Source organism: Ralstonia mojiangensis (assembly GCF_023955645.1).
In the GTDB taxonomy this organism is placed as follows: Bacteria; Pseudomonadota; Gammaproteobacteria; order Burkholderiales; family Burkholderiaceae; genus Ralstonia; species Ralstonia mojiangensis.
This window is the reverse complement of sequence record NZ_JAMXHU010000003.1, coordinates 1-414,018: the sequence shown is the minus strand read 5'-3', so window position 1 is coordinate 414,018 and position 414,018 is coordinate 1. Positions and strand designations below refer to the sequence as shown.

Here is a 414,018-nt window from a genome sequence, read left to right as displayed (position 1 = left end):
GGGGGGGTCGCGGGGGGGGGCGGGGGGGGGGGGGGGGGGGGGGGCGGGGGGGGGGGGGGGCCCCCCCGCCGATGGGTGGGGGTGTCGAAAGTCTGGAGGCCGAGGTGCCCGGGACCGTCCGTCCAGGTCGGTTTTGTAGACGGCCGATTTTGGAATAGGGGGGGTCTCACTGGCAGGCTGTGAGAGCGCCGATCTGACAGCCTGCTACGTTTTTCGGCCGATTCGCCGAAAGGAACGCTCTATGAACCCGCTAGATACGCTGCTGGGCGACAACTCGCCCGACGAGCAGTTTCCAGCTGCCTCTGCCGGTGGTAAGGCAGTTCGTTCGCCGCCACCGCCGCCGGGCACAAAGCTCTCGCCGACAGAGCGCAAGGTGTGGGACTACATCTGCCAAGCGTTGCGTGAAGAAGGGCTGCCGCACCTCACTGCCGGCATTGCAATCGCTGTCGTGTGCAAAACGTTCATCCGCTGGGTGCGCGCCGAAGCTGAGCTGCAGAACTTCGAAGCCGGCAACAACAACTCGTTCATGGTGGTCACGCCGAACGGACATAGCCAGCCGCACCAGCTGTACTTCGTGACGCGCACGCTGAAAGGGGAGCTCTTGAAATGGTTGCCGGAGAGCTGCCTGACACTGCCGTCGTCAGTGATGGCGAGGGCGAAGCTGGGCGACGAGGGGATTCAGGACGACCTGTTCGGCGATCTGCTGGAGCACGCGCGCGCCGAACGGACCGCCGTGATCGCGCGCGCCGCACGCGGAAGCAAGTTGACCGCCTGACACCTCCGGCGGAATCGCAGCAGGAATGGGACAGGGCATATGGCCTTCCCGTGTTGCGCGGCGAAATTGTTGTTGGCGAGTATGTCTACCTTGCCGTCGAGCGACATTACCGCGACCTGGTCGACGGTGCGAAGCGCGGGCTCCAATTCGACACGGCCGCGGCCTGGCACGTAATCCAGTTCATCGAACGATTCTTCGTTCATATCAAGGGGCCGCTGGCGCGCGAGCCGATCCTGCTCGACCCCTGGCAGAAATTCTGGACGGCGGTGCTGTACGGTTGGAAGACTGCCGCAGGCCTGCGCCGATTTACGCGCGGCTACGAAGAGGTCGCACGTAAGAACGGAAAATCGACCTGGAAGGGGCCGCAAGGCGCATACCTGTTCATGATGGACGGGGAAATTGGCGCCGAGGTGTACGCAGTGGCCACCACACGCGACCAGGCCATGTCGGTGTTTAAGCCGGCATTCGATAATTTCCGGCGCTGGGCCAAACGCTCGGCAGGCGTGAAACGGTCATTCAAGATTCACGAGGGGCGCAATCTCGAGCAGATCACGTTCGACAGCGCGGTGTTTAAGCCGCTCCCGGCTAACGCCGAGTCGCTCGACGGTCTGAACCCGTACGCGATCCTGTTCGACGAGCTGCACGCGCAGAAGACGCCGGACGTCTGGGACGTTATGGAGACCGCGCTCGGTGCGCGCGATCAGCCGTTACTGTCCGCGATCACCACGGCGGGTTTCATTCTCGATGGCATCTGCGTTGATCAGCGGCGATACCTGATCGAAGTGCTGCGCGGGGAGCGCACCGACGATTCGTATTTCGGCTACGTCTACACGATCGACGTCGACGACGATCCATTCGACGAGCGTGTCTGGATTAAGGCGAATCCGGGCCTTGGCAGCTCGAAGCGCATCGAGTACATGCGCGACATGGCGCGTAAGGCGGCGTTTCTGCCGAGCGCGTTGGTCAACTTCCTGACCAAAGACCTCAACGTCTGGGTGAATTCGGCCGACGGTTGGATCAGCCCGCAGGCGTGGGACAAGGGCGCCAAGCCGTTTGATATTTCGACGCTCGCCGGTCGCAAGTGCTACGGGGGTCTCGACCTTTCTGCGACGCAGGATTTGACCGCGTTCTCGCTGGTATTCCCGCCGGCGGATGACGATCCGGATGGCGAGTGGCACGTGCTCGTCTGGACGTGGTGCCCGCAGGAGCGCGTTGACCAACAATCGGATCAAAAAGACGAGCGTGCGCGCTATTCGCGCTGGGTCAGAGACGGCTGGCTTGAAGCTACCGAAGGCGTGATCGTCGACTACCGGCCGGTGAAGGCTCGCATTCTGGAAGCGCGGCGGATGTTCGACGTCGTCGAGATCGGCTACGACGAATGGAACGCTGCGCACCTGGTGAATGAGCTGCTCGAAGAGGGACTGGTGATGGTGAAGGTGCCGCAGAACACGCAAGGCATGTATCCCGGGGCACGCCGCTTCGAAGAGCTGATCTACAACAAGCAACTCCGCCACGGAGGTAACCCCGTGCTGCGGTGGGCGACGCTCAACGTGGCGTTGCTGTTCGATACGAATGGCAATTTCCGGCCGGACAAAAAGCGATCGAAGGGGCGCGGCCGCATCGATCCGGCAGTGGCCACGGTTATCGCCTTGAGCCGCGCCGTTGCCATCGAACCTCAGCAACCCGAATCCGGGATCATCGTGCTATGACACAGAGTTGGTACAACGAGGCGCGGGTGCGCCAGCCTGGGTCTGTCGTGCTCAATGCTTGGCGTGAGCAACGCCAGGCGGAGCGCGCGCAGGCGCAGGTAAAACCGGTGCCGGTGTCGGATATCCGCAGCGGCACCGAAGCCTATGGCTGGCTGACAGGTGGCGTGGGCGGCGCAGGTCGCCCGGTTTCCGAACGGACGGCCATGAGCATCGGTGCGGTGTATGCATGCGTCTCCCTCATCGGCGGCGCACTGGCGTCGCTCACGCTGGAGACCTACAAGCTGGTCGACGGCATTGGAGAAGCGCATCGACCGGATCTCTGGTGGCTGCTGAATGAGGAAATGCACCCGCGCTGGGCTGCGCCGGTCGGGTGGGAATTCGGTGCGCAATCGCTCCTGCTGCACGGCGACATGTTCATGCGCATTGGTCGCCCGAGCCGATATTCACCGAACGTCGTTTCGCTCAAGCCGTATCACGCGCTGCAAGTTGACCCCCAGCCGAGCGCGGACAGGGAGCGGCTCCTGTATTACCTCTGGGATGAGGACGGCAACGTCGAGGTGGTCGACCAGGACGACATGATCCATGTGCCGGGCCCAGGATTTGACGGCCGTCGCGGCATGTCGCAGATCCGGCATGTCTTGCGCCGCTCGGTCTCCCTTGCCAACGTCGGCGGCGAGCAGGCCGAATCCATGCTCGACAACATGCGGCCGGATTTGGTCCTCACGCAAGACAAAGAGTCAAAGAAGCTCGAGGGCGGCGACATCGACAAGCTGCGCGAGCAGTGGTTGCAGCGTTACAGCGGGCCGGCCGGCAAGAACGGAGCGCCCGTGGTGCTGACCGGTGGCATGGACATCAAGCAGATCAGCATTACTCCCGAGGATGCGCAGCTGCTGGAGATGCTCCAGCTTTCGGTGGAAGACACGGCGCGGATTTTCGGTGTGCCGCCGTACATGATCGGCTACACCGACAAAACCACCGGGTGGGGTAGCGGCGTCGAGCAAATGGGCATCGGCTTCGTCAAGTACACCATGCAGCGCCATCTGGTGAAGATCGAGCAGGAATTGAACCGCAAGATCTACCGCGGCAACCGCGGCGTGTTCGTCGAGTTCGACACCGAGACACTCGAGCGCGGCGACCTGAAATCACGCCTCGAAGCTGCGCGTATCGCATACGGCCGAGCCGGAGAGCCCGGCTGGATGACGCGGACCGAGGTCCGTCGGCGCTTCAACCTGCCGGCTCCGAAGGCGGGCGACATTTTCAATGAAGGAAAGGGCGATGCGCCAAAACAAAATCCTCCAGCTGCTGAGTGACAACCGCGCCGCTGCGCGCGTATTCAACGTCGTCGCCAGCGGCGATAACGAGGTGACGGTGTACCTGTACGACTACATCGTTTCCGATGACTGGTGGGGCGGTGTATCGGCCACAACGTTTGTCAAAGAGCTGGCCGGAATTACCGCCGACGTCATCCACCTGCGTGTCAATTCTCCCGGCGGCGACGTCTTCGCCGCGCGCGCCATGGAGACAGCGCTTCGTGGGCACTCCGCCAAGGTGATCGCGCACGTGGATGGCCTGGCCGCCAGCGCGGCGAGCTTCCTGATCATGGCCGCCGACGAGATCGAAATATCGGATGGCGCATTCCTGATGATCCACAAGGCCTGGACGGCGCTGTGGGGCAACGCCGACGACCTGCGTTCCGAGGCCGATTTGCTCGACAAGATCGATGCAACGCTCGTCAGGACCTACGAACAGCGCAGCGGCCAGTCCGCGGACGATATTTCTGCCTGGATGACCGCGGAAACGTGGTTCGGCGCAGACGAGGCAGTCGAAAAGGGATTCGCCGACCGCAAGGCCGATGCATCGGCGCAGCCGTCAGCGAAGGCCTCCGCCTGGAATTTGCAGGCCTACTCGAATGCGCCGAAGCCCGCCAGCAATGAGCCTGCTGCGCCTGTGAACGCGCCCGCGCAAACGACGCGCGCGCAGGCGCCTGATTTCTCGGCCATGCGCCGCCGGCTCGACCTGGCACAACGAACCTGACGCGCTCCCGCGTCGGCCTGGGCCGCCCATTGGGCGGCCTTTTTCTTTTCTACCTCCGGAGATTTCATGTCCAAAAGCATCCAAGCGTTGCGGGAGCGCCGTGACGCCATCGCGAAGAACATCAACAGCCTGATGGAGAACCATCAAGGCGATAAGTGGGGCGCCGAGCAGCAAAAGGCCTATGACGATGGCATGCGCGATCTCGACAACGTCAACGCCGAGATCAAGCGCCACGAAGACTACCTGGCCCGTCTGGGCGAAGAAGCGGCAAATGGCCGCCCGGACGGTCTGATCGACGCAGCCGTGCGCACGCCGGGTGCTCACAGCGAGGAATCGCGCGCGCTGCGCGCATACCTGACCGGCGGCTATGCAGCCATGGAGCAGGAGGATGTGCAGCGTGTGCGTGCCCGTCGCAGCCCCGACATTCAGGCGGCCATGTCGACGACGAACCCGGCCGAGGGCGGCTACACCGTGGCGCAGGAGTATTACCGCCAGCTGACCGAGGCCATGCGCGCCTTTGGCGGCCTGCGCAACCTGGCCACCGTGATTCAGACGTCGACCGGTGCCGACATGAATTTCCCGACGGCCGACGCGACGGCCGAGGAAGGCGAAATCGTTGGTCAGAATGCCCAGGTGAACAAGCAAGACACCACGTTCGGCAACACCGTCCTGAAGGTGTTCAAGTACAGCTCGAAGTCGATCGCCGTTCCGTTCGAGCTCATCCAGGACAGCATGTTCGACATCGAGCTCTACATCCGCAGCCTGCTCGCGATGCGCCTGGGCCGGATCACCAGCAAGCACTACGTCATCGGCGACGGCGTAACCCAGCCGATGGGCATCGTGACCGCCTCGCCCGTCGGTAAGGTCGGAGCAGCCGGCCAGGTCACCAGCGTCCTCTACGACGATCTTGTCGACCTGGAACACAGTGTCGATCCGATCTACCGCGCGAACCCGAAGGCTGGCTGGCTCATGCACGACCAAACCATCAAGGCGGTGCGCAAGATCAAGGACACGACCGGTCGCCCGATTTTCGTGCCCGGGTACGAGCAGGGCAACCCGGGCGGCGCGCCGGATCGCCTGCTCAACCGTCCGCTGACAGTGGATCAGGCCATGCCGACAATGGCTGCGAACGCCAAGTCGATCGCCTTCGGCGACTACTCGAAGTACATGATCCGCGAAGTGATGGATCTGACCATGTTCCGCATGGCCGACTCCAAGTACATCGAGTACGGGCAGATCGGCTTCGTGGCGTTCAACCGTCAGGGCGGCAACCTGGTCGACGGTGGTGGCGCGGTGAAGACCTTCCAAAACCCGGCCGCGTAACAACGCGGTCATCCGAAAGCGTGGTGCGGTCCTGGTGACCGCGCCAACCGAGAACGAGGTATTCGAACATGGCAAAAAATCAAGCTGCCGCGACCGCGGCGCTCTCGGCCCAATCGGGTGGGGTGGGGGCGGCGGGAGCGCCGCAGGACCAAACGGGCAAGCAGGACGATGCGAAACTCCAAACCGGTCAGCTGGGCTCGGGTGACGCAGACAAAGACCAGGTGCAGCGCGAAGGTGCTGCCAGCACGAAGCCGAGCGCACCGCAGCAGAAGACGCAGAAACGGGTTCGGGCCCGCGTGTTGGTGGAGGGTCGTTTTGGTCTGCCGAACGATGTTGTCGAAGTCGATGACGACACGCTTGCTACCGCCGCTGGTGAGCTGTGCGCGCACCCGGCCTCCGTTGCATACGCACTGTCGCTGAAGTAAGCCATGCGCATCGTGATCCAGCCGCCGGCCGAGGAAGCAATCAGCCTCGCCACGGCGAAGACGCACCTGCGTATCGAGGACGGCGAGCTGGATTCCGGCGGCGAAGCACTGTTGCTTGCCGCGATCGAGGCCGTGCGCCAGATGGTCGAGCACGAACTGATCCGGCCGCTGCTGCCGCAGACATGCATGGTGCGTGCAGATAGCCTAACCGCTCAACTGCGCTTATGGAATGACGTTACCAGCGTGACGAAGGTTGAATATCGCGACGGCAATGGCGAGGAGCAGCAATTCCCGCTCGATCGCTGCAGCGTCCGTGACGCCGGCACCTTGGTGCTGCGTGGAGACCTGCCGAAAGACGCTACGGGCGTGCGTGTCACTTTCGCGTGCGGGGCATGGGCAGAGCCGGCAGCCGTTCCGCGTTCCGTCGTGCAGTGGATGCTCTTGCAGCTCGGCACGCTCTCGCAGGTTAGGCAAAGCGTGACCTACGGCCAGACGTTCGCGGTGCCGGGCCCATTTGTTGGCCGCTTGCTAGACCCGTTTCGCCTAGTGGAGATCTGACGTATGGATTTCGGACGCAACAGTCGGCGGATCGAGCTGCAGCGACGTGTGCAGGGGCGGACGCCATCGGGGCAGCCAACCGATACCTGGGAGACGGTCGCGCGGCCATGGGCCCGACCGTTGGGGCAATCCGGTCGCGAAGTCATTGCGGCAGGACGTGAGACCGCCACCCGGCAGCTCAGCTTGCGCATTCGGTACCGGGCAGACGTGACCGCGACTTGGCGGGTGATCTACCGCGGCAAGCCTGCCGATATTCAGGCCGTCCTGCCCGATGAAATCAATCGTGAGCACGTCGACCTGGTCGTCGCGCTCGGCGCCAGTGAGGGGTAATCATGTTCGAGTTTAGCGGCGATGTGCTCGCGGGTCTCGAGCAGCTCGGCGACGATGTGGAGGAGCATGTTGTTCGGTCGGTTGCACACGCCGGCGCGCTGGTCTTTTACGACGAAGCGCGCAAGCTGGCGCCTATCTACCGCGGCACCGAAAAGAAGGGTGTGCGGCCTGGCCAGCTGCGTGAGGCGATTTACCGCGCGTACGCGGATCAGCAGTCGACAGCCGGCGAGGCGGTCTACCGCATTTCGTGGAACGCGAAGAAGGCGCCGCACGGTCACCTGATCGAAAACGGGCACTGGCTTGTGCGCAAGGTCGACGGGCGCAAGAAGCGCATTCAGTGGGTGCCGCCGCACTCGTTCATCCGGCGCGCCTATGACCAGGCGCCGGCCGCCCTCGAAGCCATGCGCCAGCGGGCCGTCGAAAAGATGGCGCAGGCTTTGCGGCGGTCCGTGGTGGACGATTTTGGTAATGAGGTTGTCGCCGAGGTGCCCTATGACGGTTGAGGCGGAAATCTGGAGAGCCGTCGCGCCCATCGTCTCGGACCGCGTGTTTCCCGACGAAGCACCGGCCGATACGGTCCTGCCGTACGTCACCTATTCCCAGATCGGTGGCCGCGCATTCACGTTCCTCGCAGGCCTGCCCGATAAGCGTAACGGGCGCTTTCAGTTCAACGTGTGGGCCAAGACACGCGATGAAGCCAGCACATTGATGCGTGCCATCGCAGACACGCTCGAGCTGGACGATGTGCTGCAGGCCACGCCGCTCGGTGAGCTCGCTGCAACGCTGGAGCCCGAAACCAAGCTGCGCGGCGCCACACAAGATTTTTCGATCTGGTTTCCGCGGTAGCGCCTGCCGCGCCCGCAATTTTCTGCCCGCCTTGTGCGGGCTTTTTCATTTCTGGAGATCACCATGGCAGTTCGCCTTCCCAACGGCACAACGTTCGCCATCGCTTCGGCCTATGGCGTTGCGAAGCCGTTCTCGGCCATTACCAACGCCAAGCCGCCGCACGTCACCAGCGTGGGGCACGGCTTGGCCGACGGCGCAATCGTCGAGATCTTGTCTGGCTGGTCCAGCCTCGACGGGCGTGTCGCCCGCATCGATACCTCGGCCGCCGACGATTTCACGCTCGAAGGCTTCGATACGACCAACGTGTCGAAATACCCGGCGGGTACAGGCATCGGCTCGGTGCGAGCGGTGCAGGCGTGGCAGCAAATCAGCCAGGTCCTGAGTTCGGCCGCTTCGGGCGGCGAGCAGCAGTTTTACAACTACTCGTTCCTGGAGGACACGGGCGACGAGAAGCAGATCCCGACCATCCGCAGCGCTCGCTCGTTCGCGCTGACGATCGCTGACGATCCGAGCCTGCCGCACTACGCGGTGCTGGAAGCGGCTGATGACGACCGCGAGCCGCGTTCCATCCTGATGACGTTGCCGGGCGGCTCGAAGCTCTACGCCCGCGCCTATGTGTCGTTCTCCAAGGTGCCCACCACCACCAAGAACGAAGCCATGACCATCGCGGTGACGCTGTCGCTCACCGGCGAAGTCACCCGCTACGCAGGAGCCTAAACCGATGTTCCAGATCAACCCGAACCCGACATTCACCACAACGGTCGATATTCCGGCGGCTGGCGGCCGCGTCGAGAAGCTCAAGCTGACCTTCAAGCACAAGACCCGCGACGACGCGCTCGAATACCTCCGGCGTCCCGGCAGCGAGGGCGAAGACGACGCCTCCGTGCTGCTCGAAATCATTGCGGGCTGGGAAGACGTCGATGCGGAGTTCTCGCGCGAGGCGCTCAACCAGGTTGTGCAGAACTACCCGGGTGCACCGCGCGCCATCTTCGATGCGTACGCGGCCGAACTGATGGGGCAGCGCCGGGGAAACTGATCGAGGCGGCACGCCGGCTGTACTGGCGGCCGCACGATGTCGACCAACTCGCCGGCTTCGGCTTGATGGCGGAAGACTTAGAGCCCGAGCCTGTTGCCGTGTGGCCGGATAACGCCACGACGGTCGAGGTGTTTGCGCATCTCGGTACGCAGTGGCGGATCGGCGCGCGCGGCCCCATCGGGCTGGATTACGCGGCGATCCCGGTCGTGCTTCAGCTCCTGCAGGTCGCTGCCGACCAGCACGCCGAGGTTTTCGCAGGCATTCGCATCATGGAACACGCCGCGCTGGAAGAAATGAACGGGGAATGACATGTCAGAGTCCGTCGTCGGTAAAGCGACGCTGGAGGTGGGCGCGGACGTGTCCGGCGTGCGCGCCGGCGTGTCCGAGGCCCGAAGTGCGGTAACCGGCCTCGCGAACACCGTCGCCACAGAAGGGCGGCGCGCCGCTCAGGGCATCGAGACGATCAGCCAGGCAGCGGCGTCGGTTGCGAAGGAGGGGGGCAGGGCGGCAGCCGGCGTGGAAACAATCGGCCAAGCCGCCACCGCAGCTGCGGGCAATATGGACGCCGCTGCGACGCGCTTCTTGCGCGGCCTGGAGCGTCAGGCCGATCGGGCCGGGAAGACGGCCGCTGAATACGCGGCGCTACGCGCCGAGCAGCTCGGCGTGACGGCAGCGGCGCAGCAGTACATCGAGCGCCTGCGCGCTGTGGAAGTCGCCAGCAAGGCGAGCGACACGGCGCAGCAGAACCTCGGCATGTCCGCGCGCCAGACGGCTGCAGCCATGCGGATGGTGTCGCCGCAGATCACCGATATCGTCACGCAGCTCGCGGGCGGCCAGAGCCCGATGCTGGTGCTCACGCAGCAAGGCGGCCAGCTCAAGGACATGTTTGGCGGCGTCGGTCCGGCACTCAAAGGAGTTGCGTCCTACGTTGCCAGCCTGATCACGCCGACGACGGTCGCCGCTGCCGCGGCTGGTGCTCTCGCGTATGCCTGGATGACAGGCGCACAGGAGGCCCGGGGTTACACCAACGCGCTGATTATGACCGGCCACTACGCCGGCGTGTCGAGCGGCCAGATGGCAGGCATGGCCGAGTCGGTGTCGCGCGTCATCGGCACCCAGCACCAGGCCGCCGATGTGATCACGCGTATCACGGCGACCGGACGGGTCGCCAGTGAGCAAATGGTCGAAGTCTCGTCGGCTGCCATCGCCATGGAAAAGGCGACCGGGCAATCGATCGATGAAACCATCAAGGATTTCGTCAAGCTCGCCGAAGAGCCCGCCAAGGCCTCGGTAAAGCTGAACGAGCAATTCCACTACCTGACCGGCGCGGTTTATGAGCAGATCGCCGCCCTGGAGCGCGCCGGTCAGGTCGACGAGGCTGCGGCGCTGGCGCAAAAGACGTTCGCGGACGCACTGCGCGACCGCGCGCTGGAGGTGCGCCGCAACGTCGGTTACATGGAGCTCGCCTGGATCGGACTGACCGAGACGGCGAAGAAGGCGTGGGACGCCATCGCAGGTATCGGCCGCGCAGAGACGGCGGGCGACAAACTGAATGGGCTCTACCGCACGATGGCCCAGCAAGAAAAGGAGCTGGCCGAGGCGCGCGCGAAAGGCTACAACACCGTCCAGCTCGAGGCCGCGCTCAACGCGAACCGGTCTCGCCTGCAGCAGTACAACGATGCTGTTGTCGCCGATGCGAAAAAGGCGTCCGACCAGGCGGCCAAGCAGCGTGCTGAAGACGACAAGATTGGCGCGCGGGTGTCGATCGACGCACTGATGAAGAGCGTCCGGTCGCGCCAGCAGATCCGCGATGACGATCTGAAGAAATTCAAGTCTGATGCGGAAAAGGCAGGGCTGTCGGCGGAGGAATACGCCAAGGGCGTTGCAGCCATCAATGAGAAGTACAAGGACAAGGCGCCAAAGGCGGCAACCGAAGACGCTGGCGCGCGCATGTTGGAAAACCTGCGCAAGACCGGCGCCGCCCTGGCCGCACAGCAGGCCGTCGAGGATCAGCTCACCGCTGGCCAGAAGGCGCGCGCCGAGTTCGAGCAGCAGATTGCGGACATCAAGGGCAAGAAGACCCTGACCGCAGATCAGAAAAGCTTGCTCACGCACCAGGATCAGATCCGAGCCCAGCTCGACCTGAATATCGCGGCCGAACTCGCGATCCAGAAGCGCAAGGATGAAACGGCCGAGCTGGAGAAACAACGGAAGCTGCTAGAGGACGCTCGCCAGCAGGCCGAGGGCATGAACGTCCGAATTGCCGATGCTGCGCAGGCGCGCAGTGAGCAGTTCGGCCGACAGCTTGACGCCTTCGGCTTGGGCAAGCGCGCCAACGAGCAGGTCAACGCGGCGAAGTCGATCTACCGCGAATTCGAGCGCATGCGCACCGACTGGAACAAGTCGATGACCAAGCGCGGGCTCGTTGGCTCTGACCTCTACAACGAAGAACTCGCCAAGATCAATGAGAGCGAGCGGGCCGCGCTGGATCAGTTGGGTGCGTATTACGACCAACTGGCCGCCAAGCAAACCGACTGGAAATTCGGTGCGCTGTCGGCGCTGGCGGATTACCGAGACGCCGCAGCGAATGTGGCGGCCTCGGCAGAGCGGTTCTTTTCCAACGCGTTTCAGTCGATGGAAGACGCCGTCGCCAACTTCGCCACAACGGGCAAGCTCGATTTCAAGAGCTTCGCCCAGAGCGTCATTGCTGACCTTGCGCGTATTCAGGCACGCGCCGCCATCTCCGGCTTGGCCCAGATGGGTCTCAGCATGGTCGGCAGCATGTTCGGCTCGTTCGCCGGTGACGTCGGAGGGCCCGCAGCGGGAACCGTTGCGGCAAGCGGGGGCACGATGGCGGTGCCTGGCGACATCCTCTACGGCGGCAGCATGCCGGCGCCTAGCTACGGCGGCGGCTTGTTCGTTGACGGCGCGCGCGCGGCGGGCGGGCCGGTATCCGCAGGCGGCTTGTATCTCGTGGGCGAGCAAGGGCCGGAGCTATTCCGGCCCAGCGGCTCCGGCTCCATCGTGCCGAACCATGCGCTTCCTGGTGGGGTGGTGGTGAACGTGATTGGGGCGCCGAGCCAGCCGGAGGTGCAGCAGTCGACCGACCAGGATGGCCGCACGCAAATCGACTTGATTTTCAAGGAAGTCGACCGGCGGATCGACGACAGGCTGCAGCGTGCAACGTTGCAGGGCGGCGTGTTGTCCGGCCGTCGCAACTGACAGGAATTCCATGGCACTTGAAACCTTCACCTGGCGTGCGGCCGGCAGCAGCGCCCAGGGCAGCGTCAAGCTGCGCACGCGGTCAGCGCAGTTTGGAGATGGCTACCAGCAGGTAGCGCCAGACGGCATCAACAACCGCACCAGCTCCTGGCCGCTGCGATTTGTCGGCAATGCAGTGCGCATCGGCGCAATTCAGGCATTTATTGACCGCCACGCCGGCGCGAAATCGTTCCTATGGACGCCGCCGCTGGGCGTGCAGGGGCGCTATCGCGTCGGCGAATACACGCCGGCTGTCGAGGCTGGCGGTGTCTATTCCCTTTCGGCAACCTTCGTGCAGAGCTTTGCGCCATGAATCTTTCGCTCACCTGGATCAACCTTGGGACCGCCCCGTTAGGGAAAGACGGCGATACCCAACGCACGGCAAACGATAAGACCAACACCAACATGTCGGCTATCGCCCAGGCTTTTTTCGGCCTAAGCGACGGCGTGGACGGCCTGAAAGTCAAAGTGCAAGGCCTGCAAGACCTGATAACCAGTCTGCAGTACATCAACTCAGTTGCCGTCGGACAAATTTCGTACTTTCCCCGGACAACGGTGCCGCCGTACGGTTGGTTCAAGGCCAACGGCGCGGCTGTGTCACGAGTTACGTACAAAGAGCTCTATGCGGTGATTGGCACCGCCTTCGGCGCCGGTGACGGCTCCACGACGTTCAACTTGCCAGACCTGCGCGCGGAGTTCTTGCGCGGCTGGGACGATGGTCGCGGCGTCGACGCGGGCCGAGGCCTTGGCACTTTTCAAGCTGACGATTTTCGCGCCCACAGTCACACGGTGCCAAATGACATCGTTTTTTCGGGCAACGGTACCGCGTTTCCGGGCGGGCCGTACGGGGTCAACTTTAGCGGCCGCTTCACTGGTACTTCCGGCGGAGCTGAAACGCGCCCGAGGAACATCGCGATGTTGGCCTGCATTCGATACGCATGATCATGGACATCTATCACTATCACCATCTGACGGGCGCATTTCTCCATGCGGGCGCAGCAGACGATAACCCACGCGAGCCGGAGTCGCCCCTCGTGCCCGCCTTTGCAACGCCACGGCAGCCCCCAGCTGCCCCACATGGATCAGTGGCTGTGTACCTGTGTGGCGACGGGTCAATTCCAAGCAACTGGCAGCAAGCGGAGTGGCACGTGTTGCCCGACTACCGCGCAGTCTCGCTGTACAGCACCCAGGATGGCAGCCCATACCGTATTAGTACCGGCTTTACGGGTGTCGGCCTGTTGCCTGTGGATGCTACGACGCTGCCGCGCCCCAGCGAGGCGCACATCTGGTCTGGCGCCACGTGGGTCCTGGACGCCCTTGTTGACGCGCGTTTGCGTAAGGAGCGCGCCATCCGGGAGCGCGCGACGCGCTTGTCCAGTGCTCGGGATGCGATGGAGCCCCTGGATATTGCCGTCGAACTCGGGGAGGCGACCCAGGCGGAGGCAGCGCAGCTGCTCGCGTGGAAGCGGTACATCGTCGCTGTGAATCGCGTTGACGTTTCGGCAGCTGAGATCCAGTGGCCTGAGGTTCCGACAGCATGAAAATCACGGCCGATATTCAGCGCCTCGAGCCCGGCGCACTCGTCGAGCTGTTCGAGCTCGATGCCACTGAGATCGGCGCCGACTTGCTGCGGTTTCACGGCTACACGCAGGTGGGTTCGATCTGGTGGCAAGGCAACGAATACAGTCCGTGGCCCATCGAAGGGAAGGGTTTCGCTCGCTCCGGTCAGGGGCAGCAGCCGGCACCGCGCCTGACCGTTGGCAACGTCGATGGCTCGATCTCGGCGGTCTGCCTGTACGCCAACGACCTCGTTGGCGCAAAGCTGCGACGTCGGCGCACCCTCGGCCGCTTCCTCGATGCGCGCAATTTTCCGGAAGGGAATCCTGAGGCAGACCCTGCGGAGGAGTTGCCCGTCGAGGAGTGGTTCGTCGAGCAAAAGACAGCCGAAACAAGCGAGACCGTTGAGTTCGAGCTGTCCAGCGCGCTCGATTTCAACGGCGTGCAGCTCCCGCGCCGCCAAATCGTCGCGAACGTGTGTGTGTGGCTGATGATCGGCGGATACCGGGGGCCAAACTGCGGCTACACGGGTGCCGCCATGTTTGATCGCGACGACAACCCTGTGGCCGACCCTTCGCTGGATAAATGTGGTGGCCGGCTGTCGTCGTGCAAATGTCGTTTTGGCGCCAACAACCCACTGCCGTTTGGCTCGTTCCCCGCGGCGGATCTGGTTCGCACCTGAAATGCAACAACAGACACTCGATGAAGCGCGCCGGCATGCGGCGCGCGATTTCCCGCGGGAGGCCTGCGGCCTGGTTGTCGTCGTCAACGGGCGGGAGCGTTACGTGCCATGTAGCAACGTGGCCGTCGGTACCGAGCACTTTGAGATGCCGGCGGAGGATTACGCAGCCGCCGAAGACCTGGGTGAGGTGATGGCCGTTGTGCACAGTCACCCGAACGCCAGTGCGGAACCCAGTCAAGCCGACCGCGTTGCATGCGAGGCATCGGGTGTGCCCTGGCACATCATCGCCTGGCCGGCTGACGACGTGCGCACGATCGAACCGTGCGGCTACCAGGCGCCGCTCGTCGGTCGGCAGTTTGCCCACGGCGTTCTGGATTGCTATTCGCTCGTGGTCGACTGGTATGCCCGCGAGCGTGGCATCCACTTGCCGGACTTTGAGCGGCACGACAATTGGTGGGCGAGCGGCGGAGACCTGTACCTGCAGCACTATGCGGAAGCAGGCTTCCGCGTCGTCTCGCAGGATGCGCCGGAGCGGCCAGGGGATGTCATTTTGATGCAGCTCCGTGCGCCGGTGCCGAACCACGCGGGTGTGTATCTCGGCGATGGCCACATGCTGCATCATCTGCACGGGCGGCTTTCGTCACGCGATGTGTATGGCGGCTACTGGCGCGAGATCACCCGGTGCGTGCTGCGCCACGAATCGGAGGCCTAGGCTATGGAGCAGAGAGTTCGAATCGTGCGCCTGTACGGAAAGCTTGGCACGCGCTTCGGCCGCCGCTTTGAGTTGGCAGTCGCGAGCCCGGCGGAGGCTATCCAGGCGTTGTGCGTGCTGCTAAAGGGTTTTCGTCGCGAGCTGCTCGAGAGCAAGGACAAAGGCATCGCATATGCGGTGTTTGCAGGTAAGCGGAACCTGACCAAGGACGAGCTGGAGCTTCCGCCGGGGCGGGGCGAGATTCGCATTGCGCCCATCCTCGTCGGAAGCAAGCGCGGGGGCATTCTGCAGACGATCATCGGGGCCGTGCTGGTGGTCGTGGGTGCCGTCGTGAGCTACTTCGGGGGCGGCCTCGGCGCGCCGCTGATGAAGTTCGGCGCCATGATGATGCTCGGCGGTGTCATCCAGATGCTGTCCCCACAGCCGTCTGGGTTATCGGCACGCGATTCGCCGGAGAACGGCGCCTCTTACAACTTCAACGGCCCCGTCAACACCAGCGCCCAGGGCAATCCCGTGCCGCTGCTTTACGGCGAGCTTGAAGTCGGCTCAGCCGTGATCTCTGGCGGCATCTTCGCCGAAGACCAGGTGTAGAGCCCGCAACTGATTTCTGAAACTGAACAGCAAGGCCCCGCTTATGCGGGGCCTTTTCTTTTGGGTGAGCCGAAGTGCGAAATATCGTCGGATACGGCGGGAAGGATGGCGGCGGCGGTAGTTCGCCAGTGGAGTCGCCCGACAGCCTGCACTCCATCGCCTATGCGCGTGTCCTCGACCTTGTGTCGGAGGGGGAGATTGCCGGACTGGTCAACGGGCTGCAGAGCATTTACCTGGAGGGCACGCCGCTGGCCAACGCCGACGGCTCGCTGAATTTCCAGAACGTTGCGGTCGACTATCGGCCCGGCACGCAAGATCAGGATGCCATTCCGGGTTTTCCGTCGGTGGAAAACGAAACGGGCGTCGGCGTTGAATTGACGTCGGCGATGCCATGGGTTCGTGCCATCGCCAATACGCAACTTTCGGCGGTGCGCGTGCAGCTTTCCGTGCCGGCACTGTCCAAGGCTGACACGAGTAACGGCAACATCAACGGCTATCGCGTCGAATATGCGATTGACCTGGCCACCGACGGCGGCGCGTATCAGCAGGTGATGGCCAGCGCCTTCGATGGAAAGACGACCAATAAATACGCGCGCACGCATCGCATCGAATTGCCGCCGGCGCGCAACGGTTGGACGATCCGGGTACGCCGAACGACGCCCAACGCCAACAGCGGCACGATCGCCGATACGACGCGTGTCGAATCGTTCGCCGAGGTGATCGACGCGAAGCTGCGCTACCCAAACTCGGCGTTGATCGGCTTGCGCATCGATGCGCGCCAGTTCAGCAACATCCCGACGCGCTCGTATCGGCTGCGCGGGCGCATTATCCGGGTGCCGAGCAATTACGATCCGGCCTCGCGCACGTACACCGGAATTTGGGATGGCACGTTTAAGGTCGCCTACACCAACAACCCGGCGTGGGTGTTCTACGACCTGGTGCTGCACACGCGCTACGGCCTAGGGGATCGAGTCAACGCGGCCATGGTCGACAAGTGGTCGCTGTACCAAATCGGGCAGTACTGCGACGAGCTGGTGCCGGACGGCCGTGGCGGGCAGGAGCCGCGCTTTACCTGCAATTGCTACCTGCAGCAGCGCGGCGATGCGTACAACGTCCTGCAGGATCTGGCGAGCGTTTTTCGAGGCATGGCGTTCTGGGCGGCCGGCAACGTGGTGGCGATGGCGGACATGCCGAGCACGGCCTCGTACCTGTTCCATGCGGGCAACGTCGTCGACGGGAAATTCTCGTACGCCGGCAGCGCCCGGCGCGCTCGCAAGACGGTGGCGCTGGTGTCGTGGAACGACCCGGCTGATCGCTTCATCGCCAAGGTCGAGCCTGTGCAGGATGCAGATGGCATTGCGCGCTACGGAATTCAGCAGACTGAGGTGACGGCCTTCGGGTGCACCTCGCAATCGCAGGCGCAGCGCGTCGGCCAGTGGATTCTCCTGACAAGCCGTCTGGAGACCGAGACCATTTCGTTTAAGGTCGGGCTGGATGCGGCCGTCGTCATGCCGGGCTCAGTAATTGAGGTGGCTGACCCGGCGCGGGCGGGCCGATCCAACGGCGGGCGCGTAAGTTCCGCTGCAGGCCGGGCTGTGACGCTCGATCGGCCGGCCGTTGCGGGGCCGGGGGATACCCTGGTCGTCAATATGACCGACGGTACCGCCCAGCGCCGCACGATCAACGGCGTCGACGGAAATGCGGTGACGGTGTCGGCCGACTGGTCGCTGCCTGTGCAGCCCGAGGCGGTGTGGTCGATCGAAAGTGCCGATCTCAAAACGCAGCTCTTCCGTGTCGTGTCCGTCACGGAAGACGACGGCCTCACGTTCGAGATCATCGCGCTGCAGCACAACCCGCAGAAGTATTCGGCCGTCGACCACGGCACGCGGATCGATACCCGCCCGATTACGATCATTCCGCCGTCGGTGCAGCCGCCGCCGGCCAATGTTGTGCTGTCCACCTACAGCACGATCGATCAGGGCATCGCGGTAACAACGATGGTTGTCGGCTGGCAACCTGTTGCAGGCGCAATCGCGTACACGGTGGATTGGCGCCGGGACAACGGCGAATGGGTTAGCGCCGGCCGGACCGGGTCGCAAAGCGTGGAAGTGCGGAACATTTACGCAGGTACCTACGTTGCACGCGTGCGGGCCATCAATCCGTTGGACGTGGCCTCCGCGCCAGCGTATTCCCCAGAAACGCACCTGCAGGGCAAGACAAGCCCGCCGCCGGTCGTGGGCACGTTGCTGGCCACGGCTATCGTGTTCGGCATCCGGCTCGACTGGGCATTTCCCACGGGGCCGCTCGATGTTGAGCGCACCGAGATCTGGTACAGCAAGACGTCGAGCCGTGCCGACGCGGTCAAGCTGGGGGATTTTGCGTTCCCCGCGAACACGCACACGATGATGGGCTTGGCGGCCGGCGCGCAGTTTTTCTTCTGGGCGCGCCTAGTCGACAAGTCGGGGAATATCGGCGCGTGGTATCCGAGCGGGTTGGGCGTGCCAGGTTCGAGCAGCTCGCAGGCCTCCGACATCCTGGACTATCTCAACGGCCAGATCGGCAAGACGCAGCTCGGGGCGGACCTGCTGTCTACGATCGACAGCATCGAGCCGCCAATGGCCGGCAGTAGCAACGACTACGCGGGTGACGATCACGTGTTCGCCGGCATAGTGTCGACGCAATCTGTGCTCGAGGAGGCGGGCCGGGCGGTGGCGCAGCGCGTCGACACCATGCAGGCCACCGTCGCGCAAAACACAGCGGCGGTGCAGGTCGCGCAGCAGGCCGTTGCGGATCAGAACGGCAAGCTGGCCGCGATGTACACCATCAAGACGCAGATTGCCGCCAACGGCCGCACGTACCTGGCTGGCATCGGTATTGGCGTCGAGAACAACCAAGGCGTCATCGAGAGCCAGGTGCTTATTGCGGCCGACCGTTTTGGCGTCATCCATCCGAACGGGAACAGCGTGCTCACGCCGTTCTTGATCCAGGGTGGCCAGGTGTTCATGGATTCGGCGTTTATTCAGGACGGCGCCATCACCAACGCCAAGATCGGCAACGTGATTCAGTCCAACGCGCTGGGCGCCAACGGCCGGCCGCGCTGGGTGCTCGACAAGAACGGAACGCTTGAGCTCAACGGAGTGGCCGGCGGTGGGTATCTGCGCATCACCGACCAGGTGGTGCAGGTGTTCGACGCGAATGGTGTGCTGCGTGTGCGTATGGGGATCTGGTGATGCCGGTCGGTCTGGAGGTTTACGACGCATCGGGGCGTCCGGTTGTTCGGCTTACCGATCGGCTGGGCGCCATCGTCGGCGTTTTTAACACGGGCACGAGCGCCGGTTCTGTCAGCGTTCCGGGGCTGGCGCGCGGTTCGCCGTTCTATGTCATTCAAACCGGGTGGTCGTCGGCGGTGGGCGCGTCGAATTTGCCGCAGATCTCGATTTCCGGGACGACGGTCTCCTGGTCCATACCGTATCCGGGCGATACGCAGGCTGTCACCGTCTACGTCGGAGTGTATTGATGACCGCAGGCTTTCAAGCGTTCAACAGTGGGGGCGTGCTGCAGATTGACGAGAACTACGTCAACCTGGGGCTGATCGCGACAGGGCAGGTGACGCCCTCCACGGCAACGCCGGATGGATTCATTTCGGCGTTTAAGATGGTCGAGCTGACCGTCACCGGTGTGGCTCCCATCATCGCTGTGCGGGCCAATTACGCGGTGGCCTTGGGGGACGTCCGACAGAGCGGCAGCTCGTGGACGTTTCGCCTATGCGTGAACACCACAACCGACTGGGACGGTACGGCGCTCACGTATTACATCTTCGACCAAGTGCCGGCGGTCGCGCATGGCATCGGGCTTCAGGTGTTCCGCGCGGATGGCGTCTGCACCTTCGATTCGAATTACAAGTATTTCAACCCGGTCGGCATCTTCACGTTGGCTGGCGGACAGCCCTTGGCGCTGACGGACTACAACGACTATACGGGCCTGCCAATGGGCACGTATGCCGTTGTGCTCTCGATGGAGCGGATGGGGACCCACTACGCGGTATCCGAGCTCGCCATCACATGCGGCGATGGGCTGCGTGCGTTGCCGAACGGCGTTCGAATGCGCTGGACGCAGATCAACGTGAATGCCGTCGGCGGGGAAGGGGGCGGATCGCTCATCGTCGATCCGCGTGCACGCCAAGCCGTCCTAATCGACGTGTCCAATATCTGACTACTCGATATGCATGCTGCCGATGTTGCCGACATCGGAGTAGGTGGTGTAACGGCGCGTCGCTTCCACCTTTGCGAGCGCGGCAATCTCGGGCTTGCAGTCGGAGCGATCACCGCGTGCCACAGCGGCACGGCACTCGAAAACGCGGACGCGTGCCGCGTGCTCCTCGCGGTCCATCCGCCAGGCGACTGGCTCTTCGGTGTTGCCAGGTGTTGCGCAGCCGGCCACGGCCGTGAGCGCGGATAGAGCTGCAATGCGGAGAGCGTGCATGGGACCCCCTTCAATGTTGTTTTTGCTGCTGCCCTTCCAGTTCGAGGGCGCGGCTCGATTCTAGGTCGCGCATCGCGAATAAAACACGGCCAATTGCAACGATTGTTGCCGTGTTTCCCAGACCTGCACACCCGCCAATCGGCGGGTTTTTCTTTTCTCGGAGCAACCATGCCATTTACAGACCCGGCTCTGCTGGGGGGGCAGAACGTAGCCGCCTTTCTCGACATGCTCGGGTTTAGCGAGGGCACTGACGACGGGCGACAGCCAACGCGTGACCACGGGTATGACGTCCTGGTGGGCGGACGCTTGTTCAGCAGCTACGCCGATCATCCGCGCGTGCTGGTGGATCTCCCGCGGCTGGGCATCAAATCCACGGCGGCCGGGCGCTATCAATTGCTGGCCCGGTGGTACGACCCCTACAGGCGCCTGCTCAAGCTGCCGGACTTCAGCCCTGCATCGCAAGACGCGATTGCCGTGCAGCAGATTCGCGAGCGTGGCGCGCTGGCCGATATTCAGGCCGGCCGCCTGCGCGACGCGATCGGCAAGTGCAAAAACATCTGGGCCAGCCTGCCGGGGGCAGGCTACGGCCAGCACGAACACACATTCGAACAACTGCGCGCGCGCTACCTACTGTGCGGCGGCAAAGAGGGGGCGGCGTAAATGACGGAACAGGAAATCGTGGTGGCCGCAAAGGTGGGCGGTGCGGCCGCGCTTGGCTCGGTGATCGCGCTGCGGTTTCTACCGGGCAGCTGGTGGCAGCGGATGTTGTCTTTCGTCAGCAGCCTCGGCATCGGTTGCCTGGCCGGCGGCGCGGCCGTCGAACGCTTCGCTCTGGTGCCGGGCTCCTACACGCACATGCTGGCCGTAGCGTCGGCCGCCGTCTTCGGTCTGGCGATCGTGAACAACGCCATGCAGCAGATCCCGGAAATCCTCAACGACGTACGGCGGCGCGTGATTGGCGGCGCGAAGGAGTGAGCATGCTCGCATCCATCAATGTGGTGGCCAACGCCATCATTTTCGCGGGGTCGCTTTGGGCGGTCCTTACCCACAAGGTCCCCACGCGCACCGGCGGCGCCTGCGTGCTCGCGCTGATCAACTATGCGGCGCTGGGGAATATCGCGATTCCTGGTGCGTGCCATAGCGCGCCGGAGATCGCCCTGAATGTGGCGGTGGCGATCGGCGTGCTCTGGGGGTTTTGGAGGCTGGAGCTCCGTGCGCATCGAAAGAGTGGGGGTGCGACGTGAGTCCATTCGATCCTCGCTTGCTGTTGGTGGCCATCGTCGCGCTCGTCCTGTCCTACGGGGTTGGGCGGGTCCAACAACACAGCTCCGACACCAATGTTTTCCAAGCAGAGCGCAACAAGGCCGCGCTCGACGCGGCGCGGGCGCAGCTTAAGGCGGTAGATGAGGCTCGAGTTGAGGGGCGACGCCGCACAGTAGAGATTTCGGAGATAGCCAATGAAGCAACACAACAAGTTGTTATTGCGCGCGCTGATGCTCGCGCTGCTGGAGCTGCTGCTGACAAGCTGCGCGCACGAGTTGAGCAACTCGTGGCAACCGGTCGCGCCGCCGGAAATCCCACCGTTGCCGGCGCAAGCCCGAGTCAGCCTGGTGGAGATCCCCTTGATGTGCTTGTCGACGTGCTCCGCCGGACTGACGGCGCTGCGGGAGAGCTTGGCGAATACGCAGACAACCTCAAAACTGCCGGGCTCGCCTGCGAGCGCAGCTACGGAGCGCTGACCCAGGGGCGATGGGAGGAGGCATCCCGAAATATGTGAGATATCGATTTTGGTTATGGAAAAGACCCGCGCGAACAGCATCCGCGCGGGTCTTGTCTTCTACTACGCGTCGGCTAGGTAAGCCTAGATGCGCTCGTTACTTCTTGGTAGGGTTCAGATACCAGGAGGCTTGGCCCCGAATGAAAACGATCACCAAGGGCATCTCTTGGGTCGGGGAAACGCGTTTGGCAACTTGAAAGGCCGCGTCGCGCAACTTCTCGATCGAGTCGGACGTTTCGCATACGTACGTGGCATCCGGCAGGTCGTAAACCTTGCCATCACCGCCTACGATTGTGCGCTTGCACCCAAGTGCCGCCAAGCCGGCGTGCAGTTTTTGATAGTCTTCCCACGACCCCTTGTGGATCGTGCATCGAATGGCGTAGCTAGTCATTTTGAACTCAATTCCTTTGCGCAAAAATTGCGCGTTAGCACACCGATCGTTCGTTGTGCTGGAACGTTACAAAATTCGGATCGAATTTTTGCTTGTTGTTCCGTTGATCAAATACGTAGAATTGAGCCCGCTGTAGCACCTGCTAATTAGCGCAATCCGGCTGCAACCGGTCCGCGGTAAGTGGCGAGGAAAGCGTTTGTTGGTAGCAAAGGCTTTCCGGGTGTACATCGAGCTGTGCCTCGGGCCCTGGTAGCGTGTCCTTTCTCGGGTCTTTGCGCTGTCAGGGCCTTCCTGTTCTCTTCGGCGACACCGGTATCGGCCTACCGGGCGCCTGTCGCTATATCACGTGATGCCTCCGTATCGAACCACTACAGCTAGTAGTGGGGCAGTGCATTACACCCAAGTATAGTGGACCCATCGAACAAGACCAGTCTTGACAGTTGGGGGCAGCGGGGGGTTTTTTGAACCGAAATGCGGTGCGGCAAAGCCGCTAACCCAGACAGGGTATAGGGTCGCGCGGGCGCACATACGGCGTCGCAATGATCACCTGTTCAGAATAATTCTTTCTATCCAATCGGTCTGATCGATAGATTTCTGCTTTTGCCGTGAGCGGCAGTCTGAGGTCTACGGTTGGACGCGATGTTCGAAGTGTGGCATCGCGTTCCGTCTGAGGATTTCGTCCATTGCGTCAAGGCGATTTGCGACCGGGTTCAACCATGCATCAAGGTCGTCGGGCCTGATCGGAACTGGGCAGCGATCGTGACCTGCCTCAGAGATTTCTGGCGGCGGATCTGTTGTGATGATCGCGAACGACAGCAAATCCTTCTCGCCTGCCTTCGTCGCGCGCCAGTGCGACCATAGGCACGCCACCAGCATTGTCTGCGGCGGTTCCGGCCGGAATTCCAGTACCTGGTTCTTTCCGTCAGGCGCGGCCACGTTCTCATAGAACGCGTCCACCAGCACAACGCCGTGCGTGTGCCCGTATTGGCCCTTCCAAAATCCCCGTAGGTTGTCCATCCGGGCGTTGTACGTCCCCGGGTACTTCTCGTCGTAAAACGCTGGCTTTCCGGCAGGCCGGCACTGGTAGCGCATGGGCTTGACCACGCGGCGGCCGTTCTCCCAGACCATCACAGGTGCGTACCAGCCCGGGAAGATGCGCGCATCCCGCGGCCTGATGTCGGTGGTGCGCAGGTCGTCGAGCTTCCCGGCGATCGCCGCGATCTTGTTTGTCGCGATTCGCTCGTCGTCTGCAGCTTTCTTGGTCGCCTTCACTGCCAACGACCGCTGCGCCTTCTCGAGCCGCTCGCGCTGCTTGGCAAGTTCCTGCAGCAGCTCGATCTCGTCGGCTTTCATTCGCTCGCGCAACACTTCGGCAATCTTCTTTTCCTCGTCCGTAACCGGCGATTCCAAGAACGGTGCTGTCATCGCCCTCGGCAGCCGGATGCGCTTCGGCTCGGCGAAGTACTCCATGATCATGTGGGTGAAGTCGTCCAGCGACATGATCGCACCGTACTCCTTCACGAACCGTCGATAGTCGGCCTCGATGCGGGCGGAGTAGCACATGGTTTCTCACACAGCGACTGATGCAAAAATCATACGCTGGCCCCAATGATGGCTTCCTCGATCTGCTGCTCGGTCGGGGCCATCGCCGCAGTCGTTGCTACAACTGGGCCACTAAGATCCGCCCGTCCCGGAAACCGAATCAGCCAGGTCTGCGCATAGTCCGTCCAGGTATCGATACCTTCTTTGCGTCTCTCGTACCCGGATAAAAGCAAGATCGACTCCTTTGCCCACACAAGTTGTGCATCGAACAATAGCCACTCCTTGCCTTCGGCGTCCTGAACCTGTTGAAGCTCTGCGACCCTTGTGGTGCGCTGGTTGATGGTGTCGCGCTTGTCACTGAGGCACAAGATCCCCTGGGCGTTGCCCATCGCACGCATCCATTTTTGTTTCATCACGCCCTTCAACTTGAGCGGTGTCACGTGCACTTTCATGCTAATCCGTGGCCCAATAGCACTGTATATATTTACAGTACTATTGGGCTCAGGGGCACGTCAATGCAGACAAGAGAGACATGAACCAAGGGCTACATTTGATCAGCCTTCCGGGCCAACGCCGACCGTGGTGGCGTCAGCCTCGACTTGCTGCATATTGCCTGCTTGGATCTGGGTTGCAAGTTTGAGTAGCTCGGCGGTCTGTGTAACTCGGGCTCCGTCGCCAAGGTCACCATTGAGGAAGGCCTGCAGTTCGCCGAGCAGCCGTTCCTCCAGTTCATCTAGTAAGTGGTAAGCGCCCGCGATTTTCCATTCATCGAGGAAGCTCTTCTGGTGCGGAAGGGCTTTGGCAACAAGCTCTGTCACGGTTTCCGGCTTGGCGATTAGCTCCGCTTTTTGACCCAACTTAATGATCGTCATTTGCGCGACGGCGTACCCGAGCACAGCGCTATATGCACTGAAGTAAGCCCAAGCTGCGGGAGAAAGGAACGGGCGCGCCGTACTGGCTTTTTCTTGAGCCGCTGCGTGGGCCGTCGAGTCAAAATTCAGGTGTTTGACCATAGCCCTGCCGCGTTCATCGTTCTGTGCGAACTCGGCCAACGGCTCGAACTTGAGCGTCGACATCCACGTCGCAATGAATCGATTTGAACGCAGGTGATGGACTGCAGCCCAAATTTGATCGACGGCTTCCACCCTCCGTTTATCGATTGCGGATTGACGAGCGGCAATCGAGGACAGGGCGGTGTGAGTCAGTCGCTCAAGCACTGCTTCACGAGTGCGAAAGTCAGACTGAACTTCGGCAAGCTTGACATCAAAACGGTGCTGAATGCGCTTGAACAGATACTCGGAGATCTTGTCTCTGAAGAAGAATAGAAGTCCCGACACGGCTCCGACGGATAGCGCCGCATTCACAAGGTCCGGCCAGCTCATGGTGTCGTTTTTGGGAGTTGTGTAGGAATGCCGCTTATTTTGATCTGTGACTATGCACGGCCTTCTAACACGTCACGCGTAACTTGCCATTGAAGGAGCAGATCCCGCATTTCAGCCTCGAATGCGTTGAGTCCCATATATTCCTGGGCGAGACCAAGTAGGTGGAGTAACGCGGCATTTGCAGCCAAGAGTGTAGCGCCTAGGTCCGATTTGTCAGGGTGGAAGATCATTCCGACGAACTCGTCTTCGCCATTCTTGTCGACGTGCCGATGAAGCGCCCCTAGCGTGATATGTGCGCCGTCGCCGGACGGGAGTCGATATGCCAGTTCGTATAGACTGCCCAAGCCAGCCTGGTGCGCAAGTGAGTTGTATCTCAGTGATTGGGGTCCCCGCGGGTATTCCAAATTGACTCGCGCCACTTCCGTCTCAAATCGGGTCATATCGGCATTTGCGCCCGCTTGGCGGTTTAACTCGATCATGGAGTTCGCCATTGCTAGAGAATGCTTCGCATGGTCTTCGTGCAATTTCTCCAGCGTCCCCTCCACCTTCAGGAGGCCTCCGGCCACGATTGCCGCCTCGCAACATAGGCGCGCCAATGTTCGGGCCTCCGCCATTGCACCGAGTTGCGCGAGCAAAATTGTAGATTGGAATGACTGCAGGCCCCGGTAAAAGGCGGTCAATGCGAGGATTTCCGCCTCAGAGCGTTCCCCATCCGGCATAGCGTGCACCATGCGCATCCCGATGCGGTTCATCCGATCGGCAATTCCGAACGCTTCAGGGAATTCGCGCTGGACCTGGGCCTCCCATCCGCCTAGATCGTTTCCAAGGAACCCAACCTGGTTGAAACCAGATACTTCCGCCGCCGCGTTTTCCATGCTTCCTCTCCTTTTCGACATCGGGACCGATAGCGTAGGTTCTGGCGTAGGTCCCGGCGCATTCCAAAGCTACGAAAGGGACAAGTGACTCTGCATCATCGGGGTGTGCTTGTCGAAGGGGCCGTATTTCGGGTCGATCTCCAGAGCAGGAGTGGAGTGTTCAGCCATGAGTGCTCAAAGCGCAGCGCGCCGCCCGATGGGATTCGATCAGGCCGCGCGCGGAAGGTGTTGAATCGCGCAATTGTTGCACACCCGCGATGCGGCTTCACCGTCCATCGTTGGCAAGCCGGCCTTCGAGAAAGTCGAGAAAGCACGCAATCCGCGAAGCCAACTGGGTGTTGCGGTAGTACACCGCGTGAATCGGCTGCAGCACCTCCACCGTGGCATCCGGAAGCACCTGTATGAGATTGCCCGTGCGCCGGTCTTCAGCGCTCATGAAGTCAGCCAGGCAGACGATGCCGACGCCCTGGAGCGCGAGCTGCCGCAGCGTTTCACCGCTGGAGGCTTTGAGCGTGGGTTCGATGCGCAACCGGTCGCCATGCGGGCCGCGCAGGGGCCATTGGTTCAGCGATTCCGGCTGCCCGAAACCGAGCAGGACGTGCTTCTGCAGGTCATCCACGTTGCGTGGCCGGCCGTGCGCTTTCAGATAGGCGGGACTCGCCAGCACGCGCAGCCGCCGCGTGCCGAGCAGGCGCGCACGCAGGGTGGAATCGCGTAGCGGGCCGATGCGGATCGCCACGTCGGTGTCTTCTTCCAGCAGATCGATGATCAGGTCGTTGGTGTTCAGCTCCAGGTCAATCTGCGGATACTGCGCGCGGAAGTCCGGCACCAGCGGCGCCACCACATGCAGCATGAACGGCATGGCAGCGTTGATGCGCAGGCGTCCGGCGGGCTGCTGACGGCGCAAGGCGATCTGCTCCTCGGCCTCGTCGACGGCGGCGAGGATGCTGCGCGCCTGCGCCAGAAATGTGGCGCCTTCTTCGGTGAGCGCCAGCCGCCGTGTGGTGCGCGAGAGCAGGGTGGTGTCCAGTTTCTCTTCCAGCCGGCGCAGTGCGCGGCTTACACCCGACACGGTCTGGCCGAGTTGCTCGGCGGCGGCCGTAACGGAGCCCGTGTCGACCACGGTGCGAAAGGCAAGCAGTTCTTCGAGCGTGGTTTTCATCGCTTATTGTCAATTCCAGATCAAAAGAATTCTGCCTAATGTGGCGTCATTTGCAAAGATCGCCACCGGCGATGGCCGCTCTGCACGGGTGCAAATGCTGCGCGGCCGGCCCTCGCGCGGGTGTGCCCCCTCAAGATTGGCGCTCCGCCTGCCGATAGACCATCCGGACCCCTAAAACCATAGTGGAAACGCGTTTGCGCAAACGGCGCCTCGCGGTTCCGCATCCGGAGACTCTGGAATGAGCAAGCTCAGCTTTCGCCAAAAGCTTTGGCTGCCGTTGGTCATCAGCCTTGTCGCGCTGACCTTGATCTCGGTATTCAACGCGTATCAGGCGCGCGAGATCCGAATAGAGGAGCGCAAGAACAACCTCGTCAGCGTGACCACCATGGCCATGAACCTCGTCAAGCAGTACGACGATCTGACCAAGAATGGCGCGTTGAGCAAGGACGCCGCGCAGCAGCAGGCGCTCGACCGCTTCAAGGCGCTGCGTTACGACAAGGACGGCTACTTCACCATCACCAGTTCTAACAACGTGGTGGTGATGCACCCGATCAAGCCCGAGTTCATCGGCAAGGACCAGTCCGGCTTCAAGGATGCGCAGGGCAACGCCGTCTACGTGGGCTTGACCAACGCCGCCAAAGACCCGAAGGGCGGATTCACCAGCTATGTTTGGCCGAAAGTCGGCGGCACGGATCCTGTGCCCAAGACGGCTTTCGCGATGCGCTATGAGCCGTGGGACTGGGTCTTCTCGACCGGCGTCTACATGGATGACATCAACGCCGCGTTCATGACGTCGCTGTACCAGACCGGCGGGCTGTTGGTGCTGGTGGGTGGTTTGCTGGTGCTGCTGGGCGGCGTCGCGAACCGTAGCCTGCAGCGCACGCTCGGCGGCGACCCTGCCTACGCAGCCGATGTGGCCAACCGCATTGCCGGTGGCGACCTGACGGTCGAAATCGCCACCCGCGCCGACGACAATCACAGTCTGCTCTACGCCATGAGCCGCATGCGCGGCGCGCTGGTGCAGACCATCAGCCGTATCAAGGGCGCCTCGGAAACCATTGGCACCGCCACGCGCGAGATTGCCAGCGGCAACCTTGATCTGTCTTCGCGCACGGAACAGCAGGCCAGTTCGCTGGAAGAAACGGCTTCGGCCATGGAGCAGCTGATGTCGACCGTGCAGCAGAACGCCGACAACGCCCAGCAGGCCAACCAACTGGCCGCGTCCGCCTCGGATGTGGCCGTGCGCGGCGGCGATGTGGTGACGCGCGTGGTCGAGACCATGGGCTCGATCAACGCATCGTCGCGCAAGATCGTCGACATCATCGGCGTGATCGACGGCATTGCTTTCCAGACCAACATCCTCGCGCTGAATGCCGCGGTGGAAGCCGCCCGCGCCGGTGAGCAGGGCCGCGGCTTTGCCGTGGTGGCCGGTGAAGTGCGCAGCCTTGCGCAGCGCAGTGCCGCTGCCGCCAAGGAAATCAAGGCGCTCATCGATGATTCCGTCGTCAACGTAGATGCAGGCAGCGCGCTGGTGGAAGAAGCCGGCACGACCATGCGCGAGATCGTTGCAAGCGTGAAGCGCGTGACCGACATCGTTGGCGAGATTTCGTCCGCCAGCCAGGAACAGCGCTCGGGCATTGAAGAAGTCAGCCATGCCGTCACGCAGCTTGATGACGCCACCCAGCAGAACGCCGCACTGGTGGAGGAAGCCGCCGCAGCGGCGCAATCGCTCGAAGAGCAGGCGGTGAGCCTGACGCAGGTGGTGGCGCAATTCCGCCTCGATGCGCATGCGCTCCGTGCTCCGGCCATGGTCGCCAAGGTTGAGCCGGTGGTTGCGCCGGTCAAGCCGGTCGCAATTGCAGCGCCGGTAGCACCCAAGAACGAGGCGCCGCGCCGCGATGCCGCCAAGCCGAGCACCGATGCCGCCAAGCCCAGGCTGACCTCGCGCAAGCCGCCTGTGCTGCGCAAGGCGGCGGCCAAGCCGGTCGCCCGGGCCGAGAAGAGTGTGCCCGCACCGGCAGTCATACCGGCAAGCCTGTCCAAAGCGAAGCCGCTGGTGGCCGCCGGAGACGATTCGGACTGGGAAACGTTCTGACCCGCGACTGACTTTGACCTCGTTGATTTGACGCGCGCAATCGCGTGCTTGCCTGCCCGGATTCCGGAGACAAGATGGACCGCATTTTGAAGAACACCAGCGTGCGCGCTGGCCTGCTGGCGATTCTGATCACCTTTGCGCTGATGATCGTGGTCGGGGCGGCGGTGGGTGTGCTGGCTTTGCGCACCACCAACGCTGCCACCGAGCGCGTGCATGAGATTTCCGACCGCAGCATGCTGTTGAATGACGCGTACAAGGACATGCAGCGCGCGCGCACCGGCATGTCGCGCTTGTACAGCGTGTTGCGCGAGAACATGGATGAAGCGGCCAAGACGGCTGCGCTGGCCAGCTCGGAGAAAGGCCTGAAGAAGTCCATCGAACAGGTGGAAGCATTCAAGAATGCGCCACCCATCGAAGGTGTTGACGAGTCGCTGCGCCAGGCAATCGTCCAGGCCGCACAGACGCACATCGAAGCTGTGCAGCGCGCCCTTGCGGCCCTGCGCGCCGGAGATGCGGCAGCCTATGCCCCGATCAACTACAAGGACGTGACCGATACCGGTGCGGCCTGGTCGGTGCAGATCGAGAATTTCCAGCAGCTCGTCAAGAAACTGTCCAAGGACGAGGCTGACAATGGCCGCTCGCGCTATGAAACGATCCTGAAGTTCGTCGCGCTCGGTATCGCCATGGCGCTCGCGTTGATCGTGGTGGTGTTCTACGGCCTCAAGGCCTTCGTGATTACGCCGCTCAACGAGGCCGTGGCTGTGTTGAGCCGCGTGGCCGAAGGCGATTTGGCCGTTCACGTCAAAACGGGCGGGCGCAATGAGCTGGGCAGCCTACTGGCTGCCGTGGGCCGCATGCGCGAGAGCCTGGTGAACACCGTGCGCCAGGTGCGCAACAGCTCGGATTCGGTCAACACCGGCGCGCACGAAATCGCCAGCGGCAACCTTGATCTGTCCTCGCGTACCGAGCAGCAGTCAGCCTCGCTGGAGAAGACTGCCGCCAGCATGGAGCAGATGACCTCCACCGTCACCAACAATTCCGAGAACGCTCGCCAAGCCAGCGCGCTGGCGTCGAATGCAGCAGACCTGGCTTCGCGCGGCGGCGACGTGGTGCGCGGCGTGGTGGCCACCATGGACGACATCAGCGCGGGCTCGCGCAAGATGGCCGACATCATCGGCGTGATTGATGGCATTGCGTTCCAGACCAACATCCTGGCCCTCAACGCTGCCGTGGAAGCCGCTCGCGCTGGCGAGCAGGGCCGCGGCTTTGCCGTGGTGGCGGGCGAGGTGCGCGCGCTGGCTCAGCGCAGTGCTGCCGCTGCCAAGGAAATCAAGACGCTGATCGACGATTCGGTATCGCGCGTGCAAGCGGGCCACACGCAAGTCGCGCAGGCCGGCGAGACTATTACCGAGACGGTTGAGGCCGTACGCCGCGTCGCCAATATCGTTGAAGACATTGCTTCCGCATCGGCCGAGCAGACGCAGGGCATCCTGCAGATCGGCCAGGCCGTAACAGAGATGGAGCAGGTGACGCAGCAGAACGCCGCGCTGGTCGAGCAGGCGGCTGCCGCCGCGCAATCGCTCGAAGAACAGGCGCAGAACCTCTCGCAGGTGGTGTCGCAGTTCCGGCTGGACGGGGCAGAGACCCCCGCGATGGTCGCGCGGAAACCTGAGAAGGTCGCCAAGCCCGCTGCCAAGGCCGCGGCAAAGTCGGTTAGCGCCGCCAAGCCCGCGCGCGCGGTTGCGCGCAAGCGTGAAGCGAAGGTTGCTGCTCAGCCAGCGGCGTCTGCGCCGGTCGCGCCTGCCGCCGCCGTTTCTGCTCCTGCTCCTGCCCGCAAGCAACCTCTGGCCGTGGCCGGCGGCGGTTCCGACGCCGATTGGGAAACGTTCTGATCGGTTGAGAACTCAGGCATCGAGTGCTGGGCCATCGATGCGTTTGGCCCAGCTTTCCACCTCGCCGTGTGCGAGGCGACCCTCCACGAGCTTGCGCCATGAGGGTGTGAGCGGCAGCGTCAGCATGTCGGCCAGCGCCGCATGATCGAGCATGTTGCGGTAAAGCACGTCGAGCACGCGCGCTAGCGGCCATTGCGGCCATGGGCGCTCGAGCCATTCGAGCGCATCGCCCGCGCGCAGTGTGCCGCCTTCCAACACCCGGTAGTACCAACCCGTGCGCCCTGCGTTTTGCACCCGGCGTGCCATGTCGCGCGCATTGAAGCGGTCGTTCAGCTTCCAGCACGGCTGACGCAGTTGCGACACTTCCAGCACTACGCTGCCCGCTCGCAGGCGATCACCCACACAGATGTCCGCTTCGGTGATGCCAGTCGTGCTCAGGTTCTCGCCAAAGGCGCCGGGCTGTGCGAGCACGGCTTGCGCGCCGATGTCCGCTTGCCAAGCCGCGTAGTGGTCGAGCGGGTAGTGGTGAATCGCCTTGTCGGGGCCGCCGTGCACACGCAGATCGCCTTGCTCGTCACCGACAATGCCGTTGATGTCCACCTTTACCACGCCGCTCACGGGGCGCTTATCGATGGCGCTGCGCGAGCCAGGGCGCGTGTAGTCGACAGCGCGCCCGGTGAGGAGGGCATCGATGCGGATGGGGCCGGGCAGCGTCATGCAGCCTCTGCGCGATCCAGCCAGGCGGTGAAGACTTCGCGCGCGCGTTGCGCCAGGCGTTCCGCAATTGCCGGCACCTGTGCACGCAGCGCGCGTGGGTCGATGCCTGCGGCACCGAGCTCCGCCGCATGCCCGATCAACCACGCTTCCAGCTCCTCCAGATTTGCCTCCAGATGGAATTGCAGCCCCAATGCGTGGTTGCCAATGGCGAAGGCCTGCTCTGTGCAGACTGCCGTGAATGCCAGCCGCCGCGCGCCCGGCGGCAAGTCGTACCGGTCGCCGTGCCAGTGCAGCACCGGCGTGCCGTCGGCCAGCGGCGCAAGCGGCGAGTCTGCCCCTTCGGCCGTGAGCGTGATGGGCGCAAAGCCGATCTCCTTCACGCCCATCGGCTTGACCGCCGCACCGAGCGCCCGTGCCATCAACTGCGCCCCCAGGCAGATACCAAGCAACGGCTTGCGTGCGGCCAGTCGCTGCGCAATGGCGGCAGCTTCATCGCCCACGAACGGATACGTTGCATCGTCATATGCGCCGATTGGCCCGCCCAGCACGATCAGCAAATCGGCCGCGGCCATGTCGTCGGCCGGCACGGGTTGCACGCCCACGTCTACGGTGCGAACGGTGTAGCCGCGCCCTTCCAGCAGCGGCTGCAGGATGCCGAGATGCTCGAACGGAACGTGGCGCAGGGCGAGGGCGGTTTTCATGGCAGACGATGACGGTTGGAGGCGAAGCACATTGTGAATGAGGGGCGCAGCTCACAAAAGCCGTGCGGCTGGCGAGGGTTTGTCTTGCGACATTTGCGCCTTGGGCCCCACGCTTGGCGATGCCTCGGTGGCTGACTCCTCCGCGCGCAACACGAAAGGCCTCGGCGGCGCGGCGTTAACCTGCGGACTAAGCGTCGCTTATATCGGTTGTTAGTAACGTGCATTGCAACCCCCACGAAAAACCCGGTTCGAGGGGATGTCAGTGTCACGTCATCTCATTAAGATCGCTCCCCACAGAGTGCCGTCTCGGTACCGATAAAAAGATTCTGGAGGGAGTTGTGCGAAAGCCAATGCTGCATTGGGCCGTGGCGTGCATTGCCATGGCTTGCCTGAGCGCGTGCGCGCCGATGATATCTACCGCGCCAGCCATGCTGTCCACCGACAACGCGACGGGTCCATCGCGGATTCAACTGAAATCGGCAACGGAGATCCGCCTGGAGACCGGCTATACGCGCACGCTTGCGGCCGGCTCCAACTGGCAGCGCGTGGGGACGCTGTCGCAAGGCGCTGTCTATCGCCCGGTCGGCACGATCTTCACCATTGAAGGCCGGCAGGTTCACGAAGCCTACCTCGTGATTGCCAGTCAACGTCTGGTCGGGTTTTACCTGCCCGGCGAGCAGGCGTACTCCCCGCTTTCCACAGCTGTATCCATCACAACAGGAGAATCACAATGAAGGGAGTTTTGCGCGCATTGGCTTCGGCCGTCGGTATCACTGTTCTGATGGCGGGTTGCGCGTCAGGCGTGAAGTATTCCGAGATGGCTTCGTCGATTCCGACGCTCAAGCAGGATGAGGGACGCGTGTACTTCTTCCGCTCGTCGTCGCTGATCGGCGCGGCACTGCAGCCGGACATCAAGCTGAACAGCGAAGTGATTGGCCAATCCAAACCGGGCGGCTTCTTCTTCGTTGACCGTCCGGCTGGCAAGTATGTCGTGTCAACAGCCACCGAGACCGAGAAGACGCTGAGCTTCGCACTGGACGCCGGTGAGACAAAGTACGTGCGCACGTCGCCGTCGCTGGGTCTGATTGTCGGCCGTGTGGTGCCGGAGCTTGAAACGCCGGAAAAGGCACAGGCCGAACTGCCGTCGTTGAGCTTTGCGCCCAATCAGCCGCCGGTTGCCAAGAAGTAAGCCGGAAGAAAAAAAGCCCGCTTCGCGCGGGCTTTTCATTGGCGGCTACCGGTTAGCAGCGATCAAGCCTCAGCCTTCGACCGCGAGAACGGCGAGGTGATCTTGATCATCTGCACGAAGGCCTTCGGGTTGCCGGCCAGGATTTCACCCTGGTCAAGGTAGCCCGATTCGCCGGTGTAGTTGCCGACCAGACCACCGGATTCCGTCACGAGCAGCGAGCCCGCGGCCATGTCCCATTTGCTCAGGCCTTGCTCGAAGAAACCGTCGAGGCGGCCGCAAGCGACGTAGGCGAGGTCCAACGCGGCGGCGCCGGGGCGACGCAGGCCGGCGCAGTTTTCCGTCATGGTCGCAAACAGGCGGGTGTAGTCGTACAGGCCTTCCAGGTCACGGTAGGGGAAACCGGTGCCGATCAGGCAGTCGGCCAGCTTGTCGCGACGCGTGACGCGGATGCGGCGGTTGTTCAGGAACGCGCCGGCGCCCTTGGAGGCGGTGAAGAGTTCGTCGCGCGTCGGGTCGTACACCACGGCCTGGGTGACGACGCCACGCTGCATCAGCGCGATCGAGACACCATATTGCGGGAAGCCGTGGATGAAGTTGGTGGTGCCGTCCAGCGGGTCGATCACCCAGACGTTTTCGCTGGCGGTTTCGCCGTCGGCCCAGGATTGGCCGGACTCTTCCGCTAGAATCGCGTGATCGGGGTAGGCAGTCTTGATGACTTCGATGATCGCCGCTTCAGCTGCGCGGTCGACTTCGGTGACGAAATCGTTGTGTTGTTTGCGCTCGGTGCGCAGGCTATCGACGTCGAAGGACGCGCGGTTGATGACGGTGCCGGCCTTGCGAGCCGCCCGGACGGCGATATTGAGCATCGGATGCATGTGGGATCTCCGCGCCTGGCGCGCCGATTTTTCGGAAGCGGCCGCAGGCGAAACAACACAACGAATTGTAGAAGAACGAGCGGCGGGCCAATCTCGCGATCCTGCCCGCCGTCAAAAGAGTGGCCGTATTGTATATGAACCCCGCCCCAGGCGCCCCGCGAATTGCGCCAATGAGCACGTCGAACACAACTCCTGCCGACCCGGAAACGCTGCGCCAGCGCGCCGCGCGGTGTCGTTTCGTGCTGGTCGAGACCAGCCACCCCGGCAATGTCGGCTCCACGGCACGTGCGCTCAAGACGATGGGGTTCAGCGAGCCCGGCAGCTTCGTGCTCGTACGCCCGCGCGAGGCCGACGCTCAATGCCATGCCGATGCCGTTGCCATGGCAAGCGGCGCCGATGATGTGCTGGCCGCCGCCCGCGTGGTCGACGACATTGGCGAAGCGCTGGCCGGCGCCTCGCTCACCATTGCGCTGACGGCCCGCCCGCGCGAATTCGGGCCGCGCCGCATCGGCCCGCGTGCCGCTGCAGAAGAAGTGGCCGCATTGCTGGCTGCGCCGGACGCCACCGTCGCCTTCGTCTTCGGCAATGAGCGGTTCGGTTTGCCCAACGAGGTGGTGGAGCGCTGCCATGTGGTCACGCACATTCCAGCCAACCCGGCGTATGCCTCGCTGAACCTGTCGCAGGCGGTGCAGTTGATTGCGTACGAAGTGCGTATGGCGCTGCTGGCCGGCACCGGCACGGGGGACACCCGCATGGAAGGCGTCGGCTTTGTTGGCGAACCGGCCACCGCCGAGCAGATCGACGGGATGTTCGAACATTTAGAGCAGGGTCTTGTTGAGATTGGTTTTCTCGACCCCGCCCAGCCGAAAAAGCTGATGCCGCGCCTGCGGCGTCTGTTTGCCCGCACGCAGTTGGAGGCCGAAGAGGTCAACATCCTGCGCGGGATCGCCAAGCGTATGCTCGGCCGCCACGCCGAAGCAGCCACGCCGCCCACCGGCGCAGCCGACGACTGTCGCTGACCGCCCTGAAAGCCGCCCGTTGTTGAGCAAGCAGGGCGGCATCCCCTGCATGTCTGGTTAAAACCCTTGCCGCAGCGCGGTAAGGCAATGCCTTACACTGCCCTCAGCGCATTGCGCATATAGATATAACGATCCACACACCTCAAGATGTTCACACGCATTCGCGAAGATATCGGCGCCATCATGGAGCGAGACCCGGCCGCACGCAGCCGCTGGGAAGTGCTGACCTGCTACCCAGGTCTGCACGCCATCATCGTCCATCGGGTCGCGCATGCGTGTTGGCACGGTGGCTTCCGGTTGCTGGGGCGGTGGTTCTCTCACCTCGGCCGCTTCCTCACCGGCATCGAGATCCACCCCGGCGCGACAATTGGCCGGCGCGTGTTCATCGACCACGGCATGGGCGTCGTGATTGGCGAGACGGCCGAAATCGGTGACGACTGCACGATCTACCAGGGCGTCACGCTGGGCGGCACGTCGCTCTACAAGGGCGCCAAGCGGCATCCGACGCTCGGCAAGGGCGTGGTGGTGAGCGCGGGTGCCAAGGTGCTCGGCGGCTTTGTCATCGGGGATGGGGCGCGTGTTGGGTCCAACGCGGTCGTGCTTAAGCCGGTGCCGCCGGGCGCAACGGCGGTTGGCATTCCGGCGCGCATCATCGAACGCGATGTCGCTACCGAGGCCCGGTCCGCGCTCAAGCAGGAGTTTTCCGCGTATGGCATTACGCCGGATGCGGATGATCCGGTATCGCTGGCGCTCAAGCGGCTGATCGACCACAGCGAGCTTCAGCAGGAGCGCATCGAGTCGATTCTTTCTGCGCTCGATCGCCTGGGCGCGCACTTGGAAAACTCGCCGAACGATCCGTTCGATGCAAGCGAACTGAAGCGGATGCTCAAATAAGCGAAGGGCGGTGGCGACAGCTTATGTCGCCACTTGCTCGACCGTCAGCGTGCCGTCTTGCAGTTTGAGGAAACTGCCGCGCGGTTGAGCCTGATCGAAATCCCAGTCGGAAAGAACCCAGCGGCTGCCCCCTGGCTCGTGATGCAATTGCGGGCGGTGCGTGTGGCCGTGGATGAGCGTGGATGTGTTTGATGCCTTGAGCAACGCATCTACCGCTTCGGGTGCGACGTCGCCCATCATCGCGGCGGCGCGCGGCTCGCCGGCGACATTGGCAGACATGGCGCGGCCAGCTTCGCTCTCTGCGCGCATCTTTTGCGCGATCTTCAGCCGCCAGCGCAGCGGCATCGTCAGGAATATCCGCTGCACCCAGCGCTTGCGCGTCCAGTGGCGAAAACGCATGTAGGCCGTGTCGCGCGTGCAGAGGGCGTCGCCGTGGGCAAGCACGATGCGCTGGCCATCATCCGCTTCGAGCACGGTGGGGTCGGGCAGCAGCGTGGCGTGCGCAGCCTTCAAGAAACGCTTGCCGAGCAGGAAGTCGCGATTGCCGTGCATGAACAGCACGCGCGTGCCGCACGCTGCAACTTCAGCGAGCAGGTTGGCGATGTGCTGGTGGAACGGATCAGCCAGTTCTTCATCGCCGACCCAGTATTCGAAGAAGTCACCCAGGATGACGAGCGTGCGTGCCTCGCGGGCGCGCGTGCGCAGGAAGCGCTCGAACGCGGCGGCGGTGGCCGGCATGCTGGCCGTCAGGTGCAGATCCGAAATAAAAAACACCGGCCCGGAAACCCGGACCGGTGTCTTCAGCGCGGAGGCCTGTGCGGCGTGCGCTGCGTCGATCATTCGATCACTTCAGCGCTTTCGATGATCACATCTTCCATCGGCACGTCCTGATGGAAGCCTCGGTTGCCGGTGCGCACCGAGCGGATCTTGTCGACGACGTCCATGCCTTCGGTCACTTTGCCGAACACGGCGTAGCCCCAGCCTTGCGGCGTCGGCGACGTGTGGTTCAGGAAGTCGTTGTCGACCGTGTTGATGAAGAACTGCGCCGTGGCCGAGTGCGGATCGTTGGTGCGTGCCATGGCAATGGCGCCGCGTTCGTTCTTCAGGCCGTTGTTGGCTTCGTTGTCGATGGGCGCCTTGGTGGGCTTCTGGTTCATCTTCTCGCCCGGCTCAAAGCCGCCGCCCTGGATCATGAAGCCCTTGATGACGCGGTGGAACACCGTGCCGTTGTAATGGCCATCCTTTACATAGGCGACGAAGTTGGCGACCGACTTGGGTGCCTTCTCCGCGTCCAGGGCCAGGGTGATGTCGCCGTGGTTGGTGTGCAGCTTGACTTGGGTCATGGTGAATTCCTTGGGTGGGGCAAAAATGCGTTACTTGGAGACGACGGTGGCCGATTCAATCAGGATCGGCTTCACAGGCACATTCTGGTGCGGGAACTTCGTGGTGGTTTCCACCGCCTTGATCTTGTCGATGGTGTCGGTGCCATCAACCACCTTGCCGAAGACGGTATAGCCGTAACCGTCCTGACCAGGGTAGTTGAGCATGTTGTTGTCCACCACGTTCACGTAGAACTGCGCGGTGGCGGAGTTCGGGTCCATGGTGCGGGCCATGGCGATCGTGTACTTGTCGTTCTTCAGGCCGTTCTTCGATTCGATTTCGACCGGCGGGCGGGTGTCCTTCTGTTTCATATCGGCCGTGAAGCCGCCGCCCTGGATCATGAAGCCGTCCATCACGCGGTGGAAGATCGTGCCCTTATAGAAGCCGTCCTTCACGTATTGCAGGAAGTTGGCGACCGTCTTGGGTGCCTTGTCCGGATACACCTCAACGGTGAAGTTACCCATCGATGTCTTGAACTGGACGCGTGGTGCGGACGCGGTGGCTGCCATGGCTGCGGTGGCGGTTACGGCCAGTGCACACACGAGCCCGGCAAAGAGGGAGCGAATACGGAGCATGGTCAGAAAGAGAGAACTTGGGGTGGGAAAAGCAGGATCGGCCGCGTCTTCTTATTGACGCTTCGCCGGCTTGGCACTTACGCCGCTGGCTGCGGGCAGTGTGGTCGGGGCAGGCTTGGACGCAGGGCGCACGCCCGGCAGATCGGGCAGGGCATCCAGGCGCGCGCGCGCGGTGGCGTTCTTCGGATTCAGCTTGATCGCATTCTGATACGACTGCGCGGCCAGGCGAACGTAGACGTCACCAAGGTTGGATTGCGCCATCGCATTCTCCGGCGCCACGCGGTTCGCCATGATCAGGCTGTCGCGGGCGCGAAGCAGTTCGCCGCGCTCGGCATACAGCGCAGCCAAATTGATATAAGGCTCGGGCAGTTCCGGGAAGTCCTGTGTCATCTGGCTGAAAGCGACGATGGCATCGTCGGCGCGGCCCAGGCCGGCAAGTGCCACGCCGCGCTGGAAGCGTGCCTGCGCGTTGCGCGGCTGGGAGGCGACATCTTTGTCGAGTTCGGCCAGTGCCTCGGTGTATTGCTTCTTGGCCAACTCGTCGTCGATGCGCTTTTGGCGCGCAACCTGCGGCGCTTGCTGCGTGCTGGGCATCAAATCGGCCGGCAAGGCAAAGCCGGCGGTCTGGGCGAAGGCCGGTGCCGCCGACATGGCAAGCAGGCAAGCCAGGGTTGCAGCGGTCTGACGCAGCGGTCTGTTCATGAGAATCGGTTCCGTTATACTCCGCCGCATTCTAACAAACCGTCTTTGTGCGCAGCAGCGGCCGTGCGCGCCAGGAAAGGTTCTTGACGGGGAGCATGCCAGACGCACCGGCAGGCCGCCCCGTCGGCGCAGTTCCGGTAAGATATGCCGCTAGTTTTGCAGGCGCCGCACCGGCGCCGATTGCCTCCAATTTGGTCCGCCCGCAACGTTGTAATTTGCATGCGCGGCGCGCTGAGTCTCCCGACACCGCTTCATGGAATCACTCAAGATCTACAACACGCTCGCGCGTGAGAAACAGACGTTCGTCCCCATCGAGCCCGGCCGCGTACGCATGTACGTGTGCGGGATGACGGTGTACGACTACTGTCACGTCGGGCATGCGCGGGTCATGGTGGTGTTCGACATGGTGCAGCGTTGGCTGCGCGCGGCAGGTTACGACGTGACCTACGTGCGCAACATCACCGACATCGATGACAAGATCATCAAGCGTGCTGTCGAGAACGGCGAGACGATGAGTGCGCTCACTGGCCGCTTCATCGCCGCCATGCACGAAGACGCGGATGCGCTTGGCGTGCAGCGCCCCGACCACGAACCCCGCGCCACCGAATACGTGCCGCAGATGCTGAGCATGATCGGCAAACTGCAGACGAACGGCCTCGCCTATCAGGCGACCGACGGCGACGTGAACTACGCGGTGCGCAAGTTTCCCGGTTACGGCAAGCTGTCCGGCAAGTCGCTCGAAGACTTGCGTGCGGGCGAGCGCGTGGCTGCCAACGACGCCAAGCAGGATCCGCTCGATTTCGTGCTGTGGAAATCCGCCAAAGCTGAAGAACCGGCTGAATCGCGCTGGGCCTCGCCGTGGGGCGAGGGCCGCCCGGGCTGGCATATCGAGTGCTCGGCGATGAGCTGCGAGCTGCTGGGCGAGCATTTCGACCTGCACGGCGGTGGCGCCGATCTGCAGTTTCCGCACCATGAAAACGAGATCGCCCAGTCCGAAGGTGCGACCGGCAAGACGTTCGTCAACACGTGGATGCACAACGGCTTCGTGCGTGTGAATGACGAAAAGATGTCGAAATCGCTCGGCAACTTCTTCACCATCCGCGACGTGCTGAAGGTGTATGACGCAGAGGTCGTGCGTTTCTTTATCTTGCGCTCGCACTATCGGAGCGACTTGAACTACAGCGACGCGCACCTCGACGACGCGCGCCATGCGCTTACGCGCCTGTACACCGCGCTGAAGGATGTGCCCGCCGCGGCCGGTGCAAAGCCCGACTGGAGCGAGTCGCACGGTAAGCGCTTCCTCGAAGCGATGAACGACGACTTCAACACGCCGGTCGCCGTGTCGGTGCTGTTTGAGCTGGCGAGCGAGGTGAACAAGACACGCTCGCCCGAGCTGGCCAATCAATTGGCTGCGCTGGCCGGTGTGCTGGGCCTGCTGGGTCGCGATCCGCACGCGTTCCTGCAGGGCGGCGTGTCGGCCGATGGCTTGGACGGCGCAGAAGTGGAGGCGCGTATCGAAGAGCGCCGCGCGGCCAAGGCTGCCCGCGACTTCGCCCGTGCGGACGCCATCCGTGCCGAGTTGCTGGCCGCTGGCATTGTCCTGGAAGACAAGCCGGGTGGCCTGACCGAATGGAGACGCGCATGAACGCGGTGGCCAAGAAAGCCAACGTAGTGCGCAGCACAGCCGCCAAGAAGACGCCGGCGGTGAAGGTGCCGTCTGCCAAGAAGGTGGCCGCCAAGAAAGTCGATGGTGTGGCGAGCAAGTCGGTCGTCGCCAAGAGTGCGGCGATCAAGCCCGCCAAGTCCCCGGCCAAACGCACACCTGCACCTGCAAGCAAGGTGCCGCTGCCCGAAACGCTTGCCGCCAGCGAGGCGCTACCTGTGCCAGCAGAAGTGGTGCTCTCAGGCCCACCCGAGTATTGGCAAGAAGCCTGCGCAGACCTGATGAAGCGCGACCGCATCCTGCGCAAGATCATCCCGACGTACGGCCCGGCGCACTTGGCTTCCCGTGGCGACCCGTTCGTCACGCTGGCGCGGTCGATTGTCGGTCAGCAGATTTCAGTCAAGGCCGCGCAATCGGTGTGGGAACGAGTTGTGACTGCGTGCCCCAAACTTGTGCCTGCCCAGTTCCTGCGTGCCGGCCAAGAGAAGCTGGCGGGGTGCGGCCTGTCCAAGCGCAAGGCCGAGTACATCCTTGATCTGGCCGACCACTTTCGTAACGGCACCGTGCACGTTGCCAAGTGGGCCGAGATGGAAGACGAGGACGTGATTGCCGAGTTGACGCAGATTCGCGGCATCGGTCGATGGACGGCCGAGATGTTCCTGATGTTCAATCTAATGCGCCCGAATGTGCTGCCGCTGGACGATATCGGGCTCATCAACGCGATTTCGCAAAATTATTTCAGTGGCGAGCCCGTCACTCGCAGTGAAGCGCGTGAAGTCGCCGCCAACTGGGAACCGTGGCGCACTGTGGCCACTTGGTATATGTGGCGTAGTCTCGACACGGCGACCACCTATTGATCTGTTCATTCCGATGAAACGGAGCGCGTCGCCGGGCGGTCAAAATCCGGTAGAATGCGCGCCTTCAAGAGCCTTTCAGAAGATCCATGAAAACAACCTTCCTGGAGTTCGAGCAGCCGATCGCAGAACTTGAGGCGAAGATCGAAGAACTTCGCTTCGTACAAGACGATTCCGCTGTCGACATTTCTGAAGAAATTTCCCGCCTGGCTTCCAAGAGCCAGCAGCTCACCAAAGATCTGTACGCCAACCTGACGCCATGGCAGGTCGCGCAGATCGCCCGGCACCCGCAGCGTCCGTACACGCTCGATTACGTCCGCGAGATCTTTACCGACTTCCACGAACTGCACGGCGACCGCACCTTCGCGGACGACCTGTCGATCGTGGGCGGTCTGGCACGCTTCAATGGCCAAGCTTGCATGGTGATCGGTCATCAGAAGGGCCGCGACACCAAGGAGCGCGCGCTGCGCAACTTCGGCATGTCCAAGCCCGAGGGCTACCGCAAGGCCAAGCGCCTGATGGAACTGGCCGATAAGTTCGGTCTGCCGATCTTCACCTTTGTGGATACACCGGGCGCGTTCCCGGGCATTGATGCGGAAGAGCGCGGTCAGTCGGAAGCCATCGGTCACAACCTGTTTGTGATGGCCGGCCTGAAGGTGCCCCTGATCGCCACCATCATCGGTGAAGGCGGTTCGGGCGGTGCACTGGCCATCGCCATGGGCGATTCTGTGATCATGCTGCAGTTCGCCACGTACGCCGTGATTTCGCCGGAAGGCTGCGCGTCGATCCTTTGGAAGACCGCAGAGAAAGCGCCGGAAGCCGCCGAGGCACTGGGCCTGACTGCGCATCGTCTGAAGGCGCTGGGCCTGATTGACAAGATCGTCAACGAGCCGCTGGGCGGCGCGCATCGCGATCCGAAGAACATGGCGACGATGCTCAAGCGCGCGCTGGCCGAGTCGCTGCGCCAGTTCCAGGGCATGAAGACATCGGAACTCCAGACGCGCCGGCACGAGCGCCTGATGGCTTATGGCAAGTTCAAGGAAACCGAAGTTCGCTGATTCGTCGGCTGATCTCGTCAACAAGGTCGCACAACGCGTTGCCGCGTGTGCGGCCTTTGTTGCTTCTGGCGGGTCCGAAACACCAATTGTGGCGATTGCCCTGTCGGGCGGCCGTGATTCCGCCGCGCTTCTGCACGCAAGTGCTGCGTGGCGTGATTCGGGTGCGCGCGTGCAGCTCGTTGCCCTGCACATCCACCATGGCTTGCAGGCCGATGCCGATGTCTGGGAATGCGCCTGCCAACGCATGGCAGAAGCAGCCGGTGTTGCGTTTTACGCGCGTCGCGTCCATGTGGCGATCGATGCGGGGCAGGGCGTAGAGGAAGCGGCGCGCGACGCCCGATACGCCGCGCTCGAAGCGCTTTGCGCCCAGACAGGCGCCTCCATTTTGCTGACGGCGCATCATCAGGATGACCAAGCTGAAACGGTGCTGCTGCAATTGATGCGCGGCGCTGGCCTCGACGGCCTCGCAGCCATGCCGATGGCTCGGGCGGGTGCTGTCACGTTGCTGCGTCCGTGGATCGATGCGCCGCGCAGCGAGATCGAGCAGTACGCACATACGCACGCGCTCAGCTGGGTCGAGGATCCGTCCAACACCGACGCACGCTACGCAAGGAACGCGTTGCGTCCGCTGCTTTCGGGCATGGCGGATCATTTCCCGGCGTATCGCGAAGCGCTGTCCCGCAGCGCTGGGCACTTGGCGGATGCCGCCGCGTTGATCGACGAGATCGCTCGGGCCGATTTGATGCAGATCGCTTCGGCGGATGGGTTGGATGTGGCTGCGCTGATTGCGCTATCCGCGCCACGTCAGCGTGCGGTGCTGCGTGCCTGGTTGGCCGATGCGGGAATGCGCGCGTTGCCCACGCGTCGCCTTGAGGATCTGCGTACGCAACTGGTTGACGCGCGAGACGACGGCGCGCTGTGCATTGAATTACCTGCGGCACAAGTCAGGCGCTACCGCGGGGTTGCTCGTGTCGACACCGGCGCCCACGAAGCATTGGAGCCGGTCGCGGTAGCCATTGGGGCGACGGCGTTTGAACCGGGGCTTCGAACTGAGCAACGCGTGGATGTAGCCGCATGGGGCGGGACGCTGCTGTTTGCGCCCGTGGCAAGTGATGGCATTGCTGCGCAAGCCTTGAAAGCGCCGCTGTCGCTTTCGCCACGCCGCGGTGGCGAACGCATCGTGCTGCGCTCCGGCGCACCGTCCCGGGCGCTCAAACAGGCCTATCAGGAGGCTGGCATTCCGGCCTGGGAACGCCAGCGGTTGCCGTTGCTCTATGCGGGAGAGAAGCTCGTGTTCGCGGCTGGGCTGGGAATGAATCGAGCCGCCACGCACAGCGGGGCTGGTTGGCAGATCACATGGGCTGCAGCCGCCGAAGGTGCGCCCTGACACACATCGTCACGGGTGAATTGCTTGCCGATCGATGCAAATTGCTGTATTTTCAAAAGCTTTTGCACCGCTTCGCCTCCTCCTGATCTTTCCAAGATGGCTCTCATCGTTCACAAGTACGGTGGCACCTCGATGGGTTCGGTTGAACGCATCAAGAATGTCGCCAAGCGCGTTGCCAAGTGGCACCGTGCAGGTCACCAGATCGTGGTCGTTCCATCGGCCATGTCTGGCGAAACCAATCGCCTGCTGGGCATGGCCAAAGAGATTTCGGCCCAGCCCGACCCGCGTGAACTCGACATGATTGCCTCGACCGGCGAGCAGGTGAGCGTGGGTCTGCTGGCCATCGCGTTGCACGCCGAAGGCATCGATGCCCGTAGCTACACCGGCTGGCAAGTGCCTGTGAAGACCGATTCGGCCTATACCAAGGCGCGTATCCAGTCGATCGACGACGAGCGCGTGCGCGCGGATCTCGATGCCGGTCGCGTGGTCGTCATCACCGGCTTCCAGGGTATCGATAGCGAAGGCCACATCACCACGCTGGGCCGTGGCGGTTCGGATACCTCGGCCGTGGCGGTTGCCGCGGCGCTCGAGGCCGACGAATGCCTGATCTACACCGACGTCGACGGCGTGTACACGACCGACCCGCGCGTGGTGGACGACGCTCGTCGGCTGGACAAGATCACCTTCGAAGAGATGCTGGAAATGGCCAGCCTTGGCTCGAAGGTGTTGCAGATTCGCTCGGTGGAGTTTGCCGGCAAGTACCGCGTGAAGACCCGCGTGCTGTCGTCGCTGACCGACCCGCTGATGCCGCTCGACGTCGAGATGAATTCGGGCACGCTGATTACTTTTGAGGAAGATTCGAACATGGAAGCCGCCGCCATTTCCGGCATCGCCTTTGCCCGCGACGAAGCCAAGATCACCGTGATCGGTGTGCCGGACAAGCCTGGCATCGCGTATCAGATCCTGGGCCCGGTCGCCGACGCCAACATCGACGTCGACATGATCATTCAGAACCAGTCGGTGGAAGGCAAGACGGACTTCACCTTCACCGTGCCGCGTGGTGAATACCAGCGCGCCCTGGCGATCCTGAACGACAGCGTGAAGGCGCATATCGGTGCGGCCAGCGTGTCGGGCGACCCGAAGGTGTCGAAGGTTTCGGTGGTGGGTGTGGGCATGCGTTCGCACGTGGGCATCGCCAGCAAGATGTTCCGCACGCTGTCGGAAGAGGGCATCAACATCCAGATGATCTCCACCTCGGAAATCAAGATCTCGGTGCTGATCGATGAGAAGTACATGGAGCTGGCCGTGCGCGCGCTCCACAAGGCATTCGAGCTGGATCAGGCCTAATCGGCTGAGCTGGTGCCGGATGGCCGGGTGGCGACCCGGGGCCATAGATTCTCACCGCGTGTCATGCAGTTGTCGTTGACCGGGTGGGGTGAAGTGGCTAGAATACGCGCTTCGTTGCACGGGCTCCTTCGTGCGACGCAAGTTTGGGAGACGTGGCCGAGAGGTCGAAGGCACTCCCCTGCTAAGGGAGCATCCGGGCCAAAACCTGGATCGAGGGTTCGAATCCCTCCGTCTCCGCCAGTTTGGCGCTTCTCGCGGGAAGCGCGCATAACAGGCGGATGCGAGTCGAGCTGACGTGACGGCTCGCATTGCACTGCACGTCAAAAAGCCCGCATGGTTTGCGCCATGCGGGCTTTTTCTTTGTCTGCTGCTCTGTTGGTCTCGCAGCCTGACATGCGCGCCCCATCCGAAGATGGCGCGCGCATCATCAATGCATCAGCCTTGGCCGACGCTCTCCGGCACGCCTGCGGTCACGTTGAAGCCGCAATCGACGTAGGTGATCTCGCCGGTCACGCCGCTGGCCAGATCCGACAGCAGGAACGCAGCCACGTTGCCGACTTCCTCGATCGTGACGTTACGGCGCAGCGGGGCCACGTCTTCCATGTACTTCAGCAGCTTGCCGAAATCCTTGATGCCGGAGGCCGCGAGCGTCTTGATCGGGCCGGCGGAGATGCCGTTGGCGCGAATGCCCTTCGGCCCGAGCGCGCCGGCCAGGTAGCGGACGCCGGCTTCCAGCGACGCCTTGGCCAGGCCCATCGTGTTGTAGTTCGGGACGATGCGCTCGGCACCCAGGTACGTCAGGGCGAGCAGCGAAGCATTGGGCGAGAGCATCGGCAGCGCGGCCTTCGCCAGCGCGGGGAAGCTATACGCCGAGATGTCGTGCGCGATGCGGAATGATTCGCGCGACAGGCCGTCCATGAAGTTGCCGGCAATCGCTTCGCGCGGTGCAAAGCCGATCGAGTGCACGAGGCCGTCGAAGTGGCCCCAGTGCTGGCCAAGGTCTTCGAACACTTTGGCGATCTGTTCATCGCTGCCGACATCGCAGTCGAACACCAGCTTGCTGTCGAACTCGGTAGCGAATTCAGTGATGCGGTCCTTGAAGCGTTCGCCGACGTAGGTGAAGGCCAGTTCCGCGCCCTCGCGCTTGCATGCGTTGGCGATGCCGTAGGCGATCGAGCGGTTGGACAGAAGGCCGGTAATCAGAATGCGCTTGCCAGCGAGGAATCCCATGGTTTCTCCGTACAAATGTGGGGCAACGTCGCGCCCGTATGTGCCTGTGGTCACTCGTCACTGCGGTTGGGCAGCGTCGGTATCCCGGGCGCGAGGCAATTAGGTGGGCGCGATCATACCGGAAAGCGCGGGGCGGCTCCGTATTTGCGCAGTGCCGCACAACCGCTGCCAGCCTTGTCAATGCGGGACGATCCCCGGGCCGGAATTGGTGGGATTGCCGTGTGGGGGCGTTAGAATCGTCGAAAACAGTTTTTCAGACAGCGATCAATCGGATCAACGCATGCAAGGACTTTGGGGGCAAGGGGCGCAATGAGCGTGCGCGTTGCGACACACAAGCGATTCATGGCGCTGTTCAGCCTGCTGGCGGCGATCTGCGCGACACCCGCCTGGGCGGCCCATGGCTACGCCGAATATGGCGACCTCAAGTATCCAGCCGGTTTCTCGAACTTCGGCTATCTGAACCCGAAGGCGCCCATCGGCGGCATGCTGCTGCTCGGCAATCCGGACCGCCGTACGAGCTTCGACAAGTTCAACCCGTTCACGATCAAGGGCACGTCGGCGCCGGGGCTCAATCAGCTTGTCTTCGAAAGCCTGCTCATTACGAGTTGGGATGAGACCGCCAGCGGCTATGGGCTGCTCGCGGACGACGTGACGGTCGCCCCCGACGAGCTTTCGGTCACGTTCCACATCAATCCGCGCGCGCGATTCTCCAATGGGGATCGCGTGCGCGCGTCGGACGTCAAATACTCCTACGACATGCTGATGGGCAAGGGGGCGAGCCCCGCCTACCGCAGCATGACAGCGGATGTGTCCAAGGTGACGGTGGTGGACGCGAGCACCATCCGCTTCGAGTTCAAGCGCAAGAACAAGGAGCTGCCGCTCATCGTCGGCGGGTTGCCGGTGTTCTCTCCAAAGTGGGGCAAGGGCAGCGGCAAGCCCGACGACCCGGATGGTGGCAAGGATGTCGCGTTCGACAAGCTGACCTTCCAGGACCCGATTGCCAGCGGCCCGTATATGATCGAGCGCTTCGATCCGTCGCGCGGCATTACCTTCCGGCGCAATCCCGACTATTGGGGCCGTGACCTGAACGTGCGCCGTGGCTCGTTCAATTTCGAACGCATCCAGTACAAGCTCTACAAGGACGAGACTGCCCGCCTCGAAGCCTTCAAGGCCGGCGAGTACGACGCCATGGTCGAATACCGCGCCAAGAACTGGGCCAAGAGTTACGTCGGCGTGAAGTTCCGCAGCGGCGAGCTGATCAAGAGCGAATTCCCGCATCGCAACGGCGCGGGCATGCAGGGCTTTGTAATGAACCTGCGGCGACCGTTGTTCCAGGATCTTCGGGTGCGCAAGGCGCTGGCGCTGGCGCTCGATTTCGAATGGCTCAATCGCCAGCTTTTCTATGGCGCCTATCGCCGGCTCGACAGCTATTTCGCCAATAGCGAGCTCGCCGCGTCGGATTCGCTCACGGGCATGCCCAGCAAGGGCGAATTGGCGTTGCTGGAGCCGCTGCGCAGCAAGCTCGATCCGGAGGTGTTTGGCGTGCTGCCCGCGCCGCCCTCGACTGATCCCCCCAGCTCACTGCGTGACAACCTGCGGCAGGCGCGCCGCCTGCTGGCCCAGGCCGGTTGGACGTACGCAGACGGGGCGCTGCGCAATAGCAAGGGCGAGCCGTTTGTCTTCGAGATGCTCGACGATGGGGGCGCCATGAGCCGTGTCATGGCGGCGTATGCGCGCAACCTGGAGAAGCTCGGCATCCAGGTCAACCAGCGCATGACCGATTTCGCGCTCTATCAGAAGCGGTTGGAAGAGTTCGATTTCGACATGATCTCGCTGCGCTTTCCTGATTCACAAAGCCCGGGCAACGAGTTGAAGGACCGCTTCGGCTCCGCTGCGGCTGATGAAGCTGGCTCGGACAACGTGATCGGCCTGAAATCGCCGGCCGTGGACGCGCTGATCGACGACGTGCTACGCGCCGACAATCGCGACGAACTGGTCACGGCTTCACGCGCGTTCGACCGCGTGCTGATGCAAGGCTGCTATGTAATTCCGCACTGGTATTCGGCTTCGCATCGCGTGGCCTACAACAAGAACCTGATGTACCCGGACCGTCTGCCGTATTACTACTCGGCAGAGGCCTGGGTGCTGACGGCCTGGTGGCGGACGCCGGAATCCGCCCAATCGGCTGCCAAATGACCGCATCGGTGACACCATGTTCGCGTACCTGATCAAACGGTTGCTGCTTCTGATCCCGACGCTGATCGGCGTGATCACGCTCACGTTTGTCGTGATCCAGTTCGTGCCCGGTGGCCCGGTCGAACAGATGATGATGGAGATGAAGGGGCGGGGCGCCGGCGCTGGCGGCGAGGCCAGCGGTGGCGGCGCGTTCGACTATCGCGGCCGTCGCGGCGTCGATTCCGAGAAGATCAAGGAAATCCGCGCGCTCTACGGCTTCGATAAGAGCCCCGTCGAGCGCTACTTCCTGATGCTCGGCCGTTTTGCACGCTTCGATCTGGGTGAGAGCTACTTCCAGCATCGCAGCGTGTGGGATCTCATCAAGTCGAAATTGCCGGTGTCGATTTCGATCGGGTTGTGGACATTCTTTCTCACGTACCTGATAGCGGTGCCGCTCGGCATTGCGAAGGCGGTGCGGGCGGGCAGCCGGTTTGATCTGGTGACCAGCATCATCGTGCTGGTCGGCTACGCCATCCCCGGGTTCGTGCTTGGGGTGTTGCTGCTGGTGCTGTTTGGCGGCGGCACCTTCTTCCAGTGGTTCCCGATCCGCGGCATCACATCCGACAACTGGGATCAGCTCAGCCTGCTCGGCAAGATCACGGATTACCTTTGGCACATCACGCTGCCCGTCATGGCGTCGGTGGTGGGCAGCTTTGCCGTCATCACCATGCTGACGAAGAACGCATTCCTGGAGGAGATCCGCAAGCAGTACGTGCTGACGGCGCGCAGCAAGGGTCTGTCGGAGCGGCGCGTATTGTGGAAGCACATCTTCCGCAACGCGCTACTGCCTTTGGTGACAGGCTTCCCGTCGGCTTTCATCGGTGCATTCTTCACGGGATCGCTGCTGATAGAGCAACTGTTCTCGCTCGATGGCATGGGCTTGCTGTCGTATGAGGCGGTGATGCGACGCGATTATCCGGTCGTGCTCGGCACGCTGTATCTGTTCACGCTGATTGGGCTGGCTGCGCGGTTGATTTCCGACGTGTGCTACGTGCTGGTCGATCCGCGTATCCATTTCGGCTCGGTCGGACGATAGGCGGGCCGACAACCATGACCCAGTATTCACGCACTTCCACGCATCCAACCAATACGGCAGCGCCGCATCCGGTGAGACATTCGCCGTCCCCGCTCAAGCGTGCGTGGCGCCGTTTCAAGCAGCATCGGCTGGGCTATTGGAGTCTGCTCATCTTCGTGGTGCTGTTCGTGCTCAGTCTGGGCGCCGAATGCATTTCCAATGACCGCCCGCTAGTGGTCAAGTACCACGGTCACTGGTATTTCCCGATCGTGAAGGCATACCCCGAGACGACCTTCGGCGGCGATTTTCCGACCCCGACGGATTACCTCGATCCGTTCATCCGGGACAAGTTCAAGGAGCCGGGAAGCTTTGCGATTTACCCGCCCAATCCGTATTCGTACGAGACGCTGAACTACTTTTCGAAAGAGCCCAACCCCGCGCCGCCCTCGGCCGAAAACTGGCTCGGCACCGATGACCGTGGCCGCGATGTGTTTGCGCGGCTGCTGTATGGCTTCCGTGTCTCGGTGCTGTTTGGGCTGGCGCTCACGGTGCTGGGCGTGCTGGTTGGCACGTTGACTGGCGCGCTGATGGGCTTCTTCGGCGGGCGCTTCGACATGGTGTCGCAACGGCTGATAGAAATCTGGAGTTCGATGCCAGAGCTGTACCTGCTGATCATCTTCGCGTCGATCTTCACCCCCAGCCTCGGGCTGCTGATCATCCTGCTATCGCTGTTCGGCTGGATGAGTCTGTCGGATTACGTGCGTGCCGAGTTCTACCGCAACCGCTCGCTTGACTATGTAAAGGCCGCGCGAGCGATGGGCCTGTCCAGTTGGCAGATCATGTGGCGCCACATCATGCCCAATAGCCTGACGCCCGTGATCACCTTCCTGCCGTTCCGCATGAGTGCAGCCATTCTTGCGCTCACCAGCCTGGATTTCCTAGGCCTCGGCGTGCCGCCATCCACACCGAGCCTTGGTGAACTTCTCGCACAGGGCAAGGCCAACCTCGATGCATGGTGGATCTCTCTGTCGACTTTCGTGGTGCTCGTGCTGACCCTCGTGTTGCTGACCTTTATGGGCGACGCGCTGCGCGATGCCTTTGACACGCGCCTGTCGTTCGCCCAACTGCGCACGCGCCAGAAACCGGCGGGGGTGAAATGACCCGCGTTGATCTGCGTTCCTCCGCGCCCAAGTACGACGGCCCGCTGCTGCGCCTGGATGATCTGTGCGTGCATTTCGAATCCGAACACGGCGAGGTGACGGAAGCCGTCAAGCACGTCTCGCTCGACTTGCACGCGGGCGAGCGCTTCGCCTTGGTGGGCGAATCCGGCTCGGGCAAGTCAGTGACCGCGCTATCGATCATGCGATTGCTGGCCGACGCGCAATACAGCGGCCGCATCCTGCTCGAAGGCCGCGATTTGTTGGCCGCGAGCGAGCGCGAGATGCGCGGCCTGCGTGGCGCCGATGTCGCCATGGTGTTCCAGGAACCGATGACGGCGCTCAATCCGCTGTACACGATCGGCAACCAGATCGTCGAAACGCTGGAGCTGCACGAAGGCCTGGACAAGCGCGCTGCCAAGGCCCGTGCGATTGCGCTGCTGGAGCGCACCGGCATCTCCGAGGCGTCGCGCCGGTTTGACGCCTTCCCGCACCAGCTATCGGGTGGCCAGCGCCAGCGCGCAATGATCGCTATGGCCCTGGCTTGCTCGCCGAAGTTGCTGCTGGCCGACGAGCCGACCACCGCGCTGGACGTGACGGTTCGCATGCAGATCCTGCAATTGCTGCGCGAGCTACAGGCCGAGTTCGGCATGGCCATCATGCTGATCACGCACGACCTGAACATGGTGCGCGCCTTTGCCGAGCGCGTGGGCGTGATGGAGCGGGGCGTCCTGGTCGAAACCGGCAACACGGCCGACGTATTTGCCGCGCCTCAGCATCCGTACACCGTGCGCTTGCTTGAGAGCCGCCCGCAGCGCGACGTGCTGCCACTGGTGCCGCTTGCACCCGTGCTGCTCGAAGCCGACAAGCTGACGGTCACCTACGAACGCCATCGCCCCGGGTTTGCCGGCTGGTTCAGAGCCGACCCGTTTACCGCGGTCGATTCCGTGTCGCTGCAACTGCGTGAAGGCGAGACGCTCGGCATCGTGGGTGAATCGGGTTCTGGCAAGACCACGCTCGCCCAGACGCTGCTCGGGCTGCAGGCGGCAAAGAGCGGCGACTTGCGCTTCCTCGGCAACTCGCTGCTACGCATTTCGCGCGACGAGCGCCGCGCTGTGCGTGCGCGCATGCAAGTGGTGTTTCAGGACCCGTACGGCTCGCTGTCGCCGCGTATGACGATCGAGGAGATCGTCGGCGAAGGGCTCGCGCTGCATCAACCGCACGTCAACGCGACAGAGCGCCGTCACCGCGTGATCGAAGCCCTGCGCGAAGTCGGTCTGGACCGTACGGCGCTGGGCCGCTATCCACATGAATTCTCGGGCGGGCAGCGTCAGCGTGTTGCCATCGCGCGCGTGCTGATCCTCAAGCCGCAGTTGCTGGTGCTTGATGAGCCGACTTCCGCACTTGATGTGTCGATTCAGCAGCAGGTGCTTTCGCTGCTGTCAGCCCTTCAGAAAAAGTACAACCTGTCGTATCTATTCATCAGCCACGACCTTGCCGTCATCCGCGCGATGTCACATCGCGTGGTAGTGATGAAGGATGGAAAAGTGGTGGAAGAGGGTGACACTGAAGCGGTGTTGGCGTCCCCCTCGCACCCCTACACCTGCAAGCTGATGGCGGCTGCCTCACTCATCCCTGCGCGGGATAACCCGTAAAACCCACCGCTTGTGCCCCGAATCAGTGCGGTTTTGATGCGCTGTTTTTGTAAGAATGCGCATCTAAAGTCATGTCTAAGTGCCTGATTTGCATGTGAATTCCGAAGAATTTGTAACGACCTTTGACAAGTCAAAGTGTCACTTTTATCATCCTGCGAGATTGTTTTAACAAGATTCGGACTGTTCTCATTTGCGGCGGCTTATGTGTGCCGCATCATCACGAGTTTCCGAGGGAGAACCAATGCAGCATTTCGTACTTCATTCCATGGCGCGCCTGGCGGTAGGGGTTGTGATCGGCTGCGGCGTGATCGTGTCGAATGCAGTGCATGCTGATACGGTCTTCAAGGACACGGAAGTCCGCGCCGACGTCAAGCCCGAAGCCAAACCGGGCCTCATCTCCAACGTGATGAGCAAGACCGGCGACGTGGTCATGAACGCACTGGGCATGATCGGCCTGCGCTACCGTTTCGGTGGCAACACGCCGGAATCGGGCCTCGACTGCAGCGGCTTCGTCCGCTATGTCTTCAACGACACCTTCGGCTTCCTGCTGCCGCGCCGCGCTGTAGAAATGAGCCGTGTCGGCACCAGCGTAGAAACAGCTGAACTGCGTCCCGGCGATTTGGTGTTCTTCAACACCATGCGCCACACCTTCTCGCACGTCGGTATCTATATCGGCGATAACAAATTTGTGCATGCGCCGTCCACGGGCAGCAAGATCCGCGTGGATGACATGACCGCCTCGTACTGGGTGACGCGCTACAACGGCGCCCGCCGCATCGAAGGCAACTCCGGTGCCGCCATCAAGGACGGCGCCGACAACTTTGTCGAGCAACTCAAGCGCGTCGACCCGAACGCCGCCGGCAAGCCCCTGGCCATGTACGGCGGTTGATTCGCTGTCACACAATAGAAAAAAGACCGCTGCGGCGGTCTTTTTTGTTGCCTCCCAAAGGGGGTATTTAGTGCGGCGGCAGCGGGGTGCCGACGATGGTCTGCGTCAGATGCAGCTTCTCCCGCAGCAGCGGCATGGCGGCCTGAGCGGCCTGCTCGCCCGCCAGAATCGCCTCGTTGCGCGCGGTGAAGTCGCTGCCCTTAACGAACGGTAGCGACGGTGTGATCACCACGTCCGCCTGGGCCAGCTCGGTCTTGTTGATGCTCTGACCCATGATGGCCGTGGTCTGCAGCAGCATGCTCGCCTGCCCCGACACCGCCTGGTTGGACGGGTCTGCCGAGATATTCACTGCAATCACGAACGTTGCGCCCATCTGCTTGACGTATGTCACGGGCACGGGCGCCACCAGCCCCCCGTCCACGTACTGGCGGCCGCTGATCGCTACCGGCTGGAACACGCCTGGGATGCTGCACGACGCACGCACAGCCTGACCGGTATTGCCGCGCCGGAACAGGATCGGCTTGCCGCTCGCCAGGTCCGTCGCGACGATGCCCAGTGGAATGTGCATCTGCTCGATGGACTTCTGCTTGACCAGCCGGTTGATGTACTTCTCCAGCGCCTCGCCCTTGAGCCAGCCGCCGAAGCGCGTGCCGAAAGGCAGCGCCCAGTCGGCGATCATGGCCTCGTCCATCTTGAGCGCCATGCGGTTCATTTCCAGCCCCGACATACCCGATGCGTAGATCGCTGCCACCACGCTACCGGCGCTGGTGCCGGTGATGAAGTCGATCTGGATGCCTTGGGCTTCCAGCATCTTGATGACGCCGATGTGCGCAAAACCGCGCGCGGCACCACCGCCCAATGCCAACCCGATCCGCACGGGCTGTGTGGCGGGCTGGGCCGTGGGCGGCAGCACCGCTGTGGCGGGGGCGAGGGGCGTTTCGGTTTTGCCGGACGAGAAACCCGTCACGGTGCAGGCGGAGAGGACGGAGGCGCCGGCGGCGCCCAGGAAGAGGCGGCGTTGCATGAGGAGGTTGGGGCGGTTTGATATGCCGCGCAGTGATGTCCAGTCGTAACCGAGCGCACTGCGGCCGGCCGCCATTGTGCCAAAGTTCAGCGACAGGTCGGCCGGATATGCGTGGCACGGTTGCTATAATTTCGGTTTTGATAGAGGCCGCTCAGGATCCGCGCTCGCGGTCCGACTACGCGGCCTTATTCGTTCAGCCATTCCTATGACACAGCGCGTCCGCACTCGTTTCGCTCCCAGCCCCACCGGCTTCATCCACCTCGGCAACATCCGCTCGGCACTCTATCCGTGGGCCTTCGCACGCAAGATGAAGGGAGACTTCATCCTGCGCATCGAAGACACCGATGTGGAGCGTTCCAGCCAGGAAGCTGTCGACGTGATCCTCGAGGCGATGGACTGGCTGGACATGGACATCGATGAAGGCCCGTTCTACCAGATGCAGCGCATGGACCGTTACCGCGCCGTGGTCGCGCAGATGGTTCAGCAGGAACTGGCTTACCCGTGCTACATGAGCACTGAAGAACTCGACGCCCTGCGCGAAGCGCAACGCGAGCGCGGCGAAAAGCCCCGTTACGACGGGACCTGGCGCCCGGCGCCAGGCAAGGTTTTGCCGACGCCGCCGGTGGGCGTGCAGCCGGTGATTCGCTTCAAGAACCCCATCGGGGGCAGTGTCGTGTGGGACGACGCAGTGAAGGGCCGCATCGAGATCTCCAACGACGAACTCGATGACCTCGTGATCGCGCGCCCTGACGGTACGCCCACGTACAACTTCTGTGTGGTCGTGGATGACATGGACATGCAGATCACCCATGTGATTCGCGGCGACGACCACGTCAACAACACGCCCCGCCAGATCAACATCCTGCGCGCGCTGGGCGGTACGCCGCCGGTCTACGCTCACCTGCCGACCGTGCTCAACGAGCAGGGCGAGAAGATGAGCAAGCGCCACGGTGCCATGGCTGTTACGGGCTATCGTGATGCTGGCTATCTGCCCGAAGCCATCGTCAATTACCTCGCCCGCCTGGGCTGGGCGCACGGCGATGCCGAAATCTTCTCGCGCGAGCAGTTCATCGAGTGGTTCGACCTCGAGCACCTGGGCAAGTCGCCCGCGCAATACAACCCTGAGAAGCTCGCCTGGCTGAACAACCACTACATCAAGCAGGCCGACAACGCGCGCTTGGCTGGTCTGGTGAAGCCGTTCATCGAGGAGTTGGGTGGCAAGGTGGATGGCGGCCCCGTGCTGGCGGATGTGATCGCACTGGTGAAGGATCGCGCCAACACGCTGCGCGAAGTCGCCCAGACGGCGCTGCTGTTCTATCGCACGGATCTCGCTGTCGAGCCGGAGCTGGCCGCGCAGCACCTCACCGACGATGTGCGTCCGGGCATTGCCGCGCTGGCTGAGAAGCTCAGCGCGCTGCCTGAGTGGACGCGCGAGGCCATTGGAGCTGTCTTCAAGGAAGTGCTCGCAGCAAATGGCTGGAAGATGCCGAAGCTGGCGATGCCGGTGCGCTTGCTGGTGGCAGGGCAACTGCAAACACCGTCGATTGATGCAGTGCTGGAATTGTTCGGCCGCGACGTTGTTCTGCATCGTCTTGCGGCGTGATGTGTGCGGCGCAAAAATTTTTGCGAAAGGGTATTGCCAAGCGCTAAACACTTCCCCTATACTCTTGTTTTCGCTGCAACACGAAGCGAAATGCAGTAAGAAGCAAGCAGTAAAAGGCAGTACCTTGGGGCTATAGCTCAGCTGGGAGAGCGCTTGCATGGCATGCAAGAGGTCAGCGGTTCGATCCCGCTTAGCTCCACCAAAATGCCGGAAGATTCGATTCAAAAAATAATTTGAAAAGAGGCTTCCAAAACGCAAAAAAGTTCGTTATAGTAGCGGACTTCGCAGCGTAAGACAGAAAGCGTTGCAAAACAGTTTCTGTCCCCTTCGTCTAGAGGCCTAGGACATCACCCTTTCACGGTGAGTACAGGGGTTCGAATCCCCTAGGGGACGCCAAAACAAGAGCTTAACCAGAAGCTCATTAGCAGAATCAGTCTCTAGCTGATTTTGCAACCGACACGGAGCGGTAGTTCAGTCGGTTAGAATACCGGCCTGTCACGCCGGGGGTCGCGGGTTCGAGTCCCGTCCGCTCCGCCAAATCAAAACCCGCTGCTTGCAGCGGGTTTTTTCTTTTGCGCTTTCAATTCAATCCACGCAAATCAAGATTGGCACTGCTTTAAAGTGAGTGGAATGCCTGGCTTTAATCGGCAGCGCGGCTTACGCGATTGAAATAGCTGACCAGCAGCGCACCTGCCACCATCAAACTCAGCCCATTGGCGGCCCAGAAACCGGCTGCGCCGCGCAGTGCCGCAGCAATGTCCCCCAGCAGCCCAAAGCCGAGCACATAACCGCCGCCAAGCCCCACGCCCCACAGCGATAGCGCATAGATCACGGTCGGGATGAGCGCGATCTTGTATGCGCGCAGGATGAACGCTGTCATGACCTGCAGGGCATCAAACATCTGGTAAAAGGCGATGAAAGGCAACAGCGGCACCGCGATTGCCAGGACAGCGTCATCGTGCGTGTAGAGGCTGACCAGCTCGCGCCGCAAGAACAACACGGCCGCGCCAACGATAACCGCGCACATCACCGCCAACTTGATGCCATTCAGCGAGATGCGTCGCGCTGCTACGCGATCGCGGGCGCCGATCGATTGCGCTGCCAACGTGGACGTTGCGATTGATAGCGAGAGCGGCACCATATACGCAACCGCTCCAAGGTTGGCAGCAATCTGATGCCCGGCCAGGACCACCGTGCCAAGGCGCGCGATGAAGATCGCCATCAGCGTGAACGACGTGATCTCGATCAGGTAGGTGAAGCCCATCGGCACCCCCAGACGTACCAGCGCCCACAGCCGCGCACGGTTGGGTGGAGAGTAGTGCGTGAAAATCGCGAACGGCTTGTAAGCCGGATTGCGCATCAAAATGGTGGCCGCTGCGACGAACCATAGCCAACTGATGATCATCGAGGCGAGTGCGCAGCCGGGGCCGCCCATCGCGGGGACGCCCATGCCGCCGTACAGAAACAATGCGTTGAGCGGAAACTTGATGGCGAGCCCGGCGAGCTGCAGTACTGTCACCATCACGGGGCGCGACAGCGCGTTGTTCAACGCAGAGTAGATCCGGAAGCCGAGCGCTGCAGGCAACGCGAGTGCTTCATACCGCAAATAGGCAGTGGCTTTCTCGGCGAGTTCTGGCGTGGCGTCTGCCAGGTGCAGCAGTGGGGCAGGGAACCACAGGATCAGCATGCCGATCGCCGCGAGCACCAGTCCGAGCCAGACGGCCTGGCGAACTTCTTCGCCGATCTTGCCGTACCTTTGCGCGCCGTAGAGTTGTCCGGCGATGGGTGAGAGCGCTTGCAGCACGCCCATCAAGCTGATGTACACCGTCACGTAGATCGAGCCGCCGAGCCCGATCGCAGCGAGGTCCGCTGCAGAGGCGCGGCCAGCCATTGCCGTATCGAGAACGCCGAAGGCGATAACAGCCAACTGGCCGATCAGTACTGGCCAGGCCAGTTCGGTAATGCGGCGGACGTCGGCGACAAACATGTAGGCTACGGATGCGTTACTGACGCAGCTTGCGTCGGCGTGTGGTTGCCTGTGTGGGCGGCGGATGTGTGGCGGCCGCTGCCTCCGTCAAGCGGTACATGCGGAAGTGCTCGTCACGGTCGGCGGGGCGGCGGCCTTCCCAGATCAGGCGCCACTCGTAATTCGACACGCTTGTCGGCGCGCCGTAGTCGTACGGGTCATGACGCAGCAGGATGTCGCAGTTGTCTTCAGCACTGCCAAAACGGATGTGGCCGAAGTACGCGAATGAGGCAAGCTGCGCATCGCCCATGCGGATCGGCTGCACGCACGTGTAGGTGCGCGGCAGCGCCAGGGCGGCGGACTGCGCAACGTCGCGATATGTCTTGGCATAGTTGATGGTGGGCAGCCACAGCGTCATCATCAACACCCACATGAGCGTGGTGCCGGCGGCCGAGATCACCACCGCGCGCCAGATGGCCTTGGGCGCCCGCGATGTGCGCCAGACGACGATCAGCACCCACGCCGCGGTCACCAGCAGCGCGCAGACCAATGCGGTCCAGCTGAACTCGGGCCGGTAGCCCGGCACGATGCGGTACACGTTGCGTGCAAGCTGGGGCGGAAAGCCCGTCATCTTGGCGATCCACAGCAGCCATAGCGTGCCGCCCAGGATGGTGAAGGCCAGCAGCGCAAACCAATCGATTGCGCTGATGGCGCCCCGCTTGAGCGTCGGTAGTGCGAACGTGGCCATCACGGCCATCGGGGGAATCAGTAGCAGGAAGCCGTCGTCGCCCGGGTGAGGCTGCATGAGCAGCAGCGCAAACTGCGGCAGGAGGACGGCCAACGGCAACGTGATATGCGGAGCGGTGCGCATGCCGCCCCAGCTCTTCCACGCCCATGCGGCCAGCGGCCAGACGGGCCACGCGAACAGCGGCAGGTTGCGCGCGACAAAGCCGAGCGAATGCGCCGTCGGGCCAGCGTATTGGTGGCGATCGAAGCGTGCCCATTCGCGGACGTAGGTCACGGCGTCAGTTGGATTGTTTGCCAGCAAGTAGGCCGCCGCCGGCCATGAGCACCCGAGTACGAGGGACACGGGCAGCGCCACTGTCAGCAGCGGACGCAGCGGCAGCACGCGCGTGCCATGCGCGGCGATCAATACGGCCACAGTAATTACCAATGGCAGGATTGGGCCGCCGGCCAGCGACAGGCAACCGATGCCGACGCCATAGATAAGGCTGCCGTGTACCGGCTTGTCCAACGCCCGGATCAAGCCATACACCGCGACCGCCACGAAGCACAGCGCCCCGACCAACGGTGTTGTTTCGTGACCGCGTTGCGCCAGGCCTACGCAGGCTAGGAAGATCAGCAGTGCGCCATCGGCCAGCGTACGGCCGTAGTCGCGCGTGTTGGGTTGGCCACCGAAGACGAATTCAAACGGTTGAACTTCCGCGCGGCGGCCCAGCAGATAGGCGCCATACCAGATGCACGCGCTGGTGACGAAGAAGAAGAGGGCGGTGGCCAGGCGCGATGCATCCGCTGGGCCCAGCCATTGTCCGAAGAGGCGAATGAACGCGCCGCCGATCCAGAACACCAGCGGCCCCGATTGCACGACGGGACGCCCGACGATGTTCGGCATCAGCCAGTCTTGCGCGTTGCCGGTGGCCAGCGTCCACATCGCGCCGAAGCCGGCGGCGTCCTCGTTCTTCCACGGGTCGCGCGAGAACAGGCCCGACAGGCCGTAGATCACGCAGATGGCGAGCAGCAGCCAACGCGGCAACTCGCGGGTGGCGGCAGCAGTCAGGCGGATGCGCGAGACGCGGGTGGTGTTCATCGAGTGTCAGACCGGGCGAGCCCGGTCGGGGTTGCACAGCGACGTGCGGATCGTAAAGAGGGGCCGAACCAACGGCCGACCATGTGCCGAGAAACAAAAAAGGCAGCCGGAGCTGCCTTTTTTTGACCAGTGAGACGGGCCATCTGGTGAGCCGTCTCCGGCGCCGGTATTACTTGGCAGCCTTGCCGATCTTGCTGCCGAACTTGTTGCGGAACTTTTCGACGCGGCCGGCCGTGTCCAGAACCTTTTGCTGGCCCGTGTAGAACGGGTGCGATTCGGACGAGACTTCGATCTTGGCCAGCGGATATTCCTTGCCGTCCAGCGTGATCATTTCCTTGGTCTGGATGGTCGAGCGGGTGATGAACTTGAAGTCGCTGGACATGTCTTGGAACACGACTTCGCGGTAATTCGGGTGAATGCCTTCTTTCATGATGAGCCCTGGGGTAGAGGTAGCCAATTCGCGGCGCGCTTCAGGTGCTCACATGGTAGGAGCCACCGTGCGACCAGCCCTCGAATCACTTGCCGGGTGGAGAAACGAAGATTATGCCAGAGAAACAAAGGCTTGGGCAACGCGCTTGCCACAAAAACCGTCGTGCCGTCGCGCCGAAAAGTGACCCAAGAAGCCTATTTTGATCAGGGTTTGGCTAGGCGCTCGATCGTGAGCACGCCGTGACCATCCAGATCTATGGTCTTGGTGTCGCCGACGCGCAACGAGGTGTCGAGGTTGCGCGCCCAGGTGTCGACCCGGGCAGGGGCCTCCGCGTCCGGCGAGGGCTGAAACCGATGCAGCGTTACCCCGATGGACAGCGTCTGGAACTCGCCGGACACGACCATCGACCGCAAGGTGACGTCCACGCCGGTCTTGGCCCAGCGGTGGCGCATGAATTGGCAGGTGGTGGTGTCGCAGCCTAGCGGGATCGTGTCGTCGGGGAGGCCGGCGGCGAAGCGCGCCTCCCATTCTTTGCGCGGCATCGAGCCGCCCACGTCGTACGTGTGCGTATGTTCGAGCAGTGCCACGTGCTGGCCCGTGGCGGATGTGTCGGGTGAGAGCGTGACGCGTTTGGTTTCGGATTGCCCATCGAATTGCGCGGTGACGCTGAGGACCACGGGCACGGTTGGTTGCGCCCACGCTGCGCCGGCAGCGAGACAGCAACCGAGCAGTGTTGTGCGAAGTGCTTGGCGAATCGTCATGGCAGGAATCCCTCCTGGCGTTGCTCAGCGTCCAGCACGCGCCGTGCCGGATCTTGCAGGTAGAAGGCGCGCAGGAGCGCGTACAGCGATTGGAGCGTCTCCAGCAAGGCTACCGGTTCGACGAAGAACACTTCCGACGCTACCGCAAAGAACTCGGCCGGATGCTGCGCGCCATACGGGTCGAGCAACGAAAGGATCGGATCGTCCCCCCACCGGCGCTCCGGAATCTGCTCGCAACGATCGGCGAAGGCGTCGTATTCCGCATAGAAGTCATCAGCCCATTGCTGGCGATCAACATTGGCATGCAGGCGCGATGAAAACGCCGGAATACCATCCGACTCGCCGTTGAGCATATCGAGCTTGTGCGCGAACTCGTGTACGACCACGTTATATGGCTGCGCGCCTGGCTCGGCCAGCGCATTCCCGAGTTCGATGTCCTGCCACGAGAGGATGACGGGGCCGTGCTCCCATGCCTCGCCGGCAGCTTCTTCACGCACGTTGTGCACAACGCCGTCTTCATCCATGACTTCCTTGCGGATGACGAACTCGCCCGGGTAGATGACCACGCCGTGCCATCCGCCGTACCACGACATGCCCAGCTCCAGGATCGGCACACTGGCTTGCACGGCAATGCTGATCACCATGTCGTCGGTGAGCAGCAAATCGTGCGCGGTGGTGAATTCCTTTTCGGCAATGAAGAGCGTGGCCGTTTCACGCAGACGTGCCAGGTCCGAGTCGGACCAGTCGAGCAGAAAGGGCAGGCCATCGAGCGCGCGCGACCACAGCGCGTCAGAGATGGCGTAGCGGGTCAGACGCCGCGTGCGTGCGCGGCCGGAGAACCACCGGAGGACGGACGAAAGCATGCGTCCAGTATATCGGCCGTCGCCAGCAACTTTGCGACGCTCGCGTGCGCCCTTGTCGGAGGATCAGGCGACCGAGAGGAGTCGTGCGCCGCGCTGATTGGCGACGTACACCGCCTCGGTGCGGCTGCGGACTTTCAGGCGCCGATACAGCGTGCTGATATGCGCCTTGGCCGTTGCCTCGGAGATGTTCAGCATGCGGCTGATGGTCTTGACTGGATGCCCGCGCGAGAGCAGGACCAGAATTTCGTACTGGCGCGGCGTAATGCCGAGCAGCTTCGGATCGGTCTGCGGGTCGCCTGCGAGCGCCGGGTTGGGCGCGCCATCCAGGCGTGATTCCGGCAGCAACGCGCTGGCCGGAATGTATTGACCGCCCACCAGCACCAGCTCCAGCGAAGCCGCAATGACTTCGCCCGGCGAGTGCTTGAGCGTGTAGCCTGACAAGCCCATCTGCATGAGCGTGCGGATGATGTCGGGCGATTCGGATTCGGCCAGCACGACCACGTGGCGCGCGTGCGGCCGGTGCATGATCTCGCCGATGGCCGACAGCTCGTCCAGATGTGGCAGCGGCAGGCCGATGACAAGAAGGCCCGCGTCGGCATTGGTTTCGATGGCGTCGAACATCCCTTCGTCTGGTTCGACGACTGTGACGCCAGTGACGCCCTTGAGCGCCCGTAGCAGGTGCGCAATGCCTGTGCGCACCAACGGATGGGCTTCGATCAAAACAGTGTTCATCGTTGTTCTCGACCTGTTACCGATCTTGCGAACATCCTTGTCGCCCAGGCGAGATACAGGCCGGAGCAGACCCCCGTTCCGAATCATTTTAGTGGCGGAAGTCAAAAATGACAGCCGCCGCGGCCATGCCCCGGGACCCTCGTTGCTGCCTCTTGGCTACTGTAGCCCAGCGTTCGCCAAGGCGCGCACTTCAACCAACGGAAAGCCAGTACCCGATAACAGCGGTTTTCATGGCGACTGCTGTTTCAGTCGCGACACAAAAATCGCATGCCATGCCGGGTTTGGCAGCTCTCCGTGTGGAAAATATCCCGTTAAAACAAGGTGTTAGCCGTCATGGCATGGATGTCGCTCTATACCCGTTGGGGAGGAGCGAGCCATGCCGACAATCGCGCAGCGCTGTGCTCGACGTTTGCCGTTCGGGTGGACGGTCGAGAAGACCGGAGTGGTCGCAAGCCGCACGGCCATGGCGCCTGCGCTCGCATTAGACGGCGATTTCGTCGTGCAGCGTGCAATCACACTGCTGATCGCCCTTCGAAGCGTTCTCGCCGATACGTTGCCGGCGCGACTCGCATTCGGTCTTGTTCCCACCCGCGCATTCGATCCATCCACCGGTTCTATCGTGTCCGCGCTCTCGGACGGCGAACTGAGTACGTCGCATGCGTGGCTTAACAATCCAACGGCGACGGGGCTTGCGCAATCCCCCCGGAAGTGGGGTGTGTCCTCGGGTTATGCCAGCTACGGCGCCGCGTTACCGGCGCCGCGACAGTCTCTTGGCAGAGGCCGTCGCTCGTTGCCCGACCCCGTGCACACCAAAATGTGGTGCTTTCGCAACGTGCGCCGGACACATCGGCGTAGCGGCTGTTCAACGGTTTCGTGCTCCGTCCCCCGGCGGGCACTCTTTTCTCAATGGCCATCCTCGAACGGGATCCCGATGCAAACCAACCTGACCGCGTTTGCAGCACTGGCGCCGCCGGCCCATTCGCGCCCATGCGGGCGGCCAGCAGCAAATTCAGCGCATTGAACCAAGTATTGGAGGGATCAGATGAGGAATGTGGGAGGCAGGCCCTGTCGAGCCGTTCCTCCCTTTCCCCAAAACACATCCGGAGGCGTAGCTGCCACGCTAGGCCGGATGCAGCGGATGCTCCGCCCGAATGCCGTGCTTCTGCATCAGTCGATACAGCGTGACGCGAGACACCGCCAATTCGCGTGCCGTCATGCCCATATGGAAGCCGTTGCGGGCGATGGCCGTGCGGATCGCATCCGACTCGGCGCCTTCGCGCGCTTCTTCCAGCGTCTGGCCCGACACGGATGCGTAGCCTTCGAGGTGCAGGTCAGCGGCGGAGATCTTGCGGTTGTCGGTCATCACCAGCGCCCGGCGCACGCGGTTGATGAGTTCGCGCACGTTGCCCGGCCACGGGTAATGCATCATCGCGTGCAACGCGCAGGGCGTGAACCCGCGGATGCGGTGCGACGCCTCGCTGGCGTGCTGAGCGAGGATGTGTTCGGCCAGCAGCACGATGTCGCTCCCGCGCTCGCGCAGCGGTGGCACCGACAAAGTCAGCACGCACAGTCGATGGAACAGGTCGGTGCGGAATCCGCCGTGATGTTGGGCCGCTTCCAGATCCACGTGCGTTGCCGAGATGATGCGGAGGTCCAGCGGAATCGCTTGGTGCCCGCCCAGCCGCGTGATCGTGCCTTGCTGCAGGAAACGCAGCAGGCTGACTTGGCTCTCGAGCGGCAGGTCGCCGATTTCATCGAGGAACAGCGTGCCGCCATTGGCATGCTCAACCCAGCCGATATGACGTTGATGCGCACCGGTAAATGCGCCTTTTTCGTAGCCGAACAATTCGGACTGGATCAGGTGCGGCGGAATCGCACCGCAGTTGATGGCGATGAACGGCCCGCCCGCGCGCGAGGAGGCTTCGTGAATGGCCTGCGCAGTCAGTTCTTTGCCGGTGCCGGACTCCCCTGCGATAAAGGCAGGCGCACTGTTCTGCGCGACCTTGCGAATGGCGCGGAACAGTCCGTGCATGGCGGGGCACTCGCCCAGCATGCGCGCATGATTGGCCTTCGGCGCCGGCGAGGCCTCCTGGGCGAGCGAGGCCATGCCCCAGGCGTGACGCAGCGAATACGCAGCCTCGTCCATCCGAAGCGGCATCTGGACGTAGTCCACGCAGTAATCGCGCACCAGCTGGCGTACGCGCTCCTGGTTCAACATGGCCGGTGGCAGCGCTGCCACCCAGCCAACATGCGAGACCTGCATGCAGCGTTCGAGCAAATCCAGCTCCGCAGCCGAGAACGCGCTGCCGAAATCGACCAATCCTGCCTTGGGAGCGCTGTCGCGAATGGCGCAGCCCAGTTCACGCATCGACGTTACGCGCCGCACGTGCCAGTCTGCCCCTAGAATCGTCTCGTCGATCTCCCCCATTCCCGCGCGCGACGCCACTACGACGGTTCGGCACGCAGCAGTACATTCCAGCGACTCTTCGCGCATGGTTTCCCCCGTTCGATTTTTGGTGTGGTTCCTTCTTTGCCGAGGCGGCTCAGCCCGGGCAGGCTTGCAGTATGGTTGCCGGGTTTCTGTTTTGCGATGACGTTTAAGGACGATGGTTGCAAACGCTTGCGCGCCCGACCTGTAATGCAAATGAACTAGCGAATTTCACAACTTTGACGAGAAAATCCGCTGGAAAAACAGACAGTTGACGCAGCAATAAAAAAGCGCACCACAATGGGTGCGCTTTTCGCTATGCAGGCAGGAGACTCAGCCGCCGCGTCGCATCATGTCGAAGAACTCGGCGTTGTTCTTTGTCGTCTTGAGTTTGTCGAGCAGGAATTCCATCGCCTCGACTTCATCCATGTCATGGATGAACTTACGCAGGATCCACACCTTCTGCAGGATGTCCGGCTTGATCAGCAGTTCCTCGCGGCGCGTGCCTGACTTGTTCAGGTTAATGGCGGGGTAGACGCGCTTCTCTGCCAGGCGGCGTTCCAGGTGCACTTCCATGTTGCCGGTGCCCTTGAATTCTTCGTAGATCACGTCGTCCATGCGGCTGCCCGTTTCGATCAGCGCCGTGCCGATGATGGTGAGCGAACCACCTTCCTCCAGGTTACGTGCCGCACCGAAGAAACGCTTCGGACGCTGCAGCGCGTTGGCATCGACACCGCCGGTCAGCACCTTGCCCGAGGTCGGCACCACGGTGTTGTAGGCGCGGGCCAGACGCGTGATCGAATCCAGCACGATCACCACGTCCTTCTTCAGTTCGACCAGGCGTTTCGCCTTTTCGATGACCATTTCAGCCACTTGCACGTGGCGCACGGCGGGCTCATCGAACGTCGATGCCACCACTTCGCCGCGCACGGTGCGCTGCATTTCGGTCACTTCTTCCGGGCGCTCGTCGATCAGCAGCACGAACAGCTCGGCTTCCGGATGGTTGGTCGCGATGGCGTGCGCAATGTGCTGCAGCATCACGGTCTTGCCCGACTTCGGGCTTGCCACCAGCAAGGCGCGCTGGCCGCGGCCGATCGGGGCAATCATGTCGATGATGCGGCCGGTGATGTTCTCTTCGGCTTTGATGTCGCGTTCGAGCGTGAGCGGCTTGTTCGGGTGCAGCGGCGTCAGGTTCTCGAACATGATGCGGTTCTTGACCGCTTCAGGAGGCTGCGTGTTGACCTTGTCGACCTTCACCAGCGCGAAGTAGCGCTCGCCATCCTTGGGCGTGCGGACTTCACCTTCGATCGTGTCGCCGGTGTGCAGATTGAAACGGCGGATCTGCGACGGGCTGATATAGATGTCGTCGGTGCTGGCCAGATACGACGTTTCCGGCGAGCGCAGAAAACCGAAGCCATCAGGCAGCACTTCAAGCGTGCCGTCACCGAAAATCGTTTCTCCCTGTTTCGCCTTCTTTTTCAGGATGGCAAACATCAATTCCTGTTTGCGCATGCGCTGCGCGTTATCGATCTCCAGCTGCCCCGCCATTTCCAGCAATTGGGACACGTGCAAGGATTTCAGTTCTGTCAGATGCATAGACGAAAGATGAGGGAAGGGCCCGGACGGGCGGCGAAACGAGAGACGGGGGAGGGGGGAACGGTCGAGCGAACGCTCGGGGAAACAGATTGGCTGCCATCTTAGCACAACGCTGGCGAGCTTCCAGGCGGAAGTGCGCCAGCGTGTGTGGGGGGCAACGCGAAGGGTCGCCCGCAGCCGAAAATGGCTTACAGGTGGCTGTCCAGGAACGCGGTCAGTTGCGACTTGGACAGCGCGCCCACCTTCTGGGCGGCCACAGCGCCATTCTTGAACAGAATCAGCGTCGGGATGCCGCGAATGCCGAACTTGGCCGGCACGCCCTGGTTCTCATCGACGTTGATCTTGGCGATCTGCACCTTCTCGCCGTAGTCCTTGGAAACTTCGTCCAGGATCGGGGCGATCATTTTGCAGGGACCGCACCATTCGGCCCAGAAATCGACCAGCACGGGTTTGTCGGACTTGAGCACGTCTGCCTCGAAGGACGCGTCGCTCACATACTTGATCTGTTCGCTCATGGCGGGAACCTCTGTTATTTCGTAAAAGCTGGCGACGTGCGCCGAACCCATACATTACACGATTACACGGACCGGCGTGTATTGGGACCACTGTCGGCGCGGGTGCTGCTGATATAGTACCGACGCCCCCATTTTCAATCGATTCAGCCGTTGATTCTGCCTATCACGCCGATAGCCGCAGGGTCTGCGCTTTCTGGTATATCGCCATATTCCCTCGCATGCAGACGCTTGCCTTCGCGCCTGGCCCAGCATTCCTTTCCCGTGCCGCCGACGCTGCATGGCGCTTTCTGGATGCGCATGCACAATCCTCGGGCACGGCAACGATTGTTGTGCCGACAGCCGCGCAGATTCCGGGTGTGCGCAGTGCTCTGCATGCCAGCGCGCAAGCGGCCGGCACGCCGCGTTTGCTACCGCGCATTCTGACGCTGGGGCATTGGCTGCTTGATTTGCCGCCGGAAGCGGATTCGCCCGCCGCGCGCCCGCCGCTGTCTCGACTGCTCGCGGTGCAGCAGGCCCTCAAGACGCAGGCATGGCTGCGTGAAGCGCTTGGCGCGCAGGACGATGCAGCCCTCTGGGGCGTGGCGCAGGTACTCGTGACGGTGTCGGATGAGTTGTCGCAACGTTGGCTGACGCTGGACGCAGCACATAGCGGGGCAGATGGGCGTCTCGACGAATTGGAGTCGGCGCTGGCTGAGGCGTTGGAGCGCACCTACGCACAGTTGTCCGAACGCTTTCTCGGTACCGAATCGCGCATCGTGCTGACGTTCTGGCGGTTGCTTTCGGGCGCGGCGGACCCGATTCCAATGCGGTTGCGTGCCATGCGCCGCTTGCTGGACGAACTGAACGGGCCGATCGTGTGGATGAGCCCGACTGATCCCGAGGCGGTCGATCTGGATTTCCTGCAGCGCGCCGCCGAACGTGTGCCGGTGCTGAACATCGGCTACGACTGGAATGCGCCTGAAACCGGCGTGTCTGCGGCGCCTTCCACGCACGCGGATTTCCGCGATCTGCTGCTGCACGCCTGGCCCGAATGCGCCACGCCTGCCCAGGCGGCTGACGATGCTGCCGATGCGCAGATTCCGGCGCCAATCTTGCGCATTGCCGGCGCTGCCCGCTTTGAGGACGAGGCGGCCTTCGCCGCGCATACGCTGGTCGATTGGCTGAACGCCGGACGCCGCTCGCTGGCGTTGGTGGCGCAGGATCGCATCGTTGCGCGGCGTGTTCGCGCGTTGCTGGCGCGTGTGAACGTGCCGGTACGCGACGAGACTGGCTGGAAGCTCTCCACGACGCGCGCCGCTGCGGCGCTCATGCGCTGGGTCGACGTGGTGCAAGGGGATGGCGATACCGCGGCGCTGCTCGATCTCATCAAAAGCCCGTTCTGTTTGCGCGATGCCGACGCCGGCACTGCCACGCCCGCATGGGTTGCAGAACTGGAGCGCCGGGTGCGCCGGCATAACGTTTCGGGTGGCTGGGGACGGCTGCGCCGTCTGGTGGCCGATCGTCCGGTCGAAGATGCCGAGGGCGTAGCAAAGGTCAGCCGCCTGGCCGATCGCCTGGGCGTGCTGGCCGACGAAGCGGCGCTGTGGCGCCGTGCCGGCAGCGCCACGCTCGACGCGTGGATAACGCTGTTGGCAGGCACGCTTGATCGTCTGCATATGCGCACCGGTTTGCAGAACGACGACGCAGGGCGCCAATTGCTGGATTGGATTGACCGCCTGCGAATCTCCATACATGGCAGCACCGATGCGGGTGCGCGGTTCTCGCTCACGGAGTGGCGCGCATTGCTCTCGATGCTGCTTGAGTCCGCCGTCTTCAGCGAGCCTTCACCGCCAGCGGACCGGCGTGTTGTCATCCTGCCGCTGAATGGTGCTCGGATGCGGCGCTTTGATGGCGTCGTGGTGGTGGGTTGCGACGATGCGCAGTTGCCGTCGGCGCAGCCGGAATGGCTGTTCTTCTCCAACGACGTGCGACGTGAGCTCGGTTTGCCCGATCGCGCACAGCGCTTTGCGCAGCAGGCGCGCGACCTGGCCGAAGTGCTGCTCAATCAGCCCGAGGTGGTGTTGACCTGGCAACGGCATGGCGGACGCGGCGAGCCGCATCGCCTTTCGGGCTGGCTCGAACGCTTGCAGCGCCGGTTGGCGGTCAGTGGCGTGCGTATCGATACGTCGGTCTCGTTGCCCAGTTTGCAGACGACGAGCCAGCCAACCGATATGCCGGCGCCCGCCGCGCCGACGCTGGTGCCGTCCACGCTGAGTGCGGCTGCATACAACAGCCTGCGCCGCTGCCCGTACCAGTTTTTCGTCGGTCGCATGTTGCGGCTGGGCGAGTTGGAAGAGGTTTCCGACGAGCTGGAGAAACGCGACATCGGCGAGATCCTGCACGCGATCCTGCATCGCTTTCACCGGCAATTGCTGGAAGCGCCAATGCACGATCCGGCCGATCGTCAGGGGCTTCTGCAGACCATCACCGACGAACAGTTCGGCCCGCTGTTGGCCGAGGACGGCAACGCGTTGCGCTTCTATCGGCGCTGGCTCGGCGTGATGCCGTCGTACTTGGCGTGGCAGGCCGCGCGTGAGGCTGACGGCTGGCGCTTTGAGGCGGGTGAGGTCGATGTCGATACGTCCATCACGCTGTCGGACGAGCGGCCGCTGCGCTTGCGCGGCCGTATTGACCGCATCGACGTGCATGACGAACACGGTGTGGCGGTGCTCGACTACAAGACACAATCGCAAATGGTGCTGGTGCGTCGTGCCAAGACGCCGTTTGAGGATTGCCAGCTACCGTTTTACGGCGTGCTCGATGCGCGTGCAGATTCGGGCGGCTGGGTTTCGCTGGACGGAGAGGCGCGCGGTGACAAGCGCGACGTTGCATTGCCCGACTTCACGCAAGTCGTCGACTGGTTGATCGAACAGATGCAAAAGGACATGGCCGCTCTCGCAGCCGGTGCGCCGCTGTCGGCCTTCGGTGATGAATCGGCGTGCCGCTATTGCGCCGCGCGAGGCCTCTGCCGCAAGGGGTATTGGACAGACGGCGCACCGCGAGAGCCGGAGGGCGCGGCATGAGCGATTACGCTTACGAACGCGACGGCGCACCCGTCTCGCCTGAAGCTTTTTCGCGCGCCGCGTGCGACCCGCAGCGCTCGGTCGTGGTGGAAGCGTGCGCAGGCAGCGGCAAGACGTGGTTGCTGGTCACGCGCATGCTGCGCTTGCTGCTGGCAGGCGCAGCACCGTCGGACGTTCTCGCCATCACGTTTACGCGCAAGGCCGCCGAAGAGATGCGCCAGCGTTTGCTCGACATCCTCGCGCAACTAGCCAGCGCCGACGATGAGGGCGTTGCGCGAGAACTCATCGCGCGCACGGTGGACGAGCGCGATGCGCCGGCGCTGATTGAAACCGCGCGTGGGCTGTATGCGCGCGTGCTGGAATCGCCGTCGCGCATGGCGATCGATACGTTCCACGGCTGGTTTGGGTCGTTGCTGCGCGGGGCGCCGCTGTCGTCTGGCGTGCAGCAGGGCGCGTCGTTGCGTGAAGATGCCGGGCGGCTGCGGCGCGAAGCCTGTGCGCCTTTCTGGCGCGGCTTGCTGGCTGAAGATCACGCTGACTTGCGCGCCGCGTACGAAGCGCTTGCCGATCTGGTCGGCGATTTCCAGGCCGGTCGCCTGCTCGATGCCATGTTCCACCAGCGCAGCGACTGGTGGGCGTACAAGACGCAGGCGGGCGGACGTCCGCTGGATGCGTTGGACGCACTGCTTGGCGACGATGCGACAGTCGATCCGCTGATCGAAGCACTGCAGGATGCGGCGTTGTTGGCCGACATGCTGCGCGTGTCCGGCTGGCTTGGGCGGGGCGGTGCGGCCGAGGGCAAGCGCGCCGTGGCCATCGAATCGGCGGTGACTGCTGCGCGCGGAATGGACGTGTCGGACGAGGCCGCTCGCGCGCAAGCATTCGATGCGCTCTTCGTCGCCTTCCATACGCAGGCCGGCAAGGCACGCGCCTGCAAACCGACCAAGGCGCTTATCAAAGCCGTCGGCGACGAGCACGCGCAAACGCTGGTGACCTTGCACACCACGCTCTGCGAAACGCTGACGACGATTCAAGCCCGCCGCCAGGAAGCCCACGTGCGCGCCGTCAACGCTGCATTGTTTGCTCTGGGCGACGCACTGATCGATCGCTATCAGGCGTACAAGCGCCAGGCGCGCGCAATGGATTTCACCGATCTCGAATGGGAGGCGGCGCGCCTGATGCAGCAAGAGGGCACAGCCGCTTACCTGCAGGTGCGGCTCGACGCGCGCTACAAGCATCTGTTGCTCGACGAGTTTCAAGATACGAACCCGATGCAGTGGCGCATCCTGCAAGGCTGGTTGGCAGGTTATGCCGGCACCGGCACGCAGCCGAGCGTATTTTTGGTGGGCGATCCGAAGCAATCGATCTACCGTTTCCGCCGCGCCGACGCACGGCTGTTCGACGCTGCGCGTGAAATGCTGGTTGCGGAATTCAACGCGACCGTGCTGCGTACCAACCGCACGCGTCGCAACGCGCCGGCCGTGCTGGAGTGGGTCAACGCCGTGTTCCTGCAGGCGCGGGCGCGCGGCGAGTATTCCATCTACGCCGAGCAAAGCACCGCCGTGGACGCACCCATCGGGCAGGCGCTGCTGCTGCCGCTGGTGCCGGTGTCCGAAGCCGAGCTGGCTGATGACGAAGCCGCGCCCCGCGATACGCTCACCGAACCGCGCGAAGAAGCCGGCGATTCACAGCGATATGCAGAGGGCCGCCAGGTGGCCGCTTGCCTGCGCGCATTGCACGCCAATGAGCGCATTCGCGAAGGCGGCGTCGAGCGCCCCGTGCGCTGGAGCGATTTCCAGCTGCTCGTGCGCCGCAAACGCTATCTCGCCGATTACGAACGCGCGCTGCGCGATGCCGGCGTGCCGTATCTGAGCCCGCGCCGTGGCGGTCTGCTGGCTACGCTCGAAGCGCTTGATCTGTGCGCGCTGCTTGATTTTCTGATGACGCCGCAGGCCGACTTGTCGCTCGCGCATGTGCTGCGCAGCCCCATCTTCGCCGCCACGGACGGCCACCTCATCGCACTGGCGCAGTTTGGCGAAGGCGCGGTCGCATTGACATGGTGGGAGCGCCTAGCCGCGCTGGCCGGCCAGGCTGATGCGGCGGACACCTTGCGCTACGCGCATCGCATGCTGTCGCGCTGGCTGGCGGTGGCGCCCACGCTGCCCGTGCACGATCTACTCGATCACATCGTCTACACCGGCGAACTCAAGCGCCGCTATGCCGAGCGCGCACCGGCTGCAAACCGCGACCAAGTGCTCGCCAACTTGGACGCGTTTTTGAAGCTCGCGCTCGATCTGGACGGTGGTCGCTATCCGAGCCTGCCGAAATTCATGGCCGAGCTACGCGCCATCCGCCAGGGCGATGAGGATGAAAGCCCTGACGAAGGCACGCAGGGCGACACAGAGGCGCCGGATGCAATCGACGCCGAAGTCGCCAGCGAAGGTCTCGATGCGGTACAGATCCTGACCGTGCATGCGTCCAAGGGGCTGGAAGCGCCGTTCGTTGCGCTGCTCGATAGCCACCACAGCGACGCGCGTGTCGATACGGCCGGCATCCTGATCGACTGGCCGCCCGGCGCGCAGGCGCCTGCGCATTTTTCCGCGTTCGGCAAGACGTCCGAGCGCGGCCTCGCGCGCGAGCCCCTCTTCAAGCAAGAAAACGAGCTTGCCGAGCGCGAGAACTGGAACCTGCTCTACGTGGCGATGACGCGTGCGCGGCAAGCGCTGATCGTTTCCGGCGTGGCGAACAAGCGTGATGCCACGGCGGCCCAATCTGTCGATGAAGGTGATGCGCCCGAGGTGGACGGCACGGCGAGCTGGTACACGCTGCTCGCCGCGGCAGGCGTAGCGTCACCCGCTCCGGTGGTTGATGGCGCAGCCGATGCGGCTGTCAGTGCATCAGGGCAGGAGGCAGTCTCGTATCACGATTTCCGCGCGCCGCTTACAGTGACGGTGCGTGTTGGCGCTGCCGGCGCTGTCGCTGAGGGCGCTGCCGATATCGTTTTTGATCAAGGCGCCGTCGCGCAGGGCGAACTGCTGCATGCGGTGCTCGAGCGCCTGACGCGCCGTGGCCTGCCCGAACAGGCGCCTGACGCCGAGACGATCGCGCGCTGGTTCAGCGCAACCGGCGTCACGCAAGCCGACGCCACACGCACCGCCGAAGCCGTGCGCCGGATGCTTTCAGCCGAGACGCTGGCGCATGTGTTCGACCCCGCGCGCTTCGACGCCGCGCATAACGAGATCGAACTTTTCGGCCCAGACGGTGCGCTATTGCGCATCGATCGCCTGATCGAACGTGGCAACGACATCCTCGTGGTCGACTACAAGCTGCGCTTGCTGCCGGTCGAACGCGCCGCCTATGCAGATCAGTTGCGCGGCTACGTGGCTGCCGTCACGCCGATGTATCCAGGGCGCACCGTGCGCGCAGGGGTGGCTACCGCACAGGGCGAATGGATCGATCTGGAATCGTTGCCGAAGCCCGTCCAGGCATCACACGACGACAGCCAAGGCGCGCTGTTCTGATGCGGGCGGCGAAAACAAAAAAGGGGAGGGGTGATGCAGGGGGGAAAGAGAAGGGGGACGAGCCTGACCCTCGGCACTGGCGGAAAACGGCTGTGGCTGCTTCGTTCCCGACCTGACCAGGTTGACCGCGCCACCATGCGAGGAGGCCCGTCCGACCGCCATTGTAACCGACTCCCACGTCCCCACCTGAATATCCTTGCAATTCGCTCGGCGCGCATGGCGGTTGACCCCTCCGAAACCGCGTCGGAAATCCACCTCGCTTTGCTACAATCCGCCGCATGAGTTATCAAGTGCTCGCCCGCAAGTGGCGCCCTCGCGATTTCACCACGCTGGTCGGTCAGGAACACGTGGTGAAAGCGCTCACGCATGCGCTCGAACAGCAGCGCCTGCATCACGCATACCTGTTTACGGGCACGCGCGGTGTCGGCAAGACGACGCTGTCGCGCATCCTTGCTAAATCGCTCAATTGCGTCGGCGCGGATGGGCAGGGCAGCATCACCGCGCAGCCGTGCGGTGTGTGCCGCGCCTGTACCGAGATCGATGCCGGGCGCTTTGTCGATTACATCGAGATGGATGCCGCCTCCAACCGCGGCGTCGACGAGATGGCCCAGTTGCTGGACCGCGCGGTCTACGCGCCAACCAGCGGCCGCTTCAAGGTCTACATGATCGACGAAGTGCACATGCTGACCAACCACGCCTTCAACGCGATGCTGAAGACGCTGGAAGAGCCGCCCGAGCACGTCAAGTTCATCCTTGCGACCACCGATCCGCAGAAGATTCCGGTGACGGTGCTGTCGCGCTGCCTGCAGTTCAACCTCAAGCAGATGCCGCCGGGGCACATCGTGTCTCACCTGGACCGCATTCTTGGCGAAGAGGGCATCGCCCACGAGCCGAACGCGCTCCGTCTGTTGGCGGCCGCTGCGCAGGGCTCGATGCGCGATGCGCTGTCGCTTACCGACCAAGCCATCGCGTACAGCGCCGGCGAGGTGAGCGAGGCTGCCGTGCGGGGCATGCTCGGCGCGATTGATCAAAGCTACCTTGTGCGCCTGCTCGATGCGCTGGCCGATGAGAACGGCGCGGCGCTTGTCGAGATTGCCGACGAGATGGCCGGGCGCAGTCTGAGCTTCTCGGGCGCGCTGCAGGATCTTGCATCCTTGCTGCAGAAGATTGCGCTGGCGCAGGTCGTGCCCGCCGCTGTGCAGGACGACTGGCCCGAGGCCGACGATGTACGTCGCCTTGCGGAGCGGTTCGACGCGCAGGCGGTGCAACTGTTCTACCAGTTTGCCAACCTGGGCCGGAACGAACTGGCGCTTGCGCCGGATGAATACGCCGGCTTCACGATGACGCTGCTGCGCATGCTGGCGTTCCAGCCTGGACAGTCGGGTGGGGACGCACCGCCGCCTTCAGGCGGTGGCGGCGGGAAACGGGCGATGCCGCTGGCGGTAACGCCGGTCGCATCGACGCGCCCGGCCGCCACAGCGACCGCGCCCGTGGCGGCACCGGTTGCTGAGGTTGCGCCAATGGCGGTGCGTCCCGAGCCGGTGGTCGAGGCGCCGCGTGCGACTTACCAGGCAACTCCGCCGACGCCTGCGCCCGTTGCGGCCGTTGCAGATACGCCGGCTGCTGCGGCCCCAGCGCGTCGCTCGCCGGCAATGGAAGCGTTGGCCGCTGCGCGTCAGGCGTCAAGCCGGGGCCGTGGTGGTGCTTCGGCGCCTGCTGCTACACCGGTAGCCGCGCCTGCGCCTGTGGCTCGTCCTGCTGCTCCCGTCGCTCCCATCGCGGGTCCACGTCCGAATCCGGCTGCTGCTGTTTCCCCGCCGCAACGCCGTGAACGGCCCGTTGCAGTTGCCACGCCCGCCGATGATGGCCCACCGCCCTGGGATGAAATGCCGGGCGAATTTGCTTCGCCGTCGCTTGAAGAGATGGACGCAGCCTTTGCCGGTTGGGATTCCGCTTCGAGCGTGCGCCCTGGTGCGTCTGAACCGGCGGCAACCCGTCCAGCACAGATCGAGACGCCCGCAGCCGCACCGGTGCCGGTCAAGACGGTCGCCCCGGAGCCGGCAGCCGCTGCTACGCCGCCTGACCTGAGCGCCAGCAGTCTTGCCACGTTCGACGGCAATTGGCCGGCGCTGGCAGCGAGCCTGCCGATCCGCGGTCTGGCCCAACAGCTGGCTTACCAGAGCGAGTTGGCAGCCGTGGAAGGCGTCACGATGCGCTTTCGCGTGCCGCTGCCCCCACTCACCGATGCAAACGTCGTCGAGCGTCTGGAGGCGGCACTGACGGAACACTTCGGCACGCCCGTTCGCGTGGCGTGCGAGATCGGACCTGCACGCGCCACCGCGGCGGCTTTGGATGCCGAGCAGCGTGCCGAACGGCAACGCAATGCAGAAGACGCCATCGCCGCCAACCCGTTTGTGCAGGCGTTGGTTCGGGACTTTGCTGCGCAGGTCGTCCCCGGTTCGATCCAACCGCACGCGCACTGAGCCCCATTCCAAGACTGAATATTGAATACCGGCGCGCCAATCTGAACGGCGCGCCTTGCACGACCCATTTCAAGGAGCAACGACCATGATGAAAGGCCAGATCGCCGGGCTGATGAAGCAGGCCCAGCAGATGCAGGAAAACATGAAGAAAGCGCAGGAGCAGCTCGCTCTGATCGAGGTGGAAGGCGTGTCCGGCGCGGGCCTCGTGAAGGTGGTGATGACCTGCAAGAACGACGTGAAGCGTGTGTCGATCGACCCCAGCCTGCTGGCCGAAGGCGAAGACAAGGATCTGCTGGAAGACCTGATCGCCGCCGCGTTCAATGACGCCGTGCGCAAGGCCGAGGCCACCGCGCAAGAGAAGATGGGCTCGCTCACTTCCGGCCTGGGCGGCATGGCGAGCATGCTGCCGCCCGGCTTCAAGCTGCCGTTCTAAGCGACGCTCATCAGGATCGCGCCATGGTGCTGGAATCCGCGCTGCTGCACGTCAGGCCCGGCCAGGAAGTCGCCTTCGAAGCGGCCTTCGGCGAGGCTCGCCACATCATCGGTGCGATGCGGGGCTTCGTTTCGCTGTCGCTGTCGCGCTGCATGGAGAAGGCGAGCGATTATCTGCTGCTGGTGCAGTGGCAGACGCTGGAAGATCACACCATCGGCTTCCGGCAATCGCCCGAGTACCAGCGCTGGCGTGCGCTGCTGCATCACTTCTATGATCCGATGCCGGAGGTGCTGCACCACACGACCGTTCTGGAGCACGCGTGATGCGTAACGCTCCAGGCACGCCGTCGGCGCTGCAGATGTTGGTTGAGGCCCTGCGCGTGCTGCCTGGCGTCGGCCCCAAGTCTGCACAGCGGATGGCGTACCACTTGATGCAGCACGACCGCGAAGGCGCTGCACAGTTGGCGCAGGCGCTGTCGGATGCGACCGAATCGATCCAGCATTGCAGCCGTTGCAATACCTTCACTGAGCAGGAAGTTTGCGAAACCTGCCTGGACACGCGCCGCGATGCGTCGGTCCTTTGCGTGGTGGAAACGCCCGCCGATCAGATGATGATCGAGCAAACGCTGACCTATCGCGGCCAATACTTCGTGCTGATGGGGCGGCTTTCGCCGCTGGACAACATCGGCCCGAAAGAAATCCACCTCGAACGGCTGCTGGCCCGCGCGACCGATCCTGCGCTGGGTGGCCCCTGCTCCGAAGTCATCCTTGCCACCAATTTCACCAGCGAAGGCGAGGCGACCGCCCACTACATCGGCGAGATGTTGAAGGCGCGCGGAATCAAGGCGACGCGTCTGGCGCGCGGTGTGCCGGTGGGCGGTGAGCTGGAATACGTGGACGCGGGCACCATCGCCCGCGCGGTGCTGGATCGGCGCCAGCTCTAAACCGGCGCGCCTGAACCTCAGAACTCGGTATGCAGCCGCGTACCGAAGAACACGGCAGGACCGCGGTCCGCGTTGTAGCCGGGATTGCGAATCCATTGAGCGTCGGCGCTGATCCACAGGTGCTTGGCCGCCTGGAAGCTATAGAAGGCCTCGAGGATCTGCTCGGGCGCATAGTTCAGCTTGCCGTCTCCCAGAAATACGCCCACGCCGCCTTGCTGCAGGTAGCGGCGGTGGTCCGGCGACAGCATGTTGATGGCCGCCGCCAGGCCCACCGTGTCTTCCGAACGTCCCCATTTGCTGCCCTTGACGAGCGTGCCGAACGACACCGAACGATCGATTTCCGTAAAGGCGTAGGTTTCCGTCTTGCCATCTGCCCACGATGCGCGTGCGAAGACGCCAATGTCATCGTTGATCTGCTGTTCGCCGCCAATACCGATGCCGACCTTGGTGTTGTCGCGTCGCGCGAGGCTGATGTCCGGCGCGCTGCCCGTCGACTGGCCAAGGGCGAGGGCATCGTCGTAGCGCGCCATATTGGTCCGGTTGCGGAAGAGCATGACGCGCAGCTTGCCGGGCTGACCGGCAAGCGTGTGGCTGCGCTCCACTTCAAAAACATCGCCGTAGTGGCGGCCGATGCGCGTGTCCAGCGGCAGGCCGTTGGACTCTTCGGGCTGGATGAAGCGGCCAATGCGGTAAGCCCAGTCGCCGTCGTAATACTCCAAGGCCGCGCCCCAGGTGTAGCCACGCGCATCGGCGGCGTAGTCGAATGCGCCATGCGTGAGGAACGACCAGTTCAGGAATTGCGTGCGGGGGTCGTGCGCGTAGGTCACGCCGTCGAACACGTCCAGCACCGAGAAATTGCCTGCCGTGAAGACCAGCCGACGCTTGTCGACCTGGCCGGCAAACTGATTCATCGCGGCTTCCCGCTCTTCGTTGCCGCCGCCCAGGCCGACCGTCTGGCGGAAGAAGGCGCGTGCGCGGTAGAGCGTCGGGTTTGGGCCGGCGGTTTTGGCCAGTTCGCCATTGGTGAATCCGGCCAGGCCATGCAGACCTGAGAAGGGCTGACCGAGCGCCATTTCCGGATTGATGTGCACTTCAGCGCCTTGCCATAGGCGCATACCCAGATCGAGCGTGGTCGTGACCGAATAGCTGGTGGTGGATTTGCCCGACAGGCTGTTCGGCCCGCTGTATGGCGAGTGGAACGACAGGTCGTGCTGCCACACGTAGGTGGCCTGGCCATGCACGGCAAAGCGGTCGGGATCGTTGATCGCCCAACTGGCGGTGTCGCTCGTGCTGCTTTCGGCTGCCAAGGCATGGCTGGCGCTCAAGGAGAGGGCGCACAGGGCGGTCAGGCGGGCAAGACGGAACGGAAGCAACATGGCAGCAAGCAGGGAGAACGCCGTTAGAATCCCTTTTCGGATTCGGGAACGGCCAAAAGTCCGCCATGTTAAACGTGGGCGGGTGACGGTCAGATGAAACACGCACGGAACGTGCCCCGATGTCACCTCCGATGTTGTGTATTTCCCACCTTCAGCTCTGCACGATGAATCTCGCCCGCTTCGATCTCGTCACCCTCGGCCTGTTTGTGGCGGTGGCCCGGCTGGGCAGCATCTCGGCCGGGGCCCGCCAATCGCACTTGGCAGTGGCCGCGGCAAGCAAGCGGATTTCCGATCTGGAAGCCGCCGTGGGCGCGCCCTTGCTGTATCGCCACGCCGCGGGCGTGGAGCTGACTGAGGCCGGCCAAGCATGCTTCCGCCACGCCGTCGGCATCCTGCAGGATGTAGAGCGTATGGCCGGTGCGCTGTCTGACTTTGCTGCCGGCACGCGCGGGCTGGTCCGCGTGTGGGCCAATACCTCGTCGATTACGCAATTCCTGGCCGATGACCTGGCCGCGTTCATGCTCGCCAACCCGGCCATCCGCATCGCGCTGGAGGAGCAGGACAGCGGCGACATCGTTGCCGCGCTGCGCGAGAATCGCGCAGACCTTGGCATCTTCGCGGCCGGTACGCCGTGCGACGGGCTGCAATCGTTCGACTACCGCGAAGACGATCTCGCCTTGGTCACGCCGCGCGGTCATCCGTTGGCCGGGCGCAAGCAGGTCCACTTTGCCGACGCCGTGGATTTCGATTTCGTCAGCCTGCCGCCGGGCACGTCGCTGGCCGCGCAACTGGTCGACGAAAGTCTTCGCTTGGGCAAGCCGCTGCGCCTGCGCATCCAGGTGCGCAGCTTCGAAGCCGTCTGCCGGATGGTGGCCTCTGGCCTGGGCGTGGGCGTGTTGCCGCGCATCGCCGCACAAGGGCATGTATCGAGCCTGCCGGGCGCCGGTCTGGCGCTCGTGGCGCTCCAAGACGAATGGGCTCATCGCCGCTTGTTGGTGGGCGTGCGCGACCCCGATGCGCTGACCAGCTCCGCGCGCCTGCTGATGACGCATCTGCTCGGCAACCCCGCCGCACTCTGAATTCAACGCTCTCTATACGACCATGCCGACACAGGTTTTGCAGGACATCCGCGTGCTCGAACTCGGGCAACTGATTGCCGGGCCGTTTGCCGCCAAGACGCTCGCCGACTTTGGCGCGCAGGTCATCAAGATCGAGCCGCCGGGCCAGGGCGATCCACTGCGCAAATGGCGGATGCTGCATGAGGGCACGTCGGTCTGGTGGGAGGCGCAGTCGCGCAACAAGCAGTCGGTCTGTGTCGACCTGCGTGTGCCGGAAGGGCAGGAAGTCGTACGCAAGCTGGCCGCCGAAGCCGATGTGCTCATCGAGAACTTCCGCCCAGGCACGATGGAAAAGTGGGGGCTGTCGTACGAGGCGCTTTCCGCCATTAATCCGAAGCTGATCATGCTGCGCGTGTCCGGCTACGGCCAGACGGGCCCCAAGCGCGATGAACCCGGCTTTGCCGCCATTGCTGAAGCCATGGCAGGCCTGCGCTATTTGACCGGCGAGCCGGGGCGGCCGCCTGCACGTGCGGGGCTGTCACTTGGCGATACGATCGCCGGCTTGCATGGCGCGCTAGGCGTGTTGCTGGCCTTGTACGAACGCGATGCGCGTGGCGGCAAGGGGCAGGTGATTGACGTGGCGCTGTATGAATCCGTGTTCAACCTGACGGAGAGTCTGCTGCCCGAGTACTCCGTGTTCGGCGCAATTCGCCAGCCCGCGGGCGGGGCGCTGCCGGGCATCGCCCCGTCGAACGCGTACCGCTGTGCCGGTGGCGAATACGTGCTGATTGCCGCCAACGGTGACAACATTTTCCGCCGCCTGATGCAACACATGAGCCGGCAAGATCTGGCCGACGATCCCGATTTGGCCCGCAACGACGGCCGCGCCGCCCGGGCGGACGAAATCGATGCCGCCATCAACGCCTGGACGGGCACGCTGCCCATCGCCGATGTGCTGGCCGCGCTGCATGCTGCCGAGGTGCCCAGCGGCCCGATCTACACCGTCGCCGACATTGCCGCAGACCCTCACTATCGGGCGCGCGGCGTGATCGAAACGGTGCGCGCGCAGTCGGGCATCGATGTGGAGATGCCGGGCGTGGTGCCCAAACTCTCTGCCACGCCGGGCGCTGTGCAGGCGAGCGCGCCGCGCCTGGGCCAGCACACGCGGGATGTCCTGCGCGGCCACGGCCTCACCGATACGCAGATCGACGCGCTCGTTTCGCAGGGCATCGTTGCCGAAGCCAAAAGCTAAGCAGCTAGGACGATCCCGCATGTTGTGTTGCAAATCGTTGCGGTAATATCGCCGCCAAGGCAGTGAACGCCACAGAACAGGAGACAGGCATGGGGACACGAGTCATTGGGCGCTGGGCAAAGTGGATGGGCGCAGCACTGTGCGCGACAAGCCTGCTGGCTGCCAGCCCAGCCGTTCTGGCACAGGGCAAACCTGAAAAGAGCAAGGTCACCATTGCGGTGGGCGGTAAGGCGCTGTTCTACTACCTGCCGCTCACGATTGCCGAGCGCCTGGGCTACTTCAAGGACGAAGGCCTGGACGTTGAGATCGTCGACTTTGCCGGCGGTGCAAAAGCTCTGCAGGCGGTGGTCGGCGGCAGCGCCGACGTGGTGAGCGGCGCGTATGAGCACACGCTGGTGCTGCAGGCCAAGGGCCAGATGTACCAGGAGTTCGTGCTGCAAGGGCGCGCACCGCAGATCGTGTTGGCGGTCAACAACAAGACGATGCCCAACTTCAAGTCGATTGCCGATTTGAAAGGCAAGAAGATCGGCGTGACGGCTCCGGGTTCGTCGACCAACATCATGGTCAACTACGTGCTGGCGCGCGCTGGCATCAAGCCGAACGAAGTGTCGATCATCGGCGTGGGCCCGAGCAGCGGGGCGATTGCCGCCGTGCGTGCCGGCCAGATCGACGCCCTGGCCAACCTGGATCCGGTGATGTCGATGCTCACGCAGAAGAATGAAGTGCGCGTGGTCTCGGACACCCGCACGCTCGCCGATACCAAGGCAGTCTTCGGCGGCAACATGCCGGCCGGCTGCCTGTATGCATCCACCGCGTTCATTCAGAAGAATCCGAACACGACGCAGGCGATGACCAATGCCATGGTGCGCGCGCTCAAGTGGCTGCAGAAGGCGGGCCCGTCGGACATCGTCAAGACGGTGCCGGAGGCCTATCTGCTGGGCGACCGCGCGCTGTATCTGGCGGCGTGGGACAAGGTGCGCGAAGCCATCTCGCCAGACGGCACGATGCCCGCCGACGGCCCCGCCACGGCACTGCGCACGCTGTCGGAGTTTGATGCGGAAGTGAGGGGCAAGCAGATCAAGCTCGACCAGACCTTCACCAATACCTTCGTGCAGAAGGCCAACGCCAAGTACAAGTAATTTCGACAGGCTTTCAGCAACGCGCCCGGTTTCGCCCGGGCGCATTGCTTTTGGACCGCAGACCATGTCCCATCCCGCGCTTTCGTTCGATCAGATCACCTGTACGTTCATCTCACCCGACACGCCGGGCCAGCGCTACACCGCCGTGCAGAACACCTCGCTGGAGGTGCATGCCGGCGAGTTCGTCTCCGTGGTGGGCCCGACCGGCTGCGGCAAATCTACGTTGCTGAATCTGGCTGCCGGCCTGTTGCAGCCGTCTTCCGGGCAGGTGCGGGTGTTTGGCGAGCCGTTGCTCGGCATCAATCGTCGCGCCGGCTACATGTTCCAGGCAGAGGCGTTGATGCCATGGCGCAGCGCGCTCGACAACGTGATGGCCGGGCTGCAGTTTCGAGCCATGCCGGACAAGGAAGCGCGTGACCTTGCCATGTCGTGGCTCGCGCGCGTGGGTCTGGCAGGGTTTGAAGACCGCTATCCGCATCAGCTTTCCGGCGGCATGCGCAAGCGCGTGAGCTTGGCGCAAACGCTGGTGCTCGATCCTGACATCATCCTCATGGACGAGCCGTTCTCGGCGCTCGACATTCAGACGCGCCAGCTGATGGAGAACGAGGTGCTCGATCTCTGGGCTGCTAAACGAAAGGCGGTGCTGTTCATCACGCACGATCTGGACGAAGCCATTGCCATGAGTGACCGCGTGGTCGTCCTGGCTGCCGGCCCTGGCACGCACCCGATCGGCGAATTCACCATCGACCTGCCGCGCCCGCGCGATGTGGCCGAGATTCGTGACCAGGCCGGCTTTGTCGACCTGCATTCGCGCATCTGGGATGTGCTGCGCGAAGAAGTGCTCAAGGGCTATGCGCAGCACCGCCGCGTGGCTTGACCTGAATCTGATCGATTGCATCCATGGCTAACCGTCCGCTTTCTCCATTCGCGCTGCGCACCTGGCAGCTTGGCCTGCTGGTCGTCACGTTGGGCGTATGGCACTTCGCCACGCGCTCGCAGGAAGTTGCGTTCTTCTTCGGAGAACCGATCATCGTTGCCCAGCGCGTCTGGGCGTGGTTCGTTACCGAAGGCGATATTTATCAGCACCTTGGCGTGACATTGGCCGAGACGGTGCTGGCATTTGCCATCGGCACGGCCTCCGGCTTGGGCGCAGGCCTGTGGCTGGCGCTGAGCCCGGCGGCTTCGGCGGTGCTTGATCCGTACATCAAGGCGGCCAACTCGATGCCGCGGGTGATCCTGGCGCCGATCTTCGGCGTGTGGTTCGGACTGGGCATCTGGTCAAAGGTCGCGCTGGCGGTGACGCTGGTGTTCTTCATCGTCTTCTTCAACGTCTACCAGGGCGTGAAAGAAGTGAGCCCGGTCGTGCTGGCCAATGCGCGCATGCTGGGCGCATCGCAGCGGCAACTGCTGCGCTTTGTCTACCTGCCGAGCGCGACGAGCTGGGTGTTCTCATCGCTGCATACGTCGGTCGGCCTGGCCTTCGTCGGGGCGGTGGTGGGGGAGTATCTCGGCTCGGCGCGCGGTGTCGGTTACTTGATCCTCCAGGCCGAAGGGACCTTCGACATCAACACCGTGTTTGCAGGCATCGTCGTGCTGACGGTATTTGCGCTGGTGCTCGACTGGCTCGTCGGTTTGATGGAGAAACGCCTGATGCGCTGGCAACCGAAGAGCGGCGAGACTGAAAAGCTCTAAGCGAGCGCGCTAACGACGCAAGCGTCACATCGACCCTGCCGTGAGCAGGGTCATGCGACTAGACGGTCGGTCTACTACAATGCCATCCATCATGAGCAAGCACCCCGAACCCGTCACCGCTGAAGGCGCCGAAGCCCGGCACGACACCCGCGACCGCATTCTGGACGCCGGTGCCGAGCTGATCCTCGGGCGCGGCTTTTCGGCCGTCGGGTTGGCTGAAATCCTCGGCCGCGCACAAGTGCCCAAAGGTTCGTTCTATTACTACTTCGGGTCGAAGGAAGATTTTGGCGTCGCCATGCTGGAGCGCTATTTCCAGGACTATGACACGGGCGTTGTGAGCCTGTTCAACGACACGCGCATCACCGCCCGCGAGCGGCTGCTGCGCTATTTCATGGCCTGGATCGATCTGCATGAACGCAGCGCATGCGAGGTCACCTGCCTGGCGGTCAAGCTGTCGGGGGAGGTATCGGATTTGTCCGAGCCGATGCGCAAGGTGCTGTCGACGGGGATGACGCGCATGGTCGAGCGCATCGCCACGGCAATCGAGGCAGGCGTCGCCGACGGTTCCTTAGCGCCTGTGGAGGATGCGCGTCAGCTGGCCGAAGGGCTGTACGCCATGTGGATGGGCGGCGCGCTGTTGGCCAAGGCGCACCGCACGGTCGCCGCATTCAAGAGCTGTGTGGCGCAAACTGAAATCCTGCTGGCCAAGCCGAAACACTGATTGCAACCCAAACCATTGCCGGCGAGGCATGTTCCTCGCTTTTTCTTTGATTCCGGTTCTAGATGACCGGTCGAATAGTCTCTCTTTCAGGAGCTGATATGACCCAACAACTGCTGTCCCCGATTCAGACCGGCCGTACGACTCTCGCCAATCGTGTCGTGATGGCGCCGCTCACGCGCTCGCGCGCGGGTCAGCCAGGCGACGTGCCGACCGAGCTGAACGTGACTTATTACGCGCAGCGTGCAACCGCTGGCCTGATCGTGACGGAGGCAACGCAAATTTCCCGCCAGGGCCAGGGCTACGCCTGGACGCCGGGTATGTACACCGACGAACAGGAAGCCGGCTGGAAGGCGGTGGTGGACGCCGTGCACGCCAAGGGCGGCCGCATCTCGCAACAGCTCTGGCACGTGGGCCGCATTTCCAATACGTTGCTGCAGGAAAATGGCCAGGCACCTGTCGCGCCGTCGGCCATCGTCGCAAAGGGCGCACAGAGCTTTGTCGTGCAGCCCGACGGCACGCCCGCCAATGTGCCGACCAGCGAGCCGCGCGCGCTCGCCATGGAAGAAATCCCTGGCGTTATCGCGCAATATCGTCAAGCCGTGCTGCGTGCACGCCGTGCAGGTTTCGATTTCGTTGAAATCCACGCCGCCAACGGTTACCTGCTGCACCAATTCCTGTCGACAAACAGCAACCAGCGCACCGACCAATACGGCGGTTCCCTGGAAAACCGCGCCCGACTGATTCTCGAAGTTGTCGATACCGCTATCGCGGAGGTTGGCGCAGACCGCGTCGGCATCCGCCTGTCGCCGCACTTCGTCGCGCACGACATTGCCGACGCACAGGCCGAAGAAAGCGCGTTGTACCTCGCCCGCGAGCTGACCAAGCGTGGCATCGCCTATCTGCACATTGCCGAGCCGGATTGGGCCGGCGGTCCCGAGCTGACCAACGATTTCCGCCGGCAACTGCGCGACGCTTTTAAGGGCACGCTCATCGTGTGCGGCCAATATACGGCGGAAGAGGGCGAGCAGATGATCGCCTCCGGTCTGGCGGATGCCGTTGCGTTCGGTCGTCCGTTCATCGCCAATCCCGATCTGGTGGCGCGCTTCCGTGCCGGCGCATCGCTCAACCAGCCGGATCGCGCAACGTTCTACGGTGGCCAGGAAAAGGGCTACACCGACTACCCGACGCTGGAAGAAGCGGCCTGATAATCCGTTGCACCAAAGAGAAAGCCGCGCAGGTGATCAACCTGCGCGGCTTTTTTGTCTCCAGCGCGTGCGTTCTTTAAGGCTGGATCACCACCTTGCCCGTCACCTTGCGCGCCGCCATGTCCAGCAGCGCTTGTGTCGTCTGCTCCAGCGGATAGCGCGCCGAGATATGCGGACGGATCTTGCCTTCCTGCATCCAGCCGAGCATCTGCATCATGTTCGCCAGATTCGCCTTCGGCTCGCGACGAGCAAACTCGCCCCAGAACACGCCGACCAGCGACGCGCCTTTGAGTAGCGCCAGGTTCAGTGGCATCTTCGGAATCTCACCGTTGGCAAATCCGACCACGAGATAGCGGCCGCGCCAGGCAATCGAACGGAAGGCCGGTTCCGCGTAGATGCCGCCGACGGGGTCATAGATCACGTCCGGGCCTTTGCCGTCGGTCAATTCCTTGATGCGCTCGCGCAGGTCTTCGGTCGAATAGTTGATGAGCGCATCGGCGCCGTGGTCTTTGCAGACCGCCAGCTTTTCGTCGCTCGACGCCGCCGCGATGACGCGCGCGCCAATCGCCTTGCCGATCTCGATGGCTGCCAGTCCAACGCCGCCGGCCGCGCCGAGCACAAGCATCGTCTCGCCAGCCTTCAGTTGCCCGCGATCGACCACCGCGTGGTGCGACGTGCCGTACGTAAGTGTGAATGCGGCGGCGGTGTCGAACGCCATGCCAGGCGGCATCGGCATCACCACCTTGGCCGATGCTTTCACCTGTGAAGCAAAGGCGCCCTGGCCAAGGAAGGCGATCACGTGGTCGCCGGCCTTGAGGTGTGACACGCCTTCGCCTACCGCATTGACCACGCCCGCGACTTCCGAGCCGGGCGTAAACGGCAACTCCGGCTTGAACTGGTACTTATTCTGGATGATCAGCACGTCAGGAAAATTCACCCCCGCGGCCTTTACGTCGATCACGATTTCGCCGGCGCCCGGCGAGAGGTCCGGCAGCGTTTCGATCACCAGCGATTCGGGCGGGCCCCAGGTCTTGCAGACGACGGCTTTCATCTTGTGTCTCCTCAACAGTCTTGCGTTGGATTGTTCGCCATCTCGCATGCATTGCACGCGATCTCGTCTGGCAGTGTAACCGAATAAAAGCACGGTCGTTCGATTTAACCGGATGCGATGAATCGTGCGGCTTGTCGATGCATTTTTTGTAAGCGTGCAGAACGTGTGCGCGAGCACGATTCGCGAACGTTGCTCGGTTACAATCCGCGCCATGCATATTCTCATTGCCAACGACGACGGATACCTCGCGCCCGGGCTCGCGGCGCTGCATCGTGCGCTGAGCCCGCTGGGCCGCGTGACGGTGGTCGCACCAGAGCAGAACCACAGCGGCGCGTCGAACTCGCTCACGCTGCAGCGCCCGCTTTCGGTGTTCGAAGCGAGCGACGGTGCCCAGAAGGGCTTTCGCTTCGTCAACGGCACGCCGACGGATTGCGTGCACATCGCGCTTACCGGCATGATCGAAGAGAAGCCCGACCTGGTCGTCTCCGGTATCAACCAGGGCCAGAACATGGGCGAAGACGTGCTGTATTCCGGCACCGTCGCCGCTGCCATCGAGGGCCATCTGTTCGGTATTCCGTCGATTGCGTTCTCGCAGGCCGACAAGGGCTGGACGCACCTCGACGCCGCCGAGCGCATTGCCCGCGAGGTGGTCGAGCGCTATCTGTCCGATCCGCTGGATGGTCCCGTCCTGCTCAACGTGAATATCCCGAATCTGCCGTATGGCGAGCTTGCCGGTTGGCGTGCGACGCGTCTTGGCAAGCGTCACCAATCGCAGCCGGTAATTCGCCAGGCCAATCCGCGCGGCGAGCCGATCTTCTGGGTCGGTGCCGCCGGCGATGCGAAAGACGCCAGCGAGGGCACCGATTTCCATGCCGTCGCGCACGGGTTCGTCTCGCTGACCCCGCTGCAGCTCGATCTGACCGATACGGCCCAACTGCGCACCATGCGCCGCTGGCAGACGCCATGATCGCCACGGTGGCTCATGTCTGAACGCCCGCGCGACCGGCGCTTTCCGTTGACGCTCGATGCTGTGGTCGAGCGCAAGCCTGTGGAACGCCAGCGTGAAACGCGTATCTCGTCGGGGGTAAGCGCAGTGTCGCGCCCCACGCCGGTGCGTGCGGCATCCGTTGAGCGCGCGTCGCCCGCATCCGCTCCTGCGCCCGCGCCACAGCGTGTGGCGGGTGTCGACGCTGTTGTCGGCGCTGTCGCCGCGAGCGCTGTACAGGCACGCACAGCGGCAGCGCACGCGGCTGCCGGCGGCATGGCTTCTGACCGTGCGCGTCAGGCGCTGGTTGGCCGTGTGCAGGCCGGAGGCGTGATTGACAAGCGGGTGCTCGCTGCAATTGGCACGGTCCCGCGACATCTGTTTGTCGATGCCGGCCTTGCCTCGCAGGCGTATGAGGATTCCGCGTTACCGATCGGCCATCAGCAAACGATATCGAAGCCGTCAGTGGTCGGGCGGATGATCGAGTTGTTGTTGAGTGGACGGTCCGGCGGCACTGGCATGCCGCTCGCTCGCGTGCTGGAAATCGGCACCGGCTGCGGCTACCAGGCGGCCGTTCTGGCGCAGCTCGCCGACGAGGTGTATTCGATCGAGCGCGTCCGTCCGCTGCACGAAAAAGCCAAAGCGAACTTGCGGCCACTCCGCGTGCCAAACATCCGTCTGCACTATGGCGACGGCATGCTGGGGCTGCCGAAGGCCGCGCCGTTCGACGCCATCATCCTGGCGGCGGCAGGGCCGGAGGTGCCGCAGGCGCTTCTCGATCAGTTGGCCGTCGGCGGCCGGCTGATTGCTCCGGTGGCTACCGATCGCAACAGCGGCCCCGCGCAGCAGCTCGTTCTTATCGAGCGCCGCAGCCGCTTCCAGTTTCACAGTACCGCGCTTGAAGGCGTTTTCTTTGTCCCGTTAAAATCAGGAACTGTTTAGCATGTTCATTTCCCGGAGCTCCATGAACCGTCCAAGCCCCGCACGCGCAGGCCGGCTCGCCGTGGCGATGGTGTCGGCCGCACTACTGGCGGCTTGCGCATCCTCCGGCAACCAGGCCCCTGTTCTCGACCGCACCTCGCGTGCCGGCAGCACTGGCACCGTGTCGCAGGAGCCGCCGCCCCCCGGCTACTATCGAGTCAAGCGTGGCGATACTTTGTACAGCATCGCCTTGCGTAACGGCCAGGCGCCGCGAGACCTGGTGGCCTGGAACAACATCGCCAACCCGAACCAGATCGAAGTCGATCAGCTGTTGCGCGTTGTTCCGCCGAATGCGGATGTCAGCAGCAGCGGGGCCGTTGTCACGCCGGTTCGCCCGGCCAATACGACTACGCAGCCGGTCGAATCCACGCCGGTGACCCCGCCGCCCGCAGCGTCGTCCAGTGCTCCTGCCGGGGCAAGCGACGGCGCAATCTCGCTGGCCTGGCCAGCACGCGGCTCGCTCATCAACCGTTTCGATGACAAGAGCAACAAGGGCATCGACATTGGTGGCAAACGTGGTGACGCGGTGGTCGCTGCCGACGACGGAAAAGTGATCCACGTTGGACCCTTGCGTGGGTACGGGAATCTTGTCATCATCAAACACAACGACACGTTCCTGACCGCCTACGGCAACAACGATAAGGTTCTGGTCACCGAGCAATCCACGGTTAAGAAAGGGCAGAAGATCGCCGAAATGGGCAGTACCGATGCGGACCGCGTGAAGCTTCATTTTGAAGTGCGCCGCAACGGTAAGCCGGTCGATCCGATGCGCTACTTGCCGCCTCAATAGAGGAATGCATGCCGCGCCAGAAAGCCGCCACGCCCGTCACCCCCGCCGATGACAACATCGACGCTGCTGTAGAGGGTCAGCGCACCCCGAATGGGCGTGCGGGACGGCGTGCGCGCGGCGAGGCACAGCCCCCTGCTGAAGAAATCGAAGTCGTCGACGCGCTGGTCGACGACCTGCCTGCTTCCGATTCTGCCGATCTCAATGACACGTCGGACAGTGCCGACGAGCCCGATGAAGAAGAGGAAGAAGGTGAAGAGGCCGAGGAAGCCGCACCCGAGGAAGACTTCCGCAAGGTGCTGCAGGCCGAACTGGCCGCCGACACCGTTCAGCACTATCTCAATCGCATCAGCATCAAGCCGCTTCTGACCCCGGCCGAGGAACTGCATTTCTCGACGTTGGCCAAGGCGGGCGAGTTTGCCGCGCGCCAAGTCATGATCGAGCGCAATCTCCGCTTGGTCGTGAGCATTGCCAAGGGCTATCTGAACCGCGGTGTGCCGTTGCTCGATCTGATCGAAGAGGGCAACCTGGGTCTGATGCACGCGATTGAAAAGTTCGATCCGGAACGCGGATTCCGCTTCTCCACGTATGCAACGTGGTGGATCCGCCAGAGCATCGAGCGCGCGATCATGAATCAGGCGCGCACAGTTCGTTTGCCGGTGCACGTAATTCGCGAGCTCAACCAGGTGCTACGCGCCAAGCGCCATCTGGAAAAGAGTGGCGTGGATGGCCGTGACGCAAGCCTCGAAGACATCGCCCATCTGCTCGGCAAGACCACGGAGGAAGTGCAGGACGTGCTCTCGCTCAACGAGCACACGACTTCACTGGATACGCCGTTCGATCTTGATCCCGGCACGAGCCTGCTTGATTTCTTGTCGGACGAGCATGGTGCCTCGCCCGATCAGGAGGTGGCACATCGCGAGCTGTCGCAGTTGATGAAGTCGTGGCTCGCACGCTTGTCCGACAAACATCGCTACGTGGTTGAGCGCCGCTTTGGCCTTAACTACATTGAGCCTGCAACGCTGGAAGAACTGGCCGCCGAGATGGGTTTGACCCGCGAACGCGTACGCCAGATTCAGCAAGAGGCGCTGGTCAAGCTTAAGCGCCATTTCGCCTCGCAAGGCGTGCGCAAAGACGCGGTGCTGTAAAGCGCCGCAGCGTCTTTTTCTTTCTCCGCTGTTTTCAGTCGTTCCGCAGCTCCAGCAGCATCGGTTGGTGATCCGACGCCTGCGTGGCGCTGTTGACTTCCACGCGCACTACCCGCGGCTTCAGTGGCTCACTGATCAGCGTGAAATCGCACGCATAGGCCGGTTCGGTCCAGCCGGCGCGGTCGTGTACACCGAAAGTCGGCGGTTGAGGCGTTGCGCCGTGCGCAATCTCCCACGCATCATGCAAAGCGGGTTCGTGAGTGAATGGCACGGTGGCCAGGCGCTTGGGCGTCGAATCCGGCTTGCAGTTGAAATCGCCGCAAACGATGGTTGCTGACGTCTGCGCAAGCGGGCGGAAAGGCCCGGCTTCGGGCTCGGTGCCCAGCACGGATGGTTGATTCGTACGCGCGCAACCTTCCGCGTGGATGGCTCGCAGTGCATCGATCTGCGCCACACGCTGAGGCTCCGAGTAATACTCCAGATGCGTTGTAACGACGCGCAAGGCAGCAAACGGCGCCTGGACGATCGCCTCAATGGCCATGCGTGGCATGTACGGCGTAGCATCGGGCGGGCAGGGCAATGCGTGGCGTCGGATGTAATGCACGGGTAGGCGCGTGGCAATGGCGTTGCCGAAGCGCTGTACACGCGTGCCGTTTTGCCGCTCCAGCGCGAACCCGCAGATGATGGTGTACCCGCTGCCAAGCGCGTCGGCGAGTTCGCTCCATTGGTCGATATCAGGTCGGCCCGGCAGATCGCTGAAGCCGGAGGTGACTTCCTGCAGGCACAGCACGTCGAATTCGGCCATTGCTCGGGCTCGCATGAGTTGGCGCTCGAGGCTGACGTGCCCGTCGACGCCGCGGCCCCACTGGATATTCCACGTCAGGATGACGGTGCCCATGCTGGTCCTCCAGTGTCTTACAATGCCGCCCTTGTCCTTATTTTGCCCAGGCTCGCTCGTGTCTCAAGCTGCACCCAACGTCACGCCTTCCTCTTCTGCTCCAGCAACGGTTGCGCCGGACACGCCGGCGGCCAAGCCCCGCGGCCGACGTAAACCCGAAATGCCCGTGGCTGGCCCGTTGGAAATCGTTTCGCTCGATGGCGAAGCGCGCGGCGTCGGGCGTCTGATGAACGAGGATGGCACGCCGGGGAAGGTCGTCTTCGTGGAAGGCGCGTTGCCGGGTGAGCGGGTGATGTACCGCAGTCACCGCGTCAAGCCGTCGTACGAGCAGGCGAGCGTTGTGAACATTCTGCGCCAGTCCGCTTCGCGCGTGACGCCGCAGTGCAAGTTCTTTGGGGTGTGCGGTGGCTGCTCGATGCAGCATCTGGATTCGCGTGCGCAGGTTGCAATCAAGCAGCGCGTGCTGGAAGACGATCTGTGGCATTTGGCTAAGCTGCGTCCAGACGTGGTATTCCGGCCAATTGCTGGCCCCGATTGGGGCTACCGCTATCGCGCGCGTTTGACCGTGCGTCATGTTGCGGCTAAAGGCGGCGTGCTGGTGGGTTTTCACGAGCGCAAAAGCAGCTATGTGGCGGACATGACGTCGTGCGAGGTGTTGCCGCCGCACGTGTCCGCGCTGCTGGTGCCGTTGCGCGAGTTGGTGGGGCGCTTGTCAATCGTCCAGCGTATGCCGCAGATTGAACTGGCCGTCGGCCAGGACGTGACCGCGCTGGTGTTGCGTAACCTCGAACCAATCACTGCTGAAGATGAGGCGGAACTGCGCGCTTTCGCCGATCATCACAACGTTCAGTTCTGGCTGCAGCCCAAGGGGCCGGATACGGTTTATCCGTTCCATCCGCTCGATCGTACGCTGACGTACACGCTGCCAGAGTTCGGCATCACCATGCCGTTCAAGCCGACGGATTTCACGCAGGTCAATCACCAGATCAACCGGGCGCTGATGTCGCGGGCGCTGAAGCTGCTCGATGCGCAACCGGATGATCGGCTGCTCGACCTGTTCTGCGGTATCGGCAACTTCACGCTGCCAATGGCCACGCGTGCCCGCGAGGTTATGGGTATCGAAGGCAGTGAGGCGCTGACGACACGTGCGCTTGCCAACGCCCAGCACAACGGCTTGGACGCGAAGACGACATTCGCTTGCCGCAATCTGTTCGAAGTGACGGCTGATGATATTGCCGCGCTGGGCAAGTTTGACCGTTGGCTGATCGATCCGCCGCGCGAAGGCGCGCTGGCTATATCCAAGGCGCTGGCTGAGCTGTCTCAGCGTGGCGGTGAGGCGGCCGATCTGCTGCCGAAGCGCATCGTTTACGTGTCATGCAATCCGGCGACGCTGGCGCGCGATGCGGGTTTGCTTGTGCATGAGGCGGGCTACAGGCTGGCGGGTGCGGGCGTGGTCAACATGTTCCCGCACACATCGCACGTGGAATCGATGGCGGTATTCGAGCGCGACTGATCGCCAATCACGTAGTCTTGCGTGCAAAAGAAAACCGGCGCACTTGGCGCCGGTTTTTTGTTTCATTAGCCGCAGCGATCAAGCTTAGTTGCGGTTGCCGCCAAAGATGCCCAGGATTGCCAGCAGGTTCGTGAAGATGTTGTAGACGTCCAGGTAGATCGCCAGGGTGGCGGTCACGTAGTTGGTCTCGCCGCCGTTCACGATACGCTGCACGTCGAACAAGATGTAGGCAGAGAAGATCGCGATGGCCAGCACCGAGATCGTCAGCATCATCGCCGGCAGTTGCAGCCAGATATTGGCCACTGAGCCAACAATCAGCACCAGCACGCCCATGAACAGCCACTTGCCCAGGCCCGAGAAATCTCGCTTGCTGACTGTGGCCACCGTCGCCATCACACCGAAGATGATCGCTGTGCCGCCGAACGCCGTCATGATGAGCGACGCGCCGTTCGAGAAGCCCAGGATCATGCCGATCAGCCGCGACAGCATCAGCCCCATGAAGAACGTGAAGCCGAGGAGCAGCGCCACGCCGACGCCGCTGTTCTTGAAGCGCTCAATGGCGTAGAAGAAGCCAAAGGCCACTGCCATGAAGATGACGAAACCCATCAGCGGGTTACGTCCCATCAGGTTGAAGCCAGTAGCGACACCGATCCAGGCACCGAGGATGGTGGGGATCATGGAAAGCGCGAGCAGCCAATAGGTATTGCGCAGCACGCGGTTGCGGACGGCCAACGCGCCGGCGGTGCCGGAAGCGCCAAAACCGTACGTGTTGAGTTGGTTGTCCATGCGAACTCCTTGGGGTGAATGACATTGCAGACAATGCGACGACACAGCGAATGTGGCATCCGAAGTCGGCTTTTGCAAGCCGCATCGTCCTTACTTGGAGAGTCAGCATGCCACGCGGTTCCGGTCGCTGGCGGACAATCGCGGCGGAAAATACCCTTCGCAGGTGACTTTTCGTGCGCCCAATAAGGGGATGCTAAGGCGCGTTCATCGAAAGGCAGCCTGTTCAGGGTGAAGTGATTGCTGCACCTCTTTTCTCTCTCGACATGCGTGGCATCGGGTTGCACCGCTTGACATCCAATCTGGCTCCCTCCCGTGTTATAATCTAACGTTTATCTTTCACGTAACACCTTCATTTTTTGGAGTTTTTGATGGCGCTCGAACGCACTTTGTCGATTATCAAACCGGATGCCGTGGCCAAGAATGTTATCGGCCAGATCTACGCCCGCTTCGAAGGCGCAGGCCTGAAGGTCGTCGCGGCCAAGATGATCCACCTGTCGCGCGCAGAAGCCGAGCAGTTCTACGCCGTGCACAAGGAGCGCCCGTTCTTCAAGGATCTGGTGGACTTCATGATCTCGGGCCCCGTGATGGTGCAGGCGCTGGAAGGCGAAAACGCAATCGCCAAGAACCGTGACCTGATGGGTGCAACCGATCCGAAGAAGGCTGAGAAGGGCACGATCCGCGCCGACTTCGCCGACAGCATCGACGCCAACGCCGTGCACGGTTCGGACGCTGCTGAAACGGCTGCTGTGGAAGTCGCTTTCTTCTTCCCGGGCTTGAACATTTACAGCCGCTAAGCGTCAACACTAGACTGGGATTGGTGGTTTTGGGTTGCAAGTCATGAGCGATGTGGTGAATCTTCTCGATTTCGACGCACAGGGTCTTCTCGCGTACTGCGAGAGCCTGGGTGAGAAGTCGTTTCGCGCCAAGCAGTTGCAGCGCTGGATTCACCAGTCGGGCGCGTCCGACTTTGGCGAGATGACCGATCTCGCCAAGTCGCTGCGCGAAAAGCTCGCGACCCGCGCCAACATCCAGGCACCGGCGGTCATTACCGATCACCTCTCGTCGGACGGCACGCGTAAGTGGCTGGTCGACGTGGGGCAGGGCAATGCCGTCGAGACGGTCTACATCCCCGAAGAGACGCGTGGCACGTTGTGCGTATCGTCTCAGGCGGGGTGTGCCGTCAACTGCCGGTTCTGCTCAACCGGCAAGCAGGGTTTCTCCCGCAATCTCAGCACTGGCGAGATCATCGGTCAGCTGTGGATGGCCGAGTTCGCCATGCGCAAGCAGCTCGGTCGCGGCCCCAAGGACGACCGCGTCATCACCAACGTGGTGATGATGGGCATGGGCGAGCCACTGCTGAACTACGACGCCGTGGTGCCGGCGCTGGCTTTGATGCTGGATGACAACGCGTATGGCCTTTCGCGCCGGCGCGTAACGGTATCTACCTCCGGCGTGGTTCCTATGATGGACCGCCTTGCGCGCGATGTGCCCGTGGCGCTTGCTGTGTCGCTGCATGCGTCCAACGATGCGCTGCGCGACGTGCTCGTGCCGCTCAACAAGAAGTACCCGCTGGCCGAACTGATGGCTGCCTGTCGCCGCTATCTTGAATTCGCGCCGCGCGATTTCATCACTTTTGAATACTGCATGCTCGATGGGGTCAACGATACCGTCGAGCACGCCCGTGAACTGCTGCGCGTCGTGGCCGACGTGCCGTGCAAGTTCAATCTGATCCCGTTCAACCCGTTCCCGGAATCAGGGTTGAAGCGCTCGAACAATGAGCAGATCCGCCGCTTCTCACAAGTGTTGCTGGATGCCGGTATTGTCACGACCATCCGCAAGACGCGGGGCGACGATATCGATGCAGCCTGCGGTCAGCTCGCTGGCGAGGTCAAAGACCGTACGCGCTTGGCCGAGCGCGGCAAGTTCGGCAAGATCGTCGAGATCCCCGTGGTCGGGGCCGACTCAACTCACCGCATGGGTACCGCATGAAGCGTTGGTCGACAGCTGTCAGTCTGGTCTTCACGCTGGCAGCCGCCGGGTGCGCATTGTCGCCGCCGGTCCAGACACAGACACGAGAAGTCACGACCGTACCCGATCAAAAGGCCGACGCTGGCCGTCGCGCCGCGATCCGATTGCAACTTGCGACGCAGTATTTGGAAGCCGGCCAGAGTGCGACAGCGTTAGAGGAAATCAAGAACGCCATCGCGATCGATCCGAATGTCCCGAACGCGTATCACATCCGTGCGCTGGCTTATATGAATCTCGGTCAACGCGAACAGGCTGACGAGAGTTTCCGCAGCGCTCTGGCCGCAACACCGCAAGATGGTGACCTGCTGAACAACTACGGCTGGTTCCTGTGCTCGCAAGGAGGCAAGCCAGATCAAGGCATGGCGATGTTGCGCCAGGCCATCGAGGCGCCCGCCGCCGGCAGCCCCGCCAAACCGTGGACGAACCTTGGCGTCTGCCAGATGCGTCAGGGCGATCTGGACGGCGCGGAGAAGAGTCTGACGCGCGCCACCTACATCGACGCAAACAATCTGCTGACCAATCTCACGTTGGCGCAGCTTTACTACAAACGCCGCGAATATGCGCGTGCCATGCCGTTTATCGAACGTGTGAATGGCCGGGGCAATGCGACGGCGGAAAGCCTGTGGCTGGGCGCTCGCATCGCGCGCCGCCTTGGCGACACTTCACAGCAGAACGCATGGAGCGCGCAATTGCAGCGTCGCTTCCCCAATGCGCCCGAAGAGGCGGCATTCGAACGAGGAGCCTGGGATGACTGATCGCGACGTGGCAAGCGCTGCCGACTTCTCTCATGGGACGGTGCCTGCCTCGAATCCGCCTGCAGCCGCGTCGCCGGAGCGCGACGAAGCGCTGCGCGAGATTGCCGAACGCCTGCGCGGCGGCCGTGAGCATCAGCGTCTGACGGTCGACGATCTGGCCACGCGATTGAAAGTGGCGCCGGGCAAGTTGTTGGCGGTGGAATCGGCAGATGTCGGTGCATTGCCCGACATGACGTTTACCAAGGGGCTCATCCGTGCCTATGCACGCGCGTTGCAGGTCAATGTCGATGATCAGCTTGCGCGTTTGAATGCGCGTGCGCCGGTCACCAACATCGGCTTGCGTCCTGAGGGTGGGCTGGGTGAATCGTTCTCCGACAAACCGAGCTTTGCCAAGCGTCGGAGCGGCAGTGGCCGCTGGCTGATCGGCGTGCTCGTTGCGGTGATTGTGGCGGCCGGCGCGCTGGCCGGTATGGACCGTCTCAAGCAGTGGTTTGCCACGCAAACCGCGGCTACGCAAAACGCCGACTCCACCGCGAAGGAAGCACCGGCAGTGGAGCAAGCCGCGCCCGCGCAAGTGGCTCCAGCGGCTGAGCTGGCGCCCGCAGAAACGCCGGCTGCTTCGATGCCGACACCGTTGACGCCTGTTACGCCGGCCGCTCCTGCCTCCGGTGTGGTGACTGCGCCGCTGGCGCCGCCGCCCACGCTGCCGCGTTCGGACAATAGTGCCGCGCCGACGCCCGCTGTAGCCGTTGCGGGTGCCAAACCGGCTGTGATCAACGTCGACGCTCCGGTCGCTACTCTTCCGACAGAAACCGCCAAGCCGGCTGAATCGGGCGGAGGCACGGTCTCGGTACGCTTCTCCGGTTCGTCCTGGTACGAGATCAAGGACAAGACAGGGAAGACGCTCGCCAGTGGCATTTCCAAGGAAGGTGACGCGCGCGATCTGACCGGTACGCCGCCCTTCAAGGTCGTCTTCGGCAATGCGGAAGCCGTTGAGTCGCTGGCCGTGGGCGGTGCCACCGTCGATCTCCAGAAGTACGCCCGCAATCGCGTGGCACGGGCCACGTTGCCCTGAACCGTTTTGTAATGACGTGGCGCCTGCGGGCGGTACGTCTTGTCTGATCATGGAAATTACCACGCCTCTCGATTGCGCTCCAGCCTTGGTGGGCCCATTGCCGCGCCGGAACTCCCGCGCGGCCGAAATCCGCTGGGGCGATCGCGTTGTGCATGTCGGCGGAGACGCGCCGGTCTGTGTGCAATCGATGACGAATACCGATACGTCGGACGCCATCGGTACCGCAATCCAGGTGAAGGAACTTGCGCGTGCAGGCTCTGAGTTGGTGCGCATCACAGTAGATACACCGGCCGCCGCCGCTGCGGTGCCGGCCATCCGCGAGCAGCTCGACCGCATGGGTGTGGATGTGCCGCTGGTGGGGGATTTTCACTACAACGGCCACAAGCTGCTGCAGGACTATCCGGAGTGTGCCCAGGCGTTGTCCAAGTACCGCATCAACCCGGGCAACGTCGGGCAGGGTGCCAAGCGCGACACGCAGTTCGCGCAGATGATCGAGATCGCCTGCCGCTACGACAAGCCAGTGCGTATTGGTGTGAATTGGGGCAGCCTCGATCAGGATCTGCTTGCGCGCATCATGGACGAGAACGCGCAGCGTGTAACGCCGTGGGATGCACGCGCTGTGATGGTCGAGGCGCTGATTACCTCGGCGATCCAGTCCGCGCAAAAGGCCGAAGAGCTGGGCTTGCCAGGCAGCCAGATCATCCTGTCGTGCAAGGTCTCGGCCGTGCAGGATCTGATTGCCGTGTACCGCGAGCTGGCGCGTCGCTGCAATTACGCGCTGCACCTCGGCCTCACCGAGGCCGGCATGGGTAGCAAGGGCATCGTCGCTTCCACGGCGGCGTTGTCGGTGCTGTTGCAGGAAGGCATTGGCGACACGATCCGCATTTCACTCACGCCGGAACCGGGTGCGCCACGCGAGAAGGAAGTCATCGTCGCGCAAGAGATTCTGCAGACCATGGGCCTGCGCAATTTCACGCCCATGGTGATCGCGTGTCCGGGTTGCGGGCGCACGACCAGTACGGTGTTCCAGGAGCTGGCGGCACGCATCCAGTCGTACCTGCGCGAGCAGATGCCGACGTGGAAAATGCAGTACCCCGGTGTCGAAGAGATGAACGTGGCCGTGATGGGCTGCATCGTCAACGGCCCCGGTGAGAGCAAGCACGCCAACATCGGCATTTCGCTGCCAGGCACAGGCGAATCGCCGGCGGCGCCGGTGTTCGTTGACGGCGTGAAGGTGAAAACGCTGCGCGGCGAGCGCATCACAGAAGAATTCCAGACGATCGTCGACGAGTACGTGCGCACGCATTACGGCGCACAGACCCCAGCGACGGTCTAATGCGGCACAGGCTTCGAAGCCCGAAGCCAGAGCAAGAAACGATCGGTCGGCCCCGCATTCAGGTAGATGCGAGAGGCAGGCTTTCAACGTGACATCATGAGCGATACACAAAAACTACGCGTGCAGAAGATCGCCGGCGTCAAAGGCATGAACGATCTGCTGCCCAGTGACGCCCCGCTGTGGGAGCACTTCGATAACGCCGTGCGCAGCATGCTGCGCGCCTATGGCTACCAGCAGATCCGCACGCCGATCGTCGAGCAGACGCAATTGTTTGTGCGTGGCATCGGTGAGGTGACGGACATTGTCGAGAAGGAGATGTACACCTTCACCGACGCATTGAACGGCGAACAGCTGACCATGCGCCCGGAAGGCACCGCTGCCGCCGTGCGCGCCGTGATTGAGCACAACTTGCTGTACGACGGCCCGAAGCGCCTGTGGTACACCGGCCCGATGTTCCGCCACGAGCGTCCGCAGCGCGGTCGCTATCGCCAGTTCCATCAGGTTGGCGTGGAAGCGCTTGGCTTTGCGGGCCCGGACATCGACGCAGAAGTCATCCTGATGTGCCAGCGCCTGTGGGACGATCTCGGCCTGGTCGGCCTGAAGCTGGAGCTGAACTCGCTCGGTCAGGCGGAAGAGCGCGCTGCTCACCGCGCCGATCTCATCAAATATCTGGAAGGCTTCCAAGACATCCTGGATGAGGACGGCAAGCGCCGCCTGTACACCAACCCGCTGCGCGTGCTCGACACGAAAAACCCAGCGCTGCAGGACATGGCCGCAGGTGCCCCCAAGCTGATCGACTACCTGGGCGACGAATCGCGCGCGCACTTTGAAGGTGTGCAGAAGCTGCTCAAGGCGAACAACATTCCGTTCACCATCAACCCGCGTCTGGTGCGCGGCCTGGATTACTACAACCTCACCGTCTTTGAGTGGACGACCGACAAGCTGGGCGCGCAAGGCACCGTGGCCGGCGGCGGCCGCTATGACCCGCTGATCGAGCAGATCGGCGGGAAGCCTGCCCCCGCATGTGGCTGGGCGATGGGCGTGGAGCGCATCATCGAACTGTTGCGCGAGGAAAAGCTCGAGCCCGAAGCGCAAGGCTGTGACGTCTACATCGTTCATCAGGGGGATGAAGCGCAGGTGCAGGCGCTGATCGCGGCAGAGCGACTGCGCGACGCCGGCCTCGACGTCATCCTTCACGCCTCGCCGGAAGGCCGCAACGGCAGCTTCAAGTCGCAGTTCAAGCGTGCTGACGCAAGTGGCGCATCCTATGCGGTTATCATTGGCGACGATGAAGTCACCCAAGGTGTTGCGCAGATCAAGCCGCTGCGTGGCGATCCGACCGCGGATGCCCAGCAAACCGTGCCGTCGGACCAGCTGGTCGACCGCCTGATCGATGCCATGGTGGCCAACAACGACTAACCGCGGCAGTGCGTTCGCCAGCGAACGACCGCGATTCACTTCCAATATTCAAGCTCTGCAAAGCATGGCCTACGATCTCGAAGAACAGGAACAGATAGAGAGTCTCAAGCACTGGTGGCGTGATAACGGCAACGTGATCACGTGGATCGCCATCGTTGTGCTGCTGGCCGTGGCCGGTTGGTTCGGTTGGAAGAACTGGCAGCGCAAGCAGGCGGGCGAAGCGTCCGTGCTGTACGAGCAGGTACAGAAGGCCGTTGATGGCAAGGACGCTGAAAAGATCAAGCGAGCCGCCACTGACATGGAAGACAAGTTTGGCGGCACGGCCTATGCGCAGATGACCGCGTTGGCCACGGCCAAGGCGCTGTACGAAGCCAACGATGCGGCGGGCGCCAAGGCGCAGCTGCAATGGGCGGTCGATCATGCGCGCGACGATGAGTACAAGGCGCTCGCCAAGCTGCGCCTGGCTGGGCTTCTGCTCGACGAGAAAGCCTACGATCAGGGCATCGCGCTAGTCTCCGGCGACGTTGCTCCGGCCTTCGCTGGCTTGTACGCCGATCGTCGCGGCGATCTGCTGGCCGCGCAGAACAAGAACGAAGACGCCCGCGCTGCTTACAAGCTGGCGTTGGAGAAGTTCGGTCCGGCTGATGCTTCGGCTCGCCAGATCGTGCAGTTCAAGCTGGATGCCCTGGGCGGTGCCTAACTGGCGTAACCCGAGCAATTCAACGCATAACAAAAGGATCCCGATTTCATGATTCACGCACTTGAGCAGGGTGGTGTCGCGCGCGGCGTTGCACAGGCGGCACGCGTGGCAGTGCTGGCACTGGCAGCGACGGCTGTCCTCGGCGGTTGCTCGCTGTTCAGCAGCAAGAATAAGCATGAGCCGGCCAAGCTGAAGGACGTTCAGCAGGTGCTGGCCGTGCGCCAGGTGTGGAGCGTGAGCGTCGGCAAGAGCGGCCGCTACGTGATGCAGCCGGCGGTGGCAGGCAACAACGTCTACGTGTCGGCTGCCGGCGGTACCGTGACCGCCCTGGATGGCGCCACCGGTCGCACAGTCTGGCAAGGCAAGGCGGACGTGGACCTCACCTCCGGCCCTGGCAGCGACGGCACGCTGACAGCGGTGGCGGGTGAGAAGGGCGCGGTCATTGCGTTCGACGAAAAGGGCACGCAGAAGTGGAAGATCGCTGTCAACGGTGAAGTCCTGACGGCGCCCATTGTTGGCCAGGGACTGGTCGTCGTCCGCACGACTGATGGCCGCGTCCTCGGTCTGGACCCCAGCAACGGTGAACGCAAGTGGATCTATCAGCGTTCTCCGTCGGCGCTGAACCTGCGCAGCAGCCTGCCGATGATTTTCGCTGGCGATAACATCATCCTCGGTTTTGCCGGTGGCAAGCTGGGCGCACTGTCGGCCAGCAATGGCGCGTTGCGCTGGGAAGCTGCCGTGTCGTATCCGCGGGGGGTATCGGAAATCGAGCGCCTGAACGATGTGACTGGTGCGCCGTCGATCAACGGTTCGCAAGTCTGTGCGGCCAGCTTCCAGGGGCGCGTGGCGTGTTTTGATCTGAGCACGGGCGCTCCGCGCTGGGGGCGTGATTTCTCGTCGCCGACCGGCGTGACGCAAGATGATGACGGGCTGTTTGCCGCTGACGAGAAGTCGGTGGTCTACGGTTTTAACGCCCAAAACGGCACCGATCTCTGGAAGAACGATGCGCTGCTGTGGCGCGACCTCGGTACGCCGCTGGCGTTTGGCCGTGCGGTCATCGTGGGCGATTCCGAAGGTTGGCTGCACTTCCTATCACGTGACGACGGCAAGTTCGTCGCCCGCGTGAAAACCGACAGCAGTGCCATTGGCGCAGCACCCGTAGTGGTTGGCCAGACGCTGGTCGTGCAAACCCGCGGTGGCGGTGTTTACGGCTATCTGCCGAAATAACATTGACCGCCTCGGCCCGGATGGGCTGTGGCGGCACACGCATCACATCGGGGCGGCCTCGCCGCTTTGAACTTGCGCCCGCGTACCCCGCGGGCGTCTTGCATCTGTGTCGTCAGGCATTCAGCCGTGCAGATGCCAACCGCAGTTGCAACACTCAGAATTTGCCGTGGCGCCTTTCGCGTGCGGCACACAAGCATGAAACCAGTCATTGCCCTCGTAGGGCGGCCGAATGTCGGCAAATCGACCCTCTTCAACCGTCTGACGCGCTCGCGTGACGCGTTGGTCGCGGATATCCCTGGCCTGACGCGCGATCGCCACTACGGCGAAGGCCGCGTGGGCGACCGTCCGTTCATTGCCATCGATACGGGCGGCTTCGAACCCGTCGCCAAGGACGGCATCGTTGCGGAGATGGCGAAGCAGACGCGCCAGGCCGTGGTCGAGGCCGATGTCGTGATCTTCATTGTCGATGGTCGTCTGGGCTTGGCGCCGCAGGATCGCGTGATCGCCGACTACCTGCGCAAAACCGGGCGCCGCATCCTCCTGGCCGTCAATAAGGCCGAAGGCATGCGCTATACCGCCGTCGCCAGCGATTTCTATGAGCTTGGTCTGGGCGACCCGGCCGCCATCTCGGCCGCGCACGGCGATGGGGTCAACGACCTTGTGGCCGAGGCGCTGGATCTGGCCTTTGCCGAGCGCCCTGAGCTTGCCGAGGCAGCCGACGCGCACAACCATGGCACCCGTATCGCCATCGTTGGCCGCCCGAACGTAGGCAAGTCGACGCTCGTGAACGCGCTGATCGGCGAAGAGCGTGTGATCGCGTTCGATATGCCGGGCACCACGCGCGATGCCATCTACGTGGATTTCGAGCGTAACGGCAAGCCTTACACGCTCATCGATACGGCCGGCTTGCGCAAGCGTGGCAAGGTGTTCGAGGCGATCGAGAAGTTCTCGGTGGTGAAGACGCTGCAGTCCATTGCAGATGCCAACGTGGTTGTGCTGATCCTCGACGCGCAGCAGGACATTTCAGATCAGGATGCACATATCGCCGGGTTCATCGTCGAATCCGGGCGCGCGCTGGTGATCGGCGTGAACAAGTGGGATGGTCTGACCGGCCATGCCCGCGATCGGATCAAGCACGATATGGAGCGCAAGCTGCAGTTCCTGTCGTTTGCCAACGTGCATTACATCTCGGCCAAGGAGCGCACGGGCATTGGCGCGCTGATGAAGTCCGTGGACGCCGCTTACGCAGCTGCCATGGTCAAGCTGCCGACACCCAAGCTCACGCGCGTGCTGATGGAGGCGGTCGAGTATCAGCAGCCGCGTCGTGCCGGCGTCTCGCGCCCGAAGCTGCGCTACGCGCACCAGGGTGGTTCCAACCCGCCGATCGTGGTGATTCACGGCAACGCGCTGTCGAATATCCCCGAGACCTATCGCCGCTTCCTGGAAGGGCGGTTCCGCGAAGCTTTCCAGCTGAAAGGCACACCGCTTCGGATCGAATTTCGTACGAACAAAAACCCGTACGCTCAATCGAACGATTGAGCATCGCACGGGCGGTGCTCGACAACCGGGGCGTGTGACGCGGGGGCATTCGAACGGGGGATCACCAAAAAGGCCGAGCCATTTCATATGGCGGGGTCATCGGTTTTCCGTTTGCTTTCCCTGATTTCTAAGGCTAAATTCTCGAGACATGGCGCTTGGTGTCTGCAAACCCAGGCGCCATTGGCGTCATTTGGACGCGTCTGGCCGACTCTTTTGACGAACTTTTTTTGCGTCGCCTGCTTGAACCCGGGCTTCCTAGCCCCATAACCCATCACTAAACCTATAAATCTGGAGTGTGCCATGAGCAACAAAGGGCAATTGCTACAAGACCCGTTTCTGAATGCGCTGCGTAAGGAGCATGTGCCGGTGTCGATCTACCTCGTCAACGGTATCAAGCTGCAAGGCAACATCGAATCGTTCGACCAATACGTCGTGCTCCTGCGTAACACCGTGACGCAGATGGTGTACAAGCATGCGATCTCCACCGTGGTGCCGGCCCGTGCCGTGAATTTCCGCGTGGACGAAGCGCCTGACGCCTGATTCTGCCTCGCTCCCGCCGCCGTCCGCGCGGCGGGACGCACCCACCCCGTTTCTCCCTTCTCTATTTCCCGTTTGGCATCCCATCCCACCTCCAGCTCGGAGCCGACGCGCGCTATTCTGGTCGCCGTCGATTTTGGCAAACATGATTTCCAGGAAAGTCTGAGTGAACTGGCGCTGTTAGCCTCCACAGCCGGCTCTGAACCTGTGCGCTCGGTTACGGGCAAGCGTTCCCGGCCTGATGCAGCGCTATTCATCGGCGCAGGCAAGGCGGAAGAGGTAAAGATTGCCGCAGACGAAGAGGATGCGGAAATCGTCATCTTCAACCACGCGCTCAGTCCTGCTCAGCAGCGTAACCTCGAGCGTTTTTTCGGGCGCCACGTGGTGGACCGGACCGGCCTCATCCTCGATATTTTCAGCCAGCGCGCCCAAAGCCACGTCGGCAAGGTGCAGGTGGAACTTGCGCGCGTGCGATATCAGGCAGCACGTCTCGTGCGGGCGTGGAGCCATTTGGAGCGCCAGAAGGGCGGCGTGGGCCTGCGCGGCGGCCCGGGCGAGCGTCAGCTCGAACTGGATCGCCGGATGCTGGACGAACGCGCCAAGCGGCTGTCGTCCGAGTTGGACAAACTGCAACGTCAGCATGACACACAGCGCCGTTCGCGCAGCCGCAACGACGCGTTTTCTGTCTCCCTGGTCGGCTATACCAACGCCGGCAAATCGACCCTGTTCAATGCGCTGACCAAGGCACGTGCGTACGCGGCCAACCAGTTGTTCGCCACGCTGGATACGACGTCCCGCCGGCTGTACTTGGAGGGGCTGGGCAATGTGGTGTTGTCGGATACTGTCGGCTTCATCCGCGATTTGCCGACGCAACTGGTGGCGGCTTTCCGCGCCACGCTGGAAGAGACCGTCCACGCCGACGTGCTGCTGCATGTGGTGGATGCCGCCAGCACCGTCAAGCATGAGCAGATGGAGCAGGTCGATCGCGTGCTAGATGAAATCAACGCCAGCGGCATCCCGCAGATTCTTGTGATGAACAAGATCGACGCGGCTGAGGAGTTGCGTGCGGCTGGCCCTCGCATCGAGCGTGACGAAACCGGTGCCGTGCGGCGTGTATTCGTTTCCGCCATCGAAGGTACCGGGCTCGATTTGTTGCGGGAGGCGCTGGTCGAGACGGCAATCCGGCTGCGTGAGCACCCCGCGCCGCATGACGGCGATTTCGATCCGCGCTTCGATACCCGCCGTGATTCGCTGCCGGCGCACCGTGACGAACTGTCGCAAAGCTTGCCGAACAGCGGTTCTTCAGCCAAAGGTGACGAAGAGGGCTGATAGAATGCCCCGTTACTCCTTCGCAGTCAGACAATCAGGACAAGCCCGACCGCTCATGCCCGAGATTTCGACCCAGTCTTCTTCCATGACTTCGCCGCGTCACGCGCGAGGTTTGTGGCACCGCTTGCGTGTGCTGCTTTCGCTGAACGATCCGCGCTGGGGTCGCGGCGATGACAACAACGCCGAGCGCGAAGACAAAGACGAACCGAAACGTCAAAGCAAACCGCCCCAGGATGGCCCCCCGGACCTCGACGAGTTGTGGCGCGACTTCAATCGCCGTCTGAACAACCTGTTCGGTCGCAAGGACAGCGGTAACGGTAACGACGGCCCCACGCCGCTGCGCCCGGGTAACGGCCGAGGTGGTTCGGGGCTAGGCGTCGGCGTGCTGCTGGCGGTGCTCGTCGGCCTGTGGCTGGCCAGTGGCTTCTTCATCGTGCAGGAAGGCCAGACGGGCGTGATCCTGCAGTTCGGCCGCTTCAAGTATCTGGCAACGCCGGGTATCAACTGGCGCCTGCCGTATCCGATCGAATCGCACGAGATCGTGAACCTGTCGGGTGTGCGCACGCTTGAAATCGGTCGGACTACCCAGATCAAGGACACGAACCTGAAAGACTCGTCGATGCTCACGCAAGACGAGAACATCGTCGACGTGCGCTTCTCGGTTCAGTACAACATTGCCAACCCGGTCGATTATCTGTTCTACAACCGTACGGACCGCGGCGGCGATGAAGAATTGGTGACACAGGCGGCCGAGACGTCGGTGCGCGAGATCGTCGGCCGCAACAAGATGGACGCGGTGCTGTACGAAGGTCGCGATGCCGTTGGCCGCAATCTCGCGGAATCGATTCAACGCATCCTGTCGGCTTACAAGACCGGCATCCGCATCCTCAGCGTCAACGTGCAGAGCGTGCAGCCGCCCGAGCAGGTGCAGGCCGCGTTCGATGACGTGACCAAGGCAGGCCAGGATCGCGAGCGTGCCATCTCCGAAGGTCAGGCTTACGCCAATGACGTGGTGCCGCGTGCCAAGGGTACGGCGGCCCGTCTGGGCGAAGAGGCGCAAGGCTACAAGGCGCGTGTCATCGCACGGGCGGAGGGTGATGCGGCCCGCTTTGCCTCGGTGCAACGCGAATATGCGAAGGCGCCGCAGGTTACGCGCGACCGTATCTATCTGGAAACCATGCAGGACATTTACGCCAACTCAACTAAGGTGATGGTCGACCAGAGCAACGGCAGCCTGTTGTATTTGCCGCTGGACAAGCTGATCGCGCAGACGCAGGGCGATACATCTCGTCCGGCTACCGCGCCGGGTGCGTCGCCTCAGGACAGCGGTTCGGCGCAGGGCGTGCCGACTCCCTCCAATCCGTCATCGGCCAATGACGCAGACTCGCGCTCGCGCGAAGCACTGCGCAACCGTGACCGTGATTCGCGCTAACAGGAGGGCACTATGAATCGTCTGATTTCTGCCTTCGTGGCGCTGGTCATTGCCCTGGCGGTGTTTTCGTCGGTGGTGTTCGTGGTGGATCAACGGCAGTACGCCGTGGTGTTCGCCTTTGGTGAGATCAAGCAGGTCATCAAGGAGCCGGGGCTGCACTTCAAGCTTCCGCCGCCGCTGCAGAACGTGGTGTTCATGGATAAGCGCCTGCAGACCATCGATGTGGCCGGCGCTGATCGTTTCATCACGGCGGAGAAGAAGAACCTGCTGGTCGACTGGTTCGTGAAGTGGCGCGTGTCCGATCCGCGTTTGTTCTACGTCAGCTTCAAGGGCGATAACCGCCTCGCGCAGGACAGCATGACGCAGAAGATCAACTCTATCGCCCGCGATGAGTTTGCGCGCCGCACGGTGTCCGATGTGGTATCGACGGACCGTGAAGCTGTGATGCAGAGCATCCTCAAAGGCGTGCAGGAGTATGGTAAGTCCGTCGGCGTAGACATCATCGACGTGCGTCTGAAGCGCGTCGATCTGTTGGCCAGCGTGACGGAATCCGTCTATCGCCGCATGGAGGCCGAGCGCAAGCGCGTGGCCAACGAGCTGCGTTCGACAGGTGCCGCCGAGGGCGAAAAGATCCGTGCCGATGCCGATCGTCAGCGCGAAGTCGTGCTCGCCGATGCTTACCGCGATGCGCAGAAGATCAAGGGTGAAGGCGATGCCCGTGCCGCGGACATTTACGCCGATGCATTCGGCCGCGATCCGCAGTTCGCCGCATTCTGGCGCTCGATGGAAGCGTATCGCGCGTCGTTCCGCGATCGGAAGGACGTGATGGTGCTGCAGCCGAACAGCGATTTCTTCAAATACATGCGCAGCCCGAACGGCGGCAGCTCGACGCCAGCGCCGGCTGCCCAGACGGGGCGCCATCGCTAGTACAATGCGTCGCTGATCATTTGAGGCGGACAAACCCCGGCTTGCCGGGGTTTTGTTCGTTCGCCCACCGCATCCCATGGAAGAGTCACTCCCCACCGTTTTGCTGGCAGCGTGCGCGCTGGTGCTCGTATTCGAGGGCATCCTGCCGTTCGTGGCGCCGCGGGCTTGGCGACGCGCCTTCCAGACCTTGATCGAGCTGCCGGACGAGAAGCTTCGCGTGATTGGTCTGGTGTCGATGGCGATCGGGCTGATCCTTCTGCGGTTGTTGCATCGCTAGCCCACTTCCTGCGTTTTTACGAATTTCTGCCGTACCAAGACTCCCGAGCGAGACCGCCATGCCGACCAATTGGCTGCTACCTGAATCCATTGCTGATGTGCTGCCTTCTGAGGCGCGCAAGATTGAAGAGTTGCGCCGCCGCATGCTCGACCTGTTCCGCACTTACGGCTACGAACTGGTCATGCCCCCGATGCTGGAATACATCGAGTCGCTGCTCTCGGGCACCGGTCACGATCTGGACCTGAAGACGTTCAAGCTGGTCGACCAACTTTCGGGCCGCACCATCGGTCTGCGCGCCGACATCACGCCGCAAGTCGCCCGTATCGATGCGCACTTGCTGAACCGTGCTGGCGTGACGCGCCTGTGCTATGCAGGTTCGGTATTGCATACGCGCCCGAGTGGATTTCACGTCACGCGTGAGCCGCTGCAGATTGGGGCCGAAATCTATGGTCATGCCGGCCTGGAAGCCGATCTGGAAATTCAGGAGCTGATGCTCGCCGCGCTGTCGGCCGCCGGTCTGGCGGATGTACGCCTGGACCTTTGCCACGTTGGGGTGGTGGCGGCGTTGCTAGAGCAATCGCCGATTGCCGTCCGCATTCAGGATGACCTCTTCACGGCGCTCGCCGCCAAGGATGTCCCCGCCTTGCGTGCTATCACGGGCGACCTGCCGCCGACACAGCGCGACGCCATCAACCTGTTGCCGGCACTGTACGGCGGTGTCGATGTGCTGGACCGTGCGCGTAAGCAGTTGCCCGCGCTGCCCGCCATCGGGCGTGCGCTGGACGATTTGGCTACGTTGGCCGAGCGCGCAGGCGGTGCAACCGTCAACATCGATTTGGCCGACCTGCGCGGCTATCACTACCACAGTGGTGTGATGTTCACTGCCTATGTGGCCGGTGTGCCGAATGCTGTGGCGCGTGGCGGCCGGTATGACAAGGTCGGAGAGGCTTTCGGCCGTGCTCGTCCGGCGACCGGTTTTTCGCTGGACCTGCGCGAGGTCGCCGGCATTTCGCCGGTGGAAGCGCGCGCCGCTGCCATCCACGCGCCGTGGTCTGGTGATGCCAAGCTGCGCGAAGCGATTGCCGCGCTGCGCGCCGCGGGCGAAATTGTCATCCAGTCGCTGCCGGGCCACCCGGAAGATCTGGAGGAGTTTGCCTACGACAGGCAACTCGTCGATGAGGGCGGTCGCTGGATCGTCAAGCCCCGCAACGCTTCGGTCTGAGGTTGTTGCATAACGTTGTGTAAATACCCGGTAATTTCAGGGAAGGCCCTGGCAACAAGGGTAGAATACGTTTTTAACCCATCTGCAGATTCAACATGTCCGCACCAGCAGTGAGCCAAGGACGCAATGTCGTCGTCATCGGCACCCAGTGGGGTGACGAAGGTAAAGGGAAAATCGTCGATTGGCTGACCGATCATGCGCAAGGCGTGGTTCGTTTCCAGGGCGGACATAACGCGGGCCATACCCTCATCATCGGCGGCAAGAAGACGATTCTGCGTCTGATCCCGTCGGGCATCATGCGCGATGGCGTCGCGTGCTACATCGGCAACGGTGTCGTGCTCTCGCCTGAGGCGCTGTTCAAAGAAATCGACGAGTTGGAATCGGCCGGCGTGCAGGTGCAGAACCGCCTGCGCATTTCGGAAGCAACCAACCTGATCCTGCCGTACCACGTGGCCATCGACAAGGCGCGCGAAGCCAAGCGCGGCGCGGCCAAGATCGGCACCACCGGTCGCGGTATCGGCCCGGCATACGAAGACAAGGTGGCCCGCCGCGCGCTGCGCGTGCAGGACCTCTTCGACCCGGCTTACTTTGCCGAGCGCCTGCGCGAGAATCTGGACTTCCACAACTTTGTTCTGACGCAGTACCTGAATCACCCGGCGCTCGACTTCCAGCAGACCTTGGACGAGATGCTGTCGTACGCAGGCCGCCTTGCCCCGATGGTGACGGATGTTTCGGCCGAACTGTTTGCCGCCAACGCAGCCGGCAAGAATTTGATGTTCGAAGGCGCGCAGGGCACGCTGCTCGATATTGACCACGGTACTTATCCGTTCGTCACGTCGAGCAACTGCGTGGCAGGCAATGCCGCCGCAGGTGCTGGCGTCGGCCCGGGTCAACTGCATTACATCCTTGGCATCACCAAAGCGTATTGCACGCGCGTGGGCTCGGGCCCGTTCCCGAGCGAGCTGTATGACGCGGACAACCCGGCGCGCCAAGATCCGATCGGCGTGCGCCTGGCCAATGTCGGCAAGGAATTCGGCTCGGTTACGGGTCGGCCGCGCCGCACGGGCTGGTTGGACGCTGCCGCTCTGCGTCGTGCGATCCAGATCAACGGTGTGTCGGGCCTCTGCATGACCAAGCTCGATGTGCTGGATGGCCTGGAAACCCTCAAGCTGTGCGTCGGCTACATGCTTGATGGCAAGGAAATCGACATCTTGCCGCGTGGCTCCGATGCCGTGGCGCGTTGCCAGCCGATCTACGAAGAATTCCCCGGCTGGAACACCTCGACCTTCGGTCTGAAGGAGTGGGATGCGCTGCCCGAGACCGCTCAGGCTTACCTGAAGCGCGTCGAAGAAGTGGCTGGTATTCCGATCGCTATGATCTCGACCGGCCCTGATCGCGACGAGACCATCCTGCTGCGCCACCCCTACAAGGACTGATGCGCTGCTCGTAGATTCGCCCGGTGATTCGCCGGGCGAATTTGCATGGAGCGCCGTTTTTCATAGAACACGATAGCGGCCACTCGCGCCGCATTCACGATACAAAGAGGTACACCATGAACCAGCCGATCAACGACGACTCGCATCTGTGGGTGTCGTGGGATGACTACCACGGCCTGATTGAGCGCTTGGCGCTCGTCGTGCACGAGTCGGGCTGGAAGTTTGACAAGATCCTGTGCTTAGCGCGCGGCGGCTTGCGGGTTGGCGATCAGCTTTCGCGCATCTACGATCTGCCGTTGGCCATCTTGGCGACCAGCAGCTATCGCGAAGCCGCTGGCACGCAGCAGGGCGATCTCGACATCGCGCAATACATCACGATGACCCGCGGCGAGTTGTCGGGCCGCGTGCTGTTGGTGGATGATCTGGTGGATTCGGGCATCACGCTGGAGCGCGTTGGGCGTCACCTGAAAGAGCGCTATCCGGCCGTGACCGACGTGCGTACCGCTGTGCTGTGGCATAAGGGATGCTCGAAGATCAAGCCCGACTATGCTGTTCAGTTCCTCCCGACCAACCCCTGGATCCATCAGCCATTCGAGGAATACGATACGCTGCGCCCGCATAACTTGGCGGCGTGGATCAAGCGCGGCAAGTCACGTTCGGCCGGTAACGGTGAAGTGTCGAGCGTTTAAGACGTTGGTCGATCGCGTCGAGGTGTGAATGGAGTGGCGTGTGCGGCTTGCGTCGTGCGTGCCACTTCGGTAACCTGCTGTCACGGGCTGCAACATTGGCCCGAAACCCGCGTACGGATTGGCTTTGCAGGAATTGGTCAATGCGAGCTGCGCGGTTGATCGAAGCGTGGTGTGTCTTTATGGATGCGCCGGGCTTCGAGCCCACCCAGCGTTTGGGCGGTGAGACCGGAGCCCCGGGCTCGGCCCTGGCGCGATAGCCAAGACACAATGCACGTCGCCCTTCGCGGAATGTCGCATCAGCAACCAAGCAACAGCAATCTGGCCGCGGAAAAGAAAAACGGCGCAACTTGCGTTGCGCCGTTCCTAAACTCTGGTGCCCAGGAGAGGACTCGAACCTCCACGGAGTTACCCGCTAGTACCTGAAACTAGTGCGTCTACCAATTCCGCCACCTGGGCAGGTGTGCGTGTACCGAAGCTGTAATTATTACGGGATCCTGCGATCCTGTCAACACTCTAGAAGAAAAAATTGAATCAACCGACTTATCCGATCCCGAGCCGCGAGGAAATCCTCGGTGTGCTGCGCACGTCGGGGTCTCCGCTGTCTGCCACCGACATTGCCAAGGCGCTGTCGGTCACGCGCAAGGAGCATGACGGCTTTATCAAGCGTCTGACCGCCATGGAGCGGGATGGTCAGATCGAACTCAACCGCAAGGGGCGCTACGAATTGGCGCACCAGCCCAATTTCATCGAAGGCCGCGTGATCGGTCATCGCGACGGCTTCGGCTTCTTCGTGCGCGATGACGGCGAGCCCGATATCTTCCTGCCCGAGCGCGAGATGCAGAAGGCCATGCACGGCGACCGCGCCCTGGTGCGTGCCGTCGGCTACGACCGCCGCGGGCGCTCGGAAGGGCAGATCGTCGAGATCCTGCAACGGGCCAACAAGCGCGTCATCGGCAGGTTGCTGTCGGAAAGCGGCACGCTGGTTGTGGCGCCTGAAGACAAGCGCCTCGGCCGCGACATACTGATCGCGCCGAAGGGGCAGGGCAAGGCAAAGGTCGGCCAGGTGGTAAGCGTTGAGATCCTGGAGTATCCGGACCGCTACGTACAACCGATTGGCCGCGTGGTCGAAGTGCTGGGTGAGATTGACGACCCGGGCATGGAGATCGAGATTGCTGTGCGCAAGTACGGCGTGCCGCACGAGTTTTCCGAGCCGACGCAACGCGAGGCGGAAGCGCTGCCCGACGTGGTCCGCGATGCTGATCTGGCTGGTCGCATCGACTTGCGCGATGTGTCGCTCGTCACCATCGACGGCGAAGACGCACGTGACTTCGATGACGCTGTCTATGCGGAGCCTGTCAAGATCGGCCGCAGCAAGGGCTGGCGTCTGATCGTGGCGATTGCCGACGTGTCGCATTACGTGCGACCGGGCCATCCGTTGGATGCAGATGCCATTGACCGCGCGACTTCGGTCTATTTCCCGCGCCGCGTGATTCCGATGCTGCCGGAGAAGCTCTCCAACGGTTTGTGCTCGTTGAACCCGGAAGTGGACCGCCTGTGCATGGTCTGCGACGCGGTAATCACGGCCAAGGGCGAGATCAAGGCTTATCAGTTTTACCCGGCGGTGATGCATTCGAAGGCGCGCCTGACCTACAACGAGGTCTGGGCGATTCTGTCGAACGTGAAGGGCCCGGAAGCAGCCAAGCGGGCGCCGCTGGTGCCGCATTTGCAAGACCTGTACGAGCTGTATCAGACGCTGCTCAAGGCGCGCCGCGAGCGTGGCGCGATCGACTTCGACACCACCGAGACGTACATCGTCTGCAACGCGCAAGGCAAGATCGAGCAGATCCTGCCGCGCACCCGCAACGACGCACACCGGCTGATCGAGGAGTGCATGCTGACGGCCAACGTCTGCGCGGCCGAGATGCTGGAGAAATACAAGCATCCGGCGCTGTACCGCGTTCACGCTGGCCCGACGGAAGAAAAGCTGCAGGCGCTGCGGGCCTTCCTGAAAACCAGCGGCTTGACGCTGGGCGGCGGCGACAAGCCGCAGGCGGCCGATTACGCCGAACTGATGGAGAAGGTGGCCGCGCGTCCTGACGCACCGATGCTGCAGACCATGCTGCTGCGCTCGATGCAGCAGGCGGTCTACAGCCCGGACAACATCGGCCACTTTGGCCTGGCGTATCCGGCGTATGCGCATTTCACGAGCCCGATCCGCCGCTACCCGGACTTGCTGGTGCATCGCTCCATCAAAGCGATTCTGCACCGCACGCGTTACGTGCCGGCGCTGGCACCAGGCGTGCAGTTGAATAGCGCGCTGTCGCCCAAGGCGCGTCGTCTGCAAGCCGAAGCCGAGAAAGGCGTGCCGGCAGCGGTTGTCAACAAGGCCAAGGCGGAAGCGATCTGGAATGAACTGGGCGTGCACTGTTCGGCCAATGAGCGTCGCGCCGACGAAGCCTCGCGCGACGTCGAAGCCTGGCTCAAGTGCTACTTCATGCGCGACAAGCTCGGCAACGAGTTCTCGGGTACCGTCAGCGCCGTCACCTCGTTCGGCATCTTCGTGCAGCTCGACGAGCTGTACGTGGAAGGCCTCGTACACGTGACCGAGTTGGGCAGCGATTACTTCCAATACGACGAAGCCCGCAACGAACTGCGCGGAGAGCGCACGGGCATCCGCTATCGGCTGACTGATCGCGTGCGCGTGCAGTTGCTGCGCGTGGATCTGGATGCGCGGAAGATGGATTTCCGCCTGATCCAGGAGCCTTCAACCAAGGCGCTGCGCCCGGCCAAGGTGACCGGTGCGCCGGAAGCCGCGGCCGCGCGTCAGCCCGCCGGGGCAACGCCGGTGCCCTCGGTTGGCCGCAAGAAGCCGCGCCAGTTGGCCGCATTGCTGGGCGGGACGGCCAAACCGGAGGAGTCGTTCGACGAGACGCTCGATCGCGTCATCGAAGAGCAGCCGGTGTTCGAGCCGGGTGGCCGTGCACTGCCCCCGGGCCATGCCCACGCCAAGCCAGCGCGCAAGAAGCAGCCGGCGCGCAGCACGAAGCCCAAGGGCGGCGCCAAGACCACCGCGCCGCGCAAGGCAGCAGGCAAGGCCCCGCGCAAGACCAAGGGGCGTTAAAGCGGACGGGGAGCGTGGGCAGACGGGTACAATCGCGCCATGTCTAAATCCAAGCTCCTCATCGGCTTTCATGCCGTTACCGCCCGACTGCGCCACGGCGCCAAGTCGATCGACGAAATCTACTTCGAGGCCAACCGTCGCGACCGCCGCATGCAGGATTTCCTGAAAGCGGCGGAGGCAGCGGGCGTGCGCCTCATTCCTGCTGACGCCGACCGCTTGCGCGGGATTGCCGGCACCGACCGCCATCAGGGCGTCGTTGCCAAGGCAGAGTCGCTTTCGCTGGCGCTCAATCTGGATGAACTGCTCGACGGCATTGAAGGCACACCGCTGCTGCTAGTGCTCGACGGGGTGACCGATCCGCATAATCTAGGCGCGTGCCTGCGCGTGGCCGATGCCGCTGGCGCGCACGCCGTGATTGCGCCGAAGGACCGCAGCGTTGGCATCAACACGACGGTCGCCAAGGTGGCCAGCGGCGCAGCCGAAACCGTCCCGTACATCACCGTGACCAACCTAGCGCGCACGCTGCGTGAGTTGCAGGAGCGCGGTGTATGGGTGATCGGCACGGCTGACGAAGCCGAACAGGATCTCTACCAGGCTGACTTCAAAGGCCCCATCGCCATCGTGATGGGCGCCGAAGGTGAAGGCATGCGCCGTCTCACGCGCGAAACGTGCGACGCGCTGGTCAGCATTCCGATGGCGGGCAGCGTGGAAAGCCTGAACGTATCAGTGGCCAGCGGCGTGTGCCTGTTTGAAGCTGTGCGCCAACGCATAGCGGCACCTGCCAAGAAGTAATGCGCATGGAACCCACGGCCGCATCCGATGTGGCTGCATTGGCGCAGGCCCACGCCTGGGTCGAGGCCGCGCAGCACGTCATGGTGCTGACGGGGGCTGGCGTTTCGGCCGAATCCGGCGTGCCCACGTTTCGTGATGCATTGACCGGCTTGTGGTCTCGCTTCAACCCTGAAGACATGGCTACCGAGGCTGCATACCGCAAGCACCCCCGTATGGTGTGGGACTGGTATCAGGAGCGTCGCGAGCGCGTGCTGCAAGCGCAGCCGAATCCTGCCCATCTTGCGATTGCCGCGCTGGCTAAGCGCAAGGCGGTGACGCTTGTCACGCAGAACGTCGATGGCTTACATCAGCGCGCCGGCAGCGAAGGCGTGATCGAACTGCATGGCAACCTGTTCGCCAACAAGTGGCTGGGCGGCTGCGGCAAATGCGATGTCGCCACGGCCGAGCCGGGCCGGCCGCCGCGTTGTGCGACGTGCGGCGCGATGTTGCGCCCCGGCGTGGTGTGGTTTGGCGAACAACTACCGCTTGTGGCGAACTATCGCGCCGAAGAGGCGGCCAACACGTGTGACGTATGCCTGGTGGTGGGTACGTCCGGCATGGTGTATCCGGCTGCCGGCTTGCCAGGGTTGGCAAAGGACCACGGCGCCAAGGTGATCGTCGTGAATCCGGAGCCGAGCGCGCTGGATGCAACGGCCGATCTGGTGATCCACCAGCCGGCGGGCGTATGCTTGCCCGCCATGCTGGGATAAGGCGCGACGTTCTCCTTACGCCGCCACGCGCAGCGGCTCAATCAATGCTTCCAACTTGACAGCATCCGCCGCAAACAGGCGGATGCCTTCGGCCAGCTTTTCGGTGGCCATGGCATCGGCATTCATGTGCCAGCGGAACGATTTCTCGTCGGCCGGCAGGCGCACGATGTTGGCGGCGTTGGCATTGTCCGGCGAGAGCTTGCGTTCGACCGGCGCGTCGGACTGCTGCAACTGGGCGAGCAGATCCGGGCTGATGGTCAGGAGGTCGCAGCCGGCCAGTTCGACGATCTGCGAGATGTTGCGGAAGCTCGCGCCCATCACTTCGGTTGGGTAGTCGAACTTCTTGTAGTAGTTGTAGATGCGCAGGACGGACTGCACGCCCGGGTCGTTTGCGCCGCCTTGCGCGACCGGGTCCCAGTTGGCGCCGGCATCCTTTTTGTACCAGTCGTAGATGCGGCCGACGAAGGGCGAGATGAGCTGCACGCCCGCTTCCGCGCAAGCCACGGCCTGGGCCAGCGAGAACAGCAGCGTCATGTTGCAGCGGATGCCTTCGGCGCGGAGTTGATCCGCCGCGCGGATCCCTTCCCAAGTCGACGCGATCTTGATCAGCACGCGTTCGCGCGCCACGCCACGCGCCTCGTACAGCGCAATCAAATGCTTGGCCTTAGCGACCGTCGCCTCGGTGTCGAACGACAGGCGCGCATCGACTTCGGTCGACACGCGGCCGGGAATGATCGACAGGATCTCGCAACCGAAGGCCACGAGCACGGCATCGATGATGTCTTCCACACTGTCGCTGCGGGCGTCGCGCACGGCTTGTTCCAGCAGCGGGCGGTATTCGGCTTTCTGCACGGCCTTGAGGATCAGCGACGGATTGGTCGTTGCATCGTGCGGCGCGTAGGCGCGCATGGCCTGGAAATCGCCCGTGTCGGCGACGACGGTGGTGAACTGCTTGAGTTGATCGAGCTGAGTCATGAAGCGAGTCCGAAGTACGTTCCAGCGTTGCGCTGGAGGTGAAAGGATGAATCGATTGTACTCCGCGGGTTTGGCTCCGCCAGCCGGCCGAGAGCCGTCGCATTGATCCGGTACACTACCGGGTTTTCCGATCCCGACCGAGTTTTTGCGATGACGCAGGATGAACTGAAGGCGCTGGTGGCGCAGGCCGCAGCAGATTACGTATTGGCCAACGTGCCCGAGGGCGCCGTGCTGGGTGTCGGCACCGGCTCGACGGCCAACCTGTTCATCGACGCGATGGCGCCGCACAAGGCGCGCTTTGCCGGCGCGGTGTCCAGCTCCGAGGCGTCGACGCGCCGGCTGCAGGGCCATGGCTTTACAGTGCTCGATTTGAATGAAGTCGATGCCATTCCCGTCTACGTGGACGGCGCTGACGAAATCGACGGCTCGGGAGCCATGATCAAGGGCGGCGGTGGCGCGCTCACGCGTGAAAAGATCGTTGCCTCGGTTGCCAGCGTGTTCGTCTGTATTGCTGACGGCAGCAAGCTTGTTGAGACGATGGGCGTCTTCCCGTTGCCGGTGGAAGTGGTGCCCATGGCACGTGCCGCTGTGGCCCGCCAACTTGCTGCGCTGGGCGGGCAGCCGCGTCTGCGCATGACCAAGGAAGGCCAGATCTACAAGACCGACAACGGCAACGTGATCCTGGACGTGACGGGTCTGCGCATTGCCGATCCGAAAGGCTTGGAATCAGTGGTCAACGATATTCAGGGCGTGGTGACGGTCGGCCTGTTTGCCAAGCGCGGCGCCAACGTGCTGCTGCTAGGAACGGAAGCCGGTGTGCAGCGACGCGATTTCTGATCGCCAGGTGTTTCGCATCGAAAAGCCGCTCACGTAAATGGGCGGCTTTTTTATGCTCGTTGGGGCACTTCGGATGAGCGTTGTCCAAACAAAAAGCCGTTCAGCGCAAACTGAACGGCTTTTTCATTGGTAACGGCAAATCAGGCCGAGGGCGGCGGCACGTAGCCGGCAGCTTCGTCTGCGCCGTCGCCAAAGAAGTACTTCTCGGTTTGCTTGAGCAGGTACTGGCGTGCACGCGAATCGGCCATGTTCAGGCGGTTTTCGTTGATCAGCATGGTCTGGTGCTTGAGCCAGCCGGCCCAGGCTTCCTTCGAGACGCTTTGCCAGAGTTTCTTGCCCAATTCGCCGGGCAGGGGCGGGAAGTCGAGACCTTCGGCTTCCTTGTTGAGCTTGACGCAGTGGACCATGCGGGCCATGGGGATTCCTCTTGTGTGGCGGGAGCGCCGCTCAAGCGCGACGCAGGTGCCGCTATTGTAAAGGCCGCGCGCCGCCGGGCTCTGATTCCACGACGCACGCCAAGGGTTTAAAGCTTCTTCATCAGCACCATCGAGCGCCGCTGCCAGTTGTAGAGCTTGCGACGGTCTTCCGGCAGATCGTCCACGCTGGCACGTACGAAGCCGCGTTTGAGGAACCAGTGTTCCGTCCGCGTGGTGAGCACGAACAGGCGCTTGAGGCCCAGCGCACGGGCGCGCACTTCGGTGTGCTTGAGCAAACGCTCGCCGTCGCCGGTGCCTTGGCTGTCTGGGGAGACGATCAGGCAGGCCATTTCGGCCATGCCGTCTTTCGGGTACGGATACAGCGCCACGCAGCCAAAGATGATGCCGTCGTGTTCGATGACCGAGAAGTTGGCGATGTCGCGCTCCAGCAGACGGCGTTCGCGCGGCACCAGCGTGCCGTCGGCTTCCAGCGGCTCGATGAGCGAGACGATGCCGCCCACGTCGTCCAGCGTGGCCTCGCGCAGGTATTCCAGATCGGTGTGCGACACCATGGTGCCCACGCCATCATGCAAAAACAGCTCCAGCAGGATGCTGCCGTCCAGCGCAAACGGGATCACGTGTGCCCGGCGCACGCCGCCGCGCATCGCCTTGACGATGTGCTGCAGGTAATAAGCCGTGTCGTGCGACAGGCTGCCGTCGCGCAGGCGCTCGATAGCCGTTTCCATCGACAGGTCCTGCTGCAGCTTGCCCACGCGGTCCATGATGCCGGGCAGCTCCGTGATGAAGATGAGCTTGTCGGCCTTAAGCGCCGTGGCGGTGTTGGCGGCCACGTCTTCCATCGACAGGTTGAACGCCTGGCCCGTCGGCGAAAAGCCTAGCGGCGAGAGCAGCACGATCTTGCGGTTGGACAGGGAATGCTGGATCGACTCCGCATCGATCTTGCGCACCAGCCCCGTGTGCTGGAAGTCCACGCCGTTGACGATGCCCACCGGCCGCGCTGTCACGAAGTTGCCAGACACCACCGACATGCGCGCGCCGGCCATCGGTGTGTTGGGCAGGCCCTGGCTGAAGGCGGCTTCGATATCCAGACGCAGTTCGCCGGAGGCTTCCTTGGCGGACTCCAGCGCGGCGGCGTCCGTCACGCGTACGCCATCCACGAACTGGGTTTTCACGTTGCGCAGGGCAAGCTGTTCTTCCACCTGCGGGCGCGAGCCGTGCACCAGCACGATGCGCATGCCCATCGCATGCAACAGCGCGACGTCGTTGACGAGCGCGCCCAGCATGCCGGCCTGGACCAGCTCGCCGCCAAAGCCGATCACGAAGGTCTTGTCGCGGAAGGAGTGAATGTAAGGCGCCACCTCGCGCAGCCAGTCCACGAACTGCTGCTGTTCGGGCGTGGGCGGAATTGGGGCGACGTCGACAGGGGCGGGCGTATGCGCCGCCAGCGAAACGCCGGAGGCGGGGGCGGAGGAGCGAGCGGTCACGGACGGAGGAGGAAAAGCGGCACGGGGCGCGGGCCGGCGTAGGAAAGATGCGCGGATTATAATCCCGCCCGATGTCAGATTCCCACGCCCAGCCGCCCCGGCCACGCCCGGCGGCGCCCTCCCAGAAATCGCCGAAAGACACGCCGCCGCCCGAGCGCAAGCCCGGTGGCAATGCTCGTCCGCAGCGCCGCCAAAAGCCCACGCCGGAAGAACTTGCCGCGGCGCTGGAGGCGCGCCGCGCACGAGCGAACCGCGTCCCGCCGATCACGTTTCCCGAAGCGCTGCCCGTGTCGGCCCGGCGCGACGAGATCGCTCAGGCCATCGCTGCCAACCAGGTGGTGATCGTCTCGGGTGAGACCGGCTCGGGCAAGACCACGCAATTGCCGAAGATCTGCCTGTCGATTGGACGAGGCATTGGCGCGGGCGGTACCGGGCTGATCGGCCATACGCAGCCGCGCCGGATTGCCGCGACGTCAACCGCCAAGCGCATTGCGCAGGAAATCGGCACGCCAGTGGGCGAGCATGTGGGCTTCCAGGTGCGCTTTAACGACACGCTCTCGGCGGGTGCGTCGGTCAAGCTGATGACCGACGGCATCTTGCTGGCCGAGACGCAGAACGATCCGCTGCTGCGCGCCTACGACACGATCATCATCGACGAGGCGCACGAACGCAGCCTCAACATCGACTTCCTGATCGGCTATCTCAAGCAGCTTTTGCCGCGCCGGCCCGATCTGAAGGTGATCATCACCTCGGCGACCATCGACGCTCAGCGGTTTGCCGAGCACTTCGCGGGCCCCAAGGGGCCAGCGCCAGTCATCGAGGTCAGCGGCCGGTTGTATCCGGTCGAGGTGCGCTACCGCCCGATTCAGCGCGACGAGAAGGACAAGGAGCGTGATCTGTACGAAGCGCTCGTCGATGCGGTGGATGAGCTTGCCCGCGAAGGCCCGGGCGACGTGCTCATCTTCCTGCCCGGCGAGCGCGAAATTCGCGAGGCGGCCGAGGCGCTGCGCAAGCACCATCCGGCCCATACCGAGATCCTGCCGCTGTTTGCGCGCCTGTCGGTGCAGGAGCAGGAACGTGTGTTCCGACCGTCCAATGCCCGGCGCATCGTGCTTGCGACGAACGTGGCCGAGACCTCGCTGACGGTGCCGGGCATTCGTTACGTGGTCGATACGGGGCTGGCGCGCGTCAAGCGCTATTCGTATCGCAACAAGGTCGAGCAACTGCAGATCGAGCCGGTGTCGCAGGCCGCGGCCAACCAGCGTGCCGGTCGATGCGGCCGGGTAGCCGACGGCGTTTGCATCCGCTTGTATGAAGAAGCGGATTTCATTGCGCGACCGCGTTTTACCGATCCGGAAATCCTGCGTTCGTCGCTGGCCGCCGTCATTTTGCGTATGAAGGCGCTGCGGCTGACCGACGTTGAGCAGTTCCCCTTTATCGAGCCGCCGCTTGGCCGTGCGATTGCCGACGGCTACCAGCTCCTGCAAGAACTTGGTGCCGTCGACGATGAAAACGCGCTGACCCCGCTGGGCAAGCAGGTCGCCCGTCTGCCGCTGGACCCGCGTGTGGCGCGGATGATTCTGGCCGGCCGCGACCACCAGTGCCTGCGCGAGATGCTCATCATCGCGAGTGCCTTGTCGGTGCAAGACCCGCGCGAGCGCCCGCAGGAACTGCAGCAGCAGGCGGATCAGGCGCATCGACAGTTTGCCGATGAGAAATCGGAGTTCCTCGGCTGGGTGAAGCTGTGGAAGTGGTTCGAAGAGGCCATCGCGCACAAGAAGTCGAACAAACAATTGCAGGACCAGTGCCGCTCGCACTTCCTGTCGCATGTGCGGCTGCGCGAATGGCGCGACGTGCATTCGCAGTTGCATACCACGGTGGCGGAGCAGGGCTGGAAGCTCAATGAATCCGATCCGACGTATGAGCAGTTGCATCTGGCGCTGTTGACGGGTTTGCTCGGCAACATCGGTGTGCGCATCGAAGAGGCGGATGGGAAAGGCCGTGAATACCTCGGCGCGCGCGGTATCAAGTTTTTCCTGTGGCCGGGTTCGGTCATTGCGCGCAAGGCGGGCAAGTGGGTCGTGGGTGGCGAACTGATCGAGACCAGCCGCCTGTTCGGTCGCACGCTGGCGCGCATCGAGCCGGAGTGGGTGGAGAAGGTCGGCGCGCACCTGTTGAAGGTGTCGTGGAGCGATCCGCACTGGGAAAAGAAGGCCGGGCAGGTGATGGCCTTCGAGCGTGGCACGCTGTACGGCCTGCCGGTCTATCAGCAGCGCCGCGTGCACTTCGGGCCGATGCAGCCGAAGGAAGCACGCGAGATGTTCATCCGCCGCGCGCTGGTCGACGGCGAGTTCGAAACGCGCCTGCCGTTCTTCACGCACAACCAGCGCCTGGTGCGCGAGATCGAAAACCTCGAACACAAGTCGCGCCGACAAGACGTGCTGGTGGATGACGAACTGATCTACGCGTTCTACGACAGCCAGATTCCGGCGGACGTTTACAACAGCGTGTCGTTCGAGCGCTGGTATGCCGAGGCCGCCAGTGCGGGCGGCAAAAGCGGCCAGAAGCTGCTGTACCTGAATCGCGATGACCTGATGCGCCACGAGGCGGCCGGCATCACGACCGACCTGTTCCCGAAGGCGCTGCCGATTGCCGGCATCGACATGGGGCTGACGTATCACTTCGAGCCCGGCAGCCCGCGCGACGGTGTAACGCTCACCGTGCCGCTGTATGCGCTCAACCAAGTGCCCGCGCAACGCACCGAATGGCTGGTGCCGGGCATGCTCAAGGAGAAGGTGCATCTGCTCCTGAAAAGCCTGCCGCAGAAGCTGCGTCGTCATTGCGTGCCGTTGCCGGACTACGCCGCCGGATTCGTCTCGCGCGTGCGGTTGGGGGATGGCGATCTGCTCGACCGCTTGATCGCCGACGTGCGCGAGCAGACCGGCATCGCGCTCAAGCGTGCCGACTTCAAGCTCGAAACGCTGCCTGCGCATCACTTCATGAATTTCAAGGTGATCGACGAGCACGGACGCCAGCTCGACATGGGTCGCAATCTGGCCCAGTTGCGAGCGGAACTGGGCGGACGCGCGCAGCAGACGTTCCAGTCGATCGCCGCGCAGGACGCTGCCGTGGCTGGCGCCCAGAACGAGGGTGCCAAGCCCGGCAAGGCAGGCAAGTCGGAAGCTCCGGCAAACGCCGCGCTTTACTCGGGCCTGACCACATGGAATTTCGGCGAGTTGCCGGAACTGCTGGAAGTTCGCAAAGGCAGCCAGACGCTGTTCGGCTATCCGGCACTCGTCGATGCCGGTGACCACTGCGATGTGGAAGTCTTCGATGATCCAGCAGAAGCCACGCGCATCCATCGCCTGGGCTTGCGGCGGTTGTTCGCAATCCAGCTGCGCGAGCCGTTGAAGTATCTGGAAAAGAACATCCCGGGCCTGTCGCAGATGGCCATCCAGTTCATGAACCTGGGCACGCAGGATGATCTGCGCGACCAGATCCTGGATGCCACGCTGGAGCGCGCGTGCCTGCAAGACCCGCTGCCGACTGATGACGCCAGTTTTGGTGCCCGCAAGGACGAAAGCCGCGCACGCCTGACGTTGCTGGCGCAGGAGATTGCGCGGCTGGTTGGTGCCATCCTGGCTGAATATGCGCAACTGCCGCGCAAGCTGCAGATCGCCAAGCCGTTTGCCGCCGTCGCCACCGATATCGACGCGCAGCTCAAGACGCTGATGCACAAACGCTTTATCGAGGCGACGCCGTACGCGCAGTTGACGCACTTCCCGCGTTACCTGAAGGGCATCGCGCTGCGCATCGACAAGCTCAAGGCTGACCCCGCCCGCGACACGCAGCGCATGCAGGAGATCGCGCCGCTCATCCAGCAATATCAACGTGCGGAAAAGGCGTTGCGCGTGCAAGGGCAGGGCGGCAATGACCCGCGCATGGAGGAATTCCGCTGGATGCTGGAAGAGTTGCGCATCGCCCTGTTTGCACAGGAGCTGCGCACGCCGGTGCCGATGTCGGTCAAGCGGCTGCAGAAGGTGTGGGAATCAATGCAGCGATAGCTGCAATGCGTTGTTGGGAGCGGGGAAAGTTCCCGCTTTCTTTTTTTGATTTGTGTCAGCGACGACGTAAATGCGAGCGTTAGAATGGCTGGCTAAGTTGCTGAATCTTCTCGATATGTCTGCCTTGCGCGCCTCGTTTGCCTCCCGTTGGTTTTCCACGCTTGTCCTTTCGGCCGCTGCTTTGATGGCAGCGCAAGCGGCGCGTGCTGAAGTCGTCACTGTGCTCAACTCGGGCGACGCAAGCGTCTCTCTGATCGACAAGGACACCCGCAAGGTGCTCGAGACGTTCCCCATCGGCAAGGAGCCGCACCATCTGATCGCCACGCCCGACGAGAAGTCGTTGATCGTTGCCAACGCGGTCGGCAACGAGCTGGTGTTCCTCGATCCTGTGACCGGCAAGATTCAGCAGCGTGTGCCGCGCATCGACGATCCGTATCAGATCGGCTTCTCGCCGGACCAGAAGTGGTTCCTAACCACCGGCAACCGGCTGGACCGCATTGATATCTACCGCTGGGACGGTCACGCGCTGACCATCGCCAAGCAAGTGCCTGCGGCCAAGACGCCAAGCCATATTGCCTATACCGCCGACAGCAAGATCGCATTTGTCACCCTGCAGGATTCCAACGAGGTGATGGCCATCGACCTGCCCACGCAGACCGTGATGTGGCGCATGACCATTGGCTCCGCCCCGGCCGGAGTGTGGGTCACGACCGATCAGAAATACCTGCTGGTTGGCATGACCGGCGCCGATTACGTCGAAGTGATCGACTGGCACAACCGCACCAGCGTCAAGCGCATCCCGACCGGCAAGGGCGCGCACAACTTCCGCGCGCTGGGTGACAAGCGCCACTTGTTCCTGTCGAACCGCGTGTCGGGCACGATCAGCATCATCGATCAGCAAACGCTGACCAAGGTGGGCGACATCACCGGTCTGCCGCCTGGTCCCGACGACATGGAATTGACCGCCGATGGCAAGCAGCTGTGGGTGACCTGCCGCTGGGCCAAACGCGTGGCGATTGTCGATGTGGCAAGCCGCAAGGTCGTGGAAGAGATCAAGGTCGGGCGCTCGCCGCACGGCATTTACTTCCGCACGCGCGCTCCCCTGATTTGAGCATCACGACGATGAAATCCGGCCTGTCGATGTTGCGCACGGTCGCTGCCACGGCAGCGCTGGGCCTGTGCGCGCTGGCCACGGCCGCACCGGGTGGGGTGAATGCCGGTGCGTGCAAAGGCACCGTCTACCTGACGTTCGACACCGGCAGCATGAGTCAGGCGCAGTTGATTGCTGACACGCTGCGCCGCCATCGTATCCACGCCACGTTCTTCCTCGCCAACGAAAAGACCATCCACGACGACAGCACGCTGGATGACGGCTGGGCACCGTATTGGAAATCGCTTGCCGCCGACGGCCACGCCTTCGGTACGCACACCTTCGATCACGTCTACTACAAGGGCGAGGCGGGTGCGGGCAAAGTCCGTTTCCGCCCGCAGTTTGGCGAGCAGGGCGGCCGTAATGTCGTGTGGGGCGAGCCTGAGTTCTGTGCGGAACTGAAACACAGCGCCGAGCGCTTCAAGGCCATGACCGGTCAGCCGATGGATCCGCTGTGGCGTGCGCCGGGTGGTCATCTTTCTGCGACGACCGAGGCCTGGGCCAAGCAATGCGGGTTTGCCCACGTTGCATGGGCGCCCGCCGGTTTCCTGGGCGATGAGTTGCCATCGGAGCGTTACCCGAACGACGCGCTGTTGCAGAAGGCGCTGTCCAGCCTGCGCGATGGCGACATCACCATGGCGCATCTGGGAATCTGGTCGCGCAAGGATCCGTGGGCGCCTGCGGATCTGGAGCCTTTGATCACCGGCTTGGAACGCAAGGGTTTCTGCTTCGCTACGCTGCGCGATCATCCGCAGTACCAAGCGTGGTTTGCTGCTCACCCGGCACACACTGCGGCCCGCTGACATGTTTGACTGGATCGCCGACACCTTCACGCAAGCGCAGGACGTGCTCTTCCAGCACGTCGTGATGCCGATCACCTATGCCGTCGGCCTGGGTGGTTACGTCGAAGATGCCTACCCCGGCACGGAATGGCTGCTGATGGGGCTGGTGCAGATCGCGGTGCTGCTGCTGATCTTCCGTCCGCTGGAACGCTGGCGCCCGGTGGAGCCGATGCAAGACCGCAAGGCCGTGCGTGCCGACATCTTCTACACGCTCTTTCACCGCCTGGGTTTCTTCCCGCTGCTGATGTTTTTCATGCTGCAGCCGCTGATCGACGACCTCGACGGCAAGCTGCGCTTCTGGGGCTGGGCGCACCTGAACGTGGAAGACTGGTGGCCGGGCGTCACATCCGTCGCTGTCGTCAGTTTTCTGATCTATCTGGTGTTGTTCGACCTGCTCGACTACTGGTATCACCGCCTCTCACACAAATTTCACTGGTGGTGGAACCTGCATTCGCTGCATCACAGCCAGCAGCAGATGACGCTGTGGTCCGATGACCGCAACCACATCCTCGACGATGTGCTGCGCGGCGCTGTGTTTGCCATCGCGGCGCTCGTCATTGGGGTTGAGCCTTCGCAGTACGTTCTGTTGGTTGCCATTTCGCAATTGCTGCAGAGCCTGCAGCACGCCAACGTGCGGCTGCATTTCGGGTGGCTGGGCGACCGGCTGCTGATCTCGCCACGCTTCCATCGGTTGCATCACGCGATTGGGCTGGGCCATGAAGTGCCGGGCAAGCCGGGCGTGCTGGGCGGCTGCAACTTTGGCGTGCTGTTCCCATGGTGGGACATGCTGTTCGGCACCGCCATCTTCTCGCCCGAGTACCACGCCACCGGTATTCGCGATCAACTTCCCGCGCCGCAAGGGCGCTCGCGCGACTACGGGCGCGGCGTGCTGCGTCAGCAGTGGCTTGGCCTCAAGCGCCTGTTCGGCAGGGCGTAAAGTTCACGCGCGACGGCGCCAGCGTCATTTCTGCACGCTGTGCTAGGCTGTTCGCTCCCTGATTTCCCGATTTCTGCATGAACGACCTGATTCGCTCATTTGGCCGGGCGCTGCTCTCGCAACTGCATCCGCGCATGCTCTTCCTGACCGTGATGCCGTTCGTCGTGGCCGTGGTGGTCTGGGGAGGGGTGCTGTATTTCGGCTGGGATGCCATGAACGGCATGGCCCGCAACGCCGTGGAAGGCTGGGCCTTCATGGGCTGGATCAAGAGCGGCCTCAACGCCATCGGCATGGCCGGATTGTGGTCGGCCATTGCGCCGCTGCTCGTGATCACCTTGCTGGTGCCGGTGATTGTCGTATCCATCCTTGTGCTGGTGAGCGTGGCGTCGGTGCCGGTGGTCATGCGTTTTCTTGACCGCAGTTATCCGCAGCTTGAGCGTCGCAAGGGCGGCACGGTGCTGGGCAGCCTGATGCATGCGCTGCTATGCACGCTGGTGGTCATTCTGGTGGCGATCGTCACGCTGCCGTTGTGGCTGATCCCCCCGTTTTTTGCACTGATTCCACCGTTGCTGTGGGGTTGGCTCACGTACCGGTTGATGACGTACGACGCGTTGGCTGACCACGCGACGGCCGAAGAGCGCCGCGCGATTATGCAGCGCTACCGGCTGCCGCTCCTGGGCATTGGCGTGGCCGTCGGCATGCTGGGCTCCGCGCCGACGCTGCTGTGGGTATCGTCGGTGGTGACGATTGTGCTGTTCCCGATCATCGCCATCGCCGTCATCTGGCTGTACGTGCTGATCTTCATTTTCTCGGCGCTGTGGTTCGGCCATTTCTGCTTGCGCGCACTCACGCGCCTTCGTGCTGAAGCGCCGCCTGCGCGCATGGTCGAGGCCATCGAGATCGAGGTCACTACGATTGAATTGCCTCGCGAATAATTAGAAACCATCGGAACTGACATGGCTTTCGGCATGATCATCATCGGCGACGAGATTCTCTCTGGTCGCCGCGAGGACAAACACCTGCGCAAGCTGATCGAAGTGCTCGGCGAGCGCGGCCTAGCCTTGGAGTGGGCGGAATACGTCGGCGATCAACCCGCGCGCATCACCAGCGTGCTCAAGCGTACCTTTGCCAGCGATGACGTGGTGTTCTGCACCGGCGGTATCGGCGCGACGCCCGATGACCACACGCGCCAATGCGCAGCTGCTGCGCTGGGCGTACCGTTGGAGCTGCATCCGGAAGCGCGAGAGCAGATCACGTTGCGCATTTCCGAGTCGGCCAACGGTGACCCGGCCAAGGCAGATGTCTCAACGCCCGAGAATCAGCACCGCTTCAAGATGGGCGAGTTTCCGCAGGGCGCACGCATCATCCCGAATAGCTACAACCGCATCCCCGGTTTCTCGGTGGCGCATCACCATTTCATGCCGGGTTTCCCGGTGATGGCGTGGCCGATGATGGAGTGGGTACTCGACACTTATTACGCCGATCAATTCCACCGCGCGCCGCGCGAAGAGCGCTCGTTCCTGGTGTTCGGCCTGCCGGAGTCGCGGCTCACGCCGCTGATGGAACGCATCGAAGCTGAGTTCGATGGTGTAAAGGTCTTCAGTCTGCCCAGCGTGGGCGATACGGCGCGCGGCGAGCGCTATGCCCGCTCGCACATCGACCTGGGTGTCAAGGGCTCGCCGGAAGCCGTGGCGCGCGCCTATGTGGTGCTGCGAGAGGGCGCCTTGGCGCTGGGCGGCGAGATTTTCGAGGCGGACGCCTCCGCAGCGTCCTGACGCTTAGCAGCGTGCCTCAGGCGCCGTGCCAGGGAAGGCCCCGGAAGCACCAACCTTCCACGGTCTTGCGATGTCCCTCGGTGTCTTTGGCGCCCTCAAAACCTTCGAGCACGTCCATCGCTGCGGTATAGCCCGCCTGCGCGGCCGCCGCTGCTGCATGCTTGGAGCGTGCGGCGCTGCGGCACAGAAACAGCACCGGGGCGTCTTTCGGAACGGCTGCTTCCAGCGCGCTCAGGAAATTGGCGTTGCGCACGCCGCCCGGATACTGATTCCACTCCACATGCACAAACTGGCTTGGCGAAACGTCCGGCGTGCCAACCCAGTCGAGTTCGGCACGCGTGCGCACGTCCACGAGCCGCGCTTGCGGGTCGGCGGCCAACAGCGCGGCAGCCTCTTGCGGCGACAGCGCGCCGAAGTACGGCAGCTGATCTGCCTCGCGGCGAGCGGCGGCGGCCTCGAGCAGGGACTCGCGAGTGAGCGTAGTGGCAGTCATGGCGATTGAGCGCGTGGAATGGGAAGCGGTCATTTTAGCGCCGCCGTCACATGGCGCGGGCGAAAATCACCTAAACGGTGCGCGCACAGCTTTAACGCACTGCAACGGTGCCGGTCGGGCTTTTATGCACCTTTTACGTGCGTTGGCTATGCTGTTTGAACAGCCTTGTTCATATCGACGAGGATTTTGCGTGACACCGTTCGGCTGGATTGCGGGGCGCACGCACCGTGTCAGACATGGGCTGGCGCGGTGCTGCACTGTTTGCGGGAGTGCTTGCCCGTTGTCGGACCGGAATTGGCATAGTTTCTGCTAATATTCCCGCGGTCTTTTTCGGGGGCGTCCGTTGGTCGGACGGCCTTGCTGGAAAGAAGATGTTTCGGAGTGAGGGCGAGTTGCAGCCGATGTGCAGCGATCCGTCACACAACCGGCTCACAATACTTTGCGTTATTGCGCTACCAGGAGAATGGCATGTCCCAAAGCATTGCAGACGTGATGAAGCTCGTGAAGGAAAACGACGTCAAGTTCGTCGATTTCCGCTTCACCGATACCAAGGGTAAGGAGCAGCACGTCTCGGTCCCCGTTTCGCACTTCGACGAAGATAAGTTCGAAAGCGGCCACGCATTCGACGGCTCGTCGATCGCCGGCTGGAAAGGCATCGAAGCGTCGGACATGCTGCTGGTGCCGGATGCAAACACCGCACACATCGACCCGTTCTACGAAGAGCCGACCCTGGTCCTGACCTGCGACGTGGTCGAGCCGTCGGACGGCAAGGGCTACGACCGCGACCCGCGCTCGATCGCCAAGCGCGCTGAAGCCTATCTGAAGAGCACGGGCCTGGGCGACACCGCCTACTTTGGTCCGGAACCCGAATTCTTCATCTTCGACGGCGTGACCTGGAACATCGACATGCAGGGTTGCTTCGTGAAGATCCATTCCGAAGAAGCTCCGTGGTCGTCGGGCAAGGACTTCGAACACGGCAACTCGGGCCACCGTCCGGGCAAGAAGGGCGGCTACTTCCCGGTTGCCCCGATCGACACGTTCCAAGACATGCGCTCGGAAATGTGCCTGATCCTGGAATCGCTGGGCATTCCGGTTGAAGTCCACCACCACGAAGTGGCAGGCCAAGGCCAGAACGAAATCGGCACGAAGTTCAGCACGCTGGTGCAACGCGCCGACTGGACCCAACTGCAAAAGTACGTGATCCAGAACGTCGCGCACACGTACGGCAAGACCGCCACGTTCATGCCGAAGCCGGTCGTGGGCGACAACGGTTCGGGCATGCACGTGCACCAATCCGTGTGGAAGGACGGCCAGAACCTGTTCGCAGGCAACGGCTACGCCGGTCTGTCGGAATTTGCGCTGTACTACATCGGCGGCATCATCAAGCACGCCCGCGCGCTGAACGCCCTCACCAACCCGGGTACGAACTCGTACAAGCGTCTGGTGCCGGGCTTTGAAGCTCCGGTCAAGCTGGCTTACTCGGCCCGCAACCGTTCGGCTTCGATCCGTATTCCGTACGTTGCGAACCCGAAGGGCCGCCGTATCGAAACGCGCTTCCCGGATCCGCTGATGAACCCGTACCTGGGCTTCTCGGCTCTGTTGATGGCCGGCCTGGACGGCGTGCAGAACAAGATCCACCCGGGCGAAGCTGCCGACAAGAACCTGTACGACCTGCCGCCGGAAGAAGACGCAAAGATCCCGACCGTGTGCTCGAGCCTGGATCAGGCCCTCGAGTACCTGGACAAGGATCGCGAGTTCCTGACCCGCGGTGGTGTGTTCTCCAACGCCATGCTCGACGCCTACATCGAACTGAAGATGGAAGAAGTCACGCGCTTCCGCATGACGACGCACCCACTCGAGTTCGAGATGTACTACTCGCTGTAATCTGCGAGCGCCCCGAGCGATATGTCGGGGCGAAGAGACGGTTGTGAGAGGAGGGGCGGCGCAGGTCGCCCTTCCTTTTTATGAAGCGGAGTTTTGTGGCTAGAATGAGCGTCCGCCGGACTCCGGCGCCCGATCGACGTATCCGCCAGGTTCCATTCATGTTCCGTCCTTCCCCACGCATCGCATCCGGACTGCTTGCCGCCGCCGCGGTGTTTGCCACGCTGTCCGTGCAGGCACCCGCGTACGCTGATGATGTTTATCTGTGCACCGGCCCGAATGGCGTGCCGGAGTACCGCAACAGCGGCAACGTGAAAGGCTGCAAGAAGTTGACGCTGCCAGATGTGGTAACCGTCCCCGGCACGCGCAGCCCGCGCAGTGCAGGAGCGGCACCCGCACCGGCGCAAAACAATGCAGGTGGCGGTTTCCCCCGCGTGGACAACGCCACGCAGAAGGCACGTGACGGCGAACGCCGCCAGGTGCTGGAGGCCGAGCTGGCAGACGAGGAGCGCAAGCTCCAGGCGTTGAAGGCCGAATACAACAACGGTCAGCCCGAGCGCCAGGGCAACGAACGTAACTATCAGAAGTATCTGGACCGCACCGCGCAGTTGAAGGGCGACATCGAACGCAGTCAAGCCAATGTCGATTCCATCCGCCGGGAGCTGGGCAATCTCAAGGAGTAGGTAAACGATGCGTCGACTGATCCGCAAAGCGGCACGCCGCGATGAACAGGAACAGACGACGCCATCTGCGCCGTCAGCCTCCGCCTCTACGCGTGAGGCGTTCGGAAGCGAGCCCATTGACGGGCCGCCGCCCATTCCGTTTTCACATGGTGCACCGCCATCGTTTCCTGGGCTCGATGCGGTGCCCAATCCCATCCTCTTCGTCCGCCACCCGGCGCTGACGATCTTCTACGCCAACCCCGCCGCTGAAGCCGCCCTGGCCGTGTCCCGCCGCCAGCTGGTGGAGATGTCGTTGTTCGAGTTGTTTGCCGATCCGTCCGAACTGGGCGAGATGATCGCCACCGTGGCGGTTCGCCAGTTCGATGCCAAGCGGCGTGATGTCTCGCTCGAGCGCGTGGGCCACGAACCGCTGCACGCGCATGCCGTTGTGGGCGCACTCGACTTTGCGCCGGGATCGGTGCTGCTTGAGCTGCTGCCCAACGAGCAGAAGATCCGCAGCGAGCGCGAGGAGCGCTTGCTGGACCTGACCTCCGCCAACAAAGAGCTGATCCGCAATCTGGCGCACGAGATCAAGAATCCGCTGGGCGGCATCCGTGGCGCCGCGCAGTTGCTGGAGTTCGAGCTGCCGGAACGTTCGCTTCGCGAGTACACGCAAGTCATCATCAAGGAATCCGACCGCCTGCAGACGCTGGTTGATCGCCTGCTGGAACCGCACCGGCATCCGCATATCGTTGGCGATGTGAACATCCACGAGGTGTTGGAGCGTGTGCGCTCGGTGGTGCTGGCAGAGTTTCCGCAGGGCCTGCATATCGTGCGGGACTACGACGCGAGCCTGCCGGAGTTTCGCGGCGACAAGGAGCAGCTCATCCAGGCCCTGCTCAACATCGTTCACAACGCGGCGCATGCGCTGGGCCCTCGCATTGCGCAGGGCGACGGCGAAATCATTCTGCGCACGCGCGTCGCACGCAAAGTTACGATTGCAAAACGTCTTTACAAGCTGGCATTGGACTTGCATGTAGTGGACAACGGTCCTGGTATCCCGGACGACATCCGCGAGCGAATCTTCTTCCCGCTGGTGTCCGGAAGGGAGGGGGGAAGTGGGCTGGGCCTGACACTCGCGCAGACGTTCGTGCAGCAGCACGATGGTCTGATCGAATGCGAGAGCAGGCCGGGTCAAACGGATTTCCGCATTCTCGTGCCGCTGCACTGAAGCCTCGCTTCAACGACGCAGCGCGAGAAGGCCCAGGCGAGACGAAGTCAAGCAGACGAACCAACACATGAAGCCAATCTGGATAGTCGACGACGATCAATCCATCCGCTGGGTCCTTGAGAAGGCGCTGGCGCGTGAGAGCCTGCTCTCGCGCAGCTTTACCAACGTGCGCGATGCGCTCAATGCGCTCGACGAAGAAACGCCGCAAGTCCTGATCTCCGACGTCCGCATGCCGGGCGGCTCGGGGCTGGATCTGCTGCAGGCCATCAAGGCCAAGCACCCGGGGCTGCCGGTCATCATCATGACCGCGTATTCGGACCTGGATAGCGCCGTGGCGGCGTTCCAGGGCGGCGCGTTTGAATACCTGGCCAAGCCGTTCGACGTGGATCGCGCGGTCGAGCTGATCCGCCGCGCGCTGGAGGAGAGCCTGCGCGAGGAGGAAATCGACGATCGCCTGAGCGATGCGCCTGAGATTCTCGGGCAGGCGCCGGCCATGCAGGACGTGTTCCGCGCGATTGGGCGGTTGTCGCAGTCCAATGTGACGGTGCTGATCACCGGCGAATCCGGCACGGGTAAAGAGCTGGTGGCCCGGGCGCTGCATAAGCACAGCCCGCGTGCTAGCGGCCCCTTCATCGCGCTGAATACGGCGGCGATTCCGAAAGATCTGCTGGAATCCGAACTGTTCGGCCATGAGCGTGGCGCCTTTACCGGCGCGCAAACCATGCGCCGCGGCCGCTTCGAGCAAGCCGAGGGCGGCACGCTGTTCCTCGATGAAATCGGCGACATGCCGTTCGATCTGCAGACGCGGTTGCTGCGCGTGCTGTCGGACGGACACTTCTATCGCGTGGGCGGTCACAACCCGCTCAAGGCCAACGTGCGCGTCATCGCGGCCACGCACCAGAATCTTGAAACGCGCGTCAAGGACGGCCTGTTCCGCGAGGACTTGTTTCACCGCCTGAACGTGATCCGTTTGCGCTTGCCGGCGCTGCGTGAACGTCCGGAAGACATCACGCTGCTGGCGCGCCATTTCCTGCAGAAGAGCGCCAAGGAACTGGGCGTGGAGCCCAAGCGTATGTCGGACGATGCGCTGGCACATATCGCCACGCTGCCGTTCCCGGGCAACGTGCGGCAACTGGAAAACCTCTGCAACTGGCTGACCGTGATGGCGCCGGCGCAGACCATTGAAAGCAAGGATCTGCCCGCCGATCTGGTGCGAGGCAACGCGCAGATGCTGCCGGCCATGGGCGATGCCCCGGCGCGCCCGGCCTTTATCGGCGAGCCGTCGCATGGTGGCGAACCGTATGGTGTTACGCCGTCGGTCGATACGTTGCTCTCAACCACTTCAGTGGGCGCATCCATCGCCGCAGGCTGGGAGCGCGCGCTCGCAGGCGAGGCCAAGGCCATGCTCGAAGCGGGCCAGCCTGACGTGATGGACGCGCTGACGCGTCGCTTCGAGAAGGCAATTCTGGAGGCTGCGCTTGGTGTTACGCGCGGGCGCCGTGTCGAGGCGGCAACACGCCTGGGCATCGGCCGCAACACCATCACACGCAAATTGCAGGAGCTTGGCTTCGACTGACGCGCCGTCAGCAGGGCCAGTCCACCGAATATCGTCGAGCTTGGCGATTGGGATTGGGCGGATTTCCGGTAAGGGAGTCCGCCCTTTTTTTTGTGCGTCGCGAATGCGTGCCGCGCTTAGTGCAGCTTGTGCTTCAGCTGCGACAGTTCTTCATGCGCGCGCATCACGGCAGATTCCACAGAATGGTCCACCTTGCCGGTGGCGTTCTGGCAGGCCATCTTCGCGCGGTCGGAGCAGGCTTCGAGCTCGTCGATAGCCTCGACGAAGGTCTGCTGGTCTTCAGCGCCTTCCAGCCGCGAGTGGCATTGGCGGGCCTGGTCGTTCAGTTGCTGGATCGATTGCTTCAGCGAGTCAGGCACGTCCTTGTGCGAGGCGCAGGTCCGGGCCAGTTCGGCGATGGTGCTTTCCGCATGTTCAAAACGCTGGCGCAGTTTCTCTGTTTGCATGGAGGGCTCCTGTCGGTTGCGTAGAAAAGGCGTTGGCACCGCATGCACCGTTATGAGGCCGTCACATGGTGCAAAGCGGTGCAACGCCCAATTTCGGCGCAAGCGGCGTGCCGCGTGCGGCAAGCGCCGCAGAAGCTCCACGTCGTGTTGCGGTGCAAAGATGTCTGGGTCAGCCGCGCGGTGCGGGCAGGGCGAGGGAGCGCGCCTCAAGGATGCGTTCAGCGACTTCGGCAAAGCCGCCGCCGCCTTCAGCCTCTGTAAGGTAAGCGGGCGGCACGGGCAGCGTATCGATCACGTCCAGCACATTGGCCACACCCACCGAGAGCGGGAAGAACTCGAACATTGCAGCATCGTTGGCCGAGTCCCCCACGAACACCCAGCGTTCACGTTCGGCATGCAAGTCGATACCGAATGCGCGGCGCGCGAGCGACACGCTGGCGCTCAGCTTGTCGTGCTTGCCGAACCAGCCGTTCACGTGAATCGAACTGACCGTGGCGTGCATGCCGTGCGTGCGCATGATGTCGACGATGTGCTGCACGGCGTGCTGCGGCAGCGGCGGGACTTGCTCAGCATGATCGACAGCGAGATCCGCTGCGTGCCAAGCTTGATCCGTCGCCAGCGCTGAACCCGGCACGGCGCGCCTGATCTCCGCTCCGACTTCTCGGATGCGCTCCAGATTGCGCGCGCGCGTTTGGGCGTCGTCAACAAAGTCGGTGGCCAGATGCCCGCGCGAATCGACGCGCATGGCAAACGCGCCGTTCTCGCCGATCACCGCGTCAACAGGCCAAAGCCGCGCGATGACTTCGCACCAGGCAATCGAGCGGCCGGTGACCGGCACAACCCTGATGCCGGCACGATGCAAACGCTCCAGCGCCGAGTACGTCTGCGCGGGGAGCTTACCCCTCGTGGTGAGGGTGCCATCCACGTCGGTAAAGACGCCGGTGATATTGCGCAGTGCATCATCCGAGAGTTGATGCAGGGCCAGCGGAACTCGCCGCTCGGCGATGACGGGCGTGGTTTCAGGCGAGTCCGGAGTGGCAGGAGTGGTGGGTTGGGCGAGCATGCTGCGCGTGCAAAAGAGAGTGTCTTGAATCATTCTAACGGCCGTTGCAAGCCAAACCTTGGAGGGATTTCCCGATTTCTTTGTGACAGAAAGGGAAGTAACATCCCGCTGTCATAAAAATGACCGACCGTGCATATACAGTCGGCGCGCCGTGGGCGGAGCGAGGGAGCCCGCCGGGTCGAAACAAGGAGAAATGATGTCGATCAAGAAGATTGCGGGGGCCGCAGCAGTACTGGCCGCGTGTACGTTTGCGCAAGGCGCGTACGCTGTGACGGAAATCCAGTGGTGGCATTCGATGGAAGGCGCCTTGAACGACAAGGTGAACGAGATCGCCACCAAGTTCAACGCCAGCCAGTCTGACTACAAGATCGTGCCGGTCTACAAGGGCCAGTACGATGAATCGCTGGCTGCGGGCATCGCGGCATTCCGCGCGGGCAACGCACCGGCCATTCTGCAAGTGTTCGAGGTGGGCACCGCCACCATGATGAACGCCAAGGGCGCCATTGTGCCGGTCGCCAAGATCATGAAGGACGCTGGCGAGAAGTTTGACCCGAAGGCCTACGTGCCGGCCGTGGCTGGTTACTACACGTCGAACAAGGGCGAGATGCTGTCGTTCCCGTTCAACAGCTCGACGACGATCATGTATTACAACAAGGACGCCTTCAAGAAGGCCGGCCTTGACCCGAACAAGCCGCCCGCAACGTGGCAGGAAGTGGCTGTCGACGCGGCCAAGCTGAAGGCAGCGGGCGTGGCCTGCGGCTACACGACCGACTGGCAGTCGTGGGTGCATCTGGAAAGCTTCTCGGCGTGGCACAACGTGTCGTTCGCCACGGAGAACAACGGTTTTGGCGGCGCAAAGGCTCGCTTGAACTTCAATGGCCCCGTGCAGATCAAGCACATCGAGAACCTGCTCGACATGGAGAAGAAGGGCTACTTCACCTACGCCGGCCGCAAGGACGAGCCGAAGGCGAAGTTCATCGCGGGTGAGTGCGCCATGCACACGGGTTCGTCGGCAGCGCTGGCGAACATCCGCAAGGGCGTCGGCACCAAGTTCGCCTTCAGCCCGGCGCCTCTGCCGTACGAAGCCGGTGTGGCGGGTGCCCCTCAGAACACGATCATCGGCGGCGCTTCGCTGTGGGTGATGGGCGGCCACAAGGCTGACGAATACAAGGGCGTGGCCAAGTTCTTCACCTTCCTGTCGCGTCCGGATATCCAGTCCGACTGGCACCAGTCGACTGGCTACCTGCCTGTTACGATGGAAGCGTATGAGCTGACCAAGAAGTCCGGTTTCTATGACAAGAACCCGGGCGCCGACGTGGCCGTCAAGCAGATGATCGTCAAGACGACCGACAAGTCGCGCGGCATTCGTCTGGGCAACTTCCCGCAGATTCGCCAGGTGATCGACGAAGAGCTGGAAGCCGTCTGGGCCGGCAAGAAGACGCCGAAGGAAGCGCTGGACACGGCTGTGTCACGCGGCAACGAGCTGCTCGCCCGTTTCGAGAAGACCGTCAAGGAATAAGCGCCGATTCGGTGCTCGTCTAAACCGCCGGCCTCGTGCGCTCGCACGGGCCGGCGGTGCGTTTTTGGAATGTCGCATGGAAAAACGCGTCGTTTTTCGGTCGCGCTGGCTGCCGTATGTGCTGGTTGCCCCGCAGATCGTCATCACTCTGGTGTTCTTCTTCTGGCCCGCGGGGCAGGCGCTGTATCAGTCGCTGCTGCGCCAGGATGCCTTCGGCATCAACCTCGAATTCGTGGGGCTGGAGAACTTTCGTGACCTCTTCAACGATCCGACTTACCTCGGGTCATTCCAGACCACGGCGGTGTTCGCCATTGGCGTCGCGCTGGTGGGTCTGGGCACCTCGCTGGCGCTGGCGTATTTTGCCGATCGCGCGCTGCGTGGCGCCACGTTCTACAAGACCCTGCTGATCTGGCCGTACGCCATCGCGCCGGCCGTGGCGGGCGTGCTATGGAGCTTCCTCTTCAACCCCTCGCTGGGCATCGTGTCGTTCGTGATCCGCAAGATGGGCGTGGACTGGAACTTCGTGCTCAACGGCGGCCAGGCGCTGACGCTGGTGGTCATCATCGCGGCGTGGAAGCAGATCAGCTACAACTTCCTCTTCTTCCTGGCGGGGCTGCAAAGCATTTCGAAGTCGCTGATCGAAGCGGCCGCCATTGACGGTGCCGGGCCGTGGAAGCGTTTCTGGTCGATCGTGTTCCCGCTGCTGTCGCCCACCACGTTCTTCCTGATGGTGGTGAACGTCGTGTACGCGTTTTTCGACACCTTCGCCATCATCGATTCGGTCACGCAGGGCGGCCCGTTCAAGGCGACGGAGACGCTGGTGTTCAAGGTCTATCAAGACGGTGTGCGGGGTCTCGATATCGGTGGATCGGCGGCTCAGTCGGTGATCCTCATGGGCCTGGTGATCGTGCTGACGATCGTCCAGTTCCGTTACGTTGAACGCAAAGTCCAATACTGAAAGGAGGGCAACCGCACCATGATTGAACGCCGTCCATTCCTGGACTTCCTCACCCACGTCGTGCTGATTCTCGGCGTGATCGTCGTGGCGTTTCCGGTGTACGTCGTATTCGTCGCGTCGTCGTTGACGGCCGAAGACGTGCTGCAAGCGCCGATGACGCTGATTCCTGGTCCGCACCTCATCGAAAACTATCGCACGGTGCTCACGTCGGGCATGGGCAACTCGGCCACGCCGGTCGGCACCATGCTCATGAACAGCCTGATCATGGCGTTGGGCATCTCGCTCGGGAAGATCGCGATTTCCATCATCTCGGCCTTCGCGATCGTCTATTTCAAGTTCCCGCTGCGCAAGACGTTCTTCTGGCTCATCTTCGTCACGCTGATGCTGCCGGTGGAAGTGCGGATCCTGCCCACATACAAGGTGGTGTCGGATCTCGGCATGCTGAACACTTACGCTGGGATGACGATTCCGATCATCGCATCGGCCACGGCCACGTTCCTGTTCCGGCAGTTCTTCCTGACCATTCCCGATGAACTGGCGGAAGCTGCGCGCATCGATGGCGCCGGCCCGCTCAAATTTTTCTGGGACGTGGTGCTGCCGCTCTCGCGCACCAGCATCGCGGCGCTGTTCGTGATCCAGTTCATTTACGGCTGGAACCAGTACCTCTGGCCGCTCTTGATCACGACCGAGAAGAACATGACGCCCATCGTGCTGGGCGTGACGCAAATGATCTCCCGCTCCGGCGATTCCGCCACCGACTGGAACCTGCTGATGGCCACCGTGATGCTGGCCATGTTGCCGCCTGCGGCAATCGTGATCGGCATGCAGCGGTGGTTCGTGAAGGGCCTCGTCGAAACCGAAAAGTAAAAGAAGCAAGATGGCAAAACTTTCGCTACGCAACGTCCAGAAGCACTACGCCAACCTCCAGGTCGTGCACGGCATCGACATGGAAATCGGCGACGGGGAGTTCATCGTTATCGTCGGCCCGTCGGGCTGCGGCAAGTCCACGCTGCTACGCATGGTGGCGGGTCTGGAGCCCATCACCGGCGGCGAAGTGTGGATTGGGGACCGCGTCGTCAACGAACTGGAACCGGCCGAGCGCGATATCGCGATGGTGTTTCAGAACTACGCGCTGTATCCGCACATGAGCGTGTTCGACAACATGGCCTACGGGCTGAAGATCCGCGGCTTGCCCAAGAGCGATATTCAAGCGCGTGTGGAACAGGCCGCAGGCATTCTTGAGCTCGGCAAGCTGCTGGATCGCAAGCCGCGCCAACTCTCGGGCGGCCAACGCCAGCGTGTGGCCATGGGCCGCGCGATCGTGCGTGAGCCGGCTGTGTTCCTGTTCGACGAACCGCTCTCCAACCTGGATGCCAAGCTGCGCGTGCAGATGCGTCTGGAACTGAAGGATCTGCATCGCCGTCTGCGCACGACGAGCCTGTATGTCACGCACGATCAGGTCGAAGCGATGACGCTGGCCGATCGCATGATGGTGCTCAACGGCGGCCGCGTCGAGCAGATCGGCACGCCGCTTGAGGTGTACTCGCGTCCGGCCAGCACGTTCGTGGCAGGCTTCATCGGCTCGCCGCCGATGAACCTCGTGCCCGTGTCGCGCAATGCCGGCGGCGACACGCAGATCCGGGTGGATGGTGCGAAGGAGGGCGACACTCCCGCCACGCTCGGCCATCTGCCGATGGGTCTTCATCTGCCTGAGCACGCGCTGATGGGTTTGCGCCCCGAACACATCGAACCGTGCTCCGCTGACCAAGCCATCGCCTTGATCGACGTGCGCGTGGTCGAAGCCCTTGGTGCAGATGCATTTGCGTATGGTGCGCTGGCTGGTCATCCGGTCGTGGTCCGGCTGGAGCCGCATGCCAGCGTAAAAGCCGGTGACAAGCTGCCGATCACCGCGGCCGCCGAACACTTGCACTGGTTCGACCCGCAAACCACCCGCCGCATCGAGGCGCTGGCATGACCGGCGCACGCGCCTTGCCGGACTGGCCGTATCCACGCGCCATTGCGCACCGCGGCGCGGGGAAGCTGGCGCCGGAGAACACGCTGGGGGCCTTCCGCCATGGCGCGTCGTTCGGCTACCGCATGTTCGAATTCGACGTGAAGCTTTCCGGCGACGGCGCATCGGTCCTGTTGCACGACGCCACGCTGGATCGCACCACGAATGGCGCAGGCCGCCTCGATGCGCTCACGCTTGGTCAGATTGCACAACTGGACGCCGGCAGTTGGCACAGCGCTACCTACGCGGGTGAGCCGGTGCCGACGCTGGCAGCCATCGCACGCTACCTTCGCGCCAACAACTTCCTCGCCAATATCGAGATCAAGCCGGTGCCAGGCGCGGAGTGGCGCACGGGCGCCGCTGTGGCGCTCGACGCCCGCACGCTGTGGGCCGGCGCCGACGTGCCGCCGCTGCTGTCGTCGTTTTCCGAGGATGCGCTGGCCGCCGCGCGCGAAGCTGTGCCCGAATTGCCCCGCGCATTGCTGCTCGACAAACTGCCCGCCGATTGGCTTGACCGACTGCGCGCATTGGATTGCGTTGCGCTCGACGCCAACCATCGCGAACTGACGCCTGAAATCATTGACGCGGCACATGCCGCAGGCTTCCGCGTCTGCTGCTATACGGTCAACGATCTGGATCGCGCGCAGTTGCTCTGGAGCGCGGGGCTGGACGGCTTGATCACCGATTGGGTCGACCGAATTTCGCCCGCCTGAATGTGATCAAGGCATGGCTTTGACGTGGCATAACAACGGTCCTTTGTCACGTCAAAGAATCAGAATATTGCTTATAAACATGCTATGCTTCCCCTCCGTGAAGACTTAGGTCCTTCCCGCACAACTTGTCTGTAAAAGCTGTCTCGGTACCTCCTTTCTGCCTTGCGCGATCCGGTCCGACCAGGTGATTTCAGGCGATTTAGTTTGCGATCCGCTAACCGGTCAAGCCGTGTCGCGGAAGGTTGATGAACCCGCTGAACTCCGGCAGACCCGGAGAAAAGTGAGCGCCCCATGACAGAGCTGTATAAGCAGTACCTGGACACTTCGTACCTGTCCGGCGGTAACGCCGCCTACGTTGAAGATCAGTACGAAGCGTACCTTCAAGATCCCACGTCCGTTAGCGAGGCACTGCGCGCGTACTTCGATGCGCTGCAGAACGTCCCCGCCGTCGACGGTTCCAACGCCCGGGATATCGCCCACGCCCCCATCGTCACGTCGTTCGCCGAGCGCGCCAAGGCTGGCCCGATCAAGACGATTGTCGCGTCTGCCGATTCCGATATGGGTCGCAAGCGCGTGTCGGCCACGCAGCTGATCGCCGCGTACCGCAATGTGGGCCTGCGTTGGGCTGATCTTGATCCGCTCAAGCGTCAGGAGCGCCCGCCGGTGCCGGATCTGGACCCGGCTTTCTACGGTTTCACTGAAGCCGATCAGGACATCATCTTCAATGCCAGCAACACGTATTTCGGCAAGGAATCGATGAGCCTGCGCGAGCTGGTCAACAACCTGCGCGAAACGTACTGCGGCTCGATCGGCGCCGAGTTCATGTACATCAGCGACCAGGCGCAAAAGCGCTGGTGGCAAGAGCGTCTGGAAACCATTCGCTCCAAGCCGACGTTCTCGGCTGAAAAGAAAAAGCACATCCTGGAACGCCTGACGGCCGCTGAAGGCCTCGAGCGCTTCCTGCATACGAAGTACGTCGGTCAGAAGCGTTTCTCGCTGGAAGGCGGCGAAAGCTTCATCGCGGCCATGGACGAACTGATCCAGCATTCCGGCGCCAAGGGCGTGCAGGAAATCGTGATCGGCATGGCCCACCGCGGCCGTTTGAACGTGCTGGTCAACACGCTGGGCAAGATGCCCGCCGACCTGTTTGCCGAATTCGAAGGCAAGCACGTGGACGACCTGCCGGCTGGCGACGTGAAGTACCACAAAGGCTTCTCGAGCGATGTGACCACGCCGGGCGGCCCCGTCCACCTGTCGCTGGCGTTCAACCCGTCGCACCTGGAAATCGTCAACCCGGTCGTGGAAGGCTCGGTCAAGGCGCGTCAGGAGCGCCGCGACGACAAACACGGCGCGCAAGTGCTGGCTGTACAGGTGCACGGTGACGCGGCCTTCGCTGGCCAGGGCGTCGTGATGGAAACGCTGAACCTCGCGCAAACGCGCGGTTACGGCACGGGCGGCACGATCCATATCGTTATCAACAACCAGATCGGTTTCACGACGTCGGACCCGCGCGACTCGCGCTCGACGCTGTACTGTACCGACGTGGTCAAGATGATCGAAGCGCCGGTTCTGCACGTGAACGGCGACGATCCGGAAGCCGTCGTCCTGGCCATGCAACTGGCCGTGGACTTCCGTACCGAGTTCCAGAAGGACATTGCGGTCGACATCATCTGCTTCCGTAAGCTCGGCCACAACGAGCAAGACACGCCGGCAATGACGCAGCCGCTGATGTACAAGAAGATCGGCACGCACCCCGGCACGCGCAAGCTCTACGCAGACAAGCTCGTCACGCAGAACACGCTGAAGACCGAAGAGCCGGACGCCCTGGTGCAGGAATTCCGTGCCGCCATGGACGCGGGCAAGCACACGGTCGACCCGGTGCTGTCGAACTTCAAGAACAAGTTCGCAGTGGATTGGCTGCCGTTCCTGAACCGCAAATGGACGGATGCGGCCGATACCGCTGTGCCGATGGCCGAACTCAAGCGTCTGGCCGAGCGCATCACCGCCATCCCGGATCACTTCAAGCTGCACCCGCTGGTTGAGAACGTCGTCAACAACCGCGCCAAGATGGGCAAGGGCGAGCTGTCGCTGGACTGGGGTATGGGCGAGCACCTGGCCTTCGCATCGCTGGTGGCGTCTGGCTACCCGGTGCGTATCACCGGTCAGGATGCGGGTCGCGGTACGTTCACGCACCGTCACGCAGTCCTGCACGATCAGAACCGCGAGCGTTGGGACGCCGGCAGCTACATCCCGCTGCAGAATGTGTCGGAGAGCCAAGCTCCCTTTACGGTGATCGACTCGGTGCTGTCGGAAGAGGCCGTGATGGGCTTCGAGTACGGCTATTCGTCGGCTGAGCCGAACACCCTGGTGATCTGGGAAGCCCAGTTCGGTGACTTCGCCAACGGCGCACAGGTCGTGATCGATCAGTTCATCTCGTCGGGCGAAGTTAAGTGGGGTCGTGCCTCGGGTCTGACGCTGATGCTGCCGCATGGCTACGAAGGCCAAGGTCCGGAGCACAGCTCGGCACGCCTGGAGCGCTACCTCCAGCTCTGCGCAGACCACAACATGCAAGTGGTGCAGCCGACCACGCCGGCGCAGATCTTCCACCTGCTGCGTCGCCAGATGATCCGGATGTTCCGCAAGCCGCTGATCATCCTGACGCCGAAGTCGCTGCTGCGCAGCAAGGATGCCGTGTCGCCCCTGTCGGATCTGGCCAAGGGCCATTTCGAAACGGTGATCGCCGATACGGCCGAAGATCTGAACGCCGCCAAGGTCAAGCGCGTCGTGGCCTGCTCGGGCAAGGTCTACTACGACCTGGTCAACGCCCGTAAGGAACGTGGCCAGACCGACACGGCCATCATCCGTGTGGAACAGCTCTATCCGTTCCCGCACAAGGCGTTCGCAGCCGAGCTGAAGAAGTATCCGAACCTTGCTGAAGTGGTGTGGTGCCAGGACGAGCCGCAGAACCAGGGTGCCTGGTTCTTCGTGCAGCACTACATCCTGGAGAACATGACCGAAGGTCAGAAGCTGGGCTACGCAGGCCGCCCGGCATCGGCATCGCCGGCCGTGGGCTATTACGCGAAGCACAACGAGCAGCAGAAGGCGCTGATCGATGCCGCGTTTGGCAAGCTCAAGGGCTTCGTGCTGAACAAGTAAGCGACATCTGCACCAAGGCGGCAGCTTCGGCTGTCGCCTTGACGCATCTTCGCTACCGAATTCCACCGTATATCGAATTAGCGCGGCTCCCGAAGAAGAGGGGCACGCGCACATGAATCCAAGGAAGCACCGAAATGGCTATCGTTGAAGTCAAGGTCCCGCAGTTTTCCGAGTCCGTTGAAGAAGGCACGCTGATCTCCTGGAAGAAGAAGCCGGGCGAAGCCGTGGCCCAGGATGAAATCCTGATCGAAGTCGAGACCGACAAGGTCGTGCTGGAAGTGCCGGCCCCGTCGGCTGGCGTACTGGCCGAAGTGCTGGTGGCGGACGGCGCAACCGTGACGTCGGAACAGCTGCTGGCCAAGATCGACACCGAAGGCAAGGCAGGCGCCGCCGCTCCGGCTGCTGCTGCACCGGCTCCCGCAGCCGCTGCACCGGCGCCGGCTGCTGCCGCTCCGGCTGCCGCTGCCGCGGGTGGCGTGGCCATGCCGTCGGCCGCCAAGCTGATGGCCGAGAACAACCTGTCGGCTGGCCAAGTGGCGGGCACGGGCCGCGATGGCCGCATCACCAAGGGCGACGTGCTGGGTGCCGTGGCTGGTGGCGCCAAGCCGGCTGCCGCTGCTGCTCCGCAAGCCGCACGTCCGGCGCTGCAGCAGGTTGCTGCTCCGGTGGACTTCGCCGCCCTGGGCGACCGTCCGGAAGAGCGCGTGCCGATGAGCCGCCTGCGTGCCCGTATCGCCGAGCGTCTGGTGCAATCGCAATCGACCAACGCCATCCTCACCACCTTCAACGAAGTCAACATGAAGCCGGTGATGGACTTGCGCGCCAAGTTCAAGGACCAGTTCGAGAAGACCCATGGCGTGAAGCTAGGCTTCATGTCGTTCTTCGTGAAGGCGGCTGTCCACGCGCTCAAGAAGTACCCGGTCATCAACGCTTCGGTTGACGGCAATGACATCGTCTACCACGGCTACTTCGACATCGGTATCGCTGTCGGCTCGCCGCGCGGCCTGGTGGTGCCCATCCTGCGCAATGCCGACCAGATGAGCCTGGCCGACATCGAGAAGAAGATCGCTGAGTTCGGCCAGAAGGCCAAGGACGGCAAGCTGACGCTGGACGACCTGACCGGCGGTACGTTCTCGATCTCGAACGGCGGCACGTTCGGCTCGATGCTGTCGACCCCGATCATCAACCCGCCGCAATCGGCCATCCTGGGCGTGCACGCCACCAAGGATCGCGCCGTGGTGGAGAACGGCCAAGTCGTGGTCCGCCCGATGAACTACCTGGCCATGTCCTACGACCACCGCATCATCGACGGCCGTGAAGCCGTGCTGGGCCTGGTCGCAATGAAGGAAGCGCTGGAAGATCCCGCACGCCTGCTGCTGGACCTGTAATCGACGCGTTGATGACCTGAGACGCCGCAGCCCGTTGGGTGCAGCGGCGTCCGAATCGAGGATTTCTCCATGAGCAAAGAATTTGACGTGCTGGTGATCGGCGCCGGCCCCGGTGGCTACATCGCCGCCATCCGCGCTGGCCAGCTGGGCCTGAACGTGGCCTGCTGCGAAGACAACGCCTACGACGATCCGAAGGGCGAGCCGCGCCTGGGTGGCACCTGCCTGAACGTCGGCTGCATTCCCTCGAAGGCGCTGCTGGCCTCGTCGGAAGAGTTCGAGAACGTAAACCACCATCTGGCCGACCACGGCATCACGGTGGACGGCGTCAAGGTCGACGTGGCCAAGATGCTCAAGCGCAAGGACGACATCGTCGGCAAGATGACGAAGGGCATCGAGTTCCTGTTCCGCAAGAACAAGGTGACGCTGCTCAAGGGCCACGGCAAGTTCGTCGGCAAGACCGACGCGGGCTATCAGGTCGAAATCGCAGGCAAGGCCGGCACGGAAGTCGTGACCGCCAAGCACGTGATCATCGCCACGGGCTCGAAGGCTCGCCATCTGCCGGGCGTGAAGGTCGACAACGTGACCATTGCCGACAACGAAGGCGCACTGAAGTTTGGCGAAGTGCCGAAGAAGCTGGGCGTGATCGGTGCTGGCGTGATCGGCCTGGAGCTGGGCTCGGTGTGGCGCCGTCTGGGTGCCGAAGTGACGATTCTCGAAGCGCTGCCGAGCTTCCTCGGTGCGGCTGACGAATCCGTTGCCAAGGAAGCCAACAAGCTGCTGACCAAGCAGGGTCTGAAGATCAACGTCGGCGTGAAGGTCGGCGAGATCGAATCGTCGGGCAAGGGCGTGAAGGTCAACTACACGGACGCTGCCGGCGCTGCACAAGTGCTGGAGTGCGACAAGCTGATCGTGTCGATCGGCCGCGTGCCGAACACCGACAACCTGGGCCTGGAAGCGATCGGCCTGGCGGCGGATCAGCGTGGCTTTATCGAGGTGGACGAACACTGCGCCACCAAGCTGCCGAACCTGTGGGCGATCGGTGACGTCGTGCGCGGCCCGATGCTGGCGCACAAGGCAGAAGACGAAGGCGTGGCCGTGGCCGAGCGCATCGTTGGTCAGAAGCCGCACATCGACTACAACTGCATTCCGTGGGTTATCTACACGTACCCGGAAATTGCATGGGTGGGCAAGACCGAGCAGCAGCTCAAGGCCGAAGGCCGCGAGACCAAGGCCGGCCAGTTCCCGTTTATGGCGAACGGCCGTGCACTGGGCATGGGCGCATCCGACGGTTTCGTGAAAGTCATCGCTGATGCGAAGACCGATGAAATCCTGGGCGTGCACATCGTGGCGGCCAACGCCTCGGACCTGGTTGCCGAAGCCGTGGTGGCGATGGAGTTCAAGGCTGCAGCTGAAGATATCGGCCGTATCTGCCATCCGCACCCGTCGATGTCGGAAGTGATGCGCGAAGCTGCGCTGGCGGTCGACAAGCGTCAGCTCAATATGTAAATCGCAAGCCGCAAGGCAAGCACGATGCCCGGTGAATCCACAAGATTGCCGGGCATTGGTCCATTTGGGCCCGCAAACGGTGCCCCAAGCACATCAAGCAGATGAACGTCCAGGAAACCTACCTACAGGAACTGAAGGCGCGCGGCTATCAGCCCGACGAAGCGCAACAACGCGCCGTCGATCGCCTGCAGCGGTGCTACGACGAATGGGTTGCCTACAAGGCCCGTCGTTCGACTGCGCTGCGCAAGATGCTCGTGCGCCCGGATTTGCCCCGTGGCGTCTACATGTGGGGCGGGGTGGGGCGCGGCAAGTCGTTCCTGATGGATGCGTTCTATAGCTGCGTGCCGTTGGTCCGCAAGACGCGTCTGCACTTTCACGAGTTCATGCGTGAAGTACATCGTCAACTGGAAGAACTGCGCGGCCGCGCTGATCCGCTGGACGAACTGGCCCGCCGCATCGCCAAGCGCTACCGCCTGATCTGCTTTGATGAATTCCACGTCAGCGACGTTGCCGACGCGATGATCCTGCACCGCTTGCTCGATCAGCTGTTTGCCAACGGCGTGCAGTTTGTGATGACGTCCAACTATCGGCCCGACTTGCTGTATCCGGACGGCCTGCACCGCGACCGTGTGCTGCCGGCCATTGCGCTGCTGCAGGAGAAGCTCGACGTTCTCAACGTCGACGCGGGCGTTGATTACCGCAAGCGCGCGATGGAGCAAGTGCAGGCCTACTACACGCCGCTGGGCGCGAAGGCCAATTCGGCGTTGCGCGATGCGTTTACGGCGGTGGCCGGAGTGCCGGACGAGTCGCCGGTGCTGCGCATCGAGCATCGTGAGATTCGTGCGGCGCGCAAGGCCGGCGGTGTGGTGTGGTTCGACTTCGCCACGCTGTGTGGTGGCCCGCGCTCGCAGAACGATTATTTGGAGATCGCTTCGCGCTTTCACACCGTTATCCTGGCCGATGTGCCGAAGATGACGCCGCGCATGGCATCCGAGGCGCGCCGCTTCACGTGGCTGATCGACGTGTTCTACGACCACAAGGTCAAGCTGCTGATGTCGGCGGAGGTGCCGGCAGACGAGCTTTACACCGAAGGCCAGATGGCCAATGAATTTCAGCGCACCGTGTCACGTATCGTCGAGATGCAGTCGCGCGAATACCTCGAGGCACCTCGCCGCGAAGTGGATACATCCCTTACCTGACTTCGCGCACTGCCGCGTGCCTAGTGTGACGTCGGCGGCGAATTGCGATGCGACGGCGGCGCCTGCGAGGGCCGCAAGCTGGCGCCAAAGAAGTCTTGCGGCAGGCGCTCGGTTTTGCGATTGACGTTGCGGAACGCGCCTTCCACCAGCATGGGCGCGACATTGCTCACATCGGTTTGCGACGCCATGGTCACGTCTTCGGTAAAGCCGCGTTCGCACAGTTCGCGGCCCGACACAGAATCAAGCAACCACGCTTTCATCATTCCGGTCTGCGACGCCTCGCGATAAATCGCGCGAGCGGCGAGCGCTTCGGGCGAGAGCGCTTGCGGCAAGAACCCCGCCACCGTTTCCGACAGGTGATGCACGATCGCACCGGCAGCCAGCCAGTCTTCAAGGGCGGGGCGCAGGCTGCCATCGGCCCAGCGTTCTCCTGAGGCCACCACGGCCACGCGGCGGCCCAGCCGCGATGCTGCTTCAGCCACCGCGCGCGCATTGCGCAGGCAACCTGCAAACGTCGGCGTCGATCCGGTGGCGAGTGCGAGCGTTGCCCCATTAGGCGAGGGCAGGACGAGGTTGCTGCCCATTGGCAATTCCCGCAGCGACGTTGGCGAGAGCGTATACCCCGCCTGACTGCGGTTGTGGCCCGCCAGCATGGCCCCGGCACGGCGCGCGAAGGTTTCAGCGCTGGCGTCGCGCCATGGGTACGGATAGATGCGTGCCCCGCGCGCCACGGCCACATCCACACAAGTGCAGAAGGACAGCACGTCCACCACGATGACGGCGTCGCAATGTGGCGCCAGCGCGGATGCTCCGTGCTCGCCCCATTCGCAGTGGATGTTGTACAGGCTGAATTCGGTTGCCATGTCGCGCCCTCCTGTTTGGCTGGTGCAGCTATTCACTATAGGCGGCTTATTTTTTTATGGGAAAGTGGGCATGTTGAGGTGCGCTGAGGGTCGCATTTTCGACTGATTCTTATTGGGCCGCGCTTGATGCGTATCAAGGGCGCGCCGGGGGATGCTGGCTAGCATCGTCCTCATAATGACGACGATATTCGCCCCCAACCATCCAACCGCGCCGGTTGCCGGCATAGGCTCGCCTACGGGTCCGAGCGGAGCCGCCGCGTCGCGCATCACCTGCTATCACTGCGCATCGCCACTGGATGGCGCCACCGCTCTCCGCGCTGACATCGGCGGCAAGTCTCGGGAATTTTGCTGTGCCGGCTGCCAGGCTGTCGCGCAAACGCTGCACGCCTCCGGCATGGGCCACGTCTATGACGGCCCAATCGCTTTCGCCAAGCCCGTCGAAGGTGACCGTCGCACCGAAGCCGAAGCTGTTTGGGCAACCTACGATCTGCCCGTCATGCGTGAGCGCTTCGTGCGCACGCGCGCTGACGGCGCGGAAGAACTTTCCCTTGCGATCAGCGGCATGCGTTGCGCTGCATGCGTCTGGCTGATCGAGCGTGCGCTCTCGCGAGTGCCGGGCGTGCGCGAAGCCACCGTCAATTACGCCACTGAACGTGCGCGCATCGTCGGAGATGCAGGGGCGATGCGGCTGTCCGCGGTGTTTGCTGCCATTGCCGACGTCGGATACGAGGCGTGGCCCGACCAGCCATCTGCCCGCCGCACTGCCGAGGCGCGTGAACGCCGCAGCCTGCTGATCCGCTTGGGGCTGGCGATGCTCGGGATGATGCAAGTGATGATGTACGCGTGGCCGGTGTACCTGCACGGCAGCGACATCCCCGTGAGCCAGACGCGCCTGATGCAGTGGGCCAGCCTGATGCTGACCGTGCCGGTGGTGTTGATTTCTGCGCGACCCATTTTCGTCAATGCGTGGCGGCAAGTGCGGCATGCGCACGTCGGCATGGATGTGCCCGTGGCGCTGGGAATTGGCGCAGCGTTCATTGCCAGCGTAGTCGCCACATTGCGTGGCCATGGCGAAACGTATTTCGATTCCGTGACGATGTTCGTCGCTTTCCTGCTGGCGGCGCGCTATCTCGAACTGCGTGCGCGGCAGAGTGCAGCTTCCGGCGCTGAAGCGTTGGTGCATCAGTTGCCCGCCACCTGCCGGCGGTTCCATGCCGAAAGCGGCGCGCTGGAAACCATCCCCGTTGCAGCCTTGCAGCAAGGCGATTGCGTGGAAGTGCGCGCCGGTGAAGTTCTGCCCGCCGACGGCACCATTGAACGCGGCACCACTGAGATCGACGAATCGCTTCTCTCCGGTGAAAGCGTGCCGCGCCCGCGCGACGTGGGCGCGACCGTGCTGGCAGGTAGCTACAACGTCGTCAGCGCCATTCGCGTGCGTGTCAATCGCGTAGGCGCCCAGACGCGCCTTGCCGCCATCGTGGATCTGCTGGAACGCGCCTTGACGGACAAGCCACGCATGGCTGAACTCGCCGATCGTGTTGCCGGGCGCTTTGTGGCAGTGTTGCTCGGCTGGGCGCTGCTGACGGCGATCGCGTGGTGGTGGATCGATCCGACGCGCATGTTTGCCGTTACCGTGGCGGTGCTGGTGGTGAGTTGCCCCTGTGCGTTGTCGTTGGCCACGCCGTCTGCGCTGGCCGCGGCCAGTGGAGCGCTGGCACGGCGCGGTGTGCTGGTCACGCGCGGCCACGCGATCGAGAGCCTGGCAGCCGTGACGGACGTGCTGCTCGACAAGACCGGCACGCTCACCGAGGGGCGTTTGCGCTTGCTGAGCATCGAGACCTTCGCCGATGTGGATGCCGAACACTGCCTCGCATTGGCATGCGTGATGGAGCAATCCGAGAATCACCCGATCGCCCAGTCGCTGCGGGCCGCCACCTCCGCTGAAATGCCGTTGCCAACGTTGGGGCGCGTGACCAATGTGCCGGGGCAGGGTGTGTATGCCCTGGCCGATAACCAATTGGTGCGTCTTGGCACGCAGTCATTCGCGGCAGAGCACTACGCAGATCAGCCCGTTGCTTCCATTCGTTACGGCACGGAAGCGCCGATGGAGGAAGTGCCGCCGGCGGCCGCGTGCACGTCGGTCTGGCTCGGCCGCGATGGCCAACCTCTCGCGCGGTTCACGCTGGCCGATACGCCGCGGGCCGATGCGCCTGCATGCCTGAGTGCGTTGCGCGCACAAGGATTGCGCTTGCACCTCGTTTCCGGCGATGCGCCCGAGACCGTGCACTGGTGGGCCAACCGCCTTGGCATCGACCATGCCGCTGGCGGCGTCAGCCCCGAAGACAAACGTGCCTACGTGCGCAAGCTGCAGGCAGACGGCGCCCGCGTGCTGGCCGTCGGCGACGGCATCAACGACGCACCGTTGCTCGCGCAGGCGCAGGTCTCCATCGCCATCGGGTCGGGTGCGCCCCTGGCCCAGGCCGGCGCCGACGCCATCCTCACCGAGCCTCGCCTGTTTGCCATTAGCGAGGCCGTGTCGATCGGCCGTCGCTCGTTGCGTGTGGTGCGCCAGAACCTCGGCTGGGCTTTCGCCTACAACGCGATCAGCATTCCGCTCGCCACGCTGGGGTGGCTGTCGCCGCTGGCGGCGGGCATCGGCATGTCGGTGTCGTCGTTGTTGGTGGCACTCAATGCGTGGCGTTTGTCACGCACCGCTTAAGGAGCCGAAATGGAAACGCTGTTTCTGCTGATTCCGCTGTCGCTGATGTTGGTTGTGGCGATTGTCGGGGTGCTGTGGTGGGCGGTCGGCTCGGGCCAGTACGACGATCTCAAGGCGCCGGCTGAATCGATTTTGCTCGACCCTGATACCCCGGTGCGTGACGCAATGTCGCGGGACGGAACTACTTGACCACGTTGGCTGGGGTGCCTTGATGCACGTCAAGACTCGAATGTCGCCTCATTCTTAACATGACCCTATCAAACCAACACTCTCGGGGAGCAAGCATGCAATCGTCCAGCGCGTTGCAGCCCACCCAGACCTTCAACTACCGCGTTGTTCGCCAGTTCTCGATCATGACGATCGTCTGGGGCATTGTCGGTATGGCGGTCGGTGCGCTGATCGCGGCCCAGTTGATCTGGCCGCAACTGAATTTCGGGGTGCCTTGGCTGACCTATGGTCGGCTGCGTCCTCTGCACACGAATGCCGTCATCTTTGCGTTTGGCGGCAGCGCACTGTTTGCGACGTCTTACTACATCGTGCAGCGTACCTGCCAGGTGCGTTTGCTTTCCGACAAGCTTGCCGCCTTCACGTTCTGGGGCTGGCAGGCAGTGATCGTGGCCGCCGCCATCACGCTGCCGCTTGGCTACACGAGTTCGAAGGAATACGCCGAACTCGAATGGCCGATCGACATCCTGATCACCGTGGTGTGGGTGGCCTACGCGATAGTCTTCTTCGGCACCATTGCCAAGCGCAAGACCCGGCACATCTACGTCGCCAACTGGTTCTTCGGCGCCTACATCATCACGATCGCGCTGCTGCATATCGTCAACAACGCTGAGTTGCCTGTGTCGCTGTTTAAGTCGTATTCGGCTTATGCCGGTGTGCAGGATGCGATGGTGCAATGGTGGTATGGCCACAACGCAGTGGGCTTCTTCCTGACCACCAGCTTCCTGGGCATGATGTATTACTTCGTGCCCAAGCAGGCCGAGCGCCCGATCTATTCGTATCGCTTGTCAATCGTGCACTTCTGGGCGCTGAACTTCACGTACATGTGGGCGGGCCCGCACCACCTGCAATACACCGCACTGCCTGACTGGGCTCAGTCGCTCGGCATGGTGTTCTCGCTCATTCTGCTGGCGCCGTCGTGGGGCGGCATGATCAACGGGATCATGACCCTGTCGGGCGCCTGGCACAAACTGCGCACCGATCCGATCCTGAAGTTCCTCGTGGTGGCGCTGTCGTTCTATGGCATGGCGACGTTCGAGGGCTCGATGATGTCCATCAAGACCGTCAATGCGCTGTCGCACTACACCGACTGGACGATCGGCCACGTTCACTCGGGTGCCCTCGGCTGGGTGGCAATGATCACCATCGGTTCGATGTACTACATGATCCCGCGCCTGTTTGGCCAACAGAGGATGTACAGCACACGCCTGATCGAGGTGCACTTCTGGGTGGCGACCATCGGCGTGGTGCTCTACATCGCTGCCATGTGGGTTGCTGGCGTGATGCAAGGTCTGATGTGGCGCGCTACCGAGGCCGACGGCACGCTGACCTACAGCTTCGTTGAAGCGGTGAAGGCAACGTACCCGTTCTATCTGATTCGCCTCGCTGGCGGCCTGTGCTTCCTGGGCGGCATGCTGCTGATGGCATTCAACGTGTTCAAGACCATCCAGGGCAGCAAGGCCGTCGATGCACCAATTCCTCAACCGGCCCAGACCCCGATGGTCGCGGCTCAGTGAGGAGGGGAACATGAGCAACCAATCCAACAAGTTTTTCTCGCACGAGACGCTGGAAAAGAACATCGGCTTCCTGATCGTGCTGACGCTGGTGGTGGTCAGCATTGCAGGCCTAGTGCAGATCGTGCCGCTGTTCTTCCAGCATTCGACCACTGAACCGGTCAAGGGCATCGCTCCGTATTCGCCGCTGCGGCTGGCGGGGCGCGACATCTACATCCGCGAAGGCTGCGTCGGCTGCCACTCGCAGCAAGTGCGTACGCTGCGCGCCGAAACCGAACGCTATGGCCACTATTCGCTGGCAGGCGAATCGGTGTTCGATCACCCGTTCCTGTGGGGCTCCAAGCGCACGGGCCCGGATCTGGCGCGCGTGGGGCAGCGCTATTCGGACGACTGGCATCGCATCCACCTGCGCGATCCGCGTGAGGTGGTGCCCGAGTCGAACATGCCGTCGTATGTGTGGCTCTCGAAGACGCCGCTGGACAACAGCGACATCGAAAAGAAGATGCACGTGCTGCGCCAGCTCGGTGTGCCGTACACGGATGCGCAGATCGCCGGGGCGCGCGAGCAACTCGCAGGCAAGACGGAAGAGGATGCCGTGGTCGCCTACCTGCAAGGCCTCGGTGTGGAACTGCGCAACGTCCGGGACGTGGCTGTCGAGCCGACTGTTGCGCCTGCCACCGTTGCTGCCAAGGAGTAAGCCATGGCCATGCTGAGTGCAATTGCGACTGCCGTCTTCCTCGTGCTGTTCGTCTGCATTACCTGGTGGGCATTCTCCGCGCATCGCCGCGCTGCGAATGCGGAATCGGCCATGCTGCCGTTCCTGTTGCCCGATGAGGCCGAGGTCGCCGGTGCGCGCGCAGACGCGACGCGCCCGCATCAATAAGGACACAGAATCATGAGCGACTTCATTTCGGAGTTCTGGGGGTATTACATCGCAGCGATCGCCCTGGTCGGCATCGTGTGGTGCATCTGGCTGCTGTTCTCCCAGCGGCGCATTCAAGTGGCACCGGGGCACAGCGCCGGTGAAGATACAGGCCATGTCTGGGATGGCGATCTGCGTGAATTGAACAATCCGCTGCCGCGCTGGTGGATGTGGATGTTCCTGCTGTCGTGCATCTTTGCGTTGGGATACCTGATCCTGTACCCCGGCCTGGGTGCATACGGCGGGGTGCTTGGTTTCTCCACGCGCGGCGAGCTGGCCTCGCAGCGTGCGGCGGCCGATGCTCAGGTCCGCCCGCTCTATGAGCGCTATGCCGGCATGGACATCAAGCAGATCGCCGCCGACCCGCAGGCCCATGAGATCGGCCAGCGCCTGTTCCTGAACAACTGTGCGCAGTGCCATGGCTCGGACGCTGGCGGCGCGAAGGGCTTCCCGAACCTGACCGACAACGACTGGCTGTACGGCGGCGAGCCCGAGACGATCCTGACGACCATCACCAAGGGGCGTCACGGCGTCATGCCATCCCTCGCGGCGGTGGTGGACGGCAATCAGGCTGTCAACGTGGCCAACTATGTGCGCTCGCTGTCGGGCCTGTCTTACGACCCGATCAAGGCAGCGCGTGGCGAACCGACGTTCAAGTCGGTCTGCGCGGCTTGCCACACGGCAACCGGCAAGGGCAATCAGGCGCTCGGCGCGCCCAACCTGACCGACCGCGTCTGGCTGTACGGCAGTTCGGAAGCGACCATCGTCGAGACCATCCTCAAGGGCCGTGACAACACGATGCCGGCACATGAGAACCTGCTCTCGCCGGAGAAGATCCGCATGCTGGCGGCCTATGTCTGGGGTCTGTCGAATAGCAACACGAGTCACACGCAATGAGCGACAAGGAACCAGCCTGGCGCCCCATGACGCCCGCCACTGCGGCGGCGGGCGCCGAAGACGCACCCACCGAGCAGATGCTCTATGAGGTCCGGCGCAAGATTTATCCGCGCGCCGTGACCGGCGCCTTCGCGCGTTGGCGCGTCTGGCTGGTGCTGGCCACGCAAGCCATCTTTTATGGCTTGCCGTGGTTCCAGTGGAACGGTCGCCAAGCAGTACTGTTCGACTTGGGCGCACGCAAGTTCTACCTCTTTGGCCTCGTGTTGTGGCCGCAGGATGTCATCTATCTGACGTTGCTGCTGGTGCTGTCGGCGCTCGCGCTGTTTCTATTTACGGCGGTGGCGGGGCGGCTCTTTTGCGGTTATGCCTGTCCGCAGACGGTCTACACCGAGATTTTCATGTGGATCGAGCGGCATATCGAAGGAGATCGCTTCGCGCGCATCCGTCTCGACGGTGAGCGCTGGAGCCTGCGCAAATTCCGCCTGAAGGCCGCAAAGCATTCGGCTTGGATCCTCATCGGGCTGTGGACGGGCTTCACCTTCGTGGGCTTCTTCACGCCAATCCGCGATCTGGGCATGGAGACCTGGACGCTGTCGCTCGGCCCCTGGCAGACGTTTTGGATGCTGTTCTACGCATTTGCGACCTGGGGTAACGCCGGTTTCATGCGCGAACAGGTCTGCCGCTACATGTGTCCCTACGCTCGTTTCCAGAGCGTGATGGTCGATCCCGATACCTACGTTGTCACTTATGACACGCAGCGCGGCGAGCCGCGCGGCAGCCGTTCGCGCAACGCCGATTTCGAAGCTCAGGGTCTGGGTGCCTGCGTCGACTGCAGCATCTGTGTACAGGTATGCCCGACCGGCATCGACATCCGCCAAGGGCTGCAATACGAATGCATCGGTTGCGGCGCCTGCATTGACGCCTGTGACCAGGTCATGGACAAGATGCGCTACCCGCGTGGTCTGATCCGCTACACGTCGGAACGCGCGATGCTTGATCGGCTCAGCCCGAAGGAAGCCCGGCGACATCTGCTGCGTCCGCGTGTGCTGATCTATACCGGAATCATGCTGGTGCTCTTCACCGGGTTCATCGTGGCATTGGCGATGCGGCAGCCGCTCAAGGTTGACGTGATTCGTGATCGTGGTGCGCTGGCGCGTGAAGTGGACGGCGGCAAGATCGAGAACGTTTATCGCCTGCAACTGATGAACGCGTCCGAGCACCCCATGCGCGTGACCATCACCGCCGAGGGCATGCCGGAACTGGACGTGCAGGGCGGCAGCGGCGAGTCGACCACATTGGAGTTGCCGCCGGCGGCTAACCGACTGCTGCCTGTGCGCGTACGCCGGCCGGCCGACGATGCCGCCCCCGGCTCGCACAAAATCCGTTTCGTCATCCATGCAGACAGCGGTAGCGACAGCCTCGTACTGCGCGAACCGTCGAGCTTCATCGTGCCGCGCTGATGCGGCATCCCCAACAGGAGGCAACGATGCACGCAACGCAATCTTCCGCACAGGCCCGTCCCTGGTGGCGCGAGCCCTGGCCATGGCTGCTGATGGCAGGGCCGTTCGTCGCCATGGTCGGCTGCGGCGTCACCATCTGGCTGGCAATGTCGCATCCCGATCCTGCTATTCATGACAACGTGGTGCGCCGCGGTTTGGTCGTTGAAAAGACGGTCGTCGCGCCGCCACATGCCATTCACGCGGAGGCCCGATGAAACGTCGATTGCTGATGTGGATTCTGTGGCCGGCATTTCTGTCGGCCGCGCTGGCTGAGCTGGTGGTTTTTGCGGTGGTGGACCCCGCCGACCTGCGCTTCTTCGGCGAACAGATCACGGTGTCGACCCAGGCGGTCTACACCGTGTCGTTCTTTGTGTTCTGGTTGCTGTGCGGATTGTCGAGCGCGCTGACGCTCTATGTGTCGCCGGGCATCGGCAAACTGGAAGCGCATGAACACCCGCTCGTGTGAGCGGGAACCATGGAAGCAGCTTAGGCGGCCTGACCGCTCATGACCTGGCGCAGGCCGGCCAGGTCGACCAACTTGACGTGGCGTTGGCGGATCTGAATGAGACCCGCTTCGGCAAAGCGCGAGAACAGGCGGCTGACGGTTTCGAGCTTCAGACCCAGATAGCTGCCAAGTTCTTCGCGGCTCATACGCAGCACAAACTCGGTCGACGAATATCCTCGCTGGGCCGATCGCTTCGAGAGGTTGAGCAGGAACGCTGCCAGACGCTCCTCCGCACGCATGGAGCCCAGCGTGAGAAGCATCAGATGATCCTGCGAGATTTCCTTGCTCATGATGCGCAGAAACTGATGCTGCAGCGAAGGCAGCCGGCGCGAAAGGTGCTGCAGCTCGTCGTAGCGCACCACGCAGACTTCAGTATCTTCAAGCGCGGTGGCGTCCGACACGTGGCGCATATCACCAATGCCATCGAGCCCGACGATTTCACCCGGCAGATGGAACCCAGTGATCTGGTGTCGTCCGTCTTCAAGCGTCAGATGGGTTTTGAGCGTGCCGAAACGAATGCCGTAAACCGCCTCCAGTGGCTCACCCAGAGAATAGAGCGATTGCCCCTTCTTAATGCGGATGCGCTCGCCGACCAAATCGTCCATCTTGCGCACGTCATCCGAGTTCATTCCCACCGGCAGGCAGATTTGCCCGAGTACACAGGTGGAACAACGCGAGGCTTGGTCGGTAAGTGCGATTCGAGTGAGCACGGGCGGGGGCGAATTTCGGGAAAGTGAAATGAGTAATTCTTGTTGTATAGCGCCAGCTTATTATAACGGCGACCTTCTTGTCCTCGGACATTTCCGATGCGGCAAAACGCGCCAATTACGCTTAGTTCGCAACAGCAAAACGAAAACCTTGGCCCATATCAAGAGAGCGTCAGAAAGATGAGTGCCGCCGCGCTTCTGAGCGTTTTCCTGATTGCGTTGCTCGGCGGTGTCCATTGTCTGGCGATGTGCAGCGGTATCGCACTCGCGGCCGAGCGCGGGGCGGTGGCGGTGCGGATCGTGTCTCGCCGCCGTCTATGGTTTGAGCAGGTCGTCATGCATGCCGGCCGGCTGACCACCTATACGCTGCTTGGCGCAATCATGGGTGCGATGGGTGCGACCGTCTGGCGCCAGCAATGGCTGCCCATTCAACGCGGCTTGTTTGCCTTCGCCAGTGCATTGCTGCTCGCCTACGGTTTGTTGCTGCTCGTGCGTTCCGCCGGAGATGTGTGGCGCAGCGTGTGGCTTGAGCGCTTGCTCGGCCGCGTCGCTGGTGGTCTGTCTCTAGCGGCGGCTAGGCTGGGCGGCAAGCTTCAGCGTCAGCCGCCGTTGCTGCGCCGCTATGTCACGGGTATGGCGTGGGGTTTGGTGCCGTGTGGCATGGTTTACGGCGCATTGGCTGTAGCGTTGTTGGCAGGCAACGCAGCCTCAGGGGCCGTGGTCATGCTCGTCTTTGGTGCCGGCACACTGCCTAACCTTCTGATGATGTCTGGCTTGGCCGGGTGGTTGAGAGGGCTGTCGCGCCAGCGATGGGCGCGAGGCGCGGCTGGCATCGCCATCGCCGGGTTTGGGGTCTGGGGGCTGTTTCACGCAATCTGGCTGCCAGAGATGCTTAACGCACACGGATTCTGTCTCGTGCTGTAAGCGTTTAAAGCGCGGGGAAATCGCCATCCGGCCCGGGATGGGAGGCTAGGACATCTTCCCGGTTGCGGCGCTGCTGGAAATTGCCCTACAATCGACAACAATTCGATTCGCCACCCGCGCAAATCAACAATCCCAAGCGCGGCGCCAAGCGATGCCATCCAGCGGTAGAGTCACCCTGGACAGTCGATTCGGGCGGGCTGCCGTTCTTCTTGGTAGTCGTCCGGTGCAGTATCCGTCCCCATGGCGGCGGAAGAAATTGCCCTTGTGGTGCCTGACCGGCACCGGATCAACTCGCTCCTCCGGCCCTACTTTGCGGGCACAGCCACTGCGTTTCGGTGCAGGATCCAATTGAATAATTGGCCTTCGCGCGCCGGGCCCGGGTGGGCAACAGCATTCAGAAATGCCGCGTGCTTCGCGGCGGGACGACAAACCTCAAGCGTGACGGCGACTGGCCGTGCGCGAGCAATGACGAGCCGCTCAACCCGATGAATACCCAAGAGGCGAAGATCGTCCTCGAGACCGCGCTGATCTGCGCGCAGGATCCGTTGCGAGTCAATGACTTGCGCAAGCTCTTCGACGAAGATGTTTCCGCAGACACCATCCGTGTGCTGCTCGAAGAACTGCGCCAGGACTGGCTGAATCGCGGTGTCGAACTGGTCGCGCTGGCCTCCGGCTGGCGCCTGCAGAGCCGTCCGGAAATGCGCGTGTATCTTGATCGACTGCACCCGGAAAAGCCGCCCAAGTACTCGCGTGCCGTGATGGAAACCCTGGCGATCATCGCTTATCGCCAGCCGGTCACCCGCGGCGATATCGAAGACATTCGCGGTGTGACGGTCAACACGCAGGTCATCAAGCAGATTGAAGACCGCGGCTGGATCGAAGTCATTGGTCATCGCGACGTGCCGGGTCGCCCCGCGCTGTATGCGACGACCAAGCAGTTTCTCGACGATCTTGGCTTGCGCTCGCTGGACGAGTTGCCGCCGCTGGAAGATGCCCGAGCTCAGGCGCAGGCGAGCCTTCTGGAGCAGGGCGCCATTGAATTCGAGGGCGGCGCAATTGCGGTAGAAGAGCTGTCAGCGATGGTGAACGACGCGCCGGAAGGTGCCGAGAGCGGAGAGGCCTCGGTGGAGGACTCTGCCGGATCGCCCATTGACGAGGCTTTCGTCGAAGCAGCTGAAACGCCAGCGCAGCCTGCTGAGGTTGCGGTGGGTGATGAGCCAGAGCTGGAAACCGAGTCGCAAGCGGTGAATGCGACCGAGGCAACGGAAGACGAGTACAAAACACCGGTCGAGCCGCCTGCGGCTCCCGCCAATGAACATTCGTGACGCCATGCCCGCCGCACAGTCGGTGCATGGTCTGAACCCCTAGATTTTTTGAAGACGTTGTGAGCACCCAGCCAGACTCCATGGATACACGTATGCCGGCCGACGCCGACGCTCAGCCGCCGCGACAAGACGGCGGTGATGGGACCGAGGCCGCGCCTCGTCGCAAGGGTTTGCGCCGAGGCTTGCGCAACCTCGTGGCTTCGCGCCGCCAGCAGCAGGACGGCCGCCCTGAAGGTGAAGCCGCCGAGGCCGGTGGTGCTGACGCCAGCCAGCCTGCGCAACCGCGCAAGAGCCGCGCGCCGCGGGCGCGCAAGCCGAAAGAGTCGGCTGGTGAGCCGGCGGTCGTTGCCGCAGAAGGTGCTGCACCGGCCGAGCAGGCGCCGGCAGAAGGCCAGGGCGAGCGGCGGGGCCCGCGCGGCCGTTTCGGCAAAAACCGTCGCCGTCAAGGCGAAGGCCAACCGGCGGAACGCGCCGAGCGCAGTGAACGTACGGAAGGCGCTGGCGGCAAGAGTGCCGGCGGTCGTGGCAAGCAGCAGAACCGCAACGGCAAACCGCAAGGCAAGGCTGGCGGCCAGACCCAGAATCGCGGGGGCAAGGGGCTGAAGGGCGGCAAGGGCTCCGAAGACGTCTTCCAATACGTGATTTCCGGCGCGTACGACTCGGATGTTGACGCGGGCAGTGCATCGCAGCCCCCTAAGGCGCGCGAACTGACCTCCGAAGACGACGCTCCCAAGCTGCACAAAATCCTGGCGGACGCCGGGCTTGGCTCGCGCCGCGACATGGAAGACCTGATCCTGCAAGGTCGCGTCTCCGTGAACGGCCTGCCGGCCCACATCGGCCAACGCATTCTCGCGACCGATCAGGTGCGCGTGAACGGCAAGCTGATCCAGCGCAAGCTGCCGAACAAGCCGCCGCGTGTGCTGCTGTATCACAAGCCGGCCGGTGAAATCGTGAGCCAGTCCGATCCGGAAGGCCGTCCGACGGTGTTCGATGCATTGCCGCGCATGAAGACCGGCAAGTGGGTCGCCGTCGGTCGCCTCGACTTCAATACCGAGGGCCTGCTGATTTTCACGACCTCCGGCGACATCGCCAACCGCTTCATGCATCCGCGCTATGGCGTTGAGCGTGAATATGCGGTGCGTACGCTGGGCGAGCTGGCCGAAACTGACCGTCAGAAGCTGCTGCACGGCATCCCGCTCCAGGACGGCGAAGCCAACTTCCTGCGCTGCGTCGATGGCGGCGGCGAAGGTGTCAATCATTGGTACCACGTCGCTCTGACGGAAGGTCGGAACCGCGAGGTGCGACGCATGTTCGAGGCGGTCAATCTGACTGTGTCGCGCCTGATCCGTACGCGCTATGGCAGCTTCGTTCTGCCGCGCGGGCTCAAGCGCGGGCGCTGGCAGGAGGTGTCGGCCGAGGATGTCCGCACGCTGATGGGCACGCTGGGCATGAAGGTGCCGACGGCCAGTTCTGGCGGTGGGCAAGACCGTCAGGGCAATCGTCGCCGTGGGCCGGCGCCGGTGCTGATGGGGCCGATGTCGTCCGGTTTTGCGGGAGAAGCCAACTTCCAGTCACGCGGTATGGGCGTTGAGAACGGTAATCGCGCGCAACCCGCGCAGCGCCGTCCGTCCAACCCGCGTCAGCCCGATCCGATGCAAACGTCCATGGGCTACATCAATGTGGGCGGTCCGACTACGCTGACAGCGCGCACCCGTATGGGCGAGCGCCCGAATGGCCGCGGCGGCGCGGCCGGTGGCGGTGGTATGCGTGATGGCAATCGCGCGCCCGGCAACAAGCGCCCCGGAAAGAGTGGCGGCGGCACACCGAACGGCAACAAGGCGCCGCGCGGTGGTGGCAAACGCGGCGGTAAGCGCTAAAAGTGTGGGCGTTGTGCGCGACATTCGTCGCAACGTCCCATTTTGTGGCGGCTTCGGGGCAATTTTTGCGTTTTGCCTCGAAGCGTATTACAATGTGAGTCTAATCAAAAGTCATCCTGCAGAAGATGGGCGAATGATATGGGCGTTGCGCCCATTTTTTTTTGCTTCGGCAGGTTGGCCATACCGGGAAATTCTTCAGGAAAAACGTGCATCTGACTGATCTGATTGAGAAGACCCTCACCGCCATGGGGTACGAGCTGGTGGAAGTGGAGCGCGCACCCGCCGGGCTGCTGCGCGTGTATATCGATCAGGCAGAGAACGGCATCGTCATTGAAGATTGCGAAAAAGTGAGCCATCAGCTCACGCGCGTGTTCGAAGTTGAAAACGTCAACTATGAACGGTTGGAAGTGTCGTCGCCCGGGCTGGACCGCCCGCTACGCACGCTGGCCGACTTCACGCGCTTCGCCGGCCTTGAGGTCAAGGTGACGTTGCGCCTGCCAGTGGACGGGCAAAAGAATTTCACGGGAATCATTCAGGCTCCGACGGGCGAGCCAGGCCAGGAACGAATCGGCCTTGAGTTTGAGGGCAAGGAAGGCCCCGCACTGCTGGAATTCACGCTGTCGGAACTCGACCGCGCCCGGCTGGTGCCCGTGCTGGACTTCAAAGGAAATCGAAACAAAGGGAACAAGCAATGAGCCGCGAAGTTCTGTTGCTCGTCGATGCGCTTGCGCGCGAAAAAAACGTCGACAAGGATGTGGTGTTCGGGGCGCTGGAGGCCGCATTGGCTTCGGCGACCAAGAAGCGCTTTGAAGAAGACGTGGATGTGCGCGTGGCGATCGACCGTGAGTCGGGCGAACACGAAACCTTCCGTCGCTGGCTCGTCGTTCCCGACGATGCAGGCCTGCAGGAGCCGGACAAGCAGATTCTGCTGTTCGAAGCCAAGGAGCAGGACGCTGATATCGAGGTCGACGACTTTGTCGAAGAGCAGATCGAATCGGTCGAGTTCGGCCGTATCGGCGCGCAGGCTGCCAAGCAGGTGATCCTGCAACGCATCCGCGATGCCGAGCGCGAGCAGATCCTGAACGACTACCTGGATCGCGGCGAGAAGGTTATGACCGGCACGATTAAGCGCGCCGACAAGAAGGGCCTGATCGTTGAAACCGGCCGCGTCGAGGCGCTGCTGGCCCGCGACCAGATGATCCCGAAGGAAAACCTGCGCACGGGCGACCGTGTCCGCGCGTACATCCTGAATGTCGATCGCACCGCACGCGGCCCGCAGATTGAGCTTTCGCGCACTTGCCCAGAGTTCCTGATCAAGCTCTTCGAAAACGAAGTGCCTGAAATGGAACAGGGTCTGTTGGAGATTAAGGCCGCCGCGCGCGATCCGGGCGTGCGTGCGAAAATCGCAGTCGTTGCACACGACAAGCGTATCGACCCGATTGGTACTTGCGTCGGCGTGCGCGGCACCCGTGTGACGGCTGTGCGCAACGAAGTTGGCGGCGAGGCTGTGGACATCGTGCTGTGGTCGGAAGACCCGGCGCAGTTTGTGATCGGTGCGTTGGCGCCGGCACAAGTTCAGTCGATCGTCGTGGACGAGGAAAAGCACAGCATGGACGTGGTTGTCGACGAGGAAAACCTCGCCGTGGCCATCGGCCGTAGCGGCCAGAACGTTCGCCTGGCGTCGGAGTTGACGGGCTGGCAAATCAACATCATGACGCCGGCAGAGTCTGCGCAGAAGCAGGCAGAAGAAAGCTCCGTCGTTCGCCAGTTGTTCATGGCGAAGCTGGACGTGGACGAAGAGGTTGCTGACATCCTGATCGAAGAGGGCTTCAGCTCGCTCGAGGAAGTGGCTTACGTGCCGCTGCAGGAAATGCTGGAAATCGAAGCGTTCGACGAAGACACCGTCAACGAGCTGCGCAACCGCGCTCGCGACGTGTTGTTGACGATGGAGTTGGCGAAGGAAGAAAAGGTCGAGAAGGTGTCGCAAGACCTGCGCGACCTCGAGGGGCTGACCCCGGAGCTGATCGGCAAGCTGGCCGAGGGGAACATCCAGACGCGTGACGACTTGGCCGAGCTGGCCGTGGACGAATTGGTCGAGATGACCGGCGTCAACGAAGAACAAGCCAAGGCGCTGATCATGAAGGCGCGTGAACACTGGTTTTCGTGAGTCGCGTAAGCGTTGATCGTTTATCGCAATTCTCACTGAAACCAAGCATCGAAAGGGTTTGAATGGCAAGCACAACAGTTGCCCAACTCGCTGGCGAATTGAACCGAAGCGCATCCGCGCTGCTGGAACAATTGCAAGCCGCGGGCGTGCAAAAGGCGACGCCGGAAGACGTCATCACCGAATCGGACAAGACCCGACTGCTCGACTATCTCAAGCGAGCACACGGCAGCGCCGAGGATGGCGCGCGCAAGAAGATCACGATCACCAAACGCGAAACCAGCGAAATCCGCCAAGCGGATGCCACCGGCAAGACGCGCACCGTGCAAGTGGAAGTCAAGAAGAAGCGCGTGCTGGTCAAGCGTGATGAGCCGAACGCGGCGCAGGCTGAATCGGACGCCGCAGAGGTTGCACCGGTGGTCGATGCCGAAGAGATCGCGCGTCGCGAGGAAGAACAACGCCACCAGGCTGAATTGCTGGCCCGTCAGGAAGCCGAGCTGAAGGCGCGCCAGGAGGCGATGGAGCGCGAGGAAGCTGAGCGTCGCGCCCGTCAGGAAGCTGCTGAAGCCGAACAGAAGCGTCAGGCTGAACTCGCCGCCAAGAAGGCGGAAGAAGAAGCCGTTGCTGCCCGCGCAGCCGCTGAAGCGTCGGACGAAGCCCCGCGCCGCAAGGCCGAGGAAGATGCCGCGCGTCTGGCAAGTGAGCGCGAAGCTGCGCAGAAGGCCGCTGATGAGGCGCGCGTTGCTGCCGACAAGATCAAGGCCGAGGAAGACGGTGCGCGCAAGCGCCGTGAAGCTGCCGAAGCCGAAGCACGTGCCATCCGCGAGATGATGAGCGCCCCCGCTCGCGTGCTGAAGACACCCGCCGAGCGCAAGGCTGAAGAAGTCAAGAAGGCCGAGCAATCGGGCACGCTGCACAAGCCGGTCAAGCCGGCTGGCGAGGCACGTCCGGCTGCGGCCGCCAAGAAGCCAGCTGCCCCGGCGCCTGCCGCTGCAGCACCCAGTTCGCCTACGGGCGACAAGAAGGGCGGTCGCGGCAAGTCGGGCTGGCAGGACGATAACCGTAGCGGCAAGCGTGGCGGCCTCAAGACGCGCGGCGACACCGGCGGCGGTGCCGACGGTTGGCGCTCCGGCTCCAAGGGCGGCCGCAACCGCCATGGCGACGACAACCGCAATGCTTTCCAGGCACCGACCGAGCCGGTTATGCGTGAAGTGCACGTGCCGGAAACCATCTCTGTGGCCGATCTGGCGCACAAGATGTCGGTCAAGGCTGCCGAAGTCATCAAGCAGATGATGAAGCTCGGCCAGATGGTCACGATCAACCAAGTGCTGGACCAGGAGACCGCGATGATCGTGGTCGAAGAAATGGGCCACCAGGCGGTCGCGGCCAAGCTGGACGATCCGGAAGCGCTGCTGATTGGCGGTGTGGAAGAGCCGACGAATGCCGAGGCCGAAACCCGTCCGCCGGTCGTGACTGTCATGGGTCACGTCGACCACGGCAAGACCTCGCTGCTGGACTACATCCGTCGCGCCAAGGTTGCGGCAGGTGAAGCCGGCGGTATTACGCAGCACATCGGTGCGTATCACGTCGAAACCGACCGTGGCGTCATTACGTTCCTGGACACCCCGGGTCACGAGGCCTTCACGGCCATGCGTGCACGTGGTGCCAAGGCAACCGACATCGTGATTCTGGTCGTGGCTGCCGACGACGGCGTCATGCCGCAGACCAAGGAAGCCATCGCTCACGCGAAGGCAGCCGAGGTGCCCATCGTGGTTGCGATCACGAAGGTCGACAAGCCCGAAGCCAACCCCGACCGCGTCAAGCAGGAACTGGTGGCTGAGAGCGTGATTCCGGAAGAGTACGGCGGTGATGTGCCGTTCGTGCCGGTGTCCGCCAAGACGGGCGAAGGTATCGATAGCCTGCTGGAAAACGTGCTGCTGCAGGCCGAAGTGCTGGAACTGAAAGCTCCGGTCAACGCGCCGGCCAAGGGTCTGGTGGTGGAAGCGCAGTTGGACAAGGGCAAGGGTCCGATCGCCACGGTGCTGGTGCAGAGCGGTACGCTCAAGCGCGGCGACGTGGTGCTCGCGGGCACGGCCTATGGCCGCGTGCGCGCTATGCTGGACGAAAACGGCAAGCCCGCCAAGGAAGCTGGTCCGTCGATCCCGGTGGAAATCCAGGGTCTGTCGGAAGTGCCGGGTGCCGGCGAAGAAGTGCTGGTGCTGCCGGACGAGCGCAAGGCGCGCGAAATCGCACTGTTCCGCCAAGGCAAGTTCCGCGATGTGAAGCTGGCACGCCAACAGGCTGCCAAGTTGGAAAACATGCTGGAACAGATGAGCGAAGGCGACGTGAAGTCGCTGCCGCTGATCATCAAGGCAGACGTTCAAGGTTCGCAGGAAGCATTGGTGCACTCGCTGCAGAAGCTGTCGACCGACGAAGTGCGCGTACAGGTTGTGCACGCGGCCGTGGGTGGCATCACCGAGTCGGACGTCAACCTGGCAACCGCATCGAAGGCCGTCATCATCGGCTTCAATACGCGGGCCGACGCAGGCGCGCGCAAGCTGGCCGAGCATCAGGGCATCGACATCCGCTACTACAACATCATCTATGACGCTGTGGATGAGGTGAAGGCAGCGATGTCGGGCATGCTGTCGCCGGAAAAGCGCGAAGAGACGACTGGCCTGGTCGAGGTGCGTCAGGTCTTCCACGTGCCGAAGGTTGGCGCGGTGGCCGGCTGTATGGTGCTGGACGGTTTCGTCAAGCGCAATTCGCTGGTGCGGGTGCTGCGTGCGAACGTGGTCATCTTCTCGGGCGAACTCGATTCGCTCAAGCGCTTCAAGGACGATGTGAAGGAAGTGAAGCAAGGCTTCGAGTGCGGCCTGTCGATCAAGAACTTCAACGACGTTCAGGAAGGCGATCAACTCGAGGTCTACGAGATCACCGAGGTGGCGCGTACGCTGTAATACGTTGGCCGGACGCTGCGGTGTCCGGCTCGACTTTGCGACGGTGGCCCGGGCGCGTCCCGCGCCACCGTTTTGTCTTTTTGGGCTGCGTCGGCGCGTGCTGGCGGCGGCCACGTAAGGAAACACACTATGCCGAAGAAATCGGGATCGGCCGCTGGCCGCAACGTGCGCATTGCCGATCAGATCCAGCGTGATCTGGCCGAGTTGATCCAGCGCGAAATCAAGAACCCGGCAATGGGCCTTGTGACCCTGCAATCGGTCGCACTTACGCCTGACTATGCGCACGCCAAAATCTACTTCACGGTGCTGGGCGCCGAGCCGGAAGTTGCCGGCGCCATTCTGAACGAGAAGGCGGGCTACCTGCATTCACTGTTGTTCAAGCGCCTGCACATCCACACCGTGCCGACGCTGCATTTCCACTTTGACGGTTCCGTCGAACGCGGTATCGAGATGTCGCGCCTGATCGATGAGGCCAACGCCACGCGTGCCAAAGACGATTGAAATGGCCGAGCAACATGTGCCCAAGCCACAGAAGCCGCCGCGTCGCGAGGTGCATGGCGTGCTGCTGCTGGACAAGCCGATCGGCTGGTCGAGCAACGATGCGCTGATTCGAGCCAAGCGCCTGTTGTGGGCCAAGAAGGCCGGGCATACCGGCACGCTCGATCCGCTCGCTACCGGCTTGCTGCCGCTGTGTTTTGGCGAGGCGACCAAGTTTTCGCAGGATTTGCTCGATGCGGACAAGACGTACGAAACCATCGTGCGTCTTGGTATCAAGACGAGCACCGCAGACGCGGAAGGCGAGGTGCTGAGCGAGCGCCCGGTATCGGTCACACTCGAGCAACTGCGGGCAGCCATCGCGGGCTTTGTCGGCGAGATCGACCAGGTGCCTCCTATGCACTCGGCGCTGAAGAAGGACGGCAAGCCGTTGTACGAGTACGCGCGCGCGGGGCAGACCGTGGAACGCGCTGCACGTCGGGTAACGATCCACGCGATTGATGTACTGGCGACGGATCTGGAGTCGGCAGCGCCGACGATCACGTTGCGCGTGTCATGCAGCAAGGGAACGTACATCCGTACGTTGGGTGAAGACATTGGTGAGGCGCTGGGCTGCGGTGGACATCTGGTTGCGCTGCGTCGCACCCAGGTCGGTGACCTGACGCTGAACGATGCCGTGACGCTCGAATCGCTGGACGAAGCGGCTGACGATGCGCGCGCCGCATTGCTAGCCCCAGTCGATGCGCTGTTGCAGACGCTGCCGCGTGTGGAGTTGGATGCGGAACAGAGCCGCCGCTTCCTGCATGGACAGCGCTTGCCGTTGCGATTGGCGTTGCCGAATGCAGACCAGGTGCGCGTGTACGGCGTGCGCGAGGCGATAGGGGCGGGCGCCACGGCGTCTTCGCTGCTCGGTGTGGCTGCTTGGCAAGATGGTGTGCTGCGGCCGGGGCGGCTCGTGCATCTTTAAGCCGATCGACCGGCAAAAAAAAGCCACGCAGCTACGCGTGGCTTTTTTGTTTGCGCGATGTTGGCTCAGTGCGCGCCCGCTGCTGCTTCCGCACCGGCCCCCGACTTCGCCGGCTTGGTCAGCCAAATGAAGACGATCAGCACAATAAACAGCACCGCCGAAATCCAGAAGATATCGTTGGCGCCCAACATTGCGGCTTGCTGCGAGATCACGCGTTCGATCACGCCATTGGCCTGCAGGTTGGGCATGCCCAGTTGCGTGTACTGATTGATCGATGACGCATAGGCAGGGTTGTACGGATTCACGTGCTCCACCAGTTGCGCGTGGTGCAAGGCAGAGCGGTTGTCCCACACCGTGGTCGAGATCGACGCACCGATGCCGCCGAACATGATCCGCACGAAGTTCGACAGACCCGATGCCGCCGGAATCCGCTCGGGAGGCAGGCCTGACAGGATGATCGACGTGAGCGGGATGAAGAACATCGCCATTGCAGCACCCTGGATCAGCGTGGGGATCATCAGCGTCCACGTGTCCACTTGCACGGTAAAGCGCGAGCGCATCCAGAACACTAGCGCGAAGGTAATGAACGCCGTCGTCGCTACCCAGCGCGCATCCATCTTTGGCAGGTTCTTGCCGATGACGGGCGACAGGATGATGGCGAAGATGCCCACCGGCGCCATGATCAGGCCCGCGTCCGTGGCGGTGTAGCCGACGATGGTCTGCAGCCACAGCGGCAGGATCACCAGGTTACCGAAGAACAGCCCGTACGCCACCGAGATGGCGACGACCCCTGCGCTGAAGTTGCGACCCTTGAACAGCGTCAGGTCCACCACGGGGTGATCTTCGGTCAGCTCCCACACCAGGAAGAATGCGAAGCCCACGATGGCAACGACCGTCAGCACCACAACCTCGGTTGAATTGAACCAGTCGAGTTCCTTGCCGCGATCGAGCATCAGCTGAAGCGAGCCTACCCACAGGATCAATAGCGCCAGGCCGATCTTGTCGATCGGCAGCAAGCGTGTCGGCGATTCGCGGTCCTTGTAGATGACCCACGTTGCGTACGCAGCCAGGATGCCCACCGGGATGTTGATGTAGAAGATCCACGGCCAGCTCATGTTGTCGGAGATCCAGCCGCCGAAGATCGGCCCCATGATCGGCGCGACCAGCGTGGTCATGCCCCATAGCGCCAATGCCATTGAGCTTTTGGCGGGTGGATATGTCGACAGCAGCAACGATTGCGACAGCGGAATCATGGGACCTGCTACGGCGCCCTGGATGATCCGGGCAGCGATCAGCATGCCCATATTGGGCGCCAGCCCGCACGCCCACGACGACAGTACGAACAGCAGGATGGACGTGACGAACAGGCGCACCTGCCCGAAACGCTGCGTCAGCCACCCCGTGAGCGGCACCGAGATGGCGTTGGCTACCGCAAACGAGGTGATGACCCACGTGCCCTGATTCGGGGCCACACCCAGGTCGCCCGAAATTGCCGGGATCGACACGTTGGCGATGGACGAATCCAGCACGTTCATGAAGGTGGCCAGCGACAGCGCAACTGTGCCGATCGCCAGTTTGGCGCCGGTCAGTGGCGGTAGCGGCTTGGGCGCGGCGGTTGCCATGCGTCTCAGACCTTGGGTGCGGGTTGCGAAGCGCGCGGAGCCGTTGCGGCCGGCACGTTGGTAGCGGCCGGTGCCGTGGCGCCGCCGCGGCCTGCGTTGGCGGTGATGATGCTGGCGATGACCTGATCGGCGTCTTTCCCGGCCTGGTCGTACACCGTCGTTTGCAGCGGCGAAGCCGTCGGCGCGGTGGCCAAGCTTTGGCCGCCTTCGTCATGGATGTCGACCTTGGCTTCCATCGACAGGCCCACGCGCAACGGATGATCCTTCAGTTCCTTCGGGTCAAGCGACACGCGCACCGGCAGGCGTTGCACCACCTTGATCCAGTTGCCCGTGGCGTTCTGTGCCGGCAGCAGCGAGAACGCCGAGCCCGTACCCGCCGAGAAACCCACCACCTTGCCGTGGTACGTCACGCTGCTGCCATACACGTCGGCCACCAGTTCAACAGGCTGGCCCACGCGCATGTGGCGCACCTGGACTTCCTTGAAGTTGGCGTCCACCCAAAGCTGGTCCAGCGGCACGATGGCCATCAGCGGCGTGCCCGGGGCGACGCGCTGGCCGACCTGCACCGAACGCTTGGCCACATAGCCCGTCACCGAAGCCGGCAGGCTCGTACGCGCATAGGCGAGATAAGCCTCGCGGACCTTGGCTGCGGCTTGCAACACGTTCGGGTGACGCTCCAGCGTGGTCTGCTCGGTCAGCACGCGGTTGCCCTGCAGCTGCTCCTTGGCGGCTTCCAGTGCGGACTGTGCAGCCTGCACAGCGGTCTGTGCGTGCGAGATTTCTTCCTGCGACACAGCGCCCGTACCGGCGATCTGCTTGCGGCGTGCCAGGTCGTCCTTGGCCTTGGCGAGATCGCTCTCACGCATGGCCAGCGTGGCGGTGAAGGCGCTGGTGTTCGAGTACAGCGTACGCACCTGGCGCACCGTCTGCGCGAGCGCGGCTTCCGCCTGCTCCAGCGCGACGCGTGCATCTGCGCGGTCCAGTTCAATCACGGGCTGGCCGGAGGTCACGAGCTGCGTGTCATCGGCGCGAATGGCGACCACGGTGCCCGCCACCTGCGGCGTTACCTGGACGACGTTGCCTTGCACGTATGCATCGTCGGTCGACTCGAACCAGCGGCCGTACAGGCCCCAGTAGAGGCCGTAGCCGACGCCGGCAACCACCAGTGCGGCGGCCAGCGTGGTCAGCATGCGCTTGCGCTTTCCGTTGGCATTGCCGTTGCCGGCGGGCGTTGCCGCGGGGGCTGCCGGGGCGGGGGCAGCGGACGGTGCGGCTTGGGGCTTGTTGTCACTCATGATGTTGGCTCGAAAGAATGCGGTGGAACGGTCGGTTCAGTTCAGTTCAGTTCAGTTCAATTCAATTCAGTACAGCTCAGCCATGCGATGCGGCGGCCTGGGGCTTGGCGCCGGGGAGGTCTTCTGCCGTATAGCCGCCGCCGAGGGCCTTGATAAGGGCCATCTGCGCGTCGAGTCGGCGTGCCTGCAGATCGGTCGCGAGCTTGCGTTGCTGCAACACGGTCGTCTCGGCGTTCAGCACAACCAGTTGTGTACCTAGGCCGGCGCTGTAGCGCGTGCGGGCGAGGCTGTAAGCGCGCTCAGCCTCGCTCAGTGCAGTGCGCTGGATCGTGATCTGCGAATCAATGCTGTGCAGCGTAGTGACTTGGTCAGCGGTGTCGTGCAGGGCTTCAGTCAGCGTCTGGTTGTAGCTTGCGACAGCGGCGTCGTAGTTGGCGTACTTGCCGCGCAGGTTGGCTCGCAGCTTGCCGCCTTGGAAGATTGGCAGCTTGAGCGCCGGGCCGATACCGAGCTGACGCGATGCGCCAAGCAGCAGGTTTTCCGGCGCAATCGAAGCCAGCCCCAGGAATGCGGTCAGGCTGATATCCGGCAGGAACTGCGCCTTGGCGACGTCGATATCCTTCGACGCTGCTTCCACGCGCCAGCGTGCAGCGACGAGATCCGGGCGACGGCCGATTAGGTCGATGGTTAAGTTGTTCGGCAGCCTGGGCGTGGTTTGTGCGAGCAGCGTCGGGCGCGTGATCGTTAGGCCGCGGTCCGGGCCCTTGCCCAGCAGCGCGGCCAACTGGTTGCGTGCCAGCGTGATCTGCTCGTCGACTTGTTCAAGTTCCGTCTGTGCGGCGGCCACATTGGCGCGGGCCTGCGTGGTTTCAACTTGCGTATCAAGGCCAGCACGCACGCGTTGGCCTGCAAGGTTGGTCAAATCCTTGCGCTGCACGATTGCACGTTCGGCCACGTCGCGCTGCGCGTAGAGCGCGGCCAGCTTGGCGTAGGTGCGTGCCACCGTGGTCGACAGCATCAAACGCGAAGCCTGGCTTTCCGCTTCCATCGATTTGTCATCGGACAGCGCAGCTTCCAGTGCGGAGCGATTCTTGCCCCAAAAATCCAGGTCGTAGCTCACGCCCAGTTGGATCTTCGATTCCGTGAACCAGCGGCCCGCCAGCGGCGTGCCTTCAAACATGTCGTATTCCGACAGGCGCTGGCGCGTCATGTCGGCATCGAGACCGACGCTCGGATACAGATTGCCGCGCACCACATCGGCCATCGCACGCGAAGCCCGCACGCGAGCAAAGGCGACTTGCAGGTTCGGATTGTCCTTGATGGCTTCGTCCACCAGCGCGCGCAGTTGCGGATCGTTGAACTGATCGACCCAGTTCTGCGACGGCCACTGACCGCCCTGCGAGGGCAACGATTGCGCGCTCGCCAATTGGCCCGGCGTTGTCAGCGTCTGCGTGCTGTGCGAATTGCCGAGGTTCGCGCACCCGGCCAGCACGGCCAGCGTCACGGCGGAAAGCGCCACACCCAGGCGTGCCGGCCATTGCGCGCGCGTACTGCCGGCGCGGCTTAGGGGCGAAAGTGCCTGAGGGGCGGAGTTCAAGGCGTTCATGTTGTTTGATGGGTCAAGCGATCAAGGGGGCGGGAAGCGTTCGGTGCTGCGGGTGCATTCGGGCAGGGCGGCGTCAGTGATCGGCGGGACGCACGCGATGCCCCTCCGTGGCGGCACCGTTGTCGAGAATGCGCTTGAGAAGCCCGCGCAGCGTATCGACGTCGCCCGAGGTGAAGCCAGCAAAGAAACGGTTCAGCACGTGCGTATAGATGGCTGGCATGCGGTCGGCTAAATCACGGCCGGCTTGCGTCACCTCCAGATGCACGACGCGGCGGTCGGACTCGCTGCGCACGCGCTCGATCAGGCCGCGCTTTTCCATGCGGCTGAGCATGCGCGTGAGCGAACCGATGTCAGTGTTCAGCTCGCGGCCCAGGTCGGTCGCGGTTTGGCATCGGCCGTTGGCGAGCAGCACCAGGCAACTGGCCTGGGAATGCGTCACATCCATCGCGGCAACTTCCTGCTCGATGGCCATGGACAGCGCTGTCTTGGCGCGCCCAACGAGGTAGCCCACGCTTTCGCACATGCGGTAGTCCTCCACCCGGAAGAGCGTTCCGGCAGCAACTTCGGTGGCGGGTCTTGTTTGTTCGGACATCTTATGTATGCACAATCATTGTCCGGACAAATATACGAATCGGCGCAGCAAACAGCAAGGTACTGAATGTGTGATTCCATTTTCAGAAACAATCAGTGACTCAACAAGCACTTGTGCCATGTTCCTCCATCGATTCGTCACGGAGTGTCATGTCTTGCGCATCGCAGCATGCTAGAATGTCAGGTTATTCCGCGAGCTGAATTTGGGTGCTGTCCCGGGCTCGTGTCACGTCTTTTCGAGTTCACATCCCATGCGCGCGCTTCGCAACATCGCCATCATTGCCCACGTTGACCACGGCAAAACCACACTGGTCGACCAGCTCCTTCGCCAAGCCGGTACGTTCCGCGAGAACGAGCAGATCGCCGAGCGCGTGATGGATTCGAACGACATCGAAAAAGAACGCGGCATCACGATCCTGGCCAAGAACTGCGCGGTCGAGTACAACGGCACGCACATCAATATCGTCGACACGCCGGGGCACGCCGACTTCGGTGGTGAGGTGGAGCGCGTGCTGTCGATGGTCGACGGCGTGCTGCTGCTGGTGGATGCCGTGGAAGGCCCGATGCCGCAAACGCGGTTTGTGACGCGCAAGGCGCTGGCCCTGGGTCTGAAGCCGATCGTCGTGATCAACAAGGTGGACCGCCCGGGTGCGCGTCCGGAGTGGGTGATCAACCAGACCTTCGACCTGTTCGACAAGCTGGGCGCCAACGACGACCAACTCGACTTCCCGGTGGTGTACGCCTCGGGCCTGAACGGTTACGCCGGCCTGACCGACGACGTGCGCGAAGGCGACATGAAGCCGCTGTTCGAGACCATTCTCGACAAGGTGCCGCAGCGTAACGACGACCCGAACGGCCCGTTCCAACTGCAGATCATCTCGCTGGACTACTCCAGCTACGTCGGCAAGATCGGCGTGGGCCGCATCACGCGTGGCCGCGTTCGTCCGCTGCAGGACGTGGTGGTCAAGTTCGGCCCGGAAGGCAACCCGATCAAGGGCCGTGTCAACCAGGTGCTGAAGTTCCGTGGCCTGGAGCGTGAGCTGGTGCAGGAAGCCGAAGCCGGCGACATCGTGCTGATCAACGGTATTGAAGAGCTGGGCATCGGTTGCACCGTGTGTGCGCCGGACGCCCAGGAAGCGCTGCCGATGCTGAAGGTGGACGAGCCGACGCTGACGATGAACTTCTGCGTCAACACCTCGCCGCTGGCTGGCCGCGAAGGCAAGTTCGTGACGAGCCGCCAACTGCGCGATCGTCTGGACCGCGAGCTGAAGTCCAACGTGGCCCTGCGTGTGAAGGACACCGGCGACGACACGATCTTCGAAGTGTCGGGCCGTGGCGAACTGCACCTGACGATTCTGGTGGAAAACATGCGCCGTGAGGGCTACGAGCTGGCCGTGTCTCGCCCGCGCGTGGTGTTCAAAGACATCGACGGCGTGAAGTGCGAGCCGTTTGAGCGCCTGACCGTGGACGTGGAAGACGGCCACCAGGGCGGTGTGATGGAAGAGCTGGGCCGCCGCAAGGGCGAGCTGCTCGACATGGCGTCGGACGGCAAGGGCCGTACGCGTCTGGAATACCGCATTCCGGCCCGTGGCCTGATCGGCTTCCAGGGTGAATTCCTGACGCTGACGCGCGGCACCGGCCTGATCAGCCACATCTTCGACGATTACTCGCCGGTCAAGGAAGGCGATCTGGGCGAGCGCCACAACGGCGTGCTGATCTCGCAGGACGACGGCGCTGCCGTGGCCTACGCGCTGTGGAAGCTGCAGGATCGCGGCCGCATGTTCGTGTCGCCTGGCGATGCACTTTACGAAGGCATGATCATTGGCATCCACAGCCGTGACAACGACCTGGTCGTCAACCCGATCAAGGGCAAGCAGCTGACCAACGTGCGTGCGTCGGGCACCGATGAAGCTGTGCGCCTGGTCCCGCCGATTCAGATGTCGCTCGAATACGCGGTGGAATTCATCGCCGACGACGAGCTGGTGGAAGTCACGCCGAAGAGCATCCGCCTGCGCAAGCGTCACCTGAAGGAACACGAGCGCAAGCGCGCATCGCGTGAAGAAGCGGTCTGATCGCCAGTCGATCTGCCAAAACGACGCCCCGAGATTTCGGGGCGTTTTTTTTCGTCCGGCGATGCCGGTGGCGTTACGTCTGGATGCGCGCGAAGGCTTGTGCCAGATCGTCGATTAGGTCTTGCGGGTCTTCCAGTCCGATATGCAGGCGTACGATCGGGCCGGCTCGGGACCAATCCGTGCAGGTGCGGGTGCCCGCCACATTGCTGACCGTCGCAAGGCTCTCGAAGCCGCCCCATGAGGCGCCGATGCCAAACAGCGCGAGGGCATCGACGAAGCGCCCGGCGGTTTGCGCATCTGCTTGGGCGAATTCGAACGAGACCAGTCCGTTGGTACCGGTGCAATCGCGTTGCCAGAGGGCGTGGCCGGGATCGTCGGGAAGAGCGGGGCAGAAGACCCGCGCGACTTCCGGCCGTGCCAGCAGCCAGTGCGCAATCTCCAGCGCGTGGCGTTCGTGCATGGCGAGGCGTGCCGCCAGCGTGCGGGTGCCGCGCAGCACGAGGTAGGCATCGTCAGGGCTGACCGCCACGCCCTGCGCGTCGCACATCGTGGCGAGCGTTTGCCAGCACGCCTGTGTGGTGGTCACCGTGCCCATCATCACGTCGGAGTGCCCGCTCAGATACTTCGTTGCCGCCATGATCGAAACGTCAGCGCCAAGCGTGAGCGGACGGTATTGCAGGCCCGAGCCCCACGTGTTGTCGGCGACGACGAGTGCCCCATGGCGATGCGCAATCTCAGCGAGCGCGGGCAGATCGCACATCTCATAGACAAGCGAGCCCGGGCATTCCACGTAGACGAGCTTGGTCGTCGGTTTGAGCTGCTGTGCGACATCGCTGCCGTCGGCGCAGAAATACGTCACCTCCACGCCCCACGGGCGCAGGAACGTATCGACGAAATGACGCAGCGGCTGGTAGACGCAATCGGCAATTAACACGTGATCACCTGGGCGCGCGAAGGCCAGGAAAACCATCGAGATGGCGGCCAGGCCAGTCGGGAATAGCCGCGCGCGATAGCCGCCTTCGAGTTGCGCGACAACGTCTTCCAGCGCAAAGCCCGTCGGGTTGCCGCGCGCGCCGTAGGTGAACATGCGTTCCGTGCCGCGGCGGCGGCGCGCGTCGTTCATCTCGCCCATCGAATCGAACAGCACGGTGGAGGCGCGCACAACGGGCGGGTTGACGGCCCGACCGCCTTCAAAGGCGGGCGATGTGCCGCCCTTGACGAGGCGAGTCGCGAGTCGGGTTGCCAGTGGTGGCTCGATTTTCTGCGATGACATGGTGCGTTGGCCTCGAAGGTTGAACGTCATGACTGCGCGGCACCAGCGCCCACGCGAAAGGCGCCAAGTTCCTGCGCGTCGAGCTGGGCGAGCAAGCCGGTTTCCCAGGCCAGGTATTGCCTTGCCGCAGCTTTGTTGCCGTCATGCCGATCATGCACGAAGAAGAGATAGTCGATGCAATCGGCGTCGGGCGGGACGTTCTCGGAACCTTCGGTGGCGTAGCCAGCGGCAGTCCACGCGGCGATGCCACCGGCGAGCAACTTGAGACGCGATGCGGCCCGCGGTGTGCCCGTGTCCCAATCTGCCGCCGCGAGTGCTGCGATGCGCGGGTCGTCAGCGATCAGCACGGTGTCGCGATCTGTGGCCAGGGCGGGCAAGCGCGGACGAACGGCCCATGTGGCACCAGGCACGTGGGCGCGGCGGAAGCTCATGCTCGGACGCAAGTCGATCACCCGTGCGGTGCCGGTCGCGAGCGCGGTGGAGAGCGCTTGCGCACTGATTTCCGGTAACGGTTGCGGCAACGCGGTCGGGGTCACCGGCAGACTCGCGTTGCTGTTCAACCCCTCGCGCAGCACATAGGCATCATGGCCGAGTTGCCTCAGCCAGCTTGCAACAATTGGCGCGCGCACGCCGTCGGCATCGAAGAGCACGAGGCGGGCATGACGCACGCCGACGTACTGATCGGTTGCCTGGATCAACTGGCCGCCCGGCGCATGCTGCGCACCCGGCAGGCTGCCGCTCGCGAATTCCTCGGGAGTGCGGACATCGCACAGGAAGACGCTGTGTTCGTCGTGTGCAACCCAACGTGCGAGCGTTTCTGCCTCGACCTCGGGCACTGCAAAGCGGGCGGCGAGTTGCTGACTGGCCTCGCGCATGTCCTTGACGGTGGCGGGCGGCACGACGTCGGGATAACGGCGCGTGCTGCCGTGCTCCAGCGGAAGGTCTTCCAGGTACCAGCCTTGCGTGCCGTTCTCCAGTGCCATCACCGGGTTCGGGATGCCCAGGTTGATCAGCGTCTGTGCCCCGATGATGCTGCGTGTGCGGCCCGCACAGTTGACGACGATTGGCGTGGTTGCATCGGGGACAAGCTCGCGGATGCGCAGCCCCAGCTCGCCGTTCGGGCAGCAGATCGACGACGGGATCGTCATCTTCAGATATTCGCTGACGGGGCGGCCGTCGACGATGACGACGTCGTCGCCGCGTTCGCGCATGGCCGCAAGTTCGCGCGCCGTGACGCGTGGCGTGTGGTATGCCATCTCGACGAGTTCACCGAAGGTTTTGGATGGCACGTTGACGCCGGCAAACAGTGTGAAGCCCGCGTGTGTCCAGCCTTGTGCGCCGCCTTGCAGCACGTGCACGTTGGTGTAGCCGATGGCGCTCAGGCGTTCGGCCGCGCGGTCGGCAACGCCATCGTTGTCGTCATACACGACCATGCGCACCGCGCGACGAGGTGCGAGGCGCGGGACATCGATCTCAAGACGGCTGTACGGCAGCGGAATGGCGTAGAAGAGGTGGGCTTCACCGTGCTGGCCGTGCTCGCGCACGTCGAACAGCGCGATCTCAGCGCCGTCGTGCAGCCACGCTTTCAGGGTCTGGGCGGTAACGAACGATGTCATATCGATGCGAAACGAATCAAAAGGGTGAGCGCGTCCCTCCGCGCACGCAGCGCGGATGACAGACAACGCGATTCGGGTTGAGACTGGCGGTTTAGCGGCGCGTCTTCACGCCGATGCCCATGGTCTGGTAGCAGCCGGTCGCCAGGTCGAACGTGATGCGCTCGGTCAGCGTTTCGAGCGCGCGTCCGTACATGTGCAGATGGCGGATGGGCGCCTCGCCCTTGATCTCGACGGCGTGGATGTCTTCGGCCGCCAGCGCGATGCCGGTACCGGGTTCGACGACAACGGTGCCGGTCATTTCCAGCGTGCCGACGCCGGGCGTGGCGCGGTCGTCGGTGCGGCGGTAGACGTAGTTGTATTCCGTGCCGTCCACGGCGGCGATGCAGGCCCACGTGGTGTGGTTGTGCGGCGTGATCTTCTTGCCCGGGCGCATGACGTTCAGGTATAGCGCGTAGGTTTGGTCGGCATCTTCGTGGATCAGGTAGCGGGCTTGCAGCTCGCCGTCGCTGGGAGGCGGGAAGTCGGTTTCCTGCCAGAACTCCGTGCGTGCGGCGAGGCCTTTGACCTGTTCGAGCACGTCCGCCAGTGCGGGACGTGTTTCACCTTCGGGTGCGAGTGCGGCTTTCATGGCGGCAATCGCATCATTGACTGCCGCTTGGCGTTGCTGAGGAAGCGATGTGGACATGGATGGATTCTCCTGAGGTATGGGGGCGCCTTGTTGTGTTACGTGGCGTTGTTATCGTTGTTGGTGTCAGGCGACGAGTTCGGCAATGCGCGGCGCAGGCCGCAGGACGTCTTGCAGAAAGCGCTGCGCACGCGCGTGCTTCGGTCGGCTGAAGAACTGGTCGGGCGGCGAGTCCTCCAGCAACTCGCCCTGGTCCATGAACCACACACGGCTGGACACATCACGCGCGAAGCCCATCTCGTGGGTGACGATCATCATCGTGAGGCCGTCGTCTGCCAGCTCGCGCATCACGTGCAGAACCTCTTGCACCATCTCGGGGTCGAGCGCGCTGGTTGGCTCATCAAACAGCATGAGCGGCGGCTTCATCGCCAGCGCCCGAGCAATGGCCACGCGCTGCTGCTGGCCGCCTGAGAGGTTCGCGGGCATCGCGTCGATCTTGTGGGCAAGGCCAACCTTGGCAAGCAGCGCTTCGGCTTGCGCCGTCGCTTCGTCGCGCGGCAGACCGAGCACTTTGGTTGGCCCGAGAATCAGGTTCTGCCGCACCGACAGGTTCTGGAACAGGTTGAAGTTCTGGAACACGAAGCCGATGCGCGCACGCAATTGGTTGACCCGTACATCGCGTGAATGGACATCGCGTCCTTCGAAGCGGATGCATCCGCCGTGGATGCCCTCCAGCCGCGTGACCGTGCGGATCAACGTGGATTTGCCCGAGCCCGAGGGCCCGCACACCACAACGACTTCACCGCGTTCGATGGTGGCATTGATGCCTTTGAGCGCCTGGTAGTCGTCGTAGTACTTGTCGACGTTTTCAAATGCCAGCATGGGACGTTGTCTCCGGCAAGGGTTTGTTCCTAGGCAAGCCCAGCGCGATGGCGGGCAATGCGGCGCTCCAGCTGCCCGGCAAAGCGTGAGATCGCGAAGCAGAGCACGAAGTAGAAGGCTGCCAGCACGAGAAAGGTCTCCAGTGGCTTGGTCAGCGTGATGGTGTTGACCTGCGCCGCTGAGTACGTCAGCTCCGGCACGCCAATCACATAGGCGAGCGACGTTGCCTTGATGATCGACACGAACTGGTTGACGATCGACGGCAGCATGTTGGTCAGCGCTTGCGGCAGTTGCACGTAGCGCATGCTCTGCAGCCAGGACAGGCCATTCGAGCGCGCTGCTTCCATCTGCCCGCGCGGCAGGCCCTCGAGCCCCGCACGTACGATTTGCGAGAGGAATGCGCTCTCGTAGACGATGATCGCGCAGACCGCCGTGGTGAACGCCGACACTTCCTTGCCCACCAGCAGCGGCACCGCAAAGTACGCCCAGAAGATGATCATCAGCAGCGGAATGCCGCGCACCAGGCGAGACCAAACACCGGCAATACGGCGCAGCCAGCGCCAGGGGCTCACGTGTGCCAGGCCGATCAGCACTGCAATCGGGAACGACATCACCAAGCCCAGCACCGAAAGCACCAGCGTCACCGCCACACCGCCCAGCGGCCCATTCGGCCACGACCCGACCAGGAACAACGCCAGATAGTCATGCAGGATTTCAAGCATGGCGTCACACCCCCAGTGGCGTCGTGCGACGCTTTGCAACGCGATCCGACAGCGACATCAGCGCAAGCGTGCCGAGCAGATACAGCAGCGTGGCGATGAGGAAAACATCAAACGTGCGGAAGGTCAGGTTGTCGATCTGGCGCGTGCGGTACAGCAACTCGTGCACGCCGATGGCCATCGCGAGCGAGCTGTTCTTGAACAGCAATAGCGCCTGGTTGAGCAGCGCGGGCAGCGCCACGCGAATCCCCTGCGGCAGGATCACATAACGCAGCGCCTGCAGATGCGTCAGCCCAATCGACCACGCCGCCTCCTGCTGCGTATGCGGGATCGCACGCAGGCCCGAGCGCAGGTCTTCGGAGATGAACGCGCCCGAGTTCAGCGCCAGGGCAATCGCCGCGAAGAAGAACTCGGTGTTGCCGGCGTTGATCCATACCTTGAGCGATTCCGGCAGCAACTGCGGGACGCCGAAATACCACACCAGGATCTGCACCAGCATCGGCACGTTGCGGTGGTATTCGACAACCACGATGACGAACGCCTTGAACACGCGCACCGGCAGCGCCCGCAACGTTGCCAGTGAAACGCCAACGGCGATGGCCAACAGGCCCGAGACGACAAACAGACGCAACGTGGTCAGGATGCCGTCTCGGAGGAGGCGCAGGTAGCCGTCTTCGAGCAGGAACGAGAGATCGAACATGTCGGCCGCCTTGGGCTTACTGCGGCTTGATCGGTTCGACCTTGTAGTCGCGCGAGAACTTGTAGACCGACTTGGCGCCGAGCCACTTGTCGAAGCTTGTCTGCAGTCCGCTCGTCTGGTCGTAATCCGCCAGCACCTTGTTGACGGCTGCCATGAGCGCGGGCTCGTTCTTGTTCATCACCACGCCCCAGCGTTCTTCATAGACGGGCGCCGTCAGCAGGCGATATTGCTGGCCGCCTTTCTGCGCCGCCTCGTTGGCAAAGCGCGCCAGCACGAGCTGCCCCGCGACCAGCCCATCGACCTTGCCTTGCTGCAAAGCCAGATACGCCGACGAAATATCGTGGAAGGTCAGCAGACGCGAAGCCGGTAGGCGCGTGACCGACACCGCTGCGGAGCTGGAACCTTCGGATGCGGCGATCTTCTTGTTGGCAAGCTGATCGAGCGTTTGGATGGGCGAATCAGCGCGCACCAGCACGCGGATTGGCGCAACGAAATATTGGTTGCTGAAATCCACTTGCGCGGCGCGCGCCGGCATCCACGCCACGGCAGCGGCCAGCACATCCACGCGATGTGTCTTCAGTTCGGGAATGCGTGCGTCGGTTGACAGCGCGCGGTGCTCCAGCTTGACGCCCAGCCCCTTGGCCAACGCGCTGCAAACATCCACGTCAAAGCCGACGATCTGCCGCGTGGCGGCGTCGGGAAAGGCGTAAGGCTCGCTGGCGTTCTGGGTGCCGCAGACCAGCGTGCCGCGCGATTTGATGTCGGTCAGCGCGTCTGCGTGCGCCACACCTGCCACGCCCAGCGTGCCCAAGGTCAGCGTCGCAGCGGCTTGTGCCCATTTCCATACCCACATGGTGTTCCTCCTTTGTATGAAACCGATTCATTGTCGGACCGCGCTTCCCCGCGGCTCAGGTGTCTGCCTGAACGTATTGTTCGTTCAGTGTTATTTGTATTTCCGGCAGGTTATCGGCCAGAATTGCGCAGAACAATTTAATTTTTGGCCGGAATTGATTAGGATTTCTAAAGTATCGGGATCGAGATGCGAAATCTGGACATCGATTTGCTGCGCACATTCGTAGCGATCGCACAGCACGAGACGTTTGCCGCGGCAGCGGCACGGGTAGGGCGCACGCAGTCTGCGGTCACGCAGCAGATGCAGCGGCTGGAGGACGAAATGGGCTGCGCGCTGTTCGAGAAGCGCGGCCGCCACAAGATGATGACGCCCGATGGCGTGCGGCTTGTCGCCTATGCGCACAAGATCCTGGCGCTGAACGACCAGGCTGTGCAGGTGATCCAGACGGGTGGCCCGATCGAGAAAATCCGCATCGGCTCACCGCATGACGTGGCCGATTCGATCTTGCCCAATCTGCTGCGGCGATTGTCCAAGCTGTCGCCAGAATTGCAGATGGAAATCAACGTTGGCCGCAGCCCGTTCCTGATGGACGCGTTGCGCGACAAGACGCTCGATCTGGCGATCTCCACCCGCTATGACGATGCGTTTCCTGGTATCAAGCTGCGCACGTCGCCGATGGTGTGGATCTGCGCGGAAGATTTCATCTTCAACCCCGCCGCGCCGGTGCCGTTGGTCATGGCCGACGAACTGAGCCTGTTCCGTCAGCTGTCGATTGAATGCCTGGACGCGCACCACATTCCGTGGCGCACGAGTTATCTGTCGCCCACGCTGACGGGCATCAAGGCTGCCATCAGCGCGGGGCTGGGCGTGACGGCGCGCACGACCGAATTGCTCGACGCCAACATGCGCGTGCTGACCGAAGCAGATGGCCTGCCCCGACTGCCGGAGGTGGCCTTCTACCTTTACGTGCAGCCGACGTGCACCAGCGCCGTCCTGCGCGATCTGTTCGATTCCACTGATCGCGTCGCCACGCGCTTCGGGCCGCCGTTCATGTGAGCGGCATCGCCTCGGCGGTCACCGCAGCACGCGGGCTGCGCCACTCGGGCGGTTTCCACAGGTAGCGAATGTCCCGATCACGGAACACGTCTGCCCACATGTCGCGCCATTCGTGGAAGGTGAGGGTGACCGGGTTGCGCGTGTGGACTTGCCGCGTGATGCCGAAAATGGGCGCGTCTTCCTCCGGCACGAAGCTGCCGAACATGCGATCCCATATGGTCAGCACGCCGGCGTAGTTGCGGTCGATGTACTGCGGGTTCTTGGCGTGGTGCACGCGATGCACCGACGGCGTATTCACGTATTGCCCGAGCCAGCGCCAGAAGCCGGCGTAGCGCGAATCCAGCGCACCCAGCCGCGTATGCACGAAGAACTGGAATGCCAGGTTCAGGCCCACGGCGAGGATTACCCAGTCCGGCGTAAAGCCGATCCACGCAAGCGGAATCCAGAACAGCCACATGCCGGAAATCGGATAGGTCAGGCTCTGGCGGAATGCCGTCGAAAAATTCATGCCTTCCGACGAGTGGTGCGTCACATGCGAGGCCCACATCCAGCGCACACGGTGGCTGGCGCGGTGGAAGAAGTAGTACAGAAAATCCTGCAACAGCAGGAGCAACACAAACGACCACCATGTCTCGGGCACCGCGCGCAGGCCGTGGCTGTACGTCCACGAATAGACTGTCTTGATCAACAGCCACAGGAAGAACGCATCCGATGCCTGGTGCATGAGCGCAAGGCACGCGTTTGAAACGGTGTCTTTGAGGCTGTAGACGGACGGATCGCGCTTGCGCCAGTACCACGCCTCCGCGCCGATGGTCAGCAGGAAGACCGGCGCAAAGGCCAGCAGGATCAGGCCGGGGTCGAAACCGGACGCGCCCGGGGCGGCGTTGGCAGAGGTCATTGGATTGTTGTGATGTGTGTCGTCTCCAACCGGCAGGTATACGCCCAACACCCGCGCTGCGAAAGGGGGCAGGCTAGAGCCATTCCTCGCTTCAATACGCTGTCGTGTACAGTGCGAGCCGTTATTCCCACAACAACATCCGAGACATGCAATCCACCGTTTCCATCGCGCCGCAGGCTGAAGTCCAACCCAACGTGATCGCCGAAGTACGCGGCGGCATCGGCTGGCTGACGCTGAACCGGCCACAGGCGCTTAACGCGCTGTCGCTGGAAATGATCCGCGCGATGTCGCATGCGCTGCTGGCCTGGCAGCACGATCCGGCAGTCCACGCTGTCATCCTGCGTGGCGAGGGTGGCAAGGCCCTGTGTGCGGGCGGCGACATCCGTTTCTTCCACCGCGCCGCCACGGCCGGCGACCCGCAACTCATCACCTTCTTCACCGAGGAATATCGCCTCAATCACCTCATCTTCAGCTATGCCAAGCCCTACATCGCGCTGATGGACGGTGTGGTGATGGGCGGCGGCATGGGCATCTCGCAAGGCGCATCGCTGCGCGTGGTGACCGAGCGAACGAAGATGGCCATGCCCGAAACCAACATCGGTCTGTTCCCGGATGTTGGTGGCGGCTGGTTCCTGGCGCGCGTGCCCGGCCATGTGGGCGAATACCTGGGGGTGACCGGGCAGATGATCGAAGCGGCGGACGCGTTGTCGGTTGGCCTTGCCGATTGCCACGTCACCACCGAGGCGCTGGCGGCCATCGTCCAACGCCTGCGCGACGGCAACTGGAGCAGCGCCGAGCAGATCGCAGCCTGCTTTACCGAAGCCGCATCGGCGCCCGATGATGCCAAGGCGATCATCGCGCCTCACCGCGAGGCCATCGATGCCTGCTTCAGTCAGAGCAGCGTGCAAGGCATCTTCGCGGATCTGGCCGGCAACACGGATACCGAATGGGCCGCCCAGACCGCCGCGCACATGGCCAAGCGCTCGCCGTTGATGATGGCGGTGACGCTGGAGCTGATCCGCCGCGGCCGCCACACCACGCTGGCCGATGAACTGCGCCGCGAACTCGACATGATGACCCACGTGTTTGCCGAAGGCGACGGTATCGAAGGCATTCGCGCACTCGCGGTCGACAAGGATCATGCGCCCAAGTGGAAGCACGCCCGCATCGACGCCGTGCGTGACGACGAAGTGGCCGCCTTCTTTGTTTCGCCGTGGCGCCGTGAGCAGCATCCGCTGCTGGGGCTGTCGGACTAGAACCGGTAAACTGCGCGCCTGGATTTTGAATCGTTGATCTTGCTGTGACCGCTGAACGCCCCACGCCGAACCCTCGCCGCTTGTCGGTGGCCCCGATGATGGATTGGACTGACCGACATTGCCGGTTCTTCCATCGCCAGATCTCGCGCCACACGTGGCTCTACACGGAAATGGTGACCACCGGCGCGCTGCTGCACGGCGACGTCCCGCGTCACCTCGATTTCGACGAGGTCGAGCATCCCGTGGCACTGCAGCTCGGCGGCAGCGAACCCGATGATCTCGCCCAGGCCGCGCGCCTCGGCCAGCAATGGGGCTACAAGGAAATCAACCTCAACTGCGGCTGCCCGTCTGAGCGCGTGCAGCGAGGCGCGTTCGGCGCATGCTTGATGGCCGAACCGAAGCTCGTCGCCCAGGGTGTCAAGGCGATGCGCGACGCGGTGTCGATTCCGGTCACGGTCAAGCACCGCATCGGCATCGACGCCATCGAGACCTACGATTTCGTGCGCGATTTCGTCGGCACCATCGCCGAGGCGGGTTGCGAGACCTTCATCGTCCATGCGCGCAACGCCATTCTGAAAGGCCTGAGCCCCAAGGAAAATCGCGAGATTCCGCCCCTGCGGTATGAAGTCGTCTACCAGCTCAAGCGTGATTTTCCGCATCTGGAAATCCTGCTCAACGGCGGGGTGCAGACGCTCGAGCAGATCGACACGCACCTTGCACACATTGATGGCGTCATGATCGGCCGCGAGGCGTATCATCATCCGCATCTGATGGCGGTGTTCGATGCGCGGTACTACGGCGCAGGCACTGAAGCCCCCACGCGTGCCGAGGTGGAAGACGCGATGATCGGCTACGTCGGCCGCTGGGTGGAGCGCGGCGGCTACGCTGGGGCGGCGGTGCGCCACATGCTGGGGCTGTATCGTGGCGTGGCGGGCGCGCGGGGCTGGCGGCGCGTGCTGTCGGATTCCAAGGCGCTGGGTCGCGTCAAGACGCTGGCCGACGCCCACGCGCTCTTCGACGAGGCGCGGGCGCACCTGCGGCGCGGCGCAGAATCGAACGATGAGGCGGTAGCGGTTTGATGCCCGAACGGTCGGGACACCCCGGCCGCTGAATGCAAAAAAGCCCGCGAATGCGGGCTTTTTCTTGAATCTTGGGGTGACTGATGGGATTCGAACCCACGACAACCAGAATCACAATCTGGGACTCTACCAACTGAGCTACAGCCACCATTGTTCCTTGAGTAGCGCGTCGCCGTTCAAGGAAACAGCGATTATACAAACATTCTTTCGACTTGCCTAGAGGGTTTCGCAAGGGAGTTCAACGAGCTTCCGCCACGACCGTTCCCTGGTGGTACACAATCTTCCAGCCATCCGCCGTTCGCCGCCACAACGTCGCCCGGCGCGTCGTCCGGTTCGATTGCACCAGCGTGTACGTCAGCAGGTAGTTGTCGGGCGCAATTTCCTGGCAGCGGAAATCGCGCGTTTGCCAGAAGTCCTCGCCGATATGGCCGTGCCGTGCATCGAGAACGCCGAGCACATAGCTGCGGCTATAGCGCTGACCCGAGGCGCCTGTTTCCCAGAAATCTTCCGTGGTCATGCGCTCAAAATCTTCGCGGCGCGTGCCTAATTCTGGGCGATGGAAGATGGGCTCGCGCCGGCGCAGCTCTTCCAGCACGTTCAGCAGACCAGGGGCGGTATCCAGAGACGGTTCCATGCGGCAGGCCTCCTTGGAAAGCTCCCAGCATACCGCGCAGTGGGCGTGTCTTAGCGTTTTTCGCGCTGCACAATGCGTGGCTCGCGCTTCGCCCCTATGATGGCGCCTTCGCCTTTCCCGGAATCCACTTCGATGCAACGCACTGCCCGTATTGGCCTGTCTTCGCTGACGATCGCACTGTCGCTGGCTTGCGGCACCGGCGCCTTTGCCGCCACGCTTCAGAAACCGCAACTCGATGCGCTGCTCGCCGCCGAACAATCCAAGGCATCTGCTGACCTGAACAGCTTTCTAGCGGCAGCCGCCAAGGCTGATCCCCAGGTCGCAGGCAGCGTCGCCGCGTACCAGAAAAAGGCCGCGCTCACTGGCGATGACTTGGTCAACATCGGGCGTCTGCTCGGTCTGTACAACCGCCTGCACAACCAGCAGGCCGTGATCGCCTCGATCGAAAAGATGGTCGCGCTGCCCACGGTGCGCGACGACAAAATTCCGCAGTACGAAAACCCTGCCATCGTCGCGTTTGGGAAGCTGGTCGAAGGCATGGCACACGACTTCGGCCTGAAATACCGCAACGTCGACAACCGCGTATTTGAAGTCACGCTGCCCGGCACCGGTTCGGACGAATTCGGCATCCTGACTCACGCTGATGTCGTACCCGCAAAGCCCGAGGAATGGGTGCTCGGCGACGGCACGAAGCTCGATCCGTTCAAGGTCACGCGCGTCGGCAATTTGCTGTACGGCCGCGGCACGATTGACGACAAGGGCTCGATTGCCGCCGCCATGTACGCCATGAAAACGGTCAAGGACAGCGGCGTGCCGCTCGCGCGCACGATCCGCCTGATGATCGAAACCACCGAAGAAACCGGGGGCGATGGCATGAAGTACTACCGCGAGCACACGCAATTGCCCGCGTACAACATCGTGCTCGACAGCAAATACCCGGCCGTGGTTGCCGAGAAAGGCACCGGCGCGCTGAAGGTGTTCTTCCCTGCGCAGGCCGGCGATGCCTCGCATACTGCCATCGTTTCGATGACAGGCGCGGCGTCGGCCAGCTCCGTCCCGCAGACGGGCACCGCCACGCTCAAGGGAGGAGATCTGGGCGTGGCCGCCGCCGCGCTCGAAGCCAAGCGCGATGCGTTCGTGAATGGCTTGGCCGCACAGGGCAAGTTTGCAATCGACATCACGCGCACCGCAGACAGCATCGTCGTGAAGGTGACCGGCACGTCGGCGCACGGCTCGCGCCCGGAGGAGGGCGTCAACCCGCTGCCGCGTCTGGCGCTGTTCCTGCGGGCAGCTGATCTCGGCCTCGCAGACAACGCTTACGCCCACGCCGTGCGCTATCTGACCGACCTTTATGGCACCGACTATCTCGGCAACACCATGGGGCTTGCCTACAAGGACGACTTCATGGGGCCCCTCACCATCTCGCCTACGGTGATCGGTGACAAGAACGGCCGCGTGGAGGTGACCGCCAACGTGCGCATGCCGCGCGGCAAAACGCCCGACGCGCTGCGCGGTGAGATCGCCGGCAAGATCAACGCGTGGGCCAACGCCAACCACGTCGCCCTTGAGATCAACCACGACCAGGGCAACTGGATGGCGCGTGATCCTAAGGGGGCATGGTTGTCGACGCTGCTCAACATTTACGGCGACACGACGGGCCTTGACGCCAAGCCCGTCCCCACGGCCGGCAGCACGACTGCCAAGCTGATGCCGAATGCCATTAACTTCGGCCCCGCGATGCCCGGCAAGAAGTACACCGCGCACAACGCCAACGAGTACAAGGAAGTGCCGGACCTCGACCTCGATATGCAGATGTTCACCGAGATGCTGGTGCGTATCGGCAATCTGCAGTCGATGCAGTAAACGAGGCACGATCGCCATGAAGATCATTCGCGCCAAGTCGTTCACTGCCGAGCGTGCCTGGGGTGCACTCGACATTGCCAATATAAGCGGCATTACCACGCGCCTGCATTGGACGGACCAGCCTTATCGCTGGCATGTGAACGATGGCGAAGAGGTGTTCGTGGTGCTCGATGGCACGGTCGACATGCATTACCGCGAAGCCGGCGAAGAGAAGGTCGTGACGCTGGAGCACGGCGACATCTTCTTCGCCGGCGTCGGCTGCGAGCATGTGGCGCACCCGCGCGGCGAGGCAAGAATTCTCGTCATCGAGAAAGCCGGGAGCGTTTAGCGGCTCGCCGGCCGGTTGCAGCGAAAAAAAAAGCCCGCAACTGCGGGCTTTGAATTCAGCGATCTCATTGCCCCTGAGGGCACTGGCAATACTACTGTCACGTACGCCAAACAACATCCGGGTAAACGTCCGTTTTGCTGACGGAAAATCGTTGAATGTGCCGCTGCAGCAACTTGCGAACAGAAAAAACAGCCCGCTCAAACGGCGGGCCGAAAATCAGTTGAAGAAAGCCCTGTCCTCAGGGCACGGCAAGTGTATGAAATCAGTTGCGGCGACAGCATTGGGGTATGCCCTGATCGGCCGCGGCGGCGCCCTTCAAAGCCCTTCATCGTCTTACTTTCCCTCAGCAGCTTTCGGCGCCAGCAGTACGTGAAGCTGCCGGAATCGCATCGAGCATGCGGCAGATGGCGGCCATGCTGCCAACCATCGTACGGCGCTGCTCCCCCTGATAGATGCGCACGCCCTGGGTTTGGCGGAAAGGTACCGGCTGTACCGGGCGGCGGCGGGAAGACATCGATCCGAGTCGCATGGCAGACCTCGTGAGTTCGGGTGGAAAAGCGAGTGGCAAGACTCCGCCCTGGCGAGTCGATGGCTCACCTCCAGGTTGGATCAAACAGCGAAGTTTTGGCGCTGAGATGCGCCGGAGACTTACGGAGCAGCAGGCCGGATCAGACCGACGGCCAAGCCCTCCAGGTGAAACTCATCACGATCCAGATCAACGTGGATCGGTTCGAAATCCGGGTTCTCGGCTATCAGCTCGACATGGCGGCCCTTGCGCTGGAAGCGCTTGACCGTGACGTCGTCGCCCAGTCGAGCCACCACGATCTTGCCGTTGGTGGCTTCGGTGGCGCGCTGCACGGCCAGGAGATCGCCATCCAGAATGCCGGCGTCGCGCATGCTCATGCCACGCACCTTCAGCAGAAAATCGGGCTGCGCAGAGAACAGCGAGGGGTCGACCTGATACTGGCGATCAATGTGCTCTGCTGCCAGGATTGGACTACCGGCAGCCACGCGGCCCACCAGCGGCAGCGTCAATTGCATCAGCCCCATCGACGGCAGCGAGAACTGATGCTGTACCGCGTCGCCGGCAGCACGCAGTCGAATGCCGCGCGAGGCGCCCGGCGTCAGTTCGATCACACCCTTGCGTGCCAGCGCGCGCAGGTGTTCCTCGGCCGCATTGGGCGATGAGAAACCGAACTCTGCGGCAATCTCGGCGCGTGTGGGCGGAAAGCCCGTGCGCTGGATCGTCTGGCGGATCAGGTCGTAAATCTGCTGTTGGCGAGGGGTGAGGGCGGCCATTGGTGTACTGTATATTTGAACAGGTGCTGTGATTTTATACAGTGATGCGGGAAGCGCAAGTGATTTTGTTGTGACGTGTTGCGCGAGCGCCCGCTCCTTATGACCGGCGTCAAAACCCATGCGAGTGGTTAGAAGCTTATGCGTAATCCATGCAGGCGCGGCTGCGGGGAATCGCATAAAATCAAGGCCTTGACCGATTTTTTGCATCGCCACATAGCCCGATTGAGCCTCGTTGGGCTGGCCCGAACGTCACCATGTCCGCCTTCAATCAAGAGACCGTTCTGAGCGTCCATCACTGGAACGACTCGCTGTTCAGCTTCAAGACCACGCGCGATCAGGCGCTGCGCTTCCATAACGGCCACTTCGTCATGATCGGGCTGGAGGTCGAAGGCAAGCCCTTGATGCGCGCCTACAGCATTGCCAGCCCGAACTATGAAGAGCACCTCGAGTTCTTCAGCATCAAGGTGCAGAACGGTCCGCTGACCTCGCGCCTGCAGCATCTGAAGGTGGGCGACAAGCTGCTGGTGAGCAAGAAGCCGGTCGGCACGCTCGTGCTGGATGATCTGCTGCCCGGCAAGAACCTGTATCTGTTCGGCACCGGCACCGGCCTCGCGCCGTTCATGAGCATCATCCAGGATCCGGATACCTACGAGCGTTTCGAGAAGGTCGTGCTGCTGCACGGTGTGCGCCAAGTGAGCGAACTGGCCTATGCCGACTTCATCACCCGGGAATTGCCAAATAACGAGTTCTTCGGCGATCAAGTGCGCGAGAAGCTGATCTACTACCCGACCGTCACGCGCGAGCCGTTCCGCAACATGGGCCGCCTGACCGACCTCGTCGACAACGGCAAGCTTTCTGCCGACATCGGCCTGCCCCCGATGGACCCGGCTGTCGATCGCGCCATGATCTGCGGCAGCCCGGCCATGCTGGAAGACACCTGCAAGCTGCTCGATGCCCGTGGTTTCAAGATTTCGCCTCGCATGGGCGAAGCCGGTGACTACGTGATCGAACGCGCCTTCGTCGAGAAATAATCGACACTGCTTCCGTTCAAAACGCCGGCCTGTGTGCCGGCGTTTTGTTTTCTGGGCGCACAGGGCAATCCCGCGTCGGCAAAGGCGGGGCGGGCGGATACAATGCGCGCCTTGCCCACAACGCATGTCTGCAACGATGTCCTTGCCTACCATCGCCATCCTCGCCACCGGCGGCACAATCGCTGGCTCTGCTGACGACGCTGGCTCCGCCGCGCGCTATCGCGCTGGCGCCGTCCCCATCGATCAACTGCTCGCGGCCAGCAAACTTGGTTTGGAGCGCATCGCCAACGTGCGCGCCGAGCAGGTCGCCCAGATCGACAGCAAGGACCTGACGTTCGACGTATGGGAAAGGCTGGTCGCGCGTATCCGTCACTGGGTCGAGGTCGAGCGCGTGGATGGCGTGGTCATCACGCACGGTACCGACACGCTTGAAGAAACCGCGATGTTGCTGCACCTGACGCAGCAGACCGATACGCCGATCGTCCTGACGGCGGCGATGCGGCCGTCAACGTCGCTGTCGGCGGATGGGCCTCTGAATCTGCTGAACGCGGTGCGATTGGCCGCCAGTCCGTCTGCGCGCGGGCGTGGCGTGCTTGTGGCGATCAACCAGCGCGTGCATGCCGCCCGCGATGTGCAAAAGGCGCACACTTACGCGGTCGAGGCCTTTGTTTCGCCGGATGTGGGGCCGCTGGGTTTCGTGCTCGACGCCCAAGTGCAGTTTCAGCGTGCTGCGCAGCCCGTGACTGCAGCGGAAGTTCTGCCGATGCCACCAACGAGCCAGTGGCCATGGGTGGAAGTGATAGCGAGCTATGCGCAACCCGATGCGCGTGTCGTTGATGCGTTAGTTGCGGCGGGCGTGCAGGGGCTGGTAATTGCCGCAACGGGCGCGGGCTCCATCCATGCGAATCTCGAGGCGGCGTTGAACCGGGCGAGTCAGCAGGGCGTTTTCGTGCTGCGCTCCACGCGTACCGGGGCTGGCTTGGTGCCCGCGCAACCTAGTGGAGAGCGTTGGGCCTCGAGCGGGTCGCTGAACCCATATAAAGCGCGTGTGCTCTTGACGTTGCTTCTGGCCTCGGGGCGCGCCCAGGCAGAAGTTGCCTCTCTGCAGCAAGTCATTGATCGATATTGAAAAAATCTCCAAGGCCTGCGTATAATGGCAGGCTAACCAACCTTGCTGCACCGGAGTGTGACGCCCGGGCGGCTTAATCCACAAGGAGCGTCAATGCGTCATTACGAAATCGTATTCATCGTCCATCCGGACCAGAGCGAGCAAGTGCCCGCGATGATCGAGCGCTACAAGAGCACGGTCACCACGCAAGGCGGCCAAGTGCACCGCGTCGAGGACTGGGGCCGTCGTCAACTGGCCTACATGATCCAGAAGCTCGCAAAGGCTCACTACGTGTGCCTGAACATCGAGTGCGGCAAGGAGACCCTGGCTGAGCTCGAGCACGCGTTCAAGTTCAACGACGCCGTGCTGCGTCACCTCATCGTTCAGACCAAAAAGGCTGAAACGGCGCCGTCGCCGATGATGAAGGAAGTCGCACGCGAAGAGGCCAAGAAGGCCGCCGCTCAGACCGAACAGGCCGCCTGATGCCGCGCGGTGCTGCGCAAGCCTGACCGCGCATCACCAGCATGAACGAAACCCACGGGGATAACGCTATCAATCGCCTGCAGCTCGTCGCCACTCTGGTCGAGCGCGAGGTGATGCGATACACCCCAGCCGGCGTACCGATCGTCAATTGTCTTCTGGCATACAGCGGGCAGGCGGTCGAAGCGCAAACAGTGCGGCAAATCGAGTTTTCGATGGAAGCGCTGGCAGCCGGCAAGATGGCTTCCGTTCTGGATCGCATCGCTCCGGGCACTGTCCTGGATTGCGTAGGATTCCTGGCTCGCAAGCACCGCAGCAGTAAGGCACTGGTCTTTCACATCTCCGGATGTAACGTATTCGTAAAGGATTGAATCATGGCATTCATGAACAAGAAGCAGCGCGACGCGAAGAACAAGAAGCGCTTCCAGCAGCAAAACCCGTTGTTCAAGCGCAAGAAGTTCTGCCGCTTCACGGTGGCCGGCGTTGAGCAGATCGACTACAAGGATCTGGACACGCTCAAGGACTTCATCGGCGAGAACGGCAAGATCACCCCGGCCCGCCTGACCGGCACGCGCGCGATCTATCAGCGCCAGCTGGATACGGCCATCAAGCGCGCACGTTTCCTCGCGCTGATGCCGTACACCGATCAGCACAAGCACTAATCAGCGGGATAAGGAGAACTCACAATGCAAATTATTCTGCTCGAGAAGGTCGTCAACCTGGGTAACCTGGGCGACGTGGTGCGCGTGAAGGACGGTTACGCTCGTAACTTCCTGATCCCGAACAAGCAAGCCCGCCGTGCTACGGATTCCGCTATCAAGGAATTCGAAGCCCGCCGCGCTGAGCTGGAAAAGCTGGCCGCTGAAAAGCTGGCTGCCGCGCAAGCCGAAGGCGAGAAGCTGAACGGCCTGACGCTGCAACTGTCGCAAAAGGCTGGTGTGGATGGCCGTCTGTTCGGCTCCGTCACGAACCACGACATCGCTGACGCACTGGTTGCGCAAGGCTTCAAGGTTGAGAAGGCGCAAGTGCGTCTGCCGAACGGTCCGCTGAAGACCGTGGGCGACCACCCGGTCGTCGTCTCGCTGCACACCGACGTGGCAGTTGACGTGAACGTGTCGGTGCTGGGCGACGCCGCCTAAGCACGCGCGCAGCACCTCGCGGCGCCCGGGTCACCGATCGACGCGAGTCAAGAAGGCAGGGACGAAAGTCTCTGCCTTTTTTGTTGTCCTTTGTATCAGGGGTCCAGATTGAAGACCGAGCAGCGCCGCTATAATCCCGCCATGAACGCGCCCTCCGATCCCCAGCTCGATTCCCTCAAGGTGCCCCCGCATTCCATCGAGGCCGAACAGTCGGTGCTTGGCGGGTTGTTGCTGGATAACGCCGCTTGGGATCGCATTGCCGATTTCATCAATGAGCACGATTTCTACCGCTACGACCACCGGCTGATCTTCCACAACATCGGCAAGCTGATCTCGCAGGCCAAGCCGGCTGACGTGATCACGGTGTACGAGCAGTTGCAGGCCGCTGGCAAAGCGGAAGAGGTGGGCGGCCTGGCCTACCTGAATGCGCTAGCGCAGAACACGCCGAGTGCTGCCAACATCCGTCGCTATGCGGAAATCGTCCGTGACCGCGGCGTGCTGCGCCAACTTGTGACGATTGCCGACGAGATTTCGGCCGGAGCCTTCAACCCGCAGGGGCGCGACGTGCGCCAGTTGCTGGACGAGGCCGAATCCAAGGTGTTCGCGATTGCCGAAGAAGGTTCGCGTGGGCAGAAGGGCTTCCTGGAAATCCAGCCGCTGCTGACGCAAGTGGTCGAGCGTATCGACGAGCTATACCACCGCGATAATCAGAGCGACATTACCGGCGTACCGACCGGCTTCGTTGACCTCGACCGCATGACCAGCGGTATGCAAGGCGGCGATCTGATCATCGTGGCCGGTCGCCCATCGATGGGTAAGACGGCGTTCTCGCTGAACATTGGCGAACACGTTGCGGTGGAGCAAGGCCTGCCGGTGGCCGTGTTCTCGATGGAAATGGCGGGCACGCAGCTCGCCATGCGTATGCTGGGTTCGGTCGGGCGATTGGATCAGCACCGCCTGCGTACCGGTCGTCTGCTCGACGAGGACTGGCCGCGCCTGACGCATGCCATTCAGAAGATGAACGACGCGCAACTGTTCATCGACGAAACGCCCGCGTTGAACCCGATGGAATTGCGTGCGCGCTCGCGGCGGCTTGCACGGCAGTGCGGGCAGCTCGGCCTGATCGTCATCGATTACCTGCAGCTGATGTCCGGCTCGGGTGGTGGCGAGAACCGTGCGACCGAAATTTCGGAAATCTCGCGTTCGCTGAAGGGTCTGGCGAAGGAACTCAACTGCCCGGTGATCGCGCTGTCGCAGTTGAACCGAAGCCTGGAACAGCGCCCGAACAAGCGCCCTGTGATGTCGGATTTGCGTGAATCCGGCGCTATCGAACAGGATGCCGACGTGATTTTGTTCATCTATCGGGACCAGGTCTACAACCCCGATTCTCCGGACAAAGGTACGGCAGAAATCATTATCGGTAAGCAGCGTAACGGCCCAATTGGTACCGTTCGTCTTACGTTCCTGGGTGAATACACGAAGTTCGATAACTTCACCGGGGGCAATGCGTTCTTTGACAACGATACGTAACCTGTAATTCGTGTCGGCCCGCCACAACGTGCCACGTATTTCGCGGGGCCGGTTCCGGTAAAATATTGCGTTTTAATGACAGCGCCGGCGGTGATCCCGTCCGGCGTTGTTTTTACGACTCCTGCTTTTTTCCGTTCCCAAGGATCATCATGTTCGGTCGCTTCATGCCCACCGAAGGCAAGTTTTTTGAGTACTTCAACCAGCACGCCGAGTGCGCCGTCAAGGCGGCCCATGCACTCAAGGAGCTGGTCAATGACTTACCCAATGCCGAAATGCATGCACGCAATGTGCAGAACTTTGAAAAGAAGGCCGATCGCATCACGCATGACACGATCGAGTTGCTGCACAAGACCTTCATCACCCCGCTCGACCGCGACGAGATCCACAAACTGATCACGACGATGGACGACATCCTCGACCTGATGGAAGACGTGTCGCTCACCATCTCGTTGTATGACGTGACCAACCTGACGGACGAATCGCGCCAGCTCGCCATGATCTGCGTGGCTTGCTGCGAGGAAGTCCGGAAGGCCGTGGCGCTGCTCAGTGACATGAACAACGGCCGTCAGATCCTCACCATCGCCCAGGAAATCGACCGTCTGGAGTCAGAGGCCGATCGCGTGATGCGTGCCGCCATGGCCAAGCTGTTCCGCACCGAGAACGACATCAAGCTGCTGATCAAGCTGAAGGCGATTTACGAGCAACTGGAGAGCGTCACAGACCGTTGCGAGGATGTTGCCAACATCATCGAAGGCATCGTGCTCGAAAACGCCTGACGAGACGACGCCCTCATGCATACGCTTCAGATCAGTCTCTGGGTGGTCGTTCTGCTGGTGGCGCTGGCCATCGTGTTCGACTTCATGAATGGCTTCCACGACGCGGCTAACTCCATTGCGACGGTGGTGTCGACCGGCGTGCTCAAGCCGCAGCAGGCGGTGGCGATGGCTGCAGCCTGCAACGTGATCGCCATTTTCATCTTCCACCTCAAGGTGGCAACCACGGTGGGGCGCGACACAATTGATCCGTCCATCGTTGATCATTACGTCATCTTTGGGGCGTTGGTCGGCGCCATCGCGTGGAACATCATCACGTGGTACTACGGCATTCCGTCCAGTTCGTCGCACGCGCTGATCGGTGGCTTGGTGGGCGCGGCTGTGGCCAAGTCGGGCACGGGCTCGCTGGTGGCCGGTGGCTTGCTCAAGACCGTGGCGTTCATCCTGATTTCGCCGTTGCTGGGTTTTATCCTCGGCTCGCTGCTGATGGTGGCGGTGTCTTGGCTATTTTTCCGAACGCCGCCGTCCAAGGTGGACCGATGGTTCCGGCGCTTGCAGTTGCTCTCGGCCTCGCTGTACAGCTTGGGCCATGGCGGCAACGATGCGCAGAAGACCATCGGCATCATCTGGATGCTGCTGATTGCGGGCGGCTACGCATCGGCCACTGCAACTGAACCGCCGATCTGGGTCATCGTGTGCTGCTATGTGGCGATCGGTCTGGGTACGCTGCTGGGCGGCTGGCGGATCGTGCGGACGATGGGTCAGAAGATCACCAAGCTCAAGCCGGTCGGCGGTTTCTGCGCTGAAACTGGTGGCGCCATGACGCTGTTCTTTGCGTCGGCATTGGGTGTGCCAGTGTCGACGACGCATACCATCACCGGCGCCATCGTCGGCGTGGGATCTGCGCAGAAGGCTTCCGCAGTGCGCTGGGGTGTGGCCGGCAACATCGTCTGGGCGTGGGTTTTGACGATTCCCGCATCCGCGTTCATGGCGGCGATTGCCTGGTGGATCGGCCGACACGTGCTGTAAGTTGACCGTAGGTCGACACCGAAAAAAACGAAACGCCCACCAAATCGGTGGGCGTTTTGCATTGGGTGAGCGCCGCGTTAGTTATTGCGTTGCGAAGCGCGCGATGGGGTCATCGTCCGCAGGAGCCGTCGCAGCGGCCGGCCCGCGCGTCGACATCAGGTTGTCGGTTTGAGCATCGCGTGCGCGGGCGAGGGTACCCAGGGGATCATCATCGATCGGACGGGCAGGGCTGGCGGGTGCCGGAGCCATCGGTGCGATGGTCGGTGCTGGTGCATCCGGCAGGTTGCTTACGGCCACGACGCGGCGCGCGCCCATGTAGCGGCTTGCCCAGTAAGACTTGGTCATGTCTTCCAGGCGCACGGTGCCACCCGTGGCTGGTGCATGGACAAACCGGTTCTGGCCAACATAGATGCCGACGTGCGAATTCGGCTGGCCGGTCGTATTGAAGAAGACGAGGTCGCCCGATGCGACGTCGCGGCGATCCAATAACGTCCCGCGGCGGCCCATTTCGGCCGCCGTGCGTGGCAGGTTTACAGAAGCAGCGCGCTGCACGACGTAGCGCACGAGCCCACTGCAATCGAAGCCGCTGTCGGGTGTATTGCCGCCGTAGCGGTAAGGGGTACCGACCAGCGCCATCGCCTCAATGGAGATTTCTTCCAGACCAGCGCTGGGGTCGTGGATCGGGGCGCCGCGTGTGCGCAGGCCCGCGTCGCGCGAGGCGGTGGAGCGGGTAGGCGTTGACGAGCAGGCGGACAGCAGGCAGACCAGCGCAAGCAGAGCGGTGCCTGCTACTCGGGTATTGCCAAAGGAAGAGCTGTACCGCGTCAGCATGCGCCATCAGGAGAGTCTGGATAGCGAGCATGCTATGCGCGCGGCGTCAGAAAGCCAAACTGCGTGTTGGCGAGGCGCAACGCCAAGCGGGGCGCGGGTCTGCGGATTTTGCCCCCGATGGCGTCGCGTTTTGCGGGCAGTTTTACCAGCGTAGCTGGACGCTGCGCGTGCTGCCGGTCTGCACCGTTGCGCGCTTGGTGGCGCCTTGGTACGTGGCGATGACGTTATAGCTGGCCGGCGGGGCCTTGATCAGGCAGCGCGGGCCATCGGCGCGAAAGCTTGCGACCTCCTTGCCGTGTCGCGTCAGCTGTACGTCGACGTCGGCGAGATACTCCCCGCGTGCGCCTTGCGTGAACAGCAGAGACAGGTTGTAGTTGCGCGCCTCGCTGTTCAGCGCCTGCTGCTCGTCCTGTGCAACGCCGCCGCAGACGTAGCTGATCTGGCCGGCGGTCTTTGGCGTGAGGTCGTCGGCGAGCGCAATGGAGGCGCCGGCGGACAGCATCATCGCCAGCGCGGCCGACGTCAGGGTCAAACGCGATCGGGTCTGCAGGTTTTGCTGCATGGGCATCATTGGCCTCCATCGGGAAAAAGAGAGGTGCCCGATATGCAGCAAAAAAAAGGCCACGCGATTGCGTGGCCTGATGGCACAACGATTTGCGGCAGACAAATTTGTTGCGGCGTGATCCTTAAAGCACGTCCGAGGCGTGATCCGCGAGTCGCGAGCGCTCGCCGCGCGCCAACGTGATATGCCCGCTGTGGCTCCATCCCTTGAAGCGATCCACTACATAAGTCAGGCCCGACGAACCTTCCGTCAGATACGGCGTGTCGATCTGCGCGATGTTCCCCAGGCAGACGATCTTGGTGCCGGGGCCTGCGCGCGTGACGAGCGTCTTCATCTGCTTGGGCGTCAGGTTTTGCGCCTCGTCGATGATCAGGAACTTGTTGACGAAGGTGCGGCCGCGCATGAAGTTCATGCTCTTGACCTTGATGCGCGAGCGGATCAGCTCCTGCGTGGCGGCACGGCCCCATTCGCCAGCGTTGTCGTCGGATTTTTGCAGGACTTCGAGGTTGTCGTCGAAGGCACCCATCCACGGCTGCATTTTTTCTTCTTCCGTGCCGGGCAGGAAGCCGATGTCTTCACCCACGGGCACCGTGGCGCGCGTGATGATGATCTCGTTGTAGAGCTTCTGATCCAGCACTTGCTCAAGGCCCGCCGCCAGTGCCAGCAGCGTCTTGCCCGTGCCGGCTTGGCCGAGCAGCGAAACGAAGTCGACTTCCGGATGCATCAGCAGGTTCAACGCGAAGTTCTGCTCGCGGTTGCGCGCGGTCACGCCCCAGACGTTGTTTTTCTGGTGCGTGTAGTCCTTGAGCGTTTGCAGCACGGCGGTTTTGCCGTTCAGCTCCTTCACCTGTGCATACAGCGGCAGGCTGCCGTCATTTGGCTCCAGGAAGACAAACTGGTTGACCAGGAACGACGGCACCAGCGGCCCGGACAAGCGGTAGAACGTCGTGCCCGTCTTGGGGTCCTGCCAGCTCTCGATGTTCTTGCCGTGCTTCTGCCAGAAGTCTGTCGGCAGCGCCATGATGCCGCTGTAGAGCAGATCGGTGTCTTCCAGCACGCGATCGTTGAAGTAGTCCTCAGCCGGCAGGCCGAGGGCGCGTGCCTTGATCCGCATGTTGATGTCTTTGGACACCAGCACGACTGATCGGTCCGGACGTTGCTGCTGCAACGCGGCCACCACACCAAGGATCTGGTTGTCCGCTTTGCCCTGCGGCAGGCCATCGGGCAGCTTGATGTCGTTCAGACGCGTCTGGAAGAACAGGCGTCCCTGCGCATCGCGGTTGCCGAGCTTGGCGAGAGGAAGGCCGTCGTCCATGACACCATCGGTGCCAGCCACGAGCTGGTCGAGCGTGCGGCTGACCGTGCGGGCATTGCGTGCAACTTCGCTCATGCCCTTCTTGTGGTTGTCCAGTTCTTCCAACGTCATCATCGGCAGATAGACGTCGTGCTCTTCAAAACGGAAGAGCGATGTCGGATCGTGCATCAGGACGTTGGTGTCAAGCACGAACAGCTTGGCGGGGCCTTCATCGCGGCGGTCGCGCCGGCGGGCGGCGGTTTCGGTCGATTTGCCGGTCGCGCTTACCTTGTCGACGGCCTTGGCGAGGATGCCGGCGTGTTCGCGTGAAGCCTCTTTCGCCATGGGGGACGCTTCGCCCGAGCGGGCGCGGGCCGTGCTGGCTGCATTGCGTTTGGGTTGCGCACGGCCGGTTTCTGACAGCGCCTCGCGCTCGAGCGCTGGCACCGGTTTTCGAGGTTCCTGACCCGCCTTCGGCTTTCCGGCTTTGCCGAAAGGCTTGAATTCAGCCGGGTCAAGCAATTGGGCTGGCTGGGTGGGCATGGTCGGCAGCGGCATGCTTCGATTACCTCTCTGGCTGGAACAACGACGAAACACCGTCCGCGCACATGGCGAGGCGGTGCTGGCGGAAAACGCGGGAAAACGGATGGGCACGTCGCAGCGTCTGATGTGCGGACGACGGCCACAAAAAAGCCGCCATGACCTGCGAGAGGTGGGGCGGCCTAGGTGAACGCCACGACAAGCTGCACGATTCGGACGTTCTGCCCGGCCTGCTTGCCGGGAAAAACGCAGAAGCGGTATCAGGCCAACTTGGCCGCCGGTACCGTCGTGGGCTATCGGAATGGCATCCGGGTTTCGTACTCATCGGTTCCGACTGTATCGGAAGCTTTTGTGATTTGCAATCGGTCACATGTGACGTGTGGTGCGGCGCAAACTGGATACGAAGGACGATGCGAAATTGACGAAAAAGGCAAACCCCCCAGAGTGCCTGGAGGGCGCTTTTCAGAGCTTGGCCCTACGTGCAGTTACAGCGCGCGCACCGCGGCCAGCACGTCATCCACATGGTTGGGCACTTTCACGCCCCGCCATTCCTTGCGCAACACGCCCTTGGTATCGATCAGGAATGTGCTGCGCTCGATGCCGCGCACGTCTTTGCCGTACATCTTCTTCATCTTGATGGTGTCAAAGACGTTGCAGACGGCTTCGTCTGCGTCGGAAATCAGCTCGAACGGCATCTCCAGTTTCGCCTTGAAGTTTTCGTGCGATTTCAGGCTGTCGCGCGAGATGCCGAACACCACGGCGCCGGCGGCCTCAAAGGCGTCGTATTGGTCGCGGAAGTTCATCGCCTCGGTGGTGCAGCCGGGCGTGTTGTCCTTCGGATAGAAATACAGCACGACGATCTTGCCGCGCTGCGATGCCGGCGAGAACGTGATGCCGCTGGTTGCCGGTGCGGAGAAATCGGGAAGAGGCTTGTCGAGCGTGACGGGCATGGTGTGTTCCGGAAAACCGCAGGGAGAGAGACGGGAGGCTCGTGGACGGGCAAAGCTGACGTGCCGTGCCCGCCGCCAAACCGGAGATCGGACGGATCAGGCCGGCTGAACGATCAGGCTGCCGCTGCGCCCCGCAACTTCGCCCCACGTGACGGGCTGCACGGGCAGGGTACTGCGGTCGAGCGTCGCGTAGTAATCGCCCATCGATCCTAGCAGATGGCCTTGCGCGCGCCAGCCTCGCAGCAACTCGCGGAAGATCGGGGCGAGTTTCTGCCCTTCAAGTTCTGCGTGCAAGGTGAATACCTGATCGCGGTCGGACTCGGTCATCTTCAGGATGTGCCGGGCGACGTTGTCGAGCGTGATGTCTTCCACGCCGATCAGTTCGTCCAGTGTGGGCAGCGTGGTGGGCAATTGCACGTGGTTCAGCGCTTTACCGTCAACGCTCGGGATATACGGATGCGTACCCCGGCCGTCGGAGGCGTACGCCATGCCCCAGTTGTCGATCTGGCGGAACGCGTGGTCGTTCATCTGCCAGCCGGCGGCGCCGTGCGTCACGGGTGGCTTGCCGAACACCTGGATGAAACGCGCGTGGGCGGCAGTCATCTGGCGCGCGGTCCAGCCGGCATCGCGTTGGCGGACATTGTCTTGCCAGAGCACGTGGTCCCACGTGTGGATGCCGGTTTCGAAACCTGCCTCGGCAATGGCTCGCATTTCGGTAGCGGCTTTGCGGCCGATGTCGGGGCCGGGCAGCAGCACGCCGTACATCAGCGTGCGAAAGCCGTAATGCTCGACAACCGACGTGCGGGAAACCTTTTTCAGGAAGCCGGGGCGGAAGGCCCGGCGCAGCGCCCAGCCGGTGTGATCCGGGCCGAGGCTGAAGAGGAAGGTCGCGCCTGCCTCGTGCTCGCGCAACATGCGCGCGAGGTTGGGCACGCCTTCGCGGGTGCCGCGCAGGGTGTCGACGTCGATCTTGAGGACGATGAGAGCCATGAACCTGCGCGGGGGGTGTTGCTTTTACTTGTTGCCGTTGCCGTCTTCGACCAGGCTGCGGGCTTCAGCCACGTGCGTGCGATACGCTTCGAAGATGTTCGCCAATGCGTCCTTCATCACGGTGGTCGGCTTCCAGCCGAGGTCTTCCATGGTGTTGGCGATCTTCGGCACGCGGTTCTGCACGTCCTGGTAGCCGGTGCCGTAGTAGGCGCCGGAGGTCGTTTCCACCAGTTGGACCTGCTTGGCGGTGTCCTTGTACTCGTCGATCTTGGCGGCTTGTTCCAACATCATGTTGGCCAGCTCGCGCACCGAGTAGTTGTTCGACGGGTTGCCGATGTTGTAGATCTTGCCCGAGGCCACGCCGTCCTTGTTGGCAATAATGCGCACCAGTGCGTCGATGCCGTCATCGATATACGTGAAGGCGCGCTTCTGGCTGCCGCCGTCGACGAGCTTGATGTTCTCGCCGCGCACGATGTGGCCGAGGAACTGCGTCACAACGCGCGACGAACCTTCCTTCGGGGTGTAGATCGAGTCCAGGCCCGGGCCGATCCAGTTGAACGGGCGGAACAGCGTGAAGTTCAGGCCTTCCATGCCGTAACCCCAGATCACGCGGTCCATCAACTGCTTCGAGCATGCGTAGATCCAGCGCGGCTTGTTGATCGGGCCGTAGATCAGCGGCGAGGCTTCCGGATCGAATTCCGAATCGCCGCACATGCCGTAGACCTCGGAGGTCGACGGGAAGACCAGGTGCTTGCCGTACTTGGCCGCCGAGCGAACGATCGGCAGGTTGGCTTCAAAGTCCAGCTCGAACACGCGCAGCGGGTCTTTGACGTAGGTCGACGGGGTGGCGATGGCCACCAGCGGCAGGATCACGTCGCACTTCTTCACGTGATACTCGACCCATTCCTTGTTGATGGTGATGTCACCCTCAAAGAAGTGCATGCGCGGGTGGTTGATCAGGTCGCCCAGACGCTCGGTCTGCATGTCCATGCCATAGACCTCCCAGTCGGTGGTCTCCAGGATGCGCTTGGACAGGTGGTGGCCGATGAAGCCGTTGACGCCGAGGATCAGTACTTTTTTCATGAAGGCAAACTCAAGATCAGGAGAGGGCGAGCTGGCTGGCGAGCTGCTGCGCGGTCACGACAGACGTTCCGCTGGCAGCTTGGGGCTCGACGCGCCAGAGCTCGTGGATGGCGATGGCTCCCCCATCGCCGCACACGCCGAACATCGCATTATCCACGACGTGCAAGCCCGGCGGCAAATTCGTAAAGGTTTGATGCGCCAGACGGGCACGCGCGACAACGTAGCGCTGGCTGCCGGCGTCCGTAAATGCACCCGGGTAGGGCGGTGCCACGGCACGAATCAGGTTATAGACCTGCGGGGCCGGTTTGGACCAGTCGATCCGGCCGTCTTCGGGCTTGCGGCCGCCGAAATAGCTGCCGTTGGCGAGCACGTTCGGGTGCTGCGGAATGTGCCCGGCAATCATCGCGGGAAGCGCGCGCCACAAGGTTTGCTCGGCCGCCACGGTGGCCTTTTCGAACACTTCGTGCGAGGTGTCGTCCGGCAGGATCGGCACAATGGTCTGGTCGACGATGTAACCAGCATCTGGCTTTTCGACCATTTCGTGCAGGGTGGCGCCGGTTTCGGTCTCGCCGTGCAGCACCGCCCAGTTGATGGGCACGCGGCCGCGGTACTTGGGCAGCAGCGAACCGTGCATGTTGAACGCGCCGAATTTGGCAAGGCTCAACAGGCGCATCGGGATCATGTGCCGGTAGTAGAACGAAAAGATGAAGTCCGGCGCAATGGCGGCAATCCGCGCGTGCAGGTCTTCACCGTTTGCGTTATCCGGCGTGATGTATGGGATACCCAATTCCTGTGCGGTGGCGCGTACGCTCCCGAACCAGATGTTCTCGGCGGCGTTGTCCTCGTGCGTGACAACGAGTTCGACCTGAATGCCACGCGCAGCCAGCACGCGCAGGCAGCGTACGCCGACGTTGTGATACGCGAAAACGACGGCGCGCCGCTTGAGTTCGGAGCTCATGCAACACCCCGCTGCGAGCCCGTCTTCAGATCGGCAGCACCGGCTTCATGCAGATGCGGCGTCTCTTCCAGCACACCCTGCACCAGATAGCGCGGGCGTTCACGCACCTGTTGATAGATGCGGCCGATGTATTCGCCCAGCAAGCCAATGCCAAACAGCAGCACGCCCATCAGGAAGAACGTGATGGCGAACAGCGTGAACACGCCCTGGACTTCCGCGCCCAGGATGAAGCGCCGCACTACCAGCAGGATGAACAGCACGGCAGAGGCGAGCGACAAGAGCATCCCGATCGCCGAGAACCACTGCAGCGGCACGACGGAAAAGCCCGTCACCAAGTCAAAATTCAATCGCACGAGCTTGTACAGCGAGTATTTCGACTCGCCGGCAAAGCGTTCTTCGTGGTCGACTTCGATTTCGGTCGGGTTCTTGCTGAACGTGTAGGCCAGTGCCGGAATGAAGGTGTTGACTTCGCGGCAGCGGTTGATCGTGTCGACGATGGTCCGGTTGTAGGCGCGCAGCATGCAGCCCTGGTCCGTCATCTTGATGTGCGTGATGCGCTCGCGCAGCGAGTTCATCGCACGCGACGCGGTGCGGCGGAACCAGCTGTCCTGGCGCACGCGACGGATGGTGCCGACGTAGTCGTAGCCTTCGTCGAGCTTTTCCACCAGGCGGCCGATTTCTTCCGGCGGATTCTGCAGGTCGGCATCGAGCGTGACGACGCGTTCGCCGCGCGCATGTTCAAAGCCGGCCAGGATGGCCATGTGCTGGCCATAGTTGCCGTTGAACAGCACGACGCGCGTGCTGTCCGGGCGCGCCCGGAACTGCTCGGCCAGCATGGCGGCGGAGCGGTCGCGGCTACCGTCGTTGACGAACACGACTTCATACGAAATGCCGAGCGCGTCGAGCGCGGGATACAGACGCGCAAACAGCGCGGCGAGCCCGTCTTCTTCGTTGTAAACAGGAATGACGACCGAGAGAGCGGGTGTCTTCATTATTGGATTATTGGTACTGGGCGCAAAGTTGGCGGACCGCGCTGACCACGCGATCCACATCGGAATCTTCCATGCCGGCAAACATCGGCAGCGTAACGATGGCGCGGCCAATGCGCTCGGCCACCGGGAACATGCCCGGCTTCCAGCCGAGTTCGCGGTAGAGCTTGAACAGGTGGATGGGCGGATAGTGCACGCCAGCGCCGATGCCCAGCGCCTTCAGGCCAGCCATGAAGCCGGCGCGATCGACCTTCAGGCGATCCAGCGGCAGCACGATCTGGAACATGTGCCAGTTGGTGTGCGTGAAGTCCTCCACGGGCAGTTCAACGCCGAACGACTCGATATCGGCTGCTCGCATGCCTGCAAAGTAGCGGCGGGCCAGCGCAGCGCGGCGTGCAGTCACGGCTTCCAGCTGAGCGAATTGGCCCAGGCCGATCGCCGCATTCACGTCGGTCAGGTTGAACTTGCCGCCAACCAGATCGACTTCCATGCCGTCAAAGCCGGTGCGCACGACGCCCTGCAGGCGATATTTTTCGGCCAGCACCGCTTCTTCGGGCGTGTTGAGCACCAGCGCACCGCCTTCGATGGTCGTGATGTTCTTGTTGGCCTGGAAGCTGAAGCTGACGAGATCGCCGATCTCGCCGATGCGCTTGTCACCCCAGCGCGAGCCAATGGCCTGCGCGGCGTCTTCCACCACGCGCAGCTTGTGGCGGCGGGCGATGTCGTACAGACGGTCCATGTCGACGGGCAGGCCCGACAGATAGACCGGAATAATGGCCTTGGTGCGCGGCGTGATGGCGGCCTCGACCTTGTCCAGATCGATGTTGCGCGTCACGGGGTCGATGTCGACGAAGATTGGCTTGGCGCCGACCGTCAGCACCACGTTGGACGTGGCGACCCACGAGATCGGCGTGGTAATGACTTCATCGCCAGGACCGATGCCCGCGATGCGCAGCGCGACTTCCATCGTGGCCGTGCCGTTGGCAAATGTGCGGACGATGCGGCCGCCGAAATATTCCGACAGTGCGGCTTCGAATGCCGCGACCTTGGGGCCCGAGGTGATCCAACCCGAGCGCAGCACATCGGCCACGGCAGCGATGGTCGCCTCGTCAATGGTCGGGCGCACGAAGGGCAGGAAGGGAAGCTCGGCAGTGGCGGTGGTTTGCGTCATGACTTGAATAAGGTTGGGTACCGGGTGTGGGCGGATCGGCTCACGAACGAGCCAGCACAAGTACGCCGACGAGGATGATCGCGATGCCAATCAGGCGCTGCACCGACAGCACTTCGCCAAACAGATACCACGCCAGGAAGGCGTTGACCACGTAGCCCAGGGAGAGCATCGGATACGCGATGGTCACATCCACGCGCGACAGGCCGAGAATCCACACCACCACCGAGATGACGTAGCACGACAGGCCGCCAATGATGGGCCATTGCGTTGCAAGCTTGATGCCGATCGGCAGGATGTTGTCGGCCGAAAACGCAAATCGGCCGATATTGTTGACGCCCGCCTTGAGCAGCAGTTGAGCGCAGGCATTGAGCATGACGCCCGTCAGGATCAGCCCGAAAGTGACCAGATTCATGTGTTCTTTTGATGTTTTACAGACTGCGGCGGTTTCCCCGTGCGGATGTTCTCAATCCAGCCGCCGGGCCGCATGTTACGACAATTCCGCTTGCGCGCCCCTTTCGAGAATCCGTGGCGGTGAAACCTAGTTGCGCCGGACGATCACACGGCGGGCATCGCGGGCGATCAAGATCATCGGTACGCCCTGGGCTGTCAGCCGATCATAGGTGCCCGGTCCCATCATGGCGACCGCCTGACCGCCGGCTTTCCAGCGCGCCACGAACGCTTCGGTGGTCGGCACCCACTTGGCAGGCTCCTGTTTGACGCCAAAGGCCAGTTCATCAGGCTCCTGCACCATGATGGTGGGCCGGCCGAGGTAAAACGGCATTGTATGGTCCAGACGCTCCACCGCATAGAACGGCACGTCGGGCTTGAGCCACGGCCGGATGGCCGGCACGAGATCGATACCCGACATGGAACGCCCGAAGGCTTCGTGGCCCAGCATCGCGGCCGTAAATGTCAGGAACCACGCGCATGCAAATGCGACCACGCTCTCGAAGCGCCTGCCCGCCAAGCGAAGCGCGAGCCACGTGAATCCTGCTCCCGCCGCGAACGCTACAGCCAGGAACATTGCAAACCGGGCAAACACTGCGTTCGGATACATATCCGACGACATTGTCGCCACGTAACCGCTTGCCGCCAGGCCAGCCAGCGCCAGCGCAAGGAAGCCCTTGAGTTGCCAGCGCCATGCGCGCTCGCTGGTGTGCTCCAGGACCAGGGCCCCCAGAATCGCCAGCGCTGGGATGATCGGGAAGATATAGCCCGGCAGCTTCGAATCCGAAATGCTGAAAAACGCAAAGATCAGGATGGCCCACAGGCCGAGCATGAGCGTGGGGCGGAAACCGTTGCTGGCGGTTTCACCGCGTGCGAAGCTCAGACGTGCAGCGCTGGGCAATTGAGCAAGCCACGGCAGGAACCCGGCTATCAGCAGCGGTACAAAGTACCAAAGCGGCGCGTTTCGATTGTGCACGGTCGACGTGAAACGCTGGAAATGCTCGTGCACGAAGAAGAACCACGCGAATTCCGGGTTGCGCATCGAGATCAGCACGAACCACGGCGCGCCGACGGCAAAGAAGATGATCAGCCCGATCACCAGATGCAATCGTTTCCACAGGGCCCAGTCGCGTGCGACCAGCGTGTAGACCACCAACACAAAGCCCGGCAGGACCACGCCGATCAGGCCCTTGCTCAGCACAGCCAGCGCCATTGATGCCCAGCAGGCCCACATCCAGCTGCGTTGTTGAGCGCGCGTGGCATCCGGATGCTGTGCGAGCAGCAGCGCACCCAGTGCCATCGTCATGCAGCCGGCTACGCCCATGTCGAGCGAGTTGAAGTGCGAGCCCACGTTCCACAGCGGCGCGCTCACAAGCACCAGCCCGCTGATGACGGCCGTCCGCTTGCTCCACCAGCGCGCGGCCGCCAGCATCGTGAAAACAATGCCGACGATGCCGGAGAGCGCCGTGAACAGCCGCGCCTGCCAGTCGCCGATGCCGAACAGCGTGTAGGCGAGTGCGGTGCCCCACATCTGCAGGGGCGGCTTCTCGAAATACTTCAGGGCGTTGTAGCGGATGGTCACCCAGTCGCCGGAGACGAACATCTCGCGCGCGATTTCGGCGTAGCGACCTTCGTCGGTGGGGATCAGGTGCCGGTAGCCGAGCGTGCCGAGCCAGATGGCCAGGAACGCAGCAGCCAGCAGCCATAGGGAGGCGTTGCGCCAGGGGAGAGCGGGCGCTTGAGCGGTGCGGTCGATCGGCATGCGGTCAGGCACGCTCGATCAGCAAGGCGGCGGCCACTTTGCGGCCTTCCAGCATCAGAATGTTGTACGTGCGGCCGGCGGCCTGCAGGTCCATGGCGTCTACGCCGATGCGCTTTTCGGTAAGCGGCACCGTCAGCCGCGGGTGCGGGAAGCGCAGCTTGTTGCCGGAGCCGAAGATCACCACTTCGGCGCCCAGTTCGAGCAGGCGAGCGAAATGCTCGGGCGTCAGATCCTCAAAGCGCGACACGTCCCACGGCACCACCGCGCCCTCGGGCATTACCAGCACGGAGTGCTCGTACCGCACCTTGTTGATTTCGATATAGCCGTCGCCGTAGCCGGTAACGGTATTGAGAATGGTCGACGAATCGGATGAGTGGAGCTTCAAGGCGGGAATCCTATCGAGCGCCGTGGCGGCGGCGCATGGGGCGGCACGCTGGCTAGGGCGCTAGGTTTCAGACTTTGGGTAGGTTTCGCTGCGTTGCAAAAATGCCCGCCTAAGTCTGTCATAATGGGCTAAATTATATCTTTTTCTCTCCTTCGCCCGCCGCGCCATAAGCGATGTCCGGCAAGGAATAGCGTAGCGGCGCCTGCCGCTGTGTGGCGTTACCGTCGCCGCTTTGCTGCGCCACAGAATGCCCAGTAGTTCCAGCCCGTTCAACGTCGCCACTCGCCGCCTTGCCCGTGAAAACGATTCAGAAATCCGCCAAGCTCAACAACGTCTGCTATGACATTCGCGGCCCCGTGCTCGAGAAGGCCAAGCAGATGGAAGAAGAGGGCCACAAGATCATCAAGCTGAATATCGGCAACCTGGCCGTGTTCGGTTTCGATGCCCCTGAAGAGATCCAGCAGGACATGATCCGCAACCTGCCGAATTCGGCGGCGTATTCGGATTCCAAGGGCATCTTCGCGGCGCGCAAGGCGGTGATGCACTACACGCAAGAGCAGGGCATCAAGAACGTCACGCTGGAAGACATCTATCTGGGCAATGGCGCGTCGGAGCTGATTTCGCTGGCCACCAACGCGCTGCTCGACGCCGGCGACGAGCTGCTGCTGCCGGCGCCCGACTACCCGCTGTGGACGGCGATGACCAGCCTTTCGGGCGGCACGCCGGTGCACTACATCTGCGACGAAGCCAATGGCTGGATGCCGGACCTGGACGACATCCGCGCCAAGATCACGCCCAACACCAAGGGCATCGTCGTCATCAACCCGAACAATCCGACCGGCGCGCTGTATTCGGACGAACTGCTGCTGGGCATCGTCGCCATCGCGCGCGAACACGGCCTGGTGATCTTCGCCGATGAGGTGTACGACAAGGTTCTGTTCGACGACAACAAGCACACCGCGATCGGCTCGCTGTCGGAAGACGTGCTGACCGTGACGTTCAACAGCCTGTCGAAGAGCTACCGTTCGTGCGGTTACCGCGCGGGCTGGATGGTCGTGTCCGGCGACAAGCGCCCGGCCAAGGACTACATCGAAGGCCTGAACATGCTGTCGTCGATGCGCCTGTGCGCCAACGTGCCGGGGCAGTGGGCCATCCAAACCGCGCTAGGCGGTTACCAGAGCATCAAAGACCTGGTGGCGCCGGGTGGCCGCATGCGTCGTCAGCGCGACCTAGCACACGAGTTGATCACGGCGATCCCCGGCGTGACCTGCGTCAAGCCCAAGGCTGCGCTCTATATGTTCCCGCGCCTGGACCCGGCGGTGTATCCCATCGAAGACGACCAGACCTTCATTCGCCAGCTGCTGGAAGAAGAGCGTGTGCTGCTGGTGCAGGGCACGGGCTTCAACTGGCACTCGCCGGACCACTTCCGCATCGTCTTCCTGCCGCACGAAGACGATCTTCGTGAAGCGATTGGCCGAATTTCGCGCTTCCTGGAGCGGTACCGTCAGCGTCACGGTACTGGCATCCGGGCCGCATAAACTCGGTCTTCCGCCAGATCAGTAACTGCGGGGCAGACCGAAGTGTCTGCCCTGTGTGTTTTTTGCTTCTCCGCTTTTTCGTTTCTTTACGACACGTCTCATGAATCCCATCAAGATCGGCCTGCTCGGGCTCGGTACCGTCGGTGGCGGTACCCTCAAGGTTCTGCAACGGAACCAGGAAGAAATCCGCCGTCGCGCGGGTCGCGGCATTGAAGTCGCCATGGTTGCCGTGCGCAATCTCGACAAGGCGCGTGCCATCGTGCAGGAAGCCGGGGCGACCGTGCCGGTGGTGAACGACCCGTTTGCGATTGTGGATTCGCCCGAGATCGATATCGTCGTGGAGCTGATTGGCGGTTATGACCTGACGCGTGAGCTGGTGCTGCGCGCCATCGCCAACGGCAAGCATGTCGTCACCGCCAACAAGGCGCTGCTGGCCCTGCATGGCAACGAGATCTTCAAGGCCGCCCAGGACAAGGGCGTGATGGTGGCGTTCGAGGCCGCTGTGGCCGGCGGCATCCCCATCATCAAGGCGCTGCGTGAAGGCCTGACGGCCAACCGCATCGAGTGGATCGCCGGCATCATCAACGGCACCACCAACTTCATCCTGACCGAGATGCGCGACAAGGGTCTGGACTTCGACACAGTCCTGAAAGAAGCCCAGCGCCTGGGCTACGCCGAAGCCGATCCGACCTTCGACATCGAGGGCTTTGACGCCGCGCACAAGCTCACGCTCATGAGCGCCATCGCCTTTGGCGTGCCGATCCAGTTTGAACGCGCGTATGTGGAAGGCATCACCAAGCTGGAAGCCGTCGACATTCGCTACGCCGAAGAACTCGGCTACCGCATCAAGCTGCTCGGCATTACGCGCCGTGTCGAAGCGGGCATCGAGCTGCGCGTGCATCCGACGCTGGTGCCGGCCAAGCGCCTGATCGCCAATGTCGAAGGCGCGATGAATGCCGTGGTCGTCAACGGCGATGCCGTGGGCCCGACGCTGTACTACGGCAAGGGCGCAGGCGCTGAGCCGACCGCTTCGGCCGTCGTCGCCGATCTGGTGGACGTGACGCGCCTGCACACGGCCGACCCGGAACACCGCGTGCCGCATCTGGCGTTCCAGCCGGACGCGCTGTCCGACACGCCGGTGCTGCCGATCGACGAAGTGCGCTCGAGCTACTACCTGCGCATGCGCGTGGCCGATGAAACCGGCGTGCTGGCCGACATCACGCGCATCCTGGCCGAAGGCGGTATCTCGATCGACGCCATGCTGCAGAAGGAATCGCGCGAAGGCGAACCGCAGACCGACATCATCATGCTGTCGCATGTGACGGTGGAAAAGCGCGTGAATGCCGCCATCGCCGCCATCGAAGCGCTGCCGACCGTGCTGTCGAAGGTCACGCGCATCCGCATGGAAGAACTGAACTGAGCGCAGGACATGAGCATGCAATACCGATCGACCCGCGGCCACGCAGAGCCGCAGAGTTTCTCCCGCATCCTGCTGGGCGGCCTGGCGCCGGACGGCGGGCTGTATCTGCCTGAGCAGTACCCGCAGGTCAGCGTTGACGAACTGACCCGCTGGCGCGACCTGCCGTACGCCGATCTCGCGTTCGAGATCCTGCGCAAGTTCGCCACCGACATTCCCGAAGACGACCTGCGCGCATTGACCCGCCGCACCTATACGTCCGAGGTCTACTGCAACGCGCGCGCTGGCGACAACACCGCCGACATCACGCCCTTGCACAAGCTGGGCGAGGAAGGCGGCACGTCGCTGTCACTGCTGTGCCTGTCCAACGGCCCGACGCTGGCCTTCAAGGACATGGCGATGCAGTTGCTGGGCAACCTGTTCGAATACGCGCTCGACCGTGAGCACGCCGAGCTGAACATCCTGGGCGCCACTTCTGGCGACACGGGCAGCGCCGCCGAATACGCCATGCGCGGCAAGCGCGGTGTGCGCGTGTTCATGCTGAGCCCGCACCGCAAGATGAGCGCGTTCCAGACCGCGCAGATGTTCAGCCTGCAAGACAAGAACATCTTCAACATCGCCATCGAAGGCGTGTTCGACGACGCGCAGGACATCGTCAAGGCGGTGTCGAACGATCTCGAATACAAGGCCCGCCAGAAGATCGGCACGGTCAATTCGATCAACTGGGCGCGTGTCGTCGCCCAGGTCGTCTATTACTTCAAGGGCTACCTGCTGGCGGCCCCGAAGATTGGCGACAAGGTGTCGTTCTGCGTGCCGTCGGGCAACTTCGGCAACGTCTGCGCCGGCCACATCGCGCGCATGATGGGTTTGCCTATCGACAAGCTGGTCGTTGCCACCAACGAGAACGACGTGCTCGACGAGTTCTTCCGCACCGGCACGTACCGCGTGCGTTCGGCCGCGCAGACGTATCACACGTCCAGCCCCAGCATGGATATCAGCAAGGCGTCGAATTTTGAGCGCTTCGTGTTCGACCTGCTGGATCGTGATCCGGCGCGCCTCGCCCAGCTCTTCCGCGACGTGGACGAAAAGGGCGGTTTCTCGATGACGGGCAAGCCGGAGTTCGACCGCATCGCCGAGTTCGGCTTTGTATCGGGCCGCAGCTCGCACGAAGACCGCGTCGATACGATCCGCGATGTGTTTGCCACGTACGGCACGATGATCGACACCCACACCGCCGACGGCGTGAAAGTGGCGCGCGAAAACCTGACGCCGGGCGTGCCGATGGTGGTGCTGGAAACGGCGCTGCCGGCCAAGTTTGGCGACACCATTCGCGAAGCGCTGGACCGCGAGCCGGAGCGTCCGGCTGGCTACGCCGATATCGAATCGCTGCCGCAGCGTTTCGAGGTCATGCCGGCCGACGTTGACCGCATCAAGGGCTATATCGCCCAGCACACCGGTCTCTAAAACGATGGAAGCAGTGCCGGATGACGTAGCCGGGGCAGCCTTCGAGCGCTGCCTGCACGACATCCGCGCCTGCCGTGAGTGCGAGGGCGCCTTGGCGCATGAGCCTCGCCCGGTGGTCGTGGCGGACCGCCGCGCCCGAGTCCTGATCATCGGGCAGGCGCCGGGCCGCATCGTCCACGAAACCGGCATCCCCTGGAACGACCGTTCTGGGGATCGCCTGCGCCAGTGGCTGCAGATCTCATACGACGATTTCTACGCTGACAAGCGCATCGCCGTGGTGCCGATGGGTTTCTGCTTTCCCGGCACCGGTGCGAATGGCGATTTGCCCCCGCGCCCGGAATGCGCGCCCAAGTGGCACCGGCCGCTGTTGACCGCGATGCCCGATGTAAGGCTCGCGCTGCTGGTAGGCACCTATGCCCAGCGCAATTACTTCGACGTGCCGCGCGACTGGTCGTTGACCGACGTCGTGCGCAACGGGCCTGTGCACGACGCTGAGGGCCGCGTGCTGTTCCCGCTGCCACATCCGAGCCCGCGCAATCTCGCCTGGTTCAAACACAACCCGTGGTTTGACGCGCACATCGTGCCGGCGCTGCGGGCCGCGCTGGCCGACGCATTCGCTTGATACGCCTGCGCTGATGCATGGCATCGGTCTGGAACCGATACAATCGAAATCTCCTTTTCGATTCCGTTTCCCCATTCCCGCATGTCCGCCAACGATGCTCCCGCCGTCAAACCGTCCTTGCTGACGCTCGATGCGGCGCTGTCGCAACTGCTTGCCGCAGTGCGCGCTTTGCACGAGACCGAAACCGTGTCGACGTTGCACGCCAACGGGCGCGTCCTCGCGCAGGCCGTCCGCAGCAGCTTGAACGTGCCGCCCGCCGACAACACGCAGATGGACGGTTACGCCGTGCGCGCCGCCGACATCACCGCGCCGGGCACGCGCCTGAAGGTGGCGCAGCGCATTCCCGCCGGCCATGTCGGCCAGCCGCTGAATGCGGGCGAGGCGGCGCGCATCTTCACCGGCGCACTGATCCCACCGGGCGCCGATGCGGTCGTCATGCAGGAGCAATGCAAGGCTGACCCGGACACGGGCACCGTCGTCATCGACCACGTACCTGAATCCGGCGAATGGATCCGTCGCGCCGGCGAAGACATTGCCGACGGCGCCGAGATCCTGCCGCGCGGCACGCGCCTTGGCCCGCAGCAACTCGGCCTGGCGGCTTCGGTCGGCTGTGCCAATCTGCACGTGGTGCGCCGTCCGCGCGTGGCCGTGTTCTTTACCGGCGATGAGCTTGCCATGCCCGGCGAGCCGCTCAAGCCCGGCGCAATTTACAACTCCAACCGCTTCACGCTGCGCGCGCTGCTGGAAAACCTCGGCTGCGACATCACCGATTTCGGCATCGTGCCCGACACGCTCCAAGCCACGCGTGACACATTGCGCGAAGCGGCCGAGGAACACGACCTCATCATCACCTCCGGCGGCGTGTCGGTGGGCGAGGAAGACCACATCAAGCCCGCGGTGGAAGCCGAGGGGCGCCTGAACCTCTGGCAGATCGCCATCAAGCCGGGCAAGCCGCTGGCCTTCGGCGAGGTGCGCCGCCCCGAAGGCATGGTGGGCGGCCCGACCGCATTTTTCATTGGCCTGCCGGGCAACCCGGTGTCGAGCTTCGTCACCTTCCTGCTGTTCGTGCGGCCGTTCATCCTGCGCCTGCAGGGCGTGGCCGACGTGGCACCAAAGCGCATCCCGATGCGCGCCGACTTTGCGCTGCCCAAGGGCGATCGCCGCAACGAGTTTCTGCGTGCGCGCATCAACGCCAACGGCGGGCTGGACCTGTTCCCCAATCAGAGCTCGGGCGTGCTGACCTCCACCGTGTGGGGCGATGGCCTGATCGACAACCCGCCCAACCAGCCGATCGCGCCGGGCGATGTCGTCAGCTTCCTGCCGTTCGCGGGTCTGGTGTAAGGAGCGATGGCCATGCAGATTGATCTTCGTTTCTTTGCCAGCGTGCGCGAGCAACTCGGCACCTCGCAGGAGCAGGTGGTCGTGCCGGAGGCCGTGCGCACCGTCGGCGATGTGCGCCGCTGGCTGGCGCAGCGCGGTCCGGTCTGGGGCGAAACCCTGGCCGAAGGCCGTGCGCTGCGCATGGCGGTGGACCACCAGATCGTGCCGGCCGATACCGCTGTGCACGACGGCTGCGAGGTCGCATTCTTTCCGCCCGTGACCGGCGGCTGAGCGCAGGAGACCGACCATGTCCGTCCGCGTCCAGGAAGCCGACTTCGACCTCGGCGCCGAGATTGCAGCGCTGCGTGCCGGCCGCCCAAACATCGGCGCGGTGGCCAGCTTCATCGGCACCGTGCGCGACATCAACGACGGCACCGGTGTGTCCGAGATGGAGCTGGAGCACTATCCCGGCATGACCGAAAAGGCGCTCGCTGACATCGTGAGCGCGGCCATGCAGCGTTGGGAGTTGATCGACGCGCTCGTCATCCACCGCGTTGGCAAGCTCAAACCGCAAGACCAGATCGTGCTGGTGGCGGTGGCGTCCAATCACCGCGGCGAGTCCTTTGCCGCGTGCGAATTCATCATGGATTACCTCAAGAGCGAGGCGCCGTTCTGGAAGAAGGAACAGACGCCTGAAGGCGCGCGCTGGGTCGATGCACGCGTTACGGACGACAAGGCGCTCGCCCGCTGGGGCATTGTCACCTCCAACGCCGCGACAAGCACGGCTGATCAGCCCGGCGCATCGGCGCAACCCAACGACTACGAATAACGAGGACGCGACCGCATGAGCGGAATGGGCTTTCTGGCAGTTGGAGTGGGCGCTGCGCTGGGAGCCTGGTTGCGCTGGGCGTTCGCCATCTTGTGGAACGCCATCAATCCGGCCTTGCCGTACGGCACGCTGGCAGCCAATCTGGTGGGGGGCTATCTGATCGGCGTTGCGGTGGGTTTTTTCGATACGCACGCGGGGCTGCCGCCTGAATGGCGTTTGCTGGTCATCACCGGTTTTCTGGGCGGGCTGACGACGTTCTCGACGTTTTCCAGCGAGGTTGTCGGCAACATCCTGGCCGGCGACCACCTGATGGGCGCGCTGCACATCGTGGCGCACCTGGGCGGCTCGCTGTTCCTCACCATGCTTGGGCTCTGGACGGTGCGCACGTTCAGTTGATCGCAAGGCCAGTCGCGCAAATTGAGTTGCGAATGAGAAGTTGGGTTCACATACTGGTAGTGCCTGCGGTGGCGTAGGGACGTCCGGACGTCCAGTAGGGACGTGCAGTATCGAAGGTCGCCGCGGGTTGCTTTGTGTTGTTCCATCCATAACGAGAAGGAGACGCAATGAAACCAACCCGAACGGCGCGCCTGCGACGGCACGTCTCGCCAAGCAACCTCATCGCCGCCGGTGCCGTGCTGCTGGCCGGCTGCGGCGTGTTGAGCGCCTGCGGCGGCGGCAATGACGGCAACAACGTGCCGGGCAATACCAAACCAGCCTTTGCCGGCAAGGTGACCGTCAACCGGTACGACGGCGTATCGGACGACCTGCTGACCGCCGGCCTGGGCGCAAGCGGCCTGGCCTCGGCCACCGCGCCCGCCATCGCCAACCCCACCGCGCCCACGGCAGCCGAGCTGCGCCGCCTGGCGATCTACGCCAACTACCGCGCGCTGGTCGACACCGCGGCCAAGGGCGGCTACGGCACGCTCTACGGCCCGAACGTCGATGCCAGCGGCAACGTCACACAGGGCTCCGGCATGATCGCCGGGACGGAATACGTGACGTACTCCGACGACGGCACAGGCCAGCAGAATGTGGTGCTGCTCGTGCAGATTCCGGACAGCTTCGACGTCAACAACCCCTGCATCATCACTGCCACCTCGTCGGGCTCGCGCGGTATCTACGGCGCGATTTCCACCGGCGAGTGGGGCCTCAAGCGCAAGTGCGCCGCCGCCTATACCGACAAGGGCACGGGCGCCGGTCCGCACGATCTGGCTACCGACACCGTCGCCCTGCAGGACGGCACGCGCACCACGCGCAGCGCAGCTGGGTCGAACGCGCACTTTGCTGCGCCGCTCACCAGCAGCCAGCTCGCCGCTTTCAACACGGCCACGCCGAACCGGCTGGCGTTCAAGCACGCACATTCACAGCGCAACCCAGAGAAGGATTGGGGCCTGTTCACGCTGCAGGCCGTGCAATTCGCGTTCTGGGCGATCAACGACAAGGTCTCGGGGACGAGCGGTGCGTTGGTCGGCAGCGCGCTGCCGGTGCGTCCGGACAACACCATCGTCATCGCGTCGAGCATCTCCAACGGCGGCGGTGCGGCCATCGCAGCGGCCGAGCAGGACACCGGCGGGTGGATCGACGGTGTGGCCGTCGGCGAGCCCGGCCTGAACCTGCCGCCCAACACCGGTGTGCAGGTGGTGCGCGGCGGCACGACGCTGCCGACGACCGGCAAACCGCTGTTCGACTACGTGAGCTATGCCAACGTGTTCCGGCTGTGCGCGGCGTCGTCTGCGAGCGTTGCCACGGCACCGGCGCAGGCGTTCTTTGCCAGCCTCACGACGTTTCCGGCAGGTGCGCAGGCCAACCGCTGCGCAGCGCTCAAAGCGGCCGGGCTGCTGACGTCCACCACGGCAGCTGCCCAGGCTGACGAAGCCCTGCAGAAGATGCGTGCCTATGGCTGGGAGCCCGAATCGGACCTCGTGCACGCGTCGATGTCGTTCTACGAGATCGACCCATCGGTGGCGACCACGTTTGGCAATGCACTCGCGCGCGCCAGCGTGACCGACAACCTGTGCGGGCTAAGCTTCGCGGCAACTGACGCGTCGTTCCATCCGACGGCGGTGAACGCCACGGCGCTCGCGCAGATGGCGGCGCTTGGCAACGGCATTCCGCCCACCTCTGGCGTGCAGCTCGTCAACAACAACGCGCAGGGCGGGCCGACGCGCAGCAACCAGTCGGTGGACTCGACCGGCACGCAGGCCGCCAACCTCGACGGCGCGCTGTGCCTGCGCAACCTGCTGACGGGCGCCGATGCCGCGTCGCAGTCGCTGCAGACCGGCATCAGCCAGACGCTGCGCACCGGCAACCTGCAGGGCAAGCCGGCGCTGATCGTGCAGGGCCGCAATGACGCGCTGCTGCCAGTCAACCATGGCTCGCGGCCGTACCTGGGGCTGAACGCCAAGGTGGAGGGCGGCTCGAGCAAGCTGTCGTATATCGAGGTGATGAACGCGCAGCATTTCGACGGCTTCATCGACCTTGTGCCCGGCTACGACACGCTGTTCGTGCCGCTGGTGCTGTATGAGCAGCGCGCGCTGGACGCCATGTACGCCAACCTGAAGAACGGCACGCCGTTGCCGCCGTCGCAGGTGGTGCGCACGACCCCGCGCGGTGGCACGCCCGGTGCTGCACCTGCCATCAACGCGGCAAACGTGCCGAACTTCACGAGCACGCCGGCCGCGGCCGACCGCATCTCGGTGAGCGTGTCGGGCGGTGTGGCGACGGTATCGGTGCCCAACTGATGCGATAGCCAGGACGATTTTGAAGCACTTGGGACGGCGGCGTGGCCAGCAGGCGCGCCGCCGTTTGTTCTGGCGCAAATCTGCATCAAAACTCGCGTTTCCATGCTTGAAAAGCCACCGAAGCTCCCTATCTTTCGGAGCAGTGAAACATTTTCCGCAAGGGGTTTTTAATGCGTTTGGACAAACTGACCACCCGCTTCCAGGAAGCGCTGGCCGACGCGCAGAGCCTGGCGCTGGGCAACGACAATCCGTACATCGAACCCGTCCATCTGCTGCTGGCCATGCTGCGCCAGCCGGATGGCGCGACCAAGAACCTGCTCGCCCGCGCGGGCGTCAACACGGGCGCGCTGGATACGGCGCTGGACCGCGCCATCAAGCATCTGCCACAGGTGCAGGGTGGCGAACAGGTACAGGTCGGCCGTGATCTGGGCAACCTGCTGCAGCAAACCGAGAAGGAAGGCATCAAGCGCGGCGACCAGTTCATCGCCAGCGAGCTGTTCCTGCTGGCCGTGGCCGACGACAAGGGCGAGGCAGGCCGTATTGCGCGCGAACACGGCTTGTCGCGCAAGCCGCTCGAAGCCGCCATCGACGCCGTACGCGGCGGCCAGACCGTCGGCAGCGCCGAGGCCGAAAGCCAGCGCGAAGCGCTCAAGAAGTACACCATCGACCTCACCGAGATGGCCCGGATCGGCAAGCTCGACCCCGTCATCGGCCGCGATGATGAAATCCGCCGTGCCATCCAGATCCTGCAGCGTCGCACCAAGAACAACCCGGTGCTGATTGGCGAGCCGGGCGTGGGCAAGACGGCCATCGTCGAGGGGCTGGCGCAGCGCATCGTCAATGAAGAGGTGCCTGAAAGCTTGAAGAACAAGCGTGTGCTGGTGCTCGACATGGCGGGTCTGCTGGCCGGTGCCAAGTATCGCGGCGAGTTCGAGGAGCGCCTGAAGGCGGTGCTGAACGACATCGCCAAGGAAGAGGGCCGGACGATTCTCTTCATCGACGAGATCCACACCATGGTGGGCGCGGGCAAGGCCGAAGGCGCGATGGATGCCGGCAACATGCTCAAGCCGGCGCTTGCACGCGGCGAGCTGCATTGCATCGGCGCGACCACGCTGGATGAATACCGCAAGTACATCGAGAAGGACGCCGCGCTGGAGCGCCGCTTCCAGAAGGTGCTCGTGGGCGAGCCGAGCGTGGAGGCAACCATCGCCATCCTGCGCGGCCTGCAGGAGAAATATGAACTGCACCACGGCGTGGAGATCACCGACCCAGCGATCGTGGCCGCGGCTGAACTCAGCCACCGCTACATCACCGACCGCTTCCTGCCGGACAAGGCCATCGACCTGATCGACGAAGCTGCAGCGCGCATCAAGATGGAAATCGACTCGAAGCCCGAGGCGATGGACAAGCTCGACCGGCGCCTGATCCAGCTGAAGATCGAGCGCGAGGCCGTCAAGAAGGAAACCGACGAAGCGTCGCAGAAGCGCCTGGACCTGATCGAGCAGGAGATCGAACGCCTGCAGAAGGAATACGCTGATCTGGACGAGATCTGGAAGGCCGAGAAGGGCGCTGCGCAAGGTGCGGCGACGCTCAAGGAAGAGATCGAAAAGATCAAGCTGGAGATCGCCAAGCTGCAGCGTGAAGGCAAGCTCGACAAGGTGGCCGAGTTGCAATACGGCAAGCTGCCCGAACTGGAAGGCAAGTTGAAGGCCGCCACTGCCGCCGAGTCTGCCGGCCAGAAGCAGCCGAACAAGCTGCTGCGCACGCAGGTGGGTGCCGAAGAGATTGCCGAAGTCGTCAGCCGCGCCACGGGCATCCCTGTGTCGAAGATGATGACCGGCGAGCGCGAGAAGCTGCTGAAGATGGAAGACCGCCTGCACGAGCGCGTGGTCGGCCAGGACGAGGCCGTGCGTCTGGTGTCGGATGCCATCCGCCGCTCGCGCGCCGGCATTGCGGACGAGAACAAGCCCTACGGCTCGTTCCTGTTCCTGGGCCCGACGGGCGTCGGCAAGACCGAGCTGTGCAAGGCGCTGGCCGGCTTCCTGTTCGATTCGGAAGAGCACCTCATCCGCATCGACATGAGCGAGTTCATGGAGAAGCATTCCGTGAGCCGCCTGATCGGCGCGCCGCCCGGCTATGTCGGCTACGAGGAAGGCGGTTACCTGACCGAAGCCGTGCGCCGCAAGCCGTACAGCGTGGTGCTGCTCGATGAAGTGGAGAAGGCGCACCCGGACGTCTTCAACGTGCTGCTGCAAGTGCTGGACGATGGCCGCCTGACGGATGGCCAGGGCCGCACGGTCGACTTCAAGAACACGGTGATCGTGATGACGTCGAACCTCGGCTCGCAGCTCATTCAGCAGATGGCGACCGAACCGGCGGACGTGATCAAGGGCGCCGTGTGGCAGGAAGTGAAGACGCATTTCCGGCCCGAGTTCCTGAACCGCATCGACGAGGTGGTGGTGTTCCACGCGCTGGACCAACGCAACATCGAATCGATCGCGCGCATCCAGCTCAAGCGTCTGTCTGCACGCCTGGCGCAGATGGACCTGGCGCTGGAGATCAGCGACGAAGCAGTGGCCAAGCTGGCTTCAGCGGGTTACGACCCGGTGTTTGGGGCACGGCCGTTGAAGCGGGCCATCCAGCAGCAGCTTGAGAATCCGGTGGCACGGATGATCCTGGAGGGCAAGTTTGCGCCCAAGGATGTGGTGCCGGTGGATTATCGGGATGGGCAGTTCTCGTTTGATCGGGTTGTGCACTGAGGCTGTGTTGTCGTGCGTTAAAAAGCCGCTCCGGAGGGTTCCGGAGCGGCTTTTTTGTTTTTGGCTTTTTGTTTTTGTTGGTGGTGCATCCCTTGTTTCATCCCCTGCCGGGGCTGACTCACTTTCTTTGTCTTGCCAAAGAAAGTAAGCAAAGAAAGGCGCGCCCGAGATGGCGAAAGACTCCTTCAATTTTCGTAACCGGGCGGAGGCGGGGAAAACTCGCTGCGCTCAAACAGTTCCCCGCCTTTTTTCCGCCCGCTTACGAAAATTGAAGGCACCATCAAGGGCAGGAACGTCAACGACCAAACCGGTGGTTTGCGTGTCCTGTCGGAGTTTCGTTTCTTGCGGTGTGCTGCTTCGCCAAATGCCCCCGCGCCTCCAAAACCCTCAAGCCCCACCCCAAAACCCTCAACCTCCACCCTCCAAGGCTCGAACGCCACCCTCCGAGACTCGAACGCCACCCTCCAAGGCTCGAACGCCACCCTCCGAGACTCGAACGCCACCCTCCAAGGCTCGAACGCCACCCTCCGAGACTCGAACGCCACCCTCCGAGACTCGAACGCCACCCTCCGAGACTCGAACGCCACCCTCCGAGACTCGAACGCCACCCTCCGAGACTCGAACGCCACCCTCCGAGACTCGAACTCCACCCTCCAAGAGTCGAGCTCCACCCTCCAAGACTCGAACGCCACCCTCCGAGACTCGAACTCCACCCTCCAAGAGTCGAGCTCCACCCTCCAAAGCTCGAACGCCACCCTCCAAGACCCAAACTCCACCCCAAAACCCTCGCTCTCGCCCCTCCGACATCCAAACCGAGCGAAAAAATCAGCCGCCTTCGACCCTCCAACACTCAAGCGTCACCCTAAAACCCTCAAGCTCCACGCTCCAACCCCCAAGCGCCACCCAAAAACACTCGACCCAACGTCTCTCCAAGGCCCGACCTCCACCCAAAACCCCCGGAGTCCCGCTGTCCGAGGCCCAAGCTCGGCTCTCCAACATCCAAAGCCGAGGGTTTGACCCTCAAGCGCCACGCCTGCACCCCCGCTCAAAGCCCTTGGCCCCGCATCCACGCAGCCCCAATCCCCGCCTTTATGCAAAAACCAATGAACATTCCCTGAAACCATTCGTTCCCCGTACAAGACCCGCTCGGTAGTCTTGCTCCTATTCCAAATCCATCAGAGATCAGAAACGGAGCTGCAAGATGATTCGCAAGTTTGTTTTCAACACGCTTGTACGTGCTACGGCGGCTGCCATCGTGGCGGGGGGAACCGTGGGTGCGCATGCGGCAACGACACTGCTGAATGTGTCGTACGACCCGACGCGCGAGCTGTACAAGGAAATCAACACCGAATTTGCCAAGAAGTGGAAGGCCGAAACGGGTGAGGACATCACCCTGCGCGCTTCGCATGGCGGTTCGGGCAAGCAGGCGCGCTCCGTGATCGACGGGCTGGATGCCGATGTGGTGACGCTGGCGCTGGGCTACGACATCGACGCGATCGCCGAGAAGGGCCTGACGGGCAAGGACTGGCAGAAGCGCCTGCCGCACAACGCCTCGCCGTACACGTCGACCATCGTCTTCCTGGTGCGCAAGGGCAACCCGAAGGGCATCAAGGACTGGAATGACCTGGTCAAGCCGGGCATCGCCGTCATCACGCCGAACCCGAAGACCTCCGGCGGTGCACGCTGGAATTACCTGGCCGCCTGGGCCTACGCGCTGAAGCAGCCGGGCGGTTCGGACGCCACCGCCAAGGATTTCGTGCAGAAGCTCTACAAGAACGTGCCGGTGCTCGATTCGGGTGCGCGCGGTGCGACCACCACCTTTACCGAGCGCGGTATCGGTGACGTGCTGATCGCATGGGAAGACGAAGCGCTGCTGGCAGCGCGCGTGGAAGGCAAGGACAAGTTTGACGTGGTGGTGCCGTCGATTTCCATCCTGGCCGAGCCGCCGGTGGCGGTGGTGGACAAGGTGGCCGACAAGAAGGGCACGCGCAAGGCCGCGGAGGCGTATCTCAAGTTCCTGTACACGCCGCAAGGGCAGGAGATCGGTGCGAAGAACTTCTATCGCCCGACCGACCCGGCCGTGGCCAAGAAGCACGAGAGCGAATTCCCGAAGGTGAAGCTCGTGACCATCGACGACACGTTCGGCGGCTGGCAGAAGGCGCAGAAGACGCACTTTGCCGACGGCGAGCAGTTTGATCAGCTCTATCAACCGGGCAAGTAAGGCCCACACGACGTAACGACATCGGGTGATCCGCATCATGCAAATCCTGACGATTTCCGGCAGCCCTTCGGCGCAATCGCGATCTGCGCGCCTGCTGGGCCACGTGCGTGCGCAGCTCGAACGCGCCGGCGAGCAGGCGGACCACCTGGACCTGCGCAGCCTTCCAGCCGATGCGCTGCTGGGCGCGCAGGTGTCCGACCCCGCCATCGCCGATGCGGTGGCGCGGGTGGAAGCGGCAGGCGTGGTGATTCTTGCCACGCCGGTCTACAAGGCGGCCTACAGCGGGCTGCTCAAGACGTTTCTCGATCTGCTGCCGCAGAGCGGGCTGCGCGACAAGGTCGTGCTGCCGATTGCCACCGGCGGCAGCCTCGCCCATACGCTGGCGATCGACTACGCGCTGCGCCCCGTGCTGACGGCGCTGGCGGCGCGCTCGATCCTGCCGGGCATCTTTGCAGTCGACTCGCAGATTGTCGTGGCAGATGACGGCGTGAGCGTCGACCCAGCGCTGCAGCAGCGCCTGGATGACGGCGTGGAGCGCGTGCATCAGGCACTGGCGCTGGCACGGCATCCGGCCGTGGCGCAGGTCATCGTTTCGAGCCGCAGCGCGGTGCGTGCCACGTTCCAGGCCGCCGACGAAGAACGAATGCGATGTCTGGCGTGATGCGCTGACCGCGCCGCCTTACACACAGGCTCACTGCTTTCCCGTTGTTGTCACGCCGCGCAGCCGCTGCGCGCGGATCGTGCCGTCCATACATCCCGCATCGACCGAACTTGCCATGAAAACCCATTCGCCCCTGCGCAGGACTTTGACCCTTGCCGCCACGCTGCTTGCCACGCTCGGCGCGCCTGCCGCATTTGCCAACAGCGATGCGCCGCCCCCCACCGCCGCCAAGCAGCTGCGCATCGGCTATCAGAAATACGGCACGCTGACGGTGCTCAAGGCACGCGGCACGCTGGAAAAGCGCCTTGCCGCGCAGGGCATCGAAGTGAAGTGGACGGAGTTTCCGGCGGGCCCGCAGCTGCTGGAAGGCCTGAACGTGGGCGCCATTGATTTCGGCACCACGGGTGAAGCACCGACGATCTTCGCGCTGGCTGCGGGGGCGCACCTCGTCTATGTCGGCAACCAGCCGCCCGCGCCGGCCGGCGAGGCGATCATCGTGCCGAAGACGTCGCCGCTCAAGAGCGTGGCCGATCTCAAGGGCAAGCGCGTCGCCTTCAACAAGGGTTCGAACGTGCATTACCTGCTGGTGAAGCTGCTGGAAAAGGCCAATGTGCCTTACAGCGATATCCAGCCTGTGTACCTCACCCCCGCCGATGCGCGTGCCGCCTTCGAGCGCGGCGCCATCGACGCCTGGGTGATCTGGGATCCGTTCTTTGCCGCGGCCGAACAACAACTGGGCGCGCGCGTGCTGGCCGACGGCACGGGCGTGGTCAACAACTCGCAGTACTTCCTGGCGTCGAAGGGCTATGCGGGCGCGCGGCCCGATGTGCTGAACATCGTGCTGGATGAACTGAAGAAGACCGACACCTGGGCAGCGGCCAACCCGAAGGATGTGACGACCATTCTCGGCCCGCAGCTCGGCCTGGAGCCGGCGGTGGTGGCGCGCTCGGTGTCGCGCATTGCCTATGGCATCCAGCCCGTGGGCGCCGAGGCGCTGGCCGACCAGCAGCGCATTGCCGATACGTTCCACGCGCTCAAGCTGATCCCGCGTCCCGTCAAGGTGGCCGATGCTGCGTGGCAGCCGACCACCCAACAGGCAGCGCGCTGATTGCCATGACGATCGACATCCAACGCCGTCGCCTGCTGAACGCCACCGTGGCAGGCGCATCGCTTGCCATGCTTGGGTCCATCGCGCACGCCGCCAATGCCGCAACCGCCACCCCCGCGGCGGCAGGCCTGCCCAAGGAGACGCCGCCCGCGCAACTGCGCATCGGTTTCCAGAAGAGCGCGGTCAACCTGGTCATCGTGAAAGAAAACCGGGCGCTGGAGCAGCGCTTTCCGGGCACCAAGATCAGCTGGCAGGAGTTTCCGGCCGGGCCGCAGCAGCTCGAAGCGCTGTCTGCGGGCAGTCTCGACCTCGCCATCACGGGCGATACGCCGCCGGTATTCGCGCAGGCGGCGGGCAAGGACTTGCGCTACGTGGGCGTGGAGCCACCCAAACCGGACAGTTCCGCCATCCTTGTGCAGCAGGATTCGACGCTCAAGACGCTGGCTGACCTGAAGGGCAAGCGCGTGGCGCTGCAGAAGGGTTCGAGCGCGCACTTCCTGATCGTGCGGGGCCTGCAGAAGGGCGGCTTGAGCTTTGCCGATATCCAGCCCGTGTACCTGACGCCGGCCGACGCGCGCGCCGCTTTCGAGCGCGGCAGCGTCGACGCCTGGGGCATCTGGGATCCGTACTACGCCGCCACGGAACTCGCGATCAAACCGCGCGTGCTGGCCACCGGGCGCACGCTGTCGTCCAACAACTCGTTCTATTTCGCGCCGACGGCCTTTACGGAAAAGCACGGCGACACCATTGCCGCCATCTTTGCAGAGCTGTCGCGCGCCGATCGCCTCGTGCAGGAGAACCGCAAGGAAGCCGCGCAGCGCATTGCAGATTTCTCCGGGCTGTCGCTGGCGACGGTGCATCTGTTCCTGTCGCGCCGGCCGCCTTCGCCCGTGCGGCCGGTCACGCCCGAAGCGGTGGCCGAGCAGCAGCGCGTGGCCGATGCCTTCCACGGGCTGGGGCTGATTCCGCGCCCGGTCAAGCCGATCGAACTGGTCTGGCACCCGACGCCCGCGCAACTGGCGATTGCCCAACGCTGAATACGATTCGAGGAGTTGTCATGCAAGTTTTCTGGTTCATCCCGACGCACGGCGACAGCCGCTATCTCGGCACCGCCGAGGGCGCCCGCCAAGTCGATCACACCTATCTGCAGCAGGTGGCCGTAGCCGCCGATACGCTCGGCTACGAGGGCGTGCTGATCCCCACCGGCCGCTCGTGCGAAGACCCGTGGATCGTGGCCGCGAGCCTGATTCCCGTCACCAAGCGCCTGCGTTTCCTGGTGGCAGTGCGCCCCGGGCTGATGGCGCCGACGCTGGCCGCCCGCATGGCCGCCACGTACGACCGTCTCTCGAATGGCCGTTTGCTGGTAAACCTCGTCACGGGTGGCGACCCGTCGGAGCTGGCAGGCGATGGTCTGTTCCTGGACCACGCGCAACGCTACGAAGCCTCGGAAGAATTCATCCGCATCTGGCGTGAAACGCTGGCCGCGAGCCATGAAGGCGCTGCGCTGGATTACACCGGCAAGCACCTCAGCGTGAAGGGCGCGAAGGTGCTGTATCCGCCCGTGCAGCGGCCGCATCCGCCGGTGTATTTCGGTGGGTCGTCGGAAGCGGCGCATGAGCTGGCGGCCGAGCAGGTCGACACGTATCTCACCTGGGGCGAACCGCCTGCCGCCGTGGCCGAGAAGCTGGCCGACGTGCGGGCGCGTGCTGCCAAGCATGGCCGCACCGTGCGCTTCGGTATCCGCCTGCACGTGATCGTGCGCGAGACGGACGATGAAGCCTGGGCTGCCGCAGACAAGCTCATCAGCAAGCTCGACGACGATACCGTTGCGCGCGCGCAAGAGGCCTTCCGCAAGATGGATTCGGCCGGCCAGCAACGCATGGCTGCGCTGCATGCCGGCGGCGTCAAACGCACGCGCGCCGATCTGGAGATCAGCCCGAACCTGTGGGCGGGTGTGGGGCTGGTGCGCGGTGGTGCCGGCACGGCGCTGGTGGGCGATCCGCAAACCGTGGCCGCGCGCATGAAGGAATACGCCGAGTTGGGCATCGATACGTTCGTGCTGTCCGGTTATCCGCATCTGGAAGAGGCCTACCGCTTTGCCGAACTGGTGTTCCCGCTGTTGCCGCGCTCGGTGCGCGACAAGCTGCCGGGCAACGTGCTGAACGGCCCGTTTGGCGAAGTGATTGCCACGGGCATCGTGCCGCGCGTGGCGGCAAGTTGAGCCGAGAGGAGCGAGGCGATGGCATCCAAGTCGAAACCGAAGGCAAACACCTTCCTGCGTTCCGCCCAGCAACGACTGGCGCCGTGGATCGTGCCGCTTGTGCTGCTGGTGCTGTGGCAGGCCTCGGCCCAATGGGGCTGGCTGTCGAACCGCATCCTGCCGGCACCGCTGGACGTGGCGAAATCCGCCGTGGCGCTGGCACGCTCGGGTGAGCTGTGGACGCACGTGGCCGTGAGCACGTGGCGCGCGCTGCTGGGCTTTGCGATCGGTGGCTCGCTGGGGCTGGCGCTGGGCTTGCTGACCGGCACCTTCCGCACCGCAGAGACCCTGCTCGACACCACGCTGCAGATGGTCCGCAACATCCCGGTGCTGGCGCTGATTCCGCTCGTGATCCTGTGGTTCGGCATCGATGAATCGGCCAAGCTGTTCCTGGTATCGCTGGGCGTGTTCTTCCCGATCTACCTGAACACGTATCACGGCATCCGCTCGGTCGATCCGGCCCTGGTGGAGATGGCCCGCAGCTACGGCCTCTCGCGTGCGCAGTTGTATCGCGAGGTGATCCTGCCCGGCGCGCTGCCGCAGATCCTGGTGGGCGTGCGCTTCTCGCTCGGCCTGATGTGGGTGACCCTGATCGTGGCAGAGACGGTGTCTGCGCAGGCCGGCATCGGCTACATGACGATGAACGCGCGCGAGTTCCTGCAGACCGACGTGGTGCTGCTGGGCATCCTGCTGTACGCGCTGCTCGGCAAGCTGGCCGATCTGCTGTCGCGTGCGCTGGAGCGCTTCTGGCTGCGCTGGCACCCTGGTTATCAAGCGGCGGCCTGAGGCTGAATTGGAGAGACGCATGCAAAGCAACGCCACTGAACACGCCGCGCTGGCCGGCACCGCATTGCACATCGAGCACGTCGTCAAACGCTATGGCGACCGTGAAGTGCTGCACGGCATCGATCTGGACATCACGCCGGGCGAGTTTGTCGTCATCGTCGGGCGCAGCGGCTGCGGCAAGAGCACGCTGCTGCGGCTGATTGCCGGGCTGGAAGGTATCGACGATGGCCACCTGCGTCGCGACGGCGACGCCGAAGATGGCCTGCACGACGACGCTCGCGTGATGTTCCAGGATGCGCGCCTGCTGCCGTGGAAGAAGGTGCTCGACAACGTTGCGCTTGGGCTGCCGAAGACACAGCGTGCGCAAGCCGCTGAAGTGCTTGCACAAGTCGGGCTGGCCGAGCGGGCAGGGGAATGGCCCGCGCGCCTGTCGGGCGGGCAGCGCCAGCGTGTGGCATTGGCGCGCGCGCTCGTGCATCGGCCGCGCCTGCTGCTGCTGGACGAGCCGCTGGGCGCGCTCGACGCGCTCACCCGCATCGACATGCAGAACCTGATCGAAGGCCTGTGGCAACGCCTCGGCTTTACCGCCGTACTTGTTACGCACGATGTGGCCGAGGCGGTGGCGCTGGCCGACCGCGTGGTGCTGATCGAAGACGGCCGCATTGCGCTGGATGAACGCATTGATCTGCCGCGTCCGCGCCACCGTGGTTCGCCCGCGTTTGCCCGGCTGGAAGAAGCCATCCTCAACCGCGTGATGCAGCGCAAGATCGATCCGAACGAAGTGACCGATGTGCGTTCGCACACGGCGTGGGCATCACCCTTTGACGTGTCGGCCACTGCCGTGCGCTGGGCCGTGTGAGGCGCTGCAAACCTTTCTCCTGAAAACATTCATTGGCACGTAGTGCCGTTGTCACCTAAGAAGGAACATCATGAGCATTCAAGCGATTAACGTACGCAACCAGTTTCGCGGGCAGATCAAGGAGATCATCCGGGGCGACGTGCTCTCGGAGATCGACGTGGAGACCCCGGCCGGCATCGTGACCTCGGTCATCACCACGCGCTCGGTCGACAGCCTTGGCCTGAAGATCGGCAGCGAAGTCGTTGCGCTGGTGAAGGCGACTGAAGTATCGATCGCCAAACTGTAAGGACGGGGAGGAGACGGCGACCCAACAAGGAGCCTCACCCATGAGCCTGATGCACACCACAGCACTCGCACAATTTCTCGGCACGTTGCCGAGCGCCCCGACTCCGGACCGCCAGTTGTGGCGCGACGCCGCTGGCCGCGTGCAGGGCCAGTTCTTCCACTGCGCGCTGACCAGCCTGTTTGAACCGGTCTGGCAGCTTGCTGCGGATGGCTCGCTTGCCCCCGCCGGCCACGAAGCGCTGATGCGCACCTGGACGCGCGACGGCGATCTGGGCCTGAACCCGTGGAAGGTGTTTTCGCTGGCGTCGGATGACAGCACGCTGGTCGAACTGGACCGCCTGTGCCGGCTGGTGCATACGCTCAACTATTTTTCGCGCACCGACGCGCGGCGGCTGGTCGTCAACGTGCATGGCCGGTTGCTGGCGGCGGTGGCGGCCGACCATGGCAAGGCGTTCCATCGCGCGGTGACGGCGCTGGGGCTGCATCCGGAGCAATTCGTCATCCAGGTGCCGTCTACGGCCAATGACGATCTGGGGCTGCTGCTGTTCGTGGTGGACAACTACCGGCGCAACGGTTTTGCCGTGGCCGTGCAGGCATCGGACCCGGCGGAAGCTGGCGCGCTGCTCGTGCATGCCAAGCCGGCGTACCTGAAGCTCGATGCGCGGCGCGATTGGCGTACGCGGAACGTGGTGTCGCTGGCCGATTCCGCGCGTGAGTTGGGCGTGACGCTGGCATTGCGGCGTTGCGAACGCCCGAGCGATCTGGAGCTGGCACGGGCGGCCGGTATCGCCTATGTGCAGGGCAGCATCCTGCCCGGCGCGGAACCTGAGCCGGACGCTGTACCCACGCCACTGGTGATACCGATGGCGCAGGCGCCGCTGGTGCAACAGCAGCAGTGCGCGGCGGGCATTTCTCTGACGCAATGAGCACGATATGGCACGCAGCGCACTCGCAACCGCATCGGACGCATCCGCCTGGCAGTGGCCGGCAGACGCCGTCATCCTGACCGTTCCTGGTTTGCATGGCAGCGGCCCCGGCCACTGGCAGACGCGCTGGGAGCAGCGCTTCCCGGCGTGGCGCCGCGTGGTGCAGACGGATTGGTCGACGCCTGACCTGCCGCGCTGGTCTGCCCGCGTGGGCGAAGCGGTACATGCGGCACTGGCCGAGCGTCCGCCGATACGCGCGCGGCGCCCCGTGATCTTGGTGGCGCATAGCTTCGGCTGCCTGGCGGCGCTGCACTGGGCGGTTCAGACAAAAGAGGCCGTGGCCGCGGCGCTGCTGGTTGCGCCGGCCGATCCGGACAAATTCGGTGTGCGCGATCTGCTTCCGGACCACGCGTTGCCGTTTCCCATCACGCTCGTTGCCAGCCGAAATGACCCGTGGATGCCGCAAGGCAGCGCCATCGACTGGGGGGCGCGTTGGGGCGCCGAGTTTATTGACGCCGGCGAGGCTGGCCATATCAACGCTGACTCCAACCTTGGCGACTGGGACGCTGGCTTGACGGTGCTTGATCGCCTGATCGGTCGCGCAAGTGCAGAAGACACCACCCGCGATGGCGCCGACTGGCAAGCCCAGTGGGATGTCTTACCGAGCACTCCTTATATCTAAAACGATGATGCACATGCGCAAATATTCGTTTTCGTCATAAGAACGTTTCGCCACAATCGGTTCATCTGCATATCGGCCGCAGTGTTTTTTGCCCTGCGGCCATCTTTATCGGTGCGCTGATGAGCCTGTTTTCTGCGTTTTCTTTGTCCAAGCGGCGTAAGCCCGCCAATGTGCTGCCCGGTTTCGGGCTGGCGCTGGGCTTTTCGCTGCTGTACCTCGCGCTGATCGTCCTGATTCCGCTGTCGGCGACCGTCCTCAAGACGTTCACCATGACGTGGGATGCGTTCTGGACAACCGTCACCGCACCGCGCGTGGTGGCGTCGTACAAGCTGACGTTCGGCGCCTCGCTAATCGCGGCAGTGATCAACCTCGTGTTCGGGCTGATCGTGGCGTGGGTGCTGGTGCGCTATCGCTTTCCGGGCAAAAGGCTGATCGACGCGTTGGTGGACCTGCCGTTTGCGCTGCCGACTGCAGTGGCCGGCATCGCGTTGACTGCGTTGTACGCGCCGAATGGCTGGATCGGCTCGCGGCTGGAACCGCTAGGGCTGAAGGTCGCATTCACGCCGCTGGGGATCGTGGTGGCGCTGACGTTCATCGGCCTGCCGTTTGTTGTGCGCACGGTGCAGCCGGTGCTCGAAGACTTGGAGGCCGAACTTGAAGAGGCCGCAGCCAGCCTGGGCGCCACGCGCTGGCAGACCTTCACTCGCGTGATTCTGCCGACCTTGCTGCCTGCATTGCTGACGGGTTTTGCGCTGGCCTTTGCGCGTGCCACGGGCGAGTACGGCTCGGTCATCTTCATCGCCGGCAACATGCCGATGGTCTCCGAGATCACGCCGTTGATGATCTATTCCAAGCTGGAGCAGTTCGATTACGCGGGCGCCACGGCCATTGCCGTCGTCATGCTCGGTATCTCGTTCACGTTGCTGCTCGTGATCAACCTGCTGCAAGCCTGGACGCGCCGCCGCGGCAATCGCAATGACGCCATCGAGCGTGCCCCCGAACCCCCGACCGCCAACGCGGCAGCTGGAGCCTGACATGGCCGGTACTGTTTCCCGTCAACCTGGTCAGGCGCCCGCAGTGGGCCGGCGTGGTGCCACCGCCGAATCAGCCTGGGTGCGCGCAACGCTGATTCTGGTTTCGTTCGCGTTCCTGGCGCTGTTCCTGTTCGTGCCGCTGGCGAGCGTGTTTGTCGAGGCGTTCAAGAAGGGCGTTGACGTGTATCTCGAAGCGCTCATCGAGCCCGATGCGCTTTCGGCGATCTACCTGACGTTGACCACCGCCGCGATTGCCGTGCCGCTGAACGTGGTGTTTGGCGTGGCGGCGGCGTGGGCCATCGCCAAGTTCGAGTTTCGCGGCAAGAACCTGCTGCTGACGTTGATCGACTTGCCGTTCTCGGTGTCGCCCGTCATTGCGGGGTTGATCTACGTGCTGCTGTTTGGCGCACAAGGCTGGTTCGGGCCTTACCTGTCCGACCACGATTTCAAGGTCATTTTTGCGGTGCCGGGCATTGTGCTGGCCACCGTGTTTGTCACGTTTCCGTTTGTGGCGCGCGAGCTGATTCCGCTCATGCAGGCGCAGGGCAGCGAAGAGGAAGAGGCCGCCATCGTGCTCGGCGCTTCGGGCTGGCAGACGTTCTTTCGCGTGACGCTGCCGAACATCAAGTGGGGCCTGCTGTACGGCGTGATTCTCTGCAACGCGCGGGCGATGGGCGAGTTTGGTGCGGTGTCGGTGGTGTCGGGCCACATTCGCGGGCTGACCAACACGATGCCGCTGCACGTGGAAATTCTCTACAACGAATACAACTTTGCGGCCGCGTTTGCCGTGGCCTCGCTGCTGACGTTGCTGGCGCTCGTCACGCTGGCGCTGAAGACGCTGGTCGAATGGCGCAGCCGCCGCGAACTGGCCGATGCGGATGCCGGCGTGGGCGAAGGCCCGGGCCAGCGCGTTGCGCAACAAACACCCATTTCGCATTCGCACGTCTCTGTGCAATCTCCGCTCGAAGGGAGCGTCGCATGAGCATCCAGGTTCAACACATCACCAAGCGCTTTGGCAATTTCGTTGCCCTCAACGATGTTTCGCTCGACTTCAAGCAGGGCGAACTGACTGCGCTGCTGGGCCCGTCGGGTTGCGGCAAGACCACGCTGCTGCGCATCATCGCGGGTTTGGAGCATGCCGATTCGGGCACGATTCACCTCAACGGCGAAGACGCATCGGACCAGCATGTGCGCGAGCGCCAGGTCGGCTTCGTGTTCCAGCATTACGCGCTGTTCAAGCACATGACGGTGTTCGAGAACGTGGCCTTTGGCTTGCGTGTGAAACCGCGTGCGCAGCGGCCGAGTGAGGCACAGATCCGCGCCAAGGTGAGGGAGCTGCTGGAACTCGTGCAGCTGGATTGGCTGGCCGATCGTTACCCGCCGCAGCTGTCTGGCGGGCAGCGTCAGCGAATTGCCCTGGCGCGCGCGCTGGCGGTGGAGCCGCGCGTGCTGCTGCTCGACGAGCCGTTTGGCGCGCTCGATGCCAAGGTGCGCAAGGAACTGCGCCGCTGGCTGCGCCGTCTGCATGACGATCTGCATGTCACCAGCCTGTTCGTCACGCACGACCAGGAAGAAGCGCTGGAAGTGGCCGACAACGTGGTGCTGATGAACCGCGGCGAGGTAGAGCAGGTCGGCAGCCCCGATGCGGTCTACAACACGCCGGCCACGCCGTTTGTCTATGGCTTCCTGGGCAACGTGAACCTGTTCCACGGGCGCCTGGAAGAAGGCGAGGGCGGCAGCGTGCTGCACGTGGGCGATTCCGCCATTGCTGTGCCGTCGGGTGGCGTGGATTCGTCGCGTGCCGATCAGGCGGTGGCCTTCGTACGCCCGCACGAGATCGATCTGGAGCGCTACGCCCCGGGCGCCGAGGGCATTCCCGTCATGCTGCGCCGCGCGCTCACGCTTGGCGCTATCGCCCAGCTTGAGCTGGAGCGCGAAGACACCGACGACATCATCGAAGTCTCCCTGCCCATCGAGCGCTTCCGCGCCGAGGGCTTCCGCGAAGGCGAAACGCTGGTGGTGCGCCCGCGCGCCATTCGCGTGTTCGCGCAAGGCAACGCACGGCCCGTCGCGCAAGCCGCCGTGTAACACGACGCTCCGACGACAAACCAATACGAGAGGACACGAGCCATGAACTTCCAGCAACTGCGTTCCATCCGCGAGGCGGTGCGCCGCCAGTTCAACCTGACCGAAGTCGCCAACGCGCTGTACACGTCGCAGCCCGGCGTGTCGCGGCAGATTCGCGAGCTGGAGGATGAGTTGGGCGTGGAGATTTTCGAGCGCTACGGCAAGCGGCTCACGGGCCTGACCGAACCGGGCCGCGAGATCGTCCGCATTGTCGAGCGCCTGCTGCTCGAAGCCGAAAACCTGCGCCAGGCCGGTGAGGAATTCTCTGGCCGACAATCCGGCCGCCTGACTGTGGCAACCACGCACACGCAGGCGCGCTATGCGCTGCCGAAGGTGGTGCAGTCGTTCCGCAAGGAATATCCGCATGTCACGCTGGCGCTGCAGGAGGCATCGCCTTCGCACATCGTCGAGCTGCTGCTGACGGGGCAGGCCGATATCGGCATCGCTACCGAGGCAGTGGCCAACGAGCCGGGGCTGACGTCGTTCGAGGCGTATCGCTGGCGCCACGTGCTGGTGGTCAGCCCGGATCATCCGCTGACCAAGAATCCGCTGCCCACGTTGGAAGATGTAGCGCAATACCCGCTCATCACCTACGACGCGGGCTTTACTGGCCGCCGCAACATCGACGCCGCATTTGCCGGCGCCGGACTGCACCCGGAGATCGTGCTGACCGCCATGGATGCGGACGTCATCAAGACCTACGTGGCGCTGGATGTGGGCGTGGGCATCATCGCCTCGATGGCGTATGACGGGCGCAAGGACGACAACCTCGTCTGCATTGGGGCAGATCATCTGTTCGAGCCGAATACCACGCGTGTGGCGGTGCGCCGCGGGGCGTATCTGCGTGCCTATGCACACGACTTTATCGGGATGTTTGCGCCGCACCTCTCCCGTGACACGGTGGCGGAAGCGGTGGCTTCCACGGTGGTGAGCCAGTCCGCGCGGGAGGCGTTGGCGGCATAGCCACGGCTGCTGTGTGTCGGCGGAGCCGGCTGCGCGCCGTTCATCCGCCTGATTTTGCCGTTCGTCGCACGCCCGTGGCGCCTGCCCAGGCGCCATTCCTATACTGCGGACATCTTCGGTTCCACCAGAGACCGCCATGTCCGCCGTGCCTTACACCCAAACTTCCCCATCCGTTGAATCGGATGATGCTCTGCTGCGTCGCGCCCGACACCGCGCCGGTGCGCGCCTGGGGTTCCGCATTCACCTGCTGTCGTTCCTGGCCGTGAATGCCGGGTTGGCGGCGATTGCGCTGTCGCGCGGGCAGTTCTGGTTTGTGTGGCCGCTGCTGGGCTGGGGGTTGGGCCTGGCTGCGCACGGGCTGAGCCTGGCCTGGAGCCAAGGCAACGGTTACCAGCGCATGGTCGACCAGGAACTCGCCCGTTTGCGCGAACAGGCCGGCCGCCGGTGATGCGGGAAACCCCAAGCTTCAACCCCGGAGAACCGTCCGGTAAGATCGCTCGCATGGTTGCCAATGTGTCGTTCCCTTCGCTTGCCGATTGCCTGCACCTTGCCCGGCGCTGGGTGATCCGCTACGCCGTCATCATCGTCATCAATACGCTGATTGCGGCGGTGCTTGCGTTCGGCATCCGGCCGGAAGAGACCTTCTGGAAAGATTTCGTATTCAGCCAGGCGATCGGGCTGTCGATGTTCTCGCTGATCGGCATACCGCGCCACGTGCTCTGGGGTGACGGCCCGCCCAACAAGAAGGTGTTCCCGTGGATCATCGTGGGTGCGGTGCTGATCGGCGTGCCGCTGGGGCAGTGGATCGCCCGGACGATTCTGTGCCTTCACAACCCGAACCCGGAACCCTGGCGCGCCGACAGCCTGCGCATGAGTTTCATCATCGCCATGCTGGCCGCCCTTGGCGCAACGTATTACTACTGGTCACGCGGCAAGCTGGCCGCATTGCAGCGCCAGGCTGCGCTCGACGCGCTGGAGCGCGAAGAGGCCGAGAAGCAGGTCGTGCGCGCGCAGTTGATGGCGCTGCAGGCACAGATCGAGCCGCACTTCCTGTTCAACTCGCTGGCCCACGTCGATGCGCTGATCGCCCGGGACCCAGCGGCTGCGCGGCGCCTGCTGCAGCATTTGATCGGCTTTCTGCGCAGCTCGCTCTCGCACGCACGCGCCGAGCAGTGCACGCTGGCGCAGGAGTTTGCGCTGCTGCGCGCGTATCTCGACATCCAGGCGCTGCGCTTCGGCAATCGCCTGCGTTTCTCGCTGGCGCTGGACGATGCCATCGCGAACATCGTTATCCCTCCGATGCTGATTCAGCCGCTGGTGGAAAACGCCGTGGTGCACGGCATCGAGCCCGCGCGCGAGGGCGGGGAAATCGCCCTGTCTGCTCGGCTGGCTGCTGGCAGCGAGGGCGAGCGCCTCGTGCTGGAAGTGCGCGACACGGGTGTCGGTTTCGGCAACGATGGCGCCACGGGCTCCGGGCTGGGCCTCACGCATGTACGTGAACGTTTGTCGCGCCTGTTCGATGGCGACGCGCGCCTGACGATCACCGAGACCGTGCCGCATGGCGTGACGATCATCGTTGAATTGCCGCTGGCGCACGAAACGGCGCCTGCACCGTCTCAAGCCGACGCGCCGGAATGGCGCTGCCGCTTTTCTCGCCCAACCTCCCGCTCAACCGCCAACGCCACCGGCGCGCTCTCATCGCGCGCATCCGCCGGAACCTGATCGATGCCTGCTTCCCCACGCGTGCTCATTGCCGATGATGAACCGGCACTGGCTGAAAACCTCGTCGCTGAACTGGCGGCGCTATGGCCCGAGGCCACGTTGCTGCCGGCCGTGCACGATGGCCAATCCGCGCTCGACGTGATTGACGATGCGGCTGATGGGCAGGAGCCCGATGTGGTCTTTCTCGATATCCGCATGCCGGGGCTATCGGGCATTGATGTGGCGCGCGAGCTGTCGGCCCGGGAAGTTCGTCCGCTGGTGGCATTCGTTACCGCGTATGACCAGTTCGCGCTTGATGCCTTCGAGCAAGCCGCGGTCGACTATGTGCTCAAGCCCGTGCAGACCGAGCGCCTGGCCGAGACCGTCAAGCGGCTGAAGGACCGGCTCGGCACGCGCCCGAACGGCAACGCAGCCGCCACTCCCACCGCCGCCACGGACCCCGCGCAGACGCTGGCTGAGCTTGTCGAGCGCCTTGCGGGCCTGCAGGGCGCCGCGCAAACGCGGGCCACGCCGCAGGGCGGTTATCTGCGCTTTATCAAGGCGCTGGTCGGGCAGGAAGTGCGCTTCATCCCCGTGGATGACGTGATCTATCTGGAAGCGACCGACAAGTACGTCAACGTGGTGGCGGGCAGCGGCGAATCCCTGATCCGCACCAGCCTGCGTGACCTGCTGACCCAGCTTGACCCGGAGCACTTCTGGCAGGTGCACCGCGGGACGGTGGTCAACGTGGCGCATGTGTCGAGCGCTGTGCATCTGTCGCTGGGCCGCCTGGGGCTGAAGATCCGGGGGCGCACCGAGACGCTGCCCGTCGCGCGGCAATACGCACATTTGTTCCGCCAGATGTAGTCGCCGCGGCGGCGTGTTCCGCTATGATCCATTGTGTCGTCAACGGATCGAGAGCGAGAGTACCCGCCATGGAGACACCAGCCGCACGCCACGCCAGCAACGTTGCCGAGCCACGCCACGGCGGCCAGATCCTTGTTGATGCGCTGTTGGCCCACGGCGTCGACATGGCCTTTGGCGTGCCCGGCGAGAGCTACCTCTCGGTGCTCGAAGGCTTCTACCAGCGCCGCGACCGCGCACGCTTCATCGTCTGCCGGCAAGAGGGCGGCGCCGCCAACATGGCGGACGCCTACGGCAAGCTCACCGGCCGCCCCGGCATCGTCTTCTGCACACGCGGGCCGGGCGCCACCAACGCCAGCATTGGCGTGCACACCGCGTTTCAGGACTCCACGCCGCTGATCCTGTTCATCGGCCAGGTCGGCCGAGATTTCGTCGACCGCGAAGCGTTTCAGGAAATCGACTACCGCCGCATGTTCGGCCAGATGGCCAAGTGGGTCGCGCAGATCGATAGCGTCGAACGCATCCCCGAATACATCGCACGCGCCTTCCAGACCGCCACCGCGGGCCGCCCCGGCCCGGTGGTGCTGGCGCTGCCCGAAGACATGCTGACCGAGGTTGCGACCGTGCCGGATGTGCCGCCCGAGGTGGCAACGAAAACCCGGGCGATGGCGTGGCCCGATCCGCATGACCTTGCGCGGCTGAAGACGCTGTTGCAGAACGCCGAGCGCCCGATGCTGCTGCTGGGCGGCTCCGGCTGGACACCGCAAGCCGCCGCCCGCATGCAAGCCTTTGCCGAGCGCTGGAATCTGCCCGCAGGCTGCGTGTTCCGCCGGCAAGACCTGTTCGACAACCGCCACCCGAATTACGCCGGCGATGTCGGCATCGCCATCAACCCGAAGCTCGCGGCGCGCGTGAAAGACGCCGACCTGGTGCTCGCCATCGGCACACGCCTGGGCGAAATGACAACCTCGGGCTATACGCTTTTCGATGTGCCCCGGCCGAAGCAGACGCTGGTGCATGTGCATGCCGGCGCAGAGGAGTTGGGCCGCGTCTACCAGGCGGACCTGATGATTCATGCATCGATGCCGGCGATTGCGGAAGCGCTGGACGGCGTGTCGCCGGATGCGCCGCCGCGTTGGTCCGCCTGGACAGAAGCCGCCAACGCCGATTACCTCGCCAACATCGTGCCGCCGCCGTTTGGAGGCAAGGGCATCGACATGGCCCGCGCGATGCGTTGGCTGCGCGATCGCCTGCCGCACAACAGCATCCTGACCAATGGCGCAGGCAACTACGCCACGTGGCTGCATCGCTTCTACCAATATGGCGCCCTGGCGGCAGGCTCGCGCACGCAATTGGCGCCGACCAGCGGGGCGATGGGCTATGGCGCACCCGCCGCAGTGGCGGCCAAAATCATCTGCCCCGACACGCCCGTCATCTGCATGGCCGGCGACGGCTGCTTCCTGATGAACGGACAGGAGCTGGCGACCGCGATGCAGTACAACGCGCCAGTCATCTTTATCGTGGTCAACAACGGCATGTACGGGACCATCCGCATGCACCAGGAGCGCGAGTACCCCGAGCACGTCAGCGGTACCGAGCTGCGCAACCCGGACTTTGCCGCGCTGGCCAGAGCCTACGGCGCTGAAGGGCACACGGTGCGCTCGCTCGAAGGCTTTCAGTCGGCGGTGGAAACCGCGCTGGCAGCAAGCGTTGCGTCCGTCATCGAGGTGCAGACCGATCCGAACATCATCAGCCCACGCGCGACGATCGATTCGTTGCGTGCACAGTCGCGCAGTTGATTCCGCTTTCGTTTTTTGATTCTTTGTTTTTGCCAACGCCAAACCATCCATTGCCATGACGATGATTCCCGTGACTGATTTGTGCGACATGCACGAAGACAAGCTGGTGTACGGCAGCCTGCGTGTGCTTACGCCGGTGTTCCGCAGCTTTGGCAAGCGCGCCGCGTTTGCCGGCCCGGCCTCCACGCTCAAGGTGTTTGAAGACAATGGCCTGGTACGCGCCGCGCTGGAAGAGCAGGGCGCAGGCCGCGTGCTGGTGATCGACGGCGGCGGTTCGCTGCGCTGCGCGCTGGTGGGCGGCAACCTCGGCAAGCTGGCGGAAGAGAACGGTTGGGAGGGCATTCTGCTCAACGGTTGCGTGCGCGATACGCGCGAGCTGGCCGAATGCAACGTCGGCATTCACGCCCTGGCGGTGCATCCGCGCAAGAGCATCAAGAAGAACGCCGGGCAGCGCGAAGTCGGCGTGCAGATGCCGGGCGCTTACATCCAGTCCGGCGAGTGGGTCTATGCCGATGAAGACGGTGTGCTGGTCTCGCAGGACATGCTCGAATGACCCGCGCCAATGCCATCCACGTATTCGTCTACGGCACGCTGCGCGCCGGTGAGGCGAATGATTTGCGGGTTGCCGCAGCCAAGCGCGGCATTCCCGAACCGGAACTGCTCGGTACCGCCACGTTGCACGGCCGCCTGTACGATTTTGGTGCGTACCCCGGCCTCGTGCTGGACCCGACCGGCACCGCCGTGCGTGGCGATGTGTATCGGATCGACGCGGCGCTCGTTCCCGTGCTGGACGAGATCGAAGAGGTGTACCCCGGCGGCGATGCGTTGTTCCTACGCGAGAACCACGCCGTCATGCTGGGCAGCGAACCGGTCGACTGCATCGTCTATCCGGTCAGCCCGCAGCACATTGCCGGGCGGCCCGTCATCACGGGCGGAGATTGGGTGGCGCATCGAATGTCTCGAGGCTGATTCCGATTTTGAGGGGGTGGGGCGCGCGATATAATTCGCGCGCTGTTCGTTCGAGCAGCCGGGTTTAGCAGCCCACCAGATGTGCCATCTAGACGGACAATGTCCGGTGCTTGTGCACGCCTATGCTTCATGGCGGGCCGGGCGGTGAGACCTTCGGGTCTGCCGGTTTCTAGATGGCCGGTCTGCTAACGCCGTCGTCAGGCCCGCCACCCTCGTTTAGCAGCGAGCGGCTGGCCTCTTCATCTAGGAGACGTCATGTCTTTCGCATCAAGCGGGCATCGCCCCGCGTCTTATCCCTCGCCACCGTCTTGCATCTCCTGGCCTCCGTTTTACGGAGGTGCACGTTGAACGCGCTACGCCACTACCAATCGGGCGCCCTCGAAGCCAAGGATTTTCTCTTCCGTACGCACATTGATGCGCGTGCCGGCCGGCCCTTCGTGGCCATGCGGCTGCGCTCGAAAATCGACGGCATCACGCACGCGCTGCCGCGCGAGTTCCGGGCCGGTTTCATCGATGCGATCTATCTGTTTGTAGCAGCGGCCTTGCGGGGCAAGGCGCCGGATCTTCTGCTGTGGGATGTATTGGCGGACTTAGAGCGCCCGTCCTGAGCGCACACGCGATCATCAGCATCCTGAACGCCGCATCTGCGGCGTTTTTTGTGACATCTCGATGTGATGGGCAAGCGTCTAGGATTTTTCACAATGCGGAAAGGGGTTTTGGTCCGCAAAAATTCTGCATCGCACAGCACCATCACCCTCTTTCATGATAGAAAAAATCTTTCCGCATCATGAAACTGAGGCCCTAAGTATTTGAAAAATATGGAGTAAAAACTTCAATTCCCGCGCATCTTCTCCTTGTTGCGCTGCACCTGTCATTTCTACACTCTTATATAAGACATATGACTTGAGCCACCCAGCAGCGCCCCAAGAAGGTGCCAGCGGCTCAAGGCGCAGAGTGAGATACCGGTTTTTATTTGATGGATGCGATCAAACAGGAGAGTGCGATGTCACGCGAACTCGAAGTGCAAAAGCTGCAGAAGGAATGGGATACCAACCCGCGTTGGAAGGGCATCAAGCGTGGTTACACCGCTGAAGATGTCGTGCGCCTGCGCGGTTCCCTGCAGATTGAACACACGCTGGCCAAGCGTGGTGCCGAAAAGCTGTGGGACTTGATCAACAACGAACCCTTCGTCAACGCGCTCGGCGCTCTGACGGGCAACCAGGCCATGCAGCAGGTCAAGGCCGGCTTGAAGGCGATCTATCTGTCGGGCTGGCAGGTGGCGGGCGATGCCAACAGCAACGGCGAGATGTATCCGGATCAATCGCTGTACTCGGTGGATTCGGTGCCCAAGGTTGTGAAGAAGATCAACAACACGTTCCAGCGCGCTGACCAGATCCAATGGTCGGAAGGCAAGGACGACATCGACTTCTTTGCCCCGATCGTGGCAGATGCCGAAGCCGGTTTTGGCGGCGTGCTGAACGCGTTCGAACTGATGAAGGCCATGATCGAGGCCGGCGCGGCCGGCGTGCACTTTGAAGACCAGTTGGCCGCCGTGAAGAAGTGCGGCCACATGGGCGGCAAGGTGCTGGTGCCGACCCGCGAAGCCGTGAGCAAGCTCGTGGCTGCACGTCTGGCTGCCGACGTGATGGGCGTGCCGACCGTGCTGATCGCCCGCACCGACGCTGAAGCCGCTGATCTGCTGACCACCGATGTGGACGAGAACGACAAGCCGTTCTGCACCGGCGAGCGCACCGTCGAAGGCTTCTATCGCACCAAGCCGGGTCTGCAGCAAGCCATCTCGCGCGGCCTGGCCTACGCAGAGGTGGCCGACCTCGTGTGGTGCGAAACCGGCAAGCCGGATCTCGAATACGCCAAGAAGTTTGCCGAAGCCATCCACGCCAAGTTCCCGGGCAAGATGCTGGCCTACAACTGCTCGCCGTCGTTCAACTGGAAGAAGAATCTGGACGACGTGACGATCGCCCGCTTCCAGAAGGAACTGGGCGCGATGGGCTACAAGTTCCAGTTCATCACGCTGGCCGGTTTCCATGCCCTGAACTACTCGATGTTCAACCTGGCGTACGGCTATGCCCGCAACCAGATGAGCGCTTTCGTCGAGCTGCAAGAGGCCGAGTTCAAGGCGGCGGAAAAGGGCTTCACCGCCGTGAAGCACCAGCGCGAAGTCGGCACGGGTTACTTCGACGCGGTGACGCAGACCATCGAACGCGAGGCGTCGACCACGGCGCTGAAGGGCTCGACGGAAGACGAACAATTCTTCGAAGAAACGGCGCAAGCCAAGAAGGTTGCCTGAGGCTGCCGACGCATCCGGCACCTAGGTACCTGGGCCGGCCGTGCTGACCACACGCCGGCCTCTCGAACCGCGCCTCTGCAACGGCGCGGTTTTTTTTCGTCTGCGAGATTGTGGTGTGGCCGATCAGGCGCGCTTGAAGATCGATTCGAGATCCAGCGCCGATGTGGGTGTCGCGTGCAGGTCGAGCGAGTGCTCGATGTGCTCCAGATGCTCGCGCATCAGGTCGTGCGCACGCGCGGCATCGCCGGTGGCAATCGCTTCGGTCAGGGTGTCGTGCTCGTGCTCGGGGCAGGCGGGCAGGCCGGGGCGGTCATAGAGCGTGATGATCAGGCAGGTGCGCGACACCGCTTCGCGCGTCAGCCGTTCCAGCACATGGTTGCCGGCCATCTCTGCAATCAGGACGTGGTATTCGCCGGACAGACGGATGGTGGCCGCGCGGTCGCCGCGTTCGCGCGCCGCGTGTTCGGCCGCGATGTGTTCGCGCAGGCGTTTGGCCTTGGCTGGCGTGCACGCGTTTGCCAGCATGCTTGCCAGTTCGGGTTCGATGATGCGGCGGGTCTGGAAAACGTCGCGCGCCTCTTTCACGGAAGGCTGCGCGACGAACGCGCCCTTGTTGGGCACGAGGGTCACCAGATGCTCATGTGCCAATCGTGCCAGCACCTGGCGGATGCGCGGCCGGCCTGCGCCGGTGGCTTCGCACAGCCGTTCTTCGACCAGCTTGGTGCCGGCCGGCAGTCGGTGCTCCATGATGGCCGTCAGCAGGCCTTGGTAGATCGGTTCGGCAGCCGGTTGGCCGTCGGCAGGTTCCCGTGCGGGTGCGGGCATGGCAGGTGGCAGTGCAGAAGAAAAAGCGGAATGGTGCATGGTAGCAAATGCGCCACTCCGCTTTGCACTACGCCAGCGCAAACGGAGCAAGCATTCCTGTGTAAGGTTTCGGAAGCGGGCGGGCCCAATCGCCGCGCTTGCTGGTGGAAAGCCGCATGCCGACCAGCGCCTCGACCAGCTTTACCGCCGCCACCACGCCGTCGATAACGGGCACCCGCAACTCGGCGCTCAGGTCTTCGCAGAGGTCGGCCATGCCGGCACAGCCGAGCACGATGCAGTCGCTGCGGTCTTGTGCGAGCGCGCTGCGGCATGCTTCCAGGATGATCTGGCGTGCGTTGGAGCCGGGTTTCTCCAGATCGAGCACGGGCAGGTCGCTTGCATGGACGTTGCGGCACGCGTGCCGCATGCCGTAGCGCTCTGCCAGGTGCCAGGCCATGCCGACGGTGCGCTCCAGCGTCGTCACCACGCTGAAGCTGTTGCCGATCAGGCTGGCCATGTGCATGGCGGCTTCGGCGATGCCGACCACGGGGCCGTGCGCCAGTTCTCGTGCGGCGTAGAGGCCCGGGTCGCCAAAGCAGGCGATGACGTAGGCGTCGGCGCCATCGCATTCGCCGTGACGAATTTCCTCCAGGATGCCGGGCACCGAGAGCGCCTCGTCGTAATGGCTTTCGATGGAAGCCGGGCCCATCTTCGGGCTCACCGCCGTGATGCACGTGCCCGATGCGGCCGCGGCTTGCGCACAGCGGCCGATGAGCGCGGTCATGCTCGTCGTGGTGTTGGGGTTGATGATGCGGATGTCCATGTTCTTGATGCGTGGATGACGCCGGTTAGCGAGAGAGGGTGCCTTGCTTGCGGCTGAGCACGGTGTAGAGCACCAGCGCGATGCCCACTCCGATGAACCAGCTGTAGTTGGCCAGTGCGTGCAGCCGTTCGAAGACCACGCACGCCATCGGAATCAACGCGGAAGGGATCAGCGTCCAGACGGCAGCGGGGTTGTAGCCGTTGCGGTACCAATAGCGGCCCGTGGGGCGCAGCGTGTAGAGATCGTCCACATGCACCTGCTGGCGGTGCACGAAGTAGTAATCGGCGATCAGGATGCCGAACAGCGGACCGATGAACGCGCCCAGCACGTCGATCGTGTAGTGGATCACCTCGGGGTTGTTGTAGAGGTTCCAGGGCGTGATGAAGATCGACGCCACCGCCGCAATCATGCCGCCCGTGCGCCAGCTGATGTGCTGCGGCGCCACGTTGGAAAAGTCGAATGCCGGCGACACGAAGTTGGCGACGATGTTGATACCGATGGTCGCGATCATGAACGTCAGCGCGCCCAGCACGACGGCCGTGATGTTGTCGATGCGGGCAACGACGGCGACTGGGTCGGAGATCATCTCTCCAAACACCGGCAGCGTGGCCGACGTGGTGATGACGGTCAGCAGCGCAAAGCCGAGGAAGTTGACCGGCAGCCCCCAGAAGTTGCCGCGTTTGACCGAGGTGAAATCCTTGCTGTAGCGGGAGAAATCACCGAAGTTCAGCATCGGGCCGGAGAAATACGAGACCACCAGCGCGATCCCGCCGAGCACCACCGGCACTGCGTCCCAGCCCTCGTACTTCAGGAAGGAAAGCGTGAGGTTGATGTTGTTCCAGCCCGCCTTGTGCACGAGCCATGCGGCCAGCGCGATCATCACCACGTACACCGCCGGGCCCGCCCAGTCGATGAACTTGCGGATCGATTCCATGCCGTGCCAGAACACGAACGCCTGGAGCACCCACAGCAGCATGAACGCCGACCAACCCAGCGTCGACAGGCCAACAAAGCCATGCTGCGTGACGTTTGCATACGGCGCGAGCTGCGGCATGAACTTCAGCGCCAGCACGAGGAATGCGCTCGATGCCAGATAGGTCTGGATGCCGTACCAAGCCACCGCAATCAGCCCCCGAATGATGGCCGGAATGTTTGCACCCAGCACCCCGAACGAGGCGCGGCAGATCACCGGATACGGCGTGCCGGTCGCTTGGCTGGGTTTGGCGACGAGGTTGCAGAACACCTGCACGATCACGATGCCCACCAGCAGCGCAAACAGCACCTGCAGGCTCGACAGGCCCAGGGAGAACAGGCTCGCTGCTGTCAGGTACCCGCCCACGCTATGCACGTCGGACATCCAGAACGCGAAGATGTTGTAGGTGCCCCAGGTCTGCTTACGCAGCGGGGCGAGATCTTCGTTGGTGAGCCGCGGATCGTAGTGGGGCTTGATGACGACGTTGGGATGCGCGTGTGGCGAATCAACCGCCTGCGCCGCCGAAGCGGTAGTGCTGGTCATGCTGTCTCCTTTGGTTTTTTGCCGGTTTCAAGACCGTGCAGTCTTTGTGCGCAAAAATGTACACAAGATGTTTTTGTTTTGTGTACAAAGTTGTATGCGCCGGCAAGGCAAGAGTCAAGGAGAAAAAAAAGCCGCCTGAAAAGGCGGCTGGATATCGTGTGGGCAGGAGGAATTTCAGCGATAGACGATTACCGGAATCTCCGTATGCGTGAGCACTTTCTGGGTTTCGCTGCCGAGCAGCAGCCCGGCCAGCCCGCGCCGCCCGTGGGATGCCATGAAGATGACGTCGCAGCCATGGCGTTCGGCCGCGTCGATGATGCCCATGTACGGGACGGCGAAGCAGCTCATGTCGGTGTCGCAACGAATGCCGGCGCTGACGGCGGCGTCTTCCACGTCCTTGAGCACCACGCGGGCCTGCGCCTCGACGCGTTCCTTGAACGCCTGCGGTGTCTCGACGACGATCTCGGAAAACGGTGTGTACGGGTATTCCTCCAGGCAGGTGTACGCCGTCAGGCGCGCGCCCAGCGTCTTGGCAAAGTCGAGCGCCCCCGCCACCGCCTTGCGCGACAGCTCGGAACCATCGGTGGGGATGAGGATGTGCTGGAACATGCGGCCTCCTGAGGTGGGATGCGGGAAGACGTTCTTGTCTTGATTGTAGGCCGCACGCGGTATTTCACCCACTCGGGGTGATTGCTAATCCATCCCGATCAAGGCGTCCGCCCGGCGCCAGTAGGCTGGGTTGCCGTACGTGTTCTTGAGGAAGTCGATGAACAAGCGCACGCGCAGCGGCAGGTGCTTGCGCTGCGGAAACACCGCGTGGATGCCGATCGGCGGCGCTTCGAAGGCATCGAGCACCGTCACCAGCTTGCCCGTGGCAATGTCATGCCCGACCTCCCACCACGAGCGCCACGCCAGGCCATAGCCTTGCAGGCACCACTCGCGCAGCACGGCGCCGTCCGTACATTCCATCGTGCCGGAGACCTTCACGGTGACGGCCTTGCCGCCTTGCTGGAAGACCCAGCCGCGCTGCACGTTGGCGCTGGCGCCGAAGGCCAGGCAGTTGTGCGTCGAAAGCTGTTCCACCTGCGTTGGAACGCCCCGGCGCTCCAGGTACGACGGCGCAGCCACCACCACTCGGCGGTTTTCCCAGAGGCGGATCGACACGAGGCTTGAATCGGGCAGGTCGCCCAGGCGGATGGCGCAGTCGAAGCCTTCGTTGACGAGATCGACGACCCGGTCGCCCAGGTCCAGCGTCATCGAGACATCCGGGTGGGCCTCGATAAAGTCCGGCACCATCGGCGCGACATGGCGGCGGCCAAAACCGGCGGGGGCGGTCACGCGCAGGTGCCCGCTGGCCTTTACGCCACCGGCCGAAACGCTGGCCTCTGCGTTGTGCAGGTCATTGAGAATGCGTTGGCAATCTTCGAGGAACGCCGATCCCTCGAACGTGAGGGTGATGCGTCGCGTGGTGCGCACCAGGAGCTTGACGCCCAGGCGTTCTTCCAGCGCGTCGATGCGGCGCCCGATGATGGCAGGCGCCACGCCCTCAGCGGCAGCGGCGGCGGATAGGCTGCCGCGTGTTGCGACGGCGACAAAGGTTTCGAGCTGCTTGAAATGATCCATGCCTGATGTATACCGTGGCAACCGGGGCCTGCGGGATTGTGACGAATATAAAGGTTATCACTCGTCATTCCATCGGTAAAAGTTAAAGATCAAGTGACCATTGCCGTCTTTGTGCGGTGCGTCAGCTTTTCTACAATGGCCCTCGTTGCGAAGGTCGGCAAGGCGTTCTGTGTGATGGAACGCGCAAATGCGGACCTTCTGGTCCGTGGAGCTTCTGATGAGTTCGATTCGCGCGGTGGTTTTCGATGCCTATGGCACGTTGTTCGACGTGTATTCCGTGGCCGCGCGCGCCGAGCAACTGTTTGCCGGCAAGGGCGAAGCGCTGTCGGTGCTCTGGCGCGACAAGCAGATCGACTACACGCGCATCCGCTCGCTGGCCGGCCCCTCGGGCGAACACTACAAGCCGTTCTGGGACATCACCGTCGATGCGCTGCGCTATGCGGCGGCGCGCCTGGGCGTAGAGCTTTCCGCCCACGACGAAGCCACGCTGATGCGCGAATATGCGTGCCTGTCGGCGTTTCCCGAGAACGTGCCCGCGCTGCGTCGCCTGCGCGAGATGGGGCTGCCGCTGGGCATCCTTTCCAACGGCAACCCGCAGATGCTCGACATTGCCGTGAAGAGTGCCGGCATGTCCGGGCTGTTCGATCACGTGCTTTCGGTCGACGCGATCAAGCTCTACAAGACTGCGCCGCAAGCTTATGCGTTGGCGCCACAAGCGTTTGGTGTGCCTGCGGAACAGATTCTGTTTGTCTCGTCCAACGGCTGGGATGCCTGCGGCGCGACGTGGTACGGCTTCACAACGTTCTGGATCAACCGCCTGGGGCATCCGCCCGAGGCACTCGACGTGGCGCCCACCGCGGCCGGCCACGACATGCGCGATCTGCTGCAGTTCGTGCAGGCAACACAAGCGACATAAGGCATTGCATTCAATCGGCCCAGCCATAGGGCCGAACCCGTTCAACCCTCACATCATCCTCTGGAGAACAACCATGGCGCTCACGCTGCCCCAAGGCATGGAGATCAAGGCTGAGATTCTGCCGGCCTACGAAGACATTCTGACCCCCGAAGCGCTGGCGCTGGTTGCCAAGCTGCATCGTGCCTTCCAGCCGCGTCGCAAGGAGCTGCTGGCAGCCCGTGTCGAGCGCGCCAAACGCCTGGATGCCGGCGAGCGCCCGGATTTCCTGGCTGAAACGAAAGCTGTGCGTGAAGGCGACTGGAAGGTTGCTCCGATTCCGCCGGCACTGCACTGCCGCCGCGTGGAAATTACCGGCCCGGTCGATGCCAAGATGGTCATCAACGCGTTCAACTCGGGCGCGGACAGCTACATGACCGACTTCGAAGATTCGAATTCGCCGAGCTGGCACAACCAGATCCAGGGTCAGGTCAACCTGAAGGCCGCCATCCGCCGCACGCTCACGCTGGAGCAGAACGGCAAGACCTACAAGCTCAACGACAAGATCGCCACGCTGCAGGTGCGTCCGCGCGGCTGGCATCTGGACGAGAAGCACGTGCTGATCGACGGTGAGCGCGTTTCCGGCGGCATCTTCGACTTTGCGCTGTTCCTGTTCCACAACGCCAAGGAGCAAATCGCTCGTGGCGCGGGCCCGTTCTTCTACCTGCCGAAGATGGAAAGCCATCTGGAAGCGCGTCTGTGGAACGACATCTTCGTGATGGCGCAGAACGAGATCGGCCTGCCGCAAGGCACCATCAAGGCCACCGTGCTGATCGAGACCATCCTCGCTGCGTTCGAGATGGAAGAAATCCTGTACGAACTGCGCGAACACAGCGCCGGCCTGAACGCTGGCCGCTGGGACTACATCTTCTCGTGCATCAAGAAGTTCAAGGTCGACAAGAACTTCTGCTTGGCTGACCGCGCCAAGGTGACGATGACTTCGCCGTTCATGCGCGCCTACGCGCTGCTGCTGCTCAAGACCTGCCACAAGCGCGGTGCGCCCGCCATCGGCGGCATGAGCGCGCTGATCCCGATCAAGAACGATCCGGAGAAGAACGCCATCGCCATGGCCGGCATCATCGGCGACAAGAAGCGCGATGCGACCGACGGCTACGACGGCGGCTGGGTGGCTCACCCGGGCCTGGTCGAGCCGGCCATGAAGGAATTCGTGGCGGTGCTGGGCGACAAGCTGAACCAGTTCGAGAAGCAACGTCCGGACGTGGAAGTGAAGGCCGCCGACCTGCTGGACTTCCAGCCGGAAACGCCGATCACCGAAGCCGGCCTGCGCATGAACATCAACGTCGGCATCCACTACCTGGGTGCGTGGCTGGCAGGCAACGGTTGCGTGCCGATCCACAACCTGATGGAAGATGCCGCCACGGCCGAGATCTCGCGCTCGCAAGTGTGGCAGTGGATCCGCTCGCCCAAGGGCAAGCTGGAAGACGGCACCAAGGTCACGGCTGAGCTGGTGCGCGGGCTGATCCCGCAAGAATTGGCCAAGGTGAAGGAGACGGGCGCGGTGGGCCACTTTGACCGCGCTGCAGAAATCTTCGAACAGATGTCGACGTCGGAAGACTTTGCGGAATTCCTGACCCTGCCGCTGTACGAAGAAATCTAAAAAAATCGCTCACGAACCTACCGCGCGCCCCGATCTCGGCCCTGTGATGCTCGCCGTACCCGTGTACGGCTGCGCTTCTCGAGCCAACCTCGGGTCGCTCGCTACGGATCGTGAACGATTTTTAAGCGACGCTTGGATCGCAACGGAAACGCCGGCTGGGGCAACCCTCCGGCGTTTTTCATTTGGCGCAAGGCCGGCCAAGCCGCGCGATAATGTCACGAAATCTTGCGGAGGCCGCTTTGCGCTTTGAACACCTGGTGGAAGTCAACGATCCACTGAACCCCCTCATCGACACGCTGACCCTGAACCAGATCTGGCAAGGCCTGGTGCTGCGCGTGCGGGAGCAGACCGAATTTGTCGAAAGCCTGGACGAATGCATTATCACCGCTGAAGGTGACGGCTGGGTCGAGCGCGAACTCGTTTTCGGCAAGGCGCGCATCCAGGATCGCGTGACGCTCGAGCCGCACAAGCGCGTGACCTACACCACCGCAGCCACCGGCGAACATGCCGGCGGGTCGCTGACCATGACGATCGAGAGCAACGAGGCCAACGCCGCGTTCATCCGCTTCGTCTACGACACCACGTTGCCCAACGCCGACGAAACCGGCGACACGCGCTACGCCGAGATCGTCAAATCCGCCTACCGGGAATCCGACATCGACACCGTGCGCCGCATCCGGGAGATCGCCGCCACCGGCCGCCTCGGCTGACGTGTCCTACCGGGCCAGCGCTGGAGGAGGCGCCGGCCAGGTTTTCGCTCCACTGGTCGTCTCATACATCACTACAACGAGACCATGACGACATTCACGCCCACCCTGGAGGCCCTGCGCGCGCGTTACGGCGAGCGCTTCAAGTGGCTCGTGCTGTTCACGCTGATGGTCGGGGCGGTGTCGTCCGTCATCTCAGCCACCATCGTCAACGTGGCGATTCCCGATCTGAGCCGGCACTTCGTGCTCGGGCAGGAACGCGCCCAGTGGGTGTCGGCCAGCTTCATGGTGGCGATGACGTTGTCGATGCTGCTGACGCCCTGGCTGCTGCTGCGTTTCGGGCTGCGTCGTACGTTCATCGGCGCGTTGCTGCTGCTGGGCGTGGGCGGTCTGGCGGGCGGCTTATCGCCCAATTACGAAGTGATGATCGCCATGCGGGTCGTGGAGGGCATTGCGGCCGGCATCATGCAGCCGCTGCCCAACATCCTGATCCTGCGCGTGTTTCCCGAACGGGAGCAGGGCAAGGCGTTTGGCCTGTTCGGCTTTGGCGTCGTGCTGGCGCCGGCCGTGGGCCCGAGCGTGGGCGGTTTCCTGGTGGAGTTGTTCGGCTGGCGCTCGATCTTCTTCGTAGTGATGCCGTTTACGCTGATCGGCTGGGCGATGGCCCGGCGCTTCATGGCCGTCAACTCGTCGATGGCGGGCGAGCCCAAACCGCTTGATTGGCGCGGCCTGCTGCTCATCGGCGGCGCGACGGTCACGCTGCTCAACGGCCTAGTCGCGCTGCACAGCGACGCGACGCTCGGCATCGTGCTGATGCTCGTGTCGACCGTGTGTGTCGCGGGCTTCGTATTTTGGCAGCGGCGGGTGGAGTCGCCCTTGCTGAACCTGCGCCTCTTCAGCTACCGACAATTTGCGATGGGGGCGGTGGTGGCATTCATCTACGGGGCGGGGCTGTACGGTTCAACGTATCTGGTGCCGGTGTATATGCAGGTGGCGCTGGCCTATGCCCCGTCGCGCGCGGGGCTCGTGCTCTTGCCCGCAGGGCTCGTGTTAGCCGTGACGATCATGCTGGCGGGGCGGCTGACCAATCGCATCGAGCCGTTCCGGTTGGTGTCGTTCGGGCTGGCGGCGCTGGCGCTTTCGTTCTTCCTGATGGCAACCAACACGCGTGCGACCAGCTACCTGCTGTTGATTGCCATTGCCATCGTCGGACGGATCGGGCTCGGTTTCGTGCTGCCATCGCTGAGCCTGGGTGCCATGCGCGGTGTCGATTTCACGTTGATCGCGCAAGGCTCCAGCGCCGTCAATTTCCTGCGTCAATTGGGTGGGGCGATCGGTGTGTCGGCTACGGGCATTTTTCTGCAATGGCGGCTCGCTGCGCGCGGTATCGAAACCGTGCATGGCGCCGCGGTCGACCCCGAGGCTCGCATCTTGGCCTTCGACGAGACGTTCATCTTTCTAGGCACGCTGTGCGCGCTGGCCGTGCTGGCTGCGTGGCGCATGCGCCGCCGAGCGCTGCCGTCCGCCATTCCTGCAGCGCAATAAAAAACCGGGCGCGGGGCCCGGTTCTTCGTTTGGCGATTCGACGCTCAGGTCGTCGCGCCGCTCTTCAGTTCTTCGACGAGGTCGATGTACTTTTGCTTGGCTTCGTCCTGCGACGTGCCCTTCAGACCTTCCCACGCCTCAAATTTGTAGCGGCCGACGATGTCGGTAAAGCCCGGCTTGTCGCCATGCGCGTCACCTTCGGCGCCTTGCTTGTACAGCGCGTACAGGCGCAGCAGCGTCATGTTGGCGGGGCGTTCGGAGAGGCCCTTGACATCGATTTGGGCTTGGTCGAAACGGGCTTGCAGGTCGCTCATGATGATTCCCGGCTGAAAACAATGGTCTGGCGATGATAGCGCCGGGGTTGTACGGTCGGGCCGTTTGAATTCGAGGATGGCTTCGGTTTTCCGATCGATTTTTAGCGCGTTTTCCCCGTGGGTGGCCACGGGTTTGCGCCTTCGGGCACCACACCAGCCGGTACAATGCCGCCATGCCCTGGATTCTTGCTTTCGACACCTCCACCGAGTTCTGCTCCGTCGCCCTTGGTGATGGCACGCGCACGCTGTTCCGTCATGAACACACCGGTCCGCGCTCCAGTAGCCGCGTGCTGCCGGCGGCTTCCGAATTGCTGGCCGAGGTGGGTATCGCCCTGGCCGATTGCGCGGCGATTGCCTTTGGCGCCGGCCCTGGTTCGTTCACCGGCCTGCGCACAGCGTGCGGCGTGGCGCAGGGTTTGGCGTTTGGTGCGGACTTGCCCGTCGTGCCAGTCAATTCCCTCGTCGCTTGCGCGGAACAGACGCGCACAACATTGCCTACCGGCACAGCCGTGACCATCGCCCTCGACGCGCGCATGGACGAGTGCTACTGGGCCAGCTTCGTGCCGGTTGATGCGGCGCAGGATGCCTCGGGCTGGCACGCGCTTTCCGCCATTCAGGTGAGCGGGCCGCAGAGCGTTGCCGCGCCGCCGCAGCCGTACTGGCTGGCGGGCAATGCCGCAGCGGTGTTCGGCGATCAGTTGAGCATTGCTGCAGGCGCCGCTGCGGTGTTGCCGGAAGTCGCGCCGCACGCCCGCGAGATCATCGCCGTGGGTCTGCGCCTCCTGGCTGCCGGCCATACGGTGCGCCCCGAAGAGGCGGCGCCGCTCTATGTGCGTGACAAGGTTGCGCTCACCATTGAAGAGCGGCAGGCTGTGCAGCAAGCCAAGGCTGCTGCCGCAGGTGCACAGCCATGAGCCTGATCGAGAACGCGCTGGCCGGCGTCATCGCGCAAGCGCCGTTGCCGGCAGGCTGGCGCGCCGAGCGCATGACCGCACTCGATCTGGCGGGCGTCGCGGCGATCGAGCAGGCGGCGTTCACGTTTCCCTGGTCCCGCGGCAACTTTGAGGATTCGCTCAAGTCCGGCCACATCGGCATCGTCCTGCGTGACGGGGGCAACGAGGTCGCTGGCTACCTGATCCTCATGCCGGTGGTCGATGAGATGCACCTGCTCAATGTGACCGTTGCGCCGGCGTGGCAGCGGCAAGGGCTGGGCCATTGGCTGCTGCGTCTGGCCACGGCACTCACGTTGGTGCATGGTTTCAGCAGCCTGCTGCTGGAAGTGCGCCCGTCCAATACCGGTGCGATTGCGCTGTATCACCGTATCGGGTTTGCGGAGATCGGCCGGCGCAAGCGCTATTACCCGGCCGAAAACAACACGCGCGAAGACGCGCTCGTCATGCGCATGGTGTGTGAGGCAAGCGGGGTGGAGGCTGCATGAATCGTCGATCCCGAATGCTAGAAGCGCTGGGCGTTTCGACCGAATGGACATTGCGCGGCGCTGAGCCGGCTGCATTGGAGGCCGTCGAAGCCGCCGTCGCTGAGCCCCTTGCCGTGGAGGTTGAGGCTGCTTCGTTTGTGGCTGCGGAGCCCGCTGCAGCGCGAGTCGAGCCGCCCGCCATGGAAGTGCCGTCGGACTCGGCTGCCCCGCGCGCCCAGCGTATCGCCGCGTTCGATTGGGCGCAGCTCGAAGCCGCCGTTTCGAACTGCACGTCGTGCAAGCTGTGCGAGCGCCGCACGAACACCGTTTTCGGCGTCGGCGATCGCGAGGCGGAATGGATGCTGATCGGTGAGGCGCCGGGCGAGCAGGAAGACAAGCAGGGCGAGCCGTTCGTCGGCCAGGCCGGCAAGCTGCTCGACAGCATGCTGCGATCGATCGGCCTGTCGCGCGAGAAGGGCGTGTTCATTGCCAACGTGCTCAAGTGCCGCCCGCCTGGCAATCGCGATCCGGAGCCGGACGAAGCCGCGATGTGCGATCCGTATCTCAAGCGTCAGATTGCGCTGGTCAAGCCGCGCATCATCGTTGTGCTGGGGCGCATTGCCGCGCAGAACCTGCTGCAGACGCCTGTGGGCAAGCTGCGCGGCAAGGTGCATGAGGTGGAGGGCGTGCCCGTGGTGGTGACTTATCACCCAGCCTACCTGCTGCGCACGCTGACCGATAAGGCGCGTGCATGGGAAGACCTCTGCCTGGCGCGCAACATCTACACAGAGCGCGGCGGCCAGTAAGCCCCGTTCGGCGGGGCGGGCACTGCGTCAGTGGTGCTTGTCTTCGCCGATGAGCGCGGCGGTGTGGAAGAGCTTTTCGTTGACGCGATGCCGGCGCATCACCAGCGCCATCGTCAGGCAGACGAAGATGCCGAACGATACGATCACCACGCCCACCGACACGTTCAGCTTGATGAGCAGCGCGTACAGGCACAGCATCAGCAGCACCGAGACATTCTCGTTGAAGTTCTGCACCGCAATCGAGTGTCCGGCTGAGAGCAGAACGTGCCCGCGGTGTTGCAGCAGCGCGTTCATCGGCACCACGAAAAAGCCCGACATGGCGCCCACGATCATCAGGAACAGGTAGGCGATCATCATGTACAGCGGCAGCTTCATGTGGCCGATGTGGAACGTGATTTCCGGGATCGTGTGCTTGGTGTAGAACGCCATCAGCATGACGACCGCGCCCATTGCAACGCCCACCGGCAGCACGTCGAGCGAGCGGCGCAGCGGGATTTTGACCGCCGCAGCCATGGCGCCGGCGGCCACCCCCACGGCCACGACAGCCTGCAGAATGGCACCTTGCGAGAGGTTCAGTTCCAGCGATTGCTCGGCCCACTTCAGCACGATGAATTGCAGCGTGGCGCCGGCACCCCAGAACAGCGTCGTCACCGCCAGGGATATCTGCCCCAGCTTGTCGTGCCATAGGGCGTTGAAGCAGTCGGCAAACTCGGAAATGAGACGTACCGGATTCTTTTCCTGCTGCGGATAGCGTGCGCCGGTATCGGGAATGCGCGTGTTGAACAGCGCGGCGATCAGGTAGATCACCATGATCACCAGCATGGCCGCTTCGGCCGGCGTGTCGATGCGCTCGAGCCCGGGGATGTCGAACGACAGCAGCCAGGCCGAGACATGGTTGGAGATCAGCGCTCCACCCAGCACGGTGCCCAGGATGATTGAGCCGACGGTCAGGCCTTCGATCCACCCATTGGCGGCGACGAGCTTTTCAGGGGGGAGGAGTTCGGTAAGGATGCCGTACTTGGCCGGCGAATACGCCGCCGCACCGAAGCCGACCACGCCATAGGCAAGCAACGGGTGCAGACCGGTAAGCATCACGCCACAACCGACCAGCTTGATGGCATTGGTGATCAGCATCACCTTGCCCTTGGGCCGGGAATCGGCGAACGCGCCCACGAAGGCGGCAAGTAGAACGTAAGAGAGTACGAAGAACAACTTGAGCAGCGGGGTCATCCACTGCGGCGCATGCATCTCTGTCAGAAGGGCGATGGCGGCAATAAGCAGCGCATTGTCGGCGAGCGACGAAAAAAACTGCGCCGCCATGATGGTGTAAAAGCCCTTCTTCATACCTTCGAATTCGTCCCCGTAGACCGCGGTGCCATGTTCGTCTTCACGTCTTGCCGGCAGCGTGCCGGCACACGGAAGCGCCCCCCGGAGGTGCCGGCCGAGCGATGCGTCGGCTGACCGGCCGCGCAGCGCACAGGTGCGCGGCCGCGGCCTTGAAGCCAGCGCCCGTGCGGGCTCCCCGGATTGTGGTTCCCTTGGACGGGGCCCGTCCTGTGCTGCAAGAGATGCATCGCCGGGCAACCGCGGGAATCTTCACTGACAGGCGTTCGGGCCATGCGTTCCGCCCGCAGCTTGTTTTGGTCTCGCCTGTTTGCATGGTCAAACCAGATGTGACGTCGCCGCGCAAAAAGAAGTGGCTGGTGCCCAACTTTCTCCATGCCGGCAGCGGATCGCGACGGTTTTCCCATGCCTAAATTGAACGGCTTTATATCACGAAACTTGTGCGCTTCCGGTGACGGCGGCGCACTTTCTTTTTTGGCACGCTCATGACGGGCGCGAACCAGTTGGCGTCCTGTGGTCAAATAGAACGCTCACCGCGTGAGGCAGGGCGCACGGCCCGCTCACAGCCTATTTGCCTGTTGCATTGCAGCACCGACGCCGCGCCACGAGCGCGCCATCGCATTCACGTTTTGCAGGTTTGCCGTCATGCCAAGACCCATCCAGGCCGTCATCCACGGTCCAGCACTTGCCAATAATCTCCAGGTTGCCCGCCGCCATGCGCCCAATTCGCGCGTGTGGGCTGTCGTCAAAGCCAACGCTTACGGCCACGGCATCGAACGCGTGTATGAAGGCTTGCGCCAGACCGATGGTTTCGGTCTGCTCGACCTGGACGAGGCCGTCCGCCTGCGCCAACTTGGATGGCAGGGGCCGGTTCTCTTGCTCGAAGGTTTTTTCAAGCCGGAAGATCTGGCCATTGTCGAGCAGTACCGCCTGACCACAACCGTTCACTGCGAAGAGCAACTGCGCATGCTGGAACTGGCGCGCCTGAAAGGCCCCATCAGCGTGCAGCTCAAGATCAATACGGGGATGAGTCGTCTCGGCTTCGCGCCCGCCGCTTACCGCGCCGCATGGGAGCGCGCCCGGGCCATTTCGGGCGTCGGCACGATCGTCCACATGACGCATTTTTCCGATGCCGACGGCCCGCGCGGCATTGAGCATCAGCTCACCGCGTTTGAACAGGCCACGCAAGGTTTGCCGGGCGAGGCGTCGCTTTCCAACTCGGCGGCCACGCTGTGGCATCCGAAGGCGCATCGCGACTGGGTGCGCCCGGGCGTGATCATGTACGGCGCGTCGCCGACGGGCGTGGCGGCGGACATTGATGGCACCGGCCTGATGCCCGCCATGTCGCTCAAGAGCGAGCTGATCGCCATTCAGGATCTGCAGCCGGGCGCGACGATTGGTTACGGCTCTCGCTTTACCGTGGAGCATCCGATGCGCATCGGCATCGTCGCGTGCGGTTATGCCGACGGCTACCCGCGCCATGCGCCGGGCTGGGACGGCAACCATACGCCGGTGCTGGTCAATGGCGTGCGCACGCACATCGTGGGCCGTGTGTCGATGGACATGATTACCGTTGACCTGGCCGGCGTGCCCGAGGCGCGTGTCGGCTCGCCCGTCACGCTGTGGGGCGAAGGCTTGCCGATCGACGACGTTGCACAGGCCTCCGGCACGGTCGGTTATGAGCTGATGTGCGCACTGGCGCCCCGCGTGCCGGTGTCGGTCGAGCCGGTCAGCACGGCAGACGCCAGCGACCTGGGCAAGGCCGCTTGAGCGCGGCACCGTCAATACAAAGATCAAGCGGCCGCCGCCCATGCGCGGCGCCGTAAGCAGGGGGTTGTTTGGCCAAGAGCAAGACGGTCTATACGTGCACCGAATGTGGCGGCACGGCACCGAAGTGGGCGGGGCAGTGCCCGAATTGCCAGCAGTGGAACACGCTGGTGGAAACCGTCGCGCAGCCGACGTCCGGCGCCGGCGCGCGCTTCCAGTCGCTGGCATCGAGCGCGACGGTGCGCAAACTGTCGGACATCGACGCGGTGGACGTGCCGCGCTTCTCCAGCGGCATCGACGAATTTGACCGCGTATTGGGCGGTGGCCTGGTCAGCGGCGGTGTGGTGCTGATCGGCGGTGATCCCGGGATCGGCAAATCGACGCTGTTGCTGCAGGCGTTGTCCAACCTGTCGGCCGATCGGCGGGTGCTGTATGTGAGCGGCGAAGAATCGGGCTCGCAGATCGCGCTTCGTGCGCGGCGCCTGGGGGTCGAGAGCCCGAACCTGGCGTTGCTGGCCGAGATCCAGCTTGAGCGCATCCAGGCGACCATCGAGGTGGAAAAGCCCGAGGTGGTCGTCATCGATTCGATTCAGACGTTGTATTCCGAGGCGCTGACCTCGGCGCCCGGCTCAGTGGCCCAGGTGCGCGAATGCGCGGCGCAACTGACGCGCATTGCCAAGCGACTGGATGTAACCACCATTCTTGTCGGCCATGTGACCAAGGAAGGCGCGCTGGCGGGCCCGCGCGTGCTCGAACACATTGTCGATACGGTGCTGTATTTCGAGGGCGATACGCATTCCGCCTACCGCCTGGTGCGCGCGTTCAAGAACCGCTTTGGCGCCGTCAACGAGCTGGGCGTGTTTGCGATGACGGAGCGTGGTCTGCGTGGCGTGGCCAATCCGTCGGCGCTGTTCCTCTCGCAGCACGAGCAGGTGGTGCCGGGTTCATGCGTGCTCGTAACGCAGGAAGGTACGCGGCCGCTGCTGGTGGAAATCCAGGCGCTGGTGGACACGGCCAACGTGCCGAATCCGCGCCGTCTTGCGGTGGGCCTGGAGCAGAACCGCCTGGCGATGTTGCTGGCGGTGCTGCACCGCCACGCCGGCATTGCGTGCTTTGACCAGGACGTGTTCCTGAACGCGGTGGGCGGCGTGAAAATTACCGAGCCCGCGGCGGACTTGGCGGTGCTGCTGGCGATCCACTCGTCGATGCGCAACAAGGCGCTGCCGCGTGGGCTGGTGGTGTTTGGCGAGATCGGTCTTGCAGGAGAAATCCGCCCCACGCCACGCGGCCAGGAGCGCCTGAAGGAGGCCGCCAAGCTGGGTTTCTCGATTGCCGTGATCCCAAAATCCAACGCCCCGAAGCAGGCGATCGACGGGCTGGAGGTCATTGCCGTCGAGCGCATTGAGCAGGCCATCGACCGCGTGCGGGCACTGGAAGCTTGATCGTTCAAAATTTCGCAACGGTATCGCTCGTGCCATTTGAAAATGCGCGCGCCGTTGCGGTGCGATAATCCGCCAACTTTTCTCTACTCCCTCTGAACTAACGCCGCCATGCAAGCCAACTCGCGCGCCTTTTTCCTGCTGATTGCCGTGATCTCCTTCGGGCTGGTCGGCTATGCGCTGTACCTGCAGCACGTTGAGGGCCTGCAGCCGTGCCCGCTGTGCATCCTCCAGCGGTTTGCGTTCCTGGGCATTGGCGTGTTCTCGCTGCTGGCGGCGCTTTCGTCGGCCACGCGGCTGTTGTGGCATGGCCTGGGGATGCTGTCGGGGCTGGCCGGCCTGTGTGTGGCGGGGTACCACGTATCGCTGCTGCTGAACCCGAAGGCAACGTGCGGGATCGACCCGATTGAGAACTGGGTCAACGCGCTGCCGACTGCCAAATGGTTGCCGCAAGTGTTCGAAGCCGATGGCCTGTGCGTCGGGCCGATGCCGCCCGTGCTGGGCCTGTCGGTGCCGGTGTGGTCGCTGATCTGGCTGCTGATTCTTTCGCTGACGCTGGTGGTGGGGATGATCCGCCGCGAGCGCCGCTAAGCCGGAGCCGCAGATCATGCAACGCGTGCTGGTGAGTGCCTGCTTGCTAGGCCAACCGGTGCGCTATGACGGCGGTACGGTCGTCACTGAAGGCGGCATCCTGGCGCGCTGGCAGATGGAAGGGCGCATTGTGCCAATGTGCCCCGAGATGGCTGGCGGTTTGCCGGTGCCGCGTCTGCCCGCGGAAATTCACGGTGAAGGCGGCGGCGCGGCGGTGCTGCGCGGCGCAGCCCGTGTCGTCGAACACCACGGCCACGATGTCACCCAAGCGTTTCTGCAAGGCGCGCAACGCGCACTGGAAGCGGCGCAGGCGGCCGGCGTGCAAGTCGCCGTGCTTACCGAGCGCAGTCCGTCCTGCGGTTCTGCGTTTCTCTACGACGGGACGTTTTCCAGCCAGCTGCAGCAAGGCGAGGGCGTGACGGCGGCGCTGCTGCGCCAACACGGCATCCGCGTGTTCAGCCAGCACCAGCTGGAAGAAGCCGGGCGGCTGCTCGATGCGCTGGATCGTGCCGACTCGTCAGTCGGCAAACCTTAGCGGCAGGGCGAGCTGCACAGGCTCGCCGTTCTCCTTCACGACGCTGTTGCGCTCGACAAAGAGCGGATGTTGTAGCGCTTCTTCCATGCGCAGCACGGGCGTGACACAGCAATCGGCATCGGCAAAACGCGCGGTCCATTCGGCTTGCGTGGCGGTCAGGAAGAGCGCAGCCAGTTCGTCGCGAATGGCCCGTGCCTCATCGCCGCCGACGCGTTGGCCAAGCGCCCAGTGCCGGTCTTTCCATTCGGGCTTGCCGATGACGTCGCACATCACCTGCCAGAACTTCAATTCGAGTGCACCGACGGCCATGAAGCGATCGTCCGCCGTGCGATAGACGCCGTAGCACGGCACGCCGCCATTGAGGAGGTCGCTGCCTGCAGGGCTGGCCTTGCCGCGCGTGCCGACCGCAAAGAACGCCATCAGGTTGTGCGCGAATACCGAGTCCGTCATCGAGACATCGACGTAGCGGCCGTGGCCCGTGGCGCGCGCGTCGACCAGCGCGGCAAGGATGCCGACCACCGCTGTGAGCGCGCCGCCCAGCAGGTCGCCGATCTGCACGTTGGGGACGATGGGCGTGCCGTCTGCGCTGGCGAGCTGATCGAGCATGCCCGCATAGCCAACGTAGTTGATGTCGTGCCCGGCGGCTTGCGCGAGCGGTCCGTCCTGGCCGTAGCCGCTGATGGAACACATGACGAGCGCGGGGTTGGCCGCACGCAGGGTGTCCCAGCCGACACCGAGGCGCGCCATGACGCCGGGGCGGAAGCTCTCGATCAGCACATCGGCGTGGCGTACGAGTTCGATGAGGGCTTCGCGGTCTTCGGCGCGTTTCAGGTCGAGCCGCATTTCGGTCTTGCCGCGATTGAGCGTGCGGAAGAACAGGCTCGGGCGCTCGGCCGCGCGGTCAGCGGAGGTGCGCATCATGTCGCGCGCGTAGTCGCCGGGGCCGGGGTCTTCGATCTTGATGACTTCTGCGCCGAGGTCGGCCAGGTGGCGCGTGGCAGCGGGGCCGGGCAGCAGGCGCGTGAGGTCGAGCACGCGCACGCCGGTCAGTGGTTGATGCGTGGCGGTGTCCGGCGACGGCGATGTCATCAACAGGTCTCCTTGGCCGGGCACGCCAGCCTCAATTGATTTGTTCGAGTTGTTCGTGCAGCTCGAGCCAGCGCTCTTCGAGTTCGTCGAGTTCGGCGTTCAACTCCGCTTGGCGGCGCAGGCTTTCCATCATGCGTGTTTTGTTGGCGTCTTCATACGCAGCCCCGTCGGCGAGGAAGGCTTCGATGTCCGCCTTTTCCTTTTGCAGCGGCGCCATGCGTTTTTCGATGGCGTCGACGTTCTTTTGCAGCGGCTTGCGTAGCGTATTCAGGCGCTGACGTTCGGCGGCTTCTTCGCGCTTCTGGTCGCGGCGGTTGGTGGTCGGCGCGCCATCCGTATCGGCCGGAGCAGCCTGTGCGCTGGCGGCAGCACGCTTGGCGGCGGCTTGCTTGAGCAGCCAATCGCGGTAGTCGTCCAGATCGCCGTCGAACGGGGCGACGGTGCCCTGGCCAACGAGCAAAAACTGGTCGGTCGTGGCACGCAGCAAGTGGCGGTCGTGTGAGACGAGGATCAGCGTGCCGTCGAACTGGGCCAGCGCCATCGTCAGCGCTTCACGCGTGTCGAGATCCAGGTGGTTGGTCGGCTCGTCAAGCAGCAGCAGGTTGGGGCGCTGCCAGACGATCAGAGCGAGCGCCAGGCGCGCCTTCTCGCCGCCCGAGAACGGCTCGATGGGCGAGGTCGCCATGTCGCCGCGGAAGTTGAAGCTGCCGAGAAAGTCGCGCAGCTCCTGCTCACGAACGTCCGGCGCCAGACGCGCCAAGTGCAGCAGCGGCGAGGCGTGATCGTCCAGCGTTTCCAGTTGATGCTGAGCGAAGTAGCCGATCTGCAGGCCCTTGCCACGCCGGATCGTGCCGGACAGCGGCGCCAGCGTTTCCGCCAGTGTTTTCACCAGCGTCGACTTGCCCTGGCCGTTGGCTCCCAGCAGGCCGATGCGCTGGCCGGTCTGGATCGAAAACGTCAGGTGTTTGAGGATGGTGATGGGCTCATCAACGCTCGGGCCGGGATACCCGCAATCGACGCCTTCAAACGTGAGCATCGGGTTGGGCGCCGCATCGGGCTCGCGGAATTCGAATGAGAAGCCCGCCGCCGCATGCACGGGCGCCAGGCGCTCCATGCGCTCCAGCGCCTTGACGCGGCTCTGCGCCTGCTTGGCCTTGCTGGCCTTGGCCTTGAAGCGCGTGATGAACGATTCGAGATGCGCAATCTGTTTTTGCTGCCGCGCGTACGACGCTTCCTGCAGCGCCATCTGCTGCAGGCGTTGCGTCTCGAATTGCGTGTAGTTGCCGCCGTAGCGTTTGAGCTTCTGGTTCTCGATATGCAGCGTGACGTTGCACACGCCGTCGAGGAATTCGCGGTCGTGGGAAATCATCACCAGCGTGCCGGCGTAGCGCGACAGCCAGTCTTCCAGCCAGACCACCGCATCCAAATCCAGGTGGTTGGTCGGCTCATCGAGCAGCAGCAGGTCGGACGGGCACATCAGCGCCTGCGCCAGATTCAGGCGCATGCGCCAGCCACCGGAGAAGCTCGCCACCGGCTGCGACGTCTGCGCCATCGTGAAACCGAGACCGAGCAGCAGCGCCTGCGCGCGTGCCGGGGCGGTGTAGCCGTCGGCATCAGCAAAGGCGGTGTGGGCTTCGGCCTGCGCATGGCCGTCGTGCGCGGCTTCGGCTGCTGCGAGGCGGCGTTCGATGTCGCGCAGGCGGGTGTCGCCGTCGAGCGTGTAGTCGAGCGCGCTGCGGTCGACGGCAGGCGTTTCCTGCGCCACGTGGGCGACCTGCCAGGTGGGCGGGATGGCGACTTCCCCGCCGTCGGCATGCAACTCGCCGCGCAGCATGGAAAACAGCGTGGATTTGCCGCTGCCGTTCACGCCGACAAGGCCGACCCGTTCACCGGGGTTGAGTGTGGCGGTGGCGTGGTCGAACAGCACCTTGGTGCCACGCTGGAGGACGAGGTCGTCGAATCGGATCACGAAAAACTGCGCTTGAAGGCAAATCGGAGAAGGGTGCGATTGTAGCGTGCTGCGTCGCACGATCCTGGCGCAACGCCGGCGTTTGGACTGGTGCATTGCACCGTGACGAAGCCAGGCTCGCCCCCGATCCGTGCGCGGGCCTTCGACCTAGGGAAAACCATAGGTCCCTGTGAAAGTTTTTTTCTTTACACGGCCGATTCGTGAAAATACATTTACACAAAATTTTCACAGCCCAGGAACATGGCGAAATCCACCAGCAAGCGTACGGATGTGTCGAAAGGCGCATTTGCCGCCGATGCGACAGTCTCCGAGCGCATCGGAGCGGCCCTGGCCACGCTCACGCCCGCGCACCAGCGCATGGCGGAATACGTGCTGGCGAACCCGTTCCGCGCGGCGACCATGCGCATCGACGAGTTTGCTGCCGCGGTGGACATGTCGATTGCCACGGCCAACCGCTTCGCGCTCGCGCTGGGCTTTGACGGCTATCCGCAGTTCCGCGCGGGGCTGCTGCGCGGCTTCGAGGCGACGCTCGCGCCGGTGGAAAAGCTGCGCCACGAGCTGGCACGCCCCGCCACCAGCGCGGAGATCTTTGCCGCGTCGCTCAACGAAGACATCGCCAATCTTGACGCCACGCGCCGCATGCTCGACGCCGCGGCGTGTGAGCGCGCGGTCGACGCCATCCTGGGCGCGCAACGCATCTACGTGATGGGCTTTGGCGCCAGCGGCTATCTGGCGGGTCTGTTGCGCCATGGGCTCGATCTGTACTGCGACACGGTGATCTCCGTTTCGCAGCCGGGCGGCGCTTCGGATGCAGCGCGCCAACTGCGCAAGATCGGGCCGAAGGATCTATTGATCGCCATCGCTTTCCCCCGCTATGCGGCTGACACCATCACGCTGGCCAAGCAGGCCGGCAAGCAAGGCTGCCAACTGCTGGCTCTGACCGACAGCCCCACATCGCCGCTCGCGCCGCTGGCCGACATTGCGTTGTATGCGCGGCCAGAGCGGCAGTTCTCGGCCACGTCTGACACCGCTGCCGTGGCGCTGTTCGAAGCGCTGTGCGGCGCAGTGGCGCATCGCTCGGCGCATTCGCTGGAATCGGCCGAACGCCTGACTGAATTCGTGCTGCCGTGGCTGCATACCGCCCCGGCGCCGCGCGCCAATGACGCAACGAGCGCTTCCGGCACATCGACGACCACCCGACGCGGCCGCAAACGCACCGCTGAAAACTGATTTACATCGAGCCCCGCATGACTACGCCCATCCTCGCCATTCACGGCGGCGCCGGCACCATCACCCGCACGGCCATGAGTGCCGACAAGGAAGCCGCTTACCAGCAGGCGCTTAACGACATCCTGGCCGCAGGGCAACGCATCCTCGTGGATGGCGGTAGCGCCCTGGATGCCGTGACCGAAGCCGTGCGCCTGCTCGAAGAGTGCCCGCTGTTCAACGCCGGCAAGGGCGCGGTGCTGACCAGCGCCGGCACGTACGAACTCGATGCGTCGATCATGGATGGCGCCACGCTGGCTGCCGGCGCAGTCACCTGTGTCAAGCGCCTGCGCAACCCGATTCTCGCGGCCCGCGCGGTGATGGAGCGCAGCGAACACGTGCTGTTCACCTCCGAAGGCGCCGAGGCTTTCGCGCAAGCGCAGGGCCTGGAGTTTGTCGAGCCGGATTACTACTACACCGAAGCGCGCTACGCCCAATGGCAGCGCGCCCGCCAGCAAGACGGCATGGCGCTGCTCGATCACGATGCCGCGTCGCTCATGGCCAAAGAGGCTGCACCCATCGACCCAGACAACAAGTTCGGCACCGTGGGCGCCGTGGCATGCGACGCGCAAGGGCGCTTGGCGGCCGCCACCTCCACGGGCGGCGTCACCAACAAGAAGGTTGGCCGCGTGGGCGACACGCCCATCGTTGGCGCGGGTTGCTTTGCGAACAACGTTGCAGCGGTGTCGTGCACTGGGACGGGCGAAATGTTCATCCGCGCCGTGGCGGCCTACGACGTTGCCGCGCAGATGGAATACGCCGGCAAGTCACTAGCCGATGCAACCGACGACGTGGTCATGCGCAAGCTGATGGCCATCAACGGCCGCGGCGGGCTGATTGCCGTGGACGCGCAGGGCAACGTTGCTTTGCCGTTCAACACCGAAGGGATGTACCGCGGGTTCGCACGCGGCGCGCAGGCGCCTGTTGTGTCGATCTATCGGTAAGAAGCCGAAGCCGCCAGGCAGGACAGCAGGAGATTTTTCGTGACAGCAACCAAACAGCCGAGTGCCAACAGCGTCGTTGCGATGCCCGATCAGCGCATCGTGCAGGTGCAAGACCTGAGCGTGCGCTTTGCCACGTCTGAGCGCGTGGTCGACGCGGTGCGCAACTTGTCGTTCCACGTCGATCGGGGCGAGACGCTGGCCGTGGTGGGCGAATCGGGTTCGGGCAAGTCGGTGACGTCGCTGGCGCTGATGCGGCTGGTGGAGCACGGCGGCGGCAAGATCATCGGCGGGCAGATGCATTTGCGCCGCCGCAACGGCGAAGTGCTGGACTTGGCCAGCGCCAGCTCCGCCGCCATGCGCGGCGTGCGTGGCGCCGACATCGCGATGATCTTCCAGGAGCCGATGACCTCGCTCAACCCGGTGTTTACCGTGGGCGAGCAGATTGCCGAATCGATCCGCCTGCATCAGGGCAAGTCCGCCAGCGAAGCCAAGGCCGAGGCGCTGCGCATGCTGGAGCTGGTGCGCATTCCGGAAGCGCGCAATGTGCTGGGCCGCTATCCACACCAACTGTCGGGCGGTATGCGCCAGCGCGTGATGATTGCGATGGCGCTTTCATGCAAACCGTCGCTGCTGATTGCGGATGAGCCGACCACTGCGCTGGACGTGACCATCCAGGCGGAAATCCTGCAACTGATCCGCGCGCTGCAGCAGGAACTGCACATGGCGGTGGTGTTCATCACGCATGACATGGGCGTGGTGGCGGAAGTGGCCGACCGCGTGCTCGTGATGTACAAGGGCGACCGCGTGGAAGAGGGCCCATCGGCCACCGTGTTTGCGCAGCCTGCGCATCCGTATACGCGTGCGCTGCTGTCGGCCGTGCCGCGTTTGGGCTCGATGCAAGGCACCGATGGCCCCGCGCGTTTTCCGCTGTTGCGGGTGGACGGCACGTCCGCCGCGGTGGATACGACGCCGCAACCGGCGGCGTCGCACGATGTGCAACCCATTTTGCGTGTGCGTGATCTCGTCACGCGCTTTGACGTGCCCACGGGCATCTTCGGCCGCGTCACGCGCCGGGTGCATGCGGTGGAGCAGGTCAGTTTTGATCTCTACCCTGGTGAGACGCTGGCGCTGGTCGGCGAATCGGGCTGCGGCAAGTCGACGACGGGACGGTCGCTCTTGCGTCTGGTGGAGTGCCAGAGCGGCAGCATCGAATTTGCCGGCCAGAACATCGGCGAGTTGAAGGGGCCTGCGCTCCAGACGCTGCGCCGAAACATCCAGTTCATCTTCCAGGACCCATTCGCCTCGCTGGACCCGCGGGTGCCGGTCGGCTACTCCATCATGGAGCCGCTGCTGGTGCACAAGGTCGCTTCCGGCAAAGAGGCGCAGCAACGCGTGGAATGGCTGCTCGACAAGGTGGGCCTGCAGGCCGCGCATGCGTCGCGCTATCCGCACGAGTTCTCGGGCGGCCAGCGCCAGCGCATCTGCATTGCGCGCGCGCTGGCGTTGAACCCGAAGGTGGTGATTGCCGATGAGTCGGTGTCGGCGCTGGACGTGTCGATCCAGGCGCAGATCGTCAACCTGATGCTCGACCTGCAGAAGGAGTTTGGCGTTGCGTTCCTGTTCATCTCGCATGACATGGCGGTGGTGGAGCGCATCAGCCATCGCGTGGCAGTGATGTACCTCGGCCAGATCGTCGAGATCGGCCCGCGCCGCGCGATCTTCGAAAATCCGCAGCACCCGTACACGAAGAAGCTGATGTCGGCCGTGCCGATTGCGGACCCGGCACGCCGTCACCTGAAGCGTGAACTTTCCACGCACGAAATCCCCAGTCCGATCCGTGCCGTTGGCGACCTGCCGGTGGTGCAGCCGTTGGTGCAAGTGGCGCCAGACCACTTTGTTGCCCGCCATTCGATTGGCGGCGCGTATTAATCGCAATACAGAACGCAGTGAGACGTCATCTTTGATGAGGAGGAAGGAAATGTTCAATCGCTTTGCCCACCGAGTCGCATTCGGCCCGCGCGCAGCCATGGTTGCCAGCGGCCTGGCCCTGGCGGCATTCACCATGCCGGCCTTTGCCGCCAAGGACGCCGTGATGGCGGTCTACTCGACCTTCACCACGATGGACCCGTACGACGCCAACGACACGCTGTCGTTCAGCGCTGCCAAGTCGTTCTATCAAGGCCTGTTCGGCTTCGACAAGGACATGAAGCTGGTCAACGTGCTGTGCGACAGTTACGACGTCAGCAAGGACGGCCTGGTCTACACGTTCAAGCTGCACAAGGGCGTGAAATTCCACGACGGCACCACGTTTGACGCCACCGCCGTCAAGGCCAACCTGGACCGTGTGACGGACCCGGCCAACAAGCTCAAGCGTTTCGTGCTGTTCAACCGCGTGGCGAAGACCGACGTGGTCGACCCGTACACCGCGCGCGTGACGCTCAAGGAGCCGTTCTCGCCGTTCATCAACGTGCTGGCGCACCCGTCGGCGGCCATGATTTCGCCCACCGCGCTCAAGAAGTACGGAAAGGACATCGCTTTCCACCCGGTCGGCACCGGCCCGTTTGAATTTGTCGAGTGGAAGCAGACCGATTACCTGAAGGGCAAGAAATTCGACGGCTACTGGAAGCACGGCCTGCCGAAGATCGACACCATCACCTGGAAGCCGGTGGTCGACAACAACACGCGCGCCACCATCATGCAGACGGGCGAGGCCGACTTCGCGTTCACGATTCCGTTCGAGCAGGCTGCGGTGCTCAAGAGCAGCCCGAAGGTTGACCTGATTGCCGCGCCGTCGATCATCCAGCGCTATGTCAGCTTCAACACCAAGGTGAAGCCGTTCGACAACCCCAAGGTGCGTCAGGCCATCAACTACGCCATCAATAAGGATGCGCTGACCAAGGTGGCGTTTGCGGGTTACGCCGTGCCGGCCGAAGGTGTGGTGCCGCCGGGCGTGGATTACTCCGTCAAGCTGGGCCCGTGGCCGTACAACCCGGCGAAGGCCAAAGAGTTGCTGAAGGAAGCCGGCTATCCGGACGGCTTCGAGACGCAACTGTGGTCGGCCTATAACCACACGACCGCGCAAAAGATCATCCAGTTCGTGCAGCAGCAACTGGCCCAGGTCGGCATCAAGACTTCGGTGCTGGCGCTGGAAGCCGGCCAGCGCGTCGAGCGCGTGGAAAGCGTGCCCAAGCCGGAAGACGCCGGCGTGCGCATGTACTACGCAGGCTGGTCGTCGTCGACGGGTGAGTCGGATTGGGCGCTGCGTCCGTTGCTGGCATCCGAAGCCATGCCGCCCAAGTCGTTCAACACCGCGTACTACAAGAACGAGCAGGTGGATGCCGACATCGCCGGCGCGCTGCGCACGACCGATCGCGCTGAGAAGTCGAAGCTCTACACCGATGCTCAGAAGCGCATCTGGGAAGACGCACCGTGGGCCTTCCTGGTGACGGAAAAGATCGTCTACGCGCGCTCGAAGCGTCTGTCGGGTGCCTACGTGGCACCGGACGGTTCGTTCAGCTTCGACGACATCGACATCAAGTAATAAGTCTCATTGCCGTACCGGCCCGCGCACCTGTTGCGCGGGTCATTGAATTGCCGCCTGCGGTGGATTTGCCATGCTGAACTACTTCATTAAACGTGTGCTGGGCGTGATCCCGACACTGCTGATCGTGGCAGTGCTGGTGTTCCTGTTCGTGCACCTGTTGCCGGGCGACCCGGCGCGACTGGCTGCCGGCCCCGAAGCGGACCCGGCCACCGTCGAGCTGGTCCGCGCTGATCTCGGGCTTGATAAGCCGATGCACGAGCAGTTCGTGCGCTTCTTCGCCAACGCGCTGCGCGGCGAGTTCGGCAACTCGATCCGCACCAAGCGACCGGTGAGCGAAGAGATTGGCGAGCGCTTCTGGCCCACGCTCAACCTGACGATTGCCAGCATGGTGTGGGCGGTGATCTTCGGCATGGTGATCGGCATCACGTCTGCCGTATGGCGCAACAAGTGGCCGGACCGTCTGGGCATGACGCTCGCCGTGTCCGGCATCTCGTTCCCCGCATTCGCGCTGGGCATGCTGTTCATGGAAGTTTTCTCGGTGCAGCTCGGGTGGCTTCCGTCCATCGGTGCGGACACCTGGAAGCATTACGTCCTGCCGTCGCTCACGCTGGGCGCTGCGGTGGCCGCCGTGATGGCGCGCTTCACGCGTGCTTCGTTTGTGGAAGTGCTGCAGGAGGATTTCGTGCGCACCGCCCGTGCCAAGGGCGTGCGCGAGACGGTGGTGGTCATCAAGCATTGCCTGCGCAACGCGATGATCCCGGTCGTGACGATGATGGGCCTGCAGTTCGGCTTTCTGCTGGGCGGCTCGATCGTCGTGGAAAAGGTGTTCAACTGGCCGGGCCTCGGTCGCCTGCTGGTGGATGCGGTGGAGATGCGCGACTACCCGGTCATCCAGGCCGAGGTGCTGCTGTTCTCACTGGAGTTCATCCTGATCAACCTGGTGGTGGACATGCTGTACACCGTCATCAACCCCACCATTCGCTACAAGAAGTAAGGAGACCGCCATGACCCAAGCCGCAAGCCCGGCGGTCGCGCCGCAAGCCGTTGCCGAACCCGTCCGCACCCCGTGGACGGAGTTCTGGCGCAAGTTCCGCAAGCAGCATCTGGCGATGGGCGCCGGTGTGTTCGTGATCGCGCTGGTGGTGACCGCCATCCTCGCGCCGCACATCGTGCCGTTCGACCCGGAAAACTATTTCGATTACGACGCGCTCAATGCGGGGCCGTCGGCGCAGCATTGGTTTGGCGTCGACTCGCTGGGCCGCGACATCTTCAGCCGCATCCTGATGGGCGCGCGCATCTCGCTGGAAGCGGGCTTCGTGTCGGTCATCATCGGCGCCATCGTGGGCACCATGCTCGGCCTGCTGGCCGGCTACTACGAAGGCTGGTGGGACCGCATCGTCATGCGCATCTCCGACGTGCTGTTTGCCTTCCCTGGCATTCTGCTGGCCATCGGCATCGTGGCCATCCTGGGCAACGGCATGATCAACGTGATCTTTGCCGTGGCGGTGTTCAGCATTCCGGCATTTGCGCGACTGGTGCGTGGCAATACGCTCATGCTCAAACACCTGACGTATGTGGAAGCCGCACGCAGCATCGGCGCGTCCGACTGGACGATCATCATGCGGCACATCTTGCCGGGCACGATTTCGTCCATCGTCGTGTATTTCTCGATGCGGATCGGCACCTCGATCATCACCGCGGCCAGCCTCTCGTTCCTGGGCCTGGGCGCACAGCCGCCCACGCCGGAGTGGGGCGCGATGCTCAACGAGGCGCGCGCCGACATGGTGACCGCGCCGCATGTGGCGATCTTCCCAAGCTTGGCCATCTTCCTGACCGTGCTGGCGTTCAACCTGCTGGGCGACGGCCTGCGCGACGCGCTGGACCCGAAGATCGACCGCCGCTGAGTTGGTTCGCATGTCTTTGAGCCTTCCGCACATCGGCGCTCTGCCGGCCGGCACACGCAACAGCATCACCGACGTGGCTGGCGTCGCCGTCGGCCACGCCACCATTGCCGGCGGCGACATCCAGACCGGCGTGACCGTGGTACGCCCGCACGCCGGCGACCCGTTCCTCGACAAGGTGCCGGCCGCCAGCGTCGTACTTAACGGCTTCGGCAAGAGCATCGGCCTGGTGCAGGTGGACGAACTGGGCGTGCTGGAGACGCCGATTGCGCTGACCAACACGTTCGCCGTGGGCGCCGTGGCGCAAGCGCAGATCCGCCAGTCGGTTGCCGCCAACCCGCAGATCGGCCGCGCGTGGTCGACCGTCAATCCACTTGTCTTCGAATGCAATGACGGCTACCTGAACGACCTTCAAGCGTTTGCCGTGCAGGACGTGCACTACGACGCGGCCTGCGCTGCGGCGGCTCCAACGTTCGAGCAGGGCGCGGTGGGGGCAGGGCGCGGGATGTCGTCGTTCGGTGTGAAGGGCGGCATCGGCTCTGCGTCGCGCGTGGTGACGCTTGCTGACGGCACGCAACGCACAGTGGGCGCGCTGGTGCTGTCCAACTTTGGCGTGACAGAGAACCTCACGCTCGCCGGACGCCCCGTTGGAGCGGAACTGGCGAAGGCGCTGGCCGCTGGCGCGCCCGAGCCCGAGAAGGGCTCGATCATCATGCTGCTCGCCACCGACGCGCCGCTCGACGCGCGCCAGTTGCGCCGCCTCGCCTTGCGCGCGGGCGCGGGCTTGGCGCGTACCGGCTCCGTCTTCGGCCATGGCAGCGGCGACATCGCGCTCGCGTTCTCCACCGCCTACACCGTGCCGCACGAAGGCACACGCGCCATGCCAGCCGTCGCCATGACACACGAATCGCACCTCGACCCGCTGTTCCAGGCCGCCGCCGACAGCGTCGAACAAGCCATCGTGCATGCGCTGTTCCACGCAACAGCCGTCACCGGCCGCGACGGCAACACGCGCCGCGCACTGACCGAATTGCTCTGACCTGACCTCATGCGAATCCTGATCTCCGCCGACATCGAAGGCGTCGCCAACGTGTTCCACCCCGAGCAGACGCGCGCCGGCAACGGCGAATACGAACGCGCCCGCCGCTGGATGACCGCCGAAGCCGATGCCGCTGTCCGCGGTGCCTTCGATGGTGGTGCCACGGACGTACTCGTCAACGATTCGCACGGAGGTTTCCGCAACCTCATCCCCGATTCCATCGACCGCCGCGCACGCTTCGTCCTCGGCAAACCGCGCTACCTCAGCATGATGGCCGGCGTTGACGGCTGCGACGCCGTCTGCATGATCGGCTACCACGCACGTGCGGGCAGCCGCGGCGTGCTGGCGCACACCATCAACAGTTTTGCGTTTGCACGCGTCTGGTTCAGCGAACAGGAGCTAGGCGAAGCCGGCCTCTACGGCGCGCTGGCCGGCGAGCGCGGCGTGCCGGTGGCCGTTGCCAGCGGCGATGACGTGTTCATCAAGGAAACCAAGCCGCTGCTGCCGCATACCACGTTCGTCGAAACCAAGCAGGCCGAAGGGCAGAACGCCGGCACATCGCTCTCGCCCGAGCAGTCGTGCGAGGCCATCTACGCAGCGGTGAAAGCCACGGTGCGGCGAGGCCATTTCAGCATGCCGCTGCGCCTCCAGGCACCGATCGTCTGCCGCCTGCAAACGCAAACGCCCGCATTGGCCGACCTGTTCTGCCAATGGCCCGCCCTGGAGCGCGTCGACGGCACGATGCTCCGCTTCGCCGCTGACTCCGTAGAACATGCCGTGCGCATGCTCAACAGCCTCTCCGCCATGTCGGCGATGCTGCGATAAGGGCCAGCTCGCCACATCACAGCGCCAGCGCACGCGCGCCGATGGTTTGGCCGTTGATGTTCATGCCCTAGATGGCGCCTTGAATTTCTGTAAGCGGGCGGAAAAAAGACGGGGAACTGTCTGAGCGCAGCGAGTTTTCCCCGTCTCCGCCCGGTTACAGAAATTCAAGGAGTGGGTCGCCATCTCGGGCGCGCCTTTCTTTGCCTACCTTTCTTTGGCAAGACAAAGAAAGTAGGTCGGCCCCGGCAGGGGACGAACAGGGATGGACCAAAAACGCACATCACAGCGTAAACTTCAGGACGTCAAACCCCCCGAAGGAGCCCCCCCATGACCCGCGCACTCACACTCGGCATGCTGCTGTGTGCGCTAGCACTAACGGCTTGCGACCGTCGCCCATCCCCGAACCCGCCCACGCCGCAGACGTCGAAGGCCGAAAAGGCTGCCGCCGCGCTTGCCAAGGCCGCCGCAGAATTCAAATGCCCGGCGCCATCGAGCCGCTTCATGGTCGACGACGGCACCAATCGCGGTCCGAAGCAACCCGTGCGCACCAATTGCACAACCGCCTACGCCACCTGCGACGCCCAGTTGCAAGCGGTGTTCGACCACTGCCCGAGCGGCCAGGTATTCGATAAGCGCTTTTCGATCTGCGTCGTGAAAGACGCCTGTGATGAGGTGAAGTCCTGAGGCTGTGACGGCTGTTTCGGCTATGGCGGCCGTTGCGGCCACGCCTGAGCGTTGCACTCGGCGCGTCGGGTTCCGAACGTCAAATGCGGGATTCAAAACCCGGCGCATGAGGTTCTGAACGGCAATCGCCGAGTCCAGAACCTGATATGTGGCGTTCGGAACTCGGAGACTCGGCGTTCCGAACGCCACACACCGAGTTCTGAACTCCAATTGTGGCGTTTGGAACCAGAAACACGGCGTTCACAACCCGGGCCATGGCGTTCCGAACGCCAACCTGCTGAGTTCCGAACCCCATGCGTGCGGTTCGGAACCCCATTCGCTTAAAGCGCCTCGCGCGTCACCAGGAACACCTGGTCTTCGCCGGCGCTGGTCGGCAGCCAGACCAGGTCGAGATCGGGGAACGCCGCCTCAACGTTTTCACGCTCGTTGCCGATTTCCACCACCAGCACGCCGTGCGGCTTCAGGTGGCGCGGTGCATCGGCCAGGATGCGGCGCACGATGTCCATGCCGTCGTTGCCGCCGGCCAGCGCCATATGCGGCTCGGCACGGTACTCGGGCGGCAGCGCCTGCATCGACGCTTCGTTCACGTACGGCGGATTCGTCAAGATCACGTCGTAATGCACGCCCGGCGGCAGCGGCGCATACAGGTCGCCTTCGTGCAGGCGGATGCGGTCTTGCAGGCGGTATTCGTCGACATTGCGATTGGCCACCACCAGTGCGTCCGGTGACAGGTCCACGGCATCGATGGTCGCATTGGGCCATTGCAGCGCCGCCAGGATCGACAGGCAGCCCGAGCCGGTGCACAGCTCCAGCACATCGGTTGGGCCATCCTCCTGGTCAATCCACGGCTCGAGCCCGTCTTCCAGCAATTCGCCGATGAAGCTGCGCGGCACGATCACGCGCTCGTCCACGTAGAAGCGCATGCCGTGCATGAACGCCTCGTGCGTGATGTACGCAGCGGGCACGCGGTCGACGGCGCGGCGCTCGATCACCTTCAGCACGGCCGCCACTTCTTCGGGCAGCAGGCGCGCGTCCATGAACGGCTCTAGCGTGTCGATCGGCAGGTGCAGCGTGTGCAGGATCAGGTAGGCTGCTTCGTCGTAGGCGTTTTCGCTGCCGTGGCCGAAAACAAGGCCGGCGGCGGTGAAGCGCGACACGGCGTAGCGGAGCAGGTCGCGAACCGTCGTGAACGGATGGGAGGCGGGCAGGGTAGGCGTGGTCATGGGTGGCGTGAAATGTGGCTCAGCGTTGGGTGGCAGCGAGCAGGTCGACGTAGGCTACGTCGAGCAGGTCGGATTCGGCAATGCCGAGGGAATGCATCAGTTGGTGGGCGATCTTCACACCGTCGTCTTCGGATTGCGTATCGCGCAGCACGACTTCAAGCTCGACGAAATCGCCGAGGTCTTTCACCGCATCTACATGAATGCGCGTCTGGCCGGCGAGATAAAGCTGGCGCACCTTGATGACGCGCCCGGCCGTGCCGATGGCGGCGGCCAGCGTGTCGCGCAGGGCGTCGGGCGCGGTGGTCGGAACGATGTGGTAGCTGGACACGCGCGGGCCGGCGCTGTTGGCGCGGAAGTAGTGGATCAGTTCGCCGCGCTCGGGCGAGAACTGCCGCAGCTTCAGGCGCCCCTTCGCACGGGCGAAGAACGTGTCGTCCTGGTCGATGCGTTCGGGGCCCGAATCCGCAATGGCAGCCGCGCGCTCAATGAGGGCTGCCACATCGCGCACACGCGCCTTGATCTCGACGTTGCGCGCCATCTGGGCGGCCTCAGGCGATCAAGGTTTCCAAGACGCGGCGATACACGTTTTTCAGCGGCTCGATAAAAGCCACTTCGACGTGTTCGTCGATCTTGTGGATGCTCGCGTTCGGCGGGCCGAACTCGATCACCTGCGGGCAGATTTTGGCGATGAAGCGGCCGTCCGACGTGCCGCCCGTGGTCGACAGTTCGGTCGTCACGCCGCATTCCGCCTGGATGGCGGAGGCGAGGGCTTCGGACAGGTCGCCGCGCTCGGTCAGGAAGGGCTCGCCGCCCAGCGTCCAGTCGAGCGTGTAGTCGAGGCCGTGCGCATCGAGAATGCCGTGCACGCGCGCCTTCAGGCCGTCCGGCGTGCTCGCGGTCGAGAAGCGGAAATTGAAGTCGATCGTGACGTGGCCGGGAATGATGTTCGTCGCGCCCGTACCGCCGTGGATATTCGACATCTGCCATGTGGTCGGCGGGAAGTACGCGTTGCCGTCGTCCCACTTGGCAGCGGCCAGTTCCGCCAGCGCCGGCGCGGCCAGGTGGATCGGGTTCTTGGCCAGATGCGGATAGGCGATGTGACCTTGCACGCCATTGACCGTGAGCTTGCCCGACAGCGAACCGCGTCGCCCGTTCTTCACCATGTCGCCGAGCGTCGACACGGAAGTCGGTTCGCCCACCACGCAGTAATCGAGGCGCTCGCCGCGTGCGCGCAGCAGGTCGCACACCTTGACGGTGCCGTCGTGCGCGGGGCCTTCTTCGTCGCTGGTGATCAGGAAGCCGATCGAGCCTGCGTGGTCCGGATGTTTGGCAACGAATTCTTCCGATGCCACCACGAAGCCTGCAATCGATGTCTTCATGTCGGCTGCGCCACGGGCGTAGAGCTTGCCGTCGCGGTGCGTGGGCTCGAACGGGTCGGAGTGCCATTGCTCGACGGGGCCGGTCGGCACCACGTCGGTGTGGCCCGCGAAAACGAGCAGCTTGCCGTCGGTGCCCGCGCGGCCGCGCTTGACGGCCCACAGGTTGGTCACGCGAAAGTGGTCGGGCCCGCTGACCACGGTTTCGCATTCGAAACCGGCGGCGGTCAGGCGTTCGATCAGCACATCCTGGCAGCCCTTGTCTTCGGGCGTGACGGAACGGCGGCGGATCAGGTCTTCGGTGAGGGCAAGCGTGGGCTGCATGACGGTGACGATGTTGTCGTTATTGTTAGAAGAGGGTGGCGTACTGATCCGCCGAGAAGCCGACGTTGACGCTTTTGCCGTGCACCAGCACCGGACGCTTGATCAACGACGGGTTGGCCTGCATCAGCGCGATTGCACCGGCCTCGTCTTCGGCGCGGGCCTTGTCGGCATCCGACAGGGCGCGCCACGTAGTGCCCTTGCGGTTGAGCAGCGTGGTGAGCGGCACATGCTTGAGCCAGCCGGCCAGCATGTCGGCGCTCACGCCTTGCTTTTTGAAATCGTGAAAGGTGTAGGCCACGCCGTTCGATTCGAGCCACGTACGGGCTTTCTTCACGGTGTCGCAATTGGGGATGCCATGCAGGGTCGTCATGGTGGGATTCGCAATCAATGTCGAGAGGCTTGCAGGGCAAACGAGAGAGCGGCGACGGCCAATGCAAAACCGACGGACGCCAGCCACGTCATGCGCTTGAGGCGGCGCTCCAGACGCGCAGCTTCATCGCGCAGGGCGTCGATGGTAATGGCGTGCTGTTCGGCCAGCAATTTGACGGATTCGGCCTGCTGCAGGATCGCCGCTTCCAGTTCGGCAATCCGTGTATTCGGGTCGGGCGCGGCGCCTTCTGCGGGGGCAGGTTCGGTGCCGGTCTTCTTGCGGTTCTTGAACTTGTCGATGGTCTTGTTTGCCTGCTCTAGGATGGTGGGCAGCAACGACAAGACGGTACCGATGGTGTTTGGATCAAGACCCATGATGCGTTGGCGCAGCTTGCCGAAGCGGGTGCCTTTGGCATTGCGTTCGGACATTGCTGCGCTTCAAGTGGTTGGCATGCCCGCAAGACTAGCAGGCATGCCTTGCGCCGGTGCTCAATCGCCGCGCAGCAGCTCGTTCAGGCCAACCTTGGCGCGCGTCTTGGCGTCGACCTTCTTGACGATCACGGCGCAGTACAGGCTGTGCGTGCCGTCCTTCGACGGCAGGTTGCCCGCCACCACCACCGAGCCCGCAGGGATGCGGCCGTAGCTGACTTCACCGGTTTCGCGGTCGTAGATCTTGGTCGACTGGCCCAGGTACACGCCCATCGAGATCACCGAGTTCTCTTCAACGATCACGCCTTCCACCACTTCCGAGCGGGCACCGATGAAGCAGTTGTCTTCGATGATGACCGGGTTGGCCTGCAGCGGCTCCAGCACGCCGCCGATGCCCACGCCGCCCGACAGGTGAACGTTCTTGCCGATCTGTGCGCACGAACCGACGGTGGCCCACGTGTCGACCATCGTGCCTTCGTCAACGTAAGCGCCGATGTTCACGTACGACGGCATCAGCACGGCGTTCTTGGCGATGAACGAGCCACGGCGCGCCACAGCCGGCGGCACCACGCGGAAGCCGCCCGCCGCGAAGTCTTCGGCCGTGTAGTTGGCGAACTTGCTCGGCACCTTGTCATAGAACTGCGTGAAGCCACCAGCAGCCATCGGGGCGTTGTCTTCCAGGCGGAACGACAGCAGCACGGCCTTCTTGATCCACTGATTGACGATCCACTCGCCGTCCTTCTTCTCGGCCACGCGCAGCGCGCCACGATCGAGCTGGCCGATCACGTTGGCGACGGCTTCACGGACATCGGCCGGAGCGGCCTTGGGCGACAGGTTGGCGCGGTCTTCCCACGCTTGATCGATCAGGGATTGCAGTTGTTGCGTCATGGCTGTGTTCGCTCTAGGAGAAATTCGAAAAAGGGTAAGGGGTCAGCGTTGCTGGCAGAACTCGACGATCCGGCGGGCGCCTTCCAGGCATTCGTCCACGCCGGCCACCAACGCGATGCGCACGTAGTCCTGGCCCGGGTTCGTGCCGTGCGCCTCGCGGGCGAGGTAGCTGCCCGGCAGCACAGCGACGTTCTTGGCGGCCAGCAGTTGGCGTGCGAATTCGGTGTCCGACAGGCCCGTGCGCTTGACGTTGGCCCACAGGTAGAAGGCTGCGTCGGGCAGGGCCACGTCCAGCACCTCGGCCAGCATTGGCGTGACCTGCTGGAACTTCTTGACGTACTGCGCGCGGTTGTCGCGCACGTGGGTCTCGTCGTTCCACGCAGCGATGCTAGCGGATTGCACGGACGGGCTCATCGCGCTGCCGTGATACGTGCGATACAGCAGATAGGCCTTGAGCAGCTTGGCGTCGCCTGCCACGAAGCCGGAACGCATGCCCGGCACGTTGGAGCGCTTGGACAGGCTGGAGAACATCACTAGGCGGTCAAAGCTGCGGCCCAGCTGATGTGCGGCCTGCAGCGCGCCCAGCGGCGGGTTGGCCTCGTCGAAATAGATTTCGGAATAGCACTCGTCCGAGGCGATGACGAAGCCGTATTCGTCGGACAGCGCGAAGAGCTGTTTCCAGTCTTCCAGCGTGAGCACGGCGCCGGTCGGGTTGCCCGGGCTGCATACGAAGACGAGCTGCACGTTGCGCCATTCTTCCGGCGTGATCGCGGCGAAATCGGGCGCGTAGTTGCGTGCCGGGTCGCTGTTGGCGAACAGCGGCGTGGCGCCGGCCAGCAGCGCCGAACCTTCGTAGATTTGGTAGAACGGGTTCGGGCACAGCACGTGCGCGCCAGGCTTGCTGCCGTCGATCACGGTTTGCGCGAACGAGAACAGCGCCTCGCGCGAGCCGTTGACCGGGATGACCTCGGTGGCCGGATCGACCTTCGGCAAGCCGTAGCGGCGCTCCAGCCACGCGGCGATGCACTGTCGCAGTGCATCAGAGCCAAGCGTCGTGGGATAATTCGCCAGCCCGCCGAGCGCCGCCGTCAGTGCGTCTTTCACCAGGGCCGGCGTCGGATGCTTGGGCTCGCCGATACCGAAGCTGATGGGCGTATGGACGGCGCTGGGCGTCACGTCCTTGACGAGCGCTTTCAGTTTCTCGAACGGATACGGCTGCAGGGCGGACAGGCGCGGATTCACGGTGTTGGGCGGCGGTGTTGGGCTGGTCAGCGGGCAAGCTTGGCGCTTGCCGGGAAGCCCGAAATTATACGGCCAACGTGTGCTTACCGCGTGGCCAGTCACCTCGGACATTGCAGGAAGCGGCGGATTCCCGCCGTTTTTTTATTGGTCACATGACAACGATTGCTTCTTCGGCGCCCGCAGCGGATAGCGCCAGCCATCACGAGCCGCAATGGGCGGCGGCCCTCTTCATCCTTGTAGGCGCGTCGGTCTGGGGCATTTCCTGGTATCCGTATCGCCTGCTGGCCGGCTGGGGTCTTGGCAGCATGCTGGCGTCGTCAATGACGGGCGCGGCTGCGGCCGTGCTGGCTGCGGTGGTGCTACGTCGTCACTTTTCGACGTTTCAGTGGTCGTGGCTCATTCCGGCGCTCGGGATCGCGGCGGGTATCACCAACGCGGGTTTCGTCTGGGGCACGGTGCACGGCACGGTCATGCGGGTGCTGCTCCTGTTCTACCTGACCCCGGTATGGACGGCCCTGCTGGCGCGCCTGTGGCTGCACGAGCGGCTGGGGTGGCGCGGCGGTGTGCTGCTCGCCCTGGCACTGTCGGGCGCGATGATGATGTTGTGGTCGGGCGAGGCCGGCACGCCGTGGCCGGGTTCAGCGGCGGAATGGGCGGGGTTGGTTGCTGGGCTCGCTTTTGCGTGCAACAACGTGCTGTCCCGCTTGGCGGGGCAACGTCATCCCACCATGCGGCCGGAAATGCGCACCGTGGTCGTCTTCACAGGTTGCGCGCTGGTGGGTTTTCCGGCTGCGCTGCTGCTCGATGGCGTGCGCACGGTGCCGGCGGCTTTTTCACAGGGCAATACGTGGCTGCTGCTGGCGGGCATGGCCTGCGTGCTGGTCGGCGGCAATGCGATGGTGCAGCGCGGCCTGCAACGCTTGCCGGCCAATCGTGCGGCGTTGCTGATGCTGTTCGAAATCGTGGTCGCGGCCGTGTCGTCGTCGCTGCTGACGGCGGAGCGCCTGTCCCCCCAGGAGATGGTGGGCGGCGCCTGCATCATCCTGGCAGGCGCGCTGTCGGGGCTGTCGCGGCGAAAGTAGGTTGCCGGCGTTTCGCAAATCAACCCAGGAGTTGCTGATGTTGCTTCGTTCGATTTCAATCGCGCTGACGTTTGCACTGTCGACGGCCGCAACGGCCCTGCACGCCGCTCCCGCAGAGACCGGCCCCGCGTATGGTCCGCGCCTGGAGGGCTTCGATTACCCGGCTCCGGTCAAGCTCTTCAAGTTCGAGTCACAGGGCAATGCACTGGAGATGGCGTACTTGGACGTCGCGCCGAAGCAGCCGAATGGTCAGGTGGCGGTGCTGCTGCATGGCAAGAATTTCTGCGCCGCTACCTGGGAAGGCACGATCGCCGCGCTGACGGGTGCCGGCTACCGCGTGATCGCACCGGATCAGATCGGCTTCTGCAAATCGAGCAAGCCGCGCGCGTACCAGTACACCTTTCAGCAACTGGCCAGCAATACGCATGCGTTGCTCGCCTCGCTCGGGATCGAGCAGGCCATCATGATTGGCCATTCGACAGGTGGCATGCTGGCGACGCGCTACGCCTTGATGTATCCGAGTGCGGTGTCCCGGCTGGTGATGATCAACCCGATCGGCCTGGAAGACTGGAAGGCCAAGGGCGTGCCGTCCCTGAGCGTCGACCAGTGGTTCGCGCGAGAGAAGCAGACCACCGCCGAGCGCATCCGCGCCTATGAGCAGTCCACGTACTACGCCGGGCAATGGCGCACGCAATACGAACCGTGGGTGCAGATGCTGGCCGGCATGTACCGCGGCCCGGGGCGCGATCTGGTGGCGTGGAATTCCGCACTGCTGTACGACATGATCTACACGCAGCCCGTCGTCTATGAGTTTGGCCAGTTGCGCCCGCCGACGCTGCTGCTCATCGGCCAGAAAGACACCACCGCCATCGGCAAGGACGCTGCCCCGCCGGAAGCACGTGCACAGCTTGGTCGTTACCCGGAACTCGGTCGGGCGGCGGCAAAAGCCATTCCGCGCGCCACGCTGGTGGAATTGCCCGATGCAGGCCATGCGCCACAAATTCAGGATCCTGATGCGGTGCACAATGCGCTGCTCGACTGGCTCGCGGCGCCGGAGCGTCCGCGCACCCGCCGTCCGGACTGACGTTATTTGTCATGGAGGCGAAACTGCTTACAAATCTGCAGCAATTTGCTCTCTGGCGCTGCAAATTTCGTCCATTTTTGTAGCGATTTGATTGGCGGGAGGCTGGGGTGCGAATGGTATGATGGCGCCATCCGCGCCCCTGGGGCGTGCCTTGTCACTCCGCGCCGCACGGCGTTGGTGTGATGACAAAGGCGCGTTCCTCGGGCGCCCGCTTTATCCCCCTTTTCTGATCCCTTCGAGACGAACACAACGTGCGCCTCTCTTCGATCAAGCTCGCAGGCTTCAAGTCTTTCGTCGATCCGACCAATTTTCATGTTCCGGGCCAGCTTGTCGGCATCGTCGGTCCGAACGGTTGCGGTAAATCCAACATCATCGACGCCGTGCGCTGGGTGCTCGGCGAATCACGCGCCGCGGAACTCCGTGGCGAATCGATGCAGGACGTCATCTTCAACGGCTCGACCCAGCGCAAGCCGGCGGGCCGCGCCAGCGTCGAACTCGTGTTCGACAACGCGGAAGGCCGCGCCGCCGGCCAGTGGAGCCAATACGCCGAAGTGGCGGTCAAGCGCGTGCTCAGCCGCGATGGCACCTCGTCGTACTTCATCAACAACCAGGCGGTGCGCCGCCGCGACATCCAGGACATCTTCCTCGGCACGGGCCTCGGGCCGCGCGCCTACGCCATCATCGGGCAGGGGATGATCTCGCGCATCATCGAGGCCAAGCCCGATGACATGCGCATCTTCCTGGAAGAAGCCGCGGGCGTGTCGAAGTACAAAGAGCGCCGCCGCGAAACGGAAAACCGCCTCTCCGACACGCGTGAAAACCTCACACGCGTGGAAGACATCCTGCGCGAACTCGGCTCCAACCTCGAAAAGCTCGAGGGCCAGGCCGAAGTGGCGCAGCGCTTCCAGGCGCTGCAGGCCGACGGCGAAGAGAAACAGCACCTGCTGTGGCTGCTCCGCAAGCGTGAAGCGCAGGCTGAGCAGGAACGCCATCAGCGCGCCATCGAACAGGCACAGATCGACCTGGAAGCGCAGACCGCGCAGTTGCGCCATATCGAGGCCGAACTCGAAACGATGCGCGTTGCGCATTACGCCTCGTCCGATGCGATGCACGCCGCGCAGGGCGCGCTCTACGAAGCCAACTCGGAAGTCAGCCGCCTGGAAGCCGAGATCCGCTACGTGGTGGAATCGCGCAACCGCATCCAGCAGCAGATCGCCACGCTGACCGCGCAGCAAGAGCAGTGGCATACGCAGGGCGAGCAGGCGCAGGAAGACCTTGCGGCGGCCGAGGAAGAGCTTGCCATGGCCGAGGAGCGTGCCGCGCAGGCCGCTGAGGACGTTGCGCGCAAAGCCGACGAACTTCCTGGCATGGAAGCGCAATGGCGCGATGCGCAGACCACGCTGAACGATCAGCGCGCTGCGATCCTTCAATCGGAGCAGGCGCTCAAGCTCGAAGCCGCGCACCAGCGCAATGCCGACCAAGCCCTGCTGCAGCTTGAGCAGCGTCGCGAACGTCTGACGCAGGAGTCATCTGGCCTCGACAAGCCGGACGACGTGCAGCTCGAAACGCTGCGTGCCGAACTGGCTGAACAGGAAGAGGTGTTGGCTGAAGCGCAAGCCGCGCTGGAAGACACCGAAACAGAGGTGCCGCTGCTCGACGAGGCACGCCGCGCCGCGCAAGACCGCGTGCAATCGGAAGCCGCCGCCATCGCCAGCCTGGAAGCCCGCCTTGCCGCGCTCAAGCAGTTGCAGGAGAACGTGCAGACCGACGGCAAGGTTCAGCCGTGGCTGGCCAAGCACGAACTGAGCGAACTGCCGCGCTTCTGGAAGAAGCTGCAGATCGAGCAGGGCTGGGAGCCGGCACTCGAAGCCGTGCTGCGCGAGAAGCTGGGCGCGCTCGAAGTGTCCAATCTGGATTGGATCAAGGCGTTTACAGCTGACGCGCCGCCGGCCAAGCTGGCCTTCTATGCGCCACCGCCGGCTGCGCTTCCGGTGGAGGCGCCGGCGGGGTTGCGTCCGCTGATGTCGCTGGTGCAAGTGACGGAGCCGGGCATTCGTGCCGTGCTGCAAGACTGGCTGGCCGACGTCTATATCGCCGACGACATGCAGGCTGCGATTGCTGCGCGCCAAACGCTGCCGGAAGGCGGTACGTTTGTCATCAAGGCTGGGCACCTGATTGGCCGGTCATCGGTGCAGCTGTACGCGCCCGATTCCGAACAGGCCGGCATGCTGGCCCGCGCTCAGGAAATCGAGAACCTGCACAAGCAGGTGCGTGCGCAGATGCTGTTGGCCGACGAAGCCAAGAGCGGTGCTGTGCGTGCCGAAGCAGCCTACAGCCAAGCGAGCCAAAACCTCACGCAGGTGCGGGCCCGCGCCGAGCAGGCCACACGCCGCGTGCATGTGCTGCAGATGGATGTGCTCAAGCTGTCGCAGGCGATGGAGCGCTACAACGCGCGCAGTGGCCAGATCGACAGTGAGTTGGACGAGATTCGCGCGCAGATCGACGAGCAGCGTGCCATCCGCGCAGAATCCGAAGCGACGTTTGAGCAGCACGATGCGGCACTCGCCGACATGCAGGCGCGCTTTGAAGACAGCCAGCAGGCGTTCGAGGCGCTCGAAGTTCGCTTGAGCGATGCGCGCAACGCGTTGCGCGACCAGGAGCGCGGCGCACAGGAAGCGCACTTTGCCGAGCGCAATCTGCAGAACCGCATTGCCGAACTGAAGCGCAACATCCAGGTGGCAAGCGATCAGGCGCAGCAGATCGTGCTGACGCTGGAAAACGCGCGCGCCGAGCTGGAAACCATCAACGAGCAGACCGCCCACACCGGCCTGCAGGAAGCGCTGGAGCGCCGCGCCGAGAAGGAAGAAAAGCTTGGCCTGGCTCGCACAGAACTGGATGCGCTGACCGCGCAACTGCGCACGCATGACGAGCAACGGCTGACCGCCGAGCGCGCCCAGCAACCGCTGCGCGATCGCATCACCGAGCTGCAGTTGAAGGAACAGGCTGCGCGCCTGAACCAGGAGCAGTTCACCGAGCAGCTCACCGCTGCCAATGTGGACGAAGCCGCGCTGGCTGATCGCCTGACGGGCGACCTGAAACCTTCGTACCTGCAAGGTGAGGTCACGCGCATCAACAACGCCATCAATGCGCTCGGCCCGGTCAACATGGCCGCGCTCGACGAACTGGCGGCGGCGCGCGAGCGCAAGGGCTTCTTGGATGCGCAATCGGCCGACTTGACCGACGCGATCACCACGCTGGAAGACGCCATCCGCAAGATCGATCAGGAAACGCGTGCGTTGCTGCAAGGCACGTTCGACCAGGTCAACTATCACTTTGGCGAACTGTTCCCGACGCTGTTCGGTGGCGGCCAGGCCAAGCTGATGATGACCGGCGAAGAGATTCTCGACGCGGGCGTGCAGGTGATGGCACAGCCGCCGGGCAAGAAGAACTCGACCATTCACCTGCTGTCGGGCGGCGAGAAAGCGCTGACTGCGATTGCGCTGGTGTTTGCGATGTTCCAGTTGAACCCGGCCCCGTTCTGCTTGCTGGACGAGGTGGACGCGCCGCTGGACGACGCCAACACCGAGCGCTACGCCAATATGGTCAAGCGCATGTCCGACAAGACCCAATTCGTTTTTATTTCTCACAACAAGATTGCGATGGAAATGGCGCAACAGCTCATCGGTGTGACCATGCAGGAACAAGGTGTGTCCCGGATCGTGGCGGTGGATATGGATGCCGCGCTGACCATGGCGGAGGCAGCATAAATGCAGGACAACAACCTGGTGATGGCCCTGCTGGGCGCCGGCGTGGTGTTTGTGCTGGTGATCGTTGTGTACAACCAGTGGCAGATCCGCAAGGCCCGCCGCCCCGAAGCGTACAACCCGCCCGTCGACGAGATCCCGCGCGGCGAGGGTTGGACCGAGCGCGCCGAACCCGCCCTGGGTGGCGAGCGTGATGACGCCAACCGCGTTGAACCGCGTCTCGAGCCTGGTTTCTCGGCGAAGGCGCACACTCCCGCCACGGGCAGCGCCGAAACCGAAGCGGGGGTAATCGGCGCTGAACTCACGCCCTCGGGCGACGAGGCTGCGCTCGAGGCCGCCGAGACGGAAGAGATCGCCGAACCAGCCCCGGGTTCGCTGGAGCCTGCAAACGGCGTGATCGATCCGCTGATCGATTGCATCGTGCCGCTGCATCCGGAGCGCGAAGTGTCGGGCGACCGGCTGCTGCCGGCGCTGACCAAGCTGCGACGCGCGGGCACCAAGCAGATCCACGTGGAAGGTTTGAACCCCGCCGCCAATGCGTGGGAAGCCATCCGCGCCGGTCAGCGCTACCTTGACGTGCAAGTGGCCGTGCAGCTGGCCAACCGCACGGGCCCGCTGAATGCGCTGGAGTTCTCGGAATTCATCAACGCGATCGATCCGTTGTCGGAAGCGGCCGATGCCGTGCCGGAACTGCCGGACATGAACGAGACGATTTCCAACGCGCGCGAACTCGACGCGTTTGCCGCCGAGTGCGATGTGCAACTGGGCGTGAGCGTGATTTCCGACGGGGCCCCCTGGTCGGCCGCGTACGTGCAGACGGTGGCCACGCAAGACGGCCTCGTGCTCTCGCGCGACGGTACGCGTTTCACGCGCTTCCATGCGGGCGCTGACGGTGTGCAGCGCGCACTGTTCACGCTGCAGTTTGGCGACACCAATTTCCTGCGCGATGACCTGACCGTCAAAGCCGGCCGCCAGATCACGCTGCTGCTCGATGTGCCCGTGGCGGAGGAGGCAAGCAAGCCGTTCAAGCTGGTGTGCGAATACGCCTACACGCTGTCGCAGCGCATGGGTGCGCAGGTGGTGGATGACAACCTGCGTCCGCTGACGGAACAATCGTTCGTCGCCATCCAGAAGCATCTGCGCGTGCTGTACGACAAGCTCGAATCGCGCGGCATCCCGGCCGGTTCCAGCACTGCGGTGCGCTTGTTCAGCCACTGACGGACGCACGATGAGCAAGACTGCAGAACCCGCGTCCGGTGCCACACCCGAGGCGCGGGCAGCTTGGCTGCGCGCCGAGCTGAACCGCTACGCCCATGAGTATTACGTGCTCGACCAGCCCAGCGTGCCTGACGCTGAATATGACCGGCTCTATCGCGAGCTGGAAGCGCTGGAAGCCGAACATCCCGAGCTGAAGACACCGGACTCTCCCACGCGGCGGGTCGGTGGGGCGGTCCTACCCGAATTTGCAGCGGTCAGGCATGTCATTCCCATGCTGTCGATCCGCACCGAGACCGACACCACCGCCAACGGCGCGCGTGCGTTCGACGCCAGCGTACGCCGCGAGCTGGGCCTTGATGACACCGATCCGCCCGTCGAATATGCCGCCGAGCTGAAGTTCGATGGCCTGGCGATCAATCTGCGCTATGAGCGCGGTTATCTCGTGCAGGCCGCCACACGCGGCGACGGCACCACAGGCGAAGACGTCACACAGAACATCCGCACGATCCGCCAGATTCCACTGGGGCTGTCGCCTGTTGGCGGCCATGTGCCTGACGTGCTGGAAGTGCGCGGCGAGGTCTACATGCGCCGCGACGACTTCGAAAAGCTCAATGCCCGCCAGCGCGAGCGCGGCGACAAGACCTTCGTCAATCCGCGCAATACCGCGGCCGGTGCCGTCCGCCAGCTCGATCCGAAGATGGCTGCCGAGCGCCCGCTGTCTTTCTTCGCCTATGGCCTGGGCGAGGTCGTCGGCTGGAAAGGCCTGCCTGACACGCATTCCGGCATGCTCGATGCGCTGCAGGCATTTGGTTTTCCGGTCAGCACCGAACGCGCTGCGGTGAAGGGCGGAGACGGGTTGGTCACGTTCCATGAGGCTATCGGCGCCAAGCGCGACAGCTTGCCGTTCGACATCGACGGCGTGGTCTACAAGGTCAATTCGCTCGCGTTGCAGCGCGAACTCGGCTTTCGCACGCGTGAGCCGCGCTGGGCGGTTGCGCACAAATATCCGGCGCAGGAAGCGCTGACCACCGTCGAATCGATTGGCGTGCAGGTCGGCCGCACGGGCGCCATTACGCCGGTGGCGCGGCTGGTGCCGGTGTTTGTTGGTGGCGTGACGGTCACCAATGCGACGCTGCACAACGAAGACGAAGTCCGCCGCAAGGATGTGCGCGTTGGCGACACCGTGATCGTGCGCCGCGCGGGTGACGTGATCCCCGAAGTGGTGGGCGTGGTGCTCGATCGCCGCCCGATGGACGACGTGCCCGGCAGCGACTTGTTCAATCCGCAGCAACAGCCGAAGTACCCGCCGTTCGAACTGCCGAAGACGTGCCCGGTGTGCGGTTCGCACGTTGTGCGCGAAGAGGGCGAGGCGGTGGCCCGCTGCTCAGGCGGGCTGTTTTGCTCGGCACAGCGTAAAGAGGCGATCCGCCACTTTGCCGGCCGCCGCATGATGGACATCGAAGGCCTGGGCGAGCGTTACATCGACAACCTGGTCGAGCTGGACTACGTGCACGGCATCGCAGACCTGTACAGGCTCAAGCTCGAAGACTTCCTGGAGATGAAGCGCCGCGCTGATGAGCGTGATGGCGCGACACCGGAAACCGTCGCCGCTGGCAAGATCGCCACCAAGTGGGCTGAGAATCTCCTGGAAGGCATCCAGGCCAGCAAGACGCCGCCGCTGGCGCGCTTCCTGTTTGCGCTGGGCATTCGCCACGTGGGCGAATCGACCGCCAAGACGCTCGCGGACTGGCTCGGCAGTCTGGCCATCATCCGGCGGGCGCCGGCACCGCTGCTGCTGGCGCTGCCCGACGTGGGTGCCACGGTGGCGGAGGCCATCGCCGACTTCTTTGCCGAGCCGAAGAATCAGCAGGCGCTGGATGCGCTGCTGGAAGCCGGCGTCGCTCCGCAAGGCGAGCATGCGCCAAACGCAAAGCTGCGCGAGAAGCTGGAGCCCGCCGAGCTGTACGGCACGCTTGGCGTGCCCAAGCTGACAGCCACGCGTGCCAAGCAATTGGCGGTGGCAGCGCCGACGCTTGCCCGGTTGGCCAGCGTAGAGCCCGATCACTTGGCTGGTCTGCCGGCTGATGTGTCTGCGTCGCTGCTCGAATGGCTGGCTTCGCACGACCATCGCACCCAGTTGGCGAAGCTCGACGCGCTGCGCGACGAACTGCTTGCCGCCATGCCGGCTGAAGCCGCCGAAGAAGGCGTGCTGGCCGGCAAGACGGTTGTGTTGACCGGCACATTGCCCAACCTCACGCGCGACGAAGCCAAGGCCATGCTGGAAGCGGCAGGCGCCAAGGTATCCGGTTCGGTGTCGAAGAAAACCGACTACGTTGTCGCCGGAGAAGAAGCCGGCAGCAAGCTCGCCAAAGCCGAAGAATTGAACGTGAAGGTTCTGGACGAAGCGGGTATGCTCGCGCTGTTAAAAAAACCGGCGGGAGACCAGGCATGATCCGAAACATCCTCAAGATGGGCGACAGCCGTCTGCTGCGCGTCGCCAAGCCAGTCGAGCGCTTCCACACGCCCGAACTGACGGCCCTGATCGAAGACATGTTCGACACGATGGATGCGGCGCGCGGTGCCGGCCTGGCGGCGCCACAGATCGGCGTGGATCTGCAAGTCGTCATCTTCGGGTTCGATCGCAACGACCGGTATCCGGATGCGCCGGCCGTGCCCAAGACGGTGTTGATCAACCCCACCATCGAGCCGCTGTCGGACGAGATGGAAGACGGTTGGGAGGGCTGCCTCTCGGTGCCGGGCCTGCGTGGCGTTGTGCCGCGCCACACGCGCCTGCGCTACACCGGCTTCGACCAGCACGGCCACGCCATCGACCGCATAGCCGAAGGCTTCCATGCCCGTGTCGTGCAGCACGAATGCGACCACCTGCAGGGCGTTCTCTATCCGATGCGGGTGAAGGATTTCACCCGCTTCGGCTTTACCGAAGTGCTGTTCCCGGAATTGCCCGCCAATCACGACGACTGATCGAGACTGCGGGAGCGTCGCACCTGCGGGGGCGGGTGGGCGCGTGTTTCATCCACCACGGAGACGATATGAAGCGCGATGGTTTGAGGGGCTGGCGCCGGCTGGCGCTTGGGGTCGCCATGACGGCGATGCTGGGGTTGGCTGCCTGCGCGGGGCCGCAGGCTCCCGAAACCACGGCGGCCGCACCGGCTGCCCAGAAGCCGCAGGGTCCGGTCTGGCAACGCGTGCATCTGGGCGCGGATGCCGTGGCCTACGATTTCCCCGTCTACGCCAACCATCCGCTCGATGGTGATCTGAGCAGCATCCGCGAAGTCGTATTCGTGCAGCACGGCCTGCAGCGCAACGGAAACGATTACTACACCGCTGGCGCAGATCTGCTCCAGGCCAGCGGCCGCAATCCCGACGAGGTCCTGCTGATTGCTCCGAACTTTCCCGGTACGCCCGATGAGGGTAAGGGTTTCGACGGCATGCCGGTTTGGTCGGTGGATGGCTGGATCGGCGGCTTCAACGCGACCAACGCACCATACACGGACCTGAGTTCGCTCAAGGTGCTCGATGACCTGATTGGCTACGTAACGGACCCGGCGCGTGCGCTCAACGTCAAGCGCGTCACGGTGGCAGGCCATTCGGGCGGCGGCCAGATCGTGCAACGCTACGCCGTCCTCAACAACGTGGACGAGGCTATCCGCAAGCGCGGCATCGACCTGCGCTACGTGGTCGCCAATCCGTCGTCGTATCTGTATTTCACGCCGGAGCGTCCGCGCGGCAAGGGCTTTGCCCGCTACAGCACCAGCGTCTGTCCGGACTATGACCACTACAAGTACGGCATGGTCGATATGGTCCCGTATGCCGCAGGCAAGACCGGCCGGCAGTTGTTCAACCGATATGCGCAGCGCCACGTGACCTACCTGGCCGGCACGAGCGACAACGACCCGAACCATCGCGTACTCGACAAGCTCTGCGGCGCCGAGGCCGAAGGCCCGACGCGCCTGGACCGCGCACGCAATTACTGGCGCTACGAGCACCACATGGCGGGGCGCAAGCGCGTCAATCACCAAGCGCACGAAGTGGTTGGCGTGGGTCACGATCAAGCGAAGATGTTCGGCTCGCGTTGCGGTGCGCAAGCGGTGTTTGGCATGCCCGCATCGGCCAACACCACGGGGGCAGCCTGCCAGGCCCCGCGTCTGTAGTTTGGGCGGCAGGGTAAAAAAAACCGGTCAGCGCGCAATGCGTTGACCGGCTTTTTTCTTTAGGCAGAGCTGTCTCAGAACTTCTCGAACGGCCCAAGGAAGCGCCACTGGCCGACTGGCAGGTCGCCCAGCACGATGCTGCCCATGCGGATGCGCTTGAGGCCTACCACCTCCAGTCCCACCTGTTCGCACATGCGGCGGATCTGGCGTTTCTTGCCTTCGCGCAGCACGAAGCGCAACTGCTCTTCGTTCTGCCAGCTCACCTTCGCGGGCTTGAGTTCTTCGCCGTCGAGCGACAGGCCAAAGCGCAGCTTCTCCATCAGCTCTTCCGGGAAGACCTTGGAGATGTCGCGCTCGACCAGCCCGTTGGGCGAATCCCATACCACGCGGACCAGGTATTCCTTCTCGACCGTCGAATCCTCGCCGATCAGGTGGCGCGCCACGCGGCCGTCCTGCGTCAACACCAGCAAGCCTGTGGAGTCGATATCCAGTCGGCCGGCTGGCGCCAACGCCCGGCGCTGCCAAGGCGCGAAGCGCTTGCGCGTGGGGTCGCCTTCCCACTGGTTTTCCGGCACGAATAGCGAAACGGCCGGCTGATAGCCGTCTTCTGCCTGGCCCGACACGTAACCGACCGGCTTATGCATCAGCACGGTCACGCGCTCGCCTTGCTCGGATCGCGCCGACTGATGGATCTCGATGATCGCATCCGGTTTGACGCGCGATCCAAGCTCCGTGACCGGCTCGCCGTCCACGAGCACCCAGCCGCGCGGAATCCATTCATCGGCCTCACGGCGCGAGCACAGACCCAGTTCGGACATGCGCTTGGACAGACGCACCAACCCGCTCGATTCGGTTTGCTGCGCCTGGCGTGGTGCTTGCTCCTCGGCATGACGCGGAGCGCGTTCCTCGCGCTCGGGCCGTTGCGGACGGGCCGGACGATCTTCAAAGCGGCGCGGCGGACGATCGTTGTCAAAACGACGCGGGGGGCGTTCGTCATCGAAACGGCGGGGCGGGCGTTGGTCGCCATCACGACGCGGTGCGCGTTGATCGTCGCCATAGCGCCGCGGCGGCCGTTGCTCATCGTCGAATCGGCGTGGCGGGCGTTGGTCGTCACCGTAACGGCGCGGCGGACGCTCATCGTCAAAGCGACGCGGAGGACGTTGGTCACCATCACGACGGGGTGCACGTTGATCGTCGCCGTAGCGTCGCGGGCGTTCGTCATCGAAACGGCGGGGCGGCCGTTGGTCGTCGCCGAACTTGCGGGGCGGGCGTTGCTCATCGTCAAAACGTCGCGGAGGGCGTTGATCGCCCTCACGACGAGGCGCGCGTTGATCGTCGCCATAGCGTCGCGGGCGCTCGTCATCGAAACGGCGTGGCGGGCGTTGGTCGTCACCGTATCGGCGCGGCGGCCGCTCATCGTCAAAACGTCGCGGAGGACGTTGATCGCCCTCACGGCGCGGCGCGCGTTGATCGTCGCCGTAGCGGCGTGGGCGTTCGTCATCGAAATGACGGGGCGGGCGCTGATCGTCATCGAAACGACGGGGCGGGCGCTGATCGTCATTTAACCGGCGCGGCGGGCGCTGCTCATCGTCAAAGCGCCGCGGGGGGCGGTCGTTGTCGAATCGACGCGGGGGACGTTCGTCGTCGAATCGGCGAGGCGGCCGATCTTCGAAGCGTCGCGGCGGACGCTCATCGTCAGAGCGACGGGGCGGCCGTTGCTCGTCGCTGAATCGGCGCGGCGGACGCTCGTCATCAAAGCGTCGCGGTGGGCGATCGCCTTGCGTGCGGCGCGGCTTGGCGTCGCGCGTCTGGCCATCGTCGTCGCGTCGCGGAGGACGTGCGGGGCGCGGCGGCTTTCCGGCACCTTCTTCCGGCTTGGGGCGGCGCTGCGATGGGCGCAGGGGCTGGCGCTCGCGGTTCAGGTCGGACGAGCGCAGCGGCTTGCCTGTGGAACGTACGGCATTGCCTTCGTCGTCACGGCGCACGCCGAGCGTGGCACGCTTGCCCGGGCGGGTGGCGCGCTGGGTCGGGTCGCTGGCGCCGCGCTTGTCGTCGTCGCCGGGAAAATCATCGGAATCGGTAGTCATGAATCTAGACCGGTAAGGCTGGCGCTCAGATGGCGAGCGCATCAAGCAGCTCGCTTTCAAGCTCGAGCTGCAGTTTGTTGTCCTGGGTCAGGCGAGTGCCGTCGACCAGGAAGATGTCTTCCACGCGCTCGCCGAGCGTGTTGATGCGCGCGGTGTGCACCGACACGCGACGGTGCGCGAGCACGCGGGCAATCGCGTAGAGCAGACCGGTGCGGTCTGTCGCAGAAATGGAGAGCAGGTAATACTGGCCGCGCTCGTCCGCACGCAGGTCGACACGGGGCTTGATCGGGAAGCTGCGTGACTGCCGCGAAATGCGCCCACGCGGCGGCTCGGGCAGGGCGGTTTCGCGCGAGATCTGCTCGGCCAGTTCGTGTTCGACCAGCGTGATGATGTCGCGGTAATGGCCGGGCTCCACCAGGCCGCTGCTGGGATCGGCCACCTGGAAGGTGTCGAGCGCGTAGCCGTGTTTGGTGGTGTGGATCTTGGCGTCCAGAATCGTCAGGCTCTTGCGCTCGAAGTAGCCGCAGATGCGTGCGAAAAGATCGGGCCGATCCGGCGAGTACACCGCCACCTGCAGGCCGACGCCCGCCGGTGAAATGCGCGCGCGCACGATGGGGATCGTGGTGTCGACGCGGTTGTAGAAGTGCCGCGTGAACCAGGCGATGTCGCGCGCGTCGTGGCGCAGGAACACGCCCACGTCGAGCTGTTTCCAGAGCGCCTCGTGCGCGGTGTCATCCAGTGCGGCCAGACGCAGCAGGGCGCGCGCTTCTTCCTTGCGGCCTTCGAGCACCGCGTGCGGGTCCGTGGTGGCACCACCGAGCACGCGCAACGTCATGCGATACAGGTCTTCCAGCAGCTTGCCCTTCCAGGCGTTCCACACTTTCGGGCTGGTGCCGCGGATGTCGGCAACGGTCAGCAGATACAACGCGGTCAACCGACGCTCGGTGCCGACCAGATCGGCGAAATGACGGATGACCTCCGGATCGCCCAGGTCCTGCTTCTGCGCGACCTGGCTCATGGTCAGATGGTGTTCGACGAGCCAGACGATCAGGTCGGCGTCTTCCTTGGCAATGCCGTGTTCCTTGCAGAAGCGTCGCGCGTCGGACATGCCGAGCACGGAATGGTCACCACCCCGTCCCTTCGCAATGTCATGGAACAGCGCGGCCACGGTCAGTACCCACGGCTTGTCGAAGTTCGCCATCAACTGGCTGCAGAACGGAAACTCGTGCGTGTGCTCGACGATGGCGAAGCGGCGGATGTTGCGCACCACCATCAGGATGTGCTGGTCGACCGTGTAGACGTGGAACAGGTCGTGCTGCATCTGCCCCACGATGCGGCGGAAGTTGACCAGGTAGCGGCCGAGCACGCTGGTCTGGTTCATCAGGCGCAGAGCGTGTGTGATGCCCTGCGGCTGCTGCAGGATCGACAGGAACAGCGCGCGGTTGGCCGGATCCTTGCGCCATTTGGCGTCCATCAACGTCCGCGCGTTGTATAGCGCGCGCATCGTGCTGGCTGCCAATCCCTTGATGCCTCGCGTCTGTTCGTACAGCAGGAACGTTTCAAGAATTGCCGTCGGTTCGCGCTGGTAGAGATCGGCGTCGGCAATTTCGAGCATGCCTTGCCGTTCAACAAAGCGATCGTTGATCTTGCGCGTGATACCCAGCTCGCTCGGGAACAGCTTCGCTTCGATGTTCTGCAGCACCACGGTATTGAGCTGCGTGACGGCCTTGGCAACCCAGTAATAGCGGCGCATGAGCTGTTCGCTGGCGCGCTTTGCGGTGGTCGGACGGTAGCCGAACGACTCGGCCAGTTGCGTCTGCAGGTCGAATACGAGAACGTCCTGGCGACGCCCGGCTAGTAAGTGCAGCCGCGCCCGCACGGTTTTGAGCAGACGTTCATTGCTGGTCAACTCCTGCGCTTCACGGCGCGTGAGCAAGCCGTTGGCAAGAAGCTCATTCCAGCTCGAACCGAAACCGGCCGCGCGCGTCATCCACAGAATCACCTGCAGATCGCGCAGGCCGCCAGGGCTTTCCTTGCAGTTCGGTTCAAGCGAGTAGGGCGTGTCCTGGTACTTCGCATGCCGCTGGCGCATTTCCAGCAGTTTCGACTGGAAGAAATCTGCCGCGTCGAGGTGGCCTTGATAGTGCGTCTCGAACGTGCGGTAGAGGCCTTCATCGCCGGTCAGCAGGCGTGCTTCCAGCAACGAAGTGCGTACCGTGACGTCCTGTGCGGCTTCATTGATGCATTCGTCGACCGTGCGCACCGACGAGCCGATGTCCAGCCCCATGTCCCAACAGCGGCCAATGAAGGCCTCTAGCCGGGCCTCCAATGCCTTGTCTGCGGTGCCCGGTAGCAACAGGAGGATGTCCACATCGGAATGCGGAAACAGCTCGCCGCGCCCGTAGCCGCCCACGGCAATCAGCGCGCAGTCGGCTGGCATCTGCTCTTCCTGCCAGAGCCGCACCAGCGCACGGTCCACCGCGCGCGCCAGCTTGGTCACGAGTTGCTGAACGTTGGCGTGCTGGTCGAACTGCGCGAACAGGTGTGCGCGCTCAGCTTTCAGGGCGTCGCGCGGATGGGCTTCTTCGGCAGGGGCGGCAGCAGCGGAGGGCATGAGTGGAGCGTGAATGAAACAGCGACCGGAACGAGCCGGTCGCTGCAAGAGTTGAGCCGGTGCGAGGCGAGATCAGCGCGACGGTGCTGCCGCTGACGATGCGGCTCGCCCGCGAGGATCAGGCCGTGGCCGGCGAGCCTTCGTGTACGAATTCCGGTGCCGGCGGCGTCAACGCCGACACGGTCAGCACCTCGTGGCCGGTTTCCGTCACCAGAAGCGTATGTTCCCACTGCGCCGACAGGCTGCGATCGCGCGTCTTGACGGTCCACTGGTCGGGCATCGTGCGGATGTCGCGCTTGCCTGCGTTGATCATCGGTTCAATCGTGAAGATCATGCCGGCCTTCAGCTCCATCCCGGTACCGGGGCGGCCGTAGTGCAGGATCTGCGGATCTTCGTGGAATTTCTTGCCGATGCCGTGGCCGCAATATTCGCGAACCACGCTATAACCTGCGGCTTCAGCATGTTGCTGGATCACGTGGCCGATGTCGCCCAAGCGTGCACCGGGACGCACCGCGGCGATGCCCTTCCACATGCATTCGAATGTGACCTGCGTCAGGCGCTTGGCGAGGATTGACCCTTCACCCACGACGAAGGTGCGGCTGGTGTCGCCGTAATAGCCTTCCTTGGTGATGACGGTGATATCGAGGTTGACGATGTCACCGCTCTTGAGCACCTTGTCGCCCGGAATGCCATGGCAAATCACATCGTTGACCGACGTGCAGATCGATGCCGGGAAGGGCGGATAGCCCGGCGGCGCATAGTTCAGCGGCGCCGGCACAGTGCCTTGCACGTCACGCATGTAAGCGTGGCACAGCTGGTCCAGCTTGCCCGTCGTCACGCCGGGCACGACGAACGGAGTGATGTAGTCCAGAACTTCGGACGCAAGCCGGCAGGCCACGCGCATTTGCGCAATGTCTTCGGCGGTGTGAATGGTAACGGCCATGCTGTGACTCTTTCTGCACGCAAGCGCGCGAAGCGCCGCGTCGTGGCTAAAGTGTGAATTATCGCACCAAAGCGCCCCGGCCGGGGTTTTCGGGCGCTGGGCGCCAGCCTCGGCCCGTTTGCTGCGAATGCTCGGAAGGTCTTGAGTCGATTGGGTTTTTGCCGCTATAATCGCTGGCTAAGCAGTCGCTGGCCGTGTGGTCGGTGGCGCTTAAAATCGCGAGCCGCTTCACCGCGGGTGTCCGTCGTAACGCATGCAACGGATGTCTGAGGCGGCTTCAGACCTAACCCGACTGGAGAATTTCATGTCCGTGACCATGCGCGAAATGCTGGAAGCCGGTGTCCACTTTGGCCACCAGACCCGCTTCTGGAACCCCAAGATGGCCCCCTTCATCTTCGGCCATCGCAACAAGATTCACATTATCAACCTGGAAAAGACGCTGCCGATGTACCAGGACGCACTGAAGTACGTGCGCCAGCTGGCAGCCAACCGGGGCACCATTTTGTTCGTCGGCACGAAGCGTCAATCGCGCGAGATCCTGGCTGAAGAAGCGGCTCGCGCAGGTATGCCGTTCGTCGACAGCCGCTGGCTCGGCGGCATGCTGACCAACTTCAAGACGGTCAAGACCTCGATCAAGCGCCTGAAGGACATGGAAGTCGCCAAGGAAGCCGGCGCGACCGAAACCATGAGCAAGAAGGAAGCGCTGATGTTCGAACGCGAAATGGACAAGCTGGTGAAGTCCATTGGCGGCATCAAGGACATGGGCGGCATTCCGGACGCCATCTTCGTGGTGGACGTTGGCTACCACAAGATTGCCGTGACCGAAGCCGCTAAGCTGGGCATTCCGGTGATCGGCGTGGTTGACACGAACCACTCGCCGGAAGGCATCGACTACGTCATCCCGGGTAACGACGACTCGAGCAAGGCTGTTGCTCTGTACGTGCGCGGCGTGGCCGACGCGATCCTGGAAGGCCGCGCCAATGCGGTTCAGGAAGTGGTTGAAGCCGCTCGCGGTGGTGACGACTTCGTCGAAGTCCAAGAAGGCTAAAGACAAGAAGGCGTGCGCCCGTGGCTTGATTGCGCGGGACGTGTGCCAGGCCGCACCTGATGCAACGCATCGGGGCTGATGGCCAGACAGGGGCGCGTAACAAACGCCCCTTTTTTTTGAAATTTGTCATGCGGATGTCCCACGCGCGTCGTATTTCGTGGGGCGGCCGGATGAAAACCGGACGACAGGCCGGCGCGAGGCGAGGAATCCGCTTGCGACCGGACGACGATCTGAAACAAGGAGCATGAGAATGGCGGCAATTACCGCAAGCATGGTTGCAGAGCTGCGCGCGAAGACCGACGCGCCGATGATGGAATGCAAGAAGGCCCTGACCGAAGCCGAAGGCAACCTGGAAAAGGCCGAAGAAATCCTGCGTGTGAAGCTGGGCAACAAGGCCGGCAAGGCTTCCAGCCGCGTCACCGCTGAAGGCGTGGTTGCAGCGTTCGTCGAGGGCACCACGGGCGCCCTGGTCGAAGTGAACTGCGAAACCGATTTCGTTTCGAAGAACGACGATTTCCTGGCCTTCACGAACGATGTTGCCAAGCTGATCGCTCAGAAGAACCCGGCTGACGTGGCTGCCCTGTCGGCCCTGTCGATCGGCGACGAAACTGTTGAGGCCGTGCGTACCCGCCTGATCGGCAAGATCGGCGAGAACATGACGATCCGCCGCTTCCAGCGTTTCGAAGGCACCCAGCTGACTTCGTACCTGCACGGCACCCGCATCGGCGTGATGGTGGCATTCGAAGGCAACGAAGTGGCGGCCAAGGACGCAGCAATGCAGGCTGCCGCTATGAAGCCGGTGTCGCTGTCGGCTGACGATGTGCCGGCTGAGCTGGTCGCCAAGGAGCGCAGCGTTGCTGAGCAGAAGGCTGCCGAATCGGGCAAGCCGGCTGAAATCGTTGCCAAGATGGTGGAAGGCAGCGTGCAGAAGTACCTGAAGGAAGTCTCGCTGCTGAACCAGCCGTTCGTGAAGAACGACAAGCAGACCGTTGAGCAGATGCTCAAGGCTGCCAACACGACCGTGAAGGCTTTCACGCTGTACGTGGTGGGCGAGGGCATCGAGAAGAAGCAAGACGACTTCGCTGCTGAAGTGGCTGCCCAAGTGGCCGCCGCCAAGCAACAAGCGTAATGCTGCGACGGCCGTTTTCGATGGTGCGGCGATTCACACTCCGGCGCAGGCCGGGAGGTGTCGTTTCCACCATTGGCGCAGCCGTATAATGCCGAACAAACAGGGCACCGAAAGGTGCCCTGTTTGCAGGTGCAGCCTGCTTGCGCGGGCATCGTCGGGGGTGTTTTCTGACGGCTTCCGCGCAAGAAGGTTGCGGGATGTGCGAAGTCCCCGCTTTGCGCATCGTTGTCATATCCGCAGCGTCATTTCCCTTTTCCTGTTTCCCGTACCAGGAATCGTCACGAGGATCTCCATGCCTGCCTATAAGCGCGTTCTACTCAAACTTTCCGGCGAAGCCCTGATGGGCGACGATGCCTTTGGCATCAACCGCAGCACCATCGAAGGGATGGTTAACGATATCGCCGAAATCGTGAAGCTGGGCGTGCAGGTGGCAGTGGTGATCGGCGGCGGTAACATCTTCCGCGGCGTCGCGGGCGGCGCCGCCGGCATGGACCGGGCCACGGCCGACTACATGGGCATGCTGGCCACCATGATGAACGCGCTGGCCCTGCAGGACGCCATGCGCCATGCCAACCTTGAAGGCCGCGTGCAATCGGCGCTGCGCCTGGACCAAGTGGTCGAGCCGTATATCCGTCCGCGCGCGATTCGCCAGTTGGAAGAAGGGAAGATCGTGATTTTCGCCGCCGGCACCGGCAACCCGTTCTTCACCACCGACACCGCCGCTGCACTGCGCGGCTCGGAAATCGGTGCGGAGATCGTCCTCAAGGCCACCAAGGTGGACGGCGTGTACACCGCCGATCCGAAGAAGGATCCGAGCGCGACCCGCTACACCACCATCACGTTCGACGAAGCCATCTCGCGCAACCTGCAGGTGATGGATGCGACTGCATTTGCGCTGTGCCGAGATCAGAAGCTGCCAATCAAGGTGTTCTCGATTCAGAAGCCGGGTGCACTCAAGCGGGTGATCCTGGGTGAAGACGAGGGCACGCTGGTGCACGTCTAAAGCCAGCGGCGAGCCTGCTTGCAGGCCCCTTTTTTTACCGTTCGCTGACCCAGCGTAAATGGCGTTGGCGAGCGGCTTCCATGTAAAATCGCCTATTGTCTTTTTGGTCTTGCCGGTGCCCTGTGTCGTTTTCCGGGGCGCAAGTTGGCAGACCGCCGTTATCGTTCGGAGGAAGTATGAGCGTCGCCGATGTCAAAAAGAATGCCGAGCAGAAGATGCAGAAGTCGATCGAGGCTCTCAAGACGGATCTGGCCAAGATCCGTACTGGCCGTGCCCACACCGGTCTGCTCGATCACGTGCAAGTCGACTACTACGGCTCGATGGTGCCGATCAGCCAGGTGGCCAACGTGACCCTGGTGGATGCACGCACGATTGGCGTGCAACCGTGGGAAAAGAAGATGGTGCAAGCCGTCGAGAAGGCCATCCGTGAAGCGGACCTCGGCCTGAACCCCGCAACCATGGGTGACATCATTCGCGTGCCGACTCCCGCACTGACCGAGGAGCGTCGCAAGGAACTGACCAAAGTCGTGAAGGGCGAGGGCGAAGATGCCAAGGTGGCCGTGCGCAACCTGCGTCGCGATGCCAACGAACAGCTCAAGAAGCTGGTGAAGGACAAGGCCATCTCGGAAGATGACGAGCGTCGCGGCGGAGACGACGTTCAGAAGCTGACCGACAAGTTCGTCGCCGAGATCGACAAGCTGGTCGCCGAGAAAGACAAGGAAATCATGACGGTGTAAGGCCGTCTCCTGCCGCCGGCGCATTGGGCGCAAGTGGCGGGAAGCCCGATTCATGCATATTAGTTCCACACTGGCGGTGCCTGACACCGCCGATACGCCGCGCCACGTTGCCGTCATCATGGACGGTAACGGCCGCTGGGCCACCGAACGGCATCTGCCGCGCGTGGCCGGGCATAGTCGCGGCCTCGACGCCGTCCGAGCAACCGTTGAAGCGGCGGCACGCCGTGGCGTCGGTTACCTGACGCTGTTTGCCTTCAGCTCCGAAAACTGGCGTCGTCCTGCAGAGGAAGTTACCTTCCTCATGAAGCTGTTCATGACGGCTCTGCGCCGCGAAGTGAGCAAGCTCCATGACAACGGCATCCGCCTGCGCGTGGTGGGTGATTTGTCGGCGTTCAGCCCGCGCATCCAGCTTTTGATTCGCGAAGCTGAGGCCAAGACGGCTGCCAATCCCGGTCTGACTGTCACGATCCTCGCCAACTACGGTGGGCGCTGGGACATCCTGCAAGCCATGCGCGCCTTGTTGGCGGCGCAGCCCGGCATTGCACCCGACGCCATCACGGAAGAGATGCTTGCGCCGTACATGGCCCTGTCTTACGCGCCGGAGCCGGATCTGTTCATTCGTACCGGCGGCGAGCAGCGCATCAGCAACTTTCTGCTGTGGCAGCTTGCCTATTCCGAGCTGTACTTCACCGATCGCTACTGGCCCGATTTCGACGCCGCTGAACTCGATCGCGCCTTCGCCTGGTATCGCAACCGCGAGCGCCGCTTTGGCCGCACCAGCGCGCAGCTCGATCCCGATGTTCCCCCCGCGCTTTCTGCCGGAGCCTGACACATGCTGCTGACTCGCGTCATTACCGCTGTCTGCTTGCTGATTGTCATCCTGCCCATTCTGTTCTTTGCGCCGCCCGCCGGCCTGGCCGGGCTCGTGACGGTATTTGCAGCCCTCGCCGCGTGGGAGTGGGGGCGTCTCGTGCGCCTGCCAGGCTGGTGGGGGCCGATTCTCTATGCGGTCGTTGTCGTCATGCTGACGATCGCCTGGCACGATATTCCGATTCGCGGTGATGTGCAGCCGTTGTTCCATGGCGCGGTGATCGCATGGGTGATCGCCTGGGCGTTGCTGGCGGGCGGCGTGCGCGAGTTGCATGGCACGCGCAGGGTCGTGTTCACGCTGTTGGGCTTGGTGATGCTGCCCGCGTTCGTGTATGGCGCCATTGAATTGCGCACGCATGGCGTCGCCTTTTTGCTTTCGGTGGCATTGCTCGTGTGGGCGGCCGATGTTGGCGCGTATTTTGTCGGCAAGGCCATTGGTCGTCGCAAGCTTGCTCCGACCATCAGTCCGGGCAAATCGTGGGAAGGTGCAATCGGTGGCGCGGTGCTGGTCGCGGTAATCGCCACCGTGGCCGGCATCACGCATTGGTTTGCGCCGACGTGGTTCTCGCACGAGTTTGACCAGCGCGGCGCGGTCGCGGCCCTGGCGCTGACCATCTTGCTGGTCGCTGCAAGCATTGGCGGTGATTTGTTTGAATCCCTGCTCAAGCGTCAGGTCGGCATGAAAGACAGCAGCCGCCTGTTGCCCGGCCACGGCGGTGTGCTCGATCGCATCGACGCGCTGCTGCCGGTGTTTCCGCTGGCTGCGCTGCTGATTTCCTGAGGCGTCTGAACATGATGCGTTTGACCGTTCTTGGCGCCACCGGCTCCATTGGCGACAGTACGCTCGACGTGGTGCGCCGTCACCCCGACAAGTACAGCGTTTTTGCACTAACCGCCAACGCGCAGGCCGACAAGCTCGCGGTGCTCTGCCGTGAGTTTCGCCCGAAGATGGCGGTGCTGGGTTCGGTCGCGGCGGCGGAGGCATTGCGTGACCAGCTTGGCGCAGATGCTGGCGGCATCGAAATCCGTTCTGGCACCGAGGCCTTGGAAGAGGCTGCTGCCCACCCCGACTGCGATGCTGTGATGGCCGCTATCGTTGGGGCGGCCGGCTTGCGTCCGACGCTTGCCGCCGTGCGCGCAGGCAAGCGCGTGCTACTGGCCAACAAGGAGGCGCTGGTGATGTCCGGCGCGCTCTTCATGGACGCCGTGCGTCAGCATGGCGCCACCGTGCTCCCGATCGACAGCGAGCACAATGCCATCTTCCAATGCTTGCCGCAGCAAGTTCCGCAGTTCGGGCGTGGCGTGTCGCGCATCGTGCTGACGGCATCGGGTGGCCCGTTCCGCACGCGCGCTGTGGAGTCCCTTGCGGATGTCACGCCAGATCAGGCTTGCGCGCATCCGAACTGGGTCATGGGACGCAAGATCTCCGTCGACTCCGCCACCATGATGAACAAAGGGCTGGAGGTAATCGAGGCCCACTGGCTGTTCGGCGTGCCTGTCGAGCATCTCGAAGTCCTGATCCACCCGCAGAGTGTCATCCATTCGATGGTCGGCTACGACGATGGCTCGGTGCTGGCGCAACTCGGCAACCCCGACATGCGCACGCCGATTGCCTACGGCTTGGCATATCCCGAACGCATCGATGCCGGTGTTCCGCTGCTCGATCTTGTCACCACGGGCGCGCTGACGTTCGAGGCGCCGGACCTGCGCCGTTTCCCTTGCCTGGCGCTGGCCTTTGACGCAATGCGCGCCGGTGGTACGGCACCTGCTGCACTGAACGCGGCCAACGAGGTGGCTGTCGAAGCATTTTTGCAGCGCCGCATCCGGTTCACCGAGATTGCAGCCGTGGTGGGCGACACGCTCTCCCGTACCTCCATCGTGCCCGCCGACTCGCTCGACACCGTTTTTGAAGCCGACGCCCAAGCACGTCAGCAGGCTGAACGCTATATCGCGACCGTATGCGCGCAACTGCCGGCCGCGTGAAAGCGCGCTGTCAGAGCAAGCGAGTAACATAGCGGCTTCGCGCGGCGCAGCCCCGCGCGTGCCCTTCAGTGCATCCGGAGAAGGTTTTGCAGACCGTTTTAGCGTTTGTCTTTGCGATCGCGGTACTGATCGTCATTCACGAATTGGGCCACTACAGCGTCGCGCGCCTGTGCGGCGTGAAGGTGCTCCGGTTTTCCGTTGGCTTCGGCAAGGTGCTGTTCCGCCATGTGGGCCGCGGCCCTGACCGCACCGAATGGACGATCTGCGCCATTCCGCTGGGCGGCTACGTCAAGATGCTGGGCGAGGGATCGCGAGACCCCGAGAAAGACCCGCCCATCCTCCCCGAAGACCTCCCGCGCACCTTCGATCAACAGCCGGTCTACAAGCGGTTCGCCATCGTGGCTGCTGGCCCGATCGCCAATTTCCTGCTCGCGATTGCGCTCTATGCAGTGCTGGCATGGGTCGGCGCAATCGAGCCGTTGCCCATCCTCGGCGCTCCGCCACCGGGCAGCATTGCCGCCCAGGCCGACCTGCATGCCAGGGACCGCGTGATCGCAATCGGTACGGACGATGAAACACCTGCGCCCGTGCGCAGCTGGAGCGATGTCCGCATGCGGTTGTATTCGGCCGGCATCGCGGGGCGCGACGCGCTTGTACAAGTGCGCGGCACCGATGGTGCCGAGCGCACCGTCCGTCTGCACGGCTTGCCGAGCGCAGCCCGTACGCCGCAGGCAGACGTGATTGACCAGATCGGTTTGCGCCTGCTGGGCGGTCCCGTCACCATTGTCGACGTGCTTCCTGCCAGTGCCGCGGCACGCGCCGGGTTGAAAGCCGGGGATCAGATCGTTCGCTTTGCGGGCCAGCCCGCCGATCAGGCGATGGACCTCATCCGCCAGATCCGAGCCATGCCTGAGCAGAACGCATCGATCGATATTCTGCGCAACGATCAGCCCATGACGTTGCCCGTTCGCCCAGATGCAGACGCCGATCCCAAGAACCCCACAGGCCCGAAGATCGGCAAGCTCGGCGCGCAGCTCAACCAGAAGGTGGAAACGGCGATGATCCGGGATGAGCCGGTCGCCGCCTTGGGTCATGCCGTGGGCGAGGTCTGGCGGACTTCGGTGCTATCGCTGCAGGTCCTGGGCAAGATGATCGTCGGTCAGGCATCGCTGCAGAACCTGAGCGGACCGATCACGGTGGCGGACTTTGCCGGCAAGGCGGCAAGCCTTGGCTGGCAGACGTTTGTGAGCTTTCTCGCGTTGATCAGCGTCAGCCTCGGCGTGCTGAACTTATTGCCCGTTCCGGTATTGGATGGGGGGCATTTGCTGTATTATTGCGTGGAATTTTTGACTGGCCGACCCGTGCCGGAATCCTGGCAAGCAGTCCTTCAGAAGATCGGCGTCGCCTGCATCCTGCTTCTCACTTCGCTCGCCCTGTACAACGATTTGAGTCGGTTGTTTCTGACTCGTGGCTAGACCGTATTCGAATTGGGTCGGTAAGCCGCATCGTTGCCACCGGCGTGAGCGGGCAACTCAGGGTTTTGAAAACACTCAGAAGTGGATTCCGATTGAATCCAACTAGGGGATTAGATTGATCAGACAACATCGCTTCCCGCTCAGCGTGCTGGCGGCTTCCGTGCTGACCGTTACTGCCGGTCAGGCTCATGCAGTGGAGCCGTTCGTCGTCAAGGACATTCGCGTGGAGGGGGTGCAGCGCGTCGAGCCGGGCACCGTGTTCGGCTATCTGCCCGTGAAGGTGGGTGAGACCTTCACCGACGAGAAGGGCGCCGAATCGATTCGCGCGCTCTACAACACCGGCTTCTTCAAGGACGTTCAGATCCGCTCCGAAGGCAATGTGCTGGTGGTGCGCGTGGAAGAGCGTCCGGCGATCTCGCAGCTCGAGTTCATCGGCTTCAAAGAGTTCGACAAGGAAGCGCTGCGCCGCACGCTGCGCGGCGTGGGTGTGGCTGAGGCTCGTTACTACGACAAGTCTCTCATCGACCGTGCCGAGCAGGAAATCAAGCGCCAGTATGTTTCGCGCGGCTACTACGCGGCTGAGGTGACGACCACCGTTACGCCGGTGGATGCCAACCGTGTGTCGATCACGTTCACGGTGGACGAAGGTCCGACCGCCAAGATTCGCCAGATCAATATCGTCGGCAACAAGGCCTTCAAGGAAGGTGACCTGCGCGACGAGATGCAACTGTCCACGCCGAACTGGCTGTCGTGGTACACCAAGAACGATCTGTACTCCAAGCAGAAGCTCACGGCTGACCTGGAAGCGCTGCGCTCGTTCTATCTGGATCGTGGCTACCTGGAATTCGCCATCGAGTCGACCCAGGTGTCGATTACGCCCGACAAGAAGGACATTTACCTGACGCTGAACATCCACGAGGGTGAGCAGTACAAGGTATCGGACATCAAGCTGACCGGCGAGCTGCTGGGCAAGCAGGCCGAGATGGAGAAGCTCATCAAGCTCAAACAGGGCGATGTCTTCTCTTCGGCCAAGCTGTCGTCGACGACCAAGTCGATTACCGATCTGCTTGGCACGTACGGTTACGCTTTCGCCACCATCAATCCGCAGCCGCAGATCAACCAGAAGGACCGCACTGTTGCGCTCACGTTGGTGGTCGATCCGGGCCGCCGCGTGTATGTGCGTCGCGTGAACGTTGTCGGCAACAGCAAGACTCGCGACGAAGTCGTGCGCCGCGAAATGCGTCAGATGGAAGCCTCGTGGTTTGACGGCGAGAAGCTGCAGCTTTCGCAGAACCGCGTGAACCGCACCGGGTACTTCACCGATGCCAACATCACGACGGAAGACGTGCCCGGCACGACGGACCAGGTCGATGTGAATGTCAACGTGACCGAAAAGCCGACCGGCCAGATCAACCTGGGCGTGGGCTTCTCGTCGACCGACAAGCTGGTGCTGTCGGCCGGTATCCGTCAGGACAACGTGTTCGGCTCCGGCACGAGCCTCGGCCTGGATGTGAACACGTCCAAGTCGAACCGCACCATTGCCGTGACGCAGTTCGATCCGTACTTCACGGTGGATGGCATCAGCCGTTCAACCGAGCTGTACTACCGCACGTACCGCCCGCTGTACTACACGGGTGACCAGGACTACCGTGTCGTGCAACAGGGTGGCAACGTTAAGTTCGGCGTGCCGTTCTCGGAAACCGATACCGTCTTCTTCGGCATTGGCTACGAGCGCACGACCATCGACGTGACAACCAACACGCCGCTGGCCTACCAGAACTACGTCGCGAAGAACGGCCGTATCACCAACAACTTCCCGATCACCATTGGCTGGTCGAAGGATCAGCGTGACAGTGCGCTGGTGCCGACGCGTGGCCGCTATCAGCAGGCCAACCTGGAGTTCGGTATCCCGGGCGGCGATCTGCAGTACTTCCGCGCGTACTATCAGCACCAGTATTTCTACCCGCTGTCGAAGTCGTTCACGATGGCGTTCAACAACGAAATCGGGTACGGCCACGGTTACGGCGGCAAGGACTTCCCGGTGTTCAAGAACTACTACGCCGGCGGTATTGGCTCGGTGCGCGGTTACGAAACCAGCACGCTGGGCCCGCGCGACGCCAACGGCGTGGCCATCGGTGGCGCAAGCAAGTTCGTCGGCAACGTGGAATTCATTTTCCCGCTGCCGGGTTCGGGCGTGGACCGCACCGTCCGCCTGTTCACGTTCTTTGACTACGGTAACGTGTTCGCCGAAGGTCAGCCATACAAGCTGGGCGACATGCGCTACTCGACTGGTTTCGGTCTGTCGTGGCTGTCGCCGATCGGTCCGCTCAAGATCAGCATGGGCTTCCCGATCAAGCGCAAGACCGAAGATCAAACGCAACGCTTCCAGTTCCAGATCGGGACTGCATTCTAATGACTGCATTCATCATGAAATCCACGCGCATCACGTTGTCCCGCATGGGCGTGTCCGCTGCTTTCGCCGCACTTGCCGCAGCCAGCTTTGCGCTGCCGGCGACGGCGCAGGAAGCGCGCATCGCCGCTGTCAATTCCGAGCGCATCCTGCGCGACTCGCAACCTGCCAAGGCCGCCCAGGCCAAGCTGGAAACCGAGTTCGCCAAGCGCGACCGCGAGCTGCAGGACATGGCCGCCAAGCTCAAGGGCATGTCGGACAAGCTGGACAAGGATTCGGCCGTGCTGGCCGATTCCGATCGCACCCGCCGTCAGCGTGAACTGTCGGACCTGGATCGCGACTTCCAGCGCAAGCAGCGCGAATTCCGTGAGGACCTGAACCAACGCCGCAACGAAGAGCTGGCCCAGGTGCTCGAGCGCGCCAACCGTGTGATCCGTTCGATTGCAGAGCAGCGCAAGTACGACCTGATCGTGCAGGAAGCCGTGTACGTGAACCCGCGCATCGACATCACGGACGAAGTGCTCAAGTCGCTGAATTCGCAATCGGCCAAATGAGGTTGTTCGCATGTCGTTTTCGCTTGGTGAACTTGCTGCGTCGCTCGGCGCGACCGTCCAGGGTGACGCAGGCCTGATCGTCAAGTCGATCGCGCCGCTGGATCAAGCGGGCGCCGATCAGCTCGCTTTTCTCTCCAATCCGCTGTACCTCAATCAGGCAGTGAGTTCCGGTGCGGGGGCGATCATCGTGTCGCCCCATGATCTGGAAACGCTCGAAAGCCAAGGCCACGCTGCTGGCCGGAACTGGCTCATCGCTGCCAACCCGTATGCTGCGTTTGCTCGCGTCGCCCAGCGCTTTGTTGCGCTGGCGGCGCGCCCCCTTGTGCCTGGCATTCACCGGACTGCCAGCGTGGAAGAGGGCGCCACGGTGCCAGCGTCGTGCTCCATTGGCCCGAACGTAACCATCGAAGCTGGCGCGGTGCTCGGCGAGCGTGTGCGCATCGCGGGCAACAGTTTCGTTGGCGCCGGTGCCCGCATTGGCGATGACACGCTGCTCTACGCGAACGTTTCGATCTACCACGGCTGCGTGGTCGGTGCGCGCTGCATTGTGCATAGCGGCGTCGTGATCGGCGCGGATGGCTTCGGCTTTGCACCCGACTTCGGTCCGCAGGGCGGCGAATGGGTGAAGATTCCGCAGGTTGGCCGAGCCGTGATTGGCGACGACGTGGAGATCGGCGCGAACACTGCCATCGACCGCGGTGCGATGGCCGATACGGTGGTCGAGCAGGGCTGCAAGATCGACAACCAGGTGCAGATCGCGCACAACGTACATGTGGGCGCCTATACCGTTATCGCCGGCTGCGCTGCCATTTCGGGCAGCACGAAGATCGGGCGCTACTGCATCATCGGCGGCGCGGCCAATTTTGCCGGCCACCTGACCATTGCTGACCGCGTGACCGTCTCAGGCGGTACATCCATTACCAAATCCATCACCAAGCCCGGTGGCCACTTCACCAGCGTTTTCCCATTCATGCCGCATGGCGACTGGGAGCGTAACGCGGCCATCGTCCGAGGCCTGACGCGCATGCGCGAACGGTTGCAACAACTGGAACAGCGGGTCAAAGACCTGCAGCAACAATCATGACCGAAGCAACGAATGCGACGAGCGCGACCCCCAGCGTCGTCTGCGATTTCAACATCAAGAAGATTCTCGACCTGCTGCCGCATCGCTACCCGATGCTGCTGGTTGACCGCGTGATTTCGCTGGAGCCGCGCAAGTCGATTACGGCCATCAAGAACGTGACGTTCAACGAGCCGTTCTTCAACGGGCATTTCCCCGGTCACCCGGTGATGCCGGGCGTGTTGATGCTCGAGGCACTGGCGCAAACCGCTGCGCTGCTGACCTTCGGCGAGGCGGACCACGAGCGCAAGGAAAACCAGCTCTACCTGTTCGTGAGCATCGACGGTGCACGCTTCAAGCGGCAGGTGATCCCGGGCGACCAGCTTGTGATGACGGCTGAGCTGCTGCGCTCGAAGAGCGGTATGTGGAAGTTCAAGGTGTACGGCAAGGTTGACGGCGAAGTCGCCGTGGAAGCCGAAATCATGTGTGCCGTGCGCGAAGACAAGTCCAAGGGCGAGGCATGACGCAAGCACAGAAGATCCACCCGACCGCGCAGATTGATCCGAAGGCCGAACTCGATTCGAGCGTCGAGATCGGCGCGTTTACGGTCGTGGGCCCGAACGTGCGCATGGGTGCGGGCACGCGCGTCGGCCACCACACGGTGGTCGAGGGCTACACGACGCTGGGCCGTGACAACAGCATCGGCCACTTTGCATCGGTGGGCGGCCGCCCGCAGGATATGAAGTATCGCGACGAGCCGACGCAGCTGATCGTCGGCGATCGCAATACCATCCGCGAATTCACCACGATCCATACCGGCACTGCGCAGGATGCCGGTATCACGTCCATCGGTGATGACAACTGGATCATGGCCTACGTGCATATCGCACACGATTGCCGCGTGGGTAACCACACTGTGTTCTCGAGCAACGCGCAGATCGCGGGCCACGTGGAAGTGGGCGACTGGGCGATTCTCGGCGGTATGTCGGGCGTACACCAGTTCGTGCGCATCGGCGCGCATGCCATGCTGGGGGGCGCATCGGCGCTAGTGCAGGATGTGCCGCCGTTCGTAATTGCCGCAAGCGACAAGGGCGGCAACAAGGCCGCACCGCACGGCATCAACGTGGAAGGCTTGCGCCGCCGTGGCTTTACCGCCGAGCAGATCACTGGTCTGCGCCAGGCGTACAAGCTGCTCTACAAGAGCGATCTGAGCTTTGATCAGGCCAAGGCGGAAATCGCCGCCCAGATCGCTCAGACGGATGACGCCCCCACGCACGAGGTGTTGACCGCGTTTGCTGATTTCATTGCCGCTACCAAGCGCGGCATCGTGCGTTGAGCGAGCAGCTTCAGAACACCGCGCCGGTGCGCCGCATCGGCATGGTGGCCGGCGAAGCTTCCGGCGATTTGTTGGCCTCGCTGCTGCTCAAGGGGTTGCACGCACAACTGCCTGCCGACATCGCCTACAACGGAATCGGCGGGACCCGCATGACGGAGCAGGGTTTCCAGTCGAACTGGCCGATGCACAAGCTGTCGGTCAACGGCTACGTGGAAGTGCTCGGCCAGCTGCGCGAGATTCTTACGATCCGCAAGGAACTCAAGCAAGACCTGCTGGAGAGGCCGCCGCTGGCCTTTATCGGCGTCGATGCGCCCGACTTCAACTTCAACGTCGAGATCGCCATGCGGCAGGCGGGTGTGCCCGTGGTGCATTTCGTGAGCCCGTCGATCTGGGCGTGGCGTGCCGGCCGTATCAAGACGATCGCCCGCGCGGTCGACCATATCCTCTGCCTGTTCCCGTTCGAGCCCGAGATTTACGCCAAGGCCGGCATTCCGGCCACTTACGTCGGGCATCCGCTGGCGGACGAGATTCCGCTGGTGCCGGACATCGAAGGCGCACGTACGCGCCTCGGCCTGCCGTTGGGCCGTAAAGTCATTGCAGTGCTGCCGGGCAGCCGCAATTCTGAAGTGAAGCATCTCGGGCCGACGCTGTTTGCGGCGATGTCGCGCATGCAGGCGGTCGAACCGGATCTGGCGTTCGTGCTGCCGGCGGCCAATGCGACGCTGCGCGAGCGCATTGATGCCATGCGCGCGGAGCACCCAGGCCTGCATCTGTGGGTCGTCGATGGCCAGTCGCACGCCGCCATGGAGGCGGCTGATGTCATCCTGCTTGCCAGCGGTACGGCCACGCTGGAAGCGGCGTTGTACAAGAAGCCGATGGTCATCACCTACAAGGTGCCCTGGCTGACGGCGCAGATCATGAAGCGCAAGGGCTATCTGCCGTACGTGGGGCTGCCGAACATCCTGTCCGGCCGCTTTGTCGTGCCGGAACTGCTGCAGGATGACGCAACGCCCGAGGCACTCGCGCGTGAAACGTTGTTGCAATTGAGCGACCATGGCAACGCCATGTTCCTGCGTGAGCACTTCACGCAGATGCACCTCACGCTCAAGCAAAACATGGCGGAGATTGGCGCGAAAGTCGTGGTCGATCTGCTGCGCAGTCGCGGTAAGCTTTGAGTCCATGGCCTCCCGCAAACCCAATCCCGACCAGCTTGGCCTGCTGCTCTCGCAAGAGCCGGCGGCCAAGCGTGCACGTCGCATCCTGTGCGGCGTGGACGAGGCTGGACGCGGGCCTTTGGCGGGGCCGGTGACGGCTGCAGCGGTCGTTCTCAATCCGCGCAAGCCAATTAAGGGCTTGGCCGACTCCAAAATCCTGACCGCCAAGAAGCGCGAGGCGCTGTACGACGAGATCGTCGAAAAGGCGCTCGCCTGGCACGTGGCCGAAGCCACCGTCGAAGAAATCGATCGCATCAACATCCTGCACGCGACCATGCTGGCCATGCAGCGTGCAGTGCAGGGCGTGGCCGCGTTGGGCACGCTGCCCGACCTCGTGCAGGTGGATGGCAATCGCTGCCCACAGGTCGCGTTTGCGGTGGAGGCCATCGTCAAGGGCGATGCGCTGGTGCCGGCCATTTCGGCGGCGTCCATCCTGGCGAAGGTCACGCGTGACCGCCAATTGGCCGCGCTGCATATCGAGTTTCCGCTCTATGGTTTTGATGTCCATGCCGGCTATGGCACACCGCAGCATCTGGCGGCGATCGACCTGCATGGCGTGACACCCCATCATCGCCGCTCGTTCGCGCCCGTGCGTCGTGCGCTGGAGGGGATGAGCGCCATCAGCATCGAAACCACCGCTGCAGGCAGCGCTTGGGACGACTGACCTTTTTCTGCTGGGCCCATTCGTGAAGCACATCACTTCCCGCGACAACGCGGTGTTCAAGCATCTCAAGGCGCTTTCGGGCTCGACGCAGCATCGTCGGCGCGCGGGGCAATCTGTGCTCGATGGCGTGCATCTGGTCATGGCGTATCTGGATGCGGGCCACATGCCGGCGCAATGCCTGGTTTCCGAGCGCCATATCCGGCACCCGGAAGTGGCCGCAGTGCTCGAGCGCGTTGATCCAGAAACCGTCATTCTGCTGGCGGACAACCTGTTTGCTCAGCTCACCACCGTCGTCAACGGCGTCGATCTGATGGCCCTGGTCGAGACGCCGGAAGGCAAGTTGCCGCAAAGTATTGATGCGGACTGCGTGATCCTTGATGGCATTCAGGATGCCGGCAACGTCGGTTCAATCTTGCGCTGCGCGGCTGCTGCCGGCGTGCGTGATGTATTCATGACGCCGGGCTGCGCGTTCGCGTGGTCGGCCAAGACATTGCGCGCCGCCATGGGTGCGCATTTCCACCTGAACATCGTTGAACACTGCACGTTCGAGAGCGTGCATTCGCGCCTCCAGGTGCCGCTGTTGGCGACGTCGTCGCACGCCAAACAGGCCGTGTTCGATGTGCCGCTCAAGGCGCCAGTCGGCTGGGTGTTCGGAAACGAGGGCGCGGGCGTGTCGGAAGAATGGCTTTCTGCCGTGACGACGCCTGTGACGATTCCACAGCCGGGCGGTATGGAGTCGCTCAATGTGGCTGCCGCAGCAGCCATCTGTCTGTTTGAGGCCGTGCGACAACGCCGCGCGGGCTAACCCTTCTTTTTCTCTGTCGATTACCGGTCACACGGCGTTTTCAAACGCCAGAAAAGTCCCGCATTGACTTTGCCATTGAGTAATGGAACATTGAGCGCGGTGCCGTTGAGCACCCTCGATACCCACACTCAAGGAGACCGGCATGCCGAACCCCACCCTGGCGCGCGTCCATGTCGACGAACTCGCCCAGTTTCGCGAAATCCAGCAGCTTGCTTACGCATGCGTCGAGGCCGTCGGCGGCATGCTGCGCCCCGGCATGACCGAGAAGGACGCAGCCAAGCTGCTCACTGAGTGGCTCAGCGATCGGGGCGTCCACGACTGGCTGCACAAGCCGTTCGCCTGGTTTGGCGATCGCACGGCGTTCCAAGGCTTTTCGGGCCTCACGCACATGGCCGGCTTCAACCTGGCGTTCTTTCCGTCGTCGCGGCGGCTGGAGGAAAACATGCCGGTCATCCTGGACGTGGCGCCCGTGCGCAATGGCGTGATCGCCGATGTGGGCTATGCCATGTGCCTTGGCGAAAACGCCATCCTCGAGCAACTGCAAGACGATCTGATGGCGCATCGCGAACTGATCGTGCGCTTGATTCGCGAGCGTCGGTCGATGGCCGACGTGGCACGCGCGGTGGACCAGCTCTGTATGAAGCAGGGCGTGGAACCGCGGCACAAGGCGTATCCGTTCAAGGTGCTGGCGCATCGTGTGGCCAAGCTCGACAGCCCATCGAAGCCGCGTTTCGTGGCGCGCTTCGGGCTGAACGCCACGCGCAATCTGATCCTCGACCAGGTACGCAGCGGCAAGCAGGAGGGGTGGTCGCCGCTGTGGTCGATCGACCGTCGATCCGAACACGCGCCGGTGCCGGGCCTGTGGGCCGTTGAGCCGCACCTGGGTTTCCATGGCGTTGGTGCCAAGTTCGAGGAGCTGCTCGTCATCACCGAAGACGACGCCTACTGGCTCGACGACGATCTGCCGCACGTGCGCCGCTGGCAGCAACGTCAGCTTGTGCAGCAGCGCGCCGCCTGACGCGAGGAGGCTCACATGAAAACGCTGCTTGAAGAGGCTCCGCTGGCGTTGTTCGAACCGGCTGCGACCGTCCCGACCAAGGAATGTGCCGAGCGCGCCGTGCAATCCGGCAGCGTCTCGCTCGCCGTCAAGACCTGGGGCGACCCGGTGCATCCAACCGCCGTACTCGTGCACGGCTACCCTGACAACAGCGAGGTCTGGCACGAGATGGCGCCGCTGCTCGCTCGCGATTACTACGTCATTGCCTACGACGTGCGTGGCGCCGGCAAGTCGAGTTCGCCCAAGGGGATACGCAATTACACCTTCGCGCGATTGACCGACGACTTCATGGCGGTGATCGATGCGCTGAGCCCCGGCAAGCCCGTGCATCTGATCGCGCACGACTGGGGTTCGATCCAGTCGTGGGAATTCGTGACGGAGGAGCGCCTGCGCGGGCGCATTGCGTCCTACACATCCTGCTCCGGGCCGTGCCTCGACCACGTGGGTTACTGGATGCGCGCGCGACTGCTGCGCCCCACGCCGTCGTCGCTGGGCAAGATGCTGGGGCAGCTCGTGCGCTCGTGGTACGTGTTGCTGTTCCATTTGCCCATCGTGCCGGAACTGAGCTGGCGCCTGTGGCTAGGGCGCGCGTGGCCGCGTGTGCTGCGTCGTGTTGAGAAGACCGCCATCGTGCCGCGTGCCACGCAAACTGCCGACGGCGTGCGCGGTGTCTCGCTGTATCGCGCCAACTTCATCGGCAGCTTATTCACGCCGCGCAAGCGTGTCGCACACGCACCGGTGCAGGTGATCGTGCCGACGCTCGACAAGTACGTCAGCCCAGCGTTGTCCGAAGATCTCTCGCGCTGGGTGCCGCAGTATTGGCGCCGTGAAGTGGTAGCGCGGCACTGGCTGCCAGTCACGCATGCCGCACGCATGGCGGAAATGGCACGCGAGCTGATCGAGCATGCCGAGGGCAAGCCGGAATCCGAAGCACTGCAACGCGCGCGTCAGCATGGCGAGCGCAAGCCGCTCTCCGGCAAGCTGGCCGTCATCACGGGAGCTGGCAGCGGCATCGGTCGTTGCGCCGCGCTGGAATTCGCAGAGCAAGGCGCAGCCATTGTCGCCGTCGACATACGAGCCGAAGACGGAGACCGCACCGCCAAGCTCATCCGCCTCACCGGCGGCAAGGCGTGGGCGCGTACCGTCGACGTGGGCAACGCCGAGCAAATGGAAGCGCTGGTCGATTGGGTCGGCAAGGACCTCGGCGGCGCCGACATCGTCGTCAACAACGCGGGCATTGGCATGGCGGGCGGCATTGTCGACACGTCCGAGCGCGATTGGCAGCGCATCCTGCACGTGAACGTGTGGGGTGTGATCCATGGCGCCCGGCTGTTCGCCAAGCAGATGGTGGCGCGCGGGCAGGGCGGGCACATTCTGAACACCGCGTCGGCGGCTGCCTTTGCGCCATCGCGCGATCTTGCCGCTTATGCGACGACGAAGGCCGCGGTGCTGATGCTGTCCGAATGCATGCGCGGTGAGCTGGCCGGGCAGGGCATCGGCGTGTCGGCTATCTGCCCCGGTTTTGCCGAGACCGGAATCATGGCCTCCACCGTCTACACCGGCACGACCGAGGCACAGCAGGCGCAACTGCGCGCCCGCGCGACCAAGCTCTACCAGCTGCGCGGCCTCAAGCCCGAGACCGTCGCGAAAGCCATGTTCAGGGCGGTTCAGCGCAACAAGCCCGTTGTCACGATTGGCATCGAGGCGCATTCGTCGCGCTTCATCTCGCGCTATGCGCAGTGGCTCAGCCGGCTGATCGCACGCGTAAGCATGGCGGGGCATTGAGCCCGCGCAGACAAGAACATCAGGAGACCACCATGACCGCGCCCGATTACTTCATCAAGGCCCGCCACGTTCGTTTCGACTGGAAGGACACGCCCATCCAATGGATTCCGGGCGACCCGTCCAGCACGCACATCATCAACATCCTGAACCTGCTGTTTCCCGCCGGTGAGCTGTGGTTTTGCCGCGTCTACAACAAGGCGCTGCCGCTGATTACCGACACGAAGCTGCGCTCCGACGCCGAGGGATTCCTGCGCCAGGAGGCCGTCCACTCGCGCTCGCACGGCGGCGTGCTTGCGCATTACTACAAAGACCACGGCATCGACACCCAGCCCTTTACCAAGCGCCTCGACTGGCTCTTCTCCAAGGTGCTTGGCGAACAGCCGCTGGGTCTGAGGATCGGCCACACGCGGTTCTGGCTGCGGCAGCAGCTCGGCATCATCGCAGCGCTTGAACACTTTTTCGGCTATCTGGGCAACTGGGTGCTCAACGCAAAGGGACTGGATGCCGCCCACGCCGATCCTGTCATGCTGGACTTGCTGCGCTGGCACGGCGCAGAAGAGGTTGAGCACCGCACCGTCGCGTTCGACATCTTTCGGCACATGGGCGGCTCGTATCTTGAGCGCTGCTTCCACATGCTGACCACGATCCTGTTGCTGCTGTACTTCCTGGTGACGGGCTTCCGCTTCATGTACAAGCGCGATCCGGGCGCGGGCAAGTTCCCAGGCTTTATTGGTGGTTGGTGGCATGGCTCGCGGCGTCACTGCCTGCCATCGTTCTGGAAAATGCTCGGGGCCGCATTGCGCTATTTCCGGCCTAGTTATACGCCGCATCACGAAGGCTCGACCGAGCAGGCGCTGGCCTATCTGGAAACGTCGCCAGCAGCGCAAGCCGCGGCGCATGGCGGCAACTGGGTGCGCGATCGCGCCTGACTGGGCAGCAGAAAAGCAAAACGGCCGGTGCAATGCCGGCCGTTGTGTTTGAGGCTAGGGAGTACCGCGCGCTCAGTAGTTGTTGTGGTCCATCTTGACGTCCTGCAGGATCGTCGTGGCAATTTCTTCGATTGACTTGTGCGTTGACGACAGCCACTTGATGCCCTCGCGCCGCATCATCGATTCGGCTTCATTGATCTCGTAGCGGCAATTTTCCAGGGCGGCATATTTGCTGCCTGGGCGACGTTCATTGCGGATTTCCGACAGGCGCTGGGGATCGATCGATAGCCCGAAAATCTTGCTCTTGTAGTCGTACAGCACCGTGGGCAGCTTGCCGCGCTCGAAATCGTCCGGAATGAGCGGGTAATTGGCCGATTTCACGCCATATTGCATTGCAAGGTACAGGCTTGTCGGCGTCTTGCCGCTGCGCGATACCCCCACCAGGATCACATCCGCCTCGGCCAGGTTCTTGTGTGACTGCCCGTCATCGTGCGCAAGTGAAAAGTTGATCGCTTCGATGCGGTTTTTGTACGCCTCGGTGTCGGCGTTCTGGTGAAAGCGGCCGATGGCGTGGGTCGACTTGAGGTTCAGCTCCTTCTCGAGCGGCTCGATGAAGGTCTGGAACATGTCCAGGATGGTGGCCTTGGCCCGATGGACGATCTCGTTTGCCTCGGCATCCACCAATGTGGTGAAGACGATCGGCCTGACCCCTTCGGCGTGAAACGCTTCGTTGATCTTTGCGACGGCAACGTGCGCCTTGTCGATTGTGTCGACAAACGGGATCCGCACCTGGCGGAATTTCATCTCAAACTGCGCCAGGATCGAGTGGCTGAACGTTTCTGCGGTGATCCCGGTGCCATCCGACACAATGAAAACGGTGCGGAACGGTGTGCGGTTGGCAGATGCGGTGGCGAAGTCGGTCATCGAAAACGAGGGGTTTTTCCAGCACGCCAGCAGGAAATCGTGCTGCGGCACGGTAGAATAGCGGCGATCGTTTAGCTAAGCAATTCGGGCCTATCGCCTGCTGGGCAACGCCACGGCGGCAATCCTGGCAGGGCATCCGGATGGTTTAGCCAAGCGATTCGCGCGGCCAGACGACAAGAAGAAAGCCCCGTGCGCATCCGACCGGTTTTTCACTTAGTTTAGGGGCTTGTATGACTAACCTGTCGCAAGACGGCGCCTATGTGCTGCCGTTCGAGCAATTGCGGATGACCGATGTCGAGGTCGTCGGCGGTAAAAACGCTTCGCTGGGCGAGATGATCTCCCAGCTGGATGGCGCTGGCGTGCGCGTTCCGGGCGGTTTTGCCACCACGGCACTGGCGTTCCGCGATTTCCTTGCACACAACAACCTGACCGAGCGCATCTCGCAGCGTCTGGCCAGCCTGGATGTCGACGACGTCAAGGCGCTGGCTGTCGCCGGCAAGGAGATCCGCGAGTGGGTCGCCACCGCACCGTTCCAGCCGCGACTGGAGCAAGAGATTCGCGAGTCGTACGCTCGCGTGTCGGCCCGCGAAGGCGCCGAGGCATCGTTCGCGGTGCGCTCGTCGGCCACCGCCGAAGACTTGCCTGACGCGTCGTTCGCCGGTCAGCAAGAGAGCTACCTCAACGTTCTCGGCATCGACGACGTGCTCGACAAGATCAAGCACGTGTTTGCTTCGCTGTACAACGACCGTGCCATTTCGTACCGCGTGCACAAGGGCTTCGCCCATGACGTGGTGGCCCTGTCGGCCGGCATCCAGCGCATGGTGCGCTCGGACTGCGGCGCCTCGGGCGTGATGTTCACGATCGACACCGAGTCTGGCTTCCAGGAGGTCGTCTTCATCACCTCCAGCTACGGCCTGGGCGAAACGGTGGTGCAGGGCGCCGTGAACCCCGACGAGTTCTACGTCTTCAAGCCGACGCTGGCCGCCGGCAAATACCCGATCATCCGCCGCTCGATCGGCTCCAAGCTGATCAAGATGGAATTCACCGCGCCGGGCGAAGAAGGCCGCGTGAAGACCGTCGACGTGCCGGGCGAACTCCGCAACCGCTACTCCATCAACGATGCTGACGTGGCAGAGCTGGCGAAGTACGCCGTCATCATCGAAAAGCACTACGGCCGCCCGATGGACATCGAGTGGGGCAAGGACGGCAAGGACGGCAAGATCTACATCCTCCAGGCACGCCCGGAGACGGTGAAGAGCCAGTCGCACGGCAAGGTCGAGCAGCGTTTCCGCCTGAAGGGCTCGGCACCGGTGCTGACCACCGGCCGCGCTATCGGCCAGAAGATCGGCACGGGCCCGGTGCGCGTGATCAACGATCCGGCTGAAATGGAGCGTGTGCAGCCCGGCGACGTGCTGGTTGCCGACATGACCGACCCGAACTGGGAGCCGGTGATGAAGCGCGCCTCGGCCATCGTCACCAACCGTGGCGGCCGTACCTGCCACGCGGCCATCATCGCGCGTGAGCTGGGCGTGCCGGCGGTGGTCGGCTGCGGCGATGCGACCGACCTGCTGAAGGACGGCACGCTCGTGACGGTCTCGTGCGCCGAAGGCGACGAAGGCAAGATCTACGACGGCCTGCTGGAAACCGAAATCACGGAAGTCCAGCGTGGCGAAATGCCGACGATCAGCACCAAGATCATGATGAACGTCGGCAACCCGCAACTGGCGTTCGATTTCTGCCAGATTCCGAACGGCGGCGTGGGCCTGGCTCGTCTGGAATTCATCATCAACAACAACATCGGCGTCCACCCGAAGGCGATCCTCGACTACCCGCAGGTCGACAGCGACCTGAAGAAGGCCGTGGAAAGCGTGGCTCGCGGCCATGCCAGCCCGCGCGCGTTCTACGTTGACAAGCTGGCCGAGGGCATTGCCACGATCGCAGCGGCGTTTTATCCGAAGCCCGTGATCGTGCGTCTGTCCGACTTCAAGTCCAACGAGTACAAGAAGCTGATCGGTGGTTCGCGCTACGAGCCGGACGAAGAAAACCCGATGCTGGGCTTCCGTGGCGCCTCGCGCTACATCGCCGAAGACTTCGCTGAAGCCTTCGAGATGGAGTGCCGTGCCATGAAGCGTGTGCGCGACGAGATGGGCCTGACCAACGTCGAAGTGATGGTGCCGTTCGTGCGCACGCTCGGCCAGGCTGAGAAGGTTGTCGAGCTGCTGGCCAAGTACGGTCTGAAGCGCGGCGAGAACGGCCTGCGCCTGATCATGATGTGCGAAGTGCCGTCCAACGCGATCCTGGCTGAGCAATTCCTGCAGCATTTCGACGGCTTCTCGATCGGCTCGAACGACTTGACGCAGCTCACGCTGGGTCTGGATCGCGATTCCGGCATGGAGCTGCTGGCCAAGGACTTCGACGAGCGCGACCCGGCGGTCAAGTTCATGCTGCAGCGGGCTATTTCCACGGCGCTGTCGATGGACAAGTACGTCGGCATCTGCGGCCAGGGCCCGTCTGACCATCCGGACTTTGCCGAGTGGCTGGCCAAGGAAGGTATCTCGTCGATCTCGCTGAACCCGGATTCGGTGATCGAGACGTGGCAGAAGCTGGGTTCGGCTTAATTCCGGCCTAGAGCGTCGTAAGACAAGGCGCGTATCCTGACGGGTGCGCGCCAACAAGAACGCGAAGTGCCCGATGGCGTCCAACGCTGACGGGGGCCGAGCGACATGCCCCCGCAGACGTGCAGCGTCGCGGGGGTTTTTTCATGGGATTCCGGGAGAGGGAGTATGTCGGCTCAGACCGTCTGGTTTTCTCTGGCCGTGCTGCTCGTCATCGGCGAGCTGATGACGGGGACGTTCTATCTGCTGATGGTGGCGATCGGGCTGGTTGCAGGCGGTCTCGCCGCGCTGATCGGCCTTGCGTTTCCTGCACAGGCCATCGTGGCCGCCATCGTGGCGGTGTTCGGCATCGTCGGGCTGCGGCGCACGCGCTACGGACGCACCACGCGCGAAAATGCCGCGCGCAATCGCAACGTCAATCTGGACATCGGCGAGACGTTGCGCGTCGATGCCTGGTCGCCAGAGCGCCGCGCGCGCGTGCAATATCGCGGCGCCGCATGGGATGTCGAACTTGCACCGCACGCATCGGCCGCCGCTGGCGAATTCCGGATCGTCGAGGTGCGTGGCAACGTGCTTGTCGTCGCGCCCAGGTAGCCGCCAGCAATAACCAACAACAATCAACAAGCCCAACCACGGAGGTTCTATGTTCGAGCTGGGGACTCTCGCGATCATCGTCCTGTTTGCCGCCATCGTGCTCATCGCGCAAGGCATCAAGATCGTGCCGCAACAGCACGCCTGGATTCTGGAGCGGCTCGGCAAGTATCACGCGACGCTCTCGCCGGGGCTCAACATCGTGCTGCCCTTTGTTGATCGTGTGGCCTACAAGCACGTGCTCAAGGAAATCCCGCTCGACGTGCCGAGCCAGATCTGTATCACCAAGGACAACACGCAGCTGCAGGTAGACGGCATCCTGTATTTCCAGGTGACCGACCCGATGCGGGCCTCGTATGGCTCGAGCAATTTCGTGATCGCCATCACGCAGCTGGCGCAGACGACGCTGCGTTCGGTCGTCGGCAAGCTGGAACTGGACAAGACGTTCGAGGAGCGCGACTTCATTAACCACAGCGTGGTCAATGCGCTGGATGAGGCCGCATCGAATTGGGGCGTGAAGGTGCTGCGCTACGAGATCAAGGATCTGACGCCGCCGAAGGAAATCCTGCACGCCATGCAGGCGCAGATCACGGCCGAGCGCGAAAAGCGTGCGCTGATCGCCGCATCCGAAGGCAAACGCCAGGAGCAGATCAACCTGGCATCTGGTGCGCGCGAGGCAGCCATCCAAAAATCAGAAGGGGAAAGGCAGGCCGCAATCAACAAGGCGCAGGGCGAAGCGGCGGCGATTCTGGCGGTGGCAGAAGCCAACGCCCAGGCGATCCAAAAGATCGGTCAGGCCATTCGCACCGATGGCGGTATCGATGCCGTCAACCTGAAGGTGGCGGAAGAGTATGTCAGCGCGTTCGGCAACCTGGCCAAGCAGGGCAACACGCTCATCGTGCCGGGCAACATGGGCGACCTGAGCACGATGATTGCGTCAGCGTTGGCGATTGTGAAGCAGCAGCGGCCGGCCGCATAAAAGTCGGGAAGCGAAAGGGCTCAAGCCTTCTCGCGCATGAGGCGGGCTTTTTCGCGCTGCCAGTCGCGGTCTTTCTCGGTTTCGCGCTTGTCGAACTGTTTCTTGCCTTTAGCTAGGCCGATTTCGCACTTCACGCGGCCGCGCGTGTAGTGCAGGTTGAGCGGCACGAGCGTGTAGCCGCGCTGCTCCACCTTGCCGATGAGCTTCTTGATCTCTTCGGCGTGCAGCAGCAGCTTGCGGGTGCGCACGGGATCTGGATTGACATGCGTGGAGGCCGATTGCAGCGGGCTGATATGAGCCCCGATCAGGAACAGCTCGGCGTTGCGGATGACGACGTAGCCTTCCTTGATCTGCGCACGGTTGGCCCGGATGGCTTTCACCTCCCAGCCCTCAAGAGCCATGCCTGCTTCGTAGCGCTCTTCGATGAAGTAATCGAAAAAGGCCTTTTTGTTGTCGGCGATGGTCATATTTTTGAATATGCGGTGCGCGCTTGGGGTGACGATCCCTGCATGCGCTGCGATAAAATGGCGAGTTTAACAAATCCGCCGCAATCCCAGCCGGGACGCGGCACGCAAAGCTTTCGGATCACGCATGGCAGACGTTGAAAAAACCGTGTTGATAGGCTACTCGGCCGAACAGATGTTCGACCTGGTCACCGACGTCAAGGACTATCCAAACTTCCTGCCATGGTGCGGTGGCGTTGAAATCTACGAACAGACGGAAACGTCACTCGACGCGCGCGTGGACATCGCCTTCAAGGGCATTCATCAGTTCTTTCGCACGCGTAACGTGCAAATGCGGCCCACTCGCATTGATATGACGTTCGCAGACGGGCCTTTCAAGTCGTTCACCGGTTTCTGGATATTCACGCCGTTGCGCGCGGACGCCTGCAAGATCAACTTCCACCTGCATTACGAGTTTTCCAGCGTGATCCTGGAAAAGCTGATCGGCCCGGTGTTCAGCATGATTGCCAACACCTTCGTCGACTCATTCGTCAAACGCGCTGAGGCAGTGTATGGCGAGTCCTGAATCCAATTCCGTGATCGACGTGATGGTCTGCCTAGCGACGGTCACGCCGCCGCGGCTCGTCAATGTGCAAGTGCCGGCGCAGGCGACGGTGGCTGACGCGGTGCGCGCGTCGGGCTTGCTCCACGGCCTGGATCTGGCCATCGAGACCTGCCGGCTGGGCGTCTACGGCAAGCGCAAGACGTCGGATGCCGCATTGCATGCGCGTGATCGGGTGGAAATCCTGGGTCCGCTGATCGCCGATCCAAAAACTGCACGCCGGCGGCGTGTGCAGAAGGTGCGGGCCACCGGCACGCGCGAAGGGCTGAAGTGGCTGCGCAACGAGGCGCCGCCCAAAGACGACGTCCTCGAATAACAAGAAATCAGTTGCAGTTGGCGCTCAGGGCTGCCTGGTTGCGCTGCAGGGCTGCAGCGCGCTGATTGTCATCCATATAGGCGATCGAGCCGTCGGCTTGCACCGAGCCGACGCGGCGGCCGTCTTGCATATACGTGGTTTCGTTACGCAGGCGTGCGCATTCGGCTTGCTTGCGCTGCGCCGCCTCTGCCTGCCTGGCCTCGTCCTGTTCTTTCTTGGCCCGATCGGCCAGGCGCTTGCGCAGTTCTTCGTCGGGGTTGGATGCGGCCACGCCCGAGGCTGGTTGGGCGGGTTTGGCGGCCGCGTTCGGATCCGTTGCTTTGACGCCCGACGCTGGCGCGGAAAGCGCTTCGTAGGCCGTGGCCGTGCGGCTGTTCGGATTGCGGATGATGCGGCTTGGCGGCACCGACGGCGGCGGTGCGGCGTCGCTGTAGACCATGTGGCCCTTGTCATCTCGCCATTGCCAAGCCCATTGCGCCTGGGCAACCGGGCAAGCAAGGGCGATCAGGGTGGCGGTGGCAGGCAACAGGACGTGCAGTCGTTTCATGAAGTTCTCGTTCGTGGACTGCCGACGGCGCGCTGGCCGACCCGACGACGGCCCCTCGACGCGCACGGGAGCCCTGTGGCGTGATCGCCACTCGCCAATTTAGGCCGACGGCCTGGCTTGGCCTGTCGACTCGCCCCCCGGCAAGGCGCCCAGTTTATGCAGACTTGTCGTTGGCGTGCAAGCGCACCGACCAGCCGACTCCCGCAATCAGCAAGGCGATCGCGGCCATCTCAAGCGGACGTGGCCAGCGGCCGTCATACACGAAGCCATATGCCAGCGCGAACAGCGTCTCGAACACGATCATCTGGCCCGACAGCGTGAGCGGCAGCCGTCGGGAGGCGATGTTCCACAAGTTGTTGCCGATCAGCGACGCGCCGAGTGCCACGGCAGCGTTGACTGCCCAGAACGTGCCCCAGTCACGTCCGCCGGTATTCATCCAGCTTGTACCAACCGAGAGCAGGGCCGCCAAGGTCAAGGCGGCCGACAGAATGCCGCTGGAAATGCCGTACAGCGCAGACCATTCGTTGCTGGAGAAATGCGAATTGCGCTGCAGGTAGCGAGCATTGTCCACGGCGTACCAGGTCCAGCTGCAAAGCGCGCCCACGGCACAAGCGATGCCGGCAATGCGTTGCCAGACCGGCCGGACGTTCATGGCTGCCGTTTCTGCTTGATGGCCAAACAGATCGACGTTGATGCACACGATGCCGGCAGCGACAACCAATAGCGGCCAGATCAGCCGGGAGAGCGGCACGGCGCCATGGTCGCGCCGGCCAAGCATGGTCACCGTGATGGGCAGGATGCCAACGATGAGTGAGGTTGGTGCGACGCCAGCCAGCTGCACGCCAAACGCCACGAAAACGAAGTAAACAAGGTTGCCGCTGCAGGATTGCATCACCAGCGCCAGGCAATCGGCGCGGGTAATCTTGCGGGCAATGCGGGGGAGGATCGGGGCAGCGGCAATGGCTGCGATGACGCCGTAGGCGAGGTAGCGGCCGAGGGTCAGTTCCCACGGTGAAAACGCGGGCAGCGCGCGGGGTGCAATAAAGACCATGCCCCACATCGCCCCAGCCAGCAGGGCGCACAATACGCCAACTCCCATTCGAACACTCGCGAGGCTGATTCTGCGCGGCCGCTGGCGGCGCAGGGCGCAATAGGCACGTGCGCGAAGAAAAATTTATCGAGCATAGCACGGGTCTCTACAACCGTGGGGCGAATTCCCGTATAATCCGATTTTGCGCCTAGAGGAAATTGCTATGCGTCTTGTCCAGAAAGCACTCACGTTCGATGATGTGCTGCTCGTCCCGGCCTATTCGGCCGTCCTGCCCCGCGATACGTCCCTTCGCACCAAGCTCACCCGTTCGATCGAACTTGCCATTCCGCTCGTCTCCGCCGCCATGGATACGGTTACGGAAGCGCGGCTCGCCATCGCCATGGCGCAGCAAGGTGGCATCGGTATCGTCCACAAGAACCTGAAGCCCGAAGAACAGGCGCGCGAAGTCGCCAAGGTCAAGCGCTTTGAATCGGGCGTGCTACGCGACCCGATCACCATCGGTCCGGACATGAAGGTCCGCGACGTGATGGCGCTGTCGGCACAGCATGGCATTTCGGGTTTCCCAGTGCTGGAAGGCAAGAAGGTGGTGGGCATCATCACCAACCGCGATCTGCGTTTCGAAGAGGAACTGGACGCCCCGGTGCGCGCCAAGATGACGCCGGGCGAGAAGCTCGTCACCGTCAAGGAAGGCGCTTCGCTGGAAGAGGCCAAGCGCCTGATGAACAAGCACCGCCTGGAGCGCGTGCTGGTGGTGGGCGAAGCTTTCGAGCTGCGCGGCCTGATCACCGTCAAGGACATCCAGAAGGCCACCGAATACCCGCTGGCCTCGAAGGACGAGCGCGGTTCGCTGCGCGTGGGTGCGGCGGTGGGCGTGGGTCCGGATAACGATCTGCGTATCGATTTGCTGGTCAAGGCCGGCGTGGACGTGATCGTGGTCGATACCGCGCACGGCCACAGCCAGGGCGTGCTGAGCCGTGTGCGCTGGATCAAGGACAACTACCCGCAAGTGCAGGTGATCGGCGGCAACATCGCCACGGGCGACGCTGCCAGGGCGCTGGTCGACCACGGCGCGGATGGCGTCAAGGTCGGGATTGGCCCGGGCTCGATCTGCACGACGCGGATTGTCGCCGGCGTGGGCGTGCCGCAAATCTTTGCCGTGTCGAATGTGGCCGAGGCACTGAAGGGCACCGGCGTTCCCCTGATCGCCGACGGCGGTATCCGTTACTCGGGCGACGTCGCCAAGGCCCTGGCTGCCGGCGCGCACACCGTGATGATGGGCGGCATGTTTGCCGGTACGGACGAATCCCCAGGTGAGGTGTTCCTGTTCCAAGGTCGCTCGTACAAGAGCTACCGCGGCATGGGCTCGGTGGGCGCGATGAAGGACGGCGCTGCCGACCGTTACTTCCAGGAAGACAACACCGCCAACGTCGACAAGCTCGTGCCGGAAGGTATCGAGGGCCGCGTGCCGTACAAGGGCTCCGCGCTGCCGATCGTGCATCAACTCACGGGCGGCGTTCGCTCGTCGATGGGCTACTGCGGTTGCGCGTCGATTGCCGAATGGCACGAGAAGGCCCAGTTTGTCGAGATCACCGCTGCCGGCATGAACGAATCGCATGTGCACGACGTGCAGATCACGAAGGAAGCGCCGAACTATCACCGCGACTGATCGGTTGCCGATCACCGCATACAAGATAGAAGGCAAGCAGTACTGCCGCCGGGGCGCGCGGGCGCTCCGGCCGAATCAACCGGTGGCCGAAGCACGGGCGGCCGCCCGCAACTGGAGACGATGATGAAAGCGCTTTTGCGACTCGTTCTGTTTCTGGATGCGGCTGTCGCACTGTGCGTCGGTCTCGTCCTGCTGGCTTCACCCATGACGTCCATCTTCGGCGCGCTGCAATTGCCGCAGCCGGAGCCGGCGATGTACGGCCAGCTGCTCGGCGTCACGCTGATTGGCGTGGCCTGGCTGCTGTGGCACGCCACCGTCAACGGGCAACTGACGACCGCCGTGGCGCAGGTGGTCGGTCATGTGAACCTGGCGGTCGCCGTGCTGGTGATTGCCTGGCTGCTGTTCTTCCACTTGCCGGTGGACGGCGCCGGTCGCATCTGGCTGCCGACATTTGCCGCGGTGCTGGCGGCGTTTTCCGCCGTGCAGATTCCCGCCTCGCGCCGCGTGCGCACCAGCGAGCGCGTGCGCGCGCAGAAGGCCCGGGAAGACGCCGCGGCCGCGCGCGAACGCGAACGCGCAGAAAAGGTGCAACGCAAAGAACCTGGCTACATGCCGCCTCCGGGCTACGGCCCCGGCACTGAAGTCGACACGATTGCCGATTCCATCCCTCCACAACATGCACGACAAAGTCCTCATCCTTGATTTCGGCTCGCAGGTCACGCAACTGATTGCGCGGCGCGTGCGTGAAGCACACGTCTACTGCGAGATCCACCCGAACGACGTGTCCGACGCCTTCGTGCGCGAGTTTGCGCCCAAGGCGATCATCCTGTCCGGCAGCCACGCCAGCACGTACGAAGACCATCAACTGCGCGCCCCGCAGGCCGTGTGGGACCTGGGCGTGCCGGTGCTCGGCATCTGCTACGGCATGCAGACCATGGCCGTGCAGCTGGGCGGCAAGGTGGAGTGGAGCGACCACCGCGAATTCGGTTACGCCGAAGTGCGCGCGCATGGCCACACCCGTCTGCTCAAGGACATCCAGGACTTCGCCACGCCGGAAGGCCACGGCATGCTCAAGGTCTGGATGAGCCATGGTGACAAGGTCACAGAACTGCCGCCCGGCTTCAAGCTGCTGGCCTCGACGCCGAGCTGCCCGGTCGCCGGCATGGCCGATGAGGCACGTGGCTATTACGCCGTGCAGTTCCACCCGGAAGTTACGCATACCGTGCAAGGCCGCGCGCTGCTCGAGCGCTTTGTTCTGGAAATTGCCGGTGCCAAGCCCGACTGGGTCATGCGTGACCACATCGAGGAAGCCGTCAAGGCCATCCGCGAGCAGGTCGGTGATGAGGAGGTGATCCTCGGCCTGTCGGGCGGTGTTGATTCGTCGGTGGCAGCGGCGCTCATTCACCGTGCGATTGGCGACCAGCTCACCTGCGTGTTTGTCGACCACGGCCTGCTGCGCCTGGACGAAGGCAAGATGGTGATGGACATGTTCGCCGGCCGCCTGCACGCCAAGGTCGTGCACGTGGATGCCTCCGAGCAGTTCCTCGGTCACCTTGCCGGCGTGACGGACCCGGAAGCCAAGCGCAAGATCATCGGCCGCGAGTTTGTTGAAGTGTTCCAGGCCGAAGCCAAGAAGCTCAGCAACGCCAAGTGGCTGGCGCAGGGCACGATCTACCCGGACGTGGTGGAATCGGGCGGCACCAAGACCAAGAAGGCGACGACCATCAAGAGCCACCACAACGTGGGCGGCCTGCCGGAAACGCTGGGGCTGAAGCTGCTCGAGCCGCTGCGCGACCTGTTCAAGGATGAAGTGCGCGAGCTGGGCGTGGCGCTGGGCCTGCCGCACGAGATGGTCTATCGCCATCCGTTCCCGGGGCCGGGCCTGGGCGTGCGCATTCTGGGTGAGGTCAAGCGTGAATACGCAGACCTGCTGCGCCGTGCTGACGCCATCTTCATCGAAGAGCTGCGCGGCACCAAGGCCACGGCGCAGGACGCAGCCGCCGGCCTGTGCGGTGAAGGCGATGTCGGCAAGAGCTGGTACGACCTGACCAGCCAGGCGTTTGCGGTGTTCCTGCCGATCAAGTCCGTCGGCGTGATGGGCGATGGCCGTACGTACGACTACGTCACTTCGCTGCGTGCTGTGCAGACCACCGACTTCATGACCGCACATTGGGCGCATCTGCCGTACACGCTGCTGGGCCGTGTGTCGAACCGCATCATCAATGAAGTGCGCGGGTTGAGCCGGGTCGTGTATGACGTGTCGGGCAAGCCGCCTGCGACGATCGAGTGGGAGTGAGGTTCACCTCCCTCGTCGGAAAAAGCCCGCGTTATGCGGGCTTTTTTTTGTCCTTACGCGGTTGGCTATCCAGTGCCTGCCGAGAAGCTACCCGAATGGCGTCTACGCCTCCAGCGACCAGCCTTGGTTGTCCACGTTCTTTTCGTCACGGTAGACCCACCGTGCGCCGCATGTAGGGCACGAGAACGTGCTGATCGTGACCGGGCGCGCGGAGGGGGACTTGATGCGCTGCGTGTCGGTGATTCTCAGCAAAGCATGGCCTGGCGCGCCGCGCTTATGGAGTTCGATTGCGGCGCAAGCCGAGCAGAGTGTCATGCTGAAGGGTCTCTCAAGGGGCATGCCCGCTGGGGCGCGCTGGCTCAGCGGTGGGGAGCAGGGGTGGGTTAAAGCTGCAGCTTATCCAATTATTTGTTGACGCGGGTCTGAAATATCTGTAGAAACCATCCTCGCAGGATCTTCAAGCAGTTACTCCGATGTTCTGGGTTGTCACACCAAGCGGTGCTTCCTTTGCTCCATGTTTCTTCCTTGATTGTCGTGCCTGATGAGCACAGGCTCATGCAGAACTTTTTAGGATATCCAACATGGAAACCGGCACAGTAAAGTGGTTCAACGACTCCAAGGGCTTCGGCTTCATCACTCCGGACGCAGGCGGCAACGATCTCTTCGCTCACTTCTCTGAAGTTCAGGGTAGCGGGTTCAAGTCCCTCCAAGAGGGCCAGAAGGTTCGCTACGTTGCAGGCGTTGGCCAGAAGGGCCCGGCTGCCACGAAGATCGAAGCGATCTGATCGGTCGTTCATCTGCCAAGAAAAAACCCCGCATCGCGGGGTTTTTTTTCGACACAACGTCAATCTGCTCAAGACGCGCTTTGCCCCAGCGTTGGAGGCTCTTGCCGCAGTAGGTGAATCTGCCGTCGCATCACATAGACGGCAACCGCTGCCGCTAGCAGGCCCGAGAGCGCTCCCACACCAAGTGACCAGCGCGGGCCGAGATGGTCTGCCACCCAGCCCACGATCGGCGCGCCGATCGGTGTGCCGCCCAACGCGATGGCCACGCGCAACGCCATCACCCGACCACGCATGGCAGGTTCGGTCGAGAGTTGCATCAGGCTGTTGCTCGTGTTGGTAAACGTCAGCGCCGCCATGCCGGTGATGACCAGCGCCGCAGCAAACAGCCAATAGCCCGGTGCGCTGGCCGCCAACGTGCACCCCAGCCCGAACATCGCAGCGCCAATCAGCAGCGACTTGAACTCCAGCCGCTTACGCCCCGCGGCGAAAAGTGCGCCGGACATCGTTCCGATCGCCATCATCGACGACAACACGCCGTAGCCGCGCGCATCCGAGTGGAAGACGCTCGCTGCCATCGTCGAGATGAAGATGGGGAAGTTCAACCCGAATGTGCCGATCAGGAACAGCATGGCCAGCATGGCCTTGAGGTCGGGGCGAGCCCGCACGTAACGGATGGCCTCGGCAAAGCCGCCTTGTGAGCGCCGTGCACGCGCATTCGGGCGCAATTCGGATTTGCGCAGGAAAAAGAGCGAAGCCAGCACCGCAATGAACGAAAGCCCATTGGCCAGAAATGCCCAGCCTGTACCGATGGTGGCGATGGCCATGCCCGCCGCTGCTGGCCCGACCATGCGCCCCGCGTTGAACGACGTCGAGTTGAGCGCAACCGCATTGGGCAGATCGGCGTCGCCCACCATTTCTGCCACGAACGTCTGGCGGACCGGGGCATCGAACGCCGACGCGCAGCCAGATAGAAACGCCAGCAGGTAGACGTGCCAGAGCTGAACGAAGCCCGTCACGGTCAGCAGCCCGAGAATCAACGCCAGCACGCCCGATGTCGCTTGGGTGGCCATCAGCAGCTTGCGCTGGTTGTAGCGGTCTGCGGCAACGCCCGTCCAGGGCAACAGCAGGAGCTGAGGCCCGAACTGCAGCGCCATCACCGTGCCCACCGCAGAAGCGTTGTGGTGCGTGAGCTGTGTCAGCACCAGCCAGTCCTGTGCGGTGCGCTGCATCCACGTGCCCACGTTGGACACCAACGACCCCACGGCCCACAAGCGGTAGTTGAAAACGCGCAGTGAGCGGAAGACGCCCGACGCTGGCGTACTTAGCGATGTGTTCATGGGCGCTGCGGCAGATCGCCGCCGAGATTGCCACCGTTGAACCGGCCAAAGCGCCGTGCCATCGGCACGCCGAGTGCCAGGATGCCAAGCCCAAGTGCAACGGCATCGGTTGTGTTTCGCAGGTGGAAATCACCAACCCGCAGGACGAGAACGTAACCGACGGCCAGATTGAACGCCCCCCACACCACATTCACCGTAGAAGACGAAAGACCTTCGCCGGGCGGCGTTGCGAATGGGCTCTGAAATGGTTTGCCTGCGATACCGAAGACGAAGTGCGGCACAGCGTTGGCGAGGAATGCGCCGCCGAAAAACCAAGAGATGAGATGCGACCATGCCATGTCGACGCTCCGGATCAGGAACAGTAAAAGAGGCTCAAAACTCTGCCAGCCGTTGCAGCAACGTCACGGCCTTCGCCAGCTCAGCTTGCTCGGCGGCGGACAGTTGCGCCTGCAGTGCGCGGAACAGCCAATCGTCCTTCGCGGCGCGGCTTTCCCTGAGTGCTTTCCGAAAGCCCGGCGTCAATTCGATGAGCGTTTGCCGCCCATCCGTCGGATCGGGCTTGCCGGCAACTGCGTCCATCGCTTCCAGCGCCGCAACGGTGACCCGCATCGACTGCGGTTTCACGCTGCCGGCGCGCGCAAGCGCGGACACGGTGGCCGGGCCATCGCGGTCCAGGCGCAGCAGAACCGACTTTTGCGCGTGGGTGAGATCGTTTGGGTGGACTTGTTCGCGCAGGCGACGGGACAGCTTGCCGAGCGCAATGCGCAGATCGCCGGCCAGCGCGGCAGGCGGTGCAGGATCGGTGGAGGAGCGTGATTTAGCCATGCCGCGAGCATAGCATCAATACAGTTTAACTGTGCAGTTAAGCTGTCATGTTATGTGCGGGCCACGCAAAGAAAAGGCCCGCATTTGAGCGGGCCTCGTTCCTTCCGTGTGCCGGTATCGCGCCTATGCCGCCTGCTTGCGGGGCCGCCGTACCGCGCGAATCTTTCCGGTGGTGCCGCCACCGCAGAAGAACTGATCGGCACCATCCGACTCGAGCCCTGACACAGTGATGCCCGCCGGCATATCAAGCTGCTCCAGCACTTCACCGGTTTGCGGATCGATATGCCGCAGCTCGCTCGTATCGCCTTCCCATGTGGCGTGCCAGAGTTCGCCGTCGACCCACGTGACGCCAGTTACGAAGCGGTTGGATTCGATGGTGCGCAACACCTTACCGGTGTCCGGATCGATCTGGCGGATCTTGCGCTCCCGGTAGTGACCAACCCACAGCGTGCCCTCGGCCCACGCGAGGCCCGAGTCTCCGCCCGCGCCTGGCGCGGGAATCGTGGCGAGCACGGCGCCGGTTTGCGGGTCGATCTTCTGGATGTGGTCTTCGGCGATCTGGAACAGGTGGCGCCCGTCGAACGCGGTACCGGCATGCGCTGGCACGTCGATGGAGCGCTGCGTCTTGCCGCTGTCGGGGTCAAGTTCCTTCAACTGACCGCCGGCAGCAAACCAGACGTGTTGACCATCGTAGGTCACGCCGCCGACGTTCTCCGCGCCAGGGAATGGGCCGTATTCACGCACGACTTCGGCGGTGGATCGTTTCATGTTGGGCTCGCTGGAATCTGTTGTGGAGTCTTCATCCTAGTCACTTGGCAGCGGTGCGGGGAGTAACAAGGTGGTCGCGAATCCGGGTAGCGGAGGCGTCACCCATCTGCGCGCGCGTCCGCGTCCGAAAAACTGCACCTTGCCGGCGGCTGCCAATGCATCGAGCGCGCGCTGTACGGTGCGCTGGCTGGCACCGAGCGCCAGCGCCAATGCGGAGCTGGACCAGGATTCCCCATCGGCCAGACAGGCCAACACGGCGGCGTATTGCTCATCGACGGGTTGCGCGAGCACGACCACGCGCTGTGTCGCGTGCGTTTGCAGTGCAAATCCGTGCCGGGTTGCTTTGATCGTACCCAACGCACCCAGCGCGGTGCGCAATCGTCCGATCTCTACGCGCAGGCGCACGCGGTGCGATTCGTCTGGATGCCGGGTGCGGAATGCTCGGGCGATGAGGGCGTCTCTGGGCATGTCTTCCGGCCACGCTTCGGCCAGTGCACGTACCAACGTGAACAGCACCGGCCGCGTGGCGAGCGAGACAACCGTATCGGCCTGCCGGATGGCGAGCCGGCACGCATCTACAACGAGTGCGTCTGATGCAAAGAGAGCTTCGACATCTTCAAGGCGCAGAACGCGCTCCTCGCCGCGTGAGACCAGCCGCGCGGCCGGTGCGCTCAGTGCAAGGGCGGCGCGTTCGACTTCGGCGGTGAGTGTCGGGATACCGGCCTTGCGCGCCGCGAGATCGGCGTCAGCCAAGGCAGCACGCGCGGCGGCCGTCTGTAAGCGCCGGATCGCAATGCCCGCTACGACAAGCGCGTGAGCCGCCCGCAATACCGGCGGAAGATGCGCCGGGTTGAGCGCCGCGAGGGCGGCCTCTGCATCGTCCAGGCGCCCGATTAGGAGAAGACGGCGGATGCCGAGATACCGCGCGTGCGCAGCGTTGACGTGATCGCCATGGGCCTCAAGCGTGGCGCGTGCCGTGTCGAGGGTTTTTTCGGGCCAGCCAAGATCGCGCGAGGCGAGGGCGACTTCGGCTTCAGCGACGATGCAGCGAGCGCGTGCCAGTGCTTCTCGAGAGCCGAATGCGCGAGCCGCGCGACGCAGCAAGAGTTTGGCGCGTGCCAGGTCACCGAGCTGTGCCATGGCGATGCCGCGCAAGGCCAGTGCGGCCGCGTCGTCACGCAAGGCGACGCGGTTCAGCGCTCCGAATGGGTCACCGGCAGCGAGTGCGCGGGCTGCAGCCGTGATCAATGAATCCATTCGAATCCCGCCACACTTGTCACTCCCGCCGTTTGAGGTCGGCGCCTAATCTAGCACACGACCACTCACCCAAAAACGGAGGCAAGCATGAGTACAACACACCCCACAGCAACCCGCGCAACCTGGCTGGCAGAGCGCATTGAACTGCTCAAGGCCGAGAAGGAACTGACGCGCCGCAGCGATGAACTCGCGCGCCGCCGGCAGGCTCTGCCATGGGTCCGCATCGACAAGGACTACCGCTTTGAAACCGAGAAAGGCAGCGCCTCGCTGGCCGATCTGTTTGGCGGGCGGTCGCAACTGCTCGTCTATCACTTCATGTTTGGGCCGGACTACAAGGCGGGCTGCCCCTCGTGCTCGATGATTGCCGATGGCTTTGACGGCTTCGTCACGCATCTGGCGAATCACGACGTGACGCTGCTGGCGGTGTCGCGCGGGCCGCTGGCCAAGCTGATCGAGTATCGCGAGCGGATGGGTTGGACCTTTCCGTGGGTGTCGTCGGTGGGCAGCAATTTCAACTACGACTTCAACGTCTCGATCACAGAAGACCAGCAGCGCGCAGGCAGCGCCGATTACAACTACGTGCGCGGCAGCCACGTGATGGATGCATCCGACTTGCCCGAGCCTGTGCAGCAGTTCGCCAGCATGTGCGGCACCGACGCGCCCACCTACGTGCGCGACCGGCCTGGCATGAGCGCGTTCGTGCTGGAAGACGGTGTCGTGTACCACACGTATTCCACCTACGCGCGCGGCCTCGACGGCTTGTGGGGCGCATACCAGTGGCTCGATCGCGCGCCGCTGGGCCGCAACGAAACCGGTGTCTGGTGGCGTCGCCATGACGAGTACGCTCAGCAGCGTTGAGGTGTCGCGCGAGCAGGCAGTGTCGGAGCGCGGCTTCCTGGCCGTCTCGGCACTGCTGTTCATCGCCAGCACAACGGCGACGGTGGTGTGGTGCAACGCCATGCCGGCCAAAACGGAGATGCCGATGGCCTGGATGCCGATGTGCGGTCAGACGTGGTGGGGTTTTGCCACGTCGTTCACCGGCATGTGGACGGTGATGATGGTGGCGATGATGCTGCCGTCATTACTGCCGATGCTGCGGCGGTATCGCGTTGCGCTTCACATGGCGGGCAAGCCGGATGTTGATGCGCCCACCGCGTTGGCAAGCGCGGGGTATTTCGCGGTGTGGGGGGTGATCGGCGCGATGGTCTTTGCGCTAGGCGCTGCGGTGGCACGGCTTGAAATGACGTGGCCCGTGCTGGCGCGCGCGTTACCGGCTGCTAGCGGTGCAGTCGTTCTTGCGGCCGGTGCACTGCAGTTCAGCGCATGGAAGGCGCGGCAGCTTGCAGGGTGCCGCGCGGCGCCTGCACTGGGCAGTACAGCGTGGCGATATGGCTTGCGCCTCGGCATGCGCTGCGCCGGTTCTTGCGCGAGCTTCACGGCAATCCTGCTTGTGATCGGCGTCATGGATCTGCGCGCAATGGCGGCGGTGTCAGTGGCGATCACGCTGGAGCGCCTGGCGCCCGCCGGTGACCGCGTAGCCCGCTGCATTGGTGTCGTGGCGATCGTGGCGGGGTTGCTCCAGTTGGCTTCCGCCGCGTTGCCATGACTTGCTTTACATCACCGCACCAAGCTGCCACGGCACGAACTCGTTGTCGCCCAGGCCGTTGAGTTCGCTCTTGGTGTGGTTGCCCGACGCTGTAGCCAGCATCAGTTGGAACAGCGCCTGGCCGGCTTGCGCAATGCTGAGGCGGCCATCGACGATGCCGCCGCAGTCGTAGTCCATGTCGAGTTCCATGTGCCGATAGAGCGTGCTGTTGGTGGCCAGCTTCAAGGAGGGCACCGGCTTGCAGCCATAGGTGGACCCGCGGCCCGTTGTGAAGCAGATCAGGTTGGCGCCGCCGGCGACCTGGCCAGTGGCCGAGACAGGGTCGTAGCCGGGTGTGTCCATGAAGACGAGGCCGTGCGCCTGCACCGGCTGGGCGTATTCATACACGGCCATCAGCCCGCTGCTGCCGCCCTTGGCGACCGCGCCGAGCGATTTCTCCAGGATGGTCGTGACGCCGCCGGCTTTGTTGCCGGGCGACGGGTTGTTGTTCATGTCGGCGCCCAGCGTGCTGGTGTAATGCTCCCACCAGGCCAGCCGATCCATCAACGCACCGGCCACGGCAGGCGTTGCGGCGCGTGCAGTCAACAGGTGTTCTGCGCCATAAATCTCGGGCGTTTCAGATAGCACTGCGGTGCCTCCGTGTCGCACGAGCAGATCCACCGCTGCGCCCAGTGCGGGGTTGGCGCTGATGCCGGAATAGCCGTCCGACCCGCCGCATTGCAGGCCCACCGTCAGGTGGCTTGCCGGGACGGTGCTGCGTTGCGCCTGATTCGCGATCGGCAGCATGTCGCGCAGCATGGCCAAGCCGGCAGCAATCGCCTCACGCGTGCCGCCTTCTTTCTGGATCGTCAGCGAGGCAAACAAGCCCGGCGTGCGCGCCCCAAGCATCTGTACGAGCGGGGCGACCTGGTTGACTTCGCAACCGAGGCCAACGATCAGCACGCCGGCAAAGTTGGGGTGGTCGGCGTAGCCGCGCAGCGTGCGCTGCAGCAGTTCGAGCCCCTCGCCGTTACCGGCCATGCCGCAGCCGCTGCCGTGCGTGATGGCGACAACGCCATCCACGTTGGGAAACGCAGCCGCCTCCGCCTGAGCTGCCTGCACGATATGCCGGCACACGGTGGCCGAGCAGTTCACGCTGGAGATGACGCCAATGAAATTGCGCGTGCCGACGCGGCCATCCGCCCGCACGTAACCTTCGAACGAGGCAGGTGTGTCGACAGGGACTGTGGCGCGGTACGCGTGGCCAACAGCGTGCTGGGCAGACGAATGCGCCATACCGATGTTGTGCACATGCACGTGCTCGCCCGCATGGATGGGCGCCGTAGCCACGCCGATGACCTGCCCATACTTGTGCACGGGTTGCCCCGCTGCGATGTCACGCAACGCGACCTTGTGGCCAGCGGGAATGGCATCGCGCGTGGTCACCGCAGCGTCAAGTGCCGCGCCGGCAGCCAGCGCAACACGCGCGACGGCTACGTCGTCGTCGGGGGCAAGAAGAATGATGGATGAGTCGGACATGGTGCTTCGCAGGTTCAATTCGGATTGGCCAGCGCGGCGTTCAGGCGCGGCTGGGCGAGGTGCAAGCCCAACTGCCGCGTCAGAGCGACGATGGGTGCCAAGCGCCGTAGCTTCTTCTGCGCGTGGTTCTGCGCGATATCGGCGAGGCGGTGGGCAAGGTAAGGGTTCAACAGCCGTTCTCGCAGCAAGACGAGATAGGCCTCGGCGGCCTCGCGCTTGTGCAGGGCGGCGAATACAGGAACGATCTCGTCGCGCCACAGCGCTTCCAGCTCCGGTCGCAGGCGCGGGTCTTCCATGGCCTGCACGACAGTCAGATCGGTGGGATGCGCATCTTCGCGCCAACGCTCGGCCAGAAAGGTGTGGCCCGCGTTGAGCAGAAAGAGCTTGAGCCGCTCGTGATGATCCAGCTCATCCGTCAGCACGATGGCCGGATGCGTGCATGGCAGCACCAGCCCGGGCCGGCGCTCGATGGCCCACAGCGCGTACGGTTCCGCCACGGCGCCCACGGGGTGCAATGCCTCGGAGACGATGCGGTCTACGAGCGAATTCGCCCAGACGCAATGCGTGCGCAGCCAATCGACGAACGCGGCGGGCAGTGCCCATTGCTGTGCCAGCGTGCAGACCGTCTCGCAGAGCGTGTCGCCGTTGCGCTCGATCAGTTCGCACGGAAACAGCGACAGCGGTGCCTGCGGCTGTCGCAGCCAGCGGCCGAGCAGCAGCGCCACCAGTTTGGCGGGAAAGCTGTGTGGCACGCGCGATGGCTGCTTGATCAAGCTGGCATCATCGCGCGGGTCGAGCTGGTAGCCCTGGTCGGCCGTGTTGGAGATCACCACCTGCACGTCCGTTGCCATGAGCTCGCGCAGTTGTTCCCAGTCGGCCTCGGCCTGAAGGGCGCGCTGCACGGCGCGGCAGGTGACGGTCTGGTCAATGGGTGCGCCGTCTTGCAAGCCGCGAATGCGCACCGGATAACCCTCTCCGCCTGCCAGCGCCGCCACACGCGCTGCGCTGGCCGGGTTGGATGTGGTTTGCACGACGGTCATCCCACCCAGCGCTTGCCCCGCATCGAGCGCTTCCGACACGAACAAGTCGACGTGCGCCTGCAGGAAGCGGCTTGTGCCGAACTGGAGGATCGGCTCGGTCATGCGCTCAGCACTCCACGATGGCTTTCACCACGCCGGCAGCGGGGTCGAGCAGCGTCTTGAAGTGCTCGGGCACGTCCGCCAGCGCCATGCGGTGCGTGTTCAGCGCGGTCGGAATCTTGCCCGCGCGCATGGCGTCGAGCACAGTCTCAAAATCTTCGGTGGTGGCGTTGCGGCTGGCGAGCAGCGTGGTCTCGCGTTTGTGGAATTCCGGATCGGAGAACGAGATGTTTGCCGCCACCACAGAGATCAGCACATAGGTGCCGGCATGCGCCACGAAACGCAAGCCGCGTTCCATGGCTTTCGGATTGCCCGTGGCATCGAAGACGACGTCGTAAAACTCATTAGCCGTGAGCGCACTGAGTTGCGCTTCGTCGGAATCGCCCAGCGCAACGCTGGCGTCCACACCAAGTTGCTCCACTGCAAAGGCGAGGCGATCCGCACGGGAGTCCAGCGCTGTGACCACCGCGCCGCGCAGTTTGGCAAAGATCATGGCCGCCATGCCGATCGGGCCAGCGCCTACCACCAGCACGCGCTGCCCGGCCCGCACCTGCGCACGACGCACCGCGTGCGCGCCAATGGCCAGAAATTCCACCATCGCGGCCTGATCCAGGCTCACGCCGTCCGCCTTGTGCACGAAGGCTTGCGGCACGCTCAGGTATTCAGTGAACGCCCCGTCGCAATGCACCCCCAGCACCTGGATATTGACGCAGCAATTTGTCCGGCCCTGGCGGCACGCGACACAGTGCCCGCATGACAGGTAGGGCATCACGTAGACCACGTCGCCCTTGGCAAGCGCGCTGCCGGCCGGCGCCTGTTCGACGATGCCCGACAGCTCATGCCCCATCACGCGCGGGTAGTTCAGGTAAGGCTGATTGCCCGTGAAGATGTGCAGATCGGTCCCGCACACACCAACGCGTTTCACGCGCAGCAGCACCTCGCCCTCAGCAGGGGTGGGGACCGGGCGGTCGAGCGCGAGCAGGGTGCCTGGGGTTTCGCAAACGACCGTCAGCATGATGCGGCTCCGGCGGAAGCGGCGTCGCCAGTCTCCGCTTGACGGAGCCGTTGAAGAGGTTGTGTATGGGCGAGTGGCGATGGCAAACAGTGGGTCACCTTCCGGTCTCCTTGAGTGGATGAGGTGAGGTTTGATTGCGCCGTGTACTGCACCAAGTTGAAGGAAACAGCCTTCGTCTACAGCAACTGGTCATGCCAAACTGGCCTCACCTATTGGTCAGACCAATTTAACATCTTGCGGGAAATTCCTTGATGGGGGAAACCCTGATGCTGAAAATCCCTTGTTTTCAAGGGGTCAAGGCGAGACGGCCCGAAATTTGGTCAGGCCGCATTGGGGCGGGAGCGGCGTGGGTGCCGGGGAGGGATTGCGCGGGCGCGAGCGCACCGCGCATGCGGTGAGCGCGGCTACTGCGTGCTGTCTTGCTGAATGGCGCCCGCAATCCAGCGCTCTTCAGACGCTTTCAAGTGCGCCCGCATGGCGGTTTGCGCCGCGATGGGATCGCCCGCCTGCAGCGCCTTGAGAATCTCTTCGTGCTCATGCACGGCCGCATGCCAGCTTGATTCGCCCTCCGCATGGTCGCGGATGGCCATGGCGAGCGGGTCATGGCGGCTATCGAACAGCTCGGCCACGAATCGGCTGAGGACTGAGTTGCCGGCGGTCTCTGCAATCAGCATGTGGAACTGGCGGTCGGCATCGGTGGGCGACTTTCCACCCGATGCGAGTTTCTTCATGCGGTCGATGGTGCGCTGCAGCTTATCAAGCGTGGCCGCCGTCAGGCGCCCCGTGGCGAGCGTGATCACGTCGCCTTCAAGAACGGCTCGGGCCTGCATCAGTTCGGAGGGGCTTTCGCCCAGCGACGGAATGGCCGCACTCTCGCTCGCCGCGCTTGCGTCCTGCACGTACACCCCAGAACCCATGCGGATCTCAACCTGGCCGCCAATCTCCAGGGCGATCAACGCCTCGCGCAACGACGGGCGCGATACGCCCAGCGTCTGCGCCAGCTCGCGCTCTGGAGGCAAGCGTGTGCCCGGTCCGAGCTTTTCCTGTTGGATCAGCGCAAGAATCTGCGCGGCTACAGATTGGTAAAGCCGCTTTGGCTCTGTCTGCTTCATTGTGGTGTGGTTTTTGGCGCGCGCGTTGCCGCGCATGGGTGTGTTTCGAGTCTAGCATGAGCACCGCCAGCCGTTGTCTAGACTGGTGTCAGCAACACTTCAGGGTTTGCACTAGTGGTCAGGCAGGTGTGTTCTAAGTGATATTGGCTTGACCAAAAAATGCTTGGCTTACTCGAATCGCTCCGAACTGGACTTACCAGTGCGTCGAGCGGAAGATCAGAGCCTCGCAACACAACGGAGACCACGATGAGCAGTGCTGATGCCGTGCCTACGCACGTAAGCAGCTCCAGATCGTCGATGCCGCAAGAGATTCTTTGCTTGCAGCGCATCGGCAAACGCTTTCCCGGCGTCGTTGCGCTGGATGGCGTCGATCTGGATCTGCGCGTGGGCGAAGTCCATGCCGTCTGCGGCGAAAACGGTGCCGGCAAATCCACCCTGATGAAGATTATCAGCGGCCAGTACACAGCAGACGATGGTGCCATCACTTACCGCGGCGAGGCAGTGCGCTTCACCTCGACATCCGAGGCGCAGGCGGCCGGCATTGCGATCATCCATCAGGAGCTGAATCTCGTGCCGCACCTGTCGGTGGCCGAGAACATCTTCCTGGCGCGTGAGCCCAAGCGCGGCCCGTTCATTGATTACCGCAAGCTCAACACCAGCGCTCGGAGCTATCTGCAGCGGATCGGGCTGACCGTCGAGCCGACCACGCTGGTCAGCGCGCTGTCGATCGCGCAGCAACAGATGGTGGAGATTGCCAAGGCGCTCTCGCTCAATGCGCGCGTGCTGATCATGGACGAGCCCACGTCTTCGCTCACGGAATCCGAAACCGTTCAGCTGTTTCGCATCATCAAGGAGTTGCGCGCCGATGGCGTGGCGATTCTGTATATCTCACACCGACTCGACGAGATGGCCGAGATCGTCGATCGGGTGACGGTGCTGCGTGACGGCCGCCATATCGCCACGAGTGATTTCGCTTCCACCAGTGTCAACGAGATCGTCGCGCGAATGGTCGGCCGTTCACTCGACGATGTATTCCCCGCGCGCAAATCGGTGCCGACCGACGAGGTGTTGTTACGCGTGAACGCACTGAGCCGCGCAGGCGTCTTCGGGCCGGTGTCGTTCGAGTTGCGCAAGGGCGAGATTCTCGGTTTTGCCGGCTTGATGGGCGCGGGCCGCACGGAGGTGGCGCGGGCCATTTTTGGGGCGGAACGGCTCGATTCCGGGTCGATCATGCTGGGCGACACGCCGGTCACGATCCGTTCGCCGCGCGAGGCCATCCGGCAAGGCATTGCCTACCTGTCGGAAGACAGAAAGAAGGACGGTCTGGCGTTGTCGATGCCGGTGGCCGTGAATATCACCCTGGCCAATGTCCGGGCGATTTCATCGCATGGATTCCTGCGCTTTTCCGAAGAGACCGCCGTGGCGCAGCGCTACGTGCGCGAGCTGAACATCCGCACGCCGTCCGTCGGGCAGACGGTGCGCAATCTGTCGGGTGGCAATCAACAGAAGATCGTGATCGGCAAATGGCTGTATCGCGGTTCGCGCATCCTGTTTTTCGATGAACCGACACGGGGCATCGACGTCGGCGCCAAGTACGCGATTTATGGGCTGATGGACGAACTCGCCGCGGACGGTGTCGGAGTCGTGCTGATCAGCTCGGAGCTGCCGGAACTGCTGGGCATGACAGATCGAATTGCCGTCTTTCACGAAGGCCGCATCACCGCAGTCCTGGAAACACGGAAGACAAACCAGGAAGAAATTCTGCATTACGCATCAGGACGAACACATGCTTGAAATGACATCAGATCAGCCGCAGGCCGTGAAAACGCAGCGCAAGCAACACCACCGGGACTTGATCCAGAAGTTTGCGGCGCTCGGTAGCCTCGTGGCGCTTGTGATTGCGTTTGCCGCCACCAGCGCAGCGTTCTTTTCGGTCGGCAACTTCATGACCGTCGCACTACAGGTCACGTCGATTGCCTACCTTGGCGTGGCCGCCACGTGCGTGATCATCACCGGTGGCATCGATCTGTCGGTGGGCTCAGTGCTGGCGCTTTCCGGCGTCGTGGCCGCATTGCTCGTGAAAATGGGCGTGCCGGTTCCGATTGCCATGCTGGCCGGTGTGGCTGTTGGTGCCATGTGCGGATGGGTCAACGGTATCTGCATCACGCGGATGGGCCTGCCGCCATTCATTGCGACGCTGGGCATGATGCTGGTCGCGCGCGGTGTGGCGCTGCAGATCACGGGCGCCCGTCCGGTCTCGGGCTTGGGGGACGCCTTCGGCGAACTCGGCAACGGCGCGCTGTTCCGCATCTCGCACATCGGGGCGGACGGTTTTCCGGACACGGTCTTCCCCGGCATTCCTTACCCGGTGGTGATCATGCTTGCGCTGTTCATTGCCGTCTCTGTGCTGCTCTCCCGCACTTCACTGGGTCGCCACATCTACGCAGTCGGCTCGAACGCCGAGGCGGCGCGCCTGTCCGGCGTGAACGTGCAGGGCGTGAAGCTGTTCACGTATGTGCTGTCGGGCTTGCTGGCCGGGATGACCGGCTGCGTGCTGATGTCTCGCCTCGTGACGGCGCAGCCGAACGAAGGCGTGATGTACGAACTTGATGCGATTGCCAGTGCCGTCATCGGCGGGACGTCGCTGATGGGCGGTGTCGGAACGGTCTCGGGCACGGCCATTGGCGCGTTCGTGATCGGCGTGTTGCGCAACGGGCTCAACATGAACGGCGTATCGAGTTTTATCCAGCAGATCATCATCGGCGTGGTCATCCTTGGCACCGTCTGGATCGATCAGCTCAGAAACCGCAAGTTGTGAGTCGAGAAGTTCAAACCAAAACCAAGGAGTGAGACATGAAGAAGTTTTCCGTACTGGCGGTGGTTGCAGCAACGTGTGCACTGTTCTCTGCCTATGCGCAGGCGGCAGGCGGTGAAATTGCCGTGATCGTGAAATCGGCAAATTCCAACTACTGGCAGAACGTTCAGAAGGGCGCGACGGCCGCCATGGGCAAGGCGAAGGGCTACTCGATGACCTTCCAGGGGCCCGCAGCAGAATCGGCCATTGCCGACGAAGTGAACATGGTCGAGAACGCCGTGAACCGGCATGTCGCGGGCATTGTCCTCGCACCGTCAGACCCGGATGCGCTGGTGCCGGCGATGAAGAAGGCATGGGAAGCCCACATTCCGGTGGTGCTGATCGACTCGATGGTGTCTGACTCTGGCAAACAGTATTACCAGTCGTTCCTGTCGACGGATAACGCGAAGGCGGGCGAGTTGTGCGCGAAGGCAATGATCGAGGCCGTGGGCCAGACCGGCAAGATCGCGATCATGTCTTATGTGCCGGGCGCGGGGTCTGAAATTGGCCGTGTGGGCGGCTTCAAGAAATACATCGAAGCGCATTCGAAGCTGCAGATCGTTGGACCGTTCTACTCGCAATCGCAAATGGCTACGGCGCTGAACCAGACGACGGATGTGCTGGCCGCCAATCCTGATCTGAAGGGCATTTTCGGTGCGAACGAACCGACGGCGGTCGGGATGGGGCGCGCGCTGCAGCAGTCGGGCAAGAGCGGCAAGGTGGCGGCCATCGGCTTTGACGGCAACCAGGATCTGCAGGGCTTCGTGCGCGACGGCACGATTCGCGCAATCGCCGTCCAGAGCTCGTACCAGATGGGCTACAAGGGCATCGAGACGGTGGTTAGCGTGATCGAGAAGAAGCCCGTGCAGAAGCAGGTCGACACGGGCGTGATGATGGTCAACAAGCAGAACCTGGATTCGCCCGAGGCCAAGAACGTTCTGTACTGACGAATCATCGCAACTAGGGGCGTGGCGGAGCGTCGTTCGCCGCCATGCCGGCTGAATCCCTTTCCTGAACGGCGCAGTGTTTTAACTCCATTGCCGGAATGGGCCACTACCAACGTGGCCCGCGCCGGAACGCAGACGCAATGAGACTCCAAGGAAAACGCATCCTCGTGACGGCGGCTGGGCAGGGTATTGGCCGGGCCAGCGCGATGATGTTTGCAAGAGAGGGCGCGCAGGTGCTCGCCACCGATATCAACGCAGAGGCGTTGGCCACGCTGGCAGAGACCGCCGGTATCCGCACCTTGCGCCTGGACGTGACGGACGCCAATGCCGTTGCCGTCCTGGCACGCGAAGAAGCTGCGTTCGATGCGCTGTTCAACTGCGCGGGCTTCGTGCACCCCGGCAGCATCCTCGAATGTTCGGAAGACGACTGGGCGTTCTCGTGGCAGCTCAACGTGACATCGATGTACCGCCTGACGCGTGCGCTGTTGCCGAAGATGCTGGACAACGGCGGCGCATCGATCATCAACATGGCCTCGGCTGCATCAAGCGTGAAGGGCGTGCCGAACCGCTTCGTGTACGGCACGACCAAGGCTGCCGTCATTGGCATGACCAAGGCGATTGCCGCCGATTTTGTGGCGCGTGGCATTCGCTGCAACGCCATCTGCCCGGGCACGGTGGAGTCCCCCTCGCTCGAGCAGCGCATAGCCACGCAGGCGCAGGAACAGAACGTGTCGATTGACACCATCCGTGCGGCCTTCGTTGCGCGCCAGCCGATGGGCCGCGTCGGCACGGCAGACGAGATTGCCGCGCTGGCGACCTACCTGGCTTCGGATGAGTCCCGCTTCACGACCGGCACCTGCTGCGTGATCGACGGCGGCTGGTCCAACTGATTGGTTTGATTGATTGCAGTCCACAAAGACAACACGATGAAACTCCTCCGCTACGGCCCTAAGGGCCAGGAAAAGCCCGGCCTGCTCGATGCGCAAGGACAAGTGCGCGACCTGTCGGCCGTGATTGACGACATTGGCGGCGCGGTGCTGCTGCCCGAGAGCCTGGCCCGCCTGCGCACGCTGGACATCAGCCGCCTGCCCATCGTCGATGGCACGCCGCAAGCCGGCCTGCGCCTGGGTGCCTGCGTAGGCAACGTGGGCAAGTTCATCTGCATCGGACTGAACTATTCCGACCACGCCGCTGAGACGGGTGCCGAAGTGCCGGCCGAGCCGGTCGTCTTCGGCAAATGGACGAGCGCCATCTGCGGCCCCAATGATGACGTGGAAATTCCGCAGGGCTCGGTGAAGACCGATTGGGAAGTCGAGCTTGGCGTGGTGATCGGCAAGGGTGGCCGGTACATCAGCGAGGCCGATGCGCTCGCGCACGTGGCGGGCTACTGCGTCATCAACGATGTGTCGGAGCGCGAATACCAGCTCGAGCGCGGCGGCACGTGGGACAAGGGCAAAGGCTGCGACACGTTCGGCCCCATCGGCCCGTGGCTTGTCACCGCAGACGAGGTGCCCAACCCGCAGGCGCTGCATCTGTGGCTGGAGGTGGATGGGCATCGCTACCAGAACGGATCGACGTCGACCATGGTGTTTGGCGTGGCGCATCTCGTGAGCTATCTGAGCCGCTTCATGAGCCTGCAGCCGGGCGATGTGATTTCCACCGGCACGCCGCCGGGCGTGGGGCTGGGGCAGAAGCCGCCGGTCTATCTGCGCGCCGGCCAGACGATGCGCCTGGGCATCGAGGGGCTGGGCGAGCAGCGCCAGCGCACGGTGAACGCGCAAGGCTGAAGGCACGCATTCCGCAATCCCGAACACGATACTCATGACCATCATCCGATCCCTGCGCGTGCTGGACGTGCGCTTTCCGACTTCCCAGCATCTCGACGGCTCTGACGCGATGAATCCGGACCCGGATTACTCCGCAGCCTATGTGATCCTGGAGACTGACCAGCCGGGCCTGGAAGGCCATGGCCTGACCTTCACCATCGGGCGCGGCAACGAGGTGTGCTGCGCCGCCATCGAGGCGATGCGTCATCTGGTGGAAGGGCTGGATCTTGACTGGATTCGTGAAGACATGGGCCGCTTCTGGCGCCATGTCACGTCTGACAGCCAGTTGCGCTGGATCGGCCCGGACAAGGGCGCCATTCATCTGGCGACGGGCGCCGTCGTCAATGCTGCGTGGGATTTGTGGGCCAAGGCTGAGGGCAAGCCGCTGTGGCGCCTGGTGGCCGATCTCACGCCGGAAGCGTTCGTGCGCTGCATCGACTTCCGCTACATCACCGACGGCATTACGCCCGAAGAAGCGCTTGAGCTGCTGCGCAAGCAGGCGCCCGGCAAGGCTGACCGCATCCGCACGCTGGAGCAGGAAGGCTACCCGTGCTACACCACGTCCGCTGGCTGGCTCGGCTATGACGACGACAAGCTGCGCCGCCTCTGCCGCGAGGCCGTCGACAGCGGTTTCCGCCACATCAAGCTCAAGGTGGGGCGTGATCTGAAGGACGATATTCGCCGCGTCTCGATCGCACGCGAAGTGCTCGGGCCGGACCGCGAGTTGATGATCGATGCCAACCAGGTGTGGGAGGTCAAGGAGGCCATCGACTGGGTGCGCGAGCTCGGTTTCGCCAAGCCGTGGTTCATTGAAGAGCCGACCAGCCCGGACGATGTGGAAGGTCATCGTAAGGTTCGCGAAGCCGTCGCCCCCGTCAAGGTGGCGACCGGCGAGATGTGCCAGAACCGCATCCTCTTCAAGCAGTTCATCATGCGCGGCGCCATCGATGTCGTGCAGATCGACGCATGCCGGCTGGGCGGTGTGAACGAGATCCTGGCCGTGTTGCTGCTGGCCGCCAAGTACGGCTTGCCGGTGTGCCCGCATGCCGGCGGCGTGGGCCTGTGCGAGTACGTGCAGCATCTGTCGATGATCGACTACATCTGCGTGTCAGGCACGCGCGAAGGGCGTGTTGTCGAGTATGTCGACCACCTGCACGAGCACTTTGTCGACCCCTGCGTGGTGCGCAATGCCGCCTATCTTCCGCCGCAGGCACCGGGTTTCTCCATCACGATGAAACCGGCGTCGCTTGAGCAGTACCGCTTCCGGGGCTGATGTGATGACGGACCCTGCACTGCCCGTGCCACGAATAGACGCGCACCAGCATTTCTGGCGCTATCAACCCGAGGCGTATTCATGGATCGGCCCCGGCATGGAAGCCCTGGCCGAAGACCGCCTGCCTGCCGACCTGCTGCGCGAGCTGCGTGCGCAACGCCTGGACGCTGCGATTGCCGTCCAGGCGCGCGGCGTGCGTGAGGAGACGGATTTTCTGCTGGGCCTTGCTGCTGCGCACGACTGGATTGTCGGCGTGGTCGGCTGGGAAGACCTGCATGCTGCCGATCTTGAGGCCCGCCTTGAAGCCCGGAGCGGCGAGCACAAGCTGGTTGGTTTCCGGCACACCGTGCAGGACGAGCCGGACGTTGCCGCATTTTTGTCGAACCCGGCATTCGAGCAGGGCGTCGCGTTGCTGCAACTCTGGGGCTACACGTACGACGTGCTGGTGTTCGGCCACCAACTGGAGCCCGCCGTGGATTTCTGCGGCCGGCACGATCGCCACTTGCTGGTGCTGGATCATCTCGGTAAGCCACCGATTGAAGCGTTCGAGCGTGATGCGCAGGCCTTCGCGAGGTGGCGGGCCGCACTCGCGCCGCTCAAGGACATGCCGCACGTCTCCTGCAAGCTCTCCGGCCTGCTGACCGAAGCCGACTGGCGAAAGGGCGTGACGGTGCGCGACGTTCAGCACGCGCGCCAATGCCTTGACGTGGCACTTGATGTCTTCGGTCCCAACCGCGTGATGTTTGGGTCGGATTGGCCGGTGTGCCAATTGGCGGCATCGTACGGCACGGTGTACGACGTGCTGCATGTCTGGGCCGAAGAGCGACTGAGCGCCACCGAACGCGCCGACCTCTGGGGTGGCACCGCCGCCCGCTGCTACAACCTGCAACTCAAGGCTTGAACCATGGATTTGCATCTGCAAGACAAAGTCGTAATCGTCACGGGCGGCGCAGCCGGCATTGGCGCGGCCATCTCGCTGCAACTGGCGGCCGAAGGGGCCATTCCAGTCGTCTGTGGCAAGAGCCCGATGGCGCCTGCGTTCGAGGCCGAGCTAATGCGTCGCCAGCCGAAGGCACGCTTCTTCCAGTTCGACCTGGAAGATGAGGTCGATTGCCGCGGCATGGTGGACGAAACCGTGCGCGAGTTCGGACATATCGATGGCCTCGTCAACAACGCCGGCATCAACGACAGCGTGGGGTTGGACGCGGGCCGCGACGCCTTCGTGCGCTCGCTTGAGAAGAACCTGATCCATTACTACGTCATGGCACATCTGTGCCTGCCGCACCTGAAAGCGAGCCGAGGGGCCATCGTCAATATCTCGTCGAAAACGGCGTTGACGGGGCAAGGCAATACGAGCGGGTACACCGCCGCGAAGGGTGCACAGCTGTCGCTCACTCGGGAATGGGCGGCATCGCTGGCGCCGGACGGCGTGCGTGTCAATGCGGTCATTCCGGCCGAGGTGCTGACGCCGCTGTATGAACGCTGGATCGCCACGTTCGACAACCCCGACGCCAAACTCTCGGCGATTACATCGAAGATTCCGCTCGGCCAACGCATGACCACCGCCGACGAGATTGCCAGTACCACGGTCTTCCTGCTCTCTGCACAGGCCTCGCACACGACGGGGCAGTGGGTATTTGTCGATGGTGGCTACACGCACCTCGACCGCGCCTTGACCTGAGGTTGCCATGCGCTACTGCCTTGCTCTGGATCTGAAAGACGACGCGGCGCTCATCGCCACGTACGAAGCCCACCATCAACGCATCTGGCCAGAAGTCGCGCGGCACCTGCGCGAGCACGGCGTGACCGGCATGGAGATCTATCGACTGGGTACCCGCATGGTGATGCTCATGGAGACCGACGACGCCATCTACGACGCCGAGCGCATGGCGCTTGCCACCGACACGGACCCGAAGATCCGCGAATGGGAAGCGCTGATGTGGCAGTTTCAGGCGCCCACACCCTGGACGCCCGCGGGGCAGAAGTGGATACCGATGAGCCGCATTTTCGATTTGCAACAGCAACCGCAGTAGAAGCAATTCCGGCCGTGGCCGGCATGACACCAGAGAGAGGAGATGACAATGAAGAAACGAGTAACCGGGCCGCTGTGCGCGGCAATCGTGTGCGCGGCCGCTGGCGCCGCGCATGCACAAACCAACGTCACGCTGTACGGCCGTGTTGCCAGCGGCATCGACTACCAGAACAACGTCGCCCCCACCGCGACCTCGCCGGGCGGTAGCCTCTGGCGCGCCGCCGACAACCAGTGGGGCACGAGCATGTTCGGCTTCATGGGCAAGGAGGATCTCGGCGGTGGCCTGCAGGCGCTCTTCCGGCTCGAGTCCGGCTTTGGCGCGGCCCAGGGCCGGACCAACGGCGATGCACTCTTCAACCGCCGTTCGTACGTCGGCCTGTCCAGCCCGACCTGGGGCACGTTGACCGCCGGCAAGAACCTCTTCATCAGCAACGACGTCTGGTTCCTGGACCCGACCGGGCAGCAGTTCATCGGCTCGGCCACGCTGGTGCGTGGACGTAACTGGCCGGGCGCCAACAACGTCGTCGAATACCAAAGCCCGACCTGGGGCGGCTTCCAGTTTGGCCTGCAGACCGGCCTGGGCGAACAGCCCGGCTCGTTCACGAACAGCCGCCGCGATGGCGTGTCCGCCGTCTACACGGCCGGCCCGCTGGAAGTGCGCGCGATCTACGACGTGATCCGCGACGGCAACGGCAAGTTCAGCGACATCTTCAATTTCTCGAAGGAAGCGACGATCGGCGGTACGTACACCATCGGCAAGGCGAAGCTGTTTGCTGCGTACGAAAACCTGTCGGCTCCGGATGCGGCAGCGGGCGCCCCGACCAAGGCCAACCATTACTGGCTGGGCATCAACTACGAAGTGACGCCGGCGCTGACGCTGATCGGCGCGGCCTATCGCGTCAACGTGAACCACGGCGGCGGCAACGCCAATCTGTTCATGGCGGGCGCGAACTACAACCTGTCCAAGCGCACGATGCTGTACGCGAGCGTCGGCACGGTGCAGAACAGCGCTACCGCCAACTTCTCGGTGGAAGCAACCAACAACAACCCGGCGGTGGGTAAGAACCAACTGGGTGCGTACACCGGTATCGTTCACTCGTTCTGACTGAGCGTGACCTCCTGATCGCTCGGCTCCTTGTCAGCCCGCACTTGTGCGGGTTTTTTTTCGTTCTCGCAAAGCCACTGCCGCGTGGGGAAACAGGTGCTGCGAGCGCCGAGGTCGCAGCATTTTTCATCACAGCGTGCGGAAGCGCACCGGCCGTAAAGCCAAGACTGGCCTGACTCCGCAGCGGATCGGCGGGCATTTGTGATGCGGTCCGTGCTCGGGCAACCTTTGTGCAACTGGCGTAAGATTCCGACTCGATTTCGATCGCAGCTTGCGACACAAACGCCATGAATCTCCCGCTCTTATTGAATATCGCGACTTTCGTCGTCCTCCTGTTCGCTCTGGGTCGCGTGAACGCGAACTGGAGCCTGGCCAAACGTGTGCTGCTGGGCATGGTGCTGGGCATCGTGTTCGGGCTGGTGCTGCACCTGATCTATGGGGACGACAGCGCGACGCTCAAGCAGTCGATCTCCTGGTTCAGCATCGTTGGCGGCGGCTATATCCAGCTGCTGCAGATGATCGTCATGCCGCTGGTGCTGGTCTCGGTGCTGAACTCGGTGGCCAAGCTCAACAGCACGGCGTCGCTGGGCAAGATCAGCGTGCTGACGATCGGCACGCTGCTGCTTACGACGTTGATTTCTGCGCTGGTCGGGGTGTTCGTCACCAACCTGTTTGGGCTGACAGCCGAGGGACTTGTCCAAGGCGCCCAGGAAACCGCGCGGCTGACGGCAATCCAGGACAGCTATGTCGGCAAGGTGGCCGACCTGTCGGTGCCGCAACTGGTGCAGTCCTTCATTCCGAAGAACCCGTTTGCCGAGCTGACCGGCGCCAAGCCGACGTCCATCATCGGCGTGGTGATCTTTGCGGCGTTCCTGGGTGTGGCCGCGTTGAACCTGCTCAAGGACGACGCGGTCAAGGGCGAGCGCGTGCTGACCGCCATCGACACGGCGCAGGCCTGGGTGATGAAGCTGGTGCGGCTCGTCATTCGCCTGACCCCTTATGGCGTGCTGGCGCTGATGACGAACGTGGTGGCCGTGTCCAACGTGCAGGACATCATCAAGCTCGGCGGTTTCGTCGTGGCGTCTTACCTGGGCCTGGCGATCATGTTTGGCGTGCATGCCGTGCTGCTCACGCTCAACGGCATCAATCCGCTTCGTTTCTTCCGCAAGGTGTGGCCTGCGCTGTCGTTCGCGTTCACGAGCCGGTCGAGTGCAGCGACCATTCCGCTGAGCATCGAGGCGCAGACGCGGCGCATTGGCGTGCCAGAGTCGATTGCCAGCTTCGCCGCCTCGTTTGGCACCACCATTGGCCAGAACGGCTGCGCGGGCTTGTATCCGGCCATGCTGGCAGTCATGGTGGCGCCCACCGTCGGCATCAACCCGTTCGATCCTGTGTGGATTGCAACGCTGGTGGCAATCGTCACCCTCAGCTCGGTTGGCGTGGCAGGCGTGGGTGGCGGCGCGACTTTCGCGGCATTGATCGTGCTGCCGGCCATGGGCTTGCCCGTGACGCTCGTGGCGTTGCTGATCTCCATCGAACCTTTGATCGACATGGGCCGTACCGCGCTCAACGTCAATGGTTCGATGACTGCCGGAACGATCACCAGCCAATTGCTCGGACAGACCGATCGCAGTGTCTTCGATGCGGCCGATGATGTGGAGATGGCGCACCGCTGATCTGCGCATCGAAATAAGAAATGCCGGCCGTGGGGTCGGCATTTTTTTTGAGGGCGAGGCGGCTCAGTTGGGCGTCTGCGCCAGTTCGGTCAGCAGTTCCATGAACGCACTGGCCAGTTCGCTTGGCATGGCGTCGCTTCTGCGCAGCAGGCCGACGGGCTCCTTGGTGCTGGACGTGGCGATGTCCAGGCGGGCCAGTTGCGCGTGCGCCAGATCGTCGGCGGCGGAGCGCTCGGGCGTGATCCACACCGCGTTGGATCGACACGCAAGCAACCGTGCGACGGACACCGAAAGCGTTTCCGTCACCCCCGCGGGCAAGCGCAGCCCGTGCGTCTGGAAGAGCGCCTCGGTGTGGTGGCGCGGCACCGTTCCCGGCATGGCAATCACCAGCGGGTAGTCCAGCACCGCCTGCAACGAGGCCGATGCGCCTGGCTGCATCAACAGCGGATGCCCGGGCCGCACGACCAGCGCCAGCGGCTCGGCATACAGCAGTTCGAACGACAGCCCCTGCATGCGATCCGGCTCGGCCATGCGCCCGACGATGAAGTCGAGTTCGCCAGCTTTGAGCGCGCTCAGCAGCTCGACATTGGTGCCGGTACGCAAGCGCACGCCGGCATGCGGGCGCTGCGCGTGCAGATGCGCAATCGCCTGGGGCAGCAGGCTGCTCGCGACCGTCGGCAGGGCGCCCACATGCACGACCGGCGCCGAGGCATCTGTCGACCCCATCAGCGCGGCGGTGGCCGATTCCAACGCCTGCGTCACGCCCACCGCGTGCCGGAGGAATTGCTCGCCAGCAGCGGTGAGCCGTGCGCCTTGGCGGCCGCGCTCCACGAGTTGCACACCGGCCAGCGCTTCCAGTTCACCCAGCGTTTTCGATACCGCTGGTTGGCTCAGGTGCAGCCGCTCGGCGGCGCGCCGCAGGTTGCGCTCCTGCGCGATGGCGACAAAACAGCTCAGATGGCGAAAGCGGATGCGAGATGGCAAATCCGCTGAGAAGGCACTTTCCATAACTTGGGGTTATCGATTTTCCGATAAAAAGTCAATTTACTTCACTTTTTGTCGGCGATACAGTCTTCCCACGATTTCATAAGTTTCATAAGGAGACGCCCCATGACCCTGCCGCTTTCCGGCACCGGCGAATTCGCCCAGCGTGACACCACGCAGCATCCGCCCGCACTGACCCCCGGCTACAAGACCAGCGTGCTGCGTTCGCCGCGCAACGCGCTTATTTCCACGCTCAATACCCTGTCGGAAACGACCGCACCGGTGTTCCATGCCGATGACCTGGGCGCGCTCGACAACGACCTGATCCTCAACTACGCCAAGGAAGGCCTGCCGATCGGCGAGCGCATCATCGTCCACGGCTACGTGCGCGACGAGTTCGGCCGCCCCGTGCCGAACGCGCTGGTGGAGGTGTGGCAGGCCAACGCCGGCGGCCGCTACCGCCACAAGAAAGATCAATACATCGCGCCGATCGACCCGAACTTCGGCGGCTGCGGCCGCATGCTGACGGATGCCAACGGCTACTACGTCTATCGCACCATCAAGCCGGGCCCGTATCCCTGGCGCAATCGCATCAATGACTGGCGCCCGTCGCACATCCATTACTCGCTCTCGGGCGACGGCTGGGCGCAGCGCCTGATCACGCAGATGTACTTCGAAGGCGATCCGATGATCGCGCAGTGTCCCATCATCAAGACCATCCCCAGCGAAGAACAGGTGCGCGGCCTGATCGCGCTGCATGACACGGCAAACCACGTGCCGCTTGATAGCCGCTGCTACCGCTTCGACATCACGCTGCGCGGTCGCCGTGCCACGCATTTCGAAAACGCTGTGCCCGCCTTGCAAGGAGCCAAGTGATGACCACGACCACATTGCGTGAATCGCTCGAACGCGCCCAGGCAACGGCCATGACGACAACGCCACCATTCGCACACTTCAACGAAACCGCTTCGCAGACGGGCGGCCCGTACGTGCACATCGGCCTTGCACCGCGCCAGGCCGGTTTCGACATCTACGACAAGGAATTCGGCAGCGTCCTGACGACGCCCGCCACGCGCGGCGAACGCATCGCGCTGGAAGGCCGCGTCTACGACGGCTCCGGCTCGCTCGTGCGCGACGTGCTGATCGAGATCTGGCAAGCCAACGCCGACGGCAAATACGCGCATCCAGCAGACCGGCAGGACAAAGCCGTCGACCCGGCATTCCGTGGTTGGGGGCGCGCCGGCGCGGATTTCGATACGGGCGTCTATCGCTTCGACACCATCAAGCCGGGCGCCGTGGCGGGCCGCAGCGGGACCACGCAGGCGCCGCACATCTGCATGATCCTGTTTGCACGCGGCATCAACCTCGGCCTGCATACCCGCGTGTACTTCAGCGATGAGGCCGCGGCCAATGGTGCGGACCCGGTGCTGAACGGCATTGAGTGGGAAGTGCGCCGCAAGACGCTGATTGCCCAGCGCAGCGAGCGTAACGGTGAGGTGGTCTACACCTTCGACGTGCGCCTGCAAGACACGCCGGATAGCGGCGCCGAGACGGTGTTCTTCGACATCTGATCGCTGCATCACACCCAAAAGACAACGCCCGGCAGGTTCACCCTGCCGGGCGTTGTTTTTGATGCGAGCAACATGACTTTCAGCGAGACGTCATGCGGGCGTCGATAATGGGTGAATCGCCAACCGGCGTTTGACGACCCTGCCGTGACCCAGCTGACCCTTCCCGGATTCGAAGCCACCCCGCAATTGCCCGCGCATCGCCTGTTTCTGGCGGTCAAGCCTGACGTCGAAACTGCAGGGCGCATTGCGCGCCTGATCGAACAATTGCGGCCGGTGGTGGGTTTCAAAGGCAAGGCGCTGCGTACGGAGCGTCTGCATGTCACGCTGCATCATCTGGGCGATTTCGTTCATCTGCCGCCTGAGGACGTCGTGGCGCGCGTGCGCGCAGCGGCGGAAAGTCTGGCTTTGCCGGCATTCGATGCCACGTTCAACCAGGTGGTGAGCTTTCATGGCCGACGCGATCATCGGCCGTTCGTTCTCTTGGGCGATGCAGGTGTAGCCGGTTTGATGGCGTTTCAGGCGGCGCTGGGCGAAGCGCTCCAGCATGCCGCCGTGCCGGTGCCACGTGGGACGTTCAAACCTCACATCACGCTGCTGTATGACCGCGGCGGCTTTGCGCCAAAGGCAATCGAGCCCATCACGTGGACGGTGCGCGAGTTCGTTCTCATCCATAGCTGGCTGGGCAAGACGCGCTACGACGAACTTGCCCGCTGGCAGCTCAAGGGCTGAGCACGTCTTTACGCGCAGCCGTCCGGTCCGCAGACGGGGCCATCAGCTTCGATCTTCGGGGCCAGGGCAGACGCGCCGATGTGCTGGGTTAGCGCTTGCGCCCAGTGTTCCGGGTTACCAAGCCACGGGCCGATATCGATGATGCCGAGCTTGCCTTCCGCATCTTCCAGCGCAAACGTCGGAAAACCCTGACCGCCTACACGATCAAGCCACTGCCGGCTTTGCGCGATGTGCTTCTGCGTCGGGCCGCCGGCTTGCTGCGCGTATTCCGTATCGAAGGCTTCGGGCGATAGGCCGATCTCAGCTGCCAGCTCGCGCAGCACGGCCGCATCCGCAATGCGTCGGCCTTCTTCGTAATGCGCACGTTGGACGCGGTGGATCATGTCCAGCCCGCGGCCGCCCAACGCTTGCGCCGCGAGCACGGCAGTGATGGGCGGCTCCGAATCCATCACCGCCGTGGTGTCGCGCAGCAGGCCTTCAAAGTAGGGCTCGCCAAAGGGCTGGCCGGTCAACTCTGCAATGCGGTGGTCGTGCGGCATCACGTAGTCGCGCCACTGAGGCGTTACCGCGCGGCGGTTCGGGCCGGCGAGCATGCCGCCGCCGTGGCAGGTGATCGTCAAGCCCGGCACGTTTCGCGCGGCTTGCACGAGGGGCGCGGCGCCATAGCACCAGCCGCACAGCGGGTCGTAGATGTAATGCAACGTCGTCATGTTGTTTTCCAGGTGACGGGCCAGCTTATTGCGGCCACTTCATTTCGCCCTTGATGACCTTGGCGCTCAACTCCAGCGATGCATCGCCGGCCAGCGTCGGATACGCGGTCTTCATCGCCTTGACCAATTCCGCCGAGTTGTCGGCCTTGGCGACCTGCACTTCGAAGGTCTTCAGGTAATCCGTCGTAAAGCGCACCGCTTCCAGCCCCTTGGGCATCGCCCCGGTAAAGTGGCCAGGCACCACCGTCGTCGGTTGAAGCGCCGTGATGCTGTCGAGCGTCTGCAGCCAGCCCAGGCGCGATTCGCGCGTCTGCGTGTCGGCCACCCATACGTGGTCGCCATTGAAGACCACCACGCCGCCGGCCACGGTCTTGATGGAGGGAATCCAAAGATACGTGCGTGCCGGGTTCGGGCCGTTCAGGCCTTTGATCTCGATGGCGCGGCCCTCCAGCGTCAGATGGTTGGCGTGGAGCGCCTCGGGCAGCACGAGCGTCTTGGGCGCGTTGTCTTTCAGGATCGGGCCCCAGTAGGCCAGCTTGCCGTTCATCGATGCCTTGATGGCAGCCACCGTCTGCGGTGTGGCCACGATCTTCGCTTTCGGGAATGCCGCGCGGATGACATCCAGCCCGAAGTAATAATCCGGATCGCTATGGCTGATGTAGACGGTGGTGAGCGTCTTGCCGCTGGCCTTGAGTTTCTGCACGAGCGCTTCTGCGTCGCTGCGCTGGAATTGCGCGTCGATCAGGATGGCGTCGTGTGCACCGGTGATGATTTCCGACGACACGGGAAAGATGCCCTTGTCGCCAGGGTTGTAGACCTCAAGGTGCAGCGGCGCCGGTGCGGCAGCGTGGGCAATCAGGCCGGTGGTGGCGAGGGCGGCGGCAAGCAAGGTGCGAAGTAGGGGCATCGTTTTCTCCAGTTGTATGTGGTTGCTGCGATGTCGCCACTTTAAGTTGCTTGATTCGATCAAAAAACCACCTAAGATGCGCATATTTGTTTCGCAAATCGATCAAGTATGGATCGCATCACGTCAGCCGAAGTATTTGTGGCGATCGTCGATCGCGGCAGCCTGAGCGCCGCCGCAGAAGGGCTCGACATGTCGCGCGCGATGGTCACGCGTTATCTGGCGCAGATGGAGGCGTGGTCCGGCGCGCGGCTGCTGCACCGAACCACGCGCCGCATCGGCCTGACGTCGGCCGGGGAAGCGACTCTCGCGCGCTGCCGCCAGATGCTGGAAATCGCTTCACAGATGGCCGTGGCGGATGGCTCCGAAGCCGATACGCCGCGCGGGCTCCTGCGCATTGCCTGTGCGCAATCCCTGGCGCAGCAGACCTTGAGCGTGGCAGTGACTGCCTATCTGCGGCGCTATCCGCAAACGGCGGTCGATCTGGTGGTCGACAACCGCACCGTCAACCTCGTGGAAGAGCGCATCGACCTGGCCGTGCGTATTACCAACGACCTGGACCCGAACCTGATTGCGCGGCCGCTGGGCGTGTGCGAATCCGTCGTGGTGGCGGCACCGTCGTACCTGGCCGCGCATGGCACACCGCGCCGCGTGGAAGACCTGGCCGTTCACAACTGCCTGACATATTCGTACTTCGGCAAAAGCCTGTGGAAGTTCACGGACGCGAAGACGGGCGCACCGTCCGACGTGCCGGTGGGCGGCAATCTGAGTGCGAATGAGTCCATGGTGTTGCTGACGGCGGCACGAGAGGGCGCGGGCATTGCTTTACAGCCGGTGTTTGCTGCCGCGCCGCTGATCGCCAGCGGGCAACTCGTGCGCTTGTTGCCTGAGCTCGCACCCCAGGCGCTGGGTATTCATGGCGTGTACAGCTCGCGCAGGCAGATGCCGGCGGCGCTGCGGGCCATGCTGGATTTTCTGGTGGACTGGTTCAAGGTGCTGCCGAACATCACGTAAGTCACGTGATTGGCCCGGAAGACTTCCTTCGTATCGCCAGCAGCCCTAACGCCAGCATGCAGAACACCGCTCCCGCGTGAAACGTTGCGGCTGCGCCAAGCTTGTCCCACAGCAACCCCGCAAGAACGCTGGCGGCCAGCATGGCCAGCCCGCTTACCAGGTTGAACATGCCGTAAGCGGTGCCACGCAAATCGGCCGGTGCAGTATCGGCGACCATGGTTGCCAGCAAACCTTGCGTGATGCCCATATGCACGCCCCACAACGCCACGCCCACGATGACCACGCTCCAATGGGCAGACACGCCCAGCACCACATCGGCGGCAATCAATACCACCAGCCCGAGCGCCAGGAGCTTTGTATGGCTCATGCGGTCTGAGAGCTTGCCGAACGGATACGCCGCCAGCGCATAGACGACGTTCATCGCCACCATGACCAACGGCACCAACGCGAGAGGAATGCCGCCTTGCTGTGCACGCAGGACAAGGAAGGCTTCGGAAAAGCGTGCGAGTGTGAAGACCGCGCCGATCATCACAACCCACCAGTACGCGCTGTTCAGCCGCTGGAGGTTGTCGCGGCGGATCGGGTTGTTGCGGCGGGCGCCGTTGCGAGTCTCGGGCTCCCGCAGGCCAAACATCAGCAGCGCTACGGATAACAGCCCCGGCACCACGGCCACCCAGAACACGGCGCGAAAATCATCGGCCCACAGCAGCATCAGCCCGACGGCCAGAAGCGGCCCCAGAAACGCGCCCACGGTATCGAGCGCCTGCCGTAGCCCGAAGGCGGCGCCGCGCAGCGCAGGTGGGGCAATGTCGGCGACCAGCGCATCGCGCGGCGCCCCGCGGATGCCCTTGCCGAGGCGGTCCAGCAGGCGCGCCGTCAGCACAATGCCGGCCGTGGGGGCCATGGCGAACAACGGCTTGGACAGCGCGCCCAGCGCATAGCCGAACACCGCCAGACCCTTGCGCTTGCCGAGGTAGTCGCTCAGCGTGCCGGAGAAGATCTTGACGATGAGCGCGGTCGATTCACCCAGGCCCTCGATCAGGCCGACCGACAAGGCGCTTGCCCCCAGCACCGACACCATGAACAGCGGCAGCAGGCTGTGGATCATCTCGGAAGCGATGTCCATCAGCAGGCTGACGCAGCCCAGCACCCAGATGCCGGCGGGAATCTGGCGCAGGCCGCCGGGCGGTTTGGCGTCGGTCGGGGAGGGTGCCATGGTTCGTTGCTTTCGCTCTGCGGCGAGCGTCAGGCGAACTGCGCAAAGAGGCTGTTGAGCTTGGCTCCGCTGGCGGCATCGCGCGCAAAGTTGAACGTGCCGGTGGTGCGCAGCTCTTCCGCCGCCCGCTGGAACGCGCCCATGGCCACGCGCGCCAGCGTGGCGCCCACGCTGATGCGCTTGACGCCCAATTCGGCCAGTTCGGCCACGCTCAGGTTGCCGTCGGCAAAACCCATCAACACGTTGAGCGGACGATCGATCTCGCGCAGCACGGTGGCGATCTCGTCGCGCGTTTTCAGGCCCGGGGCGTAGAGCACGTCGGCGCCGGCATCCTGAAAGGCTTGCAGGCGGCGGATCGTGTCGGTCAGGTCATTGCGGCCGTGCAGCAAGTTCTCGGCGCGCGCAGTGAGCGTGAACGGAAACGGCAGCGAGCGCGCAGCCTCCACCGCAGCGCGCACGCGTTCCACCGATGCCTCGAGCGAATAGATCGGCGCATCTGCGCGGCCCGTGGCGTCTTCAATCGAGCCGCCGACGATGCCGGTGGCGCCCGCCAGGCGGATCGTCTCTGCCACGGTTTCCGGGGCGTCGCCAAAGCCGTTTTCCAGATCGGCAGCCATGGGCACATCCGTGGCGGCCGCCAAGTCAGCTACATGCGCGAGGATGGTGTCGCGGCCGACGCCATAGTCCGGCAGCCCGCGCGAAAACGCGAAGCCCGCGCTGGTGCTGGTCAATGCTTCAAAGCCGAGCGATGCCAGCAGCCGGGCCGAGCCCGGGTCCCACGGGTTCGGGATTACAAAGGTGCCACTGCGCTCGTGCAGTGCGCGGAAGGCGTGAGCTTTTTCGATCTGGGTCGGCATGGGCTATCCGGTGTGAAGTGGATGGGGGTTGGACTGCACTACTGCGGCACAGGCGAGCGCATCGTCCAGGCGGTCATTGCCCCAGAACATCGCGTCGCCGACAAAGAACATGGGAGCGCCAAAGATGCCACGAATCTGCGCGGCGTGCGTTTGCTCGCGCAGGCTTGGCTTGCTGGTGCCGGAGTGGGCCTGGGCGAAATTGCGCGGCGTGTCACGCAAGCTCGGATGCGCCTGGAGCATGCGTGGCCTGGCCTGCCGCTTCCGAGCAGATCCAAGCAGCCACATCGCGCACGTCGCGTCGCGGGTTCGGCTCGGACTGGATCAGCCAGTACGCATGCGTGTTGTGCACCCCAGGCGCGATGGTCGGCACGGTGACCAGGCGGCTGTCGGCCAGCAGCGGGGCGATCAGTTCCAGGCGCCCGAGCGCGATCCCCTGGCCGGCCACCGCTGCATGGATGATCTGGTCGTGCTGGTTGAAGCGCAGCACGGTGCGCGGTTTGGCGTGGCTCCAGCCCGCTGCAGCCAGCCAGTCGGTCCACTGGAGCCAGGCGCGGCGCAGGTCACGGTCGTCAAAATCGAGCAGCGTCAGGCCGGCAAACGCCTCGGCGGAATCCAGCGAGCGCAGCCCCAGCGACGGATGCGCGACCGGGGCAACGGTCTCCCCAAACAGCCGGATTGCGCCGGGCGGTGCATCGCCCGGTGGGCAATACCGGATGGCAAGCTCGATGCCTTCGTTCCTCAGGTCGACGAGGCGGTTGTTGGTGGCCACGCGCACGTCGATGTCGGGGTATTGCAGTTGGAAGCGCGCCAGGCGCGGCAGGAGCCACAAGCCTGTGACGCCGATGCTTGCCGTGATCGTCACCGGCCGGCGTTCGGCCGCCACGCGGATGGCGCCGATGGCGTCCTGCAACTGCTGCACGGCACTGTCGGCGCTGCGGAACAGGCGCTCACCCTCGGGCGTGAACGCGATCGAGCGGTGCCCGCGCACCAGCAGCTTCACACCCAGCGCTTCTTCCAGCGCCGACACCTGCCGGCTTACAGCGGATTGCGTCAGGCACAGATCATCGGCCGCGAGCGTGATGCTCATGCGCCGGCCTACCGCCACGAAACCGCGCAGCAAGTCCAGGGAGGCCAACCTAACCAGGGGAGTCGACATGCGTTTTCCTCATGCAAGGCGTTCTCAAAGGTCAGTTGAGAACCCGGATATGGCGAAGTTTAATAAGCCATCAAGCGACATTCCAGCCAAACGCACATTCGGCACGCTTGCGAAGTGGGAATGTCAGTCATATCGGAGAAAAACGCATGACATCGAAATCGCTTACGCAATCGCCCTGGTTGCCTGTGCTGGCCGGCGGGGCGGTGATCGGCCTTGCGCTGGGCATCCGCCACGTGCAAGGCCTCTTCCTCGTGCCGGTCACCATGGATCACGGCTGGACGCGCGAAACCTTCGGGCTGGCGATCGCGTTGCAAAACCTCATCTGGGGCGCCGCTCAGCCATTTGCGGGCATGCTGGCAGACCGCTATGGCGCAGCCAAAGTGGTCGTGGCGGGCGTCGTGGTTTATGCGCTTGGTTTACTGCTGATGGCGCATGCGGGTACGCCGCTGGGCTTCACGCTCTCGGCGGGCGGCCTGATCGGGCTCGGGTTGTCAGGCACGTCGTTCGGCGTGGTGTATGGCGCAATCAGCCGATTGACGCCGCCTGAGCGGCGCAGTTGGGCGCTGGGCGTGGCCGGTGCGGTGGGCGGCGTTGGTCAGTTCGTGATGGTGCCGACAGCGCAGGGCTTGCTGAGCACGGTCGGCTGGGTGACGGCGCTGGTGGTCATGGCGGCGGTCATGGCGATCTTCTTGCCGCTGGCCGCTCCGCTGCGCGAAAAAACGTCTACTGCAGCCGCACAGGAAGCGCACCAGAGCATGGGTGCGGCCATCCGCGAAGCCTTTTCCCACCGCGGTTTCTGGCTGCTGAATCTCGGTTTTCTGACGTGCGGCTTCCAGCTCGCCTTTATCGGTGCGCACATGCCGGCGTATCTGCTCGACAAGGGGCTCACCGGCCGCCACGGCATGGTCGCGCTGGCACTGATTGCGGCCGCCAATATCGTCGGCACCTATTACTGCGGCGCGCTGGGCGGGCTGTTCCGGCGCAAGTATCTGCTGTCGCTCCTATACCTGATTCGCACGGCGGCGATTGCGCTGTTCATCCTGCTGCCGCTGTCGCCGGCAACGCTGTATGCGTTTGCCATCGTGATGGGCTTGTTGTGGCTGGGCACCGTGCCGCTGACGAACGGGCTGTTGTCGCAGGTATTCGGGGTGCGCTATATCGGCACGCTGTTCGGCTTCGTATTTCTTGGTCACCAGATCGGTGCGTTCCTGGGCGTGTGGCTGGGCGGCGTGGTGTATGACCGCCTGCATTCTTACGACGCGATCTGGTTTGGCGCGATGGCGCTCGGCGTGGTGGCCGCGCTGCTGCACTGGCCAATTGACGATCGCCAACTCGCGCGCATGCCGCTGGCGCAACCGGCATGAACGTGCGACTGAAACGATGGGCGGCATGGGCGCTGGCGGCGGCCGGTGCTGCCCTGATCTTCGCGGCGTGGCTGACGCCGGAAGGTGCATTTTCTTTTGTGACGTTGGCGTCCTTCTGCGGGTAGGGCGACGCACGAGCCCGATTTGTGAAACAATATCGGGTTAATCACTAGTGGGCACTGGTACGGTTTGCGCGGGAATGACGTCGATTTTGCGGCGTTCGCCTGTGAATGCCACCGTTCAGACATGACTTACGCCGTCAAGGAAATTTTCTACACGCTGCAAGGCGAGGGTGCCAACACCGGCCGCGCAGCCGTCTTCTGCCGCTTTGCCGGCTGCAATCTCTGGAGTGGGCGCGAAACCGATCGCGCCACGGCTGTCTGCCAGTTCTGTGACACCGACTTCGTCGGCACGGACGGCACGCAAGGCGGCAAATACACCACTGCCGACGCACTTGCCGATACCGTTGCCGCCGAATGGCCGGCCAATGCCACGGGCGGCAAGCCGCTCGTCATCTGTACCGGCGGTGAGCCGCTGCTGCAACTCGACAAGCCGCTGATCGACGCGCTGCACGCACGCGGCTTCGAAATCGCCATCGAAACCAACGGCACCATCGCCGTGCCGGAAGGCATCGACTGGGTGTGCGTGAGCCCCAAGATGGGCTCCGAACTCGTCGTCACGCGCGGCGACGAGCTGAAGGTGGTGATCCCGCAAGACGGGCAGGACCTCGACGCATACGAACGGCTGGATTTCCAGCATTTCTTCCTGCAGGCCATGGACGGCCCGCTTGCCCGGCAGAATACGGCGGCAGCCGTTGAGCTGTGCCAGCGCCGACCACGCTGGCGCCTGTCGCTGCAAACCCATAAGATGCTGGGCATCCGCTAAGGCGGGCCGCAGCACTTTGTCCCCGGTTTTCTGCCGGTTCCAGCCGTTTCGCGGCGTCTGCTGCCGCCACCTTGCTCCATGACCAAGACCGTTTCCATTACGCGCCGGCTCGAATTCGACGCCGGCCACCGCATCCCCGGCCATGCCGGCCAGTGCCGCAACCTGCACGGGCATCGCTACCAGCTCGAACTTACGCTTACCGGCGAAGTCCTGCACAACGACAAGGCCGCGGACGACGGCATGATTCTCGACTTCGGCGACGTCAAGCAGCTCGCCAACAAGCACCTCGTCGACTTGTGGGACCACGCTTTCCTCGTCTATCGCGGTGATACCAAGCTGGTCGAATTCCTGAACGATATGGAAGGCGGTCATAAGACTGTTGTGCTGAACGACGTGCCCACCGTCGAGAACCTCGCGCAGATTGCGTTCGACATTCTCGAGCCGGTGTTTCGCAACACGTTTGGGCACCATCTGCGCCTGTCCAAGCTCGTGCTGTACGAAACCCCGAATTGCTGGGCCGACGTGAAGCTCGCGCGCCCGCACGAGCAGGATTGATTCGACAGCGCCGGATCGCATGACCACACCGCACGTCCTCACCCCGCCCGCCGACATGTCCGCCCACGAGCGCGACGGTTACTGGATGCAGCAGGCGCTCGTGCAGGCCAAGTTCGCATGGGGGCAGGGCGAGGTGCCGGTGGGCGCGGTGGTCGTGCGCGGCAACGAGATTGTCGGCGTCGGCTACAACGCCCCGATCGGCACGCATGACCCATCGGCGCATGCCGAGATGCGCGCCCTGCGCCAGGCCGCAGAGAACCTCGGCAACTATCGCCTGCCCGATTGCGAAGTCTTCGTGACGCTGGAGCCGTGCGTGATGTGCGCCGGCGCCATGCTGCATGCCCGCGTGGCGCGCGTCGTGTATGGCGCGCCCGACCCCAAGACGGGCGCCGCGGGCAGCATTCTCGACCTGTTTGCAGAAACGCGGCTGAACCACCAGACCGCCATCACCGGCAGCGTGCTCGCGCAGGAATGCGGCGACATGCTGCGCGCCTTCTTCGCCGAGCGCCGAGCCAGTCAACGTGCGGCGCGCCAGGCTTCCACCGAATCCGACGAATCCGCCACATGACCACTGTCCGCCTGATTGCGCCTTCCGGTTACCCGAACGATGCGGCCATTGCCGAGCGCGGCGTGGCGGCGTTGGAGGCGCAAGGCTGTACGGTCGTCAACCGTGAGTGCCTGAGCCGGCAGCATCAGCGTTTTGCGGGCGGCGAACTCGCGCGGCTGGCTGACCTGAATCAGATCGGCACGGGCGGTGGTCAGGAAATCGCCATGGCAATTCGCGGCGGTTACGGCCTCACGCGCCTGCTGGACCATATCGACTTCATCGACATTGGCCGCCGCGCGCAGGCGACTGACGCCATCATCGTCGGCCACAGCGATTTCACGGTGTTCTCGCTGGCGTACTTGGCGGCCACGGGCGGCGTGACGTTTGCCGGTCCGCACGTCTGTTCAGACTTCGGGCTGGAGACGGTCGCCCCGTTCATGGTCGAGCACTTCTGGGGCATTTTGCGCAGCCCGACCTATGCTTTGCGCGTGGATGCGCCACAGCCCAGTAGCTGCGCGCGTCCGGGTCGCTACGCCGGCACGCTCTGGGGCGGCAACCTGGCCATGCTATGCAGCCTGATCGGCACGCCGTATCTGCCAGAGATTCGCGACGGCATCCTGTTTGTTGAAGATATCAACGAGCATCCGTATCGCGTTGAGCGCATGCTGCTGCAATTGCAGCAAGCCGGCGTGCTCGATGCCCAGCAGGCGCTGGTACTGGGCGATTTTTCCGGCTATCGCACCACGCCGTACGACGCCGGTTACGATTTCGACGCCATGCGCGATTACTTGGCCGAACGCCTGTCGATTCCGGTCGTCACAGGCTTGCCGTTTGGCCATTGCCCAACCAAGGCGACGCTGCCGATTGGCGCACAGGCCGAGCTGGATGTCGACGCCACGGGCTTTACGCTGCACTTGTCGGGGTATCCGACACTGAAGGCATAAGCCCCCAGCCATCCGGGTCACGTCCGGGTGGTAAAATCTCAGGTTCTCCAAATGGCGTACGGCCAAGTGCTTGCCGCGCCAGATCACCGCTTTCCAAATCAAGGTTTCCACGTGCTTTCCACCGCCAACATCACCATGCAGTTCGGGCCCAAGCCCTTGTTCGAGAACATCTCGGTCAAGTTTGGCGAGGGCAATCGCTATGGCCTGATCGGCGCCAACGGCTGCGGCAAGTCGACCTTCATGAAGATCCTGGGCGGCGATCTGGAGCCCAGTTCGGGCAACGTGATCCTGGAACCGGGCGTGCGCCTGGGCAAGCTGCGCCAGGACCAGTTCGCCTACGAAGACATGCGCGTGCTCGACGTGGTGATGATGGGCCACACCGAAATGTGGGCTGCCGCACAGGAGCGCGATGCCATCTACGCGAATCCGGAAGCGACCGACGACGACTACATGAAGGCCGCCGACCTGGAGGCCAAGTACGCTGAATACGACGGCTACACCGCTGAAGCGCGTGCGGGTGAGCTGCTGATGGGCGTGGGCATTCCGACCGACCAGCACAACGGCACGATGAGCAACGTCGCGCCCGGCTGGAAGCTGCGCGTGCTGCTGGCGCAAGCGCTGTTCTCGAACCCGGACGTGCTGCTGCTGGACGAGCCAACCAACAACCTCGACATCAACACGATCCGCTGGCTGGAATCGGTGCTCAACGAGCGCAATTCCACCATGATCATCATCTCCCACGATCGCCACTTCCTGAACTCGGTCTGCACGCACATGGCCGACATGGATTACGGCACGCTCAAGGTCTATCCGGGCAATTACGACGATTACATGGAAGCCTCCATGCAGGCGCGCGAACGCCTGCAGGCCGCCAACGCACGGGCCAAGGAGCGCATCTCCGATCTGCAGGACTTCGTGCGCCGCTTCTCGGCCAACAAGTCCAAGGCCCGTCAGGCTACGTCGCGCCTGAAGATGATCGACAAGATCAAGGTGGAAGACATCAAGCCGTCGTCGCGCCAGAACCCCTTCGTCCGTTTCGAGATGGAGAAGAAGCTGCACAACCTGGCGGTGGAAGCGGAGAACGCACGCAAGACGTACGACCGCAAGATTTTCGATGGCCTGACCATGGCCGTGCGCGCGGGCGAGCGGATTGCCATCATTGGTGAGAACGGCGCGGGCAAGACCACGCTGCTGCGCTGCCTGCTGAACGGCGCCGTGAAGACCGGCGTACAGCGCGGCATCGAGGTCGACGGTGGCGCCATCAAGTGGGCCGAGAACGCCAATGTCGGCTACATGCCGCAGGACACCTACGAAGAATTCCCCGAAGACCGCGACCTGATGGACTGGATGAGCCAGTGGACGCAGGCCGGCGACGATGACCAATCGCTGCGCGGCACGATGGGCCGCCTGCTGTTCTCGGCCGACGACATCAAGAAGAGCGTGAAGGTGCTTTCCGGTGGCGAGAAGGGCCGCATGATCTGGGGCAAGCTGATGCTGGGCCGTCACAACGTTCTGGCACTCGACGAGCCGACCAACCACATGGACATGGAATCCATTGAGTCGCTGCAGATCGCACTGGACAAGTACGAAGGCACGTTGATCTTCGTGTCGCACGACCGCGAGTTGATCAGCGCCCTGGCCACGCGCGTGATCGAAGTGCGCCCGAACGGCACGCTGACCGATTACCTCGGTACCTACGACGAATACCTGCAGAGCCAGGGCGTCGAAGTCTGAGCGCCGAGTCTCTGCCGTGTCCAAGGGGCCGCCAATGTGCGGCCCTTTGTTTTGGGTATTCGCCCAAGCGGCAAGCGCGTGCCACTGTAGGCAGCTATCTATGAAAAAACCGACTTGATTCCATGATTTTTTATCGCTATTGGAATTCATTGCCGTCGCTACACTGGGGCTGCATATCACAGTGAATAGGCCGAGACCTGTGGACGAGGCGTCGCGCATCACACCAAGAAGCGCCAAACGCAGGCCCGGCGAAGTACCCAGGAGACGAAATGACCTCTGATATTGGCGGCCGCATTCGGTTGCAATCCCTACTGGACAAAGTGGTGTCCGCGGACGAAGCCGCGGCCCTGATCCGCGATGGCATGACGGTCGGCATGAGCGGTTTCACCCGGGCGGGAGACTGCAAGGCCGTGCCGTTTGCCCTGGCCCGGCGTGCTGCGCACGAGCCGCTGCGCATTACCCTCATGACCGGCGCCTCGCTGGGCAACGACATCGACAAGGTGTTGGCCGAAGCCGATGTGATTGCCCGTCGCCTGCCATTCCAGGCCGATGCCACGCTGCGGCGCAAGATCAACGCAGGCGAGGTCATGTTCATTGATCAGCACCTGTCGGAGACCGTCGAGCAGCTGCGTTCGCGGCAGATTGCGCCGCTGGATGTGGCGGTTGTCGAAGCCACGGCCATCACCGAGAACGGCGGCATCGTGCCGACCACGTCGGTGGGCAATTCCGCAAGTTTTGCCGTGCTGGCGAAACAGGTGATTGTCGAGATCAACCTGAACATGCCCGCCAATCTGGAAGGGCTGCACGATATCTTCTTCCCGGTTCAGCGGCCCTATCGCCAGCCGATTCCGCTCATTGCGGCGGAGCAGCGCATCGGCGTGCCGGCCATCCCGATCGATCCGCGCAAGATCGCTGCCATCGTCATTACGGGGCAGGATGACAGCCCGTCTAACGTGTTGCCGCCGGATGCCGAGACCAACGCCATCGCCGGGCATCTCAACGCGTTTCTGGGGCGCGAGGTGCGCACGGGCCGTCTTTCGCCCACGCTGCAGCCGCTGCAGGCGGGTATCGGCACGATCTCCAACGCGGTCCTGCATGGCTTCATTGATTCGCCGTTCCATGACCTCAAGATGTATTCGGAGGTCTTGCAGGACAGCTCCATCGAGCTGCTCGACTCGGGCAAGCTGGCGTTTGCTTCGGCGTCGTCGATCACGCTGTCGCGCCCGGTCTACAAACGATTTCTGACGGAGCTGGAACGCTACAAGGCGCGCGTGGTTCTGCGGCCGCAGGAGATCAGCAACCACCCGGAAGTGATCCGCCGGCTAGGTCTGATCACCATCAATACCGCGCTGGAATGCGACATCTACGGCAACGTGAATTCAACGCACGTGGGCGGAACGCACATGATGAACGGCATCGGCGGCTCGGGCGACTTCGCGCGCAACGCGCATCTGTCGGTCTTCGTGACCAAGTCGTTGGCCAAGGACGGCGACATCTCGAGCATCGTCCCGATGGTCTCGCACGTGGACCACACCGAGCACGACGTCGACATCATCGTCACCGAACACGGGCTGGCCGATCTGCGAGGGCTGGCGCCGCGCGAGCGTGCCGTGCAGATCATCGGAAACTGCGCGGACCCTCGCTACCGTGAGCTGCTGCGCGACTACGTTGTGCGCGCGCAGCGGCGCGGCGGGCATACCCCGCATCTGCTGGAAGAGGCGCTGGCCTGGCATGTCCGCTTCCGCGACCAGGGCTCGATGGCCTCGGCAGATTCCTCGAGTGAGGCCCAACTCCCGGAGCCTGCCCTCAGCGCTTGAAGCGTGGGCGCCGCCGCTCAGGCGCCCAGCACTTCCTCGCACGTCGCAAGCCACGCACGGGCGGCGTGGGAAAGATAGCGGCCCGGCGACCACAGGTGCGCCAGCGCCCAATCCATATCGGGAGCGGTCAGGCGCGCCACCGCCAGCTTGTCGTGGTTCGCAAGATTGGCCACCAGCGGCTGTGGCAAAAAAGTCGTGCCCAGTCCAGCAGCCGCCATCGAGGCGAGGAATTCCCAGTGCCCGCTCTGCGCGGCGATGTGCGGCTCGATACGGGCTTCGAGAAAGGCCTGCCGCAGCTTGCGTGTTAGGGAGAAATCCTCAGCCAGCAACAGCAGCGGTTCGTCTCGCAGCGCCGAGAGGCTGACGGTCTTGCCCTTGGCCCATTTCGCTTTGCGCGGTCCCACCACCCAGATCGGATACTTTGCAAACTGCCGCGTAGCGAGTTCGAGGCCGCTGTCGCCGGGCAGAACCGTGGCCCCGACCTCCAGTTCACCGCTGGCCACCTGCTGTTCCACCGTCTTGCCGCCGTACTCGGCCAGGTTCAACGCCAGGTTGGGATAACGCTGCCGAAATGCGCTTACCACGGGTGAAAAGAACAGGTTCACCATCGGCGGGATACCGACCGTAAGTTCGCCCCGCCCAAGCGAAGACAGGTCAGCCACTTCAAGCGTCAGCCTGTGCACCACACCGAGTGTTTCCTGGCCGCGCGCATACACGACACGGCCCACGTCGGTGAGCCGCACCTGCCTGCCTTCGCGGATCAGCAGCGGCTGGCCAACCTCGTTTTCCAGCTGACGCACCATCTTGCTGATGGTGGACTGTGTTACCGAGAGCGAACTCGCCGCTTGCGTGAAGCTCTGCAGCCGCGCGGTTTCGACGAAGTAACGAAGGGCTCGGATATCGATGGGCACGGGCAGCCTTTTGCCATGAAGCACGCGAATGGGATTCGCCATGGTAATGAAGTTTTCCCATTCCGCGACGCGGAGACCATCAATATCTGATGGACGCTCGTATTCAACGGCGCTCGAAAGAAAAAGGCGGTTCACGCGACCGCCTTTTATGGAGTCCCGAATGCGTTGCAGTCAGCCTGTTGCTTCGTCGATCAGCAGATCTAACTGGGCGATCACGTTGCTGGTGTCGGGCTCGCCACGCGTTTTGCTGAGCGCGGCCTTGAGCGTGTCGCGTAGGGCGACGAGTTCCGCGACGTTGCTGGCTTTCTCCACCTTCATCTCAAGCAGATAGCCGCGCAGGCCGAGATACCGGCTGATGGTTTCGGTATAGAAGCGATAGAGGCGTTGATAGCCCTCGGCGGCCGGCTCTTTTGAAGTTGCTGCCGGGGCAGGGCTTGTCGCTGGTGCCGCCTTCACGGTGGTGGCTCCGGGCACGTGCGTGCGGATATACCCGTCGCTCTCCAGTTCATCGAACACGGCTTGCGTCATGCCCAGAGGTTGCAACTGGACGAGGATGTCGTCGCAGGTTTTTTCGCCGTTGATCATCAGAAGGACCGCGCGGTGACGCTGGTCGAGGTGATTCGCACGTGTGCGGATCTCGTCCTGACCTTTTTCGGTCTTCTGGTAGATGGTGGTGGTCATGCTGTCTCCCTCGGCCGGCGCGTCTGCAGCGCGCGCTCTGCTGGCTCTACAATAGACCGATCATAACCGCCCGGGGGCGACGTGGGCCTCAGTCGCAACCCGGATAGCACAACGCGCAAATCGCGCATCCACCAGAGCGAGACGACCAACGATGCAGCAACGCGACAAGCTTTTCATCAATGGCAAGTGGGTGGCGCCGCAGGGCAAGGGCGTCATTGAAGTGATTCATTCGGCCACTGAAGCCGTGATGGGAACCATTCCCGAAGGCAGCGCGGCCGATGCGGAAGCCGCCGTGGCAGCGGCCCGCGCGGCATTTGATGACTGGGCTGCCACGCCCGTTGCCAAGCGCGCCGAATACATCCAGAAAATTGCCGACGGCCTGCAGGCCCGCAGCGAAGAGCTGGCGCAGTTGATTGCCGGCGAAGTCGGCATGCCGATCAAGCTGGCGCGCGCCATCCAGGTGGGCGGCCCAGTCTATAACTGGGGCAATTTCGCCAAGCTGCTCAGCACGTTCGAGTTTGAAGAGCATGTTGGCAATTCGCTGGTGGTGCGCGAGCCGGTGGGCGTGGTGGGCGCCATCACGCCGTGGAACTACCCGCTCAACCAGATCACGCTGAAGGTCGCACCCGCGTTGGCCGCGGGGTGCACGGTGGTGCTCAAGCCGTCAGAGGTGGCGCCGCTCAACGCCTTCGTGCTGGCGGAGGTCATTGAAGAAGCCGGTCTGCCGCCGGGCGTGTTCAACCTTGTCACCGGCTATGGCCCGGTGGTGGGCGAGGTGCTCGCAAGTGATCCGGATGTCGACATGGTGTCGTTCACGGGCTCGACGCGTGCAGGCAAGCGCGTGGCCGAACTGGCATCGCAGTCGGTCAAGCGCGTGGCGCTGGAGTTGGGCGGCAAGTCGGCCTCGGTGATCCTGGATGATGCGGACCTGGCATCGGCGGTCAAGGGTACGCTGTCGGCCTGTTTCCTGAACTCGGGACAGACGTGTTCGGCGCACACCCGCATGCTGGTGCCGCGCGCGAAGTATGAAGAGGTGAAGGCGCTGGCCGCGCAGTTTGCCGCCGCGTACGTGCCGGGCGATCCGGCGCAGGAAAACACGCGCCTCGGGCCGCTCATTTCTGCCGTGCAGCGCGATCGCGTGCTGGGCTATATCCGCAAGGGCCTGGAAGAGGGCGCCGAACTCATTACCGGTGGAGCCGACACGCCGGAAGGCCTGTCCACCGGCTTCTTCGTCAAGCCGACGGTGCTCGGCAACGTCAAGACGACTGACACCGTGGCGCGCGAGGAAATCTTCGGCCCCGTGCTCACGGTGATCTGCTACGACGACGAGGAAGAGGCCGTCCGCATCGCCAACGACAGCATTTACGGCCTTGGCGGCGGGGTGTGGTCGGGCGACGAGGCGCGGGCGATTCGCGTGGCGCGGCGCATCCGCACTGGCCAAGTGAACATCAACGGCGGGCCGTTCAACATGCAGGCGCCGTTTGGTGGCTACAAGCAGTCCGGCCACGGGCGCGAGAACGGCAAGTACGGCCTGGAGGAGTTCCTGGAGTACAAGGCGATGCAGCTCAATCCTGCGAAGACGGCCTGATCGGCTGGGCGTACCGCACCAATAAAAAACCCGGCTTCGGCCGGGTTTTTTGCATCTGAAGCGCGGTGCCTACTTGCGGCTGCCATCGGCGTTGTAGCCCTGGGCCGTGCCTTCGGCAAGGATGCGCGTCCAGACCGTGTTGCGCTCTTCGTCTGTCATGAACACCCAGTTGCTGACTTCCAGCTGCGTGCGCCCGCAGCCTTGGCAGACCTCGTCGAAGAGCGTCGAGCAGATGCCGATGCAGGGGCTGTCTGGGCGGCCAAGCAGAGTGCTGTCGGAAGCACTGGTTGCGTCGTCTGGCATGGGGCTGAATGCGGTCGATTCGGTCATGGCCCGCATTTTACCGGCTTCGGCCGGGCGTCAGCTGCGCGGCGGGTCGCCCGTACGTTGGCTGACGTGATCGGCGGCGGCAGATAGCGCCAGCGCTGAATTCACGAGCGCAATATGCGAAAACGCTTGCGGGAAGTTGCCGACGAGCCGTTTCACGCGCGGGTCGTATTCTTCGGCCAGCAGCCCCACATCGTTGCGCAACGCCAGCAGCTTGGTGAAGAGCGCGCGCGCTTCGTCGTGGCGGCCTTGCATGACGAGGTTGTCGACATACCAGAAGCTGCAGGCGAGAAATACGCCTTCGCCATGCGGCAGGCCATCGGTCACGGCCTCGGTGCGGTAGCGGCGCACGAGGCCGTCCACGAGCAGGTCTTCTTCGATGGCCGTGACCGTGCCCCGGATGCGCGGGTCGGATGCCGGCAGAAAGCCGACGAGCGGCAGCATCAGGAGCGCGGCGTCGAGCTCGTCGCCACCGTAACTCTGCACGAAGCAGCCGCGCGTGGCGTTGTAGCCGTGGGCGCAGACCTCCGCGTGGATGCGGTCGCGCACGGCGCGCCAGTGCTCTGCTGGGCCATCCACCTTGAATTGCTCGATGGTTTTGACGGCGCGGTCGAACGCGACCCATGCCATGACCTTGGAATGCGTGAAATGGCGCGAGGGCCCCCGGACCTCCCAGATACCTTCGTCGGGCGTCTGCCAGACGCTTTCGAGGTGCGTCATCAGCGCGACCTGCAGGCGCCACGAAGCCTCGTCGCCATCCAGGCCGCCTTTGCGGGCGATGAAGAGGGCGTCCATCAGTTCGCCGTACACGTCGAGCTGGAGTTGCATCGCGGCCGCGTTGCCCACGCGCACGGGCTGCGCACCCTCGTAGCCGGGCAGCCACGGAACAGTCCACTCGCCCAGGCGGCGTTCGCCGGCAATGCCGTACATGATCTGCACCTGTGCGGGGCTGCCCGCGATTGCGCGTTCGAGCCATTCGCGCCACGAGCGTGCCTCGTTGTAGTAGCCCGCGTTCATGAGCGCGAGCAACGTGAGGGTGGCGTCGCGCAGCCAGCAGTAGCGGTAATCCCAGTTGCGCACGCCGCCGAGTTGCTCAGGTAGCGACGTTGTGGGCGCGGCCACGACGCCGCCGGTGCGGTGATACGTCAGTGCCTTGAGCGTGATGAGCGAGCGTTCGACAGCTTCTGTCCATGGGCCTGCACCGTGGCAGCGGCCGGACCACGCACGCCAGCGCGCCTCGATGTCGACCTGGGCTTCAAGCGCATCAATCGATGCCGGCAATGGCAGGTGTGACGGCGAATGCGTGAGCACAAAGGGCACTGCTTCACCTTCGCGCACGGTGAAATCCGCCACGGTGGAGAGGTTCTCGCCACGGATGGGAGCGGGGGTGCGCAGTGTCGTCATGTTTGGCCCTGCCACGGCACGCAGAACGCAATCGGGCATGTCGCACGGGCCTTCGGCGGGGGCCCCTGTGACTTCAGACACGCGGCTGACCCACGGTATCGACGCGCCGTAATCGAATCTCAGCGTGAGATCCATGCGCATGTCGACGGTGCCGGAGAGCCCCCGCACGATGCGGATGAGGTCTGAGGTGTCGTCCCGTGCGCCCGCGGTGCCCGGCAGGCGGGCGGTCATCAGGTCGGTCACGCTGGCGGAACCGGTGTCGGTCTCGAATACGGTTTCCAGGACGAGCGTGCCTGGCAGGTAGCGCCGGCGCGTGGCGCGAGCCTCGCCTTGCGGCGCGATGCGCCATCGGCCGTGGTCCGGTGTGCCGAGCAGCGCGGCAAAACAAGCGCCTGAATCGAACCGCGGCCAGCACAGCCAATCGATGGACCCGTCACGCGAAACCAGTGCCGCGGTTTCGCAATCGCCAATCAACGCGTAATCTTCGATTTTTGAGGGCATTGCACTCCACTCCAAGCACTTTAACGAGGCCGTGACCATGCATGACAGCACCCGCATCCTGCTTGAATACAACGCCGGGCGTGATCCGGAAAGACTCACCCGCAAGCTGGATGCCATCGCCGCCGACCCGTTTTCATTCTTTCGCGGCACCAACAACCTGTATGCCGCGTCGCTGGCCGATGCTGCGCTGCTGCACGACGCGCCCCGCACGCTGGTCTGCGGTGACCTGCACCTTGAAAACTTCGGCAGCTTCAAGGGCGACAACGGCCTCGTCTACTTCGACATGAACGACTTTGACGAGGCTCTGGCCGCGCCGTTCACGGTCGACTTGGTGCGCGTGCTGTCGAGCCTGCAGGTGGCGTCCTTCAGCTGGAAACTGGCCGATGAAGACGCTCATCACCTCTGTCGGCGCTTTCTGGACACGTACGCGGCCGCGCTTGTTGACGGCAAACCGCGCTGGGTCGAGCGGGCGACCGCCACGGGCATCGTGCGCGATCTGCTGCGTGCCCTGCGCAAGCGCAACCGCGCGGCATATCTGGCGCAACGTACCGTGCGCAGCGGCAACCGCATTTCGCTGCACATTGACGGGCGCCGCACATTGCGTGCCAGCAAGGAAGAGGCGCGCCGCGCGCGCCGCATTCTCGAGGCGTATGGTCAGCAGGGCAACGGTCAGCGTTTCATTGCTATCGACGTCGCGCGGCGGATTGCTGGCACCGGCAGTCTGGGGCTTGAACGCTATTCCGTGCTCGCTCGCCCTGAAAACGACCCGACCACGCTGCGCCTGATCGACATCAAGCTCTCCATCCCAAGTGTCTGGGACGATGTGCTGGGCAGCGCCTGCAGCGTGGCCCCTTGGCGTAGCGAGGCAGGGCGCGTGGTCGATATCCAGCGCATTTCGCAGGCCATTTCACCCGCGCTGCTGCGCGGCGTCGTCTACGGCGCCAAGGGTGAGAAACCGAAGTCGTACGTCGTCAAAAGCCTGCAGCCGACCGCCGACCGCGTCGCGCTTGGCTCGGGCAAGAACGTGGTCGCCAACCTGGACGACGCGCTGCAGACCATGGCGCGCGTAGCGGCATGGTGCCATTTGCGCGGCTGCGGCCGACACGGCACCGATCTCGTGGAAAAGGTGCAGGACTATGCGGCTGGCACGGCCTGGCGCAAATCGGCGCTGAAGCTGGCCGCGCACGGCAAAGACGTGTCGCTCAAACAGTGGGCTGAGTTTGCTGAAGATTATCGTCAGGCGCGCGGTGGCAAGGCCGCTTAAGTGCCCGATGCAACTGCGCGATGGCGCGCCATTCACATCAGGCCCACGATTCATATTTGAAGTCCCTCTGAGATCGCAATGAAAAACCTCGACAACCCCTCACATGACCGCGAGGTGGGCGTCGCCGACGCGACGCAAGACACGACGCGCATCGACGACACCCGCATCGGCGCGGTGCGTCCGCTGATTTCTCCTGCGCTGCTGCTGGACGAATTGCCCGTGCCTGCCGATACGCAGGCGCTCGTTGAAGACACCCGCCGGGCCATCAGCAATATCCTGCACGGCCGCGACGACCGGCTGCTGCTCATCGTCGGACCGTGTTCGATCCACGATCACGACCAGGCGCTCGATTACGCGCGCCGCCTCAAGGCTGCGGCCGATGCACTGAAGGACGACCTGTTGATCGTGATGCGCGTCTACTTTGAGAAGCCGCGCACGACGGTCGGTTGGAAGGGTTACATCAACGACCCGCGCCTCGATGGCAGCTTCCGTATCAATGAAGGGCTGCGCGCCGCGCGGCAACTGCTGCTCGACGTCAACGCGCTCGGTCTGCCCGCCGCGACGGAATTCCTTGATCTGCTAAGCCCGCAATACATTGCCGACCTCATCGCGTGGGGTGCGATCGGCGCGCGCACGACAGAAAGCCAGAGCCATCGACAGCTCGCGTCGGGCCTGAGTTGCCCGATCGGTTTCAAGAACGGCACGGACGGCGGCGTGCAGGTTGCCTCAGACGCGATCATCGCGGCGCGCGCCAGCCATGCGTTCATGGGGATGACCAAGATGGGCATGGCCGCGATCTTCGAGACACGCGGCAACGACGACGCACACGTCATCCTGCGCGGCGGCAAGAACGGGCCAAACTATGACAGCGCGCACGTCGAGGCGACCTGCGCGGCGCTGCGTGCGGCAAAGTTGCGCGAACAGGTGATGGTCGACTGTTCGCACGCAAATTCAAACAAGTCGCATGAACGGCAGATCGACGTGGCGCAGGATCTCGCGCGGCAACTGTCGCAGGGCGAGCGCCGGATCGTCGGCGTGATGGTGGAAAGCAACCTCGAAGCCGGCCGCCAAGACCTGAAACCGGGTGTGCCGCTCAAGCACGGCGTGTCGATCACCGATGCGTGCCTGAGCTGGACGCAGACTGAGCCCGTGCTCGACATACTCGCCGAGGCGGTGCGGCATCGGCGCGCGTATTCGTACGACGGGTGATGTGACGGCGGCAGGTTCAGGCTTGTCGCCTTGTGCCTATTGCGGAGGTAGCTGGGCGCCTCACTCGCCATTTTCATGATGGCCAACCGCCGCACATTTGCATGCGGTTCGGCCCAGCATTGTGTTTCGGCACCGAACCGGGTGATCTGTACGTCCTCCAACGGGCACTCGGCAATCACGAAACGGCCCAAGACCAGGCGGGATGCAGCGATGTATTCGCCTCTTCGCCCTTAAGTTGATCGACTCCGCGGCCGATAGTGCTGGGGTAGCCGGCCGCCCGGCGCGATGGTCGCGCCCGCGTGAAGAGCCGTGCACGCTACTCTCGCCGCGCCCATGTCCGCTCGTCTGACCATCCGCACCCGCCTGGTGCTTTCGGTTTCCATTCTGTTTCTGCTTGCCTTGCTGATTGGCGTGGCGGGCCTGCTTGGCCTGCGCGATGCCAACCATGCGCACGAGGAAACCTTCACCAATCAGTTTCCGTCCGCACTCGCGCTGGGCGAATCCGATCTGAGCCTCACGCGTGCCCGCACCGCGCTCGACAAGGCGATGCTGTATCCGGAAGACAAGGGCGCGATGAAGCTGCTCGACCGCACCGAAGAGTTGATTGCGGAATCGGATGCAGCCTGGAAGAAATACCTGGCACTGCCGCGTGACGACGAAGAGGAACGCCTGGCCAAGGACGTCGCCACCAAGCGTGAAGCGGCGGCCGGCAGCTTGCGCGACATCATCAAGGCGCTGCGCGCCGGGGATCGTGCAGCGGCAGACAAGATCATGGAAAAGGGCGTCTCCAAGGCCTTCCGCGATTCCAACGATTCGAGCCTGGCGCTGAGCAAGAAGCAACTGGCGTTCTCCAAGGCCAACTACGACGCATCGCGCGATGCTTATGCGCGCTTCCAACTGATTGTGATTGCCGCCATCGTCCTCGCGCTGGTGGTGGCGCTGTGGTGCGCGTGGTCGCTGCTGCGCGCGATCGTAGGGCCGCTGAACGCCGCGCTGGCACAGTTCGATCGCATTGCTGCCGGTGACCTGACCGAGCGTGTGCGCATCGATCGTCACGACGAAATGGGGCGCCTGCTCGAAGGCCTGGCCCGCATGCAGACTGCACTGACCGACACCGTGCGCCGCGTGCGCACCGGCTCCGAGTCGATCGGCGCGGCCACCAAGCAGATTGCCGCCGGCAATGCAGACCTGTCGCAACGCACGGAAGAGCAAGCAAGCTCGCTGGAGGAAACCGCTTCCAGCATGGAAGAAATGACCTCCATCGTGCGCCAGAACGCCGACAACGCCCGTCAGGCCAGCCAACTGGCCGACAGCGCCTCGGAAGTTGCGAGCCAAGGCGGCGCGGTGGTGACCGACGTGGTGGCGACCATGCGCGAGATCAGCGCGTCGTCGCGCACGGTGTCTGAAATCATTGGCGTGATCGACGGCATTGCGTTCCAGACCAACATCCTTGCACTGAACGCGGCCGTGGAAGCCGCCCGTGCCGGCGAGCAAGGCCGTGGTTTTGCCGTGGTGGCCGGTGAAGTGCGCAACCTCGCGCAGCGCAGCGCCGCCGCCGCGAAGGAAATCAAGGAAATGATCGAGGCGTCGCTGTCCAAGGTCGAGACCGGCAGCGCGCTGGCCGAACGCGCGGGCAGCACGATGGAAGACATCGTGTCGTCCATCCGCCGCGTGACCGACATCATGGGCGAAATCGCTGCCGCCTCGAACGAGCAAAGCTCTGGCATTGAGCAGGTCAACAAGGCCGTCACGCTCATGGATGAGGCCACGCAGCAGAACGCCGCGCTGGTGGAGCAGGCTGCCGCAGCGGCGGAATCGCTGGAGGAGCAGGCCCAGGCCCTGAACGCCGCCATCGCCGCATTCCGCCTCGCCTGATATGGGCCCCATGGATGCACGGGGCCCGCTGAAGCCTTAAGACTTGCCTTGAGCGCCGTTTCGGTTGATATAACCGACTGGCCCATTCAAGGAGTCGCCTCATGCCGTTCATCATTGCCGCGCTCGCGCTGGTTGGTCTGCTGATCTACGGCGCGGTCCGGCTGTATGCGGTGGTTGCCGCCGCTTATGGCGCGGTGGTGGGCGGTGCTGCGGTGCTGGTTGCCGTGGCGCTGCTGGCCGGCGCAGTCACCATCTTCATCCGGCGTTACCGCGCCGTTCATGGCGTGAACGTGAAAGGGCAGCGGATTGTGTCGCTCAGCGCAAGCTGGGGGCAGGTCGCGGTTGATGCCGAACAGAAACGCGGGACGCTGCAACTGCACGGGCAGGGCGCCCGTTTTCTCTTTGCCGATATTGCCGGCGCCGATGCGGTTGAACGTGAAGGTGCCTGGGCGCTGGCGCTGCGCCTGAAGCATCAGGCGCAGGCAGATTGGCCGATCCCGATGCGCAATCGCCAGGAAGCGAAACGCTGGGCGAAGATCTTCGCGCTGGCGGCCAGCCAGGAGCTTTGACCGGCGCGTCGGTCCGGATTATTCCGTCGTACTTGGGTTCCAGAACGCCTGCGCCACGTGCGGCTGCGACTGCAGCGACGCGACGATGCGGTCCAGCTCGGCGGCGTTCACGGCCGTCGACATCAGCATCGCTTCAATTTCCACGTGGCCGTCGCCAAAGGGTTCGACTGACAGATCGCTGATGGGGTAGCTGGCCTCTTCCAGCAGGCGTTCCAGGTCGGCCAGCGCCTCCTTCTGGCGCTCGCTGGTGGAGATGACGCACATCGTGTACGTGACTTCGCTGGCCTGGTTGTCGAGCGGCGTGCGGTTGATTCGGTCCACTACCGGCCGCAGCAGGATGTTCGAAGCCAGCACGAACAGCGTAATCAGAATGGCCTGGCCAACAAGGTCAGAGCCTGCCGCCGCACCCACAGCGGCCGAGCCCCACAGCGTGGCGGCAGTGTTCAGCCCACGCACGTTCAGCCCTTCCTTCATGATGGTGCCGGCACCCAGAAAGCCGACGCCCGACACCACGTAGGCGATCACGCGTGTGGTGTCCGATGCGGTGCCGATCTGCGCCGCCATATCGACGAACGCCGATGCCGCGACCGCCACCAGCGCATTGGTGCGCAGCCCCGCAGTCCGTTGCCTGACCTGCCGCTCGAAGCCGATCAATGACCCGAGCGCAAAAGCCGAGGCAAGGCTGATGAACGAATCCACCAGCGTGGCGACATTGAGATGGACGAGGGCTTGCAGCGTCATCGGCGGCTCCTTGTTGTGGTGACCGGAGTCTTGGTGAAGGGCGCCGATGGTTATAGCACGGCGCCATGACACGCCGTGCGGGCCGGGGAGGCCGGACGGCTACTTATAGTCCCACTGCATCTGCTCGGGGATCGGCACGGCGTCCGAGGTCTCGAGGCAGCGGTCGAGGTAAGCGAGCAGGGAGCGCGGTTGGAAGCCGGTCTCCTGCACCAGTCGCGTGTTGTCGAACACGTAGCTCATGCTGGCGAACTTGGCATACAGGTGGATGCAGCGCGCGACCAGTCGCACGTTGCCGTCACCCGTCAGGCTCAGGAATTTACGCGCCAATGCTTTCTCGGCGATTTTCTCCTGATACACGTAGCCGGCCAGCGCCTGGGCGTCTTCTTCCGGCGTCTTGCAACGCTTGAAGCGCGGGTAAAGCGTTTCGATGCGCTCGGAGTTCGCGTCGCCGGCGCTGATGTGATACAGGTCGTGCGCAAGCGTCGGCTTGGTCGACAGCTGCACGATGGCTTCGGCGCAGTCGTCCACGGGCAGGATGTCGACGCGGTCAGACAAGCGGCAGCTGAACGTTTCGAGTAGCGCCACCATGCGCAGCATCCAGAAGATGCTGCCCGACGGCTCGCACCCCAGCGTGCTGTGGCCGACCACGATGGACGGCCGCACCACCACCAGCGGCAGCTCGGGCACTGTTTCGCGCAGCTTCAGCTCGGCCATCCCCTTGGAATACGTGTATGGCACCGCATGCTGCTCCAGCGGGGGGACATCCCAGCTTTCGCTGACATGGCGATCCGCCAGTTGGCCGCACGACATGGCCGTGCCGATCTGCAGGAAGCGCTTCAGGCGTTTGCCCTGCGCTGCCAGCCGACCCAGCGCCAGCACGCCTTCCACGTTGGTTTCCCACAGCGACGGGTGGTTCGAGAAGGTTGCCAGCGCCGCGCAATTGATGATGATTTCCGGATCGCCCAGCTTGGCGGCGCCGGCTTCGCGCAGGTCGAACGGCACGATCTGCGATTCGGTAATGCCGTCCAGCGTGCTCTGTGCGAATTCAAAACGCCGCAGGTTGTTGCGCAGCCGCGTCAACCCCTCGGCAGGTGTGTCGCCGCGCACGGCAAAGCGTGTGTCGGCCAGCAAACCTTTGGCTGCCAGATTGGCGGCAATGGCGCCGCCCACGAAACCGGTCGCACCGGTTAGCAAAATACTCATGCGAGAAAACCTGAATCCCTTGGGAAGCAAAACGGGCGACCAACCCGCTTGCAAACAACACTGCCGCTGCCGCACCGGCGAGGCACGTATTCGCAGTGCGCTCGAAGCTGGGGACAGGCAGGTCATGCCGGATGAAGCCGCGCACACGAAACAGGGTTCGCGGGCCGCAAGATTCGCGTGACGCGAAGCGGCCGAAACCTGCGCACAATCAGCGATTTATAAGAATGTAACCTTTCAGGTGCCTTTCAGCACCCCATTCCATCAGAGGGTTGACTCAAGTTTGCGGCACAGCGCAACTCGACGTGGCATTGGCGGCAATCTCGCGCGCGGCCTTGGCGCCCTCGACTTGCAGGATGGTCGGCAGCGATACGCCGTTCTTGGCGGCCGTCACCTCGGCCAGGATCGAGATGGCGATTTCGGGCGGCGTGCGGCTGCCGATGTAAATGCCGACCGGCCCATGCAGGCGCGCCAGCTCGGCATCGCTCAGGTCGAATTCCTTCAGGCGCTCGCGGCGGTTGGCGTTGTTGCGGCGGCTGCCCAGCGCGCCCACGTAGAACGCGGGCGTCTTGAGCGCCTCCATGAGCGCGAGGTCGTCGAGCTTGGGGTCGTGCGTCAGGGCGATGACGGCGCAGCGCTCGTCGAGCTTCATCGCCATCACCGTATCGTCGGGCATGGTGCGGACCATCGCCACGCCCGGGATCGACCACTCTTCGCTGTATTCCTCGCGCGGGTCGCAGACAGTGACCTGGTAATCGAGCCCCACAGCGATCTGGCACAGGTAGCGCGAGAGCTGTCCCGCACCGATGACGAGCATCCGGTAGCGCGGCCCGTGAATGGTGACGAGGCGCGCTTCGTCAAACTGCAGGCCGTCGGTGACGGTGGCGTGCTGCAGCGTTGACGCGCCAGTCGCCATGTCGAGCGTGCGTGCGACGAACTGACCGGCCTCCACGGCACGCAACAGGGCGTCGATTCCGCTGGAGGCGTTCAGTGGCTCCAGCACGAGCTGAAGCGTGCCGCCGCAGGGCAGCCCAAAGCGATGCGCTTCTTCAGCGCTGATGCCGTATTTGACCGCTTCGGGCTGGGTGTAATGCAGGCCTTCACGGCGCACGCGGTCGATGAGGTCGTCTTCAATGCAGCCGCCCGAGACCGAGCCGATGACGACGCCGTCATCGCGCAGCGCAAGCATTGCGCCTTCGGGCCGCGGCGACGAACCCCACGTTTTGACGACCGTGACGAGCAGCACGCGGCGCCCTTGTTCCAGCCAGCGCACGCTGGTTTTCAAGACTTCGAGATCGACGCTGTCCATGATGCGTTGGCTGCGCTTTCGCGCGCTTGATGGTTCTGTTGCGGGGAATGCACCGATTATGCCCCGTGGTGCAAAAACAGGTAGGCGGCGGCCACGGCCACCAGCGCCACGATGATCCACGGCCATGGGTTCCGCGGCTGCAGCGCGGGGCTGACGTTGGGAGCGGCGCCCGGCGGTGCGCCGTGAGCCTGCAGTTGGCCGGCCGCGAGGTCGGGAATCGCCTGTGTGGCCGGCATGCCGTCGATCGAAGCGGCATGTCCGTCGATGCCAGCCGTATCTGCGGGCCCGAACTCTGCAGCAAAACGCTGGAAGAACTCGTCGGCCAGCTTGCGTGCGGCACCGTCGATGAGCCGCGAGCCAATTTGGGCAAGCTTGCCGCCCACCTGCGCGGTTGCCGTGTAAGAAAGCCGGGTGACCGTGGGGCCTTCCGGCGTGAGCTGCACTTGCGCGCTGCCTTTGCCGAAACCGGCCGCGCCGCCCTGGCCGTCAAAATGCAACGTGTAGCTACGCGGGGGCGCCATGTCGGTCAGTTCCATGCGTCCCTTGAAGCGCGCCTTGACGGGCCCGACGGCGGCGGTCATGGCGATGTCGTAGGCGGGGTTGGCGCTGCCCTCTGCGGCGGTGATGCTCTCGCAGCCGGGAATGCAGCGTTGCAGCACGGCTGGGTCGTTCAGCGCGTCCCAGGCGGTCTGCAGGGGCACGGGCAGGAGATGGGTCTGGGTCAGTTCCATGGGGCGGTCGATGGGGCTGGGGTTGGGTGGCGGGGGGTACGCGTGCGGCGAGCATGCGCCGGTTCGTGCTCGAGCGCAGCCAGGCTGTCGAAATGGTGCGCAGGCACCATCGCATCGACATGCGGCAGGATGGCCCGCACGCCACGTGCCCGCGGCTCGAAGCCGGCAAAGCGCAGCAGCGGATTGAGCCAGACGATGCGATGGGCAAAGCGCGCCAGGCGCGCCATCTCGGTATCGAGCAGCTCGATGTGCTCATGGTCGAGCCCGTCGGTCACGAGCAGGACGGTGGCACGGCCGGACAGCGTGCGGCGCGCCCATTGGCGATTGAACTCCGCCAGCGCCGCGCCGATGCGCGTGCCGCCAGACCAGTCGGGCACAAGCTCGGCGATGGCTTGCACGGCGACATCCGGATCGCGCTCGCGCAGTTGCCGCGAGACGTTCGTCAGCCGCGTGCCGAACAGGAAAGCCTGGATACGCTCGCGCGACTGCACCAGCGCGTGGCAGTAATACAGCACGGCGCGCGAATATCGGCTCATCGATCCCGAGATGTCGAGCAGCAGCACCAGCGGCGGCGTGCGGTCGACGGGTTGGCGGTATTTCCAGCCGGTCCATTCGCCGCCGGCACGCACAGCCTGGCGGGCGGTGGCGCGCAGGTCCGGATGGCGCCCGCGCGAGGCGGCCTTCAACCGGCGCGTCCGCTCCTGGGCCAGATGCACGCGACGGCGGCGGATCATGTGTTGCAGCGTGCGCCATTCGGCAGCGTTGAGCGTGTCGAAGTCACGCGTGCGCAAGGCCTCGTTGGCGGAAAACGCCAGCGGCGCCACGATGTCATGGCGTTCGCCCTTGGGCTTCGGGCCGGGCGGCAGGTTGGTCGACGGCTGAGCGCGCAGGGCATCGGCCAGACGGTTGCTGCGCGCCGCGGGAATGCCGCCACGCACCTTGGGCAGCAGCAGGGCGCGCAGCTTGCCTTCCCAATCCGGATCGCGCCAGAACACGTTGAAGGCCGCATCGAACAGCGTGCGCTCGTCGGGGTGCGAGACGAGCAGGGCGGACAGCGCAGCCTTCACGTCGTCTCGGCGGCCGATGTCGATATGGCTCAGGGCTTCGATGGCATCCACCGCGCGCGAGGGCGCAAGCGGCATGCCGGCATTGCGCAGCAGCCGCACGAAATGCGTCACGTTGCGCGCCAGCATCGGGAGCTGCATCGGCACGGTCGCTTGCATGCCTTACTCCGGTAGCGCGGGGGCCGCCAGCAGTTGCTCGATGGTCGGCCTATCCACGCGGGCCAGGTCGTCCTGGTACTTGAGAAGCACGCCCAGGGTGTTCTGCACGGACTGGGGATCAAGCTCCGTCACGTTCAGCGCCGCCAATGCGCGGCACCAGTCGATGGCTTCGGCAATGCCCGGCGCCTTGAACAGGTCGATGCCGCGCAGGCGGTGCACAAAATCGACCGCGCGCTGTTGCAGGCGGGCGGCCGTTTCGGGCGCGCGCTGCGCCACGATCTGCAGCTCCCGCGCCTTATCCGGGTAGCCGATCCATTGATACAGGCAGCGCCGCTTGAGCGCGTCGTGCACCTCGCGCGTGCGGTTGGACGTCATGATGACCAGCGGTATCACCTGCGCGCGCACCGTGCCGAATTCGGGAATCGAGACCTGGAAGTCGGACAGCAACTCAAGCAGAAACGCCTCGAACGGTTCGTCAGCGCGGTCGATCTCGTCGATCAGCAGAACGCGCGGTGTATCGGGATGGGCCGTGTCAGGAAGCAGCGCCTGCAGCAGCGGGCGCTTGAGGAGGAATTCGTCGCGGTAAAGCGTGTCCGCGTGAGGCTTTTCTCCAGCAGCCTCCGCCAGGCGCAGCGCCATGATTTGGCGCGGGTAGTCCCATTCATAGAGCGCGCTGGCGGTATCGAGCCCTTCGTAACACTGCAGCCGCAGCAGCGACGTGCCGAGCAGCCCCGCTGCCGCCTTCGCCAGCTCGGTCTTGCCGACGCCGGGCTCGCCTTCGAGAAACAGCGGCCGCTGCATGCGCAACGCGAGGAACAAGGCCGTGGCCAGCTCACGGCTGGCGAAATAGCCCTGGTCCTGAAGTTGCGCGATGCAGTCGTCGATGGAATCGACCGGCATGCCGTTCCTTGGGCGTGCGCTCAATGGTGGTGCGCCAACGCCTGCTCAACCGCACGCGCCGTCAATACCGGAATGAGGTGCGCCCGATATTCCGGCGAGGCATGCAGATCGCCCACCAGATCGTCGGCCGGCACCACCACCTTGCGAGCGGCTTCTGCTGTAAAGCTGGCGGCCAGCGCCTGCTCCAACGGCGTGCAACGGAACACGCACGGCGCCGCGCCCGTGACCGCCACCCGCACATTGTTGCCCTTGCGACTGATGAATACGCCCACCAGCGCAAAGCGCGAAGCGGGGTTGCGGAATTTCACATAGGCCGCCTGGTCCGGCACGGGAAACTGCACCTCGGTGATGAGTTCGTCCGCTGCCAGCGCGGTCTCATACATGCCGAGGAAAAAATCGTCCGCCGCGATGTTGCGCCGCTCGGTGACGACGGTGGCGTTCAGGCCCAGCACTGCAGCCGGGTAGCACGCCGCCGGATCGTTGTTGGCAAGCGAGCCGCCCAGCGTGCCCATCGCACGCACTTGCCGGTCGCCGATGCCGCCAGCCAGTTCGCCCAGCGCGGGCAGCATGCGGGCGATGTCTGCGCTGTCTGCCACATCGGCATGGCGTGTGGCTGCACCCACCGTAATCACGCCGGGCTGCGTGCGAATGCCGGACATGCCCGGAATGCGCGTGACATCCACCAGCGTTGACGGCTGTGCCAACCGCAGCTTCATCGCCGCCAGCAGGCTCTGGCCGCCGCCGAGGTATTTGGCGTCGGTGTGGGTCTTCAGCGCGGTGACGGCGGTCTGGGCGTCGGTGGCTTTCTGGTACTCGAAGTCGTACATGGTTCGCTCCTCTGCCTAGGCCTTGGCCGCTTGAATGGTTTGCCAGACACGATGCGGCGTCGCGGGCATCTGGATGTCTTTCACGCCCAGCGGCGCAAGCGCGTCGACGATGGCGTTGATCAGCGCCGGCGGCGAGCCGATTGCGCCCGCCTCACCGCAGCCTTTGACGCCCAGCGGGTTGTGCGTGCACGGCGTGCCCTTGGCGGTTTCCACCGTAAAGCTGGGCAGGTCGTTGGCGCGCGGCATGGCGTAGTCCATGTACGAGCCGGTCAGCAATTGGCCGTTTTCGTCGTACACGCACGCTTCGAGCAGCGCCTGGCCGATCCCCTGGCCAAGCCCGCCGTGCACCTGCCCCTCGACGATCATCGGGTTGATGATGTTGCCGAAGTCATCCACCGCAACGAAGCGGTCGATGTGCACCTCGCCGGTGTCGGGGTCGACTTCCACCTCGCAGATGTACGCGCCGGCCGGGTAGGTGAAGTTGGTCGGATCGTAGAAGGCGTTTTCGTCCAGCCCGGGTTCGAGCTTGTCGAGCGGATAGTTGTGCGGCACGTAGGCCGTGAGCGCGACTTCGCCAAAGGTCTTGGTGCGGTCCGTGCCGGCCACGCGGAAGACGCCATCCTTGAATTCAATGTCCTCCGCAGATGCTTCCAGCAGATGCGCGGCGATCTTCTTGGCCTTGGCCTCGATCTTGTCGAGCGCCTTCATGATGGCCGAGCCGCCCACGGCAATCGAGCGCGAGCCGTATGTGCCCATGCCGAACGGGATGCGCCCGGTGTCGCCGTGCACGATCTCGATGTTGTCGATGGGCACGCCCAGGCGATCGGCCACCACTTGGGCGAACGTTGTCTCATGGCCCTGGCCGTGGCTATGCGAGCCGGTGAAGACCGTGACGGAACCCGTCGGGTGCACGCGAATTTCGCCAGCTTCAAACAGACCAGCCCGCGCGCCCAGTGCCCCAGCAATGTTTGACGGCGCCAGTCCGCACGCTTCGATGTAGCAGGAGTAGCCCATGCCGCGCAGCCGGCCTTTGGCGCGCGAGGCGTCGCGGCGGGCCGCAAAGCCTTTCACATCGGCCAATTCGATGGCGCGGTCCAGGCATGGTTCGTAGTCGCCCGTGTCATAGGTCAGGCCAACCGGCGTGGCATACGGGAACGTGCGGATGAAGTTGCGGCGGCGCAGTTCAGCCGGATCGACTTGCAACTCGCGCGCAGCAGTTTCAACGAGGCGCTCGACCACATACGTCGCCTCGGGCCGGCCGGCGCCACGATACGCATCGACGGGCGCCGTGTTTGTGAATACCGCTTTCACCTCGGCATAGATGGCTGGCGTCTTGTACTGGCCCGCAAGCAACGTCGCATACAGGATGGTCGGCACGCTGCTGGCGAACGTCGACAGATACGCGCCCATGTTGGCCGTCGTATGCACGCGCATGGCGAGGAAGTTGCCCTGCGCATCGAGTGCCAGTTCCGCATGCGTGACGTGGTCGCGGCCATGCGCATCGGTCAGGAAGGATTCGGAGCGCTCGGCCGTCCACTTGATCGGTCGGCCGACCTTTTTCGATGCCCAGGTCAGCGCCACGTCTTCCGGGTACAGGAAAATCTTCGAGCCGAACCCGCCGCCCACATCCGGCGCAATCACGCGCACCTTGGCTTCGGTCAGGCCCAGCACGAATGCCGACATCAGCAGGCGTTCGACGTGCGGGTTCTGGTTGGCGACGTAGAGCGTGTAGCTGTCGTCCTGACGCGAATAGCTGGCATTGACGGCGCGCGGCTCGATCGCATTCGGGATCAGGCGGTTGTTGACGATGTCGAGCTGCGTCACGTGCGCGGCCTTGGCGAAGGCGGCATCCGTGGCGGCCTTGTCGCCGTGGCCCCAGGTATAGCAGGTGTTGTTCGGTACGTCGTCGTGGACGGCGGTGCCGGCGGTATCTGCGGTGGCGGTGTCCACCACGGCGGGCAGCTCATCGTATTCGACGTCGATCATCTCGACCGCATCTTTGGCGATCTTCACCGATTCAGCCACCACCAGCGCGACCTGATCACCCACGTGGCGCACCTTGCCTTGCGCGAGCACGGGGTGGGGCGGCTCCTTCATCGGCGTGCCGTCAATGCTGTGGATGAGCCAGCCGCACGGCAGGCCGTTGACCTTGTCGGCGGCCAGGTCGTCGCCTGTGAGCACGGCGAGCACGCCCGGATGATTGCGTGCGGCATCCGCATTGATGTGTTTGATGCGCGCATGCGCATACGGCGAGCGCAGGAACACCGCGTACGACTGGTGAGCCTGCACGACATCGTCCGTGTACTGCCCGGCGCCGGTTAGGAAGCGGAAGTCTTCCTTGCGTTTGACGGACGCGCCGATCAGGTGGTTGTTGGGTTCTGCGGGAGCGTTCATGGTGGTCTCCTCCCTTGGGTCAGGCGGCGTGGGCGCGCGCCGCGGCCAGGCTTTGCAGAGAGGCATCCTCGCCTTGGGCTTCTGCCATGGCTTCAGCCCCGTGCATCACGGCGCGCACGATGTTGTGATAACCCGTGCAGCGGCAAAGATTGCCGTCGAGCTGCTCGCGCACCGTGTGTTCATCGGGATGCGGATGCTGCGCAACCAGCGCCGTCGCCGCCATCACCATGCCTGGCGTACAGAAGCCGCATTGCAAGCCGTGGCATTGGCGAAAGGCTTCCTGCATCGGGTGCAGCGTGCCGTCCTTCGACAGGCCTTCGATGGTGGTCACCTCGGCGCCGTCAGCCTGCACAGCCAGGATGTTGCAGGACTTCACCGCGCGCCCATTCATATGCACGGTGCAGGCGCCGCATTGCGCGGTATCGCAGCCGACGTGCGTACCGGTCAGGCGAAGTTGCTCGCGCAGCAATTGGACCAGCAGGGTATTGGGTTCGACACTGACGGTGACAGGCGCACCGTTGACCGACAGCTTGAGGCTGATCGCCATGGGAGTCTCCTTGGGGGATGGGCGCCGGGTGCCATGCTGCGCGCCTTCGTTGCTGCGAAGATGCGCGCGTGGTCTCGATATCGGTGGTCGCGGCTCTACTCAGTAAAGCACAGGCGAACCAGAAGACAACCGCAGCGCGGTGCGCTGGTCGCAAGAAAAGGGGCGATGCTGCGGCACGCAGACAAACCAAACAAATGCCGCAGAAATGACAAAGGGCCGGAATCCGGCCCTCGATTGGCACCAGGCGGTCATGACCTGGCGGGTGTGGCGGCGGGTGTGATGACACACGGCCGGCGCACGGTGCTACTGAAATTGCGATTGCTACATACAGCTAGCTTGGGCACACGCCCATCAACAACAGCGCGGCGGGTTAAGCCTTGGCAGTGCGGTGCGTGCCGAACAGGTTCGCGATTGCCGAGAAGAACTGGGCGAACGAGAACGATTGGCCGCTCGGACGGCGATAGTAGTAGATACCTTCGGACATTTCGCGCTCGATCAGTTCGCGTTCGAGTTGATCGGTCAGCTTCAGGTCGTTCGTGTTTTGCATGATTGGCCTCTTAGGGAAATCCCGGTTAGGGAATACCCTTATCATACACCAGATGATGCAATGCACCATACGTAGGCTTACGTATGCACCCCTTTTGCGCCGTCTACCGTTGCTCGGCCACCACGCTCGCGTTGCGCCGCACCAATGTGGTGCGGTCGCCGCTTTATGTACGCCTCGCGCCTCACTTGACCGGGATGGGTTGGCTGGCCGGGATCGGCACGGCCGTCACGCTGTTCTTCGGGCTGCCCGAAATGACCTTGTCTGAATACGTCAGATAGACCAGCACATTCCGCTTGCGGTCGACCGTGCGCACCACGTGCAGCGTCTTGAAGACGAGTGACAGGCGCTGCGTGAACATGTCGTCCTGCTGCGGCAGCGGTTTGACGAAGCTGATTTCGCCCACCTGGCGGCAGGCCACCGCGGCTTCGCTCACGTCTTCGGCCACGCCCAGCGAGCCCTTGATGCCGCCGGTGCGGGCTCGCGAGACGTAGCAGGTCACGCCCTGCACGAGCGGATCGTCAAAGGCTTCGATGACGATCTTGTCGGAGCCCGTGATGCGGAAATTAGTGCTGACGCTGCCGATGTCTTCGGCGCGAGAGCAGCCAACGGTGCTCAGAGCGAGCGCGGCAATCAAAACGGGGAGTTTGGTGAACGGGCGCATGGCTTTGCGTAAATAAAAAGGAACGATTGAAAGTCAGAGCAGCGACTCAGGCGGCCAGGAAGCAGCAGCTTCGTCTACAAAAGTGGGCCGCATGTCGGTGTGTTGGCGGGAATGCTCTATGCGGCGGTGCAGGGCGTCCATAAAGACCTTGACCTTGGCGGGCATCAGGCGGCGGCCAGGAAATACGGCATACACGCGCATCGGCGGGGATTGGAAATCCGTCAGCACCTCCTGTAGCGCGCCGGAGCCGATCAGATCGGTAGCAAACACGGAGGTGATGCGAGCGACGCCCAGGCCCGCAATGGCGGCCTGCATGCGCAATTCGCTGTTGGAGGTGCGCATGCGGAAGTCCAGCGGCAGATTGATTGTCTCGCCACCGGGCGTGCGGAACTGCCATTCGGCTTCGTTGGAGGTGCCGAGACACGGCCAATCGGCGAGCTGGTCTGGGTGGGTGAGCGGCCCGAGGCGTTCCAGCAGTTGCGGCGCGACGACCACGGCGCGCCGCAAATCAAAGACGCGCTGGGCGACGAGGCCGGAATCGGGCAACGGCCCGCGTGGCACGGTCAACATGATGTCGTAGCCCTGGGCGAGCGGGTCGATCTGGCGCGGCGCGACATCCACCTCGATGCGCAAGCCGGTGTGTTCGCGCATGACTTCCAGCACCACCTCGGCGAGCTGCTTGGCGGCGAACTCGTACGGCATGGCAATGCGCAAGGTGCCCGCGGGTGACTGGAATGTTGCTGCCGCGTCTTCCGAAACTTCGCGCAGCCGCTGGAACAATGGGCCGGCGTCGCGCAGCAGGGCTTCACCGGCGTCGGTCAGGCGCAGGCGGCGCGTGCTGCGCTCAAAAAGACGCACGCCCATCTTGCCTTCCAGCCGCGACACCGCGGTGCTGACAGACGACTTGGGCAACCCCAGCCGATCGGCCGCGCGCGTGAAGCTGCCGAGTGTGGCCACGGTGCAAAAAGTGTCCCAGTCGTTCCAGTCCGTCGTTCGCATAATTGAACAATGAATTTGTTGGCAGGCGATTTCCGCCAGTTTCGAGGCAAATTACCATCCCTGCATGAACACGCCAAGCACAGACCACACGGTTTCCTCACCGCCCGCACCGCGCAAACCGGCTACCGAATCGACCGTGGGCAGCCGGATGGAATTGCGCATGGTGGGCATGGTGATCGGCTTGGCAACCGGCGTGGATTACATGTCCAACCTGATGTTCTCGATTGCCGGGCCGCATATCGAAGGCGGGGTGCTGGCATCACAGGATGTCTATCTCTGGGCCGTGACGGCGTATGCGGCGGCGGCCAGCCTGGCAATTCTGGTGATGGGCCGGCTGGCCGATCACATGACATACCGGAAGCACACGCTGCTGTCGCTGCTGGTGTTCATCGTCGGCACGCTGATGTGCGCGGCAGCCGAGGGCGGCACGATGCTGATCGTCGGCCGGGCGGTTCAGGGGTTTGGCGGCGGGCCGATGCTGTCGACTTCACGCATCTTTGTGCAGCACAGCCCAGCGCAGGAACGCCGCACGATGATGAAGGGCATGATCTACGGCATCTTCGGGCTGAGTTGCGTGTCACCGATGCTGTCTGCGGCGCTCACGGAGCAATTCGGCTGGCGCGCCATCTTCGTCGCGCAGTTGCTGGTGGCGGTGGTGGTGTGCGGGCTGGTGGCGGCGTTCTATCCACACCCCAAGATGCACGAGCGCAAGGGCGATTTCGCCTCGCTGGACTGGCCCTCGGCCATCGCGTTTGGGCTGGCGGCGCTGATTGCGCTGCATGGGTTCCAGCAGGCCCGCTTCATTCATCCGGATGGTTCGCCCGCGCAGGTGGTGCCGATCATTGCGGTGGTGGCGCTCATCATCTGGGTGGGTATTCGGCAGACGGGCCATCCCTTGCCGTGGGTCGACCTGCGGGCGACGCTGCAGCGGCGCTTCCTGATGGGCATGGTTTTCTACGCCATCTATTACGTATTTGCGAGCGCCTGGGGGTTTCTCTCGTCGAGCCTGCTGCAGAACGGTTTGGGCTTCCGTTACGAAACCACCGCGCAGTTGATGAGCCTGGGCGGCTTGGTGACGGTGGTGTTGGGCATCCTGAACTTTCAGTTGACGAACGTGCTGCCGACCAAGCGCGTGCTGATCTCAATCGGCTTTGTGCTGATGGCGACTGCGCTGCTGTGGATGTCGCATGTGGCCATGCCGGGCGCGTCGGTGGCGGCGGTGGTGCCGGGGTTCATGATCGAAGGCACGGTGGGGATGTTTGTGGTGATCCAGGTGGCGGGGCTGTCTTACGTGGATCTGCCGGCCAAGGATTTCGGCCATGCCTACCAGTTCAAGGGAATCATGCGGGCTTGGGCGCAGGCGTTTGGGACGATGGGGGCCACGTTGTTGCTGCAGCGCGGGCAGGCGCAGCACCGCACCGACCTGGTGGGGCACGTGAGTGCGCTCACGCCTGCATGGCAGTGGCCGCATCCGTTGCAGGGTTCGGAGTTGATTCGCATCTCGGCCGAGATTGACCGGCAGGCGACGTTGTTGGCTGTGGGCGATTTGTTCGCCTGGGGCGCGATGGTGGCGTTGGTTTGTGCGGGAGCGATCTGGTTGCAGCGGTCGTTGCGGTAAAGATCAATCCAATTTTTGTTCCGGCGCTGTGGCCTGCGGCATCTTGCAGTTGAAGGCTGGCGCCTCCTCTTGCAGGTCCAGGTGGTTCATCAACGTGGGCGCCAGGACTTTTAGCACTTGCACCGTCAGTGCGCTGGTGAATTTGTACTTGGCCGCGTCTGCGCCGGCTACGTACGCGACGACGGTGCCGAAGTAGCGATCTCCCAGATAGAAAACAAATGCGCCGGAGCGGCTCACGACCCGCTCGGAGATCAAGCCGCCGCCGCGGCTGAAGGTTTTGAAGCGGTTGTCGCCAGTACCGGTTTTACCGCCGATGGCGATGGGTTTGCCGTCCTTCTGGACGAACGTGCCGGAAATGCGCTTGGCGGTGCCGCCCTCGACGACGCCGGCCAGCGCGGATCTGACCAAGGGCGGAATCTCGGGCGGCAGCACGCGTTCTCCGGCGTTGGGATCACGGCAGAGCATGACTTCGTAAGGCGTGTCGGCGGCAAAGCGCAGGCGGTCGATGCGTACGCTGGGCAGGCGGATGCCGTCGTTTTCGATGATGCCCATCAGCTCCGCCAGCGATGCCGGCCGGTCTGCCGATGCGCCGATGGCCGTTCCGTATGACGGCACCAGCGATTCAAACGGATACCCCAGCCGCTTCCACATCGCGTGAATCTGCTGAAATGCTTCAATCTCGAGCATCTGCTTGATGCGCTTGTCTTGCGCGGCCTTGCGGTGCGATTGCAGTAGCCATTTGTAGACAGACAGCCGTTCATCGGCGCTTGCCTCGTTCACTTGCGCAAGCGTGGCTTGCGGATGGGTTCGCAGGTACGCCACAAGCCAAAGTTCCAGCGGATGCAGCCGGGCGATGTAGCCGCGGTCGGCCAGGTCGAAACGTTGGACGGAATACTTCTCGTACAGATTGGTGAGTTCGGCCTCATCCAGCTTTGCACCTGGCAGATAGCTGCGGATGAACGCTGCGAGCTTGCCCGGGCCGGCTTCCGGGCCGGCTTCCGGGTCGATGCTGCGGTAAATCGTGGCTAGGCGCACCGGCGTGGCGCGCGTGCTTTGCACGAGGATGGCTTCGCGCTGCTGGTCGGTCCTGCCCTTGTACTTTGCGTAGAACCGCCCCATGAACAGCTTGCCTTCGCGGTCGGCAAAGCGTTGCAGGTAGACCTGCCGCTGCGGGGAATCAGGATTGGTCAACGCCTCGGCGCCGGCGTTGGGCAATTGGTGCTGAAAGTAGCGCGAGATGTCACGCATGATCCGTACGAACACGAGATTGACGGAATGCTTGAGCCCCTCGCGCACCGTGAAGTTCTGCGTGCCTTCCCATTTCTCGAAGTTCTCGAAACTCTGCATGCCGCCGCCGGTGGCAAACCATTCGCCGGCGTTGCCGGAGTACTTGCGCTCCATCGACGCATCGAGCATTGCCTCGAGCGACCGGTCTTGCGTGTGGGCGAGGTAGTCCACCGCCCAGCGCTCGATCGGGTTCTGCACTGGGATGTTGATTTTGCGCAGCGCCGCCGCAGGCTGGTCGGCATAGCGCTTATGCAGTTCGGCCACGATCTGGAGATACGTCACCAGCGTGCGCAGCTTGGCCGTTGAGCCCAGATCCAGCTTGACGCCTTCGTTGATGTCGAACGGCTTATCGAACGTGTCGGCTTGCACCAGCACGCGGTTGCCGCCCGGCGCCCGCTCATAGAGCGTGAAGCTGTAAGTCACGCCGCGCGGGTCGCCGCGCTCCAGCATCATGTCGCCGACGAGGCCGGCAGCCTTGGCTTGCGCCGGCTCGCGCAGCTTGCGCAGCTCAGTGGAGATATCGCGCTGCAACGGCGCATCGAGCGTGCTGCTGGCGGTCAGGTCGAGCCGGTCAAGCGCATACATGCGCGAGATGCCGAGCATGCCCGCCAGGTTGACGCGCACCGCGTTTGTGCCTTTGTGCTCAATTGGCGGAGGCGGCACGCGTGTGTTCAGGGCCTGCTGCTTGAGCGATTGCGCGATCGCCGCATCGCGCAGCGCCGGCGGAATCACGCCGGTTACGGCCAGCACGCGCAGGTAGGCGTTGGTCAGCGTTTCGAGTTCATCGAGGTTCTCAAGGTAATACGACGGCCGCCGCTGCGATACGAGCAGGCTCAACGCCTCCTTGTACGCCAGCGCACGGTCTGCCAGCGACGCAGCGGAGTTGGCTGAGAGCAACCCATTCACCTGCGCAAAGTCGCGTCCGTACCAGACCCACAGCGCATCGCCAATCCCCTGGATCTCGCCAAACCCGGCACGGGCGCCCAGCGGCACGGTGTTCAGGTAATCGACTGCAAGCTGGTGGCGCGTGGCGGTGGTGTCTTCGCCGTTCAGATAGGCGCGGGCGGACGCGGAGGCCATCTGGCGTAGCTTTTCGCTGGGGGAATCGGTACGGCCTTCCGGCGAGTGGCGATACTTCTCGATTTGTGTGGCGAGTGTGCTGCCCCCGGGCGACTCATGCGCCGGGTTGACGACGTGCAGGGCGCGGTCCCAGACAGCACGTGCCAGGCGCGACCACTCCACGGCCGGATTGCGCTTGGGGTATTCGGTCTGCAATAGAGTTCGGTTCTCGATGGCGAGCAGCGAGTTGACCAGTAGCGGCGGTACCGACGCGAAATTGTCATACACACGTTCGGGGTGCCGTACGCGGTAGATCGGGCGGCCATCGTCGTCGAGCAATTCCAGCCCCGCTTGGTCTTTCTCGCGATAGGGCGGATTCATGCCGCTGTCCATTCGCTCGACCATCTCTTTGGATGGCGCCGCTTGCTGAGCGACGATGTAACCGCGCGAGCGCAGACGGTCTAGAAAGGTTGGAAGATCGTGATACCCGAGCCGCTCGTCGTAAGGGCCGGAGTTTGGGTAGCGGGCCGAATTGTTAGGCCCCGGCTTGACAGGAAAGGTTTGCGATTTCGCCAGACCCGCGAAGTAGTGGGCTTGCCAAGCAGAGGAGCGAAATTCACGAGCGACAAGCAAGGCGGCTATCGCAAGCACCAGCGCCCCGACGAGGGCCAACTTGATGATGGGGCGGCGTATTCTTTTCACTCGCTTGCGCTCCAATCGCAGGCGGACGGGCGCCTTGCTTCAATCTAGCTCATGCGGCCGTCGTGTCCAGCGGCTTGTAACTTTGGGGCCGCCATTGCAAGCCTTACGAGGGTGCGTAATACGGAATCTTCTGCTCGTCATACAACCGATAGGTCAGCGCTAGCATGGCACGGATGTCTTCAGACTCGTCGAGCAGCCGCGTGCTGAAGATAATTGGCGAGACCAATTGCGGATCGTCGAGTTCCATGTAGCAGACATCTTCCCGCCGCAAGCCCGCCACGCTGCGCGGCACCACCGATATACCTTCGCCTGCAGCAACCAAACCCAGGGCAATTTGCAATTCCCGTGCCTCGTAGATTTTGCTGGGTTCGAGCGCGCGATCGTGGAAGAGGGCGAGCACCTGGTCCGCATAGCTCGGACGCGGGGTGCGTGGATAGATGATGAGCGTGTCGCCGACCAAGTCGCGCAGGGATACGGCCGTTCTGCCGTCCAGCAGCGCATGGCCTGACGGCAGCGCGACGATCAACCGCTCATCGCGCAGGAGGATGCGCCGCACGTTCGGGTCTTCATAGCGGATGCGGCCGAACCCGACGTCGATGCGGCCGTCTTTAAGCGCCTGGATCTGGTCCATGGTCGTCATCTCGTGCATGGTCAGATCGACCATCGGGTACTCCGCCCGAAAGCGCCGGATGACCTTCGGCAGCATCCCGTACAGCGTCGACGCCACGAAGCCGACCGACATGCGCCGCTCGATCTGACCCACGCGCTGCGTCATCGACGCAAGTTCTGCGGTTTGCGCGAGCAACTGCCGCGCGTGCGCGTGGAAAAAGCGGCCGGCTTCGGTCAGCTTGAGCGGACGGCTGCCGCGCTCGAACAACAGCACGCCGACTTCCTCTTCCAACTGCTGGATCTGCCGCGAGAGCGGCGGCTGGGCGATGTGCAGTCGTTCAGCCGCACGCGTGAAATTCAGCTCTTCGGCAACGGCAACGAAATAGCGAAGGTGGCGCAGCTCCATTTTTATACCTGTGGGGTATGAAACTGATACTAAATCGGTGTTGGACGCAATAAATCGCGCTGCGTAATCTGGATTCCACGTTGATAGCAGTTCTTCTGATACCTGGAAAACATGATTCGCTCGATCGAGGCCATTCTAGTGGATGTGCCCACCATCCGTCCGCACAAGCTGTCTGTCGCCACCATGCACACGCAGACGCTCGTCCTCGTGCATGTGTGCTGCGAAGACGGCATCGAAGGCTGGGGCGAGGCCACCACCATTGGCGGTCTCAACTACGGCGAAGAAAGCCCCGAGAGCATCAAGGTCAACATCGATACGCACATCGCGCCGCTGCTGATCGGCGCGGAGGCGCGCAATGTGGCCGCAGCCATGGCCAAGGTGCGAAAGACCATCCAGGGCAACCGCTTTGCCAAGTGCGCGCTGGAAACGGCGCTGCTCGATGCGCAGGCCCGGCGCCTCAACGTGCCGCTGTCGGAGTTGCTGGGCGGCCGCCTGCGTGATGCGCTGCCGGTGGCCTGGACGCTCGCCAGCGGCGACACAAAGAAAGACATTGCCGAGGCAGAGGCGATGCTGGCTGAGCGCCGCCACCGCATCTTCAAGCTGAAGATCGGCCTGCGCTCGGTGGCAGACGACGTGGCGCACGTGCTGGCCATCAAGCGTGCCCTGGGCGACGCCGTGAGTGTGCGCGTGGACGTCAACCAGGCCTGGAGCGAGCTTGATGCCGCCAACGGCATCGCCGCGTTGCAGGCCGGCGGCATCGACCTGATCGAACAACCGGTGCGCGCAGAAAGCCGCGCCGCGCTGGAGCGTCTCGCCCGCCAGTTCGCCGTGCCGATGATGGCCGACGAAGCGCTGCATGGTCCGCTGGATGCATTTGAGTTGGCCTGCTCGGCGAGCGCCGACGTCTTCGCCGTAAAGATCGCGCAATCCGGCGGCCTCGTGCCGGCCATGCAGGTCGCCGCCATCGCGCAGCTTGCGGGCATCGGCCTGTACGGCGGAACGATGCTCGAAGGGGCGGTTGGCACTGCAGCCTCTGCCCACGTGTTTTCCACCTTTGGCGAACTGCAATTCGGCACCGAGTTGTTTGGCCCCTTGCTGCTCACGCAAGAACTGCTGACTGAGCCATTGCAGTACCGCGATTTCATGTTGCAGGTGCCCACCGGCCCCGGCCTGGGCATCCAGATCGATCGCGACAAGCTGGCGCGCCTGCGCCGCCAATAAAAACAACCAGACCAAGACACCCCACCAAGGAGACCACGATGCTGTTCCACGTCCGCATGGATGTCCGCCTGCCGGCCGACATGCCCGTCGATGTCGCCAACGAGATCAAGGCGCGCGAAAAGGCCTATTCGCAGGATCTGCAGCGCAGCGGCAAGTGGCGCCACATCTGGCGCCTGGTTGGCGAGTACGCGAACGTCAGCATCTTCGACGTGCAAAGCAATGCAGAACTGCACGACATCCTGACGGCGCTGCCGCTGTTTTCGTACATGGAGATTTCGGTGACACCGATGTGCCGTCACCCCTCGTCAGTTCACGGCAATGACGCTTGAGACATTCCCCCAAAAAACCACGTGGAGACACCCATCATGAACGCGCGCGTATTCCAAACGAAAGAAGTGCAGGACCTGCTGAAGGCCGCCACCAATCTGGATGGCAAGGAGGGCGATGCCCGCCTGAAGCAGATCACCCATCGTTTGCTGGCCGATCTGTTCAAGGCCATCGACGACCTAGACATCACGCCCGATGAAGTCTGGGCGGGCATCAACTACCTGAACAAGCTCGGCCAGGACGGCGAGGCCGCATTGCTGGCGGCCGGCGTGGGCCTGGAGAAGTATCTCGATATCCGCATGGACGCTGCGGACGAAGCGCTGGGCATCAACGGTGGCACGCCGCGCACGATTGAGGGCCCCCTGTACGTGGCGGGCACGACGGTGCGCGATGGCGTGTCCAGGATCGACATCGATCCGGACCCGGCTGCGGGCCCGCTGATCATTCACGGTACGGTGACCGGCGCCGACGGCAAACCGGTGGCTGGCGCCGTGGTCGAATGCTGGCATGCGAACTCGAACGGCTTCTACTCGCATTTCGATCCGACCGGTGCGCAAAGCCCGTTCAACCTGCGCGGCGCGGTCAGGACCGGTACCGATGGCCAATACGAATTCCGCACGCTCATGCCGGTGGGCTACGGCTGCCCGCCGCAAGGTGCCACGCAGCAGCTGCTGAACGGACTTGCACGCCATGGCAATCGGCCGGCGCATGTGCACTTCTTCGTCACGAGCGATGGACACCGCAAGCTGACGACGCAATTCAACATCGAAGGCGACCCGCTGATCTGGGACGACTTTGCCTATGCCACGCGCGAAGAACTGATTCCGCACGTGGTAGATAAAACCGGCGGTGCGGCGCTGGGCCTGAAAGGCGATGCATACAAGGACATCGAATTCAATGTCGTCCTGACGCCGCTGCTTCAGGGCAAGGACAACCAGCGCGTGAATCGCCTGCGCGCTTCGGCCGAGGCTTGAGGCTGAGAGCCTCAACGGGGAGAAGACCATGTCCGCCTTGATCGACAAAGCCAGCGAACTGGACCAACTGCTTTCAACCGCCGTGATGGATGACGAGGAGGCCGGAGTTTTCCGCTGCCGCCGCGACATCTTCACCAACCCGGATCTGTTCGAGCTGGAGATGAAGCACATCTTCGAGAACAACTGGGTGTATCTGGCGCACGAAAGCCAGATTCCGAACAACAACGATTACTACGCCACGTGGATCGGCCGCCAGCCGATCGTCATCACGCGCGACAAGACCGGGGAGCTGCACGCGGTCATCAATGCTTGCGCGCACAAGGGTGCGATGCTGTGCCGCCGCAAGCATGGCAACAAGGGCAGCTTCACGTGCCCGTTCCACGGCTGGACGTTCTCCAACACCGGCAAGCTGCTGAAGGTGAAGGACGAAAAGACCACCGAGTACCCGGTGCAGTTCAACACGCACGCGTCGCATGACCTGAAGAAGGTGGCGCGGTTCGAGAACTATCGTGGCTTCCTGTTCGGCAGCCTTAACGCCGACGTGCAGCCGCTTGAAACCTACCTCGGCGAGGCGCGCGTGATCATCGACCAGATCGTCGATCAGGCGCCTGAAGGCCTTGAAGTGCTGCGCGGCAATTCTTCCTACGTCTACGACGGCAACTGGAAGATGCAGATGGAGAACGGCTGCGACGGCTACCACGTGAGCACTGTGCACTGGAACTACGCCGCAACGATGGGGCGGCGCAAGGAAGGCGGCACGCAGGCGGTGGATGCGAACAGCTGGAGCAAGTCGGTGGCGGGCGTCTACGGGTTCGAGCACGGTCACATCCTCTTGTGGACCAAGACGATGAATCCGGAGGTGCGGCCCGTCTATGCGCACCGCGACGAAATCAAGGCGCGCGTGGGCGAAATCCAGACGGACTTCATCGTCAACCAAACCCGCAACCTGTGCCTGTATCCGAACGTGTTCCTGATGGATCAGTTCAGCACGCAGATTCGCGTGGTCCGGCCAGTCAGTGTCGACAAGACCGAGGTGTCGATCTTCTGTTTCGCGCCGAAAGGCGAGAGCGCCACCGACCGTGCAACGCGCATCCGCCAGTACGAGGATTTCTTCAACGTCACCGGCATGGGCACCGCCGATGACCTGGAGGAATTCCGCGCCTGCCAGAACGGATATGCCGGCACCACCGCGCTGTGGAACGACCTGTCGCGCGGGGCACCGCTGTGGGTGCATGGCCCCGATGAGAACGCAACCAGGATGGGATTGAAGCCGCTCATCTCGGGCGAGCGCAGTGAAGACGAAGGCCTGTTTGTCTGCCAGCACGAATATTGGGTGCGCGTCATGCGCGAGGCACTCAAGCAGGAATGCGACGGGGTGCCGGCATGAGCGCTGATTACCAGAACATCTGCGCCGCCCTGTACCGCGAGGCGCGACTGCTGGACGACCGCCAGTGGGACGCGTGGCTCGAATGCTACGCAGAAGACGTCACCTACTGGATGCCCGCATGGGATGACGACGACCAGTTGACCGACGACCCGCAGAGCCAGATCTCGTTGATGTACTACGCCAATCGCTGCGGGCTGGAGGATCGCGTCTTCCGCATCAAGACCGAGCGCAGCGGCGCATCCACGCCGGAGCCGAGAACCAGTCACACCGTCGTCAACGTGGAAGTCGTGGCGGAACGCGGTGATGAAGTCGACGTGCGCTACAACTTTCACACGCTCAGCCACCGGTACAAAACCACCGACCACTTCTTCGGCACGATGTTCGTCACCCTGCGCCGCGTGGGTGATGGCTTCCTGATCGCATCCAAAAAGATCGTGCTGAAAAACGACTACATCCGGCAGGTGCTCGACGTCTATCACGTCTGATTTGCACCCACGTATAGGACACGCACAAGAGGCAGCGGAGGTATTCCATGTCCAGTTTCACAGTCGCATTGAATTTCGAGGACGGCGTGACCCGTTTCATCGATTGCAAAGCGGGCGAGAAGGTGCTCGATGCCGCCTTCCGCGCCAAGATCAACCTGCCGATGGATTGCTCCGATGGTGTGTGCGGAACCTGCAAGTGCCGCGCGGAGAGCGGAAGCTACGACCTTGGTGACGATTACATTGACGACGCCCTGACCGAAGACGAGAAGAACACAGGCCTGGTCCTGACGTGCCAGATGGTGCCGCAAAGCGATTGCGTGATCGCGGTGCCCACCACGTCGACCAGCTGCAAGACTGGTCAAAGCAGCTTCGGGACAACGGTGTCGAAGGTCGAGTTGCATAACGACGCAGCCGTCGTGCTGGAACTGGACGTGGATGCCACTGCGCCGGTGTTCCTCCCTGGCCAGTACGTCAACATCGGCGTGCCGGGCAGCGGGCAGCACCGCTCGTATTCGTTCTCATCCGCGCCCGGAGAATCGAAGATCAGCTTCCTGATCAAAAAGATTCCCGGTGGCGTGATGAGCCGTTGGCTGGAAACGGCGCAGCCGGGCGACAAGCTCGATCTGCACGGCCCACTTGGCAGCTTCTATCTGCGCAATGTGCAGCGGCCGCTGTTGTTCCTTGCAGGCGGCACTGGCCTCGCGCCGTTCCTGTCGATGCTGGAAGTGCTGGCGCGCGTCAACTCGCAGCAGAAGGTGCATCTCATTTATGGCGTGACGCGTGACCTCGACCTGGTGCAGGTCGATGCGATCGATGCCTATGCGGCGCGGCTGCCGAACTTCAGCTACGCCACTGTCGTGGCCGACGCCGCGTCGAATCATCCGCGCAAGGGTTGGGTGACGCAGCACGTGCCCGCCAACGCCCTGAACGATGGCGACGTGGACGTCTATCTGTGCGGACCGCCACCGATGGTCGACGCCGTGCGCAAGTACTTTGACGACGAGGGCGTGAAGCCCAGCAGCTTCCACTACGAGAAGTTCACGCCCAATGCAGTACCAGAAGCAAAGGCGGCATGAGTATGCAACGATTCTCAGGCAAGGCCGTCGTCGTGACGGGCGCGGCGCAAGGCATCGGGCGCGGCGTGGCGGTGGCTGCGGCAGAAGAGGGCGCCGAGGTGCTGCTGGTGGATCGCGCAGAGCTGGTCTACGAGGTGCAGGCCGAGATTGCCGCAGCGGGCGGCCGGGCCCACGCCACCACGGCCGACCTGGAAACCTACGCCGGCGCTCAGCATGCCGTGCAAGCCGCGCTCGATGCCTTCGGCCGCATCGACGTGCTGATCAACAACGTCGGCGGCACGATCTGGGCAAAACCGTATCAGCACTATGAAGAAGCGCAGATCGATGCGGAGATCCGCCGCTCGTTGTTCCCCACGCTGTGGTGTTGCCGCGCCGTGCTGCCGCACATGGTGGAGCGCCGGCAGGGCGTGATCGTCAACGTGTCGTCGATTGCCACGCGCGGTATCTATCGGATTCCGTATTCGGCGGCCAAGGGCGGGGTGAACGCGCTGACGGCAAGCCTCGCCATGGAGCACGCGCAGGACAACATCCGCGTCAACGCCGTCGCCACGGGTGGCACCGAAGCGCCACCGAGGAAGATTCCGCGCAATACGGCGCCCATGTCGGAGCAAGAAACCGCCTGGTACCAGGGCATCGTTGACCAGACCATTGCCAGCAGCCTGATGCACCGCTACGGAACGATCGGCGAGCAGGTGCGGGCGATCCTGTTTCTGGCTTCGGACGAGGCCTCGTACATCACCGGGACGGTGTTGCCGGTGGGCGGTGGAGATTTGGGTTAGCTGCACATGAAGCGCCCCAAACAAAAACGGCGCCGATGCGCCGTTTTTTTACGTGCCTTTGCGGCATGGCTGACGATTCAGCCGCAGGCTTTAGCCCAGGTACGAACCCGACTTACCGACCACTTCCGCGTACACCAGGTTGTCATCCCAACCGCTGCGGAAGAAATTGACCACTGCGCGCAGCAGCGATGGGCGACGGGCGGTCTGCACTTGAGCTTGGCCGGCGAACTTGGGGGTGTAATAGGCTTGCTGGATCATGATGTTTTCTCTCGTTGCGTTATCTAGGGTTTTCCCGAGTATAGGGTTATCCCTAAAGCGGGGCAATGACGCGACGCAAACGTCTGGTCCATTCTGAACATCACTCAAAGTAAATAATCCCGCAGGCCTCATGTTCCCTGGTGCAACTTCTAAGATCGGTTTGACGAGGTCCGCTCAATGTGACTTTTGAGGCCTTTTTTATTGCACCGGAAAAGATTTTTTAACGACAAGTTCCGCGCAGGAGGTTGGAAATCCACCGACGAAGCGCTTTTCTTCCGTCTTTTTCCGGTTTCATGTCGTTAATTTCTCCAAACGTGCGGGCTTGTTGTTTGATCAACATGGCCTCTACCATACGCCGCCGAATCCCCCGCTTCTGTTTCGAGGAGGTCTCGTATGGCGTATCCCCCAATTCCGGTGCCGGTTGACGGCGCGCCCAGCGCCAATACGGCGTGGCAGGCGCGCAGCCGCGCGGCCGTCTGGCATCCGTGCACCCAAAATGCACGGCTCGATGCCATGCCGCCGCTGCCGATCGCACGCGGCCAGGGGCCGTGGCTGATCGACTTTGACGGCAAGCGCTACCTGGACGGCACCAGCTCTTGGTGGGTCAATCTATTCGGCCATGCGAATCCGCACATCAACGCGGCACTCAAGACGCAGCTCGATTCGCTGGAGCACGTCATGCTGGCGGGCGCCACGCATCGGCCGGCGGTGGAGTTGGCCGAGCGCCTCATCGACCTGACGGGCGGTGTGCTGGGCCACAGCTTCTTCGGCTCCGACGGCGCTTCTGCCGTGGAAATCGCCCTCAAGATGAGCTTCCACGCCCATCGCAATGCAGGGCAGGGCGCGCGCAGCCGTTTCGTCTGCCTGGAACACGGCTACCACGGCGAAACGCTCGGCGCGCTGGGCGTGACCGATGTCGCGATCTTCCGCGATGCGTATGACCCGCTGATTCTGCAATCGCATCGCGTGCCATCGCCGGACGCGCGTCTGGCAGGCCCGGGCGAGACCGCCGCCGACGTGGCCGAACGCGCGTTGGCCGCGCTGCGCGATTGCCTGAGCACCAACGCCGGCACCATCGCCGCCGTCATCATCGAGCCGCTGGTGCAGTGCGCCGCCGGCATGGCCATGCACGACGTGAGCTATCTGCGCGGCGTGCGTGCGCTGTGCGACGAGTTTGGCGTGCATTGGATTGCAGATGAAATTGCCGTTGGCTGCGGCCGCACCGGTACGTTCTTCGCGTGCGAGCAGGCTGGCGTGTGGCCGGACCTGCTGTGTCTGTCGAAGGGCATCAGCGGCGGCTATCTGCCGCTATCCATCGTGCTGTCGCGCCATGCCATCTACGACGCCTTTAACGATGATGCGCCGGTGCGCAGCTTCCTCCATTCGCATTCGTATACGGGCAACCCGCTGGCATGCCGCGCGGCACTGGCCACGCTCGATCTGTTTGCTGAAGAAGACGTTTTTGCGCGCAATTGCGTGACCGCCGCGCGCATCGCCCAGGGGCTCGCGTCGCTGTCGCACGATGCGCGTTTTGCCCATCTGCGGCAGACGGGGATGATCACCGCGTTTGACGTGCACCCCGAAGTGGCCGGCGCCCGTTTTGCCGAACGCTTTGCGCTGACGGCACGCACGCATGGGCTGCTGCTGCGCCCCATCGGCAACACCGTTTATCTGCTGCCGCCTTATGTGCTGAGCGACGAGGAGACCGACACCTTGGTCGAACGCACGCTGCAGACGCTTGAAGACACGCTGGCCCAAGCTACGGGCGAAACAGAAGGACACACCTATGCGATTGCTTGACGACCTGCAGGCGGGCCTGGACGCCATCGACGCCGCACACCTGCGCCGCGTGCGCCGCACCGCGTACAGCCCGACGGACCGCAGTCAGCGCATCAGCGTGTCCGGTGGGGAACCGCGCGACATTCTCGGCTTTTGCGGCAACGATTATCTGGGCCTGGCAGCACATCCCGCCTTGGCCGAGGCGATGACGCAAGGTACGCAGCAATATGGCTTTGGCAGCGGCGCATCGCATCTGGTCAGCGGCCATTCGATCGCGCACGCGCGGCTGGAAACACGCATGGCTGCGCTGCAAGCCGAACATATTCCCGACGCGGATGCGCTGTTCTTCTGCACGGGCTACATGGCCAATCTGGCCGTGGTGAGCGCCATGGCGCAGGCCGGCGGCATTCGCCCGGCGGAGGAATGCACGATCTTTTCCGACGCGCTGAACCACGCCTCGCTCATCGACGGGGCACGGTTGTCGCGGGCGCCCGTGAAGGTCTATCCGCACGTTGACGTGGCTGCGCTGGAAGCGCTTCTGGCCGCGAGCACCAGCCGCAACAAGCTGATCGTCACGGACGGCGTGTTCAGCATGGACGGCGACATCGCGCCGCTGCCCGAGCTGCTTGCGCTGGCCGAACGCTACGATGCCTGGCTGATCGTGGACGACGCGCATGGCCTGGGCGTTCTCGGCGAAAAAGGTTCGGGCGTGCTGTCGCATTTCGGGCTGCGGTCACAGCGCCTCATCTATGTCGGCACGTTCGGCAAGGCCGCTGGCGGATCGGGCGCGGCCATCGTCGCGCATCGACTGGTGATCGACTGGCTGGTCCAGCGCGCGCGCACGTACATCTTCACAACGGCCACGCCGCCGGGTATTGCGTGTGCAGTGGAAGCAGCTTTGGATTTGATCGCAGGCGAGGAGGGCGCTGAACGTCGCGCACGCCTCGATCGCCATATCGCCGTGTGGAGTGCGCATGCACAGCGTTTGGCTGCGCGCTTCGGCTGGCAATGGATGCCATCGCCCACGGCCATCCAGCCGATCGTGATTGGCGAGAACGCACCCGCATTGGCGCTGGCCGCCGCGCTGGAACGCGAAGGCATCCGCATCGCTGCCATCCGCCCGCCGACGGTGCCAGCGGGTACGGCGCGCCTGCGCATCACGCTGTCGGCCGCACATACCGATGCGGACATCGAACGTCTTGCCCAGGCGCTGGAAGCGGCCGGCCAATCGCTGCAACCAGCCAAGGCAGCCTGAGATGTCCGCACGCTTCGATTGCTTTGTCACCGGCACGGATACGGAGATCGGCAAGACGCTGGTCAGCGCGGCATTGCTGACCAAGCTGGCTGATGCCGGCTACCGCGCCGCAGGCCTTAAGCCGATTGCTGCCGGCACGCTGGCGGGCGCGCCCACGCGCACCAACGAAGACGTCGAGCAACTGCGGGCGGCCGCGTCCGTCGACCTGCCGCTCGATACCGTTTGCCCGTGGCTGCTCGACGCGCCGATGTCTCCGCATTTGGCCGCTGCGCGCGAAGGCGTGACGATCACGCTGCCGCCGATTCTCGATGCGTTTGCGCACGCCAGATCGCTGGCGGATGCCGTCGTGGTGGAGGGCGTCGGAGGTTTCCGCGTGCCGCTGTCAGACGACTTTGATACGGCCGAGATGGCTGTGGCGCTCGGCTTGCCGGTGGTGCTGGTGGTCGGTTTGCGCCTGGGCTGCCTGAACCACGCTGCACTCACCGCCGAAGCGATCGCAGCGCGTGGGCTGCATCTGGCCGGCTGGGTCGGTAACGTGGTCGACGCCTCTATGGCAGGGCTTGACGACAACGTCGCCACCTTGCGTCGCTGGATCAACGCACCGCATCTGGGCACGATCCCGCGATTGCCGCACGCCGATGCGCGCCTTGCCGCAACCCACCTCGATATCACGCCGCTACTCGCGCGTTGAGCTGAAGCGCGGCGGTAAACTACCGGCTTCACCCAGTTAGGCGAGGACGGTTGTCATGCGCGCAAAGCGTTGGCTGACGGTAGCGATTGTGGTTGCGGCAACGGCGGGATGTGCAGCATTGGAATCCCCCGTCACCAAGGGCCAACGCCTGGTGGGTGCGGACGAGCCCGCGGTGCAGGCGCAGTTTGGGCCGCCGCGCGAAACCTATCCGCTCGATGGCGGCACCCGCTGGCTCTATCCCACCAAACCGTACGGGCAGTTCACCTACGCGGCCGACTTTGATGCCAGCGGCAAGCTCGTCGCCTTCAAGCAGGTCTTGAGCAGCCTTGAGTTTGCCCAGGCCAGGATCGGCGTCTGGACTCGGGACGACGTGCTGCGACATTTCGGCCAACCGGTGGAAACGGCGTATTTTCCGCGCATGGACCGGCTGGTCTGGTCGTACCGCTTCAAGGCGGACGACGTCTGGCCGTCGCTGATGCATTTTTACTTCGACCCCGCGGGCGTCCTGCAACTGACGCAGATCACGCCCGACCCGCTCTACGATCCGGACCGGCCGCGACTGTTCCGCCGATAGCTGACCGGCAGTTGCGGTAGCGCAATCCGATTGTGCGCTCAGGGTTCCTCCTGCATTGCGCGCCTTGTGCGGCGACCTAAGCTAGAGAGCAGGGGAGGCAGACGCCGCCGGCGCTTGCCGAGAGCAACCGTCATCAGAACGGACGCGCATTGTTGGGGGTGCATCATGCTGACGCATCGCTGGGTCGACATCGACCCGATCGCAGCGGGTCAACATCCGCTGTACGGCATTGCCGGATGGCTGCCGTGGGTGCTTGCCATTGCCATCGCAGGGCCCACGTGGGTGTTCTGGCAGGGGCTTTCGATGGATGCGCTGCAACTGGCCGGCGCCGACCTGTTCGATGCCAACGCGCCGGGCAGCGGGGCGATCAACCTGACCACGCTGCTCTATCTGATTTCCTGCGTGACTGTCCTGGTGTTGGCAACCACGCACGACAGTGCGTTCCGACCGGCCATGCTCGTGCACATGGCGCTGCTGCCGCCGCTGATCGGGCTCGCGCTGATGGCGGGCGGCATTCCAGGAGCACGCTCCACCTTTATCGACGGCGTCGCCGTTGCAGTGGCGATGACGCTGACGTGCGGCGTCTACCTGCAGGTTTCGCGCCGGGTGCACATCACCTTCGAACTACGCGACCGGGCGCCTAGCGAGCACGCCTGGTTCAAGCGTCAGAAACGGGCCGCGGCGGGTTGACCAGCGTGACCATCACGTAGCTCATGATGGTCAGGAGAAACCAGGCGCCAAGCTTGGCGAAAGACACCATTTCCCAGCCCTGCAACTGGTTCGGATAGAGCCACGTGCGCGTGAACGTGCCGATGTTTTCCGCAAGCCAGATGAAGAGCGCCACCAGCGTAAAGCCCAGCAGGAAGGGCATGCGCCGGTGGACGCGATCAATGCGGAAGTGGATCCAGCAGCGCCGGAATGCCACCGCAACCAGCGCCATCAACACGTAGCGCAAGTCCCACCAATAGTGGTGCAGGAAGAAATTCGCGTAGATGCCCAGCGAGAGCAGGGCTGTCACGGCCAACGGTGGGTGATGCGAGAAACGCAGGTCGAACTCGCGCCACGCCCGCGCGATATAGCTACCCACGGATGCATACATGAAGCCCGTGAACAGCGGCACGCCACCGATGCGCAGCACCGACGCCTCGGGATAAATCCACGAGCCGACTGCAGTCTTGAACACCTCCATGCCCGTGCCGGCCACATGGAACATCAAGATCACCTTGGCTTCGTCCCATGTCTCCAGCTTCAGCCAGAGCAAGGCAATCTGGATGATGACCGCGGCAATCGTCAGGGCGTCGTAACGGGCAATCGGCGCGTTGGCCGGATACCAGAAATGCGTGCCGATCAGCAGGGCGACCATCAACCCGCCGAATAGGCACGCCCACGCCTGCTTGATACCGAAGACGACAAACTCGTGCAGCCCAGCAGCCAATTGGCCATGGCGCACAGCCCAGGCGCCGCTACGGTCGCGCCAATACGTAAAACGGGCCCGCAGGCCCGCTCGCAAGGAGATGGTTTCGGCTGGCATTCAGTCCATCAGCGCAAAGCGCGGTACCTGGCGGCCGTCGACTTCAACCATCTCATGGAACATCGTTGACGGACGCGTCCAGATCGTGCCGTTGGCGGCGCGATAGACCGTCATCTTGATGGCGGGATCGGGCTCGTACGTGGCCTCGCATAGCCATTCGTATTCGCCGCCCTTGTAGTGGCGGTAGCGGCGCGTTGGCGTGTTCTGCATGGCGGCTTCAGTGTTGCGTGGGCTTGTCTTCTTCGTCGACGTAGGGCACGTGTTTGCCCTCCTGCGTCTGCGCGCCGAGCTTGGCGTCTTCCATGGCGTCCTGGTAAGCCAGCATGGCGGCGGCCACGGCTTCGGGCTCACCGTTGAACGAGATCACGCTCTCGCCGCAGTTCGGGCATTCGCCGCCGAAGATGGCGTGGATGCCGGGCATGTCGCGTGGCTCCATCCCTTCGAATTCGGTAAAGGCGGTCTGGCAGGCGCCGCAGACGAGTTTTTCAGGGCGCAGCGCCTCCAGCCGGGCGTGCGCCTGAGAAATGCGGTCGGCCTGTGAGCCGCGTCGTTTGGCTTCGCCCATGATGTTCTTCCTGATTTCAGATGATTAGAGAGTGAATCATACCGAACGGCACAGCAGGCTTGGCAGTTCACCCAAGCCGTTCAACGTTCCGCCAACCGCTTGAGTGCCGCCAAAACGTCAGGAAAATCCGACGTGACCATCGGTCCGAACGCGGCGGCATCCGGCCCCGTGATCTCAGTGCGATAGACGATCTTCGTATGGCCCGACGGCAGGCTGACAAGCTGATGATCCACCAGGACGCGCGTGCCGTCGACGACCGTCTCGTCGACAAAGCCTTCATTTGGGCGCACGTCTACAAGGGTGCTGACGAACGCGTCTTGCCCCGGGGGCTGCATGGTGAACTGTGTGCCGTTGGCAAACGGCCCGTGGAGTTCGATGCGCTCGATACCGGCATTCCAGTCGCCCCATTGCTCAACGTTGGCGAGCAGCTCCCAGACGCGGGCGGGGGAGGCAGTCGTTTCAATGCTGTCTTCGTGAATCCACATAAGCGGCTCCGGATGTTTTTATGTGTGGGCTGGCAACCGTGCGTGGCTGCGCTGCCACGGTATAGATTGCGGCGGATCGGGCTGCAAGGTACAGGCTCGCGGCAACAGTCTGCAACTGTCGCGCGCATCTCGGCTGATATAGTGCGGGCCCTTTGAACTCAATTCACACGACTTTCGCCATGTCTACGATTCCTGCCTGTCCGCAATGCGCCTCTGAAAACACCTACCAGGACGGCGATCTCTATATCTGCCCGGATTGCGCGCACGAATGGAATCCGTCGGCGCAGGAGGATGAGCGGGAGCCGGAAACCGTCATCAAAGACGCCAACGGCAACCCGTTGAATGCGGGCGATTCTGCAACGCTGGTGAAGGACCTGAAGCTTAAGGGCGGCTCGGGCACGCTCAAAGCGGGCACCAAGATCAAGAACATCCGGCTGGTGGCAGGCGACCATCCGATCGACTGCAAGATTGATGGTGTGAGCTATCTGCTCAAGCCGGAGTTTTTGAAGAAGGCTTAAGGAGTGTGAGGCGAGACCGGTGGATGCCGGTCGATCTTTAATTTAACATAATGCAAATTACACGATAAAAATATGTTGGCGCCAAGTTGTAATGTCCGGTTATAGCCAAGTTCAAATGTCCGAGTGACTGAGCGTAGCCTAGACGGCTCCTTGCTTTGAAGGAGTCGGCCATGCGCCCGGACACGGTTACCTTGACGAT

The 414,018-nt window shown here is 63.4% G+C and carries 393 protein-coding genes, 6 tRNA genes, 1 other RNA gene and 1 pseudogene; 268 read left to right on the top strand and 133 right to left on the bottom strand.

Features of this window, described 5'->3' with window-relative positions; translation table 11 throughout:
• Positions 1–381: 381 nt before the first annotated feature.
• Entirely contained in the window at positions 382–585 is a 204-nt protein-coding gene (locus tag NG898_RS26220) for a 4Fe-4S binding protein (RefSeq protein WP_420803693.1), read from the bottom strand.
• A gap of 21 nt (positions 586–606) precedes the next feature.
• On the opposite strand from NG898_RS26220, the gene NG898_RS14020 reads away from it, so the two are divergent.
• The 22 genes from NG898_RS14020 (at position 607) to NG898_RS13915 (ending at position 20,051) form a co-directional block, all read left to right on the top strand.
• Positions 607–2,484 (top strand): terminase large subunit, encoded by a 1,878-nt coding sequence (locus tag NG898_RS14020; RefSeq protein ID WP_420803692.1) that lies wholly within the window; start codon positions 607–609, stop codon positions 2,482–2,484.
• A 107-nt stretch (positions 2,485–2,591) separates the two neighbouring features.
• The gene (locus tag NG898_RS14015; protein WP_252692838.1) at positions 2,592–3,794 is read left to right on the top strand and encodes a phage portal protein; all 1,203 of its coding nucleotides are present in this window, start codon (positions 2,592–2,594) and stop codon (positions 3,792–3,794) included.
• The gene (locus tag NG898_RS14010; RefSeq protein ID WP_252692837.1) at positions 3,760–4,518 is read left to right on the top strand and encodes a head maturation protease, ClpP-related; all 759 of its coding nucleotides are present in this window, start codon (positions 3,760–3,762) and stop codon (positions 4,516–4,518) included. The genes NG898_RS14015 and NG898_RS14010 overlap by 35 nt, the downstream gene beginning before the upstream one ends.
• Before the next feature lie 66 nt (positions 4,519–4,584).
• Positions 4,585–5,841: a phage major capsid protein gene (locus tag NG898_RS14005; protein WP_252692836.1), complete on the top strand. Its 1,257-nt coding sequence runs from the start codon at positions 4,585–4,587 to the stop codon at positions 5,839–5,841.
• A 68-nt stretch (positions 5,842–5,909) separates the two neighbouring features.
• Positions 5,910–6,266: a hypothetical protein gene (locus NG898_RS14000; RefSeq protein ID WP_252692835.1), complete on the top strand. Its 357-nt coding sequence runs from the start codon at positions 5,910–5,912 to the stop codon at positions 6,264–6,266.
• A 3-nt stretch (positions 6,267–6,269) separates the two neighbouring features.
• Positions 6,270–6,824 carry a head-tail connector protein gene (locus NG898_RS13995; RefSeq protein ID WP_252692834.1) on the top strand — a complete coding sequence of 185 codons (555 nt, stop codon included), beginning with the start codon at positions 6,270–6,272 and terminating at the stop codon, positions 6,822–6,824.
• Between the two features lie 3 nt (positions 6,825–6,827).
• Positions 6,828–7,154 carry a phage head closure protein gene (locus tag NG898_RS13990; RefSeq protein ID WP_252692833.1) on the top strand — a complete coding sequence of 109 codons (327 nt, stop codon included), beginning with the start codon at positions 6,828–6,830 and terminating at the stop codon, positions 7,152–7,154.
• 2 nt (positions 7,155–7,156) lie between these two features.
• Positions 7,157–7,657: an HK97 gp10 family phage protein gene (locus NG898_RS13985; protein WP_252692832.1), complete on the top strand. Its 501-nt coding sequence runs from the start codon at positions 7,157–7,159 to the stop codon at positions 7,655–7,657.
• The gene (locus tag NG898_RS13980; RefSeq protein WP_252692831.1) at positions 7,647–8,000 is read left to right on the top strand and encodes a DUF3168 domain-containing protein; all 354 of its coding nucleotides are present in this window, start codon (positions 7,647–7,649) and stop codon (positions 7,998–8,000) included. Before NG898_RS13985 ends, NG898_RS13980 begins: the two co-directional genes overlap by 11 nt.
• Positions 8,001–8,063: 63 nt before the next feature.
• Entirely contained in the window at positions 8,064–8,717 is a 654-nt protein-coding gene (locus NG898_RS13975; RefSeq protein WP_252692830.1) for a phage tail protein, read from the top strand.
• A gap of 4 nt (positions 8,718–8,721) precedes the next feature.
• Positions 8,722–9,036: a phage tail assembly chaperone gene (locus tag NG898_RS13970; protein WP_252692829.1), complete on the top strand. Its 315-nt coding sequence runs from the start codon at positions 8,722–8,724 to the stop codon at positions 9,034–9,036.
• A gap of 65 nt (positions 9,037–9,101) precedes the next feature.
• Positions 9,102–9,344 carry a DUF1799 domain-containing protein gene (locus tag NG898_RS13965; RefSeq protein ID WP_252692828.1) on the top strand — a complete coding sequence of 81 codons (243 nt, stop codon included), beginning with the start codon at positions 9,102–9,104 and terminating at the stop codon, positions 9,342–9,344.
• Position 9,345: 1 nt separating this feature from the next.
• Positions 9,346–12,258: a phage tail tape measure protein gene (locus NG898_RS13960; RefSeq protein WP_252692827.1), complete on the top strand. Its 2,913-nt coding sequence runs from the start codon at positions 9,346–9,348 to the stop codon at positions 12,256–12,258.
• Positions 12,259–12,268: 10 nt separating this feature from the next.
• Positions 12,269–12,610: a phage tail protein gene (locus tag NG898_RS13955; protein WP_252692826.1), complete on the top strand. Its 342-nt coding sequence runs from the start codon at positions 12,269–12,271 to the stop codon at positions 12,608–12,610.
• Positions 12,607–13,239 (top strand): phage tail protein, encoded by a 633-nt coding sequence (locus NG898_RS13950; RefSeq protein WP_252692825.1) that lies wholly within the window; start codon positions 12,607–12,609, stop codon positions 13,237–13,239. Before NG898_RS13955 ends, NG898_RS13950 begins: the two co-directional genes overlap by 4 nt.
• A 206-nt stretch (positions 13,240–13,445) precedes the next feature.
• Positions 13,446–13,838, top strand: a complete 393-nt coding sequence (locus NG898_RS13945; RefSeq protein WP_252692824.1) for a tail fiber assembly protein — start codon at positions 13,446–13,448, stop codon at positions 13,836–13,838.
• Positions 13,835–14,536, top strand: a complete 702-nt coding sequence (locus tag NG898_RS13940; RefSeq protein ID WP_252692823.1) for a phage minor tail protein L — start codon at positions 13,835–13,837, stop codon at positions 14,534–14,536. The genes NG898_RS13945 and NG898_RS13940 overlap by 4 nt, the downstream gene beginning before the upstream one ends.
• Position 14,537: 1 nt before the next feature.
• Complete coding sequence (locus NG898_RS13935; protein WP_252692821.1) at positions 14,538–15,248, top strand: C40 family peptidase; 711 nt, start codon at positions 14,538–14,540, stop codon at positions 15,246–15,248.
• Between the two features lie 3 nt (positions 15,249–15,251).
• Positions 15,252–15,839 (top strand): tail assembly protein, encoded by a 588-nt coding sequence (locus NG898_RS13930; RefSeq protein ID WP_252692819.1) that lies wholly within the window; start codon positions 15,252–15,254, stop codon positions 15,837–15,839.
• 74 nt (positions 15,840–15,913) lie between these two features.
• Positions 15,914–19,069: a TipJ family phage tail tip protein gene (locus NG898_RS13925; RefSeq protein ID WP_252692818.1), complete on the top strand. Its 3,156-nt coding sequence runs from the start codon at positions 15,914–15,916 to the stop codon at positions 19,067–19,069.
• The gene (locus NG898_RS13920) at positions 19,069–19,356 is read left to right on the top strand and encodes a hypothetical protein (RefSeq protein ID WP_252692817.1); all 288 of its coding nucleotides are present in this window, start codon (positions 19,069–19,071) and stop codon (positions 19,354–19,356) included. Before NG898_RS13925 ends, NG898_RS13920 begins: the two co-directional genes overlap by 1 nt.
• Positions 19,356–20,051 carry a hypothetical protein gene (locus tag NG898_RS13915; protein WP_252692816.1) on the top strand — a complete coding sequence of 232 codons (696 nt, stop codon included), beginning with the start codon at positions 19,356–19,358 and terminating at the stop codon, positions 20,049–20,051. The genes NG898_RS13920 and NG898_RS13915 overlap by 1 nt, the downstream gene beginning before the upstream one ends.
• Here the strand turns inward: NG898_RS13915 and NG898_RS13910 are convergent, their stop codons facing one another.
• Both NG898_RS13910 and NG898_RS13905 read right to left on the bottom strand, forming a co-directional pair.
• Positions 20,052–20,321: a hypothetical protein gene (locus NG898_RS13910; protein ID WP_252692814.1), complete on the bottom strand. Its 270-nt coding sequence runs from the start codon at positions 20,319–20,321 to the stop codon at positions 20,052–20,054. It abuts the gene before it with no gap.
• A 10-nt stretch (positions 20,322–20,331) separates the two neighbouring features.
• Positions 20,332–20,496, bottom strand: coding sequence for a hypothetical protein (locus NG898_RS13905; protein ID WP_252692812.1), 165 nt, complete (start codon positions 20,494–20,496; stop codon positions 20,332–20,334).
• Between NG898_RS13905 and NG898_RS13900 the strand changes: the two genes are divergently transcribed.
• Genes NG898_RS13900 through NG898_RS13885 form a run of 4 tightly spaced genes read left to right on the top strand, consistent with a single transcriptional unit; the run spans position 20,490 to position 22,098 of the window.
• Complete coding sequence (locus tag NG898_RS13900; RefSeq protein WP_252692810.1) at positions 20,490–20,981, top strand: glycoside hydrolase family 24 protein; 492 nt, start codon at positions 20,490–20,492, stop codon at positions 20,979–20,981. The two genes, NG898_RS13905 and NG898_RS13900, sit on opposite strands and share 7 nt — an antisense overlap.
• On the top strand, positions 20,982–21,296 hold the full coding sequence (locus tag NG898_RS13895) for a hypothetical protein (RefSeq protein ID WP_252692808.1): 315 nt from the start codon (positions 20,982–20,984) through the stop codon (positions 21,294–21,296).
• Between the two features lie 2 nt (positions 21,297–21,298).
• Positions 21,299–21,565, top strand: a complete 267-nt coding sequence (locus NG898_RS13890; RefSeq protein WP_252692806.1) for a hypothetical protein — start codon at positions 21,299–21,301, stop codon at positions 21,563–21,565.
• Positions 21,566–21,591: 26 nt separating this feature from the next.
• A complete protein-coding gene (locus NG898_RS13885) occupies positions 21,592–22,098 on the top strand; it encodes a DUF2514 family protein (RefSeq protein WP_252693441.1) in 507 nt (168 codons plus the stop codon).
• 97 nt (positions 22,099–22,195) lie between these two features.
• Here NG898_RS13885 and NG898_RS13880 read toward each other — a convergent pair whose 3' ends face one another.
• The 6 genes from NG898_RS13880 to NG898_RS13855 form a co-directional block, all read right to left on the bottom strand.
• Positions 22,196–22,489, bottom strand: coding sequence for a hypothetical protein (locus tag NG898_RS13880; RefSeq protein WP_252692804.1), 294 nt, complete (start codon positions 22,487–22,489; stop codon positions 22,196–22,198).
• A 624-nt stretch (positions 22,490–23,113) separates the two neighbouring features.
• Positions 23,114–24,052, bottom strand: a complete 939-nt coding sequence (locus tag NG898_RS13875) for an SOS response-associated peptidase family protein (protein ID WP_252692802.1) — start codon at positions 24,050–24,052, stop codon at positions 23,114–23,116.
• A gap of 29 nt (positions 24,053–24,081) precedes the next feature.
• Positions 24,082–24,483: a hypothetical protein gene (locus tag NG898_RS13870; RefSeq protein WP_252692801.1), complete on the bottom strand. Its 402-nt coding sequence runs from the start codon at positions 24,481–24,483 to the stop codon at positions 24,082–24,084.
• A 102-nt stretch (positions 24,484–24,585) separates the two neighbouring features.
• Complete coding sequence (locus tag NG898_RS13865) at positions 24,586–25,413, bottom strand: hypothetical protein (protein WP_252692799.1); 828 nt, start codon at positions 25,411–25,413, stop codon at positions 24,586–24,588.
• Between the two features lie 50 nt (positions 25,414–25,463).
• Positions 25,464–26,288, bottom strand: a complete 825-nt coding sequence (locus tag NG898_RS13860; RefSeq protein ID WP_252692798.1) for a DUF5677 domain-containing protein — start codon at positions 26,286–26,288, stop codon at positions 25,464–25,466.
• Positions 26,289–26,553: 265 nt separating this feature from the next.
• The gene (locus NG898_RS13855; protein ID WP_252692796.1) at positions 26,554–27,450 is read right to left on the bottom strand and encodes a LysR family transcriptional regulator; all 897 of its coding nucleotides are present in this window, start codon (positions 27,448–27,450) and stop codon (positions 26,554–26,556) included.
• A gap of 238 nt (positions 27,451–27,688) precedes the next feature.
• Here NG898_RS13855 and NG898_RS13850 point away from each other — a divergent pair, with 238 nt between their 5' ends.
• Together NG898_RS13850 and NG898_RS13845 are read left to right on the top strand one after the other, a co-directional pair.
• Complete coding sequence (locus tag NG898_RS13850; RefSeq protein WP_252692794.1) at positions 27,689–29,545, top strand: methyl-accepting chemotaxis protein; 1,857 nt, start codon at positions 27,689–27,691, stop codon at positions 29,543–29,545.
• A gap of 74 nt (positions 29,546–29,619) precedes the next feature.
• Complete coding sequence (locus NG898_RS13845; RefSeq protein ID WP_252692792.1) at positions 29,620–31,437, top strand: methyl-accepting chemotaxis protein; 1,818 nt, start codon at positions 29,620–29,622, stop codon at positions 31,435–31,437.
• Between the two features lie 12 nt (positions 31,438–31,449).
• Here NG898_RS13845 and NG898_RS13840 read toward each other — a convergent pair whose 3' ends face one another.
• A complete protein-coding gene (locus NG898_RS13840; RefSeq protein WP_252692790.1) occupies positions 31,450–32,154 on the bottom strand; it encodes an MOSC domain-containing protein in 705 nt (234 codons plus the stop codon).
• A complete protein-coding gene (locus tag NG898_RS13835; protein ID WP_252692788.1) occupies positions 32,151–32,855 on the bottom strand; it encodes a glutamine amidotransferase in 705 nt (234 codons plus the stop codon). Before NG898_RS13835 ends, NG898_RS13840 begins: the two co-directional genes overlap by 4 nt.
• 428 nt (positions 32,856–33,283) lie before the next feature.
• Between NG898_RS13835 and NG898_RS13830 the strand changes: the two genes are divergently transcribed.
• Both NG898_RS13830 and NG898_RS13825 read left to right on the top strand, forming a co-directional pair.
• The gene (locus NG898_RS13830) at positions 33,284–33,589 is read left to right on the top strand and encodes a hypothetical protein (protein ID WP_392397863.1); all 306 of its coding nucleotides are present in this window, start codon (positions 33,284–33,286) and stop codon (positions 33,587–33,589) included.
• Complete coding sequence (locus NG898_RS13825) at positions 33,586–34,044, top strand: DUF2846 domain-containing protein (protein ID WP_252692785.1); 459 nt, start codon at positions 33,586–33,588, stop codon at positions 34,042–34,044. Before NG898_RS13830 ends, NG898_RS13825 begins: the two co-directional genes overlap by 4 nt.
• A gap of 62 nt (positions 34,045–34,106) precedes the next feature.
• On the opposite strand, the gene NG898_RS13820 is transcribed toward NG898_RS13825, so the two are convergent.
• Positions 34,107–34,919 carry an inositol monophosphatase family protein gene (locus tag NG898_RS13820; RefSeq protein ID WP_012435285.1) on the bottom strand — a complete coding sequence of 271 codons (813 nt, stop codon included), beginning with the start codon at positions 34,917–34,919 and terminating at the stop codon, positions 34,107–34,109.
• A 134-nt stretch (positions 34,920–35,053) separates the two neighbouring features.
• Between NG898_RS13820 and NG898_RS13815 the strand changes: the two genes are divergently transcribed.
• Together NG898_RS13815 and cysE are read left to right on the top strand one after the other, a co-directional pair.
• Positions 35,054–35,938, top strand: a complete 885-nt coding sequence (locus NG898_RS13815) for an RNA methyltransferase (RefSeq protein WP_392397862.1) — start codon at positions 35,054–35,056, stop codon at positions 35,936–35,938.
• Between the two features lie 147 nt (positions 35,939–36,085).
• Complete coding sequence (cysE, locus tag NG898_RS13810) at positions 36,086–36,832, top strand: serine O-acetyltransferase (RefSeq protein ID WP_252692781.1); 747 nt, start codon at positions 36,086–36,088, stop codon at positions 36,830–36,832.
• 21 nt (positions 36,833–36,853) lie between these two features.
• Here cysE and NG898_RS13805 read toward each other — a convergent pair whose 3' ends face one another.
• Genes NG898_RS13805 through NG898_RS13790 form a run of 4 tightly spaced genes read right to left on the bottom strand, consistent with a single transcriptional unit; the run spans position 36,854 to position 39,489 of the window.
• On the bottom strand, positions 36,854–37,672 hold the full coding sequence (locus NG898_RS13805) for a UDP-2,3-diacylglucosamine diphosphatase (RefSeq protein ID WP_252692779.1): 819 nt from the start codon (positions 37,670–37,672) through the stop codon (positions 36,854–36,856).
• Positions 37,669–38,175, bottom strand: coding sequence for a peptidylprolyl isomerase (locus tag NG898_RS13800; RefSeq protein ID WP_024976009.1), 507 nt, complete (start codon positions 38,173–38,175; stop codon positions 37,669–37,671). Before NG898_RS13800 ends, NG898_RS13805 begins: the two co-directional genes overlap by 4 nt.
• A 30-nt stretch (positions 38,176–38,205) precedes the next feature.
• Positions 38,206–38,787 (bottom strand): peptidylprolyl isomerase, encoded by a 582-nt coding sequence (locus NG898_RS13795; RefSeq protein ID WP_252692778.1) that lies wholly within the window; start codon positions 38,785–38,787, stop codon positions 38,206–38,208.
• Between the two features lie 51 nt (positions 38,788–38,838).
• Positions 38,839–39,489 (bottom strand): tetratricopeptide repeat protein, encoded by a 651-nt coding sequence (locus NG898_RS13790; RefSeq protein WP_252692776.1) that lies wholly within the window; start codon positions 39,487–39,489, stop codon positions 38,839–38,841.
• Positions 39,490–39,742: 253 nt separating this feature from the next.
• On the opposite strand from NG898_RS13790, the gene cysS reads away from it, so the two are divergent.
• The 6 genes from cysS to NG898_RS13760 all read left to right on the top strand — a co-directional run bounded on the left by cysS (position 39,743) and on the right by NG898_RS13760 (position 46,038).
• Positions 39,743–41,134: a cysteine--tRNA ligase gene (cysS, locus tag NG898_RS13785; RefSeq protein WP_252692774.1), complete on the top strand. Its 1,392-nt coding sequence runs from the start codon at positions 39,743–39,745 to the stop codon at positions 41,132–41,134.
• Positions 41,119–42,009: a DNA-3-methyladenine glycosylase family protein gene (locus NG898_RS13780; RefSeq protein WP_252692773.1), complete on the top strand. Its 891-nt coding sequence runs from the start codon at positions 41,119–41,121 to the stop codon at positions 42,007–42,009. Before cysS ends, NG898_RS13780 begins: the two co-directional genes overlap by 16 nt.
• An 86-nt stretch (positions 42,010–42,095) precedes the next feature.
• Positions 42,096–43,064, top strand: a complete 969-nt coding sequence (locus tag NG898_RS13775; protein ID WP_092971498.1) for an acetyl-CoA carboxylase carboxyltransferase subunit alpha — start codon at positions 42,096–42,098, stop codon at positions 43,062–43,064.
• On the top strand, positions 43,033–44,451 hold the full coding sequence (gene tilS, locus NG898_RS13770; protein ID WP_252692772.1) for a tRNA lysidine(34) synthetase TilS: 1,419 nt from the start codon (positions 43,033–43,035) through the stop codon (positions 44,449–44,451). The genes NG898_RS13775 and tilS overlap by 32 nt, the downstream gene beginning before the upstream one ends.
• Positions 44,452–44,547: 96 nt before the next feature.
• On the top strand, positions 44,548–45,798 hold the full coding sequence (locus NG898_RS13765) for an aspartate kinase (RefSeq protein ID WP_045204290.1): 1,251 nt from the start codon (positions 44,548–44,550) through the stop codon (positions 45,796–45,798).
• A gap of 146 nt (positions 45,799–45,944) precedes the next feature.
• Positions 45,945–46,038, top strand: a tRNA-Ser gene (locus NG898_RS13760).
• Positions 46,039–46,233: 195 nt separating this feature from the next.
• On the opposite strand, the gene fabI is transcribed toward NG898_RS13760, so the two are convergent.
• Positions 46,234–47,028, bottom strand: coding sequence for an enoyl-ACP reductase FabI (gene fabI, locus NG898_RS13755; RefSeq protein ID WP_092971495.1), 795 nt, complete (start codon positions 47,026–47,028; stop codon positions 46,234–46,236).
• 309 nt (positions 47,029–47,337) lie between these two features.
• On the opposite strand from fabI, the gene NG898_RS13750 reads away from it, so the two are divergent.
• From NG898_RS13750 to NG898_RS13730, 5 genes are all read left to right on the top strand, one after another.
• A complete protein-coding gene (locus NG898_RS13750; protein ID WP_252692771.1) occupies positions 47,338–49,224 on the top strand; it encodes an extracellular solute-binding protein in 1,887 nt (628 codons plus the stop codon).
• Positions 49,225–49,240: 16 nt separating this feature from the next.
• Positions 49,241–50,299 (top strand): microcin C ABC transporter permease YejB, encoded by a 1,059-nt coding sequence (locus NG898_RS13745; protein ID WP_252692769.1) that lies wholly within the window; start codon positions 49,241–49,243, stop codon positions 50,297–50,299.
• Between the two features lie 14 nt (positions 50,300–50,313).
• A complete protein-coding gene (locus tag NG898_RS13740; protein ID WP_092971492.1) occupies positions 50,314–51,438 on the top strand; it encodes an ABC transporter permease in 1,125 nt (374 codons plus the stop codon).
• The gene (locus NG898_RS13735) at positions 51,435–53,090 is read left to right on the top strand and encodes an ABC transporter ATP-binding protein (RefSeq protein ID WP_252692767.1); all 1,656 of its coding nucleotides are present in this window, start codon (positions 51,435–51,437) and stop codon (positions 53,088–53,090) included. Before NG898_RS13740 ends, NG898_RS13735 begins: the two co-directional genes overlap by 4 nt.
• Before the next feature lie 241 nt (positions 53,091–53,331).
• The gene (locus NG898_RS13730) at positions 53,332–53,979 is read left to right on the top strand and encodes a C40 family peptidase (RefSeq protein WP_252692766.1); all 648 of its coding nucleotides are present in this window, start codon (positions 53,332–53,334) and stop codon (positions 53,977–53,979) included.
• Positions 53,980–54,046: 67 nt separating this feature from the next.
• Here the strand turns inward: NG898_RS13730 and NG898_RS13725 are convergent, their stop codons facing one another.
• Positions 54,047–55,003: a patatin-like phospholipase family protein gene (locus tag NG898_RS13725; RefSeq protein WP_252692764.1), complete on the bottom strand. Its 957-nt coding sequence runs from the start codon at positions 55,001–55,003 to the stop codon at positions 54,047–54,049.
• A gap of 205 nt (positions 55,004–55,208) precedes the next feature.
• On the opposite strand from NG898_RS13725, the gene gltX reads away from it, so the two are divergent.
• The 4 genes from gltX (at position 55,209) to NG898_RS13705 (ending at position 57,143) form a co-directional block, all read left to right on the top strand.
• Entirely contained in the window at positions 55,209–56,606 is a 1,398-nt protein-coding gene (gene gltX / locus NG898_RS13720; protein WP_252692762.1) for a glutamate--tRNA ligase, read from the top strand.
• Between the two features lie 126 nt (positions 56,607–56,732).
• Positions 56,733–56,808: transfer RNA gene (locus tag NG898_RS13715), tRNA-Ala, on the top strand.
• A 118-nt stretch (positions 56,809–56,926) separates the two neighbouring features.
• Positions 56,927–57,002 (top strand) — tRNA-Glu (locus NG898_RS13710).
• A gap of 64 nt (positions 57,003–57,066) precedes the next feature.
• A tRNA-Asp gene (locus NG898_RS13705) sits at positions 57,067–57,143 on the top strand.
• A 103-nt stretch (positions 57,144–57,246) separates the two neighbouring features.
• Here NG898_RS13705 and NG898_RS13700 read toward each other — a convergent pair.
• From NG898_RS13700 to trxA, 9 genes are all read right to left on the bottom strand, one after another.
• Entirely contained in the window at positions 57,247–58,593 is a 1,347-nt protein-coding gene (locus tag NG898_RS13700) for an MATE family efflux transporter (protein WP_252692761.1), read from the bottom strand.
• Between the two features lie 16 nt (positions 58,594–58,609).
• On the bottom strand, positions 58,610–60,400 hold the full coding sequence (locus NG898_RS13695) for an ArnT family glycosyltransferase (protein ID WP_252692760.1): 1,791 nt from the start codon (positions 60,398–60,400) through the stop codon (positions 58,610–58,612).
• Between the two features lie 169 nt (positions 60,401–60,569).
• Positions 60,570–60,830: a type B 50S ribosomal protein L31 gene (locus NG898_RS13690; RefSeq protein ID WP_004626237.1), complete on the bottom strand. Its 261-nt coding sequence runs from the start codon at positions 60,828–60,830 to the stop codon at positions 60,570–60,572.
• 203 nt (positions 60,831–61,033) lie between these two features.
• Positions 61,034–61,591, bottom strand: coding sequence for a hypothetical protein (locus NG898_RS13685; protein WP_252692758.1), 558 nt, complete (start codon positions 61,589–61,591; stop codon positions 61,034–61,036).
• Positions 61,588–62,454: a M90 family metallopeptidase gene (locus tag NG898_RS13680; RefSeq protein ID WP_252692757.1), complete on the bottom strand. Its 867-nt coding sequence runs from the start codon at positions 62,452–62,454 to the stop codon at positions 61,588–61,590. The genes NG898_RS13685 and NG898_RS13680 overlap by 4 nt, the downstream gene beginning before the upstream one ends.
• Before the next feature lie 63 nt (positions 62,455–62,517).
• A complete protein-coding gene (locus NG898_RS13675) occupies positions 62,518–63,186 on the bottom strand; it encodes a LuxR C-terminal-related transcriptional regulator (protein ID WP_092971484.1) in 669 nt (222 codons plus the stop codon).
• 1,120 nt (positions 63,187–64,306) lie between these two features.
• Positions 64,307–65,680 carry a sigma-54 dependent transcriptional regulator gene (locus NG898_RS13670; protein WP_252692755.1) on the bottom strand — a complete coding sequence of 458 codons (1,374 nt, stop codon included), beginning with the start codon at positions 65,678–65,680 and terminating at the stop codon, positions 64,307–64,309.
• 267 nt (positions 65,681–65,947) lie between these two features.
• Complete coding sequence (gene rho, locus NG898_RS13665) at positions 65,948–67,210, bottom strand: transcription termination factor Rho (RefSeq protein WP_004626250.1); 1,263 nt, start codon at positions 67,208–67,210, stop codon at positions 65,948–65,950.
• A 188-nt stretch (positions 67,211–67,398) separates the two neighbouring features.
• On the bottom strand, positions 67,399–67,725 hold the full coding sequence (gene trxA, locus NG898_RS13660) for a thioredoxin TrxA (RefSeq protein WP_004626253.1): 327 nt from the start codon (positions 67,723–67,725) through the stop codon (positions 67,399–67,401).
• A 218-nt stretch (positions 67,726–67,943) separates the two neighbouring features.
• Here trxA and NG898_RS13655 point away from each other — a divergent pair, with 218 nt between their 5' ends.
• Positions 67,944–70,787, top strand: a complete 2,844-nt coding sequence (locus tag NG898_RS13655; RefSeq protein ID WP_252692754.1) for a PD-(D/E)XK nuclease family protein — start codon at positions 67,944–67,946, stop codon at positions 70,785–70,787.
• On the top strand, positions 70,784–74,308 hold the full coding sequence (locus tag NG898_RS13650) for a UvrD-helicase domain-containing protein (protein ID WP_252692753.1): 3,525 nt from the start codon (positions 70,784–70,786) through the stop codon (positions 74,306–74,308). The genes NG898_RS13655 and NG898_RS13650 overlap by 4 nt, the downstream gene beginning before the upstream one ends.
• Positions 74,309–74,361: 53 nt before the next feature.
• Here NG898_RS13650 and ffs read toward each other — a convergent pair.
• Positions 74,362–74,460: signal recognition particle sRNA small type (gene ffs, locus NG898_RS13645), an RNA gene on the bottom strand.
• A gap of 126 nt (positions 74,461–74,586) precedes the next feature.
• Here ffs and NG898_RS13640 point away from each other — a divergent pair.
• From NG898_RS13640 to recR, 4 genes are all read left to right on the top strand, one after another.
• Entirely contained in the window at positions 74,587–76,791 is a 2,205-nt protein-coding gene (locus NG898_RS13640) for a DNA polymerase III subunit gamma/tau (RefSeq protein WP_252692752.1), read from the top strand.
• An 85-nt stretch (positions 76,792–76,876) separates the two neighbouring features.
• A complete protein-coding gene (locus NG898_RS13635; protein ID WP_024975986.1) occupies positions 76,877–77,224 on the top strand; it encodes a YbaB/EbfC family nucleoid-associated protein in 348 nt (115 codons plus the stop codon).
• 23 nt (positions 77,225–77,247) lie between these two features.
• Positions 77,248–77,547 (top strand): antibiotic biosynthesis monooxygenase family protein, encoded by a 300-nt coding sequence (locus NG898_RS13630; RefSeq protein WP_252692751.1) that lies wholly within the window; start codon positions 77,248–77,250, stop codon positions 77,545–77,547.
• Positions 77,547–78,167, top strand: a complete 621-nt coding sequence (gene recR, locus NG898_RS13625) for a recombination mediator RecR (RefSeq protein ID WP_252692750.1) — start codon at positions 77,547–77,549, stop codon at positions 78,165–78,167. The genes NG898_RS13630 and recR overlap by 1 nt, the downstream gene beginning before the upstream one ends.
• Positions 78,168–78,184: 17 nt before the next feature.
• Here the strand turns inward: recR and NG898_RS13620 are convergent, their stop codons facing one another.
• Complete coding sequence (locus tag NG898_RS13620) at positions 78,185–79,543, bottom strand: carbohydrate porin (protein WP_252692749.1); 1,359 nt, start codon at positions 79,541–79,543, stop codon at positions 78,185–78,187.
• Positions 79,544–79,707: 164 nt separating this feature from the next.
• Here NG898_RS13620 and NG898_RS13615 point away from each other — a divergent pair, with 164 nt between their 5' ends.
• The 7 genes from NG898_RS13615 to NG898_RS13585 all read left to right on the top strand — a co-directional run bounded on the left by NG898_RS13615 (position 79,708) and on the right by NG898_RS13585 (position 86,610).
• Positions 79,708–80,622: a LysR substrate-binding domain-containing protein gene (locus tag NG898_RS13615; protein WP_206275381.1), complete on the top strand. Its 915-nt coding sequence runs from the start codon at positions 79,708–79,710 to the stop codon at positions 80,620–80,622.
• A 22-nt stretch (positions 80,623–80,644) separates the two neighbouring features.
• Entirely contained in the window at positions 80,645–81,853 is a 1,209-nt protein-coding gene (locus tag NG898_RS13610; protein ID WP_252692748.1) for a CaiB/BaiF CoA transferase family protein, read from the top strand.
• Between the two features lie 89 nt (positions 81,854–81,942).
• Positions 81,943–82,992: an ABC transporter substrate-binding protein gene (locus tag NG898_RS13605; protein WP_252692747.1), complete on the top strand. Its 1,050-nt coding sequence runs from the start codon at positions 81,943–81,945 to the stop codon at positions 82,990–82,992.
• A 64-nt stretch (positions 82,993–83,056) separates the two neighbouring features.
• Positions 83,057–83,869: an ABC transporter ATP-binding protein gene (locus tag NG898_RS13600; protein ID WP_252692746.1), complete on the top strand. Its 813-nt coding sequence runs from the start codon at positions 83,057–83,059 to the stop codon at positions 83,867–83,869.
• 23 nt (positions 83,870–83,892) lie between these two features.
• Entirely contained in the window at positions 83,893–84,684 is a 792-nt protein-coding gene (locus NG898_RS13595; RefSeq protein ID WP_252692745.1) for an ABC transporter permease, read from the top strand.
• Between the two features lie 91 nt (positions 84,685–84,775).
• Positions 84,776–85,405, top strand: coding sequence for a TetR/AcrR family transcriptional regulator (locus NG898_RS13590; RefSeq protein ID WP_252692744.1), 630 nt, complete (start codon positions 84,776–84,778; stop codon positions 85,403–85,405).
• A gap of 98 nt (positions 85,406–85,503) precedes the next feature.
• A complete protein-coding gene (locus NG898_RS13585) occupies positions 85,504–86,610 on the top strand; it encodes an alkene reductase (protein ID WP_252692743.1) in 1,107 nt (368 codons plus the stop codon).
• 76 nt (positions 86,611–86,686) lie between these two features.
• On the opposite strand, the gene NG898_RS13580 is transcribed toward NG898_RS13585, so the two are convergent.
• Complete coding sequence (locus NG898_RS13580) at positions 86,687–87,661, bottom strand: NADPH:quinone oxidoreductase family protein (RefSeq protein ID WP_252692742.1); 975 nt, start codon at positions 87,659–87,661, stop codon at positions 86,687–86,689.
• Positions 87,662–87,872: 211 nt separating this feature from the next.
• On the opposite strand from NG898_RS13580, the gene surE reads away from it, so the two are divergent.
• Genes surE through rpoS form a run of 4 tightly spaced genes read left to right on the top strand, consistent with a single transcriptional unit; the run spans position 87,873 to position 91,562 of the window.
• On the top strand, positions 87,873–88,628 hold the full coding sequence (surE, locus tag NG898_RS13575; protein WP_252692741.1) for a 5'/3'-nucleotidase SurE: 756 nt from the start codon (positions 87,873–87,875) through the stop codon (positions 88,626–88,628).
• 15 nt (positions 88,629–88,643) lie between these two features.
• Positions 88,644–89,588: a protein-L-isoaspartate(D-aspartate) O-methyltransferase gene (locus NG898_RS13570; protein WP_252692740.1), complete on the top strand. Its 945-nt coding sequence runs from the start codon at positions 88,644–88,646 to the stop codon at positions 89,586–89,588.
• A 1-nt stretch (position 89,589) separates the two neighbouring features.
• Positions 89,590–90,417 (top strand): peptidoglycan DD-metalloendopeptidase family protein, encoded by an 828-nt coding sequence (locus NG898_RS13565; protein WP_252692739.1) that lies wholly within the window; start codon positions 89,590–89,592, stop codon positions 90,415–90,417.
• Positions 90,418–90,425: 8 nt separating this feature from the next.
• Entirely contained in the window at positions 90,426–91,562 is a 1,137-nt protein-coding gene (gene rpoS, locus NG898_RS13560; RefSeq protein WP_252692738.1) for an RNA polymerase sigma factor RpoS, read from the top strand.
• A gap of 34 nt (positions 91,563–91,596) precedes the next feature.
• On the opposite strand, the gene NG898_RS13555 is transcribed toward rpoS, so the two are convergent.
• Positions 91,597–92,460: an endonuclease/exonuclease/phosphatase family protein gene (locus NG898_RS13555; RefSeq protein WP_252692737.1), complete on the bottom strand. Its 864-nt coding sequence runs from the start codon at positions 92,458–92,460 to the stop codon at positions 91,597–91,599.
• A 160-nt stretch (positions 92,461–92,620) separates the two neighbouring features.
• On the opposite strand from NG898_RS13555, the gene rlmD reads away from it, so the two are divergent.
• On the top strand, positions 92,621–93,973 hold the full coding sequence (gene rlmD, locus NG898_RS13550; RefSeq protein ID WP_252693440.1) for a 23S rRNA (uracil(1939)-C(5))-methyltransferase RlmD: 1,353 nt from the start codon (positions 92,621–92,623) through the stop codon (positions 93,971–93,973).
• 84 nt (positions 93,974–94,057) lie between these two features.
• Here the strand turns inward: rlmD and NG898_RS13545 are convergent, their stop codons facing one another.
• Entirely contained in the window at positions 94,058–94,759 is a 702-nt protein-coding gene (locus NG898_RS13545; protein ID WP_252692736.1) for a Bax inhibitor-1/YccA family protein, read from the bottom strand.
• A gap of 368 nt (positions 94,760–95,127) precedes the next feature.
• On the opposite strand from NG898_RS13545, the gene ndk reads away from it, so the two are divergent.
• From ndk to NG898_RS13460, 17 genes are all read left to right on the top strand, one after another.
• The gene (gene ndk, locus NG898_RS13540) at positions 95,128–95,553 is read left to right on the top strand and encodes a nucleoside-diphosphate kinase (protein WP_045204261.1); all 426 of its coding nucleotides are present in this window, start codon (positions 95,128–95,130) and stop codon (positions 95,551–95,553) included.
• Positions 95,554–95,596: 43 nt separating this feature from the next.
• On the top strand, positions 95,597–96,748 hold the full coding sequence (rlmN, locus tag NG898_RS13535; protein WP_092971462.1) for a dual-specificity RNA methyltransferase RlmN: 1,152 nt from the start codon (positions 95,597–95,599) through the stop codon (positions 96,746–96,748).
• Positions 96,745–97,542, top strand: coding sequence for a type IV pilus biogenesis/stability protein PilW (gene pilW / locus NG898_RS13530; protein ID WP_092971461.1), 798 nt, complete (start codon positions 96,745–96,747; stop codon positions 97,540–97,542). The genes rlmN and pilW overlap by 4 nt, the downstream gene beginning before the upstream one ends.
• The gene (locus tag NG898_RS13525; RefSeq protein ID WP_252692735.1) at positions 97,535–98,617 is read left to right on the top strand and encodes a RodZ domain-containing protein; all 1,083 of its coding nucleotides are present in this window, start codon (positions 97,535–97,537) and stop codon (positions 98,615–98,617) included. Before pilW ends, NG898_RS13525 begins: the two co-directional genes overlap by 8 nt.
• 49 nt (positions 98,618–98,666) lie before the next feature.
• Complete coding sequence (gene ispG, locus NG898_RS13520) at positions 98,667–99,953, top strand: flavodoxin-dependent (E)-4-hydroxy-3-methylbut-2-enyl-diphosphate synthase (RefSeq protein ID WP_252692734.1); 1,287 nt, start codon at positions 98,667–98,669, stop codon at positions 99,951–99,953.
• Between the two features lie 96 nt (positions 99,954–100,049).
• Positions 100,050–101,372 carry a histidine--tRNA ligase gene (gene hisS / locus NG898_RS13515; RefSeq protein WP_252692733.1) on the top strand — a complete coding sequence of 441 codons (1,323 nt, stop codon included), beginning with the start codon at positions 100,050–100,052 and terminating at the stop codon, positions 101,370–101,372.
• A 64-nt stretch (positions 101,373–101,436) separates the two neighbouring features.
• On the top strand, positions 101,437–102,072 hold the full coding sequence (locus NG898_RS13510; RefSeq protein WP_147213485.1) for a YfgM family protein: 636 nt from the start codon (positions 101,437–101,439) through the stop codon (positions 102,070–102,072).
• Positions 102,073–102,120: 48 nt separating this feature from the next.
• Positions 102,121–103,299: an outer membrane protein assembly factor BamB gene (gene bamB, locus NG898_RS13505; protein WP_252692732.1), complete on the top strand. Its 1,179-nt coding sequence runs from the start codon at positions 102,121–102,123 to the stop codon at positions 103,297–103,299.
• A 195-nt stretch (positions 103,300–103,494) separates the two neighbouring features.
• Entirely contained in the window at positions 103,495–104,838 is a 1,344-nt protein-coding gene (gene der / locus NG898_RS13500) for a ribosome biogenesis GTPase Der (protein ID WP_024975961.1), read from the top strand.
• A 300-nt stretch (positions 104,839–105,138) separates the two neighbouring features.
• Positions 105,139–105,378, top strand: coding sequence for an RNA chaperone Hfq (gene hfq, locus NG898_RS13495; RefSeq protein ID WP_004626316.1), 240 nt, complete (start codon positions 105,139–105,141; stop codon positions 105,376–105,378).
• 72 nt (positions 105,379–105,450) lie between these two features.
• Entirely contained in the window at positions 105,451–106,704 is a 1,254-nt protein-coding gene (gene hflX, locus NG898_RS13490) for a GTPase HflX (protein ID WP_252692731.1), read from the top strand.
• 55 nt (positions 106,705–106,759) lie between these two features.
• Positions 106,760–108,136, top strand: a complete 1,377-nt coding sequence (gene hflK, locus NG898_RS13485) for an FtsH protease activity modulator HflK (protein ID WP_252692730.1) — start codon at positions 106,760–106,762, stop codon at positions 108,134–108,136.
• Positions 108,137–108,148: 12 nt separating this feature from the next.
• Positions 108,149–109,063: a protease modulator HflC gene (gene hflC, locus NG898_RS13480; RefSeq protein WP_092971453.1), complete on the top strand. Its 915-nt coding sequence runs from the start codon at positions 108,149–108,151 to the stop codon at positions 109,061–109,063.
• A gap of 76 nt (positions 109,064–109,139) precedes the next feature.
• Complete coding sequence (locus NG898_RS13475; protein WP_092971452.1) at positions 109,140–109,340, top strand: DUF2065 domain-containing protein; 201 nt, start codon at positions 109,140–109,142, stop codon at positions 109,338–109,340.
• A gap of 58 nt (positions 109,341–109,398) precedes the next feature.
• A complete protein-coding gene (locus NG898_RS13470) occupies positions 109,399–110,562 on the top strand; it encodes an ATP phosphoribosyltransferase regulatory subunit (protein WP_252692729.1) in 1,164 nt (387 codons plus the stop codon).
• 95 nt (positions 110,563–110,657) lie between these two features.
• Positions 110,658–111,998 carry an adenylosuccinate synthase gene (locus NG898_RS13465; RefSeq protein WP_232042519.1) on the top strand — a complete coding sequence of 447 codons (1,341 nt, stop codon included), beginning with the start codon at positions 110,658–110,660 and terminating at the stop codon, positions 111,996–111,998.
• Positions 111,999–112,114: 116 nt separating this feature from the next.
• Positions 112,115–112,687, top strand: a complete 573-nt coding sequence (locus NG898_RS13460) for a phosphoribosyltransferase (protein WP_252692728.1) — start codon at positions 112,115–112,117, stop codon at positions 112,685–112,687.
• Between the two features lie 371 nt (positions 112,688–113,058).
• On the opposite strand, the gene NG898_RS13455 is transcribed toward NG898_RS13460, so the two are convergent.
• A tRNA-Leu gene (locus NG898_RS13455) sits at positions 113,059–113,143 on the bottom strand.
• A gap of 70 nt (positions 113,144–113,213) precedes the next feature.
• On the opposite strand from NG898_RS13455, the gene rnr reads away from it, so the two are divergent.
• Genes rnr through NG898_RS13440 form a run of 3 tightly spaced genes read left to right on the top strand, consistent with a single transcriptional unit; the run spans position 113,214 to position 117,349 of the window.
• Positions 113,214–115,808 carry a ribonuclease R gene (rnr, locus tag NG898_RS13450; RefSeq protein WP_252692727.1) on the top strand — a complete coding sequence of 865 codons (2,595 nt, stop codon included), beginning with the start codon at positions 113,214–113,216 and terminating at the stop codon, positions 115,806–115,808.
• Positions 115,809–115,847: 39 nt separating this feature from the next.
• Positions 115,848–116,600 (top strand): 23S rRNA (guanosine(2251)-2'-O)-methyltransferase RlmB, encoded by a 753-nt coding sequence (rlmB, locus tag NG898_RS13445; RefSeq protein WP_252692726.1) that lies wholly within the window; start codon positions 115,848–115,850, stop codon positions 116,598–116,600.
• Entirely contained in the window at positions 116,600–117,349 is a 750-nt protein-coding gene (locus NG898_RS13440) for an SIR2 family NAD-dependent protein deacylase (protein ID WP_252692725.1), read from the top strand. Before rlmB ends, NG898_RS13440 begins: the two co-directional genes overlap by 1 nt.
• A gap of 15 nt (positions 117,350–117,364) precedes the next feature.
• Here NG898_RS13440 and tal read toward each other — a convergent pair whose 3' ends face one another.
• Positions 117,365–118,324: a transaldolase gene (gene tal, locus NG898_RS13435; RefSeq protein WP_012761783.1), complete on the bottom strand. Its 960-nt coding sequence runs from the start codon at positions 118,322–118,324 to the stop codon at positions 117,365–117,367.
• A 150-nt stretch (positions 118,325–118,474) separates the two neighbouring features.
• On the opposite strand from tal, the gene rpiA reads away from it, so the two are divergent.
• Positions 118,475–119,161, top strand: coding sequence for a ribose-5-phosphate isomerase RpiA (rpiA, locus tag NG898_RS13430; RefSeq protein WP_252692724.1), 687 nt, complete (start codon positions 118,475–118,477; stop codon positions 119,159–119,161).
• 140 nt (positions 119,162–119,301) lie between these two features.
• On the opposite strand, the gene NG898_RS13425 is transcribed toward rpiA, so the two are convergent.
• Both NG898_RS13425 and argA read right to left on the bottom strand, forming a co-directional pair.
• Positions 119,302–119,577, bottom strand: a complete 276-nt coding sequence (locus tag NG898_RS13425) for an oxidative damage protection protein (RefSeq protein ID WP_004626344.1) — start codon at positions 119,575–119,577, stop codon at positions 119,302–119,304.
• A gap of 107 nt (positions 119,578–119,684) precedes the next feature.
• A complete protein-coding gene (gene argA, locus NG898_RS13420; RefSeq protein ID WP_024975949.1) occupies positions 119,685–121,082 on the bottom strand; it encodes an amino-acid N-acetyltransferase in 1,398 nt (465 codons plus the stop codon).
• A 71-nt stretch (positions 121,083–121,153) separates the two neighbouring features.
• On the opposite strand from argA, the gene hrpA reads away from it, so the two are divergent.
• The 6 genes from hrpA (at position 121,154) to NG898_RS13390 (ending at position 129,850) form a co-directional block, all read left to right on the top strand.
• Positions 121,154–125,146, top strand: coding sequence for an ATP-dependent RNA helicase HrpA (gene hrpA, locus NG898_RS13415; RefSeq protein WP_252692723.1), 3,993 nt, complete (start codon positions 121,154–121,156; stop codon positions 125,144–125,146).
• Between the two features lie 115 nt (positions 125,147–125,261).
• Complete coding sequence (locus NG898_RS13410; protein WP_252692722.1) at positions 125,262–126,257, top strand: YVTN family beta-propeller repeat protein; 996 nt, start codon at positions 125,262–125,264, stop codon at positions 126,255–126,257.
• A gap of 11 nt (positions 126,258–126,268) precedes the next feature.
• Positions 126,269–127,099 (top strand): polysaccharide deacetylase family protein, encoded by an 831-nt coding sequence (locus NG898_RS13405; protein ID WP_252692721.1) that lies wholly within the window; start codon positions 126,269–126,271, stop codon positions 127,097–127,099.
• 1 nt (position 127,100) lies between these two features.
• Positions 127,101–128,075 carry a sterol desaturase family protein gene (locus tag NG898_RS13400; protein WP_252692720.1) on the top strand — a complete coding sequence of 325 codons (975 nt, stop codon included), beginning with the start codon at positions 127,101–127,103 and terminating at the stop codon, positions 128,073–128,075.
• A gap of 77 nt (positions 128,076–128,152) precedes the next feature.
• Positions 128,153–129,010 (top strand): EI24 domain-containing protein, encoded by an 858-nt coding sequence (locus tag NG898_RS13395; RefSeq protein WP_252692719.1) that lies wholly within the window; start codon positions 128,153–128,155, stop codon positions 129,008–129,010.
• 21 nt (positions 129,011–129,031) lie between these two features.
• A complete protein-coding gene (locus NG898_RS13390; protein ID WP_252692718.1) occupies positions 129,032–129,850 on the top strand; it encodes a competence/damage-inducible protein A in 819 nt (272 codons plus the stop codon).
• A 16-nt stretch (positions 129,851–129,866) separates the two neighbouring features.
• On the opposite strand, the gene NG898_RS13385 is transcribed toward NG898_RS13390, so the two are convergent.
• Positions 129,867–130,343: a rhodanese-like domain-containing protein gene (locus tag NG898_RS13385; protein ID WP_252693439.1), complete on the bottom strand. Its 477-nt coding sequence runs from the start codon at positions 130,341–130,343 to the stop codon at positions 129,867–129,869.
• Positions 130,344–130,811: 468 nt separating this feature from the next.
• Between NG898_RS13385 and NG898_RS13380 the strand changes: the two genes are divergently transcribed.
• The 4 genes from NG898_RS13380 to ntrC all read left to right on the top strand — a co-directional run bounded on the left by NG898_RS13380 (position 130,812) and on the right by ntrC (position 135,693).
• Entirely contained in the window at positions 130,812–132,227 is a 1,416-nt protein-coding gene (locus tag NG898_RS13380) for a 3-hydroxylaminophenol mutase (RefSeq protein WP_027677605.1), read from the top strand.
• 158 nt (positions 132,228–132,385) lie between these two features.
• On the top strand, positions 132,386–132,907 hold the full coding sequence (locus tag NG898_RS13375; RefSeq protein ID WP_252692717.1) for a DUF4124 domain-containing protein: 522 nt from the start codon (positions 132,386–132,388) through the stop codon (positions 132,905–132,907).
• A gap of 7 nt (positions 132,908–132,914) precedes the next feature.
• A complete protein-coding gene (gene glnL, locus NG898_RS13370) occupies positions 132,915–134,117 on the top strand; it encodes a nitrogen regulation protein NR(II) (RefSeq protein ID WP_252692716.1) in 1,203 nt (400 codons plus the stop codon).
• Positions 134,118–134,184: 67 nt separating this feature from the next.
• On the top strand, positions 134,185–135,693 hold the full coding sequence (gene ntrC, locus NG898_RS13365; RefSeq protein WP_252692715.1) for a nitrogen regulation protein NR(I): 1,509 nt from the start codon (positions 134,185–134,187) through the stop codon (positions 135,691–135,693).
• 116 nt (positions 135,694–135,809) lie between these two features.
• On the opposite strand, the gene NG898_RS13360 is transcribed toward ntrC, so the two are convergent.
• Both NG898_RS13360 and NG898_RS13355 read right to left on the bottom strand, forming a co-directional pair.
• Entirely contained in the window at positions 135,810–136,139 is a 330-nt protein-coding gene (locus NG898_RS13360; protein WP_252692714.1) for a hypothetical protein, read from the bottom strand.
• Between the two features lie 169 nt (positions 136,140–136,308).
• Positions 136,309–137,202: an HAD-IIB family hydrolase gene (locus NG898_RS13355; protein WP_252692713.1), complete on the bottom strand. Its 894-nt coding sequence runs from the start codon at positions 137,200–137,202 to the stop codon at positions 136,309–136,311.
• 196 nt (positions 137,203–137,398) lie between these two features.
• Between NG898_RS13355 and ugpB the strand changes: the two genes are divergently transcribed.
• The 9 genes from ugpB (at position 137,399) to zapE (ending at position 149,652) form a co-directional block, all read left to right on the top strand.
• Positions 137,399–138,721, top strand: a complete 1,323-nt coding sequence (ugpB, locus tag NG898_RS13350; RefSeq protein ID WP_252692712.1) for a sn-glycerol-3-phosphate ABC transporter substrate-binding protein UgpB — start codon at positions 137,399–137,401, stop codon at positions 138,719–138,721.
• 76 nt (positions 138,722–138,797) lie between these two features.
• Complete coding sequence (gene ugpA / locus NG898_RS13345; RefSeq protein WP_252692711.1) at positions 138,798–139,679, top strand: sn-glycerol-3-phosphate ABC transporter permease UgpA; 882 nt, start codon at positions 138,798–138,800, stop codon at positions 139,677–139,679.
• A gap of 18 nt (positions 139,680–139,697) precedes the next feature.
• A complete protein-coding gene (gene ugpE / locus NG898_RS13340) occupies positions 139,698–140,546 on the top strand; it encodes a sn-glycerol-3-phosphate ABC transporter permease UgpE (protein WP_092971430.1) in 849 nt (282 codons plus the stop codon).
• Positions 140,547–140,556: 10 nt separating this feature from the next.
• On the top strand, positions 140,557–141,654 hold the full coding sequence (locus NG898_RS13335; protein ID WP_252692710.1) for a sn-glycerol-3-phosphate import ATP-binding protein UgpC: 1,098 nt from the start codon (positions 140,557–140,559) through the stop codon (positions 141,652–141,654).
• Entirely contained in the window at positions 141,651–142,403 is a 753-nt protein-coding gene (ugpQ, locus tag NG898_RS13330) for a glycerophosphodiester phosphodiesterase (RefSeq protein WP_252692709.1), read from the top strand. The genes NG898_RS13335 and ugpQ overlap by 4 nt, the downstream gene beginning before the upstream one ends.
• 291 nt (positions 142,404–142,694) lie before the next feature.
• Positions 142,695–145,559 carry a 2-oxoglutarate dehydrogenase E1 component gene (locus NG898_RS13325; protein ID WP_252692708.1) on the top strand — a complete coding sequence of 955 codons (2,865 nt, stop codon included), beginning with the start codon at positions 142,695–142,697 and terminating at the stop codon, positions 145,557–145,559.
• A 134-nt stretch (positions 145,560–145,693) separates the two neighbouring features.
• On the top strand, positions 145,694–146,947 hold the full coding sequence (gene odhB / locus NG898_RS13320) for a 2-oxoglutarate dehydrogenase complex dihydrolipoyllysine-residue succinyltransferase (protein ID WP_024975929.1): 1,254 nt from the start codon (positions 145,694–145,696) through the stop codon (positions 146,945–146,947).
• 69 nt (positions 146,948–147,016) lie between these two features.
• Complete coding sequence (gene lpdA / locus NG898_RS13315; RefSeq protein WP_092971425.1) at positions 147,017–148,453, top strand: dihydrolipoyl dehydrogenase; 1,437 nt, start codon at positions 147,017–147,019, stop codon at positions 148,451–148,453.
• Between the two features lie 101 nt (positions 148,454–148,554).
• Positions 148,555–149,652: a cell division protein ZapE gene (gene zapE, locus NG898_RS13310; RefSeq protein WP_252692707.1), complete on the top strand. Its 1,098-nt coding sequence runs from the start codon at positions 148,555–148,557 to the stop codon at positions 149,650–149,652.
• A 20-nt stretch (positions 149,653–149,672) separates the two neighbouring features.
• Here zapE and NG898_RS13305 read toward each other — a convergent pair whose 3' ends face one another.
• Positions 149,673–150,515, bottom strand: coding sequence for a 2-phosphosulfolactate phosphatase (locus tag NG898_RS13305; RefSeq protein ID WP_092971423.1), 843 nt, complete (start codon positions 150,513–150,515; stop codon positions 149,673–149,675).
• A 175-nt stretch (positions 150,516–150,690) separates the two neighbouring features.
• On the opposite strand from NG898_RS13305, the gene NG898_RS13300 reads away from it, so the two are divergent.
• The 9 genes from NG898_RS13300 to NG898_RS13260 all read left to right on the top strand — a co-directional run bounded on the left by NG898_RS13300 (position 150,691) and on the right by NG898_RS13260 (position 158,757).
• On the top strand, positions 150,691–153,234 hold the full coding sequence (locus NG898_RS13300; RefSeq protein ID WP_252692706.1) for a heavy metal translocating P-type ATPase: 2,544 nt from the start codon (positions 150,691–150,693) through the stop codon (positions 153,232–153,234).
• Between the two features lie 9 nt (positions 153,235–153,243).
• The gene (ccoS, locus tag NG898_RS13295; RefSeq protein WP_092971421.1) at positions 153,244–153,423 is read left to right on the top strand and encodes a cbb3-type cytochrome oxidase assembly protein CcoS; all 180 of its coding nucleotides are present in this window, start codon (positions 153,244–153,246) and stop codon (positions 153,421–153,423) included.
• A 95-nt stretch (positions 153,424–153,518) separates the two neighbouring features.
• Positions 153,519–154,976, top strand: a complete 1,458-nt coding sequence (ccoN, locus tag NG898_RS13290; RefSeq protein ID WP_092971420.1) for a cytochrome-c oxidase, cbb3-type subunit I — start codon at positions 153,519–153,521, stop codon at positions 154,974–154,976.
• Between the two features lie 10 nt (positions 154,977–154,986).
• The gene (gene ccoO, locus NG898_RS13285) at positions 154,987–155,670 is read left to right on the top strand and encodes a cytochrome-c oxidase, cbb3-type subunit II (protein WP_252692705.1); all 684 of its coding nucleotides are present in this window, start codon (positions 154,987–154,989) and stop codon (positions 155,668–155,670) included.
• A gap of 3 nt (positions 155,671–155,673) precedes the next feature.
• A complete protein-coding gene (locus NG898_RS13280; RefSeq protein WP_252692704.1) occupies positions 155,674–155,856 on the top strand; it encodes a cbb3-type cytochrome oxidase subunit 3 in 183 nt (60 codons plus the stop codon).
• Positions 155,857–155,868: 12 nt separating this feature from the next.
• Positions 155,869–156,792: a cytochrome-c oxidase, cbb3-type subunit III gene (gene ccoP, locus NG898_RS13275; RefSeq protein WP_252692703.1), complete on the top strand. Its 924-nt coding sequence runs from the start codon at positions 155,869–155,871 to the stop codon at positions 156,790–156,792.
• Positions 156,789–158,252 (top strand): cytochrome c oxidase accessory protein CcoG, encoded by a 1,464-nt coding sequence (gene ccoG / locus NG898_RS13270; protein ID WP_252692702.1) that lies wholly within the window; start codon positions 156,789–156,791, stop codon positions 158,250–158,252. The genes ccoP and ccoG overlap by 4 nt, the downstream gene beginning before the upstream one ends.
• A gap of 26 nt (positions 158,253–158,278) precedes the next feature.
• Positions 158,279–158,506, top strand: a complete 228-nt coding sequence (locus NG898_RS13265) for a FixH family protein (RefSeq protein ID WP_092971416.1) — start codon at positions 158,279–158,281, stop codon at positions 158,504–158,506.
• Positions 158,503–158,757, top strand: a complete 255-nt coding sequence (locus NG898_RS13260) for a hypothetical protein (RefSeq protein WP_092971415.1) — start codon at positions 158,503–158,505, stop codon at positions 158,755–158,757. Before NG898_RS13265 ends, NG898_RS13260 begins: the two co-directional genes overlap by 4 nt.
• A gap of 20 nt (positions 158,758–158,777) precedes the next feature.
• Here the strand turns inward: NG898_RS13260 and fnr are convergent, their stop codons facing one another.
• Entirely contained in the window at positions 158,778–159,506 is a 729-nt protein-coding gene (gene fnr / locus NG898_RS13255; RefSeq protein ID WP_092971874.1) for a fumarate/nitrate reduction transcriptional regulator Fnr, read from the bottom strand.
• A gap of 177 nt (positions 159,507–159,683) precedes the next feature.
• Between fnr and NG898_RS13250 the strand changes: the two genes are divergently transcribed.
• From NG898_RS13250 to truB, 8 genes are all read left to right on the top strand, one after another.
• A complete protein-coding gene (locus NG898_RS13250; protein WP_252693438.1) occupies positions 159,684–160,427 on the top strand; it encodes a sulfite exporter TauE/SafE family protein in 744 nt (247 codons plus the stop codon).
• A 485-nt stretch (positions 160,428–160,912) separates the two neighbouring features.
• Complete coding sequence (gene scpB, locus NG898_RS13245; RefSeq protein ID WP_252692701.1) at positions 160,913–161,752, top strand: SMC-Scp complex subunit ScpB; 840 nt, start codon at positions 160,913–160,915, stop codon at positions 161,750–161,752.
• A gap of 92 nt (positions 161,753–161,844) precedes the next feature.
• The gene (locus NG898_RS13240) at positions 161,845–163,629 is read left to right on the top strand and encodes a pseudouridine synthase (protein ID WP_252693437.1); all 1,785 of its coding nucleotides are present in this window, start codon (positions 161,845–161,847) and stop codon (positions 163,627–163,629) included.
• 206 nt (positions 163,630–163,835) lie between these two features.
• Entirely contained in the window at positions 163,836–164,324 is a 489-nt protein-coding gene (gene rimP / locus NG898_RS13235; RefSeq protein WP_092971412.1) for a ribosome maturation factor RimP, read from the top strand.
• Positions 164,321–165,796: a transcription termination factor NusA gene (nusA, locus tag NG898_RS13230; protein ID WP_252692700.1), complete on the top strand. Its 1,476-nt coding sequence runs from the start codon at positions 164,321–164,323 to the stop codon at positions 165,794–165,796. The genes rimP and nusA overlap by 4 nt, the downstream gene beginning before the upstream one ends.
• A gap of 62 nt (positions 165,797–165,858) precedes the next feature.
• Entirely contained in the window at positions 165,859–168,753 is a 2,895-nt protein-coding gene (gene infB / locus NG898_RS13225; protein ID WP_252692699.1) for a translation initiation factor IF-2, read from the top strand.
• Between the two features lie 129 nt (positions 168,754–168,882).
• Positions 168,883–169,254: a 30S ribosome-binding factor RbfA gene (gene rbfA / locus NG898_RS13220; protein WP_252692698.1), complete on the top strand. Its 372-nt coding sequence runs from the start codon at positions 168,883–168,885 to the stop codon at positions 169,252–169,254.
• A gap of 1 nt (position 169,255) precedes the next feature.
• On the top strand, positions 169,256–170,215 hold the full coding sequence (gene truB / locus NG898_RS13215; RefSeq protein WP_252692697.1) for a tRNA pseudouridine(55) synthase TruB: 960 nt from the start codon (positions 169,256–169,258) through the stop codon (positions 170,213–170,215).
• Positions 170,216–170,280: 65 nt separating this feature from the next.
• Here truB and NG898_RS13210 read toward each other — a convergent pair whose 3' ends face one another.
• From NG898_RS13210 to NG898_RS13195, 4 genes are all read right to left on the bottom strand, one after another.
• Entirely contained in the window at positions 170,281–171,837 is a 1,557-nt protein-coding gene (locus NG898_RS13210; RefSeq protein ID WP_252692696.1) for a DHA2 family efflux MFS transporter permease subunit, read from the bottom strand.
• A gap of 5 nt (positions 171,838–171,842) precedes the next feature.
• Positions 171,843–173,132 carry an HlyD/EmrA/EmrK family protein gene (locus NG898_RS13205; protein ID WP_252692695.1) on the bottom strand — a complete coding sequence of 430 codons (1,290 nt, stop codon included), beginning with the start codon at positions 173,130–173,132 and terminating at the stop codon, positions 171,843–171,845.
• 76 nt (positions 173,133–173,208) lie between these two features.
• Positions 173,209–174,738, bottom strand: coding sequence for an AdeC/AdeK/OprM family multidrug efflux complex outer membrane factor (locus NG898_RS13200; protein ID WP_252692694.1), 1,530 nt, complete (start codon positions 174,736–174,738; stop codon positions 173,209–173,211).
• 73 nt (positions 174,739–174,811) lie between these two features.
• Positions 174,812–175,330, bottom strand: a complete 519-nt coding sequence (locus NG898_RS13195) for a MarR family winged helix-turn-helix transcriptional regulator (protein ID WP_252692693.1) — start codon at positions 175,328–175,330, stop codon at positions 174,812–174,814.
• Positions 175,331–175,580: 250 nt separating this feature from the next.
• Between NG898_RS13195 and typA the strand changes: the two genes are divergently transcribed.
• Positions 175,581–177,401, top strand: coding sequence for a translational GTPase TypA (gene typA, locus NG898_RS13190; protein ID WP_252692692.1), 1,821 nt, complete (start codon positions 175,581–175,583; stop codon positions 177,399–177,401).
• Positions 177,402–177,474: 73 nt separating this feature from the next.
• Here typA and metC read toward each other — a convergent pair whose 3' ends face one another.
• The 7 genes from metC to NG898_RS13155 all read right to left on the bottom strand — a co-directional run bounded on the left by metC (position 177,475) and on the right by NG898_RS13155 (position 184,069).
• Positions 177,475–178,674 (bottom strand): cystathionine beta-lyase, encoded by a 1,200-nt coding sequence (metC, locus tag NG898_RS13185; RefSeq protein WP_252692691.1) that lies wholly within the window; start codon positions 178,672–178,674, stop codon positions 177,475–177,477.
• Positions 178,675–178,700: 26 nt separating this feature from the next.
• The gene (locus tag NG898_RS13180; protein WP_252692690.1) at positions 178,701–180,290 is read right to left on the bottom strand and encodes a rhodanese-like domain-containing protein; all 1,590 of its coding nucleotides are present in this window, start codon (positions 180,288–180,290) and stop codon (positions 178,701–178,703) included.
• Between the two features lie 91 nt (positions 180,291–180,381).
• Entirely contained in the window at positions 180,382–180,975 is a 594-nt protein-coding gene (locus tag NG898_RS13175) for a cysteine dioxygenase family protein (protein ID WP_252692689.1), read from the bottom strand.
• Between the two features lie 66 nt (positions 180,976–181,041).
• A complete protein-coding gene (locus NG898_RS13170; RefSeq protein WP_252692688.1) occupies positions 181,042–181,797 on the bottom strand; it encodes an amino acid ABC transporter ATP-binding protein in 756 nt (251 codons plus the stop codon).
• Between the two features lie 29 nt (positions 181,798–181,826).
• Entirely contained in the window at positions 181,827–182,519 is a 693-nt protein-coding gene (locus NG898_RS13165; RefSeq protein ID WP_024975903.1) for an amino acid ABC transporter permease, read from the bottom strand.
• 4 nt (positions 182,520–182,523) lie between these two features.
• The gene (locus NG898_RS13160) at positions 182,524–183,216 is read right to left on the bottom strand and encodes an amino acid ABC transporter permease (RefSeq protein WP_252692687.1); all 693 of its coding nucleotides are present in this window, start codon (positions 183,214–183,216) and stop codon (positions 182,524–182,526) included.
• Between the two features lie 16 nt (positions 183,217–183,232).
• Positions 183,233–184,069, bottom strand: a complete 837-nt coding sequence (locus NG898_RS13155) for a transporter substrate-binding domain-containing protein (RefSeq protein ID WP_252692686.1) — start codon at positions 184,067–184,069, stop codon at positions 183,233–183,235.
• Positions 184,070–184,255: 186 nt separating this feature from the next.
• Here NG898_RS13155 and NG898_RS13150 point away from each other — a divergent pair, with 186 nt between their 5' ends.
• Positions 184,256–185,125: a LysR substrate-binding domain-containing protein gene (locus tag NG898_RS13150; protein ID WP_252692685.1), complete on the top strand. Its 870-nt coding sequence runs from the start codon at positions 184,256–184,258 to the stop codon at positions 185,123–185,125.
• Here NG898_RS13150 and NG898_RS13145 read toward each other — a convergent pair.
• Positions 185,118–186,023, bottom strand: a complete 906-nt coding sequence (locus NG898_RS13145) for a sterol desaturase family protein (protein ID WP_252692684.1) — start codon at positions 186,021–186,023, stop codon at positions 185,118–185,120. The genes NG898_RS13150 and NG898_RS13145 overlap by 8 nt on opposite strands.
• A gap of 146 nt (positions 186,024–186,169) precedes the next feature.
• Here NG898_RS13145 and NG898_RS13140 point away from each other — a divergent pair, with 146 nt between their 5' ends.
• Entirely contained in the window at positions 186,170–187,279 is a 1,110-nt protein-coding gene (locus NG898_RS13140; protein ID WP_252692683.1) for an enoyl-CoA hydratase/isomerase family protein, read from the top strand.
• A gap of 44 nt (positions 187,280–187,323) precedes the next feature.
• Positions 187,324–188,358: a tRNA dihydrouridine(20/20a) synthase DusA gene (gene dusA / locus NG898_RS13135; protein ID WP_260780719.1), complete on the top strand. Its 1,035-nt coding sequence runs from the start codon at positions 187,324–187,326 to the stop codon at positions 188,356–188,358.
• 72 nt (positions 188,359–188,430) lie between these two features.
• Here dusA and NG898_RS13130 read toward each other — a convergent pair.
• Together NG898_RS13130 and NG898_RS13125 are read right to left on the bottom strand one after the other, a co-directional pair.
• Positions 188,431–188,506: transfer RNA gene (locus NG898_RS13130), tRNA-His, on the bottom strand.
• 90 nt (positions 188,507–188,596) lie between these two features.
• Positions 188,597–188,992: a nuclear transport factor 2 family protein gene (locus NG898_RS13125; protein WP_252692681.1), complete on the bottom strand. Its 396-nt coding sequence runs from the start codon at positions 188,990–188,992 to the stop codon at positions 188,597–188,599.
• Between the two features lie 132 nt (positions 188,993–189,124).
• Here NG898_RS13125 and NG898_RS13120 point away from each other — a divergent pair, with 132 nt between their 5' ends.
• A complete protein-coding gene (locus NG898_RS13120) occupies positions 189,125–190,855 on the top strand; it encodes a dipeptidase (RefSeq protein ID WP_252692680.1) in 1,731 nt (576 codons plus the stop codon).
• Positions 190,856–190,871: 16 nt separating this feature from the next.
• Complete coding sequence (locus NG898_RS13115; protein ID WP_252692679.1) at positions 190,872–191,183, top strand: cupin domain-containing protein; 312 nt, start codon at positions 190,872–190,874, stop codon at positions 191,181–191,183.
• 343 nt (positions 191,184–191,526) lie between these two features.
• Here NG898_RS13115 and NG898_RS13110 read toward each other — a convergent pair whose 3' ends face one another.
• Together NG898_RS13110 and lexA are read right to left on the bottom strand one after the other, a co-directional pair.
• Positions 191,527–191,712, bottom strand: a complete 186-nt coding sequence (locus tag NG898_RS13110; RefSeq protein ID WP_004626476.1) for a hypothetical protein — start codon at positions 191,710–191,712, stop codon at positions 191,527–191,529.
• Positions 191,713–191,831: 119 nt separating this feature from the next.
• Positions 191,832–192,482 carry a transcriptional repressor LexA gene (gene lexA / locus NG898_RS13105; RefSeq protein WP_252692678.1) on the bottom strand — a complete coding sequence of 217 codons (651 nt, stop codon included), beginning with the start codon at positions 192,480–192,482 and terminating at the stop codon, positions 191,832–191,834.
• 254 nt (positions 192,483–192,736) lie between these two features.
• Here lexA and NG898_RS13100 point away from each other — a divergent pair, with 254 nt between their 5' ends.
• The 9 genes from NG898_RS13100 (at position 192,737) to NG898_RS13060 (ending at position 199,572) form a co-directional block, all read left to right on the top strand.
• Positions 192,737–193,513: a ferredoxin--NADP reductase gene (locus NG898_RS13100; protein WP_045204191.1), complete on the top strand. Its 777-nt coding sequence runs from the start codon at positions 192,737–192,739 to the stop codon at positions 193,511–193,513.
• Positions 193,514–193,649: 136 nt separating this feature from the next.
• Positions 193,650–194,642, top strand: coding sequence for an asparaginase (locus tag NG898_RS13095; protein ID WP_252692677.1), 993 nt, complete (start codon positions 193,650–193,652; stop codon positions 194,640–194,642).
• A 93-nt stretch (positions 194,643–194,735) separates the two neighbouring features.
• Positions 194,736–195,104 carry a 30S ribosomal protein S6 gene (gene rpsF / locus NG898_RS13090; protein ID WP_027677553.1) on the top strand — a complete coding sequence of 123 codons (369 nt, stop codon included), beginning with the start codon at positions 194,736–194,738 and terminating at the stop codon, positions 195,102–195,104.
• A gap of 41 nt (positions 195,105–195,145) precedes the next feature.
• Positions 195,146–195,472 carry a primosomal replication protein N gene (gene priB / locus NG898_RS13085; protein WP_024975888.1) on the top strand — a complete coding sequence of 109 codons (327 nt, stop codon included), beginning with the start codon at positions 195,146–195,148 and terminating at the stop codon, positions 195,470–195,472.
• Between the two features lie 12 nt (positions 195,473–195,484).
• Positions 195,485–195,763: a 30S ribosomal protein S18 gene (gene rpsR / locus NG898_RS13080; protein WP_037022304.1), complete on the top strand. Its 279-nt coding sequence runs from the start codon at positions 195,485–195,487 to the stop codon at positions 195,761–195,763.
• A gap of 24 nt (positions 195,764–195,787) precedes the next feature.
• Positions 195,788–196,240 (top strand): 50S ribosomal protein L9, encoded by a 453-nt coding sequence (rplI, locus tag NG898_RS13075; RefSeq protein ID WP_252692676.1) that lies wholly within the window; start codon positions 195,788–195,790, stop codon positions 196,238–196,240.
• A gap of 141 nt (positions 196,241–196,381) precedes the next feature.
• Positions 196,382–197,770 (top strand): replicative DNA helicase, encoded by a 1,389-nt coding sequence (locus NG898_RS13070; protein WP_027677550.1) that lies wholly within the window; start codon positions 196,382–196,384, stop codon positions 197,768–197,770.
• Between the two features lie 149 nt (positions 197,771–197,919).
• A complete protein-coding gene (locus NG898_RS13065; RefSeq protein ID WP_092971390.1) occupies positions 197,920–198,546 on the top strand; it encodes a DUF47 domain-containing protein in 627 nt (208 codons plus the stop codon).
• Between the two features lie 15 nt (positions 198,547–198,561).
• Entirely contained in the window at positions 198,562–199,572 is a 1,011-nt protein-coding gene (locus NG898_RS13060) for an inorganic phosphate transporter (RefSeq protein WP_252692675.1), read from the top strand.
• 81 nt (positions 199,573–199,653) lie between these two features.
• On the opposite strand, the gene NG898_RS13055 is transcribed toward NG898_RS13060, so the two are convergent.
• The 12 genes from NG898_RS13055 to NG898_RS13000 all read right to left on the bottom strand — a co-directional run bounded on the left by NG898_RS13055 (position 199,654) and on the right by NG898_RS13000 (position 211,534).
• Positions 199,654–200,403 carry a C40 family peptidase gene (locus NG898_RS13055; protein WP_252692674.1) on the bottom strand — a complete coding sequence of 250 codons (750 nt, stop codon included), beginning with the start codon at positions 200,401–200,403 and terminating at the stop codon, positions 199,654–199,656.
• A gap of 142 nt (positions 200,404–200,545) precedes the next feature.
• A complete protein-coding gene (locus NG898_RS13050; protein WP_092971870.1) occupies positions 200,546–200,971 on the bottom strand; it encodes a hypothetical protein in 426 nt (141 codons plus the stop codon).
• Positions 200,972–201,089: 118 nt separating this feature from the next.
• The gene (locus NG898_RS13045; RefSeq protein WP_252692673.1) at positions 201,090–202,817 is read right to left on the bottom strand and encodes a PhoH family protein; all 1,728 of its coding nucleotides are present in this window, start codon (positions 202,815–202,817) and stop codon (positions 201,090–201,092) included.
• Positions 202,818–203,284: 467 nt separating this feature from the next.
• Positions 203,285–203,749: a peroxiredoxin gene (locus NG898_RS13040; RefSeq protein WP_252692672.1), complete on the bottom strand. Its 465-nt coding sequence runs from the start codon at positions 203,747–203,749 to the stop codon at positions 203,285–203,287.
• Positions 203,750–203,845: 96 nt separating this feature from the next.
• Positions 203,846–204,739 (bottom strand): 4-deoxy-4-formamido-L-arabinose-phosphoundecaprenol deformylase, encoded by an 894-nt coding sequence (locus tag NG898_RS13035; RefSeq protein WP_252692671.1) that lies wholly within the window; start codon positions 204,737–204,739, stop codon positions 203,846–203,848.
• 24 nt (positions 204,740–204,763) lie between these two features.
• Positions 204,764–205,822, bottom strand: coding sequence for a bifunctional UDP-4-keto-pentose/UDP-xylose synthase (locus tag NG898_RS13030; protein ID WP_092971384.1), 1,059 nt, complete (start codon positions 205,820–205,822; stop codon positions 204,764–204,766).
• Between the two features lie 16 nt (positions 205,823–205,838).
• Positions 205,839–206,780 carry a formyltransferase gene (locus tag NG898_RS13025; RefSeq protein ID WP_252692670.1) on the bottom strand — a complete coding sequence of 314 codons (942 nt, stop codon included), beginning with the start codon at positions 206,778–206,780 and terminating at the stop codon, positions 205,839–205,841.
• On the bottom strand, positions 206,777–207,772 hold the full coding sequence (locus NG898_RS13020; RefSeq protein WP_252692669.1) for a glycosyltransferase: 996 nt from the start codon (positions 207,770–207,772) through the stop codon (positions 206,777–206,779). The genes NG898_RS13025 and NG898_RS13020 overlap by 4 nt, the downstream gene beginning before the upstream one ends.
• 7 nt (positions 207,773–207,779) lie before the next feature.
• The gene (locus NG898_RS13015) at positions 207,780–208,940 is read right to left on the bottom strand and encodes a DegT/DnrJ/EryC1/StrS family aminotransferase (RefSeq protein ID WP_252692668.1); all 1,161 of its coding nucleotides are present in this window, start codon (positions 208,938–208,940) and stop codon (positions 207,780–207,782) included.
• 40 nt (positions 208,941–208,980) lie between these two features.
• Positions 208,981–209,352, bottom strand: a complete 372-nt coding sequence (locus NG898_RS13010; protein WP_004626520.1) for an SMR family transporter — start codon at positions 209,350–209,352, stop codon at positions 208,981–208,983.
• A 126-nt stretch (positions 209,353–209,478) separates the two neighbouring features.
• Entirely contained in the window at positions 209,479–211,149 is a 1,671-nt protein-coding gene (locus NG898_RS13005) for an ArnT family glycosyltransferase (RefSeq protein WP_252693436.1), read from the bottom strand.
• 4 nt (positions 211,150–211,153) lie between these two features.
• Positions 211,154–211,534: an Mth938-like domain-containing protein gene (locus NG898_RS13000; protein WP_252692667.1), complete on the bottom strand. Its 381-nt coding sequence runs from the start codon at positions 211,532–211,534 to the stop codon at positions 211,154–211,156.
• 296 nt (positions 211,535–211,830) lie between these two features.
• Between NG898_RS13000 and NG898_RS12995 the strand changes: the two genes are divergently transcribed.
• The 10 genes from NG898_RS12995 (at position 211,831) to clpB (ending at position 224,224) form a co-directional block, all read left to right on the top strand.
• On the top strand, positions 211,831–213,072 hold the full coding sequence (locus NG898_RS12995) for a pyridoxal phosphate-dependent aminotransferase (RefSeq protein ID WP_252692666.1): 1,242 nt from the start codon (positions 211,831–211,833) through the stop codon (positions 213,070–213,072).
• A gap of 100 nt (positions 213,073–213,172) precedes the next feature.
• Complete coding sequence (locus tag NG898_RS12990; protein ID WP_252692665.1) at positions 213,173–214,492, top strand: homoserine dehydrogenase; 1,320 nt, start codon at positions 213,173–213,175, stop codon at positions 214,490–214,492.
• A gap of 15 nt (positions 214,493–214,507) precedes the next feature.
• The gene (thrC, locus tag NG898_RS12985; protein WP_252692664.1) at positions 214,508–215,953 is read left to right on the top strand and encodes a threonine synthase; all 1,446 of its coding nucleotides are present in this window, start codon (positions 214,508–214,510) and stop codon (positions 215,951–215,953) included.
• 4 nt (positions 215,954–215,957) lie between these two features.
• Positions 215,958–216,575: a uracil-DNA glycosylase family protein gene (locus NG898_RS12980; RefSeq protein ID WP_252692663.1), complete on the top strand. Its 618-nt coding sequence runs from the start codon at positions 215,958–215,960 to the stop codon at positions 216,573–216,575.
• Between the two features lie 81 nt (positions 216,576–216,656).
• A complete protein-coding gene (locus tag NG898_RS12975) occupies positions 216,657–217,916 on the top strand; it encodes a molybdopterin molybdotransferase MoeA (protein WP_252692662.1) in 1,260 nt (419 codons plus the stop codon).
• Between the two features lie 12 nt (positions 217,917–217,928).
• The gene (moaD, locus tag NG898_RS12970; protein ID WP_252692661.1) at positions 217,929–218,186 is read left to right on the top strand and encodes a molybdopterin converting factor subunit 1; all 258 of its coding nucleotides are present in this window, start codon (positions 217,929–217,931) and stop codon (positions 218,184–218,186) included.
• 16 nt (positions 218,187–218,202) lie between these two features.
• Complete coding sequence (locus NG898_RS12965) at positions 218,203–218,724, top strand: molybdenum cofactor biosynthesis protein MoaE (RefSeq protein WP_252692660.1); 522 nt, start codon at positions 218,203–218,205, stop codon at positions 218,722–218,724.
• 15 nt (positions 218,725–218,739) lie between these two features.
• Entirely contained in the window at positions 218,740–219,120 is a 381-nt protein-coding gene (gene crcB / locus NG898_RS12960; protein ID WP_252692659.1) for a fluoride efflux transporter CrcB, read from the top strand.
• 167 nt (positions 219,121–219,287) lie between these two features.
• Positions 219,288–221,465, top strand: a complete 2,178-nt coding sequence (locus NG898_RS12955; protein ID WP_252692658.1) for a D-(-)-3-hydroxybutyrate oligomer hydrolase — start codon at positions 219,288–219,290, stop codon at positions 221,463–221,465.
• Between the two features lie 170 nt (positions 221,466–221,635).
• Entirely contained in the window at positions 221,636–224,224 is a 2,589-nt protein-coding gene (gene clpB / locus NG898_RS12950; RefSeq protein ID WP_252692657.1) for an ATP-dependent chaperone ClpB, read from the top strand.
• A 185-nt stretch (positions 224,225–224,409) separates the two neighbouring features.
• On the opposite strand, the gene NG898_RS12945 is transcribed toward clpB, so the two are convergent.
• The gene (locus NG898_RS12945; protein WP_252692656.1) at positions 224,410–224,979 is read right to left on the bottom strand and encodes a hypothetical protein; all 570 of its coding nucleotides are present in this window, start codon (positions 224,977–224,979) and stop codon (positions 224,410–224,412) included.
• Positions 224,980–225,425: 446 nt separating this feature from the next.
• Here NG898_RS12945 and NG898_RS12940 point away from each other — a divergent pair, with 446 nt between their 5' ends.
• The 22 genes from NG898_RS12940 (at position 225,426) to aceA (ending at position 245,777) form a co-directional block, all read left to right on the top strand.
• A complete protein-coding gene (locus NG898_RS12940; RefSeq protein ID WP_252692655.1) occupies positions 225,426–226,445 on the top strand; it encodes a sulfate ABC transporter substrate-binding protein in 1,020 nt (339 codons plus the stop codon).
• A gap of 37 nt (positions 226,446–226,482) precedes the next feature.
• Positions 226,483–227,106, top strand: coding sequence for an NADPH-dependent FMN reductase (ssuE, locus tag NG898_RS12935; RefSeq protein ID WP_045787849.1), 624 nt, complete (start codon positions 226,483–226,485; stop codon positions 227,104–227,106).
• Between the two features lie 115 nt (positions 227,107–227,221).
• Complete coding sequence (locus tag NG898_RS12930; RefSeq protein ID WP_252692654.1) at positions 227,222–228,214, top strand: sulfonate ABC transporter substrate-binding protein; 993 nt, start codon at positions 227,222–227,224, stop codon at positions 228,212–228,214.
• A 5-nt stretch (positions 228,215–228,219) separates the two neighbouring features.
• Entirely contained in the window at positions 228,220–229,251 is a 1,032-nt protein-coding gene (locus NG898_RS12925) for a sulfonate ABC transporter substrate-binding protein (RefSeq protein ID WP_252692653.1), read from the top strand.
• A gap of 20 nt (positions 229,252–229,271) precedes the next feature.
• Positions 229,272–230,435: an FMNH2-dependent alkanesulfonate monooxygenase gene (gene ssuD, locus NG898_RS12920; protein WP_252692652.1), complete on the top strand. Its 1,164-nt coding sequence runs from the start codon at positions 229,272–229,274 to the stop codon at positions 230,433–230,435.
• Between the two features lie 18 nt (positions 230,436–230,453).
• Positions 230,454–231,260: an aliphatic sulfonate ABC transporter permease SsuC gene (gene ssuC, locus NG898_RS12915; RefSeq protein ID WP_252692651.1), complete on the top strand. Its 807-nt coding sequence runs from the start codon at positions 230,454–230,456 to the stop codon at positions 231,258–231,260.
• 19 nt (positions 231,261–231,279) lie between these two features.
• The gene (locus NG898_RS12910; RefSeq protein ID WP_232042663.1) at positions 231,280–232,119 is read left to right on the top strand and encodes an ATP-binding cassette domain-containing protein; all 840 of its coding nucleotides are present in this window, start codon (positions 231,280–231,282) and stop codon (positions 232,117–232,119) included.
• Between the two features lie 70 nt (positions 232,120–232,189).
• Positions 232,190–232,405 carry a TOBE domain-containing protein gene (locus tag NG898_RS12905; protein WP_004626558.1) on the top strand — a complete coding sequence of 72 codons (216 nt, stop codon included), beginning with the start codon at positions 232,190–232,192 and terminating at the stop codon, positions 232,403–232,405.
• Positions 232,406–232,445: 40 nt separating this feature from the next.
• The gene (locus NG898_RS12900) at positions 232,446–233,330 is read left to right on the top strand and encodes an EAL domain-containing protein (RefSeq protein ID WP_252692650.1); all 885 of its coding nucleotides are present in this window, start codon (positions 232,446–232,448) and stop codon (positions 233,328–233,330) included.
• Between the two features lie 7 nt (positions 233,331–233,337).
• Complete coding sequence (locus NG898_RS12895; RefSeq protein ID WP_252692649.1) at positions 233,338–234,012, top strand: RBBP9/YdeN family alpha/beta hydrolase; 675 nt, start codon at positions 233,338–233,340, stop codon at positions 234,010–234,012.
• A gap of 119 nt (positions 234,013–234,131) precedes the next feature.
• Positions 234,132–235,046: a sulfate ABC transporter permease subunit CysT gene (gene cysT / locus NG898_RS12890; protein ID WP_252692648.1), complete on the top strand. Its 915-nt coding sequence runs from the start codon at positions 234,132–234,134 to the stop codon at positions 235,044–235,046.
• 1 nt (position 235,047) lies between these two features.
• Positions 235,048–236,028 (top strand): sulfate ABC transporter permease subunit CysW, encoded by a 981-nt coding sequence (gene cysW / locus NG898_RS12885; protein ID WP_252692647.1) that lies wholly within the window; start codon positions 235,048–235,050, stop codon positions 236,026–236,028.
• Entirely contained in the window at positions 236,025–237,134 is a 1,110-nt protein-coding gene (locus tag NG898_RS12880; protein ID WP_252692646.1) for a sulfate/molybdate ABC transporter ATP-binding protein, read from the top strand. Before cysW ends, NG898_RS12880 begins: the two co-directional genes overlap by 4 nt.
• 42 nt (positions 237,135–237,176) lie before the next feature.
• On the top strand, positions 237,177–238,136 hold the full coding sequence (locus tag NG898_RS12875) for a CysB family HTH-type transcriptional regulator (protein ID WP_252692645.1): 960 nt from the start codon (positions 237,177–237,179) through the stop codon (positions 238,134–238,136).
• A gap of 136 nt (positions 238,137–238,272) precedes the next feature.
• Entirely contained in the window at positions 238,273–238,584 is a 312-nt protein-coding gene (locus tag NG898_RS12870; protein ID WP_252692644.1) for a 2TM domain-containing protein, read from the top strand.
• The gene (locus NG898_RS12865; protein ID WP_252692643.1) at positions 238,584–239,858 is read left to right on the top strand and encodes a sensor histidine kinase; all 1,275 of its coding nucleotides are present in this window, start codon (positions 238,584–238,586) and stop codon (positions 239,856–239,858) included. The genes NG898_RS12870 and NG898_RS12865 overlap by 1 nt, the downstream gene beginning before the upstream one ends.
• Positions 239,859–239,861: 3 nt before the next feature.
• Entirely contained in the window at positions 239,862–240,704 is an 843-nt protein-coding gene (locus NG898_RS12860) for a LytR/AlgR family response regulator transcription factor (protein WP_252692642.1), read from the top strand.
• Positions 240,705–240,772: 68 nt separating this feature from the next.
• A complete protein-coding gene (locus tag NG898_RS12855) occupies positions 240,773–242,500 on the top strand; it encodes a thiamine pyrophosphate-binding protein (RefSeq protein ID WP_252692641.1) in 1,728 nt (575 codons plus the stop codon).
• A 55-nt stretch (positions 242,501–242,555) separates the two neighbouring features.
• Complete coding sequence (gene rraA / locus NG898_RS12850) at positions 242,556–243,053, top strand: ribonuclease E activity regulator RraA (RefSeq protein ID WP_027677514.1); 498 nt, start codon at positions 242,556–242,558, stop codon at positions 243,051–243,053.
• Entirely contained in the window at positions 243,050–243,469 is a 420-nt protein-coding gene (locus tag NG898_RS12845; RefSeq protein ID WP_252692640.1) for a gamma-glutamylcyclotransferase family protein, read from the top strand. Before rraA ends, NG898_RS12845 begins: the two co-directional genes overlap by 4 nt.
• Before the next feature lie 344 nt (positions 243,470–243,813).
• Positions 243,814–244,077 carry a hypothetical protein gene (locus NG898_RS12840; RefSeq protein WP_252692639.1) on the top strand — a complete coding sequence of 88 codons (264 nt, stop codon included), beginning with the start codon at positions 243,814–243,816 and terminating at the stop codon, positions 244,075–244,077.
• A 395-nt stretch (positions 244,078–244,472) separates the two neighbouring features.
• Positions 244,473–245,777: an isocitrate lyase gene (aceA, locus tag NG898_RS12835; protein WP_024975843.1), complete on the top strand. Its 1,305-nt coding sequence runs from the start codon at positions 244,473–244,475 to the stop codon at positions 245,775–245,777.
• Positions 245,778–245,900: 123 nt separating this feature from the next.
• Here aceA and NG898_RS12830 read toward each other — a convergent pair whose 3' ends face one another.
• The 5 genes from NG898_RS12830 to NG898_RS12810 form a co-directional block, all read right to left on the bottom strand.
• On the bottom strand, positions 245,901–246,641 hold the full coding sequence (locus NG898_RS12830; RefSeq protein WP_252692638.1) for a GntR family transcriptional regulator: 741 nt from the start codon (positions 246,639–246,641) through the stop codon (positions 245,901–245,903).
• A gap of 28 nt (positions 246,642–246,669) precedes the next feature.
• A complete protein-coding gene (locus tag NG898_RS12825; protein WP_252692637.1) occupies positions 246,670–247,404 on the bottom strand; it encodes an aspartate/glutamate racemase family protein in 735 nt (244 codons plus the stop codon).
• A gap of 25 nt (positions 247,405–247,429) precedes the next feature.
• Positions 247,430–248,920 (bottom strand): NCS1 family nucleobase:cation symporter-1, encoded by a 1,491-nt coding sequence (locus tag NG898_RS12820; protein ID WP_252692636.1) that lies wholly within the window; start codon positions 248,918–248,920, stop codon positions 247,430–247,432.
• A 174-nt stretch (positions 248,921–249,094) separates the two neighbouring features.
• The gene (locus NG898_RS12815) at positions 249,095–249,529 is read right to left on the bottom strand and encodes a universal stress protein (protein ID WP_004626578.1); all 435 of its coding nucleotides are present in this window, start codon (positions 249,527–249,529) and stop codon (positions 249,095–249,097) included.
• Between the two features lie 84 nt (positions 249,530–249,613).
• Positions 249,614–250,543: a LysR family transcriptional regulator gene (locus tag NG898_RS12810; protein ID WP_116575792.1), complete on the bottom strand. Its 930-nt coding sequence runs from the start codon at positions 250,541–250,543 to the stop codon at positions 249,614–249,616.
• A gap of 217 nt (positions 250,544–250,760) precedes the next feature.
• Between NG898_RS12810 and NG898_RS12805 the strand changes: the two genes are divergently transcribed.
• The 4 genes from NG898_RS12805 to NG898_RS12790 all read left to right on the top strand — a co-directional run bounded on the left by NG898_RS12805 (position 250,761) and on the right by NG898_RS12790 (position 255,365).
• A complete protein-coding gene (locus NG898_RS12805; RefSeq protein ID WP_252692635.1) occupies positions 250,761–251,459 on the top strand; it encodes a haloacid dehalogenase type II in 699 nt (232 codons plus the stop codon).
• 73 nt (positions 251,460–251,532) lie between these two features.
• A complete protein-coding gene (gene aceB, locus NG898_RS12800; RefSeq protein ID WP_092970618.1) occupies positions 251,533–253,113 on the top strand; it encodes a malate synthase A in 1,581 nt (526 codons plus the stop codon).
• 239 nt (positions 253,114–253,352) lie between these two features.
• Entirely contained in the window at positions 253,353–253,823 is a 471-nt protein-coding gene (locus NG898_RS12795; protein ID WP_232042998.1) for an SRPBCC family protein, read from the top strand.
• Between the two features lie 84 nt (positions 253,824–253,907).
• Entirely contained in the window at positions 253,908–255,365 is a 1,458-nt protein-coding gene (locus NG898_RS12790; protein WP_252692634.1) for a DHA2 family efflux MFS transporter permease subunit, read from the top strand.
• Between the two features lie 44 nt (positions 255,366–255,409).
• On the opposite strand, the gene NG898_RS12785 is transcribed toward NG898_RS12790, so the two are convergent.
• Positions 255,410–255,679: an acyl-CoA-binding protein gene (locus NG898_RS12785; RefSeq protein WP_004626591.1), complete on the bottom strand. Its 270-nt coding sequence runs from the start codon at positions 255,677–255,679 to the stop codon at positions 255,410–255,412.
• A gap of 173 nt (positions 255,680–255,852) precedes the next feature.
• On the opposite strand from NG898_RS12785, the gene tsaB reads away from it, so the two are divergent.
• Genes tsaB through NG898_RS12770 form a run of 3 tightly spaced genes read left to right on the top strand, consistent with a single transcriptional unit; the run spans position 255,853 to position 257,902 of the window.
• A complete protein-coding gene (gene tsaB / locus NG898_RS12780) occupies positions 255,853–256,593 on the top strand; it encodes a tRNA (adenosine(37)-N6)-threonylcarbamoyltransferase complex dimerization subunit type 1 TsaB (RefSeq protein ID WP_252692633.1) in 741 nt (246 codons plus the stop codon).
• Complete coding sequence (gene rimI, locus NG898_RS12775) at positions 256,590–257,117, top strand: ribosomal protein S18-alanine N-acetyltransferase (protein ID WP_252692632.1); 528 nt, start codon at positions 256,590–256,592, stop codon at positions 257,115–257,117. The genes tsaB and rimI overlap by 4 nt, the downstream gene beginning before the upstream one ends.
• The gene (locus NG898_RS12770) at positions 257,114–257,902 is read left to right on the top strand and encodes a uracil-DNA glycosylase (protein ID WP_252692631.1); all 789 of its coding nucleotides are present in this window, start codon (positions 257,114–257,116) and stop codon (positions 257,900–257,902) included. Before rimI ends, NG898_RS12770 begins: the two co-directional genes overlap by 4 nt.
• A 27-nt stretch (positions 257,903–257,929) precedes the next feature.
• Here the strand turns inward: NG898_RS12770 and lplT are convergent, their stop codons facing one another.
• Positions 257,930–259,246 carry a lysophospholipid transporter LplT gene (gene lplT, locus NG898_RS12765; RefSeq protein WP_252692630.1) on the bottom strand — a complete coding sequence of 439 codons (1,317 nt, stop codon included), beginning with the start codon at positions 259,244–259,246 and terminating at the stop codon, positions 257,930–257,932.
• A 645-nt stretch (positions 259,247–259,891) separates the two neighbouring features.
• Between lplT and alr the strand changes: the two genes are divergently transcribed.
• From alr to NG898_RS12745, 4 genes are all read left to right on the top strand, one after another.
• Positions 259,892–261,016 (top strand): alanine racemase, encoded by a 1,125-nt coding sequence (alr, locus tag NG898_RS12760; protein ID WP_252692629.1) that lies wholly within the window; start codon positions 259,892–259,894, stop codon positions 261,014–261,016.
• 68 nt (positions 261,017–261,084) lie between these two features.
• Positions 261,085–262,455 (top strand): DNA repair protein RadA, encoded by a 1,371-nt coding sequence (gene radA / locus NG898_RS12755; protein WP_252692628.1) that lies wholly within the window; start codon positions 261,085–261,087, stop codon positions 262,453–262,455.
• A gap of 108 nt (positions 262,456–262,563) precedes the next feature.
• The gene (locus tag NG898_RS12750) at positions 262,564–263,043 is read left to right on the top strand and encodes a disulfide bond formation protein B (RefSeq protein WP_252692627.1); all 480 of its coding nucleotides are present in this window, start codon (positions 262,564–262,566) and stop codon (positions 263,041–263,043) included.
• Between the two features lie 16 nt (positions 263,044–263,059).
• Positions 263,060–263,578 (top strand): 2-thiouracil desulfurase family protein, encoded by a 519-nt coding sequence (locus NG898_RS12745; protein WP_252692626.1) that lies wholly within the window; start codon positions 263,060–263,062, stop codon positions 263,576–263,578.
• On the opposite strand, the gene NG898_RS12740 is transcribed toward NG898_RS12745, so the two are convergent.
• Positions 263,561–264,667 (bottom strand): CaiB/BaiF CoA transferase family protein, encoded by a 1,107-nt coding sequence (locus NG898_RS12740; RefSeq protein WP_252692625.1) that lies wholly within the window; start codon positions 264,665–264,667, stop codon positions 263,561–263,563. The two genes, NG898_RS12745 and NG898_RS12740, sit on opposite strands and share 18 nt — an antisense overlap.
• A gap of 31 nt (positions 264,668–264,698) precedes the next feature.
• A complete protein-coding gene (locus NG898_RS12735; protein WP_252692624.1) occupies positions 264,699–266,636 on the bottom strand; it encodes an ATP-binding cassette domain-containing protein in 1,938 nt (645 codons plus the stop codon).
• 240 nt (positions 266,637–266,876) lie between these two features.
• On the opposite strand from NG898_RS12735, the gene NG898_RS12730 reads away from it, so the two are divergent.
• From NG898_RS12730 to NG898_RS12690, 9 genes are all read left to right on the top strand, one after another.
• Positions 266,877–267,866, top strand: a complete 990-nt coding sequence (locus tag NG898_RS12730) for a MurR/RpiR family transcriptional regulator (RefSeq protein ID WP_252692623.1) — start codon at positions 266,877–266,879, stop codon at positions 267,864–267,866.
• Between the two features lie 17 nt (positions 267,867–267,883).
• Positions 267,884–268,846, top strand: a complete 963-nt coding sequence (locus NG898_RS12725; protein WP_252692622.1) for an isoaspartyl peptidase/L-asparaginase family protein — start codon at positions 267,884–267,886, stop codon at positions 268,844–268,846.
• Positions 268,847–268,927: 81 nt separating this feature from the next.
• Complete coding sequence (locus NG898_RS12720) at positions 268,928–270,775, top strand: dipeptide ABC transporter ATP-binding protein (RefSeq protein ID WP_289813040.1); 1,848 nt, start codon at positions 268,928–268,930, stop codon at positions 270,773–270,775.
• 49 nt (positions 270,776–270,824) lie between these two features.
• Entirely contained in the window at positions 270,825–272,387 is a 1,563-nt protein-coding gene (gsiB, locus tag NG898_RS12715) for a glutathione ABC transporter substrate-binding protein GsiB (protein ID WP_252692620.1), read from the top strand.
• 73 nt (positions 272,388–272,460) lie between these two features.
• Positions 272,461–273,384 (top strand): glutathione ABC transporter permease GsiC, encoded by a 924-nt coding sequence (gene gsiC / locus NG898_RS12710; RefSeq protein WP_092970588.1) that lies wholly within the window; start codon positions 272,461–272,463, stop codon positions 273,382–273,384.
• A 10-nt stretch (positions 273,385–273,394) separates the two neighbouring features.
• Positions 273,395–274,294, top strand: a complete 900-nt coding sequence (gene gsiD, locus NG898_RS12705; protein WP_252692619.1) for a glutathione ABC transporter permease GsiD — start codon at positions 273,395–273,397, stop codon at positions 274,292–274,294.
• A 10-nt stretch (positions 274,295–274,304) separates the two neighbouring features.
• Complete coding sequence (locus NG898_RS12700; protein WP_252692618.1) at positions 274,305–275,330, top strand: DmpA family aminopeptidase; 1,026 nt, start codon at positions 274,305–274,307, stop codon at positions 275,328–275,330.
• A 9-nt stretch (positions 275,331–275,339) separates the two neighbouring features.
• A complete protein-coding gene (locus NG898_RS12695; RefSeq protein WP_252692617.1) occupies positions 275,340–276,155 on the top strand; it encodes a M55 family metallopeptidase in 816 nt (271 codons plus the stop codon).
• A gap of 327 nt (positions 276,156–276,482) precedes the next feature.
• Positions 276,483–276,839 carry a chitin-binding domain-containing protein gene (locus tag NG898_RS12690; protein WP_252692616.1) on the top strand — a complete coding sequence of 119 codons (357 nt, stop codon included), beginning with the start codon at positions 276,483–276,485 and terminating at the stop codon, positions 276,837–276,839.
• A gap of 320 nt (positions 276,840–277,159) precedes the next feature.
• Here the strand turns inward: NG898_RS12690 and prmB are convergent, their stop codons facing one another.
• Genes prmB through dapC form a run of 7 tightly spaced genes read right to left on the bottom strand, consistent with a single transcriptional unit; the run spans position 277,160 to position 282,690 of the window.
• Positions 277,160–278,062, bottom strand: a complete 903-nt coding sequence (gene prmB / locus NG898_RS12685) for a 50S ribosomal protein L3 N(5)-glutamine methyltransferase (protein ID WP_027677489.1) — start codon at positions 278,060–278,062, stop codon at positions 277,160–277,162.
• A gap of 19 nt (positions 278,063–278,081) precedes the next feature.
• Positions 278,082–278,600, bottom strand: a complete 519-nt coding sequence (locus tag NG898_RS12680; RefSeq protein ID WP_252692615.1) for a class IV adenylate cyclase — start codon at positions 278,598–278,600, stop codon at positions 278,082–278,084.
• A gap of 10 nt (positions 278,601–278,610) precedes the next feature.
• The gene (gene dapE / locus NG898_RS12675) at positions 278,611–279,762 is read right to left on the bottom strand and encodes a succinyl-diaminopimelate desuccinylase (protein ID WP_252692614.1); all 1,152 of its coding nucleotides are present in this window, start codon (positions 279,760–279,762) and stop codon (positions 278,611–278,613) included.
• A gap of 25 nt (positions 279,763–279,787) precedes the next feature.
• Entirely contained in the window at positions 279,788–280,132 is a 345-nt protein-coding gene (locus NG898_RS12670; protein ID WP_039595884.1) for an arsenate reductase, read from the bottom strand.
• Positions 280,133–280,146: 14 nt separating this feature from the next.
• Positions 280,147–280,560 (bottom strand): hypothetical protein, encoded by a 414-nt coding sequence (locus NG898_RS12665; RefSeq protein WP_252692613.1) that lies wholly within the window; start codon positions 280,558–280,560, stop codon positions 280,147–280,149.
• Between the two features lie 60 nt (positions 280,561–280,620).
• Positions 280,621–281,448 carry a 2,3,4,5-tetrahydropyridine-2,6-dicarboxylate N-succinyltransferase gene (gene dapD / locus NG898_RS12660; protein ID WP_024975807.1) on the bottom strand — a complete coding sequence of 276 codons (828 nt, stop codon included), beginning with the start codon at positions 281,446–281,448 and terminating at the stop codon, positions 280,621–280,623.
• Positions 281,449–281,490: 42 nt separating this feature from the next.
• On the bottom strand, positions 281,491–282,690 hold the full coding sequence (dapC, locus tag NG898_RS12655) for a succinyldiaminopimelate transaminase (protein WP_252693435.1): 1,200 nt from the start codon (positions 282,688–282,690) through the stop codon (positions 281,491–281,493).
• A 152-nt stretch (positions 282,691–282,842) separates the two neighbouring features.
• Between dapC and NG898_RS12650 the strand changes: the two genes are divergently transcribed.
• The 7 genes from NG898_RS12650 (at position 282,843) to NG898_RS12620 (ending at position 294,010) form a co-directional block, all read left to right on the top strand.
• Positions 282,843–283,772 carry a DMT family transporter gene (locus NG898_RS12650; RefSeq protein ID WP_252692612.1) on the top strand — a complete coding sequence of 310 codons (930 nt, stop codon included), beginning with the start codon at positions 282,843–282,845 and terminating at the stop codon, positions 283,770–283,772.
• 37 nt (positions 283,773–283,809) lie between these two features.
• Positions 283,810–284,856, top strand: a complete 1,047-nt coding sequence (locus tag NG898_RS12645) for an alpha/beta fold hydrolase (RefSeq protein ID WP_252692611.1) — start codon at positions 283,810–283,812, stop codon at positions 284,854–284,856.
• A gap of 251 nt (positions 284,857–285,107) precedes the next feature.
• Positions 285,108–288,623 (top strand): chromosome segregation protein SMC, encoded by a 3,516-nt coding sequence (gene smc / locus NG898_RS12640; RefSeq protein WP_252692610.1) that lies wholly within the window; start codon positions 285,108–285,110, stop codon positions 288,621–288,623.
• Entirely contained in the window at positions 288,624–289,838 is a 1,215-nt protein-coding gene (locus tag NG898_RS12635; protein WP_252692609.1) for a cell division protein ZipA C-terminal FtsZ-binding domain-containing protein, read from the top strand. It begins immediately after the preceding gene.
• Between the two features lie 10 nt (positions 289,839–289,848).
• Positions 289,849–292,290, top strand: coding sequence for an NAD-dependent DNA ligase LigA (ligA, locus tag NG898_RS12630; RefSeq protein WP_252692608.1), 2,442 nt, complete (start codon positions 289,849–289,851; stop codon positions 292,288–292,290).
• Positions 292,287–292,820 (top strand): peptide deformylase, encoded by a 534-nt coding sequence (def, locus tag NG898_RS12625; protein WP_024975800.1) that lies wholly within the window; start codon positions 292,287–292,289, stop codon positions 292,818–292,820. Before ligA ends, def begins: the two co-directional genes overlap by 4 nt.
• 68 nt (positions 292,821–292,888) lie before the next feature.
• Complete coding sequence (locus NG898_RS12620; RefSeq protein ID WP_252692607.1) at positions 292,889–294,010, top strand: alpha/beta fold hydrolase; 1,122 nt, start codon at positions 292,889–292,891, stop codon at positions 294,008–294,010.
• Positions 294,011–294,084: 74 nt separating this feature from the next.
• On the opposite strand, the gene NG898_RS12615 is transcribed toward NG898_RS12620, so the two are convergent.
• The 3 genes from NG898_RS12615 to map all read right to left on the bottom strand — a co-directional run bounded on the left by NG898_RS12615 (position 294,085) and on the right by map (position 299,654).
• Complete coding sequence (locus tag NG898_RS12615; RefSeq protein ID WP_252692606.1) at positions 294,085–296,139, bottom strand: pseudouridine synthase; 2,055 nt, start codon at positions 296,137–296,139, stop codon at positions 294,085–294,087.
• Complete coding sequence (locus NG898_RS12610) at positions 296,123–298,711, bottom strand: [protein-PII] uridylyltransferase (RefSeq protein ID WP_252692605.1); 2,589 nt, start codon at positions 298,709–298,711, stop codon at positions 296,123–296,125. Before NG898_RS12610 ends, NG898_RS12615 begins: the two co-directional genes overlap by 17 nt.
• A 118-nt stretch (positions 298,712–298,829) precedes the next feature.
• Positions 298,830–299,654 (bottom strand): type I methionyl aminopeptidase, encoded by an 825-nt coding sequence (map, locus tag NG898_RS12605; protein ID WP_252692604.1) that lies wholly within the window; start codon positions 299,652–299,654, stop codon positions 298,830–298,832.
• Between the two features lie 304 nt (positions 299,655–299,958).
• Between map and rpsB the strand changes: the two genes are divergently transcribed.
• The 19 genes from rpsB (at position 299,959) to NG898_RS12510 (ending at position 319,713) form a co-directional block, all read left to right on the top strand.
• Complete coding sequence (rpsB, locus tag NG898_RS12600; RefSeq protein ID WP_004626667.1) at positions 299,959–300,702, top strand: 30S ribosomal protein S2; 744 nt, start codon at positions 299,959–299,961, stop codon at positions 300,700–300,702.
• A gap of 250 nt (positions 300,703–300,952) precedes the next feature.
• A complete protein-coding gene (gene tsf, locus NG898_RS12595) occupies positions 300,953–301,831 on the top strand; it encodes a translation elongation factor Ts (protein ID WP_024975795.1) in 879 nt (292 codons plus the stop codon).
• A gap of 292 nt (positions 301,832–302,123) precedes the next feature.
• Positions 302,124–302,834, top strand: a complete 711-nt coding sequence (gene pyrH, locus NG898_RS12590) for a UMP kinase (RefSeq protein ID WP_009238238.1) — start codon at positions 302,124–302,126, stop codon at positions 302,832–302,834.
• Between the two features lie 176 nt (positions 302,835–303,010).
• Positions 303,011–303,571 (top strand): ribosome recycling factor, encoded by a 561-nt coding sequence (frr, locus tag NG898_RS12585; protein ID WP_092970556.1) that lies wholly within the window; start codon positions 303,011–303,013, stop codon positions 303,569–303,571.
• Between the two features lie 52 nt (positions 303,572–303,623).
• A complete protein-coding gene (gene uppS / locus NG898_RS12580; RefSeq protein ID WP_009238236.1) occupies positions 303,624–304,400 on the top strand; it encodes a polyprenyl diphosphate synthase in 777 nt (258 codons plus the stop codon).
• Between the two features lie 3 nt (positions 304,401–304,403).
• Positions 304,404–305,222, top strand: a complete 819-nt coding sequence (locus NG898_RS12575; RefSeq protein ID WP_252692603.1) for a phosphatidate cytidylyltransferase — start codon at positions 304,404–304,406, stop codon at positions 305,220–305,222.
• 11 nt (positions 305,223–305,233) lie between these two features.
• On the top strand, positions 305,234–306,424 hold the full coding sequence (gene ispC, locus NG898_RS12570; RefSeq protein WP_252692602.1) for a 1-deoxy-D-xylulose-5-phosphate reductoisomerase: 1,191 nt from the start codon (positions 305,234–305,236) through the stop codon (positions 306,422–306,424).
• Between the two features lie 86 nt (positions 306,425–306,510).
• Entirely contained in the window at positions 306,511–307,899 is a 1,389-nt protein-coding gene (gene rseP / locus NG898_RS12565; RefSeq protein ID WP_252692601.1) for an RIP metalloprotease RseP, read from the top strand.
• A 115-nt stretch (positions 307,900–308,014) separates the two neighbouring features.
• Positions 308,015–310,312, top strand: a complete 2,298-nt coding sequence (bamA, locus tag NG898_RS12560) for an outer membrane protein assembly factor BamA (RefSeq protein ID WP_024975789.1) — start codon at positions 308,015–308,017, stop codon at positions 310,310–310,312.
• The gene (locus NG898_RS12555) at positions 310,312–310,863 is read left to right on the top strand and encodes an OmpH/Skp family outer membrane protein (protein WP_252692600.1); all 552 of its coding nucleotides are present in this window, start codon (positions 310,312–310,314) and stop codon (positions 310,861–310,863) included. The genes bamA and NG898_RS12555 overlap by 1 nt, the downstream gene beginning before the upstream one ends.
• A 10-nt stretch (positions 310,864–310,873) precedes the next feature.
• On the top strand, positions 310,874–311,947 hold the full coding sequence (gene lpxD, locus NG898_RS12550) for a UDP-3-O-(3-hydroxymyristoyl)glucosamine N-acyltransferase (RefSeq protein WP_252692599.1): 1,074 nt from the start codon (positions 310,874–310,876) through the stop codon (positions 311,945–311,947).
• A complete protein-coding gene (gene fabZ, locus NG898_RS12545) occupies positions 311,944–312,447 on the top strand; it encodes a 3-hydroxyacyl-ACP dehydratase FabZ (protein ID WP_092970542.1) in 504 nt (167 codons plus the stop codon). The genes lpxD and fabZ overlap by 4 nt, the downstream gene beginning before the upstream one ends.
• A complete protein-coding gene (lpxA, locus tag NG898_RS12540; protein ID WP_252692598.1) occupies positions 312,444–313,259 on the top strand; it encodes an acyl-ACP--UDP-N-acetylglucosamine O-acyltransferase in 816 nt (271 codons plus the stop codon). The genes fabZ and lpxA overlap by 4 nt, the downstream gene beginning before the upstream one ends.
• Before the next feature lie 41 nt (positions 313,260–313,300).
• Entirely contained in the window at positions 313,301–314,434 is a 1,134-nt protein-coding gene (gene lpxB, locus NG898_RS12535; protein ID WP_252693434.1) for a lipid-A-disaccharide synthase, read from the top strand.
• A gap of 4 nt (positions 314,435–314,438) precedes the next feature.
• Positions 314,439–315,137 (top strand): ribonuclease HII, encoded by a 699-nt coding sequence (gene rnhB, locus NG898_RS12530; RefSeq protein WP_252692597.1) that lies wholly within the window; start codon positions 314,439–314,441, stop codon positions 315,135–315,137.
• A 22-nt stretch (positions 315,138–315,159) separates the two neighbouring features.
• Entirely contained in the window at positions 315,160–315,942 is a 783-nt protein-coding gene (locus NG898_RS12525) for a TrmH family RNA methyltransferase (RefSeq protein ID WP_252692596.1), read from the top strand.
• Between the two features lie 142 nt (positions 315,943–316,084).
• Positions 316,085–316,960 (top strand): M24 family metallopeptidase, encoded by an 876-nt coding sequence (locus NG898_RS12520; RefSeq protein WP_252692595.1) that lies wholly within the window; start codon positions 316,085–316,087, stop codon positions 316,958–316,960.
• Positions 316,961–316,975: 15 nt separating this feature from the next.
• Complete coding sequence (locus NG898_RS12515; protein WP_252692594.1) at positions 316,976–318,784, top strand: SDR family oxidoreductase; 1,809 nt, start codon at positions 316,976–316,978, stop codon at positions 318,782–318,784.
• A 32-nt stretch (positions 318,785–318,816) separates the two neighbouring features.
• On the top strand, positions 318,817–319,713 hold the full coding sequence (locus NG898_RS12510; protein ID WP_252692593.1) for a metal-dependent hydrolase: 897 nt from the start codon (positions 318,817–318,819) through the stop codon (positions 319,711–319,713).
• A gap of 72 nt (positions 319,714–319,785) precedes the next feature.
• On the opposite strand, the gene ppsR is transcribed toward NG898_RS12510, so the two are convergent.
• The gene (ppsR, locus tag NG898_RS12505; RefSeq protein WP_252693433.1) at positions 319,786–320,637 is read right to left on the bottom strand and encodes a posphoenolpyruvate synthetase regulatory kinase/phosphorylase PpsR; all 852 of its coding nucleotides are present in this window, start codon (positions 320,635–320,637) and stop codon (positions 319,786–319,788) included.
• 230 nt (positions 320,638–320,867) lie between these two features.
• Between ppsR and ppsA the strand changes: the two genes are divergently transcribed.
• The 3 genes from ppsA (at position 320,868) to NG898_RS12490 (ending at position 324,822) form a co-directional block, all read left to right on the top strand.
• Positions 320,868–323,255 (top strand): phosphoenolpyruvate synthase, encoded by a 2,388-nt coding sequence (gene ppsA / locus NG898_RS12500; protein ID WP_252692592.1) that lies wholly within the window; start codon positions 320,868–320,870, stop codon positions 323,253–323,255.
• 165 nt (positions 323,256–323,420) lie between these two features.
• Positions 323,421–323,846: an NfeD family protein gene (locus NG898_RS12495; RefSeq protein WP_045204097.1), complete on the top strand. Its 426-nt coding sequence runs from the start codon at positions 323,421–323,423 to the stop codon at positions 323,844–323,846.
• A gap of 49 nt (positions 323,847–323,895) precedes the next feature.
• On the top strand, positions 323,896–324,822 hold the full coding sequence (locus tag NG898_RS12490; RefSeq protein ID WP_252692591.1) for an SPFH domain-containing protein: 927 nt from the start codon (positions 323,896–323,898) through the stop codon (positions 324,820–324,822).
• 20 nt (positions 324,823–324,842) lie between these two features.
• Here NG898_RS12490 and smpB read toward each other — a convergent pair whose 3' ends face one another.
• Entirely contained in the window at positions 324,843–325,289 is a 447-nt protein-coding gene (gene smpB, locus NG898_RS12485; protein ID WP_004626709.1) for an SsrA-binding protein SmpB, read from the bottom strand.
• 124 nt (positions 325,290–325,413) lie between these two features.
• Here smpB and NG898_RS12480 point away from each other — a divergent pair, with 124 nt between their 5' ends.
• Positions 325,414–325,851, top strand: coding sequence for a type II toxin-antitoxin system RatA family toxin (locus NG898_RS12480; protein WP_252692590.1), 438 nt, complete (start codon positions 325,414–325,416; stop codon positions 325,849–325,851).
• Entirely contained in the window at positions 325,838–326,203 is a 366-nt protein-coding gene (locus NG898_RS12475) for an RnfH family protein (protein ID WP_252692589.1), read from the top strand. The genes NG898_RS12480 and NG898_RS12475 overlap by 14 nt, the downstream gene beginning before the upstream one ends.
• Before the next feature lie 7 nt (positions 326,204–326,210).
• Here NG898_RS12475 and NG898_RS12470 read toward each other — a convergent pair whose 3' ends face one another.
• A complete protein-coding gene (locus NG898_RS12470; protein ID WP_252692588.1) occupies positions 326,211–326,750 on the bottom strand; it encodes a DUF4124 domain-containing protein in 540 nt (179 codons plus the stop codon).
• A 154-nt stretch (positions 326,751–326,904) separates the two neighbouring features.
• A complete protein-coding gene (locus NG898_RS12465) occupies positions 326,905–327,849 on the bottom strand; it encodes a DMT family transporter (RefSeq protein WP_252692587.1) in 945 nt (314 codons plus the stop codon).
• A gap of 154 nt (positions 327,850–328,003) precedes the next feature.
• On the opposite strand from NG898_RS12465, the gene guaB reads away from it, so the two are divergent.
• From guaB to guaA, 3 genes are all read left to right on the top strand, one after another.
• Positions 328,004–329,467, top strand: a complete 1,464-nt coding sequence (gene guaB / locus NG898_RS12460) for an IMP dehydrogenase (protein WP_252692586.1) — start codon at positions 328,004–328,006, stop codon at positions 329,465–329,467.
• Between the two features lie 123 nt (positions 329,468–329,590).
• Entirely contained in the window at positions 329,591–330,169 is a 579-nt protein-coding gene (locus NG898_RS12455; RefSeq protein WP_252692585.1) for a hypothetical protein, read from the top strand.
• Positions 330,144–331,763, top strand: a complete 1,620-nt coding sequence (guaA, locus tag NG898_RS12450; protein WP_252692584.1) for a glutamine-hydrolyzing GMP synthase — start codon at positions 330,144–330,146, stop codon at positions 331,761–331,763. The genes NG898_RS12455 and guaA overlap by 26 nt, the downstream gene beginning before the upstream one ends.
• A 102-nt stretch (positions 331,764–331,865) precedes the next feature.
• Here guaA and NG898_RS12445 read toward each other — a convergent pair whose 3' ends face one another.
• Positions 331,866–332,078, bottom strand: coding sequence for a hypothetical protein (locus NG898_RS12445; protein ID WP_252692583.1), 213 nt, complete (start codon positions 332,076–332,078; stop codon positions 331,866–331,868).
• 266 nt (positions 332,079–332,344) lie between these two features.
• On the opposite strand from NG898_RS12445, the gene NG898_RS12440 reads away from it, so the two are divergent.
• Complete coding sequence (locus NG898_RS12440) at positions 332,345–332,548, top strand: cold-shock protein (protein WP_027677448.1); 204 nt, start codon at positions 332,345–332,347, stop codon at positions 332,546–332,548.
• A 68-nt stretch (positions 332,549–332,616) separates the two neighbouring features.
• Here NG898_RS12440 and NG898_RS12435 read toward each other — a convergent pair whose 3' ends face one another.
• From NG898_RS12435 to NG898_RS12415, 5 genes are all read right to left on the bottom strand, one after another.
• Entirely contained in the window at positions 332,617–333,885 is a 1,269-nt protein-coding gene (locus tag NG898_RS12435; RefSeq protein WP_252692582.1) for an MFS transporter, read from the bottom strand.
• Positions 333,882–334,223 (bottom strand): hypothetical protein, encoded by a 342-nt coding sequence (locus tag NG898_RS12430; RefSeq protein ID WP_252692581.1) that lies wholly within the window; start codon positions 334,221–334,223, stop codon positions 333,882–333,884. The genes NG898_RS12435 and NG898_RS12430 overlap by 4 nt, the downstream gene beginning before the upstream one ends.
• 34 nt (positions 334,224–334,257) lie before the next feature.
• A complete protein-coding gene (locus tag NG898_RS12425; protein ID WP_252692580.1) occupies positions 334,258–334,710 on the bottom strand; it encodes a MarR family winged helix-turn-helix transcriptional regulator in 453 nt (150 codons plus the stop codon).
• Between the two features lie 123 nt (positions 334,711–334,833).
• On the bottom strand, positions 334,834–335,478 hold the full coding sequence (locus NG898_RS12420) for a Vgb family protein (RefSeq protein WP_252692579.1): 645 nt from the start codon (positions 335,476–335,478) through the stop codon (positions 334,834–334,836).
• A gap of 36 nt (positions 335,479–335,514) precedes the next feature.
• On the bottom strand, positions 335,515–336,735 hold the full coding sequence (locus NG898_RS12415; protein WP_252692578.1) for a helix-turn-helix domain-containing protein: 1,221 nt from the start codon (positions 336,733–336,735) through the stop codon (positions 335,515–335,517).
• 87 nt (positions 336,736–336,822) lie between these two features.
• Between NG898_RS12415 and NG898_RS12410 the strand changes: the two genes are divergently transcribed.
• Together NG898_RS12410 and NG898_RS12405 are read left to right on the top strand one after the other, a co-directional pair.
• A complete protein-coding gene (locus tag NG898_RS12410; protein WP_252692577.1) occupies positions 336,823–337,593 on the top strand; it encodes a DUF899 domain-containing protein in 771 nt (256 codons plus the stop codon).
• A complete protein-coding gene (locus tag NG898_RS12405) occupies positions 337,568–338,341 on the top strand; it encodes a DUF2182 domain-containing protein (RefSeq protein WP_252692576.1) in 774 nt (257 codons plus the stop codon). The genes NG898_RS12410 and NG898_RS12405 overlap by 26 nt, the downstream gene beginning before the upstream one ends.
• 6 nt (positions 338,342–338,347) lie before the next feature.
• Here the strand turns inward: NG898_RS12405 and NG898_RS12400 are convergent, their stop codons facing one another.
• The 4 genes from NG898_RS12400 to NG898_RS12385 all read right to left on the bottom strand — a co-directional run bounded on the left by NG898_RS12400 (position 338,348) and on the right by NG898_RS12385 (position 343,125).
• Positions 338,348–339,859 (bottom strand): UxaA family hydrolase, encoded by a 1,512-nt coding sequence (locus NG898_RS12400; RefSeq protein ID WP_252692575.1) that lies wholly within the window; start codon positions 339,857–339,859, stop codon positions 338,348–338,350.
• Positions 339,860–339,873: 14 nt separating this feature from the next.
• The gene (locus NG898_RS12395; protein ID WP_252692574.1) at positions 339,874–341,001 is read right to left on the bottom strand and encodes a mannitol dehydrogenase family protein; all 1,128 of its coding nucleotides are present in this window, start codon (positions 340,999–341,001) and stop codon (positions 339,874–339,876) included.
• Between the two features lie 4 nt (positions 341,002–341,005).
• The gene (locus NG898_RS12390) at positions 341,006–342,013 is read right to left on the bottom strand and encodes a zinc-binding alcohol dehydrogenase family protein (protein ID WP_252692573.1); all 1,008 of its coding nucleotides are present in this window, start codon (positions 342,011–342,013) and stop codon (positions 341,006–341,008) included.
• A gap of 404 nt (positions 342,014–342,417) precedes the next feature.
• The gene (locus tag NG898_RS12385) at positions 342,418–343,125 is read right to left on the bottom strand and encodes a FadR/GntR family transcriptional regulator (RefSeq protein WP_252692572.1); all 708 of its coding nucleotides are present in this window, start codon (positions 343,123–343,125) and stop codon (positions 342,418–342,420) included.
• A 297-nt stretch (positions 343,126–343,422) separates the two neighbouring features.
• Here NG898_RS12385 and NG898_RS12380 point away from each other — a divergent pair, with 297 nt between their 5' ends.
• From NG898_RS12380 to NG898_RS12330, 11 genes are all read left to right on the top strand, one after another.
• Positions 343,423–344,919 (top strand): sugar ABC transporter ATP-binding protein, encoded by a 1,497-nt coding sequence (locus tag NG898_RS12380; protein WP_252693432.1) that lies wholly within the window; start codon positions 343,423–343,425, stop codon positions 344,917–344,919.
• The gene (locus tag NG898_RS12375) at positions 344,912–345,943 is read left to right on the top strand and encodes an ABC transporter permease (protein WP_252692571.1); all 1,032 of its coding nucleotides are present in this window, start codon (positions 344,912–344,914) and stop codon (positions 345,941–345,943) included. Before NG898_RS12380 ends, NG898_RS12375 begins: the two co-directional genes overlap by 8 nt.
• A gap of 35 nt (positions 345,944–345,978) precedes the next feature.
• On the top strand, positions 345,979–346,926 hold the full coding sequence (locus NG898_RS12370; protein ID WP_252692570.1) for an ABC transporter substrate-binding protein: 948 nt from the start codon (positions 345,979–345,981) through the stop codon (positions 346,924–346,926).
• A 140-nt stretch (positions 346,927–347,066) separates the two neighbouring features.
• Entirely contained in the window at positions 347,067–347,816 is a 750-nt protein-coding gene (locus NG898_RS12365) for an SDR family oxidoreductase (RefSeq protein WP_252692569.1), read from the top strand.
• A 36-nt stretch (positions 347,817–347,852) separates the two neighbouring features.
• Positions 347,853–348,713: an ureidoglycolate lyase gene (locus tag NG898_RS12360; protein WP_252692568.1), complete on the top strand. Its 861-nt coding sequence runs from the start codon at positions 347,853–347,855 to the stop codon at positions 348,711–348,713.
• A 34-nt stretch (positions 348,714–348,747) separates the two neighbouring features.
• The gene (locus NG898_RS12355) at positions 348,748–350,025 is read left to right on the top strand and encodes an L-fuconate dehydratase (protein ID WP_252692567.1); all 1,278 of its coding nucleotides are present in this window, start codon (positions 348,748–348,750) and stop codon (positions 350,023–350,025) included.
• Between the two features lie 19 nt (positions 350,026–350,044).
• Positions 350,045–350,926, top strand: a complete 882-nt coding sequence (locus NG898_RS12350; RefSeq protein ID WP_252693431.1) for an L-fucono-1,5-lactonase — start codon at positions 350,045–350,047, stop codon at positions 350,924–350,926.
• 3 nt (positions 350,927–350,929) lie between these two features.
• Positions 350,930–351,706 carry an SDR family oxidoreductase gene (locus tag NG898_RS12345; RefSeq protein ID WP_252692566.1) on the top strand — a complete coding sequence of 259 codons (777 nt, stop codon included), beginning with the start codon at positions 350,930–350,932 and terminating at the stop codon, positions 351,704–351,706.
• Between the two features lie 7 nt (positions 351,707–351,713).
• Positions 351,714–352,058, top strand: a complete 345-nt coding sequence (locus NG898_RS12340; RefSeq protein ID WP_092970480.1) for an L-rhamnose mutarotase — start codon at positions 351,714–351,716, stop codon at positions 352,056–352,058.
• A 48-nt stretch (positions 352,059–352,106) separates the two neighbouring features.
• Positions 352,107–353,162, top strand: coding sequence for a porin (locus tag NG898_RS12335; RefSeq protein WP_252692565.1), 1,056 nt, complete (start codon positions 352,107–352,109; stop codon positions 353,160–353,162).
• A gap of 287 nt (positions 353,163–353,449) precedes the next feature.
• A complete protein-coding gene (locus tag NG898_RS12330) occupies positions 353,450–354,838 on the top strand; it encodes an L-cystine transporter (RefSeq protein WP_252692564.1) in 1,389 nt (462 codons plus the stop codon).
• A 63-nt stretch (positions 354,839–354,901) separates the two neighbouring features.
• On the opposite strand, the gene pcaQ is transcribed toward NG898_RS12330, so the two are convergent.
• Positions 354,902–355,846 carry a pca operon transcription factor PcaQ gene (gene pcaQ, locus NG898_RS12325; protein WP_252692563.1) on the bottom strand — a complete coding sequence of 315 codons (945 nt, stop codon included), beginning with the start codon at positions 355,844–355,846 and terminating at the stop codon, positions 354,902–354,904.
• Positions 355,847–355,948: 102 nt separating this feature from the next.
• Between pcaQ and pcaH the strand changes: the two genes are divergently transcribed.
• From pcaH to thpR, 3 genes are all read left to right on the top strand, one after another.
• Positions 355,949–356,698 carry a protocatechuate 3,4-dioxygenase subunit beta gene (gene pcaH / locus NG898_RS12320; protein ID WP_027681510.1) on the top strand — a complete coding sequence of 250 codons (750 nt, stop codon included), beginning with the start codon at positions 355,949–355,951 and terminating at the stop codon, positions 356,696–356,698.
• The gene (gene pcaG, locus NG898_RS12315) at positions 356,698–357,393 is read left to right on the top strand and encodes a protocatechuate 3,4-dioxygenase subunit alpha (protein ID WP_252692562.1); all 696 of its coding nucleotides are present in this window, start codon (positions 356,698–356,700) and stop codon (positions 357,391–357,393) included. The genes pcaH and pcaG overlap by 1 nt, the downstream gene beginning before the upstream one ends.
• Positions 357,394–357,537: 144 nt before the next feature.
• On the top strand, positions 357,538–358,122 hold the full coding sequence (thpR, locus tag NG898_RS12310) for an RNA 2',3'-cyclic phosphodiesterase (protein WP_252692561.1): 585 nt from the start codon (positions 357,538–357,540) through the stop codon (positions 358,120–358,122).
• Positions 358,123–358,130: 8 nt separating this feature from the next.
• Here the strand turns inward: thpR and NG898_RS12305 are convergent, their stop codons facing one another.
• Both NG898_RS12305 and NG898_RS12300 read right to left on the bottom strand, forming a co-directional pair.
• A complete protein-coding gene (locus tag NG898_RS12305; RefSeq protein ID WP_252692560.1) occupies positions 358,131–358,832 on the bottom strand; it encodes a DsbA family protein in 702 nt (233 codons plus the stop codon).
• Between the two features lie 25 nt (positions 358,833–358,857).
• Complete coding sequence (locus NG898_RS12300; protein WP_252692559.1) at positions 358,858–359,739, bottom strand: MBL fold metallo-hydrolase; 882 nt, start codon at positions 359,737–359,739, stop codon at positions 358,858–358,860.
• A gap of 108 nt (positions 359,740–359,847) precedes the next feature.
• Here NG898_RS12300 and NG898_RS12295 point away from each other — a divergent pair, with 108 nt between their 5' ends.
• Positions 359,848–360,750, top strand: coding sequence for a LysR family transcriptional regulator (locus NG898_RS12295; RefSeq protein ID WP_252692558.1), 903 nt, complete (start codon positions 359,848–359,850; stop codon positions 360,748–360,750).
• A gap of 1 nt (position 360,751) precedes the next feature.
• On the opposite strand, the gene NG898_RS12290 is transcribed toward NG898_RS12295, so the two are convergent.
• The 4 genes and pseudogenes from NG898_RS12290 to NG898_RS12275 form a co-directional block, all read right to left on the bottom strand.
• Positions 360,752–361,966, bottom strand: coding sequence for an MFS transporter (locus tag NG898_RS12290; protein ID WP_252692557.1), 1,215 nt, complete (start codon positions 361,964–361,966; stop codon positions 360,752–360,754).
• Positions 361,967–361,995: 29 nt separating this feature from the next.
• Entirely contained in the window at positions 361,996–362,823 is an 828-nt protein-coding gene (locus tag NG898_RS12285; protein ID WP_252692556.1) for an isocitrate lyase/PEP mutase family protein, read from the bottom strand.
• Between the two features lie 3 nt (positions 362,824–362,826).
• Positions 362,827–363,018, bottom strand: a pseudogene (locus NG898_RS12280) (DsbA family protein); the annotation flags it as partial.
• 16 nt (positions 363,019–363,034) lie between these two features.
• The gene (locus NG898_RS12275) at positions 363,035–363,979 is read right to left on the bottom strand and encodes a LysR substrate-binding domain-containing protein (RefSeq protein WP_252692555.1); all 945 of its coding nucleotides are present in this window, start codon (positions 363,977–363,979) and stop codon (positions 363,035–363,037) included.
• Between the two features lie 146 nt (positions 363,980–364,125).
• On the opposite strand from NG898_RS12275, the gene NG898_RS12270 reads away from it, so the two are divergent.
• The 8 genes from NG898_RS12270 to NG898_RS12240 all read left to right on the top strand — a co-directional run bounded on the left by NG898_RS12270 (position 364,126) and on the right by NG898_RS12240 (position 371,825).
• Positions 364,126–365,343 carry an MFS transporter gene (locus NG898_RS12270; protein ID WP_252692554.1) on the top strand — a complete coding sequence of 406 codons (1,218 nt, stop codon included), beginning with the start codon at positions 364,126–364,128 and terminating at the stop codon, positions 365,341–365,343.
• Positions 365,340–365,468 (top strand): hypothetical protein, encoded by a 129-nt coding sequence (locus NG898_RS26095; RefSeq protein ID WP_260774498.1) that lies wholly within the window; start codon positions 365,340–365,342, stop codon positions 365,466–365,468. Before NG898_RS12270 ends, NG898_RS26095 begins: the two co-directional genes overlap by 4 nt.
• A gap of 121 nt (positions 365,469–365,589) precedes the next feature.
• Positions 365,590–366,228 (top strand): 7-carboxy-7-deazaguanine synthase, encoded by a 639-nt coding sequence (gene queE, locus NG898_RS12265; RefSeq protein ID WP_252692553.1) that lies wholly within the window; start codon positions 365,590–365,592, stop codon positions 366,226–366,228.
• A gap of 78 nt (positions 366,229–366,306) precedes the next feature.
• Complete coding sequence (gene queD / locus NG898_RS12260) at positions 366,307–366,783, top strand: 6-carboxytetrahydropterin synthase QueD (RefSeq protein WP_039595800.1); 477 nt, start codon at positions 366,307–366,309, stop codon at positions 366,781–366,783.
• A gap of 19 nt (positions 366,784–366,802) precedes the next feature.
• Positions 366,803–367,351 carry a tRNA adenosine(34) deaminase TadA gene (gene tadA / locus NG898_RS12255; RefSeq protein ID WP_252692552.1) on the top strand — a complete coding sequence of 183 codons (549 nt, stop codon included), beginning with the start codon at positions 366,803–366,805 and terminating at the stop codon, positions 367,349–367,351.
• The gene (ldcA, locus tag NG898_RS12250) at positions 367,348–368,274 is read left to right on the top strand and encodes a muramoyltetrapeptide carboxypeptidase (RefSeq protein WP_252692551.1); all 927 of its coding nucleotides are present in this window, start codon (positions 367,348–367,350) and stop codon (positions 368,272–368,274) included. The genes tadA and ldcA overlap by 4 nt, the downstream gene beginning before the upstream one ends.
• 111 nt (positions 368,275–368,385) lie before the next feature.
• Complete coding sequence (locus NG898_RS12245; RefSeq protein WP_252693430.1) at positions 368,386–370,008, top strand: ABC-F family ATPase; 1,623 nt, start codon at positions 368,386–368,388, stop codon at positions 370,006–370,008.
• A 269-nt stretch (positions 370,009–370,277) separates the two neighbouring features.
• The gene (locus NG898_RS12240; protein ID WP_252692550.1) at positions 370,278–371,825 is read left to right on the top strand and encodes an acetyl-CoA hydrolase/transferase family protein; all 1,548 of its coding nucleotides are present in this window, start codon (positions 370,278–370,280) and stop codon (positions 371,823–371,825) included.
• A 17-nt stretch (positions 371,826–371,842) separates the two neighbouring features.
• Here NG898_RS12240 and NG898_RS12235 read toward each other — a convergent pair whose 3' ends face one another.
• Together NG898_RS12235 and NG898_RS12230 are read right to left on the bottom strand one after the other, a co-directional pair.
• Positions 371,843–372,736, bottom strand: a complete 894-nt coding sequence (locus NG898_RS12235; RefSeq protein WP_252693429.1) for a LysR family transcriptional regulator — start codon at positions 372,734–372,736, stop codon at positions 371,843–371,845.
• A 171-nt stretch (positions 372,737–372,907) separates the two neighbouring features.
• Positions 372,908–373,417: a hypothetical protein gene (locus NG898_RS12230; RefSeq protein WP_252692549.1), complete on the bottom strand. Its 510-nt coding sequence runs from the start codon at positions 373,415–373,417 to the stop codon at positions 372,908–372,910.
• Positions 373,418–373,568: 151 nt separating this feature from the next.
• Here NG898_RS12230 and NG898_RS12225 point away from each other — a divergent pair, with 151 nt between their 5' ends.
• On the top strand, positions 373,569–375,005 hold the full coding sequence (locus NG898_RS12225) for an aldehyde dehydrogenase family protein (RefSeq protein WP_045206387.1): 1,437 nt from the start codon (positions 373,569–373,571) through the stop codon (positions 375,003–375,005).
• Between the two features lie 69 nt (positions 375,006–375,074).
• On the opposite strand, the gene NG898_RS12220 is transcribed toward NG898_RS12225, so the two are convergent.
• Positions 375,075–375,335 carry a DUF1289 domain-containing protein gene (locus NG898_RS12220; RefSeq protein ID WP_392397983.1) on the bottom strand — a complete coding sequence of 87 codons (261 nt, stop codon included), beginning with the start codon at positions 375,333–375,335 and terminating at the stop codon, positions 375,075–375,077.
• 30 nt (positions 375,336–375,365) lie between these two features.
• Positions 375,366–377,237 (bottom strand): glycoside hydrolase family 15 protein, encoded by a 1,872-nt coding sequence (locus tag NG898_RS12215; protein ID WP_252692548.1) that lies wholly within the window; start codon positions 377,235–377,237, stop codon positions 375,366–375,368.
• Positions 377,238–377,274: 37 nt separating this feature from the next.
• Here NG898_RS12215 and NG898_RS12210 point away from each other — a divergent pair, with 37 nt between their 5' ends.
• From NG898_RS12210 to NG898_RS12195, 4 genes are all read left to right on the top strand, one after another.
• Entirely contained in the window at positions 377,275–378,501 is a 1,227-nt protein-coding gene (locus NG898_RS12210) for a DUF2252 family protein (protein ID WP_252692547.1), read from the top strand.
• A 78-nt stretch (positions 378,502–378,579) separates the two neighbouring features.
• The gene (locus tag NG898_RS12205) at positions 378,580–379,710 is read left to right on the top strand and encodes a 3-deoxy-7-phosphoheptulonate synthase (protein WP_252692546.1); all 1,131 of its coding nucleotides are present in this window, start codon (positions 378,580–378,582) and stop codon (positions 379,708–379,710) included.
• Between the two features lie 333 nt (positions 379,711–380,043).
• On the top strand, positions 380,044–381,585 hold the full coding sequence (locus NG898_RS12200) for a methyl-accepting chemotaxis protein (RefSeq protein WP_232042784.1): 1,542 nt from the start codon (positions 380,044–380,046) through the stop codon (positions 381,583–381,585).
• Between the two features lie 101 nt (positions 381,586–381,686).
• Positions 381,687–382,154 (top strand): hypothetical protein, encoded by a 468-nt coding sequence (locus tag NG898_RS12195; RefSeq protein WP_252692545.1) that lies wholly within the window; start codon positions 381,687–381,689, stop codon positions 382,152–382,154.
• Between the two features lie 18 nt (positions 382,155–382,172).
• Here the strand turns inward: NG898_RS12195 and NG898_RS12190 are convergent, their stop codons facing one another.
• From NG898_RS12190 to NG898_RS12135, 12 genes are all read right to left on the bottom strand, one after another.
• Positions 382,173–382,895, bottom strand: a complete 723-nt coding sequence (locus NG898_RS12190; protein WP_252692544.1) for an MgtC/SapB family protein — start codon at positions 382,893–382,895, stop codon at positions 382,173–382,175.
• 99 nt (positions 382,896–382,994) lie between these two features.
• Positions 382,995–384,098, bottom strand: coding sequence for an SDR family oxidoreductase (locus tag NG898_RS12185; RefSeq protein WP_252692543.1), 1,104 nt, complete (start codon positions 384,096–384,098; stop codon positions 382,995–382,997).
• A gap of 274 nt (positions 384,099–384,372) precedes the next feature.
• Positions 384,373–385,404, bottom strand: a complete 1,032-nt coding sequence (locus tag NG898_RS12180) for an XdhC family protein (protein WP_252692542.1) — start codon at positions 385,402–385,404, stop codon at positions 384,373–384,375.
• Between the two features lie 56 nt (positions 385,405–385,460).
• On the bottom strand, positions 385,461–386,135 hold the full coding sequence (locus NG898_RS12175; protein ID WP_252692541.1) for an SRPBCC family protein: 675 nt from the start codon (positions 386,133–386,135) through the stop codon (positions 385,461–385,463).
• Entirely contained in the window at positions 386,126–387,358 is a 1,233-nt protein-coding gene (locus NG898_RS12170) for a vWA domain-containing protein (RefSeq protein WP_252692540.1), read from the bottom strand. Before NG898_RS12170 ends, NG898_RS12175 begins: the two co-directional genes overlap by 10 nt.
• 3 nt (positions 387,359–387,361) lie before the next feature.
• Positions 387,362–388,258, bottom strand: a complete 897-nt coding sequence (locus NG898_RS12165; RefSeq protein ID WP_252692539.1) for an AAA family ATPase — start codon at positions 388,256–388,258, stop codon at positions 387,362–387,364.
• A 20-nt stretch (positions 388,259–388,278) separates the two neighbouring features.
• Entirely contained in the window at positions 388,279–389,085 is an 807-nt protein-coding gene (locus NG898_RS12160; RefSeq protein WP_252692538.1) for an FAD binding domain-containing protein, read from the bottom strand.
• Between the two features lie 15 nt (positions 389,086–389,100).
• A complete protein-coding gene (locus tag NG898_RS12155; protein WP_252692537.1) occupies positions 389,101–391,479 on the bottom strand; it encodes a xanthine dehydrogenase family protein molybdopterin-binding subunit in 2,379 nt (792 codons plus the stop codon).
• Between the two features lie 19 nt (positions 391,480–391,498).
• Complete coding sequence (locus NG898_RS12150) at positions 391,499–392,026, bottom strand: (2Fe-2S)-binding protein (RefSeq protein ID WP_252692536.1); 528 nt, start codon at positions 392,024–392,026, stop codon at positions 391,499–391,501.
• Positions 392,027–392,396: 370 nt separating this feature from the next.
• On the bottom strand, positions 392,397–392,573 hold the full coding sequence (locus NG898_RS12145) for a hypothetical protein (RefSeq protein ID WP_009238172.1): 177 nt from the start codon (positions 392,571–392,573) through the stop codon (positions 392,397–392,399).
• A 181-nt stretch (positions 392,574–392,754) separates the two neighbouring features.
• Complete coding sequence (locus NG898_RS12140) at positions 392,755–393,234, bottom strand: CreA family protein (RefSeq protein WP_252692535.1); 480 nt, start codon at positions 393,232–393,234, stop codon at positions 392,755–392,757.
• A gap of 33 nt (positions 393,235–393,267) precedes the next feature.
• A complete protein-coding gene (locus NG898_RS12135; protein ID WP_252692534.1) occupies positions 393,268–394,233 on the bottom strand; it encodes a LysR family transcriptional regulator in 966 nt (321 codons plus the stop codon).
• Positions 394,234–394,297: 64 nt separating this feature from the next.
• On the opposite strand from NG898_RS12135, the gene NG898_RS12130 reads away from it, so the two are divergent.
• On the top strand, positions 394,298–395,851 hold the full coding sequence (locus NG898_RS12130; protein ID WP_252692533.1) for an MFS transporter: 1,554 nt from the start codon (positions 394,298–394,300) through the stop codon (positions 395,849–395,851).
• Positions 395,852–395,854: 3 nt separating this feature from the next.
• On the opposite strand, the gene NG898_RS12125 is transcribed toward NG898_RS12130, so the two are convergent.
• Both NG898_RS12125 and NG898_RS12120 read right to left on the bottom strand, forming a co-directional pair.
• Complete coding sequence (locus tag NG898_RS12125; protein WP_252692532.1) at positions 395,855–398,899, bottom strand: transglycosylase domain-containing protein; 3,045 nt, start codon at positions 398,897–398,899, stop codon at positions 395,855–395,857.
• A gap of 103 nt (positions 398,900–399,002) precedes the next feature.
• Positions 399,003–399,914, bottom strand: a complete 912-nt coding sequence (locus NG898_RS12120; RefSeq protein WP_252692531.1) for a LysR family transcriptional regulator — start codon at positions 399,912–399,914, stop codon at positions 399,003–399,005.
• Between the two features lie 111 nt (positions 399,915–400,025).
• On the opposite strand from NG898_RS12120, the gene NG898_RS12115 reads away from it, so the two are divergent.
• Genes NG898_RS12115 through NG898_RS12085 form a run of 7 tightly spaced genes read left to right on the top strand, consistent with a single transcriptional unit; the run spans position 400,026 to position 406,163 of the window.
• Entirely contained in the window at positions 400,026–401,135 is a 1,110-nt protein-coding gene (locus NG898_RS12115) for a muconate/chloromuconate family cycloisomerase (RefSeq protein ID WP_252692530.1), read from the top strand.
• A gap of 38 nt (positions 401,136–401,173) precedes the next feature.
• Entirely contained in the window at positions 401,174–401,464 is a 291-nt protein-coding gene (catC, locus tag NG898_RS12110) for a muconolactone Delta-isomerase (protein ID WP_252692529.1), read from the top strand.
• A gap of 36 nt (positions 401,465–401,500) precedes the next feature.
• Entirely contained in the window at positions 401,501–402,436 is a 936-nt protein-coding gene (gene catA / locus NG898_RS12105) for a catechol 1,2-dioxygenase (protein ID WP_252692528.1), read from the top strand.
• Between the two features lie 28 nt (positions 402,437–402,464).
• Complete coding sequence (locus NG898_RS12100; RefSeq protein WP_252692527.1) at positions 402,465–403,823, top strand: SRPBCC family protein; 1,359 nt, start codon at positions 402,465–402,467, stop codon at positions 403,821–403,823.
• A complete protein-coding gene (gene benB, locus NG898_RS12095) occupies positions 403,820–404,308 on the top strand; it encodes a benzoate 1,2-dioxygenase small subunit (protein ID WP_252692526.1) in 489 nt (162 codons plus the stop codon). Before NG898_RS12100 ends, benB begins: the two co-directional genes overlap by 4 nt.
• 47 nt (positions 404,309–404,355) lie before the next feature.
• Positions 404,356–405,384 (top strand): benzoate 1,2-dioxygenase electron transfer component BenC, encoded by a 1,029-nt coding sequence (benC, locus tag NG898_RS12090; RefSeq protein ID WP_252692525.1) that lies wholly within the window; start codon positions 404,356–404,358, stop codon positions 405,382–405,384.
• Positions 405,381–406,163, top strand: a complete 783-nt coding sequence (locus NG898_RS12085; RefSeq protein WP_252692524.1) for a 1,6-dihydroxycyclohexa-2,4-diene-1-carboxylate dehydrogenase — start codon at positions 405,381–405,383, stop codon at positions 406,161–406,163. Before benC ends, NG898_RS12085 begins: the two co-directional genes overlap by 4 nt.
• A 90-nt stretch (positions 406,164–406,253) precedes the next feature.
• Here NG898_RS12085 and NG898_RS12080 read toward each other — a convergent pair whose 3' ends face one another.
• A complete protein-coding gene (locus NG898_RS12080; protein ID WP_252692523.1) occupies positions 406,254–406,421 on the bottom strand; it encodes a hypothetical protein in 168 nt (55 codons plus the stop codon).
• A gap of 393 nt (positions 406,422–406,814) precedes the next feature.
• On the opposite strand from NG898_RS12080, the gene bioA reads away from it, so the two are divergent.
• The 5 genes from bioA (at position 406,815) to NG898_RS12055 (ending at position 411,410) form a co-directional block, all read left to right on the top strand.
• Complete coding sequence (bioA, locus tag NG898_RS12075; RefSeq protein ID WP_252692522.1) at positions 406,815–408,221, top strand: adenosylmethionine--8-amino-7-oxononanoate transaminase; 1,407 nt, start codon at positions 406,815–406,817, stop codon at positions 408,219–408,221.
• The gene (bioF, locus tag NG898_RS12070) at positions 408,208–409,455 is read left to right on the top strand and encodes an 8-amino-7-oxononanoate synthase (protein WP_252692521.1); all 1,248 of its coding nucleotides are present in this window, start codon (positions 408,208–408,210) and stop codon (positions 409,453–409,455) included. Before bioA ends, bioF begins: the two co-directional genes overlap by 14 nt.
• A gap of 1 nt (position 409,456) precedes the next feature.
• Complete coding sequence (bioD, locus tag NG898_RS12065) at positions 409,457–410,146, top strand: dethiobiotin synthase (RefSeq protein WP_252692520.1); 690 nt, start codon at positions 409,457–409,459, stop codon at positions 410,144–410,146.
• A gap of 55 nt (positions 410,147–410,201) precedes the next feature.
• Positions 410,202–410,720, top strand: a complete 519-nt coding sequence (locus tag NG898_RS12060) for a hypothetical protein (protein ID WP_252692519.1) — start codon at positions 410,202–410,204, stop codon at positions 410,718–410,720.
• A 165-nt stretch (positions 410,721–410,885) separates the two neighbouring features.
• A complete protein-coding gene (locus NG898_RS12055; RefSeq protein WP_252692518.1) occupies positions 410,886–411,410 on the top strand; it encodes a hypothetical protein in 525 nt (174 codons plus the stop codon).
• On the opposite strand, the gene NG898_RS12050 is transcribed toward NG898_RS12055, so the two are convergent.
• The 4 genes from NG898_RS12050 to NG898_RS12035 all read right to left on the bottom strand — a co-directional run bounded on the left by NG898_RS12050 (position 411,379) and on the right by NG898_RS12035 (position 413,301).
• Complete coding sequence (locus NG898_RS12050) at positions 411,379–412,251, bottom strand: DUF817 domain-containing protein (RefSeq protein ID WP_252692517.1); 873 nt, start codon at positions 412,249–412,251, stop codon at positions 411,379–411,381. The two genes, NG898_RS12055 and NG898_RS12050, sit on opposite strands and share 32 nt — an antisense overlap.
• Entirely contained in the window at positions 412,252–412,461 is a 210-nt protein-coding gene (locus NG898_RS12045) for a DUF1653 domain-containing protein (protein ID WP_045206356.1), read from the bottom strand.
• 7 nt (positions 412,462–412,468) lie between these two features.
• A complete protein-coding gene (locus tag NG898_RS12040) occupies positions 412,469–412,816 on the bottom strand; it encodes a hypothetical protein (RefSeq protein ID WP_027681460.1) in 348 nt (115 codons plus the stop codon).
• A gap of 80 nt (positions 412,817–412,896) precedes the next feature.
• Positions 412,897–413,301, bottom strand: coding sequence for an SRPBCC family protein (locus NG898_RS12035; protein WP_092970383.1), 405 nt, complete (start codon positions 413,299–413,301; stop codon positions 412,897–412,899).
• A 179-nt stretch (positions 413,302–413,480) separates the two neighbouring features.
• Here NG898_RS12035 and NG898_RS12030 point away from each other — a divergent pair, with 179 nt between their 5' ends.
• On the top strand, positions 413,481–413,819 hold the full coding sequence (locus tag NG898_RS12030; protein ID WP_252692516.1) for a zinc ribbon domain-containing protein YjdM: 339 nt from the start codon (positions 413,481–413,483) through the stop codon (positions 413,817–413,819).
• Positions 413,820–414,018 lie beyond the last annotated feature (199 nt).

Excerpts from the sequence above, each read along its gene's own strand:
- NG898_RS14020 (WP_420803692.1), top strand. The coding sequence starts at position 607 with ATGGTTGCCGGAGAGCTGCCTGACACTGCCGTCGTCAGTGATGGCGAG.
- NG898_RS14010 (WP_252692837.1), top strand. The coding sequence starts at position 3,760 with ATGCGCCAAAACAAAATCCTCCAGCTGCTGAGTGACAACCGCGCCGCT.
- NG898_RS14005 (WP_252692836.1), top strand. The coding sequence starts at position 4,585 with ATGTCCAAAAGCATCCAAGCGTTGCGGGAGCGCCGTGACGCCATCGCG.
- NG898_RS14000 (WP_252692835.1), top strand. The coding sequence starts at position 5,910 with ATGGCAAAAAATCAAGCTGCCGCGACCGCGGCGCTCTCGGCCCAATCG.
- NG898_RS13995 (WP_252692834.1), top strand. The coding sequence starts at position 6,270 with ATGCGCATCGTGATCCAGCCGCCGGCCGAGGAAGCAATCAGCCTCGCC.
- NG898_RS13990 (WP_252692833.1), top strand. The coding sequence starts at position 6,828 with ATGGATTTCGGACGCAACAGTCGGCGGATCGAGCTGCAGCGACGTGTG.
- NG898_RS13985 (WP_252692832.1), top strand. The coding sequence starts at position 7,157 with ATGTTCGAGTTTAGCGGCGATGTGCTCGCGGGTCTCGAGCAGCTCGGC.
- NG898_RS13980 (WP_252692831.1), top strand. The coding sequence starts at position 7,647 with ATGACGGTTGAGGCGGAAATCTGGAGAGCCGTCGCGCCCATCGTCTCG.
- NG898_RS13975 (WP_252692830.1), top strand. The coding sequence starts at position 8,064 with ATGGCAGTTCGCCTTCCCAACGGCACAACGTTCGCCATCGCTTCGGCC.
- NG898_RS13970 (WP_252692829.1), top strand. The coding sequence starts at position 8,722 with ATGTTCCAGATCAACCCGAACCCGACATTCACCACAACGGTCGATATT.
- NG898_RS13965 (WP_252692828.1), top strand. The coding sequence starts at position 9,102 with ATGGCGGAAGACTTAGAGCCCGAGCCTGTTGCCGTGTGGCCGGATAAC.
- NG898_RS13960 (WP_252692827.1), top strand. The coding sequence starts at position 9,346 with ATGTCAGAGTCCGTCGTCGGTAAAGCGACGCTGGAGGTGGGCGCGGAC.
- NG898_RS13955 (WP_252692826.1), top strand. The coding sequence starts at position 12,269 with ATGGCACTTGAAACCTTCACCTGGCGTGCGGCCGGCAGCAGCGCCCAG.
- NG898_RS13950 (WP_252692825.1), top strand. The coding sequence starts at position 12,607 with ATGAATCTTTCGCTCACCTGGATCAACCTTGGGACCGCCCCGTTAGGG.
- NG898_RS13940 (WP_252692823.1), top strand. The coding sequence starts at position 13,835 with ATGAAAATCACGGCCGATATTCAGCGCCTCGAGCCCGGCGCACTCGTC.
- NG898_RS13935 (WP_252692821.1), top strand. The coding sequence starts at position 14,538 with ATGCAACAACAGACACTCGATGAAGCGCGCCGGCATGCGGCGCGCGAT.
- NG898_RS13930 (WP_252692819.1), top strand. The coding sequence starts at position 15,252 with ATGGAGCAGAGAGTTCGAATCGTGCGCCTGTACGGAAAGCTTGGCACG.
- NG898_RS13920 (WP_252692817.1), top strand. The coding sequence starts at position 19,069 with ATGCCGGTCGGTCTGGAGGTTTACGACGCATCGGGGCGTCCGGTTGTT.
- NG898_RS13915 (WP_252692816.1), top strand. The coding sequence starts at position 19,356 with ATGACCGCAGGCTTTCAAGCGTTCAACAGTGGGGGCGTGCTGCAGATT.
- NG898_RS13910 (WP_252692814.1), bottom strand. The coding sequence starts at position 20,321 with ATGCACGCTCTCCGCATTGCAGCTCTATCCGCGCTCACGGCCGTGGCC.
- NG898_RS13900 (WP_252692810.1), top strand. The coding sequence starts at position 20,490 with ATGCCATTTACAGACCCGGCTCTGCTGGGGGGGCAGAACGTAGCCGCC.
- NG898_RS13905 (WP_252692812.1), bottom strand. The coding sequence starts at position 20,496 with ATGGCATGGTTGCTCCGAGAAAAGAAAAACCCGCCGATTGGCGGGTGT.
- NG898_RS13895 (WP_252692808.1), top strand. The coding sequence starts at position 20,982 with ATGACGGAACAGGAAATCGTGGTGGCCGCAAAGGTGGGCGGTGCGGCC.
- NG898_RS13890 (WP_252692806.1), top strand. The coding sequence starts at position 21,299 with ATGCTCGCATCCATCAATGTGGTGGCCAACGCCATCATTTTCGCGGGG.
- NG898_RS13880 (WP_252692804.1), bottom strand. The coding sequence starts at position 22,489 with ATGACTAGCTACGCCATTCGATGCACGATCCACAAGGGGTCGTGGGAA.
- NG898_RS13875 (WP_252692802.1), bottom strand. The coding sequence starts at position 24,052 with ATGTGCTACTCCGCCCGCATCGAGGCCGACTATCGACGGTTCGTGAAG.
- NG898_RS13870 (WP_252692801.1), bottom strand. The coding sequence starts at position 24,483 with ATGAAAGTGCACGTGACACCGCTCAAGTTGAAGGGCGTGATGAAACAA.
- NG898_RS13865 (WP_252692799.1), bottom strand. The coding sequence starts at position 25,413 with ATGAGCTGGCCGGACCTTGTGAATGCGGCGCTATCCGTCGGAGCCGTG.
- NG898_RS13860 (WP_252692798.1), bottom strand. The coding sequence starts at position 26,288 with ATGGAAAACGCGGCGGCGGAAGTATCTGGTTTCAACCAGGTTGGGTTC.
- NG898_RS13855 (WP_252692796.1), bottom strand. The coding sequence starts at position 27,450 with ATGAAAACCACGCTCGAAGAACTGCTTGCCTTTCGCACCGTGGTCGAC.
- NG898_RS13850 (WP_252692794.1), top strand. The coding sequence starts at position 27,689 with ATGAGCAAGCTCAGCTTTCGCCAAAAGCTTTGGCTGCCGTTGGTCATC.
- NG898_RS13845 (WP_252692792.1), top strand. The coding sequence starts at position 29,620 with ATGGACCGCATTTTGAAGAACACCAGCGTGCGCGCTGGCCTGCTGGCG.
- NG898_RS13840 (WP_252692790.1), bottom strand. The coding sequence starts at position 32,154 with ATGACGCTGCCCGGCCCCATCCGCATCGATGCCCTCCTCACCGGGCGC.
- NG898_RS13835 (WP_252692788.1), bottom strand. The coding sequence starts at position 32,855 with ATGAAAACCGCCCTCGCCCTGCGCCACGTTCCGTTCGAGCATCTCGGC.
- NG898_RS13830 (WP_392397863.1), top strand. The coding sequence starts at position 33,284 with ATGCTGTCCACCGACAACGCGACGGGTCCATCGCGGATTCAACTGAAA.
- NG898_RS13825 (WP_252692785.1), top strand. The coding sequence starts at position 33,586 with ATGAAGGGAGTTTTGCGCGCATTGGCTTCGGCCGTCGGTATCACTGTT.
- NG898_RS13820 (WP_012435285.1), bottom strand. The coding sequence starts at position 34,919 with ATGCATCCGATGCTCAATATCGCCGTCCGGGCGGCTCGCAAGGCCGGC.
- NG898_RS13815 (WP_392397862.1), top strand. The coding sequence starts at position 35,054 with ATGAACCCCGCCCCAGGCGCCCCGCGAATTGCGCCAATGAGCACGTCG.
- cysE (WP_252692781.1), top strand. The coding sequence starts at position 36,086 with ATGTTCACACGCATTCGCGAAGATATCGGCGCCATCATGGAGCGAGAC.
- NG898_RS13805 (WP_252692779.1), bottom strand. The coding sequence starts at position 37,672 with ATGATCGACGCAGCGCACGCCGCACAGGCCTCCGCGCTGAAGACACCG.
- NG898_RS13800 (WP_024976009.1), bottom strand. The coding sequence starts at position 38,175 with ATGACCCAAGTCAAGCTGCACACCAACCACGGCGACATCACCCTGGCC.
- NG898_RS13795 (WP_252692778.1), bottom strand. The coding sequence starts at position 38,787 with ATGCTCCGTATTCGCTCCCTCTTTGCCGGGCTCGTGTGTGCACTGGCC.
- NG898_RS13790 (WP_252692776.1), bottom strand. The coding sequence starts at position 39,489 with ATGAACAGACCGCTGCGTCAGACCGCTGCAACCCTGGCTTGCCTGCTT.
- cysS (WP_252692774.1), top strand. The coding sequence starts at position 39,743 with ATGGAATCACTCAAGATCTACAACACGCTCGCGCGTGAGAAACAGACG.
- NG898_RS13780 (WP_252692773.1), top strand. The coding sequence starts at position 41,119 with ATGGAGACGCGCATGAACGCGGTGGCCAAGAAAGCCAACGTAGTGCGC.
- NG898_RS13775 (WP_092971498.1), top strand. The coding sequence starts at position 42,096 with ATGAAAACAACCTTCCTGGAGTTCGAGCAGCCGATCGCAGAACTTGAG.
- tilS (WP_252692772.1), top strand. The coding sequence starts at position 43,033 with ATGGCAAGTTCAAGGAAACCGAAGTTCGCTGATTCGTCGGCTGATCTC.
- NG898_RS13765 (WP_045204290.1), top strand. The coding sequence starts at position 44,548 with ATGGCTCTCATCGTTCACAAGTACGGTGGCACCTCGATGGGTTCGGTT.
- fabI (WP_092971495.1), bottom strand. The coding sequence starts at position 47,028 with ATGGGATTCCTCGCTGGCAAGCGCATTCTGATTACCGGCCTTCTGTCC.
- NG898_RS13750 (WP_252692771.1), top strand. The coding sequence starts at position 47,338 with ATGAGCGTGCGCGTTGCGACACACAAGCGATTCATGGCGCTGTTCAGC.
- NG898_RS13745 (WP_252692769.1), top strand. The coding sequence starts at position 49,241 with ATGTTCGCGTACCTGATCAAACGGTTGCTGCTTCTGATCCCGACGCTG.
- NG898_RS13740 (WP_092971492.1), top strand. The coding sequence starts at position 50,314 with ATGACCCAGTATTCACGCACTTCCACGCATCCAACCAATACGGCAGCG.
- NG898_RS13735 (WP_252692767.1), top strand. The coding sequence starts at position 51,435 with ATGACCCGCGTTGATCTGCGTTCCTCCGCGCCCAAGTACGACGGCCCG.
- NG898_RS13730 (WP_252692766.1), top strand. The coding sequence starts at position 53,332 with ATGCAGCATTTCGTACTTCATTCCATGGCGCGCCTGGCGGTAGGGGTT.
- NG898_RS13725 (WP_252692764.1), bottom strand. The coding sequence starts at position 55,003 with ATGCAACGCCGCCTCTTCCTGGGCGCCGCCGGCGCCTCCGTCCTCTCC.
- gltX (WP_252692762.1), top strand. The coding sequence starts at position 55,209 with ATGACACAGCGCGTCCGCACTCGTTTCGCTCCCAGCCCCACCGGCTTC.
- NG898_RS13700 (WP_252692761.1), bottom strand. The coding sequence starts at position 58,593 with ATGTTTGTCGCCGACGTCCGCCGCATTACCGAACTGGCCTGGCCAGTA.
- NG898_RS13695 (WP_252692760.1), bottom strand. The coding sequence starts at position 60,400 with ATGAACACCACCCGCGTCTCGCGCATCCGCCTGACTGCTGCCGCCACC.
- NG898_RS13690 (WP_004626237.1), bottom strand. The coding sequence starts at position 60,830 with ATGAAAGAAGGCATTCACCCGAATTACCGCGAAGTCGTGTTCCAAGAC.
- NG898_RS13685 (WP_252692758.1), bottom strand. The coding sequence starts at position 61,591 with ATGACGATTCGCCAAGCACTTCGCACAACACTGCTCGGTTGCTGTCTC.
- NG898_RS13680 (WP_252692757.1), bottom strand. The coding sequence starts at position 62,454 with ATGCTTTCGTCCGTCCTCCGGTGGTTCTCCGGCCGCGCACGCACGCGG.
- NG898_RS13675 (WP_092971484.1), bottom strand. The coding sequence starts at position 63,186 with ATGAACACTGTTTTGATCGAAGCCCATCCGTTGGTGCGCACAGGCATT.
- NG898_RS13670 (WP_252692755.1), bottom strand. The coding sequence starts at position 65,680 with ATGCGCGAAGAGTCGCTGGAATGTACTGCTGCGTGCCGAACCGTCGTA.
- rho (WP_004626250.1), bottom strand. The coding sequence starts at position 67,210 with ATGCATCTGACAGAACTGAAATCCTTGCACGTGTCCCAATTGCTGGAA.
- trxA (WP_004626253.1), bottom strand. The coding sequence starts at position 67,725 with ATGAGCGAACAGATCAAGTATGTGAGCGACGCGTCCTTCGAGGCAGAC.
- NG898_RS13655 (WP_252692754.1), top strand. The coding sequence starts at position 67,944 with ATGCAGACGCTTGCCTTCGCGCCTGGCCCAGCATTCCTTTCCCGTGCC.
- NG898_RS13650 (WP_252692753.1), top strand. The coding sequence starts at position 70,784 with ATGAGCGATTACGCTTACGAACGCGACGGCGCACCCGTCTCGCCTGAA.
- NG898_RS13640 (WP_252692752.1), top strand. The coding sequence starts at position 74,587 with ATGAGTTATCAAGTGCTCGCCCGCAAGTGGCGCCCTCGCGATTTCACC.
- NG898_RS13635 (WP_024975986.1), top strand. The coding sequence starts at position 76,877 with ATGATGAAAGGCCAGATCGCCGGGCTGATGAAGCAGGCCCAGCAGATG.
- NG898_RS13630 (WP_252692751.1), top strand. The coding sequence starts at position 77,248 with ATGGTGCTGGAATCCGCGCTGCTGCACGTCAGGCCCGGCCAGGAAGTC.
- recR (WP_252692750.1), top strand. The coding sequence starts at position 77,547 with ATGCGTAACGCTCCAGGCACGCCGTCGGCGCTGCAGATGTTGGTTGAG.
- NG898_RS13620 (WP_252692749.1), bottom strand. The coding sequence starts at position 79,543 with ATGTTGCTTCCGTTCCGTCTTGCCCGCCTGACCGCCCTGTGCGCCCTC.
- NG898_RS13615 (WP_206275381.1), top strand. The coding sequence starts at position 79,708 with ATGAATCTCGCCCGCTTCGATCTCGTCACCCTCGGCCTGTTTGTGGCG.
- NG898_RS13610 (WP_252692748.1), top strand. The coding sequence starts at position 80,645 with ATGCCGACACAGGTTTTGCAGGACATCCGCGTGCTCGAACTCGGGCAA.
- NG898_RS13605 (WP_252692747.1), top strand. The coding sequence starts at position 81,943 with ATGGGGACACGAGTCATTGGGCGCTGGGCAAAGTGGATGGGCGCAGCA.
- NG898_RS13600 (WP_252692746.1), top strand. The coding sequence starts at position 83,057 with ATGTCCCATCCCGCGCTTTCGTTCGATCAGATCACCTGTACGTTCATC.
- NG898_RS13595 (WP_252692745.1), top strand. The coding sequence starts at position 83,893 with ATGGCTAACCGTCCGCTTTCTCCATTCGCGCTGCGCACCTGGCAGCTT.
- NG898_RS13590 (WP_252692744.1), top strand. The coding sequence starts at position 84,776 with ATGAGCAAGCACCCCGAACCCGTCACCGCTGAAGGCGCCGAAGCCCGG.
- NG898_RS13585 (WP_252692743.1), top strand. The coding sequence starts at position 85,504 with ATGACCCAACAACTGCTGTCCCCGATTCAGACCGGCCGTACGACTCTC.
- NG898_RS13580 (WP_252692742.1), bottom strand. The coding sequence starts at position 87,661 with ATGAAAGCCGTCGTCTGCAAGACCTGGGGCCCGCCCGAATCGCTGGTG.
- surE (WP_252692741.1), top strand. The coding sequence starts at position 87,873 with ATGCATATTCTCATTGCCAACGACGACGGATACCTCGCGCCCGGGCTC.
- NG898_RS13570 (WP_252692740.1), top strand. The coding sequence starts at position 88,644 with ATGTCTGAACGCCCGCGCGACCGGCGCTTTCCGTTGACGCTCGATGCT.
- NG898_RS13565 (WP_252692739.1), top strand. The coding sequence starts at position 89,590 with ATGTTCATTTCCCGGAGCTCCATGAACCGTCCAAGCCCCGCACGCGCA.
- rpoS (WP_252692738.1), top strand. The coding sequence starts at position 90,426 with ATGCCGCGCCAGAAAGCCGCCACGCCCGTCACCCCCGCCGATGACAAC.
- NG898_RS13555 (WP_252692737.1), bottom strand. The coding sequence starts at position 92,460 with ATGGGCACCGTCATCCTGACGTGGAATATCCAGTGGGGCCGCGGCGTC.
- rlmD (WP_252693440.1), top strand. The coding sequence starts at position 92,621 with ATGCCCGTGGCTGGCCCGTTGGAAATCGTTTCGCTCGATGGCGAAGCG.
- NG898_RS13545 (WP_252692736.1), bottom strand. The coding sequence starts at position 94,759 with ATGGACAACCAACTCAACACGTACGGTTTTGGCGCTTCCGGCACCGCC.
- ndk (WP_045204261.1), top strand. The coding sequence starts at position 95,128 with ATGGCGCTCGAACGCACTTTGTCGATTATCAAACCGGATGCCGTGGCC.
- rlmN (WP_092971462.1), top strand. The coding sequence starts at position 95,597 with ATGAGCGATGTGGTGAATCTTCTCGATTTCGACGCACAGGGTCTTCTC.
- pilW (WP_092971461.1), top strand. The coding sequence starts at position 96,745 with ATGAAGCGTTGGTCGACAGCTGTCAGTCTGGTCTTCACGCTGGCAGCC.
- NG898_RS13525 (WP_252692735.1), top strand. The coding sequence starts at position 97,535 with ATGACTGATCGCGACGTGGCAAGCGCTGCCGACTTCTCTCATGGGACG.
- ispG (WP_252692734.1), top strand. The coding sequence starts at position 98,667 with ATGGAAATTACCACGCCTCTCGATTGCGCTCCAGCCTTGGTGGGCCCA.
- hisS (WP_252692733.1), top strand. The coding sequence starts at position 100,050 with ATGAGCGATACACAAAAACTACGCGTGCAGAAGATCGCCGGCGTCAAA.
- NG898_RS13510 (WP_147213485.1), top strand. The coding sequence starts at position 101,437 with ATGGCCTACGATCTCGAAGAACAGGAACAGATAGAGAGTCTCAAGCAC.
- bamB (WP_252692732.1), top strand. The coding sequence starts at position 102,121 with ATGATTCACGCACTTGAGCAGGGTGGTGTCGCGCGCGGCGTTGCACAG.
- der (WP_024975961.1), top strand. The coding sequence starts at position 103,495 with ATGAAACCAGTCATTGCCCTCGTAGGGCGGCCGAATGTCGGCAAATCG.
- hfq (WP_004626316.1), top strand. The coding sequence starts at position 105,139 with ATGAGCAACAAAGGGCAATTGCTACAAGACCCGTTTCTGAATGCGCTG.
- hflK (WP_252692730.1), top strand. The coding sequence starts at position 106,760 with ATGCCCGAGATTTCGACCCAGTCTTCTTCCATGACTTCGCCGCGTCAC.
- hflC (WP_092971453.1), top strand. The coding sequence starts at position 108,149 with ATGAATCGTCTGATTTCTGCCTTCGTGGCGCTGGTCATTGCCCTGGCG.
- NG898_RS13475 (WP_092971452.1), top strand. The coding sequence starts at position 109,140 with ATGGAAGAGTCACTCCCCACCGTTTTGCTGGCAGCGTGCGCGCTGGTG.
- NG898_RS13470 (WP_252692729.1), top strand. The coding sequence starts at position 109,399 with ATGCCGACCAATTGGCTGCTACCTGAATCCATTGCTGATGTGCTGCCT.
- NG898_RS13465 (WP_232042519.1), top strand. The coding sequence starts at position 110,658 with ATGTCCGCACCAGCAGTGAGCCAAGGACGCAATGTCGTCGTCATCGGC.
- NG898_RS13460 (WP_252692728.1), top strand. The coding sequence starts at position 112,115 with ATGAACCAGCCGATCAACGACGACTCGCATCTGTGGGTGTCGTGGGAT.
- rlmB (WP_252692726.1), top strand. The coding sequence starts at position 115,848 with ATGTCTAAATCCAAGCTCCTCATCGGCTTTCATGCCGTTACCGCCCGA.
- NG898_RS13440 (WP_252692725.1), top strand. The coding sequence starts at position 116,600 with ATGCGCATGGAACCCACGGCCGCATCCGATGTGGCTGCATTGGCGCAG.
- tal (WP_012761783.1), bottom strand. The coding sequence starts at position 118,324 with ATGACTCAGCTCGATCAACTCAAGCAGTTCACCACCGTCGTCGCCGAC.
- rpiA (WP_252692724.1), top strand. The coding sequence starts at position 118,475 with ATGACGCAGGATGAACTGAAGGCGCTGGTGGCGCAGGCCGCAGCAGAT.
- NG898_RS13425 (WP_004626344.1), bottom strand. The coding sequence starts at position 119,577 with ATGGCCCGCATGGTCCACTGCGTCAAGCTCAACAAGGAAGCCGAAGGT.
- hrpA (WP_252692723.1), top strand. The coding sequence starts at position 121,154 with ATGTCAGATTCCCACGCCCAGCCGCCCCGGCCACGCCCGGCGGCGCCC.
- NG898_RS13410 (WP_252692722.1), top strand. The coding sequence starts at position 125,262 with ATGTCTGCCTTGCGCGCCTCGTTTGCCTCCCGTTGGTTTTCCACGCTT.
- NG898_RS13405 (WP_252692721.1), top strand. The coding sequence starts at position 126,269 with ATGAAATCCGGCCTGTCGATGTTGCGCACGGTCGCTGCCACGGCAGCG.
- NG898_RS13400 (WP_252692720.1), top strand. The coding sequence starts at position 127,101 with ATGTTTGACTGGATCGCCGACACCTTCACGCAAGCGCAGGACGTGCTC.
- NG898_RS13395 (WP_252692719.1), top strand. The coding sequence starts at position 128,153 with ATGAACGACCTGATTCGCTCATTTGGCCGGGCGCTGCTCTCGCAACTG.
- NG898_RS13390 (WP_252692718.1), top strand. The coding sequence starts at position 129,032 with ATGGCTTTCGGCATGATCATCATCGGCGACGAGATTCTCTCTGGTCGC.
- NG898_RS13385 (WP_252693439.1), bottom strand. The coding sequence starts at position 130,343 with ATGACTGCCACTACGCTCACTCGCGAGTCCCTGCTCGAGGCCGCCGCC.
- NG898_RS13380 (WP_027677605.1), top strand. The coding sequence starts at position 130,812 with ATGTCCCAAAGCATTGCAGACGTGATGAAGCTCGTGAAGGAAAACGAC.
- NG898_RS13375 (WP_252692717.1), top strand. The coding sequence starts at position 132,386 with ATGTTCCGTCCTTCCCCACGCATCGCATCCGGACTGCTTGCCGCCGCC.
- glnL (WP_252692716.1), top strand. The coding sequence starts at position 132,915 with ATGCGTCGACTGATCCGCAAAGCGGCACGCCGCGATGAACAGGAACAG.
- ntrC (WP_252692715.1), top strand. The coding sequence starts at position 134,185 with ATGAAGCCAATCTGGATAGTCGACGACGATCAATCCATCCGCTGGGTC.
- NG898_RS13360 (WP_252692714.1), bottom strand. The coding sequence starts at position 136,139 with ATGCAAACAGAGAAACTGCGCCAGCGTTTTGAACATGCGGAAAGCACC.
- NG898_RS13355 (WP_252692713.1), bottom strand. The coding sequence starts at position 137,202 with ATGCTCGCCCAACCCACCACTCCTGCCACTCCGGACTCGCCTGAAACC.
- ugpB (WP_252692712.1), top strand. The coding sequence starts at position 137,399 with ATGTCGATCAAGAAGATTGCGGGGGCCGCAGCAGTACTGGCCGCGTGT.
- ugpA (WP_252692711.1), top strand. The coding sequence starts at position 138,798 with ATGGAAAAACGCGTCGTTTTTCGGTCGCGCTGGCTGCCGTATGTGCTG.
- ugpE (WP_092971430.1), top strand. The coding sequence starts at position 139,698 with ATGATTGAACGCCGTCCATTCCTGGACTTCCTCACCCACGTCGTGCTG.
- NG898_RS13335 (WP_252692710.1), top strand. The coding sequence starts at position 140,557 with ATGGCAAAACTTTCGCTACGCAACGTCCAGAAGCACTACGCCAACCTC.
- ugpQ (WP_252692709.1), top strand. The coding sequence starts at position 141,651 with ATGACCGGCGCACGCGCCTTGCCGGACTGGCCGTATCCACGCGCCATT.
- NG898_RS13325 (WP_252692708.1), top strand. The coding sequence starts at position 142,695 with ATGACAGAGCTGTATAAGCAGTACCTGGACACTTCGTACCTGTCCGGC.
- odhB (WP_024975929.1), top strand. The coding sequence starts at position 145,694 with ATGGCTATCGTTGAAGTCAAGGTCCCGCAGTTTTCCGAGTCCGTTGAA.
- lpdA (WP_092971425.1), top strand. The coding sequence starts at position 147,017 with ATGAGCAAAGAATTTGACGTGCTGGTGATCGGCGCCGGCCCCGGTGGC.
- zapE (WP_252692707.1), top strand. The coding sequence starts at position 148,555 with ATGAACGTCCAGGAAACCTACCTACAGGAACTGAAGGCGCGCGGCTAT.
- NG898_RS13305 (WP_092971423.1), bottom strand. The coding sequence starts at position 150,515 with ATGGCAACCGAATTCAGCCTGTACAACATCCACTGCGAATGGGGCGAG.
- NG898_RS13300 (WP_252692706.1), top strand. The coding sequence starts at position 150,691 with ATGACGACGATATTCGCCCCCAACCATCCAACCGCGCCGGTTGCCGGC.
- ccoS (WP_092971421.1), top strand. The coding sequence starts at position 153,244 with ATGGAAACGCTGTTTCTGCTGATTCCGCTGTCGCTGATGTTGGTTGTG.
- ccoN (WP_092971420.1), top strand. The coding sequence starts at position 153,519 with ATGCAATCGTCCAGCGCGTTGCAGCCCACCCAGACCTTCAACTACCGC.
- ccoO (WP_252692705.1), top strand. The coding sequence starts at position 154,987 with ATGAGCAACCAATCCAACAAGTTTTTCTCGCACGAGACGCTGGAAAAG.
- NG898_RS13280 (WP_252692704.1), top strand. The coding sequence starts at position 155,674 with ATGGCCATGCTGAGTGCAATTGCGACTGCCGTCTTCCTCGTGCTGTTC.
- ccoP (WP_252692703.1), top strand. The coding sequence starts at position 155,869 with ATGAGCGACTTCATTTCGGAGTTCTGGGGGTATTACATCGCAGCGATC.
- ccoG (WP_252692702.1), top strand. The coding sequence starts at position 156,789 with ATGAGCGACAAGGAACCAGCCTGGCGCCCCATGACGCCCGCCACTGCG.
- NG898_RS13265 (WP_092971416.1), top strand. The coding sequence starts at position 158,279 with ATGCACGCAACGCAATCTTCCGCACAGGCCCGTCCCTGGTGGCGCGAG.
- NG898_RS13260 (WP_092971415.1), top strand. The coding sequence starts at position 158,503 with ATGAAACGTCGATTGCTGATGTGGATTCTGTGGCCGGCATTTCTGTCG.
- NG898_RS13250 (WP_252693438.1), top strand. The coding sequence starts at position 159,684 with ATGAGTGCCGCCGCGCTTCTGAGCGTTTTCCTGATTGCGTTGCTCGGC.
- scpB (WP_252692701.1), top strand. The coding sequence starts at position 160,913 with ATGAATACCCAAGAGGCGAAGATCGTCCTCGAGACCGCGCTGATCTGC.
- NG898_RS13240 (WP_252693437.1), top strand. The coding sequence starts at position 161,845 with ATGCCGGCCGACGCCGACGCTCAGCCGCCGCGACAAGACGGCGGTGAT.
- nusA (WP_252692700.1), top strand. The coding sequence starts at position 164,321 with ATGAGCCGCGAAGTTCTGTTGCTCGTCGATGCGCTTGCGCGCGAAAAA.
- infB (WP_252692699.1), top strand. The coding sequence starts at position 165,859 with ATGGCAAGCACAACAGTTGCCCAACTCGCTGGCGAATTGAACCGAAGC.
- rbfA (WP_252692698.1), top strand. The coding sequence starts at position 168,883 with ATGCCGAAGAAATCGGGATCGGCCGCTGGCCGCAACGTGCGCATTGCC.
- truB (WP_252692697.1), top strand. The coding sequence starts at position 169,256 with ATGGCCGAGCAACATGTGCCCAAGCCACAGAAGCCGCCGCGTCGCGAG.
- NG898_RS13210 (WP_252692696.1), bottom strand. The coding sequence starts at position 171,837 with ATGGCAACCGCCGCGCCCAAGCCGCTACCGCCACTGACCGGCGCCAAA.
- NG898_RS13205 (WP_252692695.1), bottom strand. The coding sequence starts at position 173,132 with ATGAGTGACAACAAGCCCCAAGCCGCACCGTCCGCTGCCCCCGCCCCG.
- NG898_RS13200 (WP_252692694.1), bottom strand. The coding sequence starts at position 174,738 with ATGAACGCCTTGAACTCCGCCCCTCAGGCACTTTCGCCCCTAAGCCGC.
- NG898_RS13195 (WP_252692693.1), bottom strand. The coding sequence starts at position 175,330 with ATGTCCGAACAAACAAGACCCGCCACCGAAGTTGCTGCCGGAACGCTC.
- typA (WP_252692692.1), top strand. The coding sequence starts at position 175,581 with ATGCGCGCGCTTCGCAACATCGCCATCATTGCCCACGTTGACCACGGC.
- metC (WP_252692691.1), bottom strand. The coding sequence starts at position 178,674 with ATGTCATCGCAGAAAATCGAGCCACCACTGGCAACCCGACTCGCGACT.
- NG898_RS13180 (WP_252692690.1), bottom strand. The coding sequence starts at position 180,290 with ATGACATCGTTCGTTACCGCCCAGACCCTGAAAGCGTGGCTGCACGAC.
- NG898_RS13175 (WP_252692689.1), bottom strand. The coding sequence starts at position 180,975 with ATGTCCACATCGCTTCCTCAGCAACGCCAAGCGGCAGTCAATGATGCG.
- NG898_RS13170 (WP_252692688.1), bottom strand. The coding sequence starts at position 181,797 with ATGCTGGCATTTGAAAACGTCGACAAGTACTACGACGACTACCAGGCG.
- NG898_RS13165 (WP_024975903.1), bottom strand. The coding sequence starts at position 182,519 with ATGCTTGAAATCCTGCATGACTATCTGGCGTTGTTCCTGGTCGGGTCG.
- NG898_RS13160 (WP_252692687.1), bottom strand. The coding sequence starts at position 183,216 with ATGTTCGATCTCTCGTTCCTGCTCGAAGACGGCTACCTGCGCCTCCTC.
- NG898_RS13155 (WP_252692686.1), bottom strand. The coding sequence starts at position 184,069 with ATGTGGGTATGGAAATGGGCACAAGCCGCTGCGACGCTGACCTTGGGC.
- NG898_RS13150 (WP_252692685.1), top strand. The coding sequence starts at position 184,256 with ATGCGAAATCTGGACATCGATTTGCTGCGCACATTCGTAGCGATCGCA.
- NG898_RS13145 (WP_252692684.1), bottom strand. The coding sequence starts at position 186,023 with ATGACCTCTGCCAACGCCGCCCCGGGCGCGTCCGGTTTCGACCCCGGC.
- NG898_RS13140 (WP_252692683.1), top strand. The coding sequence starts at position 186,170 with ATGCAATCCACCGTTTCCATCGCGCCGCAGGCTGAAGTCCAACCCAAC.
- NG898_RS13125 (WP_252692681.1), bottom strand. The coding sequence starts at position 188,992 with ATGGAACCGTCTCTGGATACCGCCCCTGGTCTGCTGAACGTGCTGGAA.
- NG898_RS13120 (WP_252692680.1), top strand. The coding sequence starts at position 189,125 with ATGCAACGCACTGCCCGTATTGGCCTGTCTTCGCTGACGATCGCACTG.
- NG898_RS13115 (WP_252692679.1), top strand. The coding sequence starts at position 190,872 with ATGAAGATCATTCGCGCCAAGTCGTTCACTGCCGAGCGTGCCTGGGGT.
- NG898_RS13110 (WP_004626476.1), bottom strand. The coding sequence starts at position 191,712 with ATGCGACTCGGATCGATGTCTTCCCGCCGCCGCCCGGTACAGCCGGTA.
- lexA (WP_252692678.1), bottom strand. The coding sequence starts at position 192,482 with ATGGCCGCCCTCACCCCTCGCCAACAGCAGATTTACGACCTGATCCGC.
- NG898_RS13100 (WP_045204191.1), top strand. The coding sequence starts at position 192,737 with ATGTCCGCCTTCAATCAAGAGACCGTTCTGAGCGTCCATCACTGGAAC.
- NG898_RS13095 (WP_252692677.1), top strand. The coding sequence starts at position 193,650 with ATGTCCTTGCCTACCATCGCCATCCTCGCCACCGGCGGCACAATCGCT.
- rpsF (WP_027677553.1), top strand. The coding sequence starts at position 194,736 with ATGCGTCATTACGAAATCGTATTCATCGTCCATCCGGACCAGAGCGAG.
- priB (WP_024975888.1), top strand. The coding sequence starts at position 195,146 with ATGAACGAAACCCACGGGGATAACGCTATCAATCGCCTGCAGCTCGTC.
- rpsR (WP_037022304.1), top strand. The coding sequence starts at position 195,485 with ATGAACAAGAAGCAGCGCGACGCGAAGAACAAGAAGCGCTTCCAGCAG.
- rplI (WP_252692676.1), top strand. The coding sequence starts at position 195,788 with ATGCAAATTATTCTGCTCGAGAAGGTCGTCAACCTGGGTAACCTGGGC.
- NG898_RS13070 (WP_027677550.1), top strand. The coding sequence starts at position 196,382 with ATGAACGCGCCCTCCGATCCCCAGCTCGATTCCCTCAAGGTGCCCCCG.
- NG898_RS13065 (WP_092971390.1), top strand. The coding sequence starts at position 197,920 with ATGTTCGGTCGCTTCATGCCCACCGAAGGCAAGTTTTTTGAGTACTTC.
- NG898_RS13060 (WP_252692675.1), top strand. The coding sequence starts at position 198,562 with ATGCATACGCTTCAGATCAGTCTCTGGGTGGTCGTTCTGCTGGTGGCG.
- NG898_RS13055 (WP_252692674.1), bottom strand. The coding sequence starts at position 200,403 with ATGCTGACGCGGTACAGCTCTTCCTTTGGCAATACCCGAGTAGCAGGC.
- NG898_RS13050 (WP_092971870.1), bottom strand. The coding sequence starts at position 200,971 with ATGCCCATGCAGCAAAACCTGCAGACCCGATCGCGTTTGACCCTGACG.
- NG898_RS13045 (WP_252692673.1), bottom strand. The coding sequence starts at position 202,817 with ATGCCGCTGCCGACCATGCCCACCCAGCCAGCCCAATTGCTTGACCCG.
- NG898_RS13040 (WP_252692672.1), bottom strand. The coding sequence starts at position 203,749 with ATGCCCGTCACGCTCGACAAGCCTCTTCCCGATTTCTCCGCACCGGCA.
- NG898_RS13035 (WP_252692671.1), bottom strand. The coding sequence starts at position 204,739 with ATGGCTCTCATCGTCCTCAAGATCGACGTCGACACCCTGCGCGGCACC.
- NG898_RS13030 (WP_092971384.1), bottom strand. The coding sequence starts at position 205,822 with ATGAAAAAAGTACTGATCCTCGGCGTCAACGGCTTCATCGGCCACCAC.
- NG898_RS13025 (WP_252692670.1), bottom strand. The coding sequence starts at position 206,780 with ATGAGCTCCGAACTCAAGCGGCGCGCCGTCGTTTTCGCGTATCACAAC.
- NG898_RS13020 (WP_252692669.1), bottom strand. The coding sequence starts at position 207,772 with ATGAAGACACCCGCTCTCTCGGTCGTCATTCCTGTTTACAACGAAGAA.
- NG898_RS13015 (WP_252692668.1), bottom strand. The coding sequence starts at position 208,940 with ATGACGCAAACCACCGCCACTGCCGAGCTTCCCTTCCTGCCCTTCGTG.
- NG898_RS13010 (WP_004626520.1), bottom strand. The coding sequence starts at position 209,352 with ATGAATCTGGTCACTTTCGGGCTGATCCTGACGGGCGTCATGCTCAAT.
- NG898_RS13005 (WP_252693436.1), bottom strand. The coding sequence starts at position 211,149 with ATGCCGATCGACCGCACCGCTCAAGCGCCCGCTCTCCCCTGGCGCAAC.
- NG898_RS12990 (WP_252692665.1), top strand. The coding sequence starts at position 213,173 with ATGAATCCCATCAAGATCGGCCTGCTCGGGCTCGGTACCGTCGGTGGC.
- thrC (WP_252692664.1), top strand. The coding sequence starts at position 214,508 with ATGCAATACCGATCGACCCGCGGCCACGCAGAGCCGCAGAGTTTCTCC.
- NG898_RS12980 (WP_252692663.1), top strand. The coding sequence starts at position 215,958 with ATGGAAGCAGTGCCGGATGACGTAGCCGGGGCAGCCTTCGAGCGCTGC.
- NG898_RS12975 (WP_252692662.1), top strand. The coding sequence starts at position 216,657 with ATGTCCGCCAACGATGCTCCCGCCGTCAAACCGTCCTTGCTGACGCTC.
- moaD (WP_252692661.1), top strand. The coding sequence starts at position 217,929 with ATGCAGATTGATCTTCGTTTCTTTGCCAGCGTGCGCGAGCAACTCGGC.
- NG898_RS12965 (WP_252692660.1), top strand. The coding sequence starts at position 218,203 with ATGTCCGTCCGCGTCCAGGAAGCCGACTTCGACCTCGGCGCCGAGATT.
- crcB (WP_252692659.1), top strand. The coding sequence starts at position 218,740 with ATGAGCGGAATGGGCTTTCTGGCAGTTGGAGTGGGCGCTGCGCTGGGA.
- NG898_RS12955 (WP_252692658.1), top strand. The coding sequence starts at position 219,288 with ATGAAACCAACCCGAACGGCGCGCCTGCGACGGCACGTCTCGCCAAGC.
- clpB (WP_252692657.1), top strand. The coding sequence starts at position 221,636 with ATGCGTTTGGACAAACTGACCACCCGCTTCCAGGAAGCGCTGGCCGAC.
- NG898_RS12940 (WP_252692655.1), top strand. The coding sequence starts at position 225,426 with ATGATTCGCAAGTTTGTTTTCAACACGCTTGTACGTGCTACGGCGGCT.
- ssuE (WP_045787849.1), top strand. The coding sequence starts at position 226,483 with ATGCAAATCCTGACGATTTCCGGCAGCCCTTCGGCGCAATCGCGATCT.
- NG898_RS12930 (WP_252692654.1), top strand. The coding sequence starts at position 227,222 with ATGAAAACCCATTCGCCCCTGCGCAGGACTTTGACCCTTGCCGCCACG.
- NG898_RS12925 (WP_252692653.1), top strand. The coding sequence starts at position 228,220 with ATGACGATCGACATCCAACGCCGTCGCCTGCTGAACGCCACCGTGGCA.
- ssuD (WP_252692652.1), top strand. The coding sequence starts at position 229,272 with ATGCAAGTTTTCTGGTTCATCCCGACGCACGGCGACAGCCGCTATCTC.
- ssuC (WP_252692651.1), top strand. The coding sequence starts at position 230,454 with ATGGCATCCAAGTCGAAACCGAAGGCAAACACCTTCCTGCGTTCCGCC.
- NG898_RS12910 (WP_232042663.1), top strand. The coding sequence starts at position 231,280 with ATGCAAAGCAACGCCACTGAACACGCCGCGCTGGCCGGCACCGCATTG.
- NG898_RS12905 (WP_004626558.1), top strand. The coding sequence starts at position 232,190 with ATGAGCATTCAAGCGATTAACGTACGCAACCAGTTTCGCGGGCAGATC.
- NG898_RS12900 (WP_252692650.1), top strand. The coding sequence starts at position 232,446 with ATGAGCCTGATGCACACCACAGCACTCGCACAATTTCTCGGCACGTTG.
- NG898_RS12895 (WP_252692649.1), top strand. The coding sequence starts at position 233,338 with ATGGCACGCAGCGCACTCGCAACCGCATCGGACGCATCCGCCTGGCAG.
- cysT (WP_252692648.1), top strand. The coding sequence starts at position 234,132 with ATGAGCCTGTTTTCTGCGTTTTCTTTGTCCAAGCGGCGTAAGCCCGCC.
- cysW (WP_252692647.1), top strand. The coding sequence starts at position 235,048 with ATGGCCGGTACTGTTTCCCGTCAACCTGGTCAGGCGCCCGCAGTGGGC.
- NG898_RS12880 (WP_252692646.1), top strand. The coding sequence starts at position 236,025 with ATGAGCATCCAGGTTCAACACATCACCAAGCGCTTTGGCAATTTCGTT.
- NG898_RS12875 (WP_252692645.1), top strand. The coding sequence starts at position 237,177 with ATGAACTTCCAGCAACTGCGTTCCATCCGCGAGGCGGTGCGCCGCCAG.
- NG898_RS12870 (WP_252692644.1), top strand. The coding sequence starts at position 238,273 with ATGTCCGCCGTGCCTTACACCCAAACTTCCCCATCCGTTGAATCGGAT.
- NG898_RS12865 (WP_252692643.1), top strand. The coding sequence starts at position 238,584 with ATGCGGGAAACCCCAAGCTTCAACCCCGGAGAACCGTCCGGTAAGATC.
- NG898_RS12860 (WP_252692642.1), top strand. The coding sequence starts at position 239,862 with ATGCCTGCTTCCCCACGCGTGCTCATTGCCGATGATGAACCGGCACTG.
- NG898_RS12855 (WP_252692641.1), top strand. The coding sequence starts at position 240,773 with ATGGAGACACCAGCCGCACGCCACGCCAGCAACGTTGCCGAGCCACGC.
- rraA (WP_027677514.1), top strand. The coding sequence starts at position 242,556 with ATGACGATGATTCCCGTGACTGATTTGTGCGACATGCACGAAGACAAG.
- NG898_RS12845 (WP_252692640.1), top strand. The coding sequence starts at position 243,050 with ATGACCCGCGCCAATGCCATCCACGTATTCGTCTACGGCACGCTGCGC.
- aceA (WP_024975843.1), top strand. The coding sequence starts at position 244,473 with ATGTCACGCGAACTCGAAGTGCAAAAGCTGCAGAAGGAATGGGATACC.
- NG898_RS12830 (WP_252692638.1), bottom strand. The coding sequence starts at position 246,641 with ATGCACCATTCCGCTTTTTCTTCTGCACTGCCACCTGCCATGCCCGCA.
- NG898_RS12825 (WP_252692637.1), bottom strand. The coding sequence starts at position 247,404 with ATGGACATCCGCATCATCAACCCCAACACCACGACGAGCATGACCGCG.
- NG898_RS12820 (WP_252692636.1), bottom strand. The coding sequence starts at position 248,920 with ATGACCAGCACTACCGCTTCGGCGGCGCAGGCGGTTGATTCGCCACAC.
- NG898_RS12815 (WP_004626578.1), bottom strand. The coding sequence starts at position 249,529 with ATGTTCCAGCACATCCTCATCCCCACCGATGGTTCCGAGCTGTCGCGC.
- NG898_RS12810 (WP_116575792.1), bottom strand. The coding sequence starts at position 250,543 with ATGGATCATTTCAAGCAGCTCGAAACCTTTGTCGCCGTCGCAACACGC.
- NG898_RS12805 (WP_252692635.1), top strand. The coding sequence starts at position 250,761 with ATGAGTTCGATTCGCGCGGTGGTTTTCGATGCCTATGGCACGTTGTTC.
- aceB (WP_092970618.1), top strand. The coding sequence starts at position 251,533 with ATGGCGCTCACGCTGCCCCAAGGCATGGAGATCAAGGCTGAGATTCTG.
- NG898_RS12790 (WP_252692634.1), top strand. The coding sequence starts at position 253,908 with ATGACGACATTCACGCCCACCCTGGAGGCCCTGCGCGCGCGTTACGGC.
- NG898_RS12785 (WP_004626591.1), bottom strand. The coding sequence starts at position 255,679 with ATGAGCGACCTGCAAGCCCGTTTCGACCAAGCCCAAATCGATGTCAAG.
- tsaB (WP_252692633.1), top strand. The coding sequence starts at position 255,853 with ATGCCCTGGATTCTTGCTTTCGACACCTCCACCGAGTTCTGCTCCGTC.
- rimI (WP_252692632.1), top strand. The coding sequence starts at position 256,590 with ATGAGCCTGATCGAGAACGCGCTGGCCGGCGTCATCGCGCAAGCGCCG.
- NG898_RS12770 (WP_252692631.1), top strand. The coding sequence starts at position 257,114 with ATGAATCGTCGATCCCGAATGCTAGAAGCGCTGGGCGTTTCGACCGAA.
- lplT (WP_252692630.1), bottom strand. The coding sequence starts at position 259,246 with ATGAAGAAGGGCTTTTACACCATCATGGCGGCGCAGTTTTTTTCGTCG.
- alr (WP_252692629.1), top strand. The coding sequence starts at position 259,892 with ATGCCAAGACCCATCCAGGCCGTCATCCACGGTCCAGCACTTGCCAAT.
- NG898_RS12750 (WP_252692627.1), top strand. The coding sequence starts at position 262,564 with ATGCAAGCCAACTCGCGCGCCTTTTTCCTGCTGATTGCCGTGATCTCC.
- NG898_RS12745 (WP_252692626.1), top strand. The coding sequence starts at position 263,060 with ATGCAACGCGTGCTGGTGAGTGCCTGCTTGCTAGGCCAACCGGTGCGC.
- NG898_RS12740 (WP_252692625.1), bottom strand. The coding sequence starts at position 264,667 with ATGACATCGCCGTCGCCGGACACCGCCACGCATCAACCACTGACCGGC.
- NG898_RS12730 (WP_252692623.1), top strand. The coding sequence starts at position 266,877 with ATGGCGAAATCCACCAGCAAGCGTACGGATGTGTCGAAAGGCGCATTT.
- NG898_RS12725 (WP_252692622.1), top strand. The coding sequence starts at position 267,884 with ATGACTACGCCCATCCTCGCCATTCACGGCGGCGCCGGCACCATCACC.
- NG898_RS12720 (WP_289813040.1), top strand. The coding sequence starts at position 268,928 with ATGCCCGATCAGCGCATCGTGCAGGTGCAAGACCTGAGCGTGCGCTTT.
- gsiB (WP_252692620.1), top strand. The coding sequence starts at position 270,825 with ATGTTCAATCGCTTTGCCCACCGAGTCGCATTCGGCCCGCGCGCAGCC.
- gsiC (WP_092970588.1), top strand. The coding sequence starts at position 272,461 with ATGCTGAACTACTTCATTAAACGTGTGCTGGGCGTGATCCCGACACTG.
- gsiD (WP_252692619.1), top strand. The coding sequence starts at position 273,395 with ATGACCCAAGCCGCAAGCCCGGCGGTCGCGCCGCAAGCCGTTGCCGAA.
- NG898_RS12700 (WP_252692618.1), top strand. The coding sequence starts at position 274,305 with ATGTCTTTGAGCCTTCCGCACATCGGCGCTCTGCCGGCCGGCACACGC.
- NG898_RS12695 (WP_252692617.1), top strand. The coding sequence starts at position 275,340 with ATGCGAATCCTGATCTCCGCCGACATCGAAGGCGTCGCCAACGTGTTC.
- NG898_RS12690 (WP_252692616.1), top strand. The coding sequence starts at position 276,483 with ATGACCCGCGCACTCACACTCGGCATGCTGCTGTGTGCGCTAGCACTA.
- prmB (WP_027677489.1), bottom strand. The coding sequence starts at position 278,062 with ATGACCACGCCTACCCTGCCCGCCTCCCATCCGTTCACGACGGTTCGC.
- NG898_RS12680 (WP_252692615.1), bottom strand. The coding sequence starts at position 278,600 with ATGGCGCGCAACGTCGAGATCAAGGCGCGTGTGCGCGATGTGGCAGCC.
- dapE (WP_252692614.1), bottom strand. The coding sequence starts at position 279,762 with ATGCAGCCCACGCTTGCCCTCACCGAAGACCTGATCCGCCGCCGTTCC.
- NG898_RS12670 (WP_039595884.1), bottom strand. The coding sequence starts at position 280,132 with ATGACGACCCTGCATGGCATCCCCAATTGCGACACCGTGAAGAAAGCC.
- NG898_RS12665 (WP_252692613.1), bottom strand. The coding sequence starts at position 280,560 with ATGTCCGAACGCAATGCCAAAGGCACCCGCTTCGGCAAGCTGCGCCAA.
- dapD (WP_024975807.1), bottom strand. The coding sequence starts at position 281,448 with ATGACGCAACAACTGCAATCCCTGATCGATCAAGCGTGGGAAGACCGC.
- NG898_RS12650 (WP_252692612.1), top strand. The coding sequence starts at position 282,843 with ATGACAACGATTGCTTCTTCGGCGCCCGCAGCGGATAGCGCCAGCCAT.
- NG898_RS12645 (WP_252692611.1), top strand. The coding sequence starts at position 283,810 with ATGTTGCTTCGTTCGATTTCAATCGCGCTGACGTTTGCACTGTCGACG.
- NG898_RS12635 (WP_252692609.1), top strand. The coding sequence starts at position 288,624 with ATGCAGGACAACAACCTGGTGATGGCCCTGCTGGGCGCCGGCGTGGTG.
- ligA (WP_252692608.1), top strand. The coding sequence starts at position 289,849 with ATGAGCAAGACTGCAGAACCCGCGTCCGGTGCCACACCCGAGGCGCGG.
- def (WP_024975800.1), top strand. The coding sequence starts at position 292,287 with ATGATCCGAAACATCCTCAAGATGGGCGACAGCCGTCTGCTGCGCGTC.
- NG898_RS12620 (WP_252692607.1), top strand. The coding sequence starts at position 292,889 with ATGAAGCGCGATGGTTTGAGGGGCTGGCGCCGGCTGGCGCTTGGGGTC.
- NG898_RS12615 (WP_252692606.1), bottom strand. The coding sequence starts at position 296,139 with ATGCGCTCGCCATCTGAGCGCCAGCCTTACCGGTCTAGATTCATGACT.
- NG898_RS12610 (WP_252692605.1), bottom strand. The coding sequence starts at position 298,711 with ATGCCCTCCGCTGCTGCCGCCCCTGCCGAAGAAGCCCATCCGCGCGAC.
- map (WP_252692604.1), bottom strand. The coding sequence starts at position 299,654 with ATGGCCGTTACCATTCACACCGCCGAAGACATTGCGCAAATGCGCGTG.
- rpsB (WP_004626667.1), top strand. The coding sequence starts at position 299,959 with ATGTCCGTGACCATGCGCGAAATGCTGGAAGCCGGTGTCCACTTTGGC.
- tsf (WP_024975795.1), top strand. The coding sequence starts at position 300,953 with ATGGCGGCAATTACCGCAAGCATGGTTGCAGAGCTGCGCGCGAAGACC.
- pyrH (WP_009238238.1), top strand. The coding sequence starts at position 302,124 with ATGCCTGCCTATAAGCGCGTTCTACTCAAACTTTCCGGCGAAGCCCTG.
- frr (WP_092970556.1), top strand. The coding sequence starts at position 303,011 with ATGAGCGTCGCCGATGTCAAAAAGAATGCCGAGCAGAAGATGCAGAAG.
- uppS (WP_009238236.1), top strand. The coding sequence starts at position 303,624 with ATGCATATTAGTTCCACACTGGCGGTGCCTGACACCGCCGATACGCCG.
- NG898_RS12575 (WP_252692603.1), top strand. The coding sequence starts at position 304,404 with ATGCTGCTGACTCGCGTCATTACCGCTGTCTGCTTGCTGATTGTCATC.
- ispC (WP_252692602.1), top strand. The coding sequence starts at position 305,234 with ATGATGCGTTTGACCGTTCTTGGCGCCACCGGCTCCATTGGCGACAGT.
- NG898_RS12555 (WP_252692600.1), top strand. The coding sequence starts at position 310,312 with ATGACTGCATTCATCATGAAATCCACGCGCATCACGTTGTCCCGCATG.
- lpxD (WP_252692599.1), top strand. The coding sequence starts at position 310,874 with ATGTCGTTTTCGCTTGGTGAACTTGCTGCGTCGCTCGGCGCGACCGTC.
- fabZ (WP_092970542.1), top strand. The coding sequence starts at position 311,944 with ATGACCGAAGCAACGAATGCGACGAGCGCGACCCCCAGCGTCGTCTGC.
- lpxA (WP_252692598.1), top strand. The coding sequence starts at position 312,444 with ATGACGCAAGCACAGAAGATCCACCCGACCGCGCAGATTGATCCGAAG.
- lpxB (WP_252693434.1), top strand. The coding sequence starts at position 313,301 with ATGGTGGCCGGCGAAGCTTCCGGCGATTTGTTGGCCTCGCTGCTGCTC.
- rnhB (WP_252692597.1), top strand. The coding sequence starts at position 314,439 with ATGGCCTCCCGCAAACCCAATCCCGACCAGCTTGGCCTGCTGCTCTCG.
- NG898_RS12520 (WP_252692595.1), top strand. The coding sequence starts at position 316,085 with ATGCCGAACCCCACCCTGGCGCGCGTCCATGTCGACGAACTCGCCCAG.
- NG898_RS12515 (WP_252692594.1), top strand. The coding sequence starts at position 316,976 with ATGAAAACGCTGCTTGAAGAGGCTCCGCTGGCGTTGTTCGAACCGGCT.
- NG898_RS12510 (WP_252692593.1), top strand. The coding sequence starts at position 318,817 with ATGACCGCGCCCGATTACTTCATCAAGGCCCGCCACGTTCGTTTCGAC.
- ppsR (WP_252693433.1), bottom strand. The coding sequence starts at position 320,637 with ATGACCGACTTCGCCACCGCATCTGCCAACCGCACACCGTTCCGCACC.
- ppsA (WP_252692592.1), top strand. The coding sequence starts at position 320,868 with ATGACTAACCTGTCGCAAGACGGCGCCTATGTGCTGCCGTTCGAGCAA.
- NG898_RS12495 (WP_045204097.1), top strand. The coding sequence starts at position 323,421 with ATGTCGGCTCAGACCGTCTGGTTTTCTCTGGCCGTGCTGCTCGTCATC.
- NG898_RS12490 (WP_252692591.1), top strand. The coding sequence starts at position 323,896 with ATGTTCGAGCTGGGGACTCTCGCGATCATCGTCCTGTTTGCCGCCATC.
- smpB (WP_004626709.1), bottom strand. The coding sequence starts at position 325,289 with ATGACCATCGCCGACAACAAAAAGGCCTTTTTCGATTACTTCATCGAA.
- NG898_RS12480 (WP_252692590.1), top strand. The coding sequence starts at position 325,414 with ATGGCAGACGTTGAAAAAACCGTGTTGATAGGCTACTCGGCCGAACAG.
- NG898_RS12475 (WP_252692589.1), top strand. The coding sequence starts at position 325,838 with ATGGCGAGTCCTGAATCCAATTCCGTGATCGACGTGATGGTCTGCCTA.
- NG898_RS12470 (WP_252692588.1), bottom strand. The coding sequence starts at position 326,750 with ATGAAACGACTGCACGTCCTGTTGCCTGCCACCGCCACCCTGATCGCC.
- NG898_RS12465 (WP_252692587.1), bottom strand. The coding sequence starts at position 327,849 with ATGGGAGTTGGCGTATTGTGCGCCCTGCTGGCTGGGGCGATGTGGGGC.
- guaB (WP_252692586.1), top strand. The coding sequence starts at position 328,004 with ATGCGTCTTGTCCAGAAAGCACTCACGTTCGATGATGTGCTGCTCGTC.
- NG898_RS12455 (WP_252692585.1), top strand. The coding sequence starts at position 329,591 with ATGAAAGCGCTTTTGCGACTCGTTCTGTTTCTGGATGCGGCTGTCGCA.
- guaA (WP_252692584.1), top strand. The coding sequence starts at position 330,144 with ATGCACGACAAAGTCCTCATCCTTGATTTCGGCTCGCAGGTCACGCAA.
- NG898_RS12445 (WP_252692583.1), bottom strand. The coding sequence starts at position 332,078 with ATGACACTCTGCTCGGCTTGCGCCGCAATCGAACTCCATAAGCGCGGC.
- NG898_RS12440 (WP_027677448.1), top strand. The coding sequence starts at position 332,345 with ATGGAAACCGGCACAGTAAAGTGGTTCAACGACTCCAAGGGCTTCGGC.
- NG898_RS12435 (WP_252692582.1), bottom strand. The coding sequence starts at position 333,885 with ATGAACACATCGCTAAGTACGCCAGCGTCGGGCGTCTTCCGCTCACTG.
- NG898_RS12430 (WP_252692581.1), bottom strand. The coding sequence starts at position 334,223 with ATGGCATGGTCGCATCTCATCTCTTGGTTTTTCGGCGGCGCATTCCTC.
- NG898_RS12425 (WP_252692580.1), bottom strand. The coding sequence starts at position 334,710 with ATGGCTAAATCACGCTCCTCCACCGATCCTGCACCGCCTGCCGCGCTG.
- NG898_RS12420 (WP_252692579.1), bottom strand. The coding sequence starts at position 335,478 with ATGAAACGATCCACCGCCGAAGTCGTGCGTGAATACGGCCCATTCCCT.
- NG898_RS12415 (WP_252692578.1), bottom strand. The coding sequence starts at position 336,735 with ATGGATTCATTGATCACGGCTGCAGCCCGCGCACTCGCTGCCGGTGAC.
- NG898_RS12410 (WP_252692577.1), top strand. The coding sequence starts at position 336,823 with ATGAGTACAACACACCCCACAGCAACCCGCGCAACCTGGCTGGCAGAG.
- NG898_RS12405 (WP_252692576.1), top strand. The coding sequence starts at position 337,568 with ATGACGAGTACGCTCAGCAGCGTTGAGGTGTCGCGCGAGCAGGCAGTG.
- NG898_RS12400 (WP_252692575.1), bottom strand. The coding sequence starts at position 339,859 with ATGTCCGACTCATCCATCATTCTTCTTGCCCCCGACGACGACGTAGCC.
- NG898_RS12395 (WP_252692574.1), bottom strand. The coding sequence starts at position 341,001 with ATGACCGAGCCGATCCTCCAGTTCGGCACAAGCCGCTTCCTGCAGGCG.
- NG898_RS12390 (WP_252692573.1), bottom strand. The coding sequence starts at position 342,013 with ATGCTGACGGTCGTTTGCGAAACCCCAGGCACCCTGCTCGCGCTCGAC.
- NG898_RS12385 (WP_252692572.1), bottom strand. The coding sequence starts at position 343,125 with ATGAAGCAGACAGAGCCAAAGCGGCTTTACCAATCTGTAGCCGCGCAG.
- NG898_RS12380 (WP_252693432.1), top strand. The coding sequence starts at position 343,423 with ATGCCGCAAGAGATTCTTTGCTTGCAGCGCATCGGCAAACGCTTTCCC.
- NG898_RS12375 (WP_252692571.1), top strand. The coding sequence starts at position 344,912 with ATGCTTGAAATGACATCAGATCAGCCGCAGGCCGTGAAAACGCAGCGC.
- NG898_RS12370 (WP_252692570.1), top strand. The coding sequence starts at position 345,979 with ATGAAGAAGTTTTCCGTACTGGCGGTGGTTGCAGCAACGTGTGCACTG.
- NG898_RS12365 (WP_252692569.1), top strand. The coding sequence starts at position 347,067 with ATGAGACTCCAAGGAAAACGCATCCTCGTGACGGCGGCTGGGCAGGGT.
- NG898_RS12360 (WP_252692568.1), top strand. The coding sequence starts at position 347,853 with ATGAAACTCCTCCGCTACGGCCCTAAGGGCCAGGAAAAGCCCGGCCTG.
- NG898_RS12355 (WP_252692567.1), top strand. The coding sequence starts at position 348,748 with ATGACCATCATCCGATCCCTGCGCGTGCTGGACGTGCGCTTTCCGACT.
- NG898_RS12345 (WP_252692566.1), top strand. The coding sequence starts at position 350,930 with ATGGATTTGCATCTGCAAGACAAAGTCGTAATCGTCACGGGCGGCGCA.
- NG898_RS12340 (WP_092970480.1), top strand. The coding sequence starts at position 351,714 with ATGCGCTACTGCCTTGCTCTGGATCTGAAAGACGACGCGGCGCTCATC.
- NG898_RS12335 (WP_252692565.1), top strand. The coding sequence starts at position 352,107 with ATGAAGAAACGAGTAACCGGGCCGCTGTGCGCGGCAATCGTGTGCGCG.
- NG898_RS12330 (WP_252692564.1), top strand. The coding sequence starts at position 353,450 with ATGAATCTCCCGCTCTTATTGAATATCGCGACTTTCGTCGTCCTCCTG.
- pcaQ (WP_252692563.1), bottom strand. The coding sequence starts at position 355,846 with ATGGAAAGTGCCTTCTCAGCGGATTTGCCATCTCGCATCCGCTTTCGC.
- pcaH (WP_027681510.1), top strand. The coding sequence starts at position 355,949 with ATGACCCTGCCGCTTTCCGGCACCGGCGAATTCGCCCAGCGTGACACC.
- pcaG (WP_252692562.1), top strand. The coding sequence starts at position 356,698 with ATGACCACGACCACATTGCGTGAATCGCTCGAACGCGCCCAGGCAACG.
- NG898_RS12305 (WP_252692560.1), bottom strand. The coding sequence starts at position 358,832 with ATGACGACGTTGCATTACATCTACGACCCGCTGTGCGGCTGGTGCTAT.
- NG898_RS12300 (WP_252692559.1), bottom strand. The coding sequence starts at position 359,739 with ATGCCCCTACTTCGCACCTTGCTTGCCGCCGCCCTCGCCACCACCGGC.
- NG898_RS12295 (WP_252692558.1), top strand. The coding sequence starts at position 359,848 with ATGGATCGCATCACGTCAGCCGAAGTATTTGTGGCGATCGTCGATCGC.
- NG898_RS12290 (WP_252692557.1), bottom strand. The coding sequence starts at position 361,966 with ATGGCACCCTCCCCGACCGACGCCAAACCGCCCGGCGGCCTGCGCCAG.
- NG898_RS12285 (WP_252692556.1), bottom strand. The coding sequence starts at position 362,823 with ATGCCGACCCAGATCGAAAAAGCTCACGCCTTCCGCGCACTGCACGAG.
- NG898_RS12275 (WP_252692555.1), bottom strand. The coding sequence starts at position 363,979 with ATGTCGACTCCCCTGGTTAGGTTGGCCTCCCTGGACTTGCTGCGCGGT.
- NG898_RS12270 (WP_252692554.1), top strand. The coding sequence starts at position 364,126 with ATGACATCGAAATCGCTTACGCAATCGCCCTGGTTGCCTGTGCTGGCC.
- NG898_RS26095 (WP_260774498.1), top strand. The coding sequence starts at position 365,340 with ATGAACGTGCGACTGAAACGATGGGCGGCATGGGCGCTGGCGGCGGCC.
- queE (WP_252692553.1), top strand. The coding sequence starts at position 365,590 with ATGACTTACGCCGTCAAGGAAATTTTCTACACGCTGCAAGGCGAGGGT.
- queD (WP_039595800.1), top strand. The coding sequence starts at position 366,307 with ATGACCAAGACCGTTTCCATTACGCGCCGGCTCGAATTCGACGCCGGC.
- tadA (WP_252692552.1), top strand. The coding sequence starts at position 366,803 with ATGACCACACCGCACGTCCTCACCCCGCCCGCCGACATGTCCGCCCAC.
- ldcA (WP_252692551.1), top strand. The coding sequence starts at position 367,348 with ATGACCACTGTCCGCCTGATTGCGCCTTCCGGTTACCCGAACGATGCG.
- NG898_RS12240 (WP_252692550.1), top strand. The coding sequence starts at position 370,278 with ATGACCTCTGATATTGGCGGCCGCATTCGGTTGCAATCCCTACTGGAC.
- NG898_RS12230 (WP_252692549.1), bottom strand. The coding sequence starts at position 373,417 with ATGACCACCACCATCTACCAGAAGACCGAAAAAGGTCAGGACGAGATC.
- NG898_RS12225 (WP_045206387.1), top strand. The coding sequence starts at position 373,569 with ATGCAGCAACGCGACAAGCTTTTCATCAATGGCAAGTGGGTGGCGCCG.
- NG898_RS12220 (WP_392397983.1), bottom strand. The coding sequence starts at position 375,335 with ATGACCGAATCGACCGCATTCAGCCCCATGCCAGACGACGCAACCAGT.
- NG898_RS12215 (WP_252692548.1), bottom strand. The coding sequence starts at position 377,237 with ATGCCCTCAAAAATCGAAGATTACGCGTTGATTGGCGATTGCGAAACC.
- NG898_RS12210 (WP_252692547.1), top strand. The coding sequence starts at position 377,275 with ATGCATGACAGCACCCGCATCCTGCTTGAATACAACGCCGGGCGTGAT.
- NG898_RS12205 (WP_252692546.1), top strand. The coding sequence starts at position 378,580 with ATGAAAAACCTCGACAACCCCTCACATGACCGCGAGGTGGGCGTCGCC.
- NG898_RS12200 (WP_232042784.1), top strand. The coding sequence starts at position 380,044 with ATGTCCGCTCGTCTGACCATCCGCACCCGCCTGGTGCTTTCGGTTTCC.
- NG898_RS12195 (WP_252692545.1), top strand. The coding sequence starts at position 381,687 with ATGCCGTTCATCATTGCCGCGCTCGCGCTGGTTGGTCTGCTGATCTAC.
- NG898_RS12190 (WP_252692544.1), bottom strand. The coding sequence starts at position 382,895 with ATGACGCTGCAAGCCCTCGTCCATCTCAATGTCGCCACGCTGGTGGAT.
- NG898_RS12185 (WP_252692543.1), bottom strand. The coding sequence starts at position 384,098 with ATGAGTATTTTGCTAACCGGTGCGACCGGTTTCGTGGGCGGCGCCATT.
- NG898_RS12180 (WP_252692542.1), bottom strand. The coding sequence starts at position 385,404 with ATGGACAGCGTCGATCTCGAAGTCTTGAAAACCAGCGTGCGCTGGCTG.
- NG898_RS12175 (WP_252692541.1), bottom strand. The coding sequence starts at position 386,135 with ATGGAACTGACCCAGACCCATCTCCTGCCCGTGCCCCTGCAGACCGCC.
- NG898_RS12170 (WP_252692540.1), bottom strand. The coding sequence starts at position 387,358 with ATGCAAGCGACCGTGCCGATGCAGCTCCCGATGCTGGCGCGCAACGTG.
- NG898_RS12165 (WP_252692539.1), bottom strand. The coding sequence starts at position 388,258 with ATGCCGGTCGATTCCATCGACGACTGCATCGCGCAACTTCAGGACCAG.
- NG898_RS12160 (WP_252692538.1), bottom strand. The coding sequence starts at position 389,085 with ATGTACGACTTCGAGTACCAGAAAGCCACCGACGCCCAGACCGCCGTC.
- NG898_RS12155 (WP_252692537.1), bottom strand. The coding sequence starts at position 391,479 with ATGAACGCTCCCGCAGAACCCAACAACCACCTGATCGGCGCGTCCGTC.
- NG898_RS12150 (WP_252692536.1), bottom strand. The coding sequence starts at position 392,026 with ATGGCGATCAGCCTCAAGCTGTCGGTCAACGGTGCGCCTGTCACCGTC.
- NG898_RS12145 (WP_009238172.1), bottom strand. The coding sequence starts at position 392,573 with ATGCAAAACACGAACGACCTGAAGCTGACCGATCAACTCGAACGCGAA.
- NG898_RS12140 (WP_252692535.1), bottom strand. The coding sequence starts at position 393,234 with ATGCGCCCGTTCACCAAACTCCCCGTTTTGATTGCCGCGCTCGCTCTG.
- NG898_RS12135 (WP_252692534.1), bottom strand. The coding sequence starts at position 394,233 with ATGCGAACGACGGACTGGAACGACTGGGACACTTTTTGCACCGTGGCC.
- NG898_RS12130 (WP_252692533.1), top strand. The coding sequence starts at position 394,298 with ATGAACACGCCAAGCACAGACCACACGGTTTCCTCACCGCCCGCACCG.
- NG898_RS12120 (WP_252692531.1), bottom strand. The coding sequence starts at position 399,914 with ATGGAGCTGCGCCACCTTCGCTATTTCGTTGCCGTTGCCGAAGAGCTG.
- NG898_RS12115 (WP_252692530.1), top strand. The coding sequence starts at position 400,026 with ATGATTCGCTCGATCGAGGCCATTCTAGTGGATGTGCCCACCATCCGT.
- catC (WP_252692529.1), top strand. The coding sequence starts at position 401,174 with ATGCTGTTCCACGTCCGCATGGATGTCCGCCTGCCGGCCGACATGCCC.
- catA (WP_252692528.1), top strand. The coding sequence starts at position 401,501 with ATGAACGCGCGCGTATTCCAAACGAAAGAAGTGCAGGACCTGCTGAAG.
- NG898_RS12100 (WP_252692527.1), top strand. The coding sequence starts at position 402,465 with ATGTCCGCCTTGATCGACAAAGCCAGCGAACTGGACCAACTGCTTTCA.
- benB (WP_252692526.1), top strand. The coding sequence starts at position 403,820 with ATGAGCGCTGATTACCAGAACATCTGCGCCGCCCTGTACCGCGAGGCG.
- benC (WP_252692525.1), top strand. The coding sequence starts at position 404,356 with ATGTCCAGTTTCACAGTCGCATTGAATTTCGAGGACGGCGTGACCCGT.
- NG898_RS12085 (WP_252692524.1), top strand. The coding sequence starts at position 405,381 with ATGAGTATGCAACGATTCTCAGGCAAGGCCGTCGTCGTGACGGGCGCG.
- NG898_RS12080 (WP_252692523.1), bottom strand. The coding sequence starts at position 406,421 with ATGATCCAGCAAGCCTATTACACCCCCAAGTTCGCCGGCCAAGCTCAA.
- bioA (WP_252692522.1), top strand. The coding sequence starts at position 406,815 with ATGGCGTATCCCCCAATTCCGGTGCCGGTTGACGGCGCGCCCAGCGCC.
- bioF (WP_252692521.1), top strand. The coding sequence starts at position 408,208 with ATGCGATTGCTTGACGACCTGCAGGCGGGCCTGGACGCCATCGACGCC.
- bioD (WP_252692520.1), top strand. The coding sequence starts at position 409,457 with ATGTCCGCACGCTTCGATTGCTTTGTCACCGGCACGGATACGGAGATC.
- NG898_RS12060 (WP_252692519.1), top strand. The coding sequence starts at position 410,202 with ATGCGCGCAAAGCGTTGGCTGACGGTAGCGATTGTGGTTGCGGCAACG.
- NG898_RS12055 (WP_252692518.1), top strand. The coding sequence starts at position 410,886 with ATGCTGACGCATCGCTGGGTCGACATCGACCCGATCGCAGCGGGTCAA.
- NG898_RS12050 (WP_252692517.1), bottom strand. The coding sequence starts at position 412,251 with ATGCCAGCCGAAACCATCTCCTTGCGAGCGGGCCTGCGGGCCCGTTTT.
- NG898_RS12045 (WP_045206356.1), bottom strand. The coding sequence starts at position 412,461 with ATGCAGAACACGCCAACGCGCCGCTACCGCCACTACAAGGGCGGCGAA.
- NG898_RS12040 (WP_027681460.1), bottom strand. The coding sequence starts at position 412,816 with ATGGGCGAAGCCAAACGACGCGGCTCACAGGCCGACCGCATTTCTCAG.
- NG898_RS12035 (WP_092970383.1), bottom strand. The coding sequence starts at position 413,301 with ATGTGGATTCACGAAGACAGCATTGAAACGACTGCCTCCCCCGCCCGC.
- NG898_RS12030 (WP_252692516.1), top strand. The coding sequence starts at position 413,481 with ATGTCTACGATTCCTGCCTGTCCGCAATGCGCCTCTGAAAACACCTAC.